Origin of the sequence: Geotalea daltonii FRC-32, from assembly GCF_000022265.1 — a bacterium.
Lineage (GTDB): Bacteria > Desulfobacterota > Desulfuromonadia > Geobacterales > Geobacteraceae > Geotalea > Geotalea daltonii.
In genome coordinates, this window is record NC_011979.1 from 2,288,015 (window position 1) to 2,747,560 (window position 459,546).

Annotated in this window: 441 protein-coding genes, 3 tRNA genes, 6 pseudogenes and 1 riboswitch (2 of these 451 only partly in view); of the genes and pseudogenes, 335 read left to right on the forward strand and 115 right to left on the reverse strand. The window is 52.8% G+C overall.

Annotated features, from left to right (window positions below; genetic code table 11):
- The 5 genes from GEOB_RS10190 to GEOB_RS10220 form a co-directional block, all read left to right on the forward strand.
- Window positions 1-443, forward strand: partial view of a hypothetical protein gene (locus GEOB_RS10190; RefSeq protein WP_012647134.1) — the final stretch only. 475 nt of this gene lie to the left of the window's left edge; 443 of the gene's 918 nt are visible here — the last part of the coding sequence; its start codon lies off the left edge, out of view; it ends in the stop codon at window positions 441-443.
- Between the two features lie 182 nt (window positions 444-625).
- Window positions 626-2,437, forward strand: a complete 1,812-nt coding sequence (locus GEOB_RS10200; RefSeq protein ID WP_012647135.1) for a serine hydrolase domain-containing protein — start codon at window positions 626-628, stop codon at window positions 2,435-2,437.
- A gap of 271 nt (window positions 2,438-2,708) precedes the next feature.
- Complete coding sequence (locus tag GEOB_RS10205; RefSeq protein WP_012647137.1) at window positions 2,709-2,894, forward strand: MerR family transcriptional regulator; 186 nt, start codon at window positions 2,709-2,711, stop codon at window positions 2,892-2,894.
- A 50-nt stretch (window positions 2,895-2,944) separates the two neighbouring features.
- Complete coding sequence (locus tag GEOB_RS19760) at window positions 2,945-4,219, forward strand: MerR family transcriptional regulator (RefSeq protein WP_012647138.1); 1,275 nt, start codon at window positions 2,945-2,947, stop codon at window positions 4,217-4,219.
- 15 nt (window positions 4,220-4,234) lie between these two features.
- Complete coding sequence (locus tag GEOB_RS10220) at window positions 4,235-4,582, forward strand: hypothetical protein (protein ID WP_012647139.1); 348 nt, start codon at window positions 4,235-4,237, stop codon at window positions 4,580-4,582.
- Between the two features lie 165 nt (window positions 4,583-4,747).
- Here the strand turns inward: GEOB_RS10220 and GEOB_RS20305 are convergent, their stop codons facing one another.
- Window positions 4,748-5,020: a hypothetical protein gene (locus GEOB_RS20305; RefSeq protein ID WP_195892545.1), complete on the reverse strand. Its 273-nt coding sequence runs from the start codon at window positions 5,018-5,020 to the stop codon at window positions 4,748-4,750.
- Here GEOB_RS20305 and GEOB_RS20675 point away from each other — a divergent pair.
- Window positions 4,947-5,282: pseudogene (locus GEOB_RS20675) on the forward strand (hypothetical protein); the annotation flags it as partial. The gene GEOB_RS20305 and the pseudogene GEOB_RS20675 sit on opposite strands and share 74 nt — an antisense overlap.
- Here the strand turns inward: GEOB_RS20675 and GEOB_RS20310 are convergent.
- Entirely contained in the window at window positions 5,171-5,497 is a 327-nt protein-coding gene (locus GEOB_RS20310) for a hypothetical protein (protein ID WP_195892546.1), read from the reverse strand. The pseudogene GEOB_RS20675 and the gene GEOB_RS20310 overlap by 112 nt on opposite strands.
- Before the next feature lie 40 nt (window positions 5,498-5,537).
- Between GEOB_RS20310 and GEOB_RS20315 the strand changes: the two genes are divergently transcribed.
- The 9 genes from GEOB_RS20315 to GEOB_RS10270 all read left to right on the forward strand — a co-directional run bounded on the left by GEOB_RS20315 (window position 5,538) and on the right by GEOB_RS10270 (window position 11,878).
- Window positions 5,538-6,359, forward strand: coding sequence for a nitrilase-related carbon-nitrogen hydrolase (locus tag GEOB_RS20315; RefSeq protein ID WP_195892547.1), 822 nt, complete (start codon window positions 5,538-5,540; stop codon window positions 6,357-6,359).
- A 16-nt stretch (window positions 6,360-6,375) separates the two neighbouring features.
- Complete coding sequence (locus GEOB_RS10235) at window positions 6,376-7,203, forward strand: methyltransferase domain-containing protein (protein ID WP_012647142.1); 828 nt, start codon at window positions 6,376-6,378, stop codon at window positions 7,201-7,203.
- A 90-nt stretch (window positions 7,204-7,293) separates the two neighbouring features.
- Window positions 7,294-7,767, forward strand: coding sequence for a GNAT family N-acetyltransferase (locus GEOB_RS10240; protein ID WP_012647143.1), 474 nt, complete (start codon window positions 7,294-7,296; stop codon window positions 7,765-7,767).
- 249 nt (window positions 7,768-8,016) lie between these two features.
- Window positions 8,017-8,586, forward strand: a complete 570-nt coding sequence (locus tag GEOB_RS10245; RefSeq protein WP_012647144.1) for a DUF6624 domain-containing protein — start codon at window positions 8,017-8,019, stop codon at window positions 8,584-8,586.
- Window positions 8,587-8,677: 91 nt separating this feature from the next.
- Entirely contained in the window at window positions 8,678-9,157 is a 480-nt protein-coding gene (locus tag GEOB_RS10250) for a methyltransferase family protein (protein WP_041267124.1), read from the forward strand.
- 24 nt (window positions 9,158-9,181) lie between these two features.
- Window positions 9,182-9,472: a DUF1330 domain-containing protein gene (locus GEOB_RS10255; protein ID WP_012647146.1), complete on the forward strand. Its 291-nt coding sequence runs from the start codon at window positions 9,182-9,184 to the stop codon at window positions 9,470-9,472.
- Between the two features lie 26 nt (window positions 9,473-9,498).
- Entirely contained in the window at window positions 9,499-10,272 is a 774-nt protein-coding gene (locus tag GEOB_RS19345) for a CPBP family intramembrane glutamic endopeptidase (protein ID WP_012647147.1), read from the forward strand.
- Between the two features lie 113 nt (window positions 10,273-10,385).
- Window positions 10,386-11,243, forward strand: coding sequence for an AraC family transcriptional regulator (locus GEOB_RS10265; RefSeq protein ID WP_012647148.1), 858 nt, complete (start codon window positions 10,386-10,388; stop codon window positions 11,241-11,243).
- Window positions 11,244-11,266: 23 nt separating this feature from the next.
- A complete protein-coding gene (locus GEOB_RS10270) occupies window positions 11,267-11,878 on the forward strand; it encodes a GyrI-like domain-containing protein (RefSeq protein WP_012647149.1) in 612 nt (203 codons plus the stop codon).
- A 99-nt stretch (window positions 11,879-11,977) separates the two neighbouring features.
- Here the strand turns inward: GEOB_RS10270 and GEOB_RS10275 are convergent, their stop codons facing one another.
- Entirely contained in the window at window positions 11,978-12,934 is a 957-nt protein-coding gene (locus tag GEOB_RS10275; RefSeq protein WP_012647150.1) for a GlxA family transcriptional regulator, read from the reverse strand.
- Between the two features lie 181 nt (window positions 12,935-13,115).
- Here GEOB_RS10275 and GEOB_RS20760 point away from each other — a divergent pair, with 181 nt between their 5' ends.
- From GEOB_RS20760 to lepB, 12 genes are all read left to right on the forward strand, one after another.
- Entirely contained in the window at window positions 13,116-14,264 is a 1,149-nt protein-coding gene (locus GEOB_RS20760; protein ID WP_012647151.1) for an isochorismatase family protein, read from the forward strand.
- Window positions 14,265-14,359: 95 nt separating this feature from the next.
- Window positions 14,360-14,662: an ArsR/SmtB family transcription factor gene (locus GEOB_RS10285; RefSeq protein ID WP_012647152.1), complete on the forward strand. Its 303-nt coding sequence runs from the start codon at window positions 14,360-14,362 to the stop codon at window positions 14,660-14,662.
- A 264-nt stretch (window positions 14,663-14,926) separates the two neighbouring features.
- Complete coding sequence (locus GEOB_RS10290; RefSeq protein WP_012647153.1) at window positions 14,927-15,736, forward strand: SDR family NAD(P)-dependent oxidoreductase; 810 nt, start codon at window positions 14,927-14,929, stop codon at window positions 15,734-15,736.
- A gap of 45 nt (window positions 15,737-15,781) precedes the next feature.
- Window positions 15,782-16,492, forward strand: a complete 711-nt coding sequence (locus tag GEOB_RS10295) for a class I SAM-dependent methyltransferase (protein ID WP_012647154.1) — start codon at window positions 15,782-15,784, stop codon at window positions 16,490-16,492.
- 62 nt (window positions 16,493-16,554) lie between these two features.
- Window positions 16,555-17,127, forward strand: coding sequence for a flavodoxin family protein (locus tag GEOB_RS10300; RefSeq protein WP_012647155.1), 573 nt, complete (start codon window positions 16,555-16,557; stop codon window positions 17,125-17,127).
- A 22-nt stretch (window positions 17,128-17,149) separates the two neighbouring features.
- Entirely contained in the window at window positions 17,150-18,004 is an 855-nt protein-coding gene (locus tag GEOB_RS10305; protein WP_012647156.1) for a 4Fe-4S binding protein, read from the forward strand.
- A 105-nt stretch (window positions 18,005-18,109) separates the two neighbouring features.
- Window positions 18,110-18,400 (forward strand): type II toxin-antitoxin system Phd/YefM family antitoxin, encoded by a 291-nt coding sequence (locus GEOB_RS10310; protein WP_012647157.1) that lies wholly within the window; start codon window positions 18,110-18,112, stop codon window positions 18,398-18,400.
- Window positions 18,397-18,819, forward strand: a complete 423-nt coding sequence (locus GEOB_RS10315; protein WP_012647158.1) for a putative toxin-antitoxin system toxin component, PIN family — start codon at window positions 18,397-18,399, stop codon at window positions 18,817-18,819. Before GEOB_RS10310 ends, GEOB_RS10315 begins: the two co-directional genes overlap by 4 nt.
- Window positions 18,820-18,864: 45 nt before the next feature.
- Window positions 18,865-19,464, forward strand: a complete 600-nt coding sequence (locus GEOB_RS10320; RefSeq protein ID WP_012647159.1) for a transglutaminase-like domain-containing protein — start codon at window positions 18,865-18,867, stop codon at window positions 19,462-19,464.
- 155 nt (window positions 19,465-19,619) lie between these two features.
- Window positions 19,620-20,183: an RNA polymerase sigma factor gene (locus tag GEOB_RS10325; protein ID WP_012647160.1), complete on the forward strand. Its 564-nt coding sequence runs from the start codon at window positions 19,620-19,622 to the stop codon at window positions 20,181-20,183.
- Window positions 20,170-20,379, forward strand: coding sequence for a hypothetical protein (locus tag GEOB_RS10330; protein WP_012647161.1), 210 nt, complete (start codon window positions 20,170-20,172; stop codon window positions 20,377-20,379). The genes GEOB_RS10325 and GEOB_RS10330 overlap by 14 nt, the downstream gene beginning before the upstream one ends.
- Window positions 20,380-20,610: 231 nt before the next feature.
- Window positions 20,611-21,363: a signal peptidase I gene (lepB, locus tag GEOB_RS10340; protein ID WP_012647162.1), complete on the forward strand. Its 753-nt coding sequence runs from the start codon at window positions 20,611-20,613 to the stop codon at window positions 21,361-21,363.
- A 61-nt stretch (window positions 21,364-21,424) separates the two neighbouring features.
- Here the strand turns inward: lepB and GEOB_RS10345 are convergent, their stop codons facing one another.
- The 4 genes from GEOB_RS10345 to GEOB_RS10360 all read right to left on the reverse strand — a co-directional run bounded on the left by GEOB_RS10345 (window position 21,425) and on the right by GEOB_RS10360 (window position 25,957).
- Window positions 21,425-21,532 (reverse strand): RCKP-type rubredoxin-like domain-containing protein, encoded by a 108-nt coding sequence (locus GEOB_RS10345; RefSeq protein ID WP_012647163.1) that lies wholly within the window; start codon window positions 21,530-21,532, stop codon window positions 21,425-21,427.
- Window positions 21,533-21,599: 67 nt separating this feature from the next.
- On the reverse strand, window positions 21,600-23,033 hold the full coding sequence (locus tag GEOB_RS10350) for a M16 family metallopeptidase (protein WP_012647164.1): 1,434 nt from the start codon (window positions 23,031-23,033) through the stop codon (window positions 21,600-21,602).
- 39 nt (window positions 23,034-23,072) lie between these two features.
- Complete coding sequence (locus GEOB_RS10355; protein ID WP_012647165.1) at window positions 23,073-24,569, reverse strand: M16 family metallopeptidase; 1,497 nt, start codon at window positions 24,567-24,569, stop codon at window positions 23,073-23,075.
- 155 nt (window positions 24,570-24,724) lie between these two features.
- Window positions 24,725-25,957 (reverse strand): GAF and HD-GYP domain-containing protein, encoded by a 1,233-nt coding sequence (locus GEOB_RS10360; RefSeq protein WP_012647166.1) that lies wholly within the window; start codon window positions 25,955-25,957, stop codon window positions 24,725-24,727.
- A 183-nt stretch (window positions 25,958-26,140) separates the two neighbouring features.
- Here GEOB_RS10360 and GEOB_RS10365 point away from each other — a divergent pair, with 183 nt between their 5' ends.
- The 9 genes from GEOB_RS10365 to GEOB_RS10410 all read left to right on the forward strand — a co-directional run bounded on the left by GEOB_RS10365 (window position 26,141) and on the right by GEOB_RS10410 (window position 34,954).
- The gene (locus tag GEOB_RS10365) at window positions 26,141-27,280 is read left to right on the forward strand and encodes a metallophosphoesterase (RefSeq protein ID WP_012647167.1); all 1,140 of its coding nucleotides are present in this window, start codon (window positions 26,141-26,143) and stop codon (window positions 27,278-27,280) included.
- 83 nt (window positions 27,281-27,363) lie between these two features.
- On the forward strand, window positions 27,364-28,545 hold the full coding sequence (gene bioF, locus GEOB_RS10370; RefSeq protein ID WP_012647168.1) for an 8-amino-7-oxononanoate synthase: 1,182 nt from the start codon (window positions 27,364-27,366) through the stop codon (window positions 28,543-28,545).
- A 153-nt stretch (window positions 28,546-28,698) separates the two neighbouring features.
- Complete coding sequence (locus GEOB_RS10375; protein ID WP_012647169.1) at window positions 28,699-29,514, forward strand: alpha/beta fold hydrolase; 816 nt, start codon at window positions 28,699-28,701, stop codon at window positions 29,512-29,514.
- Window positions 29,501-30,301, forward strand: a complete 801-nt coding sequence (locus GEOB_RS10380; protein ID WP_012647170.1) for a methyltransferase domain-containing protein — start codon at window positions 29,501-29,503, stop codon at window positions 30,299-30,301. Before GEOB_RS10375 ends, GEOB_RS10380 begins: the two co-directional genes overlap by 14 nt.
- A gap of 84 nt (window positions 30,302-30,385) precedes the next feature.
- Window positions 30,386-30,766 carry a phosphoribosyl-AMP cyclohydrolase gene (gene hisI, locus GEOB_RS10385; protein ID WP_012647171.1) on the forward strand — a complete coding sequence of 127 codons (381 nt, stop codon included), beginning with the start codon at window positions 30,386-30,388 and terminating at the stop codon, window positions 30,764-30,766.
- 151 nt (window positions 30,767-30,917) lie between these two features.
- Window positions 30,918-31,793 (forward strand): ATP phosphoribosyltransferase, encoded by an 876-nt coding sequence (gene hisG / locus GEOB_RS10390; protein WP_012647172.1) that lies wholly within the window; start codon window positions 30,918-30,920, stop codon window positions 31,791-31,793.
- Window positions 31,794-31,932: 139 nt separating this feature from the next.
- A riboswitch (cyclic di-GMP riboswitch) is annotated at window positions 31,933-32,009 on the forward strand.
- Window positions 32,010-32,152: 143 nt separating this feature from the next.
- A complete protein-coding gene (locus tag GEOB_RS10395; protein WP_012647173.1) occupies window positions 32,153-32,713 on the forward strand; it encodes a hypothetical protein in 561 nt (186 codons plus the stop codon).
- A gap of 467 nt (window positions 32,714-33,180) precedes the next feature.
- Window positions 33,181-33,783 carry a GrpB family protein gene (locus GEOB_RS10405; RefSeq protein WP_012647175.1) on the forward strand — a complete coding sequence of 201 codons (603 nt, stop codon included), beginning with the start codon at window positions 33,181-33,183 and terminating at the stop codon, window positions 33,781-33,783.
- Between the two features lie 310 nt (window positions 33,784-34,093).
- Window positions 34,094-34,954 carry a TraB/GumN family protein gene (locus tag GEOB_RS10410; RefSeq protein ID WP_012647176.1) on the forward strand — a complete coding sequence of 287 codons (861 nt, stop codon included), beginning with the start codon at window positions 34,094-34,096 and terminating at the stop codon, window positions 34,952-34,954.
- Window positions 34,955-34,989: 35 nt separating this feature from the next.
- Here the strand turns inward: GEOB_RS10410 and ettA are convergent, their stop codons facing one another.
- Window positions 34,990-36,669, reverse strand: coding sequence for an energy-dependent translational throttle protein EttA (ettA, locus tag GEOB_RS10415; RefSeq protein WP_041267127.1), 1,680 nt, complete (start codon window positions 36,667-36,669; stop codon window positions 34,990-34,992).
- Between the two features lie 203 nt (window positions 36,670-36,872).
- Here ettA and lysS point away from each other — a divergent pair, with 203 nt between their 5' ends.
- The 53 genes from lysS (at window position 36,873) to GEOB_RS10675 (ending at window position 94,441) form a co-directional block, all read left to right on the forward strand.
- On the forward strand, window positions 36,873-38,357 hold the full coding sequence (gene lysS, locus GEOB_RS10420) for a lysine--tRNA ligase (protein WP_012647178.1): 1,485 nt from the start codon (window positions 36,873-36,875) through the stop codon (window positions 38,355-38,357).
- A gap of 46 nt (window positions 38,358-38,403) precedes the next feature.
- Window positions 38,404-39,678, forward strand: coding sequence for a lipoprotein-releasing ABC transporter permease subunit (locus tag GEOB_RS10425; RefSeq protein WP_012647179.1), 1,275 nt, complete (start codon window positions 38,404-38,406; stop codon window positions 39,676-39,678).
- Entirely contained in the window at window positions 39,671-40,342 is a 672-nt protein-coding gene (locus GEOB_RS10430) for an ABC transporter ATP-binding protein (RefSeq protein ID WP_012647180.1), read from the forward strand. Before GEOB_RS10425 ends, GEOB_RS10430 begins: the two co-directional genes overlap by 8 nt.
- A 53-nt stretch (window positions 40,343-40,395) precedes the next feature.
- On the forward strand, window positions 40,396-42,696 hold the full coding sequence (bamA, locus tag GEOB_RS10435) for an outer membrane protein assembly factor BamA (RefSeq protein WP_012647181.1): 2,301 nt from the start codon (window positions 40,396-40,398) through the stop codon (window positions 42,694-42,696).
- A 22-nt stretch (window positions 42,697-42,718) separates the two neighbouring features.
- A complete protein-coding gene (locus tag GEOB_RS10440; protein WP_012647182.1) occupies window positions 42,719-43,243 on the forward strand; it encodes an OmpH family outer membrane protein in 525 nt (174 codons plus the stop codon).
- A 141-nt stretch (window positions 43,244-43,384) separates the two neighbouring features.
- Window positions 43,385-44,431: a UDP-3-O-(3-hydroxymyristoyl)glucosamine N-acyltransferase gene (gene lpxD / locus GEOB_RS10445; protein WP_012647183.1), complete on the forward strand. Its 1,047-nt coding sequence runs from the start codon at window positions 43,385-43,387 to the stop codon at window positions 44,429-44,431.
- 36 nt (window positions 44,432-44,467) lie between these two features.
- A complete protein-coding gene (gene fabZ, locus GEOB_RS10450; RefSeq protein WP_012647184.1) occupies window positions 44,468-44,908 on the forward strand; it encodes a 3-hydroxyacyl-ACP dehydratase FabZ in 441 nt (146 codons plus the stop codon).
- Between the two features lie 15 nt (window positions 44,909-44,923).
- Window positions 44,924-45,700 carry an acyl-ACP--UDP-N-acetylglucosamine O-acyltransferase gene (lpxA, locus tag GEOB_RS10455; protein WP_012647185.1) on the forward strand — a complete coding sequence of 259 codons (777 nt, stop codon included), beginning with the start codon at window positions 44,924-44,926 and terminating at the stop codon, window positions 45,698-45,700.
- Window positions 45,701-45,817: 117 nt separating this feature from the next.
- On the forward strand, window positions 45,818-46,951 hold the full coding sequence (lpxB, locus tag GEOB_RS10460; protein WP_041267129.1) for a lipid-A-disaccharide synthase: 1,134 nt from the start codon (window positions 45,818-45,820) through the stop codon (window positions 46,949-46,951).
- Complete coding sequence (msbA, locus tag GEOB_RS10465; RefSeq protein ID WP_012647187.1) at window positions 46,948-48,666, forward strand: lipid A export permease/ATP-binding protein MsbA; 1,719 nt, start codon at window positions 46,948-46,950, stop codon at window positions 48,664-48,666. The genes lpxB and msbA overlap by 4 nt, the downstream gene beginning before the upstream one ends.
- A gap of 76 nt (window positions 48,667-48,742) precedes the next feature.
- Complete coding sequence (locus tag GEOB_RS10470; RefSeq protein WP_012647188.1) at window positions 48,743-49,648, forward strand: lysophospholipid acyltransferase family protein; 906 nt, start codon at window positions 48,743-48,745, stop codon at window positions 49,646-49,648.
- A gap of 90 nt (window positions 49,649-49,738) precedes the next feature.
- Entirely contained in the window at window positions 49,739-51,031 is a 1,293-nt protein-coding gene (locus tag GEOB_RS10475; RefSeq protein WP_012647189.1) for a 3-deoxy-D-manno-octulosonic acid transferase, read from the forward strand.
- A gap of 93 nt (window positions 51,032-51,124) precedes the next feature.
- On the forward strand, window positions 51,125-52,207 hold the full coding sequence (lpxK, locus tag GEOB_RS10480; RefSeq protein WP_012647190.1) for a tetraacyldisaccharide 4'-kinase: 1,083 nt from the start codon (window positions 51,125-51,127) through the stop codon (window positions 52,205-52,207).
- Window positions 52,208-52,213: 6 nt separating this feature from the next.
- Window positions 52,214-52,384, forward strand: a complete 171-nt coding sequence (locus GEOB_RS19770; protein ID WP_012647191.1) for a Trm112 family protein — start codon at window positions 52,214-52,216, stop codon at window positions 52,382-52,384.
- 33 nt (window positions 52,385-52,417) lie between these two features.
- Entirely contained in the window at window positions 52,418-53,611 is a 1,194-nt protein-coding gene (locus GEOB_RS10485) for an efflux RND transporter periplasmic adaptor subunit (RefSeq protein WP_012647192.1), read from the forward strand.
- Window positions 53,612-53,654: 43 nt separating this feature from the next.
- Window positions 53,655-54,353, forward strand: a complete 699-nt coding sequence (locus GEOB_RS10490) for an ABC transporter ATP-binding protein (protein WP_012647193.1) — start codon at window positions 53,655-53,657, stop codon at window positions 54,351-54,353.
- Window positions 54,322-55,584 carry an ABC transporter permease gene (locus tag GEOB_RS10495; RefSeq protein ID WP_230198927.1) on the forward strand — a complete coding sequence of 421 codons (1,263 nt, stop codon included), beginning with the start codon at window positions 54,322-54,324 and terminating at the stop codon, window positions 55,582-55,584. The genes GEOB_RS10490 and GEOB_RS10495 overlap by 32 nt, the downstream gene beginning before the upstream one ends.
- A gap of 145 nt (window positions 55,585-55,729) precedes the next feature.
- Entirely contained in the window at window positions 55,730-56,794 is a 1,065-nt protein-coding gene (gene waaF, locus GEOB_RS10500; protein ID WP_012647195.1) for a lipopolysaccharide heptosyltransferase II, read from the forward strand.
- Between the two features lie 247 nt (window positions 56,795-57,041).
- Window positions 57,042-57,917: a glycosyltransferase gene (locus GEOB_RS10505; protein WP_230198928.1), complete on the forward strand. Its 876-nt coding sequence runs from the start codon at window positions 57,042-57,044 to the stop codon at window positions 57,915-57,917.
- 98 nt (window positions 57,918-58,015) lie between these two features.
- Window positions 58,016-59,098: a glycosyltransferase family 4 protein gene (locus GEOB_RS10510; RefSeq protein ID WP_012647197.1), complete on the forward strand. Its 1,083-nt coding sequence runs from the start codon at window positions 58,016-58,018 to the stop codon at window positions 59,096-59,098.
- A gap of 5 nt (window positions 59,099-59,103) precedes the next feature.
- Entirely contained in the window at window positions 59,104-59,955 is an 852-nt protein-coding gene (locus GEOB_RS10515; RefSeq protein WP_012647198.1) for a glycosyltransferase family 2 protein, read from the forward strand.
- Window positions 59,956-60,119: 164 nt separating this feature from the next.
- A complete protein-coding gene (locus GEOB_RS10520) occupies window positions 60,120-61,115 on the forward strand; it encodes a glycosyltransferase family 9 protein (RefSeq protein ID WP_012647199.1) in 996 nt (331 codons plus the stop codon).
- A 2-nt stretch (window positions 61,116-61,117) separates the two neighbouring features.
- Complete coding sequence (gene waaC, locus GEOB_RS10525; protein WP_012647200.1) at window positions 61,118-62,158, forward strand: lipopolysaccharide heptosyltransferase I; 1,041 nt, start codon at window positions 61,118-61,120, stop codon at window positions 62,156-62,158.
- Window positions 62,159-62,190: 32 nt separating this feature from the next.
- Window positions 62,191-63,321, forward strand: a complete 1,131-nt coding sequence (wecB, locus tag GEOB_RS10530) for a non-hydrolyzing UDP-N-acetylglucosamine 2-epimerase (RefSeq protein ID WP_012647201.1) — start codon at window positions 62,191-62,193, stop codon at window positions 63,319-63,321.
- Between the two features lie 332 nt (window positions 63,322-63,653).
- Window positions 63,654-64,604 (forward strand): hypothetical protein, encoded by a 951-nt coding sequence (locus GEOB_RS10535; protein ID WP_012647202.1) that lies wholly within the window; start codon window positions 63,654-63,656, stop codon window positions 64,602-64,604.
- Between the two features lie 63 nt (window positions 64,605-64,667).
- The gene (locus tag GEOB_RS20690) at window positions 64,668-64,856 is read left to right on the forward strand and encodes a four helix bundle protein (RefSeq protein ID WP_407638351.1); all 189 of its coding nucleotides are present in this window, start codon (window positions 64,668-64,670) and stop codon (window positions 64,854-64,856) included.
- A gap of 90 nt (window positions 64,857-64,946) precedes the next feature.
- Complete coding sequence (gene rfaE1 / locus GEOB_RS10545; RefSeq protein WP_012647203.1) at window positions 64,947-66,410, forward strand: D-glycero-beta-D-manno-heptose-7-phosphate kinase; 1,464 nt, start codon at window positions 64,947-64,949, stop codon at window positions 66,408-66,410.
- A 101-nt stretch (window positions 66,411-66,511) separates the two neighbouring features.
- Window positions 66,512-67,564: a GDP-mannose 4,6-dehydratase gene (gene gmd, locus GEOB_RS10550; RefSeq protein ID WP_012647204.1), complete on the forward strand. Its 1,053-nt coding sequence runs from the start codon at window positions 66,512-66,514 to the stop codon at window positions 67,562-67,564.
- A 236-nt stretch (window positions 67,565-67,800) separates the two neighbouring features.
- Entirely contained in the window at window positions 67,801-68,172 is a 372-nt protein-coding gene (locus tag GEOB_RS10555; RefSeq protein WP_012647205.1) for a GxxExxY protein, read from the forward strand.
- Window positions 68,173-68,228: 56 nt separating this feature from the next.
- Window positions 68,229-69,200, forward strand: coding sequence for a GDP-L-fucose synthase family protein (locus GEOB_RS10560; RefSeq protein ID WP_012647206.1), 972 nt, complete (start codon window positions 68,229-68,231; stop codon window positions 69,198-69,200).
- Window positions 69,201-69,299: 99 nt separating this feature from the next.
- Window positions 69,300-70,076: a glucose-1-phosphate cytidylyltransferase gene (gene rfbF, locus GEOB_RS10565; RefSeq protein WP_012647207.1), complete on the forward strand. Its 777-nt coding sequence runs from the start codon at window positions 69,300-69,302 to the stop codon at window positions 70,074-70,076.
- Entirely contained in the window at window positions 70,073-71,155 is a 1,083-nt protein-coding gene (gene rfbG, locus GEOB_RS10570; RefSeq protein WP_327049783.1) for a CDP-glucose 4,6-dehydratase, read from the forward strand. The genes rfbF and rfbG overlap by 4 nt, the downstream gene beginning before the upstream one ends.
- Window positions 71,152-72,495 carry a lipopolysaccharide biosynthesis protein RfbH gene (rfbH, locus tag GEOB_RS10575; protein ID WP_012647209.1) on the forward strand — a complete coding sequence of 448 codons (1,344 nt, stop codon included), beginning with the start codon at window positions 71,152-71,154 and terminating at the stop codon, window positions 72,493-72,495. The genes rfbG and rfbH overlap by 4 nt, the downstream gene beginning before the upstream one ends.
- The gene (locus tag GEOB_RS10580) at window positions 72,492-73,379 is read left to right on the forward strand and encodes an NAD-dependent epimerase/dehydratase family protein (RefSeq protein WP_012647210.1); all 888 of its coding nucleotides are present in this window, start codon (window positions 72,492-72,494) and stop codon (window positions 73,377-73,379) included. The genes rfbH and GEOB_RS10580 overlap by 4 nt, the downstream gene beginning before the upstream one ends.
- Before the next feature lie 18 nt (window positions 73,380-73,397).
- Window positions 73,398-74,417 carry a GDP-mannose 4,6-dehydratase gene (locus GEOB_RS10585; protein ID WP_012647211.1) on the forward strand — a complete coding sequence of 340 codons (1,020 nt, stop codon included), beginning with the start codon at window positions 73,398-73,400 and terminating at the stop codon, window positions 74,415-74,417.
- A 1-nt stretch (window position 74,418) separates the two neighbouring features.
- Entirely contained in the window at window positions 74,419-75,672 is a 1,254-nt protein-coding gene (locus GEOB_RS10590; RefSeq protein WP_012647212.1) for an MATE family efflux transporter, read from the forward strand.
- Entirely contained in the window at window positions 75,665-76,693 is a 1,029-nt protein-coding gene (locus GEOB_RS10595) for a glycosyltransferase family 2 protein (protein WP_012647213.1), read from the forward strand. The genes GEOB_RS10590 and GEOB_RS10595 overlap by 8 nt, the downstream gene beginning before the upstream one ends.
- Window positions 76,686-77,819, forward strand: coding sequence for a glycosyltransferase (locus GEOB_RS10600; RefSeq protein WP_012647214.1), 1,134 nt, complete (start codon window positions 76,686-76,688; stop codon window positions 77,817-77,819). The genes GEOB_RS10595 and GEOB_RS10600 overlap by 8 nt, the downstream gene beginning before the upstream one ends.
- 7 nt (window positions 77,820-77,826) lie before the next feature.
- Window positions 77,827-79,047: an oligosaccharide repeat unit polymerase gene (wzy, locus tag GEOB_RS10605; RefSeq protein WP_154650484.1), complete on the forward strand. Its 1,221-nt coding sequence runs from the start codon at window positions 77,827-77,829 to the stop codon at window positions 79,045-79,047.
- Window positions 79,048-79,051: 4 nt separating this feature from the next.
- Entirely contained in the window at window positions 79,052-80,230 is a 1,179-nt protein-coding gene (locus GEOB_RS10610; protein ID WP_012647216.1) for a glycosyltransferase family 4 protein, read from the forward strand.
- Between the two features lie 20 nt (window positions 80,231-80,250).
- Window positions 80,251-81,279, forward strand: coding sequence for a polysaccharide biosynthesis protein (locus tag GEOB_RS10615; RefSeq protein ID WP_012647217.1), 1,029 nt, complete (start codon window positions 80,251-80,253; stop codon window positions 81,277-81,279).
- Entirely contained in the window at window positions 81,267-82,112 is an 846-nt protein-coding gene (locus GEOB_RS10620; protein ID WP_012647218.1) for a dTDP-4-dehydrorhamnose reductase family protein, read from the forward strand. Before GEOB_RS10615 ends, GEOB_RS10620 begins: the two co-directional genes overlap by 13 nt.
- Window positions 82,109-83,236, forward strand: coding sequence for a non-hydrolyzing UDP-N-acetylglucosamine 2-epimerase (wecB, locus tag GEOB_RS10625; RefSeq protein ID WP_012647219.1), 1,128 nt, complete (start codon window positions 82,109-82,111; stop codon window positions 83,234-83,236). The genes GEOB_RS10620 and wecB (GEOB_RS10625) overlap by 4 nt, the downstream gene beginning before the upstream one ends.
- A gap of 15 nt (window positions 83,237-83,251) precedes the next feature.
- Window positions 83,252-84,442: a glycosyltransferase family 4 protein gene (locus tag GEOB_RS10630; RefSeq protein WP_012647220.1), complete on the forward strand. Its 1,191-nt coding sequence runs from the start codon at window positions 83,252-83,254 to the stop codon at window positions 84,440-84,442.
- The gene (locus GEOB_RS10635) at window positions 84,439-84,936 is read left to right on the forward strand and encodes a WbuC family cupin fold metalloprotein (protein ID WP_012647221.1); all 498 of its coding nucleotides are present in this window, start codon (window positions 84,439-84,441) and stop codon (window positions 84,934-84,936) included. Before GEOB_RS10630 ends, GEOB_RS10635 begins: the two co-directional genes overlap by 4 nt.
- 10 nt (window positions 84,937-84,946) lie before the next feature.
- The gene (locus tag GEOB_RS19350) at window positions 84,947-86,617 is read left to right on the forward strand and encodes an MraY family glycosyltransferase (protein ID WP_012647222.1); all 1,671 of its coding nucleotides are present in this window, start codon (window positions 84,947-84,949) and stop codon (window positions 86,615-86,617) included.
- 67 nt (window positions 86,618-86,684) lie between these two features.
- Window positions 86,685-88,358 (forward strand): capsule assembly Wzi family protein, encoded by a 1,674-nt coding sequence (locus GEOB_RS10645; protein ID WP_012647223.1) that lies wholly within the window; start codon window positions 86,685-86,687, stop codon window positions 88,356-88,358.
- A gap of 191 nt (window positions 88,359-88,549) precedes the next feature.
- Entirely contained in the window at window positions 88,550-89,701 is a 1,152-nt protein-coding gene (locus GEOB_RS10650) for an ATP-binding protein (RefSeq protein WP_012647224.1), read from the forward strand.
- 140 nt (window positions 89,702-89,841) lie between these two features.
- Window positions 89,842-90,720 carry a YicC/YloC family endoribonuclease gene (locus GEOB_RS10655; protein ID WP_012647225.1) on the forward strand — a complete coding sequence of 293 codons (879 nt, stop codon included), beginning with the start codon at window positions 89,842-89,844 and terminating at the stop codon, window positions 90,718-90,720.
- A 37-nt stretch (window positions 90,721-90,757) separates the two neighbouring features.
- The gene (gene gmk, locus GEOB_RS10660; RefSeq protein ID WP_012647226.1) at window positions 90,758-91,366 is read left to right on the forward strand and encodes a guanylate kinase; all 609 of its coding nucleotides are present in this window, start codon (window positions 90,758-90,760) and stop codon (window positions 91,364-91,366) included.
- A 94-nt stretch (window positions 91,367-91,460) separates the two neighbouring features.
- Window positions 91,461-91,670 carry a DNA-directed RNA polymerase subunit omega gene (rpoZ, locus tag GEOB_RS10665; RefSeq protein WP_012647227.1) on the forward strand — a complete coding sequence of 70 codons (210 nt, stop codon included), beginning with the start codon at window positions 91,461-91,463 and terminating at the stop codon, window positions 91,668-91,670.
- Window positions 91,671-91,805: 135 nt separating this feature from the next.
- On the forward strand, window positions 91,806-93,956 hold the full coding sequence (locus GEOB_RS10670; RefSeq protein ID WP_012647228.1) for a RelA/SpoT family protein: 2,151 nt from the start codon (window positions 91,806-91,808) through the stop codon (window positions 93,954-93,956).
- A gap of 98 nt (window positions 93,957-94,054) precedes the next feature.
- Window positions 94,055-94,441 (forward strand): RidA family protein, encoded by a 387-nt coding sequence (locus GEOB_RS10675; RefSeq protein ID WP_012647229.1) that lies wholly within the window; start codon window positions 94,055-94,057, stop codon window positions 94,439-94,441.
- 225 nt (window positions 94,442-94,666) lie between these two features.
- On the opposite strand, the gene rpmB is transcribed toward GEOB_RS10675, so the two are convergent.
- Window positions 94,667-94,858 (reverse strand): 50S ribosomal protein L28, encoded by a 192-nt coding sequence (rpmB, locus tag GEOB_RS10680; RefSeq protein ID WP_012647230.1) that lies wholly within the window; start codon window positions 94,856-94,858, stop codon window positions 94,667-94,669.
- Between the two features lie 101 nt (window positions 94,859-94,959).
- Here rpmB and GEOB_RS10685 point away from each other — a divergent pair, with 101 nt between their 5' ends.
- Complete coding sequence (locus tag GEOB_RS10685; protein WP_012647231.1) at window positions 94,960-95,556, forward strand: YdcF family protein; 597 nt, start codon at window positions 94,960-94,962, stop codon at window positions 95,554-95,556.
- Window positions 95,557-95,590: 34 nt separating this feature from the next.
- Here GEOB_RS10685 and metG read toward each other — a convergent pair whose 3' ends face one another.
- Genes metG through tmk form a run of 4 tightly spaced genes read right to left on the reverse strand, consistent with a single transcriptional unit; the run spans window position 95,591 to window position 99,733 of the window.
- A complete protein-coding gene (metG, locus tag GEOB_RS10690) occupies window positions 95,591-97,120 on the reverse strand; it encodes a methionine--tRNA ligase (RefSeq protein ID WP_012647232.1) in 1,530 nt (509 codons plus the stop codon).
- Complete coding sequence (locus GEOB_RS10695; RefSeq protein WP_012647233.1) at window positions 97,117-98,067, reverse strand: PSP1 domain-containing protein; 951 nt, start codon at window positions 98,065-98,067, stop codon at window positions 97,117-97,119. The genes metG and GEOB_RS10695 overlap by 4 nt, the downstream gene beginning before the upstream one ends.
- A gap of 55 nt (window positions 98,068-98,122) precedes the next feature.
- Window positions 98,123-99,085 (reverse strand): DNA polymerase III subunit delta', encoded by a 963-nt coding sequence (holB, locus tag GEOB_RS10700; protein ID WP_012647234.1) that lies wholly within the window; start codon window positions 99,083-99,085, stop codon window positions 98,123-98,125.
- A gap of 3 nt (window positions 99,086-99,088) precedes the next feature.
- Window positions 99,089-99,733, reverse strand: a complete 645-nt coding sequence (gene tmk / locus GEOB_RS10705; RefSeq protein ID WP_012647235.1) for a dTMP kinase — start codon at window positions 99,731-99,733, stop codon at window positions 99,089-99,091.
- Window positions 99,734-99,891: 158 nt separating this feature from the next.
- Here tmk and rnc point away from each other — a divergent pair, with 158 nt between their 5' ends.
- The 21 genes from rnc to holA all read left to right on the forward strand — a co-directional run bounded on the left by rnc (window position 99,892) and on the right by holA (window position 123,525).
- Window positions 99,892-100,608, forward strand: coding sequence for a ribonuclease III (gene rnc / locus GEOB_RS10710; protein WP_012647236.1), 717 nt, complete (start codon window positions 99,892-99,894; stop codon window positions 100,606-100,608).
- Window positions 100,609-101,685: an elongator complex protein 3 gene (locus GEOB_RS10715; RefSeq protein WP_012647237.1), complete on the forward strand. Its 1,077-nt coding sequence runs from the start codon at window positions 100,609-100,611 to the stop codon at window positions 101,683-101,685.
- 57 nt (window positions 101,686-101,742) lie between these two features.
- Window positions 101,743-102,636 (forward strand): GTPase Era, encoded by an 894-nt coding sequence (gene era, locus GEOB_RS10720; RefSeq protein ID WP_012647238.1) that lies wholly within the window; start codon window positions 101,743-101,745, stop codon window positions 102,634-102,636.
- Window positions 102,633-103,958, forward strand: a complete 1,326-nt coding sequence (gene der / locus GEOB_RS10725) for a ribosome biogenesis GTPase Der (protein ID WP_012647239.1) — start codon at window positions 102,633-102,635, stop codon at window positions 103,956-103,958. Before era ends, der begins: the two co-directional genes overlap by 4 nt.
- Window positions 103,959-104,035: 77 nt before the next feature.
- Complete coding sequence (locus GEOB_RS10730) at window positions 104,036-105,754, forward strand: response regulator (RefSeq protein ID WP_012647240.1); 1,719 nt, start codon at window positions 104,036-104,038, stop codon at window positions 105,752-105,754.
- Window positions 105,751-106,116, forward strand: coding sequence for a response regulator (locus GEOB_RS10735; RefSeq protein WP_012647241.1), 366 nt, complete (start codon window positions 105,751-105,753; stop codon window positions 106,114-106,116). The genes GEOB_RS10730 and GEOB_RS10735 overlap by 4 nt, the downstream gene beginning before the upstream one ends.
- A 43-nt stretch (window positions 106,117-106,159) precedes the next feature.
- On the forward strand, window positions 106,160-108,205 hold the full coding sequence (locus GEOB_RS10740) for a chemotaxis protein CheA (protein ID WP_012647242.1): 2,046 nt from the start codon (window positions 106,160-106,162) through the stop codon (window positions 108,203-108,205).
- Window positions 108,205-109,005, forward strand: coding sequence for an ExeA family protein (locus GEOB_RS10745; RefSeq protein ID WP_012647243.1), 801 nt, complete (start codon window positions 108,205-108,207; stop codon window positions 109,003-109,005). Before GEOB_RS10740 ends, GEOB_RS10745 begins: the two co-directional genes overlap by 1 nt.
- 15 nt (window positions 109,006-109,020) lie before the next feature.
- The gene (locus tag GEOB_RS10750; RefSeq protein WP_012647244.1) at window positions 109,021-109,953 is read left to right on the forward strand and encodes a chemotaxis protein CheW; all 933 of its coding nucleotides are present in this window, start codon (window positions 109,021-109,023) and stop codon (window positions 109,951-109,953) included.
- Window positions 109,954-109,969: 16 nt separating this feature from the next.
- Window positions 109,970-110,344 (forward strand): response regulator transcription factor, encoded by a 375-nt coding sequence (locus GEOB_RS10755; protein ID WP_012647245.1) that lies wholly within the window; start codon window positions 109,970-109,972, stop codon window positions 110,342-110,344.
- Between the two features lie 45 nt (window positions 110,345-110,389).
- On the forward strand, window positions 110,390-110,872 hold the full coding sequence (locus GEOB_RS10760) for a chemotaxis protein CheW (protein ID WP_012647246.1): 483 nt from the start codon (window positions 110,390-110,392) through the stop codon (window positions 110,870-110,872).
- Between the two features lie 26 nt (window positions 110,873-110,898).
- The gene (locus GEOB_RS10765) at window positions 110,899-111,870 is read left to right on the forward strand and encodes a response regulator (RefSeq protein WP_012647247.1); all 972 of its coding nucleotides are present in this window, start codon (window positions 110,899-110,901) and stop codon (window positions 111,868-111,870) included.
- Between the two features lie 31 nt (window positions 111,871-111,901).
- Window positions 111,902-113,914 (forward strand): HEAT repeat domain-containing protein, encoded by a 2,013-nt coding sequence (locus GEOB_RS10770; protein ID WP_012647248.1) that lies wholly within the window; start codon window positions 111,902-111,904, stop codon window positions 113,912-113,914.
- Complete coding sequence (locus GEOB_RS10775) at window positions 113,914-114,789, forward strand: CheR family methyltransferase (RefSeq protein WP_012647249.1); 876 nt, start codon at window positions 113,914-113,916, stop codon at window positions 114,787-114,789. Before GEOB_RS10770 ends, GEOB_RS10775 begins: the two co-directional genes overlap by 1 nt.
- Entirely contained in the window at window positions 114,786-115,847 is a 1,062-nt protein-coding gene (locus tag GEOB_RS10780; protein WP_012647250.1) for a protein-glutamate methylesterase/protein-glutamine glutaminase, read from the forward strand. Before GEOB_RS10775 ends, GEOB_RS10780 begins: the two co-directional genes overlap by 4 nt.
- Before the next feature lie 27 nt (window positions 115,848-115,874).
- Window positions 115,875-116,696: a GAF domain-containing protein gene (locus GEOB_RS10785; protein ID WP_012647251.1), complete on the forward strand. Its 822-nt coding sequence runs from the start codon at window positions 115,875-115,877 to the stop codon at window positions 116,694-116,696.
- 100 nt (window positions 116,697-116,796) lie between these two features.
- Window positions 116,797-117,174 (forward strand): response regulator, encoded by a 378-nt coding sequence (locus GEOB_RS10790; protein ID WP_012647252.1) that lies wholly within the window; start codon window positions 116,797-116,799, stop codon window positions 117,172-117,174.
- Between the two features lie 53 nt (window positions 117,175-117,227).
- Window positions 117,228-119,384 (forward strand): cytochrome c3 family protein, encoded by a 2,157-nt coding sequence (locus GEOB_RS10795; RefSeq protein WP_012647253.1) that lies wholly within the window; start codon window positions 117,228-117,230, stop codon window positions 119,382-119,384.
- A 141-nt stretch (window positions 119,385-119,525) separates the two neighbouring features.
- Window positions 119,526-122,000, forward strand: a complete 2,475-nt coding sequence (leuS, locus tag GEOB_RS10800; RefSeq protein WP_012647254.1) for a leucine--tRNA ligase — start codon at window positions 119,526-119,528, stop codon at window positions 121,998-122,000.
- A 10-nt stretch (window positions 122,001-122,010) separates the two neighbouring features.
- Window positions 122,011-122,523, forward strand: a complete 513-nt coding sequence (gene lptE, locus GEOB_RS10805; protein WP_012647255.1) for an LptE family protein — start codon at window positions 122,011-122,013, stop codon at window positions 122,521-122,523.
- A gap of 9 nt (window positions 122,524-122,532) precedes the next feature.
- Window positions 122,533-123,525: a DNA polymerase III subunit delta gene (gene holA / locus GEOB_RS10810; protein WP_012647256.1), complete on the forward strand. Its 993-nt coding sequence runs from the start codon at window positions 122,533-122,535 to the stop codon at window positions 123,523-123,525.
- Window positions 123,526-123,601: 76 nt separating this feature from the next.
- Here holA and rpsT read toward each other — a convergent pair whose 3' ends face one another.
- The 4 genes from rpsT to GEOB_RS10830 all read right to left on the reverse strand — a co-directional run bounded on the left by rpsT (window position 123,602) and on the right by GEOB_RS10830 (window position 127,426).
- On the reverse strand, window positions 123,602-123,865 hold the full coding sequence (gene rpsT / locus GEOB_RS10815; RefSeq protein ID WP_012647257.1) for a 30S ribosomal protein S20: 264 nt from the start codon (window positions 123,863-123,865) through the stop codon (window positions 123,602-123,604).
- Between the two features lie 152 nt (window positions 123,866-124,017).
- On the reverse strand, window positions 124,018-125,385 hold the full coding sequence (locus tag GEOB_RS10820) for a cytochrome c (protein ID WP_012647258.1): 1,368 nt from the start codon (window positions 125,383-125,385) through the stop codon (window positions 124,018-124,020).
- Between the two features lie 124 nt (window positions 125,386-125,509).
- Window positions 125,510-125,836 (reverse strand): hypothetical protein, encoded by a 327-nt coding sequence (locus tag GEOB_RS10825; RefSeq protein ID WP_012647259.1) that lies wholly within the window; start codon window positions 125,834-125,836, stop codon window positions 125,510-125,512.
- 117 nt (window positions 125,837-125,953) lie between these two features.
- Window positions 125,954-127,426 carry a DUF3373 domain-containing protein gene (locus GEOB_RS10830; RefSeq protein WP_012647260.1) on the reverse strand — a complete coding sequence of 491 codons (1,473 nt, stop codon included), beginning with the start codon at window positions 127,424-127,426 and terminating at the stop codon, window positions 125,954-125,956.
- 300 nt (window positions 127,427-127,726) lie between these two features.
- Between GEOB_RS10830 and miaB the strand changes: the two genes are divergently transcribed.
- The 8 genes from miaB (at window position 127,727) to GEOB_RS10870 (ending at window position 135,383) form a co-directional block, all read left to right on the forward strand.
- Window positions 127,727-129,049, forward strand: a complete 1,323-nt coding sequence (gene miaB / locus GEOB_RS10835; protein WP_012647261.1) for a tRNA (N6-isopentenyl adenosine(37)-C2)-methylthiotransferase MiaB — start codon at window positions 127,727-127,729, stop codon at window positions 129,047-129,049.
- Window positions 129,050-129,092: 43 nt separating this feature from the next.
- A complete protein-coding gene (locus GEOB_RS10840; protein WP_012647262.1) occupies window positions 129,093-129,590 on the forward strand; it encodes a bifunctional nuclease family protein in 498 nt (165 codons plus the stop codon).
- Window positions 129,591-129,663: 73 nt separating this feature from the next.
- Window positions 129,664-130,734 (forward strand): M42 family metallopeptidase, encoded by a 1,071-nt coding sequence (locus tag GEOB_RS10845; protein WP_012647263.1) that lies wholly within the window; start codon window positions 129,664-129,666, stop codon window positions 130,732-130,734.
- A 110-nt stretch (window positions 130,735-130,844) separates the two neighbouring features.
- Window positions 130,845-132,314, forward strand: coding sequence for an IMP dehydrogenase (gene guaB / locus GEOB_RS10850; protein WP_012647264.1), 1,470 nt, complete (start codon window positions 130,845-130,847; stop codon window positions 132,312-132,314).
- 171 nt (window positions 132,315-132,485) lie between these two features.
- Window positions 132,486-134,048: a glutamine-hydrolyzing GMP synthase gene (guaA, locus tag GEOB_RS10855; protein ID WP_012647265.1), complete on the forward strand. Its 1,563-nt coding sequence runs from the start codon at window positions 132,486-132,488 to the stop codon at window positions 134,046-134,048.
- A gap of 44 nt (window positions 134,049-134,092) precedes the next feature.
- Complete coding sequence (locus GEOB_RS10860) at window positions 134,093-134,731, forward strand: HAD family hydrolase (RefSeq protein WP_012647266.1); 639 nt, start codon at window positions 134,093-134,095, stop codon at window positions 134,729-134,731.
- An 83-nt stretch (window positions 134,732-134,814) separates the two neighbouring features.
- Window positions 134,815-135,129, forward strand: a complete 315-nt coding sequence (gene flgM, locus GEOB_RS10865) for a flagellar biosynthesis anti-sigma factor FlgM (RefSeq protein WP_012647267.1) — start codon at window positions 134,815-134,817, stop codon at window positions 135,127-135,129.
- A gap of 179 nt (window positions 135,130-135,308) precedes the next feature.
- A tRNA-Gly gene (locus GEOB_RS10870) sits at window positions 135,309-135,383 on the forward strand.
- A 79-nt stretch (window positions 135,384-135,462) separates the two neighbouring features.
- Here the strand turns inward: GEOB_RS10870 and GEOB_RS10875 are convergent.
- Window positions 135,463-135,873, reverse strand: a complete 411-nt coding sequence (locus GEOB_RS10875; protein ID WP_012647268.1) for a MerR family transcriptional regulator — start codon at window positions 135,871-135,873, stop codon at window positions 135,463-135,465.
- Window positions 135,874-136,129: 256 nt separating this feature from the next.
- Between GEOB_RS10875 and GEOB_RS10880 the strand changes: the two genes are divergently transcribed.
- Window positions 136,130-137,269 (forward strand): acyl-CoA dehydrogenase, encoded by a 1,140-nt coding sequence (locus GEOB_RS10880; protein WP_012647269.1) that lies wholly within the window; start codon window positions 136,130-136,132, stop codon window positions 137,267-137,269.
- Between the two features lie 89 nt (window positions 137,270-137,358).
- On the opposite strand, the gene GEOB_RS10885 is transcribed toward GEOB_RS10880, so the two are convergent.
- The 3 genes from GEOB_RS10885 to GEOB_RS10895 form a co-directional block, all read right to left on the reverse strand.
- A complete protein-coding gene (locus tag GEOB_RS10885) occupies window positions 137,359-138,054 on the reverse strand; it encodes an RES family NAD+ phosphorylase (RefSeq protein ID WP_012647270.1) in 696 nt (231 codons plus the stop codon).
- Window positions 138,054-138,461, reverse strand: a complete 408-nt coding sequence (locus GEOB_RS10890) for an MbcA/ParS/Xre antitoxin family protein (RefSeq protein WP_012647271.1) — start codon at window positions 138,459-138,461, stop codon at window positions 138,054-138,056. The genes GEOB_RS10885 and GEOB_RS10890 overlap by 1 nt, the downstream gene beginning before the upstream one ends.
- 189 nt (window positions 138,462-138,650) lie before the next feature.
- Window positions 138,651-140,297: a sigma-54 interaction domain-containing protein gene (locus GEOB_RS10895; RefSeq protein WP_012647272.1), complete on the reverse strand. Its 1,647-nt coding sequence runs from the start codon at window positions 140,295-140,297 to the stop codon at window positions 138,651-138,653.
- A gap of 239 nt (window positions 140,298-140,536) precedes the next feature.
- Between GEOB_RS10895 and GEOB_RS10900 the strand changes: the two genes are divergently transcribed.
- The 8 genes from GEOB_RS10900 (at window position 140,537) to GEOB_RS10935 (ending at window position 151,352) form a co-directional block, all read left to right on the forward strand.
- A complete protein-coding gene (locus tag GEOB_RS10900; protein WP_012647273.1) occupies window positions 140,537-141,679 on the forward strand; it encodes a cyclohexane-1-carbonyl-CoA dehydrogenase in 1,143 nt (380 codons plus the stop codon).
- 267 nt (window positions 141,680-141,946) lie between these two features.
- A complete protein-coding gene (locus GEOB_RS10905) occupies window positions 141,947-143,089 on the forward strand; it encodes a cyclohex-1-ene-1-carbonyl-CoA dehydrogenase (protein WP_012647274.1) in 1,143 nt (380 codons plus the stop codon).
- Between the two features lie 46 nt (window positions 143,090-143,135).
- Window positions 143,136-144,482 (forward strand): hypothetical protein, encoded by a 1,347-nt coding sequence (locus GEOB_RS10910; RefSeq protein ID WP_012647275.1) that lies wholly within the window; start codon window positions 143,136-143,138, stop codon window positions 144,480-144,482.
- An 8-nt stretch (window positions 144,483-144,490) separates the two neighbouring features.
- Window positions 144,491-144,811 carry a hypothetical protein gene (locus GEOB_RS10915; RefSeq protein WP_012647276.1) on the forward strand — a complete coding sequence of 107 codons (321 nt, stop codon included), beginning with the start codon at window positions 144,491-144,493 and terminating at the stop codon, window positions 144,809-144,811.
- 94 nt (window positions 144,812-144,905) lie between these two features.
- Window positions 144,906-146,219 (forward strand): acetyl-CoA hydrolase/transferase family protein, encoded by a 1,314-nt coding sequence (locus tag GEOB_RS10920; RefSeq protein WP_012647277.1) that lies wholly within the window; start codon window positions 144,906-144,908, stop codon window positions 146,217-146,219.
- A gap of 100 nt (window positions 146,220-146,319) precedes the next feature.
- Complete coding sequence (locus GEOB_RS10925; protein WP_012647278.1) at window positions 146,320-148,158, forward strand: GNAT family N-acetyltransferase; 1,839 nt, start codon at window positions 146,320-146,322, stop codon at window positions 148,156-148,158.
- The gene (locus tag GEOB_RS10930; RefSeq protein WP_012647279.1) at window positions 148,145-149,146 is read left to right on the forward strand and encodes a histone deacetylase family protein; all 1,002 of its coding nucleotides are present in this window, start codon (window positions 148,145-148,147) and stop codon (window positions 149,144-149,146) included. Before GEOB_RS10925 ends, GEOB_RS10930 begins: the two co-directional genes overlap by 14 nt.
- Window positions 149,147-149,681: 535 nt before the next feature.
- Window positions 149,682-151,352 (forward strand): class I adenylate-forming enzyme family protein, encoded by a 1,671-nt coding sequence (locus GEOB_RS10935; RefSeq protein ID WP_012647280.1) that lies wholly within the window; start codon window positions 149,682-149,684, stop codon window positions 151,350-151,352.
- A gap of 186 nt (window positions 151,353-151,538) precedes the next feature.
- On the opposite strand, the gene GEOB_RS10940 is transcribed toward GEOB_RS10935, so the two are convergent.
- On the reverse strand, window positions 151,539-152,384 hold the full coding sequence (locus GEOB_RS10940; protein ID WP_012647281.1) for a PDC sensor domain-containing protein: 846 nt from the start codon (window positions 152,382-152,384) through the stop codon (window positions 151,539-151,541).
- A 292-nt stretch (window positions 152,385-152,676) separates the two neighbouring features.
- Between GEOB_RS10940 and GEOB_RS10945 the strand changes: the two genes are divergently transcribed.
- The 8 genes from GEOB_RS10945 to GEOB_RS10980 all read left to right on the forward strand — a co-directional run bounded on the left by GEOB_RS10945 (window position 152,677) and on the right by GEOB_RS10980 (window position 160,441).
- A complete protein-coding gene (locus GEOB_RS10945; RefSeq protein WP_012647282.1) occupies window positions 152,677-152,868 on the forward strand; it encodes a CsbD family protein in 192 nt (63 codons plus the stop codon).
- Between the two features lie 278 nt (window positions 152,869-153,146).
- Window positions 153,147-154,136 (forward strand): AI-2E family transporter, encoded by a 990-nt coding sequence (locus GEOB_RS10950; protein ID WP_012647283.1) that lies wholly within the window; start codon window positions 153,147-153,149, stop codon window positions 154,134-154,136.
- A 65-nt stretch (window positions 154,137-154,201) separates the two neighbouring features.
- On the forward strand, window positions 154,202-154,777 hold the full coding sequence (locus GEOB_RS10955) for a formylmethanofuran dehydrogenase subunit E family protein (protein WP_012647284.1): 576 nt from the start codon (window positions 154,202-154,204) through the stop codon (window positions 154,775-154,777).
- A gap of 52 nt (window positions 154,778-154,829) precedes the next feature.
- Window positions 154,830-156,476: a putative manganese-dependent inorganic diphosphatase gene (locus GEOB_RS10960; RefSeq protein WP_012647285.1), complete on the forward strand. Its 1,647-nt coding sequence runs from the start codon at window positions 154,830-154,832 to the stop codon at window positions 156,474-156,476.
- A 729-nt stretch (window positions 156,477-157,205) separates the two neighbouring features.
- Entirely contained in the window at window positions 157,206-157,712 is a 507-nt protein-coding gene (locus tag GEOB_RS10965) for a DUF1440 domain-containing protein (protein WP_154650486.1), read from the forward strand.
- Window positions 157,713-157,736: 24 nt separating this feature from the next.
- On the forward strand, window positions 157,737-158,714 hold the full coding sequence (locus GEOB_RS10970) for a sterol desaturase family protein (protein WP_012647287.1): 978 nt from the start codon (window positions 157,737-157,739) through the stop codon (window positions 158,712-158,714).
- Window positions 158,715-158,887: 173 nt separating this feature from the next.
- A complete protein-coding gene (locus GEOB_RS10975) occupies window positions 158,888-159,598 on the forward strand; it encodes a hypothetical protein (RefSeq protein ID WP_012647288.1) in 711 nt (236 codons plus the stop codon).
- Window positions 159,599-159,799: 201 nt separating this feature from the next.
- Window positions 159,800-160,441, forward strand: a complete 642-nt coding sequence (locus GEOB_RS10980; protein WP_012647289.1) for a DUF6448 family protein — start codon at window positions 159,800-159,802, stop codon at window positions 160,439-160,441.
- A 115-nt stretch (window positions 160,442-160,556) separates the two neighbouring features.
- Here GEOB_RS10980 and GEOB_RS10985 read toward each other — a convergent pair whose 3' ends face one another.
- The gene (locus tag GEOB_RS10985) at window positions 160,557-161,009 is read right to left on the reverse strand and encodes a response regulator (protein ID WP_012647290.1); all 453 of its coding nucleotides are present in this window, start codon (window positions 161,007-161,009) and stop codon (window positions 160,557-160,559) included.
- Window positions 161,006-163,390 (reverse strand): PAS domain-containing sensor histidine kinase, encoded by a 2,385-nt coding sequence (locus GEOB_RS10990; RefSeq protein ID WP_012647291.1) that lies wholly within the window; start codon window positions 163,388-163,390, stop codon window positions 161,006-161,008. Before GEOB_RS10990 ends, GEOB_RS10985 begins: the two co-directional genes overlap by 4 nt.
- 246 nt (window positions 163,391-163,636) lie before the next feature.
- Here GEOB_RS10990 and GEOB_RS10995 point away from each other — a divergent pair, with 246 nt between their 5' ends.
- The 8 genes from GEOB_RS10995 (at window position 163,637) to GEOB_RS11030 (ending at window position 168,998) form a co-directional block, all read left to right on the forward strand.
- Window positions 163,637-164,176: a THUMP domain-containing protein gene (locus GEOB_RS10995; RefSeq protein WP_012647292.1), complete on the forward strand. Its 540-nt coding sequence runs from the start codon at window positions 163,637-163,639 to the stop codon at window positions 164,174-164,176.
- Window positions 164,177-164,272: 96 nt separating this feature from the next.
- Entirely contained in the window at window positions 164,273-164,635 is a 363-nt protein-coding gene (locus GEOB_RS11000; protein ID WP_012647293.1) for a CidA/LrgA family protein, read from the forward strand.
- Window positions 164,632-165,351, forward strand: coding sequence for an LrgB family protein (locus GEOB_RS11005; RefSeq protein WP_012647294.1), 720 nt, complete (start codon window positions 164,632-164,634; stop codon window positions 165,349-165,351). Before GEOB_RS11000 ends, GEOB_RS11005 begins: the two co-directional genes overlap by 4 nt.
- A 36-nt stretch (window positions 165,352-165,387) precedes the next feature.
- Window positions 165,388-165,897 (forward strand): shikimate kinase, encoded by a 510-nt coding sequence (locus GEOB_RS11010; RefSeq protein ID WP_012647295.1) that lies wholly within the window; start codon window positions 165,388-165,390, stop codon window positions 165,895-165,897.
- Window positions 165,898-165,973: 76 nt separating this feature from the next.
- A complete protein-coding gene (locus GEOB_RS11015) occupies window positions 165,974-166,315 on the forward strand; it encodes an ArsR/SmtB family transcription factor (protein ID WP_012647296.1) in 342 nt (113 codons plus the stop codon).
- A 62-nt stretch (window positions 166,316-166,377) separates the two neighbouring features.
- Window positions 166,378-167,421: an ACR3 family arsenite efflux transporter gene (gene arsB / locus GEOB_RS11020; protein ID WP_012647297.1), complete on the forward strand. Its 1,044-nt coding sequence runs from the start codon at window positions 166,378-166,380 to the stop codon at window positions 167,419-167,421.
- A 220-nt stretch (window positions 167,422-167,641) separates the two neighbouring features.
- Window positions 167,642-168,322, forward strand: coding sequence for a DUF2461 domain-containing protein (locus tag GEOB_RS11025; protein WP_012647298.1), 681 nt, complete (start codon window positions 167,642-167,644; stop codon window positions 168,320-168,322).
- Window positions 168,323-168,446: 124 nt separating this feature from the next.
- Entirely contained in the window at window positions 168,447-168,998 is a 552-nt protein-coding gene (locus GEOB_RS11030; protein WP_012647300.1) for a hypothetical protein, read from the forward strand.
- A gap of 46 nt (window positions 168,999-169,044) precedes the next feature.
- Here GEOB_RS11030 and vapC read toward each other — a convergent pair whose 3' ends face one another.
- From vapC to GEOB_RS11045, 3 genes are all read right to left on the reverse strand, one after another.
- Window positions 169,045-169,446 carry a type II toxin-antitoxin system tRNA(fMet)-specific endonuclease VapC gene (gene vapC / locus GEOB_RS11035; RefSeq protein WP_012647301.1) on the reverse strand — a complete coding sequence of 134 codons (402 nt, stop codon included), beginning with the start codon at window positions 169,444-169,446 and terminating at the stop codon, window positions 169,045-169,047.
- Window positions 169,446-169,673, reverse strand: a complete 228-nt coding sequence (gene vapB, locus GEOB_RS11040; RefSeq protein ID WP_012647302.1) for a type II toxin-antitoxin system antitoxin VapB — start codon at window positions 169,671-169,673, stop codon at window positions 169,446-169,448. Before vapB ends, vapC begins: the two co-directional genes overlap by 1 nt.
- Before the next feature lie 129 nt (window positions 169,674-169,802).
- Window positions 169,803-170,174: a pyridoxamine 5'-phosphate oxidase family protein gene (locus tag GEOB_RS11045; protein WP_012647303.1), complete on the reverse strand. Its 372-nt coding sequence runs from the start codon at window positions 170,172-170,174 to the stop codon at window positions 169,803-169,805.
- A gap of 391 nt (window positions 170,175-170,565) precedes the next feature.
- Between GEOB_RS11045 and GEOB_RS11050 the strand changes: the two genes are divergently transcribed.
- The 7 genes from GEOB_RS11050 to GEOB_RS11080 all read left to right on the forward strand — a co-directional run bounded on the left by GEOB_RS11050 (window position 170,566) and on the right by GEOB_RS11080 (window position 177,437).
- Complete coding sequence (locus tag GEOB_RS11050; protein ID WP_012647304.1) at window positions 170,566-171,225, forward strand: hypothetical protein; 660 nt, start codon at window positions 170,566-170,568, stop codon at window positions 171,223-171,225.
- A 45-nt stretch (window positions 171,226-171,270) separates the two neighbouring features.
- A complete protein-coding gene (locus GEOB_RS11055; protein ID WP_012647305.1) occupies window positions 171,271-171,969 on the forward strand; it encodes a hypothetical protein in 699 nt (232 codons plus the stop codon).
- Entirely contained in the window at window positions 171,966-173,282 is a 1,317-nt protein-coding gene (locus GEOB_RS11060; protein ID WP_012647306.1) for a hypothetical protein, read from the forward strand. Before GEOB_RS11055 ends, GEOB_RS11060 begins: the two co-directional genes overlap by 4 nt.
- 65 nt (window positions 173,283-173,347) lie before the next feature.
- The gene (locus tag GEOB_RS11065; protein ID WP_012647307.1) at window positions 173,348-174,883 is read left to right on the forward strand and encodes a hypothetical protein; all 1,536 of its coding nucleotides are present in this window, start codon (window positions 173,348-173,350) and stop codon (window positions 174,881-174,883) included.
- Between the two features lie 9 nt (window positions 174,884-174,892).
- Window positions 174,893-175,957, forward strand: a complete 1,065-nt coding sequence (locus GEOB_RS11070) for an aminotransferase class I/II-fold pyridoxal phosphate-dependent enzyme (protein WP_012647308.1) — start codon at window positions 174,893-174,895, stop codon at window positions 175,955-175,957.
- Between the two features lie 20 nt (window positions 175,958-175,977).
- Window positions 175,978-176,598: a GIY-YIG nuclease family protein gene (locus GEOB_RS11075; protein WP_012647309.1), complete on the forward strand. Its 621-nt coding sequence runs from the start codon at window positions 175,978-175,980 to the stop codon at window positions 176,596-176,598.
- A 104-nt stretch (window positions 176,599-176,702) separates the two neighbouring features.
- A complete protein-coding gene (locus GEOB_RS11080) occupies window positions 176,703-177,437 on the forward strand; it encodes an amidohydrolase family protein (RefSeq protein WP_012647310.1) in 735 nt (244 codons plus the stop codon).
- Here GEOB_RS11080 and GEOB_RS11085 read toward each other — a convergent pair.
- Genes GEOB_RS11085 through GEOB_RS11095 form a run of 3 tightly spaced genes read right to left on the reverse strand, consistent with a single transcriptional unit; the run spans window position 177,431 to window position 180,381 of the window.
- Window positions 177,431-178,831 carry a sigma 54-interacting transcriptional regulator gene (locus GEOB_RS11085; RefSeq protein ID WP_012647311.1) on the reverse strand — a complete coding sequence of 467 codons (1,401 nt, stop codon included), beginning with the start codon at window positions 178,829-178,831 and terminating at the stop codon, window positions 177,431-177,433. The genes GEOB_RS11080 and GEOB_RS11085 overlap by 7 nt on opposite strands.
- A gap of 33 nt (window positions 178,832-178,864) precedes the next feature.
- On the reverse strand, window positions 178,865-179,644 hold the full coding sequence (locus GEOB_RS11090) for a sugar phosphate isomerase/epimerase family protein (RefSeq protein ID WP_012647312.1): 780 nt from the start codon (window positions 179,642-179,644) through the stop codon (window positions 178,865-178,867).
- Window positions 179,641-180,381, reverse strand: coding sequence for a nucleotidyltransferase family protein (locus GEOB_RS11095; protein WP_012647313.1), 741 nt, complete (start codon window positions 180,379-180,381; stop codon window positions 179,641-179,643). Before GEOB_RS11095 ends, GEOB_RS11090 begins: the two co-directional genes overlap by 4 nt.
- Before the next feature lie 138 nt (window positions 180,382-180,519).
- Here GEOB_RS11095 and GEOB_RS11100 point away from each other — a divergent pair, with 138 nt between their 5' ends.
- Complete coding sequence (locus GEOB_RS11100) at window positions 180,520-181,029, forward strand: HIT family protein (protein ID WP_230198930.1); 510 nt, start codon at window positions 180,520-180,522, stop codon at window positions 181,027-181,029.
- A gap of 53 nt (window positions 181,030-181,082) precedes the next feature.
- Window positions 181,083-181,754, forward strand: coding sequence for a metallophosphoesterase family protein (locus tag GEOB_RS11105; protein ID WP_012647315.1), 672 nt, complete (start codon window positions 181,083-181,085; stop codon window positions 181,752-181,754).
- Window positions 181,755-181,760: 6 nt separating this feature from the next.
- Here the strand turns inward: GEOB_RS11105 and GEOB_RS11110 are convergent, their stop codons facing one another.
- Window positions 181,761-182,249 carry a universal stress protein gene (locus GEOB_RS11110; RefSeq protein WP_012647316.1) on the reverse strand — a complete coding sequence of 163 codons (489 nt, stop codon included), beginning with the start codon at window positions 182,247-182,249 and terminating at the stop codon, window positions 181,761-181,763.
- Between the two features lie 58 nt (window positions 182,250-182,307).
- Window positions 182,308-183,033, reverse strand: a complete 726-nt coding sequence (gene ric / locus GEOB_RS11115; protein ID WP_012647317.1) for an iron-sulfur cluster repair di-iron protein — start codon at window positions 183,031-183,033, stop codon at window positions 182,308-182,310.
- A 200-nt stretch (window positions 183,034-183,233) separates the two neighbouring features.
- Here ric and GEOB_RS11120 point away from each other — a divergent pair, with 200 nt between their 5' ends.
- From GEOB_RS11120 to metK, 7 genes are all read left to right on the forward strand, one after another.
- Window positions 183,234-184,766 carry a cytochrome b6 gene (locus GEOB_RS11120; RefSeq protein WP_012647318.1) on the forward strand — a complete coding sequence of 511 codons (1,533 nt, stop codon included), beginning with the start codon at window positions 183,234-183,236 and terminating at the stop codon, window positions 184,764-184,766.
- Window positions 184,767-185,048: 282 nt separating this feature from the next.
- On the forward strand, window positions 185,049-185,573 hold the full coding sequence (locus tag GEOB_RS11125) for an FmdE family protein (protein WP_012647319.1): 525 nt from the start codon (window positions 185,049-185,051) through the stop codon (window positions 185,571-185,573).
- A 94-nt stretch (window positions 185,574-185,667) separates the two neighbouring features.
- Window positions 185,668-186,519, forward strand: a complete 852-nt coding sequence (locus GEOB_RS11130) for an ExeA family protein (protein WP_012647320.1) — start codon at window positions 185,668-185,670, stop codon at window positions 186,517-186,519.
- A 23-nt stretch (window positions 186,520-186,542) separates the two neighbouring features.
- A complete protein-coding gene (locus GEOB_RS11135; RefSeq protein ID WP_012647321.1) occupies window positions 186,543-187,256 on the forward strand; it encodes a hypothetical protein in 714 nt (237 codons plus the stop codon).
- A gap of 7 nt (window positions 187,257-187,263) precedes the next feature.
- Complete coding sequence (locus GEOB_RS11140; RefSeq protein ID WP_012647322.1) at window positions 187,264-187,569, forward strand: YcgN family cysteine cluster protein; 306 nt, start codon at window positions 187,264-187,266, stop codon at window positions 187,567-187,569.
- A gap of 36 nt (window positions 187,570-187,605) precedes the next feature.
- The gene (locus GEOB_RS11145) at window positions 187,606-188,880 is read left to right on the forward strand and encodes a DUF6178 family protein (RefSeq protein ID WP_012647323.1); all 1,275 of its coding nucleotides are present in this window, start codon (window positions 187,606-187,608) and stop codon (window positions 188,878-188,880) included.
- 111 nt (window positions 188,881-188,991) lie between these two features.
- The gene (metK, locus tag GEOB_RS11150) at window positions 188,992-190,161 is read left to right on the forward strand and encodes a methionine adenosyltransferase (protein ID WP_012647324.1); all 1,170 of its coding nucleotides are present in this window, start codon (window positions 188,992-188,994) and stop codon (window positions 190,159-190,161) included.
- A gap of 112 nt (window positions 190,162-190,273) precedes the next feature.
- On the opposite strand, the gene GEOB_RS11155 is transcribed toward metK, so the two are convergent.
- Window positions 190,274-190,978, reverse strand: coding sequence for a response regulator transcription factor (locus tag GEOB_RS11155; protein ID WP_012647325.1), 705 nt, complete (start codon window positions 190,976-190,978; stop codon window positions 190,274-190,276).
- Entirely contained in the window at window positions 190,975-191,937 is a 963-nt protein-coding gene (locus GEOB_RS11160; protein WP_012647326.1) for a sensor histidine kinase, read from the reverse strand. Before GEOB_RS11160 ends, GEOB_RS11155 begins: the two co-directional genes overlap by 4 nt.
- A 179-nt stretch (window positions 191,938-192,116) precedes the next feature.
- Here GEOB_RS11160 and GEOB_RS11165 point away from each other — a divergent pair, with 179 nt between their 5' ends.
- The 44 genes from GEOB_RS11165 to ptsP all read left to right on the forward strand — a co-directional run bounded on the left by GEOB_RS11165 (window position 192,117) and on the right by ptsP (window position 244,412).
- Window positions 192,117-192,704, forward strand: a complete 588-nt coding sequence (locus GEOB_RS11165; RefSeq protein WP_012647327.1) for a retropepsin-like aspartic protease — start codon at window positions 192,117-192,119, stop codon at window positions 192,702-192,704.
- A gap of 169 nt (window positions 192,705-192,873) precedes the next feature.
- Entirely contained in the window at window positions 192,874-193,959 is a 1,086-nt protein-coding gene (locus tag GEOB_RS11170; protein WP_012647328.1) for an NAD(P)H-dependent flavin oxidoreductase, read from the forward strand.
- Between the two features lie 210 nt (window positions 193,960-194,169).
- Window positions 194,170-195,987, forward strand: coding sequence for a transporter substrate-binding domain-containing protein (locus tag GEOB_RS11175; RefSeq protein WP_012647329.1), 1,818 nt, complete (start codon window positions 194,170-194,172; stop codon window positions 195,985-195,987).
- Between the two features lie 5 nt (window positions 195,988-195,992).
- On the forward strand, window positions 195,993-197,411 hold the full coding sequence (locus GEOB_RS11180) for a sigma-54-dependent transcriptional regulator (protein WP_041267508.1): 1,419 nt from the start codon (window positions 195,993-195,995) through the stop codon (window positions 197,409-197,411).
- A 261-nt stretch (window positions 197,412-197,672) separates the two neighbouring features.
- Window positions 197,673-199,001 carry an anaerobic C4-dicarboxylate transporter gene (locus GEOB_RS11185; RefSeq protein WP_012647331.1) on the forward strand — a complete coding sequence of 443 codons (1,329 nt, stop codon included), beginning with the start codon at window positions 197,673-197,675 and terminating at the stop codon, window positions 198,999-199,001.
- Between the two features lie 154 nt (window positions 199,002-199,155).
- A complete protein-coding gene (locus GEOB_RS11190) occupies window positions 199,156-200,079 on the forward strand; it encodes an ArsR/SmtB family transcription factor (RefSeq protein WP_041267509.1) in 924 nt (307 codons plus the stop codon).
- A 36-nt stretch (window positions 200,080-200,115) separates the two neighbouring features.
- On the forward strand, window positions 200,116-201,510 hold the full coding sequence (ahcY, locus tag GEOB_RS11195) for an adenosylhomocysteinase (RefSeq protein WP_012647333.1): 1,395 nt from the start codon (window positions 200,116-200,118) through the stop codon (window positions 201,508-201,510).
- A 113-nt stretch (window positions 201,511-201,623) separates the two neighbouring features.
- Window positions 201,624-202,409: a DsbC family protein gene (locus GEOB_RS11200; RefSeq protein WP_012647334.1), complete on the forward strand. Its 786-nt coding sequence runs from the start codon at window positions 201,624-201,626 to the stop codon at window positions 202,407-202,409.
- A 350-nt stretch (window positions 202,410-202,759) separates the two neighbouring features.
- Window positions 202,760-203,191, forward strand: coding sequence for a Fur family transcriptional regulator (locus GEOB_RS11205; RefSeq protein ID WP_012647335.1), 432 nt, complete (start codon window positions 202,760-202,762; stop codon window positions 203,189-203,191).
- Between the two features lie 58 nt (window positions 203,192-203,249).
- Window positions 203,250-205,241: a ferrous iron transport protein B gene (gene feoB, locus GEOB_RS11210; RefSeq protein ID WP_012647336.1), complete on the forward strand. Its 1,992-nt coding sequence runs from the start codon at window positions 203,250-203,252 to the stop codon at window positions 205,239-205,241.
- A 15-nt stretch (window positions 205,242-205,256) separates the two neighbouring features.
- On the forward strand, window positions 205,257-205,439 hold the full coding sequence (locus tag GEOB_RS11215; RefSeq protein WP_012647337.1) for a hypothetical protein: 183 nt from the start codon (window positions 205,257-205,259) through the stop codon (window positions 205,437-205,439).
- Window positions 205,440-205,466: 27 nt separating this feature from the next.
- Window positions 205,467-206,111, forward strand: coding sequence for a metal-dependent transcriptional regulator (locus tag GEOB_RS11220; RefSeq protein WP_012647338.1), 645 nt, complete (start codon window positions 205,467-205,469; stop codon window positions 206,109-206,111).
- Window positions 206,112-206,287: 176 nt separating this feature from the next.
- Window positions 206,288-206,758: a cytochrome P460 family protein gene (locus tag GEOB_RS11225; protein ID WP_012647339.1), complete on the forward strand. Its 471-nt coding sequence runs from the start codon at window positions 206,288-206,290 to the stop codon at window positions 206,756-206,758.
- Between the two features lie 166 nt (window positions 206,759-206,924).
- Window positions 206,925-208,751, forward strand: coding sequence for a methyl-accepting chemotaxis protein (locus GEOB_RS11230; protein WP_012647340.1), 1,827 nt, complete (start codon window positions 206,925-206,927; stop codon window positions 208,749-208,751).
- Window positions 208,752-208,784: 33 nt separating this feature from the next.
- Entirely contained in the window at window positions 208,785-209,147 is a 363-nt protein-coding gene (locus GEOB_RS11235) for an STAS domain-containing protein (RefSeq protein ID WP_012647341.1), read from the forward strand.
- Window positions 209,147-209,512 carry a response regulator gene (locus GEOB_RS11240; RefSeq protein ID WP_012647342.1) on the forward strand — a complete coding sequence of 122 codons (366 nt, stop codon included), beginning with the start codon at window positions 209,147-209,149 and terminating at the stop codon, window positions 209,510-209,512. The genes GEOB_RS11235 and GEOB_RS11240 overlap by 1 nt, the downstream gene beginning before the upstream one ends.
- On the forward strand, window positions 209,509-211,614 hold the full coding sequence (locus GEOB_RS11245) for a chemotaxis protein CheA (RefSeq protein ID WP_012647343.1): 2,106 nt from the start codon (window positions 209,509-209,511) through the stop codon (window positions 211,612-211,614). The genes GEOB_RS11240 and GEOB_RS11245 overlap by 4 nt, the downstream gene beginning before the upstream one ends.
- Before the next feature lie 52 nt (window positions 211,615-211,666).
- Window positions 211,667-213,742 (forward strand): methyl-accepting chemotaxis protein, encoded by a 2,076-nt coding sequence (locus GEOB_RS11250; RefSeq protein WP_012647344.1) that lies wholly within the window; start codon window positions 211,667-211,669, stop codon window positions 213,740-213,742.
- 383 nt (window positions 213,743-214,125) lie between these two features.
- Entirely contained in the window at window positions 214,126-216,468 is a 2,343-nt protein-coding gene (locus GEOB_RS11255; RefSeq protein ID WP_012647345.1) for a methyl-accepting chemotaxis protein, read from the forward strand.
- A 289-nt stretch (window positions 216,469-216,757) separates the two neighbouring features.
- Entirely contained in the window at window positions 216,758-219,907 is a 3,150-nt protein-coding gene (locus GEOB_RS11265) for a methyl-accepting chemotaxis protein (protein ID WP_012647346.1), read from the forward strand.
- Window positions 219,908-220,236: 329 nt separating this feature from the next.
- Window positions 220,237-221,763, forward strand: coding sequence for a sensor histidine kinase (locus tag GEOB_RS11270; protein ID WP_230198931.1), 1,527 nt, complete (start codon window positions 220,237-220,239; stop codon window positions 221,761-221,763).
- 224 nt (window positions 221,764-221,987) lie between these two features.
- The gene (locus tag GEOB_RS11275; protein ID WP_012647348.1) at window positions 221,988-222,494 is read left to right on the forward strand and encodes a chemotaxis protein CheW; all 507 of its coding nucleotides are present in this window, start codon (window positions 221,988-221,990) and stop codon (window positions 222,492-222,494) included.
- 36 nt (window positions 222,495-222,530) lie between these two features.
- Window positions 222,531-224,219: a methyl-accepting chemotaxis protein gene (locus GEOB_RS11280; RefSeq protein ID WP_012647349.1), complete on the forward strand. Its 1,689-nt coding sequence runs from the start codon at window positions 222,531-222,533 to the stop codon at window positions 224,217-224,219.
- Between the two features lie 136 nt (window positions 224,220-224,355).
- Window positions 224,356-224,865 (forward strand): chemotaxis protein CheW, encoded by a 510-nt coding sequence (locus GEOB_RS11285; protein WP_012647350.1) that lies wholly within the window; start codon window positions 224,356-224,358, stop codon window positions 224,863-224,865.
- Window positions 224,866-224,899: 34 nt separating this feature from the next.
- Window positions 224,900-227,110, forward strand: coding sequence for a HAMP domain-containing methyl-accepting chemotaxis protein (locus tag GEOB_RS11290; protein ID WP_012647351.1), 2,211 nt, complete (start codon window positions 224,900-224,902; stop codon window positions 227,108-227,110).
- A gap of 326 nt (window positions 227,111-227,436) precedes the next feature.
- The gene (locus GEOB_RS11295; RefSeq protein WP_012647352.1) at window positions 227,437-228,297 is read left to right on the forward strand and encodes a CheR family methyltransferase; all 861 of its coding nucleotides are present in this window, start codon (window positions 227,437-227,439) and stop codon (window positions 228,295-228,297) included.
- Between the two features lie 33 nt (window positions 228,298-228,330).
- Window positions 228,331-229,398: a protein-glutamate methylesterase/protein-glutamine glutaminase gene (locus GEOB_RS11300; protein ID WP_012647353.1), complete on the forward strand. Its 1,068-nt coding sequence runs from the start codon at window positions 228,331-228,333 to the stop codon at window positions 229,396-229,398.
- Between the two features lie 53 nt (window positions 229,399-229,451).
- The gene (locus GEOB_RS11305; protein WP_012647354.1) at window positions 229,452-230,690 is read left to right on the forward strand and encodes an EAL and HDOD domain-containing protein; all 1,239 of its coding nucleotides are present in this window, start codon (window positions 229,452-229,454) and stop codon (window positions 230,688-230,690) included.
- A gap of 101 nt (window positions 230,691-230,791) precedes the next feature.
- Window positions 230,792-231,553 carry a 3-deoxy-manno-octulosonate cytidylyltransferase gene (gene kdsB, locus GEOB_RS11310; RefSeq protein WP_012647355.1) on the forward strand — a complete coding sequence of 254 codons (762 nt, stop codon included), beginning with the start codon at window positions 230,792-230,794 and terminating at the stop codon, window positions 231,551-231,553.
- Between the two features lie 34 nt (window positions 231,554-231,587).
- Window positions 231,588-233,192 carry a CTP synthase gene (locus GEOB_RS11315; RefSeq protein ID WP_012647356.1) on the forward strand — a complete coding sequence of 535 codons (1,605 nt, stop codon included), beginning with the start codon at window positions 231,588-231,590 and terminating at the stop codon, window positions 233,190-233,192.
- A gap of 41 nt (window positions 233,193-233,233) precedes the next feature.
- On the forward strand, window positions 233,234-234,052 hold the full coding sequence (kdsA, locus tag GEOB_RS11320; RefSeq protein WP_012647357.1) for a 3-deoxy-8-phosphooctulonate synthase: 819 nt from the start codon (window positions 233,234-233,236) through the stop codon (window positions 234,050-234,052).
- A gap of 30 nt (window positions 234,053-234,082) precedes the next feature.
- Window positions 234,083-235,048 carry a KpsF/GutQ family sugar-phosphate isomerase gene (locus GEOB_RS11325; protein ID WP_012647358.1) on the forward strand — a complete coding sequence of 322 codons (966 nt, stop codon included), beginning with the start codon at window positions 234,083-234,085 and terminating at the stop codon, window positions 235,046-235,048.
- 11 nt (window positions 235,049-235,059) lie between these two features.
- Entirely contained in the window at window positions 235,060-235,593 is a 534-nt protein-coding gene (locus tag GEOB_RS11330) for a KdsC family phosphatase (protein WP_012647359.1), read from the forward strand.
- Between the two features lie 146 nt (window positions 235,594-235,739).
- Window positions 235,740-236,315 (forward strand): LPS export ABC transporter periplasmic protein LptC, encoded by a 576-nt coding sequence (gene lptC, locus GEOB_RS11335; protein ID WP_012647360.1) that lies wholly within the window; start codon window positions 235,740-235,742, stop codon window positions 236,313-236,315.
- Window positions 236,312-236,830 carry a lipopolysaccharide transport periplasmic protein LptA gene (gene lptA / locus GEOB_RS11340; RefSeq protein WP_012647361.1) on the forward strand — a complete coding sequence of 173 codons (519 nt, stop codon included), beginning with the start codon at window positions 236,312-236,314 and terminating at the stop codon, window positions 236,828-236,830. Before lptC ends, lptA begins: the two co-directional genes overlap by 4 nt.
- Complete coding sequence (lptB, locus tag GEOB_RS11345) at window positions 236,811-237,551, forward strand: LPS export ABC transporter ATP-binding protein (RefSeq protein WP_012647362.1); 741 nt, start codon at window positions 236,811-236,813, stop codon at window positions 237,549-237,551. The genes lptA and lptB overlap by 20 nt, the downstream gene beginning before the upstream one ends.
- Before the next feature lie 62 nt (window positions 237,552-237,613).
- Window positions 237,614-239,059, forward strand: a complete 1,446-nt coding sequence (rpoN, locus tag GEOB_RS11350; protein WP_012647363.1) for an RNA polymerase factor sigma-54 — start codon at window positions 237,614-237,616, stop codon at window positions 239,057-239,059.
- Window positions 239,060-239,135: 76 nt separating this feature from the next.
- Window positions 239,136-239,681 (forward strand): ribosome hibernation-promoting factor, HPF/YfiA family, encoded by a 546-nt coding sequence (gene hpf, locus GEOB_RS11355; RefSeq protein ID WP_012647364.1) that lies wholly within the window; start codon window positions 239,136-239,138, stop codon window positions 239,679-239,681.
- Window positions 239,682-239,698: 17 nt separating this feature from the next.
- Window positions 239,699-240,160, forward strand: coding sequence for a PTS sugar transporter subunit IIA (locus GEOB_RS11360; protein ID WP_012647365.1), 462 nt, complete (start codon window positions 239,699-239,701; stop codon window positions 240,158-240,160).
- Window positions 240,157-241,116, forward strand: a complete 960-nt coding sequence (hprK, locus tag GEOB_RS11365) for an HPr(Ser) kinase/phosphatase (protein ID WP_012647366.1) — start codon at window positions 240,157-240,159, stop codon at window positions 241,114-241,116. Before GEOB_RS11360 ends, hprK begins: the two co-directional genes overlap by 4 nt.
- A 1-nt stretch (window position 241,117) precedes the next feature.
- The gene (gene rapZ, locus GEOB_RS11370) at window positions 241,118-241,975 is read left to right on the forward strand and encodes an RNase adapter RapZ (protein ID WP_012647367.1); all 858 of its coding nucleotides are present in this window, start codon (window positions 241,118-241,120) and stop codon (window positions 241,973-241,975) included.
- A gap of 4 nt (window positions 241,976-241,979) precedes the next feature.
- Complete coding sequence (locus tag GEOB_RS11375; RefSeq protein WP_012647368.1) at window positions 241,980-242,375, forward strand: PTS sugar transporter subunit IIA; 396 nt, start codon at window positions 241,980-241,982, stop codon at window positions 242,373-242,375.
- A 26-nt stretch (window positions 242,376-242,401) separates the two neighbouring features.
- Window positions 242,402-242,668: an HPr family phosphocarrier protein gene (locus GEOB_RS11380; protein ID WP_012647369.1), complete on the forward strand. Its 267-nt coding sequence runs from the start codon at window positions 242,402-242,404 to the stop codon at window positions 242,666-242,668.
- Window positions 242,649-244,412 (forward strand): phosphoenolpyruvate--protein phosphotransferase, encoded by a 1,764-nt coding sequence (gene ptsP, locus GEOB_RS11385; protein ID WP_012647370.1) that lies wholly within the window; start codon window positions 242,649-242,651, stop codon window positions 244,410-244,412. Before GEOB_RS11380 ends, ptsP begins: the two co-directional genes overlap by 20 nt.
- 21 nt (window positions 244,413-244,433) lie before the next feature.
- On the opposite strand, the gene GEOB_RS11390 is transcribed toward ptsP, so the two are convergent.
- A complete protein-coding gene (locus tag GEOB_RS11390; protein ID WP_012647371.1) occupies window positions 244,434-245,198 on the reverse strand; it encodes a phosphorylase family protein in 765 nt (254 codons plus the stop codon).
- A gap of 159 nt (window positions 245,199-245,357) precedes the next feature.
- On the opposite strand from GEOB_RS11390, the gene hpnJ reads away from it, so the two are divergent.
- From hpnJ to GEOB_RS11405, 3 genes are read left to right on the forward strand one after another with little or no spacing between them, the layout of a single operon-like run.
- Window positions 245,358-246,788 (forward strand): hopanoid biosynthesis associated radical SAM protein HpnJ, encoded by a 1,431-nt coding sequence (hpnJ, locus tag GEOB_RS11395; RefSeq protein ID WP_012647372.1) that lies wholly within the window; start codon window positions 245,358-245,360, stop codon window positions 246,786-246,788.
- A 5-nt stretch (window positions 246,789-246,793) separates the two neighbouring features.
- Window positions 246,794-247,660, forward strand: a complete 867-nt coding sequence (gene hpnK / locus GEOB_RS11400) for a hopanoid biosynthesis-associated protein HpnK (RefSeq protein WP_012647373.1) — start codon at window positions 246,794-246,796, stop codon at window positions 247,658-247,660.
- Window positions 247,653-248,033, forward strand: coding sequence for an EamA family transporter (locus GEOB_RS11405; protein WP_012647374.1), 381 nt, complete (start codon window positions 247,653-247,655; stop codon window positions 248,031-248,033). Before hpnK ends, GEOB_RS11405 begins: the two co-directional genes overlap by 8 nt.
- A gap of 15 nt (window positions 248,034-248,048) precedes the next feature.
- On the opposite strand, the gene GEOB_RS11410 is transcribed toward GEOB_RS11405, so the two are convergent.
- Window positions 248,049-248,429, reverse strand: coding sequence for a glutaredoxin domain-containing protein (locus GEOB_RS11410; protein WP_012647375.1), 381 nt, complete (start codon window positions 248,427-248,429; stop codon window positions 248,049-248,051).
- 17 nt (window positions 248,430-248,446) lie between these two features.
- Window positions 248,447-248,821 carry a S41 family peptidase gene (locus tag GEOB_RS11415; protein ID WP_012647376.1) on the reverse strand — a complete coding sequence of 125 codons (375 nt, stop codon included), beginning with the start codon at window positions 248,819-248,821 and terminating at the stop codon, window positions 248,447-248,449.
- A 97-nt stretch (window positions 248,822-248,918) separates the two neighbouring features.
- On the opposite strand from GEOB_RS11415, the gene asnS reads away from it, so the two are divergent.
- The gene (asnS, locus tag GEOB_RS11420; RefSeq protein ID WP_012647377.1) at window positions 248,919-250,304 is read left to right on the forward strand and encodes an asparagine--tRNA ligase; all 1,386 of its coding nucleotides are present in this window, start codon (window positions 248,919-248,921) and stop codon (window positions 250,302-250,304) included.
- 206 nt (window positions 250,305-250,510) lie between these two features.
- Complete coding sequence (gene lpxC, locus GEOB_RS11425) at window positions 250,511-251,338, forward strand: UDP-3-O-acyl-N-acetylglucosamine deacetylase (RefSeq protein ID WP_012647378.1); 828 nt, start codon at window positions 250,511-250,513, stop codon at window positions 251,336-251,338.
- Between the two features lie 103 nt (window positions 251,339-251,441).
- Here lpxC (GEOB_RS11425) and GEOB_RS19355 read toward each other — a convergent pair whose 3' ends face one another.
- The 3 genes from GEOB_RS19355 to GEOB_RS19775 form a co-directional block, all read right to left on the reverse strand.
- Window positions 251,442-254,180 (reverse strand): bifunctional diguanylate cyclase/phosphodiesterase, encoded by a 2,739-nt coding sequence (locus GEOB_RS19355; RefSeq protein ID WP_012647380.1) that lies wholly within the window; start codon window positions 254,178-254,180, stop codon window positions 251,442-251,444.
- A 388-nt stretch (window positions 254,181-254,568) separates the two neighbouring features.
- Window positions 254,569-255,453, reverse strand: coding sequence for an ATP-binding protein (locus GEOB_RS11435; protein WP_012647381.1), 885 nt, complete (start codon window positions 255,451-255,453; stop codon window positions 254,569-254,571).
- 199 nt (window positions 255,454-255,652) lie between these two features.
- Window positions 255,653-255,853, reverse strand: coding sequence for a hypothetical protein (locus tag GEOB_RS19775; RefSeq protein WP_012647382.1), 201 nt, complete (start codon window positions 255,851-255,853; stop codon window positions 255,653-255,655).
- A gap of 316 nt (window positions 255,854-256,169) precedes the next feature.
- Here GEOB_RS19775 and GEOB_RS11445 point away from each other — a divergent pair, with 316 nt between their 5' ends.
- A complete protein-coding gene (locus GEOB_RS11445) occupies window positions 256,170-256,352 on the forward strand; it encodes a MerR family transcriptional regulator (RefSeq protein ID WP_012647383.1) in 183 nt (60 codons plus the stop codon).
- 49 nt (window positions 256,353-256,401) lie between these two features.
- On the opposite strand, the gene GEOB_RS11450 is transcribed toward GEOB_RS11445, so the two are convergent.
- Window positions 256,402-258,030: a fumarate hydratase gene (locus GEOB_RS11450; RefSeq protein ID WP_012647384.1), complete on the reverse strand. Its 1,629-nt coding sequence runs from the start codon at window positions 258,028-258,030 to the stop codon at window positions 256,402-256,404.
- 612 nt (window positions 258,031-258,642) lie between these two features.
- On the opposite strand from GEOB_RS11450, the gene GEOB_RS11455 reads away from it, so the two are divergent.
- From GEOB_RS11455 to GEOB_RS11465, 3 genes are all read left to right on the forward strand, one after another.
- A complete protein-coding gene (locus GEOB_RS11455) occupies window positions 258,643-259,608 on the forward strand; it encodes a sulfotransferase family protein (RefSeq protein WP_230198932.1) in 966 nt (321 codons plus the stop codon).
- A gap of 62 nt (window positions 259,609-259,670) precedes the next feature.
- Window positions 259,671-260,630, forward strand: coding sequence for a lysylphosphatidylglycerol synthase transmembrane domain-containing protein (locus GEOB_RS11460; protein ID WP_012647386.1), 960 nt, complete (start codon window positions 259,671-259,673; stop codon window positions 260,628-260,630).
- A 63-nt stretch (window positions 260,631-260,693) separates the two neighbouring features.
- Entirely contained in the window at window positions 260,694-261,389 is a 696-nt protein-coding gene (locus tag GEOB_RS11465) for an outer membrane protein (RefSeq protein WP_012647387.1), read from the forward strand.
- Window positions 261,390-261,724: 335 nt separating this feature from the next.
- On the opposite strand, the gene GEOB_RS11470 is transcribed toward GEOB_RS11465, so the two are convergent.
- Entirely contained in the window at window positions 261,725-261,943 is a 219-nt protein-coding gene (locus GEOB_RS11470; protein ID WP_012647389.1) for a hypothetical protein, read from the reverse strand.
- Window positions 261,944-262,131: 188 nt separating this feature from the next.
- Between GEOB_RS11470 and GEOB_RS11475 the strand changes: the two genes are divergently transcribed.
- A complete protein-coding gene (locus GEOB_RS11475) occupies window positions 262,132-262,530 on the forward strand; it encodes a bacteriohemerythrin (protein ID WP_012647390.1) in 399 nt (132 codons plus the stop codon).
- A gap of 29 nt (window positions 262,531-262,559) precedes the next feature.
- Here the strand turns inward: GEOB_RS11475 and ubiE are convergent, their stop codons facing one another.
- The gene (gene ubiE, locus GEOB_RS11480; RefSeq protein WP_012647391.1) at window positions 262,560-263,267 is read right to left on the reverse strand and encodes a bifunctional demethylmenaquinone methyltransferase/2-methoxy-6-polyprenyl-1,4-benzoquinol methylase UbiE; all 708 of its coding nucleotides are present in this window, start codon (window positions 263,265-263,267) and stop codon (window positions 262,560-262,562) included.
- A gap of 179 nt (window positions 263,268-263,446) precedes the next feature.
- Here ubiE and cdaA point away from each other — a divergent pair, with 179 nt between their 5' ends.
- The 3 genes from cdaA (at window position 263,447) to GEOB_RS11495 (ending at window position 267,722) form a co-directional block, all read left to right on the forward strand.
- Window positions 263,447-264,856 (forward strand): diadenylate cyclase CdaA, encoded by a 1,410-nt coding sequence (cdaA, locus tag GEOB_RS11485; RefSeq protein WP_012647392.1) that lies wholly within the window; start codon window positions 263,447-263,449, stop codon window positions 264,854-264,856.
- 81 nt (window positions 264,857-264,937) lie between these two features.
- Window positions 264,938-265,978 carry a C40 family peptidase gene (locus GEOB_RS11490; RefSeq protein ID WP_012647393.1) on the forward strand — a complete coding sequence of 347 codons (1,041 nt, stop codon included), beginning with the start codon at window positions 264,938-264,940 and terminating at the stop codon, window positions 265,976-265,978.
- 79 nt (window positions 265,979-266,057) lie between these two features.
- Window positions 266,058-267,722, forward strand: a complete 1,665-nt coding sequence (locus GEOB_RS11495; RefSeq protein WP_012647394.1) for a B12-binding domain-containing radical SAM protein — start codon at window positions 266,058-266,060, stop codon at window positions 267,720-267,722.
- Window positions 267,723-267,783: 61 nt separating this feature from the next.
- Here GEOB_RS11495 and GEOB_RS11500 read toward each other — a convergent pair whose 3' ends face one another.
- From GEOB_RS11500 to GEOB_RS11575, 15 genes are all read right to left on the reverse strand, one after another.
- Complete coding sequence (locus GEOB_RS11500) at window positions 267,784-268,197, reverse strand: hypothetical protein (protein WP_012647395.1); 414 nt, start codon at window positions 268,195-268,197, stop codon at window positions 267,784-267,786.
- Between the two features lie 114 nt (window positions 268,198-268,311).
- Window positions 268,312-271,533, reverse strand: a complete 3,222-nt coding sequence (locus GEOB_RS11505) for a YhdP family protein (RefSeq protein ID WP_012647396.1) — start codon at window positions 271,531-271,533, stop codon at window positions 268,312-268,314.
- Window positions 271,534-271,724: 191 nt separating this feature from the next.
- Window positions 271,725-273,965, reverse strand: coding sequence for a sensor histidine kinase (locus tag GEOB_RS11510; protein ID WP_012647397.1), 2,241 nt, complete (start codon window positions 273,963-273,965; stop codon window positions 271,725-271,727).
- A 131-nt stretch (window positions 273,966-274,096) separates the two neighbouring features.
- On the reverse strand, window positions 274,097-275,017 hold the full coding sequence (lpxC, locus tag GEOB_RS11515) for a UDP-3-O-acyl-N-acetylglucosamine deacetylase (protein WP_012647398.1): 921 nt from the start codon (window positions 275,015-275,017) through the stop codon (window positions 274,097-274,099).
- A 190-nt stretch (window positions 275,018-275,207) separates the two neighbouring features.
- On the reverse strand, window positions 275,208-276,893 hold the full coding sequence (gene ubiB / locus GEOB_RS11520; RefSeq protein WP_012647399.1) for a 2-polyprenylphenol 6-hydroxylase: 1,686 nt from the start codon (window positions 276,891-276,893) through the stop codon (window positions 275,208-275,210).
- Window positions 276,887-277,204: a phasin family protein gene (locus tag GEOB_RS11525; protein WP_012647400.1), complete on the reverse strand. Its 318-nt coding sequence runs from the start codon at window positions 277,202-277,204 to the stop codon at window positions 276,887-276,889. Before GEOB_RS11525 ends, ubiB begins: the two co-directional genes overlap by 7 nt.
- A gap of 120 nt (window positions 277,205-277,324) precedes the next feature.
- Window positions 277,325-277,537 carry a DUF2905 domain-containing protein gene (locus tag GEOB_RS11530; RefSeq protein ID WP_012647401.1) on the reverse strand — a complete coding sequence of 71 codons (213 nt, stop codon included), beginning with the start codon at window positions 277,535-277,537 and terminating at the stop codon, window positions 277,325-277,327.
- Complete coding sequence (locus tag GEOB_RS11535) at window positions 277,534-278,088, reverse strand: epoxyqueuosine reductase QueH (protein ID WP_012647402.1); 555 nt, start codon at window positions 278,086-278,088, stop codon at window positions 277,534-277,536. Before GEOB_RS11535 ends, GEOB_RS11530 begins: the two co-directional genes overlap by 4 nt.
- 63 nt (window positions 278,089-278,151) lie before the next feature.
- Window positions 278,152-278,583, reverse strand: coding sequence for an archease (locus tag GEOB_RS11540; protein WP_012647403.1), 432 nt, complete (start codon window positions 278,581-278,583; stop codon window positions 278,152-278,154).
- Window positions 278,584-278,587: 4 nt separating this feature from the next.
- On the reverse strand, window positions 278,588-280,045 hold the full coding sequence (locus GEOB_RS11545; RefSeq protein WP_012647404.1) for an RtcB family protein: 1,458 nt from the start codon (window positions 280,043-280,045) through the stop codon (window positions 278,588-278,590).
- A 224-nt stretch (window positions 280,046-280,269) separates the two neighbouring features.
- Window positions 280,270-280,995 carry a DnaA/Hda family protein gene (locus tag GEOB_RS11550; RefSeq protein ID WP_012647405.1) on the reverse strand — a complete coding sequence of 242 codons (726 nt, stop codon included), beginning with the start codon at window positions 280,993-280,995 and terminating at the stop codon, window positions 280,270-280,272.
- Window positions 280,996-280,997: 2 nt separating this feature from the next.
- Window positions 280,998-282,017, reverse strand: a complete 1,020-nt coding sequence (gene ruvB, locus GEOB_RS11555; protein WP_012647406.1) for a Holliday junction branch migration DNA helicase RuvB — start codon at window positions 282,015-282,017, stop codon at window positions 280,998-281,000.
- A 491-nt stretch (window positions 282,018-282,508) separates the two neighbouring features.
- Complete coding sequence (ruvA, locus tag GEOB_RS11565) at window positions 282,509-283,108, reverse strand: Holliday junction branch migration protein RuvA (protein ID WP_012647407.1); 600 nt, start codon at window positions 283,106-283,108, stop codon at window positions 282,509-282,511.
- Window positions 283,105-283,626, reverse strand: coding sequence for a crossover junction endodeoxyribonuclease RuvC (gene ruvC, locus GEOB_RS11570; RefSeq protein ID WP_012647408.1), 522 nt, complete (start codon window positions 283,624-283,626; stop codon window positions 283,105-283,107). The genes ruvA and ruvC overlap by 4 nt, the downstream gene beginning before the upstream one ends.
- 49 nt (window positions 283,627-283,675) lie before the next feature.
- The gene (locus GEOB_RS11575) at window positions 283,676-284,419 is read right to left on the reverse strand and encodes a YebC/PmpR family DNA-binding transcriptional regulator (RefSeq protein ID WP_012647409.1); all 744 of its coding nucleotides are present in this window, start codon (window positions 284,417-284,419) and stop codon (window positions 283,676-283,678) included.
- A gap of 133 nt (window positions 284,420-284,552) precedes the next feature.
- Here GEOB_RS11575 and GEOB_RS11580 point away from each other — a divergent pair, with 133 nt between their 5' ends.
- The 11 genes from GEOB_RS11580 (at window position 284,553) to GEOB_RS11620 (ending at window position 295,511) form a co-directional block, all read left to right on the forward strand.
- Entirely contained in the window at window positions 284,553-284,984 is a 432-nt protein-coding gene (locus GEOB_RS11580) for a YbjQ family protein (RefSeq protein WP_012647410.1), read from the forward strand.
- A 346-nt stretch (window positions 284,985-285,330) separates the two neighbouring features.
- Window positions 285,331-286,095: an IclR family transcriptional regulator gene (locus GEOB_RS11585; RefSeq protein ID WP_012647411.1), complete on the forward strand. Its 765-nt coding sequence runs from the start codon at window positions 285,331-285,333 to the stop codon at window positions 286,093-286,095.
- 121 nt (window positions 286,096-286,216) lie between these two features.
- Window positions 286,217-286,525, forward strand: coding sequence for a DUF485 domain-containing protein (locus GEOB_RS11590; protein WP_012647412.1), 309 nt, complete (start codon window positions 286,217-286,219; stop codon window positions 286,523-286,525).
- 15 nt (window positions 286,526-286,540) lie between these two features.
- Window positions 286,541-288,520 carry a solute symporter family protein gene (locus tag GEOB_RS11595; RefSeq protein ID WP_012647413.1) on the forward strand — a complete coding sequence of 660 codons (1,980 nt, stop codon included), beginning with the start codon at window positions 286,541-286,543 and terminating at the stop codon, window positions 288,518-288,520.
- A 67-nt stretch (window positions 288,521-288,587) separates the two neighbouring features.
- Complete coding sequence (locus GEOB_RS11600) at window positions 288,588-289,817, forward strand: putative nucleotidyltransferase substrate binding domain-containing protein (RefSeq protein WP_012647414.1); 1,230 nt, start codon at window positions 288,588-288,590, stop codon at window positions 289,815-289,817.
- 131 nt (window positions 289,818-289,948) lie between these two features.
- Entirely contained in the window at window positions 289,949-291,913 is a 1,965-nt protein-coding gene (locus GEOB_RS11605) for a cache domain-containing protein (RefSeq protein WP_012647415.1), read from the forward strand.
- 41 nt (window positions 291,914-291,954) lie between these two features.
- On the forward strand, window positions 291,955-293,337 hold the full coding sequence (locus GEOB_RS11610) for a sigma-54-dependent transcriptional regulator (RefSeq protein ID WP_012647416.1): 1,383 nt from the start codon (window positions 291,955-291,957) through the stop codon (window positions 293,335-293,337).
- Window positions 293,338-293,730: 393 nt separating this feature from the next.
- Complete coding sequence (locus GEOB_RS20700) at window positions 293,731-293,922, forward strand: hypothetical protein (RefSeq protein WP_012647417.1); 192 nt, start codon at window positions 293,731-293,733, stop codon at window positions 293,920-293,922.
- A gap of 20 nt (window positions 293,923-293,942) precedes the next feature.
- Window positions 293,943-294,065 carry a hypothetical protein gene (locus GEOB_RS20555; protein WP_012647418.1) on the forward strand — a complete coding sequence of 41 codons (123 nt, stop codon included), beginning with the start codon at window positions 293,943-293,945 and terminating at the stop codon, window positions 294,063-294,065.
- Window positions 294,046-294,297 carry a hypothetical protein gene (locus GEOB_RS11615; RefSeq protein WP_012647419.1) on the forward strand — a complete coding sequence of 84 codons (252 nt, stop codon included), beginning with the start codon at window positions 294,046-294,048 and terminating at the stop codon, window positions 294,295-294,297. Before GEOB_RS20555 ends, GEOB_RS11615 begins: the two co-directional genes overlap by 20 nt.
- Before the next feature lie 164 nt (window positions 294,298-294,461).
- A complete protein-coding gene (locus GEOB_RS11620; RefSeq protein ID WP_012647420.1) occupies window positions 294,462-295,511 on the forward strand; it encodes a hypothetical protein in 1,050 nt (349 codons plus the stop codon).
- A gap of 85 nt (window positions 295,512-295,596) precedes the next feature.
- Here GEOB_RS11620 and GEOB_RS11625 read toward each other — a convergent pair whose 3' ends face one another.
- The gene (locus GEOB_RS11625; protein WP_012647421.1) at window positions 295,597-295,950 is read right to left on the reverse strand and encodes a c(7)-type cytochrome triheme domain-containing protein; all 354 of its coding nucleotides are present in this window, start codon (window positions 295,948-295,950) and stop codon (window positions 295,597-295,599) included.
- 64 nt (window positions 295,951-296,014) lie between these two features.
- Window positions 296,015-296,683 (reverse strand): hypothetical protein, encoded by a 669-nt coding sequence (locus GEOB_RS11630; RefSeq protein ID WP_012647422.1) that lies wholly within the window; start codon window positions 296,681-296,683, stop codon window positions 296,015-296,017.
- A 140-nt stretch (window positions 296,684-296,823) separates the two neighbouring features.
- Here GEOB_RS11630 and GEOB_RS11635 point away from each other — a divergent pair, with 140 nt between their 5' ends.
- Genes GEOB_RS11635 through GEOB_RS11645 form a run of 3 tightly spaced genes read left to right on the forward strand, consistent with a single transcriptional unit; the run spans window position 296,824 to window position 299,231 of the window.
- On the forward strand, window positions 296,824-298,029 hold the full coding sequence (locus tag GEOB_RS11635) for a class I SAM-dependent rRNA methyltransferase (protein ID WP_012647423.1): 1,206 nt from the start codon (window positions 296,824-296,826) through the stop codon (window positions 298,027-298,029).
- 21 nt (window positions 298,030-298,050) lie between these two features.
- On the forward strand, window positions 298,051-298,257 hold the full coding sequence (locus tag GEOB_RS11640) for a SlyX family protein (RefSeq protein ID WP_012647424.1): 207 nt from the start codon (window positions 298,051-298,053) through the stop codon (window positions 298,255-298,257).
- A 23-nt stretch (window positions 298,258-298,280) separates the two neighbouring features.
- Window positions 298,281-299,231: an aldo/keto reductase gene (locus GEOB_RS11645; RefSeq protein ID WP_012647425.1), complete on the forward strand. Its 951-nt coding sequence runs from the start codon at window positions 298,281-298,283 to the stop codon at window positions 299,229-299,231.
- On the opposite strand, the gene GEOB_RS11650 is transcribed toward GEOB_RS11645, so the two are convergent.
- From GEOB_RS11650 to GEOB_RS11660, 3 genes are read right to left on the reverse strand one after another with little or no spacing between them, the layout of a single operon-like run.
- Window positions 299,215-299,754 (reverse strand): DUF2721 domain-containing protein, encoded by a 540-nt coding sequence (locus GEOB_RS11650; protein ID WP_012647426.1) that lies wholly within the window; start codon window positions 299,752-299,754, stop codon window positions 299,215-299,217. The two genes, GEOB_RS11645 and GEOB_RS11650, sit on opposite strands and share 17 nt — an antisense overlap.
- A gap of 23 nt (window positions 299,755-299,777) precedes the next feature.
- A complete protein-coding gene (locus GEOB_RS11655; protein ID WP_012647427.1) occupies window positions 299,778-300,662 on the reverse strand; it encodes a carbon-nitrogen hydrolase in 885 nt (294 codons plus the stop codon).
- A 28-nt stretch (window positions 300,663-300,690) separates the two neighbouring features.
- Window positions 300,691-301,713, reverse strand: a complete 1,023-nt coding sequence (locus GEOB_RS11660; RefSeq protein WP_012647428.1) for an agmatine deiminase family protein — start codon at window positions 301,711-301,713, stop codon at window positions 300,691-300,693.
- A gap of 113 nt (window positions 301,714-301,826) precedes the next feature.
- Here GEOB_RS11660 and GEOB_RS11665 point away from each other — a divergent pair, with 113 nt between their 5' ends.
- From GEOB_RS11665 to GEOB_RS11675, 3 genes are all read left to right on the forward strand, one after another.
- Window positions 301,827-303,026 (forward strand): methionine adenosyltransferase, encoded by a 1,200-nt coding sequence (locus tag GEOB_RS11665; RefSeq protein ID WP_012647429.1) that lies wholly within the window; start codon window positions 301,827-301,829, stop codon window positions 303,024-303,026.
- A gap of 155 nt (window positions 303,027-303,181) precedes the next feature.
- Window positions 303,182-303,397 (forward strand): GSU3473 family protein, encoded by a 216-nt coding sequence (locus GEOB_RS20705; RefSeq protein WP_012647430.1) that lies wholly within the window; start codon window positions 303,182-303,184, stop codon window positions 303,395-303,397.
- Between the two features lie 36 nt (window positions 303,398-303,433).
- Window positions 303,434-304,249, forward strand: coding sequence for a tetratricopeptide repeat protein (locus GEOB_RS11675; protein WP_012647431.1), 816 nt, complete (start codon window positions 303,434-303,436; stop codon window positions 304,247-304,249).
- Between the two features lie 103 nt (window positions 304,250-304,352).
- Here GEOB_RS11675 and GEOB_RS11680 read toward each other — a convergent pair whose 3' ends face one another.
- Entirely contained in the window at window positions 304,353-304,601 is a 249-nt protein-coding gene (locus GEOB_RS11680) for a hypothetical protein (protein WP_012647432.1), read from the reverse strand.
- 226 nt (window positions 304,602-304,827) lie between these two features.
- Between GEOB_RS11680 and GEOB_RS11685 the strand changes: the two genes are divergently transcribed.
- The 17 genes from GEOB_RS11685 to GEOB_RS11765 all read left to right on the forward strand — a co-directional run bounded on the left by GEOB_RS11685 (window position 304,828) and on the right by GEOB_RS11765 (window position 319,607).
- Window positions 304,828-305,109 (forward strand): DUF503 domain-containing protein, encoded by a 282-nt coding sequence (locus GEOB_RS11685; RefSeq protein ID WP_012647433.1) that lies wholly within the window; start codon window positions 304,828-304,830, stop codon window positions 305,107-305,109.
- A 114-nt stretch (window positions 305,110-305,223) separates the two neighbouring features.
- Window positions 305,224-305,799: a superoxide dismutase gene (locus GEOB_RS11690; protein ID WP_012647434.1), complete on the forward strand. Its 576-nt coding sequence runs from the start codon at window positions 305,224-305,226 to the stop codon at window positions 305,797-305,799.
- Between the two features lie 211 nt (window positions 305,800-306,010).
- Window positions 306,011-306,511 carry a type 1 glutamine amidotransferase domain-containing protein gene (locus GEOB_RS11695; protein WP_012647435.1) on the forward strand — a complete coding sequence of 167 codons (501 nt, stop codon included), beginning with the start codon at window positions 306,011-306,013 and terminating at the stop codon, window positions 306,509-306,511.
- A gap of 67 nt (window positions 306,512-306,578) precedes the next feature.
- Window positions 306,579-306,989 carry a cupredoxin domain-containing protein gene (locus GEOB_RS11700; RefSeq protein ID WP_012647436.1) on the forward strand — a complete coding sequence of 137 codons (411 nt, stop codon included), beginning with the start codon at window positions 306,579-306,581 and terminating at the stop codon, window positions 306,987-306,989.
- 151 nt (window positions 306,990-307,140) lie between these two features.
- Window positions 307,141-308,358, forward strand: coding sequence for an efflux RND transporter periplasmic adaptor subunit (locus tag GEOB_RS11705; RefSeq protein WP_012647437.1), 1,218 nt, complete (start codon window positions 307,141-307,143; stop codon window positions 308,356-308,358).
- A gap of 54 nt (window positions 308,359-308,412) precedes the next feature.
- On the forward strand, window positions 308,413-309,084 hold the full coding sequence (locus GEOB_RS11710; protein ID WP_041267136.1) for an ABC transporter ATP-binding protein: 672 nt from the start codon (window positions 308,413-308,415) through the stop codon (window positions 309,082-309,084).
- A gap of 66 nt (window positions 309,085-309,150) precedes the next feature.
- Window positions 309,151-310,305, forward strand: a complete 1,155-nt coding sequence (locus GEOB_RS11715) for an ABC transporter permease (RefSeq protein WP_012647439.1) — start codon at window positions 309,151-309,153, stop codon at window positions 310,303-310,305.
- Window positions 310,305-311,471 (forward strand): ABC transporter permease, encoded by a 1,167-nt coding sequence (locus GEOB_RS11720; RefSeq protein WP_012647440.1) that lies wholly within the window; start codon window positions 310,305-310,307, stop codon window positions 311,469-311,471. The genes GEOB_RS11715 and GEOB_RS11720 overlap by 1 nt, the downstream gene beginning before the upstream one ends.
- Before the next feature lie 8 nt (window positions 311,472-311,479).
- Window positions 311,480-312,235, forward strand: coding sequence for a hypothetical protein (locus GEOB_RS11725; protein ID WP_012647441.1), 756 nt, complete (start codon window positions 311,480-311,482; stop codon window positions 312,233-312,235).
- A 127-nt stretch (window positions 312,236-312,362) separates the two neighbouring features.
- On the forward strand, window positions 312,363-313,436 hold the full coding sequence (gene pheA / locus GEOB_RS11730) for a prephenate dehydratase (protein WP_012647442.1): 1,074 nt from the start codon (window positions 312,363-312,365) through the stop codon (window positions 313,434-313,436).
- 56 nt (window positions 313,437-313,492) lie between these two features.
- Entirely contained in the window at window positions 313,493-314,353 is an 861-nt protein-coding gene (locus GEOB_RS11735) for a prephenate dehydrogenase (protein WP_012647443.1), read from the forward strand.
- Window positions 314,354-314,454: 101 nt separating this feature from the next.
- Entirely contained in the window at window positions 314,455-315,744 is a 1,290-nt protein-coding gene (gene aroA, locus GEOB_RS11740) for a 3-phosphoshikimate 1-carboxyvinyltransferase (RefSeq protein WP_012647444.1), read from the forward strand.
- The gene (cmk, locus tag GEOB_RS11745; RefSeq protein ID WP_012647445.1) at window positions 315,741-316,484 is read left to right on the forward strand and encodes a (d)CMP kinase; all 744 of its coding nucleotides are present in this window, start codon (window positions 315,741-315,743) and stop codon (window positions 316,482-316,484) included. Before aroA ends, cmk begins: the two co-directional genes overlap by 4 nt.
- Window positions 316,481-317,329 (forward strand): 4-hydroxy-3-methylbut-2-enyl diphosphate reductase, encoded by an 849-nt coding sequence (locus GEOB_RS11750; protein WP_012647446.1) that lies wholly within the window; start codon window positions 316,481-316,483, stop codon window positions 317,327-317,329. Before cmk ends, GEOB_RS11750 begins: the two co-directional genes overlap by 4 nt.
- A 70-nt stretch (window positions 317,330-317,399) precedes the next feature.
- Window positions 317,400-319,160: a 30S ribosomal protein S1 gene (locus tag GEOB_RS11755; RefSeq protein ID WP_012647447.1), complete on the forward strand. Its 1,761-nt coding sequence runs from the start codon at window positions 317,400-317,402 to the stop codon at window positions 319,158-319,160.
- A gap of 54 nt (window positions 319,161-319,214) precedes the next feature.
- Window positions 319,215-319,496: an integration host factor subunit beta gene (locus GEOB_RS11760; protein ID WP_012647448.1), complete on the forward strand. Its 282-nt coding sequence runs from the start codon at window positions 319,215-319,217 to the stop codon at window positions 319,494-319,496.
- Window positions 319,497-319,520: 24 nt separating this feature from the next.
- Window positions 319,521-319,607: transfer RNA gene (locus tag GEOB_RS11765), tRNA-Leu, on the forward strand.
- A 112-nt stretch (window positions 319,608-319,719) separates the two neighbouring features.
- On the opposite strand, the gene GEOB_RS11770 is transcribed toward GEOB_RS11765, so the two are convergent.
- The 3 genes from GEOB_RS11770 to GEOB_RS11780 all read right to left on the reverse strand — a co-directional run bounded on the left by GEOB_RS11770 (window position 319,720) and on the right by GEOB_RS11780 (window position 321,992).
- The gene (locus tag GEOB_RS11770) at window positions 319,720-320,634 is read right to left on the reverse strand and encodes a lysophospholipid acyltransferase family protein (RefSeq protein ID WP_012647449.1); all 915 of its coding nucleotides are present in this window, start codon (window positions 320,632-320,634) and stop codon (window positions 319,720-319,722) included.
- A gap of 223 nt (window positions 320,635-320,857) precedes the next feature.
- Window positions 320,858-321,718 (reverse strand): L,D-transpeptidase, encoded by an 861-nt coding sequence (locus tag GEOB_RS11775; RefSeq protein WP_012647450.1) that lies wholly within the window; start codon window positions 321,716-321,718, stop codon window positions 320,858-320,860.
- 25 nt (window positions 321,719-321,743) lie between these two features.
- Window positions 321,744-321,992, reverse strand: coding sequence for a hypothetical protein (locus GEOB_RS11780; RefSeq protein ID WP_012647451.1), 249 nt, complete (start codon window positions 321,990-321,992; stop codon window positions 321,744-321,746).
- Between the two features lie 622 nt (window positions 321,993-322,614).
- Between GEOB_RS11780 and GEOB_RS20135 the strand changes: the two genes are divergently transcribed.
- The 6 genes and pseudogenes from GEOB_RS20135 (at window position 322,615) to GEOB_RS11805 (ending at window position 326,602) form a co-directional block, all read left to right on the forward strand.
- Window positions 322,615-322,764, forward strand: a complete 150-nt coding sequence (locus GEOB_RS20135; protein WP_012647452.1) for a hypothetical protein — start codon at window positions 322,615-322,617, stop codon at window positions 322,762-322,764.
- On the forward strand, window positions 322,761-323,471 hold the full coding sequence (locus GEOB_RS11785) for a M48 family metallopeptidase (RefSeq protein WP_012647453.1): 711 nt from the start codon (window positions 322,761-322,763) through the stop codon (window positions 323,469-323,471). The genes GEOB_RS20135 and GEOB_RS11785 overlap by 4 nt, the downstream gene beginning before the upstream one ends.
- A 350-nt stretch (window positions 323,472-323,821) precedes the next feature.
- Window positions 323,822-324,037: a hypothetical protein gene (locus GEOB_RS11795; RefSeq protein WP_012647454.1), complete on the forward strand. Its 216-nt coding sequence runs from the start codon at window positions 323,822-323,824 to the stop codon at window positions 324,035-324,037.
- 35 nt (window positions 324,038-324,072) lie between these two features.
- Window positions 324,073-324,816 (forward strand): annotated as a pseudogene (locus GEOB_RS20765) (5'-3' exonuclease); the annotation flags it as partial.
- Between the two features lie 138 nt (window positions 324,817-324,954).
- Window positions 324,955-325,359: pseudogene (locus GEOB_RS20770) on the forward strand (ribonuclease H family protein); the annotation flags it as partial.
- Between the two features lie 391 nt (window positions 325,360-325,750).
- Window positions 325,751-326,602: a cytochrome c3 family protein gene (locus tag GEOB_RS11805; protein WP_012647456.1), complete on the forward strand. Its 852-nt coding sequence runs from the start codon at window positions 325,751-325,753 to the stop codon at window positions 326,600-326,602.
- Window positions 326,603-326,738: 136 nt separating this feature from the next.
- On the opposite strand, the gene GEOB_RS11810 is transcribed toward GEOB_RS11805, so the two are convergent.
- A complete protein-coding gene (locus tag GEOB_RS11810) occupies window positions 326,739-327,353 on the reverse strand; it encodes a hypothetical protein (protein WP_012647457.1) in 615 nt (204 codons plus the stop codon).
- A gap of 81 nt (window positions 327,354-327,434) precedes the next feature.
- A complete protein-coding gene (locus tag GEOB_RS11815) occupies window positions 327,435-328,109 on the reverse strand; it encodes a DUF2959 family protein (protein ID WP_012647458.1) in 675 nt (224 codons plus the stop codon).
- A gap of 399 nt (window positions 328,110-328,508) precedes the next feature.
- Between GEOB_RS11815 and GEOB_RS11820 the strand changes: the two genes are divergently transcribed.
- Window positions 328,509-330,587 carry an Ig-like domain-containing protein gene (locus tag GEOB_RS11820; RefSeq protein WP_012647459.1) on the forward strand — a complete coding sequence of 693 codons (2,079 nt, stop codon included), beginning with the start codon at window positions 328,509-328,511 and terminating at the stop codon, window positions 330,585-330,587.
- 209 nt (window positions 330,588-330,796) lie between these two features.
- On the opposite strand, the gene GEOB_RS20320 is transcribed toward GEOB_RS11820, so the two are convergent.
- From GEOB_RS20320 to GEOB_RS11830, 3 genes are all read right to left on the reverse strand, one after another.
- A complete protein-coding gene (locus GEOB_RS20320; RefSeq protein WP_012647460.1) occupies window positions 330,797-330,958 on the reverse strand; it encodes a hypothetical protein in 162 nt (53 codons plus the stop codon).
- Between the two features lie 87 nt (window positions 330,959-331,045).
- A complete protein-coding gene (locus GEOB_RS11825; protein WP_012647461.1) occupies window positions 331,046-332,044 on the reverse strand; it encodes an AMIN domain-containing protein in 999 nt (332 codons plus the stop codon).
- A gap of 112 nt (window positions 332,045-332,156) precedes the next feature.
- Window positions 332,157-333,179: a cytochrome c3 family protein gene (locus GEOB_RS11830; RefSeq protein ID WP_012647462.1), complete on the reverse strand. Its 1,023-nt coding sequence runs from the start codon at window positions 333,177-333,179 to the stop codon at window positions 332,157-332,159.
- A gap of 132 nt (window positions 333,180-333,311) precedes the next feature.
- On the opposite strand from GEOB_RS11830, the gene GEOB_RS11835 reads away from it, so the two are divergent.
- Complete coding sequence (locus GEOB_RS11835; RefSeq protein WP_012647463.1) at window positions 333,312-333,839, forward strand: DUF4124 domain-containing protein; 528 nt, start codon at window positions 333,312-333,314, stop codon at window positions 333,837-333,839.
- A 4-nt stretch (window positions 333,840-333,843) separates the two neighbouring features.
- Here the strand turns inward: GEOB_RS11835 and GEOB_RS11840 are convergent, their stop codons facing one another.
- Complete coding sequence (locus GEOB_RS11840) at window positions 333,844-334,359, reverse strand: tetratricopeptide repeat protein (RefSeq protein WP_012647464.1); 516 nt, start codon at window positions 334,357-334,359, stop codon at window positions 333,844-333,846.
- Window positions 334,356-335,684 (reverse strand): HAMP domain-containing protein, encoded by a 1,329-nt coding sequence (locus tag GEOB_RS11845; RefSeq protein ID WP_012647465.1) that lies wholly within the window; start codon window positions 335,682-335,684, stop codon window positions 334,356-334,358. The genes GEOB_RS11840 and GEOB_RS11845 overlap by 4 nt, the downstream gene beginning before the upstream one ends.
- Window positions 335,685-336,050: 366 nt before the next feature.
- Here GEOB_RS11845 and nadC point away from each other — a divergent pair, with 366 nt between their 5' ends.
- From nadC to GEOB_RS11890, 9 genes are all read left to right on the forward strand, one after another.
- A complete protein-coding gene (gene nadC, locus GEOB_RS11850; protein ID WP_012647466.1) occupies window positions 336,051-336,881 on the forward strand; it encodes a carboxylating nicotinate-nucleotide diphosphorylase in 831 nt (276 codons plus the stop codon).
- Entirely contained in the window at window positions 336,878-337,888 is a 1,011-nt protein-coding gene (locus GEOB_RS11855) for a biotin--[acetyl-CoA-carboxylase] ligase (RefSeq protein ID WP_012647467.1), read from the forward strand. Before nadC ends, GEOB_RS11855 begins: the two co-directional genes overlap by 4 nt.
- Window positions 337,889-337,898: 10 nt before the next feature.
- The gene (locus GEOB_RS11860; protein WP_012647468.1) at window positions 337,899-338,669 is read left to right on the forward strand and encodes a type III pantothenate kinase; all 771 of its coding nucleotides are present in this window, start codon (window positions 337,899-337,901) and stop codon (window positions 338,667-338,669) included.
- A gap of 64 nt (window positions 338,670-338,733) precedes the next feature.
- A complete protein-coding gene (gene fusA, locus GEOB_RS11865; protein WP_012647469.1) occupies window positions 338,734-340,827 on the forward strand; it encodes an elongation factor G in 2,094 nt (697 codons plus the stop codon).
- Between the two features lie 20 nt (window positions 340,828-340,847).
- On the forward strand, window positions 340,848-341,906 hold the full coding sequence (locus tag GEOB_RS11870) for an SPOR domain-containing protein (RefSeq protein WP_012647470.1): 1,059 nt from the start codon (window positions 340,848-340,850) through the stop codon (window positions 341,904-341,906).
- Complete coding sequence (locus GEOB_RS11875) at window positions 341,903-342,799, forward strand: hypothetical protein (RefSeq protein ID WP_012647471.1); 897 nt, start codon at window positions 341,903-341,905, stop codon at window positions 342,797-342,799. The genes GEOB_RS11870 and GEOB_RS11875 overlap by 4 nt, the downstream gene beginning before the upstream one ends.
- A 10-nt stretch (window positions 342,800-342,809) precedes the next feature.
- The gene (locus GEOB_RS11880) at window positions 342,810-343,661 is read left to right on the forward strand and encodes a GTP-binding protein (RefSeq protein WP_012647472.1); all 852 of its coding nucleotides are present in this window, start codon (window positions 342,810-342,812) and stop codon (window positions 343,659-343,661) included.
- Window positions 343,662-343,682: 21 nt separating this feature from the next.
- A complete protein-coding gene (locus GEOB_RS11885; protein WP_012647473.1) occupies window positions 343,683-344,366 on the forward strand; it encodes an MgtC/SapB family protein in 684 nt (227 codons plus the stop codon).
- A 97-nt stretch (window positions 344,367-344,463) separates the two neighbouring features.
- Window positions 344,464-345,285 carry a cytidylate kinase family protein gene (locus GEOB_RS11890; RefSeq protein WP_012647474.1) on the forward strand — a complete coding sequence of 274 codons (822 nt, stop codon included), beginning with the start codon at window positions 344,464-344,466 and terminating at the stop codon, window positions 345,283-345,285.
- A 71-nt stretch (window positions 345,286-345,356) separates the two neighbouring features.
- Here GEOB_RS11890 and GEOB_RS11895 read toward each other — a convergent pair whose 3' ends face one another.
- Entirely contained in the window at window positions 345,357-346,199 is an 843-nt protein-coding gene (locus tag GEOB_RS11895) for a PHP domain-containing protein (RefSeq protein ID WP_012647475.1), read from the reverse strand.
- A 167-nt stretch (window positions 346,200-346,366) separates the two neighbouring features.
- Here GEOB_RS11895 and GEOB_RS11900 point away from each other — a divergent pair, with 167 nt between their 5' ends.
- From GEOB_RS11900 to GEOB_RS11920, 5 genes and pseudogenes are all read left to right on the forward strand, one after another.
- Window positions 346,367-346,597 (forward strand): hypothetical protein, encoded by a 231-nt coding sequence (locus GEOB_RS11900; protein ID WP_012647476.1) that lies wholly within the window; start codon window positions 346,367-346,369, stop codon window positions 346,595-346,597.
- Complete coding sequence (locus GEOB_RS11905) at window positions 346,594-347,250, forward strand: endonuclease III domain-containing protein (protein WP_012647477.1); 657 nt, start codon at window positions 346,594-346,596, stop codon at window positions 347,248-347,250. Before GEOB_RS11900 ends, GEOB_RS11905 begins: the two co-directional genes overlap by 4 nt.
- Window positions 347,251-347,360: 110 nt before the next feature.
- Window positions 347,361-348,228 (forward strand): annotated as a pseudogene (locus GEOB_RS11910) (NAD(P)-dependent oxidoreductase).
- A 180-nt stretch (window positions 348,229-348,408) separates the two neighbouring features.
- Window positions 348,409-349,773, forward strand: a complete 1,365-nt coding sequence (locus tag GEOB_RS11915) for an HD domain-containing phosphohydrolase (RefSeq protein ID WP_407638356.1) — start codon at window positions 348,409-348,411, stop codon at window positions 349,771-349,773.
- Window positions 349,770-350,363, forward strand: coding sequence for a hypothetical protein (locus GEOB_RS11920; protein WP_012647479.1), 594 nt, complete (start codon window positions 349,770-349,772; stop codon window positions 350,361-350,363). The genes GEOB_RS11915 and GEOB_RS11920 overlap by 4 nt, the downstream gene beginning before the upstream one ends.
- A gap of 1 nt (window position 350,364) precedes the next feature.
- On the opposite strand, the gene rlmD is transcribed toward GEOB_RS11920, so the two are convergent.
- A complete protein-coding gene (rlmD, locus tag GEOB_RS11925; RefSeq protein ID WP_012647480.1) occupies window positions 350,365-351,771 on the reverse strand; it encodes a 23S rRNA (uracil(1939)-C(5))-methyltransferase RlmD in 1,407 nt (468 codons plus the stop codon).
- A 290-nt stretch (window positions 351,772-352,061) separates the two neighbouring features.
- On the opposite strand from rlmD, the gene gdhA reads away from it, so the two are divergent.
- The 6 genes from gdhA to GEOB_RS11955 all read left to right on the forward strand — a co-directional run bounded on the left by gdhA (window position 352,062) and on the right by GEOB_RS11955 (window position 358,068).
- On the forward strand, window positions 352,062-353,411 hold the full coding sequence (gdhA, locus tag GEOB_RS11930) for an NADP-specific glutamate dehydrogenase (protein ID WP_012647481.1): 1,350 nt from the start codon (window positions 352,062-352,064) through the stop codon (window positions 353,409-353,411).
- Between the two features lie 148 nt (window positions 353,412-353,559).
- Complete coding sequence (ispG, locus tag GEOB_RS11935; RefSeq protein ID WP_041267521.1) at window positions 353,560-354,621, forward strand: flavodoxin-dependent (E)-4-hydroxy-3-methylbut-2-enyl-diphosphate synthase; 1,062 nt, start codon at window positions 353,560-353,562, stop codon at window positions 354,619-354,621.
- A 114-nt stretch (window positions 354,622-354,735) separates the two neighbouring features.
- Complete coding sequence (locus GEOB_RS11940; RefSeq protein WP_012647483.1) at window positions 354,736-356,448, forward strand: proline--tRNA ligase; 1,713 nt, start codon at window positions 354,736-354,738, stop codon at window positions 356,446-356,448.
- Window positions 356,449-356,459: 11 nt separating this feature from the next.
- Window positions 356,460-357,179 carry an orotidine-5'-phosphate decarboxylase gene (gene pyrF / locus GEOB_RS11945; RefSeq protein WP_012647484.1) on the forward strand — a complete coding sequence of 240 codons (720 nt, stop codon included), beginning with the start codon at window positions 356,460-356,462 and terminating at the stop codon, window positions 357,177-357,179.
- Between the two features lie 16 nt (window positions 357,180-357,195).
- The gene (gene rlmB, locus GEOB_RS11950) at window positions 357,196-357,933 is read left to right on the forward strand and encodes a 23S rRNA (guanosine(2251)-2'-O)-methyltransferase RlmB (RefSeq protein WP_012647485.1); all 738 of its coding nucleotides are present in this window, start codon (window positions 357,196-357,198) and stop codon (window positions 357,931-357,933) included.
- 58 nt (window positions 357,934-357,991) lie between these two features.
- Window positions 357,992-358,068: transfer RNA gene (locus GEOB_RS11955), tRNA-Met, on the forward strand.
- Between the two features lie 294 nt (window positions 358,069-358,362).
- Here GEOB_RS11955 and GEOB_RS11960 read toward each other — a convergent pair.
- The 14 genes and pseudogenes from GEOB_RS11960 to GEOB_RS12015 all read right to left on the reverse strand — a co-directional run bounded on the left by GEOB_RS11960 (window position 358,363) and on the right by GEOB_RS12015 (window position 369,043).
- Window positions 358,363-358,716 carry a helix-turn-helix domain-containing protein gene (locus GEOB_RS11960; protein WP_012647486.1) on the reverse strand — a complete coding sequence of 118 codons (354 nt, stop codon included), beginning with the start codon at window positions 358,714-358,716 and terminating at the stop codon, window positions 358,363-358,365.
- Entirely contained in the window at window positions 358,694-359,035 is a 342-nt protein-coding gene (locus GEOB_RS11965; RefSeq protein WP_012647487.1) for a type II toxin-antitoxin system RelE/ParE family toxin, read from the reverse strand. The genes GEOB_RS11960 and GEOB_RS11965 overlap by 23 nt, the downstream gene beginning before the upstream one ends.
- Window positions 359,036-359,614: 579 nt before the next feature.
- Window positions 359,615-359,761, reverse strand: a pseudogene (locus tag GEOB_RS19965) (AAA family ATPase); the annotation flags it as partial.
- Window positions 359,758-360,588, reverse strand: a pseudogene (locus GEOB_RS11970) (IS21 family transposase). The pseudogenes GEOB_RS19965 and GEOB_RS11970, both read right to left, overlap by 4 nt.
- 284 nt (window positions 360,589-360,872) lie before the next feature.
- Window positions 360,873-361,535 carry an HD domain-containing protein gene (locus GEOB_RS11975; protein WP_012647490.1) on the reverse strand — a complete coding sequence of 221 codons (663 nt, stop codon included), beginning with the start codon at window positions 361,533-361,535 and terminating at the stop codon, window positions 360,873-360,875.
- A 27-nt stretch (window positions 361,536-361,562) separates the two neighbouring features.
- Complete coding sequence (locus GEOB_RS11980; protein WP_154650489.1) at window positions 361,563-362,378, reverse strand: hypothetical protein; 816 nt, start codon at window positions 362,376-362,378, stop codon at window positions 361,563-361,565.
- Between the two features lie 166 nt (window positions 362,379-362,544).
- Entirely contained in the window at window positions 362,545-362,808 is a 264-nt protein-coding gene (locus GEOB_RS19790) for a nicotinamide mononucleotide transporter (RefSeq protein ID WP_083767143.1), read from the reverse strand.
- A gap of 60 nt (window positions 362,809-362,868) precedes the next feature.
- Window positions 362,869-363,774 carry a hypothetical protein gene (locus GEOB_RS11985; protein ID WP_012647492.1) on the reverse strand — a complete coding sequence of 302 codons (906 nt, stop codon included), beginning with the start codon at window positions 363,772-363,774 and terminating at the stop codon, window positions 362,869-362,871.
- A 101-nt stretch (window positions 363,775-363,875) separates the two neighbouring features.
- On the reverse strand, window positions 363,876-365,093 hold the full coding sequence (locus tag GEOB_RS11990; RefSeq protein WP_230198934.1) for a cation:proton antiporter: 1,218 nt from the start codon (window positions 365,091-365,093) through the stop codon (window positions 363,876-363,878).
- 88 nt (window positions 365,094-365,181) lie between these two features.
- Entirely contained in the window at window positions 365,182-366,057 is an 876-nt protein-coding gene (locus GEOB_RS11995) for a radical SAM protein (protein ID WP_012647494.1), read from the reverse strand.
- 33 nt (window positions 366,058-366,090) lie between these two features.
- A complete protein-coding gene (locus GEOB_RS12000) occupies window positions 366,091-366,921 on the reverse strand; it encodes a hypothetical protein (RefSeq protein ID WP_012647495.1) in 831 nt (276 codons plus the stop codon).
- Window positions 366,922-366,967: 46 nt separating this feature from the next.
- Entirely contained in the window at window positions 366,968-367,918 is a 951-nt protein-coding gene (locus GEOB_RS12005; RefSeq protein ID WP_012647496.1) for a radical SAM protein, read from the reverse strand.
- Between the two features lie 117 nt (window positions 367,919-368,035).
- Entirely contained in the window at window positions 368,036-368,428 is a 393-nt protein-coding gene (locus tag GEOB_RS12010) for a DUF190 domain-containing protein (protein ID WP_012647497.1), read from the reverse strand.
- Between the two features lie 66 nt (window positions 368,429-368,494).
- The gene (locus tag GEOB_RS12015; RefSeq protein ID WP_012647498.1) at window positions 368,495-369,043 is read right to left on the reverse strand and encodes an NUDIX hydrolase; all 549 of its coding nucleotides are present in this window, start codon (window positions 369,041-369,043) and stop codon (window positions 368,495-368,497) included.
- 482 nt (window positions 369,044-369,525) lie between these two features.
- Between GEOB_RS12015 and GEOB_RS12020 the strand changes: the two genes are divergently transcribed.
- Window positions 369,526-370,263: an acyl-homoserine-lactone synthase gene (locus tag GEOB_RS12020; RefSeq protein ID WP_012647499.1), complete on the forward strand. Its 738-nt coding sequence runs from the start codon at window positions 369,526-369,528 to the stop codon at window positions 370,261-370,263.
- Here GEOB_RS12020 and GEOB_RS19795 read toward each other — a convergent pair.
- Entirely contained in the window at window positions 370,196-370,942 is a 747-nt protein-coding gene (locus tag GEOB_RS19795; RefSeq protein ID WP_012647500.1) for a helix-turn-helix transcriptional regulator, read from the reverse strand. The two genes, GEOB_RS12020 and GEOB_RS19795, sit on opposite strands and share 68 nt — an antisense overlap.
- A 1,982-nt stretch (window positions 370,943-372,924) precedes the next feature.
- On the opposite strand from GEOB_RS19795, the gene GEOB_RS12025 reads away from it, so the two are divergent.
- The 13 genes from GEOB_RS12025 to GEOB_RS12080 all read left to right on the forward strand — a co-directional run bounded on the left by GEOB_RS12025 (window position 372,925) and on the right by GEOB_RS12080 (window position 385,430).
- Entirely contained in the window at window positions 372,925-374,163 is a 1,239-nt protein-coding gene (locus GEOB_RS12025; protein WP_012647502.1) for a CaiB/BaiF CoA transferase family protein, read from the forward strand.
- Entirely contained in the window at window positions 374,147-375,376 is a 1,230-nt protein-coding gene (locus tag GEOB_RS12030) for a CaiB/BaiF CoA transferase family protein (RefSeq protein ID WP_012647503.1), read from the forward strand. Before GEOB_RS12025 ends, GEOB_RS12030 begins: the two co-directional genes overlap by 17 nt.
- Window positions 375,377-375,424: 48 nt before the next feature.
- The gene (locus GEOB_RS12035) at window positions 375,425-376,657 is read left to right on the forward strand and encodes an acyl-CoA dehydrogenase family protein (protein WP_012647504.1); all 1,233 of its coding nucleotides are present in this window, start codon (window positions 375,425-375,427) and stop codon (window positions 376,655-376,657) included.
- A gap of 194 nt (window positions 376,658-376,851) precedes the next feature.
- The gene (locus GEOB_RS12040; protein WP_012647505.1) at window positions 376,852-377,622 is read left to right on the forward strand and encodes an enoyl-CoA hydratase/isomerase family protein; all 771 of its coding nucleotides are present in this window, start codon (window positions 376,852-376,854) and stop codon (window positions 377,620-377,622) included.
- A 154-nt stretch (window positions 377,623-377,776) separates the two neighbouring features.
- Window positions 377,777-378,532: an electron transfer flavoprotein subunit beta/FixA family protein gene (locus GEOB_RS12045; protein ID WP_012647506.1), complete on the forward strand. Its 756-nt coding sequence runs from the start codon at window positions 377,777-377,779 to the stop codon at window positions 378,530-378,532.
- Window positions 378,529-379,416, forward strand: coding sequence for an electron transfer flavoprotein subunit alpha/FixB family protein (locus GEOB_RS12050; protein WP_012647507.1), 888 nt, complete (start codon window positions 378,529-378,531; stop codon window positions 379,414-379,416). Before GEOB_RS12045 ends, GEOB_RS12050 begins: the two co-directional genes overlap by 4 nt.
- 1 nt (window position 379,417) lies before the next feature.
- Window positions 379,418-381,403: a (Fe-S)-binding protein gene (locus GEOB_RS12055; RefSeq protein ID WP_012647508.1), complete on the forward strand. Its 1,986-nt coding sequence runs from the start codon at window positions 379,418-379,420 to the stop codon at window positions 381,401-381,403.
- Window positions 381,404-381,437: 34 nt separating this feature from the next.
- On the forward strand, window positions 381,438-381,878 hold the full coding sequence (locus GEOB_RS12060) for a Zn-ribbon domain-containing OB-fold protein (RefSeq protein WP_012647509.1): 441 nt from the start codon (window positions 381,438-381,440) through the stop codon (window positions 381,876-381,878).
- 48 nt (window positions 381,879-381,926) lie between these two features.
- Window positions 381,927-383,099, forward strand: coding sequence for a thiolase family protein (locus GEOB_RS12065; protein ID WP_012647510.1), 1,173 nt, complete (start codon window positions 381,927-381,929; stop codon window positions 383,097-383,099).
- Window positions 383,100-383,139: 40 nt separating this feature from the next.
- Entirely contained in the window at window positions 383,140-383,886 is a 747-nt protein-coding gene (locus GEOB_RS12070) for an SDR family NAD(P)-dependent oxidoreductase (protein WP_012647511.1), read from the forward strand.
- A gap of 25 nt (window positions 383,887-383,911) precedes the next feature.
- A complete protein-coding gene (locus tag GEOB_RS12075) occupies window positions 383,912-384,661 on the forward strand; it encodes an SDR family NAD(P)-dependent oxidoreductase (RefSeq protein WP_012647512.1) in 750 nt (249 codons plus the stop codon).
- Window positions 384,662-384,776: 115 nt separating this feature from the next.
- The gene (locus tag GEOB_RS20325; protein ID WP_012647513.1) at window positions 384,777-384,926 is read left to right on the forward strand and encodes a hypothetical protein; all 150 of its coding nucleotides are present in this window, start codon (window positions 384,777-384,779) and stop codon (window positions 384,924-384,926) included.
- 51 nt (window positions 384,927-384,977) lie between these two features.
- Window positions 384,978-385,430 carry a cyclic nucleotide-binding domain-containing protein gene (locus tag GEOB_RS12080; RefSeq protein ID WP_230198935.1) on the forward strand — a complete coding sequence of 151 codons (453 nt, stop codon included), beginning with the start codon at window positions 384,978-384,980 and terminating at the stop codon, window positions 385,428-385,430.
- 81 nt (window positions 385,431-385,511) lie between these two features.
- Here the strand turns inward: GEOB_RS12080 and GEOB_RS12085 are convergent, their stop codons facing one another.
- From GEOB_RS12085 to GEOB_RS12120, 8 genes are all read right to left on the reverse strand, one after another.
- The gene (locus GEOB_RS12085; protein ID WP_012647515.1) at window positions 385,512-386,966 is read right to left on the reverse strand and encodes an FAD-dependent oxidoreductase; all 1,455 of its coding nucleotides are present in this window, start codon (window positions 386,964-386,966) and stop codon (window positions 385,512-385,514) included.
- The gene (locus GEOB_RS12090; protein WP_012647516.1) at window positions 386,956-387,888 is read right to left on the reverse strand and encodes a SphA family protein; all 933 of its coding nucleotides are present in this window, start codon (window positions 387,886-387,888) and stop codon (window positions 386,956-386,958) included. The genes GEOB_RS12085 and GEOB_RS12090 overlap by 11 nt, the downstream gene beginning before the upstream one ends.
- 32 nt (window positions 387,889-387,920) lie before the next feature.
- Entirely contained in the window at window positions 387,921-389,630 is a 1,710-nt protein-coding gene (locus GEOB_RS12095; RefSeq protein WP_012647517.1) for a vWA domain-containing protein, read from the reverse strand.
- 2 nt (window positions 389,631-389,632) lie between these two features.
- Complete coding sequence (locus GEOB_RS12100) at window positions 389,633-390,511, reverse strand: AAA family ATPase (RefSeq protein ID WP_012647518.1); 879 nt, start codon at window positions 390,509-390,511, stop codon at window positions 389,633-389,635.
- 109 nt (window positions 390,512-390,620) lie between these two features.
- A complete protein-coding gene (locus GEOB_RS12105) occupies window positions 390,621-390,851 on the reverse strand; it encodes a benzylsuccinate synthase subunit beta (protein ID WP_012647519.1) in 231 nt (76 codons plus the stop codon).
- A gap of 75 nt (window positions 390,852-390,926) precedes the next feature.
- Window positions 390,927-393,515, reverse strand: coding sequence for a glycyl radical protein (locus tag GEOB_RS12110; protein WP_012647520.1), 2,589 nt, complete (start codon window positions 393,513-393,515; stop codon window positions 390,927-390,929).
- A 22-nt stretch (window positions 393,516-393,537) separates the two neighbouring features.
- On the reverse strand, window positions 393,538-393,714 hold the full coding sequence (locus GEOB_RS12115; RefSeq protein WP_012647521.1) for a benzylsuccinate synthase gamma subunit family protein: 177 nt from the start codon (window positions 393,712-393,714) through the stop codon (window positions 393,538-393,540).
- Between the two features lie 94 nt (window positions 393,715-393,808).
- Entirely contained in the window at window positions 393,809-394,858 is a 1,050-nt protein-coding gene (locus GEOB_RS12120) for a glycyl-radical enzyme activating protein (protein WP_012647522.1), read from the reverse strand.
- A gap of 481 nt (window positions 394,859-395,339) precedes the next feature.
- Here GEOB_RS12120 and GEOB_RS12125 point away from each other — a divergent pair, with 481 nt between their 5' ends.
- Window positions 395,340-397,073, forward strand: coding sequence for a sigma-54-dependent Fis family transcriptional regulator (locus tag GEOB_RS12125; protein WP_012647523.1), 1,734 nt, complete (start codon window positions 395,340-395,342; stop codon window positions 397,071-397,073).
- Between the two features lie 69 nt (window positions 397,074-397,142).
- Here the strand turns inward: GEOB_RS12125 and GEOB_RS12130 are convergent, their stop codons facing one another.
- From GEOB_RS12130 to GEOB_RS12170, 9 genes are all read right to left on the reverse strand, one after another.
- Window positions 397,143-399,605, reverse strand: coding sequence for an efflux RND transporter permease subunit (locus GEOB_RS12130; RefSeq protein ID WP_012647524.1), 2,463 nt, complete (start codon window positions 399,603-399,605; stop codon window positions 397,143-397,145).
- A 106-nt stretch (window positions 399,606-399,711) separates the two neighbouring features.
- Window positions 399,712-400,818, reverse strand: coding sequence for a YCF48-related protein (locus GEOB_RS12135; protein ID WP_012647525.1), 1,107 nt, complete (start codon window positions 400,816-400,818; stop codon window positions 399,712-399,714).
- Between the two features lie 77 nt (window positions 400,819-400,895).
- Window positions 400,896-402,251: a DUF1329 domain-containing protein gene (locus GEOB_RS12140; RefSeq protein WP_012647526.1), complete on the reverse strand. Its 1,356-nt coding sequence runs from the start codon at window positions 402,249-402,251 to the stop codon at window positions 400,896-400,898.
- Window positions 402,252-402,268: 17 nt separating this feature from the next.
- Window positions 402,269-403,960: a DUF1302 domain-containing protein gene (locus GEOB_RS12145; protein ID WP_012647527.1), complete on the reverse strand. Its 1,692-nt coding sequence runs from the start codon at window positions 403,958-403,960 to the stop codon at window positions 402,269-402,271.
- A gap of 58 nt (window positions 403,961-404,018) precedes the next feature.
- A complete protein-coding gene (locus GEOB_RS12150; RefSeq protein WP_012647528.1) occupies window positions 404,019-405,080 on the reverse strand; it encodes an NAD(P)/FAD-dependent oxidoreductase in 1,062 nt (353 codons plus the stop codon).
- Window positions 405,081-405,156: 76 nt separating this feature from the next.
- On the reverse strand, window positions 405,157-405,384 hold the full coding sequence (locus GEOB_RS12155; RefSeq protein WP_012647529.1) for a benzylsuccinate synthase subunit beta: 228 nt from the start codon (window positions 405,382-405,384) through the stop codon (window positions 405,157-405,159).
- 34 nt (window positions 405,385-405,418) lie between these two features.
- Window positions 405,419-408,007 carry a glycyl radical protein gene (locus GEOB_RS12160; RefSeq protein WP_012647530.1) on the reverse strand — a complete coding sequence of 863 codons (2,589 nt, stop codon included), beginning with the start codon at window positions 408,005-408,007 and terminating at the stop codon, window positions 405,419-405,421.
- 23 nt (window positions 408,008-408,030) lie between these two features.
- Window positions 408,031-408,204 (reverse strand): benzylsuccinate synthase gamma subunit family protein, encoded by a 174-nt coding sequence (locus GEOB_RS12165; RefSeq protein ID WP_012647531.1) that lies wholly within the window; start codon window positions 408,202-408,204, stop codon window positions 408,031-408,033.
- A 57-nt stretch (window positions 408,205-408,261) separates the two neighbouring features.
- Window positions 408,262-409,302 carry a glycyl-radical enzyme activating protein gene (locus GEOB_RS12170; protein ID WP_012647532.1) on the reverse strand — a complete coding sequence of 347 codons (1,041 nt, stop codon included), beginning with the start codon at window positions 409,300-409,302 and terminating at the stop codon, window positions 408,262-408,264.
- Between the two features lie 616 nt (window positions 409,303-409,918).
- Here GEOB_RS12170 and GEOB_RS12175 point away from each other — a divergent pair.
- The 22 genes from GEOB_RS12175 to GEOB_RS12275 all read left to right on the forward strand — a co-directional run bounded on the left by GEOB_RS12175 (window position 409,919) and on the right by GEOB_RS12275 (window position 433,905).
- Window positions 409,919-411,661: a sigma-54-dependent Fis family transcriptional regulator gene (locus GEOB_RS12175; protein ID WP_012647533.1), complete on the forward strand. Its 1,743-nt coding sequence runs from the start codon at window positions 409,919-409,921 to the stop codon at window positions 411,659-411,661.
- 308 nt (window positions 411,662-411,969) lie between these two features.
- Window positions 411,970-412,431 (forward strand): RrF2 family transcriptional regulator, encoded by a 462-nt coding sequence (locus GEOB_RS12180; RefSeq protein ID WP_012647534.1) that lies wholly within the window; start codon window positions 411,970-411,972, stop codon window positions 412,429-412,431.
- Between the two features lie 59 nt (window positions 412,432-412,490).
- A complete protein-coding gene (locus GEOB_RS12185) occupies window positions 412,491-413,498 on the forward strand; it encodes a sulfate ABC transporter substrate-binding protein (RefSeq protein ID WP_012647535.1) in 1,008 nt (335 codons plus the stop codon).
- Between the two features lie 48 nt (window positions 413,499-413,546).
- Window positions 413,547-413,711: a YezD family protein gene (locus tag GEOB_RS19800; RefSeq protein WP_012647536.1), complete on the forward strand. Its 165-nt coding sequence runs from the start codon at window positions 413,547-413,549 to the stop codon at window positions 413,709-413,711.
- Between the two features lie 49 nt (window positions 413,712-413,760).
- A complete protein-coding gene (locus GEOB_RS12190) occupies window positions 413,761-414,588 on the forward strand; it encodes a nucleotide-binding protein (RefSeq protein ID WP_012647537.1) in 828 nt (275 codons plus the stop codon).
- Window positions 414,589-414,788: 200 nt separating this feature from the next.
- Entirely contained in the window at window positions 414,789-415,664 is an 876-nt protein-coding gene (locus GEOB_RS12195) for a radical SAM protein (protein ID WP_012647538.1), read from the forward strand.
- Window positions 415,665-415,699: 35 nt separating this feature from the next.
- A complete protein-coding gene (locus GEOB_RS12200) occupies window positions 415,700-415,879 on the forward strand; it encodes a YezD family protein (RefSeq protein WP_012647539.1) in 180 nt (59 codons plus the stop codon).
- A gap of 29 nt (window positions 415,880-415,908) precedes the next feature.
- The gene (gene nifH, locus GEOB_RS12205; protein ID WP_012647540.1) at window positions 415,909-416,787 is read left to right on the forward strand and encodes a nitrogenase iron protein; all 879 of its coding nucleotides are present in this window, start codon (window positions 415,909-415,911) and stop codon (window positions 416,785-416,787) included.
- A 35-nt stretch (window positions 416,788-416,822) separates the two neighbouring features.
- The gene (cysK, locus tag GEOB_RS12210) at window positions 416,823-417,749 is read left to right on the forward strand and encodes a cysteine synthase A (RefSeq protein ID WP_012647541.1); all 927 of its coding nucleotides are present in this window, start codon (window positions 416,823-416,825) and stop codon (window positions 417,747-417,749) included.
- A gap of 109 nt (window positions 417,750-417,858) precedes the next feature.
- On the forward strand, window positions 417,859-419,373 hold the full coding sequence (locus GEOB_RS12215) for a nitrogenase component 1 (protein ID WP_012647542.1): 1,515 nt from the start codon (window positions 417,859-417,861) through the stop codon (window positions 419,371-419,373).
- Window positions 419,374-419,375: 2 nt separating this feature from the next.
- Entirely contained in the window at window positions 419,376-420,701 is a 1,326-nt protein-coding gene (locus tag GEOB_RS12220) for a nitrogenase component 1 (RefSeq protein ID WP_012647543.1), read from the forward strand.
- Between the two features lie 170 nt (window positions 420,702-420,871).
- Window positions 420,872-423,202 carry an efflux RND transporter permease subunit gene (locus tag GEOB_RS12225; protein ID WP_012647544.1) on the forward strand — a complete coding sequence of 777 codons (2,331 nt, stop codon included), beginning with the start codon at window positions 420,872-420,874 and terminating at the stop codon, window positions 423,200-423,202.
- A gap of 38 nt (window positions 423,203-423,240) precedes the next feature.
- Window positions 423,241-424,953: a DUF1302 domain-containing protein gene (locus tag GEOB_RS12230; protein WP_012647545.1), complete on the forward strand. Its 1,713-nt coding sequence runs from the start codon at window positions 423,241-423,243 to the stop codon at window positions 424,951-424,953.
- A gap of 57 nt (window positions 424,954-425,010) precedes the next feature.
- Window positions 425,011-425,982, forward strand: a complete 972-nt coding sequence (locus GEOB_RS12235; RefSeq protein ID WP_012647546.1) for a sialidase family protein — start codon at window positions 425,011-425,013, stop codon at window positions 425,980-425,982.
- 56 nt (window positions 425,983-426,038) lie between these two features.
- Complete coding sequence (locus GEOB_RS12240) at window positions 426,039-427,484, forward strand: outer membrane lipoprotein-sorting protein (protein ID WP_012647547.1); 1,446 nt, start codon at window positions 426,039-426,041, stop codon at window positions 427,482-427,484.
- Window positions 427,485-427,553: 69 nt separating this feature from the next.
- Window positions 427,554-429,269, forward strand: coding sequence for a nitrogenase component 1 (locus GEOB_RS12245; RefSeq protein ID WP_012647548.1), 1,716 nt, complete (start codon window positions 427,554-427,556; stop codon window positions 429,267-429,269).
- 26 nt (window positions 429,270-429,295) lie between these two features.
- Window positions 429,296-430,669 (forward strand): nitrogenase component 1, encoded by a 1,374-nt coding sequence (locus GEOB_RS12250; protein WP_012647549.1) that lies wholly within the window; start codon window positions 429,296-429,298, stop codon window positions 430,667-430,669.
- A 45-nt stretch (window positions 430,670-430,714) separates the two neighbouring features.
- Window positions 430,715-431,098, forward strand: a complete 384-nt coding sequence (locus GEOB_RS12255; protein ID WP_012647550.1) for a NifB/NifX family molybdenum-iron cluster-binding protein — start codon at window positions 430,715-430,717, stop codon at window positions 431,096-431,098.
- 86 nt (window positions 431,099-431,184) lie between these two features.
- Complete coding sequence (locus tag GEOB_RS12260) at window positions 431,185-431,607, forward strand: DUF1761 domain-containing protein (RefSeq protein ID WP_012647551.1); 423 nt, start codon at window positions 431,185-431,187, stop codon at window positions 431,605-431,607.
- A 227-nt stretch (window positions 431,608-431,834) separates the two neighbouring features.
- Window positions 431,835-432,875: an ABC transporter substrate-binding protein gene (locus GEOB_RS12265; protein WP_012647552.1), complete on the forward strand. Its 1,041-nt coding sequence runs from the start codon at window positions 431,835-431,837 to the stop codon at window positions 432,873-432,875.
- Window positions 432,876-432,917: 42 nt separating this feature from the next.
- The gene (locus GEOB_RS19360; RefSeq protein ID WP_012647553.1) at window positions 432,918-433,229 is read left to right on the forward strand and encodes a carboxymuconolactone decarboxylase family protein; all 312 of its coding nucleotides are present in this window, start codon (window positions 432,918-432,920) and stop codon (window positions 433,227-433,229) included.
- 79 nt (window positions 433,230-433,308) lie between these two features.
- Window positions 433,309-433,905: a methyltransferase domain-containing protein gene (locus GEOB_RS12275; RefSeq protein WP_012647554.1), complete on the forward strand. Its 597-nt coding sequence runs from the start codon at window positions 433,309-433,311 to the stop codon at window positions 433,903-433,905.
- Window positions 433,906-434,357: 452 nt separating this feature from the next.
- Here the strand turns inward: GEOB_RS12275 and GEOB_RS12280 are convergent, their stop codons facing one another.
- Window positions 434,358-434,810 carry a hypothetical protein gene (locus GEOB_RS12280; RefSeq protein ID WP_012647555.1) on the reverse strand — a complete coding sequence of 151 codons (453 nt, stop codon included), beginning with the start codon at window positions 434,808-434,810 and terminating at the stop codon, window positions 434,358-434,360.
- Window positions 434,811-435,124: 314 nt separating this feature from the next.
- Between GEOB_RS12280 and GEOB_RS12285 the strand changes: the two genes are divergently transcribed.
- From GEOB_RS12285 to GEOB_RS12310, 6 genes are all read left to right on the forward strand, one after another.
- Window positions 435,125-436,153, forward strand: a complete 1,029-nt coding sequence (locus tag GEOB_RS12285) for an energy-coupling factor ABC transporter permease (protein WP_012647556.1) — start codon at window positions 435,125-435,127, stop codon at window positions 436,151-436,153.
- A gap of 51 nt (window positions 436,154-436,204) precedes the next feature.
- Window positions 436,205-437,026 (forward strand): cobalt ECF transporter T component CbiQ, encoded by an 822-nt coding sequence (cbiQ, locus tag GEOB_RS12290; RefSeq protein ID WP_012647557.1) that lies wholly within the window; start codon window positions 436,205-436,207, stop codon window positions 437,024-437,026.
- Window positions 437,023-437,781, forward strand: a complete 759-nt coding sequence (locus tag GEOB_RS12295; protein WP_012647558.1) for an energy-coupling factor ABC transporter ATP-binding protein — start codon at window positions 437,023-437,025, stop codon at window positions 437,779-437,781. Before cbiQ ends, GEOB_RS12295 begins: the two co-directional genes overlap by 4 nt.
- 102 nt (window positions 437,782-437,883) lie before the next feature.
- Window positions 437,884-439,209 carry an efflux RND transporter periplasmic adaptor subunit gene (locus GEOB_RS12300; RefSeq protein WP_012647559.1) on the forward strand — a complete coding sequence of 442 codons (1,326 nt, stop codon included), beginning with the start codon at window positions 437,884-437,886 and terminating at the stop codon, window positions 439,207-439,209.
- On the forward strand, window positions 439,206-442,505 hold the full coding sequence (locus tag GEOB_RS12305) for an efflux RND transporter permease subunit (RefSeq protein WP_012647560.1): 3,300 nt from the start codon (window positions 439,206-439,208) through the stop codon (window positions 442,503-442,505). The genes GEOB_RS12300 and GEOB_RS12305 overlap by 4 nt, the downstream gene beginning before the upstream one ends.
- Before the next feature lie 59 nt (window positions 442,506-442,564).
- Window positions 442,565-442,831 (forward strand): hypothetical protein, encoded by a 267-nt coding sequence (locus GEOB_RS12310; protein WP_012647561.1) that lies wholly within the window; start codon window positions 442,565-442,567, stop codon window positions 442,829-442,831.
- 73 nt (window positions 442,832-442,904) lie between these two features.
- Here the strand turns inward: GEOB_RS12310 and GEOB_RS20330 are convergent, their stop codons facing one another.
- From GEOB_RS20330 to GEOB_RS12325, 5 genes are read right to left on the reverse strand one after another with little or no spacing between them, the layout of a single operon-like run.
- Complete coding sequence (locus GEOB_RS20330; protein WP_012647562.1) at window positions 442,905-443,069, reverse strand: hypothetical protein; 165 nt, start codon at window positions 443,067-443,069, stop codon at window positions 442,905-442,907.
- Complete coding sequence (locus GEOB_RS20445; protein WP_012647563.1) at window positions 443,070-443,201, reverse strand: hypothetical protein; 132 nt, start codon at window positions 443,199-443,201, stop codon at window positions 443,070-443,072.
- 55 nt (window positions 443,202-443,256) lie between these two features.
- Complete coding sequence (gene hgcB, locus GEOB_RS12315; protein WP_012647564.1) at window positions 443,257-443,544, reverse strand: mercury methylation ferredoxin HgcB; 288 nt, start codon at window positions 443,542-443,544, stop codon at window positions 443,257-443,259.
- A gap of 14 nt (window positions 443,545-443,558) precedes the next feature.
- Entirely contained in the window at window positions 443,559-444,710 is a 1,152-nt protein-coding gene (gene hgcA, locus GEOB_RS12320) for a mercury methylation corrinoid protein HgcA (RefSeq protein ID WP_407638358.1), read from the reverse strand.
- 16 nt (window positions 444,711-444,726) lie between these two features.
- Window positions 444,727-445,200, reverse strand: a complete 474-nt coding sequence (locus GEOB_RS12325; protein ID WP_012647566.1) for a MarR family winged helix-turn-helix transcriptional regulator — start codon at window positions 445,198-445,200, stop codon at window positions 444,727-444,729.
- Between the two features lie 139 nt (window positions 445,201-445,339).
- Between GEOB_RS12325 and GEOB_RS12330 the strand changes: the two genes are divergently transcribed.
- The 3 genes from GEOB_RS12330 to GEOB_RS12335 all read left to right on the forward strand — a co-directional run bounded on the left by GEOB_RS12330 (window position 445,340) and on the right by GEOB_RS12335 (window position 447,076).
- On the forward strand, window positions 445,340-445,780 hold the full coding sequence (locus GEOB_RS12330) for a C-GCAxxG-C-C family protein (protein ID WP_012647567.1): 441 nt from the start codon (window positions 445,340-445,342) through the stop codon (window positions 445,778-445,780).
- A gap of 8 nt (window positions 445,781-445,788) precedes the next feature.
- A complete protein-coding gene (locus GEOB_RS20140; protein ID WP_012647568.1) occupies window positions 445,789-445,959 on the forward strand; it encodes a hypothetical protein in 171 nt (56 codons plus the stop codon).
- 88 nt (window positions 445,960-446,047) lie between these two features.
- Window positions 446,048-447,076: a TolC family protein gene (locus GEOB_RS12335; protein WP_012647569.1), complete on the forward strand. Its 1,029-nt coding sequence runs from the start codon at window positions 446,048-446,050 to the stop codon at window positions 447,074-447,076.
- 48 nt (window positions 447,077-447,124) lie between these two features.
- Here the strand turns inward: GEOB_RS12335 and GEOB_RS12340 are convergent, their stop codons facing one another.
- Window positions 447,125-448,414: an O-acetylhomoserine aminocarboxypropyltransferase/cysteine synthase family protein gene (locus GEOB_RS12340; RefSeq protein ID WP_012647570.1), complete on the reverse strand. Its 1,290-nt coding sequence runs from the start codon at window positions 448,412-448,414 to the stop codon at window positions 447,125-447,127.
- A 553-nt stretch (window positions 448,415-448,967) separates the two neighbouring features.
- Between GEOB_RS12340 and GEOB_RS12345 the strand changes: the two genes are divergently transcribed.
- The 10 genes from GEOB_RS12345 to GEOB_RS12395 all read left to right on the forward strand — a co-directional run.
- A complete protein-coding gene (locus GEOB_RS12345; protein ID WP_012647571.1) occupies window positions 448,968-449,861 on the forward strand; it encodes an ABC transporter permease in 894 nt (297 codons plus the stop codon).
- Window positions 449,862-449,898: 37 nt separating this feature from the next.
- Entirely contained in the window at window positions 449,899-450,690 is a 792-nt protein-coding gene (locus tag GEOB_RS12350) for an ABC transporter permease (protein ID WP_012647572.1), read from the forward strand.
- Window positions 450,691-450,783: 93 nt separating this feature from the next.
- Window positions 450,784-452,130, forward strand: coding sequence for a nitrogenase component 1 (locus GEOB_RS12355; RefSeq protein WP_012647573.1), 1,347 nt, complete (start codon window positions 450,784-450,786; stop codon window positions 452,128-452,130).
- A 170-nt stretch (window positions 452,131-452,300) separates the two neighbouring features.
- Complete coding sequence (locus GEOB_RS12360; RefSeq protein WP_012647574.1) at window positions 452,301-453,185, forward strand: ABC transporter ATP-binding protein; 885 nt, start codon at window positions 452,301-452,303, stop codon at window positions 453,183-453,185.
- 11 nt (window positions 453,186-453,196) lie between these two features.
- Window positions 453,197-454,156, forward strand: coding sequence for an ABC transporter permease (locus tag GEOB_RS12365; protein WP_012647575.1), 960 nt, complete (start codon window positions 453,197-453,199; stop codon window positions 454,154-454,156).
- Window positions 454,157-454,184: 28 nt separating this feature from the next.
- Complete coding sequence (locus tag GEOB_RS12370; protein ID WP_195892548.1) at window positions 454,185-454,967, forward strand: ABC transporter permease; 783 nt, start codon at window positions 454,185-454,187, stop codon at window positions 454,965-454,967.
- 730 nt (window positions 454,968-455,697) lie between these two features.
- Window positions 455,698-456,756 carry a transporter family protein gene (locus GEOB_RS12380; protein WP_012647578.1) on the forward strand — a complete coding sequence of 353 codons (1,059 nt, stop codon included), beginning with the start codon at window positions 455,698-455,700 and terminating at the stop codon, window positions 456,754-456,756.
- Between the two features lie 154 nt (window positions 456,757-456,910).
- Window positions 456,911-457,330, forward strand: coding sequence for a NifB/NifX family molybdenum-iron cluster-binding protein (locus GEOB_RS12385; protein ID WP_012647579.1), 420 nt, complete (start codon window positions 456,911-456,913; stop codon window positions 457,328-457,330).
- 32 nt (window positions 457,331-457,362) lie between these two features.
- Window positions 457,363-458,451, forward strand: a complete 1,089-nt coding sequence (locus GEOB_RS12390) for a uroporphyrinogen decarboxylase family protein (RefSeq protein WP_012647580.1) — start codon at window positions 457,363-457,365, stop codon at window positions 458,449-458,451.
- A 248-nt stretch (window positions 458,452-458,699) separates the two neighbouring features.
- Window positions 458,700-459,546, forward strand: the 5' portion of a protein-coding gene (locus GEOB_RS12395) for an O-acetylhomoserine aminocarboxypropyltransferase/cysteine synthase family protein (RefSeq protein ID WP_012647581.1). The gene runs 467 nt beyond the window's last position; the window shows 847 of its 1,314 coding nt (coding positions 1-847); its start codon is at window positions 458,700-458,702; its stop codon lies beyond the right edge, outside the window.

Sequence of the window (459,546 nt, forward strand, 5' to 3'; positions counted from 1 at the left end):
GGGCATTCATCGTGGTCGTCAAGGCCCTGGGGCTGGTGGAAAAGCCTGAAGACCTGCGCTATGTGGTGTCCAGCAAAGCCGATGACTACAATCGGGCCCTGGAAAAACAGGACCTGAAGATGACCATAAACGGTCATCAGTTCGTGCTGGTGAAGATCGACTCAAGATGGATCGCCATCAATACGTCGCAAAGGGAAGCGGTCCAAATGCCCGAGGGATTCAGACCGGAATCCTGCAGCCCGCCCAGCAATATTTCCGTCAGGTTCGAATCTTATCCGCCGGGGATAGTTTTCCTGCTCAGAAAAATCGGCAAGGACTTCAATGATGATTGCGGCGATAACTCCCTTTCTCGTCTGATGAACATTTCCCGCTCGGGCGATCCTCAAGATGCGGCTTTTAAATGGGAAGGATATGTATCTGCAGACAGCAATGGAAAGTTATGATCGAATGTTTCACCGCAGTTTGCTTTTGCTCGGCAGCGTTGGCTCGGCATATATCCTTATCAAATCTGTCATGTGGGCAAGAAAAGGGTGTAAAGGAGCGATTGTATTGGGGGCGCTTCTTTGCGCGGATGGGCATAGGGCAGGTCTTGGTTATAAACGCGCGGGAAGAAACGGAGGCTTGAATGAAGATTTGTCATATACGGATGATCGGAAAGTTTTTGTTGTCCACTGTTGCCGCATTGGGCTTGGCCGGCTGTGCCGGCGCGCCGCCGAAGCCTGTAGAGATGCCGCGCAGCGATTATTCCTACGTTAAGGAGTACATTTCCTGGCTTGCCCGCAAGGAGATGAAAAAAAATAACGTCACAGGTCTCAGTATCGCCCTGGTTGACGATCAAAAGGTGGTATGGGCGGAAGGATTCGGTTATGCGGATAAGGCAAACGAGATCCCGGCCACACCGTCCACCGTCTACCGGGCCGGTTCGATCTCAAAGCTCTTTACTGCTACCGCGGCCATGCAGTTGGTGGAACAGGGAAAGCTGAACATAGACAAGCCGCTTTCCACTTATCTGCCCGAATTTTCCATTAACAGCCGGTTTCCCGATGCAAGTCCCATTACCCCTCGTACCATCATGACCCATCATTCCGGTCTTCCCTCCGACCTGGCAAAGGGAATGTGGACCAAAAACCCGGAACCTTTCGAGAACAACCTGGATCGGCTCAAATATGAATATGCTGCTTATCCCCCCGATTTCGTTTTTTCTTATTCAAATGTGGGGGTAACCGTTCTGGGGCACGCGTTGGAAAATGTTGCCGGCCGGGACTTTGCCGCCCATATGGATGCTTCCATACTGAAGCCGTTGGGCATGTCCCACTCGGGTTTTTCCCTGGGGCCTGACCGCACAGTAAACGGAGCCAAGGCATACCGGAAAGGTAGAGAGGCGGAAGAACTTCCCCTGAGGGATGTTCCTGCGGGGGGATTGAACACGACGGTCTTGGATCTCTCCCGGTTCATGGAGATGATCTTTGCCGGGGGGCGGATCGGGGAGCTGCAGATTGTCAAACCGGAAACCCTGGCTGAAATGCTGCGCCCACAGAATGCCCATGTGCCGCTGGATCTGAATTTCAGGGTCGGGCTCGGCTGGATGCTGAGCGGCCTCGGTGACATAGACATAAGGAATGCCGGGCCGGTTGCCCATCACGGCGGGGCTACCCTCTATCACCGCAGCCAGCTTGTCCTCCTGCCGGAGCAAAAACTTGGTGTGGTGGTTATGGCCAACTCGGCCGACGCCGGCGGGGTGGTCAATATATTGGCTACGGAGGCGCTGAAACTGGCCCTGGAAGCCAAAACCGGCATTCGTCAGCCGGTACAGGAGAAACCGGCATACGCCGCCGAGTCGCTGCCATTGGAGGCTCTGCAGGCCTATGAGGGACGCTACGCCACCGTTGCCGGGCTGGTCAACGTGAGCAGAAGATCCGATTATCTGCGCGGCGAGGTCATGGATGCCACTCTGCGCCTGGTACCCCGCGCCGATGGGCTGCTGGGGGTGCAGTACCGGCTGCTGGGGCTTATTCCCATCAGTCTCGGCGATCTGGACTACATCGGTCTGTCCCGCGCCGTGGTTGCGGGTCGAGATATACTGAAGGCCCACTTTGGGGCACAGGAGATGCTGGTCGGCGAGCGGGTCCGTCCGGAACCCCTTGGGGAGAAGCTGACCCGGTTCATTGGTGAATACGAAATCGTCAACCGTGGTGATGACGCGGTGCTCTTCGAAAAGGTGCGCGTCCGCCAGGAAGGGGACTTCCTTCTCGTCGAATATGGACTGCCTCTCTTCGCCGAAGGGAGGATGAGCATGGCCATCAAGCCCATATCCGAAACTGAGGCCTTGACCTGCGGATTGGGACGGGGCATGGGCGAAACGATCAGGGCGGTTACGGTGGATGGTGAAGAACTGCTGCAGTATTCGGGGTATCTGCTCAGGAAGAAGCCGGATTGATTCAATTTAAGGGGACTACATGGCAAGAAACTTCGAAATAAAAGCTTACATTGAGAGCTTAGATGCCCTGGTACCTAAAGCCGCGGCCATTGCCGACCAGGGGCCTTTAGATATATAGGGCATTAGCCTCTCTTTCACGGACGATGGCTGCCCAGGGTGGAAGGGGGGAGCTTTGCTGCACTTTTCATCTTGACCCGTCTACCGGTTCACACTGTAGCGTTGTCTTTGTCACGGCCATGACAAATCCAAAATGCAAAAAAGGAGAAAGGCTATGAAAGGGACAGTGACGGTAGATGAGTGGGTTGCCCGTTTCCGGGCCGTCGGACTTGATGACGGGGCAATGAACAAGTGGCACAGCCTCTTTGAGCGGGAGAATCCGTCAGGGCATCAGAGCTTTCTGGAGTGGCTCGGGCTTTCCCAGGAGAAGATCGCGGAAATCCGTTCCAAGTCGGCATGATTCGCCTGCCCCCGGTAAGTGCCGGGGGCACTCCCTTTCCAGGAGGATGAATGTACAAAATTTCCCAGCTGGCACGCCAGTTCGGGCTCTCCCGCAGCACGCTTCTCTATTATGACCGCATCGGGCTCCTCAATCCTTCGGCGCGCACCGAGGCGAGCTATCGCCTCTACTCCCCCTCCGACCGGGACAGGCTCTCCGCCATCTGCACCTTCCGGGAGGCAGGTCTGGGGATCGACGACATCAGGTCGATTCTCGCCTCGGAGACCGATGATGCTGCGATGGTTCTCCGGCGCCGCCTGTACGGGGTGGGCGAGGAAATACGGGCCTTGCAGACCAAGCAGCGGCTTTTGGCCGGGATGCTGAAGCTGAAGACTGAGGGTGGACCGGCATCGACGGTGGACAAGGTGATGTTCGTGGAGCTGCTTCGCGCCGCGGGGATGGACGATAACGCGATGAAGCAGTTGCACGCCGAGTTCGAGCGACGCGCCCCGGAGGCCCACCACCAGTTCCTGCTCTCCCTGGGGATATCGGAGAAAGAGGCGTTGCTGATCCGCAAGTGGTCGGCTGACCATGAGAAGGAACTGTTGACGGATTATTTCTTTGAACTGTACGAAACCATGCCACGCCAGGGCCCGGGGTGCCTGGCGGCGACAAAAAAGGCGCTGTCGATGCTTCCGCCACTGCCGGAAAAGCCCGACGTGCTCGACCTGGGCTGCGGCAGCGGGGCTCAGACGTTGGTGCTGGCATGGGAGATAGACGGCCATGTGACGGCGGTGGACAATCACCGTCCGTTCCTGGACCTGTTGGAGAAATCCGCATTAAAAGCGGGATTGACGGATAGAATTCGTACGGAACAGGCATCCATGCTCGATCTTCGATTCGAGGCTGAAAAGTTCGACATGATCTGGTCCGAGGGGGCACTCTATATCCTGGGCATCGAGCAGGCGCTCCATGCTTTGCGGCCACTGCTCAAGTCCGGCGGCTGCCTTGCCTTCACCGAGCTTACCTGGCTCTCCGACGATCTTCCCGCCGAGGTTCTCGATTTCTGGGGGGAGGGGTATCCGGCGATGCGGGATGTCTCCGGAAACCTGGAGCTTGCGGCGCGTTGCGGGTATCGGATCATAGGCCATTTTTCGCTTCCACGGGAAGCGTGGGAGGAGCACTATTACCAGCCGCTGGAAAAGCGCCTGGCCTCTTTTCTCGCAGCGCACAAGGATGATGCTGCGGCCGCGGAAGTAGCGAACCAGTTCAACACGGAGATCTCCCTTTACCGGCAGTATCCGGACAGCTATGGCTATGTCTTCTACCTCCTGGGCAAGCCCTGACAATACTGGGGACAGATGAGCACCATTAATTACGACAACCGATATTTCAAATCCATCTCGAATTCGACCAACGGCGATGCGGGTGACGAGACGGTTTTTCACTACCGGCAGGAGGGCGACTTGGTCTGGGCTACCTACCGCGGCGGACAGGTTCGGTTCGGGACTCTTGTTGCAAAAATCGGTTGCGACGGAGCTCTCGACATGCGGTATCAGCACCTCAACGACCACGGCCAGCTCATGACCGGTGTCTGCCGTTCTGTGCCCGAGCTGTTGCCCGACGGCCACCTCCGCCTGCATGAGAAGTGGCGATGGACGTGCAGGGACGGCTCTGAGGGTGAATCTGTCATTGAGGAGTTGAAATAGTGGCAGTACAAGGCAGGTACTCGATCCTATGTCAGAGCGGCCCTTTACCGGCCTATGTGACGCTTCTATCCATATTCTTCGGAGCGCCGGTAGTCCTGCACGGATGCGCGGCCGAAACGCTCGGGGCAACGTGGAAGGCCCAGCTCGCGTTCATATGGCGCTCCATTAGCGCAAGGCAGGCTGAGGGAGAGAATGCCACGCGGAAGGGGAAAAGATAATGCCGCACAATGCCCGTATCCACAGGGAGACCTCCAGTCCCCCCGCCGATAAGCTGCCGACGTGGCTCTGGCTGTTGCTCGGCATCGCCACCGTTGCCCTTGCCGCCAACAGATGGGGGGTGGCGCTCCTCGGATGGATCGCGCCCGTGCCGTTTCTCGTAGTGGCACGCAGGATGGCGGGCTGGCGCCGCTGGCTCGTATTTTTCGGCGTGACATGCACCGCGGGCCTCCTTGCGACGGCCAAGATCATCACCGACCCGGTACACCCCGCCCTGTCGCTCCTCTTCGGCATTCCCGCCGGGATTTCGATCTGGCTCATGATCTATGCCACTGAAAAGATCCGCCGTGCAAAAGGCGAATTGACCGCCGTCTATGCATTCGCGGCTATCGTCACCGTAGTCGACTGGTTCGGGTACTCAGTGGCAAGGCAGGGGATATGGGGGACGATGCCGGCCTCCCAGCTGGACAACCTGCCCCTTCTCCAGCTCGTGTCGCTCGGCGGTCTCGGCCTCGTCAGCTTCATCATGGCCTGGTTTGCCGCGACCGTCGCGGTACTGATCGGCTCGGACCAGCGAAGGCGCATCCATCCCCATCTGTACGCGGCAGCGGCAATGATTACCGCTGCCCATGCCTGGGGGGCGTGGCGGCTCGACAGGCTCCCCCCGATGAAAACCGTCACCGTAGGGGGGGTCGTCACCGATCTCGGCCTGAGAGACGGCTTCCCGTCGCGTGAGGCATTGGCGCGAAACGTAGACGAGCTCTTCGCCCGTTCCGCAGTGGCTGCGTCACGGGGTGCCGCCCTCGTCGCCTGGAATGAAGTGGCGACCCTTCTGATGGAAAAGGGAGAGGAAGCTTCCCTGAAGGAGAGAGCCGCACGTTTCGCCCGGGAACACGGGGTCGATTTTGTCATGGCATACGGGGTCGTTCTTTCGCGTGCGCCACTCTCCTTCGACAACAAGTACGTCTGGTACGGCCCCGATGGCCGTGAGATCGAGACCTATCGCAAGCATCACCCCGTACCGGGTGAGCCTTCGCTGCGGGGGACCGATCCGATAAGGGTCAACGCGAGACCGTGGGGGCGCGCTGCCGGTGCTATCTGCTACGATTACGACAACCCCGGCATCGTCCGCGAACACTCCAGGGGCGGCGCAGATCTTGTGGTGCTGCCGTCGTCTGACTGGCGCGGGATCGACCCCCTTCATACGCTCATGACCCGCGTCAGCGCGATACAGGGCGGATTCTCTGTCGTCCGCCCCGTCCGCTGGGCAACATCCATGGCTTTCGATCAATACGGGAGAGTTCGGGCCAGCATGTCGGCGTGGGAGGATAACGACAGGATCATTATGGCCACGGTCCCCGTCGGGCAGGTTCCGACCCTCTACCGCCTGCTCGGGGAGTGGCCGCCGCTTCTGTGCGGCCTGTTCCTGCTATTGCTGTCGGCAGGGGCGGTGAGGTCGTTCGTGAGAGCCAAACAGGCAGGCAAGAAGACACGCCACGACAGAGTAAAGCAGCACTTCGACATTAAGAACAAGGGGGTCGAGATACTCTATTACAGATGAAAATGGAGGGGGAACGATGAGCGGAGATGTAATGCAGGAAGAGCGCAAGGCGGCGGTAAAAGAGACTTTCGACACGGTTGCTTCGGGGTACGACAACCGGTCGCTCCGGTTTTTTCAGGAGAGTGCGGTTGCCATGGCCGAATGTTTCAACGCGGAGGAGGCCATCCATATCCTCGATGTCGCCACGGGAACGGGGAACATGGCCCTGACCCTTGCCCGCCGCATGCCCCGCGCCCGGATTACGGGCGTAGATTTCTCTGCCGCTATGCTGGCCCAGGCCCGGGAGAAAGCGCAGACCTTGCAGAGCAACCGAGTGGAATTTCTGGAAATGGACATGCAGTCGCTGCAGGTTCCGGACAATAGCTTCGATGCTGCCGTCTGCGCTTTCGGAATCTTTTTCGTGGAAGATATGGAGCGGCAGTTGAGACATATTGCCGACAAGGTCAAGCCCGGCGGCAGGACGATCATTTCCTGTTTTTACGAGGGGACTTTTTCACCCTGTGTCGATCTCTTTCTGGACCGGATCGAACTGTTCGGCATCGAACGGCCTCCCTTGAGATGGAAGAGCATCGCCCGGGAAGAGGCTTGCGAAGCCCTGTTCCGGGCTGCCGGTTTCACCCATGTGAGGGTGGAGAGGAAGGACCTGGGCTACTACCTTGAGGATGCGAACGCATGGTGGGAGGTGATCCGAAACGGCGGATTCCGCGGCTTGATCGACCAGTTGCCCCAAGGGGAACTGGAACGGTTCAGGAGAGAGCACCTGGAGGAGATCGACCGGCTGCGAAGCGATTCAGGAATCCGGCTGAACGTGGAAGTCCTCTACACCATCGGTATCAAACCATGAAACTGTAGCTCCAAGGGACAGTACAACAACCGGGAGGAGAAGAAACCATATGCGAATCCTACTCAAATATGTGAAAAGGAGCCGCCGCAGATGATCATCGGACCCGCCACCGCGGCGGATGCAACGGAAATACTGGCCCTGCAGCGGCTGGCTTACAGGAGCGAGGCTGAACTGTACGACGACTTCAGCATTCCGCCCCTGACCCAGACCCTGGATGAGCTGATGGCCGAGTTCCCGGGGCGCACGGTCCTGAAGGCCGTGGACGGAGAAAAGATTGTCGGCTCGGTGCAGGGATTTCAGGTGGGGGATACCTGTTTCGTCGGCCGGCTGATGGTCCACCCGGATTGGCAAGGGAACGGCCTCGGCACGCAGCTCATGGCTGCCATCGAGAGCCGCTTTACTGCCGTCGATCGCTTTGAGCTCTATACGGGCCACAGGAGCAGCGCAAACATCCGCCTGTATGAGCGGCTCGGCTATGGGCAGTTCAGAACCGAAAAAGTGAATTCCCGGCTTTCCCTTGTTTTCATGGAGAAACACGCATTGCAAGGGGAAATCGCCGGTTGAAAAAATGCATCCTCACTCCCCCATCTGAGCTTTGGTGAAAATGATGATCATGAAGATAAGACGGATGATTGCTCTCACGTTCGCATCATTTCTTTTGATTATCACAATCGGCCGCTATCGTTTCAATGCAACAGGACTTCCTCTTTTTACAGAAGACTCCCTTATCAAAAGGATTGCGGTAACATTGAAAATCGGAAAGATGGGCCGTAGGGGATGATGAAGCGAAGACCCTTTGAATGGGAGGCATAATTGAACGAAGACCTGCGTGACGAACTTTGTCTGATGCAGCATGAAGACCAGAGAGTATTGCAGGAATTGATAGAAAATGGTGAGTTGGGCACGGTCGAATACCATCCTCGCATCAAGGAGATCCACGAGCGAAATAACGCGCGCATCAAACAAATTGTCGAACAATATGGATGGCCGGGACGCAGCCTGGTGGGCAAGGAAGGAGCCGACGCCGCCTGGCTGGTCGCCCAGCATGCGGTGCTTGATACAGCATTCATGGAGTCCTGTCTCGCCTTGCTCGGAGCGGCCGTTAGAAGCGGTGAGGCAGAAGGTTGGCACCTGGCCTACCTGCAGGACCGGGTGTTGACCATGTCCGGCAGACCGCAAATTTATGGTACCCAGCATCAGATTGATGAAAATGGAACTGCTTTTCCCCTACCGATAAAGAATCCGGAAGATGTCGACAACCTGCGGAGAGAAATGGGATTGGACACTCTCGCGGAGGCGACAAACAGGATACAAGAGAGGGAGAACGCGGTACGGCGTCATCGCGTGGCCGCTACCCCCGAAAATAGGCAGGAGGCTAAATGAAGAGCCGTAACGTCCGGAGGCCGTTTTGACGCCTCCATTCATATTGGGCTTGCCGAACGTTTGGATACTGTGTGTTCCGGTGGTTTTGGGGATGGCTGTCTGCGGCCTCAAAAAGGGAGTCGCAAAGCGTATGTCCGACATGACCGGCTACAATGCCCGGGAAAGATTCTACACCATCGGCGCATCGGTTGCCCCGTATCCCTTCATGGTTGTTGCCGTGTGGACACCGTTCACTTCCATCAAGCCTGCTCTTTACGGGGGAATGGCCCTTTATCTCATAGGTCTGGGTTTCTTTGTCGCCACACTGTATATACTTGCCGCAACGCCTTTGGATCAGCCGTTTTCTGCCGGGCCTTACAAAGTTTCAAGAAACCCGCTTTATGTGGCGGCGACGATATTATTTTTCAGTATCTGCGTTGTTTCACTCAATGTTATCCTCTTTGCCATTACGGTCATCCTCGTAGTTCTACAGCATTTAATGATTCTGGCAGAGGAGCGGGTCTGCAGGCTCAGATATGGCAGGACCTATGAGGAGTATATGAAAAAGGTGCCCCGCTATTTATTGGTGTAACTGAAGGTAGAAGGAGAGATTGTGATGGAACCGGTATTGGCGCTCATGGAAGTGCATGTGAAAGATAAGGAAAAATTTGCCGAGTATCTAAAGGGACATATGCCGACGATCGATCAATACGGCGGCAAGGTCACATTGAGAAGCGAGGGGATCGAAAGTATCGAGGGTGACTGGCTGCCGAAGCTGTTTGTGATGCAGGAATGGCCCAGCGTGGAGGCCTTCAGGAAGTGGTATGCATCCAAGGAATACCAACCATGGAAGGATCTCAGGAAAGAGGCGTGCGACCTGAAGCTTACCCTGGTAAGAAAACTTTAAAAATTGTAACGGAAATGCGGAGTCCTGTGCCCTCCCATCTGGATGACCACAATCTGCCGGTCAAGCTGTTTGCCGCCACCATAGTCATACTGATGGCGCTTGTTCCGGTTGTCCCGACCTCCGGCAAAATTGCAATCGAGGTTGCCATGGTGATCGTTTCTGCCTTGTCATGGCGAAAGCCCTCATTTCCCTTGGGGCTGTTCGGCACCATATTTGGCGGCGTTGTTTTTCTGCATATCCCATACTCCCAGCTCTCATTTGCCCTGGTGATCGTCCTGTATCTGCTTGTCATAGCCATGTTCCCACACCTGCGACGCGGCTCGGGCTGGTTTTGCCGGGGAGAGTTCGGGCGCACCGTGATTCTTTTGTGTTTCGGCACCGCTGCTGTCAGCGGGGTGGCGCTCATCGCCTGGTTCATGCTCACAAAACCGGGTATCGCGGATCTGATCCGGAGCTTCGTCCCTCAAGCATCTTTGCCCGTTCTTGTTGTCGGTGGCCTTATATTCGCCATGGTAAACGCTGCCGTGGAAGAGATGGTGTATCGCGGCGCTGTGGTCGGGGGCCTTGTGGAGTCAAAGGTGCCGACCTCTATCCTTTTGCCCCTCCAGGCCATCGCCTTCGGCACCATCCACATCGGCGGCTTCCCTCGGGGGTGGCTCGGGGTTGCACTTGCGACCGTCTACGGGTTCCTTCTGGGAGTTATCAGGCTTAGCTCCCGGGGGCTGCTTGCTCCGTGGGCCGGACATGTGCTGACAGACCTTGTGATAGTGGCGATTGTGTTTTCAGTTGCCGGTTTCTGAATCAAACCTGTGCTGCCCAGGTTCAGCATGATATGCCCCCTGTAACTTTAGCAAGATTGGAATAGCGCGGAGCCATGTGCCCGTGCTATTTCTCTTTGTGGAAGAGGGAAAGAATGAAGGAAACTACAGTCAACAATTACCAGGAGCGGGTGAATCGGGTCCTGGTCCATATCGATGCGAACCTCGACCAACCATTGTCCTTGACCATGTTGGCTGAAGTGGCCTCTTTTTCTCCCTTCCACTTTCATCGCATTTTTGCTGCACATATGGGGGAGACCCTCCATGGTCATGTTCGGAGGTTGCGGCTGGAAAGGGCCGCACAACGTCTTTTTCGCACCGACAGCGGGATCACGGAGATAGCGTTGGCCGCCGGTTTTGAGACACCTGCAGCTTTTACCAAGGCTTTCCGTGAGCATTTTGGGCAGACGCCATCAGCCTTCAGGGGAAATGGAGGGCCGTGGGAACCAGGGACGGACTTGGTGCATAGGGAGACGGCCGCAGTGCCGCAGCCGCAATTGACGAGTGTGAACGGCAGGGATGTCCTGTTCGTCCGGAAAACGGGCCCATATGAGGAAGCTGCAGCCGCGGCCTGGCAGGCGCTAATGGCCTTCGCTTACGCGCGGCGCCTGATGACCAGAGAAACGCAATTAATCGGCATATCCCACGACGATCCCAACATCACCCCAGAGAACCGCATCCGCTATGACGCTTGCATCACATTCCCAGGGAGTGTGAAACCTGAGAATGAAGTGGGGATTCAACGCATTGCAGGTGGACGATATGCTGTTTTTCTACATCGGGGAGCTTACGAACGGATGGGGGCGACGATAAATGCCATCTTTGCCGGATGGCTCCCTGGAACAGACCGACAGCTGCGAGAAGCCCCCTGCTTCGAGATGTACCTGAACCGGGACCCACGACGGACGAAGCCGGAGAATCTCCGGACAGAGGTCTGGGTTCCGGTTGAATAAACCCCATTCGGGAGGAGATGACTATGGAAAAGGTAGACTACAAAAAGCAGCTGAAACATCTGTACGCCCCTTCCGTCGGCAAGGTCGGCATTGTGGATGTACCCGAGATGAGTTTCCTCATGGTCGACGGGGAAGGGAATCCCAACACTGCAAAATCCTTCAGCGACGCCGTAGAAGCGCTGTTTTCGGTTGCCTACACGTTAAAATTCATGATCAGGAACAGGGGTGGGGGAATCGATTACGGGGTGATGCCGCTGGAAGCCCTCTGGTGGTCCGACGACATGAATGCCTTCGTCACCGGTAATAAGGATGCCTGGAAATGGACGGTAATGATCATGCAGCCCGAATTGATTACTGCTGCAATGGTTGCAGAGGCTCTGGAACAGGTGAAAAAAAAGAAGAATCCCGTTGCCCTGCCGTTGTGGAGATTCGAGAGTTTCCACGAGGGGAGAGCAGCTCAGACCATGCACATTGGGCCGTTCTCCGAGGAAGGACCGACCATCGAGAAGGTGCATGCATTCATAGAAGAGAATGGCAGCAGCAGGGTAGGTAAACACCACGAAATATATTTAAGCGACATTCGCCGGGCAGCACCGGAAAAGTGGAAGACTATCGTCAGGCAACCAATGTCATGATTATCAGGAATACTCAGCGAGGCATCCATCGGAGTGGAGACATTTCTTTCTCTTTTTGACGGCATAGCCGCCATCCCAAGGCCATGAATGAAACGTCCGTCACCCACCCCGAAATTCTTTGCGGTACCGTGTGGGTGAGATCTTCAAGATTTTATTGAAATGCAGACGCAGGGAAATTTCTGAGCCGAAACCGGCCTGCCGGGCGACCTGGTCTACCGGTTTGCCGGTTGTTTCCAGCAAGCGTTGGGCCAGTGCCAGTCGCTGATTGAGAAGCCATTTACCGACCGTGGTGCCGGTTGCCTGGCGGAAGCGCCTGGTAAAGGTGCGGCGGCTCATGAAGACGCGGGCGGCCAGGGTATCCAGGCTATGGGGGTGGTCCAGGTTCTGCTGTACCCATTCCAGTGCCTGGGCGAAGCGGTCGACGGTGGGCGTGCTCTGCAACGGCTGCTCGATGTATTGCGCCTGTCCCCCCTGGCGATGGGGCGGGACCACCAGGCGGCGCGCCACGCGGCTTGCCACTTCAGCGCCATGGATGTTGCGCAGGATATGCAGGCAACAGTCGATTCCGGCAGCCCCACCGGCAGAGGTAATTATCGTCCCTTCATCCACATAGAGGACATCCCGGTCTATTTCGATCAGCGGGTAACGGCTTGCCAGATCATCGGCCCAGGCCCAGTGGGTGGTAGCGCGGCAACCATCCAACAGCCCGGTTGCAGCCAGAACGTAACTGCCGAGGCATAGTCCCACCAAGATCGCACCACGTTCGGCGGCCTTGCGCAGTGCCCTCAAAAGGTGTTGCGGCGGCAGCTCATTGGGGTCATACCAGCTGGGAACGATGATGATCCCGGCCTTCTCCAGCTCGCCCAGGTCATTAAGCCCGGTCAGCGAGAATCCGGCGCTGGTGGCCAGCGTCCCCCTCTCCACACCACAGACTACCACCTTGAATTGCGGCACTCCGGCATCCCGTCGGTCTTCTCCGAATACGGCACAGGGAACCGAGAGGTGCAGCGGACTAATGCCGTTGAATGCTACCACTGCTATGTTGTCTTTTAACATCCCATTTCTCCGTAAAAATATTCGGTTCTTCAGACATTTTCGGGGAAGGCAGTCGTGGCGTCGGAAGTGAATGATCCAAATATGGCCCGATTGTAACAGATATTGTCAATCAGGCCACTGTTATTCTTGCGCCTTCCGATGGATAATGTTTTACAGCAACGATCGGAGAGGAGGAATCATCATGGCTGAACTAAGAGCGCTGGGAGAGAGTGATTTAACGCAGATCAAGAATTGGCCGCCCTATCCGGGGGACATGGCGCAGATGGACTATGCATTGCGGGAAGAGGGCTGGCTTGATGAATGTCTGACGAAGGGGGAAGCCTTCGCTTACGCTGTGGAAGAAGGGGATCAACTGATAGGATTTACCATCTTGCGCAAAACTGGTGCGGCAGAAGCTGAATTCCGCATCGCCCTGCGTGCCGACAAAACCGGACTGGGGTTTGGTGGTAACATTACCCTGCAGACGCTGCGAATCGGCTTTGAGAAGCATGGGTTTTCCCGAATCCACCTGATCGTCAGGAAGAATAATAGCCGGGGCATCAAGCTGTATCAACGGATCGGCTTTGTGGACCGCGGTGAATGCCGCCAGGAGATCCTGGGAAATCCGGTTGATTTCCGGCTGATGGATATTAGCAGCGAGGAAATTGCACAAATGGGTGTTGGAAATCCTGAACAACTTGATGAAAAGGAGAAACCTGTGGCAAAAGCGCCAGGACGTGCACTGATCGTTATCGATGTGCAAAACGATTATATGGGCGGTAAAGTGCCGATCGAATTTCCGCCGGTTGAGCAGTCTCTTGCCAATATCGGCAGGGCGATGGATGCGGCCAAGACTGCCGGTGTGCCGGTTGTGGTTGTGCAAAACGTGCTGCCGGAAGGCGCTCCTTTCCTTGCCAGGGGAACGGATGGCGCCGAACTCCACGCCACAGTCAGATCCCGTGGCTGGGACCACTATGTCTTGAAAGGTCTTCCCAGCGCCTTAGCCGGCACCGGTCTGGAAGAATGGCTCAGGGCGCACGGAATCGATACCATTACCATCGTTGGGTACATGACGCACAACTGTGATCTTTCGACAGTCGTGGAAGGAGTCCATGCCGGGTTTGCGATGGAAGTCCTGTCCGATGCCACCGGGGCTGTTCCATATGAAAATCGGGCCGGGGCAGCCGGTGCGGCGGAAATTCATCGTGTCATGATGGTGGTGATGCAAGCCCGCTTTGCCGCCGTCATGGGGACCGATGAATGGATTTCCATTCTTGCGACAGGTGCTGAGCCGGAAAGGGACACGATCTACAGTTCGAATCGGCGCGCACGCAGGCTCAGGGCTACCTGATCGCCTGCGCCGGCCAGTATTGAAAACAATCCTTGACAGCGCAGGACTATTAACGTATTTCTATACTTCGACAACTATCGAAGTGAAGGAATCAAATGGATACCCAAAAACTGGCCAAGATGCTCAAAGCACTATCCCACCCCAACCGGCTCGAATTATATCTGGAGATTGCCCGAAAACACGAGGCAAGTTTCAAAACAGGTTGCGACTGTTTCGTCAGTGACATCATCGGCTCCCTCAACATCGGCGCCCCGACCATTTCCCATCACCTGAAAGAACTGGCCAATGCCGGGCTGATCGTCACGGAACGGAAGGGGAAGTTCCTGGTGGCAAGGGTCAACGAGAAGGCCGTAGAAGAGGTGAGCAAGGTCCTGACGTTTCCCCATTCTACAGTATGAGCGGGCAGTCGCGACATCGTCCGTTCGCCTCTGTCGCCACAGCTGCGGACCTTGCGGTGCCGCACGAGTAATGGTGTACTATGCTTGAATTGGCTGGTTGCCTCTCCGTTCCACATGCGGCGGGTGTCCGCTCGCAGCTGTAGCTCGTCGCTCACTCCCGATGCCGCGACTGCCTCCTCCGGCAATGTCAGAGGAACCATTTTTTTGCTCGGTCATTTCGATGTTTGTTGAATTGTCAAAATATCAATAACAGAGGAGGAGTCTATGGGTGGAGAGGAGCAGTGGGATGACCGGGAGACGGTGCTGGTCACCGGCGCTACCAGCGGCATCGGATATGAGTTGTGTCGTCGATTTGCCGCCAATGGCCATAACCTGGTGGTCGTGGCGAGGGATGCCCGGCGGCTGGGGGAGATCGGTGCCGAGTTCGAGAAAAGCTTCGGCATAAGCAGCATGGGGATAACCGTGGATCTGGCAGTGCCGGGTGCTCCACAACAAATCTTCGACGACCTGCAGAGGCGGAACATCCCGGTGCATATTCTGGTCAACAACGCCGGTTTCAATGAATACGGCCCTTTTGCCGATACCAGTCTCCAGCGGGAACTGGAGATGATCCAGCTCCATATCGCTGCCATCACCTCCCTCACCAAGCTTTTCCTGCCGGCGATGCTGCAGCGCAGGCACGGCGGCATCCTCAACGTGGGTTCGACCGGCTCGTTTGCCCCGGTGCCGCTCAATGCCGTCTACTGCGCCACCAAGGCCTACATCCTCAGCTTTACCGAGGCTCTGGCCGGGGAACTGCAAGGTTCCGGCATCAAGGTAACGGCCTTATGTCCCGGTGCAACGGCAACGGAATTTGCCGCAAGGGCCAATATGGAGGAAACCCGCATCTTTAAAGGGCCGCTGATGGATGCCGCTGCGGTCGCCGCTGCAGGGTACGAGGCCCTGCAGGAGAACCGAGGAGTGGTTGTCCCGGGAATTATGAACCAGGCGACCATTGCATCCATACGATTTGCCCCCAGGCGGCTAGTGGCAAGGATCGGCAGGTGGATGCTGGAACAAAAGCCGGCCCATTGACCATTAACAGGTTGATGTTGTCGGACATCAGAAAAGGAGGAGACGATGAATCTTAAATTTTGCTGTAGCGGTTTTACCTGTTGCACCAGTGGGTCCCATCTCGCCAAAGAGGGACTGGATGCGCGCGTCCCCCAGGAGGAGATCGCCCCTTTATACGACCGGGTGTCCGGCATCTACGATATCTGGGGGAGATTGGCCGAGTCCCACGCCAGAAGGCGCGCAATCGACCTTGCGGCGATCAGGGACGGTGAAACAGTGCTGGAAGTGGCCGTCGGCACTGGTTTGGCCTTCCTGGAAATTGTGAAGAGAAATCCCCATGGGCGGAACATGGGGATCGATCTATCCCAGGGGATGCTCTCCAGAGCCCGGAAGCGGCTTGCGCAGGTACGAGGAGGCAATTACGAATTTTCCACAGGTAGCGCCTTCCATCTTCAGGCAGAAAATGACTCGGTCGATCTGTTGGTGAATAATTATATGTTCGACCTGATCCCCTATGAAGACATGGATAAGATCCTTGCTGAGTTCAGGAGGGTCCTGAAGAAAGAGGGGCGGCTGGTTCTGGTGAACATGACCCGGGGTGAACGATTCGGCAGTCGGCTGTACGAAACCCTGTATAGACTGTCACCTCGGGCAATGGGGGGCTGTCGTGGTGTGTGCCTTTCCGACAAATTGCGAGAGCATGGCTTTTTCGTAGTGGTAAGAGAGTATCATCAGCAGATGCTGTTTCCTTCCGAGGTGATACTGGCTCGTCCATAGTGGTACTTCCGCTGCATCAACTTTTTGTTGCAGCAACCAATAAATAAGGTTAAGGAGAAGATATGAAAATCGTTTGTCTTTTGGGAAGTCCCCGTTCGAATGGAAACAGTGCCGCAATAGCCCAGCGCTTTCTGGAAAAGGCCGGCAGCCTTGGTGCAGAAACCCGTATCTTCGAACTGAATCGTCTATCATACCGTGGCTGCCAGGCTTGCTATGCCTGTAAATCGACCGCTGACCACTGTGTCCTCGATGATGATCTTAGCCAGGTGCTGGAGGGGGTTAAGGATGCCGATGTGGTTGTCTATGCCTCGCCGGTCTATTACGGTGACATCACCGCCCAGCTCAAGGGATTCATGGACCGCACCTTCTCTTACCTGGTTCCGGACTATGAAACCAATCCGCAACCGACCCGGTTGCAGCCTGGGAAAAATCTTCTCTTTATCCTCACCCAGGGCGATCCGGATCCGGAGCATTTTGCCGACATCTTCCCCCGCTACGAATATTTCCTCAAGTGGGGGGGATTTGCCCAAATCCGTCTGATCCGTGCCTGCGGCTTGGGAGGGGAAGGAGCCGCAGATGTTTCCGAAAGTACCTTGCAGGAAGCGGCGGACGCGGCTGCCGCGATAATGGCATGATTAAAAGCGCTCCGGAGGAAATATGTGCGAGTTTTGCCTCAAGCATGGCGAGGGTGAGAAGTGGTACCTGCAGGCGAAGAATTATTCCGAGGACCTGTTGAGCGACCTGCGCCGGCGCAGGTTCATGGAACATTTCGCCGACCCGGAACAGTTCGGACCGCAGACCAACCGGAGCGTCCAAAGGTTGGAGCGTCTGCACAGGCTCCCTTGGTTCATCAGAAATGTGGTCGGCCGGCTGGTCACCCGCAGAATGAAAAAGCAGCATTTCGGGCAGGTAGTGCCCATCGAGGAGATCGAGCAGATCTTCCAGTTCACCAACTCGGTCGTTCGTGTGGCCTGCATTTGCCGACAAAACACCGTGGGGAAGGAGAAACGCTACTGCTACGGCATCAGCATGGGACCCGACGGGGGAAAGGCCCTGGAGATTTTCCAAGGGGTAGATGGAAGCTTTTACGGCGGCCCTGCCGACGATAAGCACGAAATCCTCACCAAGGAAGAGGCCCTTGCGGCCATGCGTGCCCATGAGCTGGAAGGTCTATGCCACACAGTGTGGACCTTCCAGACCCCATTCATCGGCGGTATCTGCAACTGCGACCGCACCGACTGCCTGGCCATGCGGGCCACGGTTACCCATGATGTCCCGGTGATGTTTCGCGCCGAGTATGTGGCGGAAATCGATCCCGAGTCGTGCAGCGGATGCCGCCAGTGCATGCGCCTTTGCCAGTTCGGTGCCCTCGGCTACAGCGCTTCCAATAAAAAGGCCGTCGTCGATCAGACCCACTGTTATGGTTGCGGGATCTGTCGTTCGGCATGCAAGACGAATGCAATCAGCCTTGACGACCGGGCGAAGTCGCCGGTGGCGGCACATCTGTGGTAGAAGCTGTCGGTTATGCTGTGGTGTCTGAACCCAACGTTGACTTTTGAATGTTGACCCGAGTGACATTCGTGTGCATAATTGTGACACAAAAACGGAGGTGCCAGGATGAAATTTGTCAGCGTGCGTGATCTGCGAGGTAAGTCTGCGGAAGTATGGAAAGAACTCCCTGGGGAGCGGGAGATGGTCATTACCAGCAACGGAAGGCCTATTGCCATTCTTGCGGCAATAAACGAATCCAATCTTGAAGAATCTCTCTCCGCATTTCGGCAGGCGCGGGCAGTCGAGGCAGTGGCAAGTATGCAACGCCATTCTGCAGACAAAGGAACGGACAAGATAACTATGGATGAGATCGACAAGGAAATCAGGGCCGTACGGAAGAAGCGTACCAAGCAATGAAAATTGTTCTCGATACCAATGTCTTGGTTGCCGGCCTCTTGTCACCCTTCGGCCCCTGCGGGGAAATCGTCCGCATGGTCTCGTCGGGTGAACTCATTCTTGCTCTCGATGCCCGTGTATTGGCTGAGTACCAAGAGGTTCTCAGCCGCCCGAAGTTTAAGTTCGAGAAGGACATGGTTGCGGCCCTACTTGATTACATCGAATACAAGGGGTCCACTGTAGCCGGTTCTCCGCTTCCCCAACCATTGCCTGATATGGACGATGAGCCATTCCTTGAGGTGGCGATAGCCGCACGTGCAGAATGTCTTGTCACAGGGAATCAGGTTCACTTTCCACTGCAACTTTGTCAGGGCGTGACGGTGCTTTCTCCCACACAGTTTCTGTCCTTTTACCGAGAACGACGCAATACCTCTCTCTGACAAGCCAGGCAAGGAGTTAAAGAGACCCTGGCCTAGAGGATACCAATGAATCCTGAATCACAACAAATTGAAGATTATCTCGTTTCAGACCAGATCGTAGATTGGGAGGCACCTGCGGTTCAGCAGAAGGCTGCGGATCTGACTCGATCGATTTCGGATGACGTGGAAAAAACCCGCTGCCTCTACGAGTGGGTCCGGGATACCATTCCCCACTCCAACGATGCGGGGATAGATCTGGTTACCTGCACCGCGAAAGAGGTGCTACAGCATCGTACGGGGATCTGCTTTGCCAAGAGTCATTTGCTGGCCGCCCTGCTCAGGGCTGTCAATATCCCGGCGGGGTTCTGCTACCAGGTTTTGCGCCTGGACCCGCCGGTCAATAACCAGCTGGTATTGCATGGCTTTAACGGGGTCTATCTGCGGAGCCTCGAAAGATGGCTCCGCATTGATCCCCGGGGCAACACCGGGGGGATCGATGCCCAGTTCAGCGTTGAGAAGGAGCAGTTGGCCTTTTCCATGGAACCGGCGGCCGGTGAATTTATCTATGACACTATTTTTGCCGCACCGGCAAGGACGGTAGTTAACCGGCTGCGGAAATACAACAGTAGAACCGAGCTGTGGCGGGATTTGCCGGGGCCGTTTTGAACATGCGGTACCAACGTCTTTTATTCCTACTCGCGGCTTCATTCATAAAATAGAGTTCCTTCCTGTTCTCCTTTTTTATCTTGCCTACAAAAAATCGGGAACCTTCCCCTTCCTGCCGCGTATAAACCAGTAAAACAAACCCGAAAGCAGAGCAAATGGAAGATATCCAGGTCATACAATGTATCCAGGCGGGTGATACCGAGGCTTTTGCCGTTCTGGTTTCCCGTTATCACCGCAACCTGCTGAATTTTATCTACAGGCTGGTGCGTGACGAGGCGCTTGTGGAGGACCTGGGGCAGGAGATATTTCTGGATGCCTTCAGAGGGCTGCGAGACTTCGACCCTCACCGGGGCGTTCCCTTTGCAGCGTGGCTGTTCATCCTGGCCCGCAACCGGTGCATTTCTGAAGTGAGGGCTCGAACCCTACGCAACTTTGTGGATATTGAGGGTATTCCCGAGCCGGCTGGCTCCATCCCTGATGCGGAGGAGCTCTTTCTAGCGGGGGAACGCCGGGAGGCACTGCGCAGGTCGCTGGAGCAGTTGCCGGAGCCTTTTCGTGAGACCATTCTGCAAAGCCTGGCGGGAAAGTCGCTGGAGGAGATTGCCGCCAAGGATGGGGTGTCACTGGGTACGGTGAAGTCGCGCCTGTTCCGGGCCAAGGAAGGGTTGAAAGCGCTTATGGGGCAGATATACAGGAGAGAGAACAATGGCAGAATTTGAACCGTCACCTCATTTTGTGCACCGCGTTATGGTTGCTGTTCGAGCCGAAGCTCGGCAGCCGATACCGGAGCGGTTGCCCGCACTGCTGCTGTCTGCGCCGCTGCGCTGGTCTCTGGCGGTTGGTGGATCTGTCCTGACACTGGTGAACCTGTTCCGGATGATCGGCTCCTTCTTCGCCCCTTCCTTTTGCGGCTAGCTTGTGTCTATACGGAAAGTCCGGATGAGACACTACCGGTTTCCAGCAGAGAAACGAGGAATTTTTTGTTCTGGCAAGGAAATCAAGGGATTGCGCGGAGGCGTACATGTGTACGCCGCACAAGCAAGACCGAAGATTGACACCGCCAGGGCGAAAAAGGACCGTTTCCGGATGGAAACTAGCTTGATTTCGCGCCACGGCAATGTCTAAAAACTCTCAGGGAGGTAACTCATGTCACGAACAACATCATCGAAAGGCGTGAACTGGCCGGCTCTTCTTCTAGGAATGACCATGCCCGGTCTGGGGCAGATGGTGAACGGCAAACTGGTCAAAGGGATCTCATTTTTCGCCATCTACGAGATGATCGCCCTTATCGGGCTTCGCTGGGCGGTGCGCCTTCCGGACCGGCTGCTCATGGTGGGTACCGGCGTAACGCTGCTGTCAGTCATCATCTTTTATCTCTGGGCAATGCGGGATGCGGCGGTGACGCGCAGGGAAGGGGAGCCGAGGCCATACAACCGCTGGTACTTCTACCTGGCTACCTGGCTGGTGGGGATGGTGGCGGTGAACGGTGCGGTGATCGCCCATATAAAATCCTCCACCATCGAGGCGTTCCGAATCGTTGCCGAAAGCATGTCGCCGACGGTTCTGCGGGGGGACTTCGTGCTGACGGATAAGACCGCCTACCGGCGGGCAGCGCCCCAGGTGGGGGACGTGGTGATGTTCGTCAATCCCGACGACCGGAGCAAGATCTTCATCCGCAAGATTGCGGCGCTCCCTGGGCAGAAGTCCCCGGACGGGGAAACGGTGCCCCACGGCATGGTCTATGTCCTCGGCGAAAAGCCTACGGCGCCAGGCAGCGCTACCACCGGTTATATTCCGCTGCGGGACCTGGCGGGGAAGGCGCGGCAGATCTACTGGTCTAAAGGTGATGCCGGAGTTAGACTGGAACGGATCGGCATGGTCGTGACGTCGGGCAGGTAGATAAAAAAATGCCTCCAGCGCACTTGCAGGCTGGAGGCATTTTTGTCTTTTGTGCCGGTGGCTATTCCGCCTTCTCGAAGTTCCCCTTCTCCTGGCACTGGGGACATTTCTGGGGCTTGCACCGTCCTTCCTTGGTGTAGTCGCAACTACTGCATTTCCATACTGCCATGTGTTTCTCCTTATGTGTTAATCCCCCTATTCCATAGGGGGGAAGCGAACGTACGTGAGCAGGGGGGTTATTTCCCGTTCTCCAATTTCAGCTCCCTCACCTGCCCAAAGGCAGAAAGTGGCCCATCCAGTTTCTTCTCATCCCCGACAACCACCAGCACCATGCGCTCCGGGTGCAGATACTTTTTAGCCACGCGTAGCACATCCTCTTTCGTCACCTTGGCCAGGTTATCCCGGTAGTTTTCCAGGTAACCTGCCGGGTAGTCGAAATATTCGAGCCGAACCCGCTGATTGACGATGGTATCCGGTCTGGTGAAGCCGAAGATGAAGGAGTTGATCATGAAATCCTTGGCCAGCTTCAGTTCTTCGTCGGTAACCGGTGCCTTAGTCATGCCGGCGATTATGTCACGCATCAGGTTGGTCGCCTTGATGGTGGACTGGCTTTTTGTTTCGGTTTCTGCCACAAAGGTGCCGATAAACTGACGGCCGATATCGAAGTGGCTGTCCACGTTATAGGCGAGTCCTTGATTGGAGCGGATTTCCTGGGTGAGGCGCGAGGTGAAACCGCCGCCAAGTATGTAGTCCATGATCCTTACCGCGTAAAGGTCCGGGTTGTTCTTATCGATGCCCAGATCTCCCATGCGGATCACCGACTGGCCAATATCCTTCCTTGCCAGCAACACCTCGGGCTTTATCTCCTTTTGCACCGGGGGGACGGGAGGGTATTCGACCGCCAACTTTTCCCAGCCGGCAAAGGTCTTTTCCAGCTTTTCGATCAGCTCCTTCTTGTCGAAATCGCCGGCTACGGCGAGCATCATGGTATTGGGGTGGTAATATCGCTGATGGAATTTGATCAGGTCATCCCTGCTGATGCTCTTCACCGTTTCGATGGTGGGTATTCTCCCCAAGGGGTGATTGGGATAGATGGCCTTTTGCAGTTCCCGGTCCGCCACTTCCTTGGGGTTGTCATTCTGGCGGCGCAGCCCTTCGATGGTGCGATTTTTTGCCAGAGCCACCCGGTCCTCGCGAAAAGCCGGATTCATGGCCAGATCGGCGAAGAGGAAAAGGGTCGTATCCAGATTCTTTTTCAGGCAGCTGAGGGAAATATTGCCCACGTCGGCGCCGATGCTTGATTCAATGGATGAAGCCATGAATTCAAGTTCCGCATCCAGCTTCTCCGGTGTTCTGGACCTGGTTCCGCCACTGCGCATTACCGCCCCGGTAAGCCCGGCCAGCCCGGCTTTGTCCGCCGGCTCATAAATGCTGCCGGTCCTTATGTAGGCGGTGATGCTGACGATGGGGAGTTCGTGATCTTCCAGCATATGAACGATCATGCCGTTTTTAAGCTGTACCCGCTCAGTTTTGGGAATCTCGAACTTAAGTGGCGAAAAGGCCATGGTTCGCGGGTTTGCCACCTGTGCGCCGGTGGTGCATCCTGAGATGACCAGCACCAGGCTGAGAAAAAAACCGCATCCAGTTAAAGCTCTTTTTATGTTTTTCATGGCTAACCTCGGAATGGTCTAGTTTTTTCAGAAGATGGGCTACTTGCCTGCCTGGCGCTTGGCGATGACTCCTACGATCCGGTTCGTCTTCACCAGGTATTTCTGCGCCACGCGTATGACGTCGTCGGGTGTCACCCTGGCGACATGCTGCCGGTGCTCGATCAGATAACGCCAGCTGCCGGTGGTCGCCTCGTATTCGGTGAGGTTTCTCGCCAGGCCACCGTTGGAAATCATCTGTCGTGATTCTTCGTATTCCAGCTTGTTGAGTATCTGCTGCAGCTCGGGAGGGGTAACCGGTTCCTTTTTCAGCCGTTCCAGCTCCTCATAAACAGCCTCTTCCACCTCTTTTGCCGTATGTGGGTCCCGCGGGGTTGCAGCCAGGACATACAGATTCGGGTAGCGGGTTCCCGGCGCTGGAAATGAGGAAATATCGGTGGCCAGCTGTTTTTCCACCACCAGCTTCTTGTGCAGTCTGGATGTGCGGCCATCGGCCAGCAGCATATCTATGACATCGAAGACGTAGTCATCGGGAGAGGGAAAGGTGGGCTTGTGAAAGGCTATGATCAGCTGCGACTCGGCGTCGGCCTCTACTTCGATCCGCTTTTCACCAAGCTGCTGTGGCTCTTCCACTGCAACCGGCTGCACCGGTGTTCCCGGCGCTATGTCACCAAAAAATTTTTCCACCAGGGCTATGGTCTCGGCAATTTTTATGTCGCCGACGATGGCTATAATGGCGTTGTTGGGGGCGTAATATTTATGGAGGAAGGCCTCCGCCTTGGTCCGCGACAGGTTTTGCAGGTCGGACATCCAGCCGATGATCGGCTGACCGTAAGGATGGGCAACGAAGGCGGTGGCAACGAAATTCTCCCACAGTTGACCTTCCGGTTCCGTCTCATAGGAGCGGCGACGTTCTTCCATGACCACATCACGCTCCGTGTAAAACTCCCGCAGCACGGCGTTCTTCATCCGGTCCGATTCAATGGCCGCCCATAGCTCCATCTTGTTGGCCGGCATGTTGATGAGGTAGGTGGTGCCGTCCTTGCTGGTGAAGGCGTTGTAGCCGGAGCCCCCATTCCTGGCATAGATCTGGGAGAATTCTTCCTTGACCACATACTTCTCCGCCGCTCTTTCCAGGGCGTAGAGCTCTTTTTTCAATTTGTCGATGGTTTCCTGATTGGCATTTTCCCGTCTGGATTTTTCAAGCATCAGGGCCTGGGCAGTCTGCTCGATCTTGTCCAGGAGAGGCTTTTCTTCGGCATAATTGGTGGTGCCCAGGGTCTTGGTGCCCTTGAAGAGCATGTGCTCCAGAAGGTGGGCCAGCCCTCGCTCGTCGCTGCGCTCGTCGACGCTGCCGACCCGGTACCTGATCCAGGCGGCGACGGTGGGGGAGGTATGGCGCTCGACCAAGAGGAGCTTCATGCCATTTTTCATGGTATATTCCTTCACCTTGTCCTCAAGACCCTGGCAAAAGGCAAATGGGGTGGTAAAGACGACGCACAGAACGGTAAATAGGACGATTCGCTGCAAGGCATTCATGATGGTAGGACCTTTCGCTGTGATGGATTTTTTGCAGAGAGCCGTATAAATACCATTAAGAAGATGGTAAGGCAATGGCTAAAAATACATTGTTTGATGTGATGCGGCTATAGGATGGGGTTTCGTCTTTAAAATTTCTAATTTTACTGCTGAACTCATTCTTGGGGGTAGATGCTGGAGATGTGCCGTATGATGTCCAGGGAATCAAAAAATGCCTCGACCACTTCCGGATCGAACTGCCGTCCCGATTCGCTGCGCAGCTTCTCCAGAACCTCTGCTTCGCTCCACGCCTCCTTGTAGCATCTCTGGGAGCAGAGGGCGTCATAGACATCGGCTATGGCCACTATCCTGCCGAAAAGGGGTATCTCCTCCCCCTTCTTGCCGAGCGGAGCCCCATCTGAATTCAGCTGCCCCGGCAGAGGTTCCCCGCTCCGGCGGTTCACATGGCCCGGATAACCTTGCCCATCCCAACGCTCGTGATGGTTCAGTGCCACCACGTAAGCAGCCTCGTCAACATCGGAGTAGAGCTCGGCGAAGAGGCGGGCACCAAGCACCGTGTGCTGCTTCATAATATCGAATTCTTCCGGGGTAAAGCGGCCCGGTTTCTTCATGATGACATCGGAAATGGCCACCTTGCCCACATCATGGAGCATGGCCGCCATGGTCAGGATATCCTTGTTCCGCTCAATTTCAGCAGGGGGGATGTTTTTTTTCATGGCCCATGTCTCATAGATGGCCGAAGAATACGCGCCGACCCTTTTTACGTGAGGGCCGGTCTCCTTGGGGTCCCGCAGTTCCGCCATCATGTTCATGCGCATGATGATCCCCCTGGTCAGTTTGGCCCGCTCCACTGCATTTGCTGCATTATTGGCAAAGTGCACAAGGAGGGGTTCATCTTCAGCAGCAAATGGGGCCGGTGCACCGCCTCCATCCTTGGCATTTATCAGCTGCAGTACTCCGGTAATTTCGCCGCGGGCCGTCTTGAGCGGGAAGGTAAGCATGGATCGGGTCCGGTAGCCGGCGATGTCGTCATAACTTTTGTCAAAAGAAAAAGGATCATTATCTGTGAGCTGATATACATCGGCGATGTTTACCGCTTCCCCTGAGGCCGCAACGTGCCCGGCAATGGAGTGGTGGTCGATGGGGATGGAAAATGTGGAATAGATGAGTTTTTTACCCGGAGGCAGTTTTTTCTGCAGGGTATCATTCTGGGTGTAGCTGAAGAGCAGCTTCTCCTCTTCCCTGATGTAGATGGACCCGGCGTCTGCCCTGGTAAAATTTCTGGCCTCCAGGAGGATCTTTTCCAGCAACAGATCGATGTCGTTGATGCGGGAAATCACCAGCCCAAGATCGATGATCCTTTGCAGTTTGCCGCTCATTTTCGTCATGGATTCACCATCCGCCGGTCAATTTCATTAAGGAGTGGAGTGTCTTCATTATAGAAAGTTTTGCGTATCTTGCCATACATTTATTTCAGGTAACGATGGAAGCTACTTCGAAACTCCTTTTGTTTGGCGACAGGTTGTTGTGGTAGAGTTAAACCACATGCCAATTGAACCTGCGGGGGTAACATGAGTCTGTTTCTGTTGTCGTTCTTTCTTATCTACGGTAGCCTGCACGCATATGTCTTTTTCAAGGCTAAAGAGGCTATGGCATTCGGTAATGCCATGGCTGCCATGATGGTTGTTTTTTTTGTCATCATGGTCATATCCCCGGTGCTGGTGCGGGTAACCGAATTGCACGGCATGCATCCCACAGCCAGCGTCATTGCCCATATCAGCTATACATGGATGGGTTTTCTCTTTCTTTTTTTTTCCGCTTCAATTGCCGTCAAACTATACAATTTGCTGCTGATCGTTGCAGGAAAGCTGTTCGACCGGGGATTCTCAGATTTTGCTTTGCAAGCAGTCCCTGGTTTTTATCTCCCTCTGCTCATTGCTGCCGTTATTTCCATGTATGGATTTTTTGAAGCCCGCCACATAAAAGCAGAGCGGATCACCATTACTTCGCCCAAAATGCCCGTAGCGGTGAAAAAACTGGTGGTGGTGCAGATCTCCGACCTGCATCTGGGAGTTATGGTCGGGAAGGATCGTCTGACAAAGGTTCTTGAGCTGGTAAAGGCGGAGGATCCTGACATGGTGGTCTCCACAGGGGACCTGCTCGACAGTCAGCTGGACGGACTGGGAGTGATGGTGCCGCTCCTGCAGGAGCTGAAGCCCCCTCTGGGCAAATTTGCCGTCACCGGCAATCATGAGGTCTACGCCGGCTTGCAACAGGCCCTTTCCTTTATGGAAAAGGCGGATTTCAAAATACTTCGCCACGAGACTGCTGCCGTTGCCGGTCTGCTTGATCTAGTCGGAGTAGATGATCCGGCTTCCCTGCGGGACTCCAGGAAAAAGGCGCCGGCAGAAACCGATCTGCTTGCCGGACTTTCAAGAAATCGTTTCACCCTGCTCCTCAAGCATCGTCCGGTAATCGAACCTGCATCCCTCGGGCTGTTCGACCTGCAGCTGTCGGGTCACGTTCACAAGGGACAGATATTTCCATTCAACCTGCTGACCCACCTTTTTTACCCGGTGAAGATGGGCCTCTCCCGCCATCCAAACAATTCCTCCCTCTATGTAAGCCGCGGTACCGGCACCTGGGGGCCGCCGATCCGCTTTCTTGCCCCGCCCGAGATTACCGTCATCACCATCATCCCTGCTCGTTAACCATGTAAGCCTGGTTGGTTGACGACGGCGTCGCTCTATGCTAAAACATCCGGGCGTATTTAACCCAAAAGAGGGAGTGCTTTGTGCAGACCTTTGGCGAAGAGCTTGAATCATTGCGTGCAGCCGGGCTTTTCCGTTCCATGCGCCTGGTGGAGGGGGAACAGTCGAGCCGGATCATTCTTGATGGGCGGGAGGTCTTGCTTCTTTGTTCCAACAACTACCTGGGGCTGGCGGATCATCCCCTGCTCAAGGAAGCTGCCATCAGAGCCGTCGAACGCTTTGGCGTGGGGAGCGGCGCAGCACGGCTCGTTTCCGGCAATATGGAGCTGCATTTCCGCCTGGAAGAGCGGATTGCCGCCTTCAAGGGGACCGAAGCGGCCCTGGTCTTCAATTCCGGCTATGCTGCCAATACCGGTATCATCTCCGCCATCGCCGGACGTGGAGACCTTATTTTTTCCGACCGGCTGAACCACGCCAGCATTGTCGACGGTGCTCTCCTTTCCCGGGCCAAGGTTATCCGCTATTCCCACAACGACATGGTGGCATTGCGCCGCCTGCTGGAGGAGAACCGCTCCACATCCGGCCGCCGGATCATTGTCACCGATGGCGTTTTCAGCATGGACGGCGACCTGGCCGAGCTGGCCGAGCTGGCGGCCCTGAAGGAGGAGTTCGGCGCGCTGCTGATGGTGGACGATGCCCATGGCACCGGCGTCCTGGGGGAGCATGGGCGGGGGAGCGCCGAACTGTGCGGGGTCATGGACAGGGTTGACATACACATGGGGACCCTGGGCAAGGCCCTGGGGAGTTTTGGCGCCTATGCCGCTGCATCTAAGGAAATCATCGATTACCTGGTAAACAGGGCCCGCAGCTTCATCTTTTCCACCTCCCTGCCACCGGCGGTGCTGGCTGCCTCCATTGCCGCTTTCGACCTGGTTGATTCTCAGGCAGGAGCCGATCTGCGAAAAGGATTGGCGGCGAACAGCACCCGGTTCAAGGATGGGCTGGAAAATGCCGGCTTCAATACCATGGGGAGCGAAACGCAGATTGTCCCGGCCTTTGTCGGCGGTGCGGCAGAGACCATGAAGTTTTCCAGAAAACTGCTGGATCAGGGCATTTTTGTCCAGGGGATCAGGCCGCCGACCGTGCCGGTTGGCAGCTGCCGCCTGCGCTGCACGCTTATGGCTACCCATTCTCAGGCCGATGTGGACCGGGCAGTGTCGGCCATTGCCCATGTGGGCAGAAAGCTTGGCGTAACAGGCTGTTGAAAAACTATTGCGGTTCCGATCTGCTGTGTTACCGCTCACTCAAAACCTCAACGTACAGAGGGTACGCCTCGGTTTTTCGTTCGCTAAGCCTTGCATCTCGGCATCCTCTTAACGTTTTTCAAAAGCCTGTGCAATCACTGAGGTATGGGGAAGATGGCTTTTTTCGAAACCAGCGATGGCGTGACAATTCACTATGGGGATCTTGGCCAGGGAGGACCGCTGGTTTTCGTCCACGGCTGGGCCATGTCCAGTGTGGTCTGGAGTTTTCAGCGGGAGCTGGCCGACCGCCGTCGGCTGATCGCCATGGACCTGCGCGGTCACGGCCAGTCTGCGCCCTCGGAAAACGTCACCCTCGAAGCGTTTGCCAACGACCTGATCGAGCTTTTCACCCGGCTGGACCTGCACGATGCCGTCCTTGTCGGCTGGTCCATGGGGGTGCAGGTGGTATTGCAGGCTTTCAACAGTCTGCGACCGCGCCTTGCCGGTCTGGTACTGGCGGGTGGAACACCCCGTTTCAGCGCTGCTGCCGATTATCCCCACGGTTTACCGCCGGTGGAGGTGAAGGGGATGGGTGTTCGCCTGAAACGGGACTACCAGAAAACCATGGGCGATTTTTTTCGGGGCATGTTTGCCGAAGGGGAGCCGGACCGGGAGCAGTATCAGCGCATCGTCCACGAGATTGTCCTGAAAGGGCGATCCCCGGAGCCAGTGGTGGCGCGAAAGGCACTGCAGGTGCTGGCAGATGCAGACCTGCGCCCCCTTCTTTCCAGGATTGACCGGCCGGTACTGCTCATTCACGGCCGGAACGATACCATTTGCAGGCCGGAAGCTTCCAGTTACATGGCTGAAATGCTTCCCATGGCGCGTCTGCAGATGGTTGATGGCGGCCATGCGCCATTCATGGCCCGTTCGGCAGAATTTAACGGCCTGATCAGGGCCTTTATGGAGGAAATCATTGGGCGGCATTGATCGAGAGAAGGTAAAAGGCTCTTTCCATCGCCAGGCGGCAACCTACGACCAGCATGCCAGGGTGCAGAAGCAGGTGGTGGCAAATCTCCTGGACGAGGTGCGGAAAGAGGCTGGCAATCCCGGCAAGATCCTGGATGTCGGGTCCGGCACCGGCAGGCTCTTGGCCGAGCTGCATCGTCTCCATCCGGAGGCCCAACTCTTCGGCGTAGACCTGGCACTGGGCATGTGCATCACTGCCAGCGCCCATCTTGCAGCAGGAACCTTTGTCACCGCCGATGCGGAGTCGCTCCCGTTCATGGACGGCGCCTTCAACCTGGTCACTTCCACCTCCACCTATCAATGGCTTCCAAACCTCGGTCATGCCTTTGCCGAGGTGCGTCGGGTCCTGGCTCCGGGGGGTACCTTTCTCTTTGCCCTTTTCGGTGAACGAACTCTTTTCGAGCTGAAGGATGCCCATTTTCTGGCGCTGAAGCGGGAAGGGGAGGTGGAGGATATCACCCACCGCTTTTTTCCCAAAGCAAGGGTTGAGGAGGCATTGGCTGGTGCCGGATTTAGTCTGTGCCGGGTGGAGTCGACGCTGGAGGTGGAACTTCATGCCGACGTCACGGCTCTGCTTAAATCATTGAAAAAAATCGGTGCCGGCAATGCTTCTCCCAGGGCCTCTGCCGGCCTTTACGGTCGCCAACGCATGCTGGCGATGATGGATATTTATCGGGAGAAATATGGAACTGCCGACGGCATTCCTGCCACCTATGAGGTCATTTATGGTGCAGGACGGTGCCCATGAGCTGCTTAATTGGTTGACACGGGGCGTGCCGCCGGTGTATTAGAGAGTACTTTTTCAAGTAAGACCAAGGAAGGATGTATTGTCATGATCAAGATCGATTTCGATAAGATGGGGGGGCTGATTCCGGCGGTGATCCAGGATTACCAGTCGGGCGAGGTGTTGATGGTGGCCTTCATGGATCAGAAAACCCTGGATTTGACCCTGAAGGACGGCAAGACCTGGTTTTTCAGCCGCACCCGCAACAAGTACTGGATGAAGGGCGAGGAGTCGGGCAACACCCAGGAGGTTATGGAGGTCCTTACTGACTGCGACGCAGACACTGTCGTCATCAAGGTGAAGCAGAACGGACCCGCTGCCTGCCACACCGGCAACAGGAGCTGCTTTTACGTGAAGTGGGAGGATGGACAGTGGGTGGAGCATTCCAATCCCTTATTCGATCCTAACGAAGTTTATAAGAAGGGATGAATCCGCTTTTTACGCCATATCTGCGTTGGTCTTCGGCGCTCTTTCGTGCGGCGTAGCGCTGCTACGCCTCCTCGGAGCACCTTGCCCGCCTTGATCTGACGAAAAAAATCGAATTCAGTGGGGGTAAAATCTTTAAAGAAAGGCGTTGCACATGTCTGATATATTGAAATTCGGTATTCCTAAGGGTTCCCTTGAAGACGCCACCGTCGATCTTTTTGCCAAGGCGGGGTGGAAGATTTCCATCTCTTCCCGCAGTTACTTTCCCGGTGTTGATGATGCCGAGCTCAACTGCAAGCTGATCCGCCCCCAGGAGATGGGGAAATACGTGGAGCGCGGCACCATCGACGTAGGTATTGCCGGCCGCGACTGGGTGCGGGAGAATGACTCGGACGTGGTGGAAGTGTGCGAGATGGTCTATTCCAAGGTATCCCGCCGACCGGTGCGCTGGGTGCTTGTGGTAGCCCAGGATTCCAAGGTGCAGCGTCCCGAGGATCTCGCCGGCGCCACCCTCTCCACCGAGTTGGTGGGCTTCACCAAACGCTACTTTGCCGAGCGTAACATCCCGGTGACTGTGGAGTTTTCCTGGGGAGCAACGGAGGCCAAGGTCGTTGACGGCCTCTGCGATGCCATCGTCGAGGTGACCGAGACCGGTTCCACCATCCGCGCCAACAACCTGCGCATCGTCTGCGACCTGATGGAATCGGTGCCGGTGATGATCGCCAACCGCAAATCCTGGGAAGATCCATGGAAACGGGAGAAGATCGAGACCATCGCCACCCTGCTAAAATCGGCTCTGGCCGCCGAAGGGATGGTGGGCCTCAAGATGAACGCCCCCGGCGACAAGGCGGATGCCATCACCAAGGTTCTGCCCAGCCAGAAGGCGCCAACGGTCTCCCACCTCTACAATTCCGACTGGGTCTCCATTGAGAGCATCCTCAACGAAAAGGAAGTGCGTTCCATCGTTCCTGCGCTGCTCAAGCTCGGTGCCGAGGGGATTGTGGAATATCCGTTGAACAAGATTATCTGATTAATTTACCGTTCAGTCACAAAAATCCAGATTATTATGCGCAAATAGCTGTAATTGAAAAGAAAAATGACATTTAGCCTTGACTTCCTGCTCTTAAAGAGTTATCTAAGCACCTTCTTAAAAGCATAGGCAGGAAGATAGACGATAATACTAAACCATCCGCGAGGGTGGGACGGAAAGCCCATTGGGTCTCATCGAGATAGCCGGGTCGCCGAAATATCACACCGATATTATGGCGAACCGGCTTTTCTTTTGCCTTCGGAACTGGTGCCGGTTATCGCAACGAAAGGAGGATCAATGAAAGATTTAAGTAAAAAAATGAGTGCAAAGCAAAGGCGCACGAACTCATTGCCGCCACCATGAAGAGTCTTGCCACCCTGCAGCAAGGTTTCATTACCCTTGAGGAACTGGAATTCTATCTGGAGGGGGCCAGGCTTTCAGATCAGGCCAGCCAGTGCATCAAGGCAGTAGACCCTTTGACCACCGGCTGGCTCAGCCGCGGGGCGCTGCTGAACTTTTACCAGGCTAATCTCCGTGCCCTTGATCGCGGCGTCCGGATCACCCGCATCTTTGTCACTACCCGGGAAGAATTGGCAGATCCGGAAGTACAGAAAGTCCTGCTGACCCAGTACCGGGACGATATCGAGATGCGGATCGCATTTCGCAACGAGTTGCCCACTGCAGTGGATATCGGTGGTGTCGATACCAACAGCACCTTCGATTTTGCCATCTATGACGATCGGGCTGTAACCGACGTCTTCGGCCAATCCAGTAAATATTACGGGCGAAAGACCTGCCAGCCTGTCGAGGTTGCCAAATACCTCTACATCTTCGAACTTCTTGAGCACAGTTCCCATGCGGTCACCCAGGAAAACGACCGGATCGTCCTGGCAAGCGATGTGCTGGAACTGGCATCCTGATACAACAGCGTTGCTTTCCATAAAATGCCAAAGCAAAGAAGACCCGCTGGACTCCGATCCAGCGGGTCTTCTTTTTATGGAGATGCGGGGCCGATGCCCTCCCTCAGGTCTTCTTCTCATTTGGATAAATTTAATATGAAAACCATTACCGAACGTGATAGAAATCTTGGGACCAGGGAGAAATGCACTGGCGAGAAAGTTCAACAATTGACAGGCAGGAACCCACGTCCACAGCGACCGGGGAGACCGAAAAAGGGAAAATAATCCGTATTATGTTCTCCAATTTGCTTGTCCCCAGATTTGCTTGTCCCCAGATTTTGCTGAAGTTCACCGAACTAGCCGGGAAAATGGGACGTGATGTGTCAACACTCAGTTCTGCAGCGGAGCGAATACGTGACAACAAGGCCTAAGACCCGCCTAAAACTAGCGGTTCAAAGCCACATCCGTTGGTCCAGAGGAAAAAACAAATGGAAACACTAGAAGAGAAAATTGCGAGGGTGGTGAAAGAGGAAGTGGCCATTGTGCCATATGATCCCCGATGGAGAGACCTCTTTGAAGAAGAGAGGAGACATCTTCTATCGTGCTTGCCTCATGATCTGGTGAAAAGGATCGAACATTTTGGGAGCACAGCTGTCCCAGGCCTCACGGCCAAACCCATCGTGGACATTCTGGTCGAGGTAACAAGCCTCGATGAAACCCAAAAGCTTATTGCCCCCATCTTGGAAGCGCAAGGGTACGACTATTTCTGGAGACCCACATGTGGAGATGACACGCCTCCATTCTATGCTTGGTTCATAAAGCGAGACAAGAACGGAAACAGAACACATCATATTCATATGATTGAACGCGATTTTGAACACTGGGACAGACTCCTGTTTCGGGACTACCTCATTGATCATCCAGATGCTGCACGGGAGTACGAGGATCTCAAGACACAGCTCTCTGAGGCGCACCATGGTGATCGTGTCTCCTACACGAAGGCCAAGAGCGATTTTGTCAACCTAGTAACCGAAATGGCCAAAGCAGACTTACAGAAAGGCCCAACCACTCGGCGGCAGACAACCGGCTGAAGCCGCCGCTGCGCTTAGGCACCGCTGTGCTGCACTACCAGGTTGTTGAAAAACGTCATGAGGAGGTCGCTATGCAAGGCTCAAGCGAGCGAGGAGACGAGTCGTACCCTATGTACGTTGAGTTTCCGAGCGAGCGGCAACGTAGCAGAGCGACCCTTTAGGCCCCGCGGGTCCGCAATAGTTTTTCAACAACCTGCTATAGGAGGCATTACTGCATGGAAGTAGAGATAGTCACAACCGCCCAACCATCAGGTGGTGTGGTGAACCCCCTCGGATCGTCATGATCAATGCCTGATAAAAGGAGAGATTTATGAAGGGAGTCATATGGAGCATAATGCTTGTTTTGCTTTTCTGTACAGGGGCGTCTGCCGAATCGTCGGTCTGGAAGGCGCAAAAGGATAATTCCACCATCTATCTGGGTGGAACCTGCCATGTCCTGCGCGAGTCCGATTATCCGCTGCCGCCGGAATTTGAAAAGGCTTACAAGGCATCGGAAACTGTGGTCTTTGAGACAGACATCGCTAAACTGCAGGATCCATCCATGCAACAGCAGTTGCTGGCAAAGGCCATGTATACCGACGGCAGCACCGCTGATAAACACCTGTCACCCAAGGTGTATGGCCAGCTCAGCTCCTTTTGTGAAACAAACGGCATTCCCATCAAAGCTTTCAGCCAATTCAAGCCGGCGATGATAATGTTGACGCTGACAGTCATTGAGCTTAAGAAACTGGGGGCTACCGAACAGGGGGTGGACCAGTTTTTCCACAGCCTGGCCAGTAGGGACAAAAAGCCCGTGGAGGGACTTGAGACGGTTGAGGAACAAATTGATTACATCGCTACCATGGCCGATGGCAACGAAGATGATTTCGTGCTCCACTCCCTGAAGGATATGAAGACCATGGACGAGCAGTTCAGTAATCTTGCAGCTGCATGGCGCAAGGGGGATGGCAGGAAACTGGACGAGTTGATGGTCAATGATCTCAAATCACGGCAACCGCAGCTCTACAAGAGATTGATCACCGATCGCAACAGAAACTGGTTTCCCTTGATCGACGCCTATCTAAAAACGCCCCGGACTGAATTCATCCTGGTCGGAGTTGGCCACCTGGTGGGGCCGGACGGGATCGTAGAGGCGCTGAAGAAGAAGGGATACAAAGTGGAAAAATTCTGACAAAAAAGGCCACCATTTCCGGTGGCCTTTTGCGTTTACGCCCTGGTCAGTTGGCGGTACTTGATGCGGTGGGGCTGGTCGGCGGCGGTGCCCAGGCGGGCGTGGCGGTCTTCCTCATACTCGGAGTAGTTCCCCTCGAACCAGACCACCTTGCTTTCTCCCTCGAAAGCGAGGATATGGGTGGCAATGCGGTCCAGAAACCAGCGGTCGTGGCTGATGACCACGGCACAGCCGGCGAAATTCTCCAGTGCTTCTTCCAGCGCCCGCATGGTGTTCACGTCCAGATCGTTGGTCGGTTCGTCAAGAAGGATGACGTTGCCACCGTCTTTCAGCATCTTCGCCAGGTGAACCCGGTTCCGCTCGCCGCCTGATAGAAGCCCGACTTTTTTCTGCTGATCGGCGCCGGAGAAGTTGAAGCGGGAGACGTAGGCGCGGGAATTGACCGTCTGTTTGCCCAGCTGGATCTGGTCCTGGCCGTCGGAGATGGCTTCCCAGATGGTCTGTTCAGGGTTGAGGCTGTCGCGGCTCTGGTCCACGTAGGCAAGCTTGACCGTCTCGCCGATGCGGATGTTGCCGCTGTCCGGTTGCTCCTGATTGGTGATCATGCGGAAAAGGGTGGTCTTGCCGGCGCCGTTGGGACCGATGATGCCGACGATGCCGCCTGGGGGGAGGCGGAAGGTCATGCCTTCAACCAGGAGCCGGTCGTCGTAAGCCTTATTGACGTTGTCTGCTTCGACTACGATGTCGCCAAGTCTCGGTCCGGGGGGGATGTAAATTTCCAGATCCTTGGCCCGCTTTTCGCTTTCCTGGGTGAGGAGCTGCTCGTAGGATGAAATACGTGCCTTGCCCTTTGCATGGCGGCCCTTGGGGGACATCTTGATCCATTCCAGCTCACGCTGCAGGGTTTTCTGGCGCTCGGTCTCGGTTTTTTCTTCCTGGGCCAGTCGCTGCTGCTTCTGCTCAAGCCAGGAAGAGTAGTTCCCCTGCCATGGTATTCCCTGGCCCCGGTCCAGCTCAAGGATCCAGCCGGCAACATTGTCCAGAAAATAGCGGTCATGGGTGACGGCGATAATGGTGCCGGCATAGCGCTGCAGGTGATGCTCAAGCCAGGCGACCGATTCGGCATCCAGGTGGTTGGTCGGTTCGTCCAGGAGCAGGATGTCCGGTTTCTGCAGCAGAAGCCGGCACAGGGCCACGCGGCGCTTCTCCCCGCCGGACAGTACTTTAACCGGGGTGTCGCCGGCCGGGCAGCGCAGGGCATCCATGGCCATTTCCAGCCGTGCATCCAGGTCCCAGGCATCCAGATGGTCCAGCTTTTCCTGCACCTCGGCCTGACGTGTTACAAGTTTGTCGAAATCGGCATCGGGCTCGCTGAACTTGGCGGTGATGTCGTTAAATTCATTGAGCAGATCGACGGTCTCCTGCACCCCCTGCTCGACGATCTCCCTGACTGTCTTTCCTTCGTCCAGCTGGGGCTCCTGCTCCAGGTAGCCGACGGTGTACCCCGCGGAGAGTACGGCCTTGCCGTTGAAGTCCTTGTCGACTCCTGCCAGGATGCGGAGCAGAGAGCTCTTTCCCGAGCCGTTCAGACCGAGCACGCCGATCTTGGCGCCGTAGAAATAGGAAAGATAGATGTCCTTCAATACCGGCTTCTTATCGTAGAATTTGCTGACGCCGATCATCGAATAAATGACCTTGTTGGGTTCTATCGCCATAGGATTTTCTTTATTCCTCCTCACAATTGAATGGCCTCATTTTTACACGTGCTTCAATGGGCCTGTCAACATCTCTTTGCCCATGCATCGCACATTTATCCCTTGCTCCCCCACCGGCTTTTTCCTTGACTAAAGGAGAGCAAATACGTTAATTTGTCGGTTTGGAAAACCGGCCAGAAGGCTTTTTCAGGAAAGGCGATACCGTGGCAACTGAAGAACTGAGTGAATTGTTGTTGCAGAGAAGACGCAAGGTTGACAGCATGTGGGAAGCGGGGATCAATCCTTATCCCAACGATTTCAGACCCGAACACACCTCGGCTGATCTTGTTGCCGCCTATGGCAATGTACAGGAGATCGAGGCCGACCCGCAGCATTTTATCGTTGCCGGGAGGATCATTGCCCGCCGTTCCTTCGGCAAGGCTGCCTTCGTGCAGCTCCAGGACCGCAAGGGGCGTTTCCAGCTTTATGTGAAGAAAGATGCGGTTGGAGAGGAAGTTTTCGAACAATTCGAATCTTTCGATATAGGCGATATCGTCGGTGCGACCGGTTATCCTTTTCGCACCAAGACCGGCGAGCTTTCCCTCCATGTCGAGCAGATCAGGCTTCTAACCAAGTCACTCTTGCCGCTACCCGAGAAATTCCACGGCCTTACCGATGTGGAGACCCGCTATCGCCAGCGGTATGTGGATTTGATCGTCAATCCCGAGGTTCGGGAACTGTTCGTCAAACGCTCCAGGGTCATTAATCTGATCCGCGAATTCATGGTGAAGAATGACTTTCTGGAAGTGGAAACGCCGATGATGCAGCAGATCCCCGGTGGAGCCACGGCGCGTCCCTTTGTCACCCATCACAATGCCCTGGATATGGAGCTCTTTCTCCGCATCGCCCCTGAACTTTACCTGAAAAGACTTGTGGTAGGAGGCCTCGACCGGGTTTTCGAGATCAATCGCAATTTCCGCAATGAGGGAATCTCTGTTCGCCACAACCCTGAATTCACCATGATGGAGTTCTACCAGGCCTACGCCACCTTCGAGGACCTGATGAACTACACCGAGGAACTGCTCTGCCATGTGGCGCAGAATGTCCTCGGCACCCTCGATTTCAGCTACCAGGGAATGCCGATCAGCTTCCAGCGCCCGTGGAAACGTTTCACTGTCAAGGAGGCGATCCTGGAATACGGCGACATCGATGCCAAATCCCTGGAGGATCGGGACATGGCCTATGCCTACGCCAAAAAGATCGGCCTCGATCTGCCCGAAGATATCGGTTACGGCAAGCTCATTACCGAAATATTCGAGGAAGTGGCGGAAACGAAACTGATCCAGCCTACCTTCATCACCGCTTACCCCACCGAGGTTTCCCCCCTGTCGCGGAAAAGCGACCACGACCCGGAGATCGTCGACCGCTTCGAGTTTTTCTGTGCCGGTCGCGAAATGGCCAATGCCTTTTCCGAGCTTAACGATCCGGTGGACCAGAAGGAGCGCTTTCTTGCCCAGGTTGCTGCCAAGGCCAAGGGTGATGAAGAGGCCCATTACATGGATGAAGATTACATCAGGGCGCTGGAATACGGTATGCCACCCACTGCAGGGGAGGGTATCGGTATTGACCGGCTGGTGATGCTTCTTTGCGATGCTCCCTCCATCCGCGATGTAATTCTCTTTCCCCAACTGCGAAAAGAAGTAAAATAATGATGAATTGTCCCGGCAATTCATTTTTTGAGGTTATAAAATAAATATGCCTTTTGAACTCTTCATCGGTCTCCGTTATCTGAAGGCGAAACGCAAGGCGACCTTCATCTCGCTGATCACGCTTATTTCCGTTGCCGGCGTGGCACTGGGGGTAATGGCGCTGATCATCGTCCTTGCCGTCATGACCGGTTTTGAAGAAGACCTCAAAGAGAAGATTCTCGGCACCAACGCCCATATCGTAGTGCTGAAAAGCGGCGAGGGAATAGAAGACCATCAGCAGCTGATGGACCGGTTGAAAAAATTCAAGGGCGTAGTTGCAACCACGCCGTTCATTTACAGCCAGGTGATGCTGACCACCGGCAAAAATGTATCGGGGGTGGTACTGCGTGGGGTGGATACCAAGACCGATGCCCAGGTAACCAATCTGCACAAGACGGTGGTTGAGGGAAACCTGGTTGACTTGGATCGCCGGACACCGTTGCCGTCGAAGAGTGACGAATCACCGCTGCCGGGAATTGTAATCGGCAAGGAATTGGCCAAGAACCTCAACCTTTTTCTCGGCGACAGCGTCAATGTAGTCTCTCCCATGGGTAATATTACACCGCTTGGCATGATGCCGAAGATGAAGCGTTTCCGCCTGGTGGGTATCTTCAACACTGGTATGTTCGAATATGATTCTACCCTGGCCTATGTGGGGCTCGGTGACGCGCAGGATTTCCTCGGATTGGGCTCGGCCGTTACCGGCATCCAACTTAAGGTTGCCGATGTGTACAAGAGCGGTGAAATTACACGCAGGATCAATCAGGAGCTGGGCTTTCCTTATTTTGCCAGGGACTGGATGCAGATGAACAAAAACATTCTCTTCGCCCTCCGGACGGAGAAGGTTGTCATGTTCATCATTCTTACACTGATCGTCCTGGTGGCCGCCTTCGGCATTGCTTCGACACTGTTCATGGTGGTCATGGAGAAGACACGGGACATCGCCATTCTCAAATCCATGGGGGCTACCAGCAGAAGCGTCATGCGCATTTTCGTCTTCGAGGGACTTATCATCGGTTTTTTCGGTACGGCCATCGGCGTTCTCGGGGGGCTGCTTGTGGCCCTTAACCTGGAGCCGATCGTCAATACGGTGCAAAAGCTGACCGGTTTCCAGTTTTTCAGCAAGGATATTTATTACCTGGACCATTTCCCTTCGCTGGTCATCCCCTCGGATGTGATACTCATTTCAGTCACAGCCATCGTCATCTCTTTCGTTGCAACCCTTTACCCGTCATGGCAGGCATCGAGACTTTCCCCAGCCGAGGCACTGCGCTATGAGTAATCTGCTGGAGGTCAGTGACCTGTATAAATCTTACGGCAGTGGTGCGGGCAAGGTGGAGGTGCTGAAGGGAATCAGCCTGAATGTGACTGCCGGTGAAACCATCGCCCTGGTAGGGGCTTCGGGGGCAGGCAAGAGCACGCTGATGCATGTGCTCGGCACCATCGATACCCCTACCTCCGGTGTGGTAAAATTCGATGGGGAGGAGATCTTCAAGCTGGGGGGCGCTGCCCTCGCATCGTTCAGAAATCTCTCCATAGGATTCGTCTTCCAGTTTCACCATCTCCTGCCGGAATTCACCGCCCTGGAGAATGCGATGATGCCGCTTCTGATCGGCGGCACCAAGCGGAGCGAAGCGGAACCCATCGCTGCCGGCCTTTTGCGCGATGTGGGGCTGTCCCACCGCCTGACCCATAAACCGGGAGAGCTTTCCGGCGGCGAGCAGCAGCGGGTGGCAATTGCCCGTGCCCTGGTCCGTTCACCAAAGCTGCTTCTGGCCGACGAACCGACGGGTAATCTTGATATGAAAACCAGTGACGAGGTCCATGATCTCTTGATGGATATTCATGTCAAAAGGGGACTTACCCTGATCATTGTCACTCACAATGAAAAGCTGGCGGCCAAGATGGCCAGGACCATCCGCATGGTTGATGGCAGGATCAGCTGATCAGAACATCTAGTTGTTCAATTTAACGACTGACCGACTTTTTCGGGGGATGCTTGTTACGGATAGCCAATAGACTTCTTTTTCTGATGACAATGATTGCCGTCTTCTGTGGTTCAGCCTTTGCCGATGGGGAAAAAATCTCCCAGCTGCAAATCAAGGGAAATCGCAGGATCGAATCCGCTGCCATACAGAAGGTAATCAAGGTGAAGGAGGGTGATACCCTCTTTGCCGATAAGGTGGACAGCGATGTCCGTGCCATCTACAAGCTGGGCTATTTCGAAGACGTGAAGGCAATTCTGGACAAAAGTGACGCCGGTGCCACCCTTACCTACCAGGTGACGGAAAAACCGGTGGTGCGAGAGGTAAAGATCGAAGGCAACAAGGAACTTTCCATCGACAAGATCAAGGAAGCCCTTGAGATCAAGCAGAACACGATTTTTACACCGAAGGATCTGACGAAGAGCATCAAGAAGGTAAAAAAGCTCTATGCAGACGAAGGGTATTATCTGGCTGAAATAGACAGCAGCGTTGAGAAGCGTTCGGCTACTGAAATCAGGATCATGCTGAAAATAAACGAGGGTAAGAAGGTCCTGATCAAGACCATCCGCTTTGAGGGCAACAAGGCTTTCTCCGCCAGGAGGCTGAAAAAGGCCATGGAGACCTCGGAACGTTGGATGTTCTCCTGGCTTACCGGCGCAGGCACCTATAAGGAAGAGGTGCTGAAGAACGATGTCAATCTCATTTCGGACCTTTATTTCAACGAAGGCTATATAAACGTCAAGATAGGCGAACCGGCGGTTCGCGTTCTGGAGGACAAGAGCGGTCTGGAGGTGCTGATCGGCATCACCGAAGGGGACCAATACAAGGTGGGAACGTTGGGATTCAAGGGGGAAATGCTGGACTCCCAGGAGACTTTCTCCAAGATGCTGAAAATCAAAAGCGGAGAGGTTTTCAACCGCAGCACCTTGAGAACTGATGTCTTCACCCTGACCGATTTCTATGCCGACAAGGGCTATGCCTTTGCCAACATAACTCCTTTGACCAAGGTCAATCCTGAAGCAAAGATCATCGACATCACCTTTGATATGGAAAAAGGTGAAAAGGTATATATCGACCGCATCAATATCAGCGGCAACACCAAGACCCGCGACAAGGTCATCCGCCGGGAATTGAAATTTGCCGAAGGTGATCTCTACGGATCTACCCCCTTGAAGCGGAGCAAGCAGAACTTGATGAACCTTGGTTTTTTCGAAGAGGCCAACCTGGTCACGGCTAAGGGAAGTGCCGATAACAAGCTTGATCTGAATGTGGATGTGAAGGAAAAAGCTACCGGCACCTTCAGTATCGGTGCAGGCTACAGTTCCCTTGACGGGATTATCGGTCAGGGCTCCGTTCAGGAGGCGAACTTTCTCGGCTTGGGGCTTAAGGCTACGCTTTCGGCTTCCCTTGGCGCCAAAACCCAGACCTACAATGTGGGACTGACCGATCCATATTTCCTTGACACCAGATGGACCGTCGGTGCTGATATTTATCGCACCGAACGGGACTATACGGATTTTTCCCGACGGGTTACCGGTGGCGACATCAAGGGGGGCTATCCCCTGAGCGACACCCTGAGCACTTTCTGGATCTACAAGTATGAGCAGAAGGAGATCTTCGACGAATCCGTATCCCTGCTGGAAAGTATCAAAAATGGTACCGTCACCTCCGAAACAACCGGCACCACCAGTTCCATAACCGCCAGTCTGACCAGCAACACCACCGATTACCGCCTCGATCCTTCCCGTGGAATGATGAATACCCTTTCCGCTGAATTTGCCGGACTTGGCGGCACCAACCGGTTTGCCCGCTATATTACCGAGAATGCCCTCTATCTCCCTGCCGGTTGGGGTGGTGTATTTTCCCTGCGTGGCACCTTCGGCTACATCCAGAGTGTGGGGAAAGAAGTCCCGATCGACGAGAAATTCTATCTTGGGGGGATCAACACCCTGCGCGGCTATAGCAGCAGAACTGTCAGCCCTTACAAATTGGTGTCCACGACCAACAGCGATGGAACGATCAGTTCCGATAATTTGTACCTGGGAGGGGATACTGAACTCATTTTCAATGCCGAGTATCAGTTTCCTCTTTTGAAGGATGCGGGGCTTAAGGGGGTAATATTCTTCGATGCCGGGAATTCATACGGCAGTATCGGAGATATATTTACCCGCTTCCAGACCAGTTATGGCGCCGGCATCCGCTGGTTTTCACCCATCGGCCCCTTGCGTCTCGAATACGGAATACCCGTTAATCCCCGTACTGGTGTAGACAGTGCTGGCGGTAAACTGGAATTTTCAATAGGAAGTTTTTTCTAACCATGTTCATAAGGAGAAACGGATGAAAAGCATTATTATTCTTGCGGCAGTCTCTATCTTTTCGCTGGGCATCACCTCGGCTGCTTTTGCTGCTGACGGGGCCAAAATCGGTTCGGTCGATGTTCAGAAGGTGCTCCTCCTGTCCAATTCGGGCAAAGAAGCAAAGGAACAACTTGCCCAGAAGGCCAACAAGTACGAAGCAGAGAAGAACGCCAAGGATGAGGAGCTGAAAAAACTGAAGACCGACCTGGAAAAACAGAGCGTTCTGCTTTCCGAGTCGGCCCGGAGCAGCAAAGAACGTGACTATCAGCAGCGGCTCAAGGAATATCAGCGTTTTCTCAAGGATGCCCAGGATGATCTGCAGGCCAAGAATGACGAACTGACCAATCGCATAGTCGACGAGGTCGTCAGGGTCACCCAGGATTTTGCCCGCAAGAACGGCTACACGGTCATCTTCGTCAGGAATGAGACCATGATTTACCTGGATGACAAGGCTGACCTTACCGACCAGATCCTGAAACTCTTCAATGACAGCAAGAAAAAATAATGCCGTGAAGGGTGAAGAGTGAAGAGTGAAGAGTGAAGAGTGAAGAGTGAAGAGTGAAGAGTGAAGAGTGAAGAGGGGCAACTGCTTTTTTCTCCTCACCCCTAACTCCTTACCCCTCTCTGTTTACCGAAAGGTGATAACGTGGGAAAAACACTGAAGGAAGTGGCTGAATACCTGGGTGGACGGGTAATCGGCGACGAAAATGCCGTGGTAGGAGGTCTGGGCACCCTTGACGATGCCGGGGAGGGGCAGATAACCTTCCTTGCCAATCCCAAATATGCGCAGAAGGTTGCCACTACCAGGGCTACTGCTGTCATACTGCCCCCCGGCGCACCAGGGCACGGCAGGAATGTGATCGAGGTTTCCAATCCCTATTTGGCCTTCGCCAAACTGCTGACCCTGTTCTACGTGGCTCCGCCAAAGGCCCTGGGTGTAATGGATGGCGCTGTCATCGGCCAGGGAGTCGCCATGGGCAAGGACATTTCCATCTATCCCGGAGCCCATGTGGCCGACGGGGTCAAAATGGGAGACCGGGTTACCCTTTATCCCGGCGTTGTGCTTTATCCCGGGGTCGAACTGGGAAGCGATGTCACTCTCCATGCCAATGTGGTCGTTCGTGAGCGCTGCCGGATCGGCAACCGGGTCACCGTTCACAGCGGCACGGTGATCGGCACTGACGGTTTCGGCTATGCCCCGGACGGCAAAGACTGGTACAAGATTCCGCAGATCGGCATTGTCATCCTCGAGGATGATGTGGAGATCGGTTCAAATGCGGTGATCGACCGGGCAGCGCTTGAGGCGACCATTATCGGTCGCGGGACCAAAATCGACAACCTGGTGCAGATCGCCCACAACTGCGTCATCGGCGAGAACTGCATGATCGTGTCCCAGGTGGGGATTTCCGGCAGCACAAAGGTCGGCAACCACGTGACCATGGGAGGACAGGTCGGGGTCGCAGGGCATATCCAGATCGGCGACAATGTCATGGTCGGAGCCAAATCGGGGGTGCCGGGCAACATTCCGGCTAACCAGATAGTCAGCGGCATACCGGCTTTTGCCCACCGGGACTGGCTCAAGGCATCGAGCGTCTTCCCCCGGCTGCCAGAACACCGGAAAACTTTGGCCTCTCTGGAAAAACGGGTCCAGGAGCTGGAAGAGAAGCTCAAGGCGGATGAAAAAGTTAAATGATAGTACTGTTTTAATTGCCTCGTTAAGGAGCCTGTTATGATGGACATCAATGAAATCATGAAGATATTGCCCCATCGCTACCCCTTTCTCCTGGTGGACAGGATAGTTGAGATGGAACCGGCCAAGCGCATCGTCGGACTGAAAAACGTGACAATCAATGAGCCCTTTTTCCAGGGCCACTTCCCCGGTCACCCGGTTATGCCGGGTGTGCTCATAGTTGAAGCCATGGCCCAGGTTGCCGGAATCATGGCTTACCTGGCTTCCGATGAGGAAACGCGGAAAAAGGTCAGCTATTTCATGTCCATCGACAGCGCCAAGTTCAGAAAGCCGGTGTTTCCCGGGGACCAGTTGCGGATCGAGATTGAAACCATCTTCCATCGCCGTGGCATCTGGAGTGTTGCCGGAAAGGCTTTTGTTGGCGACGTTCTCGCCACGGAAGCTGAACTGAAAGCAACCTTTGCCGAAAAATCAAACTGAAGGCCGGAGAAAAAAATGATACATTCGACTGCAGTGATACACTCCGGGGCAGAGCTTGCCGCTGATGTTGAAATAGGACCCTATGCCATTATCGGAGAGCACGTGAAGATAGGCCGGGGAACGAAGGTAGGCGCCCATGCAGTTATCGACGGCTGGACTACTATCGGCGAATACAACCAGATTTTTCACCTGGCGTCCGTCGGTGCTGTGCCCCAGGATCTCAAATACAAGGGAGAAGAGACCTATCTGAAGATCGGCGACCGCAATATAATACGCGAATTCGCCACCCTGCATCTGGGAACGGTAACCGGAGACGGTGAGACAACGGTAGGCAATGGCAACCTCTTCATGGCCTATTCCCATGTGGCCCATGACTGCCATGTGAGAAATGGTGTGGTCATGGCCAATGCGGCAACCCTGGCCGGCCACGTGACAGTGGAAGATTACGCCATCCTGGGAGGGTTGTGCGCCATACATCAGTTTACCCGGATTGGCGCCCATGCCATGATCGGTGGCGGCACCCTGGTCGGCATGGATATTCCCCCTTACACGATTGCCACCGGAGACCGGCGGGATGCCCGGTTGCGGGGGCTTAACCTGGTGGGACTGAAGCGGCACAACGTCAGCGATGAGGTCGTTTCGGCCCTGAAGAAGGCATACAAGATCCTTGCTTTGTCAGACATGAAACTGAAAGACGCCATCGAAAAGATCAAGACTGAGATTCCTTCCTCCCCCGAAATGGAGCATTTCATCACCTTCATCGAATCGGCCCAGAGGGGTATCTGCCGCTGATTTTAACTCATTGTATCCACGTTTATCCGAAGGTGACGGTTGTTATCGTCGCCTTCGCCAATTTTTGACGTAATTTTTTTCCGGGAATTATCTTTGGTTCAAGGTGCAAGAAAAATAATGATATCTGCCGGCGAGGCATCCGGCGACATGTACGGAGCCGTGCTCGCAAGAGAAATCTCCGCTCTTGATTTTAAAACCGCGTTTATCGGCATGGGCGGACCGGGAATGCGTGCTGCCGGTGTCGAGACAGTGGTCGACGCCAACGAAATGGCTGTGGTCGGACTGGTAGAGGTGATTGCCCATTTTCCGGTTATCGTCAAGGCCTTCAACACGCTCAAAAACATCCTGCATTCGGATCCGCCGGACCTCCTCATCCTTATCGATTACCCCGATTTTAACCTGCGCCTGGCCAAGGTTGCCAAAAAGGCCGGTGTGAAGGTTCTTTACTTCATCAGTCCACAGGTCTGGGCATGGCGGGCCGGGCGGGTGAAGAAAATAGGCCGCGTGATAGATCAAATGGCGGTGCTGTTTCCCTTTGAGGTGCCATACTACGAAAGGGAGCAGGTGCCGGTTACCTTCGTCGGGCACCCACTGCTGGATATGGTCCGTCCCACCATGACGAAGGCTGAGGCAACGACCAAATTCGGTCTGGCCGATGGGCGGAGGGTGATCGGCCTCTTTCCGGGCAGCCGGCGCGGTGAAATAAAAAGTCTGTTTCCGGTGATCCTTCAGTCAGCGCGCCTGCTCAAGGATCGTCACCCCGACATTGAATTCGTCCTGCCCCTGGCATCAAGCCTGAAGAGGGAAGAGCTCCAGCCGTCATTGGATGCCAGTGGGCTTGAGATAAAGGTGGTGGAAAATGCCACCCATGATGTGATACAGGTCTGTGATGCCATCATCACCGTTTCGGGAACGGTAACCATGGAGATAGCCATTCTCGGCGTGCCCATGGTGATCATATACAAGGTGTCGCCCTTCACCTATGCGGTGGGCAAGCGCCTGATCAAGGTTGATCATATCGGTATCTGCAACATAGTTGCCGGGGAGCGTGCGGTCAAGGAGCTGATTCAGCACGACGCCGAGCCGGAGAAAATTGCAGCTGAAATTACTGCCATACTGGAAGATACAGAATACGCAATTAAAATCCGCAAGAGCCTAGCAGCGGTTCCGGCAAAACTCGGCAGTGGCGGGGCTCTGCACCGGGTGGCGCAGCTGGCGCTGAGCTTGATGAGAGAGAATGAAAAGACATGAGTTTATTCAGCCGCATTGTTTCCTATAGCCGCCGTCACTGGTGGCGGATTCTGATAGCCGCAGTGGCCTCCATAGGTGTCGGGGCCATGGACGGTGCCTTTGCCTACCTGGTCGAACCGACCTTGAAAAAGATATTTGCCGGCAAGGACATGTTCATTTTCACCCTGTTGCCCGTTGCCATTATTTTCCTCTTTGCCTTGCGCGGCGCCTGCCGTTTTACCAATGACTACTTCATGCGCACTGCAGGCCAACTGGCAGTCCAGGATGTGCGCAATCAGATTTACCAGCGCAACATGGGACTTGGCCTTGGATTCTTCAACCGCAACCCGACCGGAGTTCTGATGTCGCGGGTCCTCAATGACGTGAGCATGATGCAGGAAGCAGTCGGCAATATCATCACCGGCCTCTTCCGCGATGGGTTTTCCGCCGTCTCGCTCCTGACGGTCATTTTTTACCGCAACTGGAAGCTGGCCCTAATTACCTTCATCGTCATTCCTCTTACGGTGCTGCCGGCGCAAAAGATTGGCCGGCGCATCAAGAATCTGGCCAAGCATGGTCAGGAAAAGATGGGTGAGATAGCCAGCGTTCTACAGGAGACCTTCTCCGGCATCAAGGTGATCAAGGCGTTTGGCCTGGAAGAACGGGAAATACAGAAATTTTTCGCCATAAACCGCCAATTCTACTTTTTTACTCGCAAGAATATTAAATACGAGGCGCTGTCTGCGCCGATCATGGAGATTATAACCTCTTTGGGCATTGCCGCCGTCATCTGGATCGGCGGCAACGACGTCATGCAGGGGAGGATGAGCGCCCCTGAGTTCTTCTCATTCATTACGGCGATGGTTCTGGTATATACGCCGATCAAGAGATTGATCAATGCGTACAATGCAATGCAGCGTTCACTTGGGGCTGCTGAACGGGTCTTCGAAATCATCGATGAGAAGCCTGAAATAGTGGATCGTCCGGATGCGGTTGAACTGGAGAGGGTTAGCGGCAATGTGGCGTTACAAGGAGTTTCCTTTCGGTATAACGACGATTACGTGTTGAGAAATGTCAACCTTGAGGCGCGCAAGGGGGAAGTGGTAGCCTTTGTCGGCCCGTCCGGCGGAGGTAAGACTACCCTGGTCTCCCTGATTTCCCGTTTTTACGATCCGACCGAGGGGGCTGTCCTCATGGACGGCAAAGATATCCGGCAATTCAAGCTGAAGAGTGTGCTCAGGCAGATCGCCCTGGTCGACCAGGAGACGATCCTGTTCAATGACACCCTGGCCAACAATATCCGTTACGGGATGACCGACGCCACCGACGCCCAGGTGGAGGCCGCTGCCAGAGCTGCCTTCGCCCATGATTTCATCATGGATATGCCCATGGGATATGAAACCGGCATCGGCGACCGGGGGGTCAGGTTGTCCGGGGGGCAGCGCCAACGGATCTGCATTGCCCGGGCTATTCTCAAGGATGCACCGATTCTCATCCTGGACGAGGCGACCAGTGCCCTTGATACCGAGAGCGAGCAGATGGTGCAGAATGCCCTCAATAACCTGATGGCCAACCGCACTACCTTCGTCATCGCCCATCGTCTTTCCACCATTCTCCATGCCGGCAAAATCGTAGTTCTGGACAAGGGTGAAATTGTCGAATCCGGCAACCATGAAGCCCTGCTGGCCCTTGGCGGCCTCTACTCGAAGCTTTATGAAATGCAGTTTCAGGACTGAGAAACGGTGATTGGTGATTGGTGATTGGTGATTGGTGAGGAGTGAGGAGTGAGGAGTGAGGAGTGAGGCGGGGACAATGAGAAAGCTGCAGTGGCGCCTGGAAACAGCGATCTTTATCCTGTTTTCTTTTGTCATTTCCCTGATCCCGAACAGGATTGCCATTTTCCTGGGGCAAATGCTGGGACGCCTGCTTTTCAATCTGCTGAAGCGGCGCCGGAAAATTGCCATTGACAATATCACCGCTACGCTTCCTTTTCTTCAGGGATGTGAAGGGTGGAACCCTGCCCACGGTACAGCTCAGGCAATTGCCAGGAGAACCTTCGAAAATCTTGGCAGGTCCCTGGTGGAGGATTGCAAAATATACCACGGCCGCGGCAGCCACATCATTAGTGCCGTTCAGTTCAGAGGGCTTGAACATTACGAGAACGCCCTGGCTAAGAATAAGGGAATTGCCTTTATTACCGCCCATTGCGGCAACTGGGAGGTCATGGCGTTATCATTCGGGGTTCGGATCAAGGAGCTGTCAGTGGTAGCCAGACGTCAGGATAATGCCTACCTTAACAATGTGCTGGAAAAAATCCGCAGCGGTTATGGGAACAGGGTCATTTACAAGCATGGGGCACTGAAGCCGATGATCGCCGAGTTCAGGAAGAACAATATTGTCGGTGTCCTCGTGGATCAGGCTGTTATGTCCAATGAAGGGGTGCTGGTGAAATTCCTTGGACGCAACTGCTGGACAACGAAACTACCCACCATCATATCCCGCAAAACCGGAGTCCCTCTGATTCCGGCATTCGTCCACCGGGAAGGGGACAGCCACGTGGTACAGTTCTATCCTGAGATTGAGCCTGACCTGGCGCAGGAAGGTGATGACGGTGTCCGGGCTGACACGGCGGCTCTTTTGTCCGTGCTCGAGGATTACATCGTCAGGTATCCCGATCAATGGTACTGGATACATAACCGCTGGAAGAGAGTTCCCTAACCCTCACCCTTGCCCTCTCCCAGGGGGAGAGGGCAAGGAGTACTCTCCCCCAGAGGGGGAGAGATAGAGAGAGGGCTGCCTGAGATATCCATGATCATTTTCCTTTATAACCTGCTGGCCGTTATATCCATCCCCTTTGTCGTATCCTACCACCTCTACCGCTCCATTTCCCGTGGCAGAAAAACGGCATTCACAGAACGTTTCGGCTTTATCCCGGCCTCCGAACTTAAGACACTTGCCGGTAGCGAGGTGATCTGGCTGCATGCGGTTTCGGTCGGGGAAACGATCGCCGCGGTGCCGCTGGTGAAGGCGCTGCGTCAACGCTATCCCCGGAAGAAAATTGTCGTTTCCAACGTTACCGAAACGGGGCGGGAAGTTGCCCAGAAGATAGCCGGCGTCGATCTCTGCATTTATTTTCCCTTCGATTATCCATTTGCCGTGGCCAGGGCGCTGAACAGGGTCAGGCCCTCACTGGTGCTCATCATGGAGACGGAGATCTGGCCCAATTTCATCCGCAAGGCCCGGGCTCTCCATATCCCGGTAGTGCTGGTCAACGGGCGCATTTCCGACCGGTCCTTCCGGCGCTATTTGAAGCTTTCCTGGTTCTTCGGCCCGGTTTTGAGGCTGCTGAGCGCCATCTGCATGCAAAGCGGCGAGGACGCCCGCCGCATCCAAGCCGTCGGTGCGCTGCCCGCCCAGGTGCAGGTGACCCGGAACCTGAAATACGATATTTCCGTACCAACCCATTCAGTGCCCGAGCGTGAGCAAATAAAAGCTCGCTACTGTCTGCCCGGCGATGTCCTTGTTTTTACCGCCGGCAGCACCCATGAAGGGGAGGAAGCGGCTGTGATCGCCGCTTACAAGGCTGCAAAGACAGTGGACAATGGGGTAATTATGGTGCTGGCTCCTCGCCATCCTGAGCGAGCCAGGCAGGTGGCCGGGCTTCTGGCTGCCGCAGGGATTTCTTATCGCTTCCGTTCAGCTCTCCATGAAAACGAGGGTGCCCTTGCCGCGGGCGAGGTCCTGCTGGTGGACACGATCGGCGAGCTGCTGAACCTTTATGCCGTGTCCGATGTGGTCTTTGTGGGGGGGAGTCTGGTGCCGACGGGTGGGCATAACGTCCTTGAACCTGCCGCCTTAAGTGTACCGGTCATCTTCGGCCCCCACATGGACAACTTTCGGGAAATATCGGCACTGGTGCTGGCCGGCCGTGCCGGCATCCGGGTGGCTGACGGAGATGAGCTTGCCGCGCAGCTGCAGGCCCTGCTGAAAGACAATGACCGGCGGCGGCAGATGGGAACCTGCGGAGCCAAGCTCATTGCGGAAAACAGCGGGTCTGCAGACCTGCATTGTGCGGTCATTCAAGAGACCTGTGATTGGTGATTGGTGATTGGTGAGGAGTGAGGAGTGAGGTTAAAACTTCGAACTTCGAACATAGAACATAGAACCTCAAACATAGAACTTCAAACATAGAACATGAAAAACGATCTGGAAAGATATTACAAGGAGTTGGTGGAGGGGAGAAAAAGGGGCTTCGCTGACCGATGCCTGCTTGCGTTTCTCATCGGCTGCTCCTTTGTTTATGCCCTTGTCATGCGCCTGAGGGCTATTGCTTATGCAGCGGGATTGTTGCCGGTGCGGCGGCTGGACCGGCCGGTCATAGCTGTCGGCAACCTGGTTGCAGGAGGGACCGGCAAGACTCCCACGGTTGCATGGCTGGCACGCCGGCTGATGGCACAGGGCAAGCGGGTAGCGGTGCTTTCCCGTGGTTACGGCGGTGCCTTTGCCGGGGCCGTTCATCTTGTCTCCGATGGTGTGGCCCTCCATGCAACAGCCGAAGAGGCCGGTGACGAGCCGCTGCTGCTCGCCCGGTCCATCCCCGGAATTATCGTTGTCGTTGGCGCAGACCGCTACCAGGCGGGGCTCCTTGCTCGGGAGCGTTGCAATCCCGATGCCTACATCCTCGACGACGGTTTTCAGCACATGGGGTTGCATCGGGACCTGAACATCCTGCTCATGGATTGCGAGAGGCCGTTGGTCAACGGCAGGACCTTTCCGGCAGGGCTTTTGCGGGAACCGGCATCAGCCCACAGGCGCGCCGACCTTATTGTTCTTACCCGATGCACAGGAAACGAAGTAAGGTTACCCTTTGCCACGGATGAACCGGTTTGCCGTTCAAGCCATGAACTTTCGGGGTATGTGCCCCTGGCGGGAGGAGCTCTGCGCCCGTTCAGCGACCTGGATGGGAAAAGGGGGGTGGCCTTCGCCGGCATTGCCGATCCGGCCGCCTTTTTCGATTCTCTGGAAAAAAGTGGGAACCATCCGGTGGCCACACTGGCCTTTCCCGATCACTCGGGTTACGGGGAGGAGGAAATCGCCGCCCTTTCCCGGCTTGTGGCTGCTTCCCGCTCCGAATATCTCATAACGACCGAAAAAGATGCCGTCAAACTCCATTCCCATATCTCCAGGCTGGGAAACGTTTATGTGACTCCGCTGGAGCTGCGTTTTTCCGACCCCCAAATTTTGGAAGCTCAGCTGGACACCCTCTTCAGGAGGTAAATTTTGATGACAATTTCCCAAGAGCTGCTCAGTATTCTCGCCTGTCCGAACTGCAAGGGTGAGCTTGTTCTTTTGGCCGACGGTTCCGGCCTGGTCTGCGAAGCTTGCCGCCTCAGGTATCCCGTTCGTGACGGCATACCGGTGATGCTGGTGGACGAGGCGGAGAAGCTGGATTAACGGCTGAAACAATTGAATTATTGAAGGAAGTACATGAAAACAAAGATTATTGCGGTCGTGGTTGTTTTAGCCCTTGCGGTTCTGGCGGCTGTCTTCATACCCAGGAAACCACCGGCATCCGACTATCGCCTGGCAAAGGTCGAGAAAGGATCGATCGTCTCCAATGTATCGGCAACCGGCACCCTTGCCGCAGTTGTTACGGTGCAAGTGGGTACCCAGGTTTCCGGTACCATCAGCAGACTTTTTGTCGACTTCAACTCGCCGGTGAAGAAGGGGCAGGCCATCGCCCAGATAGATCCTGCCCTCTTCAGTGCCAGAGTCGAAGAATCCAGGGGCAACTACATCAGCGCCCAGGCTAATCTTGACAGAGCAAAGGCCGAAATGGTGGACGCCAGGAGGGCTCTGGAGCGTAACCGCCAGTTGATCAAGGATGGCATCCTGGCCCAGAGTGAATTCGACACGGCCGATACCAGATATAAGCAGGCCCTGGCAGCAGTAAAGGCTGCCGAGGGCAGCATTTCCCAGACCCGCGGATCTTACAGCCAAGCCCAAACGAACCTGAAATATGCCACCATTACCTCGCCTGTGGATGGAATCGTCGTTTCCCGCAACGTGGATGTGGGCCAGACTGTTGCCGCCTCGTTCCAGACACCCACCCTGTTCACCATCGCCCAGGATCTTACAAATATGAAGATCGACACCAGTGTCGACGAGGCCGATATCAGCAGGGTCATGGTCGGTCAGCCGGTAACCTTCACCGTTGATTCCTACCCCAAGAACAATTTTCCCGGCAAGGTTACCCAGATCCGGAATGCGCCGATCATCAACCAGAATGTCGTCACCTACACGGTGGTGATCGGTGTGGACAACAAGGAACTCAAGCTGAAACCTGGAATGACTGCCAATGTTACCATCGAGACGGCGCGCAAGGATGATGTATTGAAAATTCCTTCTGCCGCCCTTCGTTTCAAGCCTAAATCTGCAAAAGAGGCCAAAGGAAAGCCTGACGGAAAGGGTGCGGGCAAAAAGAAAAGAGAAGGCGGCCCGGTGGTATATGTCCTTGGCCCTGAAAAAGAGCCGGTGCCGGTTTCTGTCGTGACAGGTATCGGTAATTCCGGCCATGTGGAGCTGGTGCAAGGCAACCTCAAGGAGAACGATGAGGTGATAATCGAGCAAGTTTCGACAAAGAAGAAAGCGAACGGGGGCGCCGGCTCGATGCCCATGTGATGGCAACTGTTATCCACAGGTTCCCAAAGGTTCTTTCCAAGATATGAACGATGTGGTCAAGGTCAGCAATGTGACCAAGATATACAGTGTCGGCGAACAGCGGGTAGAGGCGCTCAAGGGTGTTTCCCTGACCGTCGTTCAGGGCGAATTCGTCGCTATCATGGGGGCTTCCGGCAGCGGAAAATCCACCTGCATGAATATCCTCGGCTGCCTTGATGTCCCTACCTCCGGCGAATATCTGCTGGATGGAATAAGCATCGGCAAGCTCTCCGGAAACGATCTGGCCGAGATCAGGAACAGGAAGCTGGGCTTTGTTTTCCAGGGATTCAACCTGTTATCGCGTACCACTGCCCGGGAAAATGTTGAATTGCCGCTGGTTTATGCCAGGTGTCCGGCAGCAGCCAGAAAGGAAAGAGCCCTGGCGGCGCTTGACCAGGTAGGTTTGGCGGAACGGTCGAACCATTTCAGCAACCAGATGTCCGGCGGACAGCAGCAGCGGGTTGCCATCGCCCGGGCACTGGTAACCGACCCGGCAATCATTCTGGCCGATGAACCGACCGGCAACCTGGACAGCAGGACCAGTGAAGAGATTATGGGGCTTTTCCAGGAACTGAACCTGCAGGGTATAACCATCATCATGGTGACCCACGAGCCCGATATCGCCGCCCATGCAAAGAGGCAGCTCACGTTCCGCGATGGGCAGATCATCGATGACCGGCCGAATCAACAGCTCAAGGTATAGACATATGGAGTTCTGGCAGTCGTTCAAAATAGCCTTGAGGGCGCTCCGGGTCAACAAGATGCGCTCCTTTCTCACCATGCTCGGCATCATCATCGGCATTGCCTCGGTAATAGCCATGGTGGCCATCGGTACCGGAGCCCAGAAGAAAATTTCCGAACAAATCGCCAGCATGGGCAGCAACCTTATTCTGATCATACCCGGATCCACAACCACTGCCGGGGTACGCGTCGGCTCAGGAGCCGCTCCCACCCTGACCTATGACGACGCCAGGGCCATAAGAGCTGAATGTCCCTCGGTGGAGGAAGCTGCACCAACCACCCGCGGCGGCGGGCAGGTGGTCTATGCCAATCAGAACTGGTCAACGGTGATAATGGGGATAACTGCAGATTTTCTGACGGTCAGGGAATGGCCGATCGCCGCGGGCCGCAATTTTACCCAATCGGATGTGGACGGCATGACCAAGAACTGCATTATCGGCCAGACCATCGCCGATAATCTGTTCGGTTCCGTCGATCCCGTCGGCAAGGTCATTCGCATCAAGAAGGTCCCCTTCCTGGTGGTCGGCCTGCTGGAAAAGAAGGGACAGTCCCCCCAAGGAACGGACCAGGATGATGTGGTCAATATTCCCATCCGCACCGCCCAGCGCAAATTATTCGGCAGCCCATTTCCCAATGCCGTAAACTCGATCCTGATCCGGGCCACTGGCAGCGAAGATCTTTCACGGGCAGAAGAGGAGGTGACTGCACTTCTCAAACAGCGCCATCACATCGGTCCCAACAAGGAAAACGATTTTACCGTCCGTAACCTGACAGAGCTCCTTTCCGTGGCGTCATCATCATCCCAGACCATGTCCATTCTCCTAGGAGCCGTAGCTTCAATTTCCCTGATCGTCGGCGGCATCGGCATCATGAACATCATGCTGGTGTCGGTGACGGAGCGGACCCGGGAAATCGGCATCAGGATGGCCATCGGTGCCAAGCAGCGGGACATCCTGCTCCAGTTCCTCACCGAGGCTGTCCTGCTGACCTTTTTTGGCGGCGTTATCGGCATCGCCCTTGGAGTCGGCGGAGCAACGGCAGTTTCCAAGCTGGTGGGGTGGCCCACTCTCGTTTCCTTCCAGGCGATTGCCCTGGCTGTCTTCTTTTCTGCTGCAGTGGGTATTTTTTTCGGTTTTTACCCGGCAAAAAAAGCGGCTGCCCTCAATCCCATCGACGCATTGCGTTACGAGTAAAAGGCCTGGAATCTGACAGAATTTCCCTCCCAAATCCTGCACCTTCGTCTTGCAATTACCTGTGAAATGTGGAAAAATGCGACGTTTGAGCCGATGGGTTCACTGATTAACTTGAACCCGAAGTTGCTCCAAATGGTTTTAGGTGATGCTTATAAAAAACGAACAGAAAAAAATACTGGTGATGCGCTACAGGTTCATCGGCGATACCATTCTCACCGTCCCTTTCCTGCGCAACCTGCGCCGTGCCGAGCCCGACGCTTTTATCGCCTGGATGGTGGCCCCCGGTTCCTCGGAAGTCGTCAAAGGAATTCCTTATGTGGATGAGCTTATCTATTGGGACCCGGTGACGATTCATGCCGACAGCAGGGGGACGCACCGGACCCTGGCGTCGAAACTTGCTTTTTTCAAGGAGCTTCGCTCCAGGCATTTTGACAAAGTCTATGTGCTGAAACGTTCGTTTTCCAGTGCACTTTTGGCCTGGCTTTCTGGAGCGAAAGACCGCGTTGGATTTGATACTGAAGGGCGTGGTTTTCTGCTGACTGGAAGGGTGCCGTATCGTCACGATCAGCATGAGGTGCAGAACTTCCTGGATGTGCTGCGGGCCGACGGGGTGCCGGTTGCCGATGATCATCTGGAAGCCTGGATTTCTGCCGAAGAGCAACAGTTTGCCGACCAGTACATGGCTGAGCATGGCGTCGGTGCCGATGAACAGTTGCTGGCCGTTCATCCCTTTGCCGCTAATCCGGTACGAGGCTGGCACGAGGACAACTTTGTCGAGGTGGCGAACCGACTGCAGCGTCTATACAAGGCACGAATCGTTCTTTTCGGCGGTGGCCGCGATGTGGAACGTGCACAATATATGCGCCAGCGTATTTCTCCCGAGCCGGTGATGGTCGTCGGCAGCACCACCCTGCGCCAAACAATGGCCATTCTTGCCCGATGTCAGCTTCTTGTTTGCAACGACAGCGGCATCATGCACCTGGGTGCGGCCCTTGGCGTACCTCTTGTGGCAATATTTGGCCCACAGTCGCCGGTAAAGTTTGGACCGTGGGGGAAGGGTTGTCGGGTCGAGTACAGTGAATTCAAGTGCAGCCCATGCCGGCAGAAATTTTTTACCGAATGTAAGCCCTCACCGCGGGGAAAGCCGGAATGCGTTGAAGCGGTGCAGATTGAGCAGGTTATCAAATGTGTGGCAGATGTAAGGAATTAAGATGAAATCCCTTGTTATATGGCAGGTAGTGGCTTAGCCTATGCGTCCTCTACTCATTATTGAGCCAAACCTGAGAGGCCTAAGTGGCCACTATGGCGAGTTTGTTCGTGCGCTTGGTACGCATGCCGGTGAAAATGCCGTTGATGTGTTTGCCCATCCTCAGGCAGATGAAATGCTGGCTGCAATGAATGGTATCAGAGCCTGTACCGATGAGCCTCGAGTTGGTTGCCCGCTTGCAGAGTGGCGTATGATTGTACGCGCCGTCAGGGAGGACATTCCATTCCTGGTTCTGACCTCAGACGGGCGCCATGCAGCTGCAGTTTCACTTGCCGCATTGCTTGCCAAACGTCAGCCAAAGCGGGCCCACCTCTATTTTCATCAGGCCCCTACGAAACCTAGGGATTCCTTCTTTTTAACCATGTCCGCAGCAGCACGCAAACATGCATCTGCCATTGCTCCCACGGCAAAAGTTGCCGATTCCCTCCGGGATATGGGCTGGCAACATGTGGAATATGTTCCCTATCCGGCGCTTGCTGAGGAAAAACCACCGCAACCGGTTCCTTTTTCCCATTTGCTCATGGCTGGGGCTGCCCGTTTGAACAAGGGACTGGACCTTGTTGCCGATCTTGCTGGCCGGTGGGCAGGGGAAGGGCGTTCTCTTCCTCTTTGGGTACAGGTATCGAAGAAGCATGCAAAACGCCACGGGCATCGTGAGGTGGCTGTGGTTGAGGCGCTGCTCTCTTCTGGTTACAGTGGCCTTGTTGCCAGCGACAAGGCACCGGAACGCGCTGAGTATGTGGAGCGGTTTCACGGGGCACTGGTGCTTGCGCCCTATGAACGGGAACGTTTTTCAGAGGCGGTAAGTGGCGTAGTGCTTGATGCCCTGCTGCATGGTGCGCCGGTCATTGCAACCAAAGGTACCTGGCCGGGTGCACAGGTGGAGCGATTTGGGGCGGGAGTAACCATAGAGGACCGTAGCGTAGCGGCACTTGCAACTGCCATTGATACCGTGCTTGCCAAATGGCCTGATTATACGGCCCGAGCATGCCAAGCGGCTGTGGTCCTTAAGCGGGAGCATGATCCCGAACGCCTTCTTACGTTGCTATCACTGTCAAAGGTTTAAGCGGAACAGTTGGTAGCGATATAAATACTATAAAGGTTTTAACGGTAAGCGGGGCATTTGCATACCTGTCCAGCGGGCCGCATCATGGGAGATACGCAATGAAAATGTTTTTTGTCAATAACGGCCGGGTCGCCAGTGGGGCAGAAGAACACCTACTGGACCTGGCACCCCCTTTTATTGCCAATGGGGTGGAACCGGTGTTCCTGGTGCGGGAAAATGGTAACCTTAAGGATAAACTTTGGGAGCGGGGATACAAGGTCTACACTGTTTTCAATAACAAGAACCTTTCACTCCCTTTTCGCATCGCCCGTCTCATTCGTCAGGAAGAGCCTGATGTCATATCGGTCAATCGTGAACACACAATTTATGCTGTTCTTGCAGGTTATCTTCTTGCTTTGCCATTTCTAAAAAATCGCCCAAAGCTGGTCAATGTCTTTCACACCCCAACGGGCAGATGGTATCCATTGCTAACCATGTTATTTGATGGAATCATCGCAACATCCCGTTACACTGCTCAATCTTTTTATCCCAAAAACAAGGGCATGGAGGAGATGACCACTATCATACATTACGGCATTGAGCCCACGGCGGTTGATACACTGCAAAAATTTGATAGGGACCGGCCTCGTCGTATCTTTCCCGATCGCAAGTTCCCTATTATCGCCATGGTTGGCGAGCTTTGGAAAAACCAGGAAGAGCTTATCGACGCTGCGGTTTATCTGACCAAAGTTTTTCCCGACATCACCATTGCCATTGTTGGTGGTGGTGGCACTGCCCACCTGGAGGAGAAGATCCGCAACTTTGGCGTCGAAAAGAATTTCATCCTGACCGGAAGAATTCCGCGCGAAAAAGTTACAGATCTTTTTTATGACTGTGATCTCTCTGTATCCACCCACCGCAACGAGGGTTTTGGCATTGTTCATATCGAATCCTTGGCCGCCGGTACGCCGGTGGTAGCCTACAACAGCGGCGGGCTGGTTGAAATCATCGAGAATGGTGGCGGAGTTCTTGTGGGGGGCGGGACCAGAGAATTTGCAGAAGCAATAATAGAACTACTGAAGAATGACGAGAAACGGTTTGCATTGGGGCGCCAGGGGAGGGAAGTCGTTGATCGTTACTTTACTCTGGATAAGATGAGTAGCGCCCATTTTGCCTATTACTCCAGATTGATGGGGAATTGAGAACTATGAATGCAGCAATTACACGTAAAATCTCCGTTATCGTTCCCACCTATAATCGGCCAGACTCACTATGGCTGTGTCTTTTAAGTCTCTCTGCTCAATCGGTGCTGCCTGATGAGGTTTTAATCGCTGATGACGGTAGTGGAGACGAAACCAAAGAAACCATAGAAAAGTTCAAGGCGTCATCCCATTGTCCCTTTTCTTTGAAACATGTTTGGCAGGAAGATGCCGGCTTCCGCAAGCCAAGAATCATAAATGAGACAGTCCGAACCGCTAGTGGTGATTACCTGGTTTTCATAGACGGCGATTGCCTTGCACATCGTCACTTTGTTAAATCTCACATCATGTATGCGGAACCTAAAGCTGTTCTTGGTGGTAAGCGTGCAGAAATAGGAAAAGAACTGACGGAGCAATTGCTTCGCCAGCGAAAACTTATCAATTCCATTGATCAAAAACTAATCTGGGATGGAATTTTTGGGAGCTCCCGCAAAATCGAGGAAGCTATCAGAATAAAATCGCCCATGCTACGACGACTACTGCACCGCGACCGAATCTGTGATGACGGTATTTGGGGGTGCAATTTCAGTATAAGCAAGGAAGACTTTTACTTGATAAATGGGTCCGATGAAGATTTTCAAGATGGTTCCATTGAGGATAATGATCTGGGTATCCGGCTTCTCAATAATGGGGGGAAGGTTAAGTCAGTCCGTGCCTTGGCGATTGTATTTCACCTTTGGCATAAATCGTCCTGGAGTTTCAGCAATGAAAAATATATCGCCAATCATGAGATCCTGAAACGGCGTATTGCCCTGAAGGAACCCAGGTGCATAAACGGCATCGTAAAGGCGACGCCATAGCAAGCCGGTAAAGGTTTTTGCCTTTTTCGAAACTTCAAAATCATGTGGACATGCTCCTTAAAGAAATGATGTAGTTTCAGCTGTGTTTAGTGCTAACTGAGGCGCTGGACCAGATGAAAAAAGTGAGAGATACCACTCATGCACGATGTAATGGCACTTTGTAAATGAATATACTCATCATCAAGCCAGGTGCTGTCGGTGACCTTCTTCAACTGACACCCGTCATGCGCACCCTGAAGATCCGATTCCCGGACAGCCGCATTACTCTGCTCGTTGGTTCCATGGCCACTGCTGCCATGTTCAATCATAGTAACAATGTGGATAATATCGTTGTTTTTGACCGCAAAGGAGCTCATCGTTCTTGGCCGGCATTCCTCAACCTTTGCCGTCAAATTCATGCAGGCCGGTTTGACCTGATTGTCAATTTTCAGCGTAGCAATGTGAAGGCATGGTTGATTGCCATGGCAGCCTTTCCTTGCCGTATACTTGTCTATAAGAAGGCACGTGGAAGAACCGTGCACGCGGTGGTGAATCATCTTGAGACCATTGTGCCCCTTGGTATTGATCTTGCCAATGCTGATCTTCATCTGGATATGCCGATTACCAGTGAAGAAATGGAAAAAGCGGAAAAACTACTGATCCCGGCGGGATTCAGGCATAAGCCCTTGATTGCTTTAAACCCAGGTGCCAGTAACCGCATTAAGTGTTGGAGCACTAAAAAATTTGCCGAGCTCGGTGATCGCCTGATCGATGAACTTAAAGTAGATATAATTGTAGTTGGAGCTCCCGATGAACGGGATCTTGCTGAAGGGATCATAGCAGCAATGCGTAACAAGCCTCTTGATCTCCTGGGTAAGACAAACCTCAGGGAACTGGGGGCACTGCTAGCCGCTTCCAACCTCCTCGTCAGCGGTGATACCGGCCCCATGCACATGGCAACTGCGGTGGGGACGCCGGTGGTGGCACTTTTCGGCGCCATAGAGCCGTTACGGACCGGACCAGTGGGCAACGGACACACGGTGATCCGTCATGGGGAGATCGACTGCGTACCCTGTAATGGGAAGAGATGCAAGAATCCCCATTACCTGGAATGCATGGAAAAAATAACCGTGGAAGAAGTCTTTGATGCGGTGGCTTCCATGCTGGCGGAAGGTAAGTAACCGTGCGGGTCCTGATTGTAAAAATGAGCGCCATGGGGGATATCATCCATGCCCTGCCGGTATTGGATTACCTGCACAATGTTTCCCCGGGCATCGAGATCGACTGGCTGGTGGAGGAGCCTTTCCTGGATGTGGTGGCCGGGAATCCTCAGATTTCCATGATCCATACGGCCCGCAGCAAAGCCTGGCGCAAGAGCCTCTTTTCCTCCAGGACTTTTTCCGAGACGGCGGCATTGAAGCGTACCCTGCAGGAGCGAGATTACGACATCGTCTTCGATATTCAGGGGAACATCAAGAGCGGCGTTTATGGCTGGCTGACCGGTGCGGACAACCGCATCGGCTTTGATGCCGAGGTTCTCCAGGAGCGCCTCAACATGCTGTTTACCACACGCCGGATACCCCTTCGTCCCCAGGACTCGCACATTACCGAACAATACCTGCGCCTGGTCAGTGTTCCCTTTGGGCGTGATTATCGGGAGATGCAGCTCGTTTCCGATATTTACACGACTCCCGAAGATGATGCCGCTGCCGAGGCACTGCTTTCCACCCTGGCCGATGGGCTGGTGTTTCTCTTCCATTATGGTACTACCTGGCAGACCAAGTTTTGGCGCGAAGAGAGCTGGGTTGCCCTGGGCAGAGATCTGCTCGGCCGCTTTCCCGAATCGTCCGTTCTCCTTTCATGGGGCAATGACAGCGAGCACCAGGTGGTGATGAGGATTGCTGCAGCCATCGGTACCGGTGCCCGGGTCATCGATCGCTACCCCCTGAAAGGGCTGACGGCCCTGCTGAAAAAGGTGGATCTGGTGATAGGTGGAGATACGGGCCCGGTGCACCTGGCGGCGGCCGTGGGCACGGCGACGGTCTCCTTCTATCGCGCTTCGGATGGCAAGCGTAGCGGGCCGCGGGGAGACAATCACGTGATCATCCAGTCTCCCATGCCCTGTTCCCGGTGTTTCCGGACCAGATGCGACCAGGATGAGGAGTGCCGCCGGAGCATTACGGTCGAAGTTGTGATGCATGGCGTCGAAAAACTTTTGGTGTAGGCAGATGACTTCCAATTAAACGCGAGGTGACCATGCTGAAGGTCCTTACTGTGTTCGGTACCCGTCCGGAGGCCATAAAAATGGCCCCGGTGGTAAAGGAGCTGGAGAAGCACCCGGAATCCTTTAAAAGCGTCGTCTGCGTGACGGCCCAGCACCGGCAGATGCTCGACCAGGTGCTGGAGCTGTTCGCCATCCATCCAGATCATGATCTGAACATCATGAAGCCGGGGCAGGATCTTTTCGACATCACCTGCAATGTGATGCAAGGGCTGAAACCGGTGCTGGAGCAGGAGTGTCCCGACGTGGTGCTGGTCCATGGCGACACGACCACGACCATGGCGGCGTCGATCGCTTCCTTTTACTGCCGGACAAAGGTGGGGCACGTGGAGGCGGGGCTGCGGACCCACAACAAGTTCGCCCCCTTCCCCGAAGAAATCAATCGCCGTCTGGCCGGCGCCGTTGCCGATCTGCATTTCGCTCCGACAGCAGCCTCACGACAGAACCTGCTCAATGAAGGTGTATCCGGGGAGGATATTCACGTTACGGGAAATACGGTGGTCGATGCTCTGCTAGCCGTATCCAGACGCATCGAGAGCGATTCGGCGCTGACAGAACGGTTCAGGGGGGAGTTCTCTTTTCTTGACCCTGAAAAACGTCTGATACTGGTTACCGGGCACCGGCGGGAAAACTTCGGTGCCGGGTTCGAACATATCTGTGAGGCGCTGGCAGAAATTGCCAAGTCCTGTCCGGATGTGGAGATCCTTTATCCGGTCCACCTCAACCCCAATGTCCAGGAGCCGGTCAAACGCATCCTGGGTGGAAACAAGCTCACAAACGTTCACCTCATCGAGCCGGTGGACTATCTTCCCTTCGTTTACCTGATGAACCGCTCCCATCTGATCATCACCGATTCGGGTGGCGTTCAGGAGGAAGCGCCTTCCCTGGGCAAGCCGGTGCTGGTCATGCGGGAAACCACCGAGCGGCCCGAGGCAGTCACTGCCGGTACGGTCAAGCTGGTGGGTACCGACAAGGAAAGAATCATCGCCGAGACTAAATTGCTCCTCAATGATGTCACTGCTTACAGTACCATGAGCATGGCCCACAACCCTTACGGCGACGGCCTCGCGGCCCGGCGGATTGTTGAAGTGCTGAAAAAGCTTTAAGGCTTGTTTAGCCACGAGTAGCACGAATGTCCACGAATAAAGGCAAAACCAAAAAAAGATTTATCAGGTGGATAAAACTCAAATGGTTTTTGAGACTTCTGGTTCTAAAAGATTTTTCCATTCGTGTTGATTCGTGTCATTCGTGGTAAAGGGTTTGAAGAGCTCTTTGTTTAGCCACGAATAACACGAATGTGCACAAATAAAGGCAAAAAGAACTGACTCTTTTGTGGGCAGAAACAAAAGACTTAGGTCCTGCTTTGGTTTTCATTCGTGTTAATTCGTGTCATTCGTGGCTAAATGTTTGGCTTTTGCAGTTACTGAAAGGAATTCCCATGAAATACAGCCCCATCGATCTTTCCGGCGTCAAAACCTATCCGCTTTCCGAGCGGCAGAACAAGGTGAGCATCAAAAAGGATTTTGCCTCACCCATCACTGCCGGCATGTCCGTGGCTGAACTTTTATCGGCGTTGCCGCCGCAGCTGGGCTCCCAGGCACTCCTGGGGGTAATAGATGCTGTTGCTGCCGCCCGTGCCAAGGGGAAACCGGTGGTAATGGCCATGGGCGCCCATGTAATCAAATGTGGCCTGCAGCCGGTGCTGAAGAGCCTCATCGAGGCCGATGCCGTTACCGCCTTTGCCCTGAACGGCGCCGGCTCCATCCATGATTACGAAATCTCCCTGATCGGCGAGACCAGCGAAGACGTGGGCGCCGTTCTCCACTGTGGCACCTTCGGCATGGCTGAGGAGACCGGCCGTGATATCAACCGGGCGCTGAAGGATGGGCTAGCCAAAGGGATGGGCTACGGTGAGGCTGTTGGCCGCTTTATAATCGACAACGACAATCCCTGCCGCGAACACAGCCTGCTGGCAGTCTGCGCCGAGCGGGACATTCCGGTGACGGTCCACGTGGCCCTGGGGACGGACATCATCCACCAGCATCCCACCGCCGATGGGGCGGTCATAGGCCAGGCATCCTATACGGACTTCCGGATTTTTACTTCCATTGTCTCGGAACTGGGGGACGGCGGCGTCTATCTCAACATGGGCAGTGCCGTGCTGCTCCCCGAGGTTTTCCTCAAGGCACTCTCCATCGCCCAGAATCTGGGGCACCATGTGGATCATTTCACCACCGCAAACTTTGACATGCAGCAGCACTACCGTCCCCTGCAGAACGTGGTCAAACGCCCCACTTCCGGCAAAAGCCGTGGCTACACCATCACCGGCCATCATGAAATAATGATCCCGCTCCTGGCGGCAGGCATTCTCGATAAAATCGAGCGTTGAAGCGTTCGGAGTTCGACGTTCGGAGTTCGGAGGCATAGGTGAAAATCACCAGGTTCGAAGATATTGAGTCGTGGAAGGAAGCCCGACTGCAGGGGCTCCACTGCTGAAGTCAAAAGCCTTGCTTATGCCGGAATGGATATTGGCTATTTGAGCACTGACACCTTCAAAACCCTTTCCGATCGCTGCACGAAAATTAGCAGTCTGTTGAACGGTTTCATAAGTTTTCTGAAAAAGTCTGAGAGAAAAAAATAACGTCGAACCTCGAACGTCGAACCTCGAACGTCGAACGTCGAACCTCGAACCTCGAACCTCGAACCTCGAACGTTTCCCGGAGGGAAAAACATGGAAAGAAAAGACCTGGAATCACTCTTTACCCGTGCCAGGGAGATTAAATCCCTGGTGATCGGTGACCTTATGCTGGACGAGTACCTGTGGGGAAAGGCGGAGCGGATTTCACCGGAGGCGCCGGTGCAGGTGGTGGATGTTACGCGGGAAGATCTGCGTCTCGGCGGCGCCGGCAACGTGGTCAACAATCTGGTTGCTCTGGGGTGCCAAGTGGCGGTATGCAGCGTCATCGGCGGCGATGAAAACGGCACCCATCTGCGCCATGCCTTTACCGGCAAAGGAGTCGATCTGGCAGGCGTCTTCGAGGACCCTTTGCGCCGGACCAGTAAAAAAACCAGGGTCATCGCCGCCAACCAGCAGATCGTCCGCATCGACCGGGAATCCAAGGAAGAAATAGCACCGGAATTCGAGGAGAAGCTGATCGGCTTTATTACTGCCGAGGCGTCTCGCTTCAATGTTATCCTTATCTCCGATTACCTGAAAGGGGTCCTGACCGGTAAGGTCCTTGCCGCAGTGACTGCTAACGGCAGGCGTTTGGGCATTCCGGTCGTCGTCGACCCCAAGGGAATCGATTACTCCAAATACCGTGGCGCCACTATCCTGACTCCAAACCGCAAGGAGGCCGAAGCTGCTTCACATATTGTAATCAAGGATGAAGCAGGATTGATCAAGGCAGGGGAGACTCTGCTTCGGGAGCTAGATCTGGATGCACTGCTCATTACCCGTAGTGAGGAGGGCATGTCGCTCTTCCAGCAGAATGTCGCGAGGACGCATATTCCCACGGTGGCGCGCGAGGTCTTCGATGTTACCGGTGCCGGCGACACGGTGCTGTCGGTTCTGAGCCTTGGGCTTGCCTGTGGCCTTTCAATGGCTGAGTCGGCAGGAATCGCCAACGTGGCTGCCGGCATAGCCGTGGGCAAACTGGGTACTTCCACCGTTTCTCCTGCCGAGATCATTGCCGAAATTGGCCACGTCCATCCGGACAGTGATGCCAAGATCAAAAACCTGGACGTGCTTGCTTCGCTTGTGGCAGAGGCGAAGGCAAAGGGGAAGCGGGTGGTTTTCACCAACGGCTGTTTCGACCTGCTCCATGTGGGGCATGTGAAATATCTGCAGAAGGCGCGCACCTTTGGCGACCTGCTCATAGTCGGCCTCAACAGCGATGCCTCCGTACGCGCTCTGAAAGGGGAAACCAGGCCTTTGATAGTGGAAACGGAACGTGCCCACATTCTGGCCGCCCTTGATTGCGTCGATTACGTGGTGATTTTCGATGAAGAGACGCCCCTAAAGCTCATCGAGGCCCTGCAGCCCCTGGTCCTGGTCAAGGGGGGGGATTACACCCCGGAACGGGTGGTGGGCAAGGATGTGGTCGAGTCCTACGGCGGCAGGGTAGAACTGGTAACTTTTGTCGACGGCAAATCGACGACAGGAATCATAGAAAAAATTCGCAAAGAGCATTAATAATTAACAATGAAGCCTGTATTGAGTTGCCTTTGCAGCCATATTATGGTAACAAACTAGCACTTTTATAGTAGATGTAATTTTATGGAACGAGAGGACTGATGAAAAAGGCGCTGATTACAGGAATTACCGGCCAGGATGGCTCATATCTGGCTGAATTGCTGTTGAAAAAAGGTTACGAGGTGCATGGCCTCATTCGGCGTTCCTCTTCTTTCAATACCGGCAGGATCAACCACATCTATCAGGATCCCCATGAATCCTCTGCCCGTCTGTTTCTCCACTACGGTGATCTGAACGACGCCAGTTCCCTCAACAAGGTGTTGCGCGATATACGACCCGATGAAATCTACAACCTGGGCGCCCAGAGCCATGTCAGGGTATCCTTTGATGTGCCTGAATATACAGGAGAGGTGGATGCCCTGGGGGCGGTGCGTATCCTGGAAGCAATCCGTGAGACGGAGCTGAATACCAAGTTTTACCAGGCATCATCGTCCGAACTATACGGCAAGGTCGTGGAAACGCCACAGAAGGAAACGACCCCATTCTATCCCCGTTCCCCCTATGCCTGTGCCAAGGCTTACGCCTATTACATCACCGTCAATTACCGGGAAAGCTACAACCTCTTTGCCTGTAACGGCATTCTCTTTAACCACGAATCACCCCGCCGCGGCGAAACCTTCGTTACCAGGAAAATCACCCGCGCTGCCGCCCGCATCAAGCTGGGGATGCAGAATTGCCTCTACCTGGGCAACCTGGATGCCAAGCGCGACTGGGGATTTGCCGGTGATTATGTGGAAGCCATGTGGCTCATGCTGCAGCAGACCGAGCCCGATGATTATGTCATTGCCACCGGCGAAACCCATGCGGTGCGGGAATTTGCAGAGAAGGTCTTTGCCCGCCTGGATATGCCGTTACAATGGCAGGGGAGCGGCGTTCATGAGAAGGGGATCGACAGCAAGACCGGCAAGATCGTCATCGAGATCGACCCTAAATATTTCCGTCCGGCCGAGGTTGATCTCCTCCTTGGCGACCCGACCAAGGCCAAGACAAAGCTTAACTGGGAGCTGAAAACCGATTTTGAAGGACTGGTAAACATGATGGTGGACGCGGACCTGCAGGAAGCCGAGCGGGAGAAAAGGGCCAATGGCAGGTGAGTAAACATGAAAATCCTTTTGCCACGAATTTCACGAATTAACACGAATAAAAAACCTGAACCAGAACCCATGTTTCTTTTGGTTTGAACCCAAAGATTCAGGCCTTTGCCTTATTTGTGCACATTCGTGTCATTCGTGGCTGAACAAAAAGCCTTTAAACCCTTTTTCAGCGAATAACACGAATTGACGCAGACATTGTTAATCGGGAATAGGCTGCTTCTTTTCAGAGCGCTCAAATGCCAGCTGTTATTTTTAAAGATCTATCGTTTCAAATAATGGCTGCAGCTTTTGAGGTACACAATACTTTAGGCTTCGGCTTCCTTGAGAATGTGTATCAGAGAGCTCTGCTCAAAGAATTACAGCTTCGAGGGATTCCAGCAGAATCTCAAAAAGAAATGAAGGTCTTCTATAAAGATGAAGAGGTGGGCCTGTATTTCCCTGACATAGTTGTTAATGATCAAATCGTTATTGAGCTAAAGGCAGTTGCCGCGCTTAACCGCTTGCATGCAGCCCAAGTTTTGAATTATCTCAAAGGAACAGGCTTTAAGGTTGGGCTTCTGATAAATTTTGGCAAAGAAAAAGTAGAATCCAAAAGATTGATCTTATAGGAAGTGTAGCTAGTTCATATATTCATTCGTGATATTAGTGACATTCGTGGCTAAAAATGATTGAGAAAAAAGCGAAGATATATGTCGCCGGTCATCGGGGACTTGTTGGTTCTGCCATAGTCAGAAAACTTAAAGCGGAAGGTTACGACAACCTGGTTGTCAGGACAAGTGCTGAGCTGGATTTACGCAACCAGCAGGCCGTCTCTGATTTCTTCCAGCAGGAGAAGCCGGAGTACGTCTTTCTTGCCGCCGCCAAGGTTGGCGGAATCGTTGCCAACAATACCTATCCCGCCGAATTCATCCATGACAACCTGATGATCCAGACCAATGTCATTCATCAGTCATGGCTGAATGGTGTGCAGAGGTTGCTCTTCCTGGGGAGCACCTGCATCTATCCGAAAATGGCACCCCAGCCGATCAAGGAGGAATACCTCCTCACCGGTCCCCTGGAACCGACCAACGAACCTTATGCCATAGCCAAAATCACCGGCATCAAGATGTGCCAGGCCTACAATCGCCAGTATGGCACCAGGTTTCTTGCCGCCATGCCGACAAATCTTTACGGGGCCAACGACAATTTTGACCTGGAGACCTCCCATGTATTGCCGGCTTTGATGCGCAAGTTCCATGAGGCGAAGGTGAATGGGGAGGACAAGGTCGTTGTCTGGGGCACGGGAACTCCGCTCCGCGAGTTTCTCCATGTGAATGATCTGGCTGACGCCTCTGTATTTCTCCTGAATTTACCTGAAGATGCCTTTTCCTCACTCCTCACTGACCCCTCCTCACCAGCCTTACTAAATGTGGGGAGCGGCGAGGAGATTACCATCAAGGATTTGGCAGTCGCCATAAAAGATGTAGTTGGCTATACGGACAATCTGGTGTTTGATGCCAGCAAGCCAGATGGTACTCCGCGCAAGCTGTCGGATGTCTCTAGACTTAACAAGCTTGGCTGGCGGCACAAAATTATTTTGGCAGATGGCTTAAAGACAGTATACGATTGGTACACACTGCAGAGACAAGGGTCGTAGAGTACCACCTTGTAACTTGTTCGTGCTCAATATCCTTCTACAGAAGCGTAACCCCTATCCGAACACGATGATATTTTGTTGCATTGCAGAGGAGCCGTAATGAAAGTTGTTATACTTGCAGGTGGATTTGGAACAAGGATAAGTGAAGAATCCCACCTGAAGCCAAAACCGATGGTGGAGATCGGGGAGCAGCCAATTCTCTGGCACATAATGAAGATATATTCCCATTATGGCTTCAATGACTTCGTCATCTGTCTTGGTTACAAGGGGTATTGCATAAAAGAGTTCTTTGCCCACTATTTTCTCCATGAATCAGATGTCACCTTTGATTTCAAGAACCAGAATCAGAGAGTTATACATCATCACTCTGCAGAACCTTGGACCGTTACCCTTGTCAATACTGGCCTGGAAACTATGACCGGTGGCAGGGTTAGGAGAGTCAGGGAATATATTGGCAACGAACCCTTCATGCTTACCTATGGCGACGGCGTTTCGGACGTAAACATAAAGGCATTAGTCGACTATCACCAATCTCACGGCAAATTTGCAACCGTCACATCTATACAGCCTTCCGGCCGTTTTGGGGCACTTGATCTTGATTCCACCAGCACAGTGCATGGTTTCAAAGAAAAACCGAAGGGTGATGGGGCTTGGATTAACGGAGGGTTTTTCATTCTTCAGCCAGAAGTCTTCGATTTTATTGCAGGTGACTCTACCGTGCTGGAACAAGAGCCGTTGGAAGGGCTTTCAAAGGCGGGACAATTGAAAGCTTTTAAACATTCCGGTTTCTGGCAGCCAATGGATACACTGCGCGACAAGAACTATCTGGAAGAACTTTGGAAAACAGGCAAAGCGCCATGGAAGGTCTGGGCGTGAGACAATTTTTCCTCGGCAAAAAGATCTTCGTAACTGGCCATACTGGGTTCAAGGGAAGCTGGCTTTGCCTATGGCTGCATCAACTGGGGGCAGAGATAAATGGCTACGCCCTCGATCCCCCCACCAACCCAAGCCTGTTCAAATTGGCGCGGGTTGCAGAGCTGCTGCAGGCTCACACTGTTGCTGACATCCGCGATGGTGCTGCTCTCACAGCCGCCATGCAGAAGGCTCAGCCCGAAATCGTCATACACATGGCTGCCCAACCCTTGGTGAGGGATTCTTATGCAATCCCTGTCGATACCTATGCCATCAATGTCATGGGTACCGTCAATCTCCTTGAAGCGGTTCGAAATTGTCCGTCCGTTAAGGCAGTTGTCAACGTTACCACCGACAAATGTTACGAGAATAAGGAATGGGTTTGGGGATATCGTGAAAACGAGGCCATGGGGGGATATGACCCTTATTCCAGCAGTAAAGGGTGCTCCGAGTTGGTGACTTCGGCCTATCGGCAGTCCTTTTTCAACCCGTTGCATTATTCTCAGCACAATGTAGCCATTGCCACTGCACGAGCCGGCAATGTCATCGGCGGTGGCGATTGGGCCAATGATCGCCTGATCCCCGATATCGTCCGGTCATTGCTTGCCGGTGAGCCGGTCCGCATTCGCAACCCACACGCCATTCGCCCGTGGCAGCATGTGCTGGAGCCGCTATCAGGTTACCTCACGTTGGCACAATATTTATTCCAAAGTGGGACTGAATATGCCGAAGGCTGGAATTTCGGCCCTGCTGACAATGATGCAAGGCCGGTGGAATGGATAGTAAACGAGATGTGCCGACTGTGGGGCAACGGCACGCGGTATGAGATCGACAAAGGTGAACATCTACATGAGGCCCACTACCTCAAGCTGGACTGCTCGAAGGCGCGCATGCGTCTGAACTGGCAACCCCACTGGAGCTTGGACGAGGCTTTGGCCAACATCATCGAATGGGTAAAGGTATATTCCGCCGGTGGTGATATCCGGTCCTGTTGCCTTGAACAAATCAAATCGTATGAGAGCTACAGAGGGGAGTTGCGGTGAGTATCGAACAAGAAGCTAAACTTCGCAAAGAGGCTATAGATGCAGCTATCGCTTACTATAATCATGTGCATGGTTGCAAAAAAAAATTCTCTCCTGGGGACCGTATTCCCTATGCAGGTCGTGTTTTCGACGAGGCTGAGATTATCAACCTCGTAGATTCTTCCCTGGATTTCTGGCTGACTACCGGCCGGTATGCCGAAAAATTCGAAACCGACTTCGCCAGGTTTTTGGGGGTCCAGCACTGTTCACTGACCAATTCCGGGTCTTCTGCCAACCTGCTGGCGTTTATGGCACTGACTTCACTTAAGCTGGGGCAGCGCCGGATAAAGCCAGGTGACGAGGTTATCACCGTTGCAGCCGGTTTCCCGACCACCGTGGCCCCTATCATTCAATACGGTGCAATACCGGTTTTCGTGGATGTTTCGCTGCCCACCTATAACATTGATACAGCCCTGCTGGATGAAGCTCTTTCCGAGAAGACAAAAGCGGTTATGGTTGCCCACACGCTGGGTAATCCCTTCGATCTGGCCGCTGTCAAGGCTTTCTGCGACCGGCACAACCTTTGGCTCATCGAGGACAACTGTGATGCGCTAGGCTCCCGCTACAACTATAAAGGTACCTGGAAATATACCGGCACTATCGGTGATATCGGCACATCCAGCTTTTATCCACCCCACCATATGACCATGGGGGAGGGGGGCGCCGTCTATACCGATGATCCTCAACTGAAGCGCCTGGTGGAATCATTCCGCGACTGGGGGCGTGACTGCTGGTGCCCATCAGGCAAGGACAATACCTGCGGCAACCGCTTCGGCCAGCAGTTTGGCGAGCTCCCCTTCGGCTATGACCATAAGTATGTCTATTCCCATTTCGGTTACAACCTGAAAGTAACTGATATGCAGGCGGCAATCGGCTGTGCCCAGTTGGAAAAGCTGCCGCAATTCATTGAAGCGAGGAAGAAAAATTGGAAACTGCTGCGTGACGGACTTGCGGGACTGGAAGACAGACTGCTCTTACCTGAGGCGACGGAGAATAGTGACCCCTCCTGGTTCGGTTTCCTCCTTACAGTCCGTGAAGGGGCCGGTTTCAACCGGGATAAGATTGTTAATCATTTAGAGGGGAAAGGTATACAGACGCGGATGCTTTTTGCGGGTAATTTAACCAAGCATCCTTGCTTTGACGAAATGCGCCGTGAAGGGAAGAGCTATCGGGTTATTGGAAATCTAGAGACCACAGACAGCATCATGCGCGAAACCTTCTGGATTGGTGTTTATCCAGGGATGACGGAAGAGATGATTGCATACATGATCTCGACAATAAAAGGCTTTGCTTGTAAATGAAGATTCTTGTTACCGGTGCTACAGGTTTCCTTGGAAGCCATCTGGTGCGGGCCCTTCTGAAACGGGGACATCAGATAATAGTATTAAAAAGGAGCTTTTCTGATCTTTCACGTATATCTGATCTTATGTCTTCGGTTGAAACTTACGACATTGACAAAATGGATCTGTCGCTGCCTTTTGCAGAGCAGGGACATATCGATGTAGTCATACATGCTGCCACATGTTATGGGCGAAACAAAGAGAGAGTAACAGATATAGTTCAAGCTAATATGGCCTTTCCTCTACAGTTACTTACTTCAGCAGTCTCTGCCAAAATATCTGCTTTTATAAACACTGACACATCTCTGGAAATGTTCCTAAACCCTTACGCTCTTTCAAAGAAACAATTTAAGGACTGGGGTGTGCTTGCAGCCAACCAACGAGGCATTACATTCATAAATCTGGAACTGGAACATTTTTATGGACCGGGTGACGATCATTCCAAATTCGTAACAATGTTGATCAGAAAGTGTCTTCAGAATGTGAAAGAGCTGAATCTGACAGCCGGCGAGCAGAAGCGCGATTTCATTCACATAGACGATGTCGTTTCAGCGTATCTGCTCATTCTCGATCAGTTACAGATAAAAAAGCCATCCTTTAAGAATTATAGTCTTGGTTCCGGGAATACCATTGCGGTAAGGGCTCTTGTTGAGAAAATTCATGTGATGACCGGATCTCATACAGTGCTTAATTTTGGCGCCATCCCCTACCGTCAGAACGAGGTAATGGATTCATGTGCCGACATAACAGCCCTCAATTCGCTCGGATGGACTCCAAAGATCTCCTTGGACAATGGCCTTGGCATGACCATTCCATACGAAAAGCAGCGATTACAAAAAGGATAGTTTGAAAAGGGCTTTGATATGAAATTATTGATTACTGGGGGTTGCGGTTTTCTTGGTAGCAATCTTGCCTCACATGCTATTCAACAGGGCATGGATCTTGTAGTTTTTGATAACCTGTACCGTGAGGGATCTCTTTCGAACCTGCAGTGGCTTAAAGGTCTCGGAAAATTTCGGTTCGTTCACGGAGATATTAGAAATCAGAATGACATAACCCGGTTGGTGCAGGATTTCCAGCCATCGGCCGTCTTTCACCTGGCCGGACAGGTGGCCATGACAACCTCCATTGCAAATCCACGCATGGATTTTGAAGTCAACGCCATGGGCACTCACAATCTCCTTGAGGCGATACGGCTGTATGCTCCTGATGCAGCGGTTATTTATTCTTCCACAAACAAAGTTTATGGCGATCTTGAGCAGTACTCTTACCGGGAAACGGCCACAAGGTATGAGTGCGTCGACCATCCAAGGGGGTTTGATGAATCTACATCCCTTGATTTCCATTCTCCCTATGGCTGCTCGAAAGGGGCGGCAGACCAGTACATGCTCGATTACTCCCGTATTTTTGGGCTGAAAACAGTCGTTTTTCGCCATTCCTCAATGTATGGTGGACGGCAATTTGCTACGTATGATCAGGGGTGGATCGGCTGGTTCTGCCAACAGGCTGTAGCAACGAAAGCCGGAACACTCAAGGAACCTTTCACAATATCGGGAAATGGCAAGCAGGTGCGCGATGTGCTGCATGCCGACGATATGATTGCTCTCTACTTTTCAGCTTTTGAGAACATTGAGAAAGCCAAGGGTAATGCCTTTAATATAGGGGGCGGAATCGAGAACAGTCTTTCCTTGTTGGAGCTATTTGGGTTGTTGGAAGAGATTGGTAAGCTAAAGCTCGATTACAGAAAGCTTCCCCCGCGCGAAAGTGACCAGAGGGTTTTTGTCGCCGATCTTGCCAAGGCCAAGACTTTGATGGGTTGGTCCCCCAAAGTGTCTGCTAGTGATGGCGTGAAGCGAATGCTCGAATGGGTATCTGGAAATTGAGATGAAGCTAGCTGTGGTAGCAGGATGGATTGCAAGAGCACTAGTTATTATACTCTCTCTAGTAAACTCGCGGTTGTTGATAGATTTAGTTGGCGTAGAGGGTTTGGCAGTACAATCCATCCTTGTGTCACTGACAACCTGGTTCACATTGCTGAACTTTGGTATTCCACAGGCGGTACAGAACCTTATTTCCCGTTGCAGAGCGGAAGGACATAATCACGAACTGCTTAAGCAAACGGCTAGCAGTGCACTGGTGGTAATTTTTGTTGTTCTGCTGCCAGTAGTGATGCTTCTGGGCGTTGCAATCAGGCATTTTGTGCTGGCCCGTTACCCGGGTGTGGCAACAATAACCGTCATCCTTTTTTGTGTCGGGTTATTTATTGCCGGGCTGAGCGTTCTGTTCAACCTTGTGCTTTATGCAGAGCAACGTGGACATTGGCCGAATCTTTATCCCGCTGTTAATTCTCTTTTTGTCACTGGAAGCCTTATAGCATTCCGTTTTCTGGCTATCTACGATATTAACCAGATACTGTTGATTCTTGTGATTGGTAACCTTCTTGTTGCTGCTATAGGGGCTTTGCAGGCGGGGGTGTACCGCAGGTGGTCTCTCGACAGGCATATTCTAAAGGAAATTTGGCATCACAGCCGTGGTTTTGCTCTTTTTTCGTTTCTTGCGGCAGGAGTATTGGGCATTGACTATCTTGTAATGTCTCGTGTATTGGCTGCACATGACATTGCAGTCTACAACATCTGCCAACGCGTATTTATGGCTTTATTTTCTGTGCATGCCATCATATTGACTTCAGCTTGGTCATCTGTTTCTGAAACTCTCTTTGCCAAACAGTGGGAGCTTGCTAGAAAAAAAATAAGGAGTTTACTGATCATCGGTGGTGGTATGGTGATTATTTTAGGATCTTTTATCATGATCTTCATGGAAAATATAGCTGACATTGTTTCCCATCATGTAATCACTTTAGTACCTGTTTCTTTGACATCTCTTTTTGTCATTTACATGTTGTTACGTGTTTGGTCAGATACGTATGCAATGGCATTGCTGAGTTTCAACGAAACAAACCTATTGAATCGTTATGTTCCTGTTCAAGCAATCGTGAGCATACTGGCACAAATTGTACTTGGAAAAGAATATGGTTCGACAGGGATCATGTTGGGTCTTATACTTTCATTTGCAGTAACATCTGTTTGGATACTGCCTAAAGCATTCTATCATACAACTAGAGAGCGTGCCTGTGACTGATGTGAAATTATCATTTTGCATACCTACATATAATCGTGCAGCTTATATCGAGCAGACGATTGAAAGCATCGCCGATCAAATCACTGAGCTACGACTTACTGATTCTGTTGAAATTTGTATTAGTGATAATGCCTCAATTGATGAAACAGATCAGCTGGTTTATCATTTTAAACAAAGATATCCTTCAATCAAGGTCATATACTCTAAGAATGACTATAACATTGGTGCAGACCTAAATTATCTGCGAGCTGTTGAGCTAGCTTCAGGCGAATATTGTTGGTTTATGGGAAGTGATGATGTATTGAAACCAAATTCCTTAAATACTATTTTCGATAAGCTCAAGGTCAAGTCTTCTATTTACCTCTGTAATCGAACTTTCTGTGATTCCAGTTTGAATCCAATTTCAGACCAGAAATGGTTGAAGAGTTATGTTAGAGATGAAGTTTTTAAAATTTACGACAGGAAATCTTTTGCTAACTATGTAGATCAGTGTACTTCTCTTGGAGGACTTTTTAGTTACCTGAGTTCTATAATTTTTAAGAGATCCAAATGGAATTCTATCCCCTATGACGAGAGGTTTACAGGAACAGCCTATGCCCATGTATTTAAATTGTTTCAATTTCTCATTGATGGCTGCACACTTAATTATATCAGCAGCCCTTTAGTCTATTGTCGTGGTGACAATGACAGCTTCTTAGGTAAAAGTCTGGCTAAGAGAGTAAACCTTGATTTGTATGGATATTTATTGCTTGCTAATACCTTGTTCAGCAAAGAAGAGATTATACATTCTAGCCTTTTGAAAGTGTTGAATTCTGAGTGTAATAATGCATATTTCTATTCCATACGTAGCACTTTAAAGGTAAGATGCTTTTCTGAAAAAGAAGACTGGCGGAATTTGAAGAGTCAATATGAAAGTATTTGCGGGGATAATCTCAAATTTTTATTTGTAGATAAAATACCTTTCGCTTTGCTCTTTTTATTTCGCATGTGCTTTGTCCTCAAAAGAATAATCTATGTATAAAAAGTCCGTCTTTTACATAAGTGCCAATTTATCTTCAAATGCCAGTGGTGGCAGACTACTTTCTGAAACTAATTTAAAAATATTAGAAGCATGTACCGGCATTGACATTGAAGTTTTTTCTGTTGGTAGAGGGGAGACTGAATTTAACAATATCCAGTCAACTACAAGTACTTTCAGTACTGGAATAGCTAATCTAAATCTTTTCTCAGGTGGGTTGAATAGAAGGGCAGTCAACGTTATTGTAAACGAGATTGCTAAAAAACAGCCTGTTTTGCTTTACTTAGATACCTCATTATTTGGTTATTTGGCATTCATTGTTAAAAAAAATTTCCCCAGCATTAAAATTATTACTTTTTTCCACAATGTTGAAATTGATTTCAAAAGGCAGTGTTATGGAGGTTTAAAGAGGCTAGTTTACGCACCAGCAATTATTTCGGATTGGGTAAATGAAAAGCTGGCTATTTCACACTCTGATACATTAGTTGCTTTGCATGCAACAGACTCTAATCGATTGCAACGCTTATATGGTCGTGCCGCTGATTTCATTCATCCTGTTTGTATTGCCGATGCAAAGCCAGCATGTCATTACATTAACAGTCAAGTCAACTTGCAACCAGGCTACCTTCTTTTCGTGGGTTCAGCATTCCCACCAAATATACAGGCATTGGAATTCCTTTGCGAACATGTGATGCCATTTGTCGATATACCTTTAGTGGTCATAGGAGCAAATTTAGAGACATACACTCACAAGTTCGGATCAAAAAATGTATGTATTATTGGTACTGTTTCAGATCTTGAACCTTATTACAGGAACGCAAAACTTGTGGTTACTCCTATTTTTGCTGGTGCTGGTATGAAAGTGAAAGTGGCTGAAGCATTAATGCACGGCAGAAGTGTGATCGGAAGCAGGTTTTCTTTTATTGGTTATGAAAATGCCATTGCACATGGTGTGTGCATAATAGCAGAGACTGCTTCTGAATATATTAATAAAATTAAAGGGTTTACATCCTCCCCGGATGCTGATTCAGTAGCAGAAAAGTTGTTTTTGGAGGAGTTCAGTGTTGCAGCAGGGATTAATCGCATGACTGAAATTGTCGGTGGTTTAAACATTGGTTTACTTGAATAAGATCATTATGCTTTACAATTCCAGATATAGGCTTGCAGAAAAAATTTACCTTTCCCTTTACATTACCAGTCTAATGCTTGTGGGAATTTTTATGATGACAACCACTAATTATTCAGGTGAGTTGTCTTCTTTCGAGTACTTGGTCAGCTCTAGTGAGCTAACTATTATCTTAGGTTACTCAGTCTTAGGCTTTATAGCCGCATATTTTTTCTATATTATTACAAAAGACAAGAGGATAGCTTTTTCATTCAGCCCATTTAGAGTTAATATTTTACGTTTAAATATTGTTTTTGGCGGGTTGTTAATTGCCCAACTATTTTTCCTTGTTTTGACAGGGGTGGGGCGTATAGGTAGTCAGGCAACAAATCCATTTTCCCCTCTTTTCGCGTTGTTAAACATAGATGGCTTGTTCACCATCTTTTACATGTTGGTCAGAAAGTCTCCATGTGGAAATAGAACCCTATTCTGGTTCACTGTTACAATATATGTCATTTACAAACTTCTGCAGGGTTGGTCAGGCGTCTTTTTGACAATCTTTTTCATGGAGCTTTACTTCTATTTTCAATCCCATACCTTCAAATTCTGGAACCGAATTTTCATGGTCATTCTATTGCCACTTTTTATCCTCCTGATTGGCGGTAAAATCTACCACTATGTTTTCCCCTATAAACTTGAAGTTAGAGGCATGGGGATGTCACAAGTTTCTTATTCAGAGAGTGTTGTTAATTTGACAAACCGGCTCACATTTTTTCCTGTTGCAGTCGGTGCATATGAGAAAGATTTAGAAATTCAGCACCTTGCCTTTCAGGATGGTACTTTTTTAAGAGAAATAAAAGGTTTTTTCAGGCCGTTCACTCCTCGATTCCTGATGGATGATAAAGACTTTAGGTCTATTAACAATCTTGTCATGCAATCTTTTTTCCCGAGTATTGAAGGTTCTACAAGTTCCGATATTGGCTTGATTATGTATGTTTATACACTTTTCAAGCTAAATGTTGGGGAAACAATTGTATGGCTCGTTTTCACATTCATGCTCCTATTGTTTAACAAAGCTATTATAGATGCATTTGAACAGTACAAAGGTCAGCTGAATTTTATCTATTTCTTACTAATTATGAAATTATATTACACAGCATCTCCTGAAATGGTCTTTGGATATGGATCGATCAGTATTTTGTTTTTGCTACCATTACTGTTTGCCACAGGCAGCATCAAATTCAAAAGGTAACTAAATGATTAAAGAGCAAAAACCTAAAATACTCACTCTCGTTGGGTTTTACCTCCCCGGATACAAAGCTGGAGGCCCACTGCGCACAATTGCCAATATGGTTGAACATCTCAACGATTATGAATTTTGGATTATAACCAGAGACAGAGATTTAGGTGACGAATCGCCCTATGAAGAGATTAAGCCTGATAAGTGGCAGAGGGTCGGCAATGCAATGGTGCATTATCTATCACCTGAAAGGTGCACAATTCGTAGGCTAGCTGTTCTTATTGCAGAAACTTCATATGATGTATTGTACATAAATAGTTTTTTTGACCCGTTTTTTACAGTTAGACCACTATTGGCACGAAAACTTGGATTACTGCCTAATAAACCTGTTATTATTGCCCCACGTGGGGAATTTTCAGAAGGTGCAATCAAAATAAAACGACATAAAAAGCACTTATTTATCAAATTAGCTGGTTTGATCAGGCTTTATGCCAATGTTGTATGGCACGCGTCTAGTACTCATGAAGCACAGGATGTACTTCGTGTTTTAGGTATGGGGTCTGGCACCATCCATGTTGCCCTTGATTTACCCAGTCGAAAGAGCCTGATCGCTTCGGGTGTCTCTCCGCAGGCCGAGTCTGCAGACGCAGTGACAAGAGTTGTTTTTCTCTCACGTATTTCGCCTAAGAAAAATTTGGATTACGCATTAAAAGCTCTAAGCAAAGTAAAGCAAAAAATTCTTTTCAATATCTATGGACCAGCTGAAGACCAATCATATTGGAATCGCTGCCAAGAAACTATTTCACAGTTGCCCGCAAACATTTCAGTGAAATATTGGGGGGCAGTGCATCCAGATCAAGTGTCATCAATTTTTAATGCTCATGATTTATTTTTTTTCCCTACGCGCGGAGAAAATTACGGACATGTAATTGCTGAGGCACTTTCTGTTGGCACTGCAGTTTTACTGAGCGATCAGACTCCATGGCGTGATTTGCAATCGGAACATCTTGGTTGGGACTTGCCACTGGAAAATATCGATGAATTTGCTCGAATTATAGAGGAATATGCAATTATGCCTATTGAAGAAAAGTTAGCATGGCGCAAAGATATTATCAGCAAAACCACCAAACGTTTGAGCAAGAATGAAACAATAGAAGCGAATCGTAGCTTATTTATGAGTGTTGTAAATAAGTGAAGATAAGGAGATCCTTTAACATGTTTAAGAACAAAATCCTTCTTATAACTGGCGGCACAGGTTCATTCGGCAATGCCGTGCTCCGCCGCTTTCTTGATACTGATATTAAGGAGATCCGTGTTTTTTCCCGCGACGAGAAAAAGCAAGAGGATATGCGGATTAATCTAAATAACTCCAAGGTCAAGTTCTACATTGGTGATGTCAGGCACTATGACAGTGTCTACTCTGCAATGAGTGGTGTTGACTTTGTCTTCCACGCAGCTGCCCTAAAACAGGTTCCATCTTGCGAGTTTTATCCGATGGAGGCTGTGCGGACAAATATCCTGGGAACAGAGAACGTTCTCAATGCTGCTTTAGCTAGTGGTGTGAAAAAGGTCATTACTCTTAGTACTGATAAGGCTGTTTATCCGATCAATGCAATGGGAATATCAAAGGCAATGATGGAGAAACTTATGGTTGCCAAAGCTCGCATGACAGACAGTTCCAATACTGTCTGCACAGGTACCCGGTATGGGAATGTTATGGCTTCTCGTGGATCTGTCATACCTCTCTTCGTCAAGCAGATAAAAGAGGGTAAGCCATTGACTGTAACTGATCCTAATATGACTCGTTTCCTCATGTCTCTTGATGATGCTGTTGATCTTGTTCTTTACGCTTTCCAGAATGCAAGGCCAGGGGATATTTTTGTACAAAAAGCGCCAGCATCTACAATCATGGATTTAGCAGTTGCCGTTAAGGAACTTTTTAATGCAGAGAATGAAGTTCGTATTATCGGTACGCGACATGGTGAGAAACTATACGAGACCTTGCTGACCCGCGAGGAACTTGCCAAAGCACAGGATCTCGGTGGCTATTACCGAATCATTCCCGACGACCGTGATCTGAATTACGGCAAATATTTCACTGAAGGACAGGAACAAGTATCTCTCATCGTGGATTACAACTCCCACAACACGCAACGGCTTACTATACCCGAGATCAAGGAAAAGTTATTGAAACTGGATTTTATTCAGCAAGAGCTTAGTGGAGGTATCGGGTGCGCATACTGATTTTAGGTGGTGATGGCATGCTAGGTCATCAACTGCTGAAACACCTGCAACCTCGACATGAAGTGAAGGTAACTCTTCGTCAGGATTTAGGTACTTATTCTTCACTTGGAATGTTCACTAGTGAAAATGCTTATGACGGAGTAGATGTCCGCTCACTGGAAAGGCTTGTTGAAGTATTGTCAGATTTTCGCCCTGAGGCGATAATCAACGCTGTCGGTATAGTAAAGCAGAGACCTGATGCCAAGGAAAGCATTCCGAGCCTGGAGATTAACGCATTACTTCCGCACAGGCTGGCGGTGCTTTGCAAGGGGATAGGAGCTAGGCTGATTCATTTGAGTACTGACTGTGTTTTTTCAGGGAAAAAGGGTAGCTACCTGGAGAGTGATCTTTCCGACGCTGAAGATTTGTACGGTAAAACGAAATTTCTGGGGGAGGTCCACGATACTAATTGTCTGACTTTGAGAACATCTATCATAGGACATGAACTCTCCAGGCACAAGAGTCTGCTTGACTGGTTTCTTGCCCAGACTGGCGCTGTAAAAGGCTTCACCAATGCCATCTACACCGGATTTACCACTATCGAGATGAGCAGAATCATCGAGAAGATGTTGCTTGATTTTCCTAATGCATCAGGGGTATATCAGGTATCCAGTGAACCTATCAACAAATACGAATTGTTACTACTGTTTCGTGAGAAACTAGGTCATAACATTGAACTCATCGCTGATAGTACCTTCTGCTGTGACCGGAGTCTCGATTCCGCCAGGTTTCGTCGCGAGTTTAATTATACACCGCCATCCTGGCCTGCAATGATTGAGGGGTTGAATCGATGACCATGAAAGTAATGACCATTGTCGGGACCAGACCAGAGATAATCAAGTTGAGCAGAGTCATTGCCGAGCTTGACCGGCATGTGCAGCATATACTTGTACACTCCGGCCAGAATTATGACTACGAGTTGAATGGTATATTTTTCAATGAGCTTGGAATCAGAAAACCTGACTATTTTCTAGAAGCAGTGGGCCCAACGGTGGCCCACACTATCGGCAACGTTATTGCAAAGGCCGATGAGGTGCTAGAGAAGGAACAACCGGCGGCCCTGCTGTTGCTGGGGGATACCAATAGCTGCTTGGCGGCGATTGCTGCGAAACGGCGGAAGATTCCTATTTTTCATATGGAAGCTGGCAATCGCTGCTTCGATCTGCGCGTTCCCGAGGAAATCAACCGCAAAATAGTAGATCACATAAGCGACATCAACATGACCTACACGGAACATGCTCGCCGATATCTGATGGCAGAGGGGCTGCGTCCTGAAACGGTATTAAAGACAGGTTCCCCTATGAAGGAGGTTCTTGCACATCACCGAGGGCAGATAGACAGCTCCGATGTGCTTAAACGGCTTGAGCTGCAGAAAATGGGATATTTTCTAGTAAGCGCCCACCGTGAAGAAAATGTGGACAGTGAGGCAAATTTCGCTAATCTGCTTGAATCTCTTTCTGCCATTGCAGAGACGTATGATAAGCCGGTCATTGTGTCCACCCATCCGCGTACCAGAAAAAGGCTTGAAGAAAAAGGCACTGCCACTCTTGATAACCGTATTAAGTTCCTTAAGCCCTTAGGTTTTCCGGATTATGTAAAACTGCAGATGAACGCTGCCTGTGTTATTTCAGACAGTGGCACAATTACGGAGGAATCGTCCATCCTTGGCTTCCCAGCAGTTACAATTCGCCAGGCCCATGAGCGGCCGGAAGGGATGGACGAGGGAACCTTGATAATGTGCGGTCTTGAATCAGAGGCGGTGCTGAAAGCAATTGAAGTAGTAATGTGTCAGGTTTCAGACTCCAGTCCTTTTAGAATTGTAGAAGATTATGATGTTGATAATGTCTCTCTTAAAGTGCTACGGGTTATCCTCAGCTATACCGATTATGTAAACCGAAATGTCTGGAAGAAATGTTAAGAGTGGCTGAGAATCATGCGTATTGCCTTAATCACTGATGCTTTTCCGCCGCTCCGATCATCAGGGGCCGTTCAGTTGCGGGACTTATCCTTGGAGTTTGCCAAGCAGGGGCATGAGATCACAACGCTGGTAGCGGCCCCTGAACTGGAAGAGGATTGGCGTATTGAGACATGGAATGATGTTCGCATCGCCCGCTTGAAATCTCCCAAGACCAAGGACATAGGCTACGTACGGCGTACGATCGGAGAGTTCCGCATGCCGTTCTCGATGCTGCACAACTTTCGTAAGTGTCCACTGGCGAATGAACATTGGGATGGTGTTGTTTGGTATTCCCCTACAATTTTCTTGGGACCCTTTGCAAACGCACTGAAGCAATTAAGTAAATGCAGAAGTTATCTCATCATCCGCGATATTTTTCCTGAGTGGGCAGTCGATATGGGCCTTATGGGCAGAGGGCTGCCCTATAGGTTCTTCAAATTGATTGCGAACTACCAGTACTCTATTGCTGATGTCATAGGGGCACAGACCTTTGGAAATCTGACCTATTTTACTGACTGGGCTTCTCGGCCTGGCCGCCGTGTTGAGGTTTTGCAAAACTGGCTGAGCGATGTGCCTAATTCGGGATGCAGCATCAGGATTTGTGACACCTCGTTGGCCGGTCGAAAGATTTTTGTCTATGCTGGCAATATGGGCGTGGCGCAAGGCATGGGGATTTTGCTGAACCTTGCTGAAAGTTTAGTGAGTAGAAAAGACATCGGTTTTCTCTTTGTTGGGCGTGGTAGTGATGCTCAACGGTTGCGCCGTGATGCTTTAACACGTGGGTTAGATAACGTGGTTTTTTTTGACGAGATTGACCCCGATGAGATTACTGGTCTGTACGCTCAATGCCATGTGGGGATGGTTGCATTGGACCCTCGCCATAAGACCCACAATATACCAGGCAAATTTGTATCTTATATGCAATCCGGTCTGCCGGTGCTCGCCAGAATAAATCCAGGCAATGATTTGTGTCTTTTGATAGAGAAAGAGCATGTCGGCCGCGTTTGTACCGCCACATCAGTTGATTCGCTCGGATCAATGGCACAGGCTTTGGTTACCGACATTGCCAAAGATGATGGTTTTAAGAACCGCTGCAAAGCCTTGGCCGCAAGATTGTTTTCTCCAGAGATTGCAGTCAGGCAGATTGTCGAGGCGCTGCGAGCATGACAGTCACACGATTTTCACATGAATATCTTGGAATTACGATCGACAAAGCAAAACACTCACCACGTTTGAGGCATCACTGTAATATTCATCAGAGCTATGACGACCCTTGCCAGCGTTTATTCAATGCGATCGGCATGGGCAGTTATATTCGACCCCATCGGCACTCATGGGACCCTAAAGCTGAATGCCTTGTGGCAGTTCTTGGGCTATTTGCATTAGTGACGTTTGACGACGATGGGTCTGTTTACGAAGTTGTTCGCTTTGGCACGGAAAAATATGGACAAGCTGAAGACCTGAGCGTTGGAGTCGAATTGCCTTCTGGAACTTGGCACACAGTCATTGCCTTGGTGCCGGATTCGGTGTTACTTGAGTTGAAAGCTGGACCATTTGATGCTAAGGCGGCAAAGGAGCCTGCTCTGTGGGCACCTATGGAGGGTTCGCCTGAAGCTAGTTTCTATCTACATTATCTCTTTCGTTTAGTCCATAGTTCTTGACGGGGAACACATGCCGTTGACCACTTATTTTTACATATTTATCTCCGCTCTGATGACTTCCGTTATTCTTATCCCCCCCATCTCTCGCCTTGCTATCCGGGTTGGTGGCATAGATAAACCTGATGAACGCAAGGTGCATTGCGATGAGACTCCCCGTCTTGGTGGAATTGCTATTTTCAGTGCATTTCTATTTTCAACACTGTTCTTCTGCGATATTGATCGGCAAATAAAAGGGTTCCTTTCCGGAGCCGTGATAATTTTCCTTACTGGTTTGGCCGATGACCTGACAAATCTTTCTCCAAAGCAAAAATTCCTTGGTGAAATCATTGCGGCAGCAGTGGCTGTTATTGTTGGCGGGCTTGAACTTTCTTCCTTGGGAAACCCTTTTGGCCTGGGACAAATAACTCTGGGGCCACTCGCCATTCCGTTTACTATCTTTGCTGTGGTTGGGGTCACTAATGCAGTCAATCTTCTTGACGGACTAGATGGTTTGGCTGCCGGCGGGACTGCCATTGCTTGTCTGGCGTTTGGTACCCTTGCCTATCAGACTGGCAATCATTCTTTGCTTGCGCTGGATGCCGCCCTCCTTGCGGCTATTGTGGGTTTTCTCCGCTACAACACCTACCCGGCTACAATTTTCATGGGGGATTCAGGAAGTCTCTTCCTTGGTTACTGCATGGGAATTTTTTCAGTTATGCTTGTTACGACCGCTGCTGCTGAAATTTCAGTATTTGTACCGCTTGTTGTCCTCGCAGTTCCTATTATCGACACATTGGTTGTGATGTCCAACAGGCTGTTTAAGGGCAAGAAGATTTTTTCACCTGACAAGTCGCATATCCATCACAGGCTGCTTGATCTGGGCATTGGGCATAAATATTGTGTCATTCTGGTATATGGCATTAGCTATTTTCTAAGCCTGTTTGCTGTAGTTTGTTATAGATTCCCAGAATATGTTCTTGTCACTGTTTTGATTGTTGGAGCGACTTTTTTTTATATTGTGGTGAATCTTATCTGTCGCAAAAAAATAGCCGAACGCATTGAATTGAAAAGCAACCAGCCCATTAGGGAAACACGGACCTATCGGCGGATGGTTGAGTTTTCGCAACGCTTATTGGTATTGTTAAAATATTTGCTCTTGACGATTCTAATCCTTGCTCTGTTTACACCCTCCGGCAATAATCCGAAGGTTATTTTCACGGCAAGTTTATTACTGCTGCTGTTTGCTATCCTTTTGTTGCTCATGAAGGATAAGGAGGACATGTTCCTCCATTTCGCTCTCTATTTGAATGGGGCATTTGTTATCTTCATCATGGAAAATCTCGGCAGAGAGACGACCCTGCTTGGTATTCCATTGCTTACCATTTCCAATCATCTTTTCTTTTCTCTACTGGCTGTTGAGGGAGCCAAGATCTTCCTGCGGAAGCGGACAGATTATCTTATCAGCAACCCATTCGAATATCTGATTCTCCTCATAGTTATTGCTGTTCCACTTTTGCCGACCGATTTCACCAGTCGGTATCACCTGCTTACCGTTGCTGCAAAGTCGGTTATTATGTTTGTCGCCTACAGGCTGGTTCTCCTGCGTCAGGTCAGCAAGAACAAGAAAATTGTCTTTGCCACATTCATTGCCTTAATCATCTTTATTGCAAAATATCTCATGTCTAATGATTTTCAATTGTGAATGGAATCGGCTATATCAAAAGCTGACATCAAAAATGCTGATTCGGTGATGAAGATCGCAGGTGTTCATGTCTGGTAAATTTTATTTTTGCAATCTCTGGTTGTTCTGCGCCCTGATATCAGCAGGTTATTGTCTGGTCGGCACTGCACCTAGTGCCTGGGCTCTTTCATCTTCCAATATCCCCCTCGATAGCCCCATCTATTCCTACCTGGAAAAGCTTGGTGGTCTTGGTTTGATAAAAAGCGATGTAAAAGGCATCAGGCCTTTTTCCAAGGCTGAAGCTGCAAGGCTCGTGCTCGAAGCGGAAGGGAACCTTACTGCCGCCGACGTAGGCCAACAGCCTTTTGCAAATGAACTGATCGCCCGCATTCATGATCTGATCCCCCGTGAGATATCGCTGCGTAAAAATCCTGATCAAAAGCCGCCGGTTCTCGACCACAATCTGATCTCCTCCCTGCGTTTCCGCTATGTCTACCTGGATGGTACATCGCGCAACTATGAGCGTCCAGTCCATGATCCCGGCGATGACGGTGTCTTCGGCCTTGGCTCAGGGTTGCGACCGATAAATCCTTACCCATCGCCTGCCCAGCAGCGTGGGGCCGAGGGGACGCCGCTTCTTGAAAACAACAACGGCGTTATTTACCGTGACGGCAGCAATGGCGAGCTTCGTTGGGCGGCGGAGGCCTATCTGAGTGATAAGGTGACCGGTCTCATTGAACCGTCCATTCTCATCGGGGATGATAATCGGATCAGGATGAATCGCGGTTACGTCAAGCTTGGAGGCGGCGGCATCGAGCTTGAGTTTGGCAAGGACGAGAACTGGCTTGGCCAAGGCTATCGCGGCAATATTACCCTTACCAGTAATGCCGAAAACTTTACCCTTGTAAAACTGTCAAGCCCGGAGCCGGTGCGTGTCGGGTGGCTTTCGTGGCTAGGTGATCTTAAGTATGCCCTTATCGCGTCACGGTTCGACAAGACCAATACCGGCGGAGTAGAGCGTCAGCCATGGTTTTACGCACTGAAGCTGGTATCGAAGCCGACCGACAATCTGGAGATTGGTTTCAACCTGGGCCGGCAAGTTGGGGGGCCTGGCGTTAAGAGCGGCACCGGCGATACTTTACGTGGGTTGATCGGTGGCACCAGTGCCGACAATTCCAATGGAATGGCTGGCTTCGAACTTCGCTATCGCATGCCATGGCTGCGCAACACGGAACTATACGGGGAGTTTTCAGGCGAGGATACCGCTTCATTCTGGCCTATAGTTGAGAGCTATGTGGCCGGCTTTTATATCCCCCGCCTGACGGGTGACGGCAGGAATGATTTCCGCTTCGAGTTTTTCCAGGGCAACCAGATCCTCTATACCAACGGCACCTTTCCGGAGGGGTATCTTTACAAAGGGCTGCCCATCGGACATTCCCAAGGCGGGGCCGTTCAGGACTTCTTTGCCCGCTATAGTCATTGGTTTTCCGTACGCAACAACCTTGCCCTCGAATACATCTTCACCCAACGGGGCAACCTGGGGCGGGTGAAGGTGGACAGTTCCGGTAACTTTGATGCCAACGGGACCCTGCAGGCGGTGGAACGGAAGCACGCAGGAAGAATCCACTGGCGGTTGCCCATCTACGGCGATATGGATGCCGAGCTGACCTATGGGTATGAGCGGATCAGCAACTTTGACCTTGTCCCAGGGGCAGGCAGGAAGAATCAGCTCTTTGTTGCGGAAATAACCTATCGATATTGAATGGGCAGTGATTGGTGACAGGGTGAAGAGTCAAGAGTGAACAGTGAACAGTGAACAGTGAACAGTTTTTTAACCTCGAACCTCGAACCTCGAACATAGAACATAGAACTGAGAAGGATGAGAAGTGATTCCTCAGCAATGGAACCCATATTTTGCTTGCAAATCGAAACCCTGGGTTGTAATCTGCAAGCATGATTGAGCGATTTAAATATGCGGCGGTGATGAAGTCGGTGCAAACGTTTCCGGTCACCGCGCTTTTGGGGCCGCGCCAGGTAGGCAAAACCACGCTTGCCAAGCAGTTGGCCGGGCAGTATGGTGGCTCCACCATCTATCTCGATCTGGAACTCCCTTCCGATCTTAACAAACTGCAATCACCGGAATTATACCTGCGGGAACATAGCGATGCACTGATCATTATTGACGAGATCCAGCGTAAACCGGAGCTCTTTGCCCTACTGAGGGCATTGGTTGATCAGGAACGACGTCCTGGACGTTTTATGATTCTCGGATCAGCCTCACCTGATCTCATGCGTCATGCGTCGGAAAGCCTTGCCGGACGTGTTGTCTATCATGAGTTACCACCCCTTTGTCTCACAGAAACCGGTTCCGACAGTATCCGTAAACTATGGTTGCGTGGTGGCTATCCCAACAGCTTCCTTGCCGGATCTGATGCTGAAAGCCACCAATGGCGGCAAGCCTTTATTGCCACATATCTGGAGCGGGACATTCCCCAGCTTGGCGTACGTATTCCTGCAGCACAACTGGGCCGTTTCTGGACAATGTTGGCGCACCTGAATGGGCAACTCTGGAATGCCAGCCACATCGCTGCCGGCATGGGGCTCTCATCGACGACTATGCGGCATTACCTCGATGTTCTTGAGGATACGTTCATTATCCGGCAACTGAAACCGTGGTTCGCAAATACCGGTAAACGTCTGACCAAGGCACCGAAAATATATTTGCGAGACACAGGATTGCTCCATAGCTTACTGCAACTGGGTACTGAGGATCTCTTGATGAGCCATCCTGGTGTTGGCAGCTCGTGGGAGGGATTCGTGATCGAGCAGATACTGGCTACGCTCCCTGATGGCTATCAGTCTTTTTTCTATCGCACAAACGCTGGTGCAGAAATAGACATGATTCTCGCCGATGGGAAGAAAAAGATCGCAGTCGAGGTAAAATATTCCGCCACCCCTAAAGTGTCAAAGGGCTTTTGGTTTGCTTTCAAAGATCTAGGCTGTCACAAGGGGTATGTAGTATATCCGGGCAGAGACCGCTATCCGATCGGGGAGGGTGTCGAAGCATTGCCGGCTGTGGAACTTTCTGAAATTGTCAATCAGTGATTGGTGATTGGTGATTGGTGATTGGTGATTGGTGAGGATAACCTTAAAAGCCTTAACCACGAATAACTCGAATGAACACGAATAAAGACAAGAGAAAGTGACAATAACTTCGAACGTAGAACTGTTTCACAGGAGACAAAATGATCAAAAGCATGACCGGCTACGGCAAAGCCGAGGCAGATTCACAAACTGGCAAACTGACGGTGGAGATACGGTCGGTCAATCATCGCTATGGCGAGATTTTCGTCAAGCTGCCCCGGCTGTACATGCCCTTCGAGAATGAGGTGAAAAAGGCGGTTGGCCAAAAGCTGAAGCGGGGTAAGATAGAAGTCTTCATTCAGCGTGAGGAGACTGCTGCCGGCGGTGCCATGCCCGTTGTAAATCTGGAGCTGGCCAAGGGGTACTATCAGGCTTTTTCCAGTATCAGGGATGCCATCGGCTTGAAGGAAGAGGTGCCGCTCTCTCTAATTACCGGCCAGAGAGATGTAATTGGCGCGGGTGAAATTGCTGCTGTTCCTGAGTCTGTCCCGACCGAGCTTCTTGCCGCTGTCGAGTCTGCTGCAAATAATCTGGATGCAATGCGCAGCCGGGAAGGTGAGGCCCTGCTGGATGATCTGCAAAAAAGGCGGGCTTTCCTTTCTGTTCTTATTGCGCGCATTGCCGGGCGTGCGCCGCAGGTGGTTGCCGATTATGCCGTCAGGCTCAAAGAGCGTGTGGCCCAGCTTTCCGGTGACAGTACCGTGACCGAGGAGCGTCTGGCCCAGGAAATAGCAATCATGGCCGACCGTTGCGATATTACCGAAGAATTGGTTCGCTTCAACAGCCATCTGCAGCAATTTGACGAAACCATTGTCCTCACGGAACCGGTCGGTCGCAAGCTGGACTTTCTCCTGCAGGAGATCAACCGGGAGGTGAACACCATCGGTTCAAAGGCCAACGATGGGGAAATCGCGGCCTGTGTGGTCGAACTCAAGGCTGAACTTGAAAAGATCCGCGAACAGGTGCAAAATGTCGAGTGAGACGGTGAATGGTGAGGGGTGAGGGAAGGAAACGACAATGAAACGTGAAGGTATTTTGTTTGTTATTTCGGCTCCTTCGGGGGCGGGGAAGACCACGCTGTGCAAGGAAGTAATTGACATTTTCCCGAACTTGCGGCATTCTGTCAGCTACACTACGCGTTCTGCGAGGCCCGGCGAGGTACATGGCCGGGATTATTTTTTTATATCCCTTGATGAATTCAAACGCATGGTGGCAGCGGATGAATTTGCCGAATGGGCCGAGGTTCATGGCAATTTTTACGGTACTGCCCTCAAAACCCTTGAAGAATATAAGACCAAGGGGATAGATGTCATACTGGATATCGACTGCCAGGGTGCGCATCAGCTGAAAAAAAGATATAATGGAGCCGTATACCTGTTTGTACTGCCCCCCAGCTACCAGGAGCTGCGCCGCCGTCTTGACTGCCGCAGTTCCGATGCCCCCGAGGTCATTGATCGCCGTATCGAGGCTGCTGCAGGCGAAATTAAAGAATCGCGCTGGTATGATTACATCATCATCAATGATGTTTTTCCCAAGGCGGTAGAAGAGTTGAAGTCAGTGCTGATTGCCGAGCAATGCAAGACAAATCGCGTACTGACAGGGGTATCTGAGTTGTTTGAGATATAGAGGCGGGGATTGGTGATTGGTGAGGTTTTAACCTCGAACTTCGAATTTTGAACATAGAACATAGAACATAGAACGGTTTTTAAAGGAGCATATAATGGCACGAGTTACCGTTGAGGATTGTCTGGAAAAGGTCGATAATCGCTTCCTGTTGGTGATGCTGGCGTCGAAAAGGGTGAAGCAGCTTTTCAAGGGTGCAAAGCCCCTCATAGACAACCGGGCCGCCAACAAGAACGTGGTCGTATCTCTTCGCGAAATTGCCGCCGGCAAAGTGAATTTCGAGATTAGCAGCCGCAAAAGCCGCTAATCTCAAGGCTGTCAAAGGGGGGAACATTGCGCTTCCGCCCTTTTTTTGTCTTCAAAATGCGGTGAGGAGCGAAGAGTGAGGAGAAACAGCTTTACCCCTCACACCTTACGCCTCACTGGGGGTTGCTGACTTTCAATGATCAGGCTGAACGACATACTGGAAAAGGTTTCTTCCTATAATCCTTCCTGTGACCTGGAACTGGTAAGAAAGGCATATGTTTTCTGTGCCAAGGTTCACCAGGGACAGACCAGGCTTTCGGGTGAGCCTTATCTTGTGCACCCCATGGAGGTGGCGGGGGTACTGGCTGAGCTGAAGCTTGATGTACCGACGGTCGTCACGGGTCTTCTCCATGATACGGTCGAGGATACCCTGACAACCCTTGAAGAACTGGAGGAAATGTTCGGCCCTGAAGTCGCCCGACTGGTTGACGGTGTTACGAAGATCGGCAAGATTCATTTCAAGACCAAGGAGGAGAGCCAGGCGGAAAACTTCCGCAAGATGCTTCTCGCCATGGCCAACGATATCCGTGTCATCCTGGTCAAGCTGGCCGACCGCTTGCACAATATGCGGACTCTTCAGTACCAGCCGGAACCGAAACAGCGGAGCATCGCCAAGGAAACGCTGGATATCTACGCGCCCATAGCCAATAGGCTCGGTATATCCTGGGTGAAAAGCGAGCTGGAGGACCTTTCTTTCCGCTACCTGGACCCGCAGATCTATTACGATCTTGCATCCAAGGTGACCAAGAAGAAGAAAGAGCGCGAGACCTACGTGGATGAGGTGATGCAGATCATCAAGGCCAAGCTCGTGGATCACGGCATAAAGGGAGAGGTGTCCGGCAGGAGCAAACACCTGTACTCCATCTACCGGAAGATGCAGAGCCGCAGTGTGGATATAGACGAGATTTACGACCTTATCGCCATCCGCGTCATGGTCGAGGATATCAGGGAATGCTATGAAGTCCTCGGCATCATTCATTCCACCTGGAAGCCTATTCCTGGTCGCTTTAAAGATTACATCGCCATGCCGAAGGGGAACATGTACCAATCCCTGCATACAACGGTGATAGGCCCCTATGGCGAGAGGATGGAGGTGCAGATCCGCACTTCGGAGATGCATCGGGTGGCAGAAGCGGGCATCGCTGCCCACTGGAAATACAAGGAAGGCAAAGGTTATGATGAAAAAGAGGTAAAGCGCTTCACTTGGTTGCGCCAGTTGCTGGAATGGCAGCAAGAGCTGGATGATTCACGGGAATTCATGGACACCGTGAAGGTCGAACTCTTTCCGGAGGAGGTCTATGTCTTCACGCCCAAGGGGGATGTGAAAGGCTATCCCAAGGGATCGACGCCAATAGACTTTGCCTATAGCGTCCATACGGACGTCGGCCATCGCTGTGTGGGCGCCAAGGTAAACGGCAAGCTCGTGCCGTTGAAATATGAGCTGAAGAATGGCGATATAGTTGAGGTCATCACTTCACCCCACCATACCCCCAGTAAGGACTGGCTGAAAATAGTGAGGAGCTCCCGGGCAAGGAACAAGATCCGTGCCTGGATCAAGACCGAAGAGCGGTTGCGCAGCATAACCCTTGGCCGGGAAATCTGTGAAAAGGAGTTCCGCCGCTATTCCCAGAACTTTTCAAAAGTGCAGAAAACAGGCGAGCTGAAACGGGTGGTTGGCGAATTCGGTTTCGTCGGCGAAGACGACCTGATGGCAGCGGTTGGCTATGGCAAGCTGTCATGCCAGCAGATCCTGGGCAAGCTTTTCCCGGCCGAGAAATTCGAAGAGGCCCAGGACCGCAAGGAAACCCGCGTCGGCAAGGTTATCCAGAAACTCAAGGGTAAATCTTCCAGTGCCATACAGATCAGCGGTGTGGACGATGTCCTGGTTCGTTTCGGCAAGTGCTGTAATCCTTTGCCCGGCGACGACATCGTTGGCTTCATTACCAGGGGGCGCGGAGTCACGGTGCATACCGCCGACTGTCCCTTTGCCCTGGATAGCGATCCGCAGCGACGTATCGACGTGGCTTGGAACAAGGGTAAAAAAACGGCCCTGCCGGTCAAGATGCGGATCGCCTGTCACGACGAAAAAGGAATTCTGGCCAATATCACCACCGCCATCACCAACTGCGAAGCAAACATCGTTAGTGCATCCATCCAGAGCACCGTCGACAAGAGGGGCATCAATACGTTCGAAGTGGATGTAACCGATCTGGATCACCTGAACAGGGTCTTCAACAGCGTCATGAAGGTGAAGGGCGTGATCAAGGTGGACCGGCTCAAGTCTTAGAGACGGTGATTGGTGATTGGTGATTGGTGAGGAGCTGTGCCGCTTTTTAACATCGAACCTTGAACTTCGAACGTAGAACTGTCTGTATGGGGGAATTTATGAAAAAACAAATAATCGCTACGGAAAAGGCGCCAAAAGCCATTGGACCATATTCCCAAGGGGTGAAAGCGGGTGGCTTTATCTTTTTTTCCGGGCAGATCCCACTTGATCCTGTGACGGGAGAGATACGAGGCGCCACTTGTGCCGAGCAGGCGGAGCAGGTCATGGAAAACATCGGCGCCATGTTGGCAGCGGTCGGTGTCGATTTTACCGCCGTGGTGAAAACAACCATCTTCCTTACGGACTTGGCAGATTTTGCGGCAGTCAATGAGATTTACGGCAGGAGATTCCCAGTGGACCCGCCGGCTCGTTCCACTGTGGAGGTGAAGGGGCTGCCCCGGGGGGTAAAGGTTGAGATCGAGGTTATAGCTTTCGGTGATTGGTGATTGGTGATTGGTGATTGGTGATTGGTGATTGGTGATTGGTGATTGGTGATTGGTGGCGGTGACGGGTGACGAGGTCCGGTGTCTTTTGTCACAAGTCACGTGTCACTTGTCACTGCTTTAATGTCACTTGTCACCGCTTTAAACCTACGAAAAAAAGCCGCCAACGAATACTCGCGGCGGCTTAGCTTAAGATTGTAACCTCGAACCTAGAACTTAGAACAGTTTTTAGAGCGCCTTCGTTACATGGCCTGAGCGGATGCAGCGGGTGCAGACCTTGATGCTGCGAACGGTTCCGTTTTTAACGGCTTTTATCTTCTGCAGGTTGGGGTACCAGGTTCTGCTGGTTTTGTTATTGGCGTGGCTGACGTTGTTACCGAAGCTCGGACCTTTACCGCATATTTCACATACTTTGGACATATCTCTGTACCCTCCGAATTTACTGAAGCTGTTATTTATAGCAAAAACCCTATGGTGATGCAAGTTAAATTTTTGCGCAGTTACTTTAAAGGATTATGAAAATGGCCTTTTTGCGTGGCATATTCTCTTTATTTGTCATAGTTCTGCTGGTAATTGTCGTGCTATTTGTTGATTTTACCTATAAAACTTTTTCCCAACGGCAGCGGGATCTGAACTGTGATGCCATCGTCGTTCTTGCCGGGGGAAGGGGACGTATCGAAGAAGGCAGCCGCTTATATCGGGAAAACCATGCCCGCTGGCTTTTTCTGATCGGTGTCGATCCTTCGGTGCGCAAAAGCGATCTTTTCCGGGAGCGGAAGGGGGAGCGAAGCGGAGAAGGGGTTTATCTGGAGAAAGTATCCCGCAACACCCTAGAAAATGCACTCTATGCCAGGGAAATGATAGTAGGGCGCAATATCGATTCCATAGAACTCATCACATCGCGCTATCACATGAAGCGGGCCACTCTCATTTTCCGCCACGTCCTGCCGAAAGACATCGCCATCTATCCCCATCCGGTGGATACGAAAAACCTGAAGGAGGAATGGTGGAATCACAGCGGCAGTTTCCGGCTGCTCTTCAGCGAGTTCTACAAGTATTGTCTTTTTAGGGTTTTCTTCCTCTTTGCCCCAACCGAGCTGCAGTCTGCTGTGAAATAGGGCCCCGACTATGGGATTGTTCCCTAAGTTTACCCTATTCTGCTTTTTCTTCTATCCTGGGGAATAATGCTTCGGCTTTGGTAACCTGTGTTCCCGATTCCAGTCCGCCCCACCGCAGGCCATTTTCATTCGGTGCATCGGTAACGCCCAGGTAGGAGAGGGCTTTGACCGCTGTCTGGGGCATGAATGCGGAGACAAGTTGATAGACGATGCGCTGGGACTCCAGCAGGCAATACATGACCGTTGCAAGCCTTTCCTTCTGGACCGGATCCTTGGCCAGGGTCCATGGGGCGGTCTCGTCGATATACTTGTTACCGGCTGAGACCACTTCCCATATGGCTTGCAATGCCTTGCTGAAAGCCAGTTCTTCCAGATGCATATCCACCTGTCGCACCATTTCCCTTGTTTTTTCCTGGTACGCCAGATCCATATCGGTGAGATCGGCCGGTGCCTGTACGGTTCCGCCGAAATACTTGTTGAGCATGGCCGTAGAGCGATTGAGCAGATTGCCAAGATCGTTGGCCAGGTCGGAATTGATGCGGTGCACCAGTGCCGAATGGGAGAAGTCGCCGTCCAGGCCGAAGGGAACCTCGCGCAGCAGGAAGTATCTGACGGCATCCACTCCGTACTTTTCCACGAGCATGTTGGGCTCAACCACATTTTGCAGGCTTTTGCTCATCTTCTGCCCTTCGATGGTCCACCAGCCATGGGCGAAGACCTTTTTCGGCAGAGGAAGTCCGGCCGCCATGAGAAATGTGGGCCAGTAGACAGCATGGAAGCGAAGGATGTCCTTGCCGATCAGATGGGCATCCACCGGCCAGAATTTATCGAAGTTGCCCGATTCTTCAGGATAACCCAATGCAGTGATGTAGTTGGCCAAGGCATCGAACCAGACGTAGATGATGTGCTTGTCGTTGCCGGGGACGGGAATGCCCCAGCTGAAGGTGGTGCGGGAGACGGAAAGATCTCTCAACCCTTCCTTGACGAAGGAGATGATCTCGTTACGCCGCGATTTGGGCTGGATAAAATCGGGATTGGCTTCTATGTGGGCCAGGAGCTGCTCCTGGTATTTGCTCATCCTGAAGAAGTAGGATTCTTCCTTGAGCTTCTCCGTGGGGCGGTTGCAATCGGGGCATTTGTAGTCGATAAGCTGGGTCTCGGTCCAGAATGTCTCACACGGCGTGCAGTACCAGTCTTCGTACTCCCCCAGGTAAATGTCTCCCTTTTCCATGACATCTTTGAATATCTTCGAAACCCCTTTTTTATGGCGCTCCTGGGTGGTGCGGATGAAGTCGGTGTATGAGATATCCAGCTTTTCCCATAGCGCCTGAAAGCGCTTCATAACCCGGTCTGCCAGTTCCTGTGGCGTCTCGCCTGCTGCGTTGGCCGCCTTTTCCACCTTTTGGCCATGTTCATCGGTGCCGGTGAGGAAGAAGACCTCATAGCCCTTCAGGCGCCTGTAGCGAGCCAGGACATCCGCTGCCAGTGTCGTATAGGCGTGCCCGATGTGGGGAACGTCATTAACATAGTAAATGGGCGTTGTAACATAAAAGGCGCGGCTCATTGTCTCTCCTTCTTGGGCTTATCGGTATTTCTGGTCCGGCGGTCCTTGCGGCTTTTGTTTCCTTGGCTTCCGGTGGACGCAGGCCTTGCATCCGCCTTTACCTGCTCTTCCGCTTCCGGTTTCTGCGGCTTCTTCTGCCGGTCCGATATGTGCTCCGGTTTTATGTCATCCCCTTTGATGGTTACCAGTCCGTCGCTTTCCGACTTCACCGTAACCGTACCCTGCAGCACATTCAATTTTACCACTTCTCCTTCCACTGAACCGCACTTGATCTGCTTGCCACACTTGGGCAGGCATTTTCTCAGGGAACAGTAGGTGTCGAATTCGTATGAGAGACAACAGAGAAGCCTTCCGCACTGGCCGGAGATCTTGGTGGGATTAAGGGCCAGGTTCTGCTCCTTGGCCATTTTTACCGATACCGGCTCGAATTCACGAAGGTATGAAGAACAGCAGAGCTCTCTGCCGCAGATGCCTATTCCCCCCACCATTTTCGATTCATCGCGCACCCCGATCTGGCGCATTTCAATGCGGGTGTGAAAAGCATGGGCAAGATCCTTCACCAGTTCCCGGAAATCTACCCTGCCGTCGGCTGTGAAATAGAAGATGGCCTTGCTGCCGTCGAAGAGATATTCGACGCGCACCAGCTTCATTTCCATGCCGCGTTCCTTGATCTTTTCCAGACAGAAGCGGTGGGCTTCCTTTTCCTTGGCTGCATTTGTCGCTATTGTAGCCAGATCGGCCGCGTCGGCTTTCCTGAGGATGTTTTTCAGCCCTTCATGCAGGTGTTCTTCAGGAAATTCACGGGGGGCAACAACCACCGAGCCGATGCTTTTGCCCCGTTCCGTTTCGACTATTACCTTGTCGCCGGCTTTCAGTTCAATGTTGTTGGCATTGAAGTCGTAAAGCTTGCCGGCGGGGTTGAACTGTATTTTCACAATCTTGATCAATATATTTCCTCCGGGGGTGTATGCCCCCTTTCAGTTGATTTGTGTCTACCTGATATTAGCGCTCTGCCAGCCTCATGAACAGAACTTCCAGGGCCAGACGCGTATTGACGTTGCGCAGCAAGGCAGTTCTTGTTGAAGCAACGTGCTCGATTTTTTCCATGATCCTGGCCCTGGAAAGCGTTCTTCCCTGTTCTTCCAGAAGCGGTAAAAGATCGGTGTTGATCATATCCGTATCGCCTGCGCTATGCAGAAGCATGTCTCGCAGGAATGACATCAGCACTTCAAGGACTGCGACGGCTTTTTCTTTCTCCGCTGCAAGCTCTTCGGCAGCAAGGAAAAGTGGGGCGATATCTGTCAGGGATAGCCCGAAGAGCCTGGTCAGGAGCTGCTTTCTTTCCGAAAGAATTTCGCCTTTACTTATCTCCAAGGCATTGTTGATGCTGCCCCCGGCCAACGATGCAGAAAGATGTGCCGACTCGTTTTCGACACCTTTACTGATCAGGTATGACGTTATCGTCTCCTCCGGAAGTCCGTGAAAAACAAGCCGCTGGCAGCGGGACAGTATGGTCGGCAGCACTACGGACGGCTGGGATGTTACCAGGATGATCAGGGCATTGCCTGACGGTTCCTCCAAGGTCTTGAGCAGGGCGTTGCCTGCCGCCTGATTGAGACGCTCTGCCCCGTCGATGATGCACGCTTTCTTCGGTGCTTCAAAGGGCCGGTATGCAAGCTCTTTCTGCAGGCTTCTGATTTGGTCGATCTTGATGAAGGCCCCATCCGGCTCGATCAGGTGCATATCCGGGTGTTGCATCGAACTAATTTTCCGACAGGAGGGGCAATGGCCGCAGCCGTCGCCCTTGCCGCAGAAAACGGCTTCTATGAGGGCAAGGGCGGTTGTCTTTTTTCCGCATCCTTCCACACCTTCGAAAAGATAAGCATGGGCAAGCCTGCCAGCTGCCAGGGAACGTTTGAGAACACTGATCGGGGTGTCCTGACCCAGGATATCGGCAAAAGACATTTGCTAGTTCCCGTTTAGCCTGCCGATAACGGCAGTGGTGACGGCAACTCGTGTTTCATCAACATTGGTGCCGCCGTCAACGATGAGAAAACGTCCCTTTTCGTTCTCGGCCAGTTTCAGGTATCCATTCCGCACCTTTTGGTGGAATAGTGTTGATTCCAGTTCAAAACGTTCTTCGCGGGCGCCTGCAGAGATGCCATTGATTCTGGCCAGGGCACGTTTCAGCCCCACTTCAACCGGGCAGTCCAGCAGTATGGTCAACTGGGGCTTGAGTCCGGATGTGGCCAGCTGGTTCAGATACCCTATTGAGTCAAGATCGAGTCCTCGGCCGTATCCCTGATAGGCAACGGTGGCATCGGTGAACCTGTCGCAGAGGACGATGCAATCGTCGGCCAGTGCCGGCTTGATGACCTCTTCCACATGTTGGGCACGGGCAGCCGCGTAAAGCAGGAGCTCGGCTGAGGGTGTCATGGCACTGTTTGCAGCATCAAGGAGAATGGCCCTGATCTGATCGGCGATGGGGCAGCCGCCGGGTTCCCGTGTCAGAAGGACTTTGAAGCCCTTTTCTGCCAGGTGCTGTTCAAGAAGTTTGATCTGGGTGGTCTTGCCGCACCCTTCAATGCCTTCAAATGTGATAAAACAGCCCATGACAAGCGCTCCATATGGTCAAAAATCGTTAAATTATATGGGACGAGGTGGAATTAATCAAGACAAAATCACGTTAAAATGGCATATCTATTGAAAGAGAAAGGTCATTTGTTTATAGTGAACTTTCCTTTTTAATTCTTGTGAAACTGAAGGTAAATATGTCTGAAGAAACATTCAAGTCAATTGCCGCTCTTGAAAAGCTCATCAATTATGATTTTACTGATAAATCCCTGCTAGTCGAGGCCTTGACCCATCCATCCTTTGTCAACGAAAGCGGCGGCAAAGTGAGACAGGATAATCAGCGTCTTGAATTTTTAGGTGATGCAGTAGTCGGTCTGGTCCTGAGCCACGATCTTTTCAGCCGCTTTCCGGACAGCAGGGAAGGGGAGTTGACTAAACTGAGGGCTTCACTTGTTGACGAAGCCTCTTTGGCCATACTTGCCAGGGCAATCGATTTGGGTGCCCATTTAAAACTTGGTCGCGGCGAAGAGAGAAGTGGCGGACGCACTAAACCGTCTCTTTTGGCCGATGCCTATGAAGCTCTCTTGGCGGCAGTCTATCTTGATGGCGGCATCGAGCCAGCGGCGGCAATAATTAAAAGCCATTTTGCCTCCTTTATGGAAAAGAGGAATATAAGAACGTCGGGCAGGGATTTCAAGACGGAATTCCAGGAACTGGCCCATCGGTTGCGAAGTCTTGCTCCCCGTTATTTATTGCAGGGAGTATCCGGACCCGACCATCAACGGATTTTTTCGGTAGCGGTTTTTATCGGCGAAGAATTCATGGGAGAGGGGTTAGCGAAGAGCAAGAAGGAGGCTGAACAAGCCGCTGCAGAGCAAGGAATTGCCTTTCTGAAAAAAAGCTCGCGACCTTAAATGACTGTAACCGTACCTTTTTTCATTTCCCACCTTGGCTGCCCCCATCAATGTGTTTTCTGCAATCAGATGGAAATTGCCGGAACGAAAGGCCAAATGCCCGGCCAAACGGAGATTTTGACCAAGGTTGCCGCTTACAGACGTTCAGGTGGATGTCGTCCTGTGCAGGTTGCATACTTTGGCGGGACATTTACCGCCTTGCCCCGTGCTGACCAGGAAAGGCTTCTTCAGCCCCTTCAGCCGCTTTTAGTCTCCGGAGAGGTTGAATCCATACGCATATCGACGCGACCGGACTGCGTGGATGTGGAAACTGCCCAATTTCTTCGCGGGATGGGGGTCCGGGTCGTGGAGCTGGGAATCCAGTCCATGGCGGATGAGGTTCTGGAGATGTCCGGCCGAGGCCATGCCGCTGCCCATGTGGAGCGGGCGGCCAGTGTTCTGCGACAAGCAGGCCTTCTATGGGGAGCCCAGCTGATGCCGGGGCTTCCTGGGGATTCACCGGCAAAGGCCATGGCTTCCCTGGAACGGGTGATCGCTTTGGAGCCATCCTGTCTCCGTATCTATCCGACTCTCGTCATCAAAGATACTCCTTTGGCGTCCCTGTTTGAACAGGGGCTTTACGAGCCGCTGACCATGGAGACTGGGATCTGTCTCTGCATGGCAATGCTCCACCGTGCCTCGCAGGCCCGTCTGCCGGTAATTCGCATGGGGCTGCAGCCTACTGTGGAGCTTGATGCAGCGGGCACCGTACTTGCCGGCCCCTATCACCCGGCATTTCGTTGCCTGGTCGAGTCAGAGCTTTGTTTCCGGCTTCTTTCCGGGCTGGTGAAAGGTTTCGGAGTTGGTACTCCTGTGCGGATAGCCTGTGCATCAGGCCGGATATCCAACGTTATCGGCCATAAAAGGTCGAATGTGGAACGCTTGGAGCAAAAGCACGGGATCAAGGTATTGTCAATCCAGGGCGAACCCGCTCTTTCTGTATTCGAAGTTATTGTCGAGGCCGACGGGAAGAAGCTGCGGGGGCATCTGCTTGATGATCTGGATCCAGGGCAATTTCTTCCTTTCATTAGGTCCTGAAATCCCGTATATCCATATAGGTAAAAAAATCTTCAAAAGGGCGCCCAGGAGGTCCGTTTGACCGAACAGCAGTTCCATTCAGGCTTCGTATCCATTATCGGCAGGCCAAATGTGGGAAAATCAACGCTTCTCAACAAAATTCTCGGTGACAAGATCGTCATAACCTCCGATAAGCCGCAGACAACGAGGAATCGAATCCAGGGCATTCACAACTTGCCCGGTTGCCAGATAGTGTTCATCGATACTCCTGGCATCCATCGGGCCAAGTCCAGGCTGAACAAATACATGGTTGATGTGGCCCTTTCCTCCATCAAGGAGGTGGATGTGATCCTTTTCCTGGTGGAGGCGGACACAAAACCGGCCAACCAGGAGGAGACGATCCTTGGTGCGTTGGCCAGCGCCGAAGCTCCTGTCGTTCTTGTCATCAACAAGGTTGACCTGGTGGCCAAGGAGTCCCTGCTGGAGAAGATGGCAGCCTATTCAGGCCTCTACCCGTTTCGTGAGGTGATCCCAGTCTCAGCCCTGACTGGAGACAACACAGGCCGGCTGGTTCAGGTCGTTCGCGATCTGCTTCCGGAGGGGCCGCCTTATTTTCCCGATGACATACTGACCGATGTTCCGGAGCGTTTTGTCGTGGCGGAAATAGTCAGGGAGAAGGTTTTCCGTCTGACCCACGATGAGGTTCCCTATTCGGTGGCGGTGGTTGTGGAGAGCTTCAAGGAGCGTGATGACGGTCTGATATTGATTTCTGCAGTCATCAACGTCGAGAGGGACTCGCAAAAGGGCATCATCATTGGCAGGAAGGGCGAAATGTTGAAGAAGATCGGCATGCAGGCCCGACGGGAGATAGAGGAACTGCTCGACACCAGGATATTTCTGGAGCTGTTCGTCAGGGTAAGCCGGGAATGGAGCGAAAACAAGCAGATGCTGAAGGAGTTTGGTTACGAATGAAACCTTTGATAGCTATAGTAGGACGGCCCAATGTGGGTAAATCGACCCTCTTCAACCGTCTTGTCGGGCGCCGCAAGGCGATGGTCGACGACATGCCGGGAGTTACCCGTGACCGAAATTATGCAGACGTAAACCGGTTTGATGTGCCGTTCATTCTCATCGATACCGGTGGTTTCGAGCCGGAAACCAGCGACAGGCTGTTGCAGCAGATGCGCGAACAGTCGCAGTTGGCCATGGACGAGGCTGATCTGATCCTTTTTGTCATGGATGGCAGGGACGGCTTGACGCCGGCCGATGTGGAAGTAGTCGAAATGCTTCGCCGCGTCAACAAGCCGGTTTTCTACGTCGTCAACAAGATCGACGGCGACCGTCAGGAAAATGCGGCGGGAGATTTCTACAGCCTGGGCATCGAGCAGATATTTACCATATCCGCTGAGCATAATCGTGGCGTCAATGATCTGATGGAAGAAGTGATTGCTGCCCTGCCTAACAAAACTGCCCCGGCAGTCGACGAGGAGGTGACCAGGATCGCCGTCATCGGTCGGCCGAATGTGGGGAAATCCACATTGGTCAACCGCCTGCTGGGGGTCGAGCGGGTGGTGGCAAATCCAACCCCGGGCACCACCAGGGATTCCATCGACACCTACTTCAACTGCAACAAAAAACGCTATCTGTTGATAGACACAGCAGGTATTAGACGCAAGGGGAAAACCACCGAAAAGATAGAGAAATACAGCGTGGTCGACTCCTTGCGCAGCATAGAGCGGGCGGACGTGGTCTTGATCGTCATAGATGCCGAGGAAGGGGTTACCGAGCAGGACACGAAGATCGCCGGCTATGCCTTTGAAGCAGGACGAGGCTGCATCTTCGTCGTCAATAAATGGGATGCCATCTCCAAAGACAATGCCTCCATGGGTATATTTGTCGAAAAAATACGCATGGAATTCAAGTACCTCCCCTTTGCCCCCATTGTTTTTGTTTCGGCAAAAACCGGACAGCGGCTGGGCAAGATCATGACAGAAGTGGATTCGGTCATGGAGCAGTTTGCCAAACGTATCAGCACTTCCGACCTGAACAGAGTGTTCAGCAAGGCCGTTGAGGAACACCATGCGCCGCTGTATCAGGGGCGCCGGGTGAAATTCTATTTTGCCACCCAGGTGGGAACCAAGCCTCCTTCCATTGTCATTTTTACCAATCGCCCCGATGGTGTGCACTTTTCCTATGAGCGATACATTATAAACCGGTTCAGGGACGCCTTCGGTTTTACCGGCACCCCGATGCGCCTGCTTTTCAAGGGGAGGGAAGGGCGGAAAAGGGGGTAAATCGTGCTTTACTTTAGATACATGTATGGTTTAATATGAACCCCTGTTACTGAACCCCATAACTGAGTTATATTTCTATGAGTCTTGTCGGAAACTTGGAAGATCTCGGTCTTGGCGAGATACTGCAGATAGTCAGCCTGAGTCGGAAGTCCGGAGTTCTCGCTCTTCACAGTCGAGGGAGAGAGGCAAGGATCATTTTCCGTAGCGGACAGGTTATCCGTGCAAACTCAAGTTCAAATCAGCAAAATCTTGGCGAGGTATTGATCCAGAAGGGGATCATCGATCTCGCTATCCTAAAGCAGGCCCTCAATATCCAGAAGGATGAGGGGGGGGGCGAGCTTCTCGGAACAATCCTGGTCAAACAATTCAATGTCAATCCGGATGCCATCGAAGATGTGGTCCGTGAACAAATTGAGTCCGTCATCTACTCTCTCTTTGCCTGGGCGGAAGGTAACTTTGATTTTGAGCTTCAGGACACTGCTGAAGCCGTCGATAAAACAAAGATGGATCCCTTGCAGTTTATGCTGGAACAGGGGCTGAATCCACAGTTTCTTGCAATGGAAGGATCCAGGATCATCGATGAAAAACGGCATCGTGGGGAATCACTGGATGATCATGTGGCTGAAGAGGCCTCGGTCCATGTCGAAGATAATGTGGATATGGCTTTCGATCTCCTGCATTCGCCTGGGCAAGAGCCGGAACAGGCCTCTGTGCCGGAACCTTCGCCCGGTCTGTCTACTCAGGTTAAAAAGCGGCTGGTCTTGATCGTCGACGATGACGGGGATACACGGAATGCCATATCTTCCATCCTCGAAAGCGATGGTTATGAGGTTTTCTCCTGTGAAAAGAGCGAGGATGCGCTGATAAAACTTGACAGCTTCTGCCGGGAGGGTCGGGATCCTGCTGTTGTTGTTGACCTGATCATGCCCAGAATGGACGGTTCCGGCATCCTCGGGGGGCTTGAGCTTCTTGAGTTGATCGGCAACAATTTCGCTTCGCTTCCAGTGCTGGTATTGACTGACTATCATAACAGCGATGCGGAGCGAAAGGTTAAGGGGATGGGTTTTCCCGTGATGCTGAAGCCCAGAAAGACCGAGATCGGCGATGCTGCCATGGTTCAGTCCTTCGGTGACACGTTCCTTTGCGAGCTGATGAGGGTTGAATCCTGTGGAGGTCAAGCCGTTCCCGCAGACAAGATCAATATCGGCGATGAACTGCGGCTCGAGATGGGGGATGACACCCCGGTTCGGACACAGCCGGTTGAACAGAGCACGGGTATAACTTTACTGAGGGGCATGCTGGATGAACTCAATAACCCATCACTTGGGGGGGGGATAATCTTGCTGGTGCTCCGTTTTGCCTCGGAATTCATGAACCGCGCCGTCATACTTATCGTCAAAAAAGACGAGATTGCCGGACTCGGGCAATTCGGCATAAGCGACAGCGAAGGAAATGCCGATGCGAAAATAAGGAACATGCGTATTCCCAGAGGGGAATATTCGCTGTTCAGTGAAGTTATCGATGGGCAGTTGCCGGTAAAGGTTCAGCCTGACTCGGGAAAATGGACCAGATATTTTGTCGGGCAGTTGGGGGGAGGGGTGCCGACGGAATTCTTCATGGGTCCTATAGTCAGTGAAGGTAAAGTGGTAGCCGTTCTCTATGGTGACAATATCCCTGATGCCAAGCCGATAGGGGATACGGATTCTCTGGAAATCTTCCTTTCCCAGGCAGGTCTGGCGATGGAAAAGGCCCTTTTGCAGCGCAGATTAAAGGATAAAAGCCGGGAGGAGCTGTGAAAAAGATATTGATAGCAGAAGACTCTAATACCATGCGCTCATTGCTGATCTCAACAATAGACTCCATGGACAGATACGAAATCGTCGAAGCAGCCAGCGGGTTCGAGGCTCTTCGTCTGTTGCCCCGCGAACAGGTTCACCTCATCATCACCGATATAAACATGCCTGATATAAATGGTCTTGAATTGATAAGCTATGTGAGAAACAACCCCAACTATCAAGATATCCCTCTTTTCATCATATCGACGGAAAGCAGTGACAAGGATCTTGAGAAGGGACTCGCCCTTGGTGCCAATGAATACCTGGTAAAACCCTTCGATCCTGTCAAGCTGCAGGAACTCATTGGCAGATATCTTGGGTAATTTTCGGTTAGGCAGGGAGTCAAAATCAATAGGGTGAGAGTTTATGGCCGCAGATACTAGTATAGACAAAGCTGCCAAGGATTTTCTTGCAGAAGCAGAAGAAATTATCGACCAGTTAAGCCTTGATCTGGTCTCTCTCAGCGACTGCGCTGACAGTGGCGACTTCAATCCGGACGTGGTCAATTCCATCTTCCGCGGCGCCCATTCACTTAAAGGGCTTGCCGGCATGTTCGGCTTTACCGACATCGCAGACCTTTCCCACAACATGGAGAACCTCCTTGACTCCCTTCGACTCGGGAAAATCCCCTTGAACCAGAATACCATCAGCGTTCTTTTCGATTCCATGGAAATCCTGGGTTCGCTGGTGAGAGGTGCGGGTTCTGCCGATTCAGGGAAAACGGACATATCTCAGACCATATCCCGTATCAATGCCTGTGTCGCTTTGGTGCAGAAAGATGAGGGTGCATCTCCTCTGACCAGACTGGGACTTTCAGAGCGAGTACTCAGCTCCCTTACCGAATATGAAGAACATCGTCTGCTGGAGAATGTGAAAAAGAACAAGAATATCTTCTCCATCCAGGCGTCCTTCAGTCTCTCCACATTTGATCAGGATCTGGGAGAACTTACCGAAATCCTCAAGGGTGCCGGAGAAGTGATCAGCACCCTGCCAAGCGCCGGTGGTGGTCTTGATTCCTCCATAAACTTCGAGATCCTCTTCGGATCGGAAAAGGGTACTGCAGAAATAAGCCTGCTTATCGACCGGGACAATATCACCGTAAATCAATTGGGGGGTAAGCAGCCTGCGGTTACAGCAGCAAAAGCAAAAGCAGAAGTAGTAGAAGAAGCTGAAGCCGAAAAAGAGTCATCTGTCCTGCCTCAGGAAGCTTCTTTGACTGCTAAGAGTATGAGTCGTACCGTCAGGGTGGATATCAGCAAACTTGATGAATTGATGAACATCGTGGGGGAGCTGGTGCTTTCCCACTCCACGATCAGTCAGATAGCTGACCGCATGCGACTGGAAGGCTATTCGGCCCCCGCCATAAATCTGACCAAGGCTGCCAAGGGATTGGAGAGAAAACTGACCGAACTGCAGAAGGGTGTCATGGAAATCCGCATGATTCCTGTGGGTCAGCTTTTTGAGAAGATGGCACGCATTGTGCGGAAAATTTCCCGTGAACAGGGCAAAAAGGTGGAACTGAGGTTGTTCGGCGCCGATACGGAGCTGGATAAACTTATCATAGAAGACATTTCCGACCCGATGATGCACATTATCCGCAATGCCATCGACCACGGTATTGAGACCCCAGGTGAACGGGTCAGGGCAGGGAAGGACGAAAAAGGTATCATCAAGCTTTCCTCCTACCAGAAAGGGAACCATGTCGTTATCGAGGTTGAGGACGATGGTGGCGGGATAGATGTCGATAAAGTAAGGCGTAAGGCTTTCGACAAGGGGTTGATACCGAGCATGGAGTCGGTCCATGACAGAGAGGCGCTGGATCTGATATTCCTTCCCGGCTTCTCCACAAGTGACGAGGTGAGTGAGATTTCAGGGCGCGGCGTCGGCATGGATGTGGTCAGGACCAACATCGCCGCCCTGTCCGGCATGGTGGATGTTGAAAGCGTTCCCGGCAAAGGTAGCAGTATCATCATAACCCTGCCCATCACACTTGCCATTATCAAGGCACTCATAATCTCTTCCGTCGGCCGAATCTATGCTCTTCCCATTACATCAGTCCTGGAAACCATAATGGTGGAAAGGAAGGATGTGCGTACTGTGGAAAAGAAGGAAGTTATCCAGTTGCGGGAAACAACCCTGCCCCTGCTTCGTCTGGGCAGGTTCTTCGAAACCCAGTCACAAATCGACCAAGGGGAAAATTTTTATGTGGTGGTGGTCGGCGCCGCCGAGAAGCGACTGGGTATAGTGGTCGATGATCTGATGGGGCAGCAGGATATAGTCATTAAGTCTATCGGTGAAACATTTAAAAATTTCAAGGGTATTTCCGGTGCTGCCGACCTTGGGGACCAGCGAACCATCCTGGTACTTGATGTGGGCGGTATAATCAACGAGGCGGTCAGGAGCGGGGCTTAATGTACAAGACATTTTACGGATTCCGTGAAAAGCCTTTCAGCAAAACACCTGATCCACGTTTTCTTTACATGAGTGTTGGTCATCGTGAGGCGCTGGCCCGGCTCCAATATGTTCTTGAAGAGCGTGAGATTGCCATTCTGACCGGAGAGATCGGGTGTGGGAAAACCACCATTTCCCGTGCCCTCATGGACGCAATGGGGGATGTATACCACTTCTGCTTCATTTTTAATCCAAGGTTGGCTGCTATTGAATTTTTGCGGGTCATTGCAGCGAACCTGGGTGTGGAGAAACCCTCTACGGCCAAAGATTTTCTTCTGGGGGAAATCACCCAGGCACTTTACGATCTCCACGAGAACGGTCGCTGCCTGGTTGTCGTTGTCGATGAGGCACAACTGATCCCTGATAGGGAAATTTTCGACGAGATACGGCTTTTGACCAATTTCCAATTGGATGACCAGAATCTTCTCAGCATTATCATCATGGGACAGCCGGAGCTCCGCAGGATTGTCTCGGCGCCGCTTTTTGAACCATTTCGGCAGCGGGTTGCCATGACCTACCATCTGCTGCCTTTGACCCTGGAGGAAACCCAGGAATATCTCGATTTCAGAATGACGGTGGCTGGCGGATGCGCCGGGCTTTTCGCTCCGGATGCGGTACAGCGGATTTATGAGCTGACAGGTGGCGTACCAAGAAAAATAAATACGTTGGCAACTAACGCCCTTCTTACCGGTTTCGCCAAGGATCTGGCATGGATCGATGCATCTGTCATCGAAGATATAAAGAATGAAATAATCATCTGATCAGCAGGGCCAACTATGAACTTAGCCGATATAAGAAAAAAAGCGCAGCAGGAAAAGGAAGCCCTACAGGCGGCATTGGCCGAATTGACACATGAAACTGCTGATTCCTTTGATGGGGAAGATGATTATCCTGAAGCATACAATGACCCGCTTTATGATGCCGAAGCATCCTTTGAAGACGGTGAGTCTTTTGAGACTGACGGGCCTATTGCCGCAGAAGACCAAGTTTCAGGCAAAGGCGACTGGTCTGCTGTAATGGACGCAGGCCCCCTTTCTCCTGAGGATATCTTTCCTGAGCAGATGGAAGTGGTGCTTGACGCTCGGGGCATTTCGGGTCAGGACATGTCGCCACCTTCGCCACAGGTGCCGAAAACTGTCTCGGCGCCGGTTGTAGAAGAAAAGACGGCCTCTTCCGGCTTCGATCCCATAAGGGTCATGCTTGAAGGACGTGCCAGCGCCGGCCAGGATGAGGATGCATTTATCGGCCCCGCAACAAATCTGGAGATCGATGCCGCAAATTCCCAGGAGTTGCTGTGTTTCAGAGTCGCTTCCGAGGAGTATGCACTGAACATCATGGAAATCAAGGAGATCATCAAGCCGCGCGAGGTCACCGAAGTTCCGCGTGTACCAGCTTTCGTCTCGGGGGTGCTTTCCCTGCGGGGAATCATTATCCCCATTTTTGATATGAACGCCAGGTTGGGCCTTTCCAGAGATGGTTCTACCGGAAAGGAGCGGATAATTGTCGTCAAAAACGGCGATGATGGCTTTTGCGGGATACTTGTAGATGAGGTCGTTCAGGTCGTACGTATAGAAGACAGGTTGCTGGAGCCTCCACCAACGGTTCTTGACGGGATAGATCGTGATTTCGTCAGCGGTATAGGTCGTTATCATGGCAGAATGCTGATTTTGCTCAACATGGACAAGATTCTGGATATTACCCTTTACTGACAGACGGGGGAAGAACATGCACAGTAAAAAGATTCTTATTGTTGAAGACGAAGAGAGTCTGCTGAAATTGGAGAGCATCCTTCTTTCATCCAAAGGCTATTCAGTCGTCGGTGTAATGGACGGTAAAGCAGCTCTTGAAGAAGTTAAGGCCAATCGCCCGGATCTGGTGGTGCTGGATGTCATGCTCCCGGAAATGGACGGTTTCGAAGTCTGCCGGCATATCAAGGAAAACCCTGAAACCAGCAGCATCCCAGTCGTCATGCTCACAGCGAAGAAAAGCAATAATGACGTGGAGCGGGGAAAACAGGCAGGAGCTGAAGCATATATAACCAAACCCTTCAAGTCGGCAAAAGTCATAGAGGTAATCGAAGGCCTCATCAGCGGCCATTAACGCCTCGTACGACTCAAAACCAACTGGATTGAAGAAGGAACAGCGATGCACTCCGATAATAGTGATATTCAAGTCGCCTGCTTTACCCTTGATGACAACATTTACGCAGTGGATATCATGCGTATCAGAGAAATCATCAAACCTCAGAAGCTGACCAGCCTGCCCAAGGCACCCCCCTATGTGGAAGGAGTCATAAATCTGCGTGGTTCCGTTATTCCGGTCATCGACCTGCGTAAAAGGTTCGATCTGCCGGTCCGCGAAATCGACAGCGCGGTAAGGCTGCTGATTGTGAGAGTGGCAAAGCAACTACTTGGATTTGTCGTTGATAATGTTACCGAAGTCATCACCGTGCCTGCCAGAGATATAAAACCGCCGCCACAGATAGCAGGAGGGATTGGTGCCCAGTACCTCCTTGGAGTCTGCCTGTTCCAGGAGGCACTGATCATGCTGTTGAACATCGACACAATATTTACTGACAGAGAGGCTTCCGAACTAGGGCTGATTGGCTCTATGCATGGTGAAGGTTGAGATTTACCGGTGAGGGAAAGGCTGACATGCTTATCATTTGTCCCAGTTGCAAGACAAAATTCAGTTTCGACGACTCGAAGATAGGCCCACAAGGAATAAAGCTTAGATGCAGCAAGTGCCGGACGATCTTCAGTGTGACCAGGAAGCTCGAGACTCCAGTGCCTGCTCCAGTTCCTCCAGCGCCACCAGTGGCGGCGACTCCGGCTGCCCGAAATATAAAGGTCATCATTGCGAACGAAAGCGCCTCTTTCTGTGGGGCAGTGGCAAAAATTCTGGAACCTGAGCCGTTTACGGTCTTAACCTTCAATGACGGCAAGGAAGCTTTCGAGGCTGTGCAGCGTGTGCGCCCCGATGTGATATTGCTGGATGTGGCGCTTCCCTCCATGTACGGATTCGAGGTGTGTGAGAGGATCAGAAAGGATCCTGCTCTTTCTGCAGTGAAAATCATTCTTATTGCCGCTATTTACGATAAAACACGCTATAAACGGTCACCGATTTCCCTGTATGGTGCAGATGATTACATCGAGAAGCATCATATACCCGATTCTCTTGTTTCCATGATCTACCGCTATGTGACGGATCAAAAGCCTTTGGAAAAACCTAGAGGAGATGAATCCGCCACCGTCAGCGAAAGCATGGTTACGCCGCAGCATTTGGACCAGAAGGAAATAAATGCACAGCTGGATGCACGCAGGCAAATGCAGGCTGCTGAAGAACAGGAGACTGTGCCACCTGCTGCCGCAATATCTTCAGAAGCCCATGAGAAGGCCAAGCGACTGGCCCGGATAATTGTCTCCGACATCATTCTCTATAATCAGACAAAGGTAGAAGAAGGGGTCAAAAACGGCTCCTTTTACTCCTTGTTGGAAGATGACATCCGTGAAGGACGGGCCCTTTATGAGCGTCGGGTCCCTGAGGAGATCAGGAAAAATACTTCATTCCTTGACACCGCCTTTGAGGAACTGATTGCAAAGAAGAAGCAGGAACTGAAACTGTGAAGCATGCTTTATCGTCACAATGGAGAGCGTAGTGGATAGACTGCAGATTCTGATCGAGGCGCTTTGTTCGGCCGACGAAGAGAAAAGGAGGCTGGCAGTGGTCGGATTGAGGGATTATCCCCTCGATCAGACACTGGATAGCCTTTTTCTGGCCCTGGGGGATACCAGCTGGCGGGTCCGCAAAGAGGCTGTTGACATAATTGTGATGGCCGCAGAAGGAGAAAGCGCCGGCAATCTTCAGGAAGAACTCGTCAACATGCTCAGGTCCCAGGATAATGCCGGGTTACGCAATTCAGCCGTGGAATCACTGGAAAAACTGGGGAAAAAGGCTTCCAAGGTCCTGTGTCTTCATATTGCCGACGAAGACCATGATGTGCGTAAATTCATCATCGACATTATGGGCAATATCGGTGATCCTGCTTTCGTCCCTGCACTGATCAATGCTTTGGACGATCCGGATGCCAATGCCCGTGCTGCCGCTGCCGAAAATCTTGGGAAAATTCAGGATGCGCGCGCCTTGCCTGAGCTTCTTGAGGCTTTGGCAAAGAGTGATGTGTTGCTCAAATACACGATTCTCGAAGCTGTGGGCAAGATCGGGCAGTCGGTTCCTGTGTCTGCCATTGCTCCTCTTGCCAACGACAACCTCCTCAAAAAAGCCGTCTATGACTGTCTTGGTGCGATAGGCGATCTCGATGCAATTCCGCTGTTGGTTGAAGGATTGAAGGACAGGCAGAAAAAGGCCCGCGAAGCTGCCGCAACTGGTCTTGTCGCCCTGAGGAAGCGCCTCTCTTCTTCGTCGGGTGCAGAGATAATGGATAATAAACTGGAGCAGCTGAAGGGGACATCCCATGTGGATGATCTGATCGACTCCTTCAATAATGCTGAAAACAGCTTGAAAGAGGCTTTTGCCATTCTTCTCGGTGTCATCGGCGATGCAAGAGCGGCCAAACCTCTTCTTTTAGGCTGCAATGATGACAGGCTCAGAAGGCTGTGTTTGCAAGCATTGAGAAAGATTGGGAACGCAGCAGCAGCTTCGCTGCTTGAAGTTTTCCCCTCTGCAGAAGACGATCAGCGTTGTTTCATCGTCTATCTCTGTGGTGAACTCGGCTGCAAGGAATCGGTATCGCTTCTGACGGAAGGGATGCTGGACCTGAATCCTCAGCTGCGGCTTGCTTCGGTCAAAGCTGCCGGAAAGACCGGTCTCACTGTTTTTGTTAATGAGGTGGCCCATCTTCTTGAAGATAACGAAAAGGAAGTCAGAAACGGGGCCATAGAAGCTCTCTACAGGCTAGCCGAAACAGACAGATTCTCAGTGGCAAGGATTGCCGGCAAGCTGGCTTCTTCGGACCTGGCTGAAAAGAGACGCAATGCGGCCGTGCTCTGCACAGCCCTGGCTGATACGGAGAGGCTTTCGCTTCTGGTTAAGGATGAGGATGCAACGGTGCGGAAGGCTGCAGTAAGTTCACTGGCCAGCCTTAAATCAGTTGCCAGTGCCGGTCATCTGGTCATGGCTCTGGTCGATGAGGATCCGGATGTCCGTATCGCTGCAGCTGGAGCTTTGGGGGATGTGGGAAGTGAGGAAGTCGTCGGGCCACTGCTGCTGGCTTTGCAGGATGACGACCCCTGGGTTCAGTGTGCGGTGTTGAAAAGCCTGGGCAACCTGAAAAACGAGGCAGCGTTGCCTGCCATAGTCCAGCTGTTCGAACGCGCCGATGGGCTTGTGCTTATAACTGCACTGGATGCTGTAGCAAAGATCGGAGGGGAGGCGGCAAGGGCACTTGTTGAGAAAGCGCTGGACAATTCCGATGAAGAGGTGGTTAAGGCTGCAATCGACATATTAACCCAGGAAAACGACGCATGGGTGCATACGCACCGCGATAAACTTTTAAACCACCCCCACTGGGATGTGAGAAGCACCTTCATAAAAGCCATGGTTTCACGGTTGGGAGAAAAGTCGTTTCCTTATCTGCGACAGGCTCTTCAAACCGAAACCGATGAATTGGTCAAGGGGCAGATCATCGAGTTGATGGATCGGGTTCTTTAATGTTCTACTCAGACCCTGAAGTACAAATGACCGATGAAGAGTTCCGCCTGATACGGGACCTTATCTATACCCATTGTGGTCTCTATTTTGATAACGATTCCAAGTATCTTCTTGAAAAACGGCTGGGCCGCAGATTGTCACAGCATCAGATCAAGGAGTTCAGGGATTATTATCATTTATTGAAATACGACAGGAACAGGGATCAGGAATTGTCAGATATCATGGATGTTCTGACTACCAATGAAACCTACTTTTTCCGCGAAGCTTTTCAGCTTAAGGCCTTTACCAGTGAAATTGTCCCTGAACTGATGGCCGCGAAAGAGAAAAAAGGGGATCGCTCCTTGCGGATTTGGAGTGCCGGCTGTTCCACGGGGGAAGAACCATATACCATTGCCATGCTTTTGCTTGAACTGGGGGTGCTCAAGGACTGGCGTGTCGAGATTGTCGGTACCGATATCAGCCAGAGAGTTTTGCATCAGGCGAGAAAAGCTACCTATGGCAAGACCTCTTTCCGTTCAACCGATGAAACCTATATCAACCGCTTTTTCCAGGAACAGGATGGTCTTTGCAAGATCAACGATGAAGTCAGGGAGCTGGTTACCATCAGCCACCTCAATCTCTTTGACCATAATCGTCTGGCTCTCCTGGGCAAAATGGATGTCATCTTCTGCCGTAACGTCATCATTTATTTTGATCAGATTGCCAAGAAAAAGGTTGTCGAATCTTTTTATAAGGTCCTCCGGGACGGAGGCTACCTGCTTTTAGGTCATTCCGAATCCTTGATGAACATTTCCACTGCCTTTGCCCTGAAGCACCTGAAAAACGATATGGTGTACCAGAAGCCACCAACTGCCGGAACTGGAGTTTTTGCATGAAGAAAGTTAGAATCGTTGTCATAGATGATTCTGCATACAATAGACGCACCATAACAAAGATGCTTGAGGAAATTCCCGAGGTCGAGGTGGTAGGCTATGCAGTTAACGGCGAGGAGGGGATCAGGCGGGTGATAGATCTCACCCCCGACCTGGTTACCCTGGACCTTGAGATGCCGAAGATGGACGGCTTCACCACGCTGCGCATCATCATGAACAGTTGCCCGACTCCGGTGATCGTCATCAGTGCCGGAAGTGACGATGAAAAGGTTTTCAAGGCGCTGGAACTGGGAGCTGTCGATTTCATAGCAAAACCGACCCGAACCATTTCCGATGAGCTCCTCAAGATCCAGGATGACCTGCAGAAGAAGGTTCGAAGCGTCTTCAACCTCAACATGGCCGGCATCAAGCGGAGGGAAGCTCTTTTCAGTCAGGATGCAGCGAAGAGACCCCTAGCCATAGCTCCGACTAAAAAATCACAAATAGACATCATCGCTATTGGAGCTTCTACCGGTGGTCCGCCAGCACTGCAGAGTATCTTTTCCGCTTTTGACACGCCTCTGCCTGTGGCCATAGTGGTTTCGCAGCACATGCCACCCGGTTTTACCAAGGCTTTTGCGGAAAGATTGAACAGAACATCCGGCTTTGAGATTAAAGAAGCCAAAGACGGTGACACCGTAAGCCCAGGCCGCGTCCTTATCGCTCCAGGTGGCCGGAACCTGATATTCAACAGGTTGGATGGAGTGGTCATTGCACGGGTGGTCGACCCGTTGCCTGAAGATAAATATGTACCTTCTGTGGATGCCATGTTTGCTTCCTGTGCCAAAATCTATGGTTCAAGGATGCTTGCAGTGGTGCTGACTGGGATGGGCAATGACGGGAGCCGTGGCGTCAGGGCGGCCAAAGCTGCAGGGGGCGGTGTTTTTGCGGAATCCGACGAGTCGGCGGTGGTTTTCGGAATGCCCAGAGAGGCCATAGCAACAGGTCTTGTGGACAGGATCACCACCATCGATAAAATGTCATGCGAAATTTTATCCTATTGCGGAATTCAGCGTAGATAGAAACAACCAAAAAGTCAGAGGTGACATATGTCAAGGGAAGATGATAAGGGCATGCACGGCAGAGCGGAAGAATTCCTGCAGGTCTTCAAAAAGGGGGCAGAATTCACCCAGGACTTGATGCGTGAGAATGAAAGGCTTCGCTACCGGATCCTTGAGCTGGAGGAGTCATTGCCCAACAAGGACGGGGTATCCTCGACCGATGATCATAGCAAGTTATCACAGCGGATTGATGAGCTGGAACGCGAAAAAGAAGAAATACTCAACCGTATCAAGCAAGTTGAAGCGGAAAATCAGAATTTCGCTGCAAGATATATTGAAATAGAAGAGGAGAACAACAACCTGGCGAATCTTTATATTGCCAGCTATCAACTCCATTCCACTCTGGATTTCAAAGAGGTTCTGCAGATAATTACCGAGATAATCATAAACCTCATCGGCGCCGAAGAATTTTCAATCATGCTCCTTGATGAAAAGACCAATGAAATACAAGCTGTGGCCTGCGAGGGTATCCAGCGGGAAAATATACCCCATGTGAAATTAGGCCGGGGTGTTATTGGCGAGGTGGCCAAGACCGGGGAGAATCATTTTGTCGAGGATGTAAACGGTTATGTGCAGGATCTGGAAAACCCGATGGTGTGTATCCCGCTTAAAATAAAAGAACACGTAATCGGTGTTCTGGTCATTTACAAGCTGCTCATGCAGAAGTCCAGCTTCGCAGCAGTGGATTACGAGCTCTTTACCCTGCTTGCCGGACATGCTGCGACAGCGATATTCAGTTCGAGACTTTATAGCGATTCCGAAAGAAAGCTTTCGACAATCCAGGGATTCATAGATCTTCTGACCAAATGACAGCAATAAATTTCAACCTTCCAGCAGGTACAGTCGGGCTTGATGATGCTGCAAGTTCAGATCATCGAGTGACAAATGGAATAAGCAGGAGGAGAGTGCTATGCCACCATATAATATTTTGATCGTTGAAGACTCCCCAACCATGAGGCAACTTATATCTTTTGCTCTCAAAAGATTGAGAGTCGTGAGAATAGTTGAAGCCAACGACGGGGTCGATGGTTTGAAAAAGCTCTCTGCGGAGAAATTCGACCTGATCTTCACGGATATTAACATGCCGATAATGGACGGTCTCAAGCTTGTGAGTCTGGTACGGACCGATTCCAATTACAAGGCAACGCCCATTGTCGTCATCACTACGGAGGGGGCGCAAGAGGACCGGGAACGGGCACTGGCTCTTGGCGCCAATGCCTACATTACCAAGCCGATACAACCCAACAACATACTGGATGTTGCCAAAAGGCTGCTGAAAATAGTATAGAGTCAGCGGTTGGACTTCCTCCGATGTCAAATAAGCAACCCAGAGGTCAATTAGTGAAACGCTTTCTGCTGCCGTTGCCATTCCTGCTTTTTATTCCCGTGCTTCTCTTTGCCATGGATTTTCAGATGGTTACTTTCAAGACTGAGAATGCCGGCAAGGTAATTTTTGATCACGATCTTCACTTGAAAAAGCTGGGCAGCAACTGCACCGTTTGTCATAAATCCATATTTCCCATAACAACAGATGTGCCGCCGGTGACAATGGCCGAGATGGAGCAAGGGAAATCCTGCGGTGCCTGTCATAACAAAACCAAGGCATTCGGTCTTAATGAATGCGTCAAATGCCACTTGGTCAAGGAAGTACCGATTCAGATCCCCCAGTTCGGCACCATCGTTTTCAGTCACAACTTCCATCTCGGCATGTATGGTTGTGGCGATTGTCACAACAAGCTTTTTAAGCCGGCACCAGGCAACCCGCATATTTCCATGCGCCAAATGGAGCAAGGGGCGTCGTGCGGAGCCTGCCACGATGGGAATACTGCCTTCACAGTCAAGGAAAATTGCACCAAATGCCACGCAGTTAAGGATATTGCCTTTACTGCCGATGCCCTTTTCAGCCATAAATTCCATCTGGAAATGTACAAATGCGCCGATTGCCACAGCAAACTTTTTGTTGCCGGTCCTGAAAGCAAGCGCCATTCCATGCGTGACATGGAACAGGGAAACTCCTGTGGCGGCTGCCATGAAGGCAGTACCGCTTTCAGCGTCAAAGGGGATTGCGGCAAATGCCATACGGCCACAAAGGACATCCCGTTCAAGGCGACCGACGCACTTTTCAGCCACAAGTTCCATCTGGGTATCTATCGCTGCAACGACTGTCATAGCGGTTTATTTGTCGGCGGCGCCGGCAGCAAGCGGTATACCATGGCGGACATGGCCAAGCTGAAATCATGCGGCGCCTGCCATGAGGGAGATGTGGCATTTACCGTCAACGCCAACTGCGGCAGGTGTCATAAAAGCACAAAAGATATAACCTTCGACATACCGGACATAGGTTCAGTTGCTTTCAGTCATGAAATACATCTGGGCATGTATAAATGCGACGACTGCCATAACCAGGTTTTTGCCACCGGGGTGTCACGTAAAAGCTTCATCATGGCAGAGATGGAAAAAGGCAAATCATGTGGGGCTTGCCATGACGGGAAGAGTGCTTTTACTGCCTCGGCTAACTGCGGGAAATGCCATCCGGTCAAAGACATTACCTTTACCGACGACGCCCGTTTCAGCCACACAAAGCACCTGGATATGTACAAATGCGCCGACTGCCATAGCAAATTGTTTGTTGCCGGACCTGACAACAAGCGGCGGTCCATGGCAGATATGGAAAAGGGGCTATCTTGCGGGGCCTGCCATGAAGGGAATACCGGTTTCTCCGTCAAGGGAGATTGCGATAAGTGCCATAAATCCACCATGGAAATCGCCTTCAATGTGCCGGCAACCGGGGTAACCTATTTCAGCCACGCATTCCATACCGGCATGTACAAGTGTGCCGATTGTCATAACGGCATTTTTACTACCGGTGCTTCTGCCAAGCGATATACCATGGGCGATATGGAGCAGGGTAAGTCCTGCGGCAGCTGCCATGACTCAAAAACCGCCTTTTCGGTCAAGGACGCTTGCCAGAAGTGCCACCCGGTAAAGGAGATCCAGTTCAAAGAATCAGGTGCGTCGTTCAGTCACAAGTTCCATCTGGGTCTGTATCCGTGTAATGACTGCCACACCAAGCTCTTTATTCCGGGCAAGGGCAACAGGCGAGTCAGCATGCCTGAAATGGAAAAAGGGAAATCATGCGGTGCCTGTCACGATTCCAGCACGGCCTTTACCGTTACCGGCAGTTGCAATAAATGTCATAATGTTACCAAGGCAGTTAAATACGAGCTGCCGGAAAAGACCGGTAGCGTCTTGTTCAGTCATAAGCTGCATCTTTCCAAAGGGTACAATTGCGGCGATTGCCACAATGGGATTATTCTGGCAGGTGTCGGACGCAAGCCTTTGAAGATGAAGGATATGGAAGAGGGGAAATCTTGCGGCGCTTGCCATGGTGCAGCCATGGCCTTCAGCGTCAAGGATGCTGCCAGTTGCGGCAGGTGCCACGGCGGGAGAACCGGCGATATCCCTTCATTCCAGGAGGGTAATGCCCCTCAATTTTAAGGCAAGAACCAATAATCAAAACTGGCCATGGAGGCAGGGCGCCCTGTCTTATTTTCCGTGAGAGCAGGATTGCGGGATGATGAGAAAGGGTGCTGCGTTTCCGTGGCAAAATTTTGTCCCGGATACGGGCAGGAGGTTGTAGTGGAAGAGAAATACGTTCCCGCAAGGGTTGAAGAGAAGTGGCAGAAGCTTTGGGACAGTAATAAGAGCTTTAAGGCTGAAAAGGTCGAAGGTAAATCCAAATATTACCTGTTGGAGATGTTTCCCTATCCGTCAGGCCGTATTCATATGGGACATGTGCGCAACTATTCCATTGGTGATGTCATTGCCCGCTTCAAGAGGATGAAAGGATTCAATGTTCTTCACCCCATGGGATGGGATGCCTTCGGCATGCCGGCCGAAAATGCGGCCATTCAGCATAAAAGCCATCCTGCCAAGTGGACCTATGAAAACATCGACTACATGCGCGGCCAGCTGAAAAAAATGGGCTTTTCCTATGATTGGGACAGGGAATTGGCCACCTGCAATGTGGAATACTACAAATGGGAACAGCTGATCTTCCTGCAGATGCTTGAGAAAGGACTTGCCTACAAGAAGAAATCCTCCGTCAATTGGTGCCCCAGATGCGAGACTGTGCTTGCCAATGAGCAGGTTGAGGATGGCAGCTGCTGGCGATGCGACAGCTTGGTGGAGCAAAAGGAGCTGGAGCAGTGGTCATTCAGGATCACAGATTACGCAGAGGAACTCCTTGAAGATACCTACAAGCTGCCGGGCTGGCCGGAGCGGGTGCTGACTATGCAGCGCAACTGGATCGGCAGGAGCACCGGCTGCGAGATTGACTTTTCCATAGAAGGCAGAAAAGATGCCATCAAGGTTTTTACTACCCGCCAGGATACACTTTTCGGCGCCACTTTCATGTCGCTGGCGCCTGAGCACCCACTGGCCCTGCAGTTGACAACGGCTGAAAATATGATTGTTGTCAATGCCTTTTTGGACAAAGTGAAAAAAACCGACAAGATCAAGCGCACGGCCGAAGACTTCGAAAAAGAAGGTGTCTTTACCGGTTCCTACTGTATCAATCCGGTCACCAATCGGCGCATGCCGATCTACCTGGCAAACTTTGTCCTGACCGATTATGGCACCGGCGCGGTTATGGCTGTGCCGACCCATGATCAGCGCGACTTTGAATTTGCCCGCAAATATGCTATCGCCATGGAAGTGGTGATCCAGCCTGAGGGTGGATCACTTGATGTCGCCACCATGACCGAGGCCTATACCGCCGAAGGGATCATGGTTAATTCGGGCCGCTTCGACGGCCTGAACAGTGCAGTGGCCAAGGAACAGATCGCCGATTTTCTGGAGCAGGAAGGACTGGGTAAAAAGACTGTCAACTTCCGCCTGCGAGATTGGGGCATTTCCAGGCAGCGCTACTGGGGAAACCCGATTCCAGTTATTTACTGCGATGATTGTGGCGCCGTACCTGTGCCCGCAAAGGACTTACCGGTTGTACTTCCCATGGACGCAACGTTCACCGGTGAAGGTGGCAACCCGCTGTCCAAGATCGATTCCTTCATCAAAACCACTTGCCCGCTATGCGGCAAGGATGCGCGTCGCGAGACCGATACCATGGATACCTTTGTGGAATCTTCATGGTATTTCCTCCGCTACTGCTGCCCGGATTTTGCCTGTGGTCCTCTCGACAAGGGAAAGACCGAATACTGGATGTCCGTTGACCAGTATATCGGCGGCATTGAACATGCGGTCATGCATCTGCTCTATGCCCGCTTTTTTACCAAGGTCCTGCGCGACCTGGGATACTGCGACATCAACGAACCTTTCACCAACCTTTTGACCCAGGGCATGGTCATCAAGGATGGTTCGAAGATGAGCAAATCCAAAGGCAATGTTGTCGATCCCAATGCGCTCATAGAAAAATACGGCGCTGATACGGCACGGCTTTTCTCATTATTTGCCGCCCCCCCCGAAAAAGATCTCGACTGGAGCGACCAGGGAGTCGACGGCAGTTATCGGTTCCTGAACCGGGTATGGAAACTTGTCTACGAATGCCTGCCATTGATATCCGCCACAGGTCCTCTCGATGCTGCAGCCCTTACAGATGAGGGTAAAACATTGCGCCGTCTGGTGCATAAGACCATCCGCAAGGTTTCCGATGACATCGAGGACCGATTCCATTTCAACACGGCCATCGCTGCCATAATGGAGATGGTCAACGCCATTCAGGCATTTGAGCCCAAAAACCAGCCCCGCAATGTGCCGGTGCTGAAAGAGGCCGTTGAATCGGTGGTATTGCTATTGGCACCATTTGTACCTCATTTTGCCGAGGAACTGTGGGAGAGTCTCGGCCATGAAGATAATCTCAATGAGGCCGCCTGGCCTGCCTTTGATGCTGCCGCTGCAGTTGATGAAGAGCTGCTGGTGGTGGTTCAGGTCAACGGCAAGCTCCGCGGCAAAGTAACCGTAGCAGCAAGCGCGACCGATGAAGACATAAAAGGAGCTGTCCTTGCCGACGAAAAGATCAGGCAGCTCATTGACGGCATGAACATAAAAAAGATTGTCTACGTTCCCGGCAAGCTGGTTAACATCGTTGTCGGATAAAGGTGGACTTTTGCGAAAATTAATATTTTTCATTCTGCTGTACGTGACAGGAATTCTTTCCGGATGCGGGTACCACCATCTTGGGGGGATCGGTAGTTCGAATGATGGGCTGGACGGCGTTCATATCAGGATCTTTGCCAACAAGAGTTATCGGGCCGGTCTTGAAACGGTGGCGACCCAGAGTATCATTGACGAGTTTGCCCGGCACAGCGGCGGCAACTCCGTGAATGAAACAACTGCCCGTCTTGTACTGAGCGGTGCCGTGCTTTCCTATGCCGTTGCTCCGGTTTCCTACACGGCAGCCGACCGCATTGCAGGGTATCGATCGACGGTAAAACTTGCTGCGAGCCTTGTCGAGCGACAAACGGGTAAAATCGTCTGGAGAGGTGAGGTTGCCGAAAGTCAGGATTATCCCGCCCAAGTTGACATTTCCTTGCAGCAAAATAGTGAGACTGCCGCCATAGCCGAAATATGCATTCGCCTGGCGGAACAGCTGCATGAAAAGATGCAGGAAGATTTCTAGGTCCAAAATATGAAACCTGATGAATTTACCCGGGCGGTGGATAAAGGGAGCATCGCTCCCTTTTACTATCTTTACGGCGACGAGCCCTATCTGATAGAAAAGGGTGTAAAACGGCTGCTTGACAGGATCGTTTCCGCCGATTTCCGCGATTTCAATTTCAATATTTTTTACGGCAACGAGTGCAAGGGGGAAGAGATCTTCAGTGCGGCCCAGACCCTGCCAATGTTTGCCGACCGGCGCGCCATTCTGGTCAAGAAAAGCCAGGATCTTTCAGCCGCCGCCCTTGATGTACTACTGACCTACCTGCAGAATCCTTCCCCTACTACCTGCCTGATTTTTCAGGGAGAAAAAATAGATCAGCGCAAAAAATTTTTTGCGGAAATAAAGAAGTCTGACTGTCTGGTGGAATTCAAGCGCCCCTACGAAAATCAGCTGGGGGCATTCATCCGTGAAGAGATAAAGGCCTGTGGCAAGCGCATCGATCCGGCAGCTGCCGACCTTTTGGCTTATATGGTGGGGAATAACCTCCAGGAACTGGCGTCGCAGATTGAGAAAGTGGTTACCTATTGTGGCGGCAGAGACAGCATTCTTATGGATGACATAAAAGCTGTGGTCTCGGACACCAAGGTGGACACGGTGTTTGAACTGGCAGATGCGGTCGGCGAAAAAGATCCGACCAAAGCCATGCGTACCCTTTACACTATTCTGCGTGATGGGGAGGCACCCTTGATGCTTCTGGCCATGCTGGCACGTCATTTCAGGCAGCTCTGGCGAGTGCGTGAACTGATGGATCGCAGAGTGTCCAGCGCCGAAATCGGCAAGTCTGCCGGCATAAACCCATATTTTCTGAAAAAGGTCATGGATCAGGCGCGAAACTACCGGACCGCTGAACTGAAGGTTATTTTTGAACGTCTGCTTGAACTGGATTCGGCGTTGAAAACAAGTGGCGGGAAACCGGCAGCTTTGCTGGAGCGGTTCACCATGGAGGTGTGCGGAAAGTAACCGTGTAGGGCAGGTGCTGATATTAAAAAAGGGATCCCTGCTTGGAATCCCTTTTAACATGCTGTCTTATGATTCGTTAGCTCAGTGTATTAACCAGTTTGGTAAGGCGCGAGACGCTGCGTGAGGCATTGGAGGAGTGTATGACCCCTTTGGATGCGGCTCCGTCGATTACGGGGATTGCTGCAGCCAGCGCTTCTTTGGCAAGGTTGGCGTCTTTTGCTGCTACTGCTTCACGAACACGCTTTATGAAAGTCCGCAGGGTTGAACGGACATGACGATTTCTTTCTGTTCTTTTTTCTGTTTGCTTGATTCTCTTAAGGGCTGACTTGTGATTTGCCAAACTGCACCTCCATTTATTTAAAAAAGCCGTTTAAATTTTCGAAAGTTAGATTTATAGCACTTGCTCCAGGATTGTGTCAAGAAGAATATCTTAGTATAAGGCGTAAAAAAGAGGCGGCCTTACGACCGCCCCCGAAATTTAAGAGCCTTCCTCTACCAGTCTTCCTTCTGCTTTTTCAGTACGTTTTCCAGGTAAATTTCAGGACTGGTCAGTCTTAAAATTTCCTTGTCCGTGTAGCCCAGGTCCTTGAAATTCAGGACTCCATTGGGCGCGTGGCAGTTGGCACAGAAAAGGGCCTTGCCTTTTGTCACCAGATGATTGCTGCCGAAGTAAATGGTCTGCCAGCCAGGAACTGGAGTGTAGTTCTTGATGCCGAGAGTCTTTGCTGCCGAGGCTACTCCTGCCAGAGTATCACCGGTTGCCATCGGGGGGGCGAAATCCATGGAAAGCAGCTGCCCTGTCTTCTTATCGAAGAAAGCCTTGCCCTGAAATATTTTGAACGGATAAATCTTGCTGCTCTTGTCTTTTCGGCTGCCCTTCGGCCCGATAAAGGTTGGGGTGTTCTTCACGGTTTTGTTGTACCAGGCATAAACCGGTACCGTCTCATTGGCTTCTTTCCTCAGGGTAGTCGGCTCGTAAAATTTGTCCGATCCCTGTTCCCACTTGGTGAAATCCTTGGCGAAAGCACCCCCGGTTCTGGGAATATGGCAGGTCTGGCAGGCGATGCGGGTCGTGTGTCTATTCAGAGCTGCATCCTTGTGTGGGCTGTTACCATGGCAGGCAGTGTCCGCGCAGGATACGCGCACGCCGTCATTGGCCCAGTTGTTGGGGTCGAAGCCCGTTGGAATTTTGTGGTTTTTTGTTTTATGGCAGTCGACGCAGACCATTCCCTTTGCCGCATGGGCATCTGTTTCCTTGTTAAATGCAAATCCTCTTTTTACCAGGACTCCACCGCCTGCAGCTTCATGACAGACCATACAGTTCTTCACCGTCGGCTTGCCGATGGCGAGGGCTGCCTTAGTGCTCCTGTCCTGCCCCATGACGACTTCGCCTTTTTCATTCTTGAAGGGCTTTCTCTGGCGGAAATCGTAGTCGGTCGAATGGCATACCAAGCAGTCTATGGCGCCTTCAGCATCTGCGCCGGTGCTTCCCACGTCACTCAAATGATTGCCCGGATGGCAGGTATTACAGCCGGTGAATTTTGTTTTTCCCGTTTCAGGACTTTTGGGAATCTCCTTGAGGTTGTTGACGATATCGTTGCCGTTGCACATGGTGTAGATGCGGTTTTTCATGCCGTACTCTTTTTTCGGGTCAAGCCCTTCAACATTGTTTACCTTTGAGGCATGTTTCCAATGTACCGATTGAAGGAACCCTTTGGTTGTACCGGGATGGCATTCTTCGCAGGTTTCAGGACCCTTATAGCCGTTTTTCTCAATGCTTTCCTTGCCTGGATGATCAGCGGCCATGACTTGAACCACACCGAGCAACAGGCATAGAACCGTCGCAAAAAAATTCTTCATGACTGACTCCTTGTAAATATGAATTGATATATCATATATATTAATATTGCAATTTGCATTCTAAAGAAAAACGCTGCAATCTGATAACTACAGCGATTGAAGAGAAAATCAATTGTTGATCAAATCAGCATCCTGCAGTTTTCCTGAAAAGCTTGCTGACATTTTTGCCATTGACAACCTCATATTTGCAGCGAATCTCATCACCATCTACAATGCGGTGATCTTTGAATTTATCCAGGGTAAGGTCATCATTTACTGTGATTTCGATCAGGTCGCCACTCTTGTTGTCCTTTAAAGTGGCAGTGGCTGTTTTGGCGTCCTTGCCGGCTATGTCGATCTTTGTGATGACACCGACCATCTTGATTTCTTCGGCACTGGCCGTAGAGGTGAAAGACAGACAGGTAATGCTGAAGATGGCGAACAAGATCATTAGTGAAACCAGCTTTTTCATTTTGTTGCTCCTTTTTACGTTGAACTTTCGTTCTGTTTTATATCCGGCACCAAGCCGAAAAACTTTGCTTCGTGAGAAAGCGAGGGGGTCAACCCCTCGCTTCTTTTGTACATCATATTAAAATTTGACCTCAAAGGTGGCATAGATATTCTGAGCAGACTTCAGAGGTGCAAACATTTGCGCATTCATGGGGCTGGCGGTCAGATCTGCAATTTTAACCGGAGCACCCACCCAGTTGTTGCTGCCGGTGTATTCGAAGTCGTAGTACTGATAGCCGAGCCGGAAGAAGACCTTGCTCAGGTATGAGGAAATGGGCTGCAGCTTCAGTTCCTGAATTATATAAGCTTCATAGACATTGCCGCGAGTACCCAGCTTGCTGGTCCACATATCATCAGCTGCCGGATCGAAAGGCATCCAGTATTTGGAACCATAGTTGTATTCAGCGCCGAGCTTGGTGCCGGTAGGCAGATCATAGCGGAGACCGACATAGGCGGAGTAGCCGGTGTTATCCTTCACATCGGTGCCGTTCATAAGCAGTCCTGCGCCGGAATCGGGTGAGCCTGCACCTGCAAGCAATGCATGATTGCCGTTGGGATGGGTGATGCTCATGCCGGTGCTGGCAAAGAGGTTCAAGTTGCCGGGGCCGACATTCTTAAGGGTGCTGAGGGCGCCGAGACCATACCAGTCGATGTCGCCCAGCTGGTTGCCCACATTGTTGGGGTTGTCGAAGATGTTGAAACCGCGGTTCCACTGGAAATCAAGCCGAAGGGGGTCGGTGTCAATCGGCACGATCTGAATGCCCATCATGTCCGTATCCCGCAGATTGTTCTGGCTGCTGTAGCCGGCTTCGAAGCCGCGGCCGTAGCACAACTTTGTGTAGGCACCGGGAAGCGCCTCAATGTCAGGAGCGTAACCCAGGGTCAGACCATCGAAGGCATAGTCCACCAGAAGGCCCGGAACGCCACCATTACCCGGCCTTTCACTGTTTTGCCTGACATGGGTAGGAGAACCGGCGGTTGAGGGGCGGCGGCCGACGGAGAACCAGATCGGCTGATCGGCGATGTTGCTCCAGGTTGCGAAAACCTGGTCGACGCGCAGGGTGTTGTCGCTGGGAACGTGGCCGATGGTGCCGTCGAGGATCTGGCTGCGGTCGGCAAAAAAGCCGGCATTGGTGGCATCGGCTGTGCCGTTGCCGGAGGTTTTGTACATGAGCAGCCTGGTTGTAACGGTTACGTCCTTGGTGGCCTTCGCTTTCAGGTTAAGGCCGAAACGGTTGGTCATAAGCGCATCGTTCTTCGGCTTGGACTCCGGCATCAGCACCGGCATGGCAGTTGGACCCATGAATTGATAGTAGCTGGGCACTTTGCCGCGCAGGGAATCGACCCGGAAACGGTAGTCGCCGCCGATGGTGAGCCAGCGGCCGATGGATTTCTCATCTGTTTTCTTCGTCTGCTGCTTCAGTGCTTCGACTTCCTTGGACAGGGCGTCCAACTTCTGCTGCAGGTCCTGGTCTGCCCCCATTGCAGGCATCGGCAGGGTAAATGCGAACAGCAACGAGCTTAGCAAGGTTTTCTTCAAAATGGGTTTCATGTCTTCTCCTTTACTTTTTTTATCCGGCGAGACCTTATTAATCTCGTCGGCAGACTTTCAATTAACTTTAGCTTAAAATTCATTTAACCATATATTTCATTTCACCGATGCAATTCCCAGGCCCAACTATAGATACTTCTTTATATTCAAAATGTTATATATTTGTGGTACGGCAATGCCTGTTTTGCAAGTGGTTTAATGGCTACGCCATCCTGTCGAAAGACATGCACGGGAAATAGATTGACGACTTAGCGGATAGTTGCGTAATATTAACGGCAAATTAGGTGCTAAAGGATTAACGTGATTAAAGAAAAACTGCTTTACCTGCAAACATTCGGCTGCCAGATGAATGTCAGTGATTCGGAAAAAATTGCAGGCTTGCTGAAAAATATAGGTTATCGCCCCACCAATGATTCTTCCCTGGCTGATCTTATTATCCTCAATACCTGCAGTGTAAGGGCACGGGCGGAAGAGAAGGTTTATAACCACCTTGTCCAGTACAAGGGGCTGAAGCGCAAGAGGCCAAAAATACTGATTGGTGTTGGCGGTTGTGTCGCCCAGCAGGAAGGGGAACGGCTGCTGTTGAATATTCCTCATCTGGATTTTGTCTTCGGCACCCATAATCTGCATCTGCTGCCAGAGCTGGTTCTTTCTGCCGAAAAGGGGGAGCGTCAGGCAGAGACGGATTTCATCGACAATGACTCACGCCTTGATCTCTTTCCTGTAGACAACAGCACCAATGGCGTTTCACGTTTTGTCACCGTGATGCAAGGATGTGACAATTTTTGTTCCTACTGCATCGTCCCCTATGTGCGAGGCAGGGAAATAAGCCGCCGATCAGCCGATATTCTCGAAGAGATCTCCCAGTTGGCAGCTAAAGGGGTCAAGGAAGTAACCCTTCTGGGTCAGAACGTCAATTCCTATGGTCTGAAAAGCGATGGGGAGCTGGATTTCGTCACCCTGCTGCGTCAAGTCTCCGAAATTCCCGGCATTGAACGGCTACGCTTTACCACATCACATCCCAAGGATTTCTCACGGCAGCTCATTGACTGCTTTGCCGAAATGCCCAAATTATGTAAACACGTTCATCTCCCTGCCCAGGCAGGCAGTAATGCCGTCCTTTCGGCTATGAACAGGGGCTATAGCCGCGAAGAATATCTGTCGCTGATCGGACAGCTCAAAACCGTATCTCCGGGCATCCAGATTACCGGCGACATTATCGTCGGATTCCCCGGTGAAACAGAGACCGACTTCCAGGAAACCCTGTCTCTTTTGGAGGAGGTTCGCTATACCGATGTTTTTTCCTTTATCTATTCGAAAAGACCGGAAACCAAGGCGGCAGGCTATACCGACCATATCAGCCAGAAGGAAAAACAGATGCGGCTCGACCGGCTGCTGGCAATGCAGCGAAAGATTACCCTGGAAAACAACAGAAGTTTTGAGGGAAGTGTGCAGGAGGTGCTCGTGGAAGGAGAAAGCCGGCGGGGAGGGCAAATCTACGGGCGGATCTCGGGCAACCGGATCGTCAATATTACGGCAGATCCAGCTCTGGTAGGACAAATGGTAAGGGTGACGATTACCAGGGGAGAGCAGAACTCGCTGCAGGGTGAATTGTGCAACTGAATTTAATGGGCAGAAATCGGTCAAAGATGTGCCAAGGAGACGCATGTACTATAAAATGAAGATATACGGGTTTGCATTGGACTCCATTGCCCAGATGCCGGTAATAATTCTCAAGGACGATGCAGGGGAAAATTCGCTTCCGATCTGGATAGGCCAGCAGGAATCGGTCCCCGTTGCCCTTGAACTGATCAACCGGGACCTGATACGTGCCGGGAGTGGAGATCTGTTGACCGCGTTGATGCAGCAGCTTGAACTGAAAATTGAATCGATCGCAATCGAAAGCCTTCGTGACGGTGTCTTCAACGCATGTGTCAAGTTCAGCGGCAAAAGAAAGAAAATCCGGGTTGAAATCAGGGTGACGGAAGCGTTGCTCACTGCACTGAAATATAAGATTCCGGTTATGGTCCACGAAGATGTGGTCAGGGAAGCGCCGCTGCTTGATCTGAAAGAAGGTAAGTTCTCAGGGGGAAATGATGCCCGACGCTTCGTCGATTTCCTGGAAAAGCTCGACCCGGCCACATTGGGAAAATATCCCATGTAGGGAAAAGCGGTCGGTGGTCGGCGGTCGGCGGTCGGCGGTGGTTAATTTGGCAATTAATTAATGGAGGTAGTTGATGCGCGATCAATCCTTTGAATTTTTACAGAACCTTTTGGCGGCTCCCAGTCCTTCCGGTTACGAACAGCCTGCCCAGCGGGTTTTCCGCTCTTATGTCGCTCCATTCGCAGCGATCAGTACCGATGTCATGGGCAATGTCTTCGGTGCCATCGAGGGCGGCGGTGAAAATCGCCCACGGGTGATGCTGGTCGGTCATTCCGATGAAATAGGTTTCCAGATCAAGTATATGGATGACAACGGCTTCATCTATTTCGGCGCCATTGGCGGCGTCGATCCGCATCTTTCCACCGGTCAGAAGGTAAATATCCATGGCAGCAAGGGCATCATCCCCGGCGTGATCGGCAAGAAGCCCATTCATTTGATGGAGCCCAAGGACAGGGAAACAGTGGTGAAGCTGGACGCCCAGTACATAGATATCGGCGTAGCAAGCAAGAAAGAGGCGGAAGCACTCGTTCGTGTCGGTGATCCGGTGACCTTCGCCGTCAGTCTGAGCACGCTGCAGGGTGATCGTGTCACCAGTCGCGGGTTCGACGACAAGGCGGGAAGCTTTGTCGTTGCCGAAGTGCTGCGGCAGGTTTCGGAGTTGAGCGCCAAACTTCAGGTCGATCTGTATGGAGTTTCCTCGGTTCAGGAGGAGGTCGGGTTGAGGGGGGGCACCACCAGCAGTTATACAGTCAACCCTGATATCGGCATCTGCGTCGAGGTGGATTTCGCCACAGACCAGCCTGACGTGGATAAGAAGCATAACGGCGAGGTGAAGATCGGCAAGGGGCCGATCCTGCCCCGTGGCGCCAATATCAATCCGGCTCTCTTCGATCTTTTGGCTGAAACGGCGGCTGCGGAAAACATTCCTGTCCAATTCACCGGCATTCCGCGGGCCACCGGCACCGACGCCAATGTGATGCAAATTTCCAGGGGAGGTGTCGCCACTGCCCTGGTGAAAATTCCGCTGCGCTACATGCACACACCCGTCGAGGTGCTCTCGCTCTCAGACCTGGAAAATGCGGTCAGGCTCATAGTCGCGACTCTGACCAGGATCAAGGACAAGCAGGTATTCATACCAAACTGACCTGACAGAGTGTATACCCTCTTTAAGCCCTTTTAACTTGACTTGGTGGGGGGGCTGTAATAGCTTGTCTGGTTAATATTTCGACGATTTTTCGAGCAAAGGAGTTCGTAATGTTAGACAATAGCATCCTTGAGGGTCTGACCTTCGACGACGTGCTGCTTCTACCTGCCCATTCCCAGATTCTGCCCCGCGATGTTGATCTTTCCACCCAGCTTTCCCGCAACATCCAATTGAATATTCCTCTTGTCAGTGCGGCAATGGATACGGTAACCGAGTCTCGCGCCGCCATCAGCATGGCGAGAGAAGGAGGCATAGGCTTCATCCACAAGAATTTCTCCATTGCCGACCAGGCCATGGAGGTGGACAAGGTGAAAAAGAGCGAGTCGGGGATGATAGTAGATCCTATTACCATGCGCCCCAACCAGAAGATCCGCGAAGCTCTTGAGATCATGGCTAAGTATCGCATCTCCGGGGTGCCCATCACCAAGAGCAACGGCAAGCTGGTGGGTATTCTTACCAATCGCGACCTCCGCTTTGAGACTAACCTGGATCTTCTCATTTCAGAGCGCATGACAAAGCGTAATCTGGTCACAGTGTCGGTGGGTACCACCCTTGAGCAGGCCAAAGAACACCTGAAGCATACCAGGGTGGAAAAACTTCTGGTGGTTGACAGCGACAAGAACCTCAAAGGTTTGATCACCATCAAAGACATCGAAAAGGTAAGAAAATACCCCAATGCCTGCAAGGACAGCCTGGGCCGGTTGCGGGTCGGCGGAGCCGTCGGGCCCACCGTTGACATGGAAGCCCGTATCGACGCCCTGATGAAGGCCGGTGTTGACGCCATCGTCATCGATACTGCCCATGGCCATTCACAGGGAGTTATAGATGCGGTACGGATGGCCAAGAAGAATTTTCCCGGCATCGAACTCATTGCCGGCAATATTGCCACTGCCGATGCAGCCGAAGCGCTGATCAAGGCCGGTGTCGATGCCATCAAGGTTGGTATCGGACCCGGTTCCATCTGTACCACCAGGGTTGTTGCAGGCATAGGCGTGCCGCAGATAACGGCCATTGCCGATTGTGCAAAGGTGGCCAGGAAGTATGGCGTTTCCCTCATCGCCGACGGCGGCATCAAGTTTTCCGGCGACATCACCAAGGCTGTAGCCGCCGGTGCCGATGTCATCATGGTCGGCTCCCTGTTTGCCGGCACCGAGGAATCTCCGGGCGATACCATTCTTTACCAGGGCCGGGCTTACAAGAGCTATCGGGGCATGGGCTCCATCGGCGCCATGAAGGAAGGGAGCAAGGACCGCTACTTTCAGAGCGATGTGGACAGCGAGGTCAAGCTGGTGCCGGAGGGAATCGAGGGCATGGTCCCCCTGCGCGGACCGCTTTCGGCCAACATCCACCAGTTGATGGGGGGGCTGCGGGCCGGAATGGGCTATACCGGTTGCAAAACGGTGAAAGAACTGCAGCAGAACGGCCGTTTCGTCAGGATCACCGGTGCCGGACTCAAGGAATCCCATGTGCATGATGTTATGATAACGAAAGAAGCACCCAACTACCGCATCGAAAAATAGGTCGGATGCGATAAAAGTCCATCTGCTGCGTTATGCTCTCCCTTCGTCGCTGCGACGTAGCGCTGCTACGCCTCACTCCTCTTGGTTCGCAAGCCTTGCATATGGAGCTTTTCTCGCATCCGACAGGTCGTCCGTCTGATTAACCTATAGCGGTTTCAAAGGAAATATTTGATGAGCGTTGATATACATTCGGAAAAGATTCTCATCCTCGACTTCGGGTCCCAGTACACCCAGCTGATCGCCCGGCGGGTGCGGGAAGCCCATGTCTACTGCGAGCTCCATCCCTTCGACCTGGAGCTGGCGGCGATTCGTTCCTTTGCCCCAAGCGGCATCATCCTTTCCGGAGGTCCCAAGTCGGTTTATGAGGAGGGGGCGCCGGCTGTGGCGGAGGAGCTGTTCGAGCTGGGGGTGCCGGTGCTGGGTATCTGCTACGGCATGCAGCTCATGAGCCGCCACTTTGGCGGAGAGGTGGTGCCGGCTGGCAAGCGCGAGTTCGGCCATGCTGAGCTGTTGGCGCAGGGAACACCGGGGCCGCTGTTCGACGGGTTCTTCCTCGACGGGAAGAGTCCGGTCTGGATGAGTCATGGCGACCATGTTTCGCAAGTGCCCGAGGGGTTCCAGGTGGCGGCCGGGACCGCCAATGCGCCGGTCTGTGCCATCCAGAATCTGGCCTGCAACCTCTATGGCGTGCAGTTCCACCCCGAAGTGAACCACACCCCACGGGGAGAACAGCTGATCGATACCTTTGTCCGAAAGATCTGTGGCTGTTCCGGCAAGTGGACACCGGGCCAGATCATCGAGGATGCGGTGGCCCGCATCAAACAGCAGGTGGGCAGCGATCGGGTCATTCTCGGCCTTTCCGGCGGAGTGGACTCGTCGGTGGCGGCCGCCCTGATCCACCGGGCAATCGGCGAACAGCTTACCTGCGTTTTTGTGGACAATGGCCTGCTCCGCCTCGGTGAAGGGGACCAGGTCATGGCAACCTTTGCCCAGAACCTGGGGGTCAAGGTGATTCGGGTGGACGCGGAGGATCGTTTCCTTTCCGCCCTGGCTGGGGTGAGCGACCCGGAAAAGAAGCGCAAGATTATCGGTGGCCTGTTCGTGGAGATCTTCGAGGAGGAGTCCAACAAGATCACTGATGCCCGCTGGCTGGCCCAGGGGACCATCTATCCGGACGTGATCGAGTCGGCCGGCGCCAAGACCGGCAAGGCCCATAACATCAAGAGCCATCACAATGTGGGGGGCCTGCCCGAGCACATGAAGCTGAAGCTCTTGGAGCCCCTCCGTGAACTGTTCAAGGACGAAGTGCGGGCAATCGGAGAAGAGCTGGGACTGCCGCACCAGATGGTCTGGCGCCATCCGTTTCCGGGGCCGGGCCTGGGGGTGAGGATTCTGGGCGAGGTGCGGAAGGATTATGCCGACATCTTGCGGCAAGCGGACGCCATCTACATAGAGGAGCTCTACGCCGCCGACCACTATCACAAGATCAGCCAGGCCTTTGCCGTCTTCCTGCCGGTGAAGAGCGTCGGCGTCATGGGGGACGGCCGTACCTACGAATACGTGGTGGCCCTGCGCGCCGTCGAGACCAAGGATTTCATGACCGCCGGCTGGTACCCGCTTCCCTACGAGGATCTGGCCCGCATCAGCAGCCGAATCATCAATGAGGTGAAGGGCATAAACCGGGTGGTCTACGATATCAGTTCCAAGCCACCGGCAACCATCGAGTGGGAATGACGGAAGGGCGCCTCGTGCGCCCTTTTTCGTGAAATGGGACATACATGAAAAAGCTCATCATTTTTGATCTTGACGGCACTCTCTGCGATTCCCTGGAAGATCTCACCGATGCGGTCAACCACATGCGCAACGACTTCGGCTTGAAGGCGCTGACAGCCGACCAGGTGCGGCAGCTGGTTGGGGAGGGTGCGGCGAATCTTGTCAAAGGGGCTTTGCCCGGCAAGTCGCCGGCCGAGTTGCGCCGGGGCCTGGATACCTTCATTGCCTACAACACCGCCCACATTGCCGACAAGACGACACTCTATCCCGGTGTCCGCGAGACTCTCTCTATCTTGCAGGAGCAGGGGCGGCAGATGGCTGTGGTGTCAAATAAGGCTGAAAGTTTGTGCCGAAGGCTCCTGACAGCACTCCAGCTGGATCATTACTTCATCGACATTGTCGGGGGAGACACGCTTCCCTTTCGCAAGCCGTACCCCGACCCGTTGTTGAAGGTCATCAACGGTGCCGGCATTCCGGTCGGGGAGACGGTCATGGTCGGGGACAGTATCCATGACCTGAAAGCCGGAAAGGCGGCTGCCGTAACCACCATCGCCTGCCTCTATGGCTATGGGAACGATAGTGAGATCAGGTCCGCCGATATGTTCATCGATTCCTTTTCCCGGTTGCTGGAGCTGCCGATCTGATTTTCAGTTCAATATTTTTCTAAAGTTTTATCAAATGGTGCCGAAAAGGACAAGAACAGCACTATAAACGGAGGTAATGGTTCATGAAAATCGAAGATAACAGCCCATCTACTGTGGTTGATCTTCTCAAGCATCAGAAGGTTGAGCAGAACCCATCAGGTGTCAATGGGGGGAAAGGCGCCGAGGCTGCTGCCAAAACTGACAAGGGTGGTGATAAGGTCGACATAAGCGTTGGGGCAGAGCGTGTCAACAAGACCAGCATCTCACTGAAAGGCCCTGAAAACTTCCGTGCCGACAAGGTGGCAGAGATACAATCAAAGATCGATGCGGGTACCTACCAGGTGAGTGGCCGCGATGTGGCTGAGAAACTGATTGCTGCCCTGTCGAAGACAAAATGATTTTTGCAAGAATAGATTCAAGGAAAGCCCGCGCATAGCGGGCTTTTTTATTGCCGGGAAAGAGCCGAATAAATTGGAGCCTGTGATTTTGGCCAATAGGAGGGCAGAAGCAGAGGCCTTTTTCAGCAAAAACCTGTTGACAAAAGAGAAGCCCATAGGCTAAATATAACTTTCGTTTTGCGGGAATAACTCAGTGGTAGAGTGTCAGCTTCCCAAGCTGAAGGTCGCGGGTTCGAATCCCGTTTCCCGCTCCAAAGAAAACTAAAAGGGCTGATCTCCACGATCAGCCCTTTTTTGTGCCTCTGCCATGCCTTTGGCTACAGTGTGTGATGGTTACCCGTTCTGACTGCTTAGCCTGAACCGTTCAATTATCTTTAGCCGGTAATCGACGATTTCTTTTCTCAAAGAGGCAAGCTGTGCCATTTTCTCGTCAACTTTATTAATGTGCTGATCAAGAATCTCAATCAGGCGCGGGATCATTTTGTCAGTTTGTTTCGCGTCGCCATATGCGGAATAGAGATCCTGCATTTCCCTTATGGTAAGCCCCAGCTCCTTCAACTTCAGGATGAATTTTATTCTCCTGACGTAGTAGGGGGTAAATCCCCTGGTGGCACCATCCTGTCGCTGGACCGATTCGATTATCCCCACTTCTTCCCAATAACGCAGGGTTCTGGTCGTCAGGCCAAATGTTTTTGCCAAGTCACCTATTGATTCTGTTTCTTCGCCTTCTTTAAGTTCGCTCATTTATCTTACCTTTACGTAAATGCATACCTTTTAGACCATGCGTCTGAATTTGTCAACTACTGGTTGGCTGAATTGATAATAAAGATAAATTTGATATTATATAAATGTGTTTTATTTATAGTTGACATAAACGTAAACGTAATATATTTTCGCTGCATTAGTCATCTCCCCAAGAGGTGATCTATGACGGGGGCAGGAACTTTGACTGAAAATCGCCGCTGCCGGGGGTTGTTTCTAAGAATTTATGGAGGGCAATATGGATTTCGAGTTGAGTCAGGACCACAAAGTATTGCAGAGCGCTGTTCGTGACTTCGTCGAGAAAGAGATAAAGCCGATCGCCATGCAGATCGACGAGGAGCACATGATTCCTGAAAGCCTGGTCAGGAAGATGGGGGTGATGGGTTTTCTCGGCAGCTATCTTCCCGATGAGTACGGCGGCGCCGGCCTTGACATGCTGTCCTACTCCATCCTCGTGGAAGAGGTGTCGAAGGCCTGCGGCTCCAGCGGTGTTCTCATCTCGGCTCATACTTCTCTTGCCTGCGGCCCGATTTTTACCTTTGGTACTGAGGAGCAGAAGAAGAAATGGCTGCCGGCCTTGAATATGGGGCAGGTCATTGGCTGTTTCCTTCTGACCGAGCCTGATGCGGGAAGCGATGCAGGCGCTATTGCCACTACCTATAAGCATGACGGGGACGACTTCGTCATCAACGGCTCAAAAATATTCATTACCAACGGGGGATACAAAGGAACCGGCGTTCTTTTTGCTACCTCGGACAAAAGCCTCAAGCACAAGGGCGTATCTGCCTTTATCATCGATCTCCAGTCCCCAGGGGTCGAGATCCTCAAGAATGAGAAGAAGCTTGGTATCCGCGGCAGCTATACAACTGCTTTCGCTCTGGATAATGTGCGAATACCGGCGGCGAACCTGCTCGGCCAGGAAGGGGAGGGGTTCAAGATAGCCATGGATACCCTGAATGGGGGCCGCATCGGCATTGCCTCCCAGGCACTGGGCATTGCTGAGGGCGCCTTCGAACGGGCACTTGCCTACTCCAAGGAGCGCAAGCAGTTTGGGGCTCCCATTTCTGATCTGCAGGCAATCCAGTTCAAGCTGGCCGACATGTATGCCCGGATCGAGACGAGTAAACTGATGACTTACAAGGCTGCCTGTCTCAAAGACAAGAAGAAGAACTACACAATGGAATCTGCCATGTGCAAGATGCTCGCTTCCGAGGCAGCCACGTACGTCACCAAGGAGGCGATCCAGATCCACGGCGGCTATGGTTTCATCGTTGATTATGAGGTGGAACGGATGTACAGGGATGCCAAGATCACCGAGATTTACGAGGGGACAAATGAGGTGCAGAGAGTGGTGATCTCAAAATTACTGCTTTCTTAGGGGGAACTTCCATAGGTGCGTAAGTGGGGACTCTGGCGGCCCACATATCTCCAATTTCATCGATTGGTCCGACTCCGGAATCTGCCGATTCAGAACCAGCAGTTTCCGTCTATGCCGGCAATAATCTCTCCCGGCGAGCGTTCGACCGTAAGCTTCCTGGCAGGAACATCCAGGTAATAGGTGAGATAATATGCAAGCCTTGCGTTGCTCAAGATAGATTCTTTGAAAACGACGATATTACTTCCCTCACATCGCGCAGATCTTGCCAGAAGGCCCGGGTGTCCCTCTTTCTGCAATCTCTTGCCAATCTGCCGGGTAAAAGCATAGTCATTGGCCAGCAGTTGCGGGTATTCTTCACATTTGCCGGTTAAGTCACACAGTACGGCGTTACACGATACCCAATATACCGCCCTTTCCCGAATAACCACCCCATCCTGACCCTCGATGGCCAGCTCCGTTTTCAACATGTGGTAAGCTGTTTCGTAAATGGTCGTTTCACTCTCCAGTGCCCCGTACCACGTGCCATAAGTACCATCTCCGAAGCGGGAGTGCATGAATGGCTGTGTTTCGAAAGGATATCCGATCGCCGTCGAATAGGAAAACCCGCGGTTGATGAATCCGGCAGGCAATGTTTTTTTAACATGAGCCTCAACATGAGCGGCTATGGCCGATAGCTCAGCATCTCCACCCGTCAGGTCGTCAAACAGGTCCTGGGATTCCCGCAGAGAGACAATGTTTCTGAATATGTCCTGGGCGATTTCACGGGCCACATCAAATAGCGGCATTACATTCCCCTGACAAGATCGAGATATCGGGATACCTTTGCAATACCTATGATTCCTTCATCGAGCATTAGATCGAGAGGCTTCATGTTGTTGAATGCCAGGTTACGCCGTGTCACCCAGGAATACCGCAGTTCCTCATTTTGCGGGTATAGAAGGCGCAAGGCCTTGTGAATCGCCAATAACCATCCCACTCGATCCTGCACATCCCGTGAAGGAGGCAATGGCTCCCCCCTGCGGTATTTGGACAGTAATGACCTGCTTGTTTCGCTCAACCCCAAGAGGTTTAGCTGGTCGGATGTTGAGATGTCCCAGAGATCGAACAGCCGGGTGATTAGCTTGGCCATCTTTCCCCTTGCTTCAGGAACCGATAAATCAACCCTATGGTTGTCCAGCGCAGCTTGTGGCATGCCGTCCCCCTTCGTCTTTTGTTTAAGTATAAACAAAATTTATTTATACTTCAACAAAAAGAGACGACTGCAAATTTCCATTACCCATGTGCAAGTAAAGACATCAATAAAATTGGATGAATTGCCGGATGGTCAAAAAAAGAGGGGGCCGGCGTTTAAGAGAGGATTCGTGGTTAAAAGTCTCAGGTCTCAGTCCATCCCCAGGCGGTTCATTTTTTTATAGAGAGCGGTGCGATGAATTCCGAGCATGCGGGCGGCGAGGGCTCGATTACCCCCGGCAGCCTGCAGGGCAGATTCAATCGCGATACGTTCAGCTTTATACAGCTGCTCTTCAAGCGTGCCAGAGACTGCTGCATTAAGCCCTTTGTGGAGGGTTGGCGGTAAATGGTGCGGCTCGATGGTCAATCCTTGAGCTTTCCAGACCATCTGGCGCATGAGGCTGCGCAACTCCCGCACATTGCCCGGCCAGTTGTGGGACATGAGCGCGTCGGTTGCTGCCGGGGAGAGCTTCGGCGTGGGGAGACGCTCGCGGCGGGATATTTCCGCGAGAAAGTGCCTGGCTAGAAAGGGGATATCTTCGGGGCGTGACCGCAGGGGCGGGAGCTCAATGGGAAATTCGTTGATGCGGTAGTAGAGATCGCTACGGAACTTGCCGTTATTGACGTTGGTGCCCAGATCGCGGTTGGTGGCGGCTACCAGGCGGAAATCCACAGGTATCGGCGCCGTGCCCCCCAGACGGTCGATCTTGCGGTCTTCGAGCACCCGCAAAAGTTTGGCCTGGCTGTCCAGGGGGAGTTCTCCCACCTCGTCGAGGAAAAGGGTGCCGCCGTTAGCCAGTTCGAATTTCCCCGGTTTTCCTCTCTTCTTTGCCCCGCTGAAAGCCCCCTCCTCGTAACCGAACAGCTCCGATTCTATCAGGTCGCGGGGGATGGCGCCGCAGTTGATGGCAATGAAGGGGCCTTTCCTTCTGGCTGAACCTTCATGAAGTGCCTGGGCAAACAGCTCCTTGCCGGTGCCGCTCTCTCCCAGAATCAGCACCGTGGCGGAGGAATCGGCAATGCGGCGCGCCTGGTCCATCAGGGCCAGCATGGCCGGATTTTTCGTGAGGATGTTGTCGAAAGAGCAGCGGTGTCTGCGCATCTCATCCAACAGGGTCTCATAGCGTTCCACCTGCAGCTCCATGGCCCGCACCCGCCCGGCCAGTTCTTCAACCTGTTCGGTGCTTTTGAAGAGGATTCTGCCGAAGGCGCCGATCACCCGATTTTCGCGCCTGATGGGAAGGTTCACCGTCACCTTGGTCTGGCCGCGCAGATCCACCACCTGGGCCCGTTCGGGCACACCGGTGCGAGCCACGTCAGACAGGTGGCTTTTGGGAGCGATATCCGTGAGATCCAGCCCCATCCCGCTGCCGCTTTTGAGCCCCAGCCAGCGTTCATTGGATGAGCTGAGCAGCGTCACCTTCCCTGCAGTATCGACTACCGTCAGCCCCTCATAGGGGTTATCCAGCACCAGCCGGACCATTTCCTCGTTCAGGGTCGATTTGCCGTAGGGTCCAAGAATCTGGTCTGCAGCATGTACCGGTCGGATGACCAGCACCTCGACCTGTTTATTGCCCTCGGCCTGGACGAACCATTCTTTTCCGAAAAATATCCATTCCCCCTGTTTCAGCTCGCCCAGTTCCCGGGGAAGTGGGGCACCCTCCCTGATATCCAGATCTGCAGTGTCGAAGAAATCTTTGTTCAGAGCGGCAACGTGCCCGTCTTTAGCCAAAAGGATAATGCCGCATCGGCAGTAGGCTGCCTTTCGGAGCAGTGTATGGGTGGAAACTGTATCCATAGATCAACATGTCTCCTTTCAGATACACCTCGCGCAGGAGTGGGTGGTGGCGTGGCGAGGTGGGGCTGTATACGTTTGTCTACATGTTTATATTTATAGCACATGGTGTTATACATGTATATGACAAAATAGCATATTTATTTCAATATGTTATGCAATTATATTTTACGGGATCTGATTGGCACATACTGTGTAATAGAAAACTGTTATATGGATTATGAAACTAAGGAGGAACCAAGATGTTTACCCATAATGAAGAGATCCGCATTGCCGCGGACACCATCCGCCAGGCGGCGCGGGAGCGAATAGCTCCCCTGGCCGCCTCCATCGACGCCACCGGTGAGCTCAACCAAGAGGTGACAACCCTGCTGTGGGACCTGGGGCTCATGACCCTGGTTTTTCCCGCCGAACATGGGGGCGCCGAGCAGAGCCAGGGAACGCTGCTCTGTACGGCGGTGGAGGAGATCGCCCGCCACTGCGCCTCGTCGGCACTGATGTTGATTATTCAGGCCGTGGGCAGCTATCCCCTGCTCCATGGCGGCAGCAAGGAACTCCTCGACCGGGTGCTGCCGCGAATAGTTGCCGAGCGAGAACTGGCCGCCTACCTGGTTTCCGAACCCGGCGCAGGCTCTGATGTTGGGAACATCCGCACCACAGCTGTCAGGGACGGCAATCACTATGTCATTTCCGGCACCAAGTGCTTCTCCACCAACGGCCCCATTGCCTCTTTCTATACGGTGCTGGCTCGAACCTCGGAGAACGGCCGTAACGGCCTCACCTTCTTCCTGGTGGAACGGGACACCCCGGGCTTTTCCGTGGGCAAGATCGAGAAGAAACTGGGGCAGCGGGGCTCCAAGACATCCGAAATGTACCTGGACGAAGTGCGGGTGCCGGTGGGGAACCTGCTCGGCGAGGAAAACAAGGGCTTCAATCTGGCCATGAAGGACTTCGACATGTCACGTCCCGCCATCGGCGCCCAGGCCCTGGGGATTGCCGAGGGAGCATTCGACCAGATGCTCCGCCATGCCAGGGAGAGAAAAACCTTCGGCCAGGCCCTCTGCGAGCACCAGATGATCCAGCAGATTATCGCCGACAGCGCCACGGCCATCGAGGCGGCCCGCGGGCTGGTCTACCGGTCTGCAGCTCTCTACGACCAGGGGCAGCGCAACACCAAGCTCGCCTCCATGGCCAAGCTCTTCGCCTCCGACGCCGCCATGAAGATCACCACCGACGCCATCCAGGTCTTCGGCGGCTACGGCTACATGCAGGACTACCCCGTGGAGCGGATGTTCCGGGATGCCAAGCTCACCCAGATCTTTGAGGGGGCAAACCAGATCCAGCGGCTGGTCATTGCCAGGGAAATACTGAAAGAGACCGCCTGAAAGAATAAACGGACAGCAGAGAAAATAAGGTTCATCCGGGAATTCGATGGAAATAAAAGGCAGTCGCGACATCGTCCGTTCGCTCTGTCGCCACAGCTGCGGACCTTGTGGCGCTGCCCGCGTAATGGTGCATGATGCTTGAATTGGCGGGTTGCCTCCGTTCCACATGCGGCGGGTGTCCGCTCGCCGCTGCAGCTCGTCGCTCTCTCCCGATGCCACGACTGCCTTCCCAGGAAATATCTGAATAACTGACACAAGGAGACGACCATGAAACACTTGACCGAAGAACAGAGACTAACCCTGGAAATGGTGCGCGATGTCGCAATCCGGGAAATCGCCCCAAGGGCCCAGGAACTGGACGAGAAATCACTCTTCCCCGAACATGCCCGTGACCTTTTTGCCCAGCTCGGGCTTTTGAACCCGCTTCTGCCGGCTGCTTACGGGGGCACCGAAATGGGCATAGCCACCGTCGTCCTTATTCTGGAGGAAATCTCCCGGGTCTGCGCGTCCACCGCCCTTTTATTGATCGGCCAGTTCGACGGCATGCTCCCCATCATCCACGGGGGAAGTCCGGCCCTGAAAGAAAAATTCCTCCCCCGCTTCAGCGGCGAATCGAAGCTTTTGACCGCCCTGGGGGCAACGGAGCCAAATGCCGGCTCGGACCTGCTGAACATGAAGACCCGCGCCGAGCGTAAGGGGGACAAATACGTCATCAACGGCCAGAAATGCTTTATCACCAACGGCTCCGTTGCCGATATCACCGTCGTCTATGCCTATACCGACCCGTCCAAGGGGGCGAAGGGGATCAGCGCCTTTGTCGTGGAGCGGGGCACACCGGGCCTCATCTATGGCCGTGACGAAGTGAAGATGGGGATGCGCGGATCCATCAACTCCGAACTCTTCTTCGAAAACATGGAAATCCCCGCCGAGAACCTGATCGGCGAAGAGGGGACCGGCTTTGCCAACCTCATGCAGACCCTTTCGGTGAACCGCATCTTCTGCGCCGCCCAGGCGGTTGGCATTGCCCAGGGTGCCCTGGAGATCGCCATGAACCATGCCCGTGAACGGGTCCAGTTCGGCAATACCATCGCCCACCTGACCCCGATCCAGTTCATGATCGCCGATATGGCCACCGCCGTGGAGGCTTCGCGGCTCTTGACGAGAAAGGCCGCCCAGCTGGTGGACGAGCACGATAAAAAGGCCGTCGTCTTCGGGGGAATGGCCAAGACCTTCGCCAGCGACACCGCCATGCAGGTAACCACCGATGCGGTCCAGGTGCTGGGGGGCTCCGGCTACATGAAGGAGAACAACGTGGAGCGCATGATGCGCGATGCCAAGCTTACCCAGATCTACACCGGCACCAACCAGATCACCCGCATGGTCACCGGCAGGGCCTTGTTATTCCAGTAGATTTGACAGTCATGATTTTCTTGCAATGATAAAGGAGCCGGTAGCGATGCGCAGACTCTTCATATATGTTTTGGCCGCAGGGATGCTGGCAGTTCCTGCGGCGGCCCAGGAAATTCCCCGGGATGTACCCCAGACCACCTACAATTGCGATTTCGATCCGGCCTGCGAGGTGAGCCCCGGCATTTACGGCAAGATGTCTTCCCCCGTCAGCAGCAAATTCAAATTGTCCATTGGCGGCTTCGTCAAGCTGGATTACATCTACAACTCGGTCAATCTGGGGTCGGCCAATACTATCGGCACGGTTGCCACCCTGCAGCCGAACGGCATACCCAAATCCGGTTCTGCCGCAGGCAAACAGGATCAATCCCTGTTCAGCGTCCGCCAGAGCCGCCTCTGGTTCAAGGCCGACGGACCGCCTCTTTTGGGGGCCAAGACCGGCGCCCTCATCGAGACCGATTTCTTCGGCTCGGGGGGGAGCAGCGCCGAATCGGCAAATATGCGGATTCGGCTTGCCTATGGCACCCTCGACTGGACCGATACCCAGTTTCTCTTCGGCCAGTCCTGGGATCTCTTTGCCCCGGCGGCTGCCTCGACCCTTGACTTCGGCCACGGCCAGACGGCTGGCAATCCTACCACGCCGCGGGTCCCCCAGCTTAGGGTGACCCGGAAGGTTACCCTGGACGACCGGAATTCCCTTAAGTTGATCGCAGCCCTGCAGAACCCCATTCAGAACACCAACACGGCCAACGGCACCCCCGGAGAGACCTGGGGGGCCAAGCCCAATGTTGCAGGACAGGCCATGTTCGTCAGCAAGGCTCTGGGGGTCGCCCCCGGTTTCTGGGGGCTGCCCATGAATTCATTCACCGCCGGTCTCTTCGGCCTGTACGGCAACCAGGAGGTGGCGGGTAATTCCCATACGGTGGACTCCTGGGGTTACGGCTTCTACACCTTCGTGCCGCTCCTGAAGTCCGCCGACGGCAAAAGCAGAAAAATGACCGCTTCCTTCGAGGGGCAAGCCTATACGGCCGCCAACATGGCCTTCAACTATGCCACGGTTAGCCCGCTGGTGGGGTCGGCGGGGGATAAGACCGGGGCCAAGGGGTACGGGCTTTTCAGCCAAGCCATCTTCTATCCACTCCAGAACCTGGGCTTTACTGCCGGATACGGGATGCGGGGGGCACGGAACCAAGCTGCCTACGTGAACAGCGGTATCAAGGACTTCCAGCGATCCAGCTCCCAGGCCTATGCCAATGTGGCCTATGACCTGAACGCCGCCGTCAGGGTAGCCACCGAATACCAGTACGTGAGCACCCGCTACGGCAATGTCACCGCCGGTACTTCCGATCTGGGGCACGCCAATGTTTTTCGCTTTTCGCTGATTTACTTTTTCTAGGAGATACCATGGGGTACCGAATTGCAGTGCTGCTACTCTTCCTGGCCCTTGCCGCATGCGCCGAAAATCGGGCGGTCGTCGATGGCGTGGGATATGTGGAGATCGACAACCCCACTCTTACCCTTTATCCCGGCGCCCCGGAAAAGATCTGGGTGCCGCGGGAATCGGTCGATCACGGGGTGCCATTGGGGGGGCGGTTGCTGAAGAAGGGCTACGATGCGGTGGCAAGGGGGATAGGGGAGGGCTCCGAACAGGTGTCTACCTCGGTTCCCCAGCCCCTTCCGGACCACGATCCCCGAGAAATTTACCGGGAAAACCAGTTCCGCTGAAGTCCGCTTCTCCGGGGCATTCATTATCGTCCACTGATGTGGCGACCGAACGGACGGACGAAGTCAAGAAACACAATTAAAAGGAGCCATCACTATGGACATCGTAAAAAACGCCAAAAGCAGCTATGGCCGACAATACCGGGATAAACTGTGCTCTCCGGAAGAAGCCGCATCCATCGTCAAATCTGGCGATGCCCTTTGTTTTCCCATCAGCGTCGGAGAGCCGACTCTTTTCGTCCGGGCGCTGGCGGCACGCAAACACGAACTGGAAGGGGTAATCGTCAATCAACAGCATCACCTCTGCCCCGACTATTTCACAAAAGACTCGGCCCCGCACATCCGGGTAAATGCCTGGTTCACCAGCCATGTATCGCGGGAGGCGGTACAGAACGGCTGGGCCGATTTCATACCCAATTACTTCCATGAAGTACCGCGGCTGTTGCGGGAATTCTGGCCTATCGACGTGGCCGGGACGGTGGTGTCCCCCATGGACGAACATGGCTACTTTACCTGCAGCTTGTCGGTGGCCTACACCATGGAGGCGGTGAAAAAGGCGAAGAAGGTGGTAGTGCAGGTGAATTCCCAGGCGCCACGGACCCATGGCAATTGCCATATCCATATTTCAGAAATAGACCACATCATCGAGTGCAACGAGCCCTTGGAGGAATTGACGATATCGCCCATATCCACCATAGAGGAGGCCATAGGGGGCTACATAGCCGAGCTGGTGGAGGATGGATCGTGTTTGCAACTGGGCTGGGGAGGCATCCCCAATTCGGTCTGCAAGGCGCTCTTGCACAAAAAGGATCTGGGGATCCATACCGAGCTCCTCTCCGACGGCATGGTGGACCTGATCCTGGCGGGCGCGGTCAACAATTCCCGCAAGCAGACCCACCTGGGCAAGACGGTGGCAACCTTTGCCCTGGGAACGAGACGTCTCTACGAGTTCATGAATGAAAACCCGACCATAGAAATGCATCCGGTGGACTACGTGAACTATCCCCACAACATCGGCAAGAACGACAAGGTGGTTTCGATCAACGCAACCCTGGAAGTGGATCTCCTGGGTCAGTGTTGTTCCGAATCCTTCGGCCATCTGCAATGGAGCGGTACCGGCGGCCAGGCCGACTTCGCCCGGGGCGCGAACATCTCAAATGGGGGCAAAGGCTTCATCACCACTGCCTCCACTGCTAAAAACGACACCATCTCGCGGATCGTCCCGACCCTCAAGCCGGGTGCATCGGTCACCACCGGAAAGAATGACGTGGACTACGTGGTGACCGAATTCGGGGTGGCCAAACTCCGGGGACAGACCGCCCGGCAACGGGCGCTCAACCTGATCAACATCGCCCATCCCGATTTTCGTGGTGAACTGACGGAAGCGGCCCGCAGAATGAACAGGATCTAAATGCCTGCTGGCGCGGTTAAATTCCCTTTACATCTGCACTATTTGTCGATTACTGTCGGATCAGCCGGGCAATTTCGGCAAGGAAGGAATGGGGGGAGCCATGGAAGAGATCACCGGCAGTTCCTGGACCAGGTTCATCAAAAACGGCTATCGCATTTTTCTCGGCTCCGGAGCTTCCTGTCCCCATACGCTCATCGAGCAATTCCTGGAATCGGCCAGGTATTTCATGGACCTGGAGCTGGTCTACTTGCTCACCATCGGCGAGACACCGTGGACCGACCCCAAGTACGAGCACAACCTGCGGGTCAATACCTTCTTTCTCGACCAGGGAACCAGGGATGCCGTGCGAACCGGCCGGGCCGACTACACCCCCTGTTTCCTCTCGGAGATCCCGGCGCTTTTTACGGAAGACGTGCTTCCCGTCGACGTGGCGCTCATCCAGGTGACCCCCCCCGACGCCCAGGGCTATTGCTCCCTCGGGGTCGCCGTCGATATTGTTCTGGCGGCGGCCAAATCGGCCAAGTACATCATCGCCCAGATCAATGACCAGATGCCCCGCACCTTCGGCCAATGCTATCTCCATCAGGACGAGATCGCGGCATTCCTCAGGGTTTCCCAGCCCCTTCCCCAGGTGCCCGCCTTCGAGATGGACGACGTCACCCTGCAGATCGGCAAGTACGTTTCCCTCCTCATCGAGGACGGCTGCACGCTGCAGGCGGGGATCGGCAAGATCCCCGATGCGGTGTTGCGCCGGCTTACCGGCTACAATGACCTGGGGGTCCACACGGAAATGTTCAGCGACGGGCTCTTGAACCTGTACAAGAACGGCAACATCACCAACAGATTCAAGGGGCTCCACGAAGGGAAAACCGTCGCTTCCTTCTGTTTCGGCAGCCAGAAGGTCTATGACTTTGTTGACAATAATCCCCACGTGGAGTTTCACGGCACTGCCTACGTCAACAACCCTTCAGTCATCGCCCGGAACCGCAAGATGATCTCGATCACCAGCGCCACCCAGGTGGACCTTACGGGGCAGATCGTTTCCGATTCGGTGGCAGGGCAGTTCTACAGCGGCCTCGGCGGCCAGGTGGACTTCATCCGCGGTGCGGGCATGAGCCCCGGCGGGCGTCCCATCATCGCTCTCCCTTCCACGGCAAAGAACGGCACCATCTCGCGCATCGTCTCCGTGGCCAGCCCTGGAGCGGGAGTGGGCGCCACCAGGGGGGACGTCCATTACGTGGTGACCGAATACGGCATCGCCACTCTGCGCGGCCGCAGCATTCGGGAACGGGTCATGGAGCTTATCCAGATCGCCCATCCCAAGTTCCGGGACCAGCTCCTGGACGACATGCTGAAATCCTACAAGGTGCCTGCTTACCAGCGGGACACACCCTCGCCGGTCAAGGAACTGGGGGACACGGAGGTCATCAGGCTGGATGGGAAGGGAGAGGATTACTTTCTGCGCCCCCTGCGCCCTTCGGACCAGCGGCGTCTCCAGACCTTTTTCTATTCCCACGACAAGGCGACCCTTTTCCAGCGTTACCGCAACGAGCCGAAAAAAATGGGCACGGCCAAGGCCTACCGCCTGGTGAACACCGACCTTAGCCGGGACATGGCGTTATGTATCGTCGAGCGTCAGGGCCCACGGGAGGTGATCCTGGCCGTGGGGCGCTACTACGTGCTGGAAGGGGGAGAAGAGGCGGAAGCGGCCTTCGTCGTTCATGAGTCCATGCGCGACAAGGGATTTGCCAGCCTGCTCCTGGAAAAGCTCATCCACATCGCCCGGATGAGAAGGCTGAAAGTGCTGGTCGGCAATGTCCGTGCCGACAACCCCTCCATGCGCCGGGTATTCGAAAAGTTCCATTTCACCGCGGCCCCTGCTGAAGAACCGTCCGAGCTGCGCTACCTGCTCAATCTGGAGGACCATGCTGAGCCTTGAAAAGAAATTTCCCAAGGGGAAAGGGCGCTTCGTACTCTTTTCCCACCCCGACTGCCTTCTGCACCGGGTGAGGGAAGATCACCCGGAGACTCCCGCCCGCCTGGAGAGCATCCTGCATGGCTGTGCCGCCTTGCCCGCCTCCCTTCCCTTGTCCTTTCAGGTTCCACCTCCGGCTACCGTGGCACAGCTGCAACTGGTCCATGAAGAGAAGTACCTGCTGAACCTGGAGGCTGCCTGCCGGCAGCGGGACCCCCTGTTCATGACCCCCGACAATCATATCTGCCCCGATACCTTCCGGGCGGTGCTTGCCGCCGCAGGTTGCGCCCTGGCCCTGGGGGAGACGCTGCTGGAGAACGGGGCCGGTTTCGCCCTGGTCCGTCCGCCTGGGCACCATGCGGGCAGAAAAAGCGCCGAGGGATTCTGCTTCGTCAACCATATTGCCCTGGCCATCGAGACCATCAGGCAGCGGCAACCGGCGGCGAATTTTCTCGTGGTGGATTTCGATGTCCATCACGGCAACGGCATCGACTACATCTACTACAACGACCCCACGGTTTTTTACTACTCCCTGCACGGCACCCCCGACCATATCTACCCCCATTCCGGCTATGTCCATGAAACCGGCCATGGGCCGGGGGCGGGGTTCACCTGCAACATCACGCTTCCCTTGGAGACGTCGGGGGACGAATGGCTGCGCCGGTTTACCGACAACCTGGACCATGCGGTCCGCAAGATCCAGCCGGACTACATTCTGGTGGGCGCCGGCTTCGATGCACATTACCAGGACCCCTTCGGGGTCATGAAAGTGGAGGACCGGCACTTTCTCCGGGCGGTGCGCCTCATCCGTGAAACGGCGTGGGACCACTGCGGAGGGAAAGCCGGCTTCTTCCTGGAGGGAGGCTATTCGACTGCCGTTCTTGAGCGGCTGGTGCCGGAAATTATCACCATCCTCGCCAGCGGGGCTGATTCCCCCTTCTGCCCCCCCTGATTTTCACTCACCTTCCATCTTTTTTTTCCAGCTTTACCCTCGCGGAAGCCTTTCTTCTGCCGAAATTCATGTCGATTAGCGCCGATCTTCCGCTGGGAATTACCCCCCCTTTAAGAAAGGGGGGCTGGGGGGATTTCGAATGTCCCTCAAAGACAAATCCCACTGAATCCCCCTTTGCCAAAGGGGGACCGGAAGATTGACGCTCATCGGGAAACCCGTTGCCCTCTCTAAATCCTCCAATTAAGGCCTTGCAGCACCGGCCCTGCCGGTAATGTAGCCATAGGGGGACATGTCTCCCTATGGCTACGCCCGGAAAAGGCCGCCTGGTGGCGGGGTAAGGGTGAGTCGTCTCTGTGTGGCTACAACGTGTAATTTATAATACATGGTATTGTGCTGTATTGTGAAGAAAAGTGTTTAAAACTCAGATAGATATGGTTGAGTGGTTGAGCGGGTGGAATTGGCACATTCAGTGTAATAAAAAACTGTTATATAACATTGAGGCGCATTATCCCGGCCACCGAAAAGGAGTAATTACATGGCAGACGACAGACACTATACCTACGATATTTCCATGTTCCGTGACACCTTTGAAAACGACTTCACCTATCTCAACGGCTTTCTCCGGAATACCCACCGCTATGCCGACCGCACCGCGCTCACCTGTTATCTGCGCAATCGCCAGTGGACCTACCGCGTGCTTAACGAGGACTGTAACCGCTTGGCCCATGCCCTTATGAAGGATGGCGTCGGCAAGACCGACATCGTCATGTACCAGTTGTATAACTGCGCCGAGTGGGTCTTCATCTATCTGGCTCCCCAGAAGCTCGGCGCCATAAACTGCCCGATCAACTTTCGTCTTTCCTATGGGGAGACTGCGACGATAATCGATGACAGCAAGCCCAAAGTCTTTTTCTATGACGGCGCCGATGGGGAGACGGCGGAAAAGGCGCTCAACACGGCACAGCATAAGCCGAAAACGGTGGTCATGGTGGATATCTTCGGTACGGCAACGCCCTTTGCCGGCGCCATTTCCTATGAGGACTACGTGCGCGACCAGCCCCATACCAATCCCGACATCCCACGTCCCACCCATATCTATGACGAGGTGACACGGCTCTATACCTCGGGGACGACGGGACGGCCCAAGGGTGTGCCCCTCAACAACATCAACGAGATCTTCAGCGCCCACGACGTCATCATGCACTTTCCCCTCTCCCCCAGGGACAAGACCCTGAACATGACCCCATGGTTTCATCGGGGCGGGCTCTATTCAGGTGGGCCTAATCCCACTCTCTATGTGGGGGGGGAACTGGTACCCCTGCGCCATTTCCATGCGGCAACGGTCATGGGGCTGGCCGAGGAGCATGGCCTCAGCTTCCTTATCGGCGCGCCGGTCACCCTTTCGGCGCTGGCTGACGAACAGCAGAAGAATCGCCGGGACCTGAGCCGGTTGAAGGGGATCGTCACCATGGGAGCCCCCCTGGAGCGGGCGGCCTGCATCAGGTTTCAGGAGGTGCTGACCCCCAACATCTTCAACGGCTACGGCAGCACGGAGGCCTTCTGGAATACCTTCCTGCGCCCCTATGACCTGCCGGACATGGCCGGATCGGCCGGTCGATCCTGCACTGACGACGACATGGCGGTGGTCAGGGTATACCCGGACCGGTTGGCGGAACCGGACGACCACGTGGCGAAGGACGGTAATGAGGTGGGTGAGGTGATCGTCCGGGCGGCGGGCAAATGTTCGTTCAGCTATGTCAATCGACCGGAGGACGCCAAGGCGAAGTTTTACAAGGGCTGGCTCTATATCGGCGACCTTTGCACCTGGAACGAGCAGGAGTTTATGACCGTGGTCGGCAGGAAAGACGACATGTTCATCTCCGGCGGCGAAAACATTCACCCGGTGCAGGTGGAGGCGGTTCTCAACGAACATCCCGAAGTGACGAACAGCCTGGTGGTCGGTATGCCAGACCCCAAATGGGGGCAAGTGGTGGTTGCATACGTAATAAAATCTGGTGAGATGCTTACCGCTAAAGGACTGGATGAATATTGCCTGCAACACCCGATGCTGGCCAATTACAAGAGACCGCGATACTACCGCTTCGTCGATACCTTGCCGATGACAGCAACAGGCAAGCTGCTCCACTACAAGGCAAAGGTGCAAGTGCAGGAGGATTCCCAGGCCGGGCTGTTCGAGAAGGTTTGACGCAGATTTTTTGTACCAGGTGCCGATGGCCGTCACGCCTCGCCGACGACTGTGCCATGCCGTCGGCCGTCTCTGCCCGTCCGGTAAGGATTTTAGTGCTTTGTCTTGCCACCCTTCCAATAAATCAAGGACTTAGCCGACACAGGCTAAGTCCTTGCTGTTACAGATATGCCTGATCGGGCCTGATCACCGGGCTGTCCCAGCTTCGCCTTGTACCACTCCAAGGCCATACCACCAGTTGGTGACGGGTGATTTCTCAAAAAGGATATCTCTGGTTTTTCCGCGGAAGCTGTAGGAAACAGAGCCTTTTTCCTTGGCAAGCATCTCCCGGAACGCCCTGTCGACTTCCTCACCAAGCTCCCTGGGGTCCCTGAAGATGAGCTCCTCATCCCAATCGATGGCCATAAGCGGTTGCGCATCGAATGAGAAAAAGATGATGTTCGAAGGCAATGCCATCTCCCGCTTGATCTGCCCGCTGAGCTTGTCGAGAAAGACTGATGCCCCCAGCATGCCAACCACTTTCTTGTCCTTGAGTACCGGTACTGCCACGACGGCAACATTTTTTTCGCTTGTTTTGCTTACCACCAGATCGCCAATCACTGTTTTTCCTGCCAATAGACGGGAAAAATACGGGCGTGATTTCAGGTTAGCCTCGGCACGGTCTTTCTCCACCGTCCAGTAGTCCCCGGAGGGGAGGGCAAACCACATCAGCGCCGGCACGTTCCTGTCGGCGACATTCTTGAGCAACTCCTTTGTCTTTTGCCAATCTCCGGCGATGACCTCGTCCCGTGCCGCCAGTGTTTTGAACTCGTCGGCTATCTTCACCAGATGGCCATCGCCGATGGTAATGAGAGAAGCGAGAGCCACCGTGCCGTCAACGGTGAAGGCTTCTGCGTTCCCATTATTATTCATGGCAGGCAATTTGCCGTTGCCGTACCAAATCTGGGCGTTTCCTGCCTCCACCCCGACAACGGCACACAGGTAAGCCATGATCATCAGCAAACGAACTGAGAAGAGGATGCGTTCTACCATGAAAACCTCCTTTTTGCCTTGAGTGGGGTCACCAGAATTCTTGCCCCCTCTGCGTTTTATAGGCTGAGCATCTCCTGATTAAAGTGTAGCCAGAGGGGGGATGAAGTCAAAATATGCGGCATGGGCAGCCTGTCGAGAAATGGCAACTCCAATCGTGGGTTAGATGCCGGCGGATATTGACACATTATGTTGCTAAATTACAATTTCCATATGGGGCAAGGTCCTGCATTTCCGGTACTTGTCAGAAGTATTTCCCAGGCCCTTTCTCGGAGAGGGCTAAAGGAGGCCGACCATGAAAGAAAGCGAGAAGCAAAGTGTTAAGGACAGGGCAGAAGGCAAATATCATCAGATGAAGGGCAGCCTTAAGGAATCTGCAGGCAAGGCATTGAACAAGCCGGGCACAACGGTGGCAGGGAAAGCAGAAAAGACAGCTGGCAAAGTGCAGGAAAAAGTGGGTAGGGCAGAGAGGAGCTCTCATAAATAAGGGCTATGTATCCCTTCATTCATTATTGAGCGAGTCTCACGAAGTGGGGCTCGTGCTTTTTTTGGGGTGATGGAACTGCAGTCAAAGGACTTCAGCTCAAATATCTTGATCTTTATTCGAAATGTGATATTAGAGACAATACCTGAAAGGGAGTAGCTAGGCTGGTACTGACGTACCTGGCCTTGTCGTTGGCTGGGGCCAATTAGCGAGACTCTCGGCATCACCCTGGGGTGTGCTGATCGTCTCGCTTTTTCGTTCAAAATTTAGAGGGCAAATTCATGCAAAGATATACCACTATCAGCTATCTGCTGGCCGTCAGCGCCGTATTGCTCGTTCTGCGCTTTCACCTGTTGCCTGCTGTGTTCGCAGGCCTGGCAGTCTACGTACTGACATTGAAGCTCGCCGGTCATCTCCCGAAAAACATGAACCGTTTTGCCCACAAGGTGGCTCTGGGGGTCGTGGTAATCTGCGTCATAACCTGTCTCACCAGCGCCGGAGCTGCGATCTGGTCCTTCGTGGGCAGCAGTCATGGCATCGCTGCCCTGCTTGCCACGGTTGTGGATACCCTTGACAGCTTGCGTCGAACGCTTCCTGACTCCGTGGCCGAGGTGTTGCCGACGACAATTGAGGGGCTGAATGAGCAGCTTGTCGAGATACTGCGCAATCATGTCCAGAAAATATCCGTGGTAGGAATGGAGGGTATCAAGGTATTTGCCCACATTCTTCTGGGAATGGTGGTCGGCGGAATGGCTGCAGTACATCATTTCATCGAACATGAAAAGTCGCCGCCATTTATCGGAGCCTTGCGATCGAGATTGGGAAAACTTGCGACAGCCTTCGACAAGGTTGTTTTTGCCCAAGTCAAGATTTCCGGCCTCAACTCAATCTTCACTGCCCTTTATCTGCTTGTGGTGCTGCCGCTTTTCGGTGTTCACCTGCCAATGGCATCACTGCTGGTTCTGCTTACCTTTGCCGTCGGCATGCTTCCCGTGGTGGGCAATCTCATATCAAATACGGTTATTGTTGTCATAAGTCTCGGGGTATCGCCACTGGTGGGGATTGCCTCCCTGGTTTTCCTGGTGCTGATCCATAAAGCGGAGTATTTCATGAACGCCCGGATCGTAGGCCATGAAGTACAGGCAACAGCATGGGAACTGTTGTGCGCAATGCTGCTTTTGGAGGCGATGTTCGGCGTCGCCGGCCTGGTGGCCGCACCGGTTGTTTATGCCTGGTTAAAGGCCGAGGTCAAGGAAAAGGGAATGATCTGAGAATAACAATCACCTTCCTAGCGCTTGAGCAGGCAAATATTCAAAATTGAGAGAGGATCAAAAGCATGAGAGTTAACTTCTGCAAACTTTTACCTTGTGTTGCCTTTGCCGGCGTCATGTCTATGGCTGTCTCCTTCAGTAGTGCTGCGGCGGCCGACACACCTACGCCGGCCACTGCTCTGTATGAACAACTTGAGGTGTTTCACGGGCATGTTTGTGCCGGATCACTCTTTGGTGCGCGGCTTGGTTTTGCGGCTAAAGAAGCACTCAAAGCAGCAGGCGGCACTGGTAAATTCAAGTCCAATTATTATGACCTGTCCTGCCCGGTGGACGGTATCCAGGTCGGCGCCGGCACCACATACGGCAATAAAGCCCTGGTGGTGCAAGACAGGGATGAACACCGGCTTGTTTTGACAGCCGAGGGTAACGGGCTGACGGCTGAGGCGCGGCTGACCCGAAAGGCGGAAGAGATGGGGCTGCGGACTCGCGATTTGGGGAAAAAGGCCAAGGCTCTTGGGGCAGGCTCACCTGACCGACAAAAGCTGGAGCAGGAAATCGAGAACATTTATATATGGCTTAAGACTGCCCCTGCAGGCGAAGTGGTCAAGGTCACCATGCTGAACAAGAAATTAAAACGCTGATGTTCATCTGCAGCAGCACCAGCGGCTGCCCATATGGACTGGAGGTATAAGAATGGAGAGAGTCGTTTATGTAATAGGGCATCGTAATCCCGACACCGATTCCGTTGCCTCGGCCATTGCCTATGCAGCACTGAAGGTGCGCCAGGGAATGGGAAACGTAGTTGCAGCCATGGCGGGACCGCCAAACCATCAGACCCGGTTTGTCCTGGAGAAGCTGGGTATTCCGGAACCGGTGTACCTGCCGGATGTGCATCCAAAAGTGCGCGATATTCTGCATCGTCAGCCGATTACCCTGTCCCCCGGGGATAGTGTCTATGAGGCACTGGAAAAATTCCATCGACACCAGGTAAGAAGTCTACCGGTGCTCGATTCTCAAGGCGTGCCACAGGGAGTAATCTCGCTGCTGAGGCTTTCCGAATCACTTCTTCTTCCTTGTCCGGAGCAGCAGAGGCTGATCACGACCACCTTTGCAGCGCTCACCAGAACCCTTGGCGGGAACCTGATTGCCGGAGCTACCGATGATGCGCCCTTGAGCCTGAAACTTTTCGTGGGTGCCATGCACGAGGAATCGTTTTCGGAAAGAATCGGCGGCATAAACCCGGAGCAGCTGCTTGTCATTACCGGCAATCTCCGCAGCATCCAGGAGGCTGCCATCGAGAAAAAGGTCCGCATGCTGGTGATAACGGGAGGCCACCCCGTTGATCCCGACGTTCTTGACTATGCCCGCCGGCAAGGAGTGGGGGTGCTGATCACGCCACATGACACGGCGACGGCAGCCTGGTTGACCAGGCTGTCAACGCCGGTTACCCTTGTTGCCGAGGGAAAGATCGTTACCATCGGCACAGGAGAGCCACTCTACAAGTTGCGTCAGAAACTGCTGGTTTCAGGTGAGGCGGCAGTCTTTGCCGTGGAAGAGGGTGGAACTCTCGCCGGTGTAGCTACCAAGTCATCCCTGTTGGCGCCACTCCCCTTTGCCTTGATTCTGGTAGACCACAATGAAACAGGCCAGGCTGTCCCCGGGGCCGACGCAGTGGAGATTATCGAGGTCATAGATCACCATAAACTGGGAAACAGCCACAGTGACACTCCCATCCCATTTTTTACGGCTCCGGTCGGCAGTACCTGCACGTTGGTGGCAATGCGCTATCGAGACAGCAGTCTGGAGCCCGATCGGCACATGGCCTCACTGCTTCTGGCAGGCATCCTTTCAGACACGGTCATCTTCAAGTCACCGACAACAACTGCACTTGACCGTGAAGTAGCAAGATGGCTCGAAGGAGTGGCCAAGCTCGATGCCAGCTCGTTTGGCAATGAGATCTTTGCCGCAAGCAGTTCCCTCCGGGCGTATCCTTCTGCCAGAGATGCCGTTACCGCCGATTTCAAGATTTTCAGTCAGGATGGAAAAACCATTGGCATCGGCCAGGTGGAGGTGGTTGGTTTTCAGGATTTTTACGAGATGAAGGCGGACCTGCTGGCTGCCCTGACGGAACTGAGGCTGAAGGAGAATCTCTTTCTTGCCGGATTGATGGTCACTGATATTACCACCGAAAGTTCCCTGTTTCTCGTGGAGGGATATACCAGGATCGCCCATTTCATGGACTATCCCCAATTGGAACCGCACCTTTTTGAATTGAAAGGGGTGATGTCCCGTAAGAAACAGATGGTCCCCCATCTGTTGAGGATTCTTGCGAAACAATAGTGAAATTTCTGCCGGTTTCCCCCCCCATTCCCCATCATCCACAACAACTGTGGATAAATAACCTCCAGCTGTGGATAAAGGTCAAAAAGTATACGTTTCATCAGGCACTTTTACATTATGCACAAGAGATAGGCATGGGGTGTAACTGGTTGAAATAACGTGTCAATACGAATAGTGTGAATGAAATGTTATTTTTTTGTAATGAATTGTCGGGCGATGGAAAAAAGATGGGAAGTCCTGTGTATAACTATAGAAAAATCAGTAAAGTAGGGGCATAAAAAGGAAAAAATGAACAAGGTGTAACCTTGTAAAGAAAGTGTTGAAACAGCAGTAGCCCAGTGTAATGATTATGGACTGCCCCAAAGATCGAGAGTCGCCATATTGTCACAATTTCACTCCACGCTAACTCCCACCCCTGATTATACCAGTTAAAGCTTACCATCCTCTTAGTGTCGTTTGGCACGGCTGTGTTAAAATTACCTTAGAAAATCGGTTTTTATTTAAATAGTTTCCATCCGGAAACTCCGGATGAGAAACTAGTGGTTTCCGATTCGGAAAGAGGGGATTTTTTGTTCTGGCAAGGAAATCAAGGGCTTGCGCGGAGACGTACATCGGTACGTCGCACAAGTAAGCCCGCAGATTGACGCAGCCAGGGCAGAAAAGAACCCTTTCCGGATGGAAACTAAATAACCGGATGGTCGTTCCTGACCCGGTTCCAGGGGGTACACCATGTCTGAGATGACAGGACGACACTTTATGGACCGGAAGATGCTGGTAACGGCAGCAGCAGCCGGTCTGGTGGCAACGGCTTTCACGGGCGTGGCTGACCGGCTTTTGGACCGCCTGGTCAGCGACGAACAGAAGAGGCGCGATCGCATGGTACGAAAGGGGACTGCCCACGAAATGGCCGGACCCTATTTTGCGGAAAAGATGACCGGCAGGGAGTTGGACGAAAAAGGGAAGAAGCGGGCGAAGACAACCTTCAGCATCGCCTATTCCCTCGTCTGGGGAGCTGCATATGGCATTATCCGGAAGAAGTACCCGCAGCTTTCACGCTATGTCGGGTTACCTTTTGCAGTTCCGTTCTTCTTTGCCTGTGATGGCCTACTGGCGCCGCTGCTTGGCGTTTCACCGATTCTCAAAAAAGTGCCGTGGCAGCCAAGTGCGAAAGAGATGGCGAATCATATGGCGTGGACTGCCACAGCGGAGATGGTACACCGGGCGGTGGCGAGATAACCTCAATCAGAAGGAGGTTTTGTCATGGCACGAACAAGAGATATTCTGAATCGGGAACTTCCCCCATGGCTTAATGCGGTACTTGTTTTCGGCACCCTTGCCACGGTTGTCTATTTCGAGATCAAACGCCCGTTGCGCAAAATGCGCCAGGACAAGGTCACCCGCAACGCCAGGAACGTCTTCATGTCCTGGACGACGGCAGCGACCATTGCGCTGACGGAAAAGCCGGTAACGGCACCCCTGTCCCGGGCGGTGGAGCGCTATGGTTTCGGATTGCTCAAACTTCGCCGGCTGCCGGTATGGGCTGATCTCCTTCTTTCCGTGGTGCTCCTTGACTACACGCTCTACATCTGGCACTACCTGACCCACAAGGTGCCGTTCCTCTGGAGATTCCATCTGGCCCACCACGTGGATATGGACCTGGATGCCTCGACGGCGCTCCGTTTCCATGCGGGAGAGATGCTCCTCTCGGTACTGTGGCGGGCGACGCAGGTGGCGGTCCTGGGCATTTCTCCGCTGGGGCTTGCCCTTTGGCAGACACTGACTCTGATGGAGATCATGTTTCACCATTCCAACGTGCGGCTATCTTACCCTGTGGAACGGCGACTGTGCCGCCTGATCGTCACTCCCCGCATGCACGGCATCCATCATTCCGTAGTACAGAAGGAAACCGATTCCAACTGGTCGACTATCTTCAGTTGGCCGGACTATTTCCATGGCACCATCCGGCTGAACGTTCCCCAGGACAAGATCATCACTGGTGTCGCCGCTTACCAGAACCCGGCAGAGCTGACAGTGGGGAAGATAATGAAGCTGCCCTTTACCGTTGACCGGCCGAGCTGGGTGGTTCCCCAACGCGGCCGGCCTCAACGGGAAGGACTGACCGATCCGGTGACCAGTTTGCTGCCTGAGGGGGCTGTATCGGTGTCAATCACCAATGCCCCGCTGGAAATTCCTCCGGCCCAACCTGTGCGAGCCGGCAAGAAAGAGGTTTATCCGTAGGCCCAAAAGACCTGGCCATCGTCACGATTGTTGTCGACGACTTCATTTCTTTTGACTTAGGTCAATGGTCACAAGGAAAGGAGCGTCTATGATCCCTGTTACCAATTAAGCTCCGGTGGCAGTGCCGATCTGCCCTCTCCTAAAGACTTATTCATTGAAAGGATGTTTTATCCATGGGACTCATTACCCGCAGTAGTTTTCAGCTCAGCCTGATCGTTCTCCTCATGATTCCCATGCCGGCACTGGCCATCTCTGCCATTACCTGCCATTGTTTCACCGATCGTTCCTATGATCCGGCACGCCCGACGGTAGCCGATCCCTATCTCCTGGCCACGACCCAGAACTCTTTTTTTGCTGCAGCATTCGGCGTGGACAAAAAAACCATCGTGATGAAGAAGCAGAAGGGAACCTCTGCCGATGACCTGTGGATTGCCTACTGGCTTGGGGCCAGATCGGGGGCTGATCCGGGAAATCTGTTGCAGGAGCGCAAAGTCAAAGGTTCGTGGCGGCTGGCGGCGACAGCACTGAATATTTCTGAAAAATCATTGGGGAGCAGGGTTGACGAGGCGCTGAAGGCCAACGCCCCTGACGAGAGGCTGGCCCGCATGGTGGTCGACGACCTGCTGCTGCGCTTCCGCTTTTATGACGAACCGGAATTGGCGGCATTGCGCAAGGCCGGTGCCGGGAATCAGGAACTGGTATTATCCGGTCTGATCGCTGCAAAAACCCATCAGTCGCCAATGCAGCTTTACCGTGATGTGAAAAAGGCTGCTACGAGCTGGGGGGCGCTTCTGCAGCAGGCAAAAATAGATAATTCGGAGATCCCGTCCGAGGTCACGGCGCTGGTCATGGCCACCAACGGTTCCAGAGCCAAAAAGGAATAATTGTTGATAACCGCAAGTGAAATAGTCGCAACGGCAGCCATCTGGAGTCTGACGGCGATTGGTGGGTTCTTCTGCATCCGTCGCACACTGTGCAGCATGAAAGCGAGACGTTCTGGCAAAGAACAGCCCTTCCATTAACAGCAGGACGGATCGTAGCTCAGAATATGGTAGCAGTTACCATTGATACAAAGGAGAATGATCATGACTGGATCAACGTTTGGATTGATAAAGGCCCTTAGAGCCATGACTATGGTGGCAGCACTGGTGTTTGGGGGCTATGGCCTTGCCTCTGCCCACTGCGATACCATGGATGGCCCGGTCGTGCAGGATGCGCGCAAAGCATTGGCTGCCGGAGATGTCACGCCGGTACTCAAATGGGTGCAGGAAAAGGATGAGAAAAGTATAAAAGCCGCCTTCAATAAGGCGTTTGCCGCCCAGGGAAAGAAACAGCAACAAGCCGAAGAAAAGAGGTTTTTCGAATCGCTGGTGGGCATCCATCGAGCCGGAGAGGGAGCACCCTTCACCGGACTTAAACCTGCAGGCGAAGTGGAACCGGTTATAGCCGAGGCTGACAAGGCGCTGGCTGGTGGGTCTCCCGACGGACTTGTCGGGATGGTCAACGATGCAGTAAGCCAGGGCATCCGCCAGCGTTACGGAAAAGCCGCCGAAGCATCTAAGCATAAGGATGAGAGCGTCCAGAAGGGGCGCGAGTATGTGGCGGCCTATGTGGAATATACCCATTATCTGGAGCGGCTGCAGAATTCTGCCGAAGGGCATACGGCCCATGACAATGATGCCGCTGGCAAGAAACATGCGGCTCCAGCGCATAAGCACGGACATTGATCGAAGGCCGGGGCCGGATTCATTCGTCGGGAAATGAGGGAATGGAGATGGACCTGCTTCTGCAGCAGCTAATGGGGGCGCTTCGCTATAACGGCTTTTCCCGAATGTATTGGTTTTATTCCCGTGGGATATTGTCATTCACTATCTTCGGAAACCGCACCACGCCGAACCAGAAGTCCTGAATCCCCTGGACTACCTTGTAAGTCTGATCCAGCTCCATGGGCTTGGTGATGTAGCAGTTGGCGTGGGAATCGTAACTCTTTTTCACGTCTTCTTCCGATTCCGAGGTGGTCAGCACAATAACCGGTATGGCTTTCAGGTTGGGATCACCTTTCACTTCTTCCAGCACTGCCCGCCCGTCTTTTTTCGGCAGGTTGAGATCCAGCAGAATAATGTCCGGCCGTGGGGCGTTTTCGTAACTTCCCTTCCTGTGGAGAAATTCCATGGCCTCCAGGCCATTGGCTACCACATTGACCTTGTTGCGATAAGGACTCTCCTGAAATACCTCCTGCAGCAGGAAAGCATCCGCTTCATTGTCTTCCACAAGCAATATTTCCACGATCTTCATCTGGTCCCTCCACGGGCAGGAATAGTGAAATAAAAGGTCGATCCTTCGTCAAGCCGGGACTCAACCCAGATTCTTCCCCCATGCAATTCGACGATCTTGCGGCAGATGGCGAGCCCGATACCGGTGCCGGGATGTTCAGACCGGGCATGCAGCCGTTGAAAGATGACGAATATCTTGTCGAAGTAAAGGGGGTCTATGCCGACACCGTTGTCACGGACGCTGAAACACCATGCATCTGCGAGGCGCTCTGCAGAGATGCGGATCAGAGGCGCCACATGGCTTTTCCCGAATTTCACGGCATTGCAGAGCAGATTTTGCAGAAGCTGCACCAGTTGTCCCTTATTACCATGGACTTCAGGCATGGCATCAAGGACAATGACTGCGTGGCTTTCCTCTATCAACTGCCGCAGGTTGTCCATGGCCTCTTCGGCAATGGCCAGCATGGAGACCGGCTTGAATTCCCCTGCCGCCACCCCGAGCTCGGAATAGGCCAACAGGTCGTTGACCAGCGCATGTATGCGATTGGCTCCCTCCATGGCAAAGCGAATGTATTTGTCCGCCTTCTCGTCAATATGTCCCTCATATTTTCGGGCAAAGAGATCCATGTACCTGGTCACGTTGCGGAGCGGTTCCTGCAGGTCGTGGGATGCCACATAGGCAAACTGTTGCAGCTCACGGTTTGTCCGTTCCAGGGCTTTCACGGTCTCTTTCAGATCTTCCTCCGCTCTTTTCCTTTCGGAGATGTCGCGGACTATCTTTGAGACTCCCACGATCCTGCCGGTGGCATTTCTAATGGGAGACATGGTGAGAAAAACAAAGATTCTCTCGCCCTGCTTGGTGATACGTACTGTCTCGAAGTGGTCCTGAATGCCCTGCTTCATTTTGCGCGTCATTTCCTCAAGCTCGCCGGCTAGTTCCGGCGGGACTACAATGGAGATGTGTTTGCCGATAATTTCGTCGGCCGAATAACCATAGAGTTTCTCCGCCCCCTTATTCCATGTCTGGACGATGCCGTTCAGGTCCTCGCTGAAAACCGCGTCTTCAGCCCCCTGGACGATAGCGGCAAGGCGGGACATGGCTTCTTCTGCCCGTTTGCGCTCGGTTATTTCAACCACATAAGTCCCTACAGCTACAGGTTTTTTGGTTGAAGCGAACACCGGAAAGAAACCTGTAAGCCAATGGCGGGTAATACCTGGTTCTTTGGGGGTCTCACCTGAAATTTCCGTCTCCACTGCTTCACCTGAATCGAACACCTGGACAAGAATGGGGTCAACTATCCGCGCATTGACCGGGAGAACCTCCCCAATGGTTTTCCCCAGGGTCTGCTCCTCGGATAAGCCGTTTATCTGGCAGAGGGCCTTGTTCACCCGCAGATACCGGTGCTGGTTATCAAAGAAGGCGAAGCCGATAGGAGCATGTCTAAGGAGGGACTCAAGTTCCTCTGTCCTTGACCGCAAAGCTTCTGCTACCCGTTCGCGATCGCTCAGATCATGGAAAAAAACTGCGATGCCGTCCACATAAGGGTGAACATAGACATCCAGTAATTTGCCGTAGCACAGGTAGTATTCCTCGAAATGTACCGACCTGTTTTCCTCCATGGCCGACCGATACGCATTCTCGATCCTTGAACCAGGCGCTTGTGGCACTATTTCCCAGTAAGTCTGCCCGATCAGCTGTTCCGCCTTCAACCCGGAAAGCTCCTCCGCTTTGCGGTTGAAGTCGGTGACACGCCAGTCACGGTCTATGGCGATGAACCCGTCGGAGGTGCTGTCCAGAATCCTGCTGATCCGTTCCTTGGCGCTCTTGAGATCGTCAATGTCGGTTGATGTGCCGTACCACCTGATGATCTTTCCGGCAGGGTCGTGCACGGGAACGGCCCGGCACAGATACCAGCGGTAGATGCCGTCATGTCGCCTGAAGCGATGCTCGATCTGGTACTGGTTACCGGTCTGCATCGCCTCTCGCCAGATAGTTTCCGTTGCGGCACGGTCTTCGGGATGGATGCAAGAGGAATCGTCGTATGTTTCCAGCCCGGTAAACTCTTTAAAGATCTTGTTCACATAATCAACCGTGCCGTCAGGCTTGGCAGTCCAGACAAAGCTGGGCATGGAATCGGCAATGAGGCGGAACCTCTCCTCGCCGGCAAGAGAAGCCTCCTTCAGCCGCTTCGAGTACCTGATGATCAGCAGGTAAAGAAGTGCTGCTGAAAGTAAAACAAACGCTTCACCCTTATAGAAGGAGAGACTTTCCCTGAGCTGCGGGTCGATATTCACGAACAGCAGCCTATCGGAGGTGTATATCCAAAGGGTGCTGAAAATGATATAGATCGACACGATCAGCAAGACCTGGATCTGCTCTGACTTACATAGTATACATTTCATACGATGATGGTCCTAAAGACATCATTCTTGTATGGGTGACCATTAACTTAAATTGTATCACATGTGTCCGGAGGCGATTCAGGACAGGAAACGGGAAAAGGAGGGCTGGTAGGACGGCAGGTGGGCGGCAATTTTTCCTGAAATGGCACAGGAGTGGAAAAGGGGTGTTACACTTAAAATATCGACCATACATTATGCATGGGCCGGTTCAGGGAGATACCCGATAAATGGGAAAGGGGAGGCGACATGCGCGAATGGAATGCGGTCGTTACTGTTCATGAGGGTGGATTTACCGAGGCACGGCGGCTTCTCGAACAACACGGCCCCGTTGCCAAGTCCGATTTTTTCAATATTCTGCTTATGCGAGCTACCGATCCTTTCCAGGTTCTGGCAGCCCTCCATGGGCAGTTTGCCGACAACCGGGCCATTGCCACCTGCATTTCCCGATTCATGCCCATGGAGCGGCTGTTCACATTCCAGTCAGCGGCAGAGTTCGAGCAGCGCTGCCGTCATGAGGTGCTTTCCTTTATCCCCCGCCTGGTAGATTCCAGGTTTCATGTGCGCATGCACCGGCGCGGTTTCAAGGGGAAGCTCTCCAGCATGGATGAAGAACGCTTTCTCGATGAATTTCTTCTGCAGCAGCTTGCCGAAGCCGGTACCAGCGGCAAGATTACCTTCGATGATCCCGATGCGGTCATTGCCCTGGAAACGGTGGGGACCCAGGGAGGACTTTCCCTTTTCACCAAGGCGCAACTGGCACAATTTCCCCTTTTGCATCTGGACTGACCTTGTCACCACATCACAATGTTTTTAATTTCTGGCTTCGGCAAAATGTAGTATAAAGATGCCCTCCCGATAATGTGCCGGCGGTAAAGGATATCTATGCTTGAAAATTTAACTATTATTCTTCTCTGTCAACTCATCGGCGAGGTCATAACAAGGATGGGCAAGCTGCCTGTACCGGGCCCAGTGCTCGGCATGGTGATTCTCTTCGGCGGGCTGATGATACGCAACAAAATGCCCCAGGAACTGGAATCGGTGGGAGGTTTTCTGCTGCGTTACCTGTCGCTGCTCTTCGTTCCGGCGGGGGTCGGAATCATTACCAATCTGGACCTGCTGGTCAGATCCTGGGCTCCCATCGCAGGCGCCATAATCGTCGGGACCATGGTTACCATTGCCGTGACCGGTCTCGTCATGCAGTACCTGAACCGCAGGCAGAACGTCCGCAGGGAGACCCGCCAATGAACGGGGATATGAGGGAATTATGGGTTTACCTGTCGACGACGCCGCTGCTCTGGCTGACTTTGACTCTCATCGCTTACCAGTTGGGAGGCTGGCTGTTTCGCCGTTTCGGCTCACCTCCTGTCCTCAATCCGGTACTGACTGCGGTCGTGCTTCTGGTCCTTTTGCTCAAGACCAGCGGGACCGATTACCAGACCTATTTCCGGGGCGCCCAGTTCATACATTTTCTTCTCGGACCAGCCACCGTTGCCCTGGCGATCCCCCTTTACCGGGAGGTTCATGCCGTAAAAAGCGCCTTTCTGCCCATTGCGCTGGCTTTGCTGATCGGCGCTCTTACTGGCATTTTCAGCGCCGTTGGCATCGGCTGGCTCCTGGGAGGGGAGAAGACCATTCTCCTGACGCTGGCTCCCAAATCGGTTACCACCCCCATTGCCATGGGTATTTCGGAAAAGATCGGCGGCCTGCCTTCTCTGACAGCAGTGGTGGTGGTATTGACCGGTATTGCCGGGGCGGTGATCGGTGACGTTGTCCTCAATAAAATGAGGATCAAGGACGAAATGGCCCGCGGTATGGCACTGGGCGTGGCTTCACACGGCATCGGCACGGCCCATGCCATTCAGAGGGGAAGGGTGGCGGGTGCTTTCTCTGCCTTGGCCATGGCCCTGAACGGACTGCTGACGGCCATCATTCTGCCGTTCATTGCCCCTTTTTTGCGTTGAGATAAAGGCCAGGCAGGAAATGGAGAAACTGAAAAGATGAATCTGGTGCTTATAGGATATCGGGGAACGGGTAAAAGTCTTGTTTCGAAGCTGCTGGCGGAGCGCCTGCACATGTCGCTTTTCAGTTCCGATGAGGAAGTGGTGAGAAGGGCGGGCATGCCCATTTCCGAGATAGTCGCCAAACTGGGCTGGACCGGGTTTCGTGATATGGAATCCGAAGTGGCGCGGCAGTTGGGCGCTCTGGACAATGCCGTCATCGACACCGGCGGCGGGATCATCGAGCGCAGTGAAAATGTGGATGCTCTGGCGGGAAATGCCCGCATCATCTGGCTCAAAGCCTCGGTCGACACCATCGTCTCCCGCATCGAAACCGACACCGAACGCCCTGCTCTGACCGAAGGCAAGACCTTTACCGAGGAAGTTGCGGAAATCCTCCAGCGGAGAAATCCCCTCTACCAGAAGACCGCTCACTACACCATCGATACCGACAGCCTCACTCCGGATCAAATTGCCGACCAAGTCCTGTCCTTCTGGAGCAGCCGGTGAACCGGCTGTGAGATCGCTGTGTTCCAATGGGCATTGATTTCTTGACTATATCCGAAAACGTGGATATAGTTTCGCCATGGAAAAGATAGCTGTCGTTTTTCAATCCCTCGACGATGTAACCCGCCTCCGCATTCTGGCCCTCCTTCTCAAGGAGAGTGAATTATGCGTCTGCGATCTTGTAGCGGTTTTACAGCTTCCCCAGTCCACGGTATCCAGACATTTATCCCTTTTGAAAAATTCGGGCTGGCTGACAGACCGGCGTCATGGGCTGTGGATTTATTATTCCATCAACCGCTCCCTGGCCCCTGTCCAGCAATTCCTCGTTCCGGTTCTGGTGAACTTCGTCTCCTCATCCCAGACGGCAAAGGACGATCTGGATCGCCTGGAAAATCTGAGCCGGGGGAACTGCTGCGCCTGATAAATCCATAACAACGGATATAGCGTCTTGTTTTTGAATGACATTTTACGGAGGAGCAGAAGATGACTGAACATGTGTCGAAGAAACTCTCATTCCTTGACCGCTGGCTGACGGTATGGATTTTTGCCGCCATGATCGCCGGGGTGGGGATCGGTTACCTGGTGCCCGGGGTGGAATCGTTCATCAACGGTTTCCAGGTGGGGACCACCAATCTTCCCATTGCCGTCGGCCTGATCCTGATGATGTATCCACCCTTTGCCAAGGTGAAGTATGAAGAGATGCCCGAGGTGTTTCGCAACAAGAAGGTGCTCGGACTTTCCCTGGTGCAGAACTGGCTGATCGGGCCGGTGCTCATGTTCGTGCTGGCGGTTGTTTTCCTGCCTGACAAGCCCGAGTACATGGTAGGCCTGATCATGATCGGCCTGGCCAGATGCATTGCCATGGTCATCGTCTGGAACGAGCTGGCCAAAGGCAACACCGAGTATGCCGCCGGCCTGGTCGCCTTCAACAGCATCTTCCAGGTGCTCTTCTACAGCGTCTATGCCTGGTTTTTCATTACCATCCTGCCGCCGATGATCGGTCTCTCCGGCAGTGTGGTCCAGGTGAGCATCCGCCAGATTGCCGAGAGTGTCTTTATCTACCTGGGTATTCCCTGTATCGCCGGCGCCCTGACCAGGCTGATCGGCGTCAAGGTGATGGGTAAGGAGCGCTACCACCGTGAGTTCGTGCCAAAGATCAGCCCTATTACCCTGATTGCGCTGCTCTTCACCATCGTCGTCATGTTCAGCCTCAAGGGAAAGCTGATCGTGGAAATCCCCACCGATGTCCTGCGCATCGCCGTGCCGCTCCTTATCTACTTCGTGGTGATGTTCCTGGTTTCTTTCTGGATGGGCAAAAGGATGGGCGCCGATTACAGCAAAACGACAACTCTGGCCTTTACCGCCGCCAGTAACAACTTCGAACTGGCCATCGCCGTGGCCGTGGCGGTCTTCGGTATCAATTCCGGCACCGCCTTTGCCGCCGTCATCGGCCCGCTGGTGGAAGTGCCGGTGATGATCGCCCTGGTCAATGTGGCCTTCTGGTTCCAGCGGCGGATGTTTGCCTGATGCCGATGCCAGGATAAATTCTTGTAAGAAAAAGCCCGCATCTTTGCTGATATATGTAGCAAATTATACTTGGTTCCGATCGTCGCGATTCGAGAAAAGGTAAGCAGAATGCCCAACCAGTGCCTTAGACGCCGACCGAGGCTGAGAAGCGCCCCGGCGCGTCAAGGCCCGAACCGTTGAACAAAAACAAATTAAATGAAAGGCATTGCAAGTGCCATATATGAGTGAAAAATTTACTGGTTTTCCCCCTTCAGCAATTCAGTTTCTCAGAACACTGCGTGAAAACAACAGCAAGGCGTGGTTTGACCTGCATAAACCGGATTATCAGAATGATCTTCTGAAACCGTTGCAGGCTCTGGCTGCCGGGCTTGGACCATTGATGTTAAGCATTGACCCCGATTTGGAAGTGACCCCGGCAATAAACAGAACCATCTCCCGCATCTACCGGGACACGCGATTTTCCAGGGATAAGTCCCCATATAAGACCAGCCACTGGATTACATTCAAGCGATTGCGGCAGGAATGGAAGGATTACCCGGCGTTCTTCTTTGAGATATCACCAGACTCGTATCGGTACGGTATGGGATTCTACAGCGCCAGCCGCCAGACCATGGATAATTTCCGTACTGCTGTCGATATGAATCCGAAGAAATTTCTTACGGCGATTTCGTTCTACTCAAACAACAAAATCTTCACGATTGAAGGCGAGCAGTACAAGCGACCATTGAAAGCAGACATCTCGATGGAATTACAGGCCTGGTACAATCGCAAAAGTGTGTACCTTGTCAGCAATCATCAAATAGATGGGAACTTCATTGACAAAAAACTGATCAAGGAATTGCAGTACGGATTTGAAATGTTAGCTCCTTTCTATCATTACCTGTGCAAGGTGGCTGGTTAAAATGTTCAACAATCGGGTGCTGCTGTTTTTCCGCATTACTACACAGCAGAATCTCCGGGTACCGGCCGAACTGTTGAGCTCACAAAAGTATCCCCAGGCCACATCTTTCTCCCATTGAGAAATTATGAACAAACATTTTGAAGACCTTCTTTTCAATACGAATTTGGACCTGAGCCTGAGTGTGATTAACAGGGACAATCTATCGCAGTTATCGGTAACTTCCCGGATTGGCGCACCGAGAGTATTCCTTGGCCTCCTCTTCGGCATTCCCTGTCTGGTTCTGCTCTTCTACGGGGTACGCCACCAGGGGATATATATCCTTCTTTCACTGGTCTTTTGCCCGCCCCTTGCAATTCTCAGTCTTCTGTTCGGTCTGACCAGACAGAAAAAGACCTTCATCCCCTCCCACGGCGTGGCGATCAAATCCTGCAGCCTGCTCCACATCCAGCGTGATATGCCCGTCCAGCTCCCAAAGAATGGCGTGTTGCAGGCCTATAAGCGATGGAGTTCCGGAGGCGAATCCGGGGGTGGTTGCTACTTCTATCATGTGGAGATTCAGGGATTGAAGGGCTTTGGCTTCTGCATCGCCAAAAATAAGAAAAAACGGGATGACTTTGCAACTGATCTTGCCAAATTTCTGGGCTATGAAGTTCGTGATCAGGATGGGCAGTTATGAATGGTAAGGCGTGGGCAAGCCTTGCTGAACGTTGACTGAAGGAAATTCAAACTGTCCAATCAAGAAGGTTGATGGAGGGGACGCGCAAAAACTCGCGGGTGTTATTTGTAACCAGAGGGATTCCCAATGATACGGCGTGAGCGGCAATGAGCATATCCATGGAACCAATGGGGGAGCCGGCTTTTTCAAGAGTCGATCTGATATCTCCATAAACGTGGGCAGCCGCTTCATCATAAGCGACCACCTCCAGGGGGATGATGAACTCGTCGAGAGCTTTGGCGTTTTTTTCTCGGTGAGCGCTTTTTGCGACCCCGTAGCGCAGTTCGGAGAGGGTTATGGAGGAAATGCCAATGTCACCGATCTCGTACTCCAGAAAATGCTTCAACACGGTGTCCGGCTGTTGCTTGATGATATAAATACAGATATTGGTGTCGAGCAGCAGTTTCATCAGAAATTTTCCCGCTTGTCCTGTTCAGGTTGTATGCGTTCAGACATGAAGTCGCTTGAGAATTTTTTGAGACTGCCGAATAAAGAATCCCACGAATCGCTCCGGGGGATCAATTGGACGATGTTGCCGCATTTCTTTATGAATACCTCGCTGTCATCGAAGCGAAATTCCTTAGGGAGCCTGACTGCCTGGCTTTGTCCATTTTGAAATATTTTTGCTGTTTTCATGATCGGCCTCCAGGTTAATATATACCTTAAGTATATATTTGGGTTTTCGGGCTGGCAAGTGAAATTTCAACCGCGAGAGCAAAAATGAGATCCAAAAAAGGCTTGCCTGCCCCCTTTCTCTCTATAGAACTACCACGTTTGAGTTACAGAATCAGGAGTTACCGCCAGGGTGGCGCGCAACCAATCGAATTTCGACTTGAGCAGATCGAAATCGGGGCCGGAAGTGATGAAGGCTGCCTTGCCCTTGATGAGAAAACCGGCGCCCGGGCCATGCAGGCCTTGCACTTTGCTGCTCCCCAGGGTAATGAGAACCTCGGGATTATAGGCTATGTTCTTCTCGGTTTTATGCATGTAACCGGCGGGGATCAACAGGCGGCCATCGGCGGAGATCCGGATGTAACTGTTCCAGGTATTGACCATATGCGGCCCATCCTGGCCTAAAGTAGCGATGGCAACTACGCCGTCCTGTTTCAGTATCTCCAGCAGCTTTTCGGGAATCATCGATACTACCTCCTGTGATTGTGTTGTTGTAAGAGTACGTGTTCTGTGGGGGAAGGCGATTGCAAAGGTAGTAATGGTACCCGATGGCGAGCGTCTGGTCAACGGCATACTCTTAAGTAGACCTCATCCTCAGGTTTCGTGAGACTTGTACCTGGAGTTTTTTGAGCAGCCCTACATTCTGTGACTTTTGTCAGCAATCTGAGCCCGCACCTGCTGCGGGCTTTTTTTTATTCCTCCCCCGAAAGACATTTCGCTGAAAATTCTTCTTTGTACCCTTTTCCGAAATCCATTTCGCATATGCCATTGTGAATTCAATAGCTTATGACTGGCACATCCCTTGCCGTAGTTATGGTGTCGTCTTTTCAATCAAGCTTGCGCACAGGAGGTACCAATGCACGATATTGACAGGACATGGAACGAATTTGGTTCAGGCGAGACTGAGATGGGGGAAACAGGTTTCGAGTTCGACCAGGAGATCGGCCAGGAGATCGGCCAAAGTGGAGAAACGTCTAGTCCCTTTTCTGAACTGCAGGAAATGGAACTGGCCGCGGAACTTCTTTCGGTCAACAATGAGTCGGAGCTTAACAACTTTCTTGGCTCCCTGATCAGGAAAGCGGGCAGTGCGGCGGGAAGTTTCATTTCCTCGCCTACTGGTCAGGCTCTGGGGGGGATACTGAAACAGGCGGCAAAAAAGGCGTTGCCGGTTGTCGGCAGTGCCATTGGCGGGTACTTCGGCGGGTCCACCGGTGCAAACATAGGCGGCAAGCTGGCTTCTTCCGCTGGCAAAGCACTAGGCCTTGAATTGGAAGGGATGAGCCAGGAAGACCGGGAATTTGAAGTTGCCCGCCATTTTGTCAGGTTTGGCGGAGCGACCGTCAAAAGAGTGTTGCAGACATCAGGGTTCAGCCCGCAGGCCGTTAACCGGGCTGCAGTGGCAGCGGCCCAGCAATATCTGCCCGGACTGGTCGGAGGTGCTACCGTCGGGCAGAGTTGCGGCAGAGGTGGCAGGTGGTACCGCCGCGGCAACAAGGTAATTCTCGTGGGCCTGTGACAACCATTGAAGGACCTAAATCACTTTTGGAAAAAGGAGGCATCCATGTGGGAACAGCAGGAATTCGGCACGGAAATGCAGGAGCAGGGTGAGAACTACGAGATGTTCGGCGAGATGCCTGAGATGAGCGGCGAATTTCAGGGAGAATCCCCCCTGAACGAGATGCAAGAAATGGAGCTGGCGGCAGAACTGCTCTCCATCAGCAATGAGCGGGAACTGGAGCAGTTTCTGGGCAGCCTGGTGAAGAAGGCAGCGGGTTTTATTAAAAGTCCGATCGGCAAGGCTCTGGGTGGTGTTCTCAAGGGTATTGCCAAAAAAGCACTCCCCATTGTTGGCGGGGCCATTGGCAGTTTTGTCGCTCCGGGTGTAGGGACGGCAATCGGATCTTCCCTGGGGTCGGCAGCAGGCAAGATGTTCGGCCTGGAACTGGAAGGAATGAGCAATGAAGACAAGGAATTCGAGGTAGCGCGCCGATATGTGCGCCTGGCCACGGCAGCGGCGCGACGGGCGGCATATGCTCCGTCACGCATGCCGCCCCATATGGCTGCGCGACAGGCGGTGATGATTGCAGCGCGCAGATATGCACCAGGTCTCATTAGCTTCCAGCAGCAAAACGGAAATGCTGAACCGTGGAGCAGCGGAGGGGATATGGGAACCGACGGTTTTCAACAGCAGGATATGGGGGAAAGGAACAGCGGACGCTGGGTTCGTCGCGGGCGGAATATCATAATACTTGGAGCATGAACCCGGCCATGGATAATGCGGCGCTGCAAATACTCAAAGGTGAGGCGCAAAGCCTGATCACCCGCATTGATAGAATGGAGCCATTCGCGCTGCGCATGCCGATGGTTCTTGCCGCTGCGGTTCCCCTTCCGGCACAGGTTGCCATAGAGCGTCACCTGTCCGGAAAAAGGCTCAAAATGCGCGCCATGATGACGGGGTATCTCAAGTGGTTGGAGAGCCCGGAAGGACGCGCGGCATCTCCTTCTCTGGCCCAACGGCGTTTCTCGTTTTTGCGATTAAGGTTCATTGCCATTCTCGCCCAGCTGGACATCTTTGCCATTGTCTTCAACCAGCGCAGCGAGCACGACACCGGGATCTGGCTTTCAGGGCTCGATGTGTTCGCCGCTGATGCCCTTACTCTTCCGGGAAAGTACTACCAAGCTCCACCTGTCATCTGTTTTCTCGAGAGAAGTCCTGGAGCGGCTATTCGACGGGCGAGGACGAGGCTTCCCGGCGGCGATGACAACCCGGTTGCTGTCATCCAGATTCCCCGGGAGCGGATGATCGGCGGTGGGATTGCATCATCGCTGGTGCATGAAGTGGGGCATCAGGGGGCGGCACTGCTGGATCTGGTGACTTCCTTGCGCATTGAACTGCAAAAGAGGAAGCGTAACGCCGGAAATGACCAGATTGCCTGGCGCTGTTGGGACCGGTGGACTTCGGAGATTGTGGCTGATCTGTGGGCAGTGGCCAGACTGGGAGTCTCTGCCACCGTTGGCCTGATGACGGTGGTGGGGTTGCCGAAACCATTCATGTTTCGTGTCGATTTCGAAGATCCCCATCCGGCACCTTGGATCAGGGTTATGCTTTCCTGTGCCATGGGGCAGGAACTGTACCCTCATTCCCAGTGGCAGGCACTGGCGAAAAACTGGGAGGCATTCTATCCCTGTGAGGGATTGGAGGCCGGAAGACTGCGGCTGTTTGCCCTTTTGCAAAAGACGATGCCGGAATTTGTCAAGTGGCTGGTGCACTACCGCCCGAAGGCCTTGCGCGGGAAGACCCTGCAAGATGCACTCTCGAACACTGATCTGCAACCGGCGCGCCTCGGGGCTATATATAAATCGTGGAAAGAAATGCCGCAGCTGATAAAGACCGCTTCTCCCACCCTTGTATTTGCCGTCATCGGCCAGGCGAAAATGAATGGACTGATAACCGCTGAAGAGGAAAGCCGGGTTTTGGCTGATATGCTCAGGTACTGGGCGCTGAAAATAACCCTGGACACAACGGCAGTATGTGCAGGAATGTCGCGTGCCCATCAACCGTTGACTGTCTGAAGGAAAAGGAGATGTCTGCATCACTATCCGCGCATAGGCCCCAAGTAAGATAACAGGAGGATGTCATGAAAAAAGACGAGATCAATGCCGACGTAAAGATAACGCCGAAAAAGCCTGATCCAAAGAAGGGTGATCGGATTCTTGAAGAGGGGATAAAAATCACCGGTGATGCTGCTGATCTGCTTCGTAAAGCACTGGCAGAGCCAAAGGAAGTTACGCTGACCCGTCCGGAAGCATTACCCACCGATGACCAGGCACTCTGGGTAGCCATCCGCAACAGGACGACGGCCGTCAATTTCGAGCGGTATCGAAATTTCATAGGCAGGGTCTTCTGTGACGACGGGGGAAATGAACAGAAACGGTATTTCAGAGGGAAGAGCGATCAGCTTAAGGATGTGAGAAACTTCGATGCACGCCTCAGCATTAATTCCATCGATTCCTATAACGTATTGCGGTTTGCCACCGAAATCTTCCTCATAATGGAATGCGGCGTGGTTATTGACAAGACCGGGGACCCGCTCTTTGGTGAAGATGAGGAAAACATCCGTTCCATCAATTTCGAGGAGGCAGACAGTTTCGAGGAAATCAAGGAAAGGCTGCAAAATTATCTGGGCAATACCACCTATCTTCCTTACCTGGACCGGATTCTCAATGCCCTGATCGAGGACTGGAAACTGGAGGAGAAAACGAATCCTTACTGCGGCGGCATCCTGGAATTCAGGTCCACCTGTCCGAGCCTTTTGGAGTTGATCTGGTCGTACTGGCTGGAAGAGGGAATGCTGGTACAGACCATGAATGCGATTGCCATGCGGTTCCAGAACAAACGGGGATTTTCCGACCGCGACCCCCTTGCCGAGCTTGAAATAGATCCGCTCAGACCGCTGAACAATCTGCTCTGGGGCTACATCCAGAACGAGCACAACCGGCTGACGGTTGCACGGAGGGCCTACGAGTACGATCATCACTACGGGCTCACCATTTACGGCAAGGCAGTGCCCAAGCTCCGGACCGCAGACAGCCGTTCAAAGTTCCTGGAGGCATTCCACAACCTGCTCTACCGCACCTCCATATTCTATCGGGAAGATGCCGATACCACGGTGATAGCCGATGCATTCCCGCTGTTGAAGGCTATCCGTGAGGTTCACCTCCTTCTGGCCGAAGGGGCTCACAACCAGTTTGGCGATCTGCCATGGACGGCGAGGGTGGAGATGCTTATCGAAAAATGGCTGCTGGCACGGTCGGAGACACAGCAATTCCTGCGGGGACGGATGATGGTGCCCTACAACGAGCCCTGGATGGGGCCTGTTGATGTGATGAAGAAACTTCAGGGATGGAATGATGTCACGATCACCCATTTCCACGATCTGTCAACCTTTGGTGAGCAGGTCCTCCTCTCTATCCGCTATGGCGACTGGATCAACACCAATATCGAGCAGCAGGCCAAGAATTGGGCCCGCTACTGGAAGCCGGAGATTCAGAGTTATATCCATGCCTATCGGGCGGTGACGGGAGTTGACCTGACCACCGAACCGGTTGATGCGACACCACCGTGGGTCTACCTGAAGCGACAGGAGGACCAGAAATTTGCTGGTCGCTTTTAGCGTGCCGCCATGCTGGATTTCACCTCTTCCCAGTACCTCGGGCTCCGGCACCCATTTCATGCCCTCGAACCCTGGACGACGTTTACTTTGGGCGGACCTGCAGCCCTTGCCGAACCGGAGGGATTTAAAGCAGTGGCCCATGCCCTGGCCCGGCTGCAGGGGTGCGAGCGAGGTGTCCTGGCCCCTTCCACCCTCCACCTCTTCTGGGACCTGTTCGGTCTGCTCGGGGATCGGCGGAATGCCATTTACTGCGATGCTGGAATATACCCCATTGCGCGTTGGGGGGTAGAGCGGGCGGCGGGAAAGGGGGCAGTCGTGCGGTTCTTCTCCCACCACAACCCCATAGCCCTACGCCAGCTCATGGACGGTTGTGAAAGGGGGACACGGCCGGTCGTCGTTGCCGATGGTTTCTGTCCGGCCTGCGGCAGTGTTGCACCGCTAGAGGAGTATCTTGCCTGTGCCAGGGAATATGGAGGCGTGCTGGTGATCGACGATACTCAGGCCCTTGGCATTTTCGGCCACTCCCCCGGTCCGGCTTTCCCTTACGGCAGGGACGGGGGTGGGGTCCTTCGCTGGTCCGGCATTCACGGAGATGACATCATGGTCATTGCCTCTCTTGCCAAAGGATTCGGTGTGCCGCTGGCGGTCCTGAGCGGCAGCAGCCTTATGATTCGGCAATTTGAGAAAATGAGCGGCACGCGGGTCCATTGCAGTCCCCCCTCCATTGCTGTTGTCCATGTGGCCCGGCGAGCTCTTGCGGTAAACCGGCAACGGGGAGACGAGCTGCGCCTCAGGCTGGCGATGTTGGTGGAGAGGTTCAGTAGAGGGGTTGATCGGGCCGGATTAGCTACGACGTCAGGGATATTTCCCATGCAGACCCTTGAAGAAACAGCCGCCATCGACGGAATTGCGCTCCATGCAAAGCTCCTGCGGGCGGGGGTTAGAACCGTATTGCAGCAGGCCGGCCGGGGTGGGCGGGGGCGTGTGACCTTAATTATTTCAGCCTTTCACGATCCATTGATGGTGGATCGGGCCGTTGCAGCATTACGGAGAGCAGCAGCAGATTGCAGATAGGCGGCGAGAGGAGGAGCGAAATGGGTATGACGAGCGGCTTTCAGTTGCCGGGTGAGCAGAAGCATGACTGGGAATGGCAGGGTGAAATCTTGCCGTTGGGACATGAATTCCAGCCCGAGAGGGAGATAATCATTTCTTCCTCCTATGAAGTGGCGCTGGCGCCCCTGAAGAGACTGCCCTACCCGAGATGGCAGGATGGCTTGCCGACGGATGCAGGGATCTATTTCATTTATAGCCATGGGAAACTGTGGTACGTGGGGAAAGCAGAAAACATCAATGCCCGATTCAAGAACAGGCTGAAAACCTTTCATGACTTCAACATAAAAGCTGGTGTTTCTGCAACTTTGCTGCGCCCCATTGAAGTGGCGTGGTATCAGATTAAACGTATCAAAGTGCCGTCAAAGCCGGCGATCAAGGTACACACCCGCGGATCAAAAGAACCCTGGCGCCCCATACCGGCATCCCAGGGGTTGCTCCGCGCCCTGGAACTGCATTTCATCAAGAAAAGTGGGGAACCGGAAGGTAATCGGGCGCGGGAGTGCCTGAGAATGGAAGGTAATGGGGCAATCAGGATAATCTATGGCAACGGCAGCGCTGAGACGGTCAGTGGCACCATCTTCTGCGGATCGGGAGACAGGTGACTCACCGCTGGAGCGAACGAACATGCCGCGAGAGTAGAGGATCTCCGCGGGATCGCCACCTCCGTTTACCTGATGAAGGAGCTGGGGCCTATGAGGGTATTGCCATGATCATCGATTGCCACTGCCATACCGGTAAGGGAGACGGGCTGACCGGGCCGTGGGACACGGCGGCCCCCTTGGAAAAATATATGGGACGTGCCGCCAGGGCCGGAATCGGCAAGACGGTACTTTTTTCCGTTTTTCACTCCGATTACATGGCTGCAAATCGCGCTGTTGCTGCCACTGTCCGCCGCAACCCCGACCGTTTTTTCGGTTTTGCCTGTCTGCACCCTGTGAATGATCGTGGTCGTGTCCGTGGGATGCTGCAGGAAGCCATTGAAGAATTCGGGTTTCGGGGCATCAAGATCCACCGCCATGACGGTCGCATCACCCGTGAAATATGCGAAGGAGCCAGGTTCTACCGAGTGCCGGTGCTGTACGACCTGATGGGTGAGGTCTCGGTGGTGGAACTGCTTGCCACGGAATATGCCGATGTGGATTTCATTATCCCCCATCTGGGAAGCTTTGGTGACGACTGGCGGGCCCAACTGGCACTCATTGATCACCTGGCACGCCATGCCAATATCTATGCTGACACCTCCGGCGTCCGGCGGTTCGACCTGCTGCAGGAGGCTGTCAGACGGGGGGGAGCGGAAAAGATACTATTTGGCAGTGATGGCCCATGGCTGCATCCCGGCCTTGAACTGGCTAAGGTGCGTCTCCTGGGGCTGCCGCCGGAAAATGAACGGCTCATCTCGGAGGGGAATCTTTGCCGCCTCATCTCCCGGGTCAATCACTGACAGAATGGCATGGTGGGCAGGGTTCTATCCTGTCCTACCTGCAACAGCTCATTGTGCCGTGCCGCCCGCCGCAGCTGCAATGCCCTGTCGGTAACTCCCAGCCTCTTCGCTGCACGCTGCAGGTTACCTTCCTCTGTGGTGACTGCTATGTTGACGGCCGTGTCTTCGGCGACCCGACCGATCTCTTTCAGACCGACCCCGAAGAGAAAAGCATTATGGATGGCTCGCTCGAATGATTCATCACACCAGTCAGAGGTTCCAGTGCCGAGGGGAGGACGCTCATCTTCCGGTATGTGGCCGATGGTGATGGCTCCCTTGCCCACATGCCGGTACATGATCCGGTTGATGAGGAGCTTGAGGTCCCGCACATTCCCCGGATATTGGCGTCCTACCAGGTACTCTTCAACTCCCCTGTCCAGTTGCGGCGGCTTCACATTCCTGTCGAAGAGTGCAATGAAGTGACGGGCCAGGGGAATGATGTCTTCGATTCGTTCCCGCAGGGGAGGCAGCCGACATTCCCAACCGGCAATGCGGTAGTAGAGGTCGTGGCGGAAACGCCCTTTTTTCACTTCCTCCAGCAGGTTGCGGTTGGTGGCGCAGACCAGACGGAACCGGGTTTTCTGCCAGCTGTTTCCCCCGACCCTTTTGTAACATCGTTCCTGCACCACCCGCAGAAGTTGCGCCTGGAGTTCCAGCGGGAGCTCACCAATCTCATCCAAAAATAGTGTGCCCCCGTCGGCAAGGGCGAAGGCTCCGTCGCGGGCAGATGATGCACCGGTAAAAGCACCCCGTTCATGGCCGAAAAACTCGCTGCCGCAAAGCCCTTCAACGATGGTTGTGGCGTCGACCACAATCAGGTCCCGTTTCCGTTCACGGCTATCCAGGGTATGCACCAGCCGGGCAACCAGTTCCTTTCCTGTTCCCGACTCACCGGTTACCAGTACCGATGCGTCGGTAAACCGTGCCACTTCGATGACTTGCCGCAGAGTATTCTTCCAGATGTGGCTTTTACCCACGAGATTATCGGTAATCAGCGACGATTCCAGGAGATCATCCACCTCCTGCCATCTGGCAAATCGATCAGCCACTTCTTCAATGTTGTTACCTTGATCATCCCAGGTCAGCACATCCGAGGCCCCCGCTTTAAGGAGCTGCCAGCTGTTCTGTGGTTGGACGGCAGATATGGCAATGACTCTTTCACGTCCCCGGTGGCTTGTCGCGCGAATAAAATCGCAGATGTCACGGCACTGCCCATCGAAAAAGACGATACCGGCACCATCGGCGGCATCTTTAAAGGGGACCGTAGCAACACCAGCGGCAGCAAAGCCGGTAACGATCTGCTCCTGCTGCCTACGGTCAAACTCCCCCCTGAAGTGAAGCCACACTGTTGCCATAGAGTCACACTCCGGACTGCGGCACTATCAATTTTAAGCTACCTCGTTCCATACCCGCCGCAGTTTGTCGGCGCTGAACCGGAGCAGTTCCCGGTCCGGGGTAAAGACCTCCAGCGTGATGGTACCGTCATAACCGGCCGCCTTGAGGCTCCTGATGCAGCTTTCCAGGTCGAGGGTTCCTGCCCCCAGGGGCAGGTGCAGATCGTCGGTGCCGCGATTATCGTGCAGGTGTACGTGCCGCACCCGGTGGCCATAGTGCTCCATGATGGAGGACGTCGTGTTGTGCCGCACCTGCAGGTTGGTGTGGCCGATGTCCAGATGCAGGCCGAGCTCCGGGATCGCCTCCAGGAAATGGCCCAGTTGGGGCACGTCATTGACGTTGCCGGGAAGGTTTTCGATCATCAGCTCCATGTCCAGGCGGCGGGCCAGGGGGAGCAGCTCGCGGATGCTCTTCAGGTTCTGCTCCACTGAAAAAGCCGCATCATGCATGGGGGCCTTGAAATCGGGATGGATATTCATGCAGCATGCTCCCAGACGGGCCAAGATTTGCAGCGTGCTGGAAAAGGCCTCGACCGCCCCTTCACGAACCTCTTCGAAGGGATGTCCCAAAGGAAGATAATAGGCGGTATGGCCGATGACTCCCAGCCCCGTCTCCTGTAACAGCTCCCGCATTGAATCCACATCTACCTGCCAATGACCGGCGGCAGGAGGCTCCAGGGTCAGGTCGATGAAATCGAGCCCCATCTCCGCCATCCAGAGAATTTCGTCTTCAACCCGGTGTTGCGGGTGATTCATGGCACCTATCCGCATCATGACACCTCCGCGGTAAACCAGTCATCTGCCTTGAAAAGGGTGGTTCTTGTCCTGTCGATCAAAACCCCGTCTTCTGCCGGCGGTCTCAGTTCCATGCCCATTCTTTCCCAGATGAAGCGTGGAAAGGCAGCCGCCCTGCCGGGGCACATCCAGCAAAAAAGGCTCATCAGCGAAGTCAGGACTGGCCAATCATCACCGACCCTTGCCAAGAGCCGCTCCCAGTCCATTTCCGGTCCCTGGGCGAAGATGATATTGAGGATGTCTGGCCAGTCTGCCCTTTCCCGGCGCAGGATATAGAGCTTCGACCAGACAAGCTCTTCCGGTGGAATCAGGCGCAGTTTCACTTCCCGCACGGTCAGCTCCCATCCCTTTGTTGCCCATACCTCGTCCACTGAGCCCCGGCCGTTCAGCATCCGCCATAACAGGTCGACAATAAAGCCACGCCGGGTGCCACGGAAGCTCCAGGTGGGATCGTAGCCCACGGCGTTGTATTCGGCAAAACCCTGGTCGGCCATGATCTTCATCAGTTTTTTCTGGTCGGGTTCCACCACATACAGGTCCATATCCTTGGTGTTGCGCACATAGCCCGAATAGGCTGAAAGGGCCAGGCCACCCCCGATAGCCAGCCGCAATCCGCTCTTCCCTGCCGCTTCCAGGAGCTGGCCGTAGACTGCCAGTTGGTCGTCGGCCAGCATATCTGCAAGGATCATTTCCGCTCTGGCTGGGGGAAAAACCATCGGTTTCCTCCATTTGTTAAAGATGGGCCCTGTTTAATAATAACACAGAGTTCGTATGCCGAAAACCTGCGCTCAATTTATTGTCATCGGGTCCGGAAAGGATACACTTTCCCTAAGACAGGCGATGGAGGTAGCGTAGTGGCGACAAAGAATCGGAGCCAATGGATTTCCCCAGGCGCTGACGGGGAATTCACGGGGCGAGGATCGGGACCGATGACAGCCGATTGTTCCTTCTGTCAAATAATTACCGGTGCCTTGGGGGTACCGACTGTTTTTCAGGATGCTATCTCCTGGGCTTTCCTCGATTATCGTCCCCTTTTCCCGGGGCATACCCTGCTTGTTCCCCGGCTGCACGTGGAGACCCTCACCGACCTGCCCCAGGAACTGGTCGCCCCGCTTTTTTCCAACCTCCGGCTGTTGACACGGGCGGTGGAGCTTGGCTGCGACAGCGACGGCAGCTTTGTCGCCATGAATAACCGGGTGAGCCAGAGCGTGCCCCATCTGCATATCCACATCGTACCCCGGCGGAAGAAGGATGGCTTGAAGGGCTTTTTCTGGCCCAGACAGAAATACGGAGCAGGCGAGCCGGAGGAAACGGCGCAACGGATACGGCATGCGTTGGCGGGCATGGTGCAGTCGCAGGAGTAGTCACTTCTTCCTGAGGCTACGGCAGTCCGGAACAGGAAGGGACTGGAGGCAGGGTGGCAATCATTATCGGCGATCTCCACGGCAACATTACCAAGGCAAAAGCCTTTTTCGCCCATAAAAGGGAGGAGATCCATATTTGTCTCGGCGACTATGTGGATTCCTTCACCGAACCGGGGGAGCGGCAACTGCAATGCCTGCAGCTTCTGATCGAGTCGCAGTCCCTGCTGTTGTGGGGCAATCACGACCTCCACTATCTGCCGTACCCCCTGTGGCGCTGCAACGGCTTCCAGCTGGGCATGGCTCCGATCTACCGTGATATTTTCGCCAAGGCCCTGGAGACCGGTCGCATCCAGGCCGCCTGTGCCGTCGACGGTTGGCTCTGTACCCATGCCGGTGTCCATCCTGCGCTCATGGGAAGGGATATGACGGCGGATGAGGCAGCGGCTTTTCTCAACGGGGAGTTTCCCCGGCAACTGGCCGCCCGCGGGGGCCCGCTTTTTTATGTGGCTGCGGCGCGTGGAGGCACCGATCCCTTTGGCGGCATCTTCTGGTTTGATCCTTTCCGCGAGGGGACAGAGCCCAGCAGAATGGTGGGCAGGCAGGTATTCGGCCATACGGAACGGAAAATGCCCCATGTTACCGACCACTGGGCCTGTATCGATACTGTCAACTCCCCCCAATGCTGGGTTTTCGATACGTGCACCGGGCAAGCTGTCAGGATTTGAGTTACCCTATTCCGGTTCCTCCCACTTCACCGGCGTCGGCTCATGCTTGGTCAGCAGTATGGAGCAGGGGAGTTTCCGAATCAGCGCATCGTTCTCACCGCCGAAAAGCATATGCTCGATACGCCCTTCCTCGTGGGTCGGCAGCAGGATCAGGTCAATCTGCTCCTCCTTGACCAGCCGCACCGCTTCCTTGACGGCATCATTGCCGGTCAGATATTCCTTGACGGGGAATCCTACCCTGGCTACCCGGCTGATCGCCTGATCCAGTTCCTCTTTGTACTGTTCCCGCCGGGACAGGTAATTCTTGTACTCCTCCCCTTTAATAAACAGGCTCGGAGCATTGACGGCCGCGCCAAGATCCACAGCAGTGGGGATGGGACGCAGTACGCTCAGGGAGGCGCCGAACCGTTTGGCCAGATTGATGGCTTCGTGCAGGATGTCCCCGCTGCTCTCGATCATGCGGATGATGAGAAGAATGTGTTTGATGTCCTCCATGGATTGCTCTCCTTTCTTGTTCGTGCGGATCGTGCTTCCGCAGCTTCAGCTCTCTTCCTCAGGATATTCTCACCTTCGGGAAGAGGATGTTGTTTTCCAGGTGGACATGGGTGTGCAGGTCATCCTCGAATTCCTTCAGCTTCTTGTAGGTCAGTGTGAAGGTATTGCAGACATCATCGGGAATGGCATAATCCTGGGCCAGATGCCGGATTTTATGGATAGCATCCCCCACCTCCACGTGGTCCTGGCTCAGTCGGTCCAGGGTCTGTTTTATCAATGCGCGGTCTTCTGGTGCCGGTTCTCTCCCTTCCTTTTTTGCCTCTTCGATCCGCTTTACTGCGGGAAACAGTACCTCTTCCTCTTCCCGCAGGTGAGCCATGAGATCTTCGGCAATGCGGAAAAAAATGTCTGCGATTTCAATTACCTCCGGATGTCTGGCTCCGTGAACCTCGGCTATCTTGCGGGCATAGGCCGCTATGCCGCCTGCTTCGTCCCTGATGTAGCCGTGGTGGGTGTTGACGATGTAATCGGCGAGAAATGGCAGGTCCCATGATGCGTAATTCCGGCTTCTATCCGGCGGCTCGACCTTGGCCGCCGCGATCTCCTGCAGAAGCGGCGCCGGGTCGAGTCCCTTCTCACGGCAGGCCGTGGCGAGCGTAACACTGCCACCGCAGCAGAAGTCGATGCCGTACTTCTCGAACACGCGAGCCATCCGATAATCCTCTGCAACGAATTCACCAATCGTCTTCCCAGCGGCGTCCGCCGCCTGTGATGTATCTTCCATGGCTATCCTCCTGGATTGGTGTACTTCATTTCTGGAATAATGGTAACACAGGCGGGAACTCTTGCCAGTTTCAGGAGACAAACTGATATTCTCTTTTTCACACAACTCACGGTTCCCTGTGCAAGGCTCTTTTATTGACTTTGCCTGCCCCCATGTCATTATTATTAATAATATTAAATTAAAGATGAAAGGAGCGCTGGATGAAAACGAAAAAGGGTACAGCTGTATTTTCATTGCTTGCCGTCACCGGTTTGATCCTGATTTCCTCCGAATCCTGGACCCAGACCACGAAACAGGTGTCGTCCGATGCGGTTCAGGAAGCACAGACCCCCGGGAAGGTGTCCATAACTCGACCTGAGCAGAAGAAGAACGAGCATGACTTGAAGGATATTTTTGCCGCGACAAAGGCTGAATCCTCTTCGGCAGCCTTCAAGGAACAGCCGGATGAGGGGAAAATGGAAGGCTTTGATTTCTACCGTGACCCGCTCAATTCAAAAAAACCGATGATGACTTTTGATGAGATCTATAAAACGGATGTGGCGGAAAAGCCCAAGATCATGGAAAAACAGAAGGAGCTCCTGGAAAAACGCTACAACCTGAAGCCGAATCTGTCCTCCGATGTAAAGATGACCAGGGGCAAGCCGATTGCAGTCGGTCCGACGGCTCGGCTGGCTGACGGTGCCACCTGGGATAGTCTTGCCGCCATGAATGCCGAGGATATCCGCGCCAAGAAAGCATTCCCCTATCCGCCGCTTCCCCATCCCAAGCAGGTCACCGGCGGGCAGGTGTTCCCCAAGATGCAGATCGACATGTTTCCCCGGCTGCAGCGCTTTGATGTTGATTTCGATCTTCCCGATGCCTTTCTGCCTGAATTTCCTCCGGCAATCTTTCTGCAGAACCGGCCGGAGCTGGGGGATGTTTCCCGTGGCGAGGTGGTGTCCATCAACAACTATTACCGGCTGTTCAAGGACTTGCTGACGCCGGTGCAGCTGGACGGCCTGAGGATGCTGGTAACACCTTTCCCCCAGGAGGAATTCAACCCTACAGACGACCGCAAGTCTGAGGAAGCCAGCCTGGGGATTGCTTGTCTGGACTGTCACGTCAACGGACATACTACTGCCCAATTCCATCTCAATCCCGATATCAGGCCCCAGGAACGCAGGTTTCGCCTGGATACGACCAGCCTGCGCGGCATGTTCAACCAGCAAATACACTCATCCAAGCGCAGCCTCCGCTCCGTGGAGGATTTTACGGAATTTGAACAGCGCACTGCCTACTTCAACGGTGATGAGATTCATGCTGCGAAGAAAGGGATGAACATACTGAGCCGCGTCCAGGTATCCCACATGGCCCAGATGCAGAACATGTTCGATGTTCCGCCGGCGCCGAAACTTGACGTTTCGGGGCGTCTCGACCCGGCCAAGGCCTCCCAGGCCGAGCTTGCAGGCGAGAAGATCTTCTTCGAGAAGGGGAAATGCGGCAACTGCCATGTGCCGCCGTTCTATATGGATCAGCAGATGCACGACCTGAAAATGGAGCGCTTTACCCAGGAGCCGGGTGACGGCCCCATGAAGACTTTTACCCTGCGTGGCATCAAGGAAAGTCCTCCATATATGCACGACGGCCGCTGCCTGACCTTGGAAGACACCGTCGAATTTTTCAACCTGGTGCTTGGTCTCAAACTGACCGGCGAGGAGAAGAAGAACCTGGTGGCTTTCATGCGGGTGCTGTAATCAGATGCGAAGGTGATAAGTACTCCGGCAATTAAAACATCACGATCCAGCTGTAGGGGCGCTGCTTGCCGCGCCCCTGCTTGCTGGGCCCCTGTCATCCATATGTTTCCGCCACCGAGACGAATACCTGCATTGACCAAAAGCGGATGTTCATGGTAGATAGTTCCCATACCCCCCAATCCCCTGCTCTGTAAGGGGGAATTGGACATAAGTGAGCAGGGGGGTGAAAGTGGGACAAGGATACTATACGATTCTGTGATATTGTGTCCCAGGGGGAGCTTTATGAGATATGAGGAGATAGTGAAGTTCCATGGCCATGCCTGTCCCGGTCTGGCCATCGGTTATCGGATGGCCAATGCCGCCATGGAAGCCCTCAAGGCAGTGCGTGCCGGGGATGAAGAAATTGTCGCCATTGTGGAGAACGATGCCTGCGGCGTCGACGCGTTGCAATGCATCAGCGGGTGCACTTTCGGAAAAGGAAACCTTATCTTCCGCGATTACGGCAAGCAGGTCTATACTTTATATTCACGCACCAGCGGCAACGGGGTGCGGGTCGTCTATCACGGAAACGGCGTCCCTGCCAAACTTGCCGGCGACCGGGCCGCTCGCGCCGAGTTCATCCTCGGTGCACCCGCCGATCAACTTCTGACCATGAACGAAGTGACGATGACAGAGCCGGAAAGGGCGGGAAGCCGTTCATCGGTTTTATGCGCTCGGTGCCACGAAGAAGTGATGGAGACCCGGCTGCGGGAGGTTGCTGGTGAGCGGCTTTGCGTTCCCTGTGCCGAGAAGGTCTCTGCCCATTAAATTCTAATCATGCAGCGGTTGCGGACATCAGCCCGGCGTGTTATTGTATTGTCTTTCATGGGCGCAAAATGATCACTGCCGGGGCAAGCAAGACATGTATCTGGAATATTACGGCTTCAGAGAGAAACCATTTTCCATAACACCTAATCCCCGCTTCATTTTCCTCAGCAAAAACCACCAGGAAGCCTTCGCCCATCTCCTTTACGGCGTAAACAGCCGTTGCGGCTTCATTCAATTGACCGGCGAGGTGGGAACCGGCAAGACAACGGTCCTGCGTACCTTTCTCAACCGGCTCGACGAGGACGGCTATCGCACGGCGCTCATCTTCAACCCGTGCCTGTCGTCGGATGAACTGCTCCGCACCATCAACCGCGATTTCGCCATTCCCCACGAGGATCTGAGCCGGGCGCAGCTCCTGGAGGTGCTGAACACCTTTCTCCTTGAGCAGAGGGAGGCCGGGCGGATAGTTGTCCTGGTCATAGACGAGGCACAGAATCTGGCCGCCGATGTCCTGGAACAGATCCGCCTCATTTCCAACCTGGAAACGGAAACGGAGAAGCTGATCCAGATTATTCTGGCAGGCCAGCCGGAGCTTGAAAAGCTGCTGGCCCGGACCGAATTGCGGCAGCTGAAGCAGCGGATACTGGTACGATACCATCTGCTCCCCATGGATTTCGAGGATACAAAGGGGTACGTGGAACATCGCCTGGAATTGGCCAGTGGCGGGGTGATCTTTTCCGCTTCAGCGCTCAAAAAAATCTTTCGCTATTCCGGCGGTATTCCACGTCTGATCAACATCGTCTGCGACAGAGCCCTCTTGGTGGGTTTTGCGGAAGGAAGCCGCGAAATCAGGGGTGGAATGGCGGGCACTGCCATTGCTGAAGTCGAAAACAGCAGGAGAGGTTGGTGGAAGCGCCTGTGGTGCAGGCTTCGGCTGGCCGACTAATTTCGAGGAGATGGGAGCATGCTATGAGTTCCATTCTAAAAGCCCTGAAGAAAGTGGAAGAGGAAAAAGCTGCCCAGCGTAATGCCATGCCCCTTGCCAGTGATGTGGCGAGGAACCGCCGCAGCCGAAAACCGGCATCCTTCTGGAAAATTCCTGCTGCACTGGTTGTTGTTGCCGTCACTGCGATACTCTCTACGTTCGCTGCCATGGGTGGTTTTACTACTGCTAAAACAAGACCAACCACACCTCCAGACGTGAATGGGGCGGTTACCTCCCTTGGCAAAGGGGCGACTCCCGTTGCCGTTCAGGTGCAGTCAGTCCAGTTTCCTTCAGATGGAACGAATGAACCGGCGGTCGTGCAAAAGCAGCAATCTGCACCTGTGCCAATACCAAAGCAGCGGGTTAAACAGCCTGCCGTCAAACCGGCTGTCCCAACATCGGCCAAACCTCCTGCCTTCGCCCCCGCAGTGGCTGTGCGAAGGGGAACGGGGCCTTTTCTTCGTACCACCAGCGGTTCGGTTTCAGTAGAGGAGAACCACCTCGACTTCAAAGTAAGTGGCATTGGCTGGCAGAAGGAAGGCTCGTCGCGACTGGCAGTGGTCAACGGTGTTGCCGTTACCCAGGGCGCAATGGTGGATGGGGCGAAGGTGGTGGAGATCCTTCCGGACAGGGTGCGCCTTTCCCAAGGCGGGAGTATATTCGAGATATTGCTGGGCAAGATCAATCAATACAGGTGAACCTTCAATGACAGTGGAAAATCAGGCAAAAGACATGGCCGCGTGGGAATCTTTATGTGAACAGTGCGGACTCTGCTGTTTTGAAAAGATAGAAGACGAATCGGGGGCAATCTTTTTCACCTCTACCCCATGCCGCTATCTGGATGTGGTGACCCGGGAATGCAAGATTTACGAGCGGCGCTTCCAGATCTGTCCCGAATGCATTCAGCTGACCGAGGAGCTGGTCAGGGAGCTGAATTGGCTCCATGATGACTGCGGCTATCGTAAGGCACAGGGGCTGAAAAGACAGAGAAGGGTGAGGGGTGAGGGGTGACGAGTACAGCTTTACATTTATGAACAGGAGTTCGCATTGCAAAAAAAGAACAATGAAGCTGCAATACTAAAACTGGTGAAGGGGGGGCGTGCGTCTTCGCTGACCTTCGCCGGACTTCCCTTCGTGGAGAAGGCCCGATATCTGAAAAGGCTTGGGGCCAAGGAACGTATGGACCTGATCATTGGCGATGCCGAAGGGGAGCGCCTGGTCCGGGAGATGGAGCCCCAGGAATTCTTCTGGATGGTGAAGGATGTGGGGGAGACAGATGCCCTGGACCTGGTCCAGCTTGCTTCGCCTGAGCAGTGCCTGTTCCTGCTGGATATGGAGCTATGGTCCAAGTGGTCCTTTTCCCATGACAAGGCGGTGGAGTGGTACGGTTACTTGCTGGAAGGGGGAGATGACAAGTTCAGGGAACTTCTGCCGAGCATGGATTTCGAGCTGCTTCAGCTTTTCCTCAATCGTGAAATCATCGTCGGCGGCGGCATAGGAGACATGTCCAATGACGAAGAGCGCCTGGCGGACTGGGATCACACCTTTGACGGCACATTCATGATTACCTTTAAAAATCCCAAACACAGCCAAGTTCTGGGCCGATTCATCGAAAGCATCAGGCGAATCGATGAGCAGCTCTATGTGGCTCTCATGGAAGGGGTCAAGAGTGACGTGGACCTGGAACTTGAGGATATCTGCTATCAGTTTCGCTCCGGTCGCCTGGCCGATCTGGGTTTCCCCCCCCTTGACGAGGCACTTTCCTTCTATGCAAGGGTGAAGCCCTCTTCCTTTAGCCTTCATGGGGACAAAAAACAAATTGCAATCGGTTCGACGGCAGCTCTGCCGGTGCCGGTCAGTGCCGATAACGCTCTTTTACAGCGAGCACTGGCTCTGGCTGATTCGGAAGAGTTGTATATGGAGCTTAACTACCTTATCAATAACGCCCTGGTGGCGGACGGGACCGCACTTGCCGACACCGAGGTAATGCACATGGTGGTTACCCGGGTCTATGGTTACCTTAACATGGCTTTGGAAACCATATGCGGCGATGATGCAAAAAAAGCCGGTGAGGTCTTGACTGGGGAATTTCTGAAGAGGCTTTTCCAGCTTGGCTACAGCATTATTTTGGATCTGAAGACCCGCGCCGAAGGCGTTACTATCGAGGATTACGCGGCGAATAAGCTCCTCAACGGCCTTAAAAACAAGCGGCCCAGGTTCTATCGCGGCCTGGATGCGGATACGGCCGATGGCTACCGTGAATTCCGTTCAATGGCCGATGTTGCCAAGGTCGATGCATTTCTGCGCCGTATGGGAGTCTGAAGGTTCTGGTTAATTTTATTAAAGATTGACAAATTATTGTAGCGGCTATAAAATTCGAGGTCTTTTTCTTGAACTTTTAGTCCATAAATATGGTTGAGGAGGGTTTAAACGATGGAGATGAAGGATTACATTTTTACCTCTGAATCGGTTTCCGAGGGTCATCCCGACAAGGTAGCCGACCAGGTTTCAGATGCTATTCTCGATGCTATTCTTGCCCAGGATCCCAGATCCAGGGTTGCCTGTGAAACACTGGTCACAACCGGCATGGCGGTTATTGCCGGAGAGATCACCACCAATGCCATTGTCGACTATCCGAAAATTGTTCGCGAGACCATCAAGGAGATCGGCTATAACGATTCGGCCATGGGCTTTGACTGGGAAACCTGTGCCGTTCTCACCTCTATCGATAAACAGTCCCCCGATATCGCCCAGGGTGTTGACGAGGGCGCCGGGCTTTTCAAGGATCAGGGGGCCGGCGACCAGGGGCTGATGTTCGGCTACGCCTGCACCGAAACTCCGGAACTGATGCCCATGTCGATCCTCCTTTCCCACAAGCTGGTGAAAAAGCTTGCCGATGTGCGTAAAGCCGGCATCCTCGACTTCCTCCGTCCCGATTCAAAATCCCAGGTTTCCATCAGGTATGAGAACGACAGGCCGGTTCATGTCGACACGGTCGTTATTTCCTCCCAGCACACTCCGGAGGTTTCCTACGAAACCATCAAGGAGGGGATCATCGAAGAAGTCGTCAAGAAGATCATTCCTGCTGAATTGATGAATGACTCAACCCGCTTTCTTATCAACCCCACAGGCCGTTTCGTCATCGGTGGCCCCATGGGTGACTGCGGCCTGACCGGCCGCAAGATCATCGTCGATAGCTACGGTGGCCATGGTGCCCATGGTGGCGGCGCTTTCTCGGGCAAGGATCCCTCAAAGGTCGACCGTTCCGCAGCCTACATGGGACGCTATGTGGCCAAGAACCTGGTTGCCGCCGGTCTTGCCGAGAAATGCGAAGTGCAGGTGGCTTATGCCATCGGCGTTGCCGAGCCTGTTTCCGTCATGGTGGATACCTCGGGCACCGGCAAGATCCCTTCCGCGAGGATTGCCCAGATCGTCCGCGAAGTATTCGACCTGCGTCCCAGGGCCATCATCGAGCAGCTCGACCTGCTCCGTCCTATCTACAAAAAAACCGCCGCTTACGGCCACTTCGGCCGCGAGCTGCCCGAATTTACCTGGGAGAAGACCGACAAGGTTTCCCTGATCAGGGAGAAGGCGGGACTTTAGAGGCGGTGATTGGTGATTGGTGATTGGTGACGTGTTTAAAAGGCCGGGAGAAATTTCTTCCGGCCTTTTCTATTGAAGAATAACTTCGAAGTTCGAACTTCGAACCCCGTTTTCACACTCCCCGTGAAAAGCGGTACCCAACTCCGCGCACCGTCTGGAAATAGACCGGTTTGGCCGGATCAGGTTCGAAATACTTGCGCAGCCTGACGATAAAATTGTCCAAAGTGCGGGTTTCGGCATCGGAAGCATAGCCCCAGACGTTTTCCAGCAGCACTTTTCGCGGGATAGCCTCACCTTCCTTCTGAAAGAACAGCGACAGCATCTTCACTTCCAGGTCCGTCAGATCAATCTCTCCCTGGGGTGTTTTTGCCCGGTAGGAGAGCAGGTAAACCTGATTCTCGCCGAAACGGTAACCTTCCTCAATCGGGTCCGGTCTGTACCATGCAGAGCGTCGAAGCATCCCTTTCACCCGCAGCAGAAATTCGTCCAGGTTGAATGGTTTGGTCAGGTAGTCATCTGCTCCCCCTGCAAGTCCGGCGATCCTGTCCCGCTCATCGGAACGGGCAGTCAACATCAGAACCGGCACCCTTGCATCCAGCTCCCTGACTTTTTTGCAGACAACAAAGCCATCGATTCCGGGGAGCATCACATCCAGGATAATCAAGTCGAAGCGTTCGAACTTGACCCGTTCCAGTGCCTCCTCACCGCTCTCCACATGGCTCACCCGAAGATTTTCAAGCTCCAGGTTGAAGCAGATGCCTCGCGCCAGATGGATTTCGTCTTCCACCAGAAGTATGTGCGGCTTATCATTGCTCATGCTGACTTTCTCCTGTTTTCAGGATCTACCAGCGGCAGAGTGATATGGAATGTGGAACCTTTGCCCAAGCCTTCGCTGGTTACGCCGATCTTTCCGCTATGGGCGTTTACCACTGATTTTACGATGTACAACCCCAGACCGGTGCCGCGGATGTTATCGCCGGGGGTCCGCACCCTGTAGAAGAGGGCAAAGATCCTGCTCACCTCATTTTTTTCAAGCCCCTTGCCTTTGTCCTGAAAGTCGAGCTGACAGTTTTTGCCGCTTCTCTTCAAGGTTACCCTGATGTCTGGTGAAACCGGGGAGTAGAGCAAGGCATTCTCGAAAAGGTTGCGCAGGGCCATCTCCATCCCCTCACTATCTATTTGTGCCATCAGACCTTCTTCAACCTCCACATGCAGCCGTCCCCCCTCGGGCAGTTCCGGGCGCTTTTTCTCCATGTATTCCCGGACAAAAGCGGAAAAATCAATGGTCTTCTGCTCGACGGCAAGTTGGCGGTACTCGATGCGGGTAGCCATCAGGAGATTGCTGATGAGATTGTTGAGCCTTCCCGTATCCGAGAGCATGGTGTCCAGGAACAGGTCGAGCTTTTCCTGGGGGGGCTTGCGCAGCTTGATGGTCTGCAGGTGAAGCTGGATCGAAGCCAGTGGAGACTTCAACTCGTGGGTCAGTTGGGAAATAAAGCTCCTCTGTTGCCGATAAAGCTTGGCCTGGCGCCTCCAGTAGAGGAACATGACGTAGACCCCGGCGAGGATTGCCACCAGCAAGATTAGCCCCTCTACCAGCACGACCCAGTTAAGGCCATGGCCGATCAGTTCCGGCTTGTAACGCTGGGCCAGGTCGCGGAATTCCCGATTCCGGCCGAGGAACCAGTAGATCCAGAAGATCACCAGCAGGATCCAGACCAGCTGGATACCGATCAAGGCAATAAGAGGGGTGAAGATTCTTTTATACCATTTCATGGTTTTTGTGTAGCACTCGCCAGCTCGATTTGCAAGGGGATTTAACTCGCCGGAAGGTGGCAGCCCTACTTCTTAATTAGTCAAAAAAATGAGATTACGCTTTTCTTTTACCTGCAAAAAAGATATTTTGGGGATCACATTCGATTAAAATTAATAAACTCGCGAAAAAGGTAGCGTCAATGTTCAGGATTATATATAAGCTACTGGTGAAGATGATGTGTTTTGCAATATTTACCACATTGGTTATGCCGGCGACCGGGCAATGCGAGTTCTACCAATACGAAGACGAAAACGGCGCCGTCAACTTTACCGACGACCCGGGTAAGATCCCGAAGAAGCTGAAAAAGAAACATAAAGTGCGGAGCGATGACGATGACAATCCACAAAACTCGGTCATGCGCGTCAGGATCCTGAGGAACAGGGTGCTGTTACCGGTAACCCTCAGCTATCGGGGCAATGAAGTCAAGGCCAACCTTGTGCTGGATACGGGTGCAGAGGTTTCGACTATCAGCTCAAGTCTTGCGGCACGGCTTCGCATCAGGCCGGAAGACGCAGACCTGGCCTATGCACAGGGGATCGGTTCAGGCATCCAGGTTACCGGCCGTGTGAGCCTCGACTATATGCTGGTGGGTCCGAATCGAAAATACGACATGGATGTAATCGTCGTCGAGAGCGGCGGTTACGATGGTCTTCTCGGCATGAACTTCTTGCGGGAACTCCGTTATCACGTGGACTTCAACACCAGCACCATCAAATGGGGGGACTAATCCCCCCAATGCTGTTGCTTCATTACAATCTGCCTCCCTCTGCACCCGCCAATTGACGATTGATTTCCGTTCCCCCTTTTACAATACTATTACATTAAAAAGTCCCGTTATCTGTTATGTTTCAAGGGCAGAACAGCATGTACGCCACCCGTCGCTGGAGGACAGGATCATGTTCAAGCCCTTGAAAATTGGCAAGTATGAAACACGGTACCCATTGGTTCAGGGAGGGATGGGGGTTCGTATCTCTGCGGGTTCCCTCGCCGGTCATGTCGCGAAATGTGGCGGAGTCGGGCTGGTGGCTGCACCGGGCATCGCCCTCAACAGCGGCCTGTATGACGGGTCCAACTATTTCGATGCTGATCTGGAAGCATTCAAGGCAGAACTGCATAAGGCATACGAAATTGCCCCTGACGGCATTATCGGCGTCAATGTCATGGTGGCTCTTTCCGATTACGAGAAACTGGTAGGAGCTGCCGTCGAGGGTGGAGCTAAGGTTATTGTCTGCGGTGCCGGCTTGCCATTGACCCTGCCGGGACTTACCGCCCATGCCCCAGATGTGGCGCTGGTTCCCATTGTTTCCTCTGTACGGTGTGCCCAACTGATAGCTAAAAAATGGGAGAAAGGCTACAACCGCCTCCCCGATGCGGTGGTTGTGGAAGATCCTGATACGGCTGGCGGTCATCTGGGAGAGAAGATGGAATGCATCGGCACCGGTGAGTACGATCAGTATGCAACGGTGCGCGGGGTGAAGGAATTCTTCCGCACAGAATATAATATTGATATGCCGGTCATTGCTGCCGGAGGCATTTGGGACCGCGCCGACGTGCTTCATGCCCTTGAACAGGGTGCTGACGGGGTGCAGATGGCCAGCCGTTTTGTGCCCACGGTGGAGTGCGATGCCGATGATGCATTCAAACAGGCTTATCTGGATTGCAAAAAGGAAGATATCGGTCTGATCATGAGCCCTGCCGGCCTGCCGGGGCGGGCGATCCTCAAAAACCAGGATCAGATTGTCCTGTACGACGAACTCAGGAGCTCGGTTTGCACCACCGGTTGTCTGAAGAAATGCTCCTACAAAGAGAGCGGCGAGCGTTTCTGTATTGTCAAGGCCCTGGACCGCGCCCAGCGTGGAGATGTGGAAACTGGTCTTATCTTCTGCGGCACCAATGCCTGGAAGGCCGATCGGATAACAACGGTGCAGGAAATATTTGACGAGCTGTTTGCTGAATCTGCCGTGGCGGAAAGAGCGGCATAGATCACATCAACATACAATTCAAATGCGGCCCGCGGTTCTCGGGGGCCGTTTTGTTTTCCGGCCCTTTCCCCCTATGGTTCTTAATCCTCTGACAGTATCCCCACGATTTATTCATCCTTAAAAAAGCCTGTACTCATAGTTCATGTGTGCTATGCTTATCCCCTGCCTGTCAATTCAAACGCAGTGTGAAGTTGCCTGGAGGAAAAGCCGTTGCCCAACTCCATGATGCATTGCCAGATCTCAAGTCACACCCATGATCGTTATACCCATGCCTGGCCTCTGTCATTTCATGCCCTTTGCCGGTTAGTCATCCTTCCGTGGATAACTGCGCTCATCCTTTACTGGCCATTACCAGCTTCTGCCCGACCGGGCGCCGACTCGTCGGCACCTGTCATTGTCGGCGGGGACCGGGACTACCCCCCCTATGAATTCATTGACAAGAATGGTCATGCGGCGGGTTTTAATGTTGAGCTGACCAGAGCCATTGCCGAGGTCATGGGCATGGACGTGCAGTTCAGGCTGGGTGGCTGGTCGGAGATGCGCTCGGCCTTGCAATCGAACCAGGTTGATGTCCTGGATGGTATGTCTTACTCAGAAGAGCGGGCAAAGGAAGTGGATTTTTCCCTGCCCCACGCCATGATCAACCATGCAGTCTTCGCCCGCCGGGATTCACCCACGGTAAACTCACTGGCTGAATTAGCAGGGAAGTCCGTTGCCGTCCATGGGGGCGGGATCATGCACGACATCTTGACCCAGCAGGGTTTCTCCGGCAGGCTCGAGCTTACGGCAACGCCGGCAGATGCCCTGCGCCTTCTGGCTGCAGGTAAGACCGACTATGCCATTGTCGCCATCCTCCCCGGAATGTACATCGTCCGTGAACTAAAGCTGACAAATATCTATCCGGCAGTGCGCAATGTGGCCACTCACCGCTATTGCTTTGCCGTTAAAAAAGGCAATGCCGAACTGCTCTCGCGATTCAACGAGGGTTTGGCTATTCTTCGCAAAACCGGACAATATGACGTGATCTACAACAAATGGCTGGGGGTGATGGAGCCGGAGCATGTGGACTGGAAGACCGTCGCCAAATATGGTGCGGTCGTTGTTATCCCACTGGTGATGCTTTTAGGTGGTTTTGCCCTCTGGTCGCGCACGTTACATCGGCAAGTAGCCGTTCGTACTGCTGATCTGACCAGAGAAATCGCCGAGCGCAAACATGCCGAGGAGGAGTTGCGCCTGAACCAGCAGCAGCTTGTCCAAGCTGATAAACTGGCTGCATTGGGGGTACTGGTTTCCGGCGTTGCCCATGAGATCAACAATCCCACCGGCTTAATCCTACTTGATGTGCCGATTCTGAAACGGGCTCACGCCGATTCAGAGCGCATCCTTGAGCAGCATTATCAAGCCAACGGGGATTTCAGCATCGGCGGGATACCCTACTCAGAAATGCGCCATGAGATCCCTAGAATCCTGGACGAGATGCAGGATGGGGCGAAACGGATCAAGAGGATTGTCAACGATCTGAAGGATTTTGCCCGCCGGGATGATTTGGCTGAGAAACAGCGGGTTGATTTCAATGGCATCGTGGAGACGGCGCTACGACTGGTTGATCCTACGATTCGCAAGGCGACCAACCATCTGCAGATTGAGTATGCCCGGGAAATGCCGTCAATCATGGGCAACAGCCAACGGATTGAGCAGGTGGTGGTTAACCTGATTCTGAACGCATGTCAGGCTTTGCCCGATGCGGAGCGGGCCATTGTCATCAGCACCCGTTATAACCGTACTACTGCCAGCGCCATATTGGTTGTCCGTGACGAAGGTGTCGGCATTGACTCAGAGAATCTGTCACGCCTGACGGATCCCTTTTTTACCACAAAGAGGGAAAGCGGGGGGACCGGTCTTGGCTTGTCGGTTTCTGATGGCATCATCAAGGAGCACGGGGGCCGTATATTTTTTAAGTCAACCCTTGGTGCCGGCACTACCGTTACCTTGTCCATACCGGTCATTAAAGAGGAGCAGACGACGTGAATGCAATGGACCAACAGTATCCTACTTTCCGCATCCTGCTGGTGGACGATGAGCCTGCCTGGTTAAAATCCCTTTCCCTCACGTTGCGAAGCTGCGCTGGACTTACCAATATCAGTACTTGCCAGGACAGCCGCGAGGTTATGGGATTACTTGCCCAGGGAGGCATCGGCCTTGTCCTCCTCGATCTGACCATGCCCCATCTATCGGGGGAAGAACTCCTTAAACAGGTTGCCGAGCAATATCCGGAAACGACCACCATTGTCGTCAGCGGCCTGAATCAGTTGGAAACGGCGGTCCGTTGCATGAAACTGGGCGCCTTTGACTACTTCATCAAAACCGATGATGAAGACCGGATTGTGGGAGGTGTACTGCGGGCGGTCCGGATGAAAGAGATGCAGCTTGATTATCTGGAGATGTCGAGCCGGCTTGCTTCAGGGGAATTGCAGCATCCTGATGCTTTTGCCGCCATTGTTACCGCCGATCGAGCCATGCTCAATGTCTTTGCCTATGCGGAGGCGGTGGCGAAGAGTCCCCAGCCGCTGATGATCACTGGCGAAAGCGGGGTCGGTAAAGAGCTGATTGCCCAGGCCGTGCACCGGTTGAGCGGTTGCCGCGGGAAACTGGTGACAGTCAATGTGGCAGGCCTCGACGACACCGTCTTTGCCGATACCCTCTTTGGCCATGTGCGGGGTGCCTTCACCGGTGCAGATCAACTGCGCCGGGGGATGGTTGAGGAGGCAGCTGATGGTACGCTCTTTCTAGATGAGATTGGCGACCTGAGCATACCCTCACAGGTGAAGCTGTTACGCCTTTTGCAGGAGGGGGAATTTTTTCCCCTGGGTTGCGACCAGCCCAGGCGGCTCAAAGCACGCATAATCGTTGCCACTCACCAGAACCTGATGGAAAAGGAGTCGGCAGGAACCTTTCGTCGCGATCTCTTTTATCGTCTGCGTACACACCAGGTACATGTCCCTCCTTTACGGGAACGGCCCGGAGACATAACCCTGTTGCTGGATCATTTTTTGAGAGAAGCCGCACAAGCGCTGGGTAGAAAGAAACCTACTCCTCCCCGGGAGCTGGCCCAGTTTCTCGTTATGTACAGCTTTCCCGGCAATGTGCGCGAGCTTAAGGCAATGGTTTACGATGCGGTCAGCATCCACCGTGATCGAATGCTCTCCATGGAGTCATTTCTCAAGGCGGTCGGACAATCTCAGCCCCCTGTAAAAGAGTCCCCCTCTCCCTCAAGACAGAATCCCTTTGCCGGTTTTGTCGATCTCCCCACCTTCAGTGATGCGGCTGCTTTTCTTGTTGCCGAGGCCATGCATCGCGCCAACGGCAATCAGACCATGGCGGCACGTCTGCTTGGCATCTCCCAGCCTGCTCTGAACAAGAGACTCAAGGCAATGCGTCCTGAACCGGTATAACCACGGGTTATACAATAATCTCCGGCTATCATCGCCTTAACATGCTGATTCAATTGATGTAAATCAGCAACACAGCCTGCTGTTATAACCTCAGGCTATAGGCCTTGGCTGTCCAAAGATAGCAGTTTTAGCACCGCTTTATGCTGTAATACCAGCATGTTAGGCTTTTTTGTGCCGCTTGGCATTTTCCATGCTCTTATGGGATAGATACGAAAGGGAGCCATCCGGCCCCTTCAATATTAGCCCAAGTGGAGGTGTCTCATGGCAATGTTCTGGATTCAATTCGTGCTCGTGCTCGGTGCCGTTCTCATCGGTATCCGTAGAGGAGGGGTAGCCCTCGGCCTGATCGGTGGGTTGGGCGTAACCTTACTGACCATAGGCTTCAGGAGTGCTCCTTCTGAGCCCCCCATTGCAGTAATGCTGATCATCCTGGCAGTGGTTACTGCCTCAGCGACACTGCAGGTAGCAGGTGGTCTGGACTACCTGGTGCAGCTCACCGAGCGGATGCTCCGTGCCCACCCCAAGTATGTGACCATTCTTGCCCCCTTAAGCACCTTTTTCCTCACTGTCTGCGTCGGAACTGGCCATGCGGTGTATGCGCTGTTGCCCGTTATCGCCGATGTGGCCATCAAGACCGGTATTAGACCGGAGCGACCCATGGCTATCTCCAGTGTCGCTTCCCAGATGGGGATCACTGCCAGTCCGGTGGCTGCCGCGGTGACCTTTTTTCTCGGTTTTGCCGCCAAAGCAGGCCACCCGGTTACCCTGATCGACATCATCTGCGTTACCATGCCGGCTGGGATCATCGGCGTGCTCGCAGCTGCAGGTTGGAGTTTCAACCGTGGCAAGGACCTGGACAAAGATGCCGAGTTTCAGGCCCGTCTGACAGATCCCGACTTTCGCAAAGCCCTTGATGCAGATGTAACAACACTGGACAAGAAAATTTCCACCACCGCCAAGGTTTCAGTAGCGCTGTTTTTTGCCGGCGTAGCCACCATCATACTTTTTGCGGTCTGTCCCGAACTGCTGCCCATGGGTGCCGATAAAAAGCCCGTTGCCATGACCACGGTCGTACAATTCATTATGCTGGCCTATGGCGCCTTCATAATGTTCTCAGCCAACGTCAAAGCAAAAGACATCGCCCATTCAAGCGTCTTTATCGCCGGCATGATTGCTGTCGTCTCCATTTTCGGCATTGCCTGGATGAGTGATACCTTCATCTCCGCCAACAAAAAGTTCCTCGTAGACAATATCGGCATCATGGTAAAAATTGCCCCGTGGACTTTTGCCATTGCAACCTTCTGCATATCGGCCTTCGTCAAGAGCCAGGCTGCGACCCTTGCCATTACCCTGCCTCTCGGCCTTGCCCTCGGCCTGCCGATTCCTTTGTTGCTTGGTCTGATGCCGGCAAGCTATGCCTACTTCTTCTTTGCCTTCTATCCCAGTGACCTGGCGGCTATCAATTTTGATCGCACCGGCACTACCCACATCGGCAAGTACTTACTCAATCACAGCTTCATGATCCCGGGCCTCATCGGCGTAGGGATGTCGACAATCACCGCTTACCTTATTTCCAGCGCCATTCTTTAGGTCTGGTTACTACAAGATAAAAACAGAGGCTGCAGGAATAATCTGCAGCCTTTTTTTATGCTTGACAGCTGACATTTTACTCTTGACCGAGGGCATCAGAGAATGTTATATCAAGAAAAATTGATATAATATATTACCTTCACTTGATATGACCATGCTCGAAACTATAAAAGCACTGGCGGATCCATGCCGGCTGCGTCTTCTCGCCATACTTGATTCGGGGGAGTTTACCGTCCAGGAATTGACCTCTATACTCGGCATGGGGCAGTCGCGTATTTCGCGTCACTTGAAAATACTGACGGAGGCGGGAGTGCTTGCTGTAAAAAGGCAGGGAACCTGGAGCTATTACCGGGTAGGGGATGCCAATGCTTTTTTCACCGCCATTTCTCCTGCCATGAAAACGGAGCTCGAAACGCTGGACAACCGGACTCAGGATGTTGCGGCCGTGGCCCGGGTGCTGGAAGACCGTCGCCGGCGCAGCCAGCAATTTTTCGATCAGCATGCCCGCCAGTGGGATGCCCTTGTCTGCACTCTGTTGCCGGTGCCGGAATATGTAGCACAGTTGGTTCGGTTGGTGCCACAAAAGTCAGAAGTTTTAGAGATAGGCGTCGGCACTGGAAATCTGCTGCCTGAGCTGGCCAATGTCGCATCCCGCACTATCGGCGTTGATCACTCACCGGCAATGCTTGAGGAAGCAGGGCGCCGGGTAGCGGCGACAGGATTGCACGGGGTTGAGCTGCGTCTGGGAGAGATGACGCACCTGCCTGTTGCCGATGGCGGCGTGGGATGCGTGGTGGCCAATATGGTGTTGCACCATGCTGCGGACCCGCTTGCCGTTCTGCATGAGATGGGGCGGGTTTTAGTTGTCGGCGGTGTTCTGGTAATTGCCGACCTGGCAAGGCATGAGCGGGAATGGGCGCGGGAACAACTGGCTGATCAGTGGCTGGGCTTTGAGAAAGAGGAGCTGATTGGGTGGATAAAAGCTGCAGGTTTTAATCATGTGGCTTGTCATCGATATGAAGGAGCAGCCGGCCAGGAGTCGGTGTTCCTGGTGCAAGCCATCAAAGATAAAGGCTGACTTTGTCGGAAAATATAGTGAAAAAGGAGAATACACATGCCACAGGATTTTAAAGTAGCCGATCTGTCCCTGGCTGAATGGGGAAAAAAGGAGATCAGGATTGCTGAAACGGAAATGCCTGGTTTGATGGCCATTCGCGAGGAGTATGCCGGTAAACAGCCGCTGAAAGGGGCACGCATCACCGGTTCGCTGCATATGACCATCCAGACTGCGGTTCTCATCGAAACACTCAAGGCGCTTGGTGCTGAGGTACGCTGGGCCTCGTGCAACATCTTTTCCACCCAGGATCATGCCGCTGCCGCCATTGCTGCCCAGGGCATTCCCGTTTTCGCTTACAAGGGGGAGTCGCTGGAAGAATACTGGGACTACACCCACCGTATTTTCGAATGGCCCGATGGCGGTTTTTCCAACATGATTCTCGACGATGGCGGCGATGCGACGCTTTTGCTCCACTTGGGAACCAGGGCGGAGAAGGACGCGAAGGTGCTGGAGAAGCCCGGTTCGGAGGAAGAGATCATTCTTTTTGCCGCCATCAGGAAAAAGCTGGACACAGATCCCACCTGGTACTCTACCCGCATTGCCCAGATCAAGGGGGTGACGGAGGAGACCACCACCGGCGTGCACCGTCTTTACCAGATGCACGAGCGGGGGGAACTGCGCTTCCCGGCCATCAACGTCAACGACTCGGTTACCAAATCCAAGTTCGACAACCTCTATGGCTGCCGCGAATCGCTGGTGGACGGCATCAAGCGGGCAACGGACGTCATGGTGGCGGGCAAAGTCGCCCTGGTCTGCGGCTATGGGGATGTGGGCAAGGGCTCCGCACAAGCCCTCAGGGCGCTGTCTGCTCAGGTGTGGGTGACGGAGGTCGATCCCATCTGCGCTCTGCAGGCTGCCATGGAAGGGTATCGCGTGGTGACCATGGATTACGCCGCCGACAAGGCGGATATCTTCGTCACCTGCACCGGCAACTACCATGTCATTACCCATGAACACATGCTGAAAATGAAGGATCAGGCCATTGTCTGCAACATCGGGCATTTCGATAACGAGATCGAGGTGGCGGCCCTGGAAAAATACCAGTGGGAAGAGATCAAGCCCCAGGTGGACCACGTGATCATGCCGTCGGGCAACCGGATTATCCTGTTGGCCAAGGGGAGACTGGTGAATCTGGGTTGCGCCACCGGCCATCCCAGCTATGTCATGTCCTCTTCCTTCGCCAACCAGACCATCGCCCAGATCGAGATCTTCAGCAATCCCGGCAAATATGCGGTGGGGGTCTACACATTACCCAAGCACCTGGATGAGAAAGTGGCGAGGTTGCAACTGAAGAAGCTGAATGCCCAGTTAAGCATCCTGACCAAGGAGCAAGCCGATTACATAGGCGTAAATGTGGACGGGCCTTACAAATCTGAGCATTATCGGTATTAGACGCATGATGTCGGCTGGACTTTTTTTTCTGAAATAAGTATATTCATTGTGGTTATGGGCCGCCGATTTTTTTTCGGCGGCTTTCGCACGTCCAGCAATAAAAGGAGCAAAAGATGAAGAGTTTGACTACTGCAGTAGTGTTGGTGACTCTAATGGCTGGAAGCGCCTCGGCCATGTCCAAGGAGGGGTGTGGCGGGGAATGTGCCTCGTGTCATCCTCTTTCTGTGAAAGAGGCCAATGCACTTGTAAAAGACCTTGGGGGGCGGGTAACAAAGGTGAAATTTCCGGCCATGCGTGGCGTCTGGGAGCTTGACATGGAGAAGGATGGTAAAAAGGCCGTCGCCTACCTGGATTACGGCAAGAAACACGTCATTCCCGGCCCCATATTCAATCTGGCGACTAAAAAACCCATAAGTGGCGGGGCACAACAGCCGGCCGGAGTAACCAAGGTGAATCCGGCTCTTCTTACGCCTGCCAACTCCATAATTCTCGGAAATCCTCAGGGGAAAAAAAGGCTTTTTGTCTTTACCGATCCAGATTGCCCCTTTTGCGCAAAACTGCATGTGGAGCTGAAGAAGCTTATCGCCATGGATCCGTCGGTAGTCGTGTACGTGAAACTGTTCCCGTTGAAAATGCATCCCGCAGCCTACGACAAATCCCGGGTCATACTCCAGGGACCGTCGGCCAAGCTTCTCGACGATGCCTTTGCCAAGGTGACCTTGCCTGCTCCTGGCCCTAATACGCCGACCAAAGGTGTGGAGGAAAATATCAAGCTTGCCGGGCGGCTCGGCGTCAATTCTACGCCGACGATGATTTTTTCCGATGGCAGGGTGGTGGCCGGCTCAAAGTCTGCCACTGAAATTCAGGCTCTTTTTAAGATTAAAAAGCCGCATAAATGATGACCAACATGGATGAAAAGAAAGGCCTGTCGATGGGACAGGCCTTTTTCTTATTTCGTGGAATTTTCTTTTTTGTTTTCTCCATCCTTTTTCCCCCGACCCGCGGTGGAGCATGCGTCGGCCATTCAGGTGGAGACGCCGAGACGTGGGAGGATATATTTCTGTAAGACTACCCACAAGACGAGAAATCCCAGCACTAAAAAAATCTCTTGCATGAAAACCTCCTTTTTCCCAATAAAGTAACATATATTCTAAAAACTGCATACAACGAAAATCAGACTTGCAAAAAACGGTTGACATACCCATTGTCTATCGCTATAGTGAAAATCATTTTCAATCCGGAGAGGCCTGTGAAGCGTGCCAAGAAAAAAGCTTTCAGCGAGTTTATTGCCCAGAAGGGCCTCAAGTCCACGCGCCAGCGTGACATTATCCTCGATTTCTTCCTGTCTTCGTCGGAACACATGAGCCTTGAAGAGCTTTATCTCAAACTTCGGGCAAAGCACCCGGCCATCGGCTATGCCACGGTCTATCGCACACTGAAGCTTTTCGCCGAGTCAGGCATAGCCCGTGAAATCCAGTTCGGTGACGGACAGACTCGTTATGAGCATGTGACTGAAGGGGAGCACCATGACCATCTGGTTTGTACCCGCTGCGGCGCCATTGCCGAGTTTGAGAACGAGACCATTGAAAAGCTGCAGGACGAGATAGCTGCCGGTTACGGCTTTCTCATCAAAACACATAAGCTCGAGCTGTATGGCCTATGTGCCAAATGCCGCAGATAAAATTTTTTACCGCACATTTGAAAATGACTATCAATTACAACTAAGGAAGTAAACCCAAATGGATGTATTCAAGAAAAAGGCTTCATGTCATTCCAATGCCAGTGCATCAACCGGTGCGGCCAAGAAGGTCGCACTGGTGGGAAACCCTAATGTGGGGAAAAGTGTCCTTTTCAATGCCTTGACCGGTGCTTATGTCACGGTTTCCAATTACCCCGGCACTTCGGTAGAGGTGGCTCGCGGTTCCGCCTCGATCAACGGCGAAGTATGTGAGATCATAGACACGCCGGGCATGTATTCTCTCCTGCCGATTACCGAGGAGGAGCGGGTAGCCCGCGAGATTCTACTCAAGGAATCTCCCGATGTGGTTCTGCACGTGCTGGATGCAAGGAACCTGGAGCGGATGCTGGTCATGACCCTGCAGCTTATCGATGCCCAGTTGCCGGTGGTGCTGGTGGTGAATATCATGGACGAGGCGGAGCGGATGGGACTTGTAATCGACATCCCACTCCTGCAGGAAAAACTCGGCATTCCGGTCATAGGTGCTGCCACCGCCAAAAAACGTGGCCTGGAAGAGATCAGGAAGGCCATTACCGGCTACAGCAGGAAGACTCGTGCGGTATTCGGCTACAGCAAACGGCTGGAGGCGGATATCGAAAGTGTCGCTCAGCTGATCAAGTGCGACTATCCGTTAGCGAAAAAATCGCTGGCGCTGCTGCTCTTGCAGAGGGACGAAGAGGTAACCGCCCTCATTGCCGAACGTGAAGGTGAAGGTTTTGCAGCCGTTTCCGACAAAGTGCGCGAGAAAACCTTCGAGCGGCGGGAATCCTTTAACCTGGACCTGTCCATGGAGCGAAAAGGTATAGTCAAAGGACTCCTTGCCGGGGTTTTCAATCTGCCGGACAAGAGGGTCGTTACATTTAATGAGCGCCTTTCCAGTTGGGCGGTCAGACCCTTAACAGGGATACCTTTGTTGCTGATAGTTCTTTATTATGGCCTTTACCAGTTCGTCGGTGTCTTTGGTGCCGGTACGCTCGTTGATTTTCTCGAAGGGACTCTCTTTGAAGGATATTTCAACCCCTGGATCACAGAATTCATCAAAGGGGTGGTTCCCTGGGAAGTCATTCAGGAACTTTTTGTCGGAGAATACGGTGTGCTGACCCTTGGTCTGCGTTATGCAGTGGGAATCATTCTTCCCATTGTTGCGACCTTTTTCCTCTTCTTTTCCATTCTTGAGGACAGCGGCTATTTTCCGCGGCTGGCGTTGCTGGTAGACAGGGTCTTCAAGAAAATCGGCCTCACCGGCCGTGCCGTCATTCCCATCGTTCTCGGTTTCGGTTGCGATACCATGGCTACCATGGTTACCCGTACGCTGGAAACGGTGCGTGAGCGAATTCTCGCCACCCTGCTGCTGGCTCTGGCCATTCCCTGTTCCGCACAGCTCGGCGTTATTCTGGCGCTTTTATCCAAGGCGCCCGGGGCTCTTCTGGTCTGGAGCATCAGCCTTTTGCTCATATTCCTTTTAATTGGATTTCTTGCGGCCCGCCTTGTGCCCGGCGAGACCCCGATGTTCTATATGGAGCTGCCACCCATGCGGCTTCCCCAGCTGTCCAACGTTCTAACCAAGACCTATACCAGGATGCAATGGTACTTTCTGGAAATCCTGCCGCTCTTCATACTGGCATCGGTGCTGCTGTGGATCGGCAAACTCACTCATTTTTTCGAGAAGTCAGTGGAAGTCATGAGCCCGGTAATGTCCATGATGGGACTGCCCAAGGATGTAGCTGTCGCCTTCATCTTCGGCTTCTTCCGTCGGGATTATGGGGCTGCCGGACTGTATGATCTGCAGACCAAGGGTATACTGGATGGACGGCAATTGACGGTTGCAGCGGTGACGCTGACCCTCTTCATTCCCTGTGTGGCCCAGTTCCTGGTCATGAAAAGAGAGCGAGGTTTAAAGGTCGCCTTGGCCATCGGTGTCTTTGTCAGCGCTCTTGCCTTTGGCAGCGGTTATCTGCTCAACCAGTTCCTGCTCGTCACCAAGCTGGTGTAACAAGAGGTTATCTCAATGAAGTGCGGCTATTGCGGACACGAATTCAGCCAGGAAGAAGGCATCACCGGTTGCGGGAAATGCGGCAAACCGGGGAAATGTAGCATGGTACGCTGTCCACGCTGCTACTATGAGAATCCACCTGAAATGAAGGTGTTGAAGAAACTAAAGGGATTGTTGGTGAAAAACGATAAAGAATAGCAGGTTAAAACAATACAAGGAGCATGTATGAAGTTATCGGATAAAGCGGAAGAAATTTTGGAAGCGCTATGGATTGCCGTTGAGGAGGAAGGAAAAGGCTTTGCCGAGATCGATAATATCGGCATTCCGGCCGGTGATCCAGCCTACCAGGAGTTGACCTCCCAGACCCTGGTCGAGGTAAAGGAGGGGCGGGTCTACTTTCGTCCGGAGGGCAAGGTAGAAGGCAGGCGTACGATCCGCCGCCACCGGCTGGCAGAACGGCTGCTCATGGATGTGCTGAATGTACGTGGGGAGGCCGGAGACGACAAGGCTTGCCAGTTCGAGCATCTGCTCAACGAAGGGGTCGATGCCAAGGTCTGCACCATGCTCAACCATCCCACCACCTGTCCCCACGGCAAACACATTCCGCCCGGGGAGTGCTGCGAGGAAGCGAAAAAAAGCGGTGATCTGGGTGTTGTCCCCCTCACGGAGCTGAAATCGGGCGAAGAAGGGGAAATAGCCTATATCCAGACAGAAGACAGTAAAAAGATGCAGAAACTCATGGCCATGGGGGTGCTTCCCGGCAACCGCATCATCCTCTCCCAGACCTTCCCCACCTACATTTTCAGGGTAGGTTTTTCCGAATTTGCCATCGATTCGGCCATGGCCCGTGAAATTTTTGTCCGAAAGTAGGCGGCGTTAAAAGTCTATAAATAGCTGCCGATTTCCTGTAACTTAGTATACTTATAGATGTGTACCTGCTGAAGAGGCATGTTTTTCTTGAATAAAGGACGCAAATTTATTACCCTTCACCGGCGTTTGGACTACGGACCGGTCCACATACAAATCACGCTTTGGAGGACACATCAATGAAAAAAAATTCTGTCATGCTGACGGCTGTTTCCCTGCTCTTCGCCGCCACCTCAGCATTTGCTGCCACCGGCACGCTACCCAAGGGGTACGAAAAGTGGGAGAAAAGCAAGGAAAAGGTAGTCAGTGACAAGAGTTCGCTTTTCTATGGGGTTCACAACATCTATGTGGACAAGAAAGCCATGCCCGCCTACAAAGCCGGAGGAAAATATCCCGAAGGCAGCCGCTTTGTGGTCGATTACTACAAGTTAAAGGAAGAAAACGGCAAGCCGGTAAAAGGTAAAAAGAACATGATTGTCCTGATGAAAAAGGACAAGAAATTCAAAGAAACCGGCGGCTGGCAATTCGTCGGTTTCACCGGCGAGGGGAAGGCTTCCAAGCTTGACCCGGTGAAAAACTGCTATGAATGCCATCTGAAAGAAGCAAAAGATAGAGATTACGTCATTTCGAAGTATACCGATTTCAAATAACAAACCCCCGCGAGAAGTCTCCATCTCAAAAAGCATCACAGGACCTGTGGTGCTTTTTTATTTTCTAAAAATTATTTATCCCTCAAGCTATTCCGCCTTCTGACGATATGTTTAAAAACAAGGGTGGTGCACTGCCTTTACATCTGCATGAAACAGGGTTGAAACTATGTTTATGGATAACAACGTGCCGGCCTTCAATGTCAAATCCTTGCCATCCTCCTGGCCTGCACGCCTCGCCTCGGCAAGCCGGCTATTGATGGAGATATCAGGCACCACAGAGGAAGAATTCCTGGCAACCGGGGCTAGGCTCCACGATTTTTACGACCGGGCCGGACAAATCTCACAAATGTCTTCGGAGATGGCCGGCCAGGTTTCCGGCGAAGAAATTTCCCATACCATTGGCCGCCTTCGGGAGATACTTGTCCAGATGGACGAGTACCTGGTCCATGGGGAGAAGGAGACGGAACAGAGTTCCCAAACCTTGCGCTCAATTCTTCTTTTATTGGACAGGACTGCTGCTCCCCTTTCAGGTTTCAGGAAAATAAACAAGTCGCTGCGCATGCTCGGTATTTCAACCAAGATAGAAAGTGCACGTCTTGGGCAGAGCGCTGCAGGATTCGATACGCTGGCAAACGATGTCGCTCAGCTTTCCATTCAGGTTCTTGAAAAGGCGGGGACAATACTTGAACAAAAGGAACTGCTGACCTCTGTGATCCGCCAGACCCTGAACCAGGTTCTTGATCTGGGCATAGAACAAAAGGGTCAGGTAAAGGGAATACTGGAAAGAACCCAGGCAAGTCTTGCTGCCCTGACTGAAGTCAATTCCCGTTGTTCCACGGCTGCATCTGCCATAGCCGAAGCTTCGGGAGTCGTGTCCCGAAACATTGGCGAAGTTGTCATGTCCATGCAGTTCCACGATATAGTCCGTCAACAGATCGAGCATGTGGCCGAGGCTCTGGATGATCTGCAGAACAGCCTGGAAAGCGAGGGAGAAGACCGGGATGGGATGGCGCCCGCTCTGGCGCAGACTGCTGTCGGTATTTGCCAACTGCAGGCGGCACAGCTATCCCATGCCAGCGATGAACTCAATGGCGCTGTGGGGCGTATTGTCGACAACTTGCACGGCATAGCGGCAAAGGAAGCACGCCTTTCCGAAGATACCAGTGCCATGGCAGGTGTGGCAGATCAGACGGGAAGCTCTTTCCTGACGGGACTGGAAGCCGATCTCACCGTGGTTGGCGCCGTTCTGGACCAGAGTTCCCAGCTCAATCGTGCCCTGACCAAGGCCATGAACACCGTTGCCGAAACGGTAACGGAGATTACGGCGTTTGTCAGCGATATTGAGTTCATCGGTGAGGAAATCGAACTCATCGCCCTCAATGCACAGGTGAAAGCTGCCCTGACCGGTGACGATGGTGCCGCGCTTGGAGTCCTTGCAGAGGCTATTCAACGGCTGTCGGTGGATGCCATTGCCCAGACCTCTGCCGTTTCCAATATGTTGACCGAAGTTACCAATGCCACCGAAGGACTCTGCAACAGCGCCAGGGCAGATGCGACCGAGCTTGACCAGGAAGTGGAAGAAATGGTCAGTTCACTGCCGGGGCTGCTTCAATCCCTGCAGAGAGTGAATGATTCACTTAGCGAATGTCTGAAGAACATGCAAGGGGCTGTTGAAACGCTTTGTACAGATATTGACGCAGCAACCAACGGCATTACGGCCCATTTTCAGGTGACCCAGGTGATCGACCAGGTAAGGAGCGAACTGTGCACCATTATCGATGAAGCCCGTCTCATCGCTCCGTCATCTGATGCTGAAAACGGCAATCTGATGCAGCTTGCCGACCGCTACACCATGGACAGCGAACGCAAGATCCATCATTCCATGATCAAAAAAGAAGAGGGAGCAAGTACTCAACCTGTACCTGCCGATCCTGTCAGCGAAGTTTCTTCGCCGGCATCCGATGGGCTGGGAGATAACGTGGAGCTGTTTTAATATTCAGCGTCAGCTTTAGGAGGAGAATCTGTTATGGGTGAACTGAAGGTGACCATGGCCAAAGCGGAAGGGAACCCTGCTGCCTTGGTTGTAAAAGTCAGCGGACCGCTTACCGTCCAGAACGTTGGAGAATTGAAAACTTCTCTTTTGCAGGCATTGGAGGGAGGGGAACAGCTTTGCCTCGACCTGGCCGGGGTGACGGAGGTCGACCTGGCAGGCCTGCAACTCCTATGCTCGGCTCACCGCAGTTCCCTGCACCTTAACAAGCATCTCTGCATTACTACCGGTGATAGTGATATTATTGATACGGCGAGCATGGAAGCAGGTTTTCAGCGCCATGTGGGATGTGCCCAGGACAAGGAAAAAAGCTGCTTTTGGGTGGGAGGGAATGATTGATGGGAAAGATAATCATGACGGCGGATGATTCTGCCAGTGTCCGACAGATGGTCAGTTTTACCCTGAAACAGAACGGGTACGAGGTGGTGGAAGCGGTGGACGGAAAAGATGCGCTGCAGAAGCTTGGCGGACAAAAGGTCGATATGCTCATCACCGACCTGAACATGCCGAACCTGGACGGCATCGGCCTGATCAAGGGGGCGCGGGCTCTGCCTGCCTGTAAATTCATTCCTATCGTTATGCTTACCACGGAATCCCAGGACAGCAAAAAACAGGAAGGAAAGGCCGCCGGGGCAACCGGCTGGATAGTAAAGCCTTTCAAGCCTGAACAGCTGATGGCGGTGGTGAAGAAGGTGCTCGGATGATGGACCAACATCAAGAGGCATTCAAGGAAGAGGCTTACGAGCTTCTGGCAGAGTTGGAAACGTCCCTCCTGGAGCTTGAAGAAAGGCCTGATGATGAGGAAGTGATCGGCCGGGTCTTCCGGGCCATGCATACCATCAAGGGATCGGGGGCAATGTTCGGTTTTGAAGACATTGCCGCTTTTACCCACGAAGTGGAAACGGTTTTCGATCTGGTGCGCAACGGTCTGATTCCGGTAACCAAAACACTGGTCAACGTTACCCTGGCCGCTCGCGATCAGATCAAGGCCATGCTTGATGCTTCAACCGGGGGCGCTGTGGTTGACGTAGCCTGCACCGCAGAGATCATTGCCACCCTGAAGAGCATGCTTCCCGAAACGGAGTCTGAAAAATCATCGGCGAACCTTCAACCGGCCGAAGAGGCAAAAGGGGGGCAGCAGGAATCGGCTGAAGTTACCTACCGGATCCGTTTCGAACCAGACCAGGGTATTTTCATGCGAGGAACTAATCCCCTGAGCCTGGTCAAGGAATTGAGGGAACTTGGTCAGAGCCGGGTAATTGCCCAGGTGACCAACCTGCTTCCCCTGGAGGAGATGGATGCGGAGAGCTGCTATGTTTACTGGGATGTGATTTTGACCACCAACAGGGGAATTGACGCCATCAAGGATGTATTCATATTTGTAGAGGACGATTGCGAGCTGAAGATCGAGGCCATTGACAGTGGGGCACCTTTCGCCGGCGAAGATGGCTACAAGAAACTTGGCGAAATACTGGTGGAACGGGGTGATCTGAGCTTCGAGGAGATGAAGAATATCCTGTCCCAGCAGAAACGATTTGGGGAAATTGCCATCGAGAGCGGGTTTGTGGAACCGGAAAAAATCATCTCTGCCCTTGTGGAGCAGCAGCATGTGAAGGAGGTCCGGCAGGAAAGGCAATCCCAGGAGAACGCTTCCAGCATCCGTGTTCCTGCAGAAAAACTGGACGTTTTGGTAAACCTGGTGGGAGAACTGGTCACGGTCCAGGCTCGTCTTAGTCAGACCTCCGCCGGGCGCAGGGATGCGGAACTGATGTCCATCGCCGAAGAGGTGGAGCGTCTGACCGCAGAATTGCGGGATAACGCTCTCAACATCAGGATGCTGCCCATCGGCACCACCTTCAGTAAGTTCAAACGCCTGGTTCGCGATCTTTCCAACGAACTGGGCAAAAAGATTGAAATGGAGACTTCCGGCGCTGAGACGGAGCTGGATAAGACCGTCATAGAAAAGCTCAACGATCCCTTGGTGCACCTGATCCGCAACAGCATCGACCACGGCATAGAAATGCCCGAAGAGCGAGCGGCAGCCGGCAAGCCGGCACAGGGGACGGTGCATCTCTCCGCCGTTCATTCCGGCGACAGTGTCTTCATTACCATCAAAGACGACGGTGCAGGACTGGATAAGGAGGCCATTCGGGCCAAGGCCATAGAAAAGGGGCTTATTCCGCCCACCACAGAACTGTCCGAAAAAGAGATTTTTGCCCAGATATTTGCTCCCGGCTTTTCCACTGCTAAAAAGATCTCCAGTGTCTCCGGGCGCGGTGTCGGAATGGATGTGGTCAAGAGGGCCATCGAAGCGTTGCGCGGCACCATCGAAATAACCAGCAAACGGGGAGAAGGCACCACCATTACCGTAAAGATACCCCTGACCCTGGCCATCATCGAAAGCCTGCTGGTTCAGATCGGCGGCGACCGTTTCCTGCTTCCACTTTCACTGGTGGATGAATGTGTGGAATTGACCGGCAGCGACATCGAAAAGTCCCATGGAAGAAATCTGGCCACCGTTCGTGACCACATGGTGCCATACATCCCACTCCGGGAGAAGTTCCGGATCATCGGCAATGCGCCGGAAATCCAGCAGATCGTCATCACCCAGGTCAACGGCATGCGTGTCGGCTTTGTGGTCGACCACGTCATAGGCGAGCACCAGACGGTTATCAAATCACTGGGACGGGCTTATAAAAATGTCGAGGGCATATCGGGAGCGACGATTCTGGGTGACGGGGCGGTTGCACTGATCGTGGATATCCCGCAACTGATAAAGGAAGTGGAGGCGCAGAGCCTGCAATAGGTTGTTTAAGGGCAATCTTATGTAATGTGGTTAGAAAGGGAGGAAACATTTCATGGACATCAGCAATATGAAACTTGCTACAAAATTGTACGGTGGTATTGGTCTGATCGTCGCAGCTCTTGTGTGTGTTGTCCTGTTCCAGGTGATAAAGATGCGGGAGCTGGGCAATGTCCAGGATCACGGAGCCGACCTGAGTGGCAACGCAGTCGCCATTCAGGAAGTGCAGGTGCGGCTTGAGGCTCTGTACGGCATAATGGCCGACGCTGTTATCAATCGCAATCTTGCCGAATCACGCAAGGAATTCAAGGACGCTAAAGACAACCTTCTGAAAGATGTGGATAATGTGCGTAAACTGGCCGATACGGCGGAGGAAAAGCAGTTGGCTGAAGCCTTTGCCGTCAATCTCGCCAAATATCAGGACCTGTTTGAAAACAGGCAGCTGCCCGAGTTGCAGAAAGGCGCCGGCTCCAGCACGGAAGAGCTCCGCAGGATAGACGCTCTGCTCGATGCAGCACGGGATGCCGCAATCGAGCCGTTGCATAAGATTGTCGTCTCCATCAAGAAGGAAAGCACCAATGGTGATGAAATGTTCGATGCCTTGAGGCAGCGAACCTCCACCATATCCATTGTTTGCAGCGTAGCGGCACTGATCTTCTCGGTCATTTTCGGCTGGCTGCTGGTCAGGAACGTGCAGCGGCAGTTGGGGGGAGATCCTCTCTACGTGGTCGAGATAACACGCAAGGTCGCAGCAGGTGACCTGTCAATGTCCATAGACACCACAGGCAAGGATGAACGAAGTTTGATCTTTGCCATGGCGCAGATGATGTGTACCATAAAGGCACTGGTCGACGATACCGGCGTGCTGGTAAAGGCGGCCATCGACGGCAAGCTCGATGTAAGGGCTGACGCCGACAAGCACCATGGGGAATTCCAGAAAATAGTTCATGGAGTCAACGCGACCCTTGATGCCGTAGTAACCCCTCTGAACGTGACGGCCGATTATGTTGCCCGCATCTCAAAGGGTGACATGCCTCCTCAGATAACGGAGGAGTATAAGGGGCAGTACAATCTGATCAAACAGAACCTTAACCTGCTGATCGATTCCACTAACCGTATAGCAGCAGCAGCCAGGGAAGTGGCAGACGGCAACCTGCAAGTTGAGCTGAAGGTTCGTTCGGAGAATGATGAGCTGATGAAAGCATTGTCAGCCATGGTGGCCAATCTTGTGGAAATCATCGGCAATGTGAAATCTGCCGCAGACAACGTTGCAGCCGGCAGCCAGCAGCTTTCCGCAGGTTCCGAGGAAATGTCCCAGGGAGCAAGCGAGCAGGCTGCCGCTGCCGAAGAAGCATCCTCTTCCATGGAAGAAATGACCGCAAGTATCAGACAGAATGCTGACAATGCCATGCAGACCGAAAAAATCGCCCTGAAATCAACCGCTGACGCCCAGGAAGGGGGAAGGGCCGTTGATGAAACAGTCCTGGCCATGAAGGAAATAGCAAGCCGGATCACCATCATAGAAGAGATAGCCCGGCAAACGAACCTGCTTGCGTTGAACGCAGCCATTGAGGCGGCCCGTGCCGGTGAGCATGGCAAGGGATTTGCCGTTGTTGCTTCCGAAGTACGCAAGTTGGCCGAGCGTAGTCAGAAGGCAGCGGGTGAAATAAGCGAACTTTCGGCTTCCAGTGTCGACATTGCCGAAAAAGCAGGTCAAATGCTCAGTTCCATACTTCCCGATATTCAGAAGACGGCGGAACTGGTGCAGGAGATAAATGCATCCAGTAAAGAGCAGGATACGGGGGCAGAGCAGATAAACAAAGCAATACAGCAGCTTGATCAGGTTATACAAACCAATGCAGGTGCTTCGGAAGAGATGGCCTCCACTGCCGAAGAGCTGGCGTCCCAGGCCGAACAGCTGCAACAGGCAATCGCCTACTTTAAAATCGACAGTTCGGCAGTGGACAAACGACCGATAACCGAAAAAAAGCCGGTGCAAAAGCAACAGGCTAAAGCTGACAAATCTCTGAAAAATGCCAAAGCCAACTGTTATTCAAAAAAGGCCGTGGGCCATGATCTTGATATGCAGGAACCACACAATGAATTGGATTCTGATTTCGAGAAATTCTGAGTAAGGGCAGGAGGTAACAGAGATTCTTATATTTCCAGTTATATGAGAGGCGCTGCTCATCGTTGCAGCGCCTCTCATACCTCATCTTTACTTAGACCGACAGCCCCGGATAACAGCCTGAGACCCACCCCCCAATATACTCCCATGCTTATCTTTGATGACTCCAGAAATTAGTAATTACCTACCATTTTACTATTAAAATTATTTCCACATTCTTTATAAAAAAAGTTTAGAAAAAAAAATAAATTCCGAAAAGTGACATTGTTGAAGCAGAATTTTAATCTCCTTTATTCATCCTTGATGGGGATGCTTGAAGATTAGAGCTGCTCCATCTGCAAATGAACCATATTTCCAGGTTCAATCACATCAACGTGGAGGGGTAAATGTTCAAGAACATGAAGATCGGTACCAAACTGGGAATCGGGTATGGCGTTGTTCTTTTGCTTATGGTGTTAATGGGAGTGCTGGCCTATGTGAATGTGAGCAGGTTGAGCAACAGTATCGATGAGCTTGCCGCAGACAGGTTCCCTAAGACCGTCCAGGCCAACGATGTTATCGATCAACTGAATATTGCCGCCAGAGCTACCAGAAACGCCATCCTTACCGATGACAGGTCGGAGGCAGCTAAAGAAATTGGCCGTATACCAGATTGTTCCAGGATAATTAATGACAGGATGGAAAAACTCAAGGCTGCTATTCAAGATCCGAAAGGTAAGGAGCTCTTTTCTGCCGTTGAAGTTGGCAGGGAAAAGTACCGTGATGATCTGAAACAATTGATCGATCTCATTAATCAGGGGAAGAACGCACAGGCGAAAGCCCTTCTTTTCGGCAAGATGAGGACGAGCCAGCAGGATTATATGCAGGGCATAGCCGAGCTTATCGCCTATGAGACCCAAGAGGTGAATCGGATCGGCAAGGAGGGTATAGCACTTGGCAAGCATACCATAACGATTATTCTGGCGTGCACGATTTTTGCTCTGTTGCTGGGCGCTACAATCGCGTTGATCATCACCCGAGCCATTACCAAACCTGTTGCAGCATGTATTACCGCAGCCAACAAGATAGCCGGCGGCGATATGGATGTGGCTCTGGATGTGACGGCTCAGGACGAAACCGGAAAACTGCAGGCAGCCATGCAGACAATGGTTGAAGCCATAAAAGCTTTAGTGGCAGATGCCAACATGCTTGCCCAGGCGGCACAGGAAGGCAGGCTGGCAACCCGTGCCGATGCAGCCAGGCACCAGGGAGACTACCAACGGATCGTTGCAGGAGTCAATCAGACACTGGATGCCGTTATCAACCCTCTCAACCTGGCCGCGGAATATGTGGACCTGATCAGCAAGGGGGACATCCCGACAAAGATAACCGATAACTACAACGGCGACTTCAACCAGATAAAGATCAATTTGAACAACTGCATCGACATTATGCAGAGGCTGCTGGAGCAGACCGACATCCTCATTCGCGGTGCTGCTGAGGGTGAGCTTGACAAACGTGCCAATGCGGAGCTTTTTACCGGTGGATGGAAGGACCTGGTGAGCGGTGTCAATAATATCCTCACCAATATCGTCAATCCGCTCATGCTGACAGCAGACTATGTAGACCGCATTTCCAAGGGCAACATGCCACCGCTGATAACAGCCGAATACAAGGGGCAGTACAACATTATCAAGAACAACCTGAATCTATTGGTGGATTCGACCAACGGCATCACAGCGGCAGCTAAGGAGATAGCCGGCGGCAATCTGCAGGTGGAGCTCAAGATGCGTTCGGCCGAGGATGAACTGATGCAGGCTTTGTCCGCAATGGTGGAGAAGCTTGTAGCTATTATAAAAGAAGTGAAGTCGGCAGCGGACAACGTGGCCGGCGGTAGTATGCAATTGTCATCGGCGGCACAGGAAATGTCCCAGGGGGCAAGCGAACAGGCGGCAGCAGCCGAAGAAGCATCATCATCCATGGAGGAGATGACCTCGATTATAAGGCAGAACGCCGACAACGCACAGCAGACGGAAAAGATAGCGGTGAAATCGGCCGAGGACGCCAAGGAGGGGGGCAAGGCCGTTGCCGAGACGGTGCAGGCCATGAGGGATATCGCTGACAAGATTTCCATCATCGAGGAAATCGCCCGGCAGACCAACATGCTGGCGCTGAACGCAGCCATCGAGGCCGCACGCGCCGGAGAGCACGGCAAAGGATTTGCCGTGGTGGCAAGCGAGGTAAGGAAGCTGGCCGAGAGAAGCCAGAACGCTGCGGGCGAAATCTCCACCCTTTCCGTTTCCAGTGTGGAGGTGGCTGAGAAGGCAGGCCAGATGCTGGCAAACATCCTTCCCGACATCCAGAAGACTGCTGAACTGGTGCAGGAGATCAATGCCGCGAGCAGGGAACAGGATTCAGGTGCGGAGCAGATCAACAAGGCGATCCAGCAGCTTGATCAGGTCATTCAGCAGAATGCAGGAGCTTCGGAAGAGATGGCTTCAACGGCCGAAGAGCTTTCTTCCCAGGCGGAGCAACTGCAGGATAATATTTCCTTCTTCAGGATCGGTGCGACGGAGCCGGCAAAGCAGGCTAAGGACAAAAAGAAATCTGCCAATGCTACCCATGCCGCTCCTGCAATGGACAACATCAAACACGCCAAGGCCAATGGATATCACAAGAAGGTGGTCGGGCACGATCTGGATATGAATGATGACCATGACAACCTGGACGGGGATTTTGAAAAATATTGATTACAGGTAAAAGAAGAGGAGCCGGATAACTTCCGGCTCTTCGCCAAACTTGCTATGCTCAGGCAGCAAAGGGCTGGAACCCAATCCATCGGGTCCAGCCCTTTTTCATTCTCCAGCCTCCCGATTTGCTCCAGATTTCCCGCCACTTTGTACATGTTTTACTATTTGATTCTACTGTTTTGCGTGCTGAAATTAGAAAAATTTACCTTCAAGTTCTCCGTAATATTACCGAAGAATGTCGGTAGCGACGGAATTCAAGGTAAATGGCATGCAACGGCGGAGGAAAATCATGTTTAAAGAAATGAAGTTGGCAACGCGTTTGGCCCTGTCTTATGGCGTGATCATCGTTTTGATGGTGATTATGGGGGGCATCTCACACCTGGGGTTGAAAAAAATCAATGATGCTGTCGAAGTTCTGGTAACGGACAAATGGCCGAAGACGGTCCAGGCCAACGCAATGATCGGTGAGGTGAATGTGGTTGCCAGGGCGTTGCGCAACATGCTCCTGACCGATGACAAAACCGTCATGCAGAAGGAACGGTCAAGGGTAATCGACGCTACTGCAGCCATCAACAAGCACTATGACGAGCTGGAAAAGACGGTCACGAGCGAGAAAGGCAAAGGGCTTCTAAATACGCTCCAGGACGCACGTGCCAAATACGAGGCGGAAATGGCCCACGTTCTTTCAGTCATAGATGCGGGAGATAAAAAAGCTGCGACAGGCTTGCTTTTCGGCAAGTACCGTCAATTGCAGACCGCATATCTGGAGGCATCGTCAGAGATGATCAGGTACCAGAGCGGTGAAATGGACCGGACCGGCAAAGAGGCGGTGGAGACCTATGGCAGAATTTCCCTGCTTATCTACGTTCTTCTGGCTGTCTGCTTCGCCTTGGCGGGGGTGATCGGCTGGCTGGTGACGAGAAGCATCACCAGGCCCATAGCACAGGCGGTTGACATCAGCAACCGGGTTGCCGCCGGCGACATGAGCGTGGAAATAGGCAATACGGGCGCCGATGAAACAGGCCTGCTTTTAAACAGCATGAAGAAAATGATCGACCACATAAAAATGCTGGTGGACGATACGGATATGCTTGCCAAGGCGGCCGTGGAGGGCAAACTTACCCTGCGCGCCGATTCCTCTAAACACGAAGGAGATTTCCGCAGGGTGGTCGAAGGGGTCAACGCGACCATTAACAGGCTGGTAGGCCTGTTGGACAGTATGCCGGCTCCGGCAATGATAATCGATAATGACTTCAATATCCTATATATGAATGAATTGGGCGCCCAGGTGGGGGGCAAGACGCAACAACAGGTGCTCGGCGCCAAATGTTACGACCATTTCAAGACGTCAGATTGTAAAACCCACAACTGTGCCTGTGGAAGGGCGCTTCAGACCGGGCAGCCGGCAAGCAGCGAGACCGATGCCCATCCTGCAGCCGGCATCGATCTGGAAATCTCCTATACCGGGGTTCCGTTACGTAACGATTCCGGCCAGGTAGTCGGGGCTTTCGAGGTGGTGAGCGATCAAACAGCAGTCAGGAAGGCTGCCCGCCTTGCCGCAAAAATTGCCGATTACCAGAATAAGGAAACGAAAAAGCTGGTGGAAGGGCTGGGAAGGCTGGCACAGGGTGATGTGGATTTGACGGTGGTACCGGAGTCTGCCGATGGCGACACCATGGAAGTAAAAGCGACCTTCGAAAAAATTGCCGAAGCTGTGAATAAATGCGTAGAGGTTATCAACGGCCTGAACACCGATGTAGCAATGCTTGCCCGGGCTGCCATGGAAGGACGGCTGAATATCCGTGCCGATGCCGGCAAGCACTCGGGGGCATATGGTGCCATCGTCCACGGTGTTAACGAGACCATTGGCAGACTGGTGGGCTTTCTCGACAGCATGCCGTCACCGGCCATGATTATCGATAATGATTTTACCATCCTCTATATGAATGACCTGGGGGCAAGGGTAGGTGGAAAGACCCCCGCCCAGGTGGTGGGAACCAAATGCTACGATCACTTCAAGACATCCGATTGCAAAACCGCTCAGTGTGCCTGTCAGCAGGCTATAACCGGCGGAATCGAGGCAACCAGCGAAACGGATGCCCATCCTGCCATCGGTGTCGATCTGGATATTTCCTATACCGCAGTGCCCATAAAGGATGGCCATGGCCATGTCATGGGTGCCCTGGAGGTAGTAACCGATCTGACCGCTGTGAAAAGGGCGGCAAGAGTGGCGAAAAAAATAGCCGACTTCCAGGCGGTGGAAACGAACAAGCTGGTTGATGGCCTGGAACGACTGGCGAAGGGAGAGATCAATTTCACCATTGCCACCGCACCGGCAGATGACGACACCAAAGAGGTGAAACAGACTTTTGACGTTATCGCCCATGCAGTGAATACCACTGTTCAGGCAACTCAAACCATTACGGAGGCTGCCAAACTCGTTGCCGGTGGGGATCTGACCGTAGAGATCAAGGAACGTTCGCCGGAAGATGAACTGATGCATGCCCTTTCGGCGATGGTTAAAATGCTGAATGAGGTGGTATCTGACGTTAAAAAAGCGGCCGACAATGTGGCGGCCGGAAGCCAGGAATTGTCTTCGGCTTCCACCGGAATGTCCCAGGGGGCCAGTGAGCAGGCTGCGGCCGCCGAAGAGGCATCTTCCTCCATGGAGGAGATGTCTTCCAATATCCGGCAGAACGCCGATAATGCCATACAGACGGAAAAAATAGCATCCAAATCGGCCAAGGATGCCCAGGAGGGTGGGAAAGCGGTACTTGAGACCGTTGCTGCCATGAAGGACATCGCCGGCAAGATATCGATCATCGAAGAAATAGCCCGCCAGACCAATCTCCTTGCCCTCAATGCGGCCATAGAGGCGGCCCGGGCAGGCGAACACGGCAAAGGGTTCGCAGTGGTGGCCAGCGAGGTACGCAAGCTGGCCGAGCGAAGCCAGCGAGCTGCCGCGGAAATTTCGGAGCTGTCCTCAACCAGTGTCGGGGTAGCTGAATCGGCAGGAAACATGCTCAGTAAGATCGTTCCCGACATTCAGAAGACGGCAGAACTTGTACTGGAGATAAGCGCCAGTAGCAGAGAGCAGGATGCCGGCGCCGAGCAGATCAACAAGGCAATACAGCAACTGGATCAGGTGATTCAGCAGAATGCAGGCGCTTCCGAAGAAATGGCATCCACAGCCGAAGAGTTGGCTTCACAGGCTGAGCAGCTGCAAAGCACCATAGCCTTCTTCAAGATCCGTGACGCTATTGCCGTGAAACGACCGATGGAACAAAAAGTCATTCCCCAGGTGAAACAAAAGGTGCAGCCGGTCAAGGAGATAAAAAAAGCCAAGGCCAACGGTTATGGGAAAAAGGCAGTGGTCGGTCATGACCTGGATATGACGGATGGACACGACAATCTGGACAGTATTTTCGAAAAATACTAAAGGGATTTTGGTTCCCGGCAAGGCGCGGCGACGCAGCTCCAGCTGCCGCCTTGCCGGAGGAGCAACACAGCCGGGGCCAAGGTGAAGCGAAAGTGCCTGGTTCAAAAGAACCAGGCACTTGAGTCTGATGAAAAAGCCCTATCTGCGGCGTTGCCCTTACCAGTCGTCGCTGCGGCGTACCGTTAAGTACGCCTCACTCCTCAGGTTTCGGGCGCCTTGCACCTAGGGCTTTTTGATCAGCCTTACATATTGTGACTTCGTCAGCAATCTGAAGTGCCTGGTTCAAAAGAACCAGGCACTTTTATATTTAGCTTTACCTTTCATGTTAATTGAATATAATAAACTACTTCAAACTTTATCCCGAAAGGATGATGATGCCGAACGGCTCCAAGGATTATAATATCCTGGTTGATGGGGATGGCAGGGGTGCCCAGCTGTTGGGGCTGGTCTGGACTGTAGTGATTGCGGTCATGGCTATCGCACTTCTCACCGACATTGAGGAGATGGTCGGTTTGATCAATACTTTTGGCCTCGTAATGTTATGGATAGTGGGGATTGGCGGGATCTGTCTGGGAAGCAGAAAACTGCGGCAAAGCGAAGAGAGATTATACTCTGCTGAACAGGCTCTGTGGAAATCAAAGCAGAATCTTGAACTAAAAGTCATGGAACGAACTGCGGAACTGGAAAGGGCCAATCTGCGGCTCAAAGATGAGGTCGAAGAGCGTTTGCGTGCAGAAACCGCTTTACGAGCATCGGAGATGAAATATCGCATCGTAGCCGAGAATACCTATGGCTGGGAGTTCTGGCTGGATGTGCAGGGCCGGTTCATCTATTCGTCACCCGCCTGCAAGGAGATCACCGGTCATGGAGCCGAGGAGTTCGTGACGGATCATGAACTTTTTCGCCGCATTATTTTTCACGAGGATCTGAGGTGTTATGAGACTCACAGAAAAGAGGTTGAAGAGGGGCGCAAAACCGATTCAGTTGCTTTTCGCATCGTCAGGCCGGACGGCAGTATGCGCTGGATCGGCCATGTCTGCCAGCCTGCCTACGATGACGAGGGCAATTTCATCGGTACCCGGGGGAGCAACCGTGATATCAGTGGCCGCAAACGGACAGAAGACGAGATACGCATGCTGAACGAAGAACTGGAGGCCAGGGTAAGAAAAAGGACTGCCCAACTTGAGGCTTCCAACCGGGAACTGGAGGGATTTTGTTATGCCATATCCCATGACCTTCGAGCTCCGCTGACGCGTCTTGAAGGATACAGCCGGGCATTGCTCGAAGACTGCGGTGATACCCTCGACAACCAGGGGCGCACCTATGCGGAAAGCATTGAGAGGAACAGCAAACAGCTGAAAGAGGTCATAGATATACTTCTCGAATTGACAATGCTGACCCGTAGCGACCTGATGGTGGAGGAGATAAATCTGAGCGAGATGTGTCATGAAATTATGAACGACTTGCAAACTGCGTATGTCGGACGCAACATCGAGTTGTTGGTGGCGCCGATGGTCATGGCCAGAGGAGACAGAAACCTGCTGATGGTGGCCCTTAGAAATCTCCTGGATAATGCCTGCAAGTATACGGCGAAGCATCAACAGGCGACTATCGAATTCGGCGTGATGGAGCAGAAAACACGAAAGGTCTTTTTCATCCGCGATGATGGTGCAGGCTTCGATATGAAATTCGCCAAAAAGATGTTCAAGCCGTTCGAACGTATTCACCGCTCGGAAGAATTTTCCGGTGTGGGCATCGGGCTTGCCACCGTGCAGAGGATAATTCAGCGCCATGGCGGGCGGATCTGGGCAGAGGGAGAGATTGAGAAAGGAGCGACATTCTTTTTCAGCCTTTAACGGGTCATCGGAGTTTCCGGATGGCCACTAAATAGATTCTTGACCAAGCCATGGGTTTCCATGGCTTTTTTTGTGTCTTTTTTAGGTTCATGTTCATAGTAAATGGAAAAAACCTTTAAGAAATAAGGTTTCTTTCCGATAAGGCTTACTAGTAATTCAGAAAATAGCTGGTCTTATAAAATTTTACTACGCAAGACATCAAAATGCGGAAAGGAATAAAAACAATGGAACAGGCAACCGATCAGACTGGAGCGACTCAATATCTCACTTTTACCCTCGATGACGAAGTTTTTGCCCTGGATATCGGCAAGGTACGGGAGGTGCTGGACTACACAACGGTGACCAAGGTTCCCCAGACCCCTGATTTCATGCGCGGGGTGATTAATCTGCGCGGCAATGTGGTGCCGGTGGTGGACATGCGGCTGAAATTCGCCATCAATGCCACGGAGAATACCGTCAACACCTGCATCATCATTGTCGAAGTGGCTGTGGACGGCGAGGTCACTATTCTTGGCGCCATGGCCGATTCGGTACAGGAAGTGCTGGACCTGGAACCGGATCAGATCGAGCCGCCTCCCAGGATCGGCACAAAAATGAGGACCGATTTCATCAGTGGCATGGGAAAACGGGATGAGCAGTTCATCATGATACTGGACATCGACAGGATTTTTTCGGGAGAGGAACTGGCTGCGGTGCAGGGAGAAAACATCGCTGCCGCAGCTAATGAATAGGTCATTGAATTGCGTGGCTGAAAAAGGAGGTATGTAATGAAGTTAAGTAACCTGAAAATCGGAACCCGCTTAGGTTTGGGGTTCAGCGTCATATTGGCAGTTTTTGTCATTGCCATTGCCATAACTGCTTTGAGGCTCAATACTGTGCGCCATGAAGCCAGTGAGGTGGTGACGGAATCTCTGCCCCACCTGATGGCTGCCTACGAGATAGATATAGAAATTACTTCGATGGCCGAAGCAATAACAGATGCTGCTGCTACACATGACAGGGAAGGTATTAAGGAAGCTGAAGACAGCTCTAGGAAGGTGATGGAAAACCTTGAGAAATTCAAGGAGATGTTTCGCAAGGAAAACGACACGGCCAGCCTGAAGGATGTTGAGGCGATTGAGAACCGGCTGAAAGATTTCCTGCAACTGGGAGAACGGATGGTGGATGTTTTCATTACCAGTGGCCTGGCAGAAGGAAGCAAGGTTAATGCTGAACTGGATAAAGCACGCGGGCCGTTGGTGGAGCTCGTTGAAAAGTTGCAAAAAGCTCAAAGCGACGAGGCCATCAGGAACTCCCGTGAAGTGGTCAATCAGGCCATAAAGGTATCGACCATCCTCCTTTCCATGGGGGCCGGCGCAATTCTGCTGGGCTGCATCATCGCTTTCTTCATGACCCGCAGCATCACCAAACCCCTCAATGACGCAGTTGGAGTATCCAACCGTCTGGCAGAAGGTGATCTGACAGTGGAAATAGATGCTACCAGCCAGGATGAGACCGGTATTCTGCTTGCTGCCATGAAAAATATGGTTGAGAGGTTGAAGGAAATTGTTGCCGAGGTTAAGACCGCTGCCGACAACGTGGCGTCGGGTAGCCAACAGATGTCATCGGGCTCGGAAGAAATGTCCCAAGGGGCAAGCGAGCAGGCAGCCGCCGCCGAAGAGGCATCGTCCAGCATGGAGGAGATGTCCTCCAACATCAGGCAGAATGCCGATAACGCCTTGCAGACGGAAAAAATCGCGGTCAAATCCGCCGGTGACGCCCGTGAAGGGGGGAAGGCAGTGGAAGAAACGGTCCATGCCATGAAGGACATCGCCGGGAAAATATCCATCATCGAAGAGATCGCCCGCCAGACCAATCTCCTGGCGCTCAATGCCGCCATAGAAGCCGCCCGTGCCGGAGAACACGGCAAGGGTTTTGCCGTCGTGGCTTCCGAGGTACGTAAGCTGGCAGAGCGGAGCCAGAAGGCAGCAGCAGAGATCAGCGAACTGTCCGCTTCCAGTGTGGAGGTGGCGGAAAAGGCAGGGGATCTTTTGACGAAGATGGTGCCGGATATCCAGCGAACCGCCGAACTGGTGCAGGAAATCAGCGCCGCCAGTAGAGAGCAGGATACAGGGGCCGAGCAGATCAACAAGGCGATCCAGCAGCTGGACCAGGTGATCCAGCAGAATGCGGGGGCGTCCGAAGAGATGGCCTCCACCGCCGAAGAGCTGGCTTCCCAGGCAGAACAACTCCAGTCTTCAATTTCCTTCTTCAGGATAGGTGACGGGGAATCGGTGAGAAAGAATACCGCGAAGGCCCCGTCTCCAACCAAAACCGTTCAGCCCCGCAAGGTGAAGATCCAGCATATTGCCCGTGCCGAAAAGGCGAACGGCTATCCTGCCAAGACTTCAGTTGGTCATGACCTGGATATGACAGGCGGAGTCGACCATTTTGATAAAGAGTTCGAGAAGTTTTAGATCTCGCTGTTGTAGTCACCGAAGCCGCGCTTTGCGCGGCTTTTTTTTTAAATAGTTAAACCATCTAAAGAAAAATATGCGTCAGACGATAAGTAATCATGCTGCTTTGAACAGATTTGTCGAAAAGGGGGAGTCTATGGAAGGATCTCAGATTGAAGGTGCAACACAATACCTTACTTTTACCCTGGATGAAGAAGTCTTCGCCCTGGATATCGGCAAGGTGCGGGAGGTGCTGGATTACACGACGGTGACCAAGGTGCCCCAGACCCCCGATTTCATGCGAGGTGTCATCAACCTGCGCGGCAATGTGGTGCCGGTGGTGGACATGCGGCTGAAATTCGCCATCGATGCCACGGAGAATACCGTCAATACCTGTATCATCATCGTCGAGGTGGATGTGGACGGTGAGATCACGATCCTCGGTGCCATGGCCGATTCGGTGCAGGAGGTGCTGGATCTGGAGCCTGATCAGATCGAGCCGCCACCGCGAATCGGCGCCAGGATGAGGACCGATTTCATCCGCGGCATGGGCAAAAGGGATGAGCAATTCATCATGATCCTGGATATCGACAGGATCTTTTCCGGTGAAGAACTGGCTGCGGTGCAGGCCATTGATGACGATATCTCACAGGTTTCCAACGGCTGACTTTTACCAGTTGATAGTCAAAAGGAGGATAGCAATGAAGGTTTGGGACTTGAAGATTGGAATGAGGCTAGGCCTTGGCTTTGGACTGGTGCTGGTCATGTTGCTGCTGGTAGGGTTGGTTGGCTATTGGGGGGTAAACGCCGTATCGGGTACTACAGTGGCTATGCTGGACGGCGATGCGGTAATAGCCCAGCATTCTGCCCGTGCCCGGGCCAACATCCTCGGATTGCGGCGTTATGAAAAGGACACGTTCATCAACATCGCTTCCATGGATAAGGTGGATGAGTACTTCAAGAAGTGGAACGGGGAGCGGGAAAAGGTCGAGGAGCGGATTGCCTCCCTTGAAAAGGTAGCCGTGACTACGCAGGACAAGGAGCAGGTAAAGATCATCAAGGATAAGCTGGCTGGATACGCTGCCGGTTACAACAAAGTCTATTCCCTTATAAAAGAGGGGAAAATCTTGACTACTGCCGATGCCAACAAGGCCATTGGCGATGTGAAGGATGAAAGTCATAAAATGGAGGCGACGGCCGTTGAATTTGCCCAAGAGGCCAATAAACGCATGGAAGGGGCGAAGAAACTGGTAACGGCGAAACAGGACAAGACGGTGGTGATGATGCTTATCGTCAGCCTGATCGCCATAGCTGTTGGATTCCTGATCAGCATCCTCATCACCCGCAGCATCAAGAAACCGATTTCGGAAGCGGTTGATGTCGCCAATAAGCTGGCGGATGGAGACCTGTCGGTGGATATCGTGGTTATGTCCGGCGATGAGACCGGTCAGCTGTTGAGTGCCATGAAGAACATGATCGACAGTCTGCGTGAATCGGCGCTGGCTGCGGAAAGGGTGGCAGCAGGGGATATGTCCGTCGAGATAAAAATCCGTTCGGACAAGGACCTCCTGGGTCAGAACCTGACGGCAATGGTTGCTGCCATCAAGGGCATACTCAAGGAAACGGTCACCCTCATTACAGCCATTCAGGAAGGAAAGCTGGATCGGCGCGGCGACACCTCCGGTTACCAGGGGGGATGGGCCGATCTGTTGACCGGAATCAACAGGCTGGTGGATGCCTTTGTAACGCCATTCAAAATGACCGCCGATTGTGTCAATCGCATCAGCAAGGGTGACGTACCGCCGCAGATTACCGATGCCTATCAAGGGGATTTTAACGAGATCAAGAACAACATCAATCAGCTGATAGAGGCGATGAACAATGTTACACTGCTGGCCCAGGAGATTGCGGGGGGTAATCTCCTGGTCAAGGTGGAAGATCGCTCGGCAAACGACCGCCTGATGCAGGCCCTGGCCCTGATGGTGAAAAAGTTGACGGAGATTGTCACCGAGGTCAAAAACGCTGCCGATAACGTGGCCTCAGGGAGCCAGCAGATGTCGTCGGGCTCGGAAGAAATGTCCCAGGGGGCAAGCGAGCAGGCGGCAGCTGCCGAAGAGGCATCATCCAGCATGGAAGAGATGTCATCCAACATCAGGCAGAACGCCGACAACGCCCTGCAGACGGAAAAGATAGCGGTGAAATCTGCCGGCGACGCCCGTGAAGGGGGCAAGGCAGTGGAAGAAACGGTCCGTGCCATGAAGGACATCGCCGGGAAGATATCCATCATCGAAGAGATCGCCCGCCAGACAAACCTGCTGGCGCTGAATGCAGCCATAGAGGCCGCCCGTGCGGGAGAACACGGCAAGGGTTTTGCGGTGGTTGCCTCCGAGGTGCGCAAGCTGGCAGAGCGGAGCCAGAAGGCCGCAGCAGAGATCAGCGAACTGTCCGCCTCAAGCGTTGACGTGGCGGTAAGGGCTGGGGACCTGCTGACGAAGATGGTGCCGGATATCCAGCGAACCGCCGAACTGGTGCAGGAAATCAGCGCCGCCAGCAGAGAGCAGGATACCGGCGCCGAGCAGATCAACAAGGCGATCCAGCAGCTGGACCAGGTGATCCAGCAGAATGCGGGGGCGTCCGAAGAGATGGCTTCCACTGCCGAAGAGCTGGCTTCTCAAGCAGAGCAGCTCCAATGTTCAATCTCCTTTTTCCGAATTGAGAATGTCGAGCAGGGGAGAAAAGCCGCTGCCAGGGCACCTGCTTACCAGAAAGACAAGCAACCCCAAAGGATCAGGATTCAGCACATGGGCAATGGGGAAAAGGCCAACAGCCATCCATCCAAGTCTGCCGTAGGCCATGATCTGGATATGGACAGCGGAGTCGACCACATGGACGTGGATTTCGAAAAATACTGATCTGTCCATATCTCTTGTATCTGAAGGGCAGAAGTCCGTTGGCGTCAGCCGGACTTCTGCCCTTTTCCATGCTCGTTTTCTTTAGCAGGCTGTTGAAAAACTATTGCGGACCCGCGGGGCCTGAAGGGCCGGTCTGCTGTGTTGCCGCTCACTCGGAAACTCAACGTACATCACGGTACGTTTCGCTCCCTCCTTCACTTGAGCCTTGCATCCCGACCTCCTCATCACGTTTTTCAACAACCTGTTAAACAATAGTCTCCTTGATCCGATAAGTACTCCAAAGAACTACCTGCTGCAATCTGCAGGAGTATCACAGGGAGGTGATAATGGACCATGCTTCCGACGCTGCTCTGAATGGACGTCAATCCTTGTCGACAAAGGATTTTAACCGGTTGAGCCAGTTCATATACGATGAGCTGGGCATAAAGATGCCGCCGGCAAAAAAAACAATGCTCGAGGCGCGGCTGCAGAAACGGCTGCGTACCCTGGATATATCTTCATTCAGTGACTACTGCGAGTATCTTTTCAGTAGCGAAGGGATGGAAGAAGAGATGGTCCAGATGACCGACCTGGTGACGACCAATAAGACCGATTTTTTCCGCGAACCTGAACACTTCGATTATCTTTTGAACAGGGTTCTCCCCGAATGGGAAAACAAGCACAGGGGGAAAAAGCTTATGGTCTGGAGCGCCGGCTGTTCCTCGGGAGAGGAGCCATATACCCTGGCCATGGTGCTATCCGAGTTTGGTGAAGCCTGTCCTGGGTTCAGATTCGAAATTTTGGCTACCGATATTTCCTCACGGGTCCTGGAGAAAGCCAGGCTTGCCATATATGAGGAAGAGCGGGTGATTCCTGTCCCCATGGCCCTGAAGAAAAAGTATCTGCTGCGCGGCAAAGACAAAAACAATCCCCGGGTGAGGATTATCCCTGCCCTGCGCGACAAGGTCCATTTTCGCAGGCTGAATTTCATGGATGGCGATTTCGGCATGCGGGAACAGCTGGATATTATTTTTTGCAGAAATGTCATTATTTATTTCGACCGTCAGACTCAGGAGCGGCTCTTGAACCACTTTTACATGCACATGGCTCAAGGTTCGCATATTTTCATGGGGCACTCCGAAACCCTCAACGGATTAAACGTGCCACTTACGGCGGTTCATCCGACTGTCTACAGGAAACTCAGATGAGAGGAATAATCTCGAATTTAAAGCGTGGTGGCCATGAAAGATAAAATTCGCGTGCTCGTTGTGGATGATTCTGCTGTGGTTCGGCAGACGATGGTGGAAATCCTCGAGTCTGACCCCCAGATCAAAGTCATTGCCACGGCAGCTGACCCGTTTATTGCCGCTGACCGCATCAGAGACGAGGTGCCTGACGTCATAACCCTTGATGTGGAAATGCCTCGCATGGACGGTATTACCTTTCTCCACAAGATAATGAGCCAGCACCCGATTCCGGTGGTGATGTGTTCCAGTCTTACGGATTTAGGCTCGGAGACGGCCTTGAAAGCTTTGGAATACGGAGCTGTGGAAATTATCCAGAAACCGCGGATGGGAACGAAGCAGTTTCTGGAAGAATCCAGGATGAGGATCTGCGATGTGGTCAAGGCTGCCAGCCAGGCCAGATTAAGAAAGGTGGCGGCAAAGCCGCGTGCCATTGCCCCGAAACTGACAGCTGACGTCATTATGGCAAAACCGAGTTCCAAGGCTATGATGCAGACCACGGAGAAAGTTGTGGTGGTGGGAGCCTCCACCGGGGGAACCGAGGCATTGCGCGCCTTCCTGGAGGTCCTGCCTGCGGACAGCCCGGGAATAGTCATTGTGCAGCACATGCCAGAAGGTTTTACGCGGGCTTTTTCCCAGAGGTTGGACGGAATATGCCGGGTTTCCGTGAAGGAGGCGGAAAATAACGATACGGTGGTGCGTGGGCGGGCTCTCATTGCCCCTGGCAATCATCACCTGCTGTTGAAAAGAAGCGGCGCCCGCTATTACGTAGAGGTTAAGGAGGGGCCCCTTGTCTCCAGGCATCGCCCGTCTGTCGACGTGCTCTTTCGCTCGGCAGCCCGCTATGCCGGTAAAAATGCCGTGGGGGTTATCATGACTGGCATGGGGGACGACGGCGCCAAGGGAATGCTGGAAATGAAAGAGGCGGGGGCAAAGACCATCGCCCAGGACGAGGCGACTTCGGTGGTGTTCGGTATGCCGAATGAAGCGATAAAACTGGGGGGGGTTGATCTGGTTCGGCCTCTGGATTGCATAGCAAGAGAAGTTATACGCCTGTGTGATTAGCCGGCTGCACAGTGGCGTAGCAGAGAGATGCAACCAGCATTCAGGGAGACATTGTGGGGCAGGAAAAATTCTTTCTAGGACGTCAACCGATTCTGGACATAAACCAGAAGATAATCGGCTTCGAGCTTCTCTTCCGCTCGGCGGAAAGTCTCTGTTCTGCCAATATCACCGACAGCTTCCAGGCCAGTGCCAGTGTCATAATCAATGCCCTCACTGACTTCGGCACTAACGAGGTACTTGGTCGGCACAAGGGGTATTTCAACGTGGACCTGGAGATGCTCATGAGCGACAGCCTGGAACTTTTGCCCCGGGAACAGGTGGTGGTTGAGCTCTTGGAGACCATCGAAATAAACAGTCAAGTGATCGAGCGCTGCAGGGAACTCAAAAAGCAGGGTTTTACCATAGCTCTTGATGATCATGAATACAACCCGGCCTTTGAAGAGCTTTACACGCTGACCGACATTATCAAAGTGGACATCCTCCAGACCTCACCTGAGAGAATTCCGGAAATGATGCAGCTGTTGAAGCGCTGGCCCCTCACCATGCTGGCGGAAAAGGTGGAGACAGCCGAACAATACGCTTTCTGCTCAGCCCAAGGTTTTCAGTTGTTTCAGGGCTATTTTTTTGCCCATCCGGTAGTCTTGAAACAGAAGCGGGTGGACATTGCCCAGCTGACACTGACAAAACTGCTGGAAAAGGTGATGAGAGAGGCGGAGTTGAGCGAGATCGAGGAAACCTTCAAGGAAAACCCGAACCTTACTTACAACCTGCTGCGGCTGGTGAATTCGGTGGCCATCGGCCTGAGAGAGAGAATCAAGACCCTGCGTCACGCTCTTATGGTTTTAGGGCTGCAGCAGTTGAAACGGTGGATCATGCTGGCCCTTTATGCCAGCAAAAGCGACCAGGGGGTATTCAGCCCTCTTCTGGAAATTGCGGCAAGCAGGGGCAAACTGATGGAACTTCTGGTCAAAAAACAGCAAGCCTTGCTCGTTAACACTGATTTTTCGGATCGTGCGTTCATGACCGGTGTTCTTTCTCTGGTTGATTCACTGTTTGAGGTTTCCATGGAAGAGATGGTGCAGCAGCTCAATCTGGATGATGATATCCGCCGGGCTTTACTGGCTCGGGAAGGGATTCTCGGCCATTTTCTGCAACTGACGGAGACGGTTGAACAGGCCGATTTCAAAATGGCGAGCCAACTGATGAACCGGACGAAACTGACACCCGATCATCTTCTGGAAGCCCAACTGGAGACGATTAACTGGACCAATGGCTTGACAGGCATGGTCTAATTCCCTCCTTGACACGACCCTTTCTTTTGATGTAACTTACTTTGTCCCGCCCGATGAGAAGGGACACATTCCACTTTTTCTTGTTACGGTCCCTCTATCCTATGAAGATAACTGCAATTATCCCCGCAAGATATGCTTCGACCCGTTTCGAAGGGAAAGCCCTGGCTCAGATTCAGGGAAAGCCCATGGTGCAGCATGTTTACGAACGTACCCTGAAGGCATCGCTGGTCTCGGAAGTTATCGTGGCCACCGACGATGAGCGTATCGTTGCGGCTGTTCGTGCTTTCGGCGGCAGAGCGGAAATGACCTCCAGGTCCCATGAGACCGGCACCGACCGCCTGGCTGAGGTGGCTGCCCGGCTCGATTCGGACATTATCGTCAATGTACAGGGAGACGAACCCCTCATAGATCCGGCAATGATCGATGAGGCCATCAGTCCCCTTGCCGAGGACTCTTCCCTGCTCATGGGAACACTCAAGACACGCATCAAGAGCCTGCATGACTTTCTCAGTCCCAACGTGGTCAAGGTTGTAACCGATTGGGAGGGGTATGCCCTCTATTTTTCCCGTTCGCCGCTGCCGAACTTTCGCGACAAATGGAATGATCTGAAGGACGAGGCGTTCTCCTCACGTAAGCTGCTCTGCTTCAAACATGTGGGGCTGTACGTCTACAGGCGCGAGTTCCTTCTTCAGTTCGCCCAGATGTCACCCACCTATCTTGAGATGGCGGAAAAACTGGAACAGCTCAGGGTTTTGGAGAATGGTTATCGCATCAAGGTGGTCGAGACCGATTTTGAATCGATCGGTGTCGATACACCTGGTGACCTGGATAAGGTGCTGGAAAGGTTGAAGGACCGGGGATAAGCTTTTCCCCATTGATATTACAGGAGTTACTGCGATGAAAACCAAATTTATTTTTGTAACCGGCGGCGTTGTGTCCTCCATCGGCAAGGGACTCGCCGCCGCTTCTTTGGGTGCTCTGCTGGAGTCCAGAGGCCTCAGGGTAACCCATCAGAAGCTGGATCCCTATATAAATGTGGATCCGGGAACCATGTCACCATTCCAGCATGGCGAAGTATTTGTTACCGATGACGGTGCCGAAACCGACCTTGACCTGGGGCATTATGAGCGCTACACCTCAGCCCGCCTTTCGAAAAAGAGCAATTTTACGACCGGACAGGTTTATTTTTCGGTAATTGAGAAGGAACGGCGGGGTGACTATCTGGGGGGGACGGTCCAGGTCATTCCCCATATAACCGACGAAATAAAATCGAAGATCATCGAGAACGCCAAAGGGTCGGACATTGCCATTATCGAGATCGGCGGGACGGTCGGCGACATAGAATCGCTCCCTTTCCTTGAGGCTATCCGCCAGTTCAAGGCTGACCGTGGCGCGGCCAATGTCCTTTACCTCCATGTGACGCTGGTCCCGTTCATCAAGACTGCCGACGAATTGAAGACCAAACCTACCCAGCACTCGGTGAAAGAGTTGCGGGAGATCGGCATTCAGCCTGATATTCTCATTTGCCGATGTGAGCAGGATCTGCCCCGGGACATGAAGGCAAAGATTGCCCTCTTCTGCAATGTGGAAGAAAAAGCAGTCATAACCTCCCAGGACGCTGAGCATATCTATGCCGTTCCATTGGCTCTTCACCGGGAAGGTCTGGACGAGCAGGTGGTGGAAAAGCTCAATATCTGGACCAAGGCTCCAGACCTGGCCCCATGGCAGCAGGTCGTGGAAAAGCTGATGAATCCAAGTCACGGCAAGGTACGTATTGCCATCGTCGGTAAGTACGTCAACCTGACCGAATCGTACAAATCGCTATCCGAAGCCCTTACCCACGGCGGCATTGCAAATGATTGCCGGGTACACCTGACTTACCTGGATTCGGAAAAGATAGAGCAGGAGGGCATAGACGGCCTTCTTGAGGATGTGGACGGGATTCTGGTGCCGGGCGGCTTTGGTGAAAGGGGTACCGAGGGGAAAATAAAGACAATCGAGTTTGCCAGGACGCGAAAAATCCCGTTTTTCGGCATCTGTCTCGGCATGCAGATGGCGGTGGTGGAGTATGCCCGCAATGTTTGCGGCTTGGAGGATGCGTTTTCCAGCGAGTTCAAGCCCGACTGTCTGAATCCGGTCATACATTTAATGGAAGAGCAGAAAGGTGTCAGCCGCAAGGGGGGAACCATGCGCCTGGGGGCCTACCCCTGCACCTTGACCAAAGGGAGCTTTGCCCAGAAGGCGTACGGGACACTGGATATATCCGAGCGCCACCGTCACCGCTACGAGTTCAATAACAAGAACCGCACTGTACTTGTGGAAAACGGGCTGGTCCTTTCTGGTGTTTACAAGGAAGGGGATCTTGTTGAAATTGTCGAGATAACAGACCATCCGTGGTTTGTCGGTTGCCAATTCCACCCTGAATTCAAATCAAAGCCGCTCAATCCGCATCCTCTTTTCAAGGCGTTCATTGCCGCTGCGCTGCAGAACAAAAAAGCGTAAAAGACACAAGGGTGCGAAATCGGTGCCCCAAAGGAAGCGAAATGGTTAAGGAAATTTCGGTCGGCAATATAAAAATAGGTGGAGATCGCCCACTGGTGTTGGTGGCGGGCCCTTGCGTCATTGAAAACGAAGCGGCAACCCTGCGCTGTGCCGAGCGTCTCATGACCATCTGCAATGGTGTCTCCATGCCATTGATATTCAAGGCCTCATACGACAAGGCCAACCGCACCTCGGTAAACTCCTTTCGCGGTCCTGGCCTCAAGGATGGCCTGAAGATTCTGAAAAAGGTCAAGGAATCACTTGGCGTCCCTGTCCTTTCCGACATACATTCCATAGAACAGGTGGAGCCTGCCGCCGAGGTGCTTGATGTCATTCAGATCCCGGCTTTTCTCTGCCGCCAGACCGATCTGGTGGTGGCCGCGGCCATGAGCGGCCGTGTCATCAATATCAAAAAGGGACAGTTTCTGGCCCCCTGGGATATGGAAAACGTGGTGGGCAAGGCGGTTTCCACCGGCAATGACAACGTGATCCTTACCGAGAGGGGGGTCTCCTTCGGCTACAATAACCTGGTGTCGGACATGCGCAGTTTTCCCATTCTGAGGCAGACCGGCTACCCTGTCATTTTTGATGCGACCCATAGCGTGCAGTTGCCCGGTGGCCTTGGCGGTTCTTCAGGCGGTCAGCGGGAATTCGTCGAATATCTAGGGCGAGCGGCAGTTGCTACCGGCATAGACGGTATTTTCATGGAAGTACATGAGGATCCGGAAAAAGCGCTCTGTGACGGCCCGAATTCCGTGAAGCTGGATGATCTGCCTGCCTTGCTGAAAAAGCTGAAGGCCATCGATGCCATTGTCAAATAGTGGCTTTAACCATTTGGGCTTGAGAAAAATATGAGTATTTTGGAAGCAGCAAAAAATGTATTCCGGATTGAGGCTGAGGCCCTGCTCGCTCTGGCTGAAGGCGTCAACGGTGATTTTGAAAAGGCGGTAAGGCTGATCCTCTCTTCCCGCGGCCGGGTTGTCGTTACCGGTATGGGCAAGTCCGGACTCATCGGCCAGAAGATTGCATCCACCCTGGCTTCCACCGGCACCCCCGCTTTTTTTCTCCATCCGGCAGAGGGGATTCATGGTGACCTGGGTATGATCATCAAAGGAGATGTGGTCATAGCCATTTCAAACAGTGGCGAGACGGAAGAGGTTGTGCGCATCCTGCCGATCATCAAGCGTCTCGGTGCAGATATCGTGGCCATGACCGGTAACCCGTCGTCAACACTGGCCAAGTCGGGGGATGTTTTTCTCGATATTTCGGTTAAAGAGGAAGCCTGTCCGCTGGGATTGGCGCCTACCGCTTCCACTACTGCTACCCTGGCCATGGGGGATGCACTTGCTGTGGCCCTTCTTCTTGAGCGGGGCTTCAAAGCGGAGGATTTTGCCCTTTTCCATCCGGGCGGCGCGTTGGGGAAAAAGCTGATCCTCAAGGTGGAAGACATCATGCACCAGGGAAATGAAGTTCCACTGGTGAAAGTGGGAACGCTTATGCGGGAGGCATTGTTCGTCATCACGTCGAAAGGCCTTGGCATTACAGGCGTTGTCGACGAGACCGGAGCCATGGCTGGCGTCATTACCGACGGAGACTTGCGGCGTGCCCTGGAAAAAGGACTCGATATCATTAACCTTCCCGTGGACGACCTCATGTCCATGAGTCCCAAACGTATCAGGCGCACGGAAATGGCCGCCAAGGCGCTCCAACAGATGGAGCAGTTCTCCATTACCTCACTTTTTGTCTTTGAGGATAGGGGCTCAATCCCGGTGGGGATCATTCATCTTCATGACCTGCTGAAGTCAGGAATCGCCTAGGAGTACCAATCATGGAAGAGACTCTTACCTTGACCGACAGGTTGAAAAACATCCGGCTGCTTCTTCTCGATGTGGACGGGGTGATGACCGATGGCCGCATCATTTTTGACTCCAATGGCATAGAGAGCAAATTCTTCAACGTCAAGGACGGTCACGGCATCAAAATGGTGCAGAGGGCGGGGATAGAGGTGGGTATCATTTCCGGGCGGGAATCGCAGGTTGTGGTCAACCGGGCGGCGGAGCTCGCTATCGGCATCGTTTATCAGAAGTGTCTGGACAAGCTGACACCGTATCTTAAGATACTGGAGGCGACCGGTCTGGACCATTCTCAGGTAGCTTTTGTCGGTGATGACGTGATTGATATCCCTGTTATGAGGCGGGCCGGTTTTGCTGCTGCACCTGCCGACGCCGTGGCGGAAGTTATTCCTCACGCCCATTTTGTGACTAGAAATCGAGGTGGCTGGGGCGCAGTTCGCGAGGTTTGTGATCTTCTTCTCAAGGAGCAGGGGGTATGGGGAGAGATAACGGACCGTTATTACAAATGAGCCCGATCTGATACCATTTTTTACTTGCTTTTCCGCTGTTCCTTCACCCGGTTTTTATCCTTCTTCAATCTCCATGCCAAATTTTTAATTGCCCGCCACAAAGCGCTTTACAGCCATTTTTTATGATGCTATACTTCCGGTAAATTATGCTGAGACCGAAAAAGATCAGGCTTATCCTTGCCATGGCCATAGTTCTGGCCGGTGTTTCCCTGATAGCTACCGTCATGTTAAAGGTCGAGCAGAGAAAGCCGCCAGCTGAGAAGCTTGACCCTCTGCCCGATAATGTGGAGATGGCACTGCAGAAGGTTCATTACAGCGAGGTGAAGGATGGGATTAAAAAATGGGATCTTTTCGCCGACCAAGCCCTCTTTGATATGAAGAAAGAGGCCTTTCACCTTAAAGGTGTCCGCCTCGTACTTGTTGCAGAAACCAGAATCGGTGACATCACTCTCACTGCCGATGGGGCAGACTACTACAGCAAAACGAAGGATGTGGAATTGTCGGGAAATGTCGTAGCCAAAAGCGATACAGGCATGCATTTTTCTTCTGCAACAGCCAGGTTTGTCGGTGCCAATGCCTTGATAAGGACCGACGATCCGGTAAGATTCACGGACGGCAGAATAGAAGTCAGCGGTGTCGGCATGGAACTTAAAACGACGACACGGGATCTTAAGATAAAGAAGGGTGTAACTGCAGACATAATGAACGGGCACAGCAAGTGATCAATAAAATCAGCAGTGCATTTACCATATTGCTGGTGCTGACGGCTACCGTGTTTGCATCGGGTCTTTCGGGTAGCCTCAGAAGCAATCAGCCCATCAAGATAAAGTCCGACGAGCTTTTTACCGATACGGCCAACAGGACCGCCACATTTGTCGGCAAGGTTTCGGCACGACAAGGGGACCTCATTATCTATTCCGAAAAGCTAATTATAAAATATTCGGAAAAAGATCAGGATGTTGATAGTGTCGAGGCGAGTGGCAACGTAAGGGTGATCCAGGGGGACAGGCAGGCTACGGCAGGGCATGCGGTTTATGATAACAAGGCCGGTAAGATAGTGTTCGATGTGTCGCCCAAGGTTTTTCAAGGGAATAATATCGTCTCCGGCAAGGTAATCACTTATTTCGTTGAAGAACAGAGAAGTGTGGTGACCGGTGGTGGAAATGGCGCTGATGCACGGGTAGAAGCTGAGATTCATCCTAGGGGCAGAGGGAAAGATGGCAACTCAAAGCCCTGAAAACCTTTTGCATAGCAGTGACCTGAAAAAAAGCTTTAATCGCCGGACGGTTGTCAACGGCGTCGATCTTCAGGTGGCCTCAGGCGAAGTTATCGGCCTTCTCGGGCCAAACGGGGCCGGGAAAACGACCACTTTCTACATGATGGTTGGTCTGTGCCGGCCGGACAGTGGAAAGGTCTTCCTGAACGGTGAGGATATCACCGAGGAGCCGATGTATGTAAGGGCTCGTAAAGGAATCAGCTACCTGCCCCAGGAGCCTTCGGTTTTTCGTAAGCTGACAGTCGAGGAAAACCTGCTGGCTGTGCTGGAAACCATGAAGTTATCCAAAAGCCAGTGCCGATTGAGGGCCGAAGAACTGTTAACCGAGTTCCGCATCACGCATATCGGCAAAAGTAAAGGGTTTGCCCTTTCTGGTGGCGAACGGCGCAGGGTGGAAATAGCCAGGGCGCTTGCAACCGAACCTCGTTTCATATTGCTGGACGAGCCTTTTGCCGGAATCGATCCCATTGCCGTCATTGATATCCAGAACATAATAACTGCACTGAAGGGCAAGGGTTTGGGGGTACTTATCTCCGACCACAATGTGCGGGAGACCCTTGGAGTCTGTGACAAGGCATACATTCTTAATGCCGGTGAGGTGCTGGAATTTGGTGACCCGATCCGGATTGCGGAGAGCAAAAAAGCCCGTGAACTTTATCTTGGGGAAAAGTTCAGGCTTTGAAACTATTGTAGTTTCTTAAAAACCAAAAGCAGCACTCCCTCAGTGCAGAGGTGTAAATTTTTATGGCCATTGAAATGCGCCAACAGATGAAGCTGAGCCAGCAACTGGTGATGACTCCCCAGTTGCAACAGGCAATAAAGCTCCTTCAGCTTTCCCGTCTTGAGCTACAGGATGTTGTTCGCCAGGAACTCGAGGAGAATCCGCTTCTGGATGAAGTCCCTGAGGCTGAAGAAACAAAAGAGGTTGAGCAGCTTGAACTGAGTGAAAAGGAACCTGAACCCGAAGTATCCGTCACTGAATTTCAAGAAGTGACTGCCGGTGCGGAAACTCGGGAAATGGACTGGGAATCCTATCTGGACGGTTATAATTATAGTGCTGGCGAACAATACTATGACGACGAGGAAAGGCCTTCATTTGAAAATTTGCTGACAAAGAAGAGTACGCTGTCCGATCACCTCATGTGGCAATTGAGCCTGACCCGGCTTTCCGACGAGGAGATGCAGGTAGGTACTGAAATTATCGGTAATATAGATGAGGATGGTTATTTTCGTGCTTCTCTTGCCGAAGTAGCCACTGTCTGCGGAACCAATGAGTCTGCTGTCGAAACCGTATTGAGGCGAGTCCAGGAGTTTGATCCTCCAGGGGTCGCTGCCCGTGACCTGGGAGAATGCCTCCTGCTTCAGGTCAAGGTATTGGGTATTGGTGGGAGTCTGGTCGAGTCCCTTTTAACCCATCATCTCAAGGATCTGGAAGCGCGTAAATACAAACAGGCAGCAAGGGCTCTGGGAGTTGACGTCAATGACGTACTTACGGCAACGAGAATCATAGCCGGCCTGGACCCGAAGCCTGGCAGGATGTTTGGGCAGGACGATGTCCAGTACATCTCGGCCGACATCTTCGTTTACAAGATTGGTGAAGAGTACGTTGTCATGTTGAACGATGAAGGTCTGCCCAACCTGCGCATCAACCCCCTTTATTATAGTGAAGGAAAGGCCGGTTTAAATGCAGACGCCAAGGCTGAGGAGTACATCAACGACAAGATGCGTTCTGCCCTGTGGCTTATCAAGAGCATTCAGCAGCGGCAGCGCACCGTGTATAAGGTGGCAAAGAGTCTGGTGAAATTCCAACGGGATTTCCTCGACCGGGGCATTGAGCATTTGCGGCCACTGGTGTTGCGGGACATTGCAGAAGACATCGGAATGCACGAATCAACCATCAGCCGTGTGACAACCAACAAATATATGCAGACGCCACAAGGGCTTTATGAACTCAAATACTTCTTCAACAGTGGCATATCCACCAATGAAGGTGATTTTATCGCTTCCGAAAGTGTGAAGAACAAGATCAGGGAAATAGTGGATGCGGAGGACCAGCGGAAGCCCTACAGCGACCAGCGTCTTGCCGAGCTTCTGGCTGCTCATAATATAAACATTGCCAGGCGTACCGTCACAAAATACAGGGAAATGTTGCGTATCGGCTCATCTTCCGAAAGAAAAAGACATTTTTAGCAGCTTGGCCGATTGCAGGTGTCTGTGCTGCTGAGACAGGCTCTTGCTTATAATAAACGACAGGAGGTATCTAGTTATGCAAATTACCACGACATTCAGGCACATGGACCCGAGCGACGCCCTGAAAAGCTACACGGAAGAAAAACTGGAAAGGGTAAAAAAATATATCGATGAGCCGATTGTGGCCCAGGTATTTCTTACCGTGGAGAAGATCCGTCATTCAGCCGACGTGACCATCACCGCCAAGGGAATTACTATCAAAGCGGCGGAAGAGACCAATGACATGTACGCAGCTGTCGATGCCGTAGTCGACAAGATTGAGCGCCAGCTGCGCAGGTACAAGGAACGGATCAAGGCTCACAAACCTGCCACCGACAGCCGCGAAAGGATAGTTCAGAAAAGTATAGTCGAGGCTGAAAGCATTGAGCAACAGAAGGAACCGGTTATCATCAGGACCAAGACCTTTTCCCTCAAGCCAATGTCCGTGGAAGAAGCAGTAATGCAGATGGATCTTCTTCACAAGGACTTCCTTGTTTACACGGAAGCTGCCACTGAAAGCATCAATGTGATTTATCGTCGCAAGGATGGCAACTATGGTCTGATCGAGCCGAACAAAGAGTAAGCGCCGCTGTGGGTAAAATGACCATTACAAGATTCCTTTTGCCTGAGGATATCGTCGCCGATCTCATGTCCAGGAAAAAGGAAGAAGTCCTGGCAGAACTGGCTGCTAGAATAGAATTGCGGCAGCCAGAGATCGGCCGGGCAGAGCTTCTCAAGATACTGCTTGAACGTGAAAGGCTTGGCAGCACCGGTATAGGAGATGGTGTTGCCATTCCTCACGGCAAGGTGAAAAATGCCAAAGAGCTGATGCTGGTGTTCGGTCGCAGCCTCGCCGGTGTCGATTTCAATTCCCTTGACGGCAGACCGGCACAGCTGTTTTTTCTTCTTGTCGCTCCCGACCAGGCTGTTGGCGAGCATCTGAAGATGCTGGCGCGTATTTCCAGAATCCTCAAAGATTCAACCACCCGCAAAAGGCTTCTGGACGCGCCGGATGCAGCCACCGTTTATAATGTAATCAAAGAACAGGACAGCAGCTATTGAATACCATCAGTCTTTCCATTAAGGACCTTTTGGACGACAAGGTTTACGGTCTGGACTTGAAGCTGTTTGCGGGTGAAAAAGGTCTTTCCCACCGGCTGTATAGTTCGCGTATTCAAAAGCCCGGCCTGGCTTTGACCGGCTATACTGAGCATCTCCATCCCGACCGCCTCCAGGTCCTCGGCAATACGGAGATTTCATATCTCAGGCAGATTCCAGAGGAATCTGCCATCGTTTACATCGAGAAACTCTGTACCTTTCCCATCTCCTGTTTTATTGTCACGAAAGGACTTAATCCTCCCGCATTTCTAAAAAAAGCAGCAGAGAATGCCGGTATTCCATTGCTGGGTACTCCCCATCAATCTTCCACTTTCATTTCCCTGATAACCAAATTTCTTGAAGAAAGCCTTCTGCCAACTACTCATATTCATGGCGTTCTGGTAGACGTGCTTGGGGTAGGCGTTCTCCTCTTGGGCAAGAGTGGCATAGGCAAGAGCGAATGTGCACTGGATCTTGTCATTCGCGGACATCGATTGGTGGCTGACGACATCATCCATGTGAAAAAGAAGATGCCTGCCGCTCTCGTGGGGCAAGCTGCGGAAACCATCCAGTATCACATGGAAATCCGGGGCTTGGGCATCATCAATATCAAAGACCTTTATGGAGTTTCCTCTATCAGGGAAAAAAAGATCATCGATATGGTTCTCGAGCTGGTTGAATGGGATCCCGACCAGGAATACGACAGACTGGGAATCGATGACCGGGTTTATACAATTCTTGGTGTCGAGCTACCCCATTTGATGATACCTGTCCGTCCCGGGCGAAATCTAACTTCCATTATCGAAGTGGCTGCCAGAAATTTCCTGCTTAAGGGGATGGGCTACTATTCCGCCAGGGATTTTCACGAAAAGCTTCTTGCCCGCATGGAAGTCAGACCGCTGGGCAATGAGGTGGAATGAGATGCGCATTCTTATCATTACAGGCCTTTCAGGTTCCGGTAAATCCACCGCTGTTCGTGCTCTTGAAGATGAGGGTTTTTTCTGCCAGGACAATCTGCCCGTAGCTCTTTTTCCCACGTTTGTCGATCTTGTGGACAATGCCAAGGAGCGGATACGGGATGTGGCGCTGGTGATGGATATCCGCGGCAGGGACTTTAACAAGGGATTTGAGAAGGTATTCCAGGAGATAACTGAAGCAGGCCATCTGGTGGATATCCTCTTCTTTGACGCGACGGACGAAGTGATTATAAGACGCTTTTCCGAGACAAGGAGGCGTCATCCCGCCATTGACAGCGGCTCGGTGCCGGAAGGAATCCGCTCCGAGCGGCAGCAACTTGCCGGCTTACGCAGCTTCGCCACCCAGATCATCGATACCTCTGAGCTAAACGTCCACCAGTTGAAGGACCTTGTCATATCCCTGGTCAAGGGAGGCGAAGGGGGCCGTGAGATGACCGTACACCTTCAATCCTTCGGCTATCGCTTCGGCCTTCCCCTTGAATCCGATCTGGTCATGGATGTGCGTTTTCTGCCTAATCCGTACTTCATTCCTGAGCTTAAGGAATTCTCCGGGCTAGATCCCAAAGTAAGGGCATACGTGTTGAAACATGATGAAACCGGGGAATTTCTGACGAAGTTCAAAGAACTGCTGGAATTTCTTCTGCCCGGTTACAAGCGTGAAGGCAAATCCTACCTGACCATTTCCATCGGTTGCACTGGGGGCAGGCACAGGTCGGTGGTCATCGCTGAAGAAATAAGAGATTTTTTTAAAAGAAAACAATTGAACCTGAAAGTTTCCCATCGGGATATGGAAAAGGGCTAGAACTATGATCGGATTATTGTTGGTTACCCATGCCGGCCTGGCAGAAGAACTGCTTGCGGCTGCGGAAATGATAGTGGGAAAGATTGAACTGGCAGAGACCGTAGGCATCAAGGCTGATGCCAAGGTGGACGGAATAATGGCTGACATCAAGGGAGCCATCGGCAAATTATCCGGAAAAGGGGTAATTATCATGACTGACATGTTTGGCGGTACCCCTTCAAACGTCAGCCTTTCTTTTCTGGAGGATGACAAGGTGGAGGTGCTGACTGGCGTCAACCTGCCCATGGTCATCAAATTTGCCACGGAACGAAAAAGATGCGGCGTGAGTGAACTGGCGCAAAAACTGAAGGAATGCGGCCTGGAGAGTATTACTGTGGCAGGTGAATATCTGAAGAAGTAGCTGCACCGGAAGAGGGATGATCGAATATGCTTGAGCAGGAATTTACCATAGTCAATAAGCTCGGTCTTCATGCCAGAGCTTCTGCGCTTTTCGTCAAGACTGCCAGCCGTTTTACTTCGGAGATCAGAATCGAACGGGAAGGTGTTGAGGTGAACGGCAAAAGTATCATGGGTATCATGATGCTGGCTGCTGCAAAAGGGAGCGTTATCCGGGTGAAAGCTGAGGGGAGCGACGAGGTTGAGGTCATGGAAACCCTTGGAGATCTCATAAGAAATGGTTTCGGCGAAGATTGACAATATGGTTTTGCAGGGGATAGGTGTCTCTGCCGGCATCGCCATAGGCCAGGCAAAGATTGCCGACAGGGCACGTGTTGCCGTTGTTGAAACAGCGGTGAAAAGACATGAGATCCCACTGGAGTTGGATCGCCTGAAAAAGGCGATGGCATTGGCTAAAACCGAATTAGAAGGTGTTAAAGAGGCCGTAGCGGCCAAACGTGGTGATGAGCATCTTCACCACATCGATACCCATCTGCTGCTTCTCGATGATGCGATGCTGATTGAAGAAACATCTGCATTGATCGAGAAGGAGGGCATAAATGCAGAGGGGGCGCTGAAAAGAACTTTGCACCGGCTGAAGGACTTTTTTAGCGGTGTCGAGGACGAATATCTGCGCGAACGTAGCGCCGACGTTGAAACAGTGGTCGAGCGTATCTTGCGCAACATGGTAGGTAAAAAGCACGAACCCCTCACCGGCATCGACGGCAAAGTGATCGTTGTTGCCCATGACCTCTCCCCATCGGACATTCTCCAGATTGACAAGACAACGGTAATTGGTTTCATCACAGAAATGGGGGGCAAAACTTCCCATACCTCCATATTGGCACGTGCTCTGGAGATTCCCGCTGTAGTGGGTATGGAGCGTATTGCCAGCGTGGTAACAGAGGATGCCATCATCATTATCGATGGCTTTACCGGCGCCGTTATTCTCAATCCCGACCAGGAAACTTTCCGCGACTATCTCCGCCGCAAACAGCATTACGAATATGTGGAGCGCGAGCTGCTCAAGCTGAAGGACCTTCCTGCCGTTACCCTTGACGGTTTCGCCATGAGCCTGAAGGCAAACGTGGAGATAGTGGAAGAGGTTCCATCTGTAAGGCGGCATGGAGCTGAAGGTATTGGACTCTATCGCACTGAAATGCTCTTCTTTAACCGGGAGAACCTTCCGGACGAAGAAGAGCAGTTTCTTGCCTATGCGGAGATCGTCAGGGAAATGGCCCCTAAACCGGTGACCATCAGGACTCTGGATGTGGGGGGAGATAAGGTTTTGACCGATCTGAACCTTGGAGACGAGGCCAATCCTGCCCTTGGCGTCAGGGCTATCCGCCTGTCGCTCATGCAGCCCGAAGCTTTCAGAGCACAGCTGCGTGCCATACTCAGGGCCAGCGCCCATGGGAAAGTACAGGTATTCTTTCCGATGATCTCGGGTGTCGATGAGGTAAGGCGGGCCAAGGCTATTGTCGAAGAGGTCAAGCAGGAGCTGAGGAGCGCTTTCATCCCATTTGATGAGGAGATCGAGATCGGCATCATGATTGAAATTCCTTCTGCCGTCATTATCGCCGATCTTCTGGCCAGGGAGGTTGATTTCTTCAGTGTCGGAACCAATGACCTTATCCAGTATTCTCTCGCCATCGACCGCACCAATGAACATCTCTCAGCCCTTTATGAACCGTTGCATCCGGCAGTGCTCAGGTCACTGAAAATGGTGGTGGAGGCTGCCCACGGGGCAGGAATCGCGGCCTGCATTTGCGGCGAGATGGCAGGCGAACCGGAATATCTGCCCATACTGCTTGGGCTTGGTTTCGATGAACTTTCCATGAACGCCGTTTCAATACCGCGAGTCAAGAAAATCCTCCGACGTTGCACAAAGAAAGAGGCAGAGGCCGTTGCTGACCGTGCCATGACCTATGCTACCGCACAGGAGGCGGAATCCTACCTGAGAAGCGTGATTGCCGCCCGTTTTTCCGACAGCTTCGACTGATTCGCATTCCAACAAGTATCCTCACATTGCCTTTAAGAACGCTTCTACCCCTATTGCCAGACTTTTGCCTGCGGCGTTGGAGTTTCTTGCCAGTCTCAACAGTTGCGGAATGATCCACGGTTTTTTCGCGACAGTTACGAGAATTTTTGTCATTTTTATATTCATTTCACTGTCGGTGAATTCTTCAAGGCTGAAGCCCAGTTCCTCTTCAGCTGCATCACTGATGGCGCGCATGGCGGCAAAAGGTATACCCGCTTCTACAGCTGCTGCAGCTACAGCTGCTGATTCCATTTCCAGCGCCGGATAGGGACAATTCTCGGGCAATGCCTTCGCAAGTGTGCTCTTCCCGGTGATCTTCAGGGTGGTTATAAAGGAGCTTCTGTAAATGTTGTTTTCTGCAGAGGCTTCTTGCCGGACCAGGCAATGCATCCGGTTGACCAGTTCCGCTGACGGCATTGCTTCTTTCCTGAACCGAGTTCCATCGTAACTGAAAACCTGGTCAGCCAGGACAAGGTCTCCCACGCGTGGACCGGCTGTCACGGCGCCGGCAAAGCCGAAATTAATAATGATATCCGGACTTGCTGTCTTAATAAGGAACCGGGTTGCTCTTGCGGCATGCTTCGCTCCCATGCCTGACCGGACAAGAACAATCTTTTTGACATCTAAGCCGAACCGAAACAATTCAAAGGATTCTCTTTTCTCCCTTTGATAAATGCCGATACGCTTCAGCAGCGGATTCACTTCTTCCGGCATGGCGGCGATAATTCCGATAGTGGAAATATTCATAAGCAAAACTCCCTGGGACTTCTTTGTCGGAAGTTAACAGAGATTGCCTTGTCCGGCAACAGTAAAGAGGGCAGGGGCTTTAATCTTGACAACCAGGCTACCTATCTATATTCTAACCGTTTGTTTTTCATGAACATGGCAGCAAGACAGGAGTTCTTGATGAAACCGTTATTTTTGAATCCACCCACTTTTGAAGACTTTGACGGCGGTGCCGGTGCCAGATACCAGGCCTCCCGTGAAGTAACCTCTTTCTGGTACCCTACCTGGCTCTGTTATCCGGCAGGCATGATCCCTGGCAGCAGGGTGGTCGATGCCCCTGTTCAGCGGCTTACCCTGGAGGACTGCCTGAAGATAGCCCTGGATTACGATATGGTCGTTATGTACACCTCAACGCCGACACTGGCCATCGATGTGGAAACGGCGCGACGGATCAAGGCGCAGAAACCCTCTACCGTAACCGTCCTGACCGGCCCCCATGTCTCGGTCCTGCCTGAGGAATCCCTCAAGTTTGCGGCAGGCGCTGTGGACCTGGTTTGCCGCGGGGAATTCGACTACTCCACAAAGGAGCTGTGCGAGGGCAGGGCCTGGCAAGAAGTTGACGGCATCACCTTCATCATGGACGGCAAAATCATCAGTACTCCTGATCGCCCCCCGATCGAGGACCTGGATGCACTGCCTTTTGCCAGTCAAGTCTACATGCGGGACCTGCCGGTCAATGAGTATGTCATCCCCCATTTCAAGCATCCCTATGTATCTATTTACTCCAGCCGCGGCTGTCCGTCCAAATGCATATACTGCCTCTGGCCTCAGACCTTCTCCGGCCGCGCCATGCGTGTCCGGAGCGCCGAGAACGTCTATCAGGAAGTGAAGTGGATTGTGGAAAATGTTCCTGGTGTCAAAGAAATCTCCTTTGATGACGACACCTTCACTGCCAACCGCGAGCATGCACGGGCCGTGGCCGAAAAACTCAAACCGCTGGGCATTTCCTGGACCATAAATGCCCGGGCCAACTGCGATTACGAAACCCTTCGCATCATGCGCGATGCGGGCTTGCGCCATGTGGTAGTCGGCTTTGAAACCGGCAACGAACAGATCCTCAAGAACATCAAAAAAGGGGTGACCAAGGCTCAGGCAATTGAGTTTACCCGCAATTGCAAGAAACTTGGCCTTTCCGTCCATGGCGCCTTCATCATGGGACTTCCTGGTGAGACCCGCGAGACAATCCGCGAAACCATAGAGTATGCCAAGGCTCTCGATCTAAATTCCATCCAGGCCTCGCTCGCTTCACCATATCCCGGTACCGAGTTCTATGATCTGTGCAAGCAGGAGGGATGGATCACCTCCGATTCCTTCCTTGATGAAACCGGCCACCAGACCTGTGTCATCAACTATCCTCACCTATCCAACAAGGAAATCTTCGACGCTGTTGAACTTTTCTACGACAAGTTCTATTTCCGCCCCAAATATATCCTGCGCAGCATTGGCCGGATGATTGTCAATGGCGAAGAGCGGCGCAAGTTGCTCAAGGAAGGACGCCAGTACCTGGAATACATGCGCAAGCGCAAGCAGGCCAGTCAGGGCTGTAACTAGCCATCATGAAAGAACTGATTATCAATGCCGATGATTTCGGCCTTTCCCGCGGCGCCAACCTCGGCATCATCCGAGCCTGGCAGGAAGGTATCCTCACCAGTGCCTCGCTGATGGTAGGAGGTCTGGCCTTTGATGAGGCAGTATCTTTGGCAAAGGCCAATCCTGGGCTGCAGGTGGGATTGCATCTTACCCTGCTGCAGGGAAGGGCTGTGGCGAAACATCCCGGCTTCCCCACCCTGGTCGACCGGGAAGGCAACTTTACCAACGATCCGGTCATGGCCGGCATGCGGTATTTCTTCCTCAAGCCCCTGCGCAAACAATTGGCTGGAGAGATCGAGGCGCAAATTGAGAAATTCCTAGCCACTGGCCTGCCACTGTCACACATCGACGGTCATCTGAACATTCATATGCATCCGGTTGTCTTCGACATACTGCTGCAGTTGATGCCAAGGTATGGCATTACCAGCTTCCGCCTGAGCAGGGAGCGATTTTTCGACAATATTGTCCTCGACCGACAGCGAATGCTCGGCAAAGCGGCTGATGCCTTCATCTTTGCTTCTTTGGCAAAACGCTGTCGACCAGAATTGGAAATGCGCAAAGTTTCGTTCGCTGGAGAGGTGAAGGGATTACTTAATTCGGGCTGCATGACCGAACCTTATCTGCTGAAAGCCCTGGAAAGGTTGCGGCCGGGCCTGTCCGAGATTTATTTCCATCCCGGCTGCTACCCTTGCGATGAACTGAAAAAATGGATGCCCGATTACCTGCATGAAGGGGAGTTGGCGGCCCTGACCAGCCAGGTGGTGAAAGAGAAGCTGATGTCGCTGGGAGTAATCCTGCGCAATTACCGTGGAGAAAAGAAGGCTTATGCTTAAGACTCTAATTGTAATGCTTGTGGCCATAACGGCCGGAACAATCGGCGACATTCTCCTGGCGAAGGGGATGAAGGAACTGGGGGACCTTTCCTCCATGAATCTGCGCGGCATTCTCAATGTGGCCGTTCAGGCGCTGACATCGCCGAAGCTGATCATAGGTACCACCATGCTGGCAATTTTTTTCTTTCTGTGGTTGGCGGTGCTTTCCTGGGAAGACTTGTCGGTGGCTCTTCCGATGCAGGCATTGAACTACGTACTGGTTGCTTTCCTCTCCCAGTATTTTCTCCATGAGACCGTCACCCCCATGCGCTGGGCCGGTACCGTACTCGTTTGCGTCGGGGTCATGCTCATTACCAAAAGCAGTGGCAGCTAGCAGGCTGCTGGCCTGCTAGTTTTTCTTCTGCATATCTTTAACCGCCTTTTCGAATTTCTGCTGGTCGAATCCCTTGAGAATGACCTCGTCATTGCCGATGACAATCACCGGCACCCCCTGGCTTTTATACTTCTTTGTCAGGTCGTCCATGGCGTCGTCATCTACTTCAACATCCCTGTTGAGGAAAGGAATGTTGTTCCTGGTCAGATATTCCTTTGCCGCCTTACAATGTGGGCACCAGGACACGGAATAGAGCACAATCCTCGGATATTTTCGTTGGGCCGCTGCGGGTGGTTTCAGAGGGCTTTGCAGACTTTCTTCCATGGCTGATGCCTGACAGATTGTCGCGGTGCACAATAAAGCAGAGATGATCAGGATTCTGGTTGCAGTTTGCATGACAGCTCCCACTGTTCTCACTTTCCTTTTGTTTTGGCGGTAACAAGTTGTCTGCGGGTCAGGTTGAAGGTGATGGCCTTGGCGATGCCGGGTCTGCGGACCTTGAGCATCACCTTTGTGCCGGCAATGCCTCGCAGACGGTGATCTACCATATCCTGAAAGTTACTTCCCTCAGTGGGCTTGCCGTCAATTTGGGTTATTATGTCGCCTGTTTTTAACCCCGCCAGATGCGCCGGGCCTCCTGCCACCATCTGGCGAACTACGATCTGGCCGTTGGCCCAGGGTACGCCGTCTATGCCGATGCCGCCGAAATTGCTGGCGGAGTTGGCTGCCATGGCCTGCAAAGCCGTAAGGGTGAACATGGACAAAGTGATGGTAAGAGTTTTAAGCATACCTGCTAAAATATACTCCCAGCCTTAACCCTGTCAACCATGGATAAGCTGGAGGTTTGAGGTATGCTTTATAATTATGCATTCGGGAGAAATGGCCATGACTGGCAGAATCAGGATATGCGACGCATTGACTGCGAAAGAGGCGGGTGGAGAGCTTCTGGTAAAGGGATGGGCGAGGACGGTACGGGCAGGCAAGGACGTAGCTTTCCTTGCCGTCAATGACGGCTCATGCATAGCGAACCTGCAGGTGGTCGTCGAACCAGATATAGTCAACTATCCGGAAGTGAGCAGGCTCGGCACCGGCAGCGCCGTGGCCGTAAGGGGTGTTTTACGTGAGTCGCCTGCAGCTGGACAGAGGTATGAGCTTTCTGCCACACAGATTGAGATCATCGGCCAGGCAGACGAATCCTATCCACTACAGAAAAAACGCCATAGCTTTGAATACCTGCGGACTATTGCCCACCTGAGGCCCCGTACCAATACCTTCGGCGCTGTCTTCAGGGTCCGCTCATCCCTAGCCCAGGCCATTCATCGCTTCTTTGCCGAGCGAGGCTTTCTCTATGTCCATACACCCATAATCACCGCAAATGATTGCGAGGGGGCAGGGGAGTTGTTCCGCGTCACGACCCTCAATATGGCAAAGCCGCCGCTGAAGGCAGGCGAAGTTGATTATTCCGGCGATTTTTTCGCCCAGGCAACCGGGCTTACCGTCAGTGGACAATTGGAGGGAGAGCTTTTCGCCCAGGCATTTTCAAATATCTATACCTTCGGCCCGACTTTCCGGGCTGAAAATTCCAATACGGCGCGTCATGCGGCAGAATTCTGGATGATAGAGCCGGAGATGGCCTTCGCTGATCTTATGGCTGATGCGGCTCTGGCTGAAGACTTTTTGAAGTTTCTCTGCCGTCATGTTCTGGACAACTGCACAGAGGATATGCGGTTTTTCAACGACCAGATCGACAAGGGCCTTCTGTCGCGGATCGAGGCGGTGGCTTCATCATCCTTTGCCGTCATGGAATATACCGAGGCAATCGATCATCTGAAAAAAGCGGCTGTCCCTTTTACCTTTCCTGTTGAATGGGGACTGGACCTGCAGTCGGAACATGAGCGTTACATAACCGAGCAGGTTGTTGGAGGTCCTGTTTTCCTCATCAATTATCCAAAGGATATCAAGGCATTTTACATGCGGCAGAATGACGACGGCAGGACGGTTGCAGCAATGGACCTGCTGGTGCCCAAGGTGGGAGAGATCATTGGCGGCAGCCAGCGGGAAGAGCGGTTTGATCTGCTTCTTGAGCGCATGGGGGAGCTGGGTATAAATGAAGAAGGGCTCTGGTGGTACCTGGACAGCCGCCGCTGGGGCTCCTGTCCACATGCCGGCTTCGGTTTGGGATTCGAGCGCCTGCTCATGTATCTTACCGGCATGGAAAACATCCGCGACGTCATTCCTTTTCCCCGTACGCCCAGGCATGCCGAGTTTTGATAGCAGCTGCGGCGATCGAATTAATGGACGAAGCCCCGGCAATCTCATACCGCTAATTTTGCAATCAATTTAGCCATCTTTAAGGCATCGGCGCGGCAGCCGATGCCTTTTTTCTTTATAAAAAGCGCTTTTTTATGTATCTTTCCCCAGTTGCCTTCAGGCTATTCTTCTCCCCACGACTCAATTCCGGAAAGGTTTTATTTATTATGATTAAACATCAGACCACCATAAACCGCATTTTCAAACTATCCGGTATCGGCCTTCACACCGGCCGGGAGGTTACCATGGAATTCCTGCCCCGGCGGGAATTCGGCATTGCCTTTGTCTTCAATGGTCAGCTGGTACCTGCCCGTTACGACATGGTTGCCGACACCCGTCTTTCCACACAGGTTGCAGCCGGGGAGGCATCTGTCGCCACAATCGAGCATCTTATGGCGGCCTTCTATTTTTCCGGCATCACCAACTGCCTTGTCTATATTGATGGACCTGAGGTGCCGATCATGGACGGCTCGGCTTGGGAATTCTACCATGAGCTCTGGCGCGCCGGAATTTATGAGTTTCCCGAGTCGGGGGTGTATCTGAAAATTCAGCGCCCGGTCGAGGTCCGGCATAACGACGCCTTTGTCCGGGTCAAACCCCTTAACACCCTGGACATCACCATGACCATCGAATTTCGTCCACCAGTTGGAAAACAGCGCAAGCGTGTCATGGACGTGGAAAATGCCATTTCCATCATAAACTCCCGTACCTTTGTCCTGCATGAAGAGATTGAGGCTATCAAAAAAGCCGGTCTGGCCAAGGGAGGATCCCTGGAAAACGCCGTCGTCATAGGTGGCGATAGTATCGTAAACCCCCAGGGGCTTCGCTACAAGAAAGAGCTGGTGAACCACAAGATTCTCGACCTGATTGGCGATTTTTATACGTGTGGCTACCGTTTGCTGGGCAAGGTGGAGGCCCACAAGACCGGGCATTACCTGAACAATCTGTTCCTGCGTGAGGTGTTCGCAGATCCTGCCAATTACGCTGTCTACTGAAATGTCTCAGGAACGGAGGAACTCGGACGGCGCATCAGGTTTAGAATGGCATGGTCGGTTGCTATTCCGTGTCTGAACATGGTTCTGATTGACACATTCATAATCATTCCTGAATCATCATGCCGCCCCGTAAAAACCTGGTGAACTCCGCCTCAGGCAGTGGCGATGATAGGAGGTAGCCTTGTATCTCGTTGCAGTTCCGGGTACTGAGGAATTCAAGCTGGCTGTGGTTTTCCACTCCCTCAGCCGTAACCTTAAGATTCAAATTGTGGGCCATGGCAATGATTGCACTGACAATGGCCGTATCGTCGGGATTATTCGGTACATCGCGGATAAAAGACCGGTCTATCTTAACCCTGTTGATCGGGAAGTTCTTGAGGTAGCTCAAGGAGGAGTATCCGGTACCGAAGTCGTCTATAGCCAGACTGACTCCCATTTCCTTCAGTTTGTGCAGGACGGTAGTGCTCTCTTCCGCCTTGGACATGAGCATGCTTTCAGTTAGCTCCAGCTCCAGTTGACTAGGCGCCAGCCCCGTTTTCTTCAGCACTGCTTCAATCAATTCAATGAATTTTTTCTGTCTGAACTGTATCCCGCACAGGTTTACCGCTACCCTGAGCGGCATAAATCCCGCATCCATCCAGGCCCTGTTTTTAGCACATGCTGTCTGGAGAGCCCATTCACCTATGGGTAGGATCAGACCGGTTTCCTCTGCCATCGGTATGAACCTTGATGGAGGAAGCAGTCCAAGGTCAGGATGCTGCCAGCGTATCAGCGCTTCCATCCCCACAAGCCGTCCACTCTTCAGGTCCATCTGCGGCTGATAGAAGATGACGAATTCATTTCGCTCCAGGGCCCTGCGAAGGCTGTTTTCCAGGATGAGATGCTCAAGCGCCTGGACATTCATCTCCCGAGAGAAGTACTGGAAGGCATTTTTTCCCTGATCTTTAGCCTTATACATGGCAAGATCTGCATTTTTAAGCAGACCTTGGACGTCAGTGCCGTCTTCAGGATAGATGGCAATGCCGATGCTGGCAGTGATGAATATCTCCTGATCATTTAAAACCAGTGGCTTGGAGATGGCCGCGAGAATTTTTTCTGCAATCTTGTTCAGATCTTCAGCATGTTCGATGGCAGAGATGATAATGACGAATTCATCCCCTCCGATTCTGGCAACCGTATCGGTTTCCCTTACGCATTCTGTCAGACGCTCGGCGACAGTGGCAAGCAGGCTGTCACCTGCCACGTGTCCCAGTGTGTCATTGATGCTTTTGAATCGGTCAAGATCAAGAAACATGATAGCAACCTTGCGATTGTCACGTACTGCCTGAACAATGCCCTGTCCTAGCCGGTCCTGGAGCAGCGAACGGTTCGGCAAACCCGTCAGGGTATCATAGTAGGCAAGTTGCTGAATCTCGTCTTCTGCCTTTTTTCGGTCGGTGATGTCCCTGACGATTGCCAGTTCTACCTGTTTTCCCTGCCAGATTGTTCTGGCCGTAGTGACTTCAACCGGAACGCAGCTACCATTCCTATGGGCCAGCATAATTTCAAACTGCTTGGGGACGAATTCACCTGCATCTGTTTTTGCCTTTCGTTCGATAATCATTTGCAGGTGGTCCGGGTGAATGATTGTTTCAATGGTGGTCAAAAGCATCTCTTCAACACTGTAACCGACGATCTCTGCGGCTCTCTTGTTGACATAGGCAAGATGGCTGCTGTCAGTGATTATCTGAAGGCCATCATTGGCATTGTCAGCCAGGGCTCTGAAATTGCTTTCGCTCTCTCGCAAGGCATTCTGATGCTGATCGAGTGAAAGTATCATGCTGTTGAATGCATTAATCAGTGTTCCCAGTTCATCTTTTCTTTCAAGATTGATCAGATTATGCAATCCGGATTTATCAGGGATTGCTTCCACATGGCGGGTGATGAGTGAAAGCGGTGAGGTGAGGCGTTGCATCAGAAACCAGACAAAAAGGAGGGTTACTGATGTACCGACGGCCATGACAGTAATGAAATAGATCCTGTTCGTCTTAAGTGGAGCATAGGCTTCGACGATGGGATAACTTGCTGCTAGAATCCAATCGGTAGTTTTAAGGTGTTTGAATGAAGAGAGTGTCTCAATCCTTCTTGAGTTACGGGTTTCTCCACTTCCTTCGAATCCGGCGATTGATTTATCAAAAAGCCTGTTAATGCCCACAGGTACATCTCGGTGCATGATACGATTTTTCTCGGGATGGGCGATTATTGTACGGTGGTTATCGAAAAGGTAAACGTAACCTGTTTTACCGATCCGGGTGTGGGAGAGATCCTCAAGAAAATTCTGGCCCAGAAGGTCGAAACTCCCGCCGAATATGGCAGCCAGCTTTCCGTTACTGTAAATCGGCACGGTGAGCATGACACAGGGGTGCCCAGGATTATGGGTGGAGAGGTAGGGACTTGATATGACCGGCCTGCCTCTGGCCACCGTGTCTTTAAAGTAGTCGCGAAAGGAAATGTCCCGTCCACGCCGGTGCTCACGGTATGGACTCTCGGCAACAATCTTCCCTTCAGGGGAAAAGACGAAAATTGCGTTATCGAACAAAGCGAGCAGTGAATACCTGTTGTCCAGGAAGCGCTGAGCCTTATGGGAATCCCTGAGCTCTTCGAGGGTTATATTTGCTGCAGCTGCCAATAGGGAGTTCTGGGCTATTCTGAGCTTGTCATCTACGTTTTCGGCAAGGGCACTGACGAGGGTGTATTGCTGATTTGAGATACTCTGCTTGTATTCGCGCTCAATGTAAGAAAGGGATAGGAAGGCCAGTATTGCCAGAGAGCAGACAAAAAGGGAAGATACCGCCAGTGCCATTGTTATTTTAAGGCTGAGTTTCCTTATGTCAAAGTCCTTCCCGAGGTTGTTTCCAAGGAGAATACCACACCCCGTGCCGGTTAAAAAGGCTTCTCTGTTTCAATTGATAAAACCCGGTTAATCTTATAAATCTGGACTTCTTTCCGCTGAAAGCGCTACTATGCCCACATGAGCAAAACATTCGCATCTTTTATGATACTGCTAGTTATTTCCCTTGTCTCCTTCGGCACCTGGCAGCTGTTTTTGGGCAATTTTGAGGCCGCGTTCTCCTCTGTCCCTTTTTTGCTTGCTGTCTACTTTTTCGTCAAGGTTTACCGAAAATAGCCGTCTCAATTCCTGAACAAAAAAGCCCGCTTCAGCAGCGGGCTTTTTTGTCTGAGCATGTGGTTTACTTGTCGAGCAGATACTTGCCGACCCAGTTCTTGGAGAACTGGAAGGCTGTGCGCCCGCAACGCTTACTCTTGTCATGGGACCACTGAATTGCTTCTTCTTCAAGTTCTTTGCTCCAGGGAATTTCCAGCTGCCGTTCCTTCGCGTGCCTTTCAACGCACATTCGTACTGCATGAAGATAGCGCTCCTGGGTAAATACGTGGAATGGTATCCATAATCCGAACCGGTCAGAGAGAGAAATCTTCTCTTCCATCGCCTCACTCTGCTGCAACTCTCCATTGACGAACTTGCCGCCGATTTTGTCCGAATCATATTCGGGAATAAGGTGGCGACGATTGGACGTTACATAAATAAGAACGTTTTCCGGTGAGGAATAAACTGAACCGTCCAGGGCGCTCTTCAGCATCTTGTAACTGAGTTCACCAACTTCGAAGGTAAGGTCGTCGCAGAGAAGGATGAAGCGGTATGGTTCATCCCGAACCATCGTGAAGATGTCTGAGAGATAGACCAGGTCTTCCTTTTCCACCTGAATAATGCGCAGTCCCTCACTGGCGAATTCATTAAGCAGCGCCTTGACGATGGAGGATTTGCCTGTGCCGCGTGATCCCCAGAGCAGAGCATTGTTGGCAGGCAATCCCTTGAGAAATTGCTTGGTGTTGTTTACCAGGATCTCTTTCTGTTTTTCCACTCCCAGCAGTTCATCAAGTGTTGAAGTATCTGTAACCTTTACCGGTTCCAGAAAACCGGAGAACGAGTGACGGCGCCAGTTTGCGGCATGGCAGGTGGACCAGTCTATTGAGGCGATTGCCTTTGGAAGCAGCATTTCAACGGAACTCAGAACGCGCTCCAGTTGGGCGACTACTTCAGGTTTCAGGGTCATCATGATTTTTTCTCTCTTCCTTTGGTAGGCTCTTTTGTTTATACAACATTTGCTGCGGGATCAAGGTGTCGGCAACGACAAAAGTTGTATACGTTACGGGCCGCTGCTGTCAAATTAAAAATTCATCCTCACCTTGTTTCTGACAGAAATAAAAAAAGCCCCGCGGCTGGTGCCGGCGGGGCTTGATGTTTATCTGATTTTTTCAGGCAGCGAAGCTGTAAGAAAGGCGCGATGCATTGCCAAGGAAAGATTTCTCCTGGGCATCCTTGACGATGTTTGCCACATTGCGATTAACCGCATATACAGAATCACAAACGGTGCATTCTCTTATTCCTTCAAAGAAACTTTCCGACTGCAAATTGATGTCTAAATGTTCATTGCTTCCGCAGACTGGACAATTCATGTTTATTCCTCTCTTTACGTTTTTGTTTAATAAAACTATAAAGAGATGTATCCCGAATTGCAAGAAATAAAACAACAAAAAAGAAGGAAAATCAGGATGTTGTAGAAATTTTGTATTATCTGTTAATCCTGCTTTCTATTTTGTCTTCCTGTTTCATTTTTACTATCACTTCAAGTTATTGATATTACGCGTCTTTGAAATATATAATTGTGTTTTGCAATCGTTCGCTGTTTTATTTTTAACATATGATTGACATTGGGCTAAAGGAAAGTAAATAGAATCATACCTATGGCGCATTGGGAGACAGGAGGATCATATGTCACTGGTCAAGACGTGGTACACGGTGGAAGAGGCTGTAGCAAAGTTCGGCGTCGATGAAGCGCGTATTCTGGAATGGGTTACAGAGGGGCTTATACGAACAGAGGATAGCGACGGGAAAGTGGTACGGGTGAACGGAGACGACCTGGACTTGAAGATCCAGGAATTGACGGGTATTTGAGCCTTGGGGGGACAGTAGATTGTGTCCCCCCAAGTATTATATATCAAGCTTACAGACCCAACTGCTTAAAGAAATCATTTCCCTTGTCATCCACCAAAATGAAAGCGGGGAAATTCTCAACTTCTATCTTCCACACTGCTTCCATTCCCAGTTCAGGAAAATCGATACATTCCACCTTTTTGATGTTTTCTTCGGCTAGAACTGCTGCCGGGCCACCTATGGAACCCAGATAAAAGCCGCCGTATTTCTTGCAGGCATCTGTAACCTGCTGGCTGCGGTTGCCTTTGGCTATCATCACCATTGAGCCGCCGTGGGACTGGAGCAGGTCGACGTAGGAATCCATGCGGCCGGCTGTGGTGGGACCGAAAGATCCGGAGGGTTTGCCTGCAGGGGTTTTTGCCGGACCAGCATAGTAGATGGGGTGGTTTTTCAGATACTCGGGAAGGGGCTTGCCGCTATCGAGGATCTCCTTGAACTTGGCGTGAGCAATATCCCTGCCGACAACGATAGTACCGGACAGCAGCAGCGGTGTTGAGACAGGATGCTTGCCTAGCTCGGCGAGGATCTCCTTCATGGGCCTGTTGAGATCGATCTTGACACCGTGCTCATGTTTTCCGCGGTATTGATCGGGAATCAGCCGCCCGGGATTCCTGTCCATCTCCTCGACAAAAAGGCCGTCTTTGGTGATCTTTGCCTTGATATTGCGGTCAGCAGAACATGAGACCGCCATGCCTACCGGGCAGGATGCACCGTGGCGTGGCAGACGAATGACGCGAACATCGTGGGCAAAATACTTACCGCCGAACTGTGCACCGATTCCCAGCTTGTATGCCGCCTCAAGCAGCTTGTTTTCCAGCTCAACATCGCGGAAGGCCTGACCATGTTCATTGCCGCTGGTGGGCAGAGCATCCAACTCCTTTGCCGTAGCCAGCTTGACTGCTTTCATGCAGGCGTCGGCAGATGTGCCGCCGATGACGAAGGCAATGTGATATGGGGGGCATGCAGCAGTACCCAGGTATTTCATCTTCTCAATGAGATATTTTTCCAGTTTTTCCGGGGTGAGTAGTGCTTTGGTCTCTTGGTAAAGCATGGTCTTGTTGGCAGATCCCCCCCCTTTGGCCATGAAAAGGAATTTATAATAGTCGCCGTCAGTGGCCATGATGTCTATCTGGGCAGGCAGGTTGGTGCCGGTATTCACTTCCTTGTACATGTCCAGGGCAACGGTCTGTGAATAGCGGAGGTTTTCCTCTGTATATGTCTTATACACTCCTTTGGAGAGGTATTCTTCATCCTTGACCCCGGTCCAGACCTGCTGTCCCTTCTTCGCCACGATGGTTGCCGTGCCTGTATCCTGACAGATCGGAAGCTCAAACTGGGCGGCGATTTCAGCATTGCGCAGAAAGGCCATGGCCACACCCTTGTCGTTCATGGATGCCTCAGGGTCTCGGAGAATTTTGGCAACTTGCTCGTTGTGTGCAGGGCGAAGCAGGAACGAAACATCCCTCATGGCCTCATTGGCCAGAATTGTTAATGCTTCGGGGGCAACGCGAACCACATCCTTGCCTGCAAATTGCTCAACCTGCACATATTTTTCGGAGCCTTCAATCTTGCGGTAATTGGTCTCGTCTTTGCCGACGGGGAAGGGGTCCTGATAATGAAAACTTTTAGCTGCTGCCATCTAAGTTTCTCCTTTCAATTGATATTTCCAGGGCAGAGTAAGCAAAACAGTTTGGGTGCTCTCGAACCTCATGCCACGGTGTCTGGAATGAAATTGTATACAGTATGCCGGAATATATTGGAAAATCTTCAATTTGTCGAGAGAGAAGTTTTCGCACTGTTAAAAATCTCTACACCAGGAACAGTCCCAGCCTCAGCATAAATATTCAGAGTCGGTTGACGGGCTTGAGAGAAAGAGTAGAATTAAATTTGATTAATAATATAAAGGAATCCTTAGGAGCAACCTGTGACTGAACCATCAAGCCTGACAAGTCAGCTCAATAGCAATGTCTTCTTTAAACCTGGTTATATCAGGATGTCCAGGCTCTTGACCGGTATCAACTCCGTAAACAATTTTTTTCAGAAAAAAGGATACGAATTTTTAAAGCTCGAATCCCGTGCCCTGATAAATAAATGCATCAGGCGAACGGGGCTTGATGATTTCGGTGGTGAAGATTTTTGCCATCCCCTCTCTGTTCTTCTGCAGTCCTTCGAATCAGATGCAGACTTGAACCTGTTTGGGCGCATCAGTGTCTATTCCGAAATAATCAGGATGCTGTGCAACAGGCTTCTCATGGTGGCTGACCGCAAGCGGTTTCCGCAGATCGACAGTGAGCGCATAGTTCGCCCTCTTTTCATCACCGGTTTGCCGCGAAGTGGAACGACTTTTCTGCATGCGCTACTGGCGCAGGATCCAAAATGCCGGGCGCCGCAGGTTTGGGAAGTGATGCATCCTTCACCGCCGCCTGAAACAGCCTCCTATTCTTCTGATCCGCGCATTGCAAAGACGGGCAAGGAACTAAGATGGCTGGACATCCTGATTCCATACTTCAAAAGGGTTCATCTCATTCATGAGCGTTATCCACAGGAATGTATTGCCATAACCAGTCATGCTTTCATGAGCTATGTTTTCGAATCGATGTATCATGTTTCCTCATACCGCATTTGGCATGACAAGCAGGATAAACGTCCGGTTTACGAGTTTCACCGCTGGTTTTTACAGCATCTGCAGTGGCGTTCGCCGGGAACCCACTGGGTCCTCAAGGCACCAAGCCACCTGATGGCGCTGGAGTCGTTACTGGATGTATATCCGGATGCAGATATTGTCGTCACCCATCGTGATCCCCTTAAAGTACTCCCCTCGTGTGCAAGCTTTACCCGGGTGTTGCGTGAACCATTTACCAATGGACTAGACAACAAGAAAATTGGCATTGAAGTGAGCAGCCGCTGGGAAGGGAGCGCCTGGCACTCCTTGCAGTTCCGCCAAAGCAGACCTCACCTGCAGAAACGTTTCTTCGATGTAAATTTCACAGACCTGGAGAGGGACCCAATGTCAGTTGTCAATGGTATTTACCGTCATTTTGGCCGAGAAATAGACAGCAGTGCTGAGTTGGCCATGAAAACGTTTATTGCCGGTAATCCAAAGGACAAGAATGGCGCCCATCATTATTCTCTGGAAGAATTCGGTCTTGACCGGGAAACCGAAAAAAGGCGTTTCCAGTTTTACATGGATCACTACTCTATTCCTCCTGAAATGTGAATCAGGTCTTTCAGGTAAACATAAGGGGCATATGCTCATTACTGACCAGGTCGGTGGGTTCCATGGGACGCCTCAATCTGATCCTGCTTCTCATAGCCTCATTTTTCTTTTATGGAATGCTGAAGCAGGTGGGGTGGGAAAACCTGGAACAATATTTCCATCGGGTTGGTTATGCCGGATTGCTTCTGCTTGTGCCTTACGGGATCATGAACCTTTTGTCCGCCCTTGCCTGGCAGGTGCTCATTGTTGATTCGACCGCACCTGTGTCTCTGGGCCGGTTGTTTTTGCTCCGTCTGGCGGGAGAGTCGCTTAATCAATTGACACCAATGGCTTCATTGGGAGGAGAACCTTTCAAGGCTCTAAGGCTGAAGGCCTCAGGTATTTCCTGGCAACAGGCGACGGCCTCGCTCATTATCCACAAAGGACTGATGGTCATGAGCCTGGTCTTGTATATATTTCTGAGCCTTGCCCTGGTGCCTTTTGTCATGCCTGTCGGAGTGTTTAGGCTGGGGCTGCTCCTGGCCTGCGCAGTGATCCTGACCGGGGCAGGGGTGGCCTTTGTTGTTTTGCAGCATCGTAATCCATGTGTCCTCCTGATCAGACTACTGGAGCGTTGGGGTAAGTGCCCGGCTTTTCTGAAGGCGAGGAAGGAAGAGCTGGCAAGTCTCGATGCTGCCATGGCAGGATTTTACAACAGGTATCCCGGCAAAAGTGCACTGGCATTCTTGTTCTTGTTCCTTAACTGGCTTGTGCAGGGAGTTGAAGTTTACCTCATCTTTCATCTGCTGGGCCAGTCGGTAGAGTGGCAACTGGCGTTGTGTCTGGATGCACTGGCCATGCTCTTTACGGCGCTTGGTTTCATGATTCCCGTTCAACTCGGGGTCCAGGACGGAGGGAATGTGTTGCTTGCGCTGGGTTTCAGGCTTGGAGCAGCCGTAGGGTTGGCTTTCAGTATCTTGCGAAGAATAAGGGAGGCATTCTGGTTGCTTGTGGGACTTGTGGTGGTAACATGGGAGAGATAAATTGCTTTGGTCCTTATTGGGATTAACCGGAAGAGGATCAAAATCTACAGGAGGTGGATTGCAATGAAAAAGGTACTTTCGCTTATCACTGTCATGTTCTTTTTGCTGCTTCCCGCGCTGTCCTGGTCGGCTTCTGTCAGACCGGGTGCTTACGTCTCAGGTTTTATCGGAGTTTCCGTTCCCCGTGATGCCAGTGTCAACAGTAGCCAGTTTGCCAGCGATGGTTCCATGCTGAACGCTACCGATGAGGTGGAATTCGACCCTGGAATCAATATCGGCGGCACTGGTGGCTACGATTTTGGATTTCTGCGTCTTGAGGGAGAGCTTTCTTTCAAATACTCTGAAATAAACAGGATTACCGACACTGCGGATGGTTTCAGATTCGGCAACCCTGATGGGAATATCGGTGTTTTCGCCATGATGGGCAACGCCTTTTTCGATCTGCACAATCCCGGTCCGGTTACGCCATATGTGGGGGGAGGCGTCGGGTTTGCGACTCTGCATCTTAGTGACACGTTCGGCACCGACGTTACAACCAGCGGACCAGAACGTATCTTCCTTTATCCGGAGGATGACGACATGGTGTTTGCTTACCAGGCTGGAGCGGGGGTGGGCATTGCTCTTAATCGGAGGCTTACCCTGGATATAGGCTACCGCTACTTCGGCACTTCCAGAGCCAGGTTCGGCGATGGTTTTGACACTGCCGACCTGCGATATGAAAGCCACAATGCTGCTGTGGGGCTGAGGGTGAAATTTTAGCCCCAGTATTAATTCTGTCGCGAAATTCAATGGCAATTTGATGCGGCGAGGTTTGGATGTCGGGCTACGTAAAACCTGAGATGATTATATTCCTGATAGTTGTCGCTTCGGGGATATGCGGTGGCTGGATGGCCGCAAACAGGGGCCGCAATTTCATCGGTTGGTGCCTGATATGTGCGCTGCTGCCGGTATTTTTACTGGTGATATATTTTTCCAGGCCGCTGTGCCAGGTCGAAGGGAAATTCAAACTTTGCCCAAAATGCAGGGAGTATATAAGGTGGAATGAGACTGTATGCAGGTACTGCAAGCAGGTCCAACCACCCCCCCCAGAGTAGTCATTCCGCGTCCAGTTCCCACTGGTCCGCATTCAGGTCGTGACGCAGCAGGTAAACCCTGCTGTCGTCGGCCGCCACCTTGAAGTAGTTGGCATCCACGCCATACCAGCGGTCCAGTATCTCCATTACACGAAAAGTCTGTTCCCCAAGCATGAATGAACTCGGCCGCTCGTCGGCCTTATATCCTGAATAGGTCTGGATGGTCACTGGTACCTGCATAGTCTCTCCCGATTTTATGATACTGATCACCCACTAATTTCCTTTAAACCACCTTCTTCTTCTAGTTAACCATAAAATCTCAGGAAAGGAACCATATTAGCCCTGGTAATTTTACGCTCGAATTGTCTTTACCTCCTGCGGTATTTGCCGAAAAGAAATGCATCTCTTTTCATTTACGGGGGAAGATCATGCAGCTGGTAAAATGGGATAATACTCTGACTTTAGGTGTTGAGCCGTTTGACGACCATCACAAGCACCTGGTATGTCTTCTTAATGAGACCTATGACCTGTTCATTGCGGGCGAAAAGCCGTCATCTCTGGAAGAGGTAATCGATGAACTTATCGATTATGCCACCTACCACTTTTCCTCGGAAGAGCTGTGGATGGTCAAATTGAATTATCCAAAACAGGAAGAACACAAGAAACAGCACGAGGAGTTTTCATCTCGGGTGGTGAATTTTCAGCGAGATTTGATACAGAAAGGAAGCACCTCGACACTGGAAGTGCTCAGCTTTCTACAGCGATGGCTTGTGGAGCACATAAAGCACAGTGATGGAGAGTACAGCAGGTTTATCCATAATGGATGACTTTGAGCGGCCGGCCATGGGTGAAGTATTTATTTCTCACCTGTATAGACAGTGGCGATACCCAGTGTCAGGTCGTGGTGCTGGGTATTTTTAAAACCAACTCCGGCCATGGTAGCTTTGAACTGATCCTGGGAGGGGAATTCAATTACAGAGTCGGGCAGGTATTTATAAGCGCTGAATTTCGAGAAGAGCCCGCCTATGACGGGCAGGACCTTGAGAAAATAAAAGTGATAAAGGTGCTTAAACAGTACAAAGCGCGGTGTGGAAAACTCCAGTATCACCACTCTGCCTCCAGGTTTAAGGACACGGTACATTTCCTTGAGCCCCTGGGACCGGTCAACAACATTTCTGATGCCAAAGGCGATGGTAATGGAATCAAAACTGTCATCGGCAAAGGGAATATCTTCGCAAGGAGCAACCTGCATGTTTATGCGTCCTGCGTAGGACGAGGCAGCCACCTTCTGTTTCCCCAACTCAACCATTTCACCGCTGAAATCGATGCCTGTAATGGAAACTGACGACGGCGTCCGGGCTGCTATTTCCAATGCCACATCTCCCGTGCCGGTGGCGACATCGAGTATGCGGCCATTGGGTGCATATTTGATTTTCTTGACGGCAAAGCGGCGCCAGCTTCGGTCTATGCCGAAACTCAGAACCCTGTTGAGAAAGTCATAGCGGGGGGCGATAGTGTCGAACATTTCCTGGATCTTTTCACCCTTTTCCGTGAGTTTAAACATTTTCCCTACCTTTTTAACCACATAAATGATATAAGTCCGGTTGTTTTGTATCCGGCACTTGGGAGACAAAATTTTTAACACAAAGGTGGCATGCATACCAGAAAAATGTTACTCCGGCTCAACCGATAGAGCCGTAGCAAGGCGTCAGGTCCAACCCCTGCCGTAACCGAGGGTTACAGTTGTTTTCCTATTTTCGCCCCCAAGATATCGCGGACATACTGATCATGAGTTTTCTTGTCTACCAGCTGTACAGCTGGTTCAAGAATACCAGAGCACTGCAGGTGGTAATCGGCCTCGGCTTTCTCGGTCTTCTCTATGTGATAACCAAGAACCTGGGGTTGTTCATGACCAGTTGGATACTCCAGGAACTGGGGACGGTTCTCTTCATCCTCCTTATTGTCATCTTCCAGGGCGAAATACGTCAGGCACTTTACCGTTTCAGTCTTTTGAGGAACCTCTTCGATCGCCAGGACAACCCATCCCAAATTGACATTATGGATCTGGCCAATACTGTTTTCTCTCTGGCTCAGGAGAAGACAGGCGCACTGATCGTTTTTCAGCGTAGAGAGAACCTGGATGACTACCTTTTGCATGGTATCCAGTTGGACAGTCTACCCTGCAGCCAGCTCTTGATGAGTATCTTCAGGGATGGAGCTCCGTTGCATGACGGCGCCGTCATCATACGGGAAGGTCGCATTGCCCAGGCTTCCTGTCATTTGCCCCTTTCCTCCAGCACCGACATCCCCCAATATTTCGGCACCAGACATCGCGCCGGGCTAGGCTTGACCGAGCGTTCAGATGCTGCTGTCATAATCGTATCGGAAGAGAGAGGAACGGTTTCCCTTGCTCTCGGCGGTGAGCTATCTCGAATGGATTCCCCGGAAGAGCTGTATGACACGCTCAACACCATTCTTTCTCCTCCCGTTCAGGAAGTAAGTACGACCACCCTACGTCGCAAGCTTTTTGGTAATATTGTGCCAAAGATGGCCATACTGCTCTTTGTTCTTGCATGCTGGCTGTTGATAACGTCACGCCAGGGAGCAATCCTTACTGTCAATGCGCCGGTAAAATTTCATAACCTCCCCAAAGAACTGGCTTTAATAAAAACTACCCCTGAAGAGATTGAGGTGCAGCTGAAGGTCTTTTCCAATCTTATTCCTTCGCCTAAAGAGATGGATATAATTGCCGATGTTGACCTGTCTCGGGCTAAGGAAGGGGTAAACAACATTGCTATCCGCAGTGAAGAGATAAAGCTCCCGCCTGGCGTTATTATTGCCGGACTTAGCCGCTCCACGATCAGGGTGGTTGCAGATAAAAAAATTATCCGTCATATAACGGTGAAAGCCGGCACTGTGTCAAGACTGCCGGGGAAGCTGCGGCTTCGATCCGCAAAGGTGGACCCACCCACTGTTGTTGTTGAGGGTCCTGCCCATGTGGTGAATCAGTTCGATCAGGTGCAGACCGAGGAGATTGATTTGTCTTTAATACGGCAAAGCACAATGCTTGAGAGGAGGGTGCTTTCCCCATCGCCCCAGTTGAGAGTGTTGAGGGATGAACCTGTAAAAGTCCGTGTTTTAACAGGGCGCTGACACCTTGGGGTTGACAAGATCAAAAATTTGTTATATAAAAGGAACAATTTTAATGTGATTGTAGAACAGAAAGGAGGGTAGATGGCTAATTACATTAGGTATATATTAATCTGTGTCATTATTCTTACTTTTCCTTCTTTTGTCTTTGCAGCAAAAACTCACCGGGTAAAAAAGAACGAAACCCTTTTCAGTCTTGCCAAAAAATACCACGTCACAGTTCAAGATATCAAATCCACCAACAATCTGGTTAGCAGTCATATAAAACCGAAACAGGTTCTTGTTATTCCTCCCCGCTCCGTAGAGGCTTCCTCCGCCGAGCGCAGAGAGAGCAAAACCAAGGTCAGCACCTACAAGGTGAAAAAAAGCGAAACCCTTTCGCGTATTGCTAAAAAGACAGGCGTTTCGGTAAGCGAGCTGAAACGTCTGAACAATCTGAGCAAAAGCAAGGTAAGACCTGGAACCGTTCTGGTTCTGCGAGAGCGAGAGACTACGGACGAGGCTCCGGTACAGCGGACCGCCAAAAAGCTCCAGCTACGCCACAGCGACCTGTTCAACGAGAAGGATTACGAACAGAGCCTGGCCGAGCTCACTGAACTTGATCCTGATCAAAAAGTAGATCTGAAAAAAAGTGCCGAACTTAAAGTCGATAATATTCAGGAACTGAAGAAATCTGCCTATGGCTTTCTCGGCACCAGGTATCGTTTCGGTGGCAGCTCAAGGAGCGGTATCGACTGTTCCAGTTTTGTCCAGCAGGTATTTCGCGAGCTGGAAGTGTCCCTTCCAAGAACTGCACGTGAACAGTTCGGCATGGGGGCTGAGGTTGCACCTGGCGATCTGCAGAAGGGGGATCTGATTTTCTTTCGCACCTACGCTTCCTATCCTTCCCATGTTGGCATCTATCTGGGCAACAATAAAATGATCCATGCTTCATCAAAAGATCGCCGTGTCGTGGTTTCTCCCATCAATACCTATTATTACCGTTCCCGCTTCATCGGGGCTAAAAGAATTGTGGAAATAAATCCGGACATTTTCAAATTTGATGACCTTCTTCTTGGTGTAGAAGAAGAAACCATGGATGATGTGATTGCCAATGATTCCTTGGGCCTGACACAGGCAAAATAAAATCGTACCTCCCCGAGGTAAAAAAGATCCGGCCTGTGGCTGGGTCTTTTTTTTATGCAAAACTGCTGATGGAGAAACCTTGACCCAGGTACTTCTTGCATATAAATCAAATAGTGCTGGTGCAAATGATCCATATACCTCCCTGCTGCCTGTAGGTCTTGGATATATCAACGCAGTATTGAACAGCCACGGATATGCTTCCCAAATGGCCAATTTTTCCAAGTTCAGCTGGAAAGAGACGGAATCCATAATTTCCCGAATGCGTCCCCAAGTCCTGGGCATTGCGCAATTTACCCATAACAGATTCGAGTCAGTGAAACTGGCCGCTTTGGCTAAAAAAATCAATCCCGCTACCTTTGTTGTTTTTGGTGGTCCCCATGCCACACATCAATACCGGGAGATACTCGACCGCCATAAGCAAGTGGATGCGGTAGTGCTGGGGGAGGGGGAGGAGAGTTTCCTTGAATTAGTGGCAACTCTTAAGGATGAGACCCCGCGCCTCGCAGAGATAAAAGGTATAGCTTTCCGCACTGCTAATGGCATTATTTCCACTACTGCAAGGCCACCCATTGCCGATCTTGACTCAGTCCCATTTCCGGCAGCATATATGGACAACGCCTTGGGGGTGGATCTGCACCGGCAGCTGGAGTTCATTATCACCTCACGGGGCTGCCCGGCAGCCTGCCTGTTTTGTTCGTCTCCCCTCTTCTGGGGAAAATCATTACGTCTGCGTTCGCCACGCAATATGGTTGATGAAATAACCCTTATCCGTAATCGCTGTGGGTTGATCTATTTTTCCATCCGCGATGATACCTTCACTGCCGACAAGGGCAGAGTCATGGAGTTCTGTCGACTTCTTCGTAAGGAAAAGGTCTTTATTCTCTGGAACTGTCAATCCAGGGTCAGTGCTGTCGACGAAGAGCTGCTTTTTGCAATGAAGCGGGCAGGTTGCGAATGTATCCAGTTCGGAGTCGAATCAGGGTCTCCACGCATTTTAAAGGCGCTGGGCAAAGGGATCAATACCGAACAGGTCAGAAAGGCCTCTGCTTTGGTGAGGAAAGCAGGCATGAACCTGTCCATTTATTTGATTACCGGGGTGAAAAACGAGGTTGATGCCGATACCGATGCCACAATCAAGCTGGTAGAAGCTATTCAAGCCCATGATGGGCAGGTATCGCCATTGGCATACTATCCAGGTACGGGGATTTTCAGCAAAGATGTTAAAGCTGGAGTAATCGGCAGGGAAATATTCAATGAAGATAGACATGAAGCGCTCTATGTGCGAGATGATGCCTTTGTCGGATCTTCAACACAGCGGTTGCTGGAAACGGTCGCCAAGGTCGGAAAGGGAGCCGGATATGGTGAAAGGGATTTTCAGTCCCATAAGAAATTGCTCGGCTATTGCCATGCTACCAACATCATGTCTGGAGAGATGTATGAGGATGAAGGACGATGGCAACTGGCAGAGAGAGAATACCGTGAGATAGCCGAAAGGGAGCCGGAAAACCCATGGGGTTGGCTTCTTCTTGGGGCTCTATATGGAAGATTGGGCGCCCTGGAGAAGGCCTGTAGCAAATACAAACGGGTTCTGACTGTTGTTCCGGCCCATGCCCCGGCTTTCTCAGATCTGGGAGAACTGATGATGCTGATGGGCAAGACTTGGGAGGGTATGGAATATTTTAAAAGAGCTCTTGAGCTAAACCCATATGATCCAAGAGCGAAGCAAGCACTCAAGACCAGATAGAAAAAAATAAGGGCGAAACCCTTGCGGATTTCGCCCTTGCTTCAACAGGATGAGATGTCTGTTACTTTACAATTCTCAGGCCGGGAGCAAAAATGATCTTGTCGAAGGTGCGCTTCAACGTTTTGCTCTGGAAATTTACCATCGGCGGAGAATCCGGGAATTCGACCATGTCGCCAACGCTCACTTTAGTTTGCATAACGGCAACCCAAAGTTTCTGGCCATTCTCTTCAACCTGGGCATAAGTGTAGCCGCCAGAGTCCATTGTCTCAAGTACCTTGCCTTTGTGTCCTGCACCAGCAGGAATTTCCTGAGGTTTCAGGCCGGCATGGGGATCGCCGCCCGGAGTACCAGCCGGTGCCTGCTGTGTGGGGGCGCCACCTTGGGGTGCCTGACCTTGAGGGGCTTCTTCTTTTTTCTTGCAACCGGTTACTGCAAGTGCAGCGATTGCCAGCACGACTACCAATGTCTTCTTCACCGTAATCCTCCTGTTGGGATGTTTATTAAACTGGGGTAAAATAGCATACCTTCATTTTCTTTTACAATAAAAAATTACAGGTAACTCACTTGATTTTTGAGTTTTCTGTGATTTCTATTTTCCGATGATGACCTCGCCGGTATTGGTAAATATCTTTGCCGGCAGTTCGAAAACCCGCCTGAATATGTCAAATACTCCCTTGGCCAGGTACTTCACCGGGATAGCGGAGACCTTGGGATCATCTATTTTACCCTTTGCTTCAAAGTAGGCTGTTACCAGTGTCTTGTCCTTTCCGGTAAGTATCCAACCGACAATGGGGATGCGGCTGACCACCTTGTCCACTGTCTGAAGCGGTTGAACACCGACAGTGGCATCGATTTCTTCCCTGGTCAGGTCGATTTTGCCTACACAGGAAATGTTCATGGCATCGCTATCAAGAAAAAAATCGCTGGTCGAGATTGTGCCGTCCTTGACTGCCAGAGTACCGGCAATACTGTTATATGGCATGCCGCCGGATACCATGTCCGGTAATTGCAGTTTGAGCAACTGGGATACATTGAGTATGGAAAATATTTTTGACAGTGTAGCGAATCTTCGCAGAGAGCCGTCTTCCATGTAGATCTTCAACGATCCAAGAGCTGTCCGCTTGATGTCTGCGCTGGTATTCCCTTTTGCCGAAAGCTCTCCCTGCAGACTAAGGGTTCCTGTGATTTCCTGCTTTTTCATACCGATGGCATGTGTGGCCTTTTCTGCCGAAACCCCATCCAGGTTGAAGCTGACCTGGTAATGGGGAGTGCCGTTTGATCCCGAGTCGAATCGTCCCTTGCCGGAGACATTACCGCCAAAAGCCGAGAAACCCAGTTGCTGCAGATATAATATTTTGTCTTCAAATAGTGCATCGGCTTTGAGGCCTTTAAATTCAAGGTCCCGGTATTTTCCTGAAGCTGCTTTGATTGAAGCCTTCATCTTCAGGTTAGTGGATGACTCACTCTTGCCGGTGGGTTCCAGTTTAGACAACAACAGCAGGTCTTCAATATCCAGATTTGGAGAAGTGATGGCGACATCGATCTTTGGATTATCTATTTCCTTGACCATTCCCCTAACAGACAGGGATGTTTTCTTGATCTGGGTGGAAAGTTCCTTTATCTGCAGGTCTTTGTCTTTCAAAGAAATGGAAGCATGAAGTTTTTCAGCCAGCAGGGCTTTACCGGCTAGGTTATATCCCAAATCGGACAGATCCAGTGAAGGGGATGAGAAAGTCATGCTCAGAGTGGGATTTTTGAAGCCGGATAAGGACCCTTTACCGGAGATGGTCGAACTGCCCATCTTGACCGATAGCTGGGATGTTTCCAACTGATCGCCTTTGAAGTGGATAACGCCGGACATGTTGCTCAGCATCTTAACCGGTTCTGGAGGCTTTACGGCAAAGCCGGAGAAGTGGATATCTCCTCCCCAGCGGAACTTGGCCAGATCGTTGCCTGGTCCTTTGCCGTGGACGGATGCCTTAAGCTTGCCTGTCGGACTGTACTGTCTGATGAAAGGGAGCATTGGCGTTATGTCCCCTGCTGAAAACATATTCGTCTGAAGGCCCAGGTTCAGGTTGTCCTGGCCCTTATAACTGTAACCGGCGCTGGCGGTAAGATGCAGAGGGCCAAGGTCGTAAGCCAGGTATGAAAGTATCGCTTCTTCCTTGTTGAGGCTTCCTCTGAAGGCTACTCTGTTGGCGCGTTTGGCCGGTTTATTGATGTAATTCCTGTAACTGTATGCAGTGTCAATAAGATTCCAGTCGCCGGAAAGATTATAACCGCTGGTGAATCCATTGCCTGCCAGGTTCAGCTCCGAATTTCCCGTAAAAGACAGGTACTTTTCGCGCCCCTGACCAAGAAGCCAGGCCACCTCCGCTTGGCGTGGGGTCATTTTCATGGTGAAAGGATAGGAGGATGGGGTCGTCAGGGGATAGTCGGCAATTTTGCCATCGAGGGTGAAAGGGGATGTGCCGAAGTTCCCCGACATGCGGATCAGGTTGAAATCCTTACCTCTCATTTCCAGGTCACCTTTGACCCTGTTGAATGTTGGAACCTGTGGGCCGAAGGAAACGATACCTTTATCAACCGTTCCTTTGATAAAGAGCACGTTATAGTTTTGCCCCAGTTCCATGTGCAGAATCTGGCTTATTCTCCCGTCAAGCCTGCCTTCATTAAGTTGGTAAGTACCACCCTTGATATGTTTTTCGATGAAGTCTGCTGTGTCGTCAACTATTATTCCATAGGGTATGTAACCGGCGAATTCCTCCAGCCTGAAAGTGGAAGTGACTGCCTGGGCAACAATGCGTGGATCTTTACTGTGCAGGTCCAGAATTGAGCAGCTTCCTTCGACATTGAGTTTGTCGACGGTCAGATTGATGGACTTGACGGCGATGTCACGGTCAGTCAGCTCCATGGCGTAGCGAAAATGTGTGTTCCTTGGGGTCAGAACGGCATGAAATACCTGCGGGTAATCGAATCGCAAGGACGAAACCCTGACTTCTCCCTTTGAGGTGAAGGCCTCGAATTTACCTTTGACGTTCAAATCCGTATCGAAGCGACCCATAACTTTCTTGAATGGAACATGGGCCATGTAATAAGGCCAAAATTGGGAAACATCAAAGTTGTCCGTCTTGATGTGCAAGTCAGCAATTGACTCCTTCAGTGGTCTGTCCCTGCGTGCAATCCTTACAGTACCGGAGACTGACAATTTGTTAGGCGCAGCTCCGCCTATGGATGCAGCCAGTTTGATCCGGCACTTTTTGCCCCTGGTCATATTGCCGAGATGCAGGTCGAGATCTTTTAGTCTGGTGGTCAATCCCGATGGCACTACCGACCGATCATCGAAATTGATTGTGCCTTTGTCCACCTTTATCTCTTTCAGGTGTACGGAAACCGATGAGTCTGTCTTTTCCAGGAGATCGTCAAAATTGAAGACACCTTTGTCATCCCTGCTTAAATTAATTTTTGGATGAGAGAGGATAATCTCATGGAGTGATACTCTTTTCTCCAGCAGAGGCAGCAGGTCAACCTTGAAGGTGATTTTCTCAGCGCTGACAAAATCGTTTGAGCCGTCCTTTTCTTTGACAATTACATTGGTGAAGGTAAACGATGGGCCGAATTTAAAAGCAAACAGACCTTTTTCGTAAGTGACTTGCCTTTTAAGCATTCTCTGGGTTTCAGCCAGAATCTGCTCTTTATAGGTGTCCAGATGGAGGAGTTTATCCAGAAGGAATGAAAGACCGCCTCCTGCTAGAACAATGGCCAGCAGAAAGGAGAAGACGATGATAATATATTTGTTTTTTGGAGTCATATGTAAATCCATGCCGGACGGAATTTAAGGTATTCACGCAGTTGCCTTGTCCGCCGGATTATACTCTTCCGGCTACTCAGGTGCAAGTTTGTCTGTCACCTGTCAAATAACCTCAAGCAGAATATTACCCTCTGCACGGGCGGTTCAAGTGTCTTGGCTGGATTTTAAACCAGGTGAATGTGGCCCTGGCCTTATACCCAGGCGCCGCTGATCGGCAGTTCGATGGTGAAAATGGTGCCTTTGGGCTGATTGTCCTTGGTCCTGATAAAGCCGTGGTGATCGGAGATGATGGTATTGACAATGGCCAGTCCCAGACCGGTTCCGGCTTTCTTTGTGGAAAAGTAGGGCTCGAAGAGCCTGGCGCGATCCTCGGGGAGGATGCCATGGCCAGTATCGGCCACGGTGAAGGTAACCATTTTCAACTCCCTGTTGTAGGTGCTTTCGATGATTATGGCGCCGTTACCGTCTATGGCAGCCACTGCATTATCCAAAAGATTAATCAGCACCCGCTTGATCTGGTCCCGATCCAACTGGATCATTGGAATGTTTTCATCGGTCCTCAGTGAAAAGGTGATATTGCGATGGGCTTCCTGATACAGTGTTATCGCTTCATGCAGAATCTCGTTCAGGTTGTTGGGTGAAGGCTGTGCAGCAGGCATGCGGGCAAAGTTGGAAAATTCATCGACCAGCGTCTTCAGCTCGTCCACAGATTTGATGATCATATCGGTGCATTCATCGAAAACCTTCTCTTCCCCCTCGAACTTTGATAGGTAACGCTTTCTCAGCCTTTGTGCCGATAGCTTTATGGGGGTCAGAGGGTTCTTTATTTCGTGGGCTATTCGTCTTGCAACTTCCCGCCAGGCGGCCATGCGTTGCGCCTTGATCAATTGTGTCAGATCGTCGAAAACGACGACGGTGCCGACGAATTCATCGTTTTCATCCTTGAGAACGGTCAGATTGACGAGGAGGGTGAGCTTGGCATCGCGTATGGGTATGGTTACCTGCTTGTTGACCGTATCCTGCTGGGAAACGATGAGATCGCGCAGCATGCTCTTTACTATGTCCAGATGGACCGGCTGCAAAACCTCCCGAAAATTTTTGCCGGTAACCTTCTGGGTGTTGATGTTGAGCAGGCGCTCGGCTGACTTGTTGACTGTTGTCAGAACGCCCTGTTTATCCACCGAAATTACCCCGGCATTTACGTTTTTCAGGACGATCTCCATGTAACGCCGCCTCTGTTCCAGCTCAAGGTTGCTGCGGCTCAATTCTTCGTTGGTATTTTTCAGGGCCAGCTGGTTGTTTCGCAAATCCTGGGTCATCTTGTTGAATGACGAAATCAGCATGCCGATCTCGTCATTGCCCTTTTCACCCAGGTGAACATCCAGGTTCCCCTCGGCAACCTGTCTGGTGGCCTCGGCCAGCTCCTGGATCGGGATGGTAAGACTTTTTGCCAGATAAACGCCGAACCAGACCGCCAGGAAAATGATCACCATGGTGATGAGAAAAAGGGTGAGTATATAGCCGGTGGTGATGGGATTTTTCAGGATCTTCAGCTGGCGGAATTCGTGGTAAGAGGTGGATATTTCCTTCATCTTGCTTACCAGGGAGTAGGGTACGTAATAATTGACAACGACGACACCCACCACATCCGCTTCATTCCAGTTGGAATGGACGGGGACTATGCCGCGGATCAGATCTGCCTTGCCTACCGAGTTGACCTTGGTTACCTGTTTTCCCTGCAGTCCGATTTTGATGTCTTCCGACGAGGGGTTGGTAAATTCACCCAGGGGCAGCTTGGGATTGGCAGCCCTGACCAGTTCTTCCTTCTGGGATGAATAGACTTCTACTACCCCCAGATTATACTCCTTTTGCTTCTGCCTGATCACCGCCTTGAGCCGGGGCAGGTTTTCCTCGTTGAGGAGTTTCTGTTCCTTGATGATGGCGCTGATTTGCTCACCGTAGTAGAGGGCATTTGCCGCCGAAGTCTTGTAATAAGTCTGGGCAACTTCCATGGATTCATCCAGGGAGGTTTCAACCTGTTTGTTGAACCAGTTTTGGATGCTGTTGGTAATGAAGCCGGCGGAAACGAAGAACAGAAGCATTGTCGGAACCAGTGAAAGGCCGACAAAGGCAAGAACCAGCTTGGTGCGGAGCTTGGCCCCCAAAGCATTTTGGCGGTGCTCGATCATGAGCTTCGCCACATTGCGGAACACCATGAAAATGAGCAGGATGATTAGAAGTATGATGACATTGATAATGCCGAAAATGACGATATTGTTGCCCATCGGCACTTCGGAACTCAGCTTTGAAAGATGAATTTCGGTAATGGTTAGAAATATGATAAGCAGGAGGGAAAAAGCGACAATGAATCCCTCCCGTTTTCTCTTGCGCAACTCAGCTTTAGGCAGACCTTTTTCCGTATCGTTTCCCAATTTTATTTCCTTTTCAGTAAATATGCCCGGTAACTCTATATGAAAGCCGTATTTATTTCAAGCCGCCCAGGCGCCCAAACAAAAAAAGCAGCCTTGCGGGCTGCTTTCAGAGTACGGGAGGATGATTCCTCTCAGCAGGCTTCCAACCATGCCATTTCCGGGATACCGAGAGGGATCTGGAAAGTCTTCTCATTGCTCTTGTCTTCCATAACAGTCCAGCAGTCGGGGCGGGACAGAAGTTCGGCGATAAAGCGGTGATTAAGTTCATGTCCCGATTTAGTCGCCTTGACATGGCCGATGATCTGCATTCCTGCAAGGGCAAAATCCCCCACAGAATCAAGAATCTTGTGACGGACGAATTCATCGGTGAAACGAAGCCCCTCCCCATTTACAATTCCAGATTCATCAATGGCTACAGCATTGGCCAGGGAGGCCCCCAGGGCAAGGCCACGAGATCTCATCGTCTCCAACTCGGAGACAAAGCCGAAGGTCCTGGCAGGACAGAAATCATCAGTAAAGCATTCCGGGTCGAATCTCATGGTCCTGAACTGCCGGTTGATGGCCGGATGGCTGAAGCGTAGATCAAAGGAAATGCGAAAATAGCGGGAGGGGATGATAGTGATCCTTTTATCGCCGTCCCTGACGGTTACCGACTTTTTCACCACAAGGTACCGACGTGGCTTGCGCTGTGTGGTGATGCCTGCTTTGCGGATGGCGTCGACAAAGGGGGCGGCGCTGCCGTCCATGATGGGAACTTCGAGGCTATTGATATCCACATGGATATTGTCTATGCCACAGCTGAACAAGGCCGCCATCAGATGTTCGATGGTTGCAACACTGGCGCCGTCTTTGCCGATGGTGGTCGACAACCGTGTATCGACCACGTTTGCGGCGGTTGCTTCAATGGTCACGGACCGGGGCAGGTCTGTTCGATGGAAAACAATTCCGTTGCCGGCATCCGCGGGACGAAGGGTCACCTGGGTTTCTTTTCCGGAATGAAGGCCTGTGCCGGTAAGGGTAATCTTGTTTTTAAGTGTCTGCTGATAAGCCATGGCAAACTCCTTTGCATAATAGTCAGTACACATATTATTTAGCAAGTTGTGGGCCATGTCTTAAAGGAGTGGATATCTGTTTTAATTTCAGCGTGTTGAGTGAAGGGTGGTGGAGCAGGGTCTGTGGCTGGAAGGTGAGAACATGTTGCAAAAAAGGTTCTCTGTGGCAAAAATGCAACAGTATTGGGACCTATAGTCGTCCTGAACGGATGATGGCAATTACCCACCAGAAGCCGATAAGCCCTGCAATGGTATAACCGAGAAAGGCGAAGGCGGGAAATTCGAAGATGAGTGGCCCCTTATTGGTCTGCATCACTATGGATGAACCGATGATCAGAGCGGCAATAATGAGGCTGAAGGAGAGGCGGTTGATGGATTTATCCAGATCCTTGCTGAAATGATCCAACCCGCGGTGTTCGAGGTCGATCTTGAATTTGTTGTGGTTGAGACGGTGGAGTATTTCCCGTAGATCACGCGGCAGATTCCTGGCCAGGTTCAGATAGGACATGAACATGGTGCTCAGGTCCTTGGCAAAGCTGCCAGGGGTGATTTTTTCTTTGATGGCCTTTTCCATGAATGGCCGCAGGTGTTCAATCATGTCAAACTCTGGATCAAGTTCCCGTCCCATCCCTTCTATTATCACCAGCGACTTTGCAAGGAGCATCAGGTCAGGTTGCAGTTTAATGTGGAATGTGGTGACTATATCTATAAACTCCACCAGCATCCGCCCGACTTCAATTTCCTGCAGGGGTATTTCATAGTAGCTGTCGATGAATTCCGACAGGTCCCTTTTCAGTGCCCGCCGGTTGAGATTTTCGCCTATCTCTCCGGAGTAAGCGAGGAGGGCAATCAGTTCATCCACATCCCGGTTGAGAATGGTGAAAATGATGTCAGTCAGGTATCTTTTGAGCTGGTTGTCCAGGCGCCCGACTATGCCGTAGTCCAACAGACAGATGATATTGTCCGGCAGAATCAGCACGTTACCCGGGTGTGGATCGCCATGGAAAAAGCCATGGTCCAGGACCATCTTGAGGAAGGCATCGGCACCCCGTCTGGCAATCAGTTTCCTGTCAAGTCCGGCCCGTTCCAGGGCCAGGTGATCCGTAACCTTGATCCCGTTGATGTACTCCAGGGTGAGGATGGTTTTGCCGGTATGTTGCCAGAAAACGGCGGGGAAATGCATGGTGCGGTCACCACTGAAGTTATCGCGTATCTTTTCAATGGTGTGCCCCTCCCGTGAAAAGTCCATTTCCCGGCGGATGGTGCGGGCAAATTCCTTGACCAGACCTACGGGATCGTAGATTTCGGCTGCCGGCATGTGGCGTTCCATGAGTTGGGCAATGCCCATCAGGACATCGATATCCGTTTCGACGAGGGCCTCTATTCCGGGACGGCGTATCTTGACCACCACATCTTCGCCCGTTCGCAGCCGGGCCCGGTGGACCTGGGCGATGGAGGCCGCAGCAACAGGAACCGGATCAATCTGGATGAACACTTCCTCCACCGGCTTGCCCAGTTCCAGCGTGATCTGCGTCTTAGCTTCTTCAAAAGGAAAGGACGGGACATTATCCTGCAGTTTGGAGAATTCATCCACGAAGCTGCGAGGAATGACGTCCGGGCGGGTGGAAAGAAGCTGGCCAAGCTTGATGAAGGTCGGGCCCAGTTCCTCGAAGGCGAGCCTCATTCGCTCTGCCGGTGAATATTGGGCAATGGTCGAGGCCTTGCGCCGCAGCACCTTGCGGCTCATGGCAGCCAGTTGGGAAAGATTGAAATATTCCAGCAGATGTTCCAGTCCATACTTGACCAGTACTTTCACAATCTGCCGGTAACGTCGGATGCTGCGGATATTGCGGCTTAGCTGGATAAGGTTCAGCATTCAGGACCTGGATCTTCGTCGCTCACCATATTTTCAAGGGCCTGCACACGCTTCTGCAAGCGGTCGAACTCCTCCCGAGATACCAGGCCCATTCGCTCTATGGTCTTCTTTACCTCATTTTCGGCTATTTCATTGATGCGTTCCCGGCTGTCCTTGGCCATGGCCTGGATTTTATCGAGGAGGGCCTTCCCTTCATCTTCACTCAGCTTATACTTTTCCTTCATTTCCGTCAGCAGTTCCTCAGCCTTTTTCTGTGTCATGGAAACTGCGCCGAGTCCCGTCAATAAAGCTTTTTCCAGTAATTCGAACATAAGTCCTCCTCCTAGCGGGTTTTTTACAGTTAAAAGGTAGCAGAAGAGCCGAAGATATCAAGGGGCAAAGGGCATTTCAGCTTCATTAGTTCCATTCGGAACCTCCGGACGGAAACTACATTACCTCCTGAAAAGCCACAATATCAGTGAAAGCAGAAGAGATATCAGAATACTGGTGGCAAGGGGAAAATAAAAACTGAAGTTTTCCCGCTTGATGTGGATGTCACCAGGCAATCGCCCCAGCCACGGAATTTTTCCGGCAAGGGAAACGGCCACTCCGATGGCGGCAATGATCAGGCCAAGGTAGATGAGAGCTTTGCCGATTCCGCTCATGCAGGTTCCTTCGCCGAAACCGGTCGCGGCTGATAACGGTCTTTCTCGCTGTAGATGCAACCGCAGTATTGCTGGCGATAGATGCCCATCTTTTTAGATATTTGAATACCTTCTTGCCAGCCCACGCGGTAATCGCTGTAATGGAAGGGGATGCCGTAGCTTTCGCCTATTTTTTCTCCAAGCTCCCGAATAATTTCGTGCTTTTGGTATCTGCTGTACAGAAGAGAAGAAGAGTAGGCATCGAAGCCCCCTTCTACTGCAGCAGCTGCCGCAGCCGCCAGACGGGAGCTGTAGCAGTAGAGACAACGATCAGCCGGTTTGGCAGCGACCGCTGAAAGAAAGTCTTCCAGGCGATATTCATCCTGGTAGATGACTTCCAGGTCGATCAATCCCGCATATTCCCTGACCGTCTCCAAACGTTTCCGGTACTCCAGATAAGGGTGAATATTGTGGTTGAAGAAATAGCCGGTTACGGCCATGCCGCTGGAGCGCATTTCCTTGACCGGGTAGATGGCGCACGGGGCGCAGCAGATGTGGAACAGTATTTTCATGGGGACTAAATTAGCGTTTCATTTCGAACAAAGCAAATAAATTTATCGGGAGTAGATCCAGGTTCAAACGTCGAGAACGACACAGGCTTTCCAGCCATGCTCGTCATTTTTAAGTGAAAAACGATGCAGGGTCACCGCCTTGACGTCTGTAAGCAGGCGATGTTTTGCCGGGTCGATCCGCTCGCCCCGGGCGATAACCTTTGCCCTGTGCATCCCGGCCTCCTGGCTGAAGTATAGGGACTGGATGCGGAGCAGCAGGCGCTTCGCATCCTTGAGAAATACCAGTTCATTCAGCACGTCGAAGAGCAGCAGGTCAAGTGCGGCATTTTCCAGTTCAAACTCTAGACTCTCCTCTGGTCCAATGCCGGCCACATCTTCGGTCATGGTATTGAGCAAGGCATCGGCGGCGGCAGTGAATACCTCTTCCAGTGTGGTCCCCGATGCTTCGAAAGCGGTGTCGGCGGTAGCTATATTTTCCAGATAATGGTAAGGCATGTATTTAACCCTTTATATTTCCGATAGGAAGCAGCCGCGCTACGCGCTTGCTCAATCCGGCCAGTTCGGTGGCTTCAACCACTTCATCGATGTCTTTGTAGGCAGCTCCTGCCTCCTCGGCCAGTCCACCCCAGGAATCGGTCCTGACGTAAATGCCCCGCTCTTCCATATCCCGCTGCAGCTTCTGCCCCTTGCCAAGTTTTTTGGCCTGATGGCGGCTCATGGTGCGGCCGCTACCGTGGGCGGTGGAAAAGAAAGTTTCGGCACCGCTCTCCATGCCGGCAAGAAGGTACGACCCCGTTTCCATGCTGCCGCCTATGATTACCGGCTGCCCGGTTTCCCGGTAGCAGTCGGGAAGCCCCTCCATGCCGGGACCGAAGGCACGGGTAGAGCCTTTGCGATGGATGAGAACATCCCTTTTCTTGCCGTTTATGACATGTTTTTCGATCTTTGCGGTATTGTGGGCCACGTCGTAGACCATGTTCATCCCCAGGTCTTCCGGGCTCTTGTGGAAGATGGACGAAAAGACCTCCCGGATTCGGTGCAGGATCACTTGGCGGTTGGCAAAGGCCATGTTTACCGCACATTTCATGGCGGCAAAATAATCCTGCCCTTCAGGTGACTGGAACGGCGCGCATGAAAGTTCACGGTCCAGCTTCTTCAGCCCGTATTTTCTCTCCATGACGCTGAGGAACAGCTGCAGGTAATCGGTGGCAACCTGGTGGCCGAAGCCGCGGCTGCCGCAGTGGAACATGATGGCGATCTGGTTGGGCATGGTCAGGCCGAAGGCGCGGGCCAGGCTTTCATCAATTATATTTTCCGGCTTTGCCACCTGGATTTCGCAGTAATGGTTGCCCGATCCGAGGGTTCCAACCTGATCGTAGCCCCTTTCGATTGCCTTGTGGCTGACCTTAGATGCATCCGCACCCGGAAAGCAGCCTTCCTCCTCGGTCATTTCCAGGTCTAGAGGCCAGGCGTAGCCGTTTTTCAGACACCAGCGTGAACCCTGTTCCAGAATATCGCGGAACTCAGTTTGGGAGCATTTTACGAAACCGGTACAGCCGACCCCGCTGGGAACCCGATAGAAAAGGGCATCCACCAGCCGGTGAATGTGCGGCTTGACCTCCTCCAGCGTCAGGTTGGTAAGCACCAGCCGCATGCCGCAGTTGATGTCGAAGCCGATCCCTCCCGGCGAGATGACGCCGTGCTGCGGATCCATGGCCGCTACGCCGCCGATAGGGAAACCGTAACCCCAGTGTCCGTCAGGCATGCAGTAGGCGTAGTTGATGATGCCCGGCAGGCATGCCACATTTGTTACCTGGTCGAAGACGCCTGCGTCCATCTCCCGGACAAGCTTCTCGGTGGCAACGATACGCGCCGGAACAAGCATTCCCGGCTTGTAAGAAACCGGCAGCTCCCAAAGGGTGTCCGATATCTTTTTCAGGGAAGAGGGAAGGGCCATTTATCTTTCTCCTTGTTTATAAAAATACTACCACAAAAAGAAAGGATGGTTGCTACCGCTTCTAGGAGTCTGTCGGACTTAGGGATCGAAGCGAGAGAATGGAAAATCGAGGACGGATATTTGGAAATTTGAGAGCGAATAGTGGACCTATTTGTCGAAAATTTACGGAGATCCGGACCGATTTGCCATTTTCGCAGCCGATTCGTTCTAAGTCCGACAGACTCCTAGCGGCTCAATGCTTCTTTTGCCTGCCGCAGGCTGATCTTCTTCTTGGTCATGAGGGCGTGGTGGTGGATTAGCTGGAGAGCATCGAGCAGGGTGGGAATATCCCGATGCAGATGGACAAGGAGGTAGGCAATCACTTCCTCCGGCACGACAATCTGTCGGTCTTCAGCCAGCTTCTGCAGGATCATGCGCAGGGAATCGTCACCGGAAATATCCAGCTTGGAGACCAAGCCCCACAACAGGCGGGAGGTCAGGTGTCCGTCAAGGTTGGGAAGTTCCTTAGGTGGATAAAGTCCGCTGATGGCGATTTTTTTGCCTGCGGTGTAAAAGTCGTTGAACAGCTGCCAGAGTTCCACACGGATGCTGTCGTTGTCCGGTATGAGATGGATGTCATCGATGAGGAGCGCCGGAGAGCTTTTGAACTGCTCGGCCAGCTTTGACAGTTCTTCGGCAGGATAATGGCCGTCATAGATCTTGTCGATGTCCTTGAACGAGATGGAGGGCAGGGCGGCAAGGCCCGACTGGCTGCCGATGCTGTTGGCGATGGCGGTGAGGAGATGGGTTTTGCCGGATCCCTTTGCGCCGTAGAGATAGAGGAGATTTTCAGTGCCGTCCCCTTCTGCCAGCTGTCTGGCAAAATGGTAGGCGGTTTTGTTGCCGGCGCAGACAACGAAATTGTCGAAGCCGTATTTGGAATTAACCGGAAAATCGAAGATAAGCTGCATGATCAATCCTGGAAAAGTTTGCCCTGCGGCGGTTCAGGTACAATGCGTCCGAAATGCTCATAGGCGGCCCTGGTGGCGACCCGGCCGCGCGGGGTGCGGTTGAGAAAGCCGTTTTGGATCAGGAAAGGCTCGTATACATCCTCGATGGTGTCGCTTTCCTCGCTGATGGCGGCAGCAATGGTGTCAAGCCCCACCGGTCCGCCGCCGAACTTGTCGATGATGGTCAAAAGGATCATGCGATCCATGTAATCGAAGCCCATGTGATCGATTTCCAGAAGAGCAAGGGCGTCCTGCACCACGTTGAGGGTGATGACGCCGTCCGCCTTCACCTGGGCGAAGTCGCGGACCCTGCGCAGGAGCCGATTGGCAATCCTTGGCGTGCCACGGCTGCGGCGGGCCAGCTCGGTGGCCCCTTCCGGTTTTATTTCCATGCCGAGAATGCGGGCCGAACGGGTGATGATGAACGCCAGTTCTTCAATGGTGTAGAACTCCAGGCGGGAGATAACGCCAAAGCGGTCTCTTAAAGGTGATGACAGAAGCCCCGCCCGTGTCGTCGCCCCCACCAGGGTGAATTTGGGCAGGTCGAGCTTTATTGTGCGGGCGCTTGGCCCCTGGCCGATGATGATATCCAGCTGGAAATCCTCCATGGCCGGGTAGAGGATCTCTTCCACCACATGGGAAAGGCGGTGGATCTCGTCGATGAAGAGCACATCGTGGGTTTCCAGATTGGTGAGAATGGCGGCCAGGTCCCCCGGTCGTTCGATGACCGGCCCGGAAGTGGACTTGATGTTGACCCCCATTTCGCAGGCGATGATGTTGGCCAGGGTGGTCTTTCCCAATCCGGGCGGCCCATAGAGAAGCACATGATCCAGGGCTTCGCCCCGCCCCCGGGCGGCTTCGATGAAAACCCGCAGGTTCCCCTTGGCCTTTTCCTGGCCCACATAGTCGTCCAGTGACTTGGGGCGCAGCGTTGCTTCCAGGAGATCATCATCGGTCATGTCGGGAGTAATGGTCCGGGTCATCTATTTTCCTTGGGGGTTGAGAACGGCCTAAAGTATACCAGTTGCCGGGAAAGGTCAAGCGGGGAGGGTCCTTGAAAAATTGAAGCTGATGAGACCGATATTGCTGAAGTAGCGTGTTCCCCGCACGAAGAAGCTGTGAAGAAGTTCACGAGCTAATGGGTTGGGTGTCGCTTTCGTGGGGTGGTCTTTCAGAGGGGGAGCTAGTGCTTGATCGGGTGGCCTTCGAGGTAAAGAGTGTCAGCACTTAAATCGACTTCATTTTCCCATTCGATGAAGTACCCTCCGTTGCGAATGCGTTTGAAAGTGTGAATATCTTGCAGTCCGGCAAACGGTTGATTTTGAAAACTGTTTCCCCTGCGACTGCTTTCGCTATTCAAGACGGCAACATTCTTGAGGGATTGCTGCCGACATCGAAGCGAAAGTTCCATCTCGTACATTGTATGGTCATCGGATGGCCTGTAAGGGCCTCGTGAAGATGGTGATGCTCCTGATCATTTCATCAGCTTCTTCAATGCCTGTTTGAGAAGGGACTCGACGGTGGCATCTGCGGCTACGCCTATTTCATCCACAGTCTTCTGTACAACCGCTTCCTTATATCCCAGATTGACGAGAGCGGAAACCACATCATCTCTCATATCGTTGTGGGCGTCGGCCGGGGCCACATCCTGCTGCAGGGGTCCATGCCCGAGTTTCTTCACCTTTTCCCGCAGTTCCAGCACCAGCCGCTCGGCGGTCTTCTTGCCGATCCCCGGTATGGTGGCCAGTCTGGCCAAGTCCCCCCTGATCAGGGCGTCGGAAAGATTTTGTGCTTCAATGTTGGAGAGTATGCCATTCCCCAGCTTGGGACCGATACCGGACACAGAAATAAGGAGTTGGAACATTTCCTTCTCCTCCATGGTCCTGAAGCCGTAGAGGTTGATGGCATCTTCCTTGACATGGGTGAATATATTGAGGGAGACGCTGCTGCCCCCCTCAGGAAGGGCATAGTAGGTGGAAAAGGGAATCTGCACCCGGTAGCCGACGCCGTTCACGTCGAGAATGATGAAGTCCGGCGATTTGTGGGCGAGCTTTCCTGTTAAAAGCGCTATCATTTGTACCTCTTGGACTTAATCTCTTGGACAGATGCACTGGTGAGGCGTTTGATTGTAACTGAATGGGCATGGCAGATGGCCACGGCAAGGGCGTCGGAAGCATCTTCCTGGGCGATCTCCGGCAGATTGAGCAATACCTTGATCATCTGCTGCACCTGCTGTTTGGCGGCCTTGCCGTTGCCTACCACTGCCTGCTTGACCTGCAGGGCCGTGTATTCGAAGACATCGAGTCCGGCATTGACGCCGGCAACGATGGCCGCGCCCCTGGCCTGCCCCAGTTTCAGGGCACTCTGGACATTGTTGGAGAAGAAGATATTTTCCACGGCCACAGCGTCAGGGCGGTAGGTTTCGATGATTTCGCTCAGGCTGCCGTAGATGCGTTTGAGACGGGATGGGAAATCCTTTGCGCTGTCGGTAAAGATGGCGCCGTTGTCCACATGAATAAGACGGTTTCCTTCTTTGGTGACGATGCCGTAGCCGGTGATGCGTGAACCTGGGTCAATGCCGAGTATTTTCATGATCCCTTTGGAAACATTAAGGGCGGGTTTCAAAACCCGCCCTCGGTAGCTACATCATTTTATCCATTTCTTCTTCAGAGATGTCGAAATTGGAATAAACGTTCTGGACGTCATCATTGTCCTCCATCCGATCCATGAGTTTCAGCATGTTTTCCGCCTGTTTTCCTTCCAGCTTGACCATGGTCTGTGGAATCATGGTCACTTCGGCGGAGTCCGGCTTGAATCCGGCCTTTTCCAAGGCATCCCTTACTTCCATGAAATTGGACGGATCTGTTGTTACCTCGATCTGCTCGTCTTCGTCGCTTACGTCTTCTGCGCCTGCTTCGATGGCTGCTTCAAACAGCTTGTCGAAATCGACGCTTTTGGGGAAAACGATCAGCCCTTTCTTATCGAACATCCAGGATACACAACCGGCTTCACCCATGTTGCCGTTGCATTTGGTGAAGATGCTGCGCACGTCGGAAACGGTACGGTTGCGGTTGTCGGTCATCACCTCAACCAGAACGGCAGCTCCGCCGGGGCCGTATCCCTCGTAGGTGGTTTCTTCGTAGACGACACCGTCCATGCCGCCGGTTCCCTTTTTGATGGCGCGTTCTATGTTATCCTTGGGCATGTTTTCACCCTTGGCTTTGTCGATGGCGGTGCGGAGTCGCGGATTGCCGTCAGGATCGCCACCACCCAGCTTTGCGGCGACGGTAATCTCCTTGATCAATTTGGTGAATATCTTGCCGCGCTTGGCATCGGCAGCGCCTTTTTTGTGTTTGATGGTACTCCACTTATTATGTCCTGACATGTGGTGCAATTCCTTTCGTGGTTGTTATCCGCTTCAAAAAAACGTGGAATACTAACATGGAGAAAATATGGTTGTAAAGAGAGAAAATACGGGTAAAATTAGCCGTATTGTTTAAAATTTGGAGGGTATAGCCATGTCGCAACAACGATTCGAAGAAATGAGCAGCAAGGGTGGAGACGGCCAGGGTAGACGTCTGGGTGACGCTTCAAGGCAATGGCGGGTCGCACAGCGTTACCTTGCCTGTGCCTTGTTGCTGGTGCTTTTTATCAGTGGCTGTGCCATATTCAAGTCTGAAATGGATCTTCCTCCACTTTTGGCACAGGATGAGGTGGTTCGCCCCTTTACCAAACTGGCTGTTGTTCAGGTGAGCCGTCAGCGCTTCGGTACGTCCTATGATCTTAAAACCGAAGATTATGGCTGGGCATATGAAGCGCTGAGAGAGGAGGCGGCAAAGATTGGCGCCGACGCTGTCATTTTCTCGGAGGTCAAACTTGAAGCCTCTTCCTATCTGTTGTTTCCCATGGCCACTGTAGATGCCCGCGGAACTGCAATTCGATTTCGCTGAACCGACCTATCCCCATCCCCTTTCTGTTTCCGTCTTTTTTCATTCCCATCGTTTTATATCCCCATAAGCCGTGGCCTGTTCTGGATTGACGCAAATACAGCTTGCGATCCAGACACATTTTGATTATTTATCAACCTTCGTTTTAATCATGTGGTAGAGGGTCGCAGCGTTTAATCGAATTGCCGTTGAAAAATGTAACTGATTGTTATAGCGCTAGTTATTCCCTGTTTGGCGATGATTAGGAGAAAATAGTCTTGACTGTAATAAAACATTGTGCTAAAAAAATAACAAAAGCTGTTTTCCAAAGTTTAAAACATTCATTTAAACCTGCGTAAACGGGGCAACTATGGACCGCGAAAAAAGTTCATATGCAGTTCAGAGTGTTGAAAATGCACTTGATATACTTGAGGTCCTGGCTGATGAAATTCATGACGGAACTCTGCCGTATCTGGCGGGTAAGCTGGGCATCAGCAGAAACAAAACTTTCCGTCTCCTGGCAACCTTGGAAGGGCGTGGCCTGGTCGAAAAAGATGAGTGGAGCGGTAATTATCATCTTGGCGTTACCACGGTGGAACTGGCCCAGCGGTTCTTGCGCAACATCAGCATGATCAAGCATGCCCATCCAGTCATGGAGTCCCTGGCGAGGAAGCACGATGAGGCAGTGTATATGACTGTCCTGCGCGGAAGCGAGGTGCTTTTTCTCGATATGGTTGACTGCGACCAGCAGATCAAGGCCGAATCTTTTGTCGGCAAAAGATTTCCATTTTTCACCAATGCCGCGGGTAAGGCAATCAAAGCAATGGAATCAAAGGATGTGTTGGAAAAATATTTTCATCACCGGCGCAAGGAGATCCCGAATCAGTTAGGACTGGAAGCAGAGCTTGAGCTGATCCGCGAGAAGGGCGTTGCTGTGGATATAGGGGGGCTTGGCGAGGGAATTGTCAGTGTTGCCGTGGCAGTAAGGGATTATGCCGGGAAGGTGGTCGGCGCCATTGCCATGCTCGGTCCCTCCTTCCGAATGGTGGCAGGGCGACTGGAAAATGAAATTATTCCTTCATTGTGTGAAGGGGCTGAAATGCTTTCCATGAAATTTGGTTATGCCAAAATGTGAATTTAATGTGCATCATTGATTAACAAATCAACGAAAGGGGGGCTGCATCAAGGTTTAATGTTGTTTGAAGCGGAGTCGCTTCCTCCAAATGGTTAAATTACTAATGAAAGGAGTAACTACCATGGCAGAAAAACAGTATGATTGGGGGGCTATAGCCAAAAACCCAAAATTTGTCGAACTCCACCACAAAAAGACAACATTTCTTTTTGGCTGGTGGATATTCTCGTCGGTGTTTTATTTCCTCCTCCCCATCGGCGCAGCGTACACACCTGGTCTTTTCAAAATCAAGATCATCAGCAACATCAACTTTGGTTATTTGTTCGCTCTTTCCCAGTTCTTCGTTTCCTGGGGAATAGCTATGTATTATGCGCATGTTGCCAATAAGGACTTCGACCGGCTCACCCGTGAACTGGTCGATGAGCTCAAGTAAAGGGGGACGACATAGATGAAAAAACTACTCGTAGGATTAGCGTTAGCCCTTTCCGTGGGCTCAATGGCTTTCGCAGAGGAGCAGAAAGCTCCTGCCGGGGCAGTCGCTGCACCGGCCGCCCAGACAGCCACTCCGGCATCTTCTACAGCTCCTGCAGCTATGCAGGCAGTGCCCGCTCCTGCTGCCAAGCCTGCCAGTGACGGCAAGCTCAAGGCGAACCCGAAAGTCACCATCCCGATCTTCCTGATCATCATCGGTGCTACAATGTGCGTAGTCGTCTGGTCTGCAAAGCGGACCAAGTCTGCTGCAGATTTTTATACCGCTGGCGGCGGCATCACCGGCACACAGAACGGTTGGGCTATTGCCGGTGATTACATGTCGGCCGCTTCCTTTCTGGGTATATCCGGCATGATCTCCCTGTATGGCTATGACGGGTTCATGTACTCGGTCGGCTGGCTGGTGGCCTACATCACGGTCCTTCTGATCGTCGCCGAACCATGCCGTAACGCAGGCAAGTACACCCTGGGCGATATCCTTTCCTTCCGCACCGAGCCCAAACCTGTCCGTGCTGTGGCTGCTATCTCCGTTGTTGCGGTCTCCACCTTCTATCTCACCGCGCAAATGGTAGGTGCCGGCAAACTGATGCAGCTTCTTCTCGGGATCAATTACAAATTTGCCATCATCGGCGTCGGTATTCTGATGGTCGGCTATGTTGTTTTCGGCGGCATGACCGCCACCACCTGGGTACAGATCATCAAGGCCGGCCTGCTTATGACCGGTGCTGCAATTCTTTCATTGCTGGTAATGATCAAATCGAATATGAACCCGATTCAGTTCTTTAATGATATCGCAACTAATCCCAATATTGCAGATCATGTGAAATTGCTGCCGATCTATCTGAAAGAGCTCGATGCAGGCACTGCCACGGCGGATGCCGGCCAGCGTTTCCTGGAGCCGGGCCTGTTCCTCACCAACCCGCTCGACCAGATCTCTCTCGGTATGGCACTGGTCCTCGGTACTGCCGGTATGCCGCACATCCTTATGCGCTTTTTCACCGTACCGACTGCCCAGGCAGCTCGTAAATCGGTTATCGTTGCCATGTGGATCATTGGTTCCTTCTACATTCTTACTACGCTGCTCGGGTTCGGTGCTGCGATCCACCTCAGTCCGCAGGGGATCCAGAAGGTTGACAAAGGCGGCAACATGGCTGCCATGATGTTGGCCAAGGCCATGGGGGGGGATATCTCTCCGTTTGTCGGCGATCTGCTGCTGGCCTTCCTCTGTGCTGTTGCCTTCGCCACCATCCTGGCGGTTGTCTCCGGTCTGGTTCTGGCAGCTTCCGCAGCCATTGCCCATGACATCTATGTCAACGTGATCAAAGACGGGCATGCCGACCAGCATGAGCAGGTCATGGCAGCCAGGATAACCTCTCTGGTTGTCGGTGCCATGGGTATCGTTATCGGTATCGCGGCAGAAAAACAAAACGTCGCCCATCTTGTTGCACTTGCCTTTGCAGTTGCTTCATCAGGTAACCTGCCTGTTGTTGTCCTTTCGCTCTTCTGGAGAAAGTTCAACACCGCGGGTGTCATTTCCGGACTGCTTGTCGGCACCATTGCTTCCATCGGCCTGGTTATGGTTTCTCCCAACATGACCTACCCGAACAAGGTGGCTGATGATGCCAAGAAGGCCTACACCTTGCTGGAGAAGGAAATTGCCGCTGGCAAGGTGGCTCCGGATGCGATGGATAAAACCTTGAAGACCATCGCGGAGAAAAAGGATGTTGAAGTCAAGAATCGTGGCGGCAAATCAATGATGGGTCTGGAAAAACCTCTCTTCACCCTGAAAAATCCAGGCATCATCTCCATTCCTCTTGGATTCATGGCTGCTATTTTGGGCGCTCTTGCCTTCCCCAGCCGCCGTTCGGAAGAAATGTTCGACGAGATCTACGTCCGCCAGAATACCGGCATTGGTATGGCCAAGGCTATAGATCACTAATCAAACGCTTTTACATGTGATAGGATTGGGGGAGGCTTCGGCCTTCCCCATTTTTTATGGATCTAACATGCCCTCACAGAATGTCATGACAGAAGAGTCCCCTGAAGCGGTCGTCAATACCGCCATGGAGCAGGTGTTGCGTTTTCTTCCCTTACTGGAAAGGGAAGAATCCTTGCGCTTTCTCCGTTTTTTGTCAGAAAACGTCAATGGTGAAATAGACAGAATAAATACTTTTTCAACCCGTGAGATCGAACTACGGCAACGGGCTTCAGTTGAAACAGACTTTGCAGTCCTCACGGAAATCCATGACGCTCTGAACGAGCTTGAGCTGGAGAGGTTTCTCAAGACCCTTTCGGTACCGGCGCTGCACAGGAACTGCACAGACTATAGGGATCTTCTGGCGGGGCGGGTCCTGGAATTGGTCAGCCAGGAGATGGAACGATCGGGTAAGGGAGCTCCACCGTTATCATTTGCCCTGATAAGCATGGGAAGCGATGGCCGGGAAGAGCAGACGCTGATAACCGACCAGGATTACCTTATCGTTTATGAAGACGGTGGCGGTGAGGCCGCCGACAACTATTTCAGGGAATTCTCGGAACTTCTGGTGGAGAAACTTGCCGAGGTGGGCTTCAAGAAATGCACCGGCGATATCATGCCCACCAACCAGACCTGGAGAGGTTCCCTTGCCCAATGGAAAAGGCGTCTTCTCGCCATCGTCCGCTATGAGTTTGCAGACTACGCTAAAAATCTCATGGATTTGATCGTCCTTTCCGACGCCCGCTATGTGGCCGGCGAGCGAGAGCTGGCCGACCAGCTGGTTTCCACCATTCGCGCCTTTCAGCAGGATTACTTTCAGGTTTTATGGGGGATGGCCAAGGCCGCCACCGAAATGAAACTTGCTTTGGGCTTCCTGAAGAGGCTCTGGACCGAAGGATCGGGAGATCATAAGGGAGAATTCAACCTCAAGCTGCTCGCCTGGGCGCCGCTGGTCATGAATGTGCGCATCCTGGCCATCAATCAGGCAATTCCTGCAACCAACACCCTGCAGCGAATAGAATTTCTTGAAAAGGAAAAGAGCCTTTCGCATACCATGGCCATCGGCTTGAAAGATGCCTACCATATTCTTACCAGACATCGGATTCTGCTCCAGATCAAGGTGATAAAGGGAATCGAAAAGGACTCTTACCATCTGAACCCTTATCAGCTGCCGACGGAAGAGCGTGAGCGTATCCGGCACGCCCTGCTGCGCATCGAGGAACTTCAGAAGACTATCCATGTGAATTTCTCCATCATGTAGTCCGGTAGATTTCCCGCAAGATCTCAATCGCCATCGGGTTGATCCCTGTTTGCTGCCGGTTGTGACAAATGGCTGGATTTTTTTTTCGTGTATACATAATATGCCCTGAATCCCCGTAGATTTGGACCCTCATGCATAGATACCTTTTCAAATTCATGAATAACCTGCGGCTTCGCTGGAAGCTGCTGGTGGTGGTTCTGCCGCTGGTTGTCATTCCCATCTTCCTCGTTGGCGGAGTGATCGGCTATATTTCCACCCAGCAGGCCTATCTGGGCATAACCCAGACCAGTAAGGCTGATTTGGAGCACATGGCCAGCTTCACCATTGATCTTCTCAAGTCTCACCATCAGCAATTTCAGGTCTACAAGCAGGACAAGGAGCGCAGTTTCAACCTTGAACTGGCGACACTGACAAACCTGGCCTACAATATGGTGGAAGCCGAACATCGGCAGATGAAGAGCGGCCACATCGATCCGGCGACCGCCATGCTTGAGGCCCGAAAGGCTCTGAAAAAGGTCAACGTGGGGGAGACCGGCTATATTTATGCCATGTCCAGTAAGGGTGATCTGCAGGTCCACATTGCCCGCGAAGGCGACAACGTCTATAACGAGAAGGACGAAAACGGCAGATACTTCATCCGCGAGATGTGCCAGCGGGCGCTCAAATCCAGATCGGGAGAAGTTCTTTTCATTGTCTATCCCTGGCGAAACGCCATTCTCGGGGACAAGGCGCCGCGGAAAAAGGTTGTTGCTTACCGGTATTTCAAGGAGTGGGACTGGATTATTGCTGCAGGCGGTTATCTGGAAGAGACCTACGGGGATGTCAATTTTGAAAAGCGCGCCTTTGCCGAGTTGAAGGCAAAGATAAAAGCTAAGCAGGTGGGTAAGACCGGCTATATCTTCTGCATGGACAGCAAGGGTAACTTTACCGTTCATCCCGGCGGCGAGGGGAGAAATTTCCTCGATGCCAAAGATTCAGACGGGAATGAGTTTATCCGGGAGATGTGTGTCAACAAGACCGGTTGGATCCGCTATCCGTGGAAAAATGCCGGGGACAGCGTGCCGCGGATGAAAATCGTACGTTATGAGTATTTCCAGCCATGGGACTGGGTTGTGGCGGTCGGCTCCTATGAAGATGAATTTTATCAAGAAGCCAAGGATATCAATCGGCGCATCCTTGAAAGCATGATCGTTCTCACCATCCTTGTCTGCATCATTGCCGCGGCGCTGGTCTTTCTCGCTTCCAAGGTGCTTACCGATCCCATCAACCACATGATCGAGGTCATCCGCAAGGTAAAGCAGGGGCGTTTCAATGAGCGGATGGCTGTGGATGCCGACGACGAGCTGGGCGAACTGGCCAAGGCCTTCAACCACATGACCAGGATCATCAACCGCAACAAGGAGATGGCGGCCAATCTGGCCCAGCAAGGAAAGATGGCCTCGCTGGGGGTTCTTTCTTCAGGGGTGGCCCATGAGATCAATAATCCACTCGGGGTAATACTGGGCTATGCCGGATACCTGGAAGGAAAGCTGTCACCGGATGACCCCAATTACCGGTTTGTCCATGAGATCAAGCGGGAAAGCAAACGCTGCAAGAAGATCGTCCAGGACCTGCTCAGTTATGCCCGGACCCCGAAACCGACTCTGGAAAATACCGATATCAATGCTCTGCTCGATCAGATCGTCGATTTTGCCGCCAATCATACTGATATGCACCACGTTTCCGTGGTAAAGGAATTCGCTGGTGAGTTGCCCACCATCATGGCGGACGGGGATCAGCTGCGCCAGGTGGCCATCAACCTGATCCTCAATTCCGGCGCTGCCATGCAGAGCGGTGGTCGTCTCATTGTCGGCAGCAGGCTTGAGAACAGCTTCATCTTTCTGACTTTTGCCGACAATGGGGCAGGTATCTCCCCTGAAAACCTGGAAAAGATCTTCGAGCCGTTTTTCACCACCAAGACTAAAGGAACGGGCTTGGGCCTGGCCATTACCAAGCAGATCATCGAGCAGCATCAGGGGGAGATTACCATAGAGAGTGAGCAGGGGCGGGGCACGACGGTCGTGGTAAAACTTCCCCTTGAGCGGGAAGAATTTTAAAAAAGTTGTAGCTGGCTTTAAAAACGTGCAAGGACTGACTGATGAGCGATGCAAAACGAGTGATGGTGATCGATAACGAGGAAGGGCTGTGCCGGATGATGGAGGCGGTCCTGCTTGATAACGGCTATAGGACCAAGTCGTACCTGAGATCCTTCGAGGCGGTGGAGGAGTTCGAGGCGGGACAATGGGACCTGGTGGTTACGGATATAAAAATGCCGGTGATGGATGGACTGGAAGTACTGCAAAGGCTGAAGGTGAAGGATCCTGCCATCCCGGTAATCATGGTGACAGCGTATGCCACGGTGGAAATGTCCATTCAGGCTCTACGCCGTGGTGCCTATGACATGTTGACCAAACCCTTCGAACCGGAGGAGCTCCTGTATCGGGTGAAAAACGCCCTGAAACATAACCAGTTGATCGTGGAAAACCGGGAATTGCGGGAAGAACTGGTGGGAAAATTCCGCTTTGACAATATCATCGGCGCTTCCGACTCGCTTAAAGCAGTACTGGAAAGGGTGGAGAAAATTGCCATCAGGGACACCTCGGTTTTGATCACCGGCGAGTCCGGAACCGGGAAGGAGTTGATCGCCCAGGCCATCCACTACAACTCCCTGCGCAAGGAAAACAAGTTCATGGCCATCAACTGTGGCGCCCTGCCGGAATCACTGCTGGAAAGTGAACTTTTCGGCTACAAAAAGGGTGCTTTCACCGGGGCCAAGGAGAACCGACAGGGGCTTTTGGAGGCGGCAGACGGCGGAACCCTTTTCCTCGACGAGGTTGGGAACCTGCCCATGAATGTGCAGAAAACCCTGCTCAGATTCCTCCAGGAACAGGAATTTCATCGGATTGGCGATACAACCCCGACCAAGGTGGATGTCCGCATACTCTCTGCCACAAACTCTGATCTGAAGCAGGCAGTTAAAAACGGAGGGTTCCGTGAGGATCTCTACTATCGGCTTAATGTGGTAAATATTCACCTTCCCCCCCTGCGTGAAAGGAAAGCGGATATCCCCCTGCTGGCAGCCCACTTCATTGCCCTGCAGAACAAGAAGTTCGATACCTCTATCAAGGGCCTTTCCCCTGAGGCGATGGAGGCAGTTCTTTCATATGACTGGTCAGGCAATATCCGCCAGTTGAAAAATGTGATCGAGGCATGTCTCGCCATGGAGACCGGCGAATACATCGGCCTGCCTATCATCTCCCAGTTCATAGAGCTTCCTTCCACCCATGAAGAAGGCCAGACTTCGCTGGATGAGGGAGAATACAACAGGGCTCTTTCCCGCTTCGAAACCGATTATCTGAAGGGACTGCTGCGCAAGAACTGCGGCAACATAGAGGCCGCGGCCCGCGAGGCTGGCATGAACATGGCTACCATCTACCGCAAGATCAAGAAATACAACATCAAGAAAGAAGACTACTGCTGATTAACTGAAGAATTCACCTTTCCCCGTATTTGCAGATTTGCAAAAAACAATAGTGGCTTCGCATTTCTGCAAAAAGCACCATGTATGTCCCCTCCATCAATGTAACTTCATAATAATACAATGCTTTTATGGTTCATGCTATCACCTGGAACCTGTTAATCTGCCTTGCACATCTGCAAAAGGCCGCCCCTCCATTTTTTGGATATTTCTGCCTAAGTATCTGTTACGTAAAGTATTTATTGTTAGTTTTCCCTTTGGTACGGGGGTTGCTTATACTGTTTACAGTTGCTCCTTTCATTGTAGGGGATGATATCGGTGATGTTGGGAGGCTGATCCGATGTCATCCTGTACAGCTACCAGCAAAGCCTTCAGGCTTACACATATGAGGTCCCAATGAAGGTTGAGACAGTTTGTCCCTTCTACGGAAAAAACGATGACTTTTGCGATGTGGGGTGCGGTTACATATCGCCGCACGACGTCAATCAGATCATAAAGTATTGCAGTTGTCGGTACAAAGAGTGTCTGAAATACCAGGAACTGTCTGACCGACTGCCCAAGGAAAGTTTCGAACCAGCAAAATGCTGATTTACTAAGGAGGTAACACCATGCTTTACAATCTTAGTCTGCATCTCAATGCTTTTTATGTGCCTGCAGCAATGACTCTGGCAGGAGCTTTTGTATTTATTTCACTTATAAAGGAGAAAAAAGATGAGCGAAAAAGAGCTTGAACTGTTGGCAAGGATTGAGGACCTGGAGCGGCACACTTGGCGTAACAGTGCAATTCTCAGGGCAGTGGCAATGGTTTCCTTTACCGCTCTTTTCGGCATTATCATCGCCTCCGGTGTAGTGGGTGGCGGTCGTGGCAGCCATTGGTCAGGTCCGGCCTGGAACACCATGTGGCTTTATGGGCTGTTTGCCGCGAATGCGGTGTCGATGTTCTGGACCACCCACAAAGAATAAGGCGGCTTCGTCAAAAGTCCATCTGCTGCCTTCTGCTGCACCTTCCTTCACTGCGGCGTAGCGCTGCTACGCCTCATTCGGAAGTCACAGCACGCGTTGCATATGGAGCTTTTTACTGTGCCGCTGGAAAAACATCAACACTAACTCTTGGAGGTATACATATCATGCCGATGAAATTAACTAACATAATTCTGCTTCTGGTCGTGGTGACGCTGTGCTCTGCGTTCTCCATGCGCATTTTCCAGGGCCTCGACGAGATGATGGGGGATCAGTACTGGGTTGTGGACACCACCCAGGGTGATCACGGCTGGTATGCTATGGGACTTCTGCCCCATGTGAAAAAAGTGCCCAAGGATATTGTCAAGGCTGCAAACACTGATCCTAACGTTAAAGAAAAATATGTCATCTATGCCCAGAGCGGCGATTTTGCCGGCAACTCCGTTTACGGCATCTGCTTCGGTATTCCTCTTATCATGTACCTGATCTGGTTTGCCTTTATCCTTGGATTTCCCGATCGGGTCGACCCCTACCTCCTGCCGAGGAGGATCTTTACCCTGGCGGCCATCACCATCTGTTCTATCCTGGTAAACCTGTTCCTGATGAGGATTGCAGCTGACTTTGCCCGCGATCCGATGGCCCGCATCGCCAACGTTGCCGGCAATCATGCTTCACTCCTTTTTCACAATGCCGGCATCTGGTTTGCCATTCTCTTCTCGGCCCTCGGCACACATAACCACAACGCCCAGGAATCTGCCGCCCCTGACAGCCGCAATTGGCAGACTCAGGCAAATGAGAAGTTTTCCTGGATGTTCACCCTGTTGGCCGCCGTTACCGTTCTTGAGGTTGTGCTGGTCAAAAACAAGCTTGCCCTGCCTGACGCAGCTGTCGATTATTCCGTATGGATCATCTGGGTGGTCATCTTCATGCGCATGTACGGCTTCTCTCCCAAATACTGGATGAAGCGTGGTCGCGGCATTGCCATCATGGTGGTAGGTACCTTATTGACACTTCCGGTCTTCTACCTCCTGGAAAGGGCCACCGGCACCCTCGGAGCTGGCTTCGCTTCACCGATCCTCACCAAAGCGCTCGGTGCCGAAAATTCCAACATCGGTCTTTCCCTGATGGTCTCAATTTATCTTATCTTCTGGATGGAATTTGCTACGGCGATCCGGATGAATGGTCCGGCGAAGTCTGCCGCGGTGGAGAAACACTAAGATCAGTCGATGGTAGAATGGTTACAAAAAACGGCAGCGAATTTTTTCGCTGCCGTTTCTTGTTTTCTGCAACTGATAGGGACCGTTACTCGGTTTTTTCCTTCGAGCCATCTGGTTTCTTCTGGTCGCGATGGCAACGCACGCAATTGTCGGCGATCTTGAAGGCCTTCTTGCCGTCGTGGCATTTGCCGCAGTATTTGCCGGCGTAGAGATCACTCATGACTATTTTTACGCTACCTTTCTTCATTTCAGGGAATACGGCGGGATTATGGCAGTCGCCACAGGTGATGCCGGCGTTTTTATGAGCCTGTCCGTTGAAGACCACAACCCCTTTCGGGCTCCCGGTAAACTCTACTACCTTGTCCTCTCCCACGGCATAGGCTGTACCGGTGAAAGAGAGGGCAATAATGGCGGTTGCCAGCAGGGCGTTTGCTTTCATCTTGGCTTCTCCTTTGACATATTAATATTAGTCTGAATTAACTATGCCATTGGATGAATCAATGTCAAGAATCGGCCTCCATCCGGGAACTGGCTGATATATCAAGGGATTGTAGTGTTTCCTCCAGGTATAGTATGAGGTTGACCACATTGTCTCTGAATTCAGCCGGTACCTCTGGCACGCCAGCCAGTGCAGTATCTAGACGTCTTGCTGCAGAAAGGCTGGCCTTGACCGGGATCAGGGGGTCCGGCTCCTCGGTGTCGTGGCCGGCTGCCACTTCCTTGAAGCGCTTGAGGACTGTCGGGTGACTCCGCTCCTCTTCGACGATGCTTTTGCGCAACTGGGCATACTCATCGTCACTGAAGCCCTTTTCTTCCTTGGCCTGGCGTAGCAGGTCCACAGAACGAAAGTCAGGCAAAGGCTTCAATGGATTGCGCTGGGTCAAGAGCTCCGGTTCCTGCTTTTCCATGTAGCGGTAGGCGAGGGTGAGCTTTTCAGCAGTTCCTTTCTTGATGCGGATCTCCTGGACACAATAATCCTCGAAGCTCTGATAACCCCATTCCCGGAAGTGACCACGGGAACTCACCTGCAGCAGTTTGTCCCCCAATTCCACCCAAGACGACTTGAATTTTTTTGCGGTGTCCAGCACTTGATAACGCTCGGATTCGGGATCCAGCTGCTCCATGATCTTTTCGATGTGGCGTTCGCCGCTTGATTGTGGCATGTCGGTCATGATTCGTTTCTCCATGTTTTGGTGCAAAGCAAGGTAGCAGAAGGAAGGCTCTTTTTGAAGTATTTTTAGCTTGGTTGAGGCTGGATATCAGGGTAGAATTCCTGCCTCTAAAAACCTGTCTTTTATAATGGGGTTAAACAATGCAGGAACAATACAAGGTTGGACCCGAGACGGCGCGCATGCTGGCGCTGGGCCACCCATGGATCATCGCCGACTCGTATACCCGCAGATGGCCGGACGGCAAAACCGGTGAGCTCATTGAACTTGTTGACGACAACGGCCATTTTCTGGCCATGGCTTTGCTGGACCCAATTGACCGTATTGTGGCGCGGGTGTTGTCCCGCAAACGGATGCGGCTGGACAGGGAATGGCTTGGGAAAAGGCTACGCGCAGCAATCCAACTCCGTACTGACCATGCCGACCTCTCCGATTCAAATGCCTACAGGCTGGTCAATGGTGAGGGGGACGGACTGCCCGGGCTGACTGTCGACCGGTATGGCGATTATCTAATGGTACAACTCTATTGCAGCGGCTGGCGGCCGCACCTGAAGCTTATTACCCTGGGGTTGCAGGAGCTTCTTTCGCCAAAGGGGATTTACGAGAAGGACCGGCCGCAAAAGACCAGGGAGCTTGAAGCCTCCAGCGACAATAAAATATATGGCCGCCTGCTCTGCGGCACGGCTGCAAGCCAACCCCTGCAGGTGCAGGAAAATGGTCTGAACTTCCTCGTCAACCTTGAACTGGGGCTAAATACGGGCCTTTTCATCGACCAGCGGCAGAACCGCCGCGATCTTATGGGGCGGGCCAGGGGGAAGAGGGTGCTCAACCTTTTTGCCTATACGGCTGCGTTTTCTGTTGCTGCTGCCGCTTCCGGAGCCAGTCTCGTCACCAGTGTCGATGCCTCGGCAAGTTACCTGGAGTGGGGGAAAGCCAATTTCGGCGCCAACCGTCTCAATCCCCGTCGCTATGAATTCGTCGTCGGTGACTGTTTCGATGTTTTGCAGGATATGCAACGGCAGGGGAAAAGCTATGATATCATCATCATGGACCCTCCATCCTTTTCCACCACGGCCAAAAGCCGCTTCACCACCCGCGGCGGCACGTCGGATCTGGTCGCAGCGGCTCTGCCGCTCCTTGCAGATGGCGGTCTCCTGATCACTTCCTCCAACCACCAGAAGGTGGATGTGGCGGATTATCTAAAGGAGCTGCGCCGTGGTTCACTGCAGGCCAAATGCGAACTGAGAATCACAGGACTCTTCGGTCAGCCGCCGGATTTTCCCTATCCGGTTACCTTTGCCGAGGGGCGCTACTTGAAGTATGTGATCAGTGTCAAGAATCAAGAATGAAGGGTGAATAGGGAGGAAAAAATGACCGAATCACGATTGACAGATCTGGAAATTCATATGATGCATCAGGAAAATACAATCCAGGAATTAAATGACGTGGTCATGGAGCAGCAGCGGATGATCGACCTTTTGCGCTCGGAAGTGCAGACCATCAAGGAACAGCTGCAAGCCCTGGATCCCTCTCTCAACAGGCTGCCGTCTGAAGAGGAGCCGCCTCCACACTACTGAGTCTCATCACAGGAGGAATAACAGTGAAACAGGCAACATTGGGCAACACAGGACTCACCATAAATCCACTCGTCTTCGGTACCTTGCCTCTCGGGCCGTTGCAGGCCGGGTTGAGCCCGGAAGAAGGAGGTCGGCTGATCCGTCATGGCCTTGAGCGGGGCATAAACTTGCTGGATACGGCTGAGCTATACCAGAGCTACCCCCATATCAAGGCGGCCCTGGATGGTTTTAAAGGCAAGGTCCATATCGTCACCAAGACCCATGCACCCGACGGCGCCCTTGCACGGGCTCATGTGGAGCGGGGCTTGCGCGAACTGGGGCTGGAATGTTTCGATGTGGTCCATCTCCATGGGGCTAAGATTGCCGATCCCTTTACTGAAAGGAAAGAGGTGCTGGAAGAACTGCTGAAGATGAAGGAAGAGGGGAAGATTGCCCATGTGGGACTATCCTCCCATTACATATCTGCCATCCGCAAGGCTGCAGACCATCCTGAGGTCGAGGTCATTCACCCCCTGATCAACATGAACGGCATGGGGATTATCGACGGCAGCGCCGAAGAGATGTCGGCGGCCATTCGGGCCTGTAAGGCGGCCGGCAAGGGGATATACGCCATGAAAGCCCTGGCTGGCGGCAATCTGATTCCCCAGGCGCGGCAGGCGATCCGCTACGTACTCAATGTGGCGGGTGTGGATGGCGTGGCAATCGGCATGCTCTCAGAGGCTGAGATCGACGCCAATCTTGCACTCTTTCACGACGATGTTGCAGACGAGGAAACGTGGAAAGGGTTGGAAAGCAGGCGGCGCAGCCTCAGGATCATGGGCAATTTCTGCAAAGGATGCGAGAATTGCCTCGATGCCTGTGCCAGCGGAGCATTGTCCGTAGTTGATGGAAAGGCACGGGTGAATGAGGAAACCTGCATCCTCTGCGGCTACTGCGCCGCCTCCTGTCCGGAATTCGTCATTCGGGTGGTTTAGGCGCGGTGTCGTCCCCTTTGGGGCAATTGTTTTCAAGGAAACCAATGAAGTCGATGTGGCTGTTGATGAAGGTCAGGTTATACCTGCTCTCGTAGAGGAGCAGCGCACTGGCCGCAAAAAGAAACAACCCGCCGAGAAGGGCTATTGCTGTGGAAATCCAGCTGGTTTCCGGGCTGCCGAATGCCACATTGAAGGCTATGGCCAGGCTGGAAGCGATGAAAAGGGCGGTTGCGGTATAAAGGGCTGCCAGTGACCGCTGGATGAGGATGGAGCGCACCCGCTGCCTGGCCAGTTGCTGACGGATATGAGTCAGCCGCTCTTCGTGCAGGGTGAACTTTCCCACCAGCATCCCTTCCACCTCGCTCTTCATGGAATTTACCCGGTCGAAAAGCCGTCCCAATCGGCCAGAGGTGGAAAAGATCAGGGTGCCGCAGGCGGATATCAGCACCGCCGGGGTGATCATGGAAGCAAGGATGTGGCTGCTGGAGAGTGCTTCCAGCAGTTCCTTCTCATGTATGGCCATAGATTTAACCTTTATGCCGGCTCTTAATCCCGGTATCTTTTCAAAAGATCGCCGTAGTCATCAATGCGCCGATCGCGCAGGAACGGCCAGATACGGCGGACGTTTTCGCTGCGGTCGCCATCGATCTTTACCACCAGCACCTCTTCCCCTTCATTTTTCCCTTGAGCCAGGAATTCTCCCTGGGGACCGGCAACGAAACTGTTGCCCCAGAACTCAATCCCTGCCCCCACCTTGCTTGGATCTGCTTCGAAACCGACCCGATTGACGCTCACCACCGGAATACCATTGGCTACGGCATGGCTGCGCTGGATGGTGATCCAGGCATCCAACTGCCGCTTTTTTTCAGCATCGTTATCATTGGGGTCCCAGCCGATGGCGGTGGGGTAGATGAGTAGTTCTGCCCCGGCCAGGGCCATCAGCCGGGCCGCTTCCGGATACCACTGGTCCCAGCAGACCAGCACCCCCAGCTTGCCTGCCGAAGTCTGTATCGGCTCGAAGCCCAGGTCACCGGGGGTAAAATAGAACTTCTCGTAAAAGGCGGGGTCGTCGGGGATATGCATTTTCCGGTATTTCCCGGCGATGGAACCGTCCTTTTCCAGCACCACCGCCGTGTTGTGGTAGAGTCCGGGCGCGCGCCGCTCAAAAAGGGAGGTGACGATCACCACCCCCAACTCCTTGGCAATGGCGCCGAATTCCTCGGTGGATGGGCCGGGAATGGACTCTGCCAGATCGAAGCAGTCGGTATCCTCCGTCTGACAAAAATAGGGGCCGCAGTGCAGCTCCTGCAGGACGACAAGTTCCGCACCTTTCGCGGCAGCTTCCCTGATGCCGGCTATGGTTTTGGAAATGGTTTCTTTCCTGTCGGCACTGCAGCTCTGCTGAACCAGGCCGATGACGATGTTTTTCATACGTTACCTCTTTTATCTGCATCAATATTTATATAAGCGTTCCTTTGGGCAACTGCATGGTGACGCAATGCAGTGAGCCATGCTGGAGGATCAGCGGCAGGCAATCAATGCCGATTACCTCATGCCTGGGGAAGGCCTCAGCTATGGCTGCCAGGGCTGCCCGATCGCTGTTATCCTGATAGGTGGGGACCAGCACCGCGTTATTGATGATGAGAAAGTTGGCGTAGGTGGCCGGCAGACGCTCCCCATCCTCGTCATATTTGGCCTCCGGCCAGGGGAGCGGCACCAGCCTGTAAGGACGCCCTTCCCTGGTTCTGAAACGGACAAGTTCCTCCTCCATGGCTTTCAGCGCCTGATAATGCTCATCCTGAGGGTCGTCGCACCTGACATAGGCAATGGTGTCGTCCGGGCAGAGCCTGGCCAGGGTATCGATGTGGCTGTCCGTATCATCTCCTGCCAAAAAACCGTTTTCCAGCCAGAGGAAGTGTCCTGCACCCAGGAGCTCGGCCAGGGCCGTTTCAATGTCCGTTTTGCCGAGGTGCGGGTTACGGTTGGCATCCAACAGGCATTCGGCGGTGGTAAGTATGGTGCCTCTGCCATCACTTTCAATGCTTCCACCTTCCAGGATCAGGCCGACGGTTTTCAGCGGTATAGAGCCGAAAATCCCCCCCTCATGGAGTCGGCGGCTCACCTGGTTGTCTCTATCGGCGGCAAATTTCAATCCCCAGCCGTTGAAACCGAAATCCAGCAGGAGTGTTTTTTTGCCCTCCTGGACCGTAATCGGGCCGAAATCCCTCGACCAGGTGTCATTGGTAGGCAGCTGCCTGAAAAAGATCCTTTCCATCACTGCACCGGCATCTTTGAGCTTGTCTGCAACAGGTGAGGTCTCGGGAGCAACGACCACTACCCTTTCCTGGCGGCTGATCTGCTTGGCAATTTCCACGAAAACCGGTTCCACCGCCCCGAGCCACGGCCGCCAGTCACTGTCTTCGTGGGGCCATGCCACCAGCACCCCATCCTGTTCTTCCCATTCTGCGGGTAATCTTGCCATTGTTGCCATCCCTGATCGGAACTATAAAAAAAGGAAGTATATGGAAAAGAAGCTGAAAATGCAATTGCCAAGGGGTCTCTTTCCCCTGCAAATTAAACGGGTATAATTTTAACATGATTCGAATTGAAGCTGCCAAAGGTGAGGCTGTTGCTGCCCAGCGGGTGGAAATAGTCGAGCGAAAGGGGATCGGGCACCCTGATTACATCTGCGATGCGGTCATGGACGCCATTTCCGTCGCTTTATCCCAGGAATACCTGCGCCGGTTCGGCACCATCCTTCATCATAACATCGACAAGAGCCTTCTCGCTGCAGGCAGGGTGGAGAAGCATTTCGGCGGCGGCAGAATTCTGCAGCCGATGGAAATGATTATTGGCGACCGTGCCACATTCAGAGCCTTCGGGGAAGAGGTGGCGGTTGGCGAAATAGCAGTGTCTGCAGCAAAAAGATGGTTTATCGACAATCTGCGCTTTGTCGATCCCGATCATGATCTGAATTACAGGGTTGTACTGGCTCCCGGTTCCGAAGAGCTGACCGGCATCTTTGCCCGGCCCGGTCAGACCCGGGTTTCCAACGATACTTCCGCTGCCGTCGGCTATTATCCACTGAGCGCCACGGAACAATTGGTGCTCGATCTGGAACATTACCTTAATTCTAATGGCTTCAAGGGTGATTTTCCCGACACCGGCGAAGATGTGAAAATCATGGGGCTCAGGCAGGACGACTCCCTTGAATTGACTGTCGCCATGCCGCTGCTGGCCCGGTTCATAGGGTCCGAGCAAGAATACTTCGCAAGAAAAACCTCGATAGTAAAGGCAATGCAGGAATTTATCGCAACTGGCAAATATAGTTTCAAGACCGGTATTGCATACAACTGTCTGGATGTGCCCGGCATGGGGCTTGACGGCATTTATCTCAGTCTGCTTGGTACATCTGCCGAAGATGCAGATTCGGGCCAAGTAGGCCGTGGCAACAGGGTCAATGGCCTGATTTCCATGAACAGGCCCATGGGAACTGAGGCCGCAGCCGGTAAGAACCCGGTTAGCCACGTGGGCAAGATTTACAATTTCCTGGCAAACCATCTTGCCCGGGAAATCTACCAAAGCACCGACAGGATCCAGGAGGTATATGTACTGCTCCTGAACAGGATCGGTACCCCCATAGATCAGCCGCAGATGGTCTCAGTCCGCTTATTGATGGAAGATGGACTGACAGTGGATCTCCGGAATAGTGTCGAAGAAATTATTCATCGCAATCTGGACCGGATGGGTGATTTTTGCCTGACTCTGGCCCGTGGCGAATTTCCTGTCTGCTAATGGGAGTCACCGCACAGGACACTCGCTGTCTGCTGATTATCCCCCATTGCTCTTTTCTGCTGATGAAAAAAGTTCCAGAAAAAGCAAAAAAATAATTGCAAAAAAAATTAATACGATATAATTATAAATCATTAAATCTTGCTAAGGAAATGATGATGGGCATTCTCGTTCTATTTAAGGACAATATTTACGATGTCGTCGCCGATGAACATCTGGATGAACTGATAGCTGAGCATAAAATAATCGGCTTTCATCGGTCTACGGAATGGGTGCAGATCGGTCGCGATCCGCTGAGGAGCGCTAAAACGGAATACAGAGCGAAAGAAAGAAGAAGCGATTCCAAATCAAGGGAAACGGCTTCCTCTCACTGAATATATTTTGCTGGCAAGGCTGCAAAGGGGTGTAGGATGAAAACCTTCTATTCCGGAGTGATTTTTTTCTGGGTGATTTTTTTCTCCAACTGGGCGTTGGCTGAAATTAATCGGGACGCTGCAGCAGTCTATGAAGGGGGGGACATAGCCTCCATCAGAGGTGGTGCGGCAGAGGGAAACAGTGCGGATTTCTTTGAGATCGATGATATTTCACCAGTGGAAAAGCAGAATCGCGTTTCATTGATAAAGAAAGCAGCTCGCGATGGCTATGCCCAGGCCCAATATGAACTGGGTTGCATGCTTTTTACCGGGTGGGGCATTGAAAAAGACAGGCGGGAAGCGATCCGCTGGTTTTTGGAGGCTGCAGGGCATCACCATGCACAGGCGCAAAATGCCCTTGGGCTGGCATATTCAAGTGGTGAAGGGGTCAGGCAGGACGATACGGAAGGTGCCAGGTGGTTCCGCCTGGCTGCCGAACAGGGTGATGTGGATGCCCAGTTCAACCTGAGCTGCATGTATTACAATGGCTGGGGAGTGGAGCAGGACAAGCATGAGGCGGCAAAATGGTGCATGAAGGCAGCCGCTCAGGGCGATCCGCAGGCCCAATGCGTCCTTGGGTCCATGTATGTGAGAAACGAAGGGGTAAAACAGGACCTGAAAGAGGCCATGAGGTGGTTCCGCAGGGGAGCGGAGCAGGGGAATCCGATCGCCCAACACAACCTGGCCGTCCTCTATGAAGACGGCAAAGGAGTGGAGAAGAACCTACGCGAAGCGATAAAGTGGTATCGCCAGGCGGCAGAGCAGGGGTTGCCCCAATCCCGGGAGGCATTGGCGCTGCTGGGGGAAAAATAGTTGGTGCCAGCCGGTGATCTTTGAATTTAGCCATTACGTTTCATTTGAAGACAAAAAAGCCGCGCCCTGAAGGATGCGGCTTTTTTGCCGGCAAGAGATAAATTTATTTTGCAGGTGCAGCGGGGGCAGCCGGAGTAGCGGCAGGTGTTTCTTCTTTCTTCTCGGCTTTTTTGGCTGCTTTTTTCTTAGCCACTTTTTTCTTAGCCGGCTTCTTCACTTCCTGGGCAATGGGCGGATGTCCGGCGGGCAGACCTGCAGGAGCTGCTTCTTTAGCAGGCTCAGCGGCGAAAACTACTCCGGCAAAGGCAATGGCTACGAGTGCTGCAACGACAGATGACAGAACTTTCTTCATGATTTTCTCCCCTTACATTAATTTTTTACTTCACAGAGCACATAGCATGCCTGCGTTCCTTTTGCAACTTGTTGTTTCCACTTCCATGGGGCGGCATAGTGCCGGAAAAGGTCTGTGTAACTTGAAGTTGGCCTACGATATACCTGAATTCAGCAAAGTCTGAGGAGCCGGTGCTCCATGCTCCGCTGCTGAAAATTTTTCAACAGCCTGCCAAAGGAGTCTTGCCATGCGCGTCTATGCCTGCCGGATCCAGCTTTTTCTGACGGCGCAAACACTTAAGGAAAAAAGGGGGATCATCAAGAGCGTCCTGGCCAGGAGTCGCAACAGGTTCAATGTTGCCGCGGCGGAGGTCGAGCACCATGACCGCAAGGATACGGCAGTTCTGGCATTTGCCACCGTGGCTGAGAGTGGGGTCATTGCCCGTCGCCTGCTGGAGCGCCTGGAAGAGTGGCTGGTGGAGGAACGGCCTGATGTGGAGGTAGCGGCTGTGGAGATTGAGGAACGATGATCCGGCATTAATTTGCAATTCATATGGTGCATGATAACGTTTAGGGAGAAAGATCGGTCAATGAGCATTCATTCAAAGTATTCATTACTGCTAAAGAAAACGGGAGAAATGATTATGACTTATGCCGCTAAGGATTACTCGAAACTAAAGGGTATGGAAGGTTTCAGCGACGCCCTTCTCAACAATCACTTTACTCTCTATCAGGGGTATGTGACCAATACCAACAAGGTGTTGGAACTTCTGGAGCAGTTGCTCAAGGAGGATAAGGGGGCGACACCGGCATTCGGCGAACTGAAAAGGCGTCTGGGCTGGGAATTCAACGGCATGCGCCTGCATGAATACTACTTTGAGAACCTGGGCAAACCGGCGGGTGAAATGGGATCCAAATTCCGGCAAAAGGTTGCCGAAAGCTTCGGCACCCTTGAGCTATGGGAAAAGGATTTCAGGGCGACCGGCGCCATGCGCGGCATCGGTTGGGCAGTCCTTTACCAGGACCCCGACAGCGGCAGGCTCATCAACTTCTGGATCAACGAGCATGATACCGCCCACCCGTCAGGGGGTAACCCGCTTTTGATCATGGATGTGTTCGAACATGCCTTCATGCTGGATTACGGGCTGAAGCGGGCAGACTACATCGAGGCGTTTTTCAAAAACATCAATTGGCAGGCAGTGGAGGCACGGATCAAATAGTTTCCATCCGGAAACGGCTCTTTTTTGTCCTGGCGGTGTCAACCTGCGGGCTTGCTTGTGCGGCGTACTGATGTACGCCTCCGCGCAACCCCTTGATTTCCTTGCCAGGACAAAAAATCCCTCATTTCCGATCTGGAAACTGCTAGTGTCACATCCGGAGTTTCCGGATGGACACTAAATAGTCAGCAACAGAGCTGACGAGGAGGACAAAATGAAAGCATTGTTCATCAGTGCAGACAATTTTGAGGACTCCGAGCTGCTGGTACCATATTATCGCCTCAAGGAGGCAGGTGTGGACGTTGTCCTCGCCTCCGTGAAAACCGGTCTCATCAAGGGCAAGCATGGCTATGAAGTGCCGGTGGATATGACTCTTGGCGAGGTGAAGCCAGCTGATTACACCATTTTAGTCCTGCCCGGAGGCAAGGCCCCGGAAACCGTAAGAAAGGAAGCCAAGGCCCAGGAAATTGCCCGTTTTTTCTTCGAGCAGAACAAACCGGTGGCGGCAATCTGTCACGGACCGCAGACACTGATATCCGCCGGTTTGCTCAGGGGGCGAAAGGCCACCTGCTACAATACGGTGGTTGACGAACTGAAAGAAGCCGGAGCCCGTTATGAAGACACGGAGGTGGTTGTCGACGGCAATCTGGTGACTTCCCGTGAGCCTGGCGACCTTCCTGCATTCATGCGCGAGATGATGAAAAAGCTGCACTAGTGTCCCGTGCGGTTAGTTCACCGAAAGAATTAGCCGCACGTGACACTAGTCGCCAAGGAGCCTCAAAATGGGAAAAAACGGATTTATCGGTATGGCCCTTCTATGTCTCGCTTTTGCCTTTAATGCCCATGGAGAAGAAAAAGCCTTCCGGGCAGTTCCCGATAATGATGGAGTCCAGCAGGTTGATGTGGTCGGGGGGAGCTATTTCTTCACTCCCAAACATATTGTGGTAAAGGCCAACTTGCCTGTGGAACTGAAGGTCAGGAAAGAGCCGGGAGCTGTTCCCCATACCATTGTACTCCGGGCGCCGGATGCGGGAATTGACTTTGCCGTGGAGCTGGATAAGGAACCCAAAACGGTAAAATTTACGCCGACCAAAGTGGGGAGGTATCAGTTTTTCTGTGACAAAAAACTTCCTTTTCTGGAAAGTCACCGGGAAAAGGGTATGTTCGGTATTCTGGAAGTGGTCGCTCAGTAAATTTGAGGTTCCAGGCAAATATCATTCAGGCGAAGCAGCTGTTTTGCTCCGCCTGTTTTTGTTTTCCCGCCCCAGGTTTCAATTATCCCCTTTCCAAGGCGCTTGAACGGTGCTATTTACTGTTTATTTCTTAAAGCAGTGGAGTTGATCGATGGCTGATAACGATCTGAACCGGTTGAAGATTGACAAGACAGTGGTTGCCGCCGGCAGACCACGGCATAAGCGGCCGCTGGTCTGGATTATTGGTGTGGTGGCCGTTATTCTCGCCATTCTTGCTGCAAAAGGGGTTCTGGCGCCACGGGTGGAGGTGGAAGTAGCCACCGTCTCCCAGATCTACCCATCCCAGGCCTTCACCCTCCTTAATGCCAGCGGCTATGTGGTTGCCCAGCGCAAGGCCGCCGTCGCCTCCAAGACCACTGCTCAATTGGAATGGCTGGGGGTGGAAGAAGGGAGCCGGGTGCAACAGGGGCAGATCATCGCAAGGCTGGAGAACAAGGATGCAACCGCTGTCCGTGGGCAGGCCGCGGCGAACCTCAACAATGCCCGGGCGGTGCTGGAACAGGCAAAGGCGGAACTGCACGACGCCAGCCTCAGCTTCAATCGGCAGAAGGAGCTGGTTACCCATGGTGTGGTGGCAAGGGCCGACTTTGATGCTGCCGAGGCCAGGTTCAAGCGGGCAAAGGCCGGAGTAGCCGCTGCCGAGGCAAATATCGCTGCGCTGTCGTCAGCATTACGTGGCGCGGAGGCCCAGCTGGATTACACCCTGATCCGCGCTCCTTTCAATGCGGTGGTATTGACCAAGGATGCCGACGTGGGGGACATTGTTACCCCGCTGGGGGCTGCGGCCAATGCCAAGGCAGCAGTCGTCACCATTGCCGATATGGATTCGCTCCAGGTGGAGGCTGACGTTTCGGAGTCCAACCTGGGGAAAATCAAGGTGGGACAGCCATGTGAGATCACCCTCGATGCACTGCCGGATGTACGTTTTCGCGGCATTACCCATACCATTGTGCCTACTGCAGACCGCTCCAAGGCGACGGTAATGGTGAAGGTCAAATTTGTCGACCAGGATCGGCGCATACTGCCTGAGATGAGCGCCAAGGTTGCTTTTCTGGAGAGACCGGTGAAGGCCGAAGAGCAACGGCCGGTAACGGCGGTCAATCCCCAGGCGGTGCTGGACAGGGAAGGAGCGAAATCCGTTTTTCTGGTAAAGGATGATAAAGCAATCAAGACCGCTGTCACGACCGGTCCACGTGTGGGTGACATGCTGCAGGTGACAAGCGGCGTCAAGGCGGGGGATAAGATCGTCCTCAGACCATTGGACAAACTCAGGGACGGCTCGGGTATAAAGACCGCCGAAAAACAATAGATGACCGGTGAGGGGTGAAGCGTGAGGAGTGAGGCGGTAAAAGACATTTTACCGATGGTTGCGATTGATGGCTTGTCCAAGTCCTATCGGCGGGGGAGCCAGATCATCCCCGTGCTGCAGGATGTATCCTTTACCATTGCCGAGGGAGAGTTCCTGGCCTTGATGGGGCCATCCGGTTCGGGCAAGAGCACCCTCCTCAATCTGATCGCCGGCATTGACAAAGCCGACACCGGAACCATTCTGGTGGGGGGAACTGACATTACCAGTCTGTCAGAGGGTGAACTGGCGTCATGGCGAGCCGCCCATGTTGGCTTCATCTTTCAGTTCTACAACCTGATGCCGGTACTTACCGCCCTTGAGAACGTGGAACTGCCATTGCTGCTTACCCATCTCACCAAGAAGGAACGTCGGGAACACGTGGAAATGGTATTAAGTGTGGTCGGTCTGGCAGATCGCATGGATCATTACCCCTCGCAACTTTCCGGCGGACAGCAGCAGCGGGTGGCCATTGCCCGGGCCATTGTCACCGATCCCGAAATCCTGGTGGCGGACGAACCAACCGGTGACCTTGATCGGGTGTCTGCAGAAGACATCCTCAATCTCATGGATAATCTGGTCCGGAAATTCGGCAAAACCATCATCATGGTAACCCATGATCCCCGGGCAGCTGAAAAGGCCCATCTGATCAAACATCTGGAAAAAGGATTCCTGTCGGGAGAAGAGTGAAGAGTGAAGAGAAGCCCCAAATTTATAACCTCGAACTTAAAACATAGAACATAGAACATAGAACCGATGTTAATAAAGCTCATCATTCGCAATGCCTTTCGCCATAAGCTCCGCTCGCTTTTGACTGTTCTAGGCGTTGCCATCGCCATACTCGCCTTCGGTCTGCTGCGCACCCTGGTGGGGCTCTGGTACCTGGGGGTGGAGCAGTCTTCCGCCACCCGGCTGGTGACGCGCAATGCCATCTCCCTGGTTTTTTCCCTCCCCATTTCCTACAAGGACAGAATCCGGCAGATAGACGGCGTGAAGCAGGTCTCCTATGGCAACTGGTTCGGTGGCGTCTATATTAATGAAAAGAACTTTTTCCCTAATTTTGCAGTGGAACCCCAAAGCTACCTGGAGCTTTATCCGGAGTTCGTCCTCTCTCCCGAGCAGAAGAATGCCTTCCTCCACGATCAGCGCAGTGCTGTGGTCGGACGCAAGCTGGCGGCCAAATACGGCTGGAAAGTGGGTGATCTTATCACCCTTAAGGGGACCATTTTCCCCGGCCAGTGGACCTTTGTCCTGCGGGGCATTTACCGGGGGGCGCAGAAGAACACCGATGAGACCCAGTTTTTTTTCCACTGGAAATATCTGAACGAGACCCTGAAAAGGACCGTATCGCGCCGGGCTGACCAGGCCGGTTTTTACATGATCGGCGTAGAAAAGCCGGAATTGGCCGCCGAAGTCGCCCAGGCGGTTGATGCCACCTTCAGGAACTCCCTGGCCGAAACCCTGACTGAAACGGAAAGGGCCTTCCAGCTCAGCTTCGTTTCCATGACCGAGGCGATCATGATCGCCATAAAGATCGTTTCCTATGTGGTAATCGTCATCATCATGGTGGTGGCGGCCAATACCATGGCCATGACTGCACGGGAGAGGATCGCCGAGTATGCAACCATGAAGACGCTCGGCTTCGGCGGCAGGCACATTGCCGCCATCATCTTTGGCGAATCCATCGTCATTGCCATGATCGGCGGTGTCATCGGCATCCTTCTCACCTATCCGGCGGCCCATGGCATTCAGGAGAAGCTGTCCCAGTTCTTTCCCGTCTTCAATGTTTCTCCCATGACAGTCTATCTCGATCTCCTTGCTGCATTGACGGTCGGCGTCGTGGCCTCCATTTTCCCCACCTGGCGCGGCGCCACCATCGGAATCGCCGATGGCTTGCGGAGAATAGGCTGATGGCTATCCCGTACTTTTACAGCTTCCGCAACCTCTGGACCCGCCGGCTCACCACCGTTCTTACCGCTTCCGGCATGGCGCTGGTGGTGTTCGTTTTTGCCGCCACCCTGATGCTGGCTGAAGGCCTGCGCCGGACCCTGGTGGAGACCGGCTCCTTTGACAACGTGGTGGTAATCCGCAAATCGGCTGTTTCCGAGGTGCAGAGCGGTGTGGAGCGCCCCCAGGCTGCCGTGGTCGAAAGCCAGCCCGAGGTGGCAATCGGTGCCGATGGGCGCCGGCTTCTGGCCAAAGAGATTGTTGTGCTCATCAACCTGCCCAAGCGGGGGACAAACAAGCCCGCCAATGTCATTATCCGCGGTGTAGGCCAAAGTTCCCTGCAGCTCAGGCCCCAGGTGCGCCTGAAGGAAGGGCGCATGCCCAGGCCTGGTTCAGCAGAGGTAATTGCCGGAGCCAGTATTGCCAAACGCTTTAAGGGGGGAGGACTGGGTGAAACCCTGCGTTTCGGCATGCGCAACTGGACAGTGGTCGGTGTTTTCGATGCCGGCAGCACCGGCTTTTCCTCGGAAATATGGGGAGATGTTGATCAGCTCATGCAGGCGTTCCGCCGGCCCGTTTACTCGTCGGTGCTTTTCAAACTGCGGGACCCTGCTTCCTTCGATGCATTCAAGCAACGTGTTGAAGGTGACCCCCGCCTGACGGTGGAGGCAAAGCGTGAAACCAGATATTATCTGGATCAGTCCGAGGCCATGTCCAAATTTCTCAGCATTCTTGGTATCGCCCTGACCATCATCTTCTCGCTGGGGGCCATCATCGGGGCGATGATCACCATGTATGCGGCGGTAGCCAATCGTATCGTTGAGATAGGCACCCTGCGGGCCCTTGGCTTCAACAAGAAGAGCATTCTCTCTGCCTTTATCCTTGAAGCACTGTTTCTTGGCCTTTTGGGCGGATTTCTTGGGCTGTTCCTGGCTTCCTTCATGCAACTGGTGACCATTTCCACCATGAACTGGCAATCCTTTGCAGAGCTAGCCTTTTCCTTTTCCATGACCTTTGCCATCGCCTGGAAATCCTTGGCTTTTTCCCTGGTCATGGGCTTTGTCGGCGGTGTGCTCCCGGCTTTTCGCGCAGCACGAATGAACATCGTCGATGCTTTAAGATCCAGTTGAGGTCCCTGATGAAATTATCCCAGATCCGTTCCCGCAACATTGCCCTGTTCATGCTGGTGGCTTCGATCATCATCTATGTGATCGACTATTTCATTACCGGAAATATCCGGGACATCTATCTCGGCTTTCTTGGCAATTTCGCCTTTCTCCCCATTTACGTGCTGTTCGTCACCCTGATGATTGAGAGAGTTCTCAAGGAGCGGGAACGTGAAGCGCTCAGGCAGAAACTCAACATGGTGATCGGCGTCTTTTTCAGCGAGGTGGGCACAGTGCTCATTACCGACTGTTCCTCCTTTATCAGGGAGCCGGGGGAGTTATCCCAGAGGTTGCGTTTTTCCCCCCAATGGGCGGATAAAGACTTCTCCCGGGTAAAAGATTTTCTTGATGGCAATGAAATCCGGATGGACAGCAGCAGAGGCGACTTAATGGCCTTGAAATCATTTCTCCTGGGAAAAAAGGATTTCATGCTCCGCCTTCTGGAAAACCCCAATCTGCTGGAGCACGATGAGTTTACCGATCTTCTCTGGGCGGTGTTTCATCTCATCGAAGAGCTTGAGGCGCGCAGGTCGCTGAATGCCCTGCCCATAGCAGACATGGAGCATCTGTCGGGGGATATCAAACGGGCCTATAATCATCTGCTGCGGGAATGGGTGGTCTATATGCAGCATCTGATGCGTGATTACCCATACCTGTTTTCCCTTGCAGTCAGGACCAATCCCATGAATCCGGAAGCGCGAGTGGAGATAGCCGATCAAAGCCTGTGATTCCTGTGGAAATGCTGCCAGCCCTTGATACAACCCAGATGACACCAGAAATGATTTGCATTTTTAAAGGCTTTACTATACATTGACCGCTCCAAAAATCCTTTATCCCTTCCCCAGGTGACTCGCCTTGACAAAAAAGACTCTGGCAGATTTGAGAAAAGAAATCGATACGCTGGATGACAGGCTGCTTGAGCTCCTTAACGAGCGGGCTTCCCGCGTCATTGAGGTGGGCCGTCTAAAAGCCGGTTCCAAGAGTGATTTCCATGTGCCGAGCCGGGAGCGGGAGATCTACGAGCGCCTTCAGGGGCAAAACAGCGGCCCATTTCCCAATGAGGCGGTCAAAAGCGTCTTTCGCGAGATAATTTCCGCATCCCTTGCCTTGGAAGCGCCAATGAAGGTGGCGTTTTTCGGCCCCAAGGCCACCTTTACCCATATGGCCACCATGCAGCATTTCGGCCTTTCTGCCGAGTTGGTCCCCCAGAAGTCCATCCCCGCAGTTTTTGAAGAGGTGGAAAAGGGGCGTGCCCTGTACGGTGTGATCCCGGTGGAGAACTCCACCGAGGGCATGGTCTCCCATACGCTGGACATGTTCATGGACAGCGAACTGAAGATAAATGCCGAAATCCTGCATGAAATACACCACTATCTCCTGTCCCGCACCGGACGAATCGAAGATATCAAGAAGGTCTGTTCCCATCAGCAGCCCATTGCCCAGTGCCGCAATTGGCTGGCGGAAAATCTGCCCAATGTGCCGGTGGTGGATGTTGCATCCACGGCGGTTGCCGCCCAGATAGTCAGTGAGGATTACACGGCTGCGGCCATTGCCAGCGAGCTTGCCGCCTCCATGTACGACCTGAAGATCGTCCGGGAACGGATCGAGGATCAGGTCAACAACTTCACCCGTTTTCTCGTCATCGGCAAGAAAATGGCCGAAAAGAGCGGCGACGACAAGACCTCGCTGATGTTTTCGGTCAAGGACGAGGTGGGTATTCTCTATCACATGCTGGAGCCCTTCGCCAAGCGGGGGATCAACCTTTCCAAGATTGAATCCCGGCCGCTGAAAAAGAAGGCATGGGAATACATCTTTTTCCTCGATCTCATGGGGCATATTTCCGATCCGGCCATTGCCGCGGCTGTGCAGGAGCTGAAGAGCTGCTGTCAGTTTGTTAAAGTCCTCGGCTCTTACCCCAGAGCAAAGTAAACCGATTCTACGTTCTACGTTCGAAACATCTTCAAACTGAACTTTTGGGAGTCATCATGCCGCTCATTCGGCGGTTAGCCATAATCGGTGTCGGTCTTATCGGCGGATCGCTGGCCCGCGTCCTTCGCGAAAAAGGAGAAGTGGACGAGGTTGTCGGTATCGGCAGGGGGGAAGCCAATCTCAAAAAGGCCGTTGAGCTTGGCGTAATCGATTCCTACTCCCTTGATCCTGTGGCAGGGGTTGTCGGTGCCGACATGGTCTTTATTGCCACGCCCGTTTGCTCCATCGCCGGGATGGTGGATAAAATTGCTCCCGGCCTTGGGCAAGGCTGCATTGTGACCGACGGCGGCAGCGTCAAAGGTGAGATTGTCGCCCCCTGCGAAGGGATCATGCCGGATGGAACTTTTTTCGTCGGCGGCCATCCCATTGCCGGCACGGAAAATTCCGGCGTCGAGGCATCTTTTTCCACCCTCTACCAGGGCAAACGCTGCATTCTCACTCCCACTGACCGGACCGATCGAGAAGCCCTGGCCAAAGTGGCACGCATGTGGGAACTTGCCGGCAGTGAAGTGGTCGAGATGGATGTGGAAAAACATGACCACGTGGTTGCCGCCATCTCCCATCTACCGCACATGGTAGCCTATTCCCTGGTCAATGCGGTTGGAAGTTACGACCGCTTTGCAGAAAGCATCCTCAAATATTCGGCTGGGGGATTCAGGGATTTCACCCGCATCGCTTCCTCTGATCCGGCCATGTGGCGGGATATTGCCCTGATGAACAGGGGCGCTGTTCTGGAAATGATGGATTATTTCCAGGAACATTTGGGCAGACTGCGCAAGCTGGTGGACGCCGGTGATGGTGACGGGCTCCATGACTTTTTTCTCAGCTCCAAAAAGAGCAGGGACGCTATCCTTTAGCCTCTAAAATGGTACAATTTACACAGTGAAGGGTGACGGTCCGATGTCCCTTCACTTTTCAATTTTTATGATGCTGCAAATAACGTAACAGGAGTGGTAGCTTGCAAATCCATACCTCCAAGCCGGCAAAGACAGTCCGGGGCGAAATCACCGTTCCCGGCGACAAATCAATCTCACATCGTTCCATCATGCTTGGCTCCCTGGCACGTGGCATTACCACGGTCAAAGGTTTTCTGCGGGGCGAGGACAATCTGGCAACCCTGAACGCCTTTCGTGCCATGGGGATCATCGTCCATGACGACGGTGAAACGTTGAAAATCGAAGGCAATGGCCTCCATGGCCTCGGCGAACCGGCCGATGTGCTTGATTGCGGCAATTCCGGCACCTCCATGCGTCTCATGACCGGTCTTCTCTCCGGGCAGCGGTTCTTTTCCGTGTTGACCGGCGATCAATACCTGCGCAAAAGACCCATGAAACGCGTTCTGGAACCGCTTAACCTGATGGGGGCAACGGTGTTCGGTCGTGCCGGCGGCGATAAGGCGCCCCTGGCCATAGTCGGCACCAGCCTGAAAGGGATTGCCTACCAATCGCCAGTTTCAAGCGCCCAGGTGAAGTCGGCGATCCTTTTGGCCGGCATGTACGCCGATGGCGAAACACAGGTGACTGAGCCGCACCTTTCCCGTGACCATTCCGAAAGGATCCTCCGCTATTTCGGCGCCGACATCGAAACCTATTCCGGCGGTACAAGGATTCGCGGCGGGCGTGAGCTTGAAGGACGCGAGATCATCGTTCCCGGCGATATTTCATCTGCCGCATTTTTCATGGTTGCCGCACTGATTGTCCCAGGTTCCGAGTTGCTCATCAAGGGGGTCGGGGTAAATCCGACCAGGACAGGTATTATCGATATTCTCCAGGCCATGGGGGGAGATATCACCCTGCAGAATTGCCGTGAAAGTTCAGGCGAGCCAGTAGCCGACATCCTGGTGAAGTCTTCCCGGCTGAAGGGGATCGAGGTCGGCGGCGACCTGGTGCCGCGGGCCATCGACGAGTTTCCTGTCATCTGTGTAGCCGCATCGCTGGCCGAAGGGAAAACCGTCATTCGCGATGCAAAGGAATTGCGTGTCAAGGAAACGGATCGGATCAAGGCAATGGCTTTCAATCTGCAGAAGGCTGGTGTCGCTGTGGTGGAGACCGAGAACGGCATGGACGTGACCGGTATGGAAAAGCTGGAAGGTTGCACTGCCGAGAGTTTCGGCGATCACCGCATAGCCATGTCCATGTTGATTGCCGGGCTGGCGGCCAGGGACCAGATCACCGTCAATGATACGGAATGCATAGGCACCTCCTTTCCCAATTTTACCGCCCTGCTGCAAGGGGTGACTGTCATATGAAGGAGAGCAGTGCCGCCGGCCGTAAAAACGGCCTCATTATTGCCATAGACGGACCTTCCGGCGCCGGGAAAAGTACCATTACCAAGCTGCTGGCTGAACGCCTGGGATATATCCATATCGACACCGGCGCCATGTTCCGTGCCATTGCCCTGAGTGCCAGCCGTAACGGAGTAGAGGCCGACGATGATAGAGGGTTGGAGGAGCTTTGCCGCAGCACCGATGTGGTGCTGAAGCGCAGCAATGGCTGCTGCATGGTCCTCCTCAATGGCGAAGATGTTTCCCATGCCATTCGCACCCCCGAGATCAGTGCACTCACCTCGAAAATATCGGCGAGAAAGCCGGTGCGAGAGAGCTTGCTGAAACTTCAGCGGCGCATGGGAGAGCAGGGAGGGGTCATTCTGGAAGGGCGGGATATCGGGACGGTCGTATTTCCCGATGCGGAGGTCAAGTTCTTCCTTTCCGCTTCTGCCGAAGAGCGGGGCCGACGCCGCTATCTGGAGCTGGTGGCCAAGGGGGAGCAGGTAACCCTTGAACAGACCATTGCGGCAGTGATAAGCCGCGATGAAAACGATGAAAAGCGTGAACATGCGCCGCTACGCTGTGCCAATGATGCCGTTATCATCGATTCCACCCGGCTCAGTATCGAAGAGGTGCTGGAAAGTATGGAGAAGAAGGTGCGGGAGAGGGTGCCAGAGCAGCAGACCTGTTTTACAGATGGAAGGGAGATATGCGGCAAATGAAGATCATTCTGGCCAAGCAGGCGGGTTTCTGCTTTGGTGTAAAAAGGGCAACACAGATAGCGTTCGAAGCTGCCGGCAAGGGAGGGAAGACTTTTACCCTCGGGCCGATTATCCATTCTCCCCAGGTGGTACAGAAACTTGAGGAAATGGGGGTCAAGGCGCTGGAGAATGTGGCAGGGATGGATGAAGGTACGATCATCATCCGCTCCCACGGGGCTGCCTCCGATGAACTGGAAGAAGCAGTACGCAAGCAGTTGGATATTCTGGACGCCACCTGTCCGTTTGTGAAAAAGGCCCAGGAACATGTGAAGAACCTGTCCAATTCGGGCTATGATGTGGTGGTCGTCGGTGATGCAGATCACCCGGAGGTTCAGGGCATTGTCTCCTATGCCACCGGGAAGGTTTATGTTGTCGCTTCCGGAGAAGAGGCCGTAAAACTGCCGAAAATGGGGAAAATCGGTGTTGTTGCCCAGACCACTCAGTCCTTCGAGAACCTGAGGCATGTTGTCGATGCCTGTCTGGTCAAGGGGGGAGAGATCCGCGTTTTTCACACCATCTGCGATGCAACGGCGGTAAGGCAGGAGGAAGCGAAGAAGTTGGCAAGCCAGGTGGACTGCATGGTCGTTATAGGCGGCTACAACAGTGCCAATACAAAGCGTCTTGCCGAAGTCAGCGCCGAGATCCAGCCCAGAACGCACCACATCGAGATGGCCCAACAGCTGGATCCCGCATGGTTCGAGGGGGTGAAGATTGTCGGTATCACAGCCGGAGCTTCCACGCCGAAATGGATTATCGATGAGGTGCTGGAGCAGATAGAGAGTATTGCCAAGGATAAAAACCGTTGAATTTTGCAGCAGATGTGATAAGTTAGCATGATTTTTACAAAGGAAGATTATATCAGGGGGTAGTTCTTACATGGGAGACGACAAGAAAACATTCAAGAAAAAAGATATGCCGATCAGGCGATTGCATGATACGGATGAGGATGTGGAGCAGGGACACGAGGGACTTGAGGAATTTGCCGAGCTTTACCAGGACAGCCTTCGCCAGCCGCAGGCGGGTGAAATTGTCAAAGGTGTAGTTGTCCGTATCGAGGCAGATTGTGTTCTGGTCGACGTGGGATACAAATCTGAAGGGTGCATCCGCATCAACGAATTCATCGATGAAAGCGGTGAACTCACCGTCAAGGTTGGTGAGGAAGTAAATGTTTTCTTTGAGCGTGGCGAAAATATCCGCGGGCATATGGTTCTCTCCAAAAAGAAGGCAGACTCCCAGGTTGCGTGGGAAGCCATCGCCGCAGCAGGTGGTGAAGGCGGCATCATCGAAGGCAAGATAACCGGCAAGGTTAAAGGCGGACTCATCGTAGACGTGGGCATAGAGGCATTCCTGCCCGCTTCCCAAGTGGATATCAGACCTGGCGGCAACCTCGATCGGTTCATTGGTGAGACCTGCAATTTCAGAATACTGAAGATGAACCGCAAGCGCGGCAATATCGTTCTTTCCCGCAGGGCACTGCTGGAAGAGGAACGGGAAAAGGCACGCAGCACCACCCTGGCCACGCTAGCCGAGGGAGATGTGCTTGAGGGCGTTGTCAAGAACATCGCCGATTACGGGGCATTCGTGGATCTTGGAGGCGTTGACGGGCTGCTGCACGTTACCGACATGTCATGGGGAAGGTTGAACCATCCTTCAGAAGCGGTAAAGGTAGGCGATGCCCTCAAGGTGAAAGTTCTGAAATACGACCGGGAAAAAGGGAAGATTTCCCTCGGCCTCAAGCAGACCATGCCAGATCCATGGCTCAACGTGGAATCGAAATACCAGATTGGCGACCGGGTACAGGGCAAGGTTGTCAGCCTCACCGAATACGGCGCCTTCATTGCCCTTGGCGAAGGTGTCGAAGGTCTTGTTCATATCTCCGAAATGTCCTGGACCAAGAGGGTACGTCATCCCTCCGAGCTGCTGACCGTTGGTCAGGAAGTGGAAGCGGTCGTCCTGGGCGTGGATGTTTCAAGCCGTCGCATCTCCCTGGGTCTTAAGCAGACCGAGGTCAATCCCTGGACGGTGATCGGTGACAGGTATCCGGTGGGCACCAAGATCGAGGGGCAGATCAAGAACATTACCGACTTCGGCGTCTTCATCGGCATCGAGGACGGCATCGACGGACTTGTCCACGTTTCCGACATCTCCTGGACCAAGCGGATCAAGCATCCGGGTGAAATCTTCGGCAAAGGGCAGACGATCCAGGCCGTTGTCCTCAACATCGATTCTGAAAACGAAAGGCTTTCCCTCGGCATCAAGCAGCTGACTCCCGATCCCTGGAGCGAAATTCCGAGCAAATACCGTTCGGGCACCCGCGTCAAGGGCAAGGTAACATCCATTACCGATTTCGGTATCTTCCTGGAGATCGAAGAGGGTATCGAAGGGCTGGTCCATATTTCCGAGCTTTCCCAGGAGAAACTGGCATCGACCAAAGATTTCGCCGCTGTCGGTGACGAACTCGAAGCAGTCGTTCTCGGTGTCGATGATGTTGAGAAAAAAATCGCCCTCTCCATCAAGGCTTTACAGACAACCATCGACAAGGATGAGCTCGCTTCCTACATGGGATCTCAGGGTGAGGCCACTTCCAACCTGGGCAAGCTGCTCAAGGAAGGGCTGAAGAAGAACGGTGACGAGTAACAGACCCTGAAGTGAATGTTTTGCAGTAATTTAATTGCCGCAAGAGGTGTGTAGATGACAAAGAGTGAATTAATAGATAAGCTGGTGGAAGCAAACAGTGTGCTATCGCGCAAGGAATCCGAGGCTATCATATCCATAGTTTTCGATTCCATGAGTGATGCGCTTAAAAGCGGTGAAAAGGTGGAAATCAGAGGTTTCGGCAGTTTCACCATCCGGGCCCGCGATGCCCGCGAAGCAAGAAATCCTAAAAGTGGCGAATTGGTCAAGATTCCTTCGAAAAAGACTCCTTTCTTCAAGACCGGGAAAGAGTTGCGGGAACGGGTAAACTGCGCCTAGCAGACATCCTTTTTGGCTAAGTCTGCCCGGATGGCGGAACTGGTAGACGCAAGGGACTTAAAATCCCTCGGTCGCAAGGCCGTGCCGGTTCGATTCCGGCTCCGGGCACCACGTAATAATTAGTTAAGACGGAAAACATAAAGCCCTGAGAAATCAGGGCTTTTATTTTTGCCTTGTCTATAATTTAATTTGCAGAGCTGTACCGGATGGGACGACTTTAAGATTAAATAGCCGCTCCGGCTCGTTTCCAGCGCCGGTGCACCCAGTACCACTGGGTCGGGTGTGCTACCACATAATTTTCCACATAGCGTGACAGGGCTTGGGTTTCCTTTTTGATCCCTTCATCGCTCATGTCCCCGCTGAAAAGATGTTCGGGGTAAAAAGTGAGCACATGTCGTTCTTCTTCACGATGGATGAAGACTGGAATCAGCGGCACGCCGCTTTTCCTGGCAATGATTACCGGAGCCTTGGAGGTCCAGGCCTTTCGCCCTATGACGTCAACCAGGTATCCTTCCTCGGGGAAAACAGCCTGATCAGCCAGCATGCCCACCATCTCCCGCTTTTTCAAGGCAGAAAGAATTCCTTTCAGTGCTCCCTGTTTGTATATCAGTCGGCTGTTGTAGCGTGAGCGCATCTGCTCCACCATCCTGTTAAGGTAGGGATTATCCTGACGGCGGGCTACTCCGGAAACTTCTCTGCCGAAGAGGCTGCTGAGGGTCAGTGACATAAGTTCCCAGTTGCCGCAGTGGCCGCTGAGAAAGATCAAACCTTTCCCCTTTGCTCTGGCCGCCTCATAGTTTTCCCTACCGCGTATTTCGATATTGGCAATGACATCTTCCCCCCGGCCATGGTAAAGGCGACAGATCTCCATCAACGATCTGCCCAGATTTTTAAAAGTTCCACGGGCCAGTTCTCCAGCGTCTTCGCATTTCGAATTCCAAAGATGATGGGACTTCATGAATGGAAGCGAAAGATTGATGTTTTCGATTATGACAGCACGCCTTTTTGGGACTATATGGGGAATCAGGAGCCCCGCCAGCGCCCCCAGGCGGTAAGCTAAGGAAGCGGGCAGAAGAGCTGCGGCCAGGGTGAGACAATAGATGATAGCGGTTTGAATTGCCCAAAAGATGTGTTTCACGGATGCACCAGCGCCTTCCCGGGCACCTCAGTCGCTGATCTGTGTGAAGATATTACAGGCAGTGAAAGGGGGTACGCAGTATGTTTATTTAATTCCCTGTCCACCATACACCACGTACCTGAAATATTGGTCTTTTAATTACAATAAAAGCGGGGAATCCTAAACGAACCCTAATGGTTAGGAGGGGCGATCACTCTTAAACCCGGGTCAATCTGGTAAATATTCAGGGGCCGGGGGCCATGTTCGGCGGTCCGTCCGCTCCTCCGGGAGGCTCTCCAACGATGAGGACCCGTGGTCCCCTTTTCAAGGGGTGCAATTTCCCGTCTACGTCATGATTGGGGGATATTGCCCATTCAAACAGTTTCCTGGCCGTGTCCATCAGCGGATAGTCAGGAAAGCCATAGTACTCCTTCTGCATATCCTCATCGTAGAGCCCTACACAGCCGTGGGAAGCAGGATAGCCGGGCATGTCACGGCCATGGATCCAGTATTCGACACCCTCCTCGTTCACCAGGAATCGCAGACCGTAGTGCATGGGATAGGGAATGTCCTTATCTTCGATTGTATAGAGGGACGATTCGTGTCTGCCGCTATAGGCATCGATGCGGAATTCGCCCGGAGGGGTGATGAAATCACTCTTTCCCGAAGCGATGGGGGATGAAAAGACAAGCCTGCCTTTGTCATAGACACCAAGGAACTGCTCCGTCAGGTCGATGAGGATGAATTTCGGGTCCTTATCCGAGGCTTCGTACGCCAGTTCAGCGGGAACCGGAGCAAAATTCTCTACATCCTCCAAATTCACCGGGATTTTCAGTCTGGTACCCGGCAGAGCATGGCGCCGGTCTATGCGGTTGAACCGGGCGACACTCTGCCACCGGTCGCCGAAGAGACTCTCCATGCTTTCGTTTTTCTTCAGCCTATGGCAGGTCCATGGAATCTTCACATCGCTGGGATAGCTGATTTCGCAGGGAGAAAGCTTTTTCTCCTCTTCGGCGGCAAAGGCAGCGGCAAAGAAGAAGATAATCCACAGTACAAGCCCGGTACTGAAGACCCTGCGCATCGTTTCACCGGGTGGCATAATCATGTTTGAACCCTCCTGTCCAGCGGATTCAAATGATCTTGAACGCTCCTCCTTCCATATCCTGCTCAAACATGCATATCCAGTATGAAAGGCAGCCGGCAACATAGTTTTTCATGACGTGGGTCGGTTTGTAAACGATAGAGACCCTGGTGAAATCGGGATAGAGCCTCTCCAAACGGTCAACATAATCAACGGTGCCGATTTCGAATTCGTCGGACGAAAGCCTGCTGCTATGAACCACTGCATGAAACGCTTCATAATCCTTTTGCGACAGCATTGTTCCCCCTGGGCATTGCAATCTGCCGAAACCGCGTGCATGGCAGGTGATTGGTATCAAGTGGGAGCGGAAGTCCCGATGTGATAATTATATCGATAAAAAGCAGGTTTACACTGATCCGGCCGAGTGCTTCGGGCTTTATTCATCACCCGGATCTGACGGATAGAAATGACTGTTTAGAGCGGGAACATTATCATCCACAGCAATTGTGGATAACTTGCCTTCATCTGTGGATAAGGGTAAAAAAGTATACGTTTCCTCAGGTACTTTTACAGTCTGCACAAGAGATAGGCAGAAGATGTAAGTATTTGAAATTACGTGTCAATATAAATTTGTTATTTTTAAGATTATAATAATATAATGTTAGCGAAGGGTAAGATATGGATATTTACCTGCTTGTGCATAACTACAAGAAAATCAATGAAATAGCGCTTCTTTAAAATCCAAAATCATATAAATGCACGCCAAACGTGCATATATGACCAATTTGGGATTTCAGAATCCCCCCTCAACCCCGTTCTCTGCATTAAAACCTATGTCTATCTGGTGCAAAGGAAACCGAGAATGCACTCGCTTAGGGGCCGAATCGCTTTCGAACAACAATTTCAAATCGAGGATGCGGATGCTACTGTTTGCAGTAATAGGGTTGCAGAGAAAAATATTGACATCGGCCGAGGTGAAAGGAAACAGGGGAGTTGAAATCAGTCTTGACCAGATGGATGCACTGATCGAGCGGACGATGCAGGTGGCAAGACACAGGAGCGGCCTGTGAATCTCTCCAGAGGCACCATTATCCACGGGAAGGACACCATCTGCTTCAATGTCTTATATGTGGCCAGAAAGACGTTGGAAATAGCGGTCCATCCTGACAGCAGAGTGGTGGTGAAGGCTCCAGTCGGCACCCTTTTCGACGAGGTGCAAAAGAGGGTAGTAAAACGTGCAGGGTGGATAAAAAGGCAGTTGGATTACTTTCGGCAATTCGAACCGAGAACGCCGCCAAGGCGGTATCTGGGGGGAGAGACACACCTGTACCTTGGACGGCATTACCGGCTGAAGGTAGTTAAGGGGGACGAAAATATGGTGAAGCTGGTCCGGGGCCATATGTGTGTTTCTCTGGCCGAGCCTTCCCCTGAAACGGTGAAGGCACTACTGGATCAATGGTACAGACAAAAAGCAGTAGCTAAATTCAATGACAACTTTGACCGATGCTGGCCGTCATTCAAGAAAATACTAGGAGAAAAGCCGAAGATTCAGATTCGGCGGATGAGTAAACGATGGGGAAGCTTGTCCAAAGGGGGAATTCTTACCCTCAACACCGAGCTGATCCGTGCGCCGAGGGAATGTATCGAGTATGTCATTACCCACGAGTTGTGCCATATGGAGTGCCACGACCACAGCTCAGCCTTTTATGATCTACTGGAAAAGGTAATGCCTGACTGGGAAAAGCGAAAGCATAAGCTGGAGTTGGCACTGGTTTAATTGGGAGGGGCGCAACTTGGACGCAGGGTGGGACAAAACATCCGTTGGTGCAGAAGTTACGCAATACGCAGGCTTATTTTTTGATGAATGACACCAGACCTGATATTGTGAATGAAGAATATGGCTGGAAGAGCATGCATTCGCTTCAACTTTTCCTTAATAAAAAGAACGCGCTTTGTTTGCCAAGAGCAGGGCTTACTGCAGAAAGGCAGCTTTATCGGAGCGACTCTGCCGGGTGCGGCGAGCGCTAAGGCAGAACTAAACCCCTTCCACATTGACAAGACCGGCTGCTGTTCGGTACACTCCCCCCAGCAAAAAAGAACAATCCCCCTGTCTGCCGGAGATCAGAAATGAATGTCAACACGCGGGTGCTGCGCCGGCTTTTGGCCAGCCGCACCGATGAAATCGAAAAAGCCGTTGCCGGTACCGGTTTTCTGCCGAGAACCGTCATGGGCGTCGCCACCTTTCTCTTGGACAACGAGGGCAACACCGATCTGTTTACTGCAAAGCAGCAGGAGATCTTCGACAGATTCATCAAGCCCCTACTGGAATCCACCCGCAGATAATTGGCTCAAGCTTTCAAAACGAAAACAAGAAAGTGATGGGAGAGAAGGTGAACCAGCCGCCGCAGCTCTATTTACTGGATGGCTCCAGTTACATCTACCGCGCCTATTATGGCATCCGGGACCTTGCCACTTCTGGCGGCATGCCGACCAATGCCGTCTTCGGTTTCACCAGGATGCTCCTGACCCTCCTGCAGGAAAACCGCCCCGACTATGTGGCCGTCGTCTTCGACCCTCCCCGGGAGGATACTTTCCGCCGGGAAATCTATCCCCCTTATAAAGCCCACCGGGACGCCATGCCCGAGGATCTGGTGCCCCAGATTCCCTACATCAGGAAGATGGTGCAGGCCTTGAATATTCCTGCACTGGAAGCGCCCGGCTTTGAGGCCGACGATGTCATTGCTACCCTGGCGCGGCGCTTTGCCGCGGAAGGAATCCAGGTGACGGTGGTCACCGGCGACAAGGATCTGCTGCAGATCGTCGGGGAGGGGATCGGCCTCCTGGACACCATGAACGAAAGGCGTTCCGGAACCGAGGAGGTCCTGGACCGCTTCGGCGTAACGCCGGAGCAGGTGGCGGATGTGTTGGGACTTGCCGGCGACACCGCGGACAATATCCCGGGGGTTCCCGGCATTGGTGAAAAGACTGCTGCCAAGCTGGTGCGGCAATTCGGCTCTCTGGAAGGGGTCCTGGAGTGGAAAAGCCTGGTCAGCGGCAAGGCGCGCCGGGAAAACCTACATGCCTGTGCCGATCAGGCCCGGTTGTCGAAACGGCTGGCCACGGTCCGCTACGATGTTCCCCTGCAGGTGTCCCTGGTCGACCTGCAACGGCGGACCCCGGACCTCCCGGTTCTGGTTCCCCTGCTGCGTGAGCTGGGCTTTGCGGCCCTGGAGGTCGCCTTCACCCCGCCGCCAACCGGTGTGGTGGAGCTTTACAGCGACGGTTCGGGAAGGGACTCGGGGCTTGGCGGCTATGGAGTGATTCTGCGCTATGGAGATCATGAGAAGGAGCTGAGCGGTTTCGAAGCCGCCACCACCTCCCAGCGGATGGAACTGATCGCGGCGATCAGGGGGCTGGAAGCATTGCATAGTCCGCGGAAGGTGCACCTTTTCAGCGATTCCCAGTACCTGGTGCGGGGGATGAACGAATGGCTGCAGGGCTGGATTCGTACCGGACGCCTGGAGACGCCGGACGCCCTGAAAAATCAGGATCTGTGGCAGCAACTGGCACTCCTGTCGGGCAAGCATCAGGTGACTTGCGAGTGGCTGCCGGGCCATGCCGGGCACCCCTTCAACGAGCGGTGCGACAAGCTGGCGAAACGGGCGGCAGCACAGGGGATAGCGCCCGAAGTATCGGCAATTGCTGCAGAGGAGGTAACTAAAGAGGAAACGGTGCTGCCGGTGCCGGCCGCTCCTGTCCAGACGGTGCCGCTTGCGGCTACCGTGGAAACGGAATACGATGCCGATGCCGATGGTCAGCTGCTGCTCTGCTGAAAGGCACGGGGTCACATAGCTCAGCCGATAGAGTAGCTGGCTGCCCGAGATTTGTTTTTCATCCGTTCCACTACTGTTGTCATAAAGACTTTAATCTCCGTATTTCTTCTCCTGAGGCTTTTAATGTTAAAGGCATTGCGCATAAAAAACAATTTATGTTAATTTCCTTAGACTAGAGGTCACAGATCCGGCCAAAACCAGATCCATATAAGGAGGGGTATTTATGAGGAAAACTGTTTTCGTATCGTTACTGCTTGTCTCAATGCTGTTTGTCTCGACCCTGGCGTTTGCAAAGGCTGATAAGTGGGGTAACAAGGAAGACCGCTGTGAAAAGTGCCATAGCGAGAAGCAAAACGCTCTGACCGCTGCAAGCGCGGTAACCACCAATAGCCTGATGGCTGCGGAGGCAACGGTAGCGGTGGTCAACAGCCACAAGACTTCGGCACCAATTCCGTCGTCAATGAAGCAGCAGATGATCACCTGGCTGACCGCGAACAACCTGCCGCTACCGGCCGACCCTGCCGTCAACTGGTCCATGTCCTGCAATACATGTCACGTCGTGCATGGTACCAACCCGCGGGTCTATCCAGGGCTCTTGCGTTATAACCTGCTCAATGGCGAACTCTGCCAGATGTGCCATGGCGGAACCATCAACACTGCCATCAACTGGACCACCCCCGAGGCCCGCCGGGTCCTCTATGCCCCCAGTAATCCGGGAAAACTTCAGGCAGACGGTATCACCGAAATTGTACCTCCGGCCGCGCCCAAATACGCCCAGACGGTCCGCGGTACCGTCAACTTCCCCCTTACCGCCTTCACCGGCATTCACTCGGGTAGAGTCACCGCTGATCTGGCGTATAAAGTCACCATTCCAGGGTCGATCTTCGGCGAGCGGATCGTTTCGCCCGCCAGCCACATGAGCTGGCAGTTCGAGCCTGAAATGATCACCTGGGATACGACTCTGGAGGCCAACCGCCCCTACATTGTCGTCATAACCCCTTTCACACCGTCAACATCCGTTGAGGCAACACCGGTCGTCCTCTCGGTATTAGTCGACAATACGACAGCGCCATAATGTACTGCCACGGCGGAGCAGACGGACCTGTTGTCTGCTCCGCCGGATCAGCTCATGGAACTCTTTCCGGACCAGCCGGTATTTTCCGGCTCTTGACCAGGGACGCCGACCATAACTGAACCAGCGCCCTTTTTCCCTACTTTCGTTGCCAAGGTGTCAGAACGTCCTTTACATTCATGCCGAGAAGTGAAGCTATCTCGCGAAAGAGGGGGAGTCCGAGCCCTAAGACGATAATCCATTTTCCTATCTTCGGCAGGTTGGAGAGGAGAAAGAAAGGGATCATCACCCACATGGAATCGGTTTCCACAACCTTTTGCAGGGCAAGGAACGTTCCGCCGACGAACATGCCATAGATGCTTTCCAGGATGCCCCAAAGCATCAATGCGACGGAGAGCAATACGAATCGCAGCAGAAGTAGCATGAGCCGCTCCCCTTTGACCAGGGGAGTAACAAGCTCGTGCGACATTCCTCCCGCTTCTGCCGCTTGCATCAGATCCCTTTCCTTGTCCTGTATCTCCAATTCGGTTTTTCTTGCTTCCAAACCGGTTTTGCGTATCAAGACGATGGAGTAGACCAGGCCGACAATTCCTGCCGGAATTGCAATGACTCCTGAGACGACCTGCCACCAGTGGGGCTGCCGGGCTGCTTCTTCTGCCGCCAGAACAGCAGTGGGACAGGTCAGTATGCCAAGAACGATAATTATGAGTTTTCGCAGCCGATCAGGTGGGCGCGGCAGAGCGGCCGCGCCCATCCTTCCGGCGTTTAACGGGTAGAGGACCCTACCCTTATGAATTCCAGAGCATTTGCTCAAGCACATTGCTTTGTGATACCGTTATTGCCCGCCAGCCGCGGCCCCACTACCTTCGCGAGCCATCTCGGACATTACCCGTTCCATTGCGGTTATGACAGGCTCTGCCGTATCCTTAAGCCTTCCACCATCACTAAGTGCCTTCTGGGCGGCAGGAGTAATTGATTCGATTCCTTTGTTGGTGAGGTCGAGTGAAAGCTGAGTCTGTATCTGTTTGATTTGGGACAGGTAGCCATTGAGCGCATCCTGAAATTGCGTGCTCGCCTTGGGTACTTCGCTATAAGCGCTGTTCAACGCGGCACGGCGCTGGCCGCTGGCCTCTCTAAGACTAGGATCGGTGTAGGTTCTTTCTTTCTTCTCCCATTCGGCTAGATATTCCCTTTGTTGTTCCTGCATTTTAGATTGGTCTTTCTCCAATTGTTTTGCCATCTTGTCCATCTTTTCCACATCGGCTGAATAGGCATCGAATTTGTTCTTTACATCGGCCTGACCCGGCTCGATGAGGCTATCCAGCGAAGCCTGAGTTGCGTCCACCTGCGCAAGAGTTTGTTTCAAACCGGTTTCTGCGGCTTGTACCTTGGTGGTTGTCTTTGCGGCTTCGCCTTTTCCCATTCCCATCGTTGCGCAGCCGTTCAAATAGGCAGTGCTGCCGAGGAGCAGTGTTGTGACGATGATTCCGAACCGAGTTTTGACTTTCATTGTGACCTCCCTTTTTGTGATTGTGGCGGTGGTTGATGCAATGAACGCGGCCCATGTGATGCTTTAATCGAAATATTGTCTGAATTAATTGTAATTAATTATACTTTAGCATCATGGGAGCCGTCTGCAACATTTCGGACTGGAGTAATGACTTGCATGAAGGACGAAAGGCCTTGCAATCGGACCTTGAACCTTTTGCTGTTCCATTATGGCCTTCCCTTTATTACCGGTTAATCGGGATTCCGCTTCTTCCCATCCTTTAGTGTACTAATGCCCATCTCCTTATTATTTGGACGTAAAGAATTTATTAATAAATTACTTGAAATTAGTAATCCTTTTTGTTATCAAGGGGGGCGGTGTTATTGCCTATTTCTTAATGAACACACGGAGGAAACACTGATGGGAAAACAAAGATTCAAGATATTCATGGCTGTGGTTGTTGCATTGCTTTGTGGGGCAGCCGGGCAGGGCGAGGCCGGTACACCTGTCTTCGGCAACATGTCGGGGCTTACCGTACCGGCAAGCTACAAGGTGACTAACCTGGATTTCAGTGCCATCGCAATCAACGACGCAGGGCAGGTGCTTTCCAGTGACTGCCGTTTCTATGACAAAGGCAATGTCATAAGTATCTACACGCCGGTGCAGCCGTGCATCGGTGTCGGTCTGAACAACGCCGGCCAGGCTCTTGTCTTTGGTGGCTACCAGAGTCCCGTCACCTACATTTACTCCAACGGGAATCTAACCCAGCTCAACACGGCACCATGGTACTCCCCTTCATGGATTGTCAGACCTGAAGGCATTAACGATTCGGGAAAGGTCATTGCTACTGCCGAGTACAGTGGCTGGCTCAGCTACTCGGTTCTTTTCGACACGGTTAATGGGACCAGTACCAACCTTTCGGCGATGATTCCCGGCGTGGGCTATAATGGCCCGCGAACCATTACCAATAAGGGGGATGTTTCCGGCTGGTACTGGGATGCAAACTACTCTTCACAGGGCTATGTCATACGGAGCAATATCTTTTCCCAGGTGCCCTACTTTTACCCCGTCATAAATGATAACGGAGTGACCGTGGGGAATCGCTCGGTGCTTGATCCTGTTACCGGCACCAGGTACGAGCACATGTTTTATTCGAAAAACGGGATGGAGGTGGATCTGGGCAATTTCGGCGGTTCCTACATCAGGGCGGAAGCAGTCAACGAGGCGGGGCTGGCCGTGGGATACGGTGCCTATAACCCTACTATCAATGGGTTGAACTACGGTTTTGTTACCGATGGGCGCAAGCTCTATAACCTCAATGACCTGGTCCCGGCCGGAACACCGACGATTTCGACTGCAAGCGGCATCAACGCCTATGGACAGATCGCAGCGGGGGTGATCCTGACCCCGATTACTCCTCCTGTTACCACAGCGTATCCTGACATTGCCGCAGGGAAGGTCAGTCTGCAGGCTTTAGATTACGATTTCGGCGTTAAAGCTCTCCATTACTCTCTCAACGGGGAGGCCGAAGTCGTTGAGGCTTCCGGTGCTGCAACCATTCAGCTCGTTCCCGGGGTAACCAACACCGTCAGCTATTATGCAATCGATAACGCCGATAATGTGGAAACGGCCCGAACCATCACCGTCAATCTCGACACCGTTCCCCCTGTGACCACCCCGGTGCTCAATGGCTATGTCGGGCAAAACGGCTGGTTTACATCGGCGGTTCAGGTGGCCCTATCGGCAATCGATAACTCATCGGGGATCGCCAGAACCGAATACAGCCCGGACGGCGTTAACTGGACGGTCTACACCGCTCCGCTCAACATAACTGCCAGCGGCGTCACCACCGTTTACTATCGGTCTGTGGACACAAATAACAACACCGAGGCTACGAAATCCATTGCCGTGTCCATAGATCAGGCTGCTCCGGTTACGACTGCCGTCGTCTCTGGAACCCTGGGAACCAATGGTTTGTACACCTCTGCCGTAAAAGTGGCACTAAGCGGCATCGATACAGCATCGGGTATTGCCAGGACAGAATACAGCGTTGATCAAACTACCTGGACTGCCTATGCTGCTACCGTCGATATCCAAACCGATAGCACCACCACGGTATACTACCGCTCGGTTGATTTGGCCGGAAACGTCGAAGCAGTGAAGAGCGTAACCTTTACCATCGACAAAACCGCTCCCTTCATCGGCAGCATGAATCCTGCTGCCAATGCCGTCAACGTCCCAATCGCCTCAAGCATTACTATCATCTTCAGCGAAGATATATCAACGGGAGGGGCATTTGCCGGCGTCGCTCTCATGCGGGGCTTGACCAAAGTTGCAACCTTAAATACCGTTTCGGGCAACACTGTTACCATCAAGCCTGTCAAATTGCTTGGCAAGATGGCTACTTACACTGTTACCGTTCCGGCCGGTGCCGTCATCGATGCTGCGGGTAACAACAGTGCCGCCAGTAGCTTCAGCTTCACCACCGGCAGACGCTAGATTTGAACGTCGACGGTTCACATGGCTTTAATTTTGAACTTGCAACCTGAAAAAAGGCCCATACAAGATTTTCTTGTATGGGGCCTTTTGGTGTGAATCTGTATGATCTTTTGTCGTTAGCATCTTGAGTTTCATCGGAAGGAAATGAAAGGGGGGCGGGATGACCTGCGAAAGGTCAATCTCTGCCCCCCATAAGACCGAAGCGGTCCCTAATGTTTATTCATGGCAAGTAGAAACTCCATCACGCCGAGAAGATTCACCAGCCTCCTGAACAATCTGTTTTTCTCCTGAATACTTCCTGCAGTTCGCAGCTTTTTCTTTAATAACTGAATCTGTTCCTGGACGAGATCTAGGGGATAAAGCGCCTTCATTGTCACCTCCGTGAGATTATAAAGATAAGTTAATCATCCCGGAGCATCTTGTCAAGGCCGCCAGCAGCCGATTCGTACCTTCATTTTTCACTTCTTTGCCGGAAAGACTATGGCCAAGCCCTTGTCATTCCGGTCAATTCTGTAGGAGGGAAAATTGCTTCCGTCAGCATCGAAAACCATGCGGACTTTGTCTGGGTAATTACCGACACGTGCCTTTGACAACCCGAAGCGTCGCAAGGGGATTTCTTTCGCTGCCAGAGGGGTTTTGCTCATGGGCACATCTATTACAAGCCGGGCCGGATTGATCAGGGTAAAGGCTTTATAGTCATCCAGCCGTGAATTGGCCGCAATTTCCAGGCTATTGTTATTGATGCGGATCCCATTGATGGTGCGGGACGGATTGGGCTGCGGCACGACCGGCAGCAGTATGCGTTTGTCAGCTGGAAGGGTTTTCAGTGGCTCCGGAGCTGGTGCGGCGGCTACTTTTTCGACGGCAGAACCGGGTATTGCAGCTGCCAGCGGCTGAGAGACTGGTATCGGGACGGGGACAGGGGCAGGAACTGACACGAGGGCAGCGGTTTCAGGGACTCCGACAGGGGCAGCGGCAGAGTCTTCAAGTATTTTATCGTGCATCTGTTCTGCGTGGCTATCTTCTGTTTTCCCGGTCACAGTTTCACTGCTCCTGGGCCGAAAGCTAACCATCAACCTGGACCTGTCGCCTGCATCGGGATGAACCGAAAAATCGGCGTCCGATTCCAGATTGATCACGATTCTGGTCAGTGAAAAGGTTGTTACCTCTTTTTTCTCAACGGTTATTTTGGATATGAGACCGGAACTGGAGATGACTGGGCTTACCTCGCCAGGATCAACGAGGGCCAGGTCGATAACAACCTTAAGCAGGTCCGGCATGCGGTAATAGGTGTAGGTGAGGGGACTGTCGGCGATGATTTCCATATGGGCGCCAGAACCTGGTCTTGAGACACGCACGTCTTGCAGGGTAGGATTGGATTTGGCGAGAGCAGTGCCGTTAAGGCCGGAAAATACGAGAAACATCCACACCAAACAAAGGGATCTGAAGTTTTGCATGATGAATTCTCCAATGCATTAAAATAGTGTAACTGTAATAGCCAACGGTGATACAGAAAAGGCGAAGCCGGGGCTTCGCCTTGTTCTTTCAAGGGGCTTTATTGTTTCACTTTTACATTTTGTGGCATTTCTCGCAGTCTCCTGCTACCGAGAAGGCATCCTTGGCATTGTGGCATGCGCCGCAGGATGCGCCGCTTTCCATCTGGCCCATGGTAGCGTGCTTTGCGCCGGCCTTATAGGGGAAAACCTTGGTGTGACAATCTATACATTTGTACATGCCCAGATGGAAATCATGACTGAAAGTTGCGTCCCCTGAGTCGGTCTTGAAGGTAATGTTGCCAGGCTTGAACCCTTTGTGGCACTTGTCGCAATCACCGCTGGAGGAGAAGGCTTCCTTGCCGTTGTGACATGCACCGCAGGATTTTCCCTTCCCCATGTCTTCCATGGTGAAGTGCTTTGCACCGGCCTTGTATGAAAAAATCTTGGTATGACAATCCTTGCAGCTGAACATTCCGGTGTGGACTTTATGGCTGAAGGATGCAGCACTTATACCCTTTGTTTTGAAGGTTAGCTCCTTCGGAGTCATACCCTTGTGGCAGTTACCGCAGTTGCCGGCAACAGTGAAGGCTTTGCTGCCGTTGTGGCATGCGCCGCAGGTTTTGCCTTTTTCCATCTGCGCCATGGTCACACGACCTTCCTTGCCGGTTATGACCTTGCCGTTGTGGCAGCTTTTGCATTTTCCCCCCAGCGATTTAAGGTGGGAATTGTGGCTGAAAGCTGCGTCTGTGGCACCTTTGACCTTGTAGGTTATATTGCGTGGTTTTCCTTTGTGACAGCGGTCGCAGGATTTTTCATCGGCAACGCTGAAGGTTTTGACGCCGGAATGGCAGGCGCCGCAGGACTTTGTCTTTTCCATTTCGGCCATGGTGAAGTGGCGGCGCTTTCTCAGATCAAAGATGGCATTGTGGCAAATTCTGCAGTTGTTGTTGTATTGTTTCAAATGAATGTCGTGACTGAATACGACCGGGTCGGCATTGTCAAACTTGAACTGGACGTCTTTGGTTTCCTTTGCCTGACTGAAAAGCGGGGTGGCCAAAAGAAAGAGAAATGCCAGGAGGGTGAGGCGAAGCTGCATGATACACTCCTTTATGAGAAATTTTTTTTATTTGAAATTGAGGTTTTTGACTATACACTCTGACTTATAAATCGTCAATACTATTGTACTCATGCAGACAGGCTGCCTGAGCTTCTATCCGGGAGTTACGCCATGAAGATCGTTTTTATTGTCCTGATGTCCGTCTGCCTTTGGATGCCGGCATCAGAATCACAGGCTGCAGTTTACCAGTGGGTGGACGACAAGGGGGTCGTTCATTTCACCGACAATGCCGACAAAATACCCTCGAAATATTTGAACAAGGTGCGGGAGAGAGAATCGGTCAATGGTTCGGTCACTGTCACCCCTTCAACTGTTCAGCCAAGCAAACAGCCGGATAGGGGAGATACTGTCGACAGGGCACCCGTCCGTGAAGACGAAGGAGTGTGGCGCTCCCGTTTCAGTGGATTGCGTGAGGAGAAAAAGCAGGTCGAACGCGGGCTTGTGGCAAAGAAGGAAAAACTGGCTACCTTGAGGCGAAAAAAGGCCGCTTATGGGCGAGGCAGTGACCGAACTGCTTATTATGACCAATATGCCGAGATTGAAAGGGATGAAACGCGGATCAAGGAGTTGGAACAGAGACTTCGAGATCTGGACGCTGAGGCGGGAAGGGCGGGGGTTCCTCTGGAGTGGCGGCAGTAACCTTCTAACGCCGCCTCGGTTTCTTTTCCAGTTCCATATCCAGATGTTTCAGCTGCTCAATGGTCTTCCGCAGTTCCTTGTTTTCCTTTATCAGTGAGAGGTTGTGTCCCTTCAGACTGGGTATTTCCCTGGCCAGCGCCCTTATCTCCCTGTTCTGGCGTTGGGCCTCTTTGATGACGGCCACAAGCGGCACGGACAACCGCGTCCATGGACTGGATGGATAATCCCGTTGCAGTGTTTCCAGCCTTTTCAAGGACTGCTCCATGTCCTCCCTGACAATGCCGGCTTTCAGCTGTATCAGGCTCAGGCGAAACAGAGCTTCGTCGGTTACTCCCGCTACCCCTTCCTTTGAGACCACCTCTCTGAGCCATTTTTCCGCTTCATGTTCTTTTCCTTCATCATACAGCTTCACTGCCCGTGCAAGGCTGCTGTCCCGACCATGGTGCAGGACGCCGCTTCCTTCCCTGCCGGTGGCGCAGCCGCTCAGTATCAAAAACATCATGAATAGTATTTTCTTCATCTTTTGACCTTGCGCCGATTTATCAGGTAATTGCTCCCCGGCATTGATTTGACGTAATCCTTGATTTCGGCGGCGGCTTTGGCAATGGCCACGGCAGAGTCAAACTCCCCTTTTCGGCATATGGTTATGGCAATGGAAATGGTCATGATCGGAAAGGTGCGCGGCACTCCATAACGGTCTACCGCATCGATCGCCCCTCTGGCCAGATCGTCCGGTGTGTAGTGGTTGCGGATCTCTTCGTCGAACATCTTGATGACTGCCTCGCAAACGGGAACCGAATTTTCCATGGCAACGACCATGACGAAGTCGTCCCCGCCGATGTGGCCGACAAACGCACTGTCTTCCGCCTTCGCCTTTACCGCCTCGTAAATGATCTCGCCGGCCTTTTTGATGACTTCGCTTGCTTTTATGTAGCCGTAATGGTCGTTATAGGCCTTCAGATTGTCCAGATCAGCATAGCATACGGCAAAGGGCACGTCTTCCTGCAGCCTTTTATTTAGAATGCCTTCTATTGCTATATTGCCCGGTAGCCTGGTCAGTGGACTGGCGTCCAGGCTCATCTGTTCCAGTACCTTGAGTCTCGCCGCCATATTGATAAAATCCCTTGCCAGTTCGCCGATCTCATCATCTGCCTTTATCTTCGGGTCATAATCGAAATCCCCTTCGGCGATCTTGTGGGTTGCCGTCTTCAGCCTTCTGATGGCGGTGGAGACATTATAGATGAAGAGGCTGGCCACGGTCATCGCCAATGCAAATCCTGTGAAGGAGAGGGCAATGGTCCAGGCGATGGTGAATTTTTCCTTTTCGTCAGCCGCCTCCAGCTTTACCCTGAGCTGGTCCTTGGTATTGTTATAAATGAGGTCGATGGCGTTGAAGACTTGAGCGGTGGAGCTTTTGAGCGCCTCCGGGTTGCCCTTACCTGAAAACAGCCGGTCGGCATTTATTCTATACTCTTCATAGCTCTTTAACAGAGGGGCAACATCCGGCTGCTGCCTGCTTTTTGCCAGTTTTTGCAACAGATCAAGAAACTCCAGTTCCCGCCCACGAAACATATCCGTGAATTCGGAGCTTTTCAGTATCTGATACTTTGCGGCATATCTTTCCTGGGCCTGCATCGTTTCCCGCAGCTTGCTCGTTGCATTCAATATGGCCAGATCGTTTCTGGCAATCTCGGTGGCTATCTTATGCACGGAAAAAAGACCGAAAATGGCGAAAGCGATTGCTGCGGCAGTAAAAAAAGCCATTGCCGCATAACCGGCAACCAGTCTTTGAACAAGGGTCAGTTTTGGTGAAAATGATTTAATTTTCATGAGCTGATTGACCATGGCTTGGCCATTCTATTGCAATGCCCTGTTTTAGTCAAATCATTAGCTTGGCATAATTGCTGTTGAGAGCCGATTGGATTGAGATAATCGGCTTAGGGCAATGTAACTGCCATGTATTAGCGGTTGCGAGTGGTGTATAGCTGTGTTATAAAAAACCACTTAAATAGTTTCCATCCGGAAACTCCGGATGAGAAACTAGTGGTTTCCGATTCGGAAAGAGGGGATTTTTTGTTCTGGCAAGGGAATCAAGGGCTTGCGCGGAGACGTACATCGGTACGTCGCACAAGTAAGCCCGCAGATTGACGCTGCCAGGGCAGAAAAGAACCCTTTCCGGATGGAAACTAAATAAATAAATGGGAGACGGCAATGATCGGTCTGGACAGGATAATAGAAAACGCCCTGATGGAGGATATTCATACCGGCGATCTTACCACCCAGGCTGTGATGCGTGAAAACAGGGCAATGCGTGCCACGCTGAAAGCCAAGGAGAACCTGGTCTTGGCCGGTATCAAGGTCGCCGCCCGTGTCTTTCACATTCTCGACAATTCCATTATCTTCGATGCACATTTCGCCGACGGTTCCCGTATCGAGAAAGGGGCCACACTGGCGGAAATCTCCGGCGACGCTTCCTTTCTCCTCCAGGGGGAGCGGGTTGCCCTTAATCTTTTGCAGCGCATGTGCGGAGTGGCAACCCAGACTGCTGCCTATGTGGAAGCTGTCAAGGGGACCGGCGCACGAGTGGTGGATACGCGCAAAACGACCCCGGGGCTGAGAATTCTGGAAAAATATGCCGTCAGGATCGGCGGCGGTATCAATCACCGCACCGGTCTTTACGACGGAATTCTGATCAAGGAAAATCATATTGCAGCTGCCGGCGGCATTACCGAAGCGATCAATCGTGCCAGGGCCTATATTCCCCACACATTGAAGATCGAAGTGGAAACTGAGAACCTCACCGAGGTGACCGAAGCTCTTGCAGCGGGTGCCGACATCATCATGCTCGACAACATGGATGTAGTGACCATGCGTGAGGCGGTTGCCATGATCGGTGGCAGGGCTCTGACCGAAGCCTCCGGCGGGGTTAATCTGTCCACGGTCAGGCAGATTGCCGAAACCGGCGTTGATATCATCTCTGTCGGTGCACTGACCCATTCAGTGCGGGCCATGGATATTTCCATGCTCATGGAGGGGTGTTGAAAGGGACAAAGCTCCAGACCGCAGACCTGGATAAACAGACCTTCAACCGGCGAATCCTTCAGATATTCAGGGACAGGAAAGGGGATGTGATCTCTGGCGAAGAACTGAGCAGCATGCTCGGCATCTCCCGAACGGCCGTCTGGAAGCACATCAAGGACCTGCGCAGGCTTGGCTACACCGTCCTTGCTGTTCCGGCCAGGGGATATCGCATGGTATCCTCTCCGGAGCGTCTTGTAGCCGAAGAAATAGCTGCAGGACTTCCGACCAAACGGATCGGCAAAAGAATAATCTGCCTCGAAGAGACTGACTCCACCAACAATGTTACCTTCAGGCTGGCCGAAGAAGGTACCGCCGAAGGAACGGTGGTCATTGCCGATGCCCAGTCCCGTGGCAAGGGAAGGCTTGGCCGGTCATGGGCATCCCCCAAAGGGGTCAACCTCTATTGCTCGGTAGTGCTCAGGCCATCGATGCCGCCTGTAGCCGCATCTCAGCTAACCTTTCTCTCCGTGGTCGCCGTAGCCAGGGCCATCGAGCTTTCAACCAGCCTCAAGGCATGGATTAAATGGCCCAATGACATCCTGATCAATGGCAGGAAGATTGCCGGCCTCCTCAACGAGATGAGCGCGGAAACGGAAAAGGTGAATTTTGTCGTGCTCGGCATCGGCATCAACATCAACATGCGTCAGGAGCAGTTTCCGACAGACCTCCGTCATCCTGCCAGTTCGCTGTACATTGAAAGCGGAGCAGAACTGGATCGAAACCGGTTCATCCGTACGCTGCTCAAGGAACTTGATGACCTCTATGATGTCTATCTCCAGCGGGGATACGGTCCGGTCAGGGAGGAATGGCTGTCGCGCTCCCAGTTATATGGTCGCAAGGCCCGGATTGACTGCCAGGATCGGACTATGACGGGAATTATAAGAGGAATTGACGATATGGGCGCACTGCTGCTCGATCTGGACGGCCGGGAGGAACGTATTCTTTCCGGGGATGTGACGCTGCTGTAATGGGGGAAATGTGCTTCTGGTAATTGACGTTGGCAACAGTAATATTGTTCTGGGAATCTATGACGGAGACAGCCTTGTCAGGGACTGGCGCGTATCTACGGATAAATCAAAGACTACCGACGAGTACGGCATCCTGGTACATGAGCTTTTCCGATTGGCGGGTATCGATTTTTCCCGCATTACCGATATAATTATCTCTTCTGTCGTGCCGACTCTCACGGGAGTGCTGGAGAAGCTTTCCCTGCAGTATTTCGACTTCAAACCATATGTAGTCGGGCCCGGCATCAAGACCGGCATGTCCATCCACTACGATAATCCCAAGGAAGTGGGAGCCGACCGCATAGTCAATGCCGTCGCCGGGTACGAAAAGCACCACACTGCCTTGATCATTGTCGATTTCGGCACTGCCACCACCTTTGATTATGTGAACAAGCGGGGTGAGTACTGCGGCGGGGCCATTGCCCCCGGTCTCATGATATCAATGGAAGCGCTGTTTCAGAAAGCGAGCAAACTGCCTCGAGTGGAGATTACAAAACCACCGGCAATAGTTGCTAAAAATACGGTCAACTCCATGCAGGCTGGCATTTTTTACGGTTATGTGGGGCTGGTTGACGGAATCGTGACAAGGATGAAGGGAGAGGGTAAGGAAAATCCGAAGGTTATCGCCACCGGGGGGCTTGCCGGACTGATCGCGCCGGAATCCACTACCATCGAGGAAGTGGACGAGTATTTGACCCTGGAGGGACTGCGGATACTGTACCAGAGAAACCGGGAGAGTTAAGGGAGGTACTGCAGTTTCCCTGCGGCCTCGACTTTAACGTTTACCTATTTAATAAGGGGGGCGTATGGGAAAGTATGACACTGCAAAGTTGAGAAACCTTGGTATTGTCGCTCACGGCGGGGCCGGAAAAACCTCTTTAACTGAAGCGATCCTTTTCAATGCGGGCATGATTGACCGACTGGGCAGGGTTGACGACGGTACCTCCACAATGGATTTCGAACCGGAGGAGGTCAAGCGCAAGATCACGATTTCCTCATCCCTCAATCACTGTGAATGGAACGGGTATTCCATCCATATCGTCGATACTCCCGGCTACGGCAATTTTATTGCCGATACCCGTTCCTGCATGCGGGCCCTCGGTGGGGCGGTCCTGATCCTGTCAGCCATTTCCGGGGTCAAGGTTCAGACGGAAGAAGTGTGGGAGTGGGCTGATGAATTCGAAATACCGCGTATAGCATTTGTAAACAAGATGGACCGGGAGCGGGCCAGCTTTTTTCGCGCCATAGATGATATGGAAAAGGTGCTCGGGGTTAAAGGCGTTGCGATCCAGTTGCCCATGGGGGCGGAGGATAATTTCAGCGGCGTCATTGACCTGGTAAAGATGAAGGCCTATCGGTATGAAAAGGACCTGTCCGGCAAGTTCACCGAGGGAGAAATTCCCACCGAATATCTGGACGAGGCCAAGAAGCTCAGGGAGCAGATGGTGGAGACTGTTGCCGAGGCCTATGATTCCCTTACCGAGAAATACCTTGAGGCGGGTGAATTGACAGAGGAAGAGATAATCGACGGTTTGCGGGTCGGTACCCTTCGCTACACCTTTACCCCAGTTCTATGCGGCTCCGCTGTGATGAACATCGGCATAGGCCAGCTTCTGGATTATATCTGCAACTGTCTGCCTTCGCCACTGGATCGAGGCAGCGTAGTGGGGACCAATCCGAAAACCGGCGATGTGGTAGAGCGTTCTCCCGACGAGAACGAACCCTTTTCCGCCCTGGTTTTCAAGACGACTTCCGATCCCTACACCGGAAAAATCACCGTTTTCAGGGTTTATTCCGGCACGCTCAACTCCGATTCCACCGTCTTTAATTCTACCCGGGATTGTACCGAGCGGATAGGTCAGATATACGAACTGGAGGGGAAGAAGCAAAAGCCGATCAAACAGGCTGTTGCCGGGGATATCGTTGCCGTATCGAAACTCAAGGATACCCTGACCGGCGACACCCTCTGTGATCCTGATAAACCCATAGTCTATGAACCTGCAAAACCCTTGCAACCGGTCATTTCCTATGCCATTCTGCCCAAGACCAAAAACGACGAAGACAAGATTCACGGCGCCCTGCAGAGACTCATGGAAGAGGACCAGACCCTTGAGGTCCACCGTGATGAAAAGACCCGCGAGCTGGTCATATCAGGCATGGGGCAGGTGCACCTTGAGGTCACCGTAGAGAAGCTGAAACGCAAATTCAGTGTCGATGTTGAGCTGAAGACGCCCAAGGTGCCTTACCTGGAGACATTCAAAGGGATGGCCAAGGTCCAGGGCAAGTACAAGAAGCAGTCGGGTGGGCGTGGTCAGTATGGGGACTGCTGGGTCGAGTTCAGCCCGCTGCCCCGCGGAGAAGGCTTCCTCTTTGAGGATAAAATAGTTGGGGGTGTTGTTCCTCGCCAGTATATTCCAGCTGTGGAAAAAGGCATTTTCGAGGCTTCCCAGGAGGGTTTTCTTGCCGGATACCCCCTGGTCGATTTCAAGGCGGCTCTCTATGACGGCTCTTTTCACACGGTGGATTCATCGGAGATGGCCTTCAAGGTTGCCGGCTCCCTTGCCCTGAAAAAAGCCATGGAAACGGCTAAGCCGGTATTGCTCGAACCGATCATGAACATGAAGATCACGGTACCGGAAGAGACCATGGGCGATGTCATCGGTGACCTGAATTCGAGACGCGGCAAGGTCGTCGGTGTGGAGCCGAAAGCCAATTCGCAAATTATCAGGGCGGTAGTGCCCATGTCCGAAGTGCTTGCCTATTCGTCGGACCTGCGGTCCATGACCAGCGACCGCGGCCTTTTTACAACTGAATTTTCCCATTATGAAGAGGTGCCGGGGCATCTGGCCCAGAAAATTATCAGCGAGTCTGCAGCAAAGCAAAAACACGCGAACCATTAGCATGAGGAGGAATTGTTACAATGTCCAAGCAGTTTTCAGCGGATTCAGAGGAAACCGAACTTAAGGGATCAAAAGGTAAAAGCCAGGCCCAGCTTCTTGTCCTGTTGCTGCTGGTTGCGGTCGGCGGATACGTCTATTTTTTCACCGGATTGATCAAGCCCCGTGAAGAAACGCCCAAACCCCAGCCGCCACAGGCTGCCCAGGTGAAAAAGCCGATGCCGCCCCGGCAGGCCGAACAAACGCCGGCAGCTGCTAAACCTGAACAACCCAATTCCGCGGCAGCTCCTGCTCCTGTACCTGCATCTTCATCTCCTGCCCCTGCTCAGACTGCCGGTGGACAGAAAACTGCTCCAGTGCAGAATCCGGCCAAACCTGAACCGGCTAAAACAACTAAAAACCAGGCACCTGCTGTACCGACGGCTCCCGGCAAACAGGCTGCTGCAGTTCCTGAAAAGCCAGGCGGCAAAAAGACAGCCAAAGATGCTGCTCCGGCCAAGACGACAGACAAAGTCGCTGCTCCTACTGGCAAGCCGACGACTGTTGCAGGAAAAACTGCTGCTCCAGCCGTGGAAAAGCAGCAACAGCCGACGGCCAAAAAAGTCGCCGGCGCTTTCAGTCTGAAAACCGGGGAAATCGTTTTCGCCAAGGATGCAGGTGCAGTGGAGGCAAAGCTGAAAAAGGCGGGCCTGAAGCCTGTAGTACGGCATACAACCATGATGCAAGAGCCCATGAACAGGCTCTTTTACGCCGAGTATCCCGACCGAGAATCGGCAGGCGTCGACCTGGAACAACTCCGTGCCAAGGCTCCCGATGCCTTTATCATTCAGGAGGGCGGCAAGTATGTTATCTATGCAGGTTCGTATCTAAAGGAAGCCCGTGCAGCCATTGAGCAGGACCGGCTTTTCGATAAAGGGTTGCGGCTGGTGATGAAAAAGACCCAGGTGAAGATCCCGGTCACCTACATTACCGCCGGCAGCTTCCCCAGCCAGGATGATGCCCGCAAGGCAGCCGACAGGCTGAAGAAGAGCGGAATCAAGCTGGCTGTGGTCAAATCCGGCAAAGTGTCGATCAAAAAGTGACCCAAAAAATCACCTTGAGAATGTCAGCCGCGGCTGCTCCATATGTACGGCCCGATACCCCTGGCGAAATCAGGCTTCAAGCAGCCCGCGGCCAGGTCTCTCTTGGTGCCTCAGACATGGTGGTGCTCCTTTATTTCCTGACCCACGACAATGATGCCGAAATAAAACATGCCGCACTAAAGTCCCTGCGAGACCTGCCCGAGGCCGTACTCCACGAGGTGGTCCAACTTTCGGAAACAAACGGAAAAATCCTGGATGTCATCGCCCGACTCCATTTTTCAAAACTGGCTGTTGCGGAAAAAATCACCATACACCCCAATTGCAGCGAGGCTACCTGTGACTTTCTCGTGGGAAAAGGGGTGCAGGACCTGCGGGGGCGGGTGGGAATGGAAGAATGCAGCAGCCCGGGTGTCGGTGATGTGGATGAAGACGCCGAGACCGCTGACGACGAAGTGATAAACGAAGAAGATGAGGAATTTAAATCCAAATACCAGCTGTCCCAGCAGTTGGGGGTTTCGGAAAAGATAAAGATGTCATTGACAGGTGACAAGGAATGGCGTTCCATTCTCATCAAGGACTCCAACAAGCTGGTCTCCGGTGCGGTGGTGAAAAATCCCCGCATTACGGAAGCCGAAATACTTGCCATCTCCAAGTCGAAGATTCAAAACGATGAGATCATGCGTGTTATCTGCGCCAATAAGGAATGGACCAAGAACTACATGATCAAGAAGGCTCTGGTGGAAAACACCAAGACGCCATTGGCCGTGGCACTACGCTTCATGGGAACCCTGACGGAAAAGGACCTGTCAGGTCTGGCGAAAAGTAAGAATGTATCCTCGGTTATTGCCACCCAGGCACGCCGGGTTCTGCTGAATAAAAGCAAAAAAAGCTAGGAGGACGCCAATGGCTCTGGTGAATAATAACAAGCGGGAAATAAATGCCAAGTTGGTCTACTATGGCCCTGGGCTATCGGGGAAAACGACCAGCCTGAACCACGTTTACGCCAAATTGAAGCCGGAGTTCCGGGGACAGCTGAAGACAATGAATGTTCAGGCTGACAAGATGTACTTTTTCGATTTTACTCCCCCCGGTGATGCCAACGTGAACGGTTACAGTGTTCGTCTGCACATATATACGTTGAAAGGTGAGCCGGCCGGTCCCGCTCCCTGGAAAATGGTGCTGAAAGGAGTGGACGGCATCGTTTTCGTTGCCGATTCGGCCCCGGAGAAAATGGCTGCTAATCGGGAAAGCCTGCAAAACCTGGATGAATTTCTGAGAGGATTTGGACAGTCTATTTCTGATATCCCCCTTGTCTTTGCCTACAACAAGCGTGACCGCGCTGATGCGGTTCCGGTGGAAGAGATGCAACGGATGCTGAATCCCCGCAATCGTCCGGGAGTTCCTGTAGCGGCCAATAAAGGTGAGGGGGTTCTCAATGCCCTGCTGACCCTGGTCAAGATGGTACTGAAAAAGCTGCGTGAAGAGGGTGCTGGAGAGAAAAACATCTATGAGCCTGCTTTCCAGCAGTCAATTGCTGTACAGGGCGATGAAGACATCAGCAGATATGCGGTAGAGGATGAACTTGTTACTGAAACCGGAACGGGTTCCCTTTTGCCGGCCGGCGAAGGAGCCGAACCCGAAATCTCCTTTTTCGGTAATGCGGAGATATTGGGCAACGGGCACATGCGCCTGCCGTTGGTCATAAGTTATGGGGGCAGGGAAAAAACTGTCACCCTGGATCTGAAACTTGGCTGATCAAATCTGGAGATAGGTAACATGTCTTTGGCTGTTGATGTGGAAATGGTAGTTCGGCTTCTCCTCGCATCACTGTTGGGTGGGATCATAGGCCTGGAGAGAGAGATTCACGGCAGGCCTGCCGGTTTCAGGACCCATCTCCTGGTTTCTCTTGGTTCATCCCTCTTTGTGGTTTCTTCCATTGAATTTTACTGGGTCTTCGGCAATTTCAACGGCACTTTGCCGGTGGGTGTCGATCCGGGAAGGGTTGCCGCCCAGGTTGTAACGGGAATCGGTTTCCTTGGTGCCGGGGCCATAATCAGGGAAAATGCTTCCGTCAGGGGATTGACAACCGCAGCCTGTCTCTGGATTGCGTCTGCCATTGGTATTGCCTGCGGCATCGGACTTTTCGGTATTGCCTCTGTTGTAACTGGAATTTCTCTTGTCAGCCTGCTGTTCCTGAAGAGGATCGAGCGTGTGCTTGCCCGGGATGTTTATGCCACGGTAAAAGTATCCGGTAATGACCGGGAAGGGCTGATTGCCGACATGGAAACGCTGATGAATAAGAATAAGCTGGAGATAACTGCCGCCAGAATCGAGAAGAATATTGAAGAAAAACTGATCCACGTGGAGTACGATCTCAAACTTAGCAGCCGCAACGAGATTTTTGCCCTGATTGATAAAATCGCCCTTGTAACCGGAGTCAAGAAAGTAAGTTTTACCTGAGAAGGTTTCGCAGGGCCAGACCGAATTTAGCAAATGTCTTGTATACAGAATATTTACATGCTAATATTCGGCAGTTTTCTAATGAAAGGAGATGAGAATGGCGATCGTTACCATATCCAGACAGATGGGCACTGGTGCATATGCAATGGCCAAGGAACTGTCGAAAAAGTTGAAATATACACTGATTGATGGACCCAAAATTGCGGAGCTGGCCAAAAGTTATGGGTTGGCAGAAGATATTCTGGAGAGGGTCGATGAAAAACCTCCCGCTTACATAACTGCAGAAGACAGGCTGCAGGCTGCCAACCTGAGCACCATGGAACTGATTCTGCTGGATGCTGCCAGAAAAGGAAATGTGGTTATGTATGGCAGGGGAGCCCAATATCTTCTTGAGGGCATGACCAACGTCCTGCGGGTGCGCATCATAGCACCCTTTGAGGAAAGGGTTGAAAATCTTGCCGAACGCGAATGGATCGACCCTGATCTGGCCCGCGACCTTATCCGCAGGAGCGACCACCAGCGTGGCGGCTTCACCCATTTTTATTTCGACAGGGACTGGCAAAGCCCTTTTGAATATGATCTTGTGTTCAACACCTCTCGACTGTCAAAGAGCGCTATCGTCGAAGCCATTGTTGCTGCGGCCAAGGATCCTAAACTCAAAGAAGGGGAGGCCGACCTGACTTCCCACCTTGATGATCTTATCCTGCGCAAACGGGTGGAGGTTGCACTGCTGAAATCAGGCAAGATCGGTAGCCTGCACTTCAAGATCGAGTGTATGGACGGAGCGATCTCCCTGACGGGCCATGTGCATAACGATGAAGAGCGGGAAGAGGCTGTGAGAATTGCCGAAAAGGTCAAAGGAGTAAAACAGGTGGACGATGATCTCCAGGTGATGAATTACCAGCATCACCTGGAATAAATGCGGTTCCATTGATATTGAATTGAAGCTGAAAGGCCCCTTACCAAGGGGCCTTTTTTCATTTTGCGTTTTTAAAGATGGTGCATGTTTTTCAGGGCAGTTGCCAAGGTATGGGGAATGGCCAACTGGCCACGTCCACTGCCCATCTCGATACCGCCCTCGATGCCATGGAAGTCGGAGCCACCGGTAGCTGCAAGACCGAGATCTTCGGCAAGCCTGGCAAGAAAGGCAGACTCATCGGCATTGCACATATTATTGTAGACCTCGACTCCCTGGAGCCCTTTTCCAGCCAGCTTGCCTATGACAGTGGCAAGTACCTTTCTCTCTTCGCTGATGCTTGTGGGATGAGCTAACACGGCAATCCCCCCCAGTCTTCTTATTTCTGCCAGTGCTTCATCCATGGGAAAATAACGCTTTGGTTCATCGCATGGGATAAGGTAACGCTCGAAAGCATCCTGCATGTCCTTTGCATACCCCCTGTTTACAAGCACGCGGGCAATGTGAGGCCTGCCGAAGGCGCCATCAGCAAAGTTTACCGCTTCGTCATAGGTAATGGCCTCTTTTTTCTCATGTTGGAGTTTTACATTGATATTGGCGATGATGGCCTGGCCCCGCTGGTCCCGGATGGTGCGGAATTCAGCAAGCTTGTCGAGAAATATCCGGTCCCGGTGGTCAATCAGGTAACCCAGAAGGTGAACGTCCTGGTAAGTGTCGAACTGCACCGACAGTTCGACGGCCGGAATCACTTCCACATTCCGGCTTTGGCCTGCTTCAAGTGCCTCGTCGATACCGGCGACGGTATCGTGATCGGCCAGGGCAATGGTCTTAAGTCCTTTTGCTGCAGCCATGGCCACCAGCTCGGCCGGCTTGTAAATGCCGTCGGAATAGGTTGAGTGGATATGAAGATCTATCATTGATTGAAATGTTCCTTTCCTTTCGCAGAATGCTCTCAAGATATAAACCCTAATCGGGAGAAAGGCAATTGCATATATTAATACAGTTGCCTTGCTGCTTAGCATACAGTAGAATGCGTCCGATTATCGCAGCTGGGTGATCAGAACTCAATTGAGGTATTTCTCCTATGGCAAAAAAGCAGGGCATCGCATTGGCCCTCGTGGCATTTGTAGTTTACATTGTAGGTGGCATTTCCACCTTTGCCGGCCTTGGCCTGATACTGTTCATGCGTGGGCGGGATCTGTTGGGGCTTGGGGACGGCAGCAGCATAGGCTACCTGTTCCTCTGCGTTGGGCTCTCCTTCTGCATCCTGGGCATTCTCTTCATGCGTATCTTTAAAAACAGAGGCTTGGTTTGAGGGATTCGGAAATTCACCGGGCTGTCACCCTGCTTCTGGAAGCGGTGAGAGTCTGGCAGAGTCCTGCCGTCACAATCGTTTCCCAGCGTCAGGGGAGCCCTTTCAAGGTTTTGATCTCTTGTATTCTTTCTCTTCGCACCCAGGATAAGACCACATCGGCAGCTTCAGATCGGCTGTTCGCACTGGCAGATACTCCTGATAAACTTGCTGCACTACCCGTCGAAATCATTGAAAAGTTGGTTTATCCGGTAGGCTTTTTCCGGGTCAAGGCTGCCCAGATAAAGGAAATCAGCCGCCTGCTCATGGAAAGATACCAGGGAAAGGTCCCAGATGAAATAGAGGAACTTCTTACTTTCAAAGGGGTCGGCAGGAAAACTGCCAACCTTGTGGTAACACTTGGTTATGGAAAACCGGGTATCTGCGTGGATACCCACGTTCACCGCATCTGCAACCGCTGGGGATATGTGGTGACCAGAACCCCGGAGCAGACCGAACAGGCATTGAGGGGCAAATTGCCCACCGAGTACTGGCTCATGATCAACGATCTGCTGGTTACCTTTGGTCAGAATCAATGTTATCCCATATCACCAATCTGTTCCACCTGCCCATTGAGAGAGATGTGCGACAGAGTCGGGGTAAAAAAGTCCAGGTAAAGGAGTTGCCGCTGATTTTTTAATCTATTATGGCTTGTCTCGGCGGCTGAGAGGTTGTAAACTTCATATCCATGACATGAAGATGTAATTTATTATTGCGGGAGGCCATTATGTTGAGAAAGCTTGGTTTTATCGGTTTGGGTACTGTCGGCAGGCATATGGCTGCCAATCTGACAAAGGCGGATTATGATCTCACTGTCTATGACGATGATGCGGAACCGCTAAATGAGCTGGTCAAGCTGGGAGCAAAAGCTGCCGCAACCCCCCAGCGAAGCTGCAAAGGGCAAAGATCTTGTTATAGTCATTCTTCCCGAGAGTCATGGATTGGAAACGTTCGTCTTCGGCAAAGATGGAGTTCTCGAAGGGCTCGATCCCGGTACGATATTGGTGGATATGGGTACCCACTCCCTGGAAACAACCTTGAAACTTGCCGACGAAGCCATAAAACGCCGGGTGATGTTCCTGGAAGCGCCGGTGTGGGGAACCAAGGAGCATGCTGCCAACGGTCTGGTGACCATTCTTGCCGGCGGGGATCCTTCCCTGCTCGGGCGTTGCCGCGAAACATTCTCCTATTTCGGTCTTAACATCATCCATATCGGCAAGATAGGCGATGCCACCAGGATGAAATTCATCGTCAACCTGGTGCAGGCCGAACTGATGCAATCTTTGGCAGAGGGCATCGTCTTTGGCGAGAAGCTTGGCTTTACTGCCGATAAAATTCTCGAAGTACTCGATTCCGGCGGCGTTGCTTCGCCTCTCTTCCATTCCAAGGGGCGCAGCATAGCTAGGGGGGATTTCAGTCGTAATCTCGCTCTCAAATATGTACACGAACAACTTCTTTTGGTTATGGATGCTGCCAGAAAGGTTAATTTGGATCTCCCCGGAGCGGAAACGGCCTGCAAACTCTACGAACAGGCGGTGCAGGATGGCCGCGGCGAAGAAGACTATTCCGCTGTGGTTAAAGTCTTGAGAAAATAAGGAACTTCAAGAAACGAGAAAAGCGAGAAGAGGGCGCGACCATCAGTGGCGCCCTGTTTTTTTGTTTAAAACAAAATTTATTTGCTTTAATTTGCCAACACAAATTAATGGACAAAATTAATTGAACTTGTTATAAAGCACCGGAACCGAGAAACAAATATTTACTTCAATGTCAGGAGAGTGTGTTTGCCGTTTCTGGGAATCAGGTTCAAACTTTCTTTCGTTAGTTTCCTGCTGGTGACAGCGGTTATAGCGGTGTCGTCTGTGGCTGTCATGGGAATTATGGACAGGTTTCTTCTTGGGGAATTGGTCAAACGCGGCACGTCGCTGTCAAGGGGAGCGGCCAACACTGCAGCTTTCGGACTGCTTGCCCATGATCGTCTTGTGGTGGACAATCTTGTCGCCAAGCTGAAGGAACGGCAGCCTGATGTTCTGTACGTGGCGGCCGTGGATCATGATGGAATCATCACGGCCCATAGCGATCTAAGGAAAAACGGAGCAAGGTACGAACAGAAGGCGCCAGCCAAGGTGATCAGCAGGGATGTGGACGGCACCATGGTTACACTGGATAGCAGGGGCGGCAGAGACATCTACGAGTTCAGTACTCCCATAAGGTTTGCAGCCAGAAAGATCGGTTCATTACATCTGACCATAGATGGCGTCACTTTGGTGGATGCCCGGGGAGATGCGCGCCGAATGGTGGCCCTTGCTTCCGGTCTGATTCTCGTCGTCGCGGTTCTGGCTTCATATTATCTTGCCGGGTTTTTTACAACCCCCATCAAAAAGCTGCAAGAAGGTGTTTCGCAGCTCCGGTCGGGTAAATACCAAGGGGCATTGACGGTAAAACTCCATGACGAATTGGGGGAGTTAACGAGTAATTTTAACCAGATGGCCCAGGTAATCGTACAGCAGCAGGACAAGCTGGAGGAATATGCGCATGGCCTTGAAGAATCTTACCTGGCCACGGTAAAGATCCTTGCCACATCCATCGATGCCAGGGATGATTACACACTCCGTCATTCGACCCGCGTGGCGGCATTATCCGTCATGCTGGGTCAGCAGTTGGGGCTTCACACTGAAGAATTGCGGGATCTTGAGGTGGCTGCCCTGGTGCACGACCTGGGGAAAATACGAATTCCCGACAAGGTCTTGAAAAAGGCAGCACCTCTGAATGAAGAAGAATTGGAGATGGTCAGGCTGCATACACGTCACGGTGCAGAAATTCTCAGCCATTCCCGGGCGCTTCAAAGGTTTGTTCCAGCCGTTCTTTATCACCACGAGTGGTATGACGGTCAGGGGTACCCCGAAGGATTGAAAGGTGCTGAAATCCCGTTATTTGCCAAGATCATTGCGATTGCCGATGCCTATGATGCAATGACCACTTCACGACCATATCGCAGTGGTCTGCCTGCGGCAATTGCCATTAATGAAATCACTCGCTACAGCGGATCCCAATTTGAGCCGGCACTGGTCGATCTTTTTGTTAGATCTTTGGGGCAGCCCAACCATGCCATCCCCCAGTTAATGCTCAGGCTGTCGGCATGATGATCTTCTTCAGGCAAACAATATTCCTGCTTTTATTAATTAGTCTGGCCGCCTGTTCCACCCCGGAAAAGACTCTGCGGCCAGCAGGTGAAAAGCCGCCTCAGCCGATATCCGAGCGGCAGGTATCGACAATGCAGAAGAAGGTTGCCCTTCTTCTGGAAAAAAAACTGTATCGCCAAGCCCTGACAACCATTGCCTGCCGTAACCAGCTGAACCAGCCTTCGCCGGGAATGGAAAATGAATTCATTACAGCAATCAATGGCCTCGTGGACACAGCTGAAGAAGCAATGGCACGCGGAGAGCATGTCTTTGCGGGCCAGGCATTCAGATTGGCCCTTGCTGCTTATCCGGCAGAGCGTTCTTTGCGGAGGAAAGTCAGGTCAGGGACAAGAAAGATAAGAATTCATCTTGAATCATGTTCCAACAGGCTCATGGATCAGGGTCTGCAGGAATACAGATGGGGTGAATTGGACAGGGCAATCAGAACCTGGAAGAGCATTCTTTCGTTCAATGCCGGGCACAGCGAAGCACGAAAAGCTATTGAGACAGCAACAATACAGAAAAAATCCCTGCAGGTAATGGAAGATTGAACTAATTTTTTTTCGTCAGCAACGCTACATTTTCCACGTGGGGTGTTTGCGGAAACATGTCCACCGGCTGAATTTCCCTGGTTTCATAATCAAGGCCAGCCAGCAGGTTAAGGTCGCGGGCCAGGGTATCCGGCGAGCATGATACGTAGATGATCTTTGCCGGCCCCAGGGCGGAAGCCTGTTTCAGAACCTGTTCATCACAACCTTTGCGTGGCGGGTTCAGGACTATCAGGTCTACCTTTTTATCTTCCCGCCGCATTTCTTCAATAAGCTTTGCCACATCTCCCGCAATGAATCGGCAGTTGCCGATGCCATTCAGCTGTGCATTCCTTTCGGCATCGGCAACGGCAGCATCCACTGCCTCGATACCGGTCACCTCTTTACATTGTCTGGCCAGAAAAAGTGAAATTCCGCCAATGCCGCAATAAAGGTCGAGAACTCGTTCTGAGCCGGTCAGTGCTGCCCACTCGCGAACTTTCTCGTAAATAATCCGGGCACTGCCGCTGTTCACCTGGAAGAAAGAGCGGGGTGAGATAAGGAATTTCGTGTCCCCCATGATTGCAGACAGAACCTGCTCCTTGGTGACAAAGTGGTCCTTCTGCCCCAGGATTACATTGCCTAGGGAGCTGTTTATGTTCTGGGCGATGACACTGACTTCGGGGACTGCATTCTTCAGATGTTTCGCCAGGTGATGGAGCTCATTGTAGCTGCGCTCCGCGGTTACGAATATTACCATGGCCTTGTTGGCAGATTCAGAAATGCGAATCACCAGATAACGCAAAAGACCCATCTGGCTTTTCGGGTTGTAAATGGGCACCTTGCCCTTTTTTATTCCGGCCTTGACCGCTTCGATAATCGTGTCGATGAGTGGATGATGGACAGCACAGCCTGCTACATCCAGAACCTCGTGACTGTTGCGGCGGTAGATGCCGATAACAGGGTCGGCAAACTTGCCGCTCACGACCAGCTTGGCAGAATTGCGGTAGTGAAGTTGATGTGGAGAGGGGATTACCTCATGCAGCCTGGCTTTTTCCAGAGTTTTGTGGCGGCGGATGAATTTGATGACCAGCTGTTTTTTCCAGGCCAGTTGAGCGGGGTACTTCATCTTCAGCAGTGCACAGCCGTCACATGCAGCTTTGTCGCAAGATAGATTTGTTAAACGGTCCGGAGAATGTTTGATGATCCTGGAAATGCTGGCAAAGGTTTCCCTTCTGCCCACATAGGAAATCCTGGCTCGTATCGACTCGCCGGGGAATGTACCGGCAATGAGAATGGGAGTGTTTTCGTAGCAAGAAACGCCGAACCCATCGTCATTTATGGCGGATATGGCCACCTCGATCGTCTGGCCGGTTTTTAGTTTGCTGTCTTCTTTTTGGGCTGGAGAGCTTGGGCGGTTATCTTTTTTCATGGGAATACTAAATAGGAAAATAAACCATCTGTCAATGGTCGATTTTGTGTAGATGATCAAACTGGTGTGTAGAAAAAGTAATCACCTGGTAACGTTTTCTGAATAATTAATGTGCAGTTGCTTCTTGTTTGAGCAGGTTAAGTGATTGAAATACAATATAAAGAATCTTTCTCTGCATATTGTTTCCGCACATGCCTGTTTATGGTGCAGATGATGCATAAAGTCTGATCATCTTCGTGGCAGCTGTATTGCTGACCTCAGACGTGTAATCCAAAAAGAAGGAGGAGTTGATGTCACCGCAAATTGATGAAAAACTCGAAACGATGTATCAGGAGGTCCTGAAGAGGAACCCCGGTGAAGTGGAATTCCACCAGGCAGTTGCTGAGGTACTGGAGTCCCTGAGCCCCGTCATATCGAAGCACCCCGAATACCTTGAGCGCAAGATCATCGAGCGCATTTGCGAGCCTGAGCGGCAGATCATTTTCCGGGTACCCTGGCAGGACGACAATGGCCAGGTGCACATCAACCGCGGCTTCCGGGTCGAATTCAACAGCGCCCTTGGGCCATACAAGGGCGGGCTCCGTTTCCATCCTTCCGTCTATCTCGGCATCATCAAGTTCCTCGGCTTTGAGCAGATCTTCAAGAACTCCCTTACCGGCATGCCCATCGGCGGTGGAAAGGGTGGTTCCGACTTCGATCCCAAAGGAAAGTCGGACGATGAGATCATGCGTTTCTGCCAGAGCTTCATGACCGAACTCTATAGGCATCTGGGCGAGCATACGGATGTACCTGCCGGCGATATCGGTGTCGGCGGACGTGAAATCGGCTACATGTTCGGACAGTACAAAAGGATCACCAATCGCTGGGAGGCAGGAGTACTGACCGGTAAAGGCCTCAAGTGGGGCGGCTCGCTCGTTCGTCCCGAAGCAACCGGCTACGGTGCCACATTTTTCATCAACGAAGCTCTCAAAGTCCGGAAAGAGTCTTTTGATGGTAAAACCTGCCTCGTTTCAGGTTCCGGCAACGTTGCCATCTACACAATAGAGAAAATTCACCAGCTCGGCGGCAAGTGTATCGCCTGCTCCGACTCCAATGGTGTTATTGTTCATGAGAAAGGGCTCGATGTTGAATTGATCAAGCAGCTCAAGGAAGTGGAGCGCCGTCGGATAGCTGACTACGCCACCTTCCACAAAGACGCGAAATATATCGCCAATGGTAACATCTGGGACATCCCTTGCCAGGTTGCCATGCCGTCAGCAACTCAAAATGAGATTAACGGCAAGGATGCCAAGACATTGGTTAAAAACGGCTGCATAGCCGTCGGAGAAGGCGCCAACATGCCTACCACTCCGGAAGGTATCAAAGTATTCCTCGATGCCAAGATTGCCTACGGTCCCGGCAAAGCTGCCAACGCCGGCGGTGTTGCAACTTCAGCCCTGGAAATGCAGCAGAACGCCCAGCGTGATTCCTGGAGCTTCGAGTTTACCGAGAAGAAATTGGAAGGTATCATGGTCGGTATCCATCAGCTCTGCTACGACACGGCTGAAGAGTATGGCGCTCCTGGAAACTATGTTGTCGGTGCAAATATCGCCGGATTCATCAAGGTGGCAGACGCCATGGTTGCCCACGGCCTCGTGTAACGCAAGTATCAGAGTAAGTACAAAGGAGGCGGGGATCAAACCCCGCCTTTTTTGCATCTGTTCAAAAGTTTTCCCCTCCCTCAAAACTCTGCATCGCCATGTCTCCTCCCTTGACTTTATCCCATTAACTGGCTACTATGCCCCGGTTATGAGAAAAATGACCAAACAGATAACTGTAGGCAATGTAAAAATCGGCAGAGACGCCCCATGCTCGGTCCAATCCATGTGCAGCACCGACACCCGGGACGTGGCCGCCACTCTTGATCAAATCCGCAGGCTGAATGATGTTGGCTGCGAACTGGTGCGTTGCGCTGTTCCAGATATGGATGCCGCCGTTGCCCTGGGCCGCATCAAGGCCGACAGTCCGATTCCGGTTATTGCCGATATCCATTTCGACTACAAACTGGCACTTAAGGTGCTGGAGAACGGCATTGACGGTCTGCGGCTTAATCCGGGCAACATCGGCGATCAGTGGAAGGTGGCCGAGGTGGTAAAGGTTGCGGCTGAGCGCCAGGTGCCAATACGTATCGGCGTCAATGCCGGTTCCCTGGAAAAGGAGCTGCTGCAGAAATATGGTCATCCCACTGCTGAGGCCATGGTGGAATCGGCCCTGGGCCATGTACGCATACTCGAAGACCTGGGCTACGACCAGATAAAGATTTCCCTCAAGGCCTCCGATGTCATGAAAACCGTTTCCGCATATCGTCTCCTTTCCCAGGCGGTAGACTATCCGCTCCATATCGGCATTACCGAAGCCGGTACCATATTTTCCGGCACCATCAAATCTTCGGTCGGTCTCGGCATCCTCCTTGCCGACGGTATCGGCGACACCATGCGTGTTTCCCTTACCGGTGATCCGGTTGACGAGGTGCGGGTCGGGTACGAGATCCTCAAATCTCTCGGCATCAGGCAGCGTGGCATCAATTTTGTCTCTTGCCCCACCTGTGGCCGTTGCCAAATCAACCTCATCAAGGTTGCAGAAGAGGTGGAAAAAAGACTGGGGGCGGTGGAGAAATCCCTTACTGTTGCAGTGATGGGCTGCGTCGTCAATGGTCCCGGCGAGGCCCGCGAGGCCGATTTCGGTGTGGCCGGCGGCCGTGGCGAAGGTCTGCTTTTCAGACATGGCGAAATCGTGCGCAAGGTTCCGGAGGGGGAATTGGCCGATGCCTTGGTTGAAGAGGTGCTTAAAGCTGCAAAGAGTGAAGAGTGAAGAGTGAAGAGTGAAGAGTGAAGAGTGAAGAGTGAAGAGTGAAGAGTGAAGAGTGAAGAGTGAAGAGTGAGGCGCGTGCCCCATTGTTTTTTTTATTGAGAAAGTGAGATTCGTATGCGTTATTCGCAGTACTTTATTCCGACAGTCAAGGAAACTCCTTCCGATGCGGAGGTCATATCACACCAGCTCATGCTGCGCGGCGGCATGATCCGCAAACTGGCGGCGGGCGTTTACAATTATCTCCCCCTTGGGCTTCGTTCCATCCGCAAGGTGGAGAATATCGTCCGTGAGGAGATGAATCGTGCCGGCGCCATCGAACTGCTGATGCCCACTGTCCAGCCTGCGGAGCTTTGGCAGGAGTCGGGACGCTGGGAGCAGTACGGCAAGGAACTGCTCCGCTTCAGGGATCGCAAGGATACGGAATTCTGTCTCGGACCAACCCATGAAGAGGTCATTACCGATCTGGTGAGGCGCGAGGTAAAGAGCTACCGGCAACTCCCGATCAATCTCTATCAGATACAGGGCAAGTTCCGTGACGAGATCCGTCCCCGCTTCGGTCTCATGCGCGGTCGCGAGTTCATCATGAAGGATGCTTACTCCTTTGATGTGGATGAAAAAGCTGCGGACATTTCCTATGACAAGATGTACCAGGCCTATCGGCGAATCTTCGAGCGTTGCGGCCTAAAATTCCGCGCCGTTGAGGCTGATACCGGCAGCATTGGAGGCTCCTGGTCCCATGAATTCATGGTGTTGGCCGAATCGGGAGAAGACGCAATTGTCTCCTGTACGGCCTGCGACTATGCAGCAAATGTGGAAAAGGCCGAAGCAAGGCAGTCTGCAGTTACCGAGCATGCCGATCCCCGCGATATGGAGAAAGTGTCGACCCCCGAAAAGAAAAGTATTGAAGAAGTTGCCGCATTCCTTGCCATCCACGAATCTTCCCTGGTCAAGACTTTGGTGCTCCTGGCCGACAACGAGCCTGTGGTGGCGCTTTTGCGGGGCGATCATGAGCTGAATGAGATCAAGCTGAAAAATATCCTCGGCTGTGACACCCTTGAGATGGCGGGCGAAGAGGTGGTCGTCAAGGTTACCGGTGCACCGACCGGTTTTGCCGGGCCTGTTGGGTTGAAGGCAAAAATTATTGCCGACCTGGCCGTCCAGGGAATGAAAAACTTCGTCACCGGTGCCAATGCCAAGGACCTGCACCTGAAAAACGTCAACCTGGGCCGGGATTTCAACGTAACCACCTTTGCCGATATCCGCAATGTGGTCCTCGGCGATCCCTGCCCACGCTGCGAGAGCGGCACACTGGAGATGTGGCGTGGCATCGAAGTCGGTCACGTCTTCAAACTGGGCACCAAATATTCCAAGGCCATGAAGGCAACTTATCTGGACGCTGACGGCAAGGAGCAGATCATCTTCATGGGGTGCTACGGCATCGGCATCGGGCGTACCGTTGCCGCCTGCATCGAGCAGAATCACGACGAGAACGGCATCATCTTCCCGCTTCCCATCGCCCCGTTTCATTGCATCATCTCTGCCCTTAATATGAAGGAAGACGTGGTCAGGGAAGCATCGGAAGCAATATATGGCCAGCTCGCAGCAGCCGGGATTGAAGTGCTGCTGGATGATCGTGACGAGCGGCCCGGCTTCAAGTTCAAGGATGCCGATCTGATTGGTATTCCCATGCGCATCGTCGTGGGGAGCAAGAATCTGGCCGACGGGAAGGTGGAGCTCAAATGTCGCCGATCCGGCGAGGTGGAGTTGCTTTCCATTGCTGATGCCGTGGAAAAAGTAAAAGCCGCAGTTAATGCTGCGTTGAAGTAGAAGGTGAAGCAATGACCAGAGACGAAGCACGGGCAAAGATAATTTTCGCCCTTGATGTAAACGAGTTCAGCGATGTTGAGAAATGGGCAGACCTGCTTTCGCCCCATGTGGGGATGTTCAAGGTGGGAAAGCAGCTTTATACCGCCTGTGGTCCCGCCGTGGTGCGGATGATCCAGAAATACGGCGGCGAGGTGTTTCTTGACCTGAAGTATCATGATATTCCCAACACCGTGGCCATGGCCTCCCTCGAAGCGGCCCGCATGGGGGTGAAGCTGTTCAATCTCCATGCCCTTGGCGGCTATGAGATGATGGCCAAAACGGTGGAGACGCTGGATAAGGAATTCAAGGGGGAAGAGCGGGGGAAAGTTTTGGCCGTGACCATCCTCACCTCATCCAACGAGCAGACCTTGCAAGAGGTGGGGATAAACCTGCCGGTGCCGGAAATGGTGGTGAAACTTGCAGCTCTGGCCAAAAAGGCGGGCATTGATGGCGTAGTCGCTTCTCCCCAGGAGGTGCCGCTGATCCGTGAAGCCTGCGGCAACGATTTCCTCATCGTTACTCCCGGCGTTCGGCCGGCCTTTGCCGCTGCCGATGATCAGAAAAGGATCATGACACCGGCTGAAGCAGTGAAAAGCGGTGCCGATTACCTGGTAATCGGTCGGCCTATCGCCGCTGCGCCGAATCCTGCAGAAGCCGCACAAGCCATTGTTGCGGAGATTGTCGCAGGCTGAAAGGATCATCGTCACCATGAAAGATGAAATCATATACGGGCTAAATTCGGTTATGGAGGCTCTCCGCGGGAAACGGAGGGCCTTCGAGCTTTTTGTCGCCAGCGGCAGCAGTGATCGCCGTTTGGAAAAACTTCTCGATCTTGCTGAAGAGAAGAGGGTGCCGGTGCGCCACCGGGACAAGCGGGATATTTCCCGGCTCTGCGGTACTGATCACCATCAGGGGATCGCTTTACGGACAGAACGATTTGCCTATGCGCAACTGGCTGATATACTGGAATCTGAAACGGCCCGCAGCAACGGCCTGTTATTGGTTCTGGACGGTGTGCAGGACCCGCACAACCTGGGTGCACTGATTCGCAGTGCCGCTTGTGCCGGAGCCCAGGGAGTGATCATCCCCAAAGACCGTGCAGTAGGGGTGACAGCGGCAGTGGAAAAAGCTTCGGCCGGCGCTATTGAAACCATTGCGGTTGCAGAGGTGACCAACATCGCCCAGACCCTGGATGAGCTGAAAGCTGCCGGATTCTGGATCTACGGAGCAGACGGCGAATCGCCCATCTCTATCTTCGAGCAGAAATTGACCGGAGCCGTGGCGCTGGTCATCGGCAGCGAAGGGGAGGGGATCAGGCCGCTGGTAAAGAAGAGATGTGACATCCTGGTGTCGATCCCGCTCAAAGGGGGCGTCAACTCCCTCAATGCCTCGGTTGCCGGAGGGATTATGCTCTTCGAAGTGGTGCGGCAGCGGGATAAAAAATAAATTTTCAAATTATTCCATTGACAGCAAGTGTCTGGTTAGGGTATAAGTAACAAGTTAACGCGGGGTGGAGCAGTCTGGTAGCTCGTCGGGCTCATAACCCGAAGGTCAGAGGTTCAAATCCTCTCCCCGCAACCAAATCATTTCAGGGACTTACAGCGATGTAAGTCCCTTTTTTATTGCCCACTGTACACACAAGTACTATGTTGCAAGAAAACCGAGGAGAATATCCTTAGAAGCCGTCTCTCCCTGTAGCCGCCAACTTGAATCCTCCCTCTACAGGGGAGATTCTGTCCCTCTACCCACCAAAATACCCATTCCTAAAGTTGTAGAACAGCGTGCCGCCGATTGTTGGAAATATTCTCTTTCGTGTGGTGGAATGTAGGGAACGAGATGAAAAACTCCGTGATTGCTAGTGGCAACTTTGCTTCGCTAACCAGTACGTAGTCTTTTTGCGCGTTCTGTCGTGCAGACGTTTTGATTTTTTGCTTTCTTGGCTACCTTTTCACTGACCAAACGCAACTCCAAACGGCAACCAAGAGCATGTGCATATTTCTGCAATGTCGCAATGGATGGTGAATGCTTTCCTCCTCCTGATTCGAGTCGGGCGATTGCAGATTGTGTTGTACCGATGCGCTCAGCTACTTCGGCTTGTGTTACCCCTGCGGCAGCACGAGCTTTGAGGAATTCATCAAGAAATCGGAACTCTTCATCCAGTGCATCATATTCAGTTTTTACGTCTGCCCTCTGAAGGGCGCGATCTTTAAGTTCTTTGTGTGTGAGCATTTTTGTACTCCTTCATCCGTCTTTGTGCCGTTTCAAGTTCTCTTGGTGGGGTTTTGTCTGTCTTCTTTACAAATTGGTGCAGCATCACGATTTTACGACCAATCATCGTGCAGTAGAATACCCGTGCAATTCCCTCAGCGGATTTCAGTCGCAATTCAAAAAGGCCGTCTCCCATTGCTCGGGTATGCGGCATGCCGAGGTCTGGTCCGTAAAGCTCCATTCTGTCGGTGTACCGAAAATAGCGACCAAGGAATCCGGCAGGCATGGCAAGGATTTCTTCTTGTACTGATTCGCTGTAGTAGGTGAGTGTCCAAATCATGGCTTCAATATATCATATTTGCTATTATGGTCTATATGTTTTTCAGCTTTTTTACCAACGGGTTGTGGCATTACTCCCGCTGCGGTTCTTAGTCCCAGTTGATGTACAAGGCAATTCTCGGGCTTTTCCCATCAATTTTTTTGTTGCAAATCTCTATTACACTTAGGGCATCTTCTGAGAAGAAGTGTGTCCGCAAAATAAAGTTCAAAGTCAAGTAGCAGCGTCCATATTGTGAGCAACCATAGTCCGGGTCTGCAGCCGCACTGACACCTGATTATAAAAACTCGCGTTATCAATATTGCTGGGATGATTGCCAGCATTAGATATGCTTTTTGAAGGTCATGCCGTCGTCAGAAAGTAGACGATGGCAACAAGGTCAATAACAAGAAGCGCTGAAAGTGTTCGGTAAATTATTATTCTCATGGGTTTTACCAGTTCAACGGCTGCGCCGTTGAACCGCAAGCCGGCTTTTTCGGCGGGCGGCGTCCAACGGTATGGTTGGGATCACATTCTCAAATTTCCACTTTCAAGGGCTGACCCCGTCACGTCGGACCAGGGCTGACCCCGTCACGTCGGACCCTCCGCCTTGAGGACATGCTCAAGAAAATCGATATAGGATGACTCCTGTTTGGCCGCCACATCCGCGAGATCGGCATAGACATCGGCCACCGCCTGGAACTTGAGATCATCGCACAAGGCTAGTATCCGTTGGTGCTGTACGCTCATAGCCGTCCCTCCTGGAGCATCTGCTCATAAATGGCAGGAGTGCGCTGCAGAGGTGTCACGGGCCAGAAAGCAGGGAGAATAACCTTCTTCTCGGACTCAACGGATACACCCTGCGGAAGCGGCAGCAGAACTTTGAGCTCGGTCTCCATCCGGTCACAGGGGCGCTCGTTGGTTTCACCGTGGATACGGCAATTGGCTACCTCGTCGAGCCAGCGTCGCACTTCGATATTGGCGGTGGCAACGTCGAGGACCAGACCAGCCTGCTTCAGCCGCGAGACTAAAGGGTAATGGAAGCTGTACCGCAGGTAACGATTGAAACGCTCTACCTTTCCCTTGGTCTTGGCGCGGTACGGCTTGCAGAGCCTGGGTAAGAACCCAAAACGCTTGGAGATGTCCCACAGTCCGGCATGAAAGCGGTGTTTACCGTTGCCGTAAGCGTTACGCTCCAGTACCACGGTCTTCATGTTGTCATAGAGCACTTCATACGCCGCCAAAGAATGAGAAAGCTGCCTCATGGCACTCGCGAAGGACATTGAAAGCTTGGCTGGTCGTATAGGCGACGAAGGTGTTACGACTGAAGCCGAGTGTGGCAACGAAAGGATATGGTGCGGCAAGGCGGCCTTCACCCGCTCTTCCAGAAACGCCTTGAACGGGTCCAGTTTCGATGGTCGCTTAGGCCGCGTCTTATACCGTGGGTCTGCTCGCGAACGAAGATACTTTCTGACGGTGTGTCGGGACAAACCGGTGATCCTGGTGATCTCCCGGATGCTTTTGTGTTGCTTGTCTCTTAGGATTCTGACTTCCATGCACTCTTCCTTTCCAGTCATGCCGACCCTCCAGGTCGGCTAGGATACAGGAAGTGTGGGTCAAATTTCAGTTTCCGAGGTGGGTTATTTTTACATTGCCGCTAACACTATCTACATTGTGTGCTTCGGATTCATGCATTAATCACGCTGGCCATGGGGTGGGTTTTCGGTTCCTTTTTTGATGCTGCAAGAATTCGTCAGGCCACCAAACTGACTTCAAACTGAGGCACAAGTCGAGAAAGAAATGTAACTTGGCGGGCGTATAGTGCAATATGATACTACACAGAGTAGCTTTGGCTCGTCCTTTACTCCAGATTATTGGGTTCCAAATTAAAATGCCATTCCTCAAAGAAATCGCTCAAAAATTGTTCAATGACTGCATGCCTGGACCTCGCCAGCCTTTTACCTGTTTCTGTATCGAAATCGTCTTTAAGTAGCAACAGTTTCTCGTAATAATGATGAATAACAGAAGGACAATGGGCTCCTGATTCGTACGGCTTGTTTGAGAATGGCACTGTAGGGTTCCAAATGCATTCATCATACTTTCCACCATATACGAACGACCTGGCAACACCTATAGCACCCAATGCATCGATGTTATCAGCATCTCTGACTATTTGCGCCTCGAGCGAGAGCTTGGATCGCGCACCAGGAGAAAACGAGTATTGGCTTGTATATGAAATGATTTCTAATATTGTGTCATGATATTTTGGGTTAACAGCTATCTGGCCTAAATGTTCTCTTACCGTTTTTTCAGCCTCTTTATGAGATACCTTGGTTGCTTTCAAGCCCTCAAGATGTCGATCGATATCATGTAGATAACAAGAAGCGACTATAACCTCCAAATTCCCACCTTCATAATGCGAGATATAACGGGCGATCCTCTCAACCCGCTCTAAATGAAAAAAATCGTGAGCAGAAGACTCGCCTTGGTAAAAGTCTTTGACATAATCCTTAATATCTTTCATTTATCCCCCAAACTAGCCGGGTGTGCACTAGTTTTCAAAAACACAGCCAACACCGGTATGAGCCATAAACCACGCGAGATGCGATAAATAAGCACCTTCCTTGATAATGACTGAATCATTATTTCCCATGGATGAAATATGATCAAACAATGGATTACTAATCAACTTGGTAGCACACCCTTGAGAATGCGGGCTGACCATAAATGGCTTCTCTAATCTTCCCCCTGACAAACCTTGATAGGCCAATTTGTCAATGTCTTTATACTCTAGAAAATACATCCTTCCAGCTTGAAAGCCCACTTCGTAAAGGCAATCATGGTCAGGGTCAATATTTTCGAGGACTCTTAAACTGTCCAATGACGGACATTTACTTGAGCTAGCAGGATATTCCATCCATTGAGCACCATCCCACCTAACGCAGACTGGCTGGCGGCCGAAATCTTCGCTAATTAAATCACCATTTGAATCTAATAGGAATCTATTTTTGAAAAATCCTTTCCTAAACAAGGCATCCGGCGCACCTTCCACGATCTCAAGAAGAATATGCCTGTCTTTGACAAGTATTCCTCCAGACCAATCAAACTCCAATAGTGGTTGGACTGTCATGTCATAATCATGAATTCCAAGGTCCTCTGCTTCGGCAATAAGAATGTGAATGGTTTCTTCAATATCCTGAGTGGAGGTTAACCTTTTCAGGCAATGTGGATAAACTGAATCTGAAAAATTAGCTCTAACATACAACCATTGTGGTGCCCATTGGCTAACCAATTGGACCGCGGTGGGGACTTCAGCTTTTTTATGAAACAAAACCGTATTAGGAATCCTCAAATTGCTGCCATCCAAGGCTATAAGACTCCTGACTTTATCCGTAACTACCTCAAAATTGTTTAGCCTGAATAACCCAGTCATTTCGTACCCTATAAAAAAATGGAATTATAAGACCACTGGCGACTTGACCCCAAACCATCAAACCTATGGTACTGTGGCTTATGTCGAGTTTCAGAATTTCTTATTCAGCTTCGGCTTGAGCAGAAAAAGAGGGCGTAGTTTCGTCTCTGTTTTTCCACTTAAAAAACCCATATAAAGCTTGCACTGAATACACAGTAAACAGGAATACAGAAGCATAGATTCCCTGATAATAATAGAAAAAAACCCAAAAAACGTTTATCACCACCCATATTAAATATCCGGTTCGTCTTTTATTAATAACAAGTTGGCCACCAAGTAAACTTCCAGCCACAAGCAACCAAGTTAAAGCACCATTTGCATTCAAAACGTTCCCCCTCGTTCCACCTACCCTGAGTTATTAGATGTTCAAATAAAATGACTCAATTCAACTAAAAGCTTGCAAAATAACATCTTGAGCGGACGCACCCTCTTTAGGGCAGCAACAATTCGTAGCGGAATGGAGTATTTTTACGTAACCTTCTAAGATATTAAGCCTTGAGCCGTTGTCCATGACACAATCTACCGACTTATTGTTTCTGAATTCCTCAAAACTACTGGTGTTTGCAACAAACCCCTCATTTACTAGATTTCCATTGAAATTTGAAGGAAACAAACCATTAAACTCACTAAGGGTCAAAAATTTATGATTGTCCTTATGCACATGAACGGATCGGACTTTTAAACCTTTGTTACTTAAACTTTTAATTCTTTCAATATATTCCGGTACCCCACCACATTCGTATGTATCAAGTAAGACAGAAGCACCATGCCCTACCATTAACTTTTCGTAAAGTTCTCCAACATAACGCCTATGCCTGGAACTGAGCCAGTTATGGTAGGATAGTCTTATCTCCTCAACTTCTAGATTATTCCCAGCGGCAAGATAGGCGAGCTTTTGTTTGTAATCTGAAAGTTCGGCCTCCTCATTAACACGGAGATCTCCTACTGGCGCATGCACAATGTAGTCAGTGAATCCTAATGTGGCGCAAAAAGAAAAAAATTGCTGCAACAATTTAAAGCCAAGAGGCTTTGACCAGTCATAACTATAACCGCCAGGTTGGTGTACTCTCACCTCTGATGGTGACAGACCATAATCATGTAGGTACTCCTTGAACCTCAATATCTCACCTTGCAGCGTTTTTAAATCGTCAGTAAAAAAAGACTGGCCAGCAATTACTGGAAGTTGGGTTAATAAGGCAACCTCAATTCCAATATTCAGTCCAATTAACCCCTGAATGTAACCCCTATCAGCAAAATCGTTGACAGTTACAGTCGTATACATAATACCCATTGAATTAATCCTTCCCAACCCGTGCCCTTACAAAATGAATACGGAACAGGTCTTAGTCGGCCCAAAAGCTTATCCCAACGCCCTAGATTTTTACCTGCTAACTAAACCTTAAGTAGGCGCAAATCGTTTTTGATAATGTATCTGAACCATGCCCCTGCAAAGGCCGAGGTTATTATCGCAATCAAGATGAGCGAAGCTGAAAAAGAGCTACTGACTATCCCCAAGTCAAGCGCTACAGTCGCCAAAACAATGAGTGGCCCACCTTTAGTACTCATCGCAATCCCTAAATTGACACTAGAAAACCAATCTACTCTCAACATCCTAGTTGCAACTAAGCACCCAGCCATCTGAAAAAAAGTCATATACAAAAGGAACCAACCAAGAAAGAGAGGATCGAAATCCCTGATAAGGTTCAGCTTTAACCCGACTATGGCGAAATAGAGTGGAACAAAGAAAGCAAGAGAAAATTCCCGGATATGCTTTTTAACATTTATAAATTCGGGCTCTTTAGCCATCCCAACTACGATACCGGCGAGGAGTGCGCCAAATACCAAGTTAACGCCTAACATACTAGCTATTGCCACAAGAAACAGGCACACCGCCATGACATACCCAACAATTGATGACCTGGCAACTACATTCCATTTCGAACCATTCAAGAACATTATTGCTCTTGGTATGATCTTTAAGAAAACTATAAAAAACGCTATCGTGATGACTAATTTGAGGACTATTTCTGATAAATTGATGGTACGTGCAGCTACTAAATCCCCAGCAATAGCTAAAGCGATCCACACTACTAAATCATGTATTGTTGCAGCGGCGAGAACAACATTCGCAAACGGTGTACTTACAATATTCAGTTCGATAAATATTTTAGAAATAACAGGGATAGAAGTGACCGCAGTTGCAATTGCTATAATCAATTGCAATGCTAACAGGCTGTGTTTGTCACCGACGTAAGGCGTGAGGTCAAAACAAATCGGCAAAAACCATCCGGCAATGAATGGTATGATTGTAGAGCCAATAGTGAGTCCAAAAACAAGTTTATTGTTTTTCTGGTTTAAATAGTTCTGTATTTCAAATCCAGAAATAAACATTAATAAAATCAAGCCAAACCAGTAGACAATGGAAATTAGCTTACCCTCTGCTACAAATGCATTAAAAACCCAATTCTGCAGATCCGGCAGAAAATGACCAAATACCGTTGGCCCTAATAAGAATCCACCAAATATTTCACCAATAACACTAGGCATCCTCAATAAAGTAAAAAAGTAGCCACAAATGTGAGCAAAGGTCAACAGCAGGAAGATTGCCATGAAAAACCGCGTCAACTCCAGGTCTGTCAAATAGATTGTGTCAGAAACCGTCACACCAACCCCTGCTCTGCTAAGATAACTCTAGTAATCATGAATAAATTGCCCTGTTTGATACGCACTTATCCCAAAGATGATTGATTTCGTGGAAAGCCTCACGTATATGATCTGCTGTCATTTGTTTGGTATCACCAAGCGATACGTAATCTCCTTTACTGGAATACGCTAAAGTTAAATCAGGCTTTACAAATACATATGATTCATCCCTTTCTGCAGCTGTCGCATGTGATATGTGTACATCGGGAAAATATTCTTTTAAGTTTTGCATCAGTCCTTCGAAATCATCTTGAGGGATACTCAGGCTATCTATATAACTGTAATTATCGTTATAATCATTAAAATTGCTAAATTGATAGAATCTCCAGACATCAGGCGTATACAGCGGAAACTTCTCAAACATGATCTTGCCAAGTAATGCGACATGATCGATATTTTTTTTGGTTACAACAGTACCAAGTTTAACTTTAGCTGTTAGATCATCGTATTCTTTGTAATATCTGAGGAACTCTACTACTTGTGTAAAGTGTTGCGCACCTAATTCTCCCGTGATTATTTTATCTAACTCTGCTGATGGTGCGTCGAGAGATATACTAATCCATGACAAATATGGGGAAATTTCTTTCCATATTTGTTTTAACAGCAGGCCATTAGTAGACAGGTACACGGCGAAACCAATTTTTTTTGCATATTGGGCAATGTCAGCAACATCTTCTCGGACCGTCGGTTCTCCGCCAGTCAAAACCACTCGCCTCAACCCTGCGATGTATAGCTTGTCTAAAACGTGCTTTATTTCAGCCAAAGAAGCCTCACTGCCCTCTTTTGGGGCATAGCACTTATTACAGTTGAGATTACAACGATAAGTAACCATAATATCCACCGGGATTTGACTCAAATCTGTTGTTTTCACATTACCTCCCTCATTAGGCACAAAGGACATCCCTTAATTATCAAATATGCCCAATACCTGAGCTGCACGTTGATATTTGATTTTCTTTGTAATACTAACGCCGAACCTATTACCCAACGATTGTGATAGGACCTCTATCAACTTGACCACGCGAGGGTCCTTTGCAACCTCCGGGCTTATTCGAGGGTAAATAGCCAGCTCTACTTCTGAAACAGGGCAGCTTTTACGCTTATCCTCTGGTAACCGTAGATTGGACACATGAGCTCTATCTATGCTACATCGCAATGCGTCTTTCTTATCGAGCCAGACAAAAAACGTGAACCTGTAATCATCAAGACGTATAGAAGGAATAAGATCAGTACCACGAATACCAAGCTTTTGCTCTAAGTGTAGTCCAGGCTGATCAATGTCTTTTCGTTTTAATAAAGACTTGACGATACTCACCGCCTCGATTGAGTCAGGTCCATTTTGTATTGTTTTTTTCTCATCACCCGCAAACACATATCTGTGGTCCCGCCTGACGCTGTGACTATCTGATGCTTCTTTAAAGGCACAAAAAGCATGCGTTATTTTATTGCACGAAGTACGCAGCAATGCGCCAGTGTTCAATATCTTGTAATCCTCTGTATCGTAATATATTGCGGTGTTTAACGGTGGAGTCACCCGCGCATTTTCCTTTTCAACAATTTTTGCGCCATGTACCAATCCATCAATACAATCTTTCATCTCATCTAACCACTGGTAGTACTGTTCGTTCGTTACATTGTCCATCTCGACTTTAACCGCAAGCTGATTAAATATCACCAGCTTCCCAGGTTCGACGGTATAAACGGCCTCTTCACTTGGCATCCTTATGCAATCCATGGTTAATCCTCCCAAATATAAGAAATTGATTAATCTCCTCTTTGCCCTAAAGGACGGGACATAGCGGATCGATGCTCGGTTGGTGCTTCAATGCGACAGCAACGCACCCTTTACCGCATCCGGGAACACCACAATTGCTGCATAAAGGGTGATTAAAAAGCTTCTCCAATTCCGTCGGAAATCCAAATACGTCTTTTACACTGTCGGAATCATATTCTGAGGTGAAGCTAGAAATCCAAGAGCACGGCGTTATCTTGCCATCGGACAATATTCCGATAATGTTTTTGCCGGCTGGGCATTTTTGCAACTTCCCTTTTTTAGGTCTAATCAAGTCGATGTACTTTTTGTCTTGCAGTACGTCAGAATTTACAATCTGACTTATTTCCTCCTGTGAAACTACATATTCAGAAAGTTCCGCATTATCGTCGACTTCAATTATGTCATTGAGCTTGGCACTTAAATCATGAGTTTTTAAGAACTTAAATAATTCGGGAAGTTCATGAATATTCTTCTTCGTTACTGTGTACTGTAAGGAGATTTTTGCCTTGTAAGGCAATAACTCCAGTATGTTATTAATCACCTGGTCGAAGGCTCCAACCCTACCAGTAAACTCATCGTGTGTTTGCGCAGAAAAACCACACAATCCAATTCTTATTTTCACTGATTCACAACACAGTAAATCTAAGAAATGTTTATCTAACAAAAGACCATTCGTATTGATTGATACTGTCATACCTTTTGCTTGAGCATAATTTACAACCTGAAATATCCCATCGAATAGTAACGGCTCACCACCTGTTAGTATTATACGTTTAATCCCATGAACAGCCAAATCGTCGATTAGACCCTCGGCTTCCTTCAAAGTTATTTGTGCATTTTCTCGACGATGTTTGTTTAGACAGTGCTTGCAGCTTAATTGACATTTCCCTGTAATTTCCCAGTTCACCTTGATGACATCTTCATTTGGCCAGAAACAACATGCTCTTATGTATTCCATTATTTTCTCCTATTGATACTTCGAAATGAAAGCTGAAGCTTATGGCTAAACCTTTTCAGCGGCTACAACCTTACTTTCATTACGACAGCAATAAGGCTGTATCTACGCAAACCATTCTTAATCAGCGATGGTGTCACAACTGCCAAAACTCCAACCTTCTATAGGTTTGTAAACCATCGCTTTATCCTTGAGCAGGCCAGAATGCTTTTTTACGAACAGCTCGATTTCTTCGCGCAATGAAATAAGCTCAATATAGAGATTTAAAGAAGAGTTATGGTATTCCGACAATTTCCCTGTTTCTATCTTTCCATTAGGAATGTAGCCGCTGTGCATTAGATAAGCGTACGCACTAAAAATCCCGTCCTGCTTGGCTGCTTCAATAATATCTTCGTACAGAGACCTACCGAAAAAACGCTGTAGGTTGGTAGTCGCTTTGACTTTATCTCTTGCAGTCATATAAATACGCAATTGTCCATATTCTTTTATGACTACACTTTCGTCATCCGACACTTACAACCTCCCATAGTCCCATGGTTTAACATTGCCTTACTACACTAGTAACAAATTCACCTTTACCTAAACAGTTTCCAAAATACCATTGAGGCAATGTTCCTTTTCAATCACTGCTTCACTACAATTAACAAATTCATTGAATGCTTTGTTAAGTAATTTTTTGTAGTTTGGGAAAATATTCAGAGCCTGTATCTCTGCTTTGCTAAACCATCCTATATTTTTATACTCTCGGTAATCATGCCGGATTTGATCAGTATTTGAACTGCATATAAAAACAAAATCTATGTGATAATGTAAATCATTTGGTATATTTATCAGTTCGCATAAAACAGCGTATGGGTTGTGCAGTACAACGGCTTCATTTGTTCCAAGATTTACATCACAATTACTAACAATGGTTATTTTTAAACCTGTTTCTTCCATTATTTCTCTACTAACAGCTTCGTCAGGGGATTCGTTTACCTCTATATGCCCACCTGGCCCGAGCCAGGTGCCTAATTTTTTGTGTTCTAGTAATAGCACTTTCTCATTGTGGAAAATGATTGCCGACGCAACGAAATGCTTAATGACCGAACCTTCTCTTAAGGTTGCTACCTCACAGTCTACAGACATTGAAAACCCCTATTCTAGCTGACTATTTAGCTTGTCAGTCTTCCCAGATGGACTGCATTGCACTCATTTGCGTCGCGTTTTTACGTTCTAACAATAAGCATCCAGACAACAGCTGAACAATCCCTACCACCTCGTTTAAACCCTGTGCGGTTTGAAATACAATTTTTGGTCATATTAATGAACTGTCCTAAAGGACAGGTGCTTCGTGCTTAGCTTCTTTAAGCCGCTAAAAGAGGAGTCGTTATTGATTATTTTTTGAACTTGCTGGCGGGTATTTACTGAAACATTTCAAAGCAGTTTGGGATTACTCGGAGTCATTAATTGACGTAACCAGTGTAAATTGAATGCAATTCCATCTTGATTTTTGGAGGAACCACATCGGTACAGACCTGATTTTGGCAAGGAATGTTGCCGCAGCTGTACTTAAAGCCAGGTGATTTTCTTTCAATTTTCTCCTCTTATGTGTTTCAAGGAGGAGTAATATGATAGCGATTAGCAAACATGTTGCAACACCCGCTGCTAATGGCCTTAAGAGTGATGTCTTTATAAGGGAGGGTGGTCTTTATGTCACAAACATTGTTGCAAAAGAAGATATATTTAAAGCACATTCATTGAGGTATAGAGTTTTTTGTGATGAATTGGGATGGGCTCCCCAAAATTTTTGTAAGCTTGATATAGATAATTATGATGATGGGGCTGTCTTTTTTGGCGTTTTTGATGTGAATAATGATTTAAAAGCCTTTTTACGGATTGTGACCTCAGATCATCCATTCATGATAGAGAACGAGTTTCCGTTTTTGGTAAAGGCGGGATCAACTATAAGCAAACGAGACGATGTCGTTGAGGTATCAAGACTATGTGTTGATGCCGATGCAAGATCAGAGACGTTTTCTGGTAATTTCGGCGTGCATACTGCCTCTCTTCTTTTATATAAGGGTGTTTATCATTGGTGTTTGAAGAATCGAATAAACTACCTTTATCTTGTTGTTGATTATAAGGTGTTCAGATTGCTAAATGTGAAAGGATTTCCCTGCAGATTGATAGGAGATCCAAAAGTTATGCCCGATGGTGTAGTTGCGGTTGCAGCAATGCTGAATTGGAGGGAATTTGAAGAGTTGAACCTTGTTGGAACTAAAAATTTGAAATCATGGTTCAGTCAATATCAATTACCCCCGCCGACAGTGCAATTGCCACAGCGTGAGTTCTGCTCACAGCATTAAGTTTAACCATGATATTTTCAACATGAAATTTTACAGTTCTTACACTGATAGCGAGAATTACTGAGATATCCCAAGAACTCTTTCCCTTTTTCACCCAATTAAGCACTTCTATTTCTCTTTTTGAAAGTTCGAAATTTACTGGAGCTTTTGTTTTTGATAAATAAGTCGTAAATGCAGTATGTAAATGTGGGGTCAAATTTTCAATTATGAATTTCTCACGTGGGTGGTTTTCCAGTTTACCAGCAACTGAAAACAGGCTTCCTTCTGTCGATTTCAAGTTTCTAACTCCACAGGCAATACCATTATATAAGTTAAAATCTCTTGCCGCTGAGATGAATTCTTTAGGTGGATTCCATTTCTTGTAGGTGTCTTCCCAAAACTGTAGCTCAAAATTACTAAAGTTTTCTTTAGCAATCGGGTCGACTTGACAAAAATTTTTTCTTTTATAAGTGATTAGCCATTCTTCTGGATAAGATATATTCATTACATCATATGTCTGTATTAGACCGTTAGTACCTATTTGGGCTATACCAAATACTGCGTTATCAATCGCTACAAGACTAGACAAACTGTCTACAATATTCTTAATACCTGTCTTATTCTTACAGGTCACACATTCGTGAATAAGCTCTAAAAGAAAAACTGCATCACGCTTTGAAATACAATCAGTATTTTCCATATTTTCTCTATCTGTGTTATGTCCAATTGTTAGCCGCCATAGCTCCTTTAACCAATCATGTACGGTATCTGGCGTCTTGAATTATAAGCTTCATCTGCTGTTTTTATTCTTGTAGTTCTTACAAATTATTTCAGCGCTTGGCGGTGCCCAAATGGATTCAATTAAAACAGCAGACCTCCTTTTTAAGGATTCCTGAGTTGCTCAGCAGTTGCTTTCCAGGAGGGCAAAATGTTTGCTTAGCCCCATCGAGTATCCTGGAATAAGTGGCATCGTTTTCACAAGGGGACGAGGTAATTCGACATATTCCCGAAATTGAATTTGTGTGCCTTGTATGGCACACGGCGTAAGTCCTGTGTAAAAAAAATTACACGTGTAAAATTTCTTTACACCTATGTACCTTAACTCACTACATAAACTGAAACGGAATATATTTTTAGACAACCTAATAATCAAGATAATTAAAAATATTTTTATTTAATTAATGCAAGAAAGTTGGCAAAAAACGAAAACCGCCACATATCACCTAGTAGATTCTACTCGTAAGTGCATTCGAGTTAGGGGCCCCAGACTCGCGGCCAGTGTACCTGGCTAGGCATAATCGGAACACCTCTGGAGCTCCCATAGATGGTCCTTCTGATCCCTCTCCAGATGGCAGTGCTGGGGAGGGATCACAGTCCCCAGAATAGCGTTCAGCTCGTCAGCGTCGTCTCGGACTCCGCCAGCCGGATAACTTTCCTTTTAATTCAGAGCAGATGTCATTGGTTTTATGGGCGAATGTAGTGATATAGGAGCAACTTTCAGGCGGGACGATGTAGCTGTCGTCGTACTGCTCTAATCCAGTACTCAACATAATCATTTCAGATTCGCTAGCGTTCTCCGGCATTCCGTCTGAGTAGCCAATGATCAGCGCGCATGTGTTATTCATATTTATTCTTTCACCCAACGGGCATGAAGTTGACCCGTCGTCTTTGTTTTTGGCGGGTCTAACTTTCTGGTTGGAAATTTGCCTTTTTCGCCGTTGATTTGTCTGGTTTTGCCAAATGCGTAGATCGGACCCTCGAAGGTTCCTCCACTATGCACGCTCAATACGGGAGTTCAGGGGACACCAACGGGAGTTCAGGGGACACGGGAGTTCAGGGGACACCATACTTATCTACTGGTGTCATTCGAATTAAGTATGGTGTTTGAATGAATAAGTAGCGAAGAGGAAGCCTCCGGTGGTATTGAAGCTTGTGCAAGCAAGCTGCCGGACCGGCAAAGCCGTCCGGATCAAATCACCACAGGAGGCTTCCATGAACGCAATTTACACATGCTCTACACCTGGCGCAGCAGAATCAGGCACAGCAGCAGCGGAGAGTGGCTGAACAGTCGCTTGCTGTTGAGAATGCCAAGTTGAAATGCCAGTTGGCAGAACAGGCATCAGCACAATACGGCACAACGGAGAATTTCATCATTTGATAAAAGATGATGGGTACCGGGGGTCTGTTTTAAAAATAATAAAACTTCAAATGGTGATCTTTTTCGCTCTTCCAATCCTTCCCCACCTTCTTTTTTTCCTGGGCGTGTGTGCTTACAACTAGCTTGAATTTCACTGTTTTTGCAATTTCTCCCCCCCCATGGCAGTTCTTTCTCCCTGTGGCCCTCCTAAATTGATTCCTAAAATAAAATAACGTTCAAATCTCATCTAATAGCTTAAGTCTCTAGCATAATGGGTTGTTATATAAGAGGATTCCATTCAGCCTTAATACGGCAGGTTTAGTTGTGTGAAAAAATAAAAACAGCGTTTGGCATATTAAGTGCTTATGTTGTGGTAATTCACAAGTATACGGACCTATTAGCTGGCAATTACAGGGTTGTTCGCGGAAAAAACTTCATAGAACTATGATTTATATTTTGAAATTGAAAATTTGGACACCGGGTTGTGTTTATTTTCGGACAAAGAGCTGCCGGCAAAGCCGACAGTGGCTGAAGGAGAAGAGAGAGTGTGTGAAACAAGCTCATTATCCGAATTAAGAATCCTGGATTTCACCGGCGAGCTAGGTCCCTATGCTGCAAAACTGTATGCAGGTCTGGGCGCTGATGTCATTCACATAGAACCTGTAACTGGAGATCCTTTGCGGTCCACGGGACCGTTCTACGAAAACCGGCCAGGAAAAGAAAACAGCCTCCAGTTCATCTATTACAATGCTGGCAAGAGAGGAATGGTGTTGGACATCAGCAACGAGACGGGTAGAAAAATATTTGTGGAAATGTGCAAAGGGGTCGACATTCTGTTCGAGAGCTTTGCCCCCGGATATCTTGATGCCCTGGGCCTGTCCTATGATGAGCTGAGTGCGGTAAATCCCAAATTGGTACAAACCTCCATTACACCGTTTGGTTACTTCGGACCGTACAGCGCGTATCCGGGGTCCGATCTGACCTGCGCGGCACTTGGAGGATTTTTGTATCTTGCAGGTGTCGATAACGACAAGCCGGTCCGGGCCTGTGACAATCAGGCCTATAGGATGGCTGAGGTCTATGCTGCTGTCGGTAGTTCAATTGCTGCACTGTTTGCCAAACGTACCGGCATAGGCCAGTTCGTCGATGTCTCCTGCATGGAGGCGGTGGGCATGGCTTTGGAGACCGCCGCTCAATGCTGGGATCTGGAAGGTACCCTGCGAAGGGGGAGAGGACGGGAGGCAGGATCGGCTACCATTCATCCCTGCAAGGATGGCTTTGTGGCCATCGTTGCCATCATGGGCAGGAACAAGGTCATGTGGGAGCCGTTCGTTGAATGGATGAAGGATGAAGATGTGGACGGATGGGAGCTCTTTAACAGCGATAACTGGATCAATGCTGCCTACCGTGAATCCAAGGAAGGATACGAACTGTTCTGCCGCATTTTTGAAGGCTTCACCATGAAGCACACCAAGCAGTATCTCTATGACGCCGGCCAGGCCCATCGAGTCGCCGTCAGCCCGGTCAGTAACGGCAAGGACCTTTTGGAAAATCCCCAGCTGAACTATCACGACTTCTGGAAGCGGCTGTATCACGAGCCGGTCGGTGGCGAGGTGGTCTGTCCCGGTCCCCCCTACGAGTTTGGGAATCTTAAGTGGCGCTTGGGGGATTTTGCTCCCACCTTTGGCCAGCACACCGCCGAGGTGCTTGGCGAATGCGGCTATAGCCGCACTGAAATCGAAGCGTTTCACAGGGAGGGGGTCGTCCATGTTGCCAAACCTTAGAAAGGCCCTCGAAGGGATTGTGGTCTGCGACTTTTCCTGGGTAGGGGCCGGTCCGATCGCCACGAACGTCCTCGGCCAGTGCGGGGCCGAGGTGATCAAGATAGAAAGCAGGAACCGGCCGGACCTCCTGAGAACAGGTGGCCCCTTCAAGGATGGGATCAACGAGGGGCTGGAGCGGAGCGGCTACTTCGCCAACCGCAATCCCAACAAGAAGGGGATCGCGCTGGATATGAGCCAGCCAAAGGCCAGGGCCGTGGCGGTTCGCCTGATCAAAAAGAGCGACATCGTCATCAACAACTTCCGCGTGGGGCAGATGGAGAAGTGGGGTCTTGGCTGGGAGGACGTGCAGAAGATCAACCCGCGGATCATCTACGTTACCATGAGCCTGCAGGGGGAAACCGGGCCGCAGAAGAGCTACATGGGGTTCGGGGTCAATCTGAATGCCTTGTGCGGACTCACCGCCCGGGCCTGTTTTCCCGGCGAGCGCCCTTTCGGGACCGGCACGAACTACACCGACCACGTCATGGCCCCCAGCCACACGCTCTTTGGCATTATGGCCGCCCTGCTTGAACGGGAACAAACCGGCAAGGGGCAGACAGTGGCTGTCTCCCAGCTGAAATCCGCCATCAGCATGGCACCTACGAGCGCAATGGCCTATGCGGCCAATGGGGACACGCTGGGTCCGGCGGGATTCGGCGATCCCCATGCAGCGCCCCACGGACTGTACACAACTCTCGGTTATCGGAAATGGATCGCCATTGCAGTGTTCAGCGAGGACGAATGGCGGGCGCTGAAGAAGGTGATGGGAAACCCCGCCTGGGCTGAGGACGAGAAGTTCAGCTCGCTGCAAGGGCGCAAGGAGCACGAGGCGGAACTGAACGACCAGATCGAAGGGTGGACAAGAGGGCTGCACGCGGACCGGATCATGAGCGAGCTGCTGCGAAACGGCGTCAGGGCAGGCGTGGTCAACGATGCACGGGGCGCCATCGAAGATGAGCACCTGCGGAAGCGGGAGTTCTGGTCGTACCTGGACCATCCGGTGATGGGGCGCACCCTGTACAATCGGGCACCGATCCGCCTTTCCAAGACTCCGCTCCGGATGGAAACCGCTGCCCCCCTCTTGGGCCAGCATACCAAGGAAGTGCTGAAAGGGATGCTCGACTACACGGATGAAGAGATCGCCATGCTCACCGAGGAAAAGGTGCTCGTGTAGCTGCTGGTCACCGGAGCTGCTTCAATACTAATCACCAGGAGAACAAGAATGGATTTCAGCATACCCGAAGAATACATGATGCTTAAAGAATCGATGCGGGAGTTCGTCAAGCGGGAACTGATGCCGCTGGAAAAGACGCTTCTGGAGCGGGAGCTCTCCCTCTGGACCCAGCCCGGCCACCTGATCCCCGAAGAGGATCACAAACGGCTTTTGCAGAAGACGAAGGACCTGGGCTTCTGGGGTCTTGAGGTGGATGAGGAATTTGGCGGCCAGGGGCTGGGGATGCTGGCCAAGACCCTGGTGGTTGAGGAGCTCTCCAAGAGCCTGGTGGGCTTCTCCAACCATGGCTTTACTCTGCCGCCGGACGCCCCCAACCTGTACTACCTGCACGAGTGCTGCGGACCCCGGCAGCGGGAAAAGTACTTCGTACCGTACTGCAACGGCGAAGTCGATTCAGCCATGGCGTGTACCGAACCGGGAGCCGGATCGGACGTGAGCGGTCTCAAGACCAAGGCGGTGAAGAAGGGTAACAAGTGGGTCATCAACGGCACCAAGACATTCATCAGCAAATGCGACTATGACAACGTCTTCTTCATAGTCATTGCGGTCACCGATCCCAGTGCAGCGAGCAAAGACAGGTTTACGGCCTTTCTCATCGACCGGGAGCATCCGGGGGTACGGATAGGCAAGGAGATTCCGGTCATCGGGCCGATGCCGACCTGGGACCTGATCCTGGAGGATGTGGAGGTGGATGATGACGCCATCCTCGGCGATGTGGGCAAGGCGTTCATCCCGCTGCAGAACCGGTTCGGCGTGCGCCGGATCGAGCTGGCCTCCAGTTGCACCGGCATGGCGGAGCGGCTGATCCAGATGATGATCGACCAGGCCAACACGCGCGTCACCTTTGGTCAGCCGCTGGCCGACCGGGGCACCATCCAGAACTGGATCGCCGACTCTACCATGGAACTGGAACAGGTTCGCTGGATGCTCTACTACGCAGCCTGGAAATCGGATCAGGGGCACAAGGACCTGCGGATCGAAGGGGCGAGCGTCAAGGTGGCGGCCACCGAGATGCTGACCCGTGTGGCTGACCGGGCGATCCAGATCCATGGCGGAGTTGGGGTTTCCCACGAACTGGGCATCGAATATGTAGCCCGGCATGTGCGGATCTGGCGCATCCTGGAAGGCCCTTCCGAGATCCATCGGTGGCTGATCGCCCGTCAGCTGTTGAAGGAGAAGAAGCCGTACAACCCGTTCATCGTTGCCAGTGACGAAATGTAGGCCGAGTCGCGAACTACAGCGGCGTTCGTTTAAGCGCCCGTAGCCGGAGCACTCCCCCTCTCCCTAGCCATCTCCCACTGGGGGAGAGGGAATCATACCTCCCCTCCCTTCGATGGGAGGGGCTGGGGAAGGGTGCAAGAGACTGATCATAAGCCCGAACGTTAACAGGACACTGATCGATAAAGGAGAAAGTAATGGGAGTCGATTTTCGTACAGAGAACAATGTTGGCTACATCACCCTGAACAGGCCTGACGCCATGAATGCCCTGGACCCCGAAGGGTTGGTGCGGCTGGCGGAGATCTGGGGCGAGGTGAAGACCAATCCGGACATCAGGGTCGCGGTGCTGACCGGTGCCGGGGAGAAGGCGTTCTGCACCGGCACGGACATGAAAAAGTCAAAGGTGCCGGACGAGTGCATGGCCGCCCTCTACTACAGGGAAGGACAGCCGATTATCCCGCACATGAAGATGTGGAAGCCGATCATCGCCTGCATCAACGGGTACGCCATTGGTGGCGGCCTTGAGATGGCCCTGGCGTGCGACCTGAGAATCTGCAGCACTACGGCCAAGTTCGGCCTGACCGAAACCAAGGTAGCAAGCCTTGCCGGCCTGAACGGGACCCAGTGCCTGCCGAGGGCCATTCCCCAAGCGGTTGCCATGAAGATGCTTTTGACCGGAGAAATGATCGACGCCGCCGAGGCGCACCGGGTCGGCCTGGTCAGCGATGTTGCCGAACCGGACCAGCTGTTGGATCTGGCCAGGAAGTATGCGGAGAAGATCGCCGGCAATGCGCCTTTGAGCGTCATGGCCGCCAAGCAGGCGGCAGTGATGGGGATGGATATGCCGCTCTCCCATGCCATCGACTTCTCGTACCTGTTGTGGGGGATCCTGCGGGACACGGAAGACCGGAAAGAGGGTTTCACCGCCTTTGCCGAGAAGCGGGCGCCCCAGTATCGGGGGCGGTAGTTCCGAAACAAAAACTCAGGTTGCTCAAAAGCAGTCAGATCGTCGCACCCGCAGGAAGCTCCGCGGAGGCGTAGCAGCGCTACGCCGCACAAAGGGGCTTTCGAGGACGGCGGCGAGATGGCTGCTTTTCAGCAACCTGCCAAGGAGCCAAATTATGCACATAGTCGTCTTGGCAAAAGTAGTCCCCGATTACGAAGTCCCGTCGGCGGACTTCGAACTGGTGGAGAACAGGGCCCATCCCCGGTACACGCGGATGATCGGCCTGTACGATGAAAACGCCGTCGAATTGGGGGTACAGCTGAAGGAGAAACTCGGGGCTGACCTGACCATCGTCTCCTATGGACTCAGTGATGACGTGCAGTTCCTCAGGAAGGCGCTGGCCATGGGTGCGGACAAGGTGGTCCTGGTGGAGGGGAGTTCGGACGACCCGTACGTGATCGCCGCCAACCTGAAGGAGGCCATCGACCGGCAGGGGAACGTGGACCTGGTCCTGGCGGGCCGCCAGTCCTCGGACATGGACCGGGGAGTGGTTCCGGGGGTGTTGGCCGGTATGCTCGACCTCCCCTTTGTCCCCCAGGCCTGCAGCGTTGAAAGCACGGATGGGGGGTGGAAAATCGCCCAGATAACCGAAAACGGCAAGCGGCTCTTGAAGCTCTCCGGCAAGGGGGTGCTCTCCATCACCAGCGTTCCGGAGAACGTTCCCCGGATCCCGGCGGTGAAGGCGATCTTCGCGGCCAAGAAGAAGCCGGTGGAAAAGCTGGCCGAGATCGGGGCGAGGAAGATGAGCATCGCCGAACTGTCGGTGACCATCCCCAAGGTGGAGTCCAACTGTGAACAGATACCGGCCGAGGACATGGACGAGGCTGTCCGTCAGCTTCTGAGAAGGCTCAAGGAGGAGCGATACCTATGAAAACGCTGATCATCGAAACCGCCAATGCCAAGCTCCTCGGGGAGCTGGTAACCGCAGCAAGGATTTTCAGCCCGACCCCGGATGTGGTCGTGCTGGGAGCAGGCGAGTTTCCGGGGAGCTACGGCAAGGGGTATCGGGTTCCCGACACCCTGGGGGCAAACCTGGGAACGGGGCTTGCCGACCTCATCAAGAGCGAGGGATACGAACTGATCCTCCTCAGCGCGACGGCCATCGGGAGCGGCCTGGCCGGACCCCTGGCGGTCAGCCTGGGTGCGCCGATCCTTTCCGAGGTCACCGCCATTACCCCGGATCTCACCGTCGAGCGGTCACTGTACGGCTCAAAGGCGGTTGCCCGCTACAAGGTGGAGTCAGGGCCGCTGGTCCTGACCATCAAGCGCAAATATTTCGAGGCGGCAGTCCTGGAAGGTACGACGCCGACCGCCGATCTGCCGGCCGGGCCGCAGAGGATCGTTCTTCTGGAAGAGATCGACGAGGAGCGGCAAGGCGTTCCCCTGGAGGATGCCGAGGTGATCGTCACCGGCGGCAGGGGAATCGGCAGCGGCGACAACTTCGCCATCCTGAACGACATGGCCGGACTCTTGAACGGGGCGGTCGGGGCGTCGAGAGGTGCGGTGGACGAGGGGTGGATGCCCCCCGGCGCCCAGATCGGCCAGACCGGCAAGATCGTGGCGCCCAACGTCTATTTCGCCGTCGGTGTCTCAGGCGCCAGCCAGCACCTGGCAGGGATCTCCAACGCCAAGTGCGTGGTTGCCATCAACAAGGATAACGAGGCGAATATCTTCAAACGGGCCAGGTTCGGCATCGTCGGCGACTACAAAAAGGCGGTGCCGGCCCTGATCAACGCCCTCAAGGAGAGTGCCTGACATGGAACGGGTCCCCTACTGGAATATCAACTTCGGCCTCCTGATCGATATCCTCTCCCTGCCGGCCCTGGCCGTCTTCGGGTACGGCATCTATCGCCACTGGCTGCGAATCCGGCAGGGCAAGGCGAACGTCAAGCTGGGGCTGACCCTGGAGGCGTTGAAGGTGGGACCGCTCTACCTGCGCTCCTTCCTCACCAGGGGCATCGTCGGGACCCGCATCTACAAAAAGCTGTTCACCGGCGTGGCCCACGGCCTCCTGTTCTGGGGGATGGTCGTGTTGACCGTGGGGACCGTGCTGGTGTTTGCCAATGTGCTGTTCGGCATCCCCGTGTTCAGGGGGGAGTTCAATCGTCTGTTCATGGGCGCTTTCCTTGACGCAGCCGGGCTGGCAGCCCTGGCCGGGGTGCTGTTCCTCCTGGTACGGAGGCTCTTGCCCCCTGAGCGGCTCACCTGTTTCAAGGCCAACACCGGCTTCATCCTCATGGAGGTGGGGATCATCGCCATCATCGTCACCGGCTTCTTCATCGAAGGGGCGCGGATCGCCCAGAACGGCGCCGATCCCGGCTCGTTCGTGGGCAACTGGCTGGCAGCCCAGCTGGCAGGCTCTGGAGCGCTTTCGGCAGTTCACCGTTACCTCTGGTGGACCCATGGCCTCATCGCCCTGGCCCTGATCGCCTACATCCCCTACTCCCCCCTGGTCCACCTGGTGCTTGCCCCGGCCAATGCCGGACTCGACGTCCCGGTTCCCGGCCCCAAGATGGGGGTCATGGACTTCGAGGCCTTCGAAGGGGAAGGGGAGGAGACGCCGAGCCTGGGGGTGAGCAAACTGGCCGATTTCAGCCGCAAGAACCTGCTGGACATCTCCACCTGCCTGAAATGCGGCCGGTGTCACGAGGTCTGCCCGGCGGCCCAGACCGGCAAAAAGCTCTCTCCCAAGGGGGTCATGGTCACCCTTGCCGAGTACCTGCACGAGGGGCGGATGGAGGACGAGTCGCTCCTGGAGACCATCACCACCGACGCCATCTTCAACTGTACCACCTGCGCCGCCTGCATGGAGGCCTGCCCGGTGGCGGTGAACCAGCCCAACGCCATTCTGAGGATGCGCCAGCACCTGCTCATGGAGCGCTCCGAGATGCCCGAGATCATGGGGCAGGCCAACAGGAGCCTGGAGGCGCGCCACCACCCCTTCATCGGCACCGGCTTCGGCCCCAACGACTGGCGCAAAGGGCTGGATGTCCCGATCTTTGAAAAGGGAAAGACGGAGTATCTCCTCTGGATCGGTTGCTCGGTTGCTTACGAGGAGCGGGCCCAGCATATTGGCCGGGCCATGGTCGCCATCCTCAAGAATGCCGGCGTTTCCTTCGGCATCCTGGAAGAGAACCGCTGCACCGGAGATCCGGCAAAGCAGATGGGAAACGAGTTCCTCTTCACCGAAATTGCCGGCCAGAACATCGAGGAGTTCAACGAGCTGGGGGTGACCAGGGTGATCACCATGTGCCCCCACTGCTTCAACAGCTTCACCCGCCATTACCCGCTTCTGGGGGCGAAGTTCGACGTCATCCCCCATGCGGTCGTCATACGCGACCTGATAGAGGCAGGGAAGATCACCCTCGCCAACAGCGGACAGGCCATCTGCTATCACGACCCCTGCTATCTGGGTAGGCACAACCGGCTTTTGTCGGAACCGCGCCAGGTCGTTGCATCGGTGGGGCAACTGGTGGAGATGCCGAGGAACGGGTGCGAAAGCTTCTGCTGCGGCGCCGGTGGGGGGAATTACTGGACCGAGGAGGAGGGGACCCGGATCAATCAGACCAGGGCAAAGGAGGCGCTGGATACGGGTGCCAAGACCATCGCCACAGCCTGCCCCTTCTGTATGCTGATGCTGACCGACGGCCTGAAGAAGTTCACGGAAGAACAGCTGGTGAAGGATATTGCGGAGCTGGTCTGCAGTCAGATGGAACAGAAAACGGAGAGCGTTTCACCATAAGAGACGTTGGAAAAACAACTTGAGGAGGAGCGTCATGGCTCAGGAAGAAGCCCAGAAAAAGAAAACCAAAGAAAAGGAACCCGATATCACCTTTTTTCACCCTGGCATATTGGAAGTGCCGAAGGATGGGAGCCTGCCCTACCTGAAGGGGTATCGTTGCAAGAAGTGCGGCCAGCTGGATTTCATGACCGAAATGTGCACCAGCTGCTGGAGCCAGGAGTTCGAGATAATCCCTCTCTCCCGCAGGGGAAAGGTCTACAGCTTTTCGGACATCTATATTGGTCAGCAGGGGCTGTCAACCCCATATATCTTCGCCTATGTGGATCTGCCTGAAAATATTCGGGTATTCGCCCAGTTGGAGGGAGAGGTCAACACCTATCGTTGCGACGAAGAGGTGGAACTGACCCTGGGGCACATCAGGATGAACAACGATAATCTGCCGATCGTGAGCTACAAGTTCAAGAAAATTGGCTGAGCGTAAAGAATAAAACCTATAGAACCAGAGAAACAGGAGATTATTCATATGAAATTACAGCGTGAAGTATATATCGCAGGGGTGGGAGAAACGAAATTCGGCAAGCACACTGTCGATTTCGATGTCCTGGGGAGGGAAGCCGCCCTCCAGGCCATGAGGGGGTCCAACATCGATCGGCCCGACATGGTCCAGAGCGCCTATGTGGGAAATGGCATGAACGACATGGTGACCGGGCAGACCGTCTTCAGGGGACTGGGGATGTGCGGTCCCAATCTGCCAATCATCAACGTGCAGAGCGCCTGCTCCGCCGGGGCCATGGCCGTTTTCTGCGCCATCAAGGATGTGGCCACAGGGGTTACCGACCTCTCCATCGGCGTTGGTTGCGAAAACCACACCATGCACAGGCAGAGCGGGGCAGCCTTCAGTGCGGCCCGGTCGGACATCGAGACCATGCACGGGGCGGTCATGACCGGCAAATACGCCATGCGGGCGACCCGGTACATGCATGAGACCGGCGCCACCATCGAGGATCTGGCAATGATCACGGTGAAGAACCGCAAGCATGCCACCCACAACCCCCATGCCTGGTTCAAGGGGCCGATCACCATTGAAGAGGTGGTCAATTCCCGCATGGTTGCCTATCCCATGACCCTGCAGCAATGTTGCGGTATTGCCGACGGCGCTGCCGCGGTGGTGGTCGGTTCCAAGGAGATGATGAAAAAACTGGGCATCGCCAAGCCGGTGCGGGTTGCCGGGGTGGTGGTGGAGTCGGGGCCGTACCATAACCGGCCGCGGGACATTACCGGCGATGACATCACCGAGACCACTTCCGAGAAACTCTATGAAGAGTCCGGAATCGGTCCTGATGAGGTGAATATCCTGGAGTTGCACGATGCCTTCACCATCTCGGAACTGCTCTACTACGAGTGCATGGGGCTCTGCAAGAAGGGGGAAGGACTCAAGTTCCTGAGGGACGGCCAGTCCACCTACGGCGGCAAGTGCGTAGTCAGCCCCCGCGGCGGAATGCTCTCCTACGGGCATCCCATCGGCGCCTCCGGTGCCGCTCAGGTTGCCCAGAACGTGAAACAGCTGCGCGGGGAGTGCGGGGGACACCAGGTCGGTCCGACCCCCAAGGTCGCCATGTCCCACGTCACCGGCGGAGGGCTTTCCGGCACCGAGCATGCGGCCTGCACAATGCACATGCTGGTCAAGGGCTGGTGAGACCGTAAGGACATCTTCAGGTATATCAAGGAGGCAGACCATGAAGGATAGGATAGCAGTTATAGTTGGAGCAACTGACGACGTGGGGCGGGCGATCAGCACCCGGTTTGCCCGTAATGGGGCGCGCACGGTGCTGATCGACATCGACCGCCAACCATTGGCAGAGACTTTGCGCATGGTGGAGGATGTGGGAGGCAGGGGTGAAATCATTGCCCTTGACCCCACCGATGCACAGGCCGTCAAGACGGCAGTGGCCAGTCTGGCCAATAGATACGAGGCCATCGATATACTGGTCAACAATATCGACCGCAGAGATGCCTCATCGGTGGCCGCATGCACCATTGAGAACTGGGAGCGATCACTGAAGGACAATGTGGTGCCACTGGTTTCATTTTGTCTCAACATAATTCCGGTCATGAAAAAGAGAAACTACGGCCGTATCATCAACGTGGGCAGCCTTGATTACCTGGGCTTTGCCAACCAGTCCCCCTACAGCACATCCAAATCGGCCATCTTCGGGCTGACCCGCTCCTTCGCCTTGGAACTGGCCAAGGACGGCATTACCGTCAACCAGATCCTGAAGGGTGATCTGAAAACAGCAGATAATCCGCTCTCTGCAGAGGCAGAGGAACAAAGCGCGAGCCGGTTGCCGGTGCAACGTCTGGGAAAACCGGAGGACATTGCCTATGCCGCGGCATACTTCGCTTCCGGCCTGAGCAGCTATGTTACCGGACAGAACCTCATTGTCTGCGGCGGGAAGAGCATCTATTCGTCAATGTCCGCTTAGGCGGTAGAGATAGGGGAGGAACATCATGGCAGGTTTACAAGACAAAGTGGCATTGATAACCGGATCGGCAAGCGGCATGGGGAAGAAGACAGCCCAGCGGCTTGCGGAAAAAGGGGTGAAGATCGTTATCAACGATATTGTACCCGAAAAGGTTGAACAGACGGTTCAGGAGTTCAAGGCGCAGGGGTTCCAGGTGATGGGAAAGGTTGCCGACATCTGCAATGCCTCTGCCGTTAACGAGATGGTGAAGGATGCGGTGGAGCAATTTGGCTCGCTGGACATCCTGGTGAACAACGCTGGCATGGAGAAGGCCGGTGCGCTGCGAAACTTAAGCGAGAAGGACTGGGATCTGACGGTGAACGTCAACCTCAAGGGTGCCTTCCTCTGCAGCCAGGCGGTGCATGGCTACATGATCGAAAAAGGGGGGGGACGGATCGTCAATATCGCTTCCAGAGCATGGCTGGGAGGTGCCGGGCAGGCCCCTTACGCGTCTGCCAAGGCCGGTCTGGTTGGGCTTACCAGGACCCTGGCACTGGAACTCGGTAGAAAAGGGGTTACGGTGAACTGCATCGCCCCAGGGCTCATCCATACCCCCATGTGGGACGAGCTGCCGGAAAAAAACCGGGCCGGTTTTCTCGCCAAACAACCCATGGGGAAGATCGGCGCGGATGACGACATCGCCAATGCCATCCTTTTTTTCCTGGATGACGATGCCTCCTTCATTACCGGCCAGGTCTTCTATGTGTGTGGCGGCAGAAGTCTTTTCGCAGGCTAGTTTGTCCGGGTAACCCGGTGAAAAGCCTCTTGTAGCACCTTCGGCCGAGTCGCATCCTGAACTGTTGGCAACAGGGTTTCACAATCGCCTCAGGCGAGGAAAGGACTGGTCAGACATGAACACAGAAAAATTTAAGAGTGACAGGTTTGATTACACTTGCAACGACGAACTTTTCCCCACGGAAATAACCTTCTCCGGTGGCTTCAGGGTTCGTCTGGGATGTTCGGAAGACGGTCAGGCCTACCTGAAGGTGGAGCCTGAGTGAGAGATGCTCCGCCGATGGCGGGGCAACCCGCGCGACAGTAAGGGAAGCAGAATGAACTGTTTCAAAGGAGGAACAGCCATGATTTCACCAGGACTTTTACGGCCTTATCGTTTCTTCACCTCACTGACGGACGAACAAATCAACGACATCGCAGCGATTGGGGAAGAGAAATCCTTTTCCGCGGACAGCGTCTTATTCAGGGAAAGCACCCCTGCCGATAACCTGATGCTCCTCTTGGAAGGGGCAGTTGATCTGTTCTACAGCAATGGAGGAGCAGGAGCCGCTGCTAATTCCACGGTCTGTTCCATCGCCCCCGGGGCAATCTTCGGCGTTTCGTCGTTGATAAAACCATACCAGTACACCGCTTCTGCACGGGCAACCAAGCCGGTCAGGGTCGTGGATATCAACGGTGCGCGGCTGCGGGCAATGTCGGAAAACAACCCAACGCTGGGGCACGTGCTGATAAGCAACGTCGCGGCAGCGGTACTCGCCCGCTTGCGCTGATCATGACGACCCGAACCCAAATGGAGATCAAAGGCAGGTGATATGCCGCAGATTGCCGACAAATTAGCAATCTGCGGTAATTCACCTGCCTGCCGCATTCACCCCGGCAATCCTGCCAAAGGCCAGACATTCCGCAATATTGCCTCCACCCTGATAGATCAATCCCCAGAGGGAGCCCAGTTCACCGGCTCCATACAATCCAGGTATCGGTTGACCGAAAGGATCGACGATCTCTGCCCGTTCATTGCGCCGTGGCCCCCCCTGGGTGTTGATCAGGGAGGGATGAATTTCCACGGCATAATATGGTCCGGTATCTATCATGGCCAGACCGGTCTCTGTAGGCATCTGGCGACCGAAGAGCCCATCCTTCCCGGCTATGACCGATGAATTCCACTGCTCGATGGTGTCACTCAGATTCAGGCTGGGAATACCCAGTTTGTCGGCCAGCTCAACCACGGTTTCGGCTCGCAAAATCCAGCCCTTGTCGATCTCTTTGCGATTGTCTTTGCTCCAGGCGTAGCGAGTGCCGGCATGACCGAGACCAGCCGAGCGGGACAAAGGCTCCCGCCGGCGTGTTTTTTCGTCGAAGACAAGGTAAAAAGGGATCCGTGGATAGGCGAGGAGGTGGCTGTCGAAGTAATCCACCGCCAGTAATGCGGCGTGTCGTTCGACGGTGCTTTCGTTGATGAACCGTTTACCCCGCCTGTCGACGAAGATCTGGCCGGTGTTGCCGATGGACATCAATAGCGCCGGATCAAACTCGGGAACCTTAAGACCGAAGGCGCAGGAGACGCCATTCATGTGCCACAGGGCTGCGCCGACCTTTTGCGCCATGCGCACCCCGTCTCCCCGGTTGCCGGGATGCCCGAGGGAATAGACGGGACTTCCCTTGATGCTGTTTTTGAGGATGAGCGGATCGAACTCATATCCCCCGCTCGCAAGGATGACGCCACGTCTGGCTTCAATGGCGATCTCGCCGGTTCCGGACTGGGCAATGACACCGATGACCTCACCGTTACTGCCGGTTACCAGGCATTTCGCCGGAGTCCGGGTCAGGACCGGGATCTTCCTCCGGTGTTCGACGGCATGGGAGAGGAGTTGCCACAGGTTTTGGGCAAAGGCCGTTGTCCCTTTGTTTGTGCCCTTAACCACGTATCTTTTAACGGCCTCGGCGCCGGGAAGCTGGGGATAGCCGGCGCCGCCATAGGCCTGGAACTGAACCTCCGGGTGCAGAGTTTTCAGCCAATCCCTGGTCTTTGCCGTTTCCTCGACGAAAACATCCAGCAGTCGGTCATCCCGCTCCGAATGGGAATAATCGAAAAGCGCCGTAAAATATTCCAGCGCTTTCTTCGGGTCGTCATGGCTGACGAACCCGCCAAAGGAGACCAGGGTATTCCCTCCCCCCCGTTCTGTGCTTTCGAGAACCAGTGTGGCGGCGCCGGCATCGTGGGCGGCAATGGCAGCCGTTGCTCCGGCGCCGCCATAACCTATGACGATGACATCGGTTGTCATGTCCCAGGCAGCATTAGAAGGCATAGGAGAACTTGAACTGGGTTTGTGGCCCGGTGGCTATGTTCCTGGCGCCGTACTCCCAGTACTGTTTGAAGGTCATGGTGAAGGGGCCCTGTTTCGGCCAGTATTTGATGCCCAGGCCGATGCCCCCCAGCCGACTCAGGGAATCTTTCACCGTGGCGCCGCCCACCTCATCATCGGTGGTCTGCCAGTAGTTATAGCCCACGACTCCGCCGCTCAGTCCGTTCTTAAGGCCATAGCCAAGAGCCCAGTCAAAATGGAATTCCTGTCCGGGTCTGGTATCGGTATCGCTGTTCTTCGTGTTGAAATCGTACATGAATTTGGCGGAAACATCGAAACCCTCTTTCAGGTAGGACACGGCCAGAACCGGCTCAAAGGTCCAATGGTTTTTTGAGAGGATCTGCGTGGCAGGGTTCTTTGCATCGTAGTTGCCGGTGGGTGCCCAGGTATCCAGGGCAAGGACGGCATGAAGCTCCGGACTGAAGTGCCAGCCAAAGACCAGCGGGCTGAAGATGATGTCGCCGACCCCCTTGTCGTTGACATCGAAATTAAGAGGAGGAATGGCCGTGGAGGAGGCGGTTACATCGGCGCTGTAAAAGGGGACGAATATCTGGGCAGCCCAGTTGGCTCCCAATACTTTCAGCGGGCTGACGTAAACCAGTCTCGGCACCTCGGCAAAGACGCTGGCGTTGAAGTCCGCTGGAAGGCCATTGCCGGAGTTGTCCCGCAGGGAATTCTTCTGGGCCAGGATCATGTAGTTCACCAGATAGGTCCCGGGAGGGGGGAGTGCCCCCACGGCAAAGTCTTCGACACCGTTGGGATAGTGCTGTGCGCCGCCGGCCCAGCTCTGGGCGGCTGTTAAGGTGAAAAATGCGGTGGCGATAAAAAGAGTGCGAACAAAAGCACTAGACAAAGTCTTTTTCATTAGGGCTCCTTTTGCTGTCTGCTGCTTAATGGCTAATGGTATTTTGTTGAGGAAAGAAGCTGTTTGAACACTGTCGGAAGCTGATCCACATCGTTGACGAACTGGATCATCTCACCATGTTCTTCTGCCAGGGCGGTTTTGTTCATGGGGTCGCATTCGAGGCCAATGGTCAGCAGGCGTACGTTCCTGGCCTTGCAGTAGCGGATTGCGTCGGACACCCCGCAGCCCCAATTTGCGGCGCCATCGGTCAGATGAATGATGAAGGGCTTGCGGCTGCTTTGCTTGAGATTCAGAGCTGTGGCTATTATTGCTTCACCCGATGCGGTTCTTCCGTGGGGCATCACCGAATAGAACTGCCCGTTCTTGTAGATCTCGGTGATGCGGCAGGTATCGTTTCTTTCGTTGTAGGCGAATATTCTGGCGTTACGGTTGTAGGCATGGAGGGCCATAAAAAGCGTCTGGTAAATGACCTCAGTTTTTGTCCATTTGTTGGGTTCGGCCATGGAACCGGTGCAGTCCACCAGGAGAACGATGTCGTTATGCAGCTGGTAATTGGTCTTCTTGAAGTTGAATATGGCTCCGGATGTGGGCGCCCTGTATAAGCGGGTACGATCGATCTTGCCTGAGGGAAGGCCTCTGTTGTAGGCGATGTTTCTCTGAGCAACCAGCTGGAGAACCGTTTTCAGCTTGTAAAAGAGGGCATTGTCGATGTTTTTGTTTGCCGGCATGACGATATCGTTCCCCTCCACACGAACCACGTCGCCGAAATTAGCCACGACCGATTTCACCTGTTCCGTAAAGTCCACATGCTTTCTTTCCAGCTTGCTTTCGATCTCTTCCGCATAGCTGAGCAGCGTTGCCTTGACTCCGTCTTTCTCCTCATCCTCTTTTTCCATATCTTCATTGAAATCGGCCGAGAGCAGAAAGGGATCTTTCCGGTCGGTGGGCCAGAATTTGATCATCTCCAGCAATTGGTTGAAAATGGAGGCATAGAGATTCAAACGGTACTCGCAGCGTTCCGTCACGCTGGGAAGTGCGGGGCAGGTGGTCATCAGCTCCTCGACGATGCCGTTGAGGAGCTCCATGGGCTTTGCATAGAATTGACCGGCGGTGGTTTTGCCCACCATCCCCACTACCGAGCGGTCTTCGTATGGATGCCTGAATGCTTCCCCTGGAGCGGTGGCTACTCTCCACCATATGTGCAGCAGTTCGGTGAAGGAGGGGGGATTGATGAAATGCCTGGCCGCCTTCGCGGTCTCCCATTCACGGGCCTTTTGCGTGTAGAGGCCGAATACATTCCTGTTGGCTATGAGATCCGCGTATACCTTCTCGGCGATTTGCAGGAAATGGGCGAACTTGTAGGCATAAATGGGGGCGAGGACGAATTTTGAGTTGGCCAGCTTATGCACATGGTCAGTCCATTCCCTCTTGAGGAAGGCTCCCCTGACGGCAAGCCCGATGGCAACGTCGGCCTGCGTGGCGGGGATCGGATAGCGCCCCATTATCGGCGACGGATCCAGCGCAATACTGTCGGTCTGACCGGCCATCCCTTCCCAGACGACGGTGCCGATGTTTCTGCCGATCATCACGACCATTTTTCTGATGCCACGCAGAAGTTTTGCCAGCTCAACGATCTCAACCGGCGATTTATCTCTGCGCCAGTATTCGGAATGACCCGCCTCCGCGGCAATCATGAAGCGCGACCGGGCCTTGTTTTCTCCGTGGGCAGGTTCCGGGATCATGATCACCTCTCTTTGTTTCGCTGCCAGCTGTGATCGAAGAGGATATATTCGTTACTGACCGTCTCGGTATGGCCCCTTCTCACGTGCAGACCGATCAGGGCCGACTCCAGGGCTTCCTGGCTCGTCTGTAGACTAACCGCCAAGGCCTGCCTGAAGCTTGCCCCCACAGCCATCATATCGCCGATCATCAGGGCCGTTCTTGTGGATACATCGACCCTCATCTCCGGGTTTCCCCGCATGAAATTGAGGGCGGCCATGATGTCGTCGGCCTGGGGGGCGGTAATGCCGGTTTTCTTGATCAACACCTCTTTTTCCACCTCGTTGGGGAGATAATCCATGAGCAGAAAGTAGAATCGGTCCCGAAGTGCGGCATCCAGGAGCTCGGTGCCGACGAAGTCTTCACCCTCGTTGAGAGTGGCAAAGAAGACCACCCCGTCTGCCACTTTCAGATGCCCCAACTCTTCCAACCAGACATCGCGGCTGTCAGAGAGGAGAGAAAAGAGCATGTTGAGTGCCTTGGGATGCTCCGGCCTGTTGATCTCCTCCAGGTGAATGACGCTGTTGGGGGTCTGGATCGCTTCGGGGAAGAGAAACTGCTTGTACTTGGTTTCTCCTGCCTCCAGGGCGTACTCGCCGAACAACTGGCTCGGCTCCGAAAGGATGCCGACCTGGAATGTGGACAGGGGCCGTTGGTAGATGGCGGCATATTGCCGGACCAGGGATGACTTCCCGCATCCTTGCCGTCCTGAAATGAGGACGTTGACCGGTTTTTTCCGGGAGAGGAGGTGAATCTTCTCGAAGATGTCGGCCAGATCCCTGCTCACGTAAAAATAGGGATCAAGCTGGGGCACCGATAGGTTTTCGTGTTTGCTGGCTGACATTGGTATTCCCCTATCACTGGGGGCAGAAAGGCAAGCCCGCTGTACAATGCGCAGCCCCCTCTCCGCCCCCTCATGGAAATTTAAAATCTGACTGCAGGCGGATCGTGTCTCACACGTGCTCTCTGAAGCTGAGTTTACCCTCCTCGTGCCGGGAGCAGGTCACGTTGTAGACGTCGCTGACCCATCTCTTCCACACCCCACCCATCTGGGTGCGGTTTACCGTGCATTGCCCGCGGAGCGGATTGGTAGGGTCGGCAATCTGCCACTTGCATTTGATGCATGGTTTGCCGGTTCCTTTTTTCTCGTGCATCATGTTTTCATTTTGAGCTGTTGCTGTCATGTGTCTCTCCTGTTCTGTTATTCTGGAGCCCCAGCGGAGTAACCGGTGGGGCTCCAGAAATCTGGCTTTGGGCTATTACAGCGGTGCGTTGATGTACTCGTAGTCATCGGCCCCGAAGTGCTGCTCGTTGCGGGCAATAATGGTGTTCTGTCCGTAGGTCGGGACATCCACGAAACGGGCACTGAAGCCGGAAACCCTGACGATAAGATCCTGATGCTTTTCCGGTTCTTTCTGGGCGGCTTTGAGTTCAGCGGTACTCACGCAGTTGAACTGCACGTGGGCAATGTTGAGTGACTCCCAGGTGTCCATGTACGACTTCCAGATATCGAAGCCATGGATGCTGCGCATCATCGGCACGTTGAGCCGCTGATTGAGCAAGTTGGTCTTCTGGTTCTTCTGTACCTTGGAAACCGACTTGAGCACCGCCGTTGGCCCCTTTTTGTCCGTGCCGAAGTAGGGTGAGATGCCGCCGTCATCGGCTGCGTCACCGCCAAAGCGGCCGTCCGGGGTGGGGCCGGTGCGGGAGCCGACCTCCATGTAGAGGCCGACAGCCTGGCCGACCGGCAGCACAGGACCTCCGGAAAAATTGGTCACTTTGGCCAATTCACCTCCGAGGATTTCCTCGTAGAACTTGCTGATGATACCGTCAGCGTAGGGGTCGTCGTTTCCCCACTTGGGCGCATTGAGGAAATCCTGGCGCATGGCTTCGTGGCCTTCCCAGTTGGCTTGGAGAGCGTCGAGGAGCTGCTTCATGGTGTACTTCTTCTCGTCGTAGATCAGCTTCTTGATGGCGACCAGGGAGTTGGCGGCAACGACGGTGGTGATCGGGTTGTGCCAACCGTTGGGCTGTTCGGAGAGCTCCACCGAGTCAATGCCGAGCTCCATGCAGCCGTCGTCGATGCTGGAAACAAAAGGCATCTGCATTACCTGGCACTCGAAATGCCGCATGACATCCTTGGCCCGGATGACCAGGCTGGTGACGTAGGCATACTGCTTGCGGAAAGCTTCCAAGAGGTCGTCAAAAGTCTTGAATCCCGTCGCCTCGCCAGTCTTGGGACCGAGCTGCATGCCGGAATAGGACCAGTCGTAGCCGTTGTTGAGGGCAATTTCCAGGAGTTTTGCCGGGAAAATCGCGCCGCCCCCTTCTGATCGGGTCTTCTGAGTTTTCCTCCTGCCGCAGACACCGGGCGACATACAGAGGACATTGGCCCATCGATGGGCCTCGTCGTCGGTGACCCCGTTTTCATTCAGGCTAAACTGGCTGTAGAACTTCATCTGTTCGACGCCAATCCTGTTGTGCATGATGGAGGGATAGCCCAGGCCGTCCCTGACGCACTCGAACACGAGCCGCTTCGTCTTGACCCGGCCAACCGGATCCCATCTGAAGACGATGGAGGGTTCGGTGGTGCGGATGTTGCGCGCCCCTTCCAGGATGGCATCGGTCATGTCGCTGCAGGCGTCTACAAAGCCTGGCTTGGTACCCCCCACCGTCAGGATGAACAGGTCATTGGAACCGGGGAATATTTCCCGATAGGCGCGGGATTTGCCGGCGCCGTGCTCGGAGATCTTCAGGCGCTCGCACTCCACCAGTTCCACCACATCCTTGTGGGTCATGGGCTGGAAGCTCCTGTCCTTGACGCTGATGTTATAGTACGGCTCCAGCAGTTCATCCTCCTTCTGGGCAAAGCCGCTGGCGTAGCGGTCAAGGGCATGGCAGATGAGGAAGACAAACCATTTGGACTGGAAGGCGTCCCTGAGTCCTTTGCACGGTTCGGCGGGGACCCGGTGGCAAATCTCCGAGATCTCCAACAGCTCTTCCTTGCGGGCGGAATTGGTCTCGAAATTTTCCGCGACGATCTTGGCCAGCCTGGCGTGACGGCGGGCCCAGTTGATGACCGCCTCGTCGGCAATGATCATTGCCTTCCAGAGATCGATCTTGGGGATCCAGGAGAGCTGCTTGGTGGCGTCCCAGGGGGTTTTTTCCATCTCGGCCTGGGCATTGGCCAGCTTTTCTTTGGCCAGTTCGATCCGCTTCAGGAGGCCGTCCTCCAGCACCGTCTCGTAAGGAGGGACAATGCTGTTGTAGCCGGAAGCGAACATGGGGCCTTCCATGGTGCTTACCTGATACATTCTGGTGAGGTCTGCCTGATCAAAATAGGGCTCGCACTTGGCCTGAATGCTGAACGGCTTCCAGTAGTTGAGGATCTCCTGGGCTTCATCCTTGGGCTGCGGCGCGTAGTCGGTCATCAGGTAGTCCTGGACCGCCATGTAGGCGAGCTCGGGATAGAGGGGGAACATCTCCGGATCTTCGGCATGGTAGCCGATGATCAGTTCGTCGTCCTGGAGCACCAGGGTGCAGTTATTGAGGAGATGGGCGAGTCCGAGGGCACGGCGGATGACTTCCGGCTTGCCGGCGGTTGCCTTGTGCGATTCGGTGATGAGCCGCATTCTTTCGATACCTGCCCGGACTTCCTTGTCGATGAATTCACCGGCAGAGGCATGCTTCCAGCGGCACCTTGCCTTGAGCCTCCTGGTCCGTTCGGTGGTCGGCTTGCAGAGGTTTTCGTGCAAAATCTCGTCAGGCACGTTCATTTCTTCCGGGTTTTCCAGCGGAAAATCGATTGTCCTGCCTTTGTAGTTGATGGACTGGGCTACCATTGCCATAAGTTATCTCCCTGTGAACTTTTTATTTGGACTTCTTGAAGGTCGGACATGAAGGGGTGGCATGCACCGTTGGCTTTGAAAGCCAGTATTTTCCTTTGGCATCTTCTTTCTGGGTCACGCAATCTCCCCGGCCCGGTTCATAGTCCCCTGCGTTTTCAGGAACGGCAAAATAGAATGAGCAATCTTGGCATGTGGTCATCTTGAATCTCCTTTATCGAGGAATTTGAAAAACTACTGTCTCCTCATCATGTTTTTGTTGGGCATTAAGGTTGTAATGGTTCTCGCTGCATCTCTTATTGCCGGACCGGCACCACCCCCTTTGCCCGTGACGGATGTGGCCGTCGCGGCAGAATACTGCCATCAGCCCTTGATGCCTCGTTGCCGACAGCGGTTCCTGTTGGTGATATGGTGCCGACCAAGCCGCCAATGGTAACCTCACGGATGCCTTTTATCCTGAGGGCATCTGCCAGGGGAAAAAGGTTACGGGCAGCAAGATCCGGGACCCCCAGGTAGTGGTAGCGCCGCCCCAATTGCGCATATTTGCCGGTTGCATAGGAGTGATAGGGAAGCAGATCCACACCGGTCAGGTAGTCGGCGAATTGTCCCAGGTACTCTGCATACATCTCGAAATCGCCGGCGGTGTCGTTGATGCCCGGAATAATCGGCAGATGGATGCGTGTCGCAGCTCCGGCCTTTATTAGCCGTTCGAGATTTGCCAGGATTTTGTGAAGGGAGCCGCCGATTACCTGCTCGTATTTTTCTGGCTCCAGCGATTTGATATCGACAATGAACAGGTCGACAAATTCCAACAGCGGGACGATATTTTCCCACTCTGCAAAGAGGCAGGTCTCCACTGCCACGTGGACATCCTCCCGGACCTTGAGAATACGAGTCAGTTCGCGGGTAAATGCCGGGTACATGAGAGGTTCTCCGCCACTGATCGTGACTCCGCCTCCGCTGTTGTTGTAAAAAATACGGTCCGATACCGCTTCTTCTACAATGGCGTTCATATCCAGAGGCTTGCCCACCGTTTCACGTGCACCGAACCGGCAGGCAGATACACATCCCAGGCACGACGTGCAGCGGCTTCTATCGACAATTTCCTCGACACCCTTTTGCGGCACGAAGGATGTGCATACGCCGGATGGGCAACTGCCGACGCACTGCCCGCATCCCTTGCATTTGTTTGCGTGAAAATAGAATTCGGGTTTTAAGCTGATGTTTTCCGGATTGTGACACCAGGGGCACTGGAGAGGACACCCCTTGACGAAGATGGTGGTTCTTATACCAGGGCCGTCCTGCAGACAGAACCTCTGGATTTCAGTGATAAGTGGAGTGAGCATTGGGCACCTCCTTGGCGGCAGATTGCTTTCATAAGGATATTGATAGCAGGAGCCATGCCAAAACAATGTTTCATAAATGTTAGTATGGTAGTGGTGTGATAGGTCGCGTATGTAGTCTTGTTGTGGTAAAGTCTTGTAAATTAAGTATGTTAAGTAAAAAACAACATAGAATAATATTGTTTTGTAATGGTGGTTATTTTGAAGGGTAATGGTGTTCGATGAGGGAAATTGATACTCTTTCAACTTTGCTCAATTTCTAAATACCGCCAGACCGGTTCTTCTTTTTCAGAAAATGATAAATTTTTTTTTTACCGGGCGCCTAAACTCGCATAGGTGAGTAGAAAGGAGGTTCAGGCGGGGGTGAGGCCTTTTCTGTTCTTCTGCTGGGCATCTGCGGTCAGGGTAAAAATTTGCTTTTTTCCCTGAATATGGTTATATAAAACATTGTTCGATAAATCTAAAGATTTGCAGAAGGACTGAAATGGAGAAAAAAAATAGGAAAGTAAAAGGTTTGCCCACATATGATTCCGTTAGTAGTAGCATGCGATCACAACTGCGTTTTTCCAGTGAAACTGGTCAGATATGGCTGCACGAACACCGGATGCTGCTGGTACATGCCGATGCCCATGCCTTGATGCGCCGCGAGTTGATCGATGCGCTGGGAATGGGGCGTGCACGTGGATTGCTCATGCGCATGGGATATGTGTCGGGGATGAGCGACTTCGAGCTTACCCGTCTCAACCCCGAAATTACCAGCGACTTGCAATTGTACATGGCAGGACCACTGCTTCACACCCTGGAAGGGATTGTTAAGACCACCATCACCAAACTGGAAATAGACCGTAAAACGGGCAAGTTCTATGTTGAGGCGAAATGGGAGAATTCATGGGAGGGGCAGGCTCACCTGCGTCACTATGGTGAGTCGTCCGAGGGTGTCTGCTGGAACCTGATCGGCTATGCCAGTGGCTATACGTCTGCCTTCATGGGCAAGCCTATTTTATGCAAAGAGATTGCCTGCCATGCAATGGGCATGAACCATTGTTCTCTCGTTGGTAAACCGGCTGAGGAGTGGGATGATGCAAGTGATTTCGAGCTGCTGACTAATCACGAATCCATCGCCGACCAGCTCATTGGTCTTCAAAACCAGGTTGTGCAGTTGCGCTCTGCCATGGGTAAGAAAACGAAGCTTCCGTCCGATATTGTCGGCAATTCGCCGGCTTTTCTTACTGCTTACGAACTGCTTACCCAAGCAGCCGACAGCCAGATCAATGTGCTGCTCCAGGGGGAGACGGGGGTCGGCAAGGAGGTTTTCGCTCGCACGCTGCATGAGAAGGGGGTCCGTTGCAAGGAGTCGTTCATCGCCATCAATTGCGCCGCCATACCCCATGATCTGGTGGAGTCGGAACTGTTCGGCGTGGAGAAAGGCGCCTTTACCGGTGCCCTTGCCTCCCGGCCCGGTCGTTTCGAGCGTGCCAATGGCGGCACCTTGTTTCTGGATGAGGTGGGTGACCTGCCCCTTTCGGCCCAGGCGAAGCTGCTCCGCGTGCTGCAGGAGGGTGAGGTGGAACGCCTGGGAGGCACAGAAACCTACAAGGTCGATGTGCGGCTGGTTGCGGCAACCAACATCGACCTGAAACAGCTCGTGGGTAATGGTAAATTTCGTTCCGATTTGTACTACCGGTTGAATGCTCTGCAGATCAACATTCCTCCCCTCAGGGATCGTAAGCTTGACATTTTGATCCTGGCTAAGAGTTTTCTCAAGAAATTCAGTGATATTAACGGGAAAAAACTGCGCGGTTTCTCCGACAAGGCCAAGCTGGCTTTGCTCGCCTATCAATGGCCGGGCAATATCAGGGAACTGCAGAACGTTGTGGAGCGAGGAGTTATGCTTGCTCCCAGTGGTAATCATATTGCCATAAATCACATGTTTCCTTCCTATAACGAGCAGGTAACCGAATTGCGCCTTGATGGCAAAGGGGGGCTGACCGACAGCCAGAGAGAAAGCGGCAAGGATTTCTGCGAGGCGATCCTGAGCGGCAAAATCACCCTTGAACAGGCCAATACCCTGTTGGCGGAAGCTGCCGTAGAGAAAGCAAAGGGCAATCTTTCCGCAGCGGCGAGAATGCTCGGTCTCTCACGTCCCCAGCTTGCCTATCGCCTGGAGCACCAGAGTGAGACCTCGATGAAAGCCGGCAAACAAAGCCGCCCCCTTTGAGTAATGCGTGGGGAAGGAGATGTTCCTTCCCCCGTAAAAGGGTGACGGTCCACCCCCCTGCAAAACCTGCTAACCTGCGGTTTCAATATCTGCTGGAATTCCTTCTTCAACGTATTCATCGACGTTTTCATGCATCCCGTTCAGCATGAAGTGCGACAGGGCGGGGATGAGGATGAGGGCGCCGAACATGTTCCAGAGGAACATGAAGGTGAGGAGGATCCCCATGTCGGCCTGGAACTTGATCGGCGACAGTGACCAGGTGATGACGCCGCCGGCCAGGGTGATCCCGACCAGACCTACGACCTTGCCCGTGAACTGGACCGCCTTCTGGTACGCCTCGCCGAGCGGCAGCCCCTCCCGCTGGTACTTGAGCTGCATGCTCAGGAGATACAGGGCGTAGTCGATGCCGATGCCGACCCCAAGCGCGATGACCGGCAGGGTGGCGACCTTGACGCCGATGCCGAGCGCGACCATCAGCGCCTCGCACAGGATAGAGGTGAGGATGAGCGGCAGGATCGCCACCAGGACGGCACGCCAGCTCCTGAAGGTGATGAAGCAGAGCACGATGACGGCGCCGTAGACGTAAAGCAGCATGGTGCGGTTGGCCGACTTGACCACGATGTTGGTGGCGGCCTCGATGCCGGAGCTGCCGGCGGCCAAAAGGAACTGCCGATCCTTGGTGGTGTGTTTTTTGACGAATTCCTCGGCCACGGTGAGGACCCGGCTCAGGGTCTCGGCCTTATGGTCGGAGAGGTAGGCGATGACCGGGGTGACCGAGATGGTGCTGTTGATCAGGTCCGGATTGTCGAAACAGGACTGCTGGCCGCTGTAGTTGAGGACCTCCTGGCTGCGGTTCAAGGTGTACCATTTCGGATTGCCGTCATAGGTGCCGGCGGTGATCATCCGGATGGCGTCGGACATGGTGACGGTGGTCTGGACGCCGGGCACCTGCTGCATGGCCAAGGCGAGGCGGTCGGCCTCGATGAGCGGCTCATATTTGATGGCACCCTCGGTGGGGGTCTTGAGGATGACGGCGAACTGGTCGCTGGAGAGGGAATAGTTGCTGGTGATGTAGTTGTTGTCCTTGTTGTAGCGTGAATTGGGCCTCAGTTCCGGCGCGCCTGGATCCAGGTCGCCGATCTTCAGGTTGAGGCTGACGACGAATCCGGCCACGGCCAGGATTGCCGAGACGACCACGGCGCGGGTGGCCCAGCGGCGTTGGGTGAAGTGGTCCAGAAGGCTCCACAGGGCGCCGACTCCTTTGCCGGTATTTTCTTCGCTCTCCTCCTGGAGGCTTCTGCGGGCAGCCTTGGGGCTGACTCCGGTGTAGGAGAGGAAGACCGGCAAGAGCAAGAGGTTGGTGATGACCAGGCCGGCCACGCCGATGCTGGCGGTCAGCGCCAGGTCCTTGATGACCGGGATGTCGATAAGCATCAGGACGGCAAAGCCGACCGCATCGGCCATGAGGGCGGTTAGGCCTGCCAGGAACAGCCGGCGGAAGGTGTAGCGAGCCGCCACCAGTTTGTGGGTGCCGCGTCCCACGTCCTGCATGATGCCGTTCATCTTCTGCACCCCGTGGGAGACGCCGATGGCAAAGACCAGGAACGGCACCAGGATGGAGTAGGGGTCCAGTTCGAAGCCCAGCGTGGCGACGATTCCCAGCTGCCAGATGACTGCCACCACCGAACAGATGATGACCAGCCCCGTGCTCCGGATGCAGCGGGTGTAGAAGAAGATGACGATGGCTGCGATCAGGGCGGCGATGCCGAAATAGGTCATCACCTGCATCAGGCCGTCGATCAGGTCACCCACCAGCTTGGCAAAGCCGACGATATGGATCTTGATCTCGCCCTTGCCCATTGCCTCGTACTTCTTCCGGATGTCGTTCTCGATCTGCTTGGAGAAGGCGTTGTAGTCGAGCCTTTTTCCCGTGCTGGGGTCCTTGTCCAAAAGCGGCACAAAGACCATTGCCGATTTGTAGTTGGTGGCCAGGAGGCTCCCCACGATGCCGGAACGGGTGATGTTCTGCTTGAGCTTCGACACCTTCTCTTCCGAGCCGTCGAAGTTGTCCGGCATGACCGGCCCCCCCTGGAATCCCTCCTCGGTGACCTCGTTCCAACGGACCGCCGGTGTCCAGATAGACTTGACCCAGGCCCGGTCCACCCCGGGGGTGAGCACCAGATCGTCGTTCACCTGCCGTAAAATATCCAGGTACTGGGGATCGAAGATGTCCCCCCTGGTGTTCTCCACCACCACCCGGATCGAATTGCCCAGGCCCGGCAGGTCCTGTTTGTTGGCCAGATAGTTCTTGATGTAGGGGTGGCTCTGGGGGAGCATCTTCTCGAAGCTCGCGTTGAAGACAATTCTCGTTGTCTGGTAGGCAAGGGCCAGGGTGACAACCACGCAGGCGATCATCACCGCCAGCCGGTTGTTGAAGATCAGCCGCTCAAGCATGTTGCCGGATTTCGGGTCGAAATCCTTCAGCTCCTTGACTACCGGCATTTCCTCTGATTTTTCCATTCCAACTGCCATGTCAGTTCTCCCTGTTTTAACTGGTTTTTAATTGCAATCTGCATGACGTGAATCGCAGGGGCAACCCCATGTGCCTGCCCAACAGGAGCGGCCACACAGGCCGTTACTACCTGATCTCTTGCACCTTCACGCCCCGCTTGCCGACCAGGGCCAGGGTGTTGCCGTCAATGGCGGCCACACCGGCGGCCGGGGTCGGCCGGTCTATCTTGAGCTGGTTGAAACTGGTGCCGTTATCGGCACTTACCAGCACATGTCCTCCCTGGCTTACCAGGACGATCTTGCCATCCTCGGTAACGGTGCCGGCCATCAGGCCGACCGGGATGCCGGTTTCAACCTTCTGCCAAGTGGAACCGCCGTCCTTGCTTTTGAAGGCATTGCCGCGCATGCCGTAGGCGATTACCGCCCCGTGCTTGCCGGTGATGCCGAAAAAGGTGCCGGTATAGGCGGTCTTCAGCGCCGTGAAACGTTTCTTTGCCTGGTCCAGCTTGAACAAAGTCCCCTGCTCGGAGCTGATGAACAGATCTTTGCCGACAGGGCGGATGGCATAGAGATGAAAGCGCTTCGGGTTGTCGATCCTGTCGTACCAGGGGGTCCAGCTCTTGCCGCCGTCCACCGTACGGAAGATCAGGTTGAAGGCGCCGACGATGAAGCCGGTGGTGTCGCTCTCGAACCACACGTCCAGAAACGGCTTGTCAGGCCCTTGATCGACGAATTTCTTTATTTCCGCCATCATTGCCGCGGTCTCCGGCCCGCCCGGCGCGCTTACCGGCGTATTTCCAGGGGCGTGGCAGGTGCCGCAGCTGTTGGTTCCCATGTAGTGGCCTATCAGGACCTGGGCCGCTGCCCGGCCGTCGAATTGCTTGACCCAGTTGGCCCCGCCGTCTTCTGAGTGCAGTACCACCCCGTCGTGCCCAACGGCCCATCCCTTCTGTGCCGACGGGAAATGCACCGCCAACAGATCGGAGCTCACTGGGACGCCGGCCTGGGTCCAGCTCTTCCCCTGGTCGTCGGAGTAGACGATGTGGCCGTGTTGGCCCACCCCCACCACCCGCTTCCCTGCCGTGGCGACGCTGATGAGAAGGGTCTTGCCCACATGCCGGCTCTTCAGCGCCGGCGTGTCGAGAACATCGTGGAAGGAAGCTGCGGCAAACGTGACGAATGAGAGCATGACCACGGCGGCTGCCGGCAATATAGTTAGTATTCTCGACTTCATAGTTTCTCCCTTTCAGTGTATCTGCGAAGGCACTCCCGACGCTTCTTTTCATCCAGTCGCCGGGAGTGCCCTCCAGCTTACCTTATGCCTTGGCCTGCCAGTGAATCGGAAGTCCATTCCCTGCGCGGGAAGGCTGTTTTGCCATGGATGATTCCCTGTTTGCCCGTTACAGGTAACGCGTTTATGGCATAGGAATCCGTAAGCAGGTCATGGACGAGGAAGCTGTCGCCAAAAGCGCAGGGAGAATCGTAACTGGGGGTTATATAGGTGAAGCCGACCCGGTAGAGCTGTCCCCTGCCGTCGTACTGATCGGCAGCAGCGGCTCTCCAGCTGTCTTCATCCAGGTAGAATACCCGTTTGCTGTAAAGGTGGCGTTTCCCCGGTTTCAGGGTCGCCTCCACCACCCAGACACGGTGCAGTTCCCAACGCACCAGATCGGGATTCAGATGTTTCGCTTTCAGGACATCCTTCTCGTGGTTGGACTGGTACAGCATCTTGTAATCGTTGTACGGAATGTACATTTCTTTCTTGCCCACAAGCTTCCAGTTGTAACGTTCAGGCGAGCCGCTGAACAGGAAGAGATCGTCCCAGGTGGTTTGCCCGCCATATATGGAGCAGGGGGTGTCGAAGGAGAGGTCCGGTGCCAGTTTCACACGCCGCTGGCCGGGGAGATACTGCCATCCCTGTCTGGCGTTACGGGCATAATCGAGCGGGTCTATTATCAGGAACGACTCGCCGACTCGGCGACTTGGCCCGACGTAATTCACTTTGAGGGCGTAGAAGTCTTTGGCGTTGGGAGTTTTGGGATCGTAATAGAAGAACTCCTGCTTCACATTCCCATCGGTCTGCATGGTCGGCCGGCCGCCAGCGTCCACGGTATAGGAACGGTACCTTTCCTGATATGTCACATCCTCGTAATGGAGGATGTGATTCCATATGGCTTCGATGCCGCTCTTGGGTATGGGGAAGGGGTAGCCGGCGTGGGCGCCGGTAAAGGCCAGACCATTGTCGGTCAGCTTCGCCGTCAATGCGTGCCTTTTGGTGTTCTCCTGGACATATTTGGGGTGGGCGGCGGATCGATAGGTCTTGTACACGTCGATACGGAAGCTGGGATACTTCTTCAGCATCGCTTTGGCTCCCTCTGAGAGCTTGTTTGCATACTGGGCCATGTTCTTGGCGGTGATGGAGAACAGGGGTTTTTCACCCGCATAGGGGTCGGGCCGCCAACCGTCATTTTTGTAGCCTGCCGGCGACTTGGTGTTGCCGCCGGTGTACTCCGGGATAGTGCCTTCCTTGTTGCCGGCCTTTTCGGCGCCGATCATTGTCAGGTTCTTGCCGAGCTGTGCGGCCTCCTCCTGGGATACCGCTGCCAGGGCCACCCCGGAAAAGGTAAGGACCAGCAGGGCTGCAAATGAATATTTTAGTTTCAACATTTTGTTATCTCCTTTTCTTAGAAACTGGTTTTAAAAGTCAGGGAAAGCAGGTCGCGGTCCTTGAGTACCCCGTAGATGTCACCGGCGCCGTCTCCTGCTACCGAAGCCAACCCGGGGAAGGGGATCTGGCCGTTGGCGTCGGGATGGAGGGTGCCGAAAAAGCTTGCATAGGTAAGATCGATTTTGTACTTGGCCAGGATGTCGAAGGAGAGACCGACACTGTAACTGCCGCTCTTTTTGGCGCCGCCGCCGGTGACAGCCGAGTTGCCTGAAATGCCGGTCGCGACGTTGATGGGCATGGCAAGGTCGACGCTGGGGAATACCTGTTTCCATTCCGGCACGAAATTCAGCGTGACAGTGGTATTGTCGCGGGTCGGCTTGTCGAGACCGCCGTATTCGGCGCGTCCGTTATAGAATTCCGGATTCTTGGTGACCCTGACCATGCGTCCGTAAGTGAATTCCAGGATCGCCGTACCCGTATGGAAAAGCGGCGTCTTGGGGAGGACGCTCAGGAAGTTCAACACGGCGTGCATGGTGTCTCCCCGTGCGCCCACCGGTGCCAGGGTCGTACTGGCGATGGGCATGTTGTGGCGGTAGGAGACCTCGGACCCTACGCTTATTCCGAAGAATTGCTTGGCGAAACTCAGGCCGTAGAGGTCGATGTTGGAGCCGTAGGCGAAGTGGTATCGCAGCGGGATCGGTGAGACCCCGTCGTAGTCCCCCACAACCTGGGGCAGTTTGTCCGAAAATCTGCGGTAGTAAGCCCCGATAGTACCTTTGAGTCCCTCAGGGCTGTAGCGGGCCGCGATTCCCCAGTCCCCCACCTGCCTCGGCTCACGGGGGCCGCCGTTACGGGGATTGATGAGCGGGTTCATGTTGAGGATGACCGATTCTCCACCCTCCAGAAAGGGGTCGTACATTCCCAGGTAGGTCCCCGACTCAGGGAACAGGGAGGGCTCCCACTGCAGGTAGTACTGTGCTGCAATGGATAAATCATTGGTTGGCTGCACCTGGACCGAGACCTGGTTGAGGGGCCGGAAGATCTCTTTCAGTTCCACACCGGGCATGCTGAGCGCCTTGGCCAGATCGATGGGAGATTGGCCGTAGGAAATGCCGTTCATTCCCGCATAGGGGAAAAAAGCCTCACCCCAATAGATCGTGTGGCGCCCGACCCTGGTGTTGACGGGAACCTCACCCAGGTCTACCTTGGCAAAGGCGAAGGCGTCCAGTAGTTCGGCATCGAGTCCGTAGCGGTCCCGGGCAAAGGGACTGATACCTAAAGCTTGCCGGTCGTTGACGATGTGGTTTTCGGTCGCTACAGAGTCATTGTCGAACCCGCGCCTGTACATGGGGTCATACCAAGCCGCTGCGCTGAGCCGGATCCCGAAGTCATTCTTGTATACCGCATCCGCCTCGGTAAGGAGGTCCAGGCGGCTGGAGACGATCCCCCGGCCGAAATTGCGGTCGCCGTCATCGTTGTTGATGCTGTTGGTGATCGCCGGATTCCGCCCCTTCACCCGTGAAGCCAGGGTGTATCTTAAGGTGTTGTCCCAATGGACTACCAGATCCTCGCTTCCGGTGGGAATCTCCAGCGCATCGGCACTGCCGCAGATGCTCGTCACTGCTATCAATGCCACTGCCAGGCACTTCTGGCGGCTGATGAACCGCGGCGCAGCTTTATGCTTTAAAGTGTGTATTGCCTTCCCCATCTACTCCTCCTATTTGATGTACTGCCCAGTGATGCCCCCGATTGCGGCGACTCCGCAATCAAGCAAGGAAATGCATCTGGGACATGCATCTGTCCATGTGCTGCAGGATGTCCCGGCAAGCTTCCCCGTAGAGATCCCTTGCCGAACTGCCGTTGGAGCGCAGTGCCTGTGCAATGGCCTTCCCGCACCGGTAGCCGCTATCCATCGCAGCACTGATCCCTTCGCAGTTAAGGTAGATGAAACCGGCCGCTTCTCCGGTGACGAGCACCTTTTCCTGACCCAGGAAGATCGGCAGCAGTTCACAGGTGCATCCCTCGTCCCGCCAATGTTCGCCGAAGCTGACGCCAAACCGGCCTGACAGCAACTCTTTGAACTTTTCCATGGATTGGCGAAGGTTGCGTCCGTCCATTCCCCCCACATGCATGACCAGGTACTCGTCCTTCTGATGTACGCAGAGAATGTAATCTCCGATTTCCTGTCTCAGAAATACGGTCCATCCGTTTGGCTTCAACGAGCCCAGTGACTTTACCTTGTAATAACTCTGATAGGATGCGAGCTTGTGCCGCTGGGCGTACTCCGGATTCTGTGCGTGCAGCAAACGCCTCACGGTGGAATCGTTGCCGTCCGCACCCACGAAATATTCGCACTTGAAGACGGCAGATTCGTTTGTCCGCGACATATGGACATGAACGTCGACTGTGCTGCCACCGGCGTCGAAGGCCTTCACTTTTGCACCGTCGCGGTACTCGGCCCCCGATTGGTCCAGCAGCCACTTGTCGAACTTGTCTCGCCAGATATTGTGATAGGTGCGAGAGAACTTCCTGCCGTCTTTGTCGATTTCCCAGGTGTACGGGATATAACCCTGCTCATCATCCCATTCGCGGATGTCGTCCGCTTCCACGAATTTATTGCCGCAATACACCTCGGCCGGGACGTGGGTCCCGAAATAGGCTCTGATCAGTTCCTGTGTCTGTCCGAACAACACTCCCGAACAGGTTTTGTGTCGGGGAAGAATTTCCTTTTCCAGGACCAGGACACTGAAACCTTCATCCTTGAGCGCCTTTGCACAGGTGGAGCCTGCCGGCCCGGAGCCGGCTATCACCACGTCGTACTGTTGCATTCAATCCTCCTGGCTTCCCCCCTGACCCGGATCAGGGGGGAAGGTATTAGAGTCGGAAAGGGTACGTCCCGTTACTTCACACATGCTCCCTGAAACTGAGCTTTCCTTCTTCGTGTTTGGCGCAGGTCATGGTGTTCACGTCGGTTACCCACCGTTTCCAAACGCCCCCCATCTTGTTTCTGTTGACCGTGCATTGCCCCCGCAGCGGATTGGTGGGGTCTGCAATCTGCCATTTACAGCTTTGGCAAGGTTTTTTCGTGCCGGCCTCTTGGTGCATCATGTACTCGTCGACAGTTGTGCTCACTATTGCCTCCTGTGGTCCTGCCAAAGACCATTTGTCATATCTGCGTATTCAGGAACTCAAGATCATCGGCGCCAAAGGATTGCTCATTTCTGGCAATGATGGTGTTTTGGCCGTAAGTGGGGATATCCACGAACCTGGCGCTGAATCCTGAGACCCTGACGATGAGGTCCTGGTGTTTCTCGGGTTCTTTTTGAGCTGCCTTCATCTCCGCAGTGCTCACGCAGTTGAACTGGACGTGATCGATGCGAAGTTTCTCCCATGCATCCATATAGGATTTCCAGATGTCGAACCCATGCACGCTGCGCATGAGCGGTACCGATAACCGTTGATTCAACAGATTGGCCTTCTGATTTTTCTGTACCTTGGAGACCGATTTCAATACGGCCGTCGGACCTTTCTTGTCGGTGCCCATGTAAGGAGAGATCCCCCCGTCGTCGCCGGCCTCGCCCCCGAAACGGCCATCGGGCGTGGGGCCGGTCCGGGACCCGATTTCCATGTAAAGGCCGACCGCCTGACCTACGGGAAGTACGGGGCCACCCGAGTAATTGGTGATCTTCGCCATCTCGCCGCCGATGATGTCCTCGTAGAAATCCTTGATGATGGAATCGGCATAGTCGTCGTCATTGCCCCATTTGGGCGCGTTGAGGAAATCCCGGCGCATCTCTTCATAGCCGTGCCAGTTTGCCCGGAGGGCAGTGACGAGCTCTGCCATGGTGTACTTCTTGTCGTCATAGATCAGTTTCTTGATTGCCACCATGGAGTTGGCGGCAACGACCGTGGTGATGGGGTTGTGCCAACCGTTAGGCTGCTCTGAAAGCTCCATGGCATCGATGCCCAGTTCCATGCAGCCGTCGTCGATGCTGGATACAAAAGGCATCTGCAGGAATTTGGACTCGAAGTAGCGCATGATGTCCTTGGCGCGGATCACCTTGCTGGTAGCGTAGGCATACTGGGTTCTGAAGGCTTCCCACAACTGCTCGAAGGTCTTGAAGGTGGTAGGATCGCCGGTGTGCGGGCCCAGCTGCATGCCCGAATACGACCAGTCGAACCCGTCGGCCAGGACAATTTCCATCATTTTGGCAGGGAAGATGGATCCACCCCCTTCGGACCTGGTCTTATGGGTCTTGCGCCTGCCGCACACGCCGGGAGACATGCACAGCACCAGGCCCCAGTAATGGGCCTCGGCATCGGTCGCGCCGTTGTTGTTCTTGCTGAATTTGCTGTAATACTTCAGCTGTTCCGTACCGATTACGTCATGTTTTATGGATGGGTAACCCAGACCGTCCCGAATGCATTCGAAGACAAGGCGCTTCGTTTTTTCTCGACCGTTCGGATGCCACCTGAAGACGATGGACGGTTCCGTGGTCCGGATATTCCTTGCCCCTTCCAGAATCGCGTCGGTCATGTCGCTGCAGGCATCCACATAACCCGGTTTGGTTCCCCCTATGGTCAGAATGAAAAGGTCGTTGGAGCCGGGGAAGATCTCCCGGTAGGCCCTGGACTTTCCTGCACCATGCTCGGAAATTTTCAGCCGCTCCATCTCCACCATTTCGACTACGTCAGTGTAGGTCATGGGCTGGAAGGATTTTTCCACAACGCTTATGTTGTAGTAAGGCTCCAGCAGTTCGTCTTCCTTATGTGCATAGCCGCTTGCATAGCGATCGATGGCATGACAGAGAAGGAATGTGTACCATTTTGCCTGGAAGGCATCCTTCAAGCCCTTGCATGGCTCTGCCGGAACCCGGTGACTGATGTCGGCGATCTCAAGCAGTTCCTCTTTCCTTTCCTGGTTGGTCTCGAAATGTTCGGCGACGATCCTGGCGAGCCTGGCATGGCGCCTTGCCCAGTTGATAACCGCTTCGTCCGCAATAATCATGGCCTTCCAGACGTCGATTTTGGCAATCCAGTCAAGGCCGGTAGTTGCATTCCAGGGTACCTTTTGCATTTCCTTTTTGGCATGATCGATGTTTTCCTTTGCCAGTTCGACCCGTTTCAGCAGGCCGTCCTGAATGACCGTTTCATAGGGGGGGCAAATACTGTTGTAACCGGTAGCGAAGCCGGGGGCCTCCATGGTGCTGACCTGGTACATCTGCAGCAGTTCTTCCTGGGTGAAATATCGCTCCCCCTTAGCCTGCATGCTGTATTTCTTCCAGTATTCGTTGATTTCCGCAGCTTCCTCTTTGGGCTCGGGGGAATAGTTGCTGATGAGGTAGTCCTGGACCGCCATATAAGCGAGCTCAGGATAGAGGGGGAACATCTCGGGGTCTTCCGCGTGATAGCCGATGATGAATTCGTCCTGCTGCAGAACCAGCGTGCTTTTGTTCAATATATTCGCCAGCCCCAGAGCCCTTCTGATCACCTCCGGCTGCCCTGCGCTTGCCTTGTGGGCCTCGGTGATATATCGCATCCTCTCGATGCCCGCTCGAACCTCCGCATCGACAAACTCGCCGGCCGAGGCATGCTTCCAGCGGCATCTTGCCTTGAGTCTTTTTGTCCTCTCCGTGGTTGGACGGGCAAGGTTCTCGTGCAGTACTTCGTCGGCAATGCCATTTTCATCCGGATTTGCCAGCGGAAAGTCTATAACCCTGCCGTCGTACTTGATAGATGTAGCAACTGTTGCCATGAATGACCTCCTCTTTGGGCATCTTAAGCTTTTTTAAATGTTGGGCATGACGGTGAATCGGTCCTGGTCGGTTTCGAAAGCCAGTATTTACCCTTTGCGTCCTGCTTTTCCACAACGCAGTCCCCTTTGCCTGCCTCATAGTCCCCGGCATTTTCAGGAACCGGAAAATAAAATGAGCAATTCTTACATGTGGTCATTTGGAATCTCCTTTATTTGCATATTGAAATTCTGCGGAATATGTAGATGCATACTCTTCAGTGTCGTGTTGTGACCACCCCCTTTTTTTGTGGCATGTTCATGGGTGGCAAATGCTCCCGTTTTGCTTCCAATGCCCTGTTGGCGACACCATTTCCTGCTGCAGCCGACGCCCCAACCAAACCGCCGATAGTAATCTCTCGAATACCTTGCTGTTCGAGAGCTTGCACCAGGGGAGCAAGCTGCTGAACCGCCAGGTCTGGAACTTTCAGGTATTGATAGCTGCGCCCCAGCTGAATATATTTCCCAGCGGCGTACGAGTGGAAAGGAAGGATGTCGACTCCGGACAGGTTGCCGGCGAAAAGTCCCAGATATGCCGCGTATGCTTCGAAATCTTCGCTGCTGTCATTGAAGTGGGGAATGATCGGGAGATGGATACGTACTGCTGTCTTGGCTTCCATAAGCCGTTCCAGGTTTGACAGGATTTTCTGCAGAGAACCGCCGATTACCCGTTGATGCTTTTCGGGATCCATGGATTTGATGTCGACGATAAACAGATCGACCAATTTCAATAGCGGGACGATGGTTTCCCACTCGGCAAAGAGGCAGGTCTCGATTGCCACATGGAGATTCTCTTTTACTTTGAGGTTACGGGCCAGCTCACAGGTGAATTCGGGATACAGCAAAGGTTCTCCACCACTGATTGTGACTCCACCCCCGCTAGGCTGGTAAAAGATCCGGTCCGACACAGCCTCCAGGAGAATGTTCTCCATAGGGATGGACTTGCCTACCGCTTCACGTGCCCCGAACCGGCAGGCGGGTACACACTGCAAGCAGGATGTGCATAGACTTCTGTCGGTTGTTCTCTCCATACAGTCGTGGTCCATATTGCCCGTGGCTGATGTACAGGCAGTCTGGCATTGCCGGCAGCCTGTACATCTGTTTGCATAAAAATAGAACTCTTGTTTAGAGCCGATGTTTTCAGGGTTGTGGCACCATGGGCAATGGAGTGGACACCCCTTGAGGAAAATGGTTGTTCTGATGCCGGGGCCATCCTGCAGGCAGAATCTCTGTATTTCGGTGATGAGCGGAGTGGGCATGGGGCCTCCTTTAGTGCAAGAACGGGTCTGAACGACTGCATCTGATGGACTATTTAGCAGAAGACATGCCAAAACAATGTTTCATAAAATATTGGTGGTATGTTTGTTTCTTCCGACACTATGTTTGAGAGGTGGATATAACGTCTTTTAAATCATGATGTTGTGAGGTGGAATGTTACATAAAATATCGTTTGTGTTACGTGGCGATAGGGGGGGTGCGACACGTTTTTTTTATTTTGTGGGGCGTCTTGAGGTGCCTGCACCAAATGTGAGGAGGAAGGTCATGGGGAAAAGTTTGATTATTTTCTAAATATTACCCTTCGTATTCGCGTATTTCATAAAATAATGAAGTATTTTCCGCATTGCCTCGAAAAAGTATTAAGAAATGGTGTGTCGATATGGGGGGGATGGTCGACTGGGAATCTTAGGGGTAAAGAAAGGTGTAATTGCATAACACATTGATAATCTATTGCTTTTGTAATGTTTGATGCCCGGTTCATAGCCAGTTCGGGCACAAAGTGTAAATAATTGCAATTTTAGTTGATGTGATATATATGTAAAACATTGTTTCAATATTGTCAGGATGTTTGCGAGGTAACTCTCGAGAAAGGGTAGTATGGTGAAAAAAGGTAAGCTCGCAAAGGAAACCTCTGCAAATGAAACAGTCAGTAATAATCTTCGTTCGCAATTGCGGTTTTCAAGCGAAACTGGCGAGATATGGCTGCATGAGCATCGAATGCTTCTTGTTCATGCAGACTCCCATGCGAAATTGCGCCGCGAGTTGATTGAATCCCTTGGAATTGGCCGTGCTCGGGGCATGATCATGCGCATAGGCTATGCTACCGGTATAAATGATTGTGAACTCACCCATATTAATCGGGATTGGACAAACGACTATGAAAGTTTCATGGCCGGGCCACTTCTGTTTACCTTGGAGGGAAATGCCAAGACTTCTATCCCTAAATTAGAAATTAACCGAAAAATGGGTAAGTTTTATGTGGAAGCTCTCTTGGAAAATTCCTGGGAGAGCCAGGCGTACCTGCGCCATTATGGTGAGTCCGCGGAAGGGGTGTGTTGGTATTTACATGGCTACTCGAGCGGTTATTGCTCAGCTTTTATGGGTAAGCCGATTCTTTGCAAGGAAGTAAAATGTTTCGCTGCAGGTGGGAAACACTGTTACCTTGTCGGTAAACCAGTCGAGGAATGGGATGATTCCAGTGATTATTCACTAATGCTGAACCAAGAATCCATTGTCGATCAGCTCATCGGTCTTCAAAATGAGGTTGTGCACTTACGTTCCGCCATAAGTGAAAAAAAAATGCCGTCTGATGTGGTGGGCAATTCGCCGGCCTTTCTCGCTGCTTACGACCTTCTCATGCAAGCGGTGGATAGCCAGATCACGGTGCTGCTGCTTGGTGAAACCGGGGTAGGCAAGGAGGTTTTCGCCCGCACGCTGCATGAGAAGGGGGCCCGCTGCAAGGAGTCGTTCATCGCCATCAATTGCGCCGCCATACCCCATGATCTGGTGGAGTCGGAACTGTTCGGCGTGGAGAAAGGCGCCTTTACCGGTGCCCTTGCCTCCCGGCCCGGTCGTTTCGAGCGTGCCAACGGCGGCACCTTGTTTCTGGATGAGGTGGGTGACCTGCCCCTTTCGGCCCAGGCGAAGCTGCTCCGCGTGCTGCAGGAGGGTGAGGTGGAACGCCTGGGAGGCACAAAAACCCACAAGGTCAATGTGCGGCTGGTTGCGGCAACCAACATCGACCTGAGACAGCTGGTCGAAAATGGCAAATTTCGTTCCGACCTGTACTACCGGTTGAATGCTCTGCAGATCCACATTCCTCCCCTCAAGGAACGTAAGCTTGATATTTTGATCCTGGCTAAGACTTTTCTCAAGAAATTCAGTGATGTTAACGGGAAAAAGCTGCGCGGTTTCTCCGACAAGGCCAAGTTGGCTTTGCTCGCCTATCAATGGCCGGGCAATATCAGGGAACTGCAGAACGTTGTGGAGCGCGGAGTGATGCTTGCTCCCAACGGCACCCATATTTCCATCCAACATATGTTTCCTTCCTACAGCAGTGAATTTTCCGAGCTGGCGCTCAATGCCAAGGGGGGGTTGAGTGACAGCCAGAAGGAAAGCGGCAAGGATTTCTGCGAGGCGATTCTGAGCGGCCGGATAACCCTGGAACAGGCCAATACTCTCCTGGCAGAAGCTGCCGTGGAGAAAGCAAGCGGCAACCTTTCTGCAGCGGCGAGAATGCTGGGCTTGACGCGGCCCCAGCTGGCCTACCGCCTGGAGCATCGCCCGGAAAACGCAGTCATGAAATTTTCCAGCCGTAAGCCGAAGACCAGGGCTTCATGAACCATCTACTGCAGGTTAACTCCAGGCATCATGGGCCTATCGTCTTAAAAAAGGGTTAGCTTGAATTGGCTAACCCTTTATATTTTTTATGGGCATACCGGGATCGAACCAGTGGCTTCTACCGTATGAAGATAGCGCTCTCCCGCAGTAAAATCCTGGGGGAGCGGAGCATCCTTTTCTGGCCAGATCTGTACACAAAATTTCAGTAAAGATAAAAAAGCGGTTAAAACTGAAATGCCTGCAAAAATAAACTTGACCTGCCCCTGTCTTTTTTGTATTATTTGTCTATCGATTTAATAGGGTAAAAAATGATATCAAAAAAAACCAAATATGCTTTGAAAGCTCTTATATACCTTTCCCGGACCAAAAAGGGAGAGCCTGTACTCATTGCCGATCTGGCAGAAGACGAGAAAATTCCCAAGAAATTCCTGGAGTTGATTCTACTTACATTGAAAAACAACGGCATTCTCCACAGCCGCAAGGGAAAGGGGGGAGGGTACTCCTTGGGCAAACTGCCCAGGGAAATAAGTATGGGCAGTGTCATCAGGATGTTGGAAGGGCCGTTGGCGCCTGTACCGTGTGTCAGTGAAACAGCCTATTCAAAATGTACCGAATGCGAGGATGAGACTACCTGTGGAATAAGGCTGGTTATGAAAGATGTGCGTGACGCAATTACCCAGATCCTCGATCACACAACTTTGCAGGATGTTTTAGAACGTACGGAAAGGGCAGCACTGCTGGAAAAAGGTGTTTTGAATTACGTGATATAAATTTTTTTGCCAGTTTAGTCTATTTATTCTATAGACTAAAACAAAAAGGAGATGAAAAAATGATCAGAATCAAGATGGCTGCAATTTTTGCGGGATTGGCCCTTGCTTTGCCTGGTGGTGCACTGGCGGAGGTAAACCTCTTGAACGTATCCTATGATCCCACCAGGGAACTGTATCAAGAGTACAACGCTGCTTTTTCCAGATATTGGAAAGGCAAAACAGGCCAGGATGTGACATTCAAGCAATCCCATGGCGGCTCCGGCAAGCAGGCACGTGCTGTCATCGATGGTCTTGAGGCGGACGTGGTCACATTGGCTTTGGCTTACGACATCGATCAGATCCACGACAAGGCAAAGCTGATTCCTGAAAACTGGCAGAAGCGCCTGCCCAACAACAGTGCCCCGTATACATCCACCATCGTTTTCCTGGTGCGCAAGGGCAACCCGAAAAAGATCAAAGACTGGAATGATCTGGTCAAGCCTGGCGTCTCCATAATCACTCCCAATCCGAAAACTTCAGGCGGTGCCCGCTGGAATTATCTTGCTGCCTGGGCCTATGCGCTTAAACAAAAGGGTGGCACTGATGTAAAGGCAAAGGAGTTTGTCGGTACACTCTTCAGGAATGTACCGGTTCTGGATTCGGGTGCCAGGGGATCAACAACCACTTTTGTGCAACGGGGTATCGGCGATGTTCTTCTGGCATGGGAAAATGAAGCTTTTCTTGCTGTCAATGAGCTGGGTAAGGACAAGTTTGAAATAGTCGTTCCATCACTAAGCATTCTTGCCGAACCGTCGGTGAGCATTGTTGACAAGGTGGTTGATAAGAAGGGTACGCGCAAGGTTGCAGAAGAATATCTGAAATACCTGTACTCCAGGGAAGGCCAAGAGATCGCTGCCAATAACTATTACCGTCCACGGGATAAAAAAGTTGCAGCAAAATACGCCAAGGCTTTCCCCAAAGTGAAGCTTTTTACCATAGACGATGTCTTTGGTGGGTGGCGGAAAGCGCAATTGACACATTTTGCTGATGGTGGGGTCTTTGACCAGATTTACATACCTACGAAATGAAATTGACGTCCAGGTGATCGATCGAGCGCGGTAGAGGAGGCAACCAACATGGGTGATGGTGGAGTCAACGGGACGCAGGAACAATGGAACGTGGAGTTGGAGCGTAAAATTCGTAATGCGCTGCAGTCAATTAAATTCGGGACCGTGACTCTTGTGATTCAGGACGGCAAGGTAATTCAAATCGACAAGAACGAAAAAATCCGGCTGACCTGAAGCCGCCAGGGGATGGTATCGGCAATCAGCTGGCATCATGGAGGCTGCCATGGCAGAACATATTATTGTTGTAGGCAAGGGGGGGGTAGGTAAATCCACCACTTCTGCTAATCTGGCTGCAGCTTTGGCGGAGGCCGGGCATCGGGTCGTCTTGATCGGTTATGATCCCCGTTGGAGCGCAACCGCCACCCTGCGTGGCACCTCGCCTCTGCTGCCGGTTCCTGAATGGCAGAACGGAGACGTGGTTCCCCATTATGCTGTCGGTTTCAAGGGAGCCCTCTGCATAGAAGCAGGGGAGCTTACCATTGAGGGGGAAACTTCCCGTAGTGCGGAACTCCTGTACCACCCGCTATTAGTACGGCATCGTCCCAATTTTATAGTTCATGATGTGGCATGGGAACCGGGGGCTTCCTTCTTGTTGCCGCCTGCTTCTGAAGGTGTGCCAAGGCTTCTGGTGGTCACATCGGGGGACATGACGTCAATCAATGTCGTTAATGAACTCTTCAGTTGGTTGAATACTGTGGCATCAAGCAATTGCCGTTTTAGTGGGGTAGTGATCAATAATCTGAAGGGACCTCTCTATGAATCGATCATTTCCGATTTTGTCTCCAGGACCGGCACTGTCGTTATGGCCAGTGTCCCCCATTCCGTAATGGTATCGGTGAGTGATTTTTATAACCAGACTTTGATCGAGGCCGCTCCCTGGTCACATAATGCCTATGCCTACCGCAAATTGGCACGCCAGATCGAAGATTCTGCCGTGGTTCCCCGGCCGGTTTATCTCAACGGAGAAGAACTTGCAAATTGGGCAAGGAAGTGGGGAGAAATAATTTCAGAACTGGAGACAGGGGTAGTAAGGGACGGTTCAAGCATATGACAGGTGACAGCTCATTGCATCAGATCCTGTGGTGGAATTGGGCAGCATAAAAAAGCTTGACAATAAAATCTTTTTCCGTTATTAATCTATCTAAAAGATAGACTAATAAGTTTAATCAATTTCAAAGGCTCACTGGACAAACCGGAGGCCAAGGATATTTTCCTTGGCCTCTTTTTTTTCAGCAACGGAGGGGGATACCCATGGCGAGTACATGCTCGGGCAGGAACAACATTCAGGGTCATCCCTGTTTCGGCGGCAACAGACACAAAAATGGCCGGATTCATCTGGCTGTGGCACCTCGCTGCAACATACAGTGTGGTTATTGCACCCGCAGGCATGACTGCGTCAATGAGTCCCGCCCTGGCGTTACCAGCCGGATCCAGACGCCGCAGGAAGCTCTTGAGACCGTACGTGCCGTCATGAAAAACGACTTGAGCGATATTATCAAGGTGGTCGGTATAGCAGGCCCAGGGGACCCCCTGGCCAACGAAGAGACATTCGAGACCTTTCGGCTGGTCGGGGAAGAGTTTCCTCAGCTGATCAAATGTCTGAGCACCAATGGGCTGCTTCTCCCGGAGTCATTGGATAGTCTTGCCGAACTCGGCCTTGGCAGCCTTACGGTAACGATCAATGCCATAGATCCGGTGATCGCCGGACGGATTTACAAGCATGTCCTGTACCAGGGCAAACGATATAGCGGCAGAGAAGGAGGCGAGCTGATCATCTCCAGACAGTTTGCCGGTGTAGAAAGGGCGGTTGAACTGGGCCTGACCGTGAAGGTGAACAGTGTCCTGATTCCAGGCGTGAATGAGCAGCAGATCGGACTCATAGCAGAAAGGATCAAAAAATCAGGGGCATTCGTCATGAATGTCATGCCCCTTATACCCCAGGCGGACTTTGCCCACATTGTTCCACCTTCACCCGAGGAGCTTGAACTGGTATGCACCGCCAACGAAAAAATCATCGGCCAGTTCCGCCATTGTCGGCAATGCCGCGCAGATGCCATCGGGCTCATAGGGCAGGACAGTCAGGGCGCCGACAGCGGCTGTTCCATAAGCCAATTGGCCGTCGTCTGAGAAAACATTTCTTCAACTGGTTGTAGAGGTGCAATATGACGCAAGTTCCTGTAATCATTAGAAAATGTTCGGATTCCCTGCCAGAGGGGGCACTGGACACGCTGGCCGAAATGGTAAAAGGGGTGCGCTATGGGTCCATCACCCTGGTGGTGCAGAACGGCAGGTTGGCACAGATAGACAAGACAGAGAAGTTTCGGTTGAGCAAGGCACAATAATTCATGGAAAGAGAAAAGGAGCAGAAACAATGTCCCAGAAAAAAGTAAAAACCATTGCAATCTACGGTAAAGGAGGAATCGGCAAATCGACGACCACCTCAAACATCACGGCAGCCCTGTCGACACTGGGTCTCAAGGTGATGCAGATCGGCTGCGACCCCAAGAGCGATTCCACCACAACCTTGAGGGGAGGGGGCTACATACCGACCATCCTTGATACGCTCAGGGACAAGAAGTCGGTCAAATCCAACGAAATCATCTTCGATGGCTTCAATGGAATCTATTGCGTAGAAGCAGGCGGTCCAGCCCCTGGAGTAGGCTGTGCCGGCCGCGGCATCATCACTTCGGTGGAACTTCTCAAGCAGCTCAGAGTCTTCGACGAACTGGACCTGGACGTGGTGGTCTATGACGTTCTGGGGGACGTCGTATGCGGCGGGTTTGCGGTACCGATCAGGGAAGGGATTGCCGATCATGTCTTTACCGTTTCTTCATCCGACTTCATGGCCATCTATGCCGCCAACAACCTTTTCAAGGGGATCCAGAAATATTCCAATAACGGCGGCGCCCTCCTTGGCGGCGTTATCGCCAACTCCGTCAACACCGGCTATGCCAAAGAGATCATAGACGATTTCGTCACCCAGACAAAAACCCAGGTGATCGAGTACGTGCCCCGATCGGTCACGGTCACCCAGAGCGAGCTGCAGGGCAAAACCACCATCGAAGCCTTCCCCGAGTCCGAGCAGGCAAAGGTTTACCGGGGCCTGGCCCAGAAGATCTACGATCACACCGAATCAAAGGTTCCGACACCCCTGAACGACAAGGAACTCCATGAGTGGGCCTTCAAATGGGCCGATACCCTGCTTGCCATGGAGACCGGAGAAGTCCGCAGCAAAGCAGCGAATATTTAAATTTATAACATCTCACATATCAGGAGGAATTTCAGATGGGACGCATTTACAACAATTTAACTGACCTTATCGGCGGAACACCGCTACTTCATCTGCACCGGCTGGGCAAAGGGCTCGGCGCCGATATTATCGCAAAGCTTGAATCCTTCAACCCCGGCGGCAGCGTCAAAGACCGCATCGGCTTCTCCATGATCAAGGCCGCCGAAGAAAAAGGGCTGTTGAAAAAAGACTCGGTCATTATCGAGCCAACCAGCGGCAATACCGGCATAGCCCTGGCCTTTGTCGCCGCCGCCCGCGGTTATCGGCTGATCCTGACCATGCCCGACACCATGAGCATTGAAAGGCGGAACCTGCTCAGGGCCTACGGTGCGGAACTCGTATTGACACCAGGCGCCAAGGGAATGAAAGGAGCCATCGAGGCGGCAGATGAGTTGGCAGCCACTACTCCCAATTCATTCGTCCCACAGCAGTTCAAGAATCCGGCGAATCCCGCCATTCACAGAGCCACCACAGCCGAAGAAATATGGGCTGATACCGACGGCAAGATCGACATCCTTGTTGGAGGCGTCGGTACCGGCGGCACCGTCACCGGTGTCGGCGAAGTCCTGAAGGAGCGCAAACCCGGCTTGCAGGTGATCGCAGTAGAACCATTCGATTCGCCGGTATTGTCCGGAGGAACCCCCGGTCCCCACAAAATCCAAGGTATCGGCGCCGGTTTTATCCCGGAGGTGCTCAATCAGTCAGTCGTCAACGAGGTCTACAAGGTCCGCAACGAAGAGGCATTCCTGACCGGAAGACGACTTGCCCGGGAAGAGGGGCTTCTGGTGGGAATTTCCGGTGGTGCTGCAGCCTTCGCCGCTTTGCAGATTGCTGCCCGGCCGGAGAATGCCGGCAAAAAGATCGTGGTGGTCCTCCCCGATACGGGCGAACGCTACCTTTCCACACCGCTTTTCGAAGAGTAGGTCATGGGAAAGCGGTATCGGTGAGACAGGCTGGTTTGGTTCAAAAGGGTAGTAGGCCGTTCCCTTGGGAGTCGGAGGAAAAAAGCATTTTAGAAAAGGAAATAAATACATGAGCGAAAAAATTGACCTCAGTACAAATAGCTGCCCCAACAGGGAACAGAGGGCAAACGGCGTCAACATTTTTTACGGCAAGGCCACGGAGCTGGTGGCTGACGCCCGTGCCGGAAAACTGAAGCATCAAGAGCGGGCGTTTCAGCAGACTTCCGGCTGTATCCTCAACTTCTACCTGACTGTACGCGTCATGACGATCCGCGACGCCGTCATGATCGTCCACGCCCCGGTTGGCTGTTCGTCTTCCGCACTGGGATACCGGGAGCTGTTCAAGGGGATTCGGAAAGGGCTCGGGGGAATGCCGGAAGATTTCGAGTTCCATTGGCTCACCACCAACCTGAACGAACGTGATGTGGTGTACGGTGCCGCCGACAAGCTGAAGGCCGCCATTCATGAGGCCCAGAATCGCTACAATCCGAAGGCCATCTTCATCATGTCTTCATGCACCTCAGGCATTATCGGCGAGGACATTGACGGTGTAGTGGCCGACATTCAACCGGAGATCTCAGCAACCATCGTTCCTGTCCATTGCGAAGGAACAAAATCGCGCCTGGTTCAGACCGGATATGACGTATTCTGGCATGCGGTTCTCAAGTACCTGGTGAAGCCACCGAAGAAAAAGCAGCCTGATCTGGTCAATATCGCCAGCATGTTGTCTTACACCTGGCAGGACAGAATGGAGATCACCCGGTTGCTGGGCAAGGTGGGGCTTCGCGTCAACTTCATCCCGGAATTCGCCACTGTCGAGCAGTTTGAACAGCTCTCCGAGGCGGCGGTAACGGCGCCCATGTGTCCTTCCTATACGGATTACCTGTCGCGCGGCCTTGAGCAGGAATACGGAGTCCCGTTCTTCCTTTATCCTTCGCCGATCGGTATCGCGCACACCGACGAATGGCTGCGGACAATCGCCAAATATACCGGCAAGGAAAAAGAGGTTGAGGCGCTTATCGCTGAAGAACACGCCACCTGGGTTCCACAGCTGGAAAATATTCAGGGTGAGTTCAAGAGCCTGGCCCCCGAAGGTGACAAACTTGATGTGCTCGGCTCCTTGGGACAAGGGCGGCTTCTGACGCAAACACCATTTTTCAACGAGCTTGGCGTCAAGGCAACCGCTGCCATAGTGCAGGACTTCGATAATCTGGTCCTGGATGAAATGGATAAGATGATCGAGGAAACAGGTGATTTCGATGTGCTGATCAATACTTTCCAGGCGGCAGAGGTCGCCCACATTGCCAAGAATCGGGCACCGGACATCGTGCTGAGTTGCCCGTTCCAGGGGAGCGCCTATAAAAGGGACAAGGGGATGACCAGGATACACGCTCTGCGTGGTGACGCCCGTGAATGGAGCACCCAGGCCGGTTACAAGGGGGCGGTGGCTGCGGGAAATTTCCTGCTTCAGTCCACAAAGAACAAGTCATTTCAGCAGACCATGAAGGCCAATACGGAAGAAACTTATACCGACTGGTGGTTTAAGCGGCCAAACCCGGTCTACCTGAAAGAGGAGGGGGCATAGCAATGAGTCAAGCAAAAGTTGTCGAACTTTATCCCGATATTGCCGAAGCGCCGCGGTATTCCTGTGCCCTTGGCGGAGCTTATGTAACCGCACTTGCAGTCACCCATGCGGCTCCCATTCTTCATTCGGGTGCCGGATGCGGCCTTGGCCAGCAGTTCGGCCAGAACTATGCCGGCGGCATGAATGCCGCAGGCCGCCATGGCAACACAAGCACTCCCTGCTCCTGCCTGGTGGAAGAGCATGTGGTATTCGGTGGAGAGGAGAAACTGCGCGACCTGATTGCATCGACCCTCAAGGTTGTCAAGGCTGACCTGTTCGCCGTAATTTCCGGCTGTGTTCCTTCCCTCATTGGTGACGATGTCGCGGCAGTGGTGAAAGAATTCAAAGGGCAAACGAATATAATTCATGTGCAAACTGCCGGTTTTCTGGGCAATTCCTATCTGGGCTATGAACATTTCTTCGAGGCGGTAGTGGACCAGTTGCTGGCGCCGCTCCCGAAGCAGAAGAAACTTGTCAATATTTTCGGCATAGTGCCCAGCCAGCATATTCAGTGGAAGGGTCATCTGAGGGTTTTAAAGGCGCTGCTTGGAAAAATCGGCGTAGAGGCCAACATCATTTTTACGGAAAAGGACGGTCTTGCGGCCCTGAAAAAGATCCCGGCTGCTGAATTGAACCTTGTCTTTTCACCATGGCTCGGGCTCAAGGTCGTTGAAAAATTGAAGGAAAAGTTTGAAACCCCATATGAGGTGATTCCTTTTGTGCCGGTAGGACCCCAGGACACTACCAGCTTCCTCAGGCAGATAGGTGAGCTGCTTCATATCCCGAAGAAGACGATTGAGGCGGTCGTGAAACCAGAGGAATGGGATGCCTACAATACCGCTGAATATTTCGGCGATCTTCTGGTAGTCGGCCTTCCCAATGCCTATTTCGGTGTGATTGCCGACAGCGGCACGGCCATCGGGCTGACCCGCTACGGCACCAATGAAATCGGTTTGCTTCCGGAGTTGGTGATTGTCAGCGATAATCCGCCTGAAGATTCGAGGGAGAATATTACTCGATTATTGACTGAGGGGCTGGCCAGCAGTATCAAACCCAAGGTCATTTTTGAGACAGATAGTCACAAGATCAAGCTCATCCTGCAAAAGCACACCCTGCAGCTTCTGCTGGGTAGCTCGCTTGAAAAGCATCTGCCAAAGGGAGATGCCGGGTTTTTAAGCGTATCGTTTCCAACGTTCGACCGGATAGTTCTCGACCGGAGCTACGCCGGTTACCGGGGGGGGCTGAACTTTATTGAAGACGTGGGCGCACAGTTCTGCGGACCGTTGTAATAAGTATCGGGATTGTCTCTGCTTGGTGGTAGAAGCGAGAAAGAAACAACTGCTGTAGAAGATGTGCTAACCAGAGATCTGGAGGCCGGTTATGCCTGATAAGGGCTACCGGCCTTTTTTTTAGGCGGCACCGGATCGCCGGACAGGTCGCCGGTGAAGGAGGGGAAACTTTGATACGGAAAATTGCAGAGAAAATCATCAGGTACAGGGTACAGGTCCTTCTGGTTATTGTGGCCTTGACCATATTCTTTGCCTGGCATCTTAAGGATATCAAGATTGCTTTCGGCGGTGGTGATATCGTTCCTCCCAACCATCCTTATGTAAAGTTGACTGAGAGGATGGTGGAGAAGTACGGCGGCGAGCATCTTGTGGAGATTGCCATCCAGGTAAAGCAGGGGGATGTTCTCGATCCGGTGAATCTGGCCAAGGTTTACAGGATCGACCAGAAACTGCGTGAAATGCAGGGAGTGGTTACCTCGAAGATTATCTCGGTCGCATCCCGCAAGTTCTCGCGGGTTAACTTCGCCTATGACGAACTTGGATATTCCACCCTCCACTTCGAAAAGTATCAGGACCTTGTCCGGAAGATCAACGACGGAGACAGCAAGGAGGCTACTGCGTTCAGGGAAGAGGTGCTGAACAATGACATGATCTCCGGTACCATTGTGTCCCCCGACCGAAAGAGGACGCTCATTCTGGCCGGTTTCAGGTATGAAGAGGATTACCGGTACATATTCGAGACGTTACAGAAGATAGTAAACGAAGAAAAGGATGCAAACACAGAATTTTTCCTGGCCGGGCGGCCGATCATGCTCGGTTATATTGACTCGGCATTCAGGGGAATTCTGGTCGTCTTCGCCATTGCCGTTCTGGTGATGGTGGTAACCCTCTATCTGGACTTCCGGACCATCCGTGGCGTCCTTCTCCCTCTCTCTTCAGGTCTGATCGGCGTTGTCTGGGGACTCGGTTTCATGTCCCTCCTCGGGCACAGGATAGATGTCCTTGGGGTGACCATACCCTTCTTGCTGGTTGCACTGGCCCACGGTCATTCAGTCCAAATTCTCTCGCGGTACTACTATGAGTATGCCAACGGCCGCAATCGGGAGGAAGCGGCAGTAGAGTCGATGATCGGCCTCTTGAAACCTATGACCACCTCTATTTTTGCCGATGCAGTGGGTCTGTTCGTCCTGATACTGATGCCTTTCCGAAGTATCCAGTCCATGGCGCTGGTGGGGACTGCAGGCATCGTGGCTATCTGCGTCGGCTGCTTTGTCTTGATACCGGTATCCCTTGCACTACTCCCCCCCATGAAACAATCTTCAGTCAATCGTGAAGAGAGCTGGTTCGGGCCGATCTTCGAACGTTTGGCTAAATTTTCCCTTGGTAAGGGCAAAGTGCCGATCCTCGCTCTTACCGGTGTAGTGCTGGTAATTGCACTTGTGGGTGCTTTCAAGGTACGGGTCGGCGAACTACAGTCCGGTTCGCCCGATTTCTGGCCGAATGCCCCCTACAACAAGGCAGAGAAGGTCGTTGAGCAGATGACCGGCGGGAACCTCTATTGGATAAACATAGAGGGTGACCGCACCGGCGCTCTTTACGATGCAAAGGTGATCAGTGACATCAACGCCCTTCAGCGACACCTGGGTGAGATGCCTGAGGTGGGTTACTCCATATCCTATGTGGACGCCCTGAAAAAAGTAAATGCAGCAATGCATGAGAATGATCCGCGCTGGGAGATCCTTCCGAACGATACTGCTTCGGCGGGGGAACTGATTGGAATGATCGGGGGAAGCGAGGGGTACGACGAAAGCAAGGACATGTTCACCAAGGACTACAAGTCAGGCACCATCGCGGTTTTTCTCAAGGACCGCAAGCCGGAAACACTGAAAAACGTCATTTCCGGCACCTGTGACTTCCTGAAGAAAAATCAGGCGAGCGACATACGCTTCGAACTCCCTGGCGGAACAGCGGGCATCTATTCGGCAATCAACGAGGAGATTGAGAAAAACGAGTTCCTTAGCGTCGTCATCGTCGTTGTGGCGTGTCTGATTCTTACCGTTCTTGCCTTCAAGTCATGGCTTGCCGCTCTCATCATCTTTGTACCCCTGCTTATCGGCAAGGCGATCACCATGGCCTTCATGGGTTATGGAGGCATTGGCTTCTTCATCTATACCTTGCCGGTTGTAACCCTCGGTTTCGGGCTGGGAATCGATTTCTCCCTCTACATTCTGGCCAGGCTTAAGGAAGAAATCTCTGAATCCGGTGATTTTGTCACGGGATACATCAAGGCGCTCGGCACTTCGGGGCGTGCCGTGCTCTTTACCGGTCTGACCATGACCGGCGGCCTGCTAACCCTTTGTCTGTCCGAGATGCGTTTCCAGGCGATCCTCGGTTCCATGCTGAGCGTGGTGGTAATGGCCAACACGATCATCGCGCTACTGTTTTTCCCGGTTTTACTATCGGTCATCAAACCTAAATTCTTGTTTCAAAGAGGGGAATAACCCCTTCTGCATGCAATCTAAAAGAAGGAGAGTACGGTATGAATTTCAAACTGAAGAAGCTGGTCCCCTTGCTGGCATTGCTGGTGCTGGTGTCGAGCAGCATCAACGCCTGGTCCGCGGACGATAATGCGTCCGGGCAGGAAGCCACCGCTAACACCACCTCCACTGCCGAAACAACTGCGCCGGAAAATGCCGCTGGTGAAAGTGGTGCCATTGCCACTACCGCTTCCACTTCTGAAACAGCAGCGCCAGAAAATGCCGCCGGTGAAAATGACACCGTCGCTGCCACCGCTTCGGAACCGGGCAACGCCGCGGATACTGGGGCGGTGGAGACCCTGCAGGAGCCATTCGACCCGTTCAATGTGATCGTGTACAAGCCACTCTGGGCTCTTACCTCCGCGATCGGCGATTTCAACCCCATCGGTAAGCACGTTTCAGCTCCCCTTGAGGAGTCAGTCCCGGGGCTACGCGTAAAGGGTTTCATCAACAGCATAACGCAGATCAACACTACCTCCACCGATCACAATACGGGCCTTGGGGGAAGAAACAAGGACTGGAGGCTGCAGAAGCAAGAGTTCCGCACCCAGCTCGAACTCAAATACCAGGCAAATGAGAACATCGAATTCGTCAACGTTAACAATTTCCAGTATGACGGCGCCTACGACTTTCAGGACAGCGACGGCCTCTACACGGATGGTTCCTCCAACCAGAAATACTATTCCCAGTTCAAACGGATCGTTCGCGAGGCCTATGTCCGCGGTAACTATGGAAACGTCAACTTCACCCTTGGCAAGCAGATCGTCAACTGGGGCAAGATGGATGGTAAGGTCATCGATTTCGTCAATGCTGCCGACGGCCGTGACGTTGTAGATTTCCATATCGGTGATTACGAGTGGCGGGCCATCGGCCAATGGATGGCAAACGTATCGTTGCGACCAACCGAGAACATAACTACCACCTTTCTGTGGAACCCTGATTTCCAACCCAATGTGGGGCCTGCGGGAGGTTCGCCGTGGTGGTTTCCTTTCGCTCAATCGCCCGTTTCCAGCGCCCAGCGACCTCCCGAGAGAAATCCTTCCGGTTTTGACCGGCTCGCGGATAGCGAAGGCGGGGTGCGAGTGGATACGACCATCGGCGCCTTGTCATTGAGTGGAATTTATTACAACGGATTTGATCGTGACGCGGTTTTCAACACATCAGATAACACTCTCCATCACACCCGCCTCAACCGCTATGGCTACGCGCTCGACTACGGAACCAGTATCTTCGGACAGCGGCTGATCATCCGTTCGGAAGCACTCTATTCCCATGGTAAGGCATTCAGTACTTCGGATCCTTCGGCACCTGGCGGGATCGTAAAGAAAGACCAGCTCAAACTTGCCGTCGCCTTCGAGACCTCCGTGGGCTCGGACGAAAACAAGATCGACATCCTTTATCAGCCGATCTGGACCCGTCAGCTGGGATGGGATAGTCGCACCGGCGCCAAACTCAACGACCTCCTCCATGTCGTAAACCTGAGCCATTCCGTGCGCAAGACGAACGACAGGCTGAAACTGAGCACTACCGGGTACATTTCGGGGGGATCAGGCTATGACGGCCTCAGCTACAACGTCTCGGCAGGATGGAAATTCAATGATTACCTCAAGGCAACGCTGGCCTATAACGATTTCGTCGGCAAAGACGACGATATCCCCTGGGGTGCATATAGAAAATGGAAGAACGTGACGCTGGACGTCAAGTACGAGTTCTAAAAGAAAGCAACCCAGTGCACAAATGGAAATCGGACCAACAAAAGAAGGAGATGCGACATGAAGATCGCAGATGTTGAAATGAAGACCCATCAGTTGAGGAAACCCGGTGCCCTTATCCACAGAATGGGGATTTCTCTGGTGATGCTGACAGTCGTCTCCATGCTTTTCGCCTGCTCAGGAAAAGGGGGAGAGAAGGTCAGTGCGTCGACGTGGAAAACTTATCAACTGCCCTTTAACCATGTGGTCTTCGATCTGAAGCAGACAGGAGAGAAGGATGGGTGGGCGGTTGGAGAGAGAGGGCTTATACTTCGGTTCGACGGCACGAAATGGGAGCAAGTCGAATCCCCGGTGGCTGTCCCCCTCTTTGCCATTGCCTTCCCTGAATCTGACCGCAGATGGGCAGTCGGGGCCGATGGGACGATTCTGGAAGGAAATAGCGATGGTTGGAAGGAGGTTCAAAAGCCGGACAAGTGGCACCTCATGTCGGTTGCTTTCCCATCGCCGGCAGACGGATGGGCTGTCGGAGAGAGAGGTTCCATTGTTCACTATGACGGCAAGGAATGGAAAAAGGTTGAGTCACCAAAAAAAGTGGCCCTGAACCGAGTCGTATTCAACAACCCCAACGATGGATGGGCCGTGGGCAATCAGGGGGTGATCCTCCATTACGACGGCAAAGGATGGAAGGAGATTTCATCTTCCACTGACCGGACGCTGTACGGGATAGCATTCCGGAACTCGAATGACGCCTGGGCGGTTGGAGAGAAGGGCACCATTCTTCATTATGACGGCAAGTCCTGGTCGAAAGCCGAAAGCCCGGTCGAACGAACCTTCCTCAATGTGGCCGTTTCCAATGGAAAGGATGCATATATCGTCGGGCGTGGCGGAGAACTGCTTTCCCTGCATGAAGGCAAGTGGACACAGGGCGCCGATTCCCTAACCAGAAAGACCCTGTATGCCATTGATATTCCGCCGGACGGGAAACCGTGGGTTGGGGCAACCACCCGCGATATCTTCAAAAAACAACTTTAAGCTTTATCTGCTGAAATCATGCGGAAATTCATAAACCGTAGCGAAAGGAGAAAGAAATGAAGAATCAGAAAATGAAGGGCGTGGTCGCGCTTGCCACCTTGGCTGCTATTGCAGCCACAGACCTATCGGTCGTGGCCCGGTTCGGTATCGCCAAGGAAAATGTTGATTGGGGTAAGGTAGCATGGACGCCGGCAAAATCTACTTCACCCTGGAAAGAGTGGAACTGGAACCCGAAGAAGGAAGGGCGGTCCTGGAAATATGTGGAGGAACTGTCGCAGGCAGAAAAGGATTACTGGCAGATCGACGGGCGCTGGTCCCACGAGATCCCCAGGGACAAGGAGTATCCCAAATTGCCGGAGGAGAGATATCCGTTCAAGGCCCCATACAGTGGGGAGGAACTTAGCGCTCTTGGGGAAGCCGGGGGCGGGGGTACCGTTATGTGCGGCCTGCAGGCCCATAGTGGATACCACATTTCCCGGACCAAAGACCGGAACGGAGTTATCAGCAAATCAGACACGATCTGCAATACGATCAGGCACTACAAGACCTTTGCCGAACAACTCTACAAGTTCAAGCCTGGGCAGGAGACCGGCGCCTACCTCGTTGTCGTGGCCAATCCGCCCGAGTCCGCAGGCACCGTCTCGCTTTCAAAATTCTACAAGGATGGCCCCGGTGTTTCCAAGCTTGAAGACCGTTGGGCATATCTGCCGTCGCTACGGCGTGTTCGCAGGATCTCCGGCGCCAGCGGCTCGGACTATATCCCCGGTTCGGTCGCTACCTATGATGACGTATTCCTTCGGGATTTCTGGAAATACGACTCGAAAATCATCGGTGTGGACATTCTCTATCAGGCCGTTAACAGCAAAAAGCCTTACGGACCCATTGCGGGGCCATATCGCGCCGATGGCGGCATAGAGACCTATGTGGTTTTAAGCAAACCTGTAAAGAATGGGTACTATCTCAGTCAGTGGATCAGCTGGCATGAGAAAAAAACCGGTCATATCATTCGTCAAGAACAATGGGACCGCAAGGGTAACTTTAAGAAGGTTTCGGAAAAAGGTCTTTCCGGGCAGGTCTTATACTTTAATAAACTCATCTACCCTTGGTCGGAAGGGTTCAAGGGCGGGCTGACCGAGAGCGGCGCCGAGCGACGGGCGATTTTGCACGGCGGAGGACCTGATCAGGTATGGGACGTGGAGCAGGACGTGCAGACCTATACTATTCCCGACACTCCTGACAAAAAGATCTCCTATGAGAAGTTCGGCAACCTGGATGCCTATGCCGGCAAGGAGACATGGAAACAGCTGTTCCAGCCGCAAAGGATCGAGAATCCATTCGTGAAGCCGGTACCTGTGGTGAAATTCGAGGCAACGGATTTCCCTCCCACCCCTCCTCTCTATCGAGATAAGTTTTCAAAGTTCCGCAAGATCTCGCTTCCTGCCGAGATCCTGCAAAAGATCAAGAAGGATGAACAGAGCAAGCGGGGACTTTTTAAATCTTAAGACAAAAACAGATGAGAAGACGGGCCATTGGGACTCCACTGGCCCGTCTTCCTTGGGGGGATATTATAAATGCATGATAATTTGAGTGAGCTGCCCATAACGGATGATACACCCATAAACCTTAAGGAAAACACTTGCCCGACCCGTGAACAACGGTTGTCGGTCGCCATAAACGCCTATTACGGTACCATGAGCGATCTGGTCAAGGGGACTCGTGAAAAGAGCCTCGTTCAGCCGGACCGCTGTTTTGAACAGTCTGGGAACTGCCTTCTGGCTCTTAATGCCCAACGGCTCATCAGCATTCGCGATTCCGTGCTCCTGTTTCACTCACCCATAGGGTGTGCAGCAGGCCAGCACAGCAGTCACGAACTCTTTCAGCATATTCCCATCGAGCAGGGGCGACCTGCCGATCTGGGTTTTTTCCATGCGGTCAGCACCAATCTGACTGACAGCGATGTGGTTTTCGGCGGCGGCGAGAAGCTGGTCGCCGCCCTCAAGGAAGCTGACCGGCGCTATTCGCCCCGGGCCATTTTTGTCGTCACCTCCTGTGCCTCCGGTATCATCGGCGACGACCTGGAAGGGGCTGTCAATGAGGCCCAGCCGCACGTTAAGGCAAAGATCGTCCCCTGTCACACCGAAGGATTCCGTTCCCGTGTAACGCAGACCGGCTACGATGCCTTCTGGCACGGGGTTCTCAAGTATCTGGTGCGAAAGGACCTGCCGAGAGAGAAGGATCTGGTGAACGTTACCAACATGTTCTCCTACACCTGGATGGACAAGATCGAAATAAACCGGCTCCTCACCAAGCTGGGGCTCAGGGTCAATTTCATACCCGAATTCGCCTCGGTGGAAGATCTGGAGCGGATGGGGGCTGCAGCGGTGACCGCGCCGATCTGCCCGACATTCGCCGACTATCTGATGCGGGGGCTGGATGAGCACTTCGGCGTTCCCTATTTCAACGACGTAATCCCCTTCGGCATCAAAAAGACCGACGAGTGGCTCCGCAGGATCGCCAGCTATACGGGCAAGGAAAAGGAGGTGGAGGAGCTCATCAAGGAGGAGCACGCCACCTACATCCCGAAGGTGGACAAAATCCGGCAGGGGTTGGAGGACATCCGCAGGCGGATGGTGGCAAAAGGGACCAAGAAGGAGGGGGAGAAGCTGACCGCCATCGGTGCGGTCGGCCAGGGCCGCGTCATCGGGCATGCCGTATTCCTGGAAGAGCTGGGTTTGGAAGTCGCAGCTGCTTGCGCCATTGATTACGATTCCCTCATCGCCGATTCCTTTGATTCCCTGGTCAAGGAAGTGGGTGATTTCATCGTTCTCGTCTCAACTTTCCAGGCTGCTGACTACGCTAATCTCTTTGCCAGGCTCAAGCCGGACCTTTCCCTCCAGGCCCCCTTCAAGGGGGGTGTAATCAAGACCGCCCACACCATTGGAACCATCCATTGGCTCAGGGGCCACAATCATCCTTCACAGGTTCAAGCCGGTTATGCCGGCGCCGTCGGATACGGGGATATGGTCCTGCGGAGTTTCCAGAACACTGCACTGACCAAGCTGCTTGCCGACTTCGATGACTCCCCCTACAAGGATTGGTGGTACAAAGCCGATCCGCTGCATTATGTGAAGGGAAGGGACGAGATCTTCAAGTCCAACCCTCTAACAATACCGGATGATCCGGATCACGGTCACGAACATGATGATCACCGTCATCACGACCACGGCCACACCCACAGCCATGGTCACGACCACGGTCAGGATCATGCTCACGGCCACAAGCATTAAAAGAATATAAAGGAGATGCAAATTACATGACTGCGACAAATGTACTGAAATTTACCGATGAAGACGAGCGCATTGCCGCTCTTGATCCCAAGGACCGTCCCTTGCAGGAGACACCTCGCCATACGTGCGCCTTGGGCGGCGCGTTTGTGGCAGCTACCGCCGTGTCAGGGGTGATGCCGATCCTCCATTCGGGAGGAGGATGCGGCTGGTCCAATTTCTTCGGCTTTATCGGCGCCAGCGGCGGCGGGCAGATCGGCGACGGCGGTGCATTGACTACCCCCTGTTCGACCCTGCTGGAAAAGCATGTGGTCTTCGGCGGTGAGGAAAGGCTGCGCGACCAGATCGCTTCGACCATGGAACTTATGAACGGGGACCTGTTCGTCACGGTGTCGGGTTGTATCCCGGCGCTTATCGGTGACGATGTTGAAGGGGTCGTCTCCGAATTCAGGAAACCGGAATACCCTCCCATCATTAACGTCAAATCATCGGGATTCAACGGGACCTCCTACGATGGCTACGACCTGTTCCTGGATGCGGTTATCGACCAGTATCTGGAAGAGCGACCGGTCCGGAAAGGCTTGGTAAACATCCTCGGTATCCAGCCCTGCCAGCACATATTCTGGAAGGGAGACCTGGATCTTTTCAAGACCAACCTGGATGCCATCGGTCTGGAGACCAACCAGATCTTCGGCGGCAGATACGGTGTTGAAGGGCTGAAGAATATTCCGGCCGCCCAGTTGAACATTGTCCTCAGTCCCTGGCAGGGTTTGAAAGCCGCGGAAAAACTCAAGGAGAAATACGGCACCCCCTATATCGTCTATCCTGGGTTGCCCATGGGCCCCAAGGAAATGACCCGCTTTCTGCGTACGGTGGCCGAACATCTGGATGTGGAACAGGAGCGCCTGGATAAATGGATCAGGAAGCAGACAGAGATTGCCTACGACGACTTCAATCTGATTGCCACGGCTCTATATACCGGGTTTTGCAACGTTCACTTCGCGGTCGTCGCGGAATCGAATATGGCCATCGGGTTGGTCAGGTACCTGACCAATGAATGCGGCCTGCTTCCCAGTGTGGTGGTCGTGACCGACAATCCCCCTGCAGAAGTGCGTGACCTCATCACCGACAGGCTCACCAATGGACTCGAAGGCATAATCGTTCCCGACGTCTACTTCGAGAACGATACCTACCTGATTCACAAGAGACTGACGAAATACACTTTCATGCTCCTTTTCGCCAGCTCCATGGAAAAGTACGCTGCCAGCAAGTACATGGCCGGCCATCACACGATTTCTTTTCCCGCCTTTGACCGGGTTATCCTCAAGCGCACCTATGCCGGGTTCGGGGGAGGAAATATCCTCCTGGAAGACCTGTTCAGCAAATTCGCCAGGCCGTTCTAAGGTGCCCGGCATCAAATCATGGAAAAAACCTATGGAGAGCCGATCATGAGCTGGGTACGGGTTGCCGTCGCCTCGACGGACGGAATAGCAATCGACCAGTCACTACAGGAGGTCTCTTCCTTCAGCATTTATGATGTAGCTGTGGAGGGCCCCCGGTTCGTGGAAACACGCAAGGCAGCCGGGGCCTCTGCTTTGCCCGGCCCTGGCGGGGAGCCAACCGGCCTGTCCATGGATGAATTTCTGGATATCATCTCCGATTGCTCACTCCTGGTTGTAAGGTCTTTGGGAGTTGAAGCCGGGGGGAAGATACAGATCGGGTGGCTGACCGTCTATGAGGCAGATATGCAGGTTGAAAAGGCATTGAAGAGGTTTTCCAGCAGTCCCCTGATCAAAAACTTGTTTGGGAATAAAGCAGACCCAACCGATTGATCTGGGTTGCCATGAACCGGGCAAGTCAATTTTGCCGATGACTTAGGTCCGGTGCGATCTTTTCGGTATGGGGTGGAGAGCATTTCATGAACGATATATTGATGGTCATTCAAACGATGGTATTTGCTGTTCATTGGCTGCCCGTCATTGTCGTGACGGCGCTGTCGCTTGTCGTCGCGGCCATATGGCATTTACCTTTTCTGTTCGGGAACACCTGGGAAAGGGAAGTCAATCCGGAAGGGACCGAACGAAAGATCAACAAGCCCTTTGTTTTAGGCGTTTCGGGTATATTGCACTTCATCGCCTTCACCAATGTGAGCCTGGTTGTCGCCGGTCAAGGATGGAGGTCAGGTTTGCTGACTGCGTTGATGATCAGCCTTGTCTGGATCGTTACCGCTTTGGGAGCTATTTACTTTTTCGCCGGACGCTCCTGGCGTCTATTCGCCATCGATGCGGGGCTGTACGTGGTCGTATTCTCTCTTGCTGGACTGGTGCTGGGGGCGTGGTAAAGCAGTTTACCCTCTGCGCAGCTTGAGCATGACATTTAACAGGTTGTTGAAAAACGTGATGAGGAGGTCGGGATGCAAGGCTCAAGTGAAGGAGGGAGCGAAACGTACTGTGATGTACGTTGAGTTTCCGAGTGAGCGGCAACACAGCAGACCGGCCCCGCAATAGTTTTTCAACAGCCTGTTTGAGGAGCCCATTGGGCTTGCGGAGCAAAGAAGGAGGATTAAACATGCCGGGATTCATGAACAAAGCCATCAGGATTGTAGCAATTGCCATTGCCCTGTCGTCAGTTGCGAGCTTGCTGGGGGCATGCAAGAAAGAGACTAAAGGGGCAACCGTCGGCGATGGGCTGTTCCCGATCAAAGCCATCACCAGGAAAGACTGCTCACTTGCACCCTGGCTGGTGACCGAAAAACTCGGTTTCTTTGCACAGGAGGGGATCAGGATTGTCTACACCGGTGAAACACAGCCCGCTCTGGTCCTCCCTTCTGTATTGAAGGGGGATAACGACGTGGCCGGCGACCACCCCAACGCCCTGGCGGTGGCCAAAGCCGGAGGGGCGAAGATCACCGGTGTGGTGCGCAGCGGCATAGACCCTGCTCCAGACCTTAATCCGGAACTGCGCCACATGTTCTGGTACGTAAACCCTGAGAAATATCCCGATGTCAAATCCTTTGCGGATTTGAAGAAGTTGCCGGGCAAACTCAAATTCTCCACCATCACCAACAACATCTGTTCGGACTTCCTGGCCAACAGGATCGCCGATAAAAACGGGATTCCGAGGGATAAATTCGAATGGGTGACGATGCCTGACGTTCAGGCGATCCAGGCACTGAAACAGGGGTTGGTGGACGTGGCCGGTGTACATCCACCCTTCTACAAGCCAATGGTAATTTCCGGAGCGCGCAAAATTTCGGATTCATTGGAAACAGGCCTGGGTCCCTCAGCAGGCGTTAGTTTTACCTATTTTCGGGACGATTTCATAGAGAAACACCCGGATGTGGTCCGTGGTTTCATCCGGGCCATGGGCCGGGGAGGGGCATGGATCAATGACCATCCCGAAATGGCCGCCAAATGGACTTCGGAGGCGATTGGGGTGCCTGTGACCGGCAACCATTATTACTCACCCAAAAATGACATCCTGGAGAGCGAGATCGAGCCATGGATTCAAGACCTGGAGGAGCATAAGGTGATCCCTCGCGGCAAAGTCAAGCCCTCTGACCTGGTGTCTCACCAGTTCGAGACGCACGAGGTTTACTCGTGGAAATAAAAGGGCTGATAAATCATTTCATTACTGAAAGGAGACTATCCAATGGCATTGGAAGAAAAAGTTCGTGAGCTTATCGCAGTAGGCGCGTCTATCGCCGCAAACAACCCCCCGGAGGTGAAATATCATATCATTCGTGCCCGTGAGTTGGGGGCCGACGATGCGGCACTCAACGATGCAGTCGATATCGGGAAGCAGGTGCGCCGCGGTGCCGCATCAAAGACAGACGCCTTTGCCTTGAGTCTGGCAACGACCCCGGTGCAGCGGGAGAGGGGCGGCTGCCGCAAAGGTGGTGGCGGACGCGGAAACGGCCAGGGAGACGGCTGCGGATGCAATGGGCAGAAAGCGGAACAGTAGTAGCTGCCGGTGAGGGTTCAGCCGAAGGAAGGTTTATCTGACCATCACAATGCAGCCAACCGATGAAAGGATACGACAAGTGAAAGAGCCATATTTAGACCAGATTCGTACCGCTGTTCGTCAAAGATACGATGCGGTAGCGCGATCCCCCAGGCCGCTGTTTCAATACCCCACCGGCCGTGAGGGGATGCTGAAGTTGGGCTATGGGGAAGAGTTCATTGATTCGTTGCCGGCGTCGGTGGCGGAATCGTTCTGCGGTGTGGGTAATCCCTTACTGGCAGGAAAGATCCGGCCAGGGGAGACTGTACTTGATGTGGGGTGCGGGGCTGGAGTCGATATTATTCGTGCGGCCGGTTTGGCCGGTCCTGACGGCAAAGTTTACGGGGTGGACCTGACTTCTTCCATGGTAGAAAGAGCGGCAGATAACATCAAGAAGATGCAGATTGCCAATGCATGGGCGGAGGAGGGCGCTGCAGAGTCGCTGCCGTTTCCGGATAAAATCTTCGATGTCGTGACCTCCAACGGTGTGCTGAATCTCTCCCCCGAAAAGAGGGACTGGCTAGGGGAAATCCATCGCGTGCTCAAGCCTGGCGGCAGATTATACCTTGCAGATATGATTCTGGAGGATGGAATGGCAGGAGAGTCTCCAAACAACCTCGATGCCTGGTCTGCTTGAATTGGCGGCGCCATCCCCGGGCGGGATGTTGAAAGGCTTCTGTGGGAAACCGGGTTCCTGGACATAAAAAGTCTCGGCACCAGCGGCTTCAGGACTTCCCCGAAAACAATCGGAGCAGTATTCGGTGCAACTAGGGTCTGTCGGACTTAGAATGAATCGGCTGCGAAAATGGCAAATCGGTCTGGATCTCCGTAAATTTTCGACAAATAGGTCCACTATTCGCTCTCAAATTTCCAAATATCCGTCCTCGATTTTCCATTCTCTCGCTTCGATCCCTAAGTCCGACAGACTCCTAGAAATAGATTATGGTCTGGAAATTCATGGTCCTGGTTTTCTTACAGCCTTTCCGAATAAGGTGTTAGTGCCCATGAACTGCTCGACCCTTCCACTTGAACGGGGAAGGGTCGAGGCAGCTAAAGGCGCATCAATGGTACGCGGGGCTGGTCCCATTCTCAGCTTTTCGAATCTCCCTCCGGCGTTATCATGATTCGTCCATAGGTCCACGACCAGTATCTTTCAGCATAGTCAGGGAGGTGATAGCGATATTCCAGCCTGATGTTTCTGGCGTTCATGGACAGATTGCCGGGAAGCGTCAGGTTGAATTGTTGCGACTGGTCCAGGGCGAGGCTGGCGGGACCGATGAAAACCGCCTCATTTCCTGACGGTTTGCCGTTTTCATCAAGAACAACCGCGAAGAGCTGTAACTGATAAATCTTGTGGTGGAGGTTGTTCCTGGCTAACCCTTTGATGGCGAGGTTGCCGGGTACCTGCTTGATTTCCAAGGAAAACGACACATCACGATTCTGATCTCCTGCCACGGTGGACGCCGTGGCGATGTTTGGTGTACAGACGGCAAATGCAGGGATCATGATAAAAAGTGCGATGAGAGTTTTTTTCCAGTTCATGGCGCCATCTCCTTTCGTTTATTTTACTCCTTTGAAGCCCAGTCTATCCCCCATTTGTCTCAAGTCAATATCCTTAAGTGCATATAACTCCTTAATTTTATTTGAATTATCTATTGATCAACTAGACAGATGGTCTCCTGAACATTAAAAAAATTCTGTTGACCGGAAGGAATGGTTGCTGTATAAAAGAATAAAACTATAGATTAAGTAGTCTAATTGCTGACCAGACAACTGGAGGCCAAAGATAGTGAATATCTTTGGCCTTTTTTTGTTTTTGGCGAAAGCGAAAACAGTATTCCCGGGAGTAAATGAATATGCATATGGCTGATGCTTTGGTCTCACCCGCAGTGGGTGGGACAACATGGCTGGTAACGGCAGGAGCCATAGCCCATGCGGCCCGCAGGTTGGGTAGAGATGCTGACGAGCGAATCGTACCACTCATGGGGGCACTGGGAGCCTTTGTGTTCACGGTGCAGATGATAAACTTTTCCATTCCCGGAACCGGTTCCAGTGGGCACTTGGTAGGTGGGGTTCTCCTTGCGGCACTTCTGGGCCCTCACGGCGCGTTTCTTGCCATTGCGTCCATCCTGGTGGTGCAGGCCCTGGTTTTTGCCGACGGCGGCCTTTTGTCCCTTGGCTGTAATATTCTCAATCTGGGGTTTATCCCATCTTACCTGGCGTATCCCTTCATCTATAAAAGCATCGCTTACGGCTTTCCAGGACGGAGCAGGATTGCACTTGCGGCTGTTGCAGCCGCAGTGTTCAGCCTCGTGCTGGGGGCACTGGCAGTGGTAGTGGAAACGTCCCTATCCCAGGTGTCTGCGCTTCCATTCCTCCCCTTCATTGCCCTCATGCTCCCGGTCCATCTGGCAATCGGCGTCGTCGAAGGCATGGTGACGGCCGCGCTCCTCTCCTGGCTTCTGCAGGCCCGCCCCGACCTGATGCGTTCCGATCGTTTCCATACATCCTTCGGCCTACCGCTTTCACGCCGGTTGCTGATGCCCGTTCTTGGCGCCACCATCATCATCGGCGGGGTCCTGTTCCGCCACGGGTCGGAACGTCCCGACGGGCTGGAATGGGCTATGGCCAAGGTGGCCGGGCAAAAAGAACTGCAGGGGAAGGACGGGGACATGCACCGGGCCTTTGCCCGGATTCAGGAGAAGACAGCTCTCTTTCCCGGATACACAATCGGTAGCCATCCGGCCACAGGGCATGGAATTGGGGGGAATGGTGACACGGAGAAGAAAGGAGATGGGGCGGCAGGCGTTGTCGGTGGCGCCATAACCCTCATCGCCATCTTTTCCGTCGGTGTGATCGTTAACCGCCGCAGGTGCGACAGGTAACCTTTCTGCCGGGCCGGCAGAGGCTCGACACCTTATGGGAGAATGACAGACATGGGCACCATGTTGCGCCTCGAAAAACATTTGGCCGATCTGAAACAGCTGGACCTGCTTGGAGGCATGGATTCGCCGGTCCATCGTCTCGACTCGCGCGCCAAGCTGATCACCGTGCTCGTCTTTCTCGTCTGCCTGCTCTCTTTCGATCGATACGAAGTGGCGGCGCTGCTCCCGTACCTGCTTTTCCCGATTGCGATTGCTGCCCTGGGAAATATTTCCCCGGCCCACATTTACCCACGGCTCCTGTTATTTTTGCCCTTTGCCCTTCTGGCAGGGGGACTCAATCCGCTCTTCGACCGCCAGGTAATCGTCACCATCGGCACCGTTCCCATCTCCGGCGGATGCCTGTCCTTCATATCCATCCTGCTGCGTTTCGTTCTCACACTGGGGGTGGTGCTGCTGCTCATTGCCACAACCGGCTTCAACGACATCTGCGCTTCCCTGGAGCGACTGGGAATGCCGCGCCCCTTTGCCGTGCAACTCCTCTTCCTCTACCGGTACATTTTCGTCCTGGGCGAGGAAGGGCTGAGAATGGTGCGGGCATGGGAACTACGGGCATTGCATGGCGGTAACATGAAGGCGAAAGTATTCGGGTCGCTGGTGGGACACCTGTTGCTGCGGACCTTCGACCGTGCCCGGCGGATTCACCTGGCCATGCTTTCCCGGGGGTTCCATGGAAGGTTTCACGTGCACAAGCGGCAGGAATTCGGTCGGCGGGAGGCGGGCTACGTGGCGGGGTGGTCTCTTTTCTTCGTCGCATGCCGCCTCTGGAATCTTCCCTTTCTTGTGGGGAGCATCGTCACCGGAGGGCTGCCGTGAGTCATCATCTTGTGGAAGTGTCAGAGCTTGTTCACCACTATCCGGACGGCACGCCGGCACTGCGCGGCATATCCTTCCGTATTTGCCATGGGGAGTCGGTGGCGGTGGTCGGCGCAAACGGTGCTGGTAAATCGACGCTGCTCCTCCATCTCAACGGTTATCTCGCCCCCACCTCGGGAACGGTGCGCATTGGGGACTTTCCCATGAATGACGAGACGGTGCGGGAAATCCGCCGCACCGTGGGAATGGTCTTCCAGGACCCCGACGACCAGCTCTTCATGCCGACGGTGTACGACGACGTCGCCTTCGGCCCGCGGAACCTGGGTTTTCCAGACTACGAGGTGGAGCGGCGGGTGACTGCGGCGCTTGAGAAGGTGGGAGCCGGGCACCTGAAGGGGAAGCCCCCCTATCACCTCTCCGGCGGGGAAAAGAGGCGGGTTGCAATTGCCACGGTCCTTTCCATGGAACCGGCTATTCTCGTCATGGATGAGCCGACCACCGGCCTCGATCCCTTTGCCCGCCGGCAACTGATCTCTCTGGTGCGGGAATTCGAACACACGAGAATCATCGTCACCCACGACCTGGATCTGGTTGCCACCCTTTGCGAGCGGATCATCGTCCTCAAGGACGGGACCATCGCGGCCGACGGCCCGGCCGGCGAGATTTTCCGTGACGGCAAGCTGCTCGCTTCCTGCCGTCTCGAACAGCCCCTCTCCATGCAAGGCTGCCCCCGCTGTGGCGGCATGGCAGGATGATCGTCAAACGCTGGTGGGTTTAAATATAGTGTGCTGTCGGCTGGCTCTGCCTTGGCGAAAAATGGGGAAAATCTGGAGCCTTGGCCGACTTCGAGGTATGAGATGAAACTGGGAACTGATCTGGCGAACGAAACTATCAAAATCCGGCTTGCAGCTGCGGTCATCGCCGTGTTGATCATTGGGGCAGCCATTGTGTATCTGGCTGTCCCGGCTGCCAGGAAGGCCGCTGTACCCCGTGACGGCGGCAAGGAAAAGTTGAAAGCAGCACCGGCCGTCACTTACCTCTGCCCCATGCATCCCTTCGTCACTACCCCTCGTCCTTCTGCCTGCCCCATCTGCGGCATGAACCTCGTTCTGAAGGAGGGGGCTGCGTCGGAGAAAAAGAGTGCCGATTCCGGGCAGACACCGCCTGGTGTGACTCTAAGTTCCCAACAGCAGATCTTGGCCAATGTGGCGACCGCCCAGGTTGCCCAGCGGGAATTTTCCACCGAGACTGTAGCAGCCGGCAGGGTATCGTGGGACGAGCGGCGGTTGAACAGGGTTTCCTCACGGGTACAGGGCCGCGTAGAGCGGCTTGATGTTAATTTTACCGGTGCCCGGGTTCGCGCAGGGGAACCGCTGCTGGACATCTACTCACCAGATCTCATATCGGCCCAGAAGGAATACCTTCTTGCAATCGACGGGGCCGAGCGGGCAAAGGAAAGCCCTCTGCCCGAATCGCGATCAATGATGGAAGGGTTGCGTGACGCTTCACGTTCACGGCTGAAAGTGTGGGGGGTGTCCGATCAGCAGATTGCCGAACTTGAACGGAGCCGCCAGCCGAAAAAGGTTGTTTCCATCAAGTCGCCTGTTACAGGAGTGGTCACGGAACGCCTGGTGACAACCGGCCAGTATGTGAACGAGGGATCACCACTTTTTTCTGTCGGATCCCTGTCCGGTGTCTGGATATTTGCCGAACTGTATGAAAATGACTTGGGCAGGATAGAGACAGGCACACCTGCCCTGGTGACTACCGAGGCATTTCCCGGAAAGGTCTTTCAGGGGAGGGTGGCTTTTGTAGACCCGGTTGTCAATCCGGAGACGCGTACCTTGAAGGTGCGAGTTGATCTTGATAACAGGGCAGGGCTTTTGAAACCCGAGATGTTCGTCAAGGTCATACTCAAAGGGCGCAAGATCAAAGAGCTGGCGGTCCCCGAGGGAGCAGCGATCTTCAGCGGCGACCGGTCCATGGTATGGGTGGAAAGTGCCCCCGGTAAATTTTTGCCAAGGAATGTCACGCTCGGGCGTAAGGGAGACGGATACTACCAGGTGATTTCAGGCCTTTCCGGCGGTGAATCGGTGGCAGCCTCCGGCGGTTTTCTGATTGATGCGGAGAGCCGGCTGAATGCCGTGCAATCCGGCGCCCCTGGCGAGAGTAGGCGCCAATGATCTCCAGAGTCATTTCTGCCTGCCTGAATAATCGCTCCCTTACGATCCTTTGTGCATTCCTGCTCCTTATTTTCGGCTGCCTGGCCCTTGTGCGCACGCCGGTTGATGCCATACCCGATCTCTCGGACAATCAGTTGATCGTCTATACCATGTGGGAAGGCCGTTCGCCCAAAATCATCGAGGACCAGGTTACCTATCCCCTTGCCAGCAATCTCCGGGGGCTGCCCCATGTTCGGTCGGTCCGCTCATCGACCATGTTCGGCACATCGATGATCTATCTCATATTCGAAGACCGCGTCGATCTCAACCGGGCGCGGACACGGGTTCTGGAACGCCTCTCACAAATGGCCAGTCGCCTGCCGAAGGGAGTCACTCCCGTTCTTGGCCCGGATGGCACCGGTGTGGGGCATGTCTACTGGTATGTTATCAAGAGCCGTCGCCATAATCTGGCCGAACTGAGGGCTCTCCAGGACTGGCATCTTCGGAGTTCCCTTGAAACGGTATCGGGCGTGGCGGAGGTAGCTTCGGTGGGAGGCTTCGTCAAGCAGTACCAGATAGACCTGGATCCGGTGAAACTGATTGCTTACAGGGTGCCGGTTCAGTCGGTGGTTCGGGCGGTATCCATGTCCAACAACGTCGTAGGTGGTGATGTCGTCGAAAAAAATTCGGCTGAGTACCAGGTACAGGGTTCAGGATATCTGCGGAGCAAGGAAGATATCGAGAATATAGTCGTTGCCACCTCGGTTTCGGGTGTGCCGGTTTGTGTGAAGAATCTGGGTGTTGTTCAGGTCGGAGGCGGCAGCCGGCGCGGGGTGCTCGATGAGAACGGCGAGGGGGAAGTTGTCGGCGGCATCGTGGTCATGCGGTCCGGTGAAAACGCCAAGGCAGTCATCAGCCGGATAAAGTCAAAGCTTGAAAGTCTGGAAAAGGGGTTGCCCGAGGGAGTTTCCATCGTAACTGCCTACGACAGGAGCAACCTCATAGACCGGGCGACCGAGACGCTTAAACATGCGCTTGTGCAAGAAATCCTGCTGGTTACGCTGGTGCACATCCTTTTCCTGTGGCATTTCCGCTCAATACTGATTGTGACCGCTCCGCTGCCCCTTGCGGTTCTCTGCTCCTTCATCGGCATGTACTATACGGGGATCAACTCCAACATCATGAGCCTGGGTGGGATTGCCATCGCCATCGGGGTGCTGGTCGATGCGGGAATCGTCATGGCCGAGAATGTCATACGACAGGCAAGCCAGCACGGCCCAGGGTACGAGAAGGATATTCTCAAGATCACCGAAAAGGCCGCACATCAAGTTGGCCGGCCGATCTTTTTTGCTATGGCCATCATCATACTCGCCTTCGTTCCTGTTTTCGCCCTGACCGGAATTGAAGGGAAAATGTTCCATCCCCTTGCTTCAACCAAGACCTTTGCCATGATCGGCTCATCCATCCTGGCAGTGACGCTCGTGCCCGTGCTCTGTTCGCTGCTGATCAGGGGCAGGCTGCACAGGGAAGAAGAGAACAGGCTGATGAACACCCTGATGAATGTGTACAGGCCGGTGCTTTCATGGGCTCTTTCCCACCGCCGGTTGACGGTCACTACCGCGGCTCTTCTTTTTGCCCTGGCCCTTTTCCTTGGAACTCGCATCGGCAATGAATTCATGCCCCCCCTCAACGAAGGGAGTCTGCTGTTCATGCCGGTCACCCAGCCGAACATTTCCATCAGCGAGGCAAAGCGCCTGGCAACGATACAGGACCGGATTATCAAGGCAACGCCCGAGGTTGAGTACGTTCTGGGCAAGGTCGGCCGGGCAGATACAGCCACCGATCCCTCACCCCTCTCCATGTTCGAGACTATCATTCTGCTGAAGCCCCAGGAAAAGTGGCGTCCCGGCATGACGACAGAAAAGCTGATCGGAGAGCTGAACGGGAAATTGCAGATCCCCGGAGTTGTCAATGGCTGGACAATGCCGATCATAAACAGGATCAACATGCTGTCGACCGGCGTTAGAACCGATCTCGGCCTGAAGATCTATGGCAACAGCCAGGATACCCTGTCGGAACTCTCTAAACGTGCTGCGGAACTGATCAAACAGATTCCAGGGGCTGCAGATGTGGCTGCGGAGCAGACACAGGCCGGCGACTATCTGGAGATCGAGGTGGACCGGGAGGCGGCTGCCAGATATGGGCTCAATGTGGAAACGGTCAATGAAACCGTCGAGACTGCACTTGGCGGGGTGGTCGTCACCAACACCATCGAGGGACGGGAACGGTTCCCCGTTCGCGTCCGGTTTCTGAAGGACCATCGGCAGGAGATAGAATCAATACGCAGGATCCGGATTCCACGGGAGTCGTTCATCCCGCGGCAGGTAACGGCTCCGCTAACGGTAACTGCTTATCAGCCGGGAATGCCTGATGGGGTGATGTCAGCCCCTATGGGAAGCAACTCTGCTTCCCCGGCAGGAGATAATGTTCCTGTTGTCTCCATGGGGAGCGGGCTGTCCGGGGGAGGTCAGGTACAACTTGGACAGATTGCCAGGATCTCTTATGCTCCCGGCCCTTCCATGATCAATGCCGAAAACTCTTTCCTCCGGTCCCTTGTGTTTCTCAACGTTCGCGGACGCGACACGGGGCGCTTTGTCGAAGAAGCAAAGGCAGCTCTGGAGAAAAATCTGAAGCTTCCGACCGGCTATTTCCTGGAATGGTCCGGGCAGTACGAGAACCAGATCCGGGCGAAGAAGACCCTGCAGCTCGTCGTGCCCCTGGTGCTTCTGATCATCTTCGTGCTGCTGGTAATGGTCTATCGCTCGGTCAAAGAGGCACTCCACGTGATTCTTGCAGTTCCTTTCGCCTTGACCGGCGGCGTCTATCTGCTCTACTTCACCGGTTACAACTTTTCCGTCGCGGTCTGGGTAGGATTCATCGCCCTGTTCGGCACCGCGGTGCAGACCGGCGTGGTTATGGTCATCTATTTGGAGGAAGCGGTGGAGCGGGTTGTGAAGAGAGACTCCAGGCTGACGCGTGAGAGCCTGCACGAAGCGGTGATGGAAGGTGCATTGTTGCGCTTGAGACCCAAGCTGATGACGGTCTCCACCATTGTGGCAGGACTTGTTCCCATCTTCTGGAGCAGCCGCACCGGCGCCGAGGTGATGAAGCCGTTGGCAACACCGGTGCTGGGAGGGATGGTTTCTTCACTTCTCCATGTGCTCATCGTTACCCCAGTGATCTTTACCTGGCTTCGGGAGAGGGAGCTGGCGAAGCTTGACGAGGCTGCCAAGGTTGGCAAGGCCGAGGGTATCTGAACATATTACTAATCCGTTTGCCCATCCATTTTGGCACATGGGCACGGCATGAAGGGGAGGTGTTTGTCATCAACGGTAAGGCAATAATTTCAGTGACCATGGCACTTGCCGTGGCTGCCGCCATGGAGGCGCGGGCAAACCTGAACGGCAGGGCACTATTGGAGTCGAGATGCACCTCTTGTCACGAGGTGAAAACGGTCATTGCCATGAAAAAAACGCGGCGGCAGTGGCATGGCGTTATCGTCGACATGAGAAGAACTGGTGCAAAGGTGAGTGATGCTGAAGCAGCGGCGATAGTCAACTATCTCTCCAAACCGGGGAAGTAGATCAGGTGGAGGTTATGGCGGGCGGCTCGGTCCCGGCGCTGCCCGCCATAACCTCCCAGTGCAGGAAAGGTCTTCAGCAGGAGCAGCCGGCTTTTCCCTCCTTGCGCGAGCGCTTTTCCGCCTCCCGCAGTTGTGCATTGACCCGACCGGCCGATACGGCCATGACCACCGCCTGGACGGCGCCGATTTCCTGGTCGGTTATTCCCTGTTCCTTGGCCACGCCAAGGTAGTAATCCATTCAGGGAGAGCAGCCAAGGGCCATTGCCGTTCCCAAGTGGATGAGAAGCGTGGTCTTGGGATCGAGGATGTCGTTGTTGCGGGCCGAGTAATAAAAATCGGCATATTTTTTCTGGTGTTGTTCGGAAAGCATGTTTCCTCCTTGAGGTATGGGGGATGGTGGTTTGCTAGGAGTCTGTCGGACACTCCTAACAGCAGCCGCTGCCGCCGAGACGGATATTGTGGTCCTTGAGCCATTCGTTGATGATCCCGCTGGCACAGCCTACTCCGGCATCGACCCGGATGGCATCGGCCGGACAATTCCTTTGGCAGGCTCCGCATTCCATGCAGGTATCCCGGTCCGCCATGCGTGCCCTTTTGTCCGCAAGGGTGAAGACCTGGTGCGGACAAACCTCAAGGCATCTGCCGCAGCCGATGCAGGCGGATTCGTTCAGCTCGAGGGTCGTGGCGTTTTGCAGGTATCTGAAACCTTTCATGGTCTTCTCCTTTTCTAACAGATTACACAAATCTTCCCTGCCACGAACAGCAGGACACCAAGGGCAACGGCACCTCCCATGAGCGGCAAAGCACGGCGCATTTCCCGTTTCACGCCGGTGCGGGAGGTATAGGTGGAACAGCCGGTAAAATTGAGGGCATAAAAAGCTGAGACGGCGGGGAGCGCCAGGAAAGCGCCGATAGTCGCCGGCAGGCCCCAGGTGGCGCCGTTTCCGGCAAAGTACCACAGGATGCACCACAGCACACCCGTTACGGTTCCCTTAATGGAAAAGCTTTTTCCCGGAAGCCAGGGGAGCAGAAGCGGGGTGGCCACGAGACCGGCCAGTGTTGCCCCAAGGTAGGCGATTGCTGCCTGTAAACCGCTGGTGGCACCGCCGAAAAGGGTGCCGCAGAGAAACAGGCAGAGGATGATGACGGCGGTCGGCACCAGGGAGTGCATTACTTCCACCGGTACCAGCACCAGCCTCTCGTAAAGGGAGAAGGTCAGTTTGCCCATGTCGGGGGTCGTCACTTGACCGTTATCCAGGAATCGCGGCAGGTCAGACGCCCTGATGGTTGCGTAGACAATGGAAAAACCGGTTCGCTGGGCCACCTGGTGTGCTGCAACCCCTGGGGCTCCCAGGATCGGCAGCAGCAGCCGGCGATGGGTCACGATACGTGCCAGCCCGGTCGCCTCCAGGCGGTGTACCAACTCTTCGGTGCCGAAGGTGCCTTTTCCCGCTGCGCACCAGACATTGATGCCGTGGGTTTCCAGCACCAGAAGCCAGACATTGCGCCCGGCCAATTCGTTGCGGACGATGTCGAAGCTCATCTTGTAGTTGGCGGTCACCACCACCTGATCGGAGCCGGTCGGCCGGCCGATGGCATACAGCCCTGGTGGGACCAGGTAGGACATCCTGCCGATTCCCCAGCGGGCCTTCCACCTGCCGATCAGGTCGTCGAAACGAAGATCGGAAGAAATCTGCGGCACCTTTCCGGCCTGGGTCTCAAGCCAGCCGGTGAATCCGGGGACCGTCTCGTCAATAATCCCGCCGCCGGCGGGGGGACGAGGACCTCAGCAGGGTGGCTTGTCCGTTTCACCGGCCGGGGTTCCGCATCCAGCCGAAGGGGCATTTATTTCTCCACACGTCTTTAACTGTTCGCTCATGTAGTGCTCCTTAGTTTTACTTGCAACATGCAACTTCTTTGTCTGCGGTTATGGTACAGCAACTGCCTGCTTTCGCCACCGCCTCGTTCAGTAGGGCAAGGGACCGGATGACGCTTTCCCGTTCGAAGGGGGACATGAACGAAAATATCTGCTCGATTTTGCCGGCCATGTACCGGTCGATCTGGTCCAAGACCCGTTCACCTTCGGCAGTCAGCCGAAGTAGGTTCACTCGCCGGTCTTCAGGGGAGACCTGTCTTATGACGAGCTTTTTCCCTTCCAGTGTCCTGATCTGCCGGCTGAAGGTGGTGAGGTCGATGCCAAGCTCATCGGCCACCTGCACCATGGCGGGGTTACCCATCCGGCGGATCTCGAAGAGAATGTGGCTCTGCACCAGCGACACCTGCTCGCCGCAGCAGCTTTCACAGCAGGAGGAGTTCAAAAGGCCGAAGCGGCGCGTAAACAACTGTAGGTTTTCCCTGAGTGACTCCATGCTTCCTCCAGAAAGTAAGATAAGGTTAAGCATAATTGTTGCAGTATGCAAGTAATTTTTTAAAAAAAGTTTCTTGCGGCAAAGATCCTGACCCGTTTGTTCTTTAAAACAGAGGTCATAATATTAAAGGGGGATATTTATGAACGACCCGGTTACACATTCTCTGGAACTGTTTCGCAACGGCCTGTTTTGCTCGGAGGCGATCGTGCAGGCATTCAATGAGGACCTCCAGCTCGGCCTCGATGGGGCGGCCGTGCGCATTGCCACGGTGTTCGGCGCCGGTTTCGGCGGGGCGAAATGCAGTTGCGGCTCCCTTACCGGAGCGCTGGTGGTGCTTGGAGCGGTGCGGGGCCGGACCACGCCAGACGAGTCCGTGGATCTTCTTTTCTCCCAGGCGGCCGAGCTGCATGATACCTTCCGCAAAAGATTCGGCCAGGTATGCTGCCGATGGCTCACCCGGGAGCAGGAATGGGGAACGCCTGAACACCATGCCTATTGTGAACGATTCGTGCAGGGTGCAGCTGAGCTTCTCCATGGTATTCTCAAGGGACGGGATGAGCAGCTGACCACAAAAAAGTGAGGAGGGCCATGAAGATCATTGACGGAAAACGATTGAAAGCCGCTGTCTGCCACCATTGCCCGCTTTGCAGGCATGCGCGGAAAAAGCCCGATTCGTTCATTGGGCGGATCATTCACCAGCGCCATGCCGAAGACTGTCCGTCGTGGCAAGCTGAGCAGGATCTCTACGGGAAAGAGTGAGCGCTGAACCCTCCATCGGAACGCGGAGAGTCTTTCGCTGTTTTGATGCACATTTGGACGCTGCTATTAATGGGCAAAAGGAAAACAGATGAAAAATAAAGTCGTAAATCCAGTCCGCCAGCGGTCGGATAACTTGTCAAGGGTAAGGTGGCCGGTTTTCACGGCCTTGGTGCTCGCTTTCCTGCTGCAGCCGGTTACGGGATTCTCAGAGGAATTGCCGCGGGATACGGGTTACCTGTTTGCGCTGGCTGTTGCCGACAAACCGACCGTCCATGGGGTCGGCGAACGGATCAGGATTGCAAAAGGGCTGGAACCTGACCGGGTTGCCGAGTTTAACGGAGTGCATGAGGCGGTCTCTTTTCCGGGCGATACCGACCCTGATGCCGACGATTTTAAAGAAGAAGCTTATGGTCAGCTTCGGGCCGAGATCCGCATGACTTTTGCCGAGTTGTCCTCGGTCAGAGCCCGGATCGAAGTGATTAAACAGAGCCTGGAGTTGCTGCGGCGCATGGTGCTTACCTCCACCGGTCTCTATGGCGAGGGAAAACTGGACCAGGGCCAGGCTCTGCAGGCACAGCTGGAATGGGAAAAACTTGCGGGCAATCTGCAACTCCTGGAGAAACGGGAGAAGATTTACAGCATTCGCCTGAATGTCTTGACTGGCACCCCTACGGAGAATTCGGTGCCCATCCTTCAACCACTTCAGGAGTATCGGCCGGATTTCGACAGCAGGACCATGATGGAATCGTACAGGTCCCGTCGTTTCCTGGACTTGTTTCAGCAATTGATACGGCAGGAAACTCAGCCCACAGGTGAAGGCTTGCATGGGAGTGATTCCCTGGATGTGGAAGCCGATGCATTCATCACTGTGGTCAGAATTTCTTTGGAAAGCCTTTACCAGCAGGCTCGACGCTATCGTACATCAATTATTCCAAAGGCTGAACTGGCTCATTCGATAAGACTCGAACTTTACAAAAATGGAAAGCAAGATTTCTCCTCGCTGATAGAAGGGCTTCTATACCTTTGCGAGATGCGGAGTGAATACCATGCCTTGCTTGGAGAAACCCATGGTTTGAAGGCACGGGTGGAATATCTGACAGGTGTTGTTATAGATTGAGAATGCAACCGGGGTGTTCCCGGTTGCATCTCTGGTCGAATCATTTACCTAGACAGCTGCCAGGGCCTGATCCAGATCGGCTATCAGATCATCTACGTTTTCTATGCCGACAGAAAGGCGTATGAAGTCCGGGGTTACACCGGCGGAAAGTTGTTCTTCCGGTGTCAGCTGCTGATGGGTGGTTGATGCCGGATGGATGACCAGGGATTTGGCATCGCCGATATTGGCCAGCAGTGAGTGCAGCTTCAGCGCGTCAATAAACTTCTTGCCGTCCTCGATGCTTCCCCCTTTAATGCCGAACCCTGCCATAGCGCCGAACAACCCGCGTGTATGATACTTACTGGCAATTTTGTATGACTGATTGTCCGGAAGGCCGGGATAGTTCACCCAGGCTACCTTGGGGTGATTTTTAAGGAATTGGGCTACAGCCAGAGCGTTTGTGCTGTGACGTTCCATTCTCAGATGCAGGGTCTCAAGACCCAGCAGAAAAAGGAATGAATTGAAAGGGGAAACAGCCGGCCCCACGTCGCGCAGGAGGTGTACCCGCACTTTGATAATAAAGGCTATGTTGCCGAGGGCCTGCCAGAAATTAATCCCGTGGTAGGATGGGTCCGGTTCCGAAAGCTCAGGGAATTTTCCGTTGCCCCAGTTGAAGGTGCCGCCATCCACAATGACACCGCCGATCGATGTGCCATGTCCGCCGATAAACTTGGTGGCTGAATGGACAACGATATCGGCACCGTGTTTCAGTGGCTGTACCAGATAGGGTGAGGGCATCGTGTTGTCGATGATCAGCGGGAGGCCGTTTTCATGGGCGATTGCCGCTACCTTTTCGATGTCAAGGGTGTCGAGCTTGGGGTTGCCGACAGTTTCTCCATATATCAGTCTGGTTTTAGGAGTGATTGCCTTGCGGAAATTCTCCGGGTCTGCAGGATCCACGAATCTGACCGTAATGCCCATCTGCGGCAGTGTGTAGTGAAACAGATTATAGGTGCCGCCGTAGAGGCTGGTGGCCGAGATGATCTCATCACCGGCATGGGCCAGAGTCAAAATGGCCAGAGTTATGGCCGATTGACCGGATGCCACTGCCAATGCGGCGACGCCACCTTCCAATGCTGCTACTCTCTGCTCGAAAACATCGCTGGTCGGGTTCATTATACGGGTGTAAATGTTGCCGAATTCCTGCAATCCGAACAATCGTGCCGCATGATCGGAATCATTGAAAACAAATGAAGTGGTCTGGTAAATGGGTACTGCCCGGGCGTTGGTTGCGGAGTCCGGTTTTTGCCCTGCATGCAAAGCCAGGGTTTCTGCCTGATAGTTGATCTGGTCGCTCATAAAATAACCTCTCTCTTTGATTTTTTCGCCACTGAGTTAGTGGCGCCATATGCTCAGTTATCCCTGTGTCTATTGTTCTCATCCGGGGCCATCAAACCAGCTTCTGTTCGAGACTCCTTAATGGGCGTAAAATATTTTTGAATTTGAACAAAAAGAAAGAGGCCGGAAAATCCGTTTAAAGGACTTTTCCGACCTCCAGTTGTCTGGGCAGCCAGCATGATTGCCGCCAATTTAGCAGGGGGGGCTGTGACCGTCAAGTAAAAATATATAAAAACTATCGACTAAATATAAAATTGCTTGACAGCAAATCTTTTTTTCAGTATTAATCTATTTAAAAGATAGACTAAAAAGTTTAATTCATCAGGGGCTCACTGGATAAACCGGAGGCCGGGGATTTTTTCCCTGGCCTCTTTTTTTCGGCAGCAGGAAGGGGAAATCATGGCGGCAACTTGCTCGGCACTGGCGAGCGCTACCCTTCCACGCCGCCTTTTAGAGGATCAGGTCATGGGCAAGCGGCATCGGTGAAACTTGGGCAGCGAAAGGGGGACCATGTATGAGTGATACGCAAACTGAAAAAACCGGCAATTATCTTTTTCCCCGAAAAAAGGAGATCGGGTGGGCTGAAAAGGTATCGCAACGTGCAATTGATGAGGCAAATGGACAAAAGGTAGCCGGCATTCTTTCCTGGCTGGCGGCTCTCAACAACCGGTTGCTGGATTACTATGTCGGGATTGCCCTGCTGGTTTTGTGGGAGCTTGCACCACGCCTGAAATGGATCGACTCGCAGTTCGTTCCTGCGCCCACGGCCATAATTACAGAAGGCGCCAAGCTGGCTTCTTCGGGAGAACTGCTGGTTCATATTGCCATCAGTCTGCAGCGGACCTTGCAGGGTCTGTTCTTTGCCCTGATTGTCGCTATTCCGCTGGGTTTTATCCTCGCCGGGTGGTTCCCGCGGCTGACCCGCTTTCTGGGGCCGCTGCTCAGACTGCTGGGCGAGATCAACGCATTTTCTCTCTTCCCGCTGTTTGTCCTGTTCTTCGGCATTGGCGAATTGGCCAAATTCAGCATCATCTTCTGGTCCTGCCTCTGGCCGATACTGTTTACCACCATTGCGGGGGTCCGGGGGGTGGACCCTCTTTTCGTCAAGCTGGCTCGCTCCATGGGGAGCGGGCGGCTGCTCCTCTTCTTCAAGGTGCTGCTGCCGGGAGCCCTCCCTTCTATTTTTACCGGAATTCGTCTGGGGGCTACGGTCGCTTTCCTCATGCTGATAGCTGCTGAAATGATTGGAGCCAGCACCGGCCTGGGCTGGCTGATCCACAACTCCAATGTCAACTTCATCATGCCCCGCCTCTATCTGGGAGCGGTACTCGTTGCACTCTTGGGAATGGCCCTCAATTATGGTCTTCATTGGCTTGAGTTACGAGTGGTCCGCTGGAAGGAAGCATGAGGTCTTGGTCTGGAAGGCCTGAAAGGAGATCATCAACATGTGGAAAAATACGGAAAAACCTTCTCTGTGGTCCTGGTCCAGCTGGTTCAACCGCAGTTCAGTCCTTATCTTCTTTGTCGCCTGGGAACTTGTGCCCCGTGCCGGCGGGTTGCTGGAAACCTTCATAGCCCCACCCTCAGTGGTGCTGAAGACTCTCTGGGAGATATTAAACAGCGGCGAGTTGCTTGGACACGTGGGCGTAAGTCTAAGCCGTACTGCTTCAGGCTTCCTTGCCGCGTCGCTGGTAGCCATTCCCTTGGGTTTTTTGCTGGGGGGAAGTTTCAGGACACTGGAGCGCCTCATTAATCCCGTACTCCGTTTCCTCGGCCAGTTGAATCCTTTTTCTCTATTTCCCCTGTTCATCATGCTCTTCGGTATCGGCGAACTTTCAAAAGGGGCGATGATCTTCTGGGTCTGCATCTGGCCGATACTGTTCAATACCATCAACGGGGTCAAGGAGATAGATCCACTGCTGATCAAGTCTGCCCGTTCAATGGGGACCGGGATCGTCACCCTGTTTTTCAAGGTCATTCTCCCAGCGGCGGCCCCCGGTATTTTCCTCGGCCTGAAAATGGGGTCGGGTACCGCATTCTTCATGCTGATTGCCGCCGAGATGATCGGCGCCAGCCGCGGTCTTGGTTGGCTGGTCTGGAATGCCCAGATAAACTTCCAGATCCCGCAACTGTTCGCCGCCACCGTCACCATCTCCGTGTTGGGACTGGCGTTGAACGGCATTTTTGCAATCATTGAAAGGGCTCTGCTGGGATGGAAGCAGCATTCCCATGCCTGATCCGGTCCGGCCCTCAATGGAGCCGGGAGGCGAAAAGTCACTACGAAGAACAGTCCAATCCACTGCACTATACGAAGAAGAAGGGGGTATAGGATGGGTATCGTTACACCACTGAAAACAAAAGATAAACCTTCTTACCCGGAGGGTGTTGACGCGCCCCGCTTCTCCTGCGCACCGGGTGGGGTCTATATGGCGACTCTTGCCACCTTTGGCGCCGTGCCCATACTGCATTCGGGGGCAGGCTGCGGCATGTTCCGGAACTCAGGACAGAATCTTGCCGGCGGTCTCAAGGGCGCCGGTCCCAACGGCAATATCAGCACCCCTTGTTCCTGCATGGCGGAGGATCATGCGTTGTCCGGCGGCGAGGAAAAACTGCGTGGTCTGGTCGGAACCACAACCGGCCAAGTCTGCGGCGACCTCTATACAGTCATTTCCGGCTGTGTGCCGGCGCTTATCGGCGACGATGCGGGAGTCGCAGTCAGGGAATTCCGTGGTACCGCGCAGGTTATTCACGTGAATACCTCCGGCTTTGCCGGCAACTCTTACATGGGATACGAGCAGTATTTGGAAGCGGTGATAGACCAGTTGCTGGCGCCGCAGCCAGTGGTGAGAAAGCGCGTCAATCTGCTGGGTATCGTCCCGTACCAGCACGTGTTCTGGAAGGGGAACCTGCAGGTAATCAAGGATCTGCTTGGGCAGATAGGTGTGCAGGCAAACATGATCTTCACTGAAAATGAGGGTCTGGAGGCGTTGAAAAGTATTCCTTCGGCAGAGCTGAACCTGGTCTTTTCCGCTTGGTCGGGTGTGAGCACAGCCCGAAAGCTGGAAGAAAAATTCGGTACTCACCATGTGGTCATCCCGTCGGTGCCGATTGGGCCGAAAGACACCTCTACCTTTCTCCGCTTTCTCGCCCGTCGGCTGCAGCTTAGACGCACCAGAGTCGAAAAAGTCATCGCCGCTGAGGAACATCGGGCCTACCGTTTTACCGAAAATATGGCCGACATCGCCATGATGGCGCTTCCCCATGCCTATACCGCCATTGTCGCCGATACCGGTACCGCCATCGGGCTCACCAGGTACGGGAGCAATGAACTGGGATGGCTGCCGGAAGTGGTCGTTATAACCGATGATCCTCCGGAAGAGTTCCGCGCCGACATTATTCGTCACCTGACGGAAGGGCTTGAGAGCGCTGTCAAGCCAGAAGTGCATTTCGAGATCGATCCCCACAAGATCCGCCTGCTTTTGCGGAAACATACCCTGCAGCTTGTCCTGGCCAGCTCACTTGAAAAGCATATTGCAACCGACGAGCTGAATGCCATGCAGGTGAGCGTTGCTTTTCCCGCCTATGACCGGCTGATCGCCGATCGTTCCTATGCCGGGTATCGGGGAGGGTTGGCGTTGATGGAAGATGTAGCATACAAATACGGTGGGCCTTTATAGGAGAACGACGGCTTTTGCGCCAGGGCTGCGTAAGTCTGCGGCTTCCCTTGTGCGACGTAGCTTCCGCTACGCCTCCGCGGAAATCCTTGACAGCCTTGCCCTGACACAAAATCCGGCGTTCTGCAGCATTGGTGGTTATTCCACTAAAAAATTTAACCCAGGAGCTTACTATGGGAACAATTACAGATACTTTCAATCAGGAATCACCAGATGCCAAGATCGTCGTCAGGGACATCAACCGGGTCTTTCACCTGAAACGGACCAAGACGGAAGGGGCAAGGGAATTCATCGCCCTCAAGGACATCAATCTGGAAGTGCAGAAAGGTGAGTTTCTGGTGCTGGTCGGGCCTTCCGGCTGCGGTAAGTCGACCCTCTTGGACATCCTCGCCGGGCTTGCCCAGCCCACCTCCGGCGCCGTCTACATCGACGGCAAACAGGTTAGCGGTCCGGCCCTCGATCGGGGTATCGTTCTTCAGGGCTATGCATTGTTCCCGTGGCGGACCGTGCGCCAGAACGTGGAGTTCGGCCTGGAGATCAAGAAGGTTGCCAAGGTGGAGCGCAAGGCGATCAGCGACCATTTCATCAGCCTGGTTGGCCTGGATGGCTTTGCCGATCGCTATCCCCACGAACTGTCTGGCGGCATGAAGCAGCGGGTGGCCATCGCCAGGGCACTGGCCTATGATCCCGATGTGCTGCTCATGGACGAACCCTTTGCCGCAGTCGATGCCCAAACCCGTGAGAGCCTGCAGGATGAACTCCTGCGCATCTGGGAGGAGACGAAAAAAACCATCGTCTTCGTCACCCACAGTATTGAAGAAGCAGCCTTTCTCGGCGACCGGGTGGCCGTTTTGACTGCCAATCCCGGCACCCTGCGTGAGATCGTCAAGATCGACCTGCCCAGGCCGCGGCACAACAGCGACATTCGCTCTTCCGCCGAGTTCGGGTGGGTCAGGCACAAAATCTGGGAGCTGTTGCAGAACCATCAGCCCGAGATCAGAGTCCCTGCCGACAGCCGCCCGGTGGCCGATATCATTTCGCCATCGGCAGCCCTGTAGAATGCCCTGTGATGTTTAAACAATTCCTTATCCGTTCATCGGGCGTGATCGCGTTTCTCTTGCTCTGGGAGATCGGGCCCCGGCTGGCCTGGGTTGATCCGAATTTCCTTCCCTCTTTTTCTACGGTCCTGATGGAGATAGGAAAGCTGTTCAACGACGGCACGTTAAAGGTTCATCTGTTGGTGAGCATCTGGCGTGCCACCACCGGACTGCTGCTGGCCCTGGCTATGGGTTTGCCTCTCGGCCTCCTGCTGGGTCGACATCGATTGCATCCGGCAGAAGCTATCGAGCCTTTATTACGGGTCCTGAGCCAGGTAAATCCCTTTACCCTGATGCCGGTCTTTATTCTGTTCTTCGGCATCGGTGAGACGGCCAAGGTTGCGGTTGTCGCCTGGGTCTGCCTCTGGCCCGTTCTTTTTTACACCATTACCGCCAGCAGGCATGTGGAGGCGATCCAGATAAAGACGGCAGCTTCCATGGGTATTTCCACCGTGGACATGATGCTGAAAGTCATTGTTCCCGGAGCGTTGCCCACTATTTTTGTCGGCATCAGGATCGGCGCTTGTCTGACCTTCTATATCCTGGTGGCAGCGGAGATGCTGGGTGCCGGCGCCGGACTCGGCTGGCTGGTGCACAATTCCGCGATGAATTACCTGATTCCCCGCATCTATGCGGGAGCCACCTTTATCGTCGTGCTGGGTTTCCTCCTGAACCGCTTCCTCCTTTACCTGGAACGAGCCCTTTTTTCCTGGCAGTCCAATACCCCTTTGCTGTTCGGTTCTGCCGCTCCCCCGGCAGTCTTGCGCCCAGGAAAGGGTCTGGTAGCTGCCTTTACCGGTGCTCTGGTCCTGATTGCTCTCCTGGGTGGAATTCAAGTGCAGAAAATCAACAGGGAGGCGGCTACCGTCAGCGACGGACCACATTCCCATCACTCGGAGACGGGGGGGCACAATGGACACAGTGGATTCTGAGAGAGGGCACCAAAGTAGCATATGTCTAATGAGAATAACTGTCGCAGCCCTGGCGCTTTTTGCCTGGGAAGTGCTGCCCCGTATGGAAGTGATAGATCCCCAGTTCGTCCCGCCACTGTCCAGTGTGCTGGTGACCATAAGGGGATTGCTGGAAAACGGGGACCTGTTGACGCACACGCTGGTCAGTCTGCAACGTGCGTTCAGTGGGCTGTTGGCTGCAACCCTGATCGGACTGCCGCTCGGACTTGTTCTCGGGGGATGGTTTCCTCGCCTGCAGCAGGCTCTTGAACCGTTGATGGAGCTTTTTGCCCAGGCGAACCCGGTCATCCTGGCCCATATCATCATCTTCTTTCTGGGGATCGGGGAAGTGGCGAAGATCTTCACCATCTGCTGGCTCTGCATCTGGCCCATTACCTTCAGCACCATTGCCGGCATCCGGGATGTGGATCCACAGCTGATGAAGGCTGCACGCTCCCTGGGACTCGGCCGATGGCAACTTTTTTTGCACGTCGCGCTTCCTGCCTCGGCTCCCTCCTTCTTTACCGGTTTGAGGCTGGCCGCCGGGTATGCGTTCCTGATGCTTATCGCTTCGGAAATGATGGGTGCAAGTAATGGGTTGGGATGGCTGGTGATGCAGAGTCAGGAAAATTACCACATACAACGAATTTTTGCCGGTGCAACGATCATAACTGCCCTGGCGGTACTGACTGACCTGCTGCTTAAGGTGCTGGAAAAAAGAACTTTGGTCTGGACAGATAATGGTAGCGGCTGGCTGAAACCCCAAGGTCCGGGAATTCCCGTAGGGGAGTAAAGGTAAGGCAATAAAAATTGTGATGGCAGCAAAGACAACAAATACCAGTGAACCAGGTGAAGGAGCGCCATGAGCCATCCTTCCTTCCGCCACGCCTCCGCTTTGCTCCTCGTCATCCTCTATGGATTGGTGGTAATGCTCCCTCTTGCTCCTTTTATCCTGCATTCGCCAGCCCTTGCACATGTCCTGACAGGAGAATGCTCCGGCGACTGCAGGGTCTGTGGCTGTGAATCGGAACGAAGCGCCAATCGTACCTGTTGCTGTTGGCAAAAGAAAGGCCGGATGGTTCCTCTGGACAACGACTGCCGCATCAAACACGATCAGCACGAAAAACCAGTAACACCGGTTCTATCCTGTACATCTCCCTGTGGCAAACTCAAACAGTCAATCATCTTTGGAGGGGAAAAATATGAGCAGCCTCCCTCTGATTTTGTCCAAAATGCAGTGTTCCGTTGTCTTATGGAACTTGCCTCTCACCCGTGCGGTCATCCGCCTTTACGCTACCTGAATCCTCCTGACCCGCCACCAAAACTCCTGCATCTTTCCTGATTGTCAAAACCGGATCTTCCGCTGTGTGTAGCGATCTGCACATGCCAGGGACTGGAATATCTTGATATTCCCCCAGGATGCGGAACTGACGAACATGCACTCGACATGGGCGAACGGCCTTTCAGCGTCATCGGCCGTCGGGCCGAAATGTATCCGTTCGTCCGGATTACAGGAGATTTACATGAGAGAAGTGATACTGATAGTTACCCTGCTGATGCTGCTAAGTTGTGGTGGCACAGAAGCGGCTGACTTTTTGGAAAATCCGTCTCACCATGCCCATGGGGGCAATGGTACCCGGTTACTCTTCAACCCGGCCTTCGGTGAGGACATCTACCATACCCATTCTGCGGGAAAGTGGATGGTCAACTACAAAGACCTGCACACGAACCAGAAAGGACTTGGTGCCGGTTCGTCCTCTGTTGCCGTCGAGCAGGTTATTCCCATGAATTCCCCCTATGGCTACATGATGACCCCTACCGAAATGTCCATGGATATGCACATGCTGATGATCATGTACGGAGTCAATGACCGCTTTACATTGATGGGCATGGGGACGTACCAGGACAATCGCATGGACATGCTCATGGATATGGGGATGGGAATGGGGCAGAAAGTAATGTCCATGAGGACGAGCGGCATCGGCGACACGGAACTGCGCGGCATTTATAATGTGGGAGGCGGGATCGCAGCCAGCCTGGGATTAACCATCCCCACCGGGGATATTGATCAGGAATTCCAGACCATGGGCATGAAATTCCGGGCACCTTACGACATGCAACTGGGTTCAGGCAGCTTCGATCTTAAACCGGTGCTGGCCTACTCGGCATTGACCGATGACGGGCTGTGGAACTGGGGTGGGCAGGTCTCCTATACCTGGCACACCAATGAAAATAATAATGGTTATCGCCTGGGAGACACCTTCAAGGCCACAAGTTGGGTGCAACGGGCACTGGGACCGGTGGCAGGCTGGACGCGTCTTGCCTTCAACCATACCGGGCCCATCAAAGGCCGGGATGGCGAGATTGAGAAGCTTCTTGACACTACCATGGGGGCTCCGACTCCGGATGCTGTTGCTGACAACTATGGCGGGCGGCGATTGGATGGGTTTGTCGGCGTGAGTTACAACCAGGGTCCTTTCAGTGTGGGGGTGGAAGGAGGCCTTCCCCTTTACCAGTACGTGAACGGCCTGCAGTTGAAAAATGACTGGTATATTAATGCCGGGATACAATTGACGCTTTAAAGGGGAATAACTTCTTGACAGAGTACTGGAAATGATATACAAAGCTACTAAATCTATAGACTAAAAGCCAACCGGAAAACCGGAGGTTTCCTTGCACTTGCTGCGGAACCTCCGGTTTTTTTGTTGTCCATGCCTTTTTATCAAGGAGGTATTCATGATACGCGTTGCCATCGCATCGTCCGATGGGGAATCAATCAATGAACATTTCGGCAAGGCAAGTCAGTTCATCATCTATGAGGTGGAGGATGACGGAAATTACCGGCAGGTCGAGAAACGGGAGGTACTTTCCGGTTGCAGCAATGCCGAGACCAGTGTCCATGGCCCAGGAGGTACGACTGACCGGCTTGGTGATGTACAGGCGGTTTTTGCCGTCCAGATAGGCCCGGGTGCCGCTGCCGCACTGCAGGAAAAAGGTGTCAGGGCTTTCAATCTCAAAGGCTCTGTCCACAAGGCTCTTACTGCCTATGGAAAACGGCGCAAGCTGCTGGATGCAAAGATCGCCGGCTTGACCCAGGGATGCGGATCGGGCGGCGGTTGCGGGTGCGGTGGCTCCGGCGGCAATTCTTGCCGGTAGCTACCACCAATCGATCACCAGAAGGAGACGACATGTCCACCGCACCATTTAAAGAAACAATGACATCCAGGGAACGGACCATTGCTGCACTTACCGGCCAGCCCTATGACCGGATTCCGGTCAATCTGCTCATCAGCGACCATGCGGCAAGGGTCATCGGCGTTACCGTCGGCGAATACAACAACTCCGCCAGCCTCATGGCCCAGGGGCAGGTTGCGGCCTGGCGCCGCTACGGGGCCGATAATGTCAATACCGGCCCCGGACTTACCGGTATTGCCGAGGCCATCGGCAGCAAACTCGCCTACCCCGACTCAACCCCTTACGTGGCCGACTATGTGGTCAAGGAAGAAGCCGATTTCGACCGGCTCAAGGTTCCCGATCCTGAGCGGGACGGCCGGTTACCTCTTTTCCTGGAGGCAGCGACCATCGTTCTCAAGGAAGTTGGGGACCAGGTGCCGCTTAATATGACCACTTCCGGCCCTTTTACCACCGCCACCAGCATCCGTGGCACGGAGAATTTCCTGCGCGACCTTCACAAGAACCCCCAATTTGCCCATCGGCTGCTGCGCCTGTCCACCGACAGCATCATTCGTTTTGCGGTAGCGGCAATCAAGGTGGGGGCTCGCATCGGTCTGGCTGACCCGACAGCTTCAGGGACGATGATCAGTCCCCGTCAGTTCCGGGAATTCGCCCAACCCTATCTGCAGGAAGTGGCCACAGCCGTTGCCGCCGTCGCCGGCGCGGCTCCGTCATTGCACATCTGCGGCAATACCAGCAAGATCTGGCCGGGAATGACTGCCACCGGCGCCTCGGTGTTGAGCCTTGACGATGCCGTGGACATAGCCGAGGCGAAACTGCAGGTGGGGAACAAGGTCGCTATCCTGGGCAATATCCGGCCGACTGCCGCCATGTACCTGGGCAAGCCGGGCGATGTGCGGGAAAATGCACGGGAGTGTCTGACAAAGGGCTGGGACAACCCCAAGGGCTATATACTTGGCCTGGGTTGTGGACTTCCCATCGACACGCCGCCGGAAAATATCCATGCCCTGGTCGGCGCGGCGCGGGAATATGGCCGCTGGCCCCTTGATCCGGCGCGGTTTTCCTTGGGTAATGCAGCATGACATCATGGATATCCGGACCATTTTGCTGGCACCGGTGTAACTAGTTTCCATCCGGAAACTCCGGATGAGAAACTAGTGGTTTCCGATTCGGAAAGAGGGGATTTTTTGTTCTGGCAAGGAAATCAAGGGCTTGCGCGGAGACGTACATCGGTACGTCGCACAAGTAAGCCCGCAGATTGACGCCGCCAGGGCAGAAAAGAACCCTTTCCGGATGGAAACTAACTAACCAGAATAAGGAGTAACAGCCCATGGCTTACGGAGATTTAAGTTTCGACACGGTGAAAGTGCGGGGAGGGTACGACCCGAAGGCGCACAACCTGGCGGTTTCGGTACCGATCTATCAAACGGCGTCCTTCGAGCTGGGGGACACGGAGCGGGTCGAGCGGTTGCTCCGCTTCAAAGAGCTTGGTTTCGTCTATACCCGGCTCGGCAACCCTACCGTGCAAGTGCTGGAGGAGCGGATCGCTGCACTGGACGGCGGCAGTGCCGCCATTGCGGTAGGGTCGGGGATGGCTGCAGTTACCTATGCCCTGTTCAACGTGGCGGAAGGGGGAGGGCGGATACTGACCACCCGCAACCTCTACGGCGGTACCGAGGACAGCTTCAAGAAGCTCTTTCCCACCTTTGGCATAGGCATTGACCAGGTTGATGATGCCGATGATGTGGATCAGTTTCGCCGGGGGATAAAACCGGAGACCAGGGCCATCTTCGTAGAGAGTATCAGCAACCCCAACGCCACGCTGCTGGATTTGGAGCGGATCGCTGACGTGGCCCATGAAAACGGCATCCCGCTCATTGTCGACAATACCTTTGCTACCCCCTATCTCTTCAACCCCCTAAAGCATGGGGCGGATATCGTTGTATATTCGGCCACCAAGGCGTTGGGGGGGCACGGCAACACCATTGCCGGAGTTATCGTCGAAGGGGGCACCTTCGACTGGGGGAACGGAAAGTTTCCCCAGTTTACCAAGCCCCACTACCTTTTGCGGGACGATACCGGTGTGGAGCGCAGTTTCCTGGAGATCACCCGTGAGTTCCCCTTTACCCTCCGGGTCCGCCTCAACTACCTGGTCTATTTCGGCGCCGTCCTGAGCC

What these genes read in the sequence shown, in the direction of transcription:
- GEOB_RS11090 (WP_012647312.1), bottom strand. Translation starts at nt 179,644, where the DNA reads ATGATGCGGATAGGTGCCATGAATCACCCGCAACACCGGGTTGAAGAC.
- GEOB_RS11835 (WP_012647463.1), top strand. Translation starts at nt 333,312, where the DNA reads ATGAAGATCGTTTTTATTGTCCTGATGTCCGTCTGCCTTTGGATGCCG.
- GEOB_RS11580 (WP_012647410.1), top strand. Translation starts at nt 284,553, where the DNA reads ATGTCGCAACAACGATTCGAAGAAATGAGCAGCAAGGGTGGAGACGGC.
- GEOB_RS10610 (WP_012647216.1), top strand. Translation starts at nt 79,052, where the DNA reads ATGATTAAAGAGCAAAAACCTAAAATACTCACTCTCGTTGGGTTTTAC.
- GEOB_RS11380 (WP_012647369.1), top strand. Translation starts at nt 242,402, where the DNA reads ATGCTTGAGCAGGAATTTACCATAGTCAATAAGCTCGGTCTTCATGCC.
- GEOB_RS11465 (WP_012647387.1), top strand. Translation starts at nt 260,694, where the DNA reads ATGAAAAAGGTACTTTCGCTTATCACTGTCATGTTCTTTTTGCTGCTT.
- GEOB_RS12235 (WP_012647546.1), top strand. Translation starts at nt 425,011, where the DNA reads ATGAAGATCGCAGATGTTGAAATGAAGACCCATCAGTTGAGGAAACCC.
- GEOB_RS10580 (WP_012647210.1), top strand. Translation starts at nt 72,492, where the DNA reads ATGAAGATTCTTGTTACCGGTGCTACAGGTTTCCTTGGAAGCCATCTG.
- GEOB_RS11230 (WP_012647340.1), top strand. Translation starts at nt 206,925, where the DNA reads ATGTTTATGGATAACAACGTGCCGGCCTTCAATGTCAAATCCTTGCCA.
- hpf (WP_012647364.1), top strand. Translation starts at nt 239,136, where the DNA reads ATGCAAATTACCACGACATTCAGGCACATGGACCCGAGCGACGCCCTG.
- GEOB_RS12385 (WP_012647579.1), top strand. Translation starts at nt 456,911, where the DNA reads ATGATACGCGTTGCCATCGCATCGTCCGATGGGGAATCAATCAATGAA.
- GEOB_RS20320 (WP_012647460.1), bottom strand. Translation starts at nt 330,958, where the DNA reads ATGAAGGCGCTTTATCCCCTAGATCTCGTCCAGGAACAGATTCAGTTA.
- holA (WP_012647256.1), top strand. Translation starts at nt 122,533, where the DNA reads ATGAAACCTGATGAATTTACCCGGGCGGTGGATAAAGGGAGCATCGCT.
- GEOB_RS10630 (WP_012647220.1), top strand. Translation starts at nt 83,252, where the DNA reads ATGCGTATTGCCTTAATCACTGATGCTTTTCCGCCGCTCCGATCATCA.
- GEOB_RS10320 (WP_012647159.1), top strand. Translation starts at nt 18,865, where the DNA reads ATGAATCCTGAATCACAACAAATTGAAGATTATCTCGTTTCAGACCAG.
- GEOB_RS10745 (WP_012647243.1), top strand. Translation starts at nt 108,205, where the DNA reads ATGTACAAGACATTTTACGGATTCCGTGAAAAGCCTTTCAGCAAAACA.
- GEOB_RS10360 (WP_012647166.1), bottom strand. Translation starts at nt 25,957, where the DNA reads ATGACGAAAATGAGCGGCAAACTGCAAAGGATCATCGATCTTGGGCTG.
- GEOB_RS10750 (WP_012647244.1), top strand. Translation starts at nt 109,021, where the DNA reads ATGAACTTAGCCGATATAAGAAAAAAAGCGCAGCAGGAAAAGGAAGCC.
- tmk (WP_012647235.1), bottom strand. Translation starts at nt 99,733, where the DNA reads ATGGGCTGTTTTATCACATTTGAAGGCATTGAAGGGTGCGGCAAGACC.
- GEOB_RS20555 (WP_012647418.1), top strand. Translation starts at nt 293,943, where the DNA reads ATGCTTTACAATCTTAGTCTGCATCTCAATGCTTTTTATGTGCCTGCA.
- GEOB_RS10765 (WP_012647247.1), top strand. Translation starts at nt 110,899, where the DNA reads ATGCTTATCATTTGTCCCAGTTGCAAGACAAAATTCAGTTTCGACGAC.
- GEOB_RS12005 (WP_012647496.1), bottom strand. Translation starts at nt 367,918, where the DNA reads ATGGAATACATAAGAGCATGTTGTTTCTGGCCAAATGAAGATGTCATC.
- GEOB_RS10960 (WP_012647285.1), top strand. Translation starts at nt 154,830, where the DNA reads ATGGAGAGAGTCGTTTATGTAATAGGGCATCGTAATCCCGACACCGAT.
- GEOB_RS11220 (WP_012647338.1), top strand. Translation starts at nt 205,467, where the DNA reads ATGAAGTTATCGGATAAAGCGGAAGAAATTTTGGAAGCGCTATGGATT.
- GEOB_RS12000 (WP_012647495.1), bottom strand. Translation starts at nt 366,921, where the DNA reads ATGGATTGCATAAGGATGCCAAGTGAAGAGGCCGTTTATACCGTCGAA.
- GEOB_RS12110 (WP_012647520.1), bottom strand. Translation starts at nt 393,515, where the DNA reads ATGGCAATGGTAGCCCAGTCCATCAACTACAAAGGCAGGACAATCGAT.
- GEOB_RS10300 (WP_012647155.1), top strand. Translation starts at nt 16,555, where the DNA reads ATGAAAATCGTTTGTCTTTTGGGAAGTCCCCGTTCGAATGGAAACAGT.
- GEOB_RS11705 (WP_012647437.1), top strand. Translation starts at nt 307,141, where the DNA reads ATGGCTGATAACGATCTGAACCGGTTGAAGATTGACAAGACAGTGGTT.
- asnS (WP_012647377.1), top strand. Translation starts at nt 248,919, where the DNA reads ATGACTGGCAGAATCAGGATATGCGACGCATTGACTGCGAAAGAGGCG.
- GEOB_RS10560 (WP_012647206.1), top strand. Translation starts at nt 68,229, where the DNA reads ATGATTGAGAAAAAAGCGAAGATATATGTCGCCGGTCATCGGGGACTT.
- GEOB_RS11780 (WP_012647451.1), bottom strand. Translation starts at nt 321,992, where the DNA reads ATGCTGTCGCAAAAGGATTATGAAGCGTTTCATGCAGTGGTTCATAGC.
- GEOB_RS11595 (WP_012647413.1), top strand. Translation starts at nt 286,541, where the DNA reads ATGAAAAAACTACTCGTAGGATTAGCGTTAGCCCTTTCCGTGGGCTCA.
- GEOB_RS11795 (WP_012647454.1), top strand. Translation starts at nt 323,822, where the DNA reads ATGAATGTCAACACGCGGGTGCTGCGCCGGCTTTTGGCCAGCCGCACC.
- GEOB_RS11025 (WP_012647298.1), top strand. Translation starts at nt 167,642, where the DNA reads ATGAGTGAAAAATTTACTGGTTTTCCCCCTTCAGCAATTCAGTTTCTC.
- GEOB_RS11015 (WP_012647296.1), top strand. Translation starts at nt 165,974, where the DNA reads ATGGAAAAGATAGCTGTCGTTTTTCAATCCCTCGACGATGTAACCCGC.
- lepB (WP_012647162.1), top strand. Translation starts at nt 20,611, where the DNA reads ATGTCACGAACAACATCATCGAAAGGCGTGAACTGGCCGGCTCTTCTT.
- GEOB_RS11295 (WP_012647352.1), top strand. Translation starts at nt 227,437, where the DNA reads ATGGACCATGCTTCCGACGCTGCTCTGAATGGACGTCAATCCTTGTCG.
- GEOB_RS10520 (WP_012647199.1), top strand. Translation starts at nt 60,120, where the DNA reads ATGAATATACTCATCATCAAGCCAGGTGCTGTCGGTGACCTTCTTCAA.
- ptsP (WP_012647370.1), top strand. Translation starts at nt 242,649, where the DNA reads ATGGTTTCGGCGAAGATTGACAATATGGTTTTGCAGGGGATAGGTGTC.
- GEOB_RS11815 (WP_012647458.1), bottom strand. Translation starts at nt 328,109, where the DNA reads ATGAAAGTCAAAACTCGGTTCGGAATCATCGTCACAACACTGCTCCTC.
- GEOB_RS10970 (WP_012647287.1), top strand. Translation starts at nt 157,737, where the DNA reads ATGGCACGAACAAGAGATATTCTGAATCGGGAACTTCCCCCATGGCTT.
- GEOB_RS20135 (WP_012647452.1), top strand. Translation starts at nt 322,615, where the DNA reads ATGCTACTGTTTGCAGTAATAGGGTTGCAGAGAAAAATATTGACATCG.
- rlmD (WP_012647480.1), bottom strand. Translation starts at nt 351,771, where the DNA reads ATGAAAAAAGATAACCGCCCAAGCTCTCCAGCCCAAAAAGAAGACAGC.
- GEOB_RS12195 (WP_012647538.1), top strand. Translation starts at nt 414,789, where the DNA reads ATGGCGAGTACATGCTCGGGCAGGAACAACATTCAGGGTCATCCCTGT.
- GEOB_RS11525 (WP_012647400.1), bottom strand. Translation starts at nt 277,204, where the DNA reads ATGTTCGAATTACTGGAAAAAGCTTTATTGACGGGACTCGGCGCAGTT.
- GEOB_RS11685 (WP_012647433.1), top strand. Translation starts at nt 304,828, where the DNA reads ATGCGCGTCTATGCCTGCCGGATCCAGCTTTTTCTGACGGCGCAAACA.
- GEOB_RS11135 (WP_012647321.1), top strand. Translation starts at nt 186,543, where the DNA reads ATGAGTTCCATTCTAAAAGCCCTGAAGAAAGTGGAAGAGGAAAAAGCT.
- GEOB_RS11975 (WP_012647490.1), bottom strand. Translation starts at nt 361,535, where the DNA reads ATGAAAGATATTAAGGATTATGTCAAAGACTTTTACCAAGGCGAGTCT.
- GEOB_RS10645 (WP_012647223.1), top strand. Translation starts at nt 86,685, where the DNA reads ATGTCTGGTAAATTTTATTTTTGCAATCTCTGGTTGTTCTGCGCCCTG.
- GEOB_RS12305 (WP_012647560.1), top strand. Translation starts at nt 439,206, where the DNA reads ATGATCTCCAGAGTCATTTCTGCCTGCCTGAATAATCGCTCCCTTACG.
- GEOB_RS10635 (WP_012647221.1), top strand. Translation starts at nt 84,439, where the DNA reads ATGACAGTCACACGATTTTCACATGAATATCTTGGAATTACGATCGAC.
- GEOB_RS11605 (WP_012647415.1), top strand. Translation starts at nt 289,949, where the DNA reads ATGCATAGATACCTTTTCAAATTCATGAATAACCTGCGGCTTCGCTGG.
- GEOB_RS20445 (WP_012647563.1), bottom strand. Translation starts at nt 443,201, where the DNA reads ATGCTTTCCGAACAACACCAGAAAAAATATGCCGATTTTTATTACTCG.
- wzy (WP_154650484.1), top strand. Translation starts at nt 77,827, where the DNA reads ATGCTTTACAATTCCAGATATAGGCTTGCAGAAAAAATTTACCTTTCC.
- GEOB_RS11030 (WP_012647300.1), top strand. Translation starts at nt 168,447, where the DNA reads ATGAACAAACATTTTGAAGACCTTCTTTTCAATACGAATTTGGACCTG.
- GEOB_RS11960 (WP_012647486.1), bottom strand. Translation starts at nt 358,716, where the DNA reads ATGCTCACACACAAAGAACTTAAAGATCGCGCCCTTCAGAGGGCAGAC.
- ubiB (WP_012647399.1), bottom strand. Translation starts at nt 276,893, where the DNA reads ATGCTGAACCTTATCCAGCTAAGCCGCAATATCCGCAGCATCCGACGT.
- GEOB_RS12250 (WP_012647549.1), top strand. Translation starts at nt 429,296, where the DNA reads ATGACTGCGACAAATGTACTGAAATTTACCGATGAAGACGAGCGCATT.
- GEOB_RS11545 (WP_012647404.1), bottom strand. Translation starts at nt 280,045, where the DNA reads ATGGCCCTTCCCTCTTCCCTGAAAAAGATATCGGACACCCTTTGGGAG.
- GEOB_RS11760 (WP_012647448.1), top strand. Translation starts at nt 319,215, where the DNA reads ATGACAAAGAGTGAATTAATAGATAAGCTGGTGGAAGCAAACAGTGTG.
- GEOB_RS12360 (WP_012647574.1), top strand. Translation starts at nt 452,301, where the DNA reads ATGGGAACAATTACAGATACTTTCAATCAGGAATCACCAGATGCCAAG.
- GEOB_RS11050 (WP_012647304.1), top strand. Translation starts at nt 170,566, where the DNA reads ATGCACGATATTGACAGGACATGGAACGAATTTGGTTCAGGCGAGACT.
- GEOB_RS11880 (WP_012647472.1), top strand. Translation starts at nt 342,810, where the DNA reads ATGGCTCTGGTGAATAATAACAAGCGGGAAATAAATGCCAAGTTGGTC.
- GEOB_RS10325 (WP_012647160.1), top strand. Translation starts at nt 19,620, where the DNA reads ATGGAAGATATCCAGGTCATACAATGTATCCAGGCGGGTGATACCGAG.
- GEOB_RS11830 (WP_012647462.1), bottom strand. Translation starts at nt 333,179, where the DNA reads ATGCAGCTTCGCCTCACCCTCCTGGCATTTCTCTTTCTTTTGGCCACC.
- GEOB_RS20330 (WP_012647562.1), bottom strand. Translation starts at nt 443,069, where the DNA reads ATGGATTACTACCTTGGCGTGGCCAAGGAACAGGGAATAACCGACCAG.
- GEOB_RS10785 (WP_012647251.1), top strand. Translation starts at nt 115,875, where the DNA reads ATGTCAAGGGAAGATGATAAGGGCATGCACGGCAGAGCGGAAGAATTC.
- GEOB_RS11710 (WP_041267136.1), top strand. Translation starts at nt 308,413, where the DNA reads ATGGTTGCGATTGATGGCTTGTCCAAGTCCTATCGGCGGGGGAGCCAG.
- lpxC (WP_012647378.1), top strand. Translation starts at nt 250,511, where the DNA reads ATGATTAAACATCAGACCACCATAAACCGCATTTTCAAACTATCCGGT.
- GEOB_RS12190 (WP_012647537.1), top strand. Translation starts at nt 413,761, where the DNA reads ATGGCAGAACATATTATTGTTGTAGGCAAGGGGGGGGTAGGTAAATCC.
- GEOB_RS10375 (WP_012647169.1), top strand. Translation starts at nt 28,699, where the DNA reads ATGGCTTTTTTCGAAACCAGCGATGGCGTGACAATTCACTATGGGGAT.
- GEOB_RS11460 (WP_012647386.1), top strand. Translation starts at nt 259,671, where the DNA reads ATGGGACGCCTCAATCTGATCCTGCTTCTCATAGCCTCATTTTTCTTT.
- lptB (WP_012647362.1), top strand. Translation starts at nt 236,811, where the DNA reads ATGGCAACTCAAAGCCCTGAAAACCTTTTGCATAGCAGTGACCTGAAA.
- GEOB_RS12370 (WP_195892548.1), top strand. Translation starts at nt 454,185, where the DNA reads ATGAGAATAACTGTCGCAGCCCTGGCGCTTTTTGCCTGGGAAGTGCTG.
- GEOB_RS12015 (WP_012647498.1), bottom strand. Translation starts at nt 369,043, where the DNA reads ATGTCTGTAGACTGTGAGGTAGCAACCTTAAGAGAAGGTTCGGTCATT.
- GEOB_RS10790 (WP_012647252.1), top strand. Translation starts at nt 116,797, where the DNA reads ATGCCACCATATAATATTTTGATCGTTGAAGACTCCCCAACCATGAGG.
- GEOB_RS11245 (WP_012647343.1), top strand. Translation starts at nt 209,509, where the DNA reads ATGATGGACCAACATCAAGAGGCATTCAAGGAAGAGGCTTACGAGCTT.
- GEOB_RS10295 (WP_012647154.1), top strand. Translation starts at nt 15,782, where the DNA reads ATGAATCTTAAATTTTGCTGTAGCGGTTTTACCTGTTGCACCAGTGGG.
- GEOB_RS10920 (WP_012647277.1), top strand. Translation starts at nt 144,906, where the DNA reads ATGGACATCGTAAAAAACGCCAAAAGCAGCTATGGCCGACAATACCGG.
- GEOB_RS11290 (WP_012647351.1), top strand. Translation starts at nt 224,900, where the DNA reads ATGAAGGTTTGGGACTTGAAGATTGGAATGAGGCTAGGCCTTGGCTTT.
- GEOB_RS10410 (WP_012647176.1), top strand. Translation starts at nt 34,094, where the DNA reads ATGAAGGGAGTCATATGGAGCATAATGCTTGTTTTGCTTTTCTGTACA.
- GEOB_RS10430 (WP_012647180.1), top strand. Translation starts at nt 39,671, where the DNA reads ATGAGTAATCTGCTGGAGGTCAGTGACCTGTATAAATCTTACGGCAGT.
- GEOB_RS12355 (WP_012647573.1), top strand. Translation starts at nt 450,784, where the DNA reads ATGGGTATCGTTACACCACTGAAAACAAAAGATAAACCTTCTTACCCG.
- GEOB_RS11635 (WP_012647423.1), top strand. Translation starts at nt 296,824, where the DNA reads ATGCAGGAACAATACAAGGTTGGACCCGAGACGGCGCGCATGCTGGCG.
- GEOB_RS10930 (WP_012647279.1), top strand. Translation starts at nt 148,145, where the DNA reads ATGCTGAGCCTTGAAAAGAAATTTCCCAAGGGGAAAGGGCGCTTCGTA.
- GEOB_RS10220 (WP_012647139.1), top strand. Translation starts at nt 4,235, where the DNA reads ATGAGCACCATTAATTACGACAACCGATATTTCAAATCCATCTCGAAT.
- GEOB_RS10755 (WP_012647245.1), top strand. Translation starts at nt 109,970, where the DNA reads ATGCACAGTAAAAAGATTCTTATTGTTGAAGACGAAGAGAGTCTGCTG.
- GEOB_RS12035 (WP_012647504.1), top strand. Translation starts at nt 375,425, where the DNA reads ATGGATTTCAGCATACCCGAAGAATACATGATGCTTAAAGAATCGATG.
- flgM (WP_012647267.1), top strand. Translation starts at nt 134,815, where the DNA reads ATGAAAATCGAAGATAACAGCCCATCTACTGTGGTTGATCTTCTCAAG.
- GEOB_RS12170 (WP_012647532.1), bottom strand. Translation starts at nt 409,302, where the DNA reads ATGCCCACTCCGCTCATCACCGAAATACAGAGATTCTGCCTGCAGGAT.
- GEOB_RS11120 (WP_012647318.1), top strand. Translation starts at nt 183,234, where the DNA reads ATGAAAACGAAAAAGGGTACAGCTGTATTTTCATTGCTTGCCGTCACC.
- GEOB_RS12130 (WP_012647524.1), bottom strand. Translation starts at nt 399,605, where the DNA reads ATGGCAGTTGGAATGGAAAAATCAGAGGAAATGCCGGTAGTCAAGGAG.
- ispG (WP_041267521.1), top strand. Translation starts at nt 353,560, where the DNA reads ATGAGAAAAATGACCAAACAGATAACTGTAGGCAATGTAAAAATCGGC.
- GEOB_RS10590 (WP_012647212.1), top strand. Translation starts at nt 74,419, where the DNA reads ATGAAGCTAGCTGTGGTAGCAGGATGGATTGCAAGAGCACTAGTTATT.
- msbA (WP_012647187.1), top strand. Translation starts at nt 46,948, where the DNA reads ATGAGTTTATTCAGCCGCATTGTTTCCTATAGCCGCCGTCACTGGTGG.
- GEOB_RS12390 (WP_012647580.1), top strand. Translation starts at nt 457,363, where the DNA reads ATGTCCACCGCACCATTTAAAGAAACAATGACATCCAGGGAACGGACC.
- GEOB_RS10730 (WP_012647240.1), top strand. Translation starts at nt 104,036, where the DNA reads ATGAGTCTTGTCGGAAACTTGGAAGATCTCGGTCTTGGCGAGATACTG.
- metK (WP_012647324.1), top strand. Translation starts at nt 188,992, where the DNA reads ATGGAGATGAAGGATTACATTTTTACCTCTGAATCGGTTTCCGAGGGT.
- GEOB_RS11640 (WP_012647424.1), top strand. Translation starts at nt 298,051, where the DNA reads ATGACCGAATCACGATTGACAGATCTGGAAATTCATATGATGCATCAG.
- rpoZ (WP_012647227.1), top strand. Translation starts at nt 91,461, where the DNA reads ATGGCACGAGTTACCGTTGAGGATTGTCTGGAAAAGGTCGATAATCGC.
- GEOB_RS11845 (WP_012647465.1), bottom strand. Translation starts at nt 335,684, where the DNA reads ATGGTCAATCAGCTCATGAAAATTAAATCATTTTCACCAAAACTGACC.
- GEOB_RS11070 (WP_012647308.1), top strand. Translation starts at nt 174,893, where the DNA reads ATGCTGGATTTCACCTCTTCCCAGTACCTCGGGCTCCGGCACCCATTT.
- GEOB_RS12185 (WP_012647535.1), top strand. Translation starts at nt 412,491, where the DNA reads ATGATCAGAATCAAGATGGCTGCAATTTTTGCGGGATTGGCCCTTGCT.
- GEOB_RS10995 (WP_012647292.1), top strand. Translation starts at nt 163,637, where the DNA reads ATGCGCGAATGGAATGCGGTCGTTACTGTTCATGAGGGTGGATTTACC.
- GEOB_RS11410 (WP_012647375.1), bottom strand. Translation starts at nt 248,429, where the DNA reads ATGCAAACTGCAACCAGAATCCTGATCATCTCTGCTTTATTGTGCACC.
- GEOB_RS12200 (WP_012647539.1), top strand. Translation starts at nt 415,700, where the DNA reads ATGACGCAAGTTCCTGTAATCATTAGAAAATGTTCGGATTCCCTGCCA.
- GEOB_RS11185 (WP_012647331.1), top strand. Translation starts at nt 197,673, where the DNA reads ATGGCAATGTTCTGGATTCAATTCGTGCTCGTGCTCGGTGCCGTTCTC.
- GEOB_RS11225 (WP_012647339.1), top strand. Translation starts at nt 206,288, where the DNA reads ATGAAAAAAAATTCTGTCATGCTGACGGCTGTTTCCCTGCTCTTCGCC.
- GEOB_RS10275 (WP_012647150.1), bottom strand. Translation starts at nt 12,934, where the DNA reads ATGTTAAAAGACAACATAGCAGTGGTAGCATTCAACGGCATTAGTCCG.
- GEOB_RS11375 (WP_012647368.1), top strand. Translation starts at nt 241,980, where the DNA reads ATGATCGGATTATTGTTGGTTACCCATGCCGGCCTGGCAGAAGAACTG.
- GEOB_RS12020 (WP_012647499.1), top strand. Translation starts at nt 369,526, where the DNA reads ATGATAGCGATTAGCAAACATGTTGCAACACCCGCTGCTAATGGCCTT.
- GEOB_RS10915 (WP_012647276.1), top strand. Translation starts at nt 144,491, where the DNA reads ATGGGGTACCGAATTGCAGTGCTGCTACTCTTCCTGGCCCTTGCCGCA.
- GEOB_RS11625 (WP_012647421.1), bottom strand. Translation starts at nt 295,950, where the DNA reads ATGAAAGCAAACGCCCTGCTGGCAACCGCCATTATTGCCCTCTCTTTC.
- GEOB_RS11085 (WP_012647311.1), bottom strand. Translation starts at nt 178,831, where the DNA reads ATGGCAACAGTGTGGCTTCACTTCAGGGGGGAGTTTGACCGTAGGCAG.
- GEOB_RS12115 (WP_012647521.1), bottom strand. Translation starts at nt 393,714, where the DNA reads ATGACCACATGCCAAGATTGCTCATTCTATTTTGCCGTTCCTGAAAAC.
- GEOB_RS10840 (WP_012647262.1), top strand. Translation starts at nt 129,093, where the DNA reads ATGTACTATAAAATGAAGATATACGGGTTTGCATTGGACTCCATTGCC.
- GEOB_RS11130 (WP_012647320.1), top strand. Translation starts at nt 185,668, where the DNA reads ATGTATCTGGAATATTACGGCTTCAGAGAGAAACCATTTTCCATAACA.
- GEOB_RS11160 (WP_012647326.1), bottom strand. Translation starts at nt 191,937, where the DNA reads ATGAAATGGTATAAAAGAATCTTCACCCCTCTTATTGCCTTGATCGGT.
- GEOB_RS11735 (WP_012647443.1), top strand. Translation starts at nt 313,493, where the DNA reads ATGCCGCTCATTCGGCGGTTAGCCATAATCGGTGTCGGTCTTATCGGC.
- GEOB_RS10555 (WP_012647205.1), top strand. Translation starts at nt 67,801, where the DNA reads ATGCCAGCTGTTATTTTTAAAGATCTATCGTTTCAAATAATGGCTGCA.
- kdsB (WP_012647355.1), top strand. Translation starts at nt 230,792, where the DNA reads ATGAAGATAACTGCAATTATCCCCGCAAGATATGCTTCGACCCGTTTC.
- GEOB_RS11810 (WP_012647457.1), bottom strand. Translation starts at nt 327,353, where the DNA reads ATGGGCGCGGCCGCTCTGCCGCGCCCACCTGATCGGCTGCGAAAACTC.
- GEOB_RS11620 (WP_012647420.1), top strand. Translation starts at nt 294,462, where the DNA reads ATGCCGATGAAATTAACTAACATAATTCTGCTTCTGGTCGTGGTGACG.
- GEOB_RS10285 (WP_012647152.1), top strand. Translation starts at nt 14,360, where the DNA reads ATGGATACCCAAAAACTGGCCAAGATGCTCAAAGCACTATCCCACCCC.
- GEOB_RS11155 (WP_012647325.1), bottom strand. Translation starts at nt 190,978, where the DNA reads ATGAGCAATGATAAGCCGCACATACTTCTGGTGGAAGACGAAATCCAT.
- GEOB_RS11300 (WP_012647353.1), top strand. Translation starts at nt 228,331, where the DNA reads ATGAAAGATAAAATTCGCGTGCTCGTTGTGGATGATTCTGCTGTGGTT.
- vapB (WP_012647302.1), bottom strand. Translation starts at nt 169,673, where the DNA reads ATGAAAACAGCAAAAATATTTCAAAATGGACAAAGCCAGGCAGTCAGG.
- GEOB_RS11075 (WP_012647309.1), top strand. Translation starts at nt 175,978, where the DNA reads ATGGGTATGACGAGCGGCTTTCAGTTGCCGGGTGAGCAGAAGCATGAC.
- GEOB_RS12230 (WP_012647545.1), top strand. Translation starts at nt 423,241, where the DNA reads ATGAATTTCAAACTGAAGAAGCTGGTCCCCTTGCTGGCATTGCTGGTG.
- GEOB_RS12045 (WP_012647506.1), top strand. Translation starts at nt 377,777, where the DNA reads ATGCACATAGTCGTCTTGGCAAAAGTAGTCCCCGATTACGAAGTCCCG.
- GEOB_RS10330 (WP_012647161.1), top strand. Translation starts at nt 20,170, where the DNA reads ATGGCAGAATTTGAACCGTCACCTCATTTTGTGCACCGCGTTATGGTT.
- GEOB_RS11600 (WP_012647414.1), top strand. Translation starts at nt 288,588, where the DNA reads ATGCCCTCACAGAATGTCATGACAGAAGAGTCCCCTGAAGCGGTCGTC.
- lpxA (WP_012647185.1), top strand. Translation starts at nt 44,924, where the DNA reads ATGATACATTCGACTGCAGTGATACACTCCGGGGCAGAGCTTGCCGCT.
- hisI (WP_012647171.1), top strand. Translation starts at nt 30,386, where the DNA reads ATGATCAAGATCGATTTCGATAAGATGGGGGGGCTGATTCCGGCGGTG.
- GEOB_RS10515 (WP_012647198.1), top strand. Translation starts at nt 59,104, where the DNA reads ATGAATGCAGCAATTACACGTAAAATCTCCGTTATCGTTCCCACCTAT.
- GEOB_RS12240 (WP_012647547.1), top strand. Translation starts at nt 426,039, where the DNA reads ATGAAGAATCAGAAAATGAAGGGCGTGGTCGCGCTTGCCACCTTGGCT.
- GEOB_RS11885 (WP_012647473.1), top strand. Translation starts at nt 343,683, where the DNA reads ATGTCTTTGGCTGTTGATGTGGAAATGGTAGTTCGGCTTCTCCTCGCA.
- GEOB_RS11700 (WP_012647436.1), top strand. Translation starts at nt 306,579, where the DNA reads ATGGGAAAAAACGGATTTATCGGTATGGCCCTTCTATGTCTCGCTTTT.
- GEOB_RS11890 (WP_012647474.1), top strand. Translation starts at nt 344,464, where the DNA reads ATGGCGATCGTTACCATATCCAGACAGATGGGCACTGGTGCATATGCA.
- GEOB_RS10820 (WP_012647258.1), bottom strand. Translation starts at nt 125,385, where the DNA reads ATGAAGAATTTTTTTGCGACGGTTCTATGCCTGTTGCTCGGTGTGGTT.
- GEOB_RS10250 (WP_041267124.1), top strand. Translation starts at nt 8,678, where the DNA reads ATGGCTGTCTGCGGCCTCAAAAAGGGAGTCGCAAAGCGTATGTCCGAC.
- GEOB_RS10860 (WP_012647266.1), top strand. Translation starts at nt 134,093, where the DNA reads ATGAAAAAGCTCATCATTTTTGATCTTGACGGCACTCTCTGCGATTCC.
- GEOB_RS10760 (WP_012647246.1), top strand. Translation starts at nt 110,390, where the DNA reads ATGCACTCCGATAATAGTGATATTCAAGTCGCCTGCTTTACCCTTGAT.
- GEOB_RS10945 (WP_012647282.1), top strand. Translation starts at nt 152,677, where the DNA reads ATGAAAGAAAGCGAGAAGCAAAGTGTTAAGGACAGGGCAGAAGGCAAA.
- lpxK (WP_012647190.1), top strand. Translation starts at nt 51,125, where the DNA reads ATGAAAAACGATCTGGAAAGATATTACAAGGAGTTGGTGGAGGGGAGA.
- hisG (WP_012647172.1), top strand. Translation starts at nt 30,918, where the DNA reads ATGTCTGATATATTGAAATTCGGTATTCCTAAGGGTTCCCTTGAAGAC.
- GEOB_RS11360 (WP_012647365.1), top strand. Translation starts at nt 239,699, where the DNA reads ATGACCATTACAAGATTCCTTTTGCCTGAGGATATCGTCGCCGATCTC.
- hpnK (WP_012647373.1), top strand. Translation starts at nt 246,794, where the DNA reads ATGAAAGAACTGATTATCAATGCCGATGATTTCGGCCTTTCCCGCGGC.
- ruvC (WP_012647408.1), bottom strand. Translation starts at nt 283,626, where the DNA reads ATGAAAATACTCGGCATTGACCCAGGTTCACGCATCACCGGCTACGGC.
- GEOB_RS11900 (WP_012647476.1), top strand. Translation starts at nt 346,367, where the DNA reads ATGGCAAAAAAGCAGGGCATCGCATTGGCCCTCGTGGCATTTGTAGTT.
- GEOB_RS11315 (WP_012647356.1), top strand. Translation starts at nt 231,588, where the DNA reads ATGAAAACCAAATTTATTTTTGTAACCGGCGGCGTTGTGTCCTCCATC.
- wecB (WP_012647201.1), top strand. Translation starts at nt 62,191, where the DNA reads ATGCTGAAGGTCCTTACTGTGTTCGGTACCCGTCCGGAGGCCATAAAA.
- GEOB_RS11005 (WP_012647294.1), top strand. Translation starts at nt 164,632, where the DNA reads ATGAACGGGGATATGAGGGAATTATGGGTTTACCTGTCGACGACGCCG.
- GEOB_RS10905 (WP_012647274.1), top strand. Translation starts at nt 141,947, where the DNA reads ATGAAACACTTGACCGAAGAACAGAGACTAACCCTGGAAATGGTGCGC.
- GEOB_RS11280 (WP_012647349.1), top strand. Translation starts at nt 222,531, where the DNA reads ATGAAGTTAAGTAACCTGAAAATCGGAACCCGCTTAGGTTTGGGGTTC.
- GEOB_RS10890 (WP_012647271.1), bottom strand. Translation starts at nt 138,461, where the DNA reads ATGCCACAAGCTGCGCTGGACAACCATAGGGTTGATTTATCGGTTCCT.
- GEOB_RS12365 (WP_012647575.1), top strand. Translation starts at nt 453,197, where the DNA reads ATGTTTAAACAATTCCTTATCCGTTCATCGGGCGTGATCGCGTTTCTC.
- nifH (WP_012647540.1), top strand. Translation starts at nt 415,909, where the DNA reads ATGTCCCAGAAAAAAGTAAAAACCATTGCAATCTACGGTAAAGGAGGA.
- GEOB_RS11755 (WP_012647447.1), top strand. Translation starts at nt 317,400, where the DNA reads ATGGGAGACGACAAGAAAACATTCAAGAAAAAAGATATGCCGATCAGG.
- ruvB (WP_012647406.1), bottom strand. Translation starts at nt 282,017, where the DNA reads ATGACCCGGACCATTACTCCCGACATGACCGATGATGATCTCCTGGAA.
- GEOB_RS10495 (WP_230198927.1), top strand. Translation starts at nt 54,322, where the DNA reads ATGACCGGCCGAATCAACAGCTCAAGGTATAGACATATGGAGTTCTGG.
- GEOB_RS11610 (WP_012647416.1), top strand. Translation starts at nt 291,955, where the DNA reads ATGAGCGATGCAAAACGAGTGATGGTGATCGATAACGAGGAAGGGCTG.
- GEOB_RS12140 (WP_012647526.1), bottom strand. Translation starts at nt 402,251, where the DNA reads ATGTTGAAACTAAAATATTCATTTGCAGCCCTGCTGGTCCTTACCTTT.
- GEOB_RS11575 (WP_012647409.1), bottom strand. Translation starts at nt 284,419, where the DNA reads ATGTCAGGACATAATAAGTGGAGTACCATCAAACACAAAAAAGGCGCT.
- GEOB_RS10910 (WP_012647275.1), top strand. Translation starts at nt 143,136, where the DNA reads ATGCGCAGACTCTTCATATATGTTTTGGCCGCAGGGATGCTGGCAGTT.
- GEOB_RS11470 (WP_012647389.1), bottom strand. Translation starts at nt 261,943, where the DNA reads ATGCAGGTACCAGTGACCATCCAGACCTATTCAGGATATAAGGCCGAC.
- rfaE1 (WP_012647203.1), top strand. Translation starts at nt 64,947, where the DNA reads ATGGAAAGAAAAGACCTGGAATCACTCTTTACCCGTGCCAGGGAGATT.
- GEOB_RS11180 (WP_041267508.1), top strand. Translation starts at nt 195,993, where the DNA reads ATGGACCAACAGTATCCTACTTTCCGCATCCTGCTGGTGGACGATGAG.
- GEOB_RS10200 (WP_012647135.1), top strand. Translation starts at nt 626, where the DNA reads ATGAAGATTTGTCATATACGGATGATCGGAAAGTTTTTGTTGTCCACT.
- GEOB_RS11660 (WP_012647428.1), bottom strand. Translation starts at nt 301,713, where the DNA reads ATGGCAAGATTACCCGCAGAATGGGAAGAACAGGATGGGGTGCTGGTG.
- GEOB_RS11165 (WP_012647327.1), top strand. Translation starts at nt 192,117, where the DNA reads ATGTTCAGGATTATATATAAGCTACTGGTGAAGATGATGTGTTTTGCA.
- GEOB_RS10505 (WP_230198928.1), top strand. Translation starts at nt 57,042, where the DNA reads ATGATTGTACGCGCCGTCAGGGAGGACATTCCATTCCTGGTTCTGACC.
- GEOB_RS11550 (WP_012647405.1), bottom strand. Translation starts at nt 280,995, where the DNA reads ATGCAGCTTATCTTCGATTTTCCGGTTAATTCCAAATACGGCTTCGAC.
- GEOB_RS11965 (WP_012647487.1), bottom strand. Translation starts at nt 359,035, where the DNA reads ATGATTTGGACACTCACCTACTACAGCGAATCAGTACAAGAAGAAATC.
- ric (WP_012647317.1), bottom strand. Translation starts at nt 183,033, where the DNA reads ATGGAAGATACATCACAGGCGGCGGACGCCGCTGGGAAGACGATTGGT.
- GEOB_RS12095 (WP_012647517.1), bottom strand. Translation starts at nt 389,630, where the DNA reads ATGATCCCGGAACCTGCCCACGGAGAAAACAAGGCCCGGTCGCGCTTC.
- ettA (WP_041267127.1), bottom strand. Translation starts at nt 36,669, where the DNA reads ATGGCGATAGAACCCAACAAGGTCATTTATTCGATGATCGGCGTCAGC.
- GEOB_RS11615 (WP_012647419.1), top strand. Translation starts at nt 294,046, where the DNA reads ATGAGCGAAAAAGAGCTTGAACTGTTGGCAAGGATTGAGGACCTGGAG.
- GEOB_RS20705 (WP_012647430.1), top strand. Translation starts at nt 303,182, where the DNA reads ATGGGCATTCTCGTTCTATTTAAGGACAATATTTACGATGTCGTCGCC.
- GEOB_RS11820 (WP_012647459.1), top strand. Translation starts at nt 328,509, where the DNA reads ATGGGAAAACAAAGATTCAAGATATTCATGGCTGTGGTTGTTGCATTG.
- GEOB_RS10740 (WP_012647242.1), top strand. Translation starts at nt 106,160, where the DNA reads ATGGCCGCAGATACTAGTATAGACAAAGCTGCCAAGGATTTTCTTGCA.
- GEOB_RS11000 (WP_012647293.1), top strand. Translation starts at nt 164,273, where the DNA reads ATGCTTGAAAATTTAACTATTATTCTTCTCTGTCAACTCATCGGCGAG.
- GEOB_RS19360 (WP_012647553.1), top strand. Translation starts at nt 432,918, where the DNA reads ATGGCATTGGAAGAAAAAGTTCGTGAGCTTATCGCAGTAGGCGCGTCT.
- GEOB_RS11985 (WP_012647492.1), bottom strand. Translation starts at nt 363,774, where the DNA reads ATGGGTATTATGTATACGACTGTAACTGTCAACGATTTTGCTGATAGG.
- GEOB_RS11870 (WP_012647470.1), top strand. Translation starts at nt 340,848, where the DNA reads ATGTCCAAGCAGTTTTCAGCGGATTCAGAGGAAACCGAACTTAAGGGA.
- GEOB_RS11390 (WP_012647371.1), bottom strand. Translation starts at nt 245,198, where the DNA reads ATGAATATTTCCACTATCGGAATTATCGCCGCCATGCCGGAAGAAGTG.
- GEOB_RS10490 (WP_012647193.1), top strand. Translation starts at nt 53,655, where the DNA reads ATGAACGATGTGGTCAAGGTCAGCAATGTGACCAAGATATACAGTGTC.
- guaB (WP_012647264.1), top strand. Translation starts at nt 130,845, where the DNA reads ATGTTAGACAATAGCATCCTTGAGGGTCTGACCTTCGACGACGTGCTG.
- cysK (WP_012647541.1), top strand. Translation starts at nt 416,823, where the DNA reads ATGGGACGCATTTACAACAATTTAACTGACCTTATCGGCGGAACACCG.
- GEOB_RS12245 (WP_012647548.1), top strand. Translation starts at nt 427,554, where the DNA reads ATGCATGATAATTTGAGTGAGCTGCCCATAACGGATGATACACCCATA.
- GEOB_RS10780 (WP_012647250.1), top strand. Translation starts at nt 114,786, where the DNA reads ATGAAGAAAGTTAGAATCGTTGTCATAGATGATTCTGCATACAATAGA.
- ahcY (WP_012647333.1), top strand. Translation starts at nt 200,116, where the DNA reads ATGCCACAGGATTTTAAAGTAGCCGATCTGTCCCTGGCTGAATGGGGA.
- GEOB_RS11435 (WP_012647381.1), bottom strand. Translation starts at nt 255,453, where the DNA reads ATGATGACCCTGAAACCTGAAGTAGTCGCCCAACTGGAGCGCGTTCTG.
- GEOB_RS12030 (WP_012647503.1), top strand. Translation starts at nt 374,147, where the DNA reads ATGTTGCCAAACCTTAGAAAGGCCCTCGAAGGGATTGTGGTCTGCGAC.
- rfbF (WP_012647207.1), top strand. Translation starts at nt 69,300, where the DNA reads ATGAAAGTTGTTATACTTGCAGGTGGATTTGGAACAAGGATAAGTGAA.
- GEOB_RS11055 (WP_012647305.1), top strand. Translation starts at nt 171,271, where the DNA reads ATGTGGGAACAGCAGGAATTCGGCACGGAAATGCAGGAGCAGGGTGAG.
- GEOB_RS11535 (WP_012647402.1), bottom strand. Translation starts at nt 278,088, where the DNA reads ATGAAAATACTGTTCCACATCTGCTGCGCCCCGTGCGCCATCTACCCG.
- feoB (WP_012647336.1), top strand. Translation starts at nt 203,250, where the DNA reads ATGGATGTATTCAAGAAAAAGGCTTCATGTCATTCCAATGCCAGTGCA.
- GEOB_RS10685 (WP_012647231.1), top strand. Translation starts at nt 94,960, where the DNA reads ATGGCCTTTTTGCGTGGCATATTCTCTTTATTTGTCATAGTTCTGCTG.
- GEOB_RS10885 (WP_012647270.1), bottom strand. Translation starts at nt 138,054, where the DNA reads ATGCCGCTATTTGATGTGGCCCGTGAAATCGCCCAGGACATATTCAGA.
- GEOB_RS11080 (WP_012647310.1), top strand. Translation starts at nt 176,703, where the DNA reads ATGATCATCGATTGCCACTGCCATACCGGTAAGGGAGACGGGCTGACC.
- GEOB_RS11200 (WP_012647334.1), top strand. Translation starts at nt 201,624, where the DNA reads ATGAAGAGTTTGACTACTGCAGTAGTGTTGGTGACTCTAATGGCTGGA.
- GEOB_RS11455 (WP_230198932.1), top strand. Translation starts at nt 258,643, where the DNA reads ATGGTGGCTGACCGCAAGCGGTTTCCGCAGATCGACAGTGAGCGCATA.
- GEOB_RS10345 (WP_012647163.1), bottom strand. Translation starts at nt 21,532, where the DNA reads ATGGCAGTATGGAAATGCAGTAGTTGCGACTACACCAAGGAAGGACGG.
- GEOB_RS11990 (WP_230198934.1), bottom strand. Translation starts at nt 365,093, where the DNA reads ATGGCAATCTTCCTGCTGTTGACCTTTGCTCACATTTGTGGCTACTTT.
- GEOB_RS12330 (WP_012647567.1), top strand. Translation starts at nt 445,340, where the DNA reads ATGAACGACCCGGTTACACATTCTCTGGAACTGTTTCGCAACGGCCTG.
- fabZ (WP_012647184.1), top strand. Translation starts at nt 44,468, where the DNA reads ATGATGGACATCAATGAAATCATGAAGATATTGCCCCATCGCTACCCC.
- GEOB_RS11940 (WP_012647483.1), top strand. Translation starts at nt 354,736, where the DNA reads ATGCGTTATTCGCAGTACTTTATTCCGACAGTCAAGGAAACTCCTTCC.
- GEOB_RS11895 (WP_012647475.1), bottom strand. Translation starts at nt 346,199, where the DNA reads ATGATAGATCTTCATATCCACTCAACCTATTCCGACGGCATTTACAAG.
- GEOB_RS10935 (WP_012647280.1), top strand. Translation starts at nt 149,682, where the DNA reads ATGGCAGACGACAGACACTATACCTACGATATTTCCATGTTCCGTGAC.
- GEOB_RS11530 (WP_012647401.1), bottom strand. Translation starts at nt 277,537, where the DNA reads ATGAGCGGAATCGGCAAAGCTCTCATCTACCTTGGCCTGATCATTGCC.
- GEOB_RS11630 (WP_012647422.1), bottom strand. Translation starts at nt 296,683, where the DNA reads ATGACCGACATGCCACAATCAAGCGGCGAACGCCACATCGAAAAGATC.
- GEOB_RS11450 (WP_012647384.1), bottom strand. Translation starts at nt 258,030, where the DNA reads ATGGCAGCAGCTAAAAGTTTTCATTATCAGGACCCCTTCCCCGTCGGC.
- GEOB_RS10615 (WP_012647217.1), top strand. Translation starts at nt 80,251, where the DNA reads ATGTTTAAGAACAAAATCCTTCTTATAACTGGCGGCACAGGTTCATTC.
- GEOB_RS10775 (WP_012647249.1), top strand. Translation starts at nt 113,914, where the DNA reads ATGTTCTACTCAGACCCTGAAGTACAAATGACCGATGAAGAGTTCCGC.
- GEOB_RS12345 (WP_012647571.1), top strand. Translation starts at nt 448,968, where the DNA reads ATGAGTGATACGCAAACTGAAAAAACCGGCAATTATCTTTTTCCCCGA.
- GEOB_RS11140 (WP_012647322.1), top strand. Translation starts at nt 187,264, where the DNA reads ATGACAGTGGAAAATCAGGCAAAAGACATGGCCGCGTGGGAATCTTTA.
- GEOB_RS11920 (WP_012647479.1), top strand. Translation starts at nt 349,770, where the DNA reads ATGATGATCTTCTTCAGGCAAACAATATTCCTGCTTTTATTAATTAGT.
- GEOB_RS12145 (WP_012647527.1), bottom strand. Translation starts at nt 403,960, where the DNA reads ATGGGGAAGGCAATACACACTTTAAAGCATAAAGCTGCGCCGCGGTTC.
- lpxC (WP_012647398.1), bottom strand. Translation starts at nt 275,017, where the DNA reads ATGGCTTATCAGCAGACACTTAAAAACAAGATTACCCTTACCGGCACA.
- arsB (WP_012647297.1), top strand. Translation starts at nt 166,378, where the DNA reads ATGACTGAACATGTGTCGAAGAAACTCTCATTCCTTGACCGCTGGCTG.
- rlmB (WP_012647485.1), top strand. Translation starts at nt 357,196, where the DNA reads ATGAAAGATGAAATCATATACGGGCTAAATTCGGTTATGGAGGCTCTC.
- GEOB_RS10670 (WP_012647228.1), top strand. Translation starts at nt 91,806, where the DNA reads ATGATCAGGCTGAACGACATACTGGAAAAGGTTTCTTCCTATAATCCT.
- GEOB_RS12065 (WP_012647510.1), top strand. Translation starts at nt 381,927, where the DNA reads ATGAAATTACAGCGTGAAGTATATATCGCAGGGGTGGGAGAAACGAAA.
- GEOB_RS12040 (WP_012647505.1), top strand. Translation starts at nt 376,852, where the DNA reads ATGGGAGTCGATTTTCGTACAGAGAACAATGTTGGCTACATCACCCTG.
- GEOB_RS10305 (WP_012647156.1), top strand. Translation starts at nt 17,150, where the DNA reads ATGTGCGAGTTTTGCCTCAAGCATGGCGAGGGTGAGAAGTGGTACCTG.
- GEOB_RS12100 (WP_012647518.1), bottom strand. Translation starts at nt 390,511, where the DNA reads ATGTCAGCCAGCAAACACGAAAACCTATCGGTGCCCCAGCTTGATCCC.
- GEOB_RS10425 (WP_012647179.1), top strand. Translation starts at nt 38,404, where the DNA reads ATGCCTTTTGAACTCTTCATCGGTCTCCGTTATCTGAAGGCGAAACGC.
- hgcB (WP_012647564.1), bottom strand. Translation starts at nt 443,544, where the DNA reads ATGAAAGGTTTCAGATACCTGCAAAACGCCACGACCCTCGAGCTGAAC.
- GEOB_RS11725 (WP_012647441.1), top strand. Translation starts at nt 311,480, where the DNA reads ATGAAATTATCCCAGATCCGTTCCCGCAACATTGCCCTGTTCATGCTG.
- GEOB_RS10395 (WP_012647173.1), top strand. Translation starts at nt 32,153, where the DNA reads ATGAAGAGTCTTGCCACCCTGCAGCAAGGTTTCATTACCCTTGAGGAA.
- lpxB (WP_041267129.1), top strand. Translation starts at nt 45,818, where the DNA reads ATGATATCTGCCGGCGAGGCATCCGGCGACATGTACGGAGCCGTGCTC.
- GEOB_RS12350 (WP_012647572.1), top strand. Translation starts at nt 449,899, where the DNA reads ATGTGGAAAAATACGGAAAAACCTTCTCTGTGGTCCTGGTCCAGCTGG.
- GEOB_RS11190 (WP_041267509.1), top strand. Translation starts at nt 199,156, where the DNA reads ATGCTCGAAACTATAAAAGCACTGGCGGATCCATGCCGGCTGCGTCTT.
- GEOB_RS11840 (WP_012647464.1), bottom strand. Translation starts at nt 334,359, where the DNA reads ATGAAGAAAATACTATTCATGATGTTTTTGATACTGAGCGGCTGCGCC.
- GEOB_RS11505 (WP_012647396.1), bottom strand. Translation starts at nt 271,533, where the DNA reads ATGACTCCAAAAAACAAATATATTATCATCGTCTTCTCCTTTCTGCTG.
- GEOB_RS12050 (WP_012647507.1), top strand. Translation starts at nt 378,529, where the DNA reads ATGAAAACGCTGATCATCGAAACCGCCAATGCCAAGCTCCTCGGGGAG.
- GEOB_RS11695 (WP_012647435.1), top strand. Translation starts at nt 306,011, where the DNA reads ATGAAAGCATTGTTCATCAGTGCAGACAATTTTGAGGACTCCGAGCTG.
- GEOB_RS19795 (WP_012647500.1), bottom strand. Translation starts at nt 370,942, where the DNA reads ATGGAAAATACTGATTGTATTTCAAAGCGTGATGCAGTTTTTCTTTTA.
- ruvA (WP_012647407.1), bottom strand. Translation starts at nt 283,108, where the DNA reads ATGATAGCGCTTTTAACAGGAAAGCTCGCCCACAAATCGCCGGACTTC.
- GEOB_RS12285 (WP_012647556.1), top strand. Translation starts at nt 435,125, where the DNA reads ATGCATATGGCTGATGCTTTGGTCTCACCCGCAGTGGGTGGGACAACA.
- GEOB_RS10895 (WP_012647272.1), bottom strand. Translation starts at nt 140,297, where the DNA reads ATGGATACAGTTTCCACCCATACACTGCTCCGAAAGGCAGCCTACTGC.
- GEOB_RS10510 (WP_012647197.1), top strand. Translation starts at nt 58,016, where the DNA reads ATGAAAATGTTTTTTGTCAATAACGGCCGGGTCGCCAGTGGGGCAGAA.
- GEOB_RS10235 (WP_012647142.1), top strand. Translation starts at nt 6,376, where the DNA reads ATGAGCGGAGATGTAATGCAGGAAGAGCGCAAGGCGGCGGTAAAAGAG.
- hpnJ (WP_012647372.1), top strand. Translation starts at nt 245,358, where the DNA reads ATGAAACCGTTATTTTTGAATCCACCCACTTTTGAAGACTTTGACGGC.
- GEOB_RS11680 (WP_012647432.1), bottom strand. Translation starts at nt 304,601, where the DNA reads ATGAAGAAAGTTCTGTCATCTGTCGTTGCAGCACTCGTAGCCATTGCC.
- GEOB_RS10715 (WP_012647237.1), top strand. Translation starts at nt 100,609, where the DNA reads ATGACTGTAACCGTACCTTTTTTCATTTCCCACCTTGGCTGCCCCCAT.
- kdsA (WP_012647357.1), top strand. Translation starts at nt 233,234, where the DNA reads ATGGTTAAGGAAATTTCGGTCGGCAATATAAAAATAGGTGGAGATCGC.
- GEOB_RS12160 (WP_012647530.1), bottom strand. Translation starts at nt 408,007, where the DNA reads ATGGCAACAGTTGCTACATCTATCAAGTACGACGGCAGGGTTATAGAC.
- GEOB_RS10205 (WP_012647137.1), top strand. Translation starts at nt 2,709, where the DNA reads ATGAAAGGGACAGTGACGGTAGATGAGTGGGTTGCCCGTTTCCGGGCC.
- lptC (WP_012647360.1), top strand. Translation starts at nt 235,740, where the DNA reads ATGCTGAGACCGAAAAAGATCAGGCTTATCCTTGCCATGGCCATAGTT.
- cmk (WP_012647445.1), top strand. Translation starts at nt 315,741, where the DNA reads ATGAAGGAGAGCAGTGCCGCCGGCCGTAAAAACGGCCTCATTATTGCC.
- GEOB_RS11805 (WP_012647456.1), top strand. Translation starts at nt 325,751, where the DNA reads ATGAGGAAAACTGTTTTCGTATCGTTACTGCTTGTCTCAATGCTGTTT.
- GEOB_RS10940 (WP_012647281.1), bottom strand. Translation starts at nt 152,384, where the DNA reads ATGGTAGAACGCATCCTCTTCTCAGTTCGTTTGCTGATGATCATGGCT.
- GEOB_RS11750 (WP_012647446.1), top strand. Translation starts at nt 316,481, where the DNA reads ATGAAGATCATTCTGGCCAAGCAGGCGGGTTTCTGCTTTGGTGTAAAA.
- GEOB_RS10990 (WP_012647291.1), bottom strand. Translation starts at nt 163,390, where the DNA reads ATGAAATGTATACTATGTAAGTCAGAGCAGATCCAGGTCTTGCTGATC.
- pyrF (WP_012647484.1), top strand. Translation starts at nt 356,460, where the DNA reads ATGACCAGAGACGAAGCACGGGCAAAGATAATTTTCGCCCTTGATGTA.
- GEOB_RS10315 (WP_012647158.1), top strand. Translation starts at nt 18,397, where the DNA reads ATGAAAATTGTTCTCGATACCAATGTCTTGGTTGCCGGCCTCTTGTCA.
- GEOB_RS11060 (WP_012647306.1), top strand. Translation starts at nt 171,966, where the DNA reads ATGAACCCGGCCATGGATAATGCGGCGCTGCAAATACTCAAAGGTGAG.
- GEOB_RS10585 (WP_012647211.1), top strand. Translation starts at nt 73,398, where the DNA reads ATGAAATTATTGATTACTGGGGGTTGCGGTTTTCTTGGTAGCAATCTT.
- GEOB_RS12220 (WP_012647543.1), top strand. Translation starts at nt 419,376, where the DNA reads ATGAGTCAAGCAAAAGTTGTCGAACTTTATCCCGATATTGCCGAAGCG.
- GEOB_RS12340 (WP_012647570.1), bottom strand. Translation starts at nt 448,414, where the DNA reads ATGAGCGACCAGATCAACTATCAGGCAGAAACCCTGGCTTTGCATGCA.
- GEOB_RS10355 (WP_012647165.1), bottom strand. Translation starts at nt 24,569, where the DNA reads ATGAATGCCTTGCAGCGAATCGTCCTATTTACCGTTCTGTGCGTCGTC.
- GEOB_RS10900 (WP_012647273.1), top strand. Translation starts at nt 140,537, where the DNA reads ATGTTTACCCATAATGAAGAGATCCGCATTGCCGCGGACACCATCCGC.
- metG (WP_012647232.1), bottom strand. Translation starts at nt 97,120, where the DNA reads ATGAGCCGCGCCTTTTATGTTACAACGCCCATTTACTATGTTAATGAC.
- GEOB_RS11215 (WP_012647337.1), top strand. Translation starts at nt 205,257, where the DNA reads ATGAAGTGCGGCTATTGCGGACACGAATTCAGCCAGGAAGAAGGCATC.
- GEOB_RS11665 (WP_012647429.1), top strand. Translation starts at nt 301,827, where the DNA reads ATGATTCGAATTGAAGCTGCCAAAGGTGAGGCTGTTGCTGCCCAGCGG.
- GEOB_RS12215 (WP_012647542.1), top strand. Translation starts at nt 417,859, where the DNA reads ATGAGCGAAAAAATTGACCTCAGTACAAATAGCTGCCCCAACAGGGAA.
- GEOB_RS10675 (WP_012647229.1), top strand. Translation starts at nt 94,055, where the DNA reads ATGAAAAAACAAATAATCGCTACGGAAAAGGCGCCAAAAGCCATTGGA.
- GEOB_RS11540 (WP_012647403.1), bottom strand. Translation starts at nt 278,583, where the DNA reads ATGCCTTACCATTATCTGGAAAATATAGCTACCGCCGACACCGCTTTC.
- GEOB_RS12080 (WP_230198935.1), top strand. Translation starts at nt 384,978, where the DNA reads ATGAACTGTTTCAAAGGAGGAACAGCCATGATTTCACCAGGACTTTTA.
- rpoN (WP_012647363.1), top strand. Translation starts at nt 237,614, where the DNA reads ATGGCCATTGAAATGCGCCAACAGATGAAGCTGAGCCAGCAACTGGTG.
- rapZ (WP_012647367.1), top strand. Translation starts at nt 241,118, where the DNA reads ATGCGCATTCTTATCATTACAGGCCTTTCAGGTTCCGGTAAATCCACC.
- GEOB_RS10825 (WP_012647259.1), bottom strand. Translation starts at nt 125,836, where the DNA reads ATGAAAAAGCTGGTTTCACTAATGATCTTGTTCGCCATCTTCAGCATT.
- GEOB_RS11110 (WP_012647316.1), bottom strand. Translation starts at nt 182,249, where the DNA reads ATGGAGGACATCAAACACATTCTTCTCATCATCCGCATGATCGAGAGC.
- ubiE (WP_012647391.1), bottom strand. Translation starts at nt 263,267, where the DNA reads ATGTTTAAACTCACGGAAAAGGGTGAAAAGATCCAGGAAATGTTCGAC.
- GEOB_RS10845 (WP_012647263.1), top strand. Translation starts at nt 129,664, where the DNA reads ATGCGCGATCAATCCTTTGAATTTTTACAGAACCTTTTGGCGGCTCCC.
- GEOB_RS10365 (WP_012647167.1), top strand. Translation starts at nt 26,141, where the DNA reads ATGAGTCTGTTTCTGTTGTCGTTCTTTCTTATCTACGGTAGCCTGCAC.
- GEOB_RS20140 (WP_012647568.1), top strand. Translation starts at nt 445,789, where the DNA reads ATGAAGATCATTGACGGAAAACGATTGAAAGCCGCTGTCTGCCACCAT.
- GEOB_RS10965 (WP_154650486.1), top strand. Translation starts at nt 157,206, where the DNA reads ATGTCTGAGATGACAGGACGACACTTTATGGACCGGAAGATGCTGGTA.
- GEOB_RS12060 (WP_012647509.1), top strand. Translation starts at nt 381,438, where the DNA reads ATGGCTCAGGAAGAAGCCCAGAAAAAGAAAACCAAAGAAAAGGAACCC.
- GEOB_RS11045 (WP_012647303.1), bottom strand. Translation starts at nt 170,174, where the DNA reads ATGATTCCCGAAAAGCTGCTGGAGATACTGAAACAGGACGGCGTAGTT.
- GEOB_RS10440 (WP_012647182.1), top strand. Translation starts at nt 42,719, where the DNA reads ATGAAAAGCATTATTATTCTTGCGGCAGTCTCTATCTTTTCGCTGGGC.
- GEOB_RS10350 (WP_012647164.1), bottom strand. Translation starts at nt 23,033, where the DNA reads ATGAAAAACATAAAAAGAGCTTTAACTGGATGCGGTTTTTTTCTCAGC.
- GEOB_RS11240 (WP_012647342.1), top strand. Translation starts at nt 209,147, where the DNA reads ATGGGAAAGATAATCATGACGGCGGATGATTCTGCCAGTGTCCGACAG.
- GEOB_RS11415 (WP_012647376.1), bottom strand. Translation starts at nt 248,821, where the DNA reads ATGCTTAAAACTCTTACCATCACTTTGTCCATGTTCACCCTTACGGCT.
- GEOB_RS11325 (WP_012647358.1), top strand. Translation starts at nt 234,083, where the DNA reads ATGAGTATTTTGGAAGCAGCAAAAAATGTATTCCGGATTGAGGCTGAG.
- GEOB_RS11405 (WP_012647374.1), top strand. Translation starts at nt 247,653, where the DNA reads ATGCTTAAGACTCTAATTGTAATGCTTGTGGCCATAACGGCCGGAACA.
- GEOB_RS19775 (WP_012647382.1), bottom strand. Translation starts at nt 255,853, where the DNA reads ATGAATTGTCCAGTCTGCGGAAGCAATGAACATTTAGACATCAATTTG.
- GEOB_RS11010 (WP_012647295.1), top strand. Translation starts at nt 165,388, where the DNA reads ATGAATCTGGTGCTTATAGGATATCGGGGAACGGGTAAAAGTCTTGTT.
- GEOB_RS12325 (WP_012647566.1), bottom strand. Translation starts at nt 445,200, where the DNA reads ATGGAGTCACTCAGGGAAAACCTACAGTTGTTTACGCGCCGCTTCGGC.
- GEOB_RS11715 (WP_012647439.1), top strand. Translation starts at nt 309,151, where the DNA reads ATGTTAATAAAGCTCATCATTCGCAATGCCTTTCGCCATAAGCTCCGC.
- GEOB_RS19770 (WP_012647191.1), top strand. Translation starts at nt 52,214, where the DNA reads ATGACAATTTCCCAAGAGCTGCTCAGTATTCTCGCCTGTCCGAACTGC.
- gmd (WP_012647204.1), top strand. Translation starts at nt 66,512, where the DNA reads ATGAAAAAGGCGCTGATTACAGGAATTACCGGCCAGGATGGCTCATAT.
- GEOB_RS12150 (WP_012647528.1), bottom strand. Translation starts at nt 405,080, where the DNA reads ATGCAACAGTACGACGTGGTGATAGCCGGCTCCGGGCCGGCAGGCTCC.
- GEOB_RS11490 (WP_012647393.1), top strand. Translation starts at nt 264,938, where the DNA reads ATGGCTAATTACATTAGGTATATATTAATCTGTGTCATTATTCTTACT.
- GEOB_RS10405 (WP_012647175.1), top strand. Translation starts at nt 33,181, where the DNA reads ATGGAAACACTAGAAGAGAAAATTGCGAGGGTGGTGAAAGAGGAAGTG.
- GEOB_RS11590 (WP_012647412.1), top strand. Translation starts at nt 286,217, where the DNA reads ATGGCAGAAAAACAGTATGATTGGGGGGCTATAGCCAAAAACCCAAAA.
- fusA (WP_012647469.1), top strand. Translation starts at nt 338,734, where the DNA reads ATGGGAAAGTATGACACTGCAAAGTTGAGAAACCTTGGTATTGTCGCT.
- GEOB_RS11285 (WP_012647350.1), top strand. Translation starts at nt 224,356, where the DNA reads ATGGAAGGATCTCAGATTGAAGGTGCAACACAATACCTTACTTTTACC.
- GEOB_RS11675 (WP_012647431.1), top strand. Translation starts at nt 303,434, where the DNA reads ATGAAAACCTTCTATTCCGGAGTGATTTTTTTCTGGGTGATTTTTTTC.
- GEOB_RS11065 (WP_012647307.1), top strand. Translation starts at nt 173,348, where the DNA reads ATGAAAAAAGACGAGATCAATGCCGACGTAAAGATAACGCCGAAAAAG.
- GEOB_RS12165 (WP_012647531.1), bottom strand. Translation starts at nt 408,204, where the DNA reads ATGACCACATGTAAGAATTGCTCATTTTATTTTCCGGTTCCTGAAAAT.
- GEOB_RS10290 (WP_012647153.1), top strand. Translation starts at nt 14,927, where the DNA reads ATGGGTGGAGAGGAGCAGTGGGATGACCGGGAGACGGTGCTGGTCACC.
- rnc (WP_012647236.1), top strand. Translation starts at nt 99,892, where the DNA reads ATGTCTGAAGAAACATTCAAGTCAATTGCCGCTCTTGAAAAGCTCATC.
- GEOB_RS19760 (WP_012647138.1), top strand. Translation starts at nt 2,945, where the DNA reads ATGTACAAAATTTCCCAGCTGGCACGCCAGTTCGGGCTCTCCCGCAGC.
- GEOB_RS12120 (WP_012647522.1), bottom strand. Translation starts at nt 394,858, where the DNA reads ATGCTCACTCCACTTATCACTGAAATCCAGAGGTTCTGTCTGCAGGAC.
- GEOB_RS11720 (WP_012647440.1), top strand. Translation starts at nt 310,305, where the DNA reads ATGGCTATCCCGTACTTTTACAGCTTCCGCAACCTCTGGACCCGCCGG.
- GEOB_RS11825 (WP_012647461.1), bottom strand. Translation starts at nt 332,044, where the DNA reads ATGCAAAACTTCAGATCCCTTTGTTTGGTGTGGATGTTTCTCGTATTT.
- GEOB_RS11475 (WP_012647390.1), top strand. Translation starts at nt 262,132, where the DNA reads ATGCAGCTGGTAAAATGGGATAATACTCTGACTTTAGGTGTTGAGCCG.
- wecB (WP_012647219.1), top strand. Translation starts at nt 82,109, where the DNA reads ATGACCATGAAAGTAATGACCATTGTCGGGACCAGACCAGAGATAATC.
- GEOB_RS19800 (WP_012647536.1), top strand. Translation starts at nt 413,547, where the DNA reads ATGGGTGATGGTGGAGTCAACGGGACGCAGGAACAATGGAACGTGGAG.
- GEOB_RS10650 (WP_012647224.1), top strand. Translation starts at nt 88,550, where the DNA reads ATGATTGAGCGATTTAAATATGCGGCGGTGATGAAGTCGGTGCAAACG.
- GEOB_RS10240 (WP_012647143.1), top strand. Translation starts at nt 7,294, where the DNA reads ATGATCATCGGACCCGCCACCGCGGCGGATGCAACGGAAATACTGGCC.
- GEOB_RS10925 (WP_012647278.1), top strand. Translation starts at nt 146,320, where the DNA reads ATGGAAGAGATCACCGGCAGTTCCTGGACCAGGTTCATCAAAAACGGC.
- GEOB_RS10270 (WP_012647149.1), top strand. Translation starts at nt 11,267, where the DNA reads ATGGAAAAGGTAGACTACAAAAAGCAGCTGAAACATCTGTACGCCCCT.
- GEOB_RS11445 (WP_012647383.1), top strand. Translation starts at nt 256,170, where the DNA reads ATGTCACTGGTCAAGACGTGGTACACGGTGGAAGAGGCTGTAGCAAAG.
- GEOB_RS11125 (WP_012647319.1), top strand. Translation starts at nt 185,049, where the DNA reads ATGAGATATGAGGAGATAGTGAAGTTCCATGGCCATGCCTGTCCCGGT.
- GEOB_RS12135 (WP_012647525.1), bottom strand. Translation starts at nt 400,818, where the DNA reads ATGAAGTCGAGAATACTAACTATATTGCCGGCAGCCGCCGTGGTCATG.
- GEOB_RS12055 (WP_012647508.1), top strand. Translation starts at nt 379,418, where the DNA reads ATGGAACGGGTCCCCTACTGGAATATCAACTTCGGCCTCCTGATCGAT.
- GEOB_RS11265 (WP_012647346.1), top strand. Translation starts at nt 216,758, where the DNA reads ATGTTTAAAGAAATGAAGTTGGCAACGCGTTTGGCCCTGTCTTATGGC.
- GEOB_RS11655 (WP_012647427.1), bottom strand. Translation starts at nt 300,662, where the DNA reads ATGAAAAACATCGTCATCGGCCTGGTTCAGCAGAGCTGCAGTGCCGAC.
- GEOB_RS12300 (WP_012647559.1), top strand. Translation starts at nt 437,884, where the DNA reads ATGAAACTGGGAACTGATCTGGCGAACGAAACTATCAAAATCCGGCTT.
- holB (WP_012647234.1), bottom strand. Translation starts at nt 99,085, where the DNA reads ATGTCTTTTGCCGATATCCTGGGTCAGGACACCCCGATCAGTGTTCTC.
- GEOB_RS10985 (WP_012647290.1), bottom strand. Translation starts at nt 161,009, where the DNA reads ATGAAGATCGTGGAAATATTGCTTGTGGAAGACAATGAAGCGGATGCT.
- GEOB_RS12175 (WP_012647533.1), top strand. Translation starts at nt 409,919, where the DNA reads ATGGTGAAAAAAGGTAAGCTCGCAAAGGAAACCTCTGCAAATGAAACA.
- GEOB_RS12260 (WP_012647551.1), top strand. Translation starts at nt 431,185, where the DNA reads ATGAACGATATATTGATGGTCATTCAAACGATGGTATTTGCTGTTCAT.
- GEOB_RS12085 (WP_012647515.1), bottom strand. Translation starts at nt 386,966, where the DNA reads ATGCCTTCTAATGCTGCCTGGGACATGACAACCGATGTCATCGTCATA.
- GEOB_RS10600 (WP_012647214.1), top strand. Translation starts at nt 76,686, where the DNA reads ATGTATAAAAAGTCCGTCTTTTACATAAGTGCCAATTTATCTTCAAAT.
- gdhA (WP_012647481.1), top strand. Translation starts at nt 352,062, where the DNA reads ATGTCACCGCAAATTGATGAAAAACTCGAAACGATGTATCAGGAGGTC.
- GEOB_RS19355 (WP_012647380.1), bottom strand. Translation starts at nt 254,180, where the DNA reads ATGGCACTGGCGGTATCTTCCCTTTTTGTCTGCTCTCTGGCAATACTG.
- GEOB_RS11255 (WP_012647345.1), top strand. Translation starts at nt 214,126, where the DNA reads ATGTTCAAGAACATGAAGATCGGTACCAAACTGGGAATCGGGTATGGC.
- GEOB_RS12070 (WP_012647511.1), top strand. Translation starts at nt 383,140, where the DNA reads ATGAAGGATAGGATAGCAGTTATAGTTGGAGCAACTGACGACGTGGGG.
- GEOB_RS10475 (WP_012647189.1), top strand. Translation starts at nt 49,739, where the DNA reads ATGATCATTTTCCTTTATAACCTGCTGGCCGTTATATCCATCCCCTTT.
- GEOB_RS10955 (WP_012647284.1), top strand. Translation starts at nt 154,202, where the DNA reads ATGAGAGTTAACTTCTGCAAACTTTTACCTTGTGTTGCCTTTGCCGGC.
- GEOB_RS11650 (WP_012647426.1), bottom strand. Translation starts at nt 299,754, where the DNA reads ATGGCCATACATGAGAAGGAACTGCTGGAAGCACTCTCCAGCAGCCAC.
- GEOB_RS20760 (WP_012647151.1), top strand. Translation starts at nt 13,116, where the DNA reads ATGGCTGAACTAAGAGCGCTGGGAGAGAGTGATTTAACGCAGATCAAG.
- guaA (WP_012647265.1), top strand. Translation starts at nt 132,486, where the DNA reads ATGAGCGTTGATATACATTCGGAAAAGATTCTCATCCTCGACTTCGGG.
- GEOB_RS12075 (WP_012647512.1), top strand. Translation starts at nt 383,912, where the DNA reads ATGGCAGGTTTACAAGACAAAGTGGCATTGATAACCGGATCGGCAAGC.
- rpmB (WP_012647230.1), bottom strand. Translation starts at nt 94,858, where the DNA reads ATGTCCAAAGTATGTGAAATATGCGGTAAAGGTCCGAGCTTCGGTAAC.
- waaF (WP_012647195.1), top strand. Translation starts at nt 55,730, where the DNA reads ATGCTTATAAAAAACGAACAGAAAAAAATACTGGTGATGCGCTACAGG.
- GEOB_RS12280 (WP_012647555.1), bottom strand. Translation starts at nt 434,810, where the DNA reads ATGAACTGGAAAAAAACTCTCATCGCACTTTTTATCATGATCCCTGCA.
- GEOB_RS10470 (WP_012647188.1), top strand. Translation starts at nt 48,743, where the DNA reads ATGAGAAAGCTGCAGTGGCGCCTGGAAACAGCGATCTTTATCCTGTTT.
- GEOB_RS19350 (WP_012647222.1), top strand. Translation starts at nt 84,947, where the DNA reads ATGCCGTTGACCACTTATTTTTACATATTTATCTCCGCTCTGATGACT.
- GEOB_RS20325 (WP_012647513.1), top strand. Translation starts at nt 384,777, where the DNA reads ATGAACACAGAAAAATTTAAGAGTGACAGGTTTGATTACACTTGCAAC.
- GEOB_RS11235 (WP_012647341.1), top strand. Translation starts at nt 208,785, where the DNA reads ATGGGTGAACTGAAGGTGACCATGGCCAAAGCGGAAGGGAACCCTGCT.
- GEOB_RS12180 (WP_012647534.1), top strand. Translation starts at nt 411,970, where the DNA reads ATGATATCAAAAAAAACCAAATATGCTTTGAAAGCTCTTATATACCTT.
- GEOB_RS10310 (WP_012647157.1), top strand. Translation starts at nt 18,110, where the DNA reads ATGAAATTTGTCAGCGTGCGTGATCTGCGAGGTAAGTCTGCGGAAGTA.
- GEOB_RS11095 (WP_012647313.1), bottom strand. Translation starts at nt 180,381, where the DNA reads ATGGTTTTTCCCCCAGCCAGAGCGGAAATGATCCTTGCAGATATGCTG.
- GEOB_RS10980 (WP_012647289.1), top strand. Translation starts at nt 159,800, where the DNA reads ATGACTGGATCAACGTTTGGATTGATAAAGGCCCTTAGAGCCATGACT.
- GEOB_RS12090 (WP_012647516.1), bottom strand. Translation starts at nt 387,888, where the DNA reads ATGAAAAAGACTTTGTCTAGTGCTTTTGTTCGCACTCTTTTTATCGCC.
- GEOB_RS10880 (WP_012647269.1), top strand. Translation starts at nt 136,130, where the DNA reads ATGGATTTCGAGTTGAGTCAGGACCACAAAGTATTGCAGAGCGCTGTT.
- GEOB_RS11250 (WP_012647344.1), top strand. Translation starts at nt 211,667, where the DNA reads ATGGACATCAGCAATATGAAACTTGCTACAAAATTGTACGGTGGTATT.
- GEOB_RS10655 (WP_012647225.1), top strand. Translation starts at nt 89,842, where the DNA reads ATGATCAAAAGCATGACCGGCTACGGCAAAGCCGAGGCAGATTCACAA.
- GEOB_RS12105 (WP_012647519.1), bottom strand. Translation starts at nt 390,851, where the DNA reads ATGACAGCAACAGCTCAAAATGAAAACATGATGCACGAGAAAAAAGGA.
- GEOB_RS11170 (WP_012647328.1), top strand. Translation starts at nt 192,874, where the DNA reads ATGTTCAAGCCCTTGAAAATTGGCAAGTATGAAACACGGTACCCATTG.
- GEOB_RS11690 (WP_012647434.1), top strand. Translation starts at nt 305,224, where the DNA reads ATGACTTATGCCGCTAAGGATTACTCGAAACTAAAGGGTATGGAAGGT.
- GEOB_RS11775 (WP_012647450.1), bottom strand. Translation starts at nt 321,718, where the DNA reads ATGATTATGCCACCCGGTGAAACGATGCGCAGGGTCTTCAGTACCGGG.
- GEOB_RS10485 (WP_012647192.1), top strand. Translation starts at nt 52,418, where the DNA reads ATGAAAACAAAGATTATTGCGGTCGTGGTTGTTTTAGCCCTTGCGGTT.
- GEOB_RS10255 (WP_012647146.1), top strand. Translation starts at nt 9,182, where the DNA reads ATGGAACCGGTATTGGCGCTCATGGAAGTGCATGTGAAAGATAAGGAA.
- der (WP_012647239.1), top strand. Translation starts at nt 102,633, where the DNA reads ATGAAACCTTTGATAGCTATAGTAGGACGGCCCAATGTGGGTAAATCG.
- GEOB_RS12125 (WP_012647523.1), top strand. Translation starts at nt 395,340, where the DNA reads ATGGAGAAAAAAAATAGGAAAGTAAAAGGTTTGCCCACATATGATTCC.
- GEOB_RS20700 (WP_012647417.1), top strand. Translation starts at nt 293,731, where the DNA reads ATGAAGGTTGAGACAGTTTGTCCCTTCTACGGAAAAAACGATGACTTT.
- GEOB_RS10875 (WP_012647268.1), bottom strand. Translation starts at nt 135,873, where the DNA reads ATGAGCGAACTTAAAGAAGGCGAAGAAACAGAATCAATAGGTGACTTG.
- vapC (WP_012647301.1), bottom strand. Translation starts at nt 169,446, where the DNA reads ATGAAACTGCTGCTCGACACCAATATCTGTATTTATATCATCAAGCAA.
- cbiQ (WP_012647557.1), top strand. Translation starts at nt 436,205, where the DNA reads ATGGGCACCATGTTGCGCCTCGAAAAACATTTGGCCGATCTGAAACAG.
- GEOB_RS10950 (WP_012647283.1), top strand. Translation starts at nt 153,147, where the DNA reads ATGCAAAGATATACCACTATCAGCTATCTGCTGGCCGTCAGCGCCGTA.
- GEOB_RS11585 (WP_012647411.1), top strand. Translation starts at nt 285,331, where the DNA reads ATGGACCGCGAAAAAAGTTCATATGCAGTTCAGAGTGTTGAAAATGCA.
- GEOB_RS10830 (WP_012647260.1), bottom strand. Translation starts at nt 127,426, where the DNA reads ATGAAACCCATTTTGAAGAAAACCTTGCTAAGCTCGTTGCTGTTCGCA.
- GEOB_RS12265 (WP_012647552.1), top strand. Translation starts at nt 431,835, where the DNA reads ATGCCGGGATTCATGAACAAAGCCATCAGGATTGTAGCAATTGCCATT.
- GEOB_RS10535 (WP_012647202.1), top strand. Translation starts at nt 63,654, where the DNA reads ATGAAATACAGCCCCATCGATCTTTCCGGCGTCAAAACCTATCCGCTT.
- GEOB_RS12255 (WP_012647550.1), top strand. Translation starts at nt 430,715, where the DNA reads ATGAGCTGGGTACGGGTTGCCGTCGCCTCGACGGACGGAATAGCAATC.
- GEOB_RS11275 (WP_012647348.1), top strand. Translation starts at nt 221,988, where the DNA reads ATGGAACAGGCAACCGATCAGACTGGAGCGACTCAATATCTCACTTTT.
- GEOB_RS10975 (WP_012647288.1), top strand. Translation starts at nt 158,888, where the DNA reads ATGGGACTCATTACCCGCAGTAGTTTTCAGCTCAGCCTGATCGTTCTC.
- gmk (WP_012647226.1), top strand. Translation starts at nt 90,758, where the DNA reads ATGAAACGTGAAGGTATTTTGTTTGTTATTTCGGCTCCTTCGGGGGCG.
- GEOB_RS11330 (WP_012647359.1), top strand. Translation starts at nt 235,060, where the DNA reads ATGGAAGAGACTCTTACCTTGACCGACAGGTTGAAAAACATCCGGCTG.
- GEOB_RS12335 (WP_012647569.1), top strand. Translation starts at nt 446,048, where the DNA reads ATGAAAAATAAAGTCGTAAATCCAGTCCGCCAGCGGTCGGATAACTTG.
- GEOB_RS10265 (WP_012647148.1), top strand. Translation starts at nt 10,386, where the DNA reads ATGAAGGAAACTACAGTCAACAATTACCAGGAGCGGGTGAATCGGGTC.
- nadC (WP_012647466.1), top strand. Translation starts at nt 336,051, where the DNA reads ATGATCGGTCTGGACAGGATAATAGAAAACGCCCTGATGGAGGATATT.
- GEOB_RS12380 (WP_012647578.1), top strand. Translation starts at nt 455,698, where the DNA reads ATGAGAGAAGTGATACTGATAGTTACCCTGCTGATGCTGCTAAGTTGT.